Here is a 461,373-nt window from a genome sequence, read left to right on the forward strand (position 1 = left end):
AGAGGACGAGGTATCTATACTCGAGAAGAACGGGGAGGATTTCACGATCTCGCTAAATGGAAAGTATGTGGCAGACATCCTAAATGGTACGAGTAGTGAGTTCGTACGCTTGCGATTCACCGGCAAAATGAGCCCGATGGTCATACACCCGAAGAATGATCTTTCTTCAACTTTTTTTCTAATTACTCCAGTGCGAACCGCAAAGTAAGCGTAAGGCATAGCCCTGTTATCCGTAAATTAAAAGCAAAGAGAAGCGGAGGGGAAATTTGGAACTGTAGGAGCGATAGCGACCGCCTTTGTCACCGGATTTCTCCCACGAAGAGTGGTTTAAATCAAGAAATCTGGGGGCGGGCAGCGGCCGTAAGTCCAAATGTTCACCGCAGCGCCGACCCTGCTTGGATTTCAAATCTTAACTATTTACCAATTCACACAAGGAATTGCCGAACGTAAGGGAGGCTTTGCTGTCTGCTATTGTGTAGTCAGAACCATCTCCAGCGAGGTATTGCTCACTTCTGCGTGCTCCGCCATACTGCGGATATATCCGGACATGAAGCCGCCCTCCATACTCTCCCACAGCTTGAATCCCGGCATCGCCCGGATCTCCTCCAGCGAATCAGCAGCGTTCCCGGCAAAATACTTCACGTTCAGCTTCGACATCACCTCAGCCATCGACTGCTTCTGCGCCTCCGTGAAGCTGCTCTCCTTAAGCCGTTTCATCGCTTTGTCATATGAGTTCTCTGCGAAAATCTGCTCCGCATACGCTTTGAAGTTCAGCAGGTGCGGATCAGTCTTGTGGTTGGCCTTGGCCCAGCCGTCAACATCCACTTGAGCGGTGTGGTAGGTCACGGCCCGCGAAGCGGGATCGAAGGTCATTCTGCCGTACTGGTGCGGGTTCACCGCGAAGGCGCTTGTAGCAATATCATAGACAGGTAAGGCCGGATCTATCGAGGCTTCTGGAGGATCGCGGCGGATATCCTGCATATGAATATGCCCGGATAATACCAGGTTTAGCCCATTCCTGCGAAAAGCCTTCATCGTCTCCTGGCTGTTATTGAGCTTGAACCCGGAGACGGCCATGGAGGTATGGCTCAGCAGATTATGATGCATCACGGTAATCACAGACGCATGCTCCTGAGCGGCCCGCTTCACATTGTCGTCGATCCAGGCAAGGGTGGAGGGCAGCAGACGCCCGTCGGTCTGCGGAAAATTATATTCTTCGTTATGTGCATACTGGGCACTATCAAGCATCAGCAGCCACAGGCCGGGTGCTGCCTTCACCGCATAGCTTAAGCTGTCCGCATCCCGCGAGACCGCCTCGTTATATCCGAAATCATCATAGATGCGCAGGAAATCCTCTACATTAATATGCTTGGCAACGACCTGCTTGTCACCGTCGAACGATCTGGCCCAGGGGTTGTTGATATCATGGTTGCCCGGAGTCACGTAGACGCGGGTTCCGGCAGCCTCCATCCGGTGCAGCTTCGCGGCCAGCTCTTTATGACTGCCCGCTTCACCGTTATTCGTGAGGTCGCCGCTCAGAATGAGGAAAGCCGGCTTGTTCTGTTCCACATCCCGGACCAGAGCTTCGGTCAGCTCATCGCTGTAAGGAAGCATTTTGCCATCGCCGCCTGTGACATAGGTCTGGAAGGCTTGACCGCCGTCCTCCAGGGCTTTGTCCAGATAATGCGTATCGGTGGCGACCCAGAAGGATACAGGTTCTCCGGGTTCTGCAGCAGGGGTCACGGCCTCAGCAACTGCTGGAACAGTGTTCAAGGCAGAAGAAGCGGAGTCTTCACACCCGCTGAGGATGAGGATGGAGGAGAGGAGCATCATTAAGGTGAGCTTCACCGCATGGATTGTGCGGTTATGAAGCGAGACGCGCATAGCTTAACCTTCTTTCTGTATTTTAGCTGAATCATTGTAGCTTATTTATGACCGGGTTGTATATACGATATGTTAGCCGTTGTTTCTAAACCTCTATAATAGCTTATAGAAAATAGTGGAAGGTGCATAATTGAAGGCAATTCAGCGACACTAAGAGCGGATATACAAAATAAAGAGCTGGTACAGGAAAAACTTGTGAATGATGAGTTGTATTCAGGCCGGAAAAGTGTTATGATTAAAAAAAGTAAGTTACTTAATTAAATGGAGGTAGTTATTTTATGTCTAAGACTTTTTTTGAAGCGGTAAAAGGCAGACGTTCCATATACGCCATCAGTAAAGAATCCCCAATCTCTGATGAACAAATTCAGAAGATTGTAGAAGAGGCTGTTCTACATAGCCCAACTTCCTTCAACTCGCAGAGCTCCAGAGCTGTAGTATTGCTGGGCGAACAACATGATAAGCTGTGGGATATTACAGCAGAAACCCTGCGTAAGATCGTTCCTACTGAACAATTCGAAGGCACGGCTCAGAAGCTCTCCTCTTTCAAAGCCGGCTACGGCACTGTGCTCTTCTATGAAGATCAGGCAGTGGTGAAGCACCTGCAGGAGAACTTTGCATTGTATGCTGAGAACTTCCCGATCTGGTCCAACCAGTCCTCCGGGATTCTGCAATATGTAGTATGGACTGCCTTCGCCGAAGAAGGTCTGGGAGCCTCCCTTCAGCACTATAACCCGCTGATCGATGATGAAGTGAAGGAGACCTTTGGTATTGCTGCGGACTGGAAGCTGATTGCCCAGATGCCATTCGGTAACATCCTGACCCCTCCAGGCGAGAAGGAATTCCAGCCGATTGAAGAGCGCGTGAAGGTAATTAAATAAGCACATCCTGCGATAAGCAGTTTAGAACCTCCCTGATCCGGCTAAGTATAAATATAGCCCGATCAAGGAGGTTTTTGTCATGCCATGGAACAAGGAGAACTATCCGGATTCATTGAAGAATTTCACGGCGCCTGTTCGCAATAAAGCGGTAGAGATCGCCAATGCGCTGCTGGAGGACGGATATGAGGAGGGGCGGGCCATCGCCATTGCCACTGCACAAGCCAAGGAGTGGGGCGAGAATCACGATAAGCAGATCCGCAAAAAGGATCACTGACCGCTCTGCCTGGACTCCGTTGGTGAGGCGTCCATCTGGACATGAGCAAAGAGGACAAGCGGTTATCCGCCTGTCCTCTTTGTAAGTATAGCTTGTACACCACTGCGCTATTCGTTATTTCGTTGCAGGAGCTTCTGTTGCAGCAGCAGGTGCTTCACTGGCTGCCGGAGTAGCAGATGCATCCGGTTTATCGGTCAAAGTATTCGTGATTTTGGCATTCTTGTTCAGATCAGCGAGCCAGGTAGCAGACATCTCGGATACCTTTTGGGACATCAGCGTCTTTTTGATCTCGTCTTTCTTCTCGGCCAGTGTATATTCCTTGGCTTCCTTGCGGTCGGTAACCTTAATAATGTGGTAGCCGTAATCGGATTTCACTGCACCGCTGGTTTCGCCAACCTTCAGCTTGAAGGCAGCATCGGAGAACTCAGCAACCATGTCTCCGCGTTTGAAGAAGTCAAGATCGCCGCCTTTGTCCTTCGAGCCGGTGTCAGCGGATTTTTCCTTAGCCAGTGCAGCGAAGTCTCCGCCTTCTTTGAGCTGCTTAACGATGGCATCAGCTTCTTCCTTGGTCTTCACCAGGATGTGGGAAGCGCGAACTTCTTCCTCCTGATTGTATTTCGCTTTGTTTTCTTCGAAGTATTTGGAGATTTCATCATCGGTAACCGTTACCTTCGGTTCTACCAGCTTGCGGATTTCAACCTGGAGCGGCATTTGCTTCTTCAGGTCTTCAATGGTCATCGAGCTCTGCTGCAGAGCGTTATTCAGAGCTTCCTCGCCGCCGAACTGGGTTTTGAGGTTCTCGATCTCTTCATTGATGTCTGCATCGGTAACCTTAATGTTGGCTTTCTTGGCTTCCTGGCCCACCAGTGTAGTGGTGATCAGGTTTTGCAGGGTGGATTCCCCGCCGGCTTCAACCAATTTATCATACAGCTGCGCTTTGGTGATGTCTGTTCCATTCACAGAAGCAACTGCAATTTTGCTGTCATCTTTCTTGAAAGGTTGTACAATCAGCACTACGATTAGCGCTGCTGCCAGTACGAGCGATGCAATCATCCAGCCTTTGCCGCCGCTGGATGGAGCAGGTGAGGAAGGAGGAGTACCGCCGCCGCCGACTTTGTTCATCACGGGAACGCTTTCTTCAACTCTTGGAGCTGTTCGTACAGGTTCCTGCGGTACAGGGGCTGTTCCGGCAGGTTCAATAACTTCTTCCGGAGTACTCACAGAAGCGTCGTTCTCTTCCGGCGTAATGCCGTTTTCTAGCTTGTCATTTTCATTGAAATCTTTTTTGTCCATTATAATTAATGACTCCCTTCAATATAGGTGGTGCCTGTCTTTCTACAACTTTACCAGAAAACAGAATTCCAAACCTTAAGAAAGTATAAAAAAGCACAATTACTTTTTAAGATTCCATTAAGAAACAGGTAAAACACAGGAAAAACCGGAGCAGCACGGGTGTCCCCATATGCGCTCCGGCCTGATGAGAGAGACTGTAATGATTCGAATAGAATAGTACCAAGGTGCAAGAGGTGTGCGGATAACGCTCCGGCTTAAGAGCTCAGTCCCCTAAGCAGATGACGGATGTTCTCCTGCTTGCGTCTTGGAACCCGTACAGACTTGGCATAGAGGCCCATTTCACCGAAGTAGATGCAGTCGTCCTCGATGGAACTGATCTTGTTCAGGTTCACGTAGCAGCCGCCGTACACATGATAATAGCTGTTGCTCGACAATAAGCGGTTCAGTTGCTCGGCAGTCATTCTCTTTTTAATATTGTAGTTTCTGCCGTGAAAAATGACCAGGTCATGGTCCCCGACCTTAAAGAACAGAATGTCTGTCTCCACCTCGAAGTCCTCATATACATTTCTGGCTTCCAGCAGGCTGCTCATTCGTGTTCCCCCTTTATCTTGATTAATAACATTAATGTTAGCGCTTTCATTATATCATACTCTGTTTGCTTTGAGAAGTCTTATTTTTGAAATGTTTTTTGTCATTTTTTCCGTTGCATTTGTCATCTCTCACGAAAAAATGTAAATTATATAGATGGCTATTTAACTTGGAGGAGGAATTTCATATGAAAGACAAGACGAAGCTGCTGTTATTTACCGGCTCATATGCCACGGCAGAAGAGAGCGGAATCCAGGTGTTTGCCTTTGACGGTGGAGCCGGGGGCACTCTGGAGCGGCTGGATACCGCAGAGGGCCTGACGAATCCTACGTTCGTAAGTGTGGACCCTTCCGGCCGGAAGCTGTATGCCATAGGAGAGAAGCCGAACGGTACGGGCGGCAAAGAAGGGGAGGTTATAACCTTCGCTATCGATCCTGAGACCGGCAAGCTGACCGAATTGCAGCGGATTCAGACTATGCCTTCCGAGGGCACAGGCCAGAGCACGACCTGTAACATTAACCGGGACGCGAGGAATGAACATCTGGTCGTATGCAGCTATCACGGGGGATCGGTCGGATTGCTGAAGCTGGATCAGGACGGACTGCCTGTAGCATTGACGGATATCGCTCAGCATACAGGACATGGGGCGACTCCGGGCCAGGACCGTCCGCATCCGCATTCGGCCATCTTCAGCCCTGATGGACGCTACCTGTTCGTCTCGGATCTGGGACTGGATCTGATCCGCAGCTACCGGATAGATACAGAAGCGGGAACCTTTGAAGCGATTGGAGATACCCCGCTGCATGCCGGGGCAGGACCGCGGCATTTCGTGTTCCATCCAGACGGGAAGTCCGCTTATGTCATTAATGAGCTGGATAGCACGGTGACATCCTTCCTGTATGATGCTGCGGCAGGAACCCTTAAGACGGCTGCTACCGTATCCACACTGCCTGATGGATATGGGGCCGGCCAGAACAGCTGTGCAGAGATCTCGTTCTCCAAGGATGGCAAATATCTGTACGGCTCGAACCGCGGACATGACAGCATCGTTCAGTACACTGTGAATCCGCAGACGGCCGGGCTGACCCTGGTAGAGCATGTATCCACCAGAGGCGGACATCCCCGCCACTTCACGGTTACACCGGATGGTGCATATCTGATTGTTGCCAACCGGGACGGCAATAATCTGGTTGTTTTCTCCCTAGACGAAGGCAGCGGCCGCCTGAGCTTCACCGGCAATACAGCTGAGCTGTCGAAGCCGGTGTGCGTGATGCCGGCGGTCTTCCCTGCGTAGGACAGGCAGCCTGGCCCTAAGGAGACAAAGGCAAAAGGAACACCGGGATGCTGCTCCGGTGTTCCTTTTGAGTTCCTGAACGGTTCATTTGTAGTAGCTTAGGTTAGAATGTGCGCCGTGCAGACAGCTTATTTGAGTGAGACGGGCTTCAGCGGCACTACGGTAGAGACTGCCGACTTGAAGAGTACATTCTGTCTCCCGTCACCCTGACCCTGCAAGGTGATCGTATAAGCGTCATAAGAGGTTACCAGTCCCTGCATTTTGACTCCGTTAGTTGTAAAGATCGTCACAGGCATCTTTGTTGAGATGCACTGGCTCAACAAACGTTCCTGCAATTTTAGACTTTCCACTTGGCAGCACTCCATCTTTAATTAAAATAATTTCTCCAGGCCATTATAACACGGGACAGACCTCCCCAGGAAATGTGTTCATAAGGCCTGACAAATAGACAAGGGGGTAGTTATGCTATATTATCATTACTGGTCCCGCGGATTCCGGCGTTTTATATGGTTTTTGCTGGCTTTTATCCTGATCGCATTGCTGGTTAAGCTGGGTGGGGCCCAGAGCTTCGACCATGCGGTGATCCGGTTCGTGCAATCGATGGAATCTCCGCCGCTGACGGCGCTGGCCAAAGGCTTATCCCTGGTCGGCTCCTCGAAGCTGGCGGTCGGGATCTCTCTGCTGACTATGCTCATCTTGTTCTTCGCGCTGAAGCACCGGCTGGAGCTTGCCCTGTTCCTGTGGGTGGGCCTCGGCTCCCAGCTGCTGAACACGCTCTTGAAGCTGTGGTTCCACCGGGAGCGTCCCACCATTCACAGGCTGATTGAGCAGACAGGCTACAGCTTCCCCAGCGGACATTCAATGGCGGCCTTCTCGTTATACGGGGTCATTGCCTACCTGCTGTGGCGGCACATACATAACCGGAGCGAGCGGTTACTGCTGATTCTGTTCACTGTGCTGATGACCGGGGGGATCGGCTGGAGCCGGATTTATCTGGGGGTGCATTATCCGAGTGATGTAATTGGCGGCTATGCCGCGAGCGGAGCATGGCTGATGCTGTCGGCAGCCTGCTTCGAGGCTTACCGGAATTACAAGGCGAATCCGCGTAACACAAAGAATGCCCGGAAGTAGTTACTCCGGGCATTCGGTGCCTGTTCTGTTGCATACTGCTTCTATCATTAGGAGGACGGTCTGGCTTGTCTTCCTTGGTGACGATGCCTTATAGTTCAGGGGGCCTTCGTTGCAGCCGGCGGCGGTGACGGCTTGCCCTGGTGAAGCTGGCCTACGCGGCTGAGGCTGCGCTTGATCAGCGTTGGCAGGCCCGGCTTCAGCTTCGCCGCGTCTTCCTGCGTCAGCTTCCCATCCTTGACGAATCCATCCAGCTTCAGGCTGGCGGCATCGCTCAGCTTCTGGACATACTGCTCTTCGCTCCAGCCCTTCTTCTCCTGGGCCAGACCCGCCAGGGTCTTACCCGATTTCAGGCTGGCAATCAGCTCCTCACGGCCCATTCCGAGCAGCTCGGCCGTTTCGCTGATAATGAAATGGCCTCCGGCCCTGAGATTCCGTTCCCCGCTGCGGGGAGGGGTATGCTCTCTGCCGGTATGCGGTGAGGCCGGGGGAGGGGTGGCCCTGCCTTTGGGAAGCTGCTCACCGAAGGCGGCGGCTGGAGACAGGGCAAGCATCATGGCTGCTGCCCATGCGGTTAGGGTTCGGGTCGTTTTTTTCATGGATACACCTCTTCTGTTGGTTGTAGTTACTACCCGGTATAACAGTATTCCCTGAAAGCTGAAAGAATCCTGAAGCCCGGCTTAAGACATACTAAAATTCGCCAGCGTAGTTCATGGGTAATAACAAGATATACATAAAGGATGAACATCCGCAGTAATTATGATAAGCTTCAAGCTCTTGGGAGGGATGGACTTGGCTTTCGGTGCCCGCATACTTAAAACAGGAATGGCCGTAACGCTTGCCCTTTATCTGTCCGTTCTATTCAACTTCGCCTCCCCTGTCGGTGCGGCTATTGCGGCGATCTTCGCTATGCAGCCCTCCATATACAGATCATGGCGGTATTTCCTCGATCAGATCCAGACCAGCACGATGGGGGCGGTGATCGCGCTGCTTGGCGGAATGCTGCTCTCCAATGAACCGATTGCGGTTGGACTGGTATGCATCCTGGTGATTATGATCAGCATGAAAATGAACCGCGCCGACACCATCGGCCTGACGCTGGTCACCGTCATCTCCGTCATGGAGGCTTCAGGCCAGTGGCAGTTCGCGTTAACCCGGTTCCTGCTGACCCTGACCGGGATTTTGTCGGCTTTTATTATCAATATTTCTGTATTTCCGCCCCAGCCTCGCAAGCAGTACATCCAACAGATCGAGAATGTGTTCACCAGCCTGTCGCTGCTGCTGCGGACGGCGGTGTCGCATGAGATGAAGGAAAGTGTATTCCGGGATGAGAAGAACGGCCTGGAGGGCGCGATTAAAGCGCTGGCTGACAAATACGCGTTGTTCGAGGAGGAGCAGAAGCAGCTCCGCAGGGCTAAATACAGTCAGACGAGGCAGATGGTAGTCTACAAAAACCTGCTGAATTCCCTGCAAAAGGGCTATCAGGTGCTTGAGGCGATTGACCGGCATTATTTCCAGGCCGACCGGACGGAGCAAACGGATGAGCTGTTCGACCGCCATCTGGAGCAGCTGATTAAGTATCATGAGTACATTCTGCTGAAATTCGAGGATAAGCTGAAGCCGGGAGCCAATGACTCCGAGCCGCTGGCGGAAGACAATGACCGCTTCCTGAAGTCCGCCATTAACGGGTACGATCCGCAGAAATCCGGGCAGCTTCGGCTGTCGGTGGTGGCTGCGGCCATCTATGACTACGGCTATCAGCTGGAGCGTCTGGATAAGGTGGCTGACCAGATCCACCGGATGAACGCAGACGACAAGGAAAGTGCAGTGCTGAGCGAGAAAATATAGAGCACAAGCTGAATATAGCAAAAACTTGTAAAACGACTACAGAGTTGGTAACATTGTTAGTCAACCTTCCGAAGGGGATGAAATGAATTGGATAAACATGATCACGAGTGGCAAAAGGAGCAGGAGCGGGTAAACGGTATCACCAAGCTGCTGTCTACCCATATCCGGCTGCTGTCAGAGGAGCTGGGACTCCACCGCACGGATGTCGTGGATATGCGTAAAGACTTTTGGGAAGAGGTCACAGTGAACTTCAGCAGCCCCGACGACCTGGGGGAGACTTCAACCAGTCTGCGGCAGCAGGCACAGATTCTGAACGAACGCGAACGCCATCATCTGCAATCCAGCAAGGCGCTCAAAAAATATAAAAAGCTTGTGGTATCGCCCTATTTTGGCCGGATTGATTTCTCGGAGGCGGGGGATGCTGCGGCTGATACCATCTATCTGGGCATCGGCTCGCTGATGGAGGATAACGGAACCTTCCTGATCTACGATTGGCGTGCGCCTATCTCCAGCCTGTATTATGACGGGGCGCCGGGACCTGCATCCTATGAGACGCCGGGCGGACAGATTACAGGCACCATGGAGCTTAAGCGGCAATTCGTGATTGATAACGGTGAGATTGAAGTCATGTTCGATACTGGCGTCACTATCGGCGATGAATTGCTTCAGCAGGTACTGAGCCACAGCGCCGATGACCGGATGAAATCGATCGTAGCCACCATCCAAAAGGAGCAGAATGCAGTCATCCGCAATGACCGGAGCCGGATGCTGGTTGTGCAGGGAGCCGCCGGGAGCGGCAAGACGTCAGCGGCGCTCCAGCGGGTAGCCTATCTGCTCTACAAGTACCGTGAGGTGCTTCAGGCGGATCAGATGCTGCTCTTCTCGCCGAACCCCTTGTTCAATAGCTATGTATCTACTGTGCTGCCTGAGCTGGGGGAAGAGAACATGCAGCAGACCACCTTCCAGATGTACCTGGAGCACCGGCTGGGCCAGGAATTTCAGCTGGAGGATGTGTTCAGCCAGACGGAGAGTCTGCTGAATGCCCCGGACGGGGAGGAAGCCTACATCCGCCGGGAAGGTATTGCATATAAATCGTCGGTAGCCTTCCTTAGCGCCATCCGGCAATACGTGAATCTACTGGAGCATGAAGGCATGCTGTTCAAACCATTGATGTTCCAGGGGAAGGCTGTTGCCTCTAAGGAAGAGATGGAGCGCCAATTCTACAGCTATGACCCGGGCATCAAGCTGGCGAACCGGATTGAGCTGATGACGGGCTGGCTGCTCAAAAAAATTGCGGCCTTCGGCGCAGAAGAGCGGAGTGCGGCATGGGTAGATGAGCAGATTGAGCTGATGGACAACAGCGATTATCAGCGGGCCTATAACCAGATGCGCCGTAAGGGCGGAGGGCATAACGACAGCTTCGATGATTATGATGCGGAGCGAATCCTGCTTGCCCGCTACGTAGTCAGCCAGCGGCTCAAACCGCTGCGCGGCTGGACCAAGCGCGGACGCTTCGTGGATGTGAAGGCGCTGTACAGCCGCTTATTCGAGGGTCGTGAGCTGATAGAGAGCCTGGATACCCTCCAGCCGCTGCCTGAAGCATGGGATGAGATCTGCGCGCAGACGCTGGCTGCGATTAGGGGCAACGAGCTGGCCTATGAAGATGCGACGCCGTTCCTGTATTTGAAGGAGCTTAGCCAGGGCTTCCGGACGAACACACTGATCCGTCATGTTATTGTGGATGAGGTGCAGGATTACTCGCCGTTCCAGCTCGAATTCATGCGCCGCCTGTTTCCCCGGGCCAAAATGACCGTGCTGGGCGACCTGAATCAGGCTATCTATGCCCAAGGCGAGGTGCTGGGAGATCTGGCCGGACTGGTGAGCATCTACGGCGAAGAGAACACCGAGGTGATCTCGTTGACCCGCAGCTACCGGTCTACGTATGAGATTGTTGAATTCACGCGGGCGATGATTCCCGGCGGCGAGAAGATCGTACCCTTTAACCGCCGGGGGGGGGAGCCGCTATTGACGCTGGTGGACAGTGAAGACGATCTGCTCTCCTCAGTGGAGCAGGATGTGCTTAAGCTTCATGCGGAGGGTTATCATTATGTGGCCGTAATCTGCAAGACCGCAGAAGAGAGCGCACAGGTATACCGTGAACTGGAGAAGCGGCTGCCGGTGCGGCTGGTCACGAAGGAAACGCCTAATTTTCAAAAAGGGACGCTGGTGCTTCCGGCCTACCTTGCCAAGGGCGTCGAGTTCGATGCCGTAATTATCTATGACGGTTCCGCTGAAAAATACGGGCGTGAACATGAACGTAAGCTGTTCTATACCGCCTGTACCCGGGCGATGCATCTGCTTCATATCTACAGTCTGGGACAGCCAAGCCCGTTCCTGCCTGCTGCTGTGCGTGAAACGGTTACGGCTGGTATGCAGGAGAAGTGAGTAACAGTTGTACAGACAAAATAAACCGCCTGCGCGTGTGACGCGAGGCGGTTTTGTCTATTCCACGGAAGTGTAGCTTCCAGCTATCCCTGTAGGGCAGCTTTGCGCTTACTGTTCTGCCGGGTCACGAGTACCAGAAGATAGACAGCGAGCAGCAGGAGAGGCGCCAATATCGAATACCGGTACATTACGGCGTAGCTGGTGAACATGGCGACAGCGCCAAGCAGCATGGAGCCGATGGCTACACCGAGATCCAGGGAGTTCAGGAACATTCCGTTGGCTAACCCGCGCTGGCGCGGCTCGACAGACTGGATCATCCAGGTCTGGAGCGCAGGCTGCATGGAGCCGAAGCCGAATCCGTAGCATAGAGCGGCCGGGAACAAGCCCGCCGTTGTGGAGGCGAAGGAGAGCAGCAGCAGACCGGCGACAATGAACAGGCTTCCTGGGATGAGCAAGGCAGCCGCGCCATAGCGGTCGTAGATTCTGCCGGAGAGCGGCCGGATCACGACAATGGCTACGGCATTGAACAGGAAGAAGTAAGCGATATGCTGGAGGTGCTTCTCTTGCCCGTAGAGCGCCAGGAAGCCCAGCAGCCCGCCGTAAGAGATGGATAAGAGGAAGTTAAGCAGGCAGGGAAGCAGCAGCCTGCGGTATGGATTGCTTCCCGCAGCTGCAGCCGGAACTGCGGCCGGCTCCAGATGTCCGCCAGGCAGTGTTTTGGCCAGGCGGAAGCCCATCGGCAGGATCAGAGCAAGCACGACAGCCGCCACCAGCAGCAGGGACCCGAAGCCAGGTCCTTGCAGGAGGCTGAGTCCGATTAGCGGGCCAGCTGACATGGCGAGGCTGGTGGATAATCCGAAATAACCCATGCCCTCGCCCATCCGGCGGATGGGGATGACATCGGAGGCCATGGTCGGGAACGCCGTGCTGGCCATGCCGAAGCCTATGCCGAACAGGATGCGGAACGCCAGCAGGGTGAAGATGCTGCCTGCGAAATAATAGCCCGCCACCGCAGAGAGGGCAATGGCAAGGCCGAGGAAGATCAGCAGGTTGCGCCCGCCCTTCTCCATGGCCTTGGCCGAGAAGAGGCGGGAGGCAATGGCGCTGAAGGCGAACAGGCTGGTGACAAGGCTAACCTGCACGGGTGAAGCATGTAAGGCACTTTCCGCATAAGCGGGAAGGGTAGATAAGGTCATCTGCAGTCCTATGAACAGCAGAAGGTTGCAAAGGGTCAGTGTGATGAAGGATGTGGTCCATAGACGTTCAGAGGATTGATTCAATTGGGTAGACTCCTATTCCTGATGTATATTTCCGGTGTTGTGATAGATTTGCTCCAGCATACTGCGGAGATCTTCAAGCTGCTGCGGCTGCAACCCGGCTACAGCCATATCTATAGTCTGCTGTTCCAAAACTATAGTTTTCTCAATTAACGCCCGTCCCTCTCCGGTGGCAGAGAGCTGGAACGCCCTGCGGTCCTCGGGGTTGGCCGTTTTGGTAATGAAGCCTTTCTTGAGCAGGAGCTCCACGATCCGGGCGGTGGTCGGCTGGTCTTTGGCAGAGGCAACGGCAACCTCCTTCTGGTTGACTCCGCTGCGGTCACAGATCATCAGCAGGGTGGACCATTGCTCGGGTGTGATGTCATACGGCTTCAGCGCCCGGGCGAAGCTCACTGAGATTCTCCGGTGGGTCGAGCCCAGCAGGAAGCCGAGGAATTGCTGTGGAGAGGAAAGAGTCATAAATGAACTGCTCCTTTGTATTTACTTGTTACAACAATAATAAGTATAACAAGTAAAATAGTCAAGGATGAATGGGTTCCTTCCAATCTGACAACGCCAAAAAAGCCCCCTTCCGCATGATGCGGAAGGGGGCTTGAATGATTTGCTTTGTTTTAAACCTGTGGAACCTTCTCCCAGTCCTTCAGGAAGCGTTCGATACCATTGTCGGTCAGCGGGTGCTTCCAGAGTGATGGCAGGAGTGAGCCCGGGATGGTAGCGATGTGAGCGCCGGCAATGGCAGCTTGCTCCACATGGGCGATGTTGCGGATACTGGCGGCGATGATCTCGGATTTCAGGTCGTAGTTGGTCAGAATCGTCTTCAGATCCTTGATCAGCTTCATACCGTCTACACCGATATCATCCAGACGTCCGACGAACGGACTGATATAAGTAGCTCCTGCCTTGGCGGCCATGAGGCCTTGAGCAGCGGAGAATACGAGGGTTACGTTGGTTTTGATGCCTTTTTTGGTCAGTTCATAACAAGCTTCCAGACCATCTTCGGTCATAGGCAGCTTGATGACCACGTTCGGAGCCCATTCTGCGATCTCGTAAGCTTCCTTAAGCATCTCTTCAGCCGTAAGACCGATAACCTCAGCGCTTACAGGACCAGGGACAATAGCTACGATCTCTTTGATTACATCCTTAAACAATCTGCCTTCCTTGGCGATCAGCGACGGGTTCGTCGTTACGCCATCCACTAATCCGAGGCGGGTAATACGTTTGATTTCCTCAATATTTCCGGTATCCAAGAAAAATTTCATTTCCAGGTATCCTCCCTTGATTTCGTATGGATTTGACAAAACAGCAGGCTCCACTTCATTATGAGACATGCTGCGTGAAGTTTCAACTGTTAATTTGAATATCTCAAAATAACTTTATGGAATCGGCGCAAAAAATTGTTTTTACACGGGTAGGACCATTCACGGCTACTTCTGTCCATGATACTATAGAAGCGGTATTGTTCATTACAGGCGATGGGCTGGTGACAGGGATGTATACTTTAATTGCGGGGGTAGTGCTGTTTCTGCTGGTCACAGCCGGAATTATTGCATATCAGAACAGCAGAATTCTTGCGGAGCAAGAGACGGATGCTTCCAGAGCACATACCGGCAATCTGATGTATTCGGTATATAATCAGAGGTTCTCTGCGGGAGAGGAGCTGCCGGAGGCGGTGCCGTTGTTCCAATTCACGGTGGTTGAGCCCGGGGAAGAGGACCTGCCGGAGGCAGAGGCGGGGACAACCCGTGCCCTGTGCAGGGTTGCCGCTGGTACGGGTGAGCTGGTGTTATCTGATGCGCAGAATTATATGCTGGGCATTCTCCGCCAGGCCGCAGTGCAGGGGGGCCGGCTTACGTATGATTCTTTTTCGGGGAAGGCTGCCCGCAGGGGCGAGAAGGAACTGATTCAGGCGCTGGAGACTGCGGCGAAGGAGGAGACCAGCTATGCAGATCAACATTAATGATGTAGTCCTGTCGGTGCATGAAGGCGACATTACCTCATGGCAGGGCGAGATGATCGTCAATGCCTCGAACTCCGGTCTGTATGGAGGCGGGGGAGTGGACGGGGCTATACACCGGGCCGGGGGCCCGGAAATTGCGGAGGAATGTGCGGTAATCCGCCAGAAGCAGGGCGGTATTCTTCCCGGCGAAGCAGCGCTCACCAGTGCGGGACGGCTTGCTTTTCGTGGGGTGATACATACGGTGGGGCCGATCTGGAAGGGCGGTACGGCTGGTGAAGCGGCTGTGTTGGCGAGATGCTATAAGAGCAGCCTTGATCTGGCTTGCGCCCATGGGGTGAAGAGCCTCGCTTTTCCGAATATCAGCACGGGCATTTACAACTTCCCGAAGGAGCTGGCCTGCAAGACGGCGCTGGAGGCCGTAGCTCTATATGTCCGCGCGAAGAACCCGGCAGAGCTCCCGCTGCGGCAGATCGATTTCGTCTGCTTCGAGCATGAGAATGCCGGGCTATATGGGGCCCTGCTTGGGAATTATAGCTGAACAGGTGATCCGGATAGTATGTGTTACGGCAAAAGCCTGTCTGGCAGAAGCCCGGAAGTCAGGCGTGATACTTGCCTACGGGTGCGTTCAATACCCATTCCAGCATTAGAATCAGATCTTCTAGCCTGGTCAGCTGGGCGTCTAGCGCGGCCCTCTGCGGGTCACCGGGGGGCAGGGGAGCCAGCCGGGACTCCAGGGATCTGCGCTGGAGCGTCATTTCGTTGATTTTGGATTGGATTTGGTTCTCGGTTCTCATGCGGATGCCTCCTGATGGATTATTAGTGTCAGGCTGATTAGTAAGGCTAAGAATTCCTTGTGGACGGGCACAGCCCATTCCACTTCGTTCATTATAACGGATAACATGGAGGGAATAAAATGAGTATCAATGTGAAACAGCTGGCAGCGGAGAAGGCAGTCGAATATGTGAAGGACGGTATGAGGGTGGGCCTGGGAACAGGCTCCACTGCTTACTGGGCCATCCGCAAGCTGGGGGAACGGGTAAGCGAGGGCTTGCAGATTACAGCCGTTGCTACTTCACAGGCGTCTGAGGATCAGGCCCGTGAGCTGGGCATCCCGCTGGTAGCGTTCAGTGATGTGGACAGCCTCGACCTGACGATTGACGGGGCGGATGAGCTGGACGGGGTGCTGCAGCTGATTAAGGGCGGGGGCGGTGCGCTTTTGCGGGAAAAGATTGTCGCTATGGGCAGCGCCCGCATGATCGTTGTGGCCGATGAGAGCAAGGCGGTGACCACGCTCGGGAAGTTCCCGTTACCGGTGGAGATTGTGCCGTTCGCCTGGGAGTGGACGGTTGCCGCTCTCGCTAAGCTGGGCTGTAAGACGGAGCTGCGGCGCAGCGGAGAAGACCTGTACAAGACGGATAACGGCAATTATATTGCGGACTGCCGTTTTGAAGCGATTGAATCGGCGGCAGAGCTGGCGCTTGCCCTCCAGCGTATTCCGGGAGTTGTCGAGCACGGCCTCTTCATCGGAATTGCAGATCTGGCGATTCTCGGCAAGAAAGACGGCACGATTGAGATTATTGAAGGTGGCCAGGATCGCTAAGCCGCAGGCCAGCCGCCGGAAGGGGAAGGCCTCCACAGCCAAGCAGGCGCTGCCGCCCGGACGGCGGTTCCTGGGCCTGGCTGCTGCTGATTGGATATAGCGGACTGCTGCTATACTGGATGTTCATCGGGTTCGGACGGACGGTTCAGCTGGACGGGCCGCTCCGTTACAATCTTGAACCGCTGCGGACAGTGCGTTTATACTTTGACATGACTAACGGATTATCGTATGCTAACAGGCTGGTGAATCTTCTGGGGAATGTGGCGGTATTCGCGCCTTTTGGCATTCTGCTTCCGCTGGTGGTGACCGGTTACCGTTCTTTTATCCGCCTGACGCTTCTGTCTGCGCTTGGCATCATTATACTGGAGCTGCTGCAGATGCTGCTGCATGTCGGGAGCCTGGATATCGATGATCTGCTGCTTAACCTGCTGGGTGTGTTGACAGGGTATGCGCTGCTGCGGCTGGTGCGGGGATAGCGGAGGCACCCGGGACAGGTATAATTTCGGGTCAGGTATACTTTTAGGAGGATGAGACATATGTTGATTGATTTGAAGCCGCTTGTCGGCACACCGCAGGTGAATGAGCTGCTGGCTTATGCGGTTATAGATGACCCGGATGCGCTGGAGCGCACTTCGGCAGAATACAGGGAGCAGGCGGCGATGCAGCTATGCGGCTGGGAAGAGGACGGGCTGCTGCTCGGACTCACCGGATTTGAAGAGACGGAAGACGGCTCGCTCGACATCCGCCATATCGCAGTGCTCCCGGAGAACCGGGGTAAAGGATATGCGCGCGGCATGATTCTTGAGCTGGTCACCTCCCGTCAGCCACGTTACCTGATAGCGGAGACCGAGGACGAGATTGCCGCTGACTTTTACCGCAGTCTGGGCTTCATGGTCTACAGCCTGGGCGAGAACGCTGCCGGCATCGAAATGTTCCGCTGTGTCTATGAGGTGGAAGAGACGGAGGACGAGGAGTAAGCGGGCCGAGCGGTATCGGGAGAGGCAATAGGTGAAAATTATAATATTAGCCACTCTGCACTTTGCGTGCAGGGTGGTTTTTTGCGTCCATGAGGCTTATTTAATCCCCCTGATGAATATCAATGTAAAATTCATGAAACCAGTTGACTTTTAACGCAAAGGACAATATAGTTTTACTATAAAACTATTCTATAGGTGAACTATTATCCGGAAAGGTGGAAGCAGCTTTGAAGAAAGATGCAGAGGAATGGATCAACCGCTATGTAGACGCCTATATGGTTGTCACCAGGCAGATCAACGCGAGGCTCCGGGAGATTTTTGGAGAAGGTCTGACGACGGATCAATTCCTTATTCTTAGGCTGATCAGCGGGCAGGAGAAGTGCACCTCGACTTATCTGTCTGAAGCTGTAGCTGTAGGCAAAAGCTCGATTACTGCCATTATCAACCGGCTGGATGAAGCGGGGATGATCCAGCGGACCCGGGACGAGAATGACCGCAGGCAGGTGTATCTGACCATGACGGAGCATGGGAAGAGCGTCTACCATACCTCTGATAAGCAAATGCAGGAGGTTATCTCCCCTTATTTGTTCCATTTCGAGGATAACAATATTGAGCAGTTTATTACGATGTTTGAGAAGCTGGCATTTCTGATGCAGGATGCAGGGGGGAGAAGCAATTGAGAACGATTTTGAAGGCAAGATGGGCCATTATCGCGGTATGGCTGGCTGTGGCATTAGTGTTATTCTTGACAGCACCCGGGATGTCGGATCTGGTCCGGGAGAAGGGGCAAATCTCAGTACCGGCTGGCTACACTTCATCGCGGGCTGCGGAGATTATGAAGGAGGTCGCTGCGGCCAAGGACGGGGAGACGGTACATCAGGTGGCCCTGGTGTTCCATAAGCCTGAGGGGCTGACGGCCGCAGACACCGAGAGTATTAAGCAGGGTGTGGAGCAGCTGGCCGGGAACAAGGATTCCCTGAAGCTCAGCACGATTACAGATCCGTTCTCACAGCCTGAGTTGAAGGATACGCTAATTGCGGGGGACGGCAAGACGATTATGGTCGCTTTGTCGGTGCAAGGCGGAGAGGATGCGGTCAAGGAGCTCCCGGCAAAGTCTGCTGAGCTGCTGGGTAACGTCACTGCGGACCATTACATGACCAGTGAAGGACTGATTACAGAGGATACGATTGCCAGCTCGGAAGCCGGGCTGAAGAAGTCGGAATATATCACTGTCGTGTTTATTCTGCTGATCCTGTTCGTGGTGTTCCGCTCGGTCGTGGCGCCGTTTGTACCGCTGTTAACGGTGGGGCTGAGTTATATCGTGTCCCAGTCGATTGTGGCTTTTCTGGTGGACCGGTTTGATTTCCCGCTGTCGACCTTCACACAGATCTTCATGGTGGCCGTTATGTTCGGGATCGGGACCGATTACTGCATTCTGCTGATCAGCCGGTTCAAGGAGGAGCTTGTCCAGTCTGAGGATACTACCAGTGCCATTATCGCTACTTACCGGAAAGCCGGAGGAACAGTCTTCTATTCAGGACTGGCGGTCTTCGTCGGCTTCCTGGCCATCGGCCTGTCCCAGTTCATGCTCTACCGTTCGGCGGTGGCGGTGGCTGTCGGCATAGCTGTTATGCTGCTGGCGCTCGTGACTGTGGTTCCGTTCTTCATGGCGGTACTGGGTCAAAAGCTGTTCTGGCCGTCACGCGGCAAGCTGGAACATAGTGAGAGCCGGATCTGGGGAGCGGCCGGTTCGTTCTCCCTGAAGAGACCCTGGGCTGCGCTGCTGATTGTAGCTGCCATTGTTGCGCCGTTCCTGCTTACCTACAGCGGGAAGCTGTCGTTCAACAACATGGATGAGATCGGGCCGAATTTCGCTTCGGTCAAAGGCTTCAATATTATTTCCGAGAGCTTCGGTCCGGGCGAATCCATGCCTGGCAAGATAGTGATCAAGAACGATGACCGGATGGATACCGCTGAATATATGGGGCTTGCGGAGAAGATCAGCCGTGAGCTGGAAAAGGTAGAGGGTGTCAAAGCTGTACGCAGCATGTCACGGCCAACCGGGGAGCAAATTAATGACTTCCTAATTCCTACTCAGGTGGCAACTCTGTCAGACGGTCTTGATCAAAGTAATGAAGGCTTAACCAAAATCCAGAACGGGCTGAGCGAAGCGAGTAAGCAGCTGAAGGAGAATGAGCCTAAGCTTACAGAAGCGGCTTCTGGCAGCGCCAAGCTGACAGAGGGCACAGCCGAGCTTAAAAAAGGGATTGATGCGCTGGGCGATGGCTTGTCGAGGATCGAGAGCGGCATCCGCAGCGGCTCGGCCGGAGCCGGCGAGATCAAAGCGGGCCTCACGCAGGCGGCGGCCAGCGCGAAGCAGCTGGCCGATGCAAACGCTGCGCTGCTCGAAGGCTATAAGAAGATCGGCGGCGGCCTGACCGCGCTGAACGGGGGCCTCGCCGGTCTGCAGACACAGCTTCAAGGCGTGGCAGATGCGCTTAACGGTCTGGGAGCTTCCTTCACTGGACTGGAAGCCGCCTACCCTGAGCTGCTCCAGGATGTGAATTACCAGACGATTAAAGGCACGGTAACGCAGAGCGGTACCGGAGCTGCGGGACTGGCTGGAGGACTGGGCGAGATTTCGGCCCAGCTAAGCGGTGCAGCGGCCGGATTGAACGAGGCCAATGCCGGTTACTCCAAAGCGGCAGCAGGCCAGGCGGCGCTGGCGAAAGGGCTGGATCAGCTGGTAGCTGGTATCGGCCAGCTGCAAACCGGCCTGAAGCAGGCGGCAGACGGCCAGGGGCAGATTGTCGGCAAGCTTCCGGCGATCACCACCGGGCTTACACAGCTGCAAGGCGGGCAGAAACAGCTTGCTGACGGGTTCGGCGAGCTTACGGGCCAGCTTGGCCAGCTGACGGACGGACTAACGCAAAGTGCGGATGGTCTGGGACAAATCACCAGCGGCCTAAGCTCTGCGCAGGATTACCTTAAGCAGATTCAGGACGCCAAGGATGATGAGCTGAGCGGGTTCCTGGTTCCGGCAGAGGCGCTTAAGGCTAAGGGCATGCAGCAGGTATTCGATAACTATCTGTCCGGGGACCGCAAGGTCATGACGATTGATGTTGTATTCGCGGGTAATCCATACAGCGCGGAGGCTATTGACAGCGTCGGACAGATTCAGGAAGCGTTGGACCGTGCCGTGGCCGGCACCAAGCTGGAGAATGCGGAGACAGCCATGAGTGGTGTGACCAGCACCTACAGCGATTTGCAGACAATCTCCAATGAGGATTACACACGTACGGTGATTCTGATGCTGGGCGGTATTTTCATCATCCTGGTGGTACTGTTCCGTTCGATTGTTATGCCAGTGTATTTGATTGTCTCGCTCCTGATCACTTACTTCACTGCACTTGGGGTAACGGAAGCAATCTTCGTTCATCTGTTGAACTATTCAGGGATCACCTGGACGACTCCGTTCTTCAGCTTCGTCATGCTGATTGCTCTCGGGGTGGACTACAGTATCTTCCTGATGGCACGCTTCAACGAGAATAAAACCTGGGATGTGCGTGAAGCCATTCTGCATGCTATGCGCAATATGGGAACTGTGATTCTCTCGGCCGTAGTGATTCTGGGCGGTACATTCGCCTCGATGTATCCTTCCGGGGTCCTGTCGATGATGCAGATTGCGACGGTTGTATTGTCCGGTCTGGCGCTGTATGCACTGGTATTCCTGCCGTTCTTCGTGCCGGTGATGGTGCGGATGTTCGGCCGGGCTAACTGGTGGCCATTCCGTCCGGCGGCGGGGGAGGATCACCCTAGAACGCTGGATGTGTAACGTTTTGCATTACAAGAGATGAAAATAAAGAGCAGGCTTCCCGGTTATATGGGGCCTGCTCTTTGGCTGTTTACGCAGAAAAAAATAAAAAATCACCGTGCCGATGTAACCTTATCAACTTGTACTTCATCTAAAGAGCATATGGAAATAAACACTGAATGGGGATGCGGCAGCTTCCCGGAAGAAGGGGGGCAATCATATTTGAATAACGGACAAGAGGAGCTGGTCAGGCGTGCCCAGGCGGGTGACAGCGAGGTCTTCATCCAACTGGTGAAGAGTCAGGAGCGGCGGATGTACAGTATGGCTAAGTCCATGGTCAGGAGTGACGAGGATTGTGCAGATGCGATGCAAGAGACGGTGCTGAAAGCTTTTAAAGCCATCTCAGGACTGAAAGAAGCGGCTTATTTCAACACATGGCTATTTCGTATTCTGATCAACGAATGCAACTTGATTCTGCGCAGACGGGAAAGGGTAGTCGTCATGCCCGATCCGCCGGAGAGCGTACAAGTCATATCTTCGTTCGTAGAAGAGATGGATCTGCGTCAGGCCATTGGCAGGCTCGAAGAGATATCAAGAACTATTGTTAAGCTGCATTATTATCAGGGGTTAACCGTGCAAGAGATTGCCGGGCTGCTTGAGCTGTCCGAGAGTGCCGTCAAGACCAGGCTGCACCGCGCCCGTAAGACGTTACAGCAAACCCTGGAGCAACCTGTAGAAAGGAAGGTGAACGGATGAGCCAGCAGCGGTTGGAGAGCAGGCTGGCAGACCTTCAGGAAGAGACTCTTCCTGAACTGCCGGAGCTTGTGCATCTGCGTATGGAGGAGACTTACCAGATCATCAGTGGGAAGGATGAGACTCGCTTGGAGGCGGCTTCAGAACATCAAGAGACCGTTAGACGTAAAAGAATGCCCCGATGGCTGTCCCGGGTGGTAATCAGTGCAGCATCTGTGGCTGGAGGGCTGGTGCTCCTGATTAGCCTGGGGTTCATCTCTCCGGCCATGGCGGAGACCTTGAAGCAGTTGCCCTTCATGTCAAGCGTATTCCAGCTTGCAGGAGATGCCGGGTTGCGAAAAGCAAATGAAGCAGGGTTAACCACAAATGTTGAGCAGACCGTCACTCTGGATGGAATGACTCTCAGGGTGTCTGAACAAATGTATGACGGAAGCCGTTTCTCGGTGGTGCTGACCCGTGTTCAGGCAAAGGAGGATCAAAAAAAGGAGGGCTGGTGGGATTTATTGACCCGCAGGGGGCAGCCAGCAGGCGGAATAAATAATATCGAGTTTTTGGTGAACGGGAAAATGGTAAATACCGGATTCGGGTTTGCCCAGGGAGGTGCCGGCGCACCTGACTCTATCATTGTTTCAGCACTGGATGGACCGAATCTACAAATCCCTGACCAGTTTAACCTCACTATGATAGTCCTTATTGATGGAATGGATGAGCCATTTCGCTTTGAGTTTCCCGTTAGCAAGAATACTCTGGGCGACCTTGTTCTTGGACCGGGGGAGATCAAGGTACATGATCATATCCATCTCCGTTACACACGGCTGGAACTGAGCCAGACATCGACCCGTCTGCTAGCCGAAATTAAAGGAGACCCAGGCGCGGATCTCAAGGCGATTGAGGAGGCCATTCCAGAAAAATATAAAAATGCGGGGATTTTAATGATCGGGTTCGAGCTGTGGGATGATCAAGGGCAACAGGCTGTTCCAGTTAGTATCAGCGGCAGCGGTGAAGGGGATACGTTCTCACATAGTATGGTCTTTGAACCTTTTGAGAATAGGCCGGAGCGTGTGATTATTAAGTCTTTCGTTACATTAAAGGACGGGGAGAATAAGTACATTCCCGAACTGGAGATGACCGTCCCTATACCATAAAATGAAACACCCTCCGGCCACTGCAACATGCAGCAGCCGGAGGGTGTTGCGGTTAATAACCTGGTTCCTTACGCCACTCCCTAGGCGTCATCCCCGTATGCTTACTGAAGATTTTGCTGAAGTACCGGCCGTCCTGGTAGCCGACCATCTCGGCGACGGAGGTTATTCTATGCTCCCCTCCGGCGAGCAGCAGCTTGGCATGACCGATCCGGACACGCTCCAGATATTCCGAAATATTCTCATGGAACACCTGCTTGAAGCGCCGGGACACATACTCGCGGCTAAGAAAAAACTCGCCGGCGATTTGCTGGAGCGTCAGATTATCCATGTAATGCTGGTCAATATAGCGCTTGATCTCATAAATCGCGTTGTTCTCCTGCAGCCGGGATTCCTTGAGGGTGTCAGCGACTTCTGTGAACGCCTCCGTCCACTCCCGCTGCCATTCTCCCAGGGACAGACGACCGTTCTCATCCAGCGGGAACAGCCCGGGGAAGGAAGAGGGGGCAGGCTCGCCGGCCATCGGTGTCTTGTCCTGAAGCAGCCGGTTTCTGAGCAGCCCGTATTCGTAACGCCAGTATTTCAGATCCTCCCATGTGACCGCCTGCCGTTTGCCTACCGCATCCATCCAGGCGGAGATTACTTGTCCAATCTGGGCAGTGTCCCCCCGGTGGACCGCTGTCGTGATCCGGCTGGCATAGTCAGCCAGCACAGTCCTTGCAGCGTGCGGCGTAGACGGGTTCCCGCCATAATGATAGATCAGCGGAGTATCGTCCAGGAAGGAGATTCCGCGCGCCGTTTGCAGCGTCTGCTGGAAGCCGGTGTGAACGCCGTGCGGGAAGGAGACAATGCCTCCGCAGGCAAAGCGGAAACGTGCCCCAAGCACCTTATAGAGCGCGTCATTCATCGCTTTCAGCTTCGCATCGGTCTGCCCCAGCTCCCCGGTCAGCAGGAGGACAAGCCCGTAATTCGGGTCTGTATGTTTAAAGGCATAACCGTTACGGACCGGGCCGATTACTTCGTTGCAGATATTGCCCATCAGAAAATGCAGCAGATCCGGATTGCGCCCGAATTTGCCCAGGACGGTGCGCGGAAGCGGATCGGTCAGCAGCAGGACAACCCGGCATTCCGCCCCCGCCGGCCATCCGAAGGCAGCACTTAGCTCGTCAGCGGCTCCCGCCTGGGAGCCAGGCTGGGAGACGAGGGCCGAGAGTGTTTTGTCCCAATACATAGGCAGCGTTTTGTTGATCTCTACCTCCCGCTGGATGTTGAGACTGCGCGCTTCCTCGTCCTTGCGCCATGCGTTTGCGGCACTGTTGACTGCCTCAAGCAGCTCGCTGCGGTTGATCGGCTTCAGGAGATAGTCCATTCCGCCATGCTTGATGGTGTTGCGGATGTAAGCATAATCGTCATAACCGCTGATCACGATCCGCTTGGAGAACGGGGACTTGTCCTCAATCCATTGCAGCAGCGCCATGCCGTCCATATTGGGCATTTTCATATCGGTAAAGATAATCTCCGGCCGCTCGCGCATAATCAGTGTCAGCGCCGTTTCCCCGTCGCAGGCCTCCAGAATGTCCGTAATGCCGTATTCCTCCCAGTCCACAAGCAGCCGGATAGAATCTCTTACGTCGGCTTCATCGTCCACGATCAGCACTTTCATGGTGTTACGCCCCTTCCGTCAGTGGGATTCTAATCTGAACGTTGAAACCGTGAGGCTCCGCATGCCCAAGTATTACATCTGCTTGATCGTTAAAGAACAAGCGCAGCCGGGAGACGACATTCATCAGCCCGATGCTGCCGCCTTCCATGCCGCCCGGCTGTTCACCGGCTATCTGCCGCTCTAGCTCCAGCAGGCGCTCCGGGGTGACGCCGGGACCGTTGTCGGAGACTGTAATACTTAGCGTGTCACCGCTGACTTCGACTACAATGCCAATCTCGGCCTGCTCCGCTCCTTCAAAGCCGTGCTTGAAGCAGTTCTCGACAAGCGGCTGCAGAATCATTTTGGGAACCGGTGTATTTAAGTCAGCCTCCCCTCTGATCTCAATGCGGTGGCGGAGCCTGTCCTTGAACCGCTGCTGCTGCAGCTCCAGGTAAGCCTGGGCATGGGCAATCTCCTTGGAGAGCGGCACGACCGGCTCCTCTGTGTTCATGTTGTAGCGCATCATGAGACCGAGGGAGGAGGTGAGCTCGTAAATCCTGGGCACCTTATGGTGCAGGGCCACAGAGCCGATAGACTGCAGCGTATTAAAAATAAAATGCGGATTAATCTGAGCCTGAAGCGCTTTTAACTGGTTATCCTTGTTGGCCAGCTCCAGCCTCAGCTCCCGCATAATCAGATTGTCGATCGTATCGACCATGTTCTTGATTGCGCTCCCGAGCACGCCAACCTCGTCGCTGCGGTCAGGATCGCCGTCGAACTGCAGCTTGCCGAGCTTGATCCTGCGGATCGATTCGGTCAGCCGCTTGATCGGAGCGGTGACCATGACCGAAACGAACAGCGCGGCGGCGATCGCAATGAACAGACAGGTCAGCAGCACAAGCATATTAATGCGCAGCACGCTGGCCGCGTTGCTGTACAGGTAGCTGTCCGGGATCTGCTTAGCGACGGTCCAGATACGCCCGATCAGCTCGAACTTCTCGAATACGACGATGCCATTGAAGTCCCCGTCCCTGTTCCAGTAGAAGTGGCCGGCCCCCGCGAAGCTGTACCGGGCATGCTGCAGCCAGGCATAATCAGGTTTGGTGCCGATTTCATCTTCCCTGGACGTATAGACGGCAGTTCCGGTGTCGTCCAGCAGATAGATATTCTCTTGTCCTTTATCATAGAGCATGTTCATAATGCTGCGGAATTCATCCAGCTTGAAGTCGATTGACAGCACCCCGATCCGCTCCTTGAGCGGCGCCCGGTACACCGGACGGTGAATCGTAAATACGGTGTTGGACGGGCTGTACGGGAATTCCTCCATGCCGTAATTATGTGAAGGATGGGGCGGCTCCAGATAAGGATCGTTTTTGTCAACCGGCTGCACGAAATGGCCGTCTAATCCGCCGCTGCCCGGCTCGCGCTTCAGGTAGCCGTCAATCAGCAGCCAGGACTGGTCGGCAAGATCCGAATACAAATAGACCTGTTGAATGTCCCTGCTGGATTGCTCGATGGCATGAAGACCGGAATATATATTATTCTCCACCATGAAGTCGCTCCGGCCCTGCACCAGAATGTTGTACAGGCTATTCGTCATCCTGAGGTTATTGTAGGCGTTCAGCGAGATATTGTTCATGGCGTTCAGCTGCCCCATCAGGCTGGTGGTCCCTTGGCGGACCGTATTTGAATTTTCGCGGATCGCGTCATTCTTCAAGGAGTGTTTGGTGTAGAAATAGGAGATTAGAATTGAGGCAGCGATCGGCACGAGAATGGCGGCCATCAGAAAGACACTCAGCTTGTAGCGTATACTGCCTCGGAAGCTACGGTACCGCAATGGCGTTCCTCCTTATTCCGCAGATTGGTCTACAGTCTAGCACCGCTTCCAAGGAAGGGTCAATAGGGTCACAATCTTACACATTTTTGGTCAACACCGGCTGTATTCCCGTTCCCGGTAAAGTTAGTATACTGATCGTGTAAAGCGCTTACAGGATAAACACAGGGAGGTTAAGGCATGAAAAAATGGTCTTCTCTACTGATGGCAGGCTCGCTGTCACTGGCAGTATTAACGGCCGGATGCTCGAACGGAGGCTCTAATGCAGGAAGCGGCGCGAACAGCGCGGATTCCGGTGCAGCAGGCGGCAAGGATGAAATTACGCTCTATACCATTCAATCCACCAACCCGAATTTTCAGGCCTGGCTGGAGGAAGCGCAGGAGAAAAGCGGGGTCAAAATCAACTGGGTCGCCGCGCCGACCGATTCGGATACCCGCCAGCAGAAGATTTCCACGATTCTTTCTTCCGGGGACAGTACGGTGGACATTCTGGAAGTCAATGATGAAATGGCTACGTCTTTCAAAAACGCCGGTTGGTTGGACCCGCTGCAGGATACGGTGCTGACAGAGGATATTATGAAGCAGCTTCCGCAGGGCTACATGAAGGATATGCTGACCTCCGCTAAAGGCGATGTGCTCGGCGTGCCAAGCTATACAGGGTATCTCGGACTGTGGATCGACCAGAAGAAGCTGGATGCGGCCGGGATGACCTCGATCGAAACCAAGGAGGATTTTGAAAAGTTCCTGAAGGCTTCGACCAAGGACGGGCAGTACGGGTACGGTGGCTCCTGGGAAAAGACTTACGTCTTCAACGAAATTGCCACCTTCGTCAATTTGTTCGGGGGCGACTACTACGATTGGACCAATGAGAACAGCCGGGAGGCGGTCAAGTTCATGTATGACATGGCCAACACGTGGAAGGTAACGCCGGTCGATCAGATCGCGGACAAATATGAGCAGATGAACCAGAAGTTTATCGACGGCAAATACGCCTCAGTGTTCATGTGGGGGACAGGTACGGATTATAAGCAGGCGAACCGGTATGGTCCCGACCAAATCCATATGGTCAATATGCCTAAGTTTGCGAAACGCAGCATTTTCACGGATTCCTGGAGCTATGTGCTGAATTCGGCTTCCAAAAACAAAGCGGCGGCGATCAAATTTCTGAAGTACGCAGCCAGCGAGGACGGCGAGTTGAACAGCTGGAAGAATTTTGACCGCTACCCGGCCAGAGCAGATGTTGCTGCAAACGAAGCCGTGACCGGCGATATTAAGGACATCTATACAGAAATTCAGTCCACCAATGAGGTTCACGGACGCCCTATGCTGCCGCAGACAATGGAGTTCATCGCCGAGATGGGCACGCTGTTCCAGAACTATATTCAGGATAAAATCACGCTGGACGAATTCTGCCAAAAAGCGCAGGATGCGGTTGAACGTTACCAGTAATGCCGCAGGAAAGGGGCGCTGTCCATGTATGCCAGCCGAAAATACTGGGTGATAGCGTGGATGCTAGTGCTCCCCGCGCTGATCATCCGGGTGTTCACCACGATCTATCCCATCATTGAAACGTTCCGCATCAGCCTGTATGATGTCAAGCTGCTGCGGGGGATTCACGAGTTCGTTGGCTTCGATAATTTTATTCAGTTGTTTCAGGATTCCAAGGTCATCACTTCTATTGAATTTACAGCTATATTCGTTGCAGGCTCCATGCTCGGCCACATCGTGCTCGGCATTGCGCTGGCGCTAATTCTCAACATGAAATTCGCCGGACAAAAGGTACTGCGGACAATTGTGCTGCTGCCCTGGGCCATGCCTATGGTGGTCATCGCTATGGCCTCGAAGTGGGCGTTCAATAACGAGTACGGGCTGATTAACGATTTTGTCCGCTGGTTTAACCCTGGCTTTACGCTGGACTGGCTGATCCATACGAATACGGCGCGTTTTGCGGTTATTGCCGTTGATCTGTGGAAGGATCTGCCCTTCTTCGCCATTCTGGTGTTGGCCGGACTGCAGTTTATATCTTCGGAAATGTATGAAGCGGCTAAAATCGACGGGGCAGGCCCGGTCCGTTCCTTCTTCAGCATCACCCTGCCGCTGCTGTCACGCAACATTCTGATGCTGAGCATTTTCTTCACCATGTGGCGGATTACGTCCTTTGATGTCGTGTATGCGATGACGAGCGGGGGACCCGGAGAGAGCACGGCACTGATCGCCTACCGGGTAACGACCGAGGCATTTACGAATCTCAACACGGGCTATGCTGCCGCCATTGCGGTCGTACTGTTTCTGGTCATGGCCTTGCTCAGCGGGCTCAGCATGTCGGCCGCCAAGCGCGTAGATTACTAAGGAGCGATGTATGATGACCACTCACAACCACAGACCGCTGCCGCTCACCCTGCTCATGTGGGGACTGGCGCTGATCGTTGCCTTTCTGATTCTGTTTCCGCTCTGGTGGATTTTTATTTCGTCTATTACCCCGGCGGGGGAGCTGTTCTCGAAACCCATTAAATACTGGCCGGACCATCCGACACTTGCCAGCTACCGCTACCTGATTGAGAACGTGGGACTGCTGCCGAAAATCTGGGATACTGCCATTATCATCGGGCTGTCGATTCTGATCGGGATGATCGTGTCCGTGATGGCTGCCTTCAGCTTCGCCCGGTTCCGCACCAGGGGGCTTGCCATTGCCACCGGCTTCCTGCTGGCCTCCATGCTGATTCCCGACGTCGTCACCGCCCGGCCGCTGTACGATTTCCTGCGCAGCGTGCATCTGTACGATACGCATACCGGACTGATTATTTTGTATATCAGCGGCATTCTTCCGTTCACCATTCTGATTCTGCAAAACTATCTGAACGATATCCCGGTTTCGATCGAGGAGTCGGCGGCGATTGACGGCTGCGGATTTGTCCAGTCACTGATTTACGTTACCGTTCCGCTGCTCCGTCCGGCGCTGGCGACGGTCTGCATCGTCAACTTTATTACCTGCCTGAATAACTTCTTCACGCCGCTGTTCTACTCCAATGGAATCTCGGTGCTGTCCACGGCCATTACGCAATTGCCACTAAGAGACAATATGTACGCCGTGCCGTGGGATCTGGTCAGCGCGATGGGCTGGATCATTATTTTGCCGATTATCGTGTTCGTAGCGATCTTCCAGAGACAGATTATGGAGGGAATTATGGCCGGCGGAGTTAAGGGCTGATTAGCTGATGATTAGAAAAAGAAAATGAGAGGAGTCTGTTACTATGGTTGAACATCCGTTTCTGGGAGGGCTGTCGGCGCTTCCCCTGCTCAAAGCCGGCCGCAGCCGGGCCGTTAACGCAGAGAATCCGAAAGGGGAGAAGGGCAAGGGAGGCATGGCGGCCAGCCATCTCGGCCCTTGCCGCAAAGGCTCGCCCTGCATCCGGGACGTTGCTCCCGGCGCCACTGCCCTGCTGGCCGACATTGATGGCCCCGGCATTATTGAACATATCTGGATCACTGTTACCGACCGGACTGATGCGGACACTTTTGTCTTAAGGGACCTGGTGCTGCGCATGTATTGGGACGATGAGACAGAGCCTTCCGTGGAAAGTCCACTCGGGGATTTCTTCTGCAACGGCTTCGGGAGGGGCTGCACCGTCAATTCCCAGGCGATGGTCGTCAATCCGACACGGGGCTTCAACTGCTACTTCCCGATGCCGTTCCGGCGTAAGGCGAGAATTGAAATTGAGAACCAGCATGAAGCGCCGATTCCGGCTCTTTTTTATCAGGTCGATTACTGCCTGCATGATGAACTGCCTGAAGAGACCGCCTATTTTCACGCCCAGTGGAGACGGCAGCGGATCACGAGCAAAGCGGAGGATTACGTTATTCTGGACCATGTGAAGGGCCGCGGACAGTACGTGGGAACCTATATCGCGCTGACGACGCTGGAGCGGTATTGGTGGGGGGAAGGCGAACTGAAGATGTACATCGACGGAGACGATGAATATCCGACGATCTGCGGCACGGGGATGGAGGATTATTTCGGGGGTGCTTGGAGCTTTGCAACACAGCAGAACGGCAGGACCGTGGAGAACACGTACTGTACGCCTTACATGGGCTACCCGTATTATTCCGCTCACGATGAGGAGGTTCATAATTTCTATCATAACGACGACGCGCCGCCGATGCGCGGGTTCTACCGCTGGCATATTCTGGACCCGATCCGGTTCCATGAGGATTTTAAAGTGACGGTACAGCAGATTGGAGTCTATAAAAAAGGCCTGTTCGAGCGTCAAGACGATGTGGCCTCGGTGGCCTACTGGTACCAGACGGAGCCACACCAGCCGTTCGGGCCGCTGGCGTCCAAGGAAGAGCGTTGGCCTAGATAAGGCGCAGGCCGAGATAAAGCGCAGGTAAATATTTCTTCGTATCTTCCCGCTGGGAATGGCGTTTATACTGGTTGTAAAGCCAGCCAGCTTGCGGCGAAGGGGGAGACGATGCGATGAGATCCAGGCGGGCGATGATGAGATCCAGACGAGAGATAATGAGTTCCAGGCAGGTGATGTTAATCGCAGTCATGCTCCTGCTCACTGTTGCAGTGACGGCCTGCGGGGGAAGAAACGGCGTCGTCTATGAGTCAGATGCCGGGAGAACTCAGGTGGAAGATGCCGGGAACTCCGGGCGGCCGCTGAAAATCTTCAACTTCAAGGTGGAGATGGCGGAGCAATTGAATGCGCTGACGCAGCAGTATCAGGAAGAAACCGGCGTGCCCATTGAGCTGGATACCTGCGGCGGGGGCTGCGATTACAGCGCGGAGCTGAAGACGAGGTTTAACTCCGGCGACAAGCCCGATCTGTTCTTCGTGGCCGGGTATAAGGATCTTGATCTGTGGGAGGAGTACCTGGAGGATCTGAGCAGTGAACCGTGGGCGGAGGAGATACAGGAGCTGGCCAGACCCGCCACAATGAAGGACGGGCGGATCTACGGGATGCCGCTTGCTATGGAAGGCTGGGGGTTTATTTACAACAAGACCCTGTTCCGCAAGGCGGGTATTGAAACCCCGCCGGTGACGCTCAGCGGGCTGAGAGCAGCGGCGGAGCAGCTTCAAGCGGCCGGCATCCGGCCGTTCGAGAACGGCTATGCGGAATGGTGGGTACTCGGCAATCACCTGCTGAATACCGCCTTTGCCCTGCAGCCTGATCCGGCGGAATTTATTGATGAGGTCAGCAGCGGCAGTGCCAAGCTGACCGGTAACAGCATATTTGACAGCTGGCTGGATCTGATTGACCTCACCCTGGAATATGGTCAGGCGGCGCCGCTACAGACGGATTACTATACCCAAGTGATGCATTTTGCCAAGGGTCAGGCAGCGATGATGCAGCAGGGGAGCTGGACACAGCTGCAGCTGGACAAGCTGGCTCCGGGTCTGGACATCGGCTTCCTGCCCATGCCGGTGAACGATGACAGCGCTAAGATGGATAAGCTTCAGATCGGGGTGGCGAATTACTGGGTCGTGTTTAAGAACTCGGTGATGAAGGAGGAGGCCAAGGCGTTCTTGCGCTGGCTGGCCAGCTCTGAAGTTGGCAAGAAGTTCGTCGTGGACGATGCTCGGCTGATTCCCGCTCTTAAGAGCATACCGGTCCCGGAAGGCCGATTAGGACCACTCGCTGACGACATTATGTCGTACATGAAGGCCGGCAAGACACTTCCCTGGCTATGGCAGCGCTACCCGGGATACGAGGCAACCACCTCGCAGATGAGTGTGCAGATGCAGGCTTACATCGGCGGCCAGATCGGCCGCGAGAAGCTGCTGGCTGAATTCCAGCGGATCTGGGATTCGGCGCGGGGGGTTACACATGACAGCCCGGAGTGATTTGAAGCGGGACAGTAATACAATGGGGGCTGCTGCGCTGAGGGATGGCTCCCACGCTCCATAGTCAGTAGCAGTTTTAGAGAAATCCTGCAATAAGTGGAGCGACCGAGCCTAGGTTGAGTAACTTAGCAGGTGGAACCCCTGCTTGGAAAGGCGAAAGCCACGCCACCAATAGCGAGTCTTGGAGCGGCAAGGGTAACCCTGCCGTTTAAGCGTAGACAGTTAGGATGCAGGCCTGAAAGTGATGGAGCCTCGAAATGCAGCAAACGGGAAGGTCGACGGGCTCACTTTCCCGGAAGACAACATGACTCCAGCCGAAAAAAAAAAAAAAAAAAAAAAAAAGGCGAGGATGGAGGAGCTTCCCCGGGGTCGAAGAGCCAGGCATGTATACCCATGGTTACTCAGCAACTCGGGAGACCCTGACGCTCTTCTGCGAGAGAAGTACTATTTAGGAACCTTTGCAGGAGTATGGCAAACAAGCCGTAACACGTAAGAATGTCAAACGGCGTTCAGGGAGTCGGATTGCCGCATAAGACCTGTGAAACCCCTGTAATGGGGGCGGAGGAAAGGCAGGCGACACCCCATCAATCTGGTAAGGACACATTGGCCACACACAGAGGTGGGAAAAAAAATGGAAACGAAATTAACAAGAATAGCAGAAATGGCCAAAGCAGATCCGAAGTTACGGTTCAACTCCATCGGACATCTCATTGACACAGAAGCATTAAAGAGAAGTCACAAAGAGATGAAACCGGGAAAGGCAACCGGAGTCGATGGATCGACCAAAGAGACGTACGAAGCCAACGTGGAAGCGAATGTAACACACCTGGTGGACCGGTTAAAGCGAAGAAGCTACAGACCTCAGCCCGCGAGAAGAGTGTACATCCCAAAGGACGGGAAAAACATGCGGCCCCTAGGAATTCCTGCGTATGAAGACAAACTGGTGCAACATGCGCTGAAAAGAGTACTGGAAGCCATTTATGAACAAGACTTCATGGATTTCTCGTATGGATTTCGCCCGAACCGAAACATGCACAGTGCGCTGAAACATCTAAACCGGGTCATCGAGCAGGGAAAAACCAGCTATGTCGTCGATGCAGACATCTCCGGCTTCTTCAACCATGTAAATCACGAATGGCTGATGAAATTCCTCGAACTGCGAATCGGAGATCCAAACATCCACCGGCTGGTGAGACGGATGCTGAAAGCAGGTATTCAGGAGGATGGACACTTTGAACCGACGGAGGAAGGAACTCCCCAAGGTTCGGTGGTGTCGCCCCTGCTAGCCAACGTCTACCTGCACTATGTCCTTGACCTATGGTTTACCGTGACGGTGAGGAAGCAGTGCGGGGGGCAAGCCGAAATGGTGCGCTTCGCCGATGATTTTGTATGCTGCTTCCAGTACAAAGAAGATGCAGAACGCTTCTATACCGCACTTGTGCTCCGGCTGGAGAAATTCGGGTTAAGCATTGCGGAAGAGAAGACGAAAATCATCGCGTTCGGTCGTTTTGCGGAAGCAGAATCACGGAGGAAGGGCGAAGGGAAACCGAAAACATTCGATTTCCTAGGCTTCACGCACTACTGCGCCAAGAGCCGAAAAGGAACCTTCCGGGTAAAGCGTAAAACGAGTGGGAAGAAATTCAGACAGAAGGTCAGAGCCATGAAGAGCTGGGTCAGGTGGAATCGCCACATGAAGCAGGAGGATTTCCTAGGCGTCATCCGGTCCAAACTGTCGGGACACTACCGATACTATGGAATCACGGATAACTCGGAGAAAATAAAAACCTATTACATGCAAACGCTCGACTTGATCTATACATGGCTAAACCGCAGAAGTCAGCGCAGGAGTTTCACCTGGGAGAGGTTCTACGAAGTGCTAAACGAATTCAGGCTACCTAAGCCGCGGATCTACGTCAATATCTACGATTAAGGCCAATTGTGAACGATGGGGTGAAGAGCCGTATGCGTAAATTGCGCACGTACGGATCTGTGAGGGGTAGGGGCACAATCCACGAAGGAAAGGCCCCGCCTACTCGACCAACAATGCTGCCCCATAGAAGCTGTCTATGCTGAAATTCTGCACAAAATGTAACAAATCCAGCTTTAACTTGCTCTAACCACCGGAAATCCTGCAAATGATGCAACATTGCTCCTCAGCCACTAACATTTATAGAGAAATCCTGCAAAATGTGCAACAATACTGCTCCTTACAAGCGGCCGGTGAGAGAATATAAACTTCAGAGCGTATGTGAAAACCAAATACCTGGAAAATAGCATAATAGCCTCCAGTCTCCACAATTCAGTGGGACCGGAGGCTATTTGTGCTGGAAATATAGCTAAGATACCTAACGCGGCTTCGCAAAATAACTGCGCAGCGCCCAGCCGCGTTCCTGGCGTTTCTTGTATTTGGGCAAGGAACGGTAGACGGCAAGCGATTCCTCAAAAGCGCGCTTGGCATCGTCTGTCCGGCCCAGTGTCTTGTACATGGAGCCGGCCAGATAATAGGCTTCGCTGGAGGAGGTCTGGATCTCCTGGAATTGGCTCACATAATGGAGCGCCTTGTCCTGGTCGATATGCCGGAAGGTCTCGGCCAGACGGAGGTAAGGCTGTCCATATTGGGCTCTGCGGTTGATCTCAAGGCCTTGAAGCATCTGGGCTTCGCCTTCGGCAAGCTGGCCCAGCTTGAGGTTGGCGTATCCGAGCTCCACCCAGTATTCAGCCGAGGTCTCATAACGGTCGGCGATGGCCGTCAGCAGCTCCTTGGCCTCGCTGTAGCGCTTGCGCTCAATCAGCAGCCGGGCCAGATCGAATTTGGCGGTGACATCGTTCGGGTTCTGGGCAATGGCCGTCCGCAGCCTGGACATCTGGCGGCTGCGGCGGAAAGGCTTGGAGAAGCTGGGTAGAATGCCGACATAACGGCGGTCTACGAAATATAGAACGACGAGCAGAATGATTAGGGCCAGAAAGGGATTGCCGAGCAGACGGTACAGCAGCAGGAAACCTAGAATTTTAATCATGAATATGAATTCCCTCCATTACTTTTGTGGTTCATTTGTGCTTCCTGCAAATTGGATACGAATAGGCAGGGTAATTATACCATATCAACCTTTTTAGAGGCCACGATAAAAGAGACTGGGGGTCGGTTATCCAGTTCCAGGTGATCCATAAGCCCCCAGCTCCTGCCTGCACTGCTGTCATTGACAGGCTGCTGCCGAAGTCATAAGCTTTGTGTACAGTCAGATTGTCTCATCGCTAGATTAGCTCTTATATAACAGTGTATTCAACTAACACTTGGAAAGAAGGATGAACCGTGGAGACATTGGCAAGCAAGGTACAGCTGCGACCTCTGGGACGCTCTGAGCTATCGGTATCTCCGCTTGGCCTGGGCTGCTGGCAGTTCAGCCGGGGAAGCGGAATCGTAGGCCGCTACTGGAGCAATATCACAGACGCGGATATTCTGGATATCGTACGGGTCAGCCTGGAAGGCGGCATGAACTGGGTGGATACCGCAGAAATCTATGGTGGAGGCAAATCGGAGGAAGCATTGGCTCATGTGCTGGATCAGCTTCAGCAGGAAGGCAACCCGCATGCGGCTCCGCTGATTGCGACCAAATGGTGGCCGATGCTGCGGACAGCAGGCTCGATTACCTCCACGATTGATCAGCGGATTGCTTGCCTGGGCGGCAGAGGCATTGATCTGTACCAGATCCACCAGCCGTTCTCCTTATCCTCGATTGCCAGTGAGATGAAAGCAATGGCGGGACTGGTACAGGCCGGCAAAATCAGGTATGTAGGGGTAAGCAATTATTCAGCTAAGCAGATGGTGGAAGCGCACCGTATCTTGCAGACCTACGGACTTACCCTGGTCTCCAATCAGGTCAAATACAATCTGCTGCACCGCAGCATCGATCAGAACGGCATCATGGCTGCGGCCAAGGAGCTAGGTATCTCGATCATCGCCTATTCCCCGCTCCAGCAGGGTATCCTGACCGGACGGTTCCACGCAGATCCGTCGCAGATTAAGGCAGTCTCGCGTTCCCGGCGGATGATGTCCGGCCTGGACGACAAGAGCCTGGCCCGCAGCAAGCCGCTGATCACCTCCCTGACCGCACTGGCTGACAAATACGGGTGTACACCGGGACAGATTGCACTTAATTGGCTGATTCATTATCATGGCGACACCGTAGTTGCGATTCCCGGCGCTTCCAAGGTCCGTCATGCCCGGGAGAATGTCGGCACCATGACCTTCCGGCTGGAGCCGGAGGAGCTGGAGCTGCTGAATGAGGCCTCCTGGGCTGCCTTGAAGAAGTAACCCGGAGTTCGGGCAGCTCTTCATTAACTCAAACGGGGAGTGAACTGGAATGAATGAGAAATGCTGGCTGGTTGTCCAATATCCCTTGAAGAGTCTGCAAGGGAGCCAGCGCGATCAATGGTTGAGGGATAAAGTCACGGAATACCTGAATCTCTTTTTAGCGGATGCGGAGCTTGGCTATGTAGACGGGTCTGAGATGGGCAAAACGGTATCAGACCGGCAGCAATTTGTACTTAATATCTTTTGTGTCATTACGGATGAACAACGGGGTATAGCTCTGATCAAAAAAGTATTAAGAGAGCATAGGCTTGATTATACCCGGATCAAACTGGCCACGATGCCCTTTGAGGGCGGAGGAACCTATACGCTGAAATATGCCTCTAAGAAAGGCGTGACTGATTTTTCGTTATAGCCATTATTTAGTCGGGTTGATGAATGAATAGGATGATACTCAGCAGCGGACCCGGACTTTGATTTTCAAGTCCGGGTCCGCTATTTCCATTTTTCTGAGATAAAACTGTTTAGGACTGGAAAGAGCGGTTTATATAAGGGATAAGATGCTTCGCACTCACGCAAATAAGGTGAAGATTATGGAAGGAGGTTGAACTTCAATGAGTATGAGCGTACATAACCTTATGGCTTTTAATCATCAGTTTTTTAGACCTCAGCCCGTTGTCCATCCCAAAGCGCAGAGACAGGAAGACAAAGTCCAGAGCTTTCAGGAGGTCCTTAACGAGAAGCTGAGCAGCTATGGCGACATGAAGAAATAAGCAAGCAATAGAGCCGCAGAACTATTTTATGCAGAAGACATCGCAGCAAATCATAGAACCTTCAGCAAAAAGGTGCCTCCCGCAACTCGGAAGGCACCTTTTTGCTGCTTAAGAATTATTATCAGGAGTATATCAGATTTCACCGGTTAAGGCAGAATGTATGCTAAAAACAAAATACAATCGGCTGGTATAAGGCATATGGTCAGAATGTATGTGAAAAACAGCATACATTGTGCTCGCACGCAGACGCATGATCCGAATGTATGCGAAAAACAGTATACATTGTGTTCTCAAGCAGGCATATGGTCAAAATGTATGTGAAAAACAGTATACATTCTGCTCGCACGCAGGTCATCCTAAGCCTCTGCTAGGATGTCTTGTTAAGAACAGAATGTCTATGTTTCACGCTGTACATTATCCTTGTGTTTCTCGCGAAAACGATACCGCCCTTATAAGGGCGGCAAAGCATTTTCCAGTTGCTACGCTTTGCACCTCAGATCACCAGCATCATCCTGCCATCCGGCAGATTAACGTTTGCTTCGAACACGCTTTGATTTGCGCAGCTTCGGTTCAGAGCCCGGCGCCTGCCGCATGATCCATTTCAGATAAGCGGCAATCTGCGGGTCGCTGCGCAGGCTGTCCAGTGTCGTAAGGCCAAGAACAACGAGATCACTGTTGGTATACAAAGCATGAATCTGCCGGTGGCAAGCCTTGCACAGAAGGGCAGTCGGGAGCAGGCTGCCGCCTTTCTCGCGGGGGATCAAATGATGAACGGTAGTTGCAAGAGGAGAACGGCCGCACAGCTCACACGTGTCCAAGGCCCGGGCATTCATCACTTAAGGCCGGACTTCAAAGAATTCACAGCGGCTGCGCGAGTAATACGTTAAATCACTGACCCGCGACTGAATCACAACATCCGAATCCGTGAACCGCACTATAGTAGCGCCGGAATTCACCAGATGGTCATCCTGGAAGACGCGGACGGGCAGCTTGCGGTCAATCGCTTCCTGCAGATCCTGGTCAGTGAGTAGTGGTCGGTTGATGGGCATGGAATAAATCTCCTTTAGATAGGGATAACTGCTGCTTCAGCAATTATATCATTTGATAGATTTTAGTTCGACCTATGAAGGAACTGAATGCTAATAATATTGCGATTATAGATTGGATTAAAATTGATGATGTGATACGAGAAGTACATAACAAAACCCCGGATAGTTATTCCGGGGTTAAATCTATTCACACGCTACTCCGTCACCATCTTTATCAAGCTTTCTAGAGTATCCAGGCTCTCCGGCATAGATCGGCGCAGCACCGGCTGCTCTCACGGCAGAACAGTTCTTGTAGTAAACATCTTGAACTGGTTGCGGGGTTGCTTTTGGTTTCGGTTTTTTAGTAGTTGCAGGTTTTTGAGTTTTAGCTGGAACAGGTTTTTTAGTAGCGGTAGGCTTCGGTGTGGCTGTGGGCTTAGGTGACGGTTTAACTGTGGCAGTTGGCTGGATAGTAGCTTTAGCCACAACGGTATCATCATATCCTTTATCAGTTGCGTAATCTTTTAAGCTCCATATCCCTAATTTTGCTGCTTGAGCTTTTTTCTGGATAGACCTGAACTGATCAACATTTTTCACATTCGGCTGAAAGACAGCGACTCGTGCAAGACCTTTCTCCAGCAGCAATTCATTTACCATTTTATCATCGATATAGGCGTAAGCAAGGAGACGGCCGTACTGGTCGCGTTCGGATACATCGAATTCAAGTCTGACTGTATTATCTCTAAGCAACTTTGTTGTAAACGCACTCGCCTCTGGCCCGAAGGGCTGTACAGGTTTTGTTTCAGGAGTGTCGATTAGGATTAGCCGCACCTTTTCAGACTTTCCGTCTAATTTGACTGTAAAGGTATCACCATCAGTAACAGCGGTGACCTTTGCTTCAATGGCATTTGCATTCATAGACAAGCTGGCAAGTTCAGCATTCTTCTGAGTTGTTTCAGATTTAAGTACATAAGTGTCAAGAACTTCCGTGTGGTCATCAGTCTGATTAGTAGCCTGTTCCAAGGGAGAGGCTTTTGGAATTGCAATCACGAACAAAATAAAAAATATAATAAACATAACAGCAGAATACTTGGTAATGATTTTTCGATTTCCCCAGCGGACAATGGCCGGCTTAAACATGCCCACGAACCAAAAAATAATTACAGCAAGTGATGCAAGAAGAAAGTTCATCCCTAAGGCTTCTCTCAAGGACATGCCTGTAAAAATAGCAATTTCTAATAAAGCGATGATTCCGATGGAAATCAGAAGCTTTTTTGATCTAAACATTAAAATCCCCCTTTGTAATCCTACTTAAGAACTATCGGTAATTTACAATGATTTGTAAATACTGTAAGGATAAAAACTCTCCTAAAATCACAAAAAATCCACCTATTTTAGAATCGTAAGTATTTCCACCATAAATCGGCAATATGCCTCCTCAAAAAAAACAGTGGCCTACGGTACACTGAATCTTGTAAAAGAAACCTTTGAGAGGGGTACAGAGGAATGAAAAAAACAAAGAACCTGGCGCTGGCGCTGGTCTCCATCATGCTCATGAGCTCACTTGCGGCGTGCGGAGGAAGTAACAACGGCGGCAACAAGGCTGCCGAAGGGAATTCAGGTAACAAGGGAGAAAGTACAGCAGCACCCGCAGCTGAAGGAGACAAGACAGAGCCAGCAGAGAAGGTCGAACTGTCGTTCTGGACGCTGGGCAACGTGAACTATGAAGAGCTGGCGGCTGCCTACACTAAGGAACACCCTAACGTAACCATTAAAATTCAGAATACCGGTGACCAGACGGCTCACCACAACAATCTGACCACAGCACTCTCGGCGGGTTCAGGCGCACCTGATATTTTCCAGCTTGAGATCGGTTTCATGGAACGCTTCCTGGGAGCCCAGGACAAATTCTACAACCTGAATGACCTCGGAGCCAAAGACATCCAGGCCAACTATCTTGACTGGAAATGGAAGCAGGCTTCCTCCATCGACGGCAGCTTCCAGCTTGGACTTCCTACGGATATCGGCCCGACAGTAGTCTACTACCGTACGGACTTGGCTGAAGCCGCCGGCTTGCCGGCCGATCCTGAGGGCTTCGGCGCAGCCATCGATACATGGGACAAATTCGCTACGGTAGCGAAAGCGTTCAAAGACAAGACAGGCAAGTATTTCTCCGACTTGACCGACCTGACGTACAATGCGCTTCGTGACCAGTCGGCGGACGAGATCTATTTCAGCAAAGCAGACGGCAGCTTCATCGGCGATACCAATCCGCAAGTGAAGAAAGCGTATGACTTTACCGTTAAGGGCATTCAAGAGGGCTGGATCAGCAATGTCATGCTCTGGTCGCCTGAATGGGGCCAAGGCATGAACGATGGATCGTTCGCCGTCGTGATGGGTCCAGCCTGGATGGCCGGCAATATCAAGAGCAACGCGCCGGACTCCTCCGGCAAATGGAGAATTGCCCAGCTTCCTGAGGGCGCCGGTAACTGGGGCGGTTCGTTCATCACGCTGCCGAAGGAAGGCAAGCACTCTAAGGAAGCCTATGATTTCATCCAGTGGCTCGTGAACAAGGATAACCAGCTGGAATCCTTCAAGACCAAAGGCTTGATGCCTTCTATCCCTGCACTGTACGAAGATCCTGCGTTCGTGGATTTCAAGGATGACTTCTTCGGCGGACAGCAGACGGCGGTGGAATTCGGCAAAGCGGCTAACCGCGTGAAGCCGGTATACTACGGACCGCTGCATGACCAGACCGATACCTTCTTCAAGAATGCGCTGAAGAACGTGCTGGAGAAGAAAGCCGATCCGGCCAAAGAGTGGGACGATGCTGTCAAGCAGTCAAAAACGCTTGCAGAACGCGGCTAACCTGTAATATGCGGGGAACAGACTTCCCCAAATGTCCGGATTCACGGAGTAATCTCTCTGTGAATCCGGATTTAGATATGAATTCTCTGGAGGTGTGACATGGCTGAGCCCGTAATTACGAGTCCGCATGCCGAGAGCAAACGACCTTTCTTCACTGAACAAAGACGGAGCCGCATCACTGCGTATACTTTCATTTCACCGTTCTTTATTCTGTTCTCGATATTCGGACTATATCCAATTTTCTTCACATTCTATTTATCGTTCTTCAAGTGGGATGCCTTAGGTCCAATGAAATACGTCGGCTTCAAAAACTTCGAGCTGATCACCACGGACCCGACCTTCTGGATCTCCTTCAGCAACACGCTGATTATGGGGCTGATGGGTACTGTGCCGCAGGTTATGCTGGCGCTGCTTCTGGCGGTGCTGCTGCATTCGGGGATGACCCGGTTCAAGAAGACCTTCCGCATCCTCTATTTCATGCCGAATATCACTTCGATCGTGGCGGTTACACTGGTATTCAGTACGCTGTTCGGTAATAACGGGATGATCAACTGGCTGCTTAACGGAATCGGGTTAGAGAGCATGGCCTTCAATTCCGGCTGGTGGGGGGTCAAAATTGCCATCTCCACGATGGTCATGTGGCGCTGGACGGGCTACAATGCGATCCTGTTCCTCTCGGGCCTGCAGAGTATTCCGATGGATCTGTACGAATCGGCCAAAATCGACGGGGCCAACCGCAGACAGCAGCTGTTCTTCATTACACTGCCCCTGCTTAAGCCGTTCATTATCTTCGTATCCCTGCAATCCACCATTGGTGCGCTGCAGCTCTTCACAGAGCCTTATGTCTTCCTCGGCCAATCCGGCACCGGATCTACCCGGCAGGAAGGGATTACGATGGTTACTTATTTGTACAGTGAGGCCTTCCGCAACGGCTTCTTCGGTACAGCGGCGGCTACAGCGGTTCTGCTGTTCCTCGTTACGATTCTGTTCTCTGTCCTCAATATGCTGATCTCCAGAGGCGGCGGCAGACAGACTGGAGGGAAAAAAGCGTGAGCACACTGCGTATGTTCAGAAAAAAACCGGATGATCTCGGCTTCTTCGGCAAGCTGGGCTTCTATCTTCTGCTGATTCTCGGAGCACTGGTCTCCATCTTCCCGTTCTATTGGATGTTTGTGGTCGGGACCAATGACAAGGGAGCTGTGTTCCATGTACCGCCGCTGCTCACCATCGGAGACCAGTTCTTCGAGAACTTCAAGCGGGTGCTGGACAAATCGGACTTCTTCCAGGCGCTTGGCAACTCGCTGTTCGTCTCGTCCATGGTGACGGTCTCGGTCGTGTTCTTCTGTACGCTGGCCGGGTATGCTTTTGCCAAATATGAATTCCCCGGTAAAAACGTGCTGTTTGTATTCGTTATTGCCACCCTGATCGTTCCGCAGCAGCTCGGCGTACTGCCAACCTATGTCATTATGGCCAAGCTTCACTGGATCGACAGCTTCAAGGCGCTGATTGTTCCGGCTATGGTCAATGCCTTCGGCATCTTCTGGATGCGGCAGTACATCTCCTCGGCCGTGCCTACCGAGCTGATTGAAGCCGGACGTATTGACGGAGGAGGCCACTTCCGGATTTTCTGGAGGATTGCCGTTCCGGTCATTACACCCGCGATGGCTACCCTGGGTATTCTGAATTTCATGACGGTATGGAATGACTTCTTCTGGCCGCTGGTGGTCTTGAAGAACAAGGAGCATTTCACGATTCAGATTGCATTGCAGCAGCTGTTCACTACACGTGACGGTCTTGATTACGGGATGATTATGTCCGCTACCTTCACGGCCACGCTGCCGCTGCTGGTTGTCTTCCTGCTGTTCAGCCGCTGGGTCATTGCCGGACTGACTTCAGGTGCCATCAAGAGTTAACTGTCTGTGTATTCAATAAGTAAGAGGATTTACAGAATGCTGTGAAGAATAATAATCAAGTGGAAACGGTTTTGCCGTCCTTTTAAGGACGGCATTCGTTTCAGCGAGAAATAGAAGGATAAGTTATCGTGTGAAACCTATGAATTCTTCTATTTGGACAGAGACCGCAGGAGGAAGGGACCCGTCATGAAGCTCCGCCGCAAAATCTTGTTCGCTATTATTCTTCTTGTATTCATTCCCGTGATTGTCATGGGGATTGTGACGTATGTGAATTATTCGAATGCTATGGAGAAGAAATCAAGTAATTTCTACTGGATCTCCCTGCTGGAGACGGACCGCAAGCTGAAGTTCGCCCTCAGTGAGATTTCATCGATCACCAATTCAGCTATTACGCAGCCTGCGATCCAGCAGTCGCTGAAGCAGCAGAATTTCGTCCTCACCTATGACCGCAAGCAGGAAATCAACAACCTGCTGATTAACCATCCGATGATCACCTCGTTCAGCCTGTACGGGAAAGACCGGCTGCTGTACCAATACAATGCGCCGATGTCTTTTGCGGATATGCACAAGCAGGTCTGGTTCGGAGCCATGGAGGCTGCCGAAGGGCGTCCTGTCTGGTCCGGTCCCGGAGAGAACGGCTCGGCCAGCGGCGATAAGCCGGTGCTGGTCCATGCCAGAGTGATTAAGGACTATTATTCGCTGGAGGATATCGGCTATCTGGTTGTATATGTGAAGCCGGATCTGCTTGATCAGATTTTCTGGGAGGCTGCGACCCTGAAGAAAGGGGATATCCTGCTGGTCAACAAGCAGGGCAATATCGTCTTTAACAAGTCCGGGGAGCATATCGGGGAACGGACGGATTTTCCTTTTTTGCAGGAGAATTATAACCAGGAGCAGGACTATTACATTGACAATTATCAAGGGGAGCGGTCACTGATCACTTTCCTGCCTTCACATAACGCGGACTGGTATCTGGCGGCCATTACGCCGATGAACCTGATCTCCTCTGAATCGGTCTCCATCCGCAATATTGCGATTATTCTCGGCATGGTGTCGCTGCTGTCGGCCTTCCTGTTCGACCGTTATTTCATCCGCAGGCTTGTCCGCAGCATTAACAGCGCCGTGAACGGCATGAAGCGGGTCAAGCAGGGGATCTTCACCCCGATTCCGGTACCGCTGCGGGCCAATGATGAGAGCGATTCCCTGATTGACGGCTTCAACCGGATGAGCTCGCAGATCAACGAGCTGATTGACCAGGTCCAGACCGAGCAGGGACGCAAAAAGGAAGCGGAGATGCAGGCGCTGATGGCCCAGATCAACCCGCATTTCATCTATAATTCACTGGAATCGATCAACTCCATGGCGGTGTTGGCAGGCAACCGGGATATCAGCAAAATGGTCATCTCGCTCGGCCGGCTGCTGCGGATCAGCATCAGCCAGAATCAGGAGCTGATCCCGCTGCAGATGGAGTTCGAGCATGTCCGCCATTACTTGGATATCCAGAAGTTCCGGTTCGAGGACAAATTCTCCTATGAGCTGGACTTGCCGGAGCCGCTGAAATACGTGATGACCCAGAAGCTGATTGTTCAGCCGATTGTGGAGAACGCTTTGTATCATGCCATTGAGCAGATGGAGGAGCACGGGACCATTACAGTCACCGCCCAGGAGAACGGCAAGGATATTATCATTATTGTGAAGGATAACGGGCCGGGCTTCGATCTTGAGGTGCTGATGAGCCAGTGGAACAAGGAGCGGAGCAATCCCAAGAAATACAGCGACAGCGGGGTTGGGCTGAAAAATGTGCATGAGCGCCTGAACATCCGGTTCGGCAATCCCTATGGCATTCTGGTCTGCTCCTCACCGGGCTTCGGATCAGCCATCTGCATCCGGATTCCGAGGATACAGCCGTCATGAGAGGGAGAAGCCAAATGAAAGATCAGCGACATGTGCTCCGATGGTTGACCAACTGGGGATGGATTCTCCTCTATATTGTGCTGATGTCCGGCGCCGTATGGTTCATTATGCAGGAGGACCGGGAGCAGATTGAGGATACTTCGCCCGAGAAGATCACATTGACCTTCCGGCATTTCTGGATCAAGGAGCATGACCGGCCGCTGCTGGCGATCTTCGAGGAGGTTGTGCGCAGCTACCAGGAGAGCCATCCGAATGTGAAGGTGAACTTCGAGGGGCTGGACCAGAATATCCACCGGGAGCAGAAGCTGAAGAGTGAGATGGTAACCGGCACACCGCCCGATATGTTCGTCCTGTTCGGCGGAGCGGAGATCGAGCCCTACGTGCGTTCAGCCCGGCTGATGGATCTGACCGATTTCACTGCCCAGAACGGTCTCAGCAACCAGTTCAAGGATCTGCATCTCTGGACGTTCAACAATCATATCTACGGACTGCCTATCGAGGGCAATGCGGAACCGCTCTATTACAATAAAAAAATCTTCACCAAGCTAGGCATTAACACTCCGGCTACGTTGGCCGAGCTGGATACGGTGATGGCGAAGCTGAAGGCAGCGGGGTATATCCCGTTTGCGCTGGGGAATGAAGACCGCTGGCCTGCGGGGATATTCGCCCATTATCTGATGGACCGCTACGCCGGACCGGAGTTGATTCAGAAGCTGGTTACTGGCGAGGATATGTCGAGCTTCCAGAACAGTGGCTACCTGGAAGCGTTCCGGCATCTGAACAGATGGGTGAAGGCAGGCTATTTCAGTGAGGACTCTAATGATACCTCCACCGAGGGTGCGGTCCGTCTGTTCACTGAAGGCAGGGCAGCCATGTATCTGAACGGCAACTGGGATATCAATTTATTCTCGGGGGACAATGCCCCGGACGATTTCCAGAGCCGGGTTGGAGTCATTCCCTTCCCCGCGCGGGAGGCCGGCACAGAGCCGTCTATCGCCGGAGGGTATACGATTGGCATCGGGCTGTCTTCGAGCCTCACCGGAGCGAAGCGGACAGCGGCACTTGAATTGATGAAGGGCTTCTATACGAAAGAGATTCAGACGCGGATTGTCTATGAGGGTCTCCGAATTCCGTCGATGCGGATTGCATTTGACCCGGAGAAGACCGGACCGGTCTTTGCCCAGGTGATGGATATGATGGAGGAGAATGAGCAGAGCTTCGTCCCGTATGACAATCTGTTATCGCCTGAAGTGAAGAAGACCTTCCTTAGTGTCATCGAGGAGATGATTGACGGAGGGCTGCAGGCGGAGCAGGCCTTGCAGCAGCTGCAGGATGCGTCCAAGCAGTATTGGAATCTGATCCGGAGTTCTTCGGGTCAATAAGCCTGGGGGTGTAAGTGATGAAGGAGCAGCAGGAGAAATATAAGGTACTGCTCGTAGATGATGAGCCGATTATACTGCGCAGCCTGAAGGTTGCGATTCCATGGGATGAGCTGGGCCTGAGCATTGTGGGGGAAGCGAAGAACGGGGAGGCCGCCTTGCAGCAGATTCAGCAGACCGCACCACACATCATTATAAGCGACATCCGCATGCCGGTGATTGACGGGATCACGCTGATGAAGGAGGTTCTGCCGCGCAGCGCCAAGCTGATCTTCATTTTCATCAGCGGCTACGGGGAATTCGAATATGCCAGGGAGGCCCTGCGGCTGGGGGCTTTTGATTACTTGCTGAAGCCGATTGACCATGACGAGCTGGTGGAGATGCTTAAGCGGGCCAGGGAGCGCCTGGACCGCCAGAAGGAGAACGAGCAGCTAATGCTCTCGGTGCAGACCCTGTCGCTGCTGGCCCGCGAGCGCATGCTGGCCGAATTCACGCTGGGCAATCCGCGGCCGCTGCAGCACCTTGCGTGGCTGGAGAACAGCGAGCTGGAGGGAGAATACTTCATGGCCGTGGTCCGTCTGGACGACTACGCGGCCTTGACGGCGCAATGGAGCGCCGAGGAGAAGCGTCTGTGGCTGTTTGCCGTGCGCAATATCCTGGAGGAGTGGTCGCTTACGAACGGGGCATTGTCTATCTTCCCGTTCTATAACGGAGAATGGATTCTGCTCTTCCCGGCCAGCCTGAATGATGATAAGCGGGAACTCGGGGAGCAGCTTATAGCCGGAATCAAGCGCTACTCCAAGCTGAACTGCTCTGTCGGCATCAGCAGAAGCACCAGCGGGATTGATCAGCTTAGCACGGTATACCCGTTAGCCTCCCAGGCGCTGTACCAGCGCTTCTATTCCGGTCAGGCCGGTGTCTTCCTGGAAGAGGAGACAGCAGCGGCAGGCAACCGCGAGGTGCAGTATCCGAAGGAGCTGGAGCTGTCGCTGATTGAGAGCATCCGTACTCTGAATATGGAGCGGATGCTGACTCTTTTTGACGAGATGTCCGTTTTCATTGAAGCCCAGAGCTTGCCCCAGCCGCTGGCGGAGCGCCTGATGATTGAGATGAGTGTGGTGTTATACCGGCAATTCGAACATCTGAATACACATAATGACTGGTCCATTGAAGGGCTGTTCAGCAAGCTGAACGGACTGGGCACGTTGCCGGACATGATGAATGTCCTGAAGACCACCTTCCGCGACTGGCTGGAGCAGAGTCATAAGACCGCAGCACGGGAGGACGGACGGAGCATCATTGAGAAGGTCCAGCGGTACATTGAATCCAATTACCATAAGGATCTCAGCATCGAGGAGGTATCCGAGGTGGCCGATCTGAGCATCAGCCATTTCTGCACTCTGTTCAAGCAAATCTCCGGCTACACGTTCCTCGAATTCGTCACCCACTGCCGGATGGAGAACGCCAAATACATTCTGCGCAGCAGCAATGTGAAAGTGTATCAGGTCGCACCGCTGGTCGGCTATCAGGACCCGAGATACTTCACCCAGGTATTCAAAAAAGCGACCGGCAAGACGCCCACAGAGTACCGTGAGGAGCATGTGAAGCAGGCTTAGCAGACCGGCAGGCAAGAAGCTGAGTAAACGCAGGATATACATAAAGGCCGGATAAGGAATCGGCCTAAGAGTCTGAGCAACTAAGAATCTAAGCACCTAAGCGACTAAGCACCTAAGCTAATGGGTGCTTTTTTTGTCGTTCAAGGCGTTAATGCTGATTAATTTGCTACATCCTTGAAGAGCGGGATTAATCAAGAAATCTGGTGACGGGCAGCGGCCGGAAGTCCAAATGCTCACCGCAGTGACGGCGAAGCTTCAAGTTCAAAACTTAAGTGCGTCTTATATAAGTGGAAAAACTCCAACTCTTTCAGCCGAAATCTTTGAAACCGGTGAAGCAGTTGGATAAACGACACTTACTGGAAGCGAAATTGGAGCTTTAGCGGAATGGGGTCGAATTAGATGACAAAAATCCACGTAATCTTCTTACGGAAAGAAAAACGGATTTATTAAGTGTATAAAATCCAACTAAGGTGGCGAACAGGGGCTGCTTTTCGTTCATCATTACTGCTTCTGTGTTGGAAGGATTAATCATGCTACTATAATTAATAGACGAATGATAATATTATCCTTAAATATATAGACAAATAAATAAAACATCTATATATTAATAAACATATTAGATATACATCTATTTAGTTTAATATTGAATAATGGAGGATGTTAACGTGTTAAGTAACAAGTATGTACGGACGATTATGCTGTCAAATGTGCTATTGCAGCTCGGGGTGTGGGTGCGGAATTTTGCGATTCTGCTGTATGTGACGGAGATTACGCACAATGATCCTTATTATGTCTCGCTTATTTCGGTGGCTGAATACGGCCCGCTGTTTCTGTTCGCCATCATCGGGGGAACCTTCGCAGACCGCTGGCGGCCCAAACGGACCATGATCGTAAGTGATCTGCTGTCCGCTTGCTCAGTCTTTGCTGTGTTGCTGGTGGTGCTGTCGGGCTCATGGAGGGCCTTACTGTTCGCAACGCTGGTATCTGCCATCCTGTCCCAGTTCTCACAGCCTTCGGCGATGAAGCTGCTTAAGCAGCATGTGCCTGAAGAGCAGCTGCAGAGTGTAATGGCCATGTTTCAGTCGCTTACAGCCTTCTTCATGGTCATTGGTCCGGTGATCGGCACATTCATCTATAGTCATTACGGCATTGAGGTCTCACTTGCTGTGATGGGCGGGATGTTCATCGGCTCGGCGCTCATTCTGGTCAAGCTGCCCGCTGAACGGAGGGAGGAGACCGGACAGGCCCGCAGCGGGTTCCTGGCGGAGATGATATCCGGACTGAATTATGTGCGTGCAAGCCGGGTACTGAAGAACCTTGGAGTAACGTTTGCCTTCGCCGGGCTTGCCGCCGGACTGGTTCAGCCGCTGGGTGTCTTCATCATTATGGAGAATCTGGGCAGAGACAAAGGCTTCCTGCAGTGGGTGATGATGGCGAATGGAGCGGCGATGCTGCTGGGTGGAATGTTTATTATGAGTAAAGGCAAAACTATGAAGCCGCAGACAATGTTATCCCTGGGCCTGCTGATCAGTGCGGCAGGAACGGTAGGGGTAGGCTGGTCGCATCACACAGCGCTCACGCTGGTGCTCCAGACGGTTAGCGGATTCTTTTACCCTTGTATTCATATCGGTATCAATACCCTGCTGCTCCGTCACACAGAGACTGCTTATATGGGCAGGGTGGGCGGCATTATGGGGCCGATGTTCATGGGCTTCATGGTGATCGGAATGTCTGTAGCCGGCTACGCCAAAGGCACGCTCTCCCTATCTGCAGTCTTCACAGGGAGCGGCGTACTGTTCCTGATTGCGGTGCTGATTCTGCTGCCGCTGCTCAGAACGAAGGAGGCGGGCAGACAAGCACTCCAGAGCCGACTATGACATTTGTCATACATCAGAGTTGATATTTATGACTTACGGGGATGACACTTCTTTCTTTATACTTGAAATATAAGAAGTATCCTTGAATGGATGCATCCGAGGAGGAACCGATCCCGATGACCAACAACCAGATACCCCAGCTCTCTACATTGAAGAAAAGCGTAGCCCCTTACGAGAAAACAGACCTCAACACGAGCATAAAACAGCTCATTAATACGCTTGGGCCCCTGGTGCTATTATGGACCGCCGCATACTTAAGCTTATCCGTGTCCTACTGGCTGACGCTGCTGTTCGCTATTCCGGCTGCCGGCTTTGTCATCCGCACCTTTATTATTTTTCATGACTGCTGTCATGGGTCGTTCTTCAAGAACCGCAAGGCCAATGATATTGTCGGCACCATCACCGGTGTGCTTACCCTGGTCCCTTACCGCCAGTGGAAGCACAGTCATTCGATTCATCACGCCGGAAGCAGCAATCTCGACAAAAGAGGCATCGGGGATATCTGGATCATGACGGTGGATGAATATGTGGCTGCCAAGCCGCTCCAGCGGCTCTATTACCGGATCTACCGTAACCCGCTGGTAATGTTCGTCATCGGACCGATTGCCGTATTCCTCATCCAGTACCGGTTCAATGCCAAAGGGGCAAGACGCAAGGAACGGATGAATACGTACCTGACCAATGTGTCCATTGTGGGTCTATATGCTGGAATCATTCTGCTCATAGGCTGGCAGGCGTTCCTGCTGGTACAGCTGCCGATTGTGTTCGTATCCGGCTTCCTCGGCATCTGGCTGTTCTATGTACAGCACCAGTTCGAACATACTTACTTCGAGCATGATGAAGAGTGGAGCTACGTGAACGCCGCTGTAGAAGGAAGCTCTTACTATAAGCTGCCGAAGCTGCTACAATGGATTACCGGCAATATCGGATTTCACCATGTGCATCACTTGAGTCCGAAGGTGCCGAATTATAATCTGGAATTGGCTCACAATGCCAGCCCGCCTTTGCAAAAGGCAACCACCATTACACTCAGCACCAGTCTCGAAGCGCTGAAATACCGTCTTTGGGATGAAGAGCATAAGGTCTTCCTCAGCTTCAAGCAGTTGAAGCAGCGCTTGCGGAAGAGTGAGCCTGCCGTGAAAGAGGGGCTGAAGGTAATCAAACCTGGGTTCCAGAGCGAATAGAAGCGGTAACATGATAACATGCAGAAAGACAGATCCGGGGAGCAGGATGCCGGGTCTGGTCTTTCTTTTTAGAATACACACAGGTTGTTTCGAAGGTAGTTGCCGGTCGGAGGCTGGTTTATGTTAAAATGGGGGTATAAACTTGCTGGCAAAAAGGATGGCTAACATGCAGAAGTGGCATCATATTTTTCATAAAAGTACGGGACTGAGCCCTTATGTATGGGTTGTTTTTTACATTCTTCCGTTCTATTTTATCTTCCGATCCTCCTCGGCGGACCGCTGGGTGTATGGCATCCTGATGATTATGGTCTTCTTCGCCTGCTACGTGCTGTCGTTTAAGTCCAGGGGCTGGGTGGTCTATTTCTGGACCAGTGTGCAGATGATAGTTTCTGTTACGATGACGCTGCTGTTCGGGTACATGTACTTTGCGCTGTTTTTGGCTTTTTTTATCGGGAATATTCAGAAAAGAGCGGCCTTCTTCACCCTCTATCCGATCCATCTGCTGACGACGATTGTAGCCATTAACTATGAGCTGATTATGCGCAATCCCGTATTCCTCTCGCAGCTGCCGTTCGTGCTGGTCAGTATTATTGCCGTGGTGCTGCTTCCGGTCACAACCTATAACCGCAACAGGCAGGATAAGCTGGAGGAACAGCTGGAGGATGCCAACAAACGGATCTCCGAGCTGGGCATTATGGAAGAGCGTCAGCGGATCTCCCGGGATCTGCATGATACGCTGGGACAACGCCTGTCACTGATCGGACTGAAGAGTGACCTGGCCGGCAAGCTGATCACCAAGAATCCGGCACAGGCCATGATCGAAATTAACGATGTCCGCGTAACCGCCCGCAGCGCGCTTAAGGAAGTCCGGGAGATGATCACACAGATGCGGGGCATCCGGGTTGAAGATGAGCTGGTGCGCATCCGGCAATTCCTCCAGGCGGCGGAGATCGGTTATATACTGGAGGGTGATCCCGTTCTGACTAATACCTCGCTGATTACCGAGAATGTGCTGAGCATGTGCATGAAGGAGGCGGTAACCAACGTGGTGAAGCATAGCGGCGCCTCGCTGTGCCGGATACAGATTGAATCTTCACGGACCGATCTGGTCATCAAGGTGAAGGACAACGGCGGAGGGATTGAAGGGACCAAGCTGTATCATAAGGGGCATGGCCTGCAGGGAATGCGGGAGCGGCTTGAGTTCGTGAACGGTTCGATGGAAGTGATCCAGGATGAAGGAACTACAGTAGTGATTAAGGTGCCGAATGCGTCGCAGCAGCCGGACATGGAGGTGAACGCGCAATGATATCAATCGTGATAGCTGAAGACCAGCGGATGCTGCTGGGAGCGCTGTCGGCGCTGCTGGACCTGGAGGAAGACATGAGGGTGGTCGGCAAGGCGGGCAACGGGGAAGAGGCTGTGAAGCTGGTGAAGCAGCTACAGCCGGATATCTGTATTATGGATATTGAAATGCCGGCTATGACGGGCCTGGAAGCGGCAGAAGCCCTGAAGGGGGCAGGCTGCAAAATCATGATTCTGACCACGTTTGCCCGGGCAGGGTACTTCGAGCGTGCGGTCAAGGCCGGAGTGGATGCCTATCTGCTTAAGGACAGTCCCAGCGAGGAGCTGGCGCTGTCGATCCGCAGTGTCATGGACGGCAAACGGATGTACGCGCCGGAGCTGATGGATGAAGCCTACAGCAAGGAAGCGAATCCGCTGACCGAGCGGGAGAAGGAAGTGCTGGGGCTGATCGCAGACGGCAAGAACACGAAGGAGATCGCCAGCCAGCTCTATATCACCACCGGAACGGTCCGCAACTATATCTCGGTCATTCTGGACAAGCTGGATGTGGGCAACCGGATTGAGGCGATTACGCGGTTTAAGGAGAAGGGCTGGTTCAAATAAAATATCCCTGCGGGGAAGCAGGAACGGCAGCTGTCTTTTAGGAGGGCTGGCCGTTTTTTTGTAAATATAAGAATTTATATGTTGCACACGATAACTTATCCTTCTATTTCTCGCTGAAACGGTACCGTCCTTTAAAAGGACGGCAAAGCCGTTTCCACTTGTCGGCTATAGAGTGTACATAAACCGCTTAGAACGGAGCTTGACCAGAAGCGAATCTAGGACCTATCACCCATTTTTCATCTGAAAGCGGTTACTCTATTGGATCGGACGCTAAGATTTGTTAAAATAAATGCAAACATATGATCTTATTTGTAGTCGTTTCATGTGAAGCTGGGTAATAAATACTTGTGCCCCGTATGCACGTTCATTCATTCTGCTTACATCCTAATTCAGCCGGGAGGAATCTAATTTGCCAGAGCTAACATCCACGTACGTCGATTCACTTGCACCCAATGCTGCTGCGATCAAGAACGGCCAGGGGCTGGTCCGCAAAAAGAGCTTTGTGGAGCTCCATCAGTCGGAGAACGGAGAGCTATTATTCGGAAAATGTGCCGGAAGCGGCAAAACGCCCTATGAGTGCTCAGTGGACTTCATCGCACCAGACAGCCCGGTCTTCCGCTGCAGCTGCCCCAGCCGCCAATTCCCCTGCAAGCACGCACTAGGTCTGCTGTATGCCTATACCGAAGGCCAGACGTTCACACCTGCCCCGGTTCCCGAGGACATCGCATCGAAGCGCGAGAAGGCGGAGAAGCGGGAAGAGAACAAGGTGAAGCAGGCGGCTGAAGGAGCAGAGTCCAAGCCGAAGAAGGTTAACAAATCCGCCCTGAAGAAAAAAATCAACGCGCAGCTCGAAGGGCTTGACCTGCTGGAGAAGCTGGTACTCTCCTTCGTGCGCAGTGGCCTGTCCACAATTGACAAGTCTGCGGCCAAGACGCTTCAGGGGCATGTGAAGCAGCTCGGGAACTATTATTTGTCCGGGGCGCAGATTGAGCTGCGCCGCTTCGCGAATATGATGTTCAGCGGCAACGATCAGGAGCAAAACTATACATATGCGGTGGAGCAGCTGACACGGCTACACGCATTTATCAAGAAGGGCCGGACGTATCTGCTGGCCCGGAGCGAGGACCCGGAGCTGGCGCTGGATCATGAATCCACCATTGATGAATGGCTGGGCCATGCCTGGCAGCTTAGCGAGTTGAAGGAATACGGGCTGGTGAAGGAGGGGGCAGAGCTGCTGCAGTTATCCTTCTACAGCTACAACGATGCGGCCCGCCAGGAGTTCGTAGACCTTGGCTTTTGGCTGGATCTCTCTGCGGAAGCCGGGGAGATCCGCCGGACCTTTAACTACCGCCCTTACAAGGCGGCGAAGCTGATGCGTGAGGAAGACAGCTTCTTCGACATTGCCGTGGTTCCACAGCTGTACACCTATCCCGGGGATATGAATGCCCGGATTAGGTACGAGTCCATGTCTTCAAGACCGGTGCAAGGCACGGATCTTGAGCGGGCGGCCGCCAAGGCTCACCGTTCATATTCGGAGGTCTTCAAGAAGGTGAAGAACCAGATCAAGAACCCGCTGAGCGACAAGCAGCCGGTCATGCTGCTGCATGCCGCAGCTCTGGGCGTCACAGAGAACGGCCAGTATGTTATGACTGACGGGGAAGGCACAAGGCTCCTTCTGGAGGATATTCCGTCGATGCCGCAGGGCACAGTGGAGCTGCTGCCGTTCCTTCCGGCAGGCGCCCGCGAAGATTGTACAGTTCTGGTCATGTTCGAGCATGACCTGGACCAGGGACGTCTGCGTGCCCAGCCGCTAAGTGTCATTAAGGACGAAGAGATCGTTCGTCTGCTGTACTAGAGTAATTCAACATAATCCACAAACCTTTATTCATATGGGAGGACAATCCATGAGCACAGCGTTATTGCAGGAGCTGCATCAGGAATACAGAAGACTGTATATTGCCGGAAGTGAGCTGGCGGCCGAAGATTTCCGCCTGAAGCGGCTGCTTCCGCAATTTCAGCAGCTAGGCGAGCGGTCACCAGTCTTTAAGAAGTTAGGCGAGGGAATCACGGCACTGATTGAACCGGGGAGCCCGGACGGTCCTGCCCCGGGCATTCAATTGCAGGAGAATACCCTGCTGCTGGAGTCCGTTCTGTACACTCAGGGAACGACAACCGTGGACGGAACTCCCGGACCCTTGCCGGTCCGGAAGTTCACCCTGCAGACGAATCAGACTTACCGGAAGCTTGCGCCTGTGCTGGAAGCACTCACCACTACCGGAAGCGGCAGATATGAGATTGTAGTGGATGCGTATAAGGATGGGGTCTTCCAGGATCTGCGATTGCTGCCGCTGGCGGTCTCTGCGCTGAACGACCCGTATGCGGAGCTGGCGGAATATGCGATGAATCATATTCTCCCGTCCTACGGGCCGGTCATTGCCAGCCACCTGCTGGAGAGTCTTAATCTCTCAGGGGGAAGAAGTGAGGTCCGCAAACTGGAGGTAATCTGGAAGGTCGGTGCAGACGAATACCTGGATAAGATCTTCCACGCTGCCGAGAGTGGAAGTGAGGAGGTCCGCGCTGCAGCCATCAAATGCCTGGGCGGTTATGAACAATTCACGCCCAACCTGCTGGAGTGGTCCACTGACAAGAAGAAAGCCATCCGCGAAGCGGCCTATGCGGCGCTGGCGGCAGGCGGTACGTTACAGGGAGGGGAACGGCTGGTTGAGGCATTCATCCAAAAGAAGGACCGCGAGATTCTGGGCAGAGTGCTGGCGGACGGGCATTCCGCAGAGGTGAGTGCCCGTCTGGCGGCATTATTCATGGAGGAGCTGCAGGCAGCCCCGCAGAAAAATGACGGCGTGAAGCTGACAGACAAGATATGGAATGAGCTTCTTCCCTTCCTTACCGCTCTTCGCCGGGTACGGAGTCCGCAGCTGGATGAAATCTACAGCTATATCCTTCAAGAGTATCCCCGGTTCTCGTCACTGGGCTGGATTCCGCTTTTGGACCACGCAGCCTTGTATAAAGAGAAAACTCCAGACGGTGCTGCTCTGGCAGAGCTTGCAGAGCTGGAGAAGCGGAGCGTGCGTTTCCTGCCGCATTATTTCCATGCCGCCCAGCAGTCTATAAGTCCGAAGGAGCTATTCGACCGGTTCGCCGGCGGAACCTTCTTGGATAAACTCAAAGCGCTTGTGGGTAAGGAAGCCAAGGATGCGGCTCAGCGCTCCCAGCTGCTGATTAATACCATTGAGGATCAGGTTGTGGATATCCGCCGGCGGAATTATGAAGTAGAGTGGGATGCAGCGGGAATCAGACAGCCTTACAGCAGGGAGATGCTTCCGGTTGAGGAGATTGCCGCAGCTTGGGACCCCCGCTGGCTGGACTGGTTCATCCAGCACAATGCTGTGAATCTGGCCAGTGCCTTTGCCCGGCCGGGTCACAAGGGCGTGCGGAACTTTCTGGTTGATAAGCTGCAGGACCTGTCCAAACGCCGTGCCAGTGATTTCATTCCCAACATCTTCAAGGGACTGGAAAGGGCCGGGGTGCCTGAGCCGGAGCGTCTGGAACTGTTGATGAGTGCCCTGGAGACTAAGAGTCCTCATAACCCGTATACCTTCGAATTGTATATATTTAAAATGATGGAGCGCTTCCCTGCCAGCTATGCCAGCCGTGTGGAAGCGGTTATTCCCAACTATAGATATGAATGCAAGCAGCAGCTGGAATATGTGCTGGCCAGCCTGCGGAGTGCCAAGAATACCTGACCCTTATAACAGCTACCCTGTTCCTCGAAGCCATACATTCTTAACTTTAGCTTTTCACAAAACAGTTGCAAGGAGAGGTGTACATGTCAACAGAACAAGATCAGCTTCAGGATTACATGCGTCTGCCTGCCGAAATCCTGTACCAGGATGAGCTGGAGGCTCTGCGCAAGGAGGACACCGGGCGTATTCCGGCCGGATGGCAGATGTCCCCGCGTTCAGTTCTCACGTTCATTACTGGCGGCAAGGCGGGCAAGACCGTGATTACGCCGAAATACATCGGCAACACCCGACTGATCGAGATGGCGGTTGCCACGCTGGTCACTGACCGGGCACTGCTGCTGATCGGGGAGCCGGGCACGGCGAAATCCTGGCTGTCCGAGAATCTGGCGGCGGCAATCTATGGCAACTCAGGCATGGTTGTTCAGGGGACAGCGGGAACAAGCGAAGAGCATGTACGCTATTCCTGGAACTATGCCATGCTCCTGGCGAACGGTCCAACGCCGGAAGCGCTGGTCAAGAGCCCGATTATGCGGGCGATGGAGGACGGCGGCATTGCCCGGTTCGAGGAAATCTCCCGCTGTGCTTCCGAGGTACAGGACGCGCTGATCTCGATTCTGTCGGAGAAGACGATCTCTGTGCCGGAGCTGGGCAAGGAGACCAGTGCCCGCAAGGGCTTCTCGATTATTGCCACTGCAAATACCCGGGACCGCGGAGTCAATGAGATGTCCGCTGCCTTGAAGCGGCGCTTCAATATCATTGTGCTGCCTGCGCCATCGGACCTTGAGACGGAGCTGTCCATTGTGAAGAAGCGTGTCGGCGAGATTGCCTCCTCCTATGAGCTGCAGGCTGCTGTTCCGGCGGATGAAGCGCTGCTTAAGGTGGTCACCATCTTCCGCGAGCTGCGCAGCGGCATGACGCTCGACAAGAAGGAGAAGGTGAAGACTCCAGCCGGTGTAATCTCCACGGCAGAAGCCATCTCGCTGCTGACGAACAGCATGGCTCTGGCGGCAAGCTTCGGGAGCGGAGAACTGACCGACGAGGATCTGGCAGCGGGACTCCAAGGGGCGATCGTCAAGGATGACGACAAGGATAAGCTGGTGTGGAAGGAATATCTGGATAATGTAATGAAGAAAAAAGGAGCGGACTGGCGCGGACTCTATCAAGCCTGCAAGGAGATGAACGAGTGAGCAGGGCAGCGGTTGCCGGCGTTCATGTCTTCGGAGTCCGGCATCTGTCTCCGGGCGGTGCCAGGCATGTCCTGGAATATTTGAACGAGCTGCAGCCGACCGCCGTGCTGATTGAGGGGCCGAGTGATGCAAGCGGAGAGATCCGTCATTTAACCCATGCGGTAACGAAGCCGCCGGTAGCTATTCTGGCCTTCACCGAGGATCTGCCCGTACGGACGGTACTCTGGCCGTTCGCTGTGTATTCCCCGGAATATCAGGGGATGAAATGGGCACAGGAGCATGGAGCACAGGCAGAGTTCATCGACCTGCCTTCCTCTGTAACGCTGGGGCTGCAGGATGCGTTACGACAGGATGCCGGCGGACGCACGGAGCTGAAGCCTGTGGCTGAAGAACAGGGGGAGCCGGCGGAAGAGGAAGTCAGTGAGCCGGAGTCCGTATACAGCCGGATTGCCCGGCTTGCCGGTGAGCATGACTATGATATGTACTGGGAGCGTAATTACGAGCATAACGCCAGCAGCGGCGCATACCGCGCCGCGATTCTGGCCTTCTCTGCCCAGATGCGGGAGCTGTCGGAGTCCTCGGAGCGTGCAGAGCAGCCGCGGGAATATGCTTATAACGCGTTGCGCGAATCTTACATGAGGCGGAGAATTAAGCTCAAGATTGAAGAAGGGCATCTGCCTGAGAAGATTGTTGTGATCTGCGGTGCATACCACGCCGCCGCACTGGCTGATCTCTCGGAGGGAATGAGCGATACGGAGCTTGCGTCATTACCTACACGCTCTACCAAGCTGACGCTGATGCCGTATTCCTACTATAAGCTCTCCACTATGTCGGGTTACGGTGCGGGCAACGCGGCTCCGCACTACTTCCAGATGATGTGGGAGCTGATGGCCTCAGGCCGCGCTGAGGAGCTGCCCCATCTCTATCTCTCCTCTGTAGCCCGGATGGTGCGCAGAGCAGGGACGCACCGCTCCACGGCCGAAGTGATTGAAGCGGTGCGGCTGGCAGAGTCGCTGGCGGCACTGCACGGCGGAAGCGCACCTACGCTGCGCGATCTGCGCGATGCCGCACAGACCTTGCTCGGCCACGGTGATCTGGCCGTTATCGCCGATTCGCTGGCCCGGGTGGATGTCGGTACGAATATCGGAAGGCTGGCCGATGGCGTCAGCCAGACGCCGATTCAGGATGACCTGAACCGGCTGCTGAAGCGCTACAAGCTGGAGAAGTACAGATCGACTGTAGCCAGTGACCTGACGCTGGATCTGCGCGAGAACCGCCGGGTGTCAAGCAGTGAAGCGGCTTATCTCGATCTGCACCGCTCGGTGCTGTTCCACCGGCTGGAGCTGCTCGGCATCCACTTCGCCCGGAATGTGCCGAGCGGCCAGTCCGGGGCGACCTGGGCGGAGCACTGGGTCCTCCAGTGGGCGCCGGAGGTAGAGATTGAGATCGTGGAGTCTACATTGCTGGGCGAGACCATTGAGGTGGCGGCAGCCTACGTGCTGCGCGAGAAGCTGCTGGAATGCAGCTCTATCGCTGAGGCCTCTGCGCTGATTGTCACCGCCTGCGAATGTGCCATGACCACGCAGATGGAGGAGAGCAGCCGCGTGCTGCAGCGCCTTGCGGTGGATAGCCGCGATGTCGTCTCGATTGCCACAGCGGCCAGAGAGCTGGCCAAGATCATCGGTTATGGCGACATCCGCAAGGTGGATACGGCCCCGTTCGTACCGCTGCTGGAGGAGCTGTTCCGCCGGGGCTGCCTGTTCCTGCTGGATGCCAGCGGCTGCAATGATGAAGCGGCGGCGCTGATGATAAGTGCAATGAATGACCTGAATAACATCTCGCAGGAGCATAGCGAGATTGCGGATACAGCTCTATGGCTGCAGGAGCTGCTGCAGCTGGCGCAGCGGGATGACCGCAACCCGCGGCTGTCGGGCTTCGCCTGCGCGATCCTGATGGAGCGTGGAGCCATCCCTGCCGGGGAGGTAGCGGCGGAGGTGTCGCGCCGCTTGTCTCCGGGGATACCGGCGGACCTCGGGGCAGGCTGGTTCGAAGGGTTGTCCATGCGTAACCGCTATGGTCTGTTGTCGCGAATGAGCCTGTGGGAGCAGCTAAATGACTATATCAACGCCTTGGAGGATGAGGAATTCAAGCGTGCGCTGGTCTTCCTGCGCCGGGCGTTCAGTACCTTCTCCCCGCGTGAGAAGACGATGATCGCTGAGCTGCTGGGTGAGCTGTGGGGCGTGAACACAGAGCAGGCCGCCGAGATTCTGACAGGAGAACTGAAGGAGGAGGAAGCCAAAATGCTGGATGATCTGAATGATTTTGACTTCGGGGATCTATAGATGGGTGAAGAAGAGCTGAAGGAAGAGCTGAAGGAAGAGCTGATGGAGGATAATCTGAACGGCGCCCTTACACGCTGGCGGCTGATTCTGGGGCAGGAAGCGGAAGAGGCCTTGCCTGGCTATGGCCAAGGCAGCGGCCGGACGCTAAGTGAGGAAGAGCTGATTATGGATGCGGCACTGGCGGCTATCTATAATGAGACAGGCGCAGGCAAGGCAGAAGGGAGTGCCGCTGCCGCATCGAAGGGCAGAGGTGCAGGCTCGGGACATGCTGCGATTAACCTGTCCAAGTGGCTCGGAGATGTGCGGAATTTCTTCCCGGAGGATGTGGTCTCGGTCATTCAGACGGATGCGATGGAGCGTAAGGGCTGGAAGCAGCTGCTCTTCGAGCCGGAGCTGCTGGCGGCAGTGAAGCCTGATATCCAGCTGGTGGGTACGCTGCTGGCACTCAAGGGCAAAATCCCGGAGAAAACCAAAGAAACCGCAAGGATGCTGGTCCAGGCGCTTGTGGATGAGCTGGTCAAGCTGCTGGAGACCGATATCCGCCGTGCGGTTACCGGAGCGCTTAACAAGCGGCAGCATTCCCCATTGCCTTCACTAAGCGGGCTGGACTGGAAACGGACGATCGAGCGCAATCTGAAGCACTACGATGCGGAGCGGCGGATGATTATCCCCGAGCGCTTCTTCTATTTCGACCGGGCCCGCCGCAGCAAGGAATGGACGGTCATTGTGGATATTGACCAGAGCGGCTCGATGGCCAGCTCTGTGATCTGGGCGTCGGTGATCGGCTCGATCTTCGCCAGTATCCCGGCGCTGAACACGCGTGTCGTTGCTTTTGACACCGAGGTGGTAGACTTGACGGAGCAATGTGCGAATGATCCTGTTGACATGCTCTTCGGCATCCAGCTCGGGGGCGGCACGGATATTCATAAGTCGGTGAAGTATTGCGAGCAGTTCATCGAGGAGCCGAAGAAGACGCTGTTCATTATCGTATCGGATCTGTATGAGAACGGTAATCAGGCCGGTCTGGTCCGGCGGATGCGCGAGCTGCGGGAATCCGGGGTGCGGACGATGACGCTGCTGGCCCTCTCCGATGAGGGTAAGCCTTCCTATGATGAACGGCTTGCCGCTCAGCTCGCCCGTGACGGAACCCCTTGCTTCGCCTGTACTCCGGCACTGTTGCCTGTCCTGGTGGAAGGGGCGCTGAAAGGCCAGGAGCTGGGTGAATTGGCGAAGCGGCTGGGGATGACGCGGTAATTTAATTAGAAGAGGAAACACTTACTTTATAATCACATATTGTGTAACATGCCGCTATCATTTATAATCGGTTATTAAAAAGCACCTTTCGCTAGGCGCTGCTTGAAAGGAAATGAATTTCTTATGTCGAGGAAGCTCAGAGCGGGTATTGTTGGCGGTACCGGTATGGTCGGCCAGCGTTTCATTGCACTTTTGGAGAATCATCCATGGTTTCAGGTAACGGCGATTGCGGCGAGCGCGAATTCAGCCGGCAAGTCCTATGAGGAGTCTGTTCAAGGCAGATGGAAGCTCTCCACCCCTATGCCGGAAGCAGTCAAAGGCATTATGGTTCAAGACGCCTCCAAGGTAGAGGAAGTGGCAGCGGATGTGGATCTGATCTTCTGCGCCGTAGATATGAAGAAGGAAGAGATCAAGGCGCTGGAAGAAGCTTATGCGCGTACCGGAACTCCGGTGATCTCCAACAATTCGGCACACCGCTGGACACCTGATGTTCCGATGGTGATTCCCGAGATTAACCCGGAGCATCTGGAGGTTATCGCCCAGCAGCGCAAACGTCTGGGGACAGAGACCGGCTTCATCGCCGTGAAACCGAACTGTTCCATTCAGAGCTATATGCCTACTCTGAATGCACTTCATGAGTTCAAGCCTTCTAAGGTGGTTGTAACCACTTATCAGGCGATTTCAGGTGCAGGCAAGACCTTCGCGGACTGGCCGGATATGGTAGATAACGTGATTCCTTTCATTGGCGGGGAAGAAGAAAAGAGCGAGCAGGAGCCGCTCCGGATCTGGGGTAAGGTAACCAGTGAAGGGATCGTACCAAGCGAGCAGCCGGTAATCACCACACAGTGTATTCGTGTACCTGTGGCTGACGGCCATATGGCGGCTGTCTTTGTTTCCTTTGAGCAGAAGCCTTCCCGCGAGGAGATTCTGGAACGCTGGAACAGCTTCCAGGGGCGTCCGCAGGAGCTCGGTCTGCCGAGTGCTCCTAAGCAGTTCATCACGTATTTTGAGGAAGAGAACCGTCCGCAGACCCGTCTGGACCGCGATATTGAGAACGGCATGGGCATCTCCGCAGGACGCCTGCGCGAGGATTCACTGTACGATTACAAATTCGTCAGCCTGTCCCACAATACGGTGAGAGGCGCTGCCGGCGGTGCGGTACTGATCGCCGAATTGCTTAAGGCCGAAGGATATATTCAGCCTAAATAAGCCACTTTATGCTCTTGGATAGATACCTGTTATGCAGCCTGCCGGAGGCTCTCCGCGCAGGCTGTTTGCAGTTGGACCTGACAATCCGCCCGAAATAATGGTAAGATAGAGTAATGTACGACGAAAACTGAATATTGACGGAGTGATATTGTGGCAAAAAGTAAAGGCGGCGGCACAGGCAGAGGAACAGGCAGCAAGGGCTGGACCCGCTGGAATAAGACGGCAAAACCCGTGAAGCCGGCCCGAAGCGGCCCTCCCGGAAGCCCAGGTGCCAAAGGAGCCAAACCGGCTAAGAGCAGCAGCGGCAGCAACAAAACCGGAGGCGCTAAATAAGCGGACATCTGCCCATTGATAATTACCAAATATAAGGGTTATAGGTTGGAGGCAACATCTGATGGCTATGTGAATCAGGTGTTCTTTCATATGTAGGACCTGAAAGCGGGTACTTCATGAGAATTAACAAATACATCAGTGAGACCGGTGTCTATCCGCGCAGAGAGACGAACCGGCTGATTGCCGCCGGAAGGATCACGATTAACGGGAAGGTCTGTACGCCTGGAGCAAGCGTGGAGCCTGGAGATACGGTAGCTGTAGACGGAATTACCGTGACTCCAGACCGGGAGGAGCGGGTCTACCTGGCGCTGAACAAGCCGGTAGGCATTACCTGTACAGCCGCCCGGCATGTGGAAGGGAATATCGTAGATTATATCAACTATCCCTCCCGGATTTTTGCCGTCGGCAGATTGGACAAGCACTCGGAAGGGCTGATTCTGATGACCAATGACGGGTCGATTGTCAACCGGATGATGCGTTCCGAGCATAGTCATGAGAAGGAATACCGGGTGAGCGTGGATAAGCCGGTCACGGAAGACTTTTTGGCGGAGATGTCAGCGGGTGTAGATATTCTGGAGACCCGGACCAAGCCATGCCTCACCCGGCGGATCTCGGATCAGGAGTTCATGATTATTCTGACCCAAGGGCTGAATCTGCAGATCCGCCGGATGTGCAAGGCGCTGGGCTACCGTGTGCTCCGCCTGGAGCGCATACGGATTATGCATATCACGCTCAGTGGTCTTCCGCAAGGGCAGTGGAGACGGCTGACGGAGGAAGAGCTCGCAGAGCTTCATGCCAGACTGGAAGATTAGGGGCAACTCACATACCAGTACGGCTTCCGAAGCGGGCTCCCGGACAGGTATACAGGAAGTCATGCTACCACGACACGACATTTAGGAGGATTACATGCGGATTATTAGCTTATTGATAGCCTTAGCGATCATAGCGGGTTGCTCAAGAACAGGGGATGGCAGATCAGCAGATCCGTCTGCAGCGCCAGCCGCTTCCCCGGCAGCGGATCTCTCAGCAGCACCTGGAGGGCATCAGGAGGAAGACGCGGCTGCCGCAGCGCTCGCGGAAGTGTCCCCTGAGATTGCAGATGAGTATTCGGGATTCGTACATATGGATGCGGTTCAGTTGAACGGGCAGATTTTTCAGGTGTATTACTGGAATAAGGGAGAGTTCAGCTATACACAGTTCGCCATCGTTAAGGAGGGCAAAATGGTCTTTGACAGCAAGAAGGCCGGGCTTACCCTGGAAGGCGGCGGCATTTGGAATGAGGAGGAGCAGCTCTGGGCTGAAGCCGTGGTGCAGAACAACCGGAATACCTTCTTGTTCAGTCTGATGGACAACCGTCCCGCGTACGCGTCTATTGTAGTCGAAGAGATCGACGGAACGATGCAGGTAACGGTTAACGATCTGTTCAGCGTGAATTATGAGGATGTGGATCAGGACGGGAGCGAGGATCTGCTGGCCAGCCCTTATCCGGGTCAATCCCCCCTGGGTCCGGCGCTGATGGGCATCTACCAGCTGGAAGGGACGAATTATGTGCCGGATAAGCTGCTAACCAAGCAATATGCGGTAGATCAGCTTCAGCTCAGTGAGCAGGAGTATAAAAACAATCCGTCCGAGCAGACGTTAGAGCAGCTGTTGAACGCCTACCTGATTCTCGGGAAGCGCAGTATCGCACTGACACGGTTCGAAGAGTTCCATGAGTGGGCCGGACAGCTTGCCGGTGACGGCGGGTATGTGGACGAATATCAACGGCTGCTGCGCAGCACGGAGACGGCAGAACAAATCAGCGGCTGGATGGACAAGCTGAAGCCGCTGCGTACTACGAGGTAGGCCGCGCTGATCGCGGACAAGAAGAGGAGAGATTCCCGGGGCAGGTGAGGCTGCTCCGGGAATCTCTTTTTCACGTGTGACTGAACCTGTTGGCTTATGAATCTTCCCGCTGAAACTGCTTGTTGTACAAATCCCGGTATACCCCATTCACAGCCAGCAGGGAAGCGTGCTGCCCCGACTCCACAATCCTGCCGTCCTGAACAACCAGAATATTGTCGGCTGCCATGATGGTAGAGAGACGATGGGCGATGACCATGCTGGTCTTGCCGCGCAGCAATTCTTGCATGGCTTGCTGGATGTAATATTCCGATACCGTGTCCATCGACGAGGTGGCCTCGTCCATAATGATGATGGGCGGATTCTTGAGCAGCACGCGCGCGATGGACATCCGCTGCTTTTCACCGCCGGACAGCTTGATTCCCCGGTTGCCGACAACCGTGTTGTAGCCCTCAGGCAGCTTCAGAATGAAATCATGAATAAAAGCAGCTTCGCAGGCGGCCGTCAGCTCGGCTTCCGTGGCTTCAGCGTTGGCATAGAGCAGATTCTCGCGGATCGTCCCGTTGAACAGGTACGTGTCCTGGGTGACTAGGCCAATCTGCGAGCGAAGCGAATGCAGCGTGAACTCGCGGATGTCCTTGCCGCCGATACGGATCACGCCTGAATCCAGCTCATAGAGCCGGGGAATCAGGTTGGTAATGGTGGTTTTGCCTGCTCCGCTGGGTCCGACCAGGGCAGTCAGTGATCCGGCGGCTGCCGTGAAGGAGATCCCGCTCAGCGCGGGCTTGTCCGGGGCGTAGGCGAAATTCACCTGCTCGAAGACGATGTCTTGTCCCTCAACCCGGCTTGGAAGAGCCAGCTTAGCATCCACAATCAGCGGGTCCATATCAAAATAGTCAAAAATCCGTTCAAACAGCGCCACCGAACGGTTCACATCCACATAGAGATTGGTCATCTGCATAACCGGAATATACAATCTGCTCAGCAGTGCCACGAAGGTGATAATTGCTCCAATGCTTAGCTCTCCCTGGATGAATAAATAACCCCCGTACAGATAAATCAGCATCGGCCCGATACTGGTGAAGGTGGTAAGGACCAGCATAAACCAGCGGCCGGCCATTGATTCGCGGATCTGCAGCCGTGTCGCCTGGGCGTTTACGGTCTGAAAGCTTGCCAGCGCGGTGTCCTCTCTGGTGAACAGCTTCATAAGCATGTACCCGCTGAGGCTGAGCGTCTCTTCAATGATCTGATTCTGCTCCGAGATCTTCTCCTGCGTCTCTTTGGCCAGCTTCCAGCGCACATTGCCCATTTTGCGGGTCGGCACGATGAATAAGGGAATGACCAGGATGCCTAGCAGCGCAAGCTTCCAGTTCATGATGAACAGGGTTACCGCCGTGGAGATCAGAATGAACAGATTGCTGGCACAATTGACGATGGTGCTGTTGAAGACGCCCTGAATTCCGGCAATGTCACTGGTCATCCGGGTGATGACCTCGCCTTGCTTGACGCCTGAGTAGAACTGCAGCGGCATGCTCTGCAGATGGCGGTACATTTGGTTTTTCATATCATGGACAATATTCTGGGAGATAAAAGAGTTCAAATAATTCTGCAGCACGCCGAGCAGTCCTGACACAACCGTTGTAGCCAGCGAGGCGGCAACCAGCAGGAAGAGCAGCTGCAGATTCTTGTCCGGGAGCGCCCGGTCAATGATCTGCTGAATCAGGATAGGAGGGAGCAGCCCCAGCACTGCGGAGATGCACAGCACGGTCATCACCAGCAGCGTCTGCTTCCAGTATGGGACGAAATATTTGACGATGCGTAATAGCAGGGCTTTGGATATATCCGGCTTCGCCTCCTCCTCATCGAACTTTAATTTGCCATGCCCGAAGCCTCCTCCGGGTCCCATGGCTCTGAAGCCTCTCGACAATAGGGTCACCAGCTTTGCTTGAATTTTAGGGATACTATATATGTAAAAAAAATCCTGAAACATGTCTGTCATGGGCATTATACGCCTGGATTTTACGGAAGTAAATGCTAAACTGGATAAGCCGGAATGAAGTGGAGAACGAGATTGCAGCCTTAAGCTTGGGAGGGGAGAAGCAGAATGATTATTGTTGCACAGGGATATGAAAATAAAGGGCTCCGATACACGGTGAGATCCGCCGTACCGCAGGATGCCCATCAGTTATCAGCGCTGAGGCTGAAGATCGACGGGGAGACGGAGAATTTAGACCGGGTTCAGGGGGAAGCATTCATCGGCCCGGAGGGCTTCCGGTCGCTTATAGCGGCGGATATGGCCAGCGGCACGAACCTGTTCCTGGTTGCCGAGGTTCAGGACAGGCTGGCGGGCTTCGCCAGATGTGAAGGAAGTCCGCTTCGCAGGCTGGCCCATCAGGCCGAGTTCGGAGTCGGGGTGCTGCAGGAATTCTGGGGATATGGAATCGGCAGGAGCCTGCTGGAGCAGTCTATCGGCTGGGCGGATACCATCAGTCTGGATAAGCTGAGCTTGAAGGTTCTGGAGAGGAATGACAAGGGGATCCGGCTCTATGAGAGCCTTGGCTTCGAGGTCGAGGGTGTCCTGCGCAGAGATAAGCGGCTGGCAGACGGACAATTCTATTCTACTATTGTTATGGGCAGATTACGCGGGGATAGAGGGGGTAGCGTAAGCCAAATGTAATCGAAAAACCGAACACAATTGGACTGGGCGCGCCGCGTAGGCCGAATGTAATCGAAAAACCGATCATAATTGGATTGGGAGCGCCACGTAAGCCGAATGTAATCGAAAAACCGATCATAATTGGATTGGGAGCGCCACGTAAGCCGAATGTAATCGGAAAACCGATCATAATTGGATTGGGAGCGCCGCGTAGGCCGAATGTAATCGAAAAACCGATCATATTTGGATTGGGCGCGCCACGTAAGCCGAATGTAATCGAAAAACCGATCATAATTGGACAGGGAGCGCCACGTAAGCCGAATGTAGTCGAAAAACCGATCATAATTGGATTGGGAGCGCCGCGTAGGCCGAATGTAATCGGAAAACCGATCATATTTGGATTGGGCGCGCCACGTAAGCCGAATGTAATCGAAAAACCGATCATAATTGGACAGGATGCGCCGCGTAGGCCGAATGTATTCGGAAAACCGATCATATTTGGATTGGGCGCGCCACGTAAGCCGAATGTAATCGAAAAACCCATCATAATTGGACAGGATGCGCCGCGTAGGCCGAATGTAATCGAAAAACCGATCATAATTGGACAGGGCGCGCCACGTAAGCCGAATGTAATCGAAAAACCGATCATAATTGGACAGGGAGCGCCACGTAAGCCGAATGTAGTCGAAAAACCGATTATAATTGGATTGGGAGCGCCGCGTAGGCCGAATGTAATCGGAAAACCGATCATATTTGGATTGGGCGCGCCACGTAAGCCGAATGTAATCGAAAAACCGATCATAATTGGACTGGGCGCCCTGGTTAACGTTATATGTCGCCACAAAGAGACGGGTGGAAAAGTGAGGTACACCCTATGCGTGGCATGAGGCACCCGCATCGTTCCACCAGCATCGTTCCACCCGCAGCGTGCCTGGTTTGAAATTATGAAGAAGGAGCAGTGACGAGCTGCGCGAACCTACGCGTGGTCTTGCGTATATCCTCAGCTCCGGCAATGGCCGAGATGATGGAGAGACCATCCGCACCCGCCCGGATGACCGGTGGGGCATTCTCCAGGGTGATGCCGCCGATTCCCACCACAGGAATGCTCAGGCCGCTTCGTTTTAGCTCTTCAATGACAGTAGTTCCCCGGACGGCCTGGGCATCATCCTTGGACGAAGTAGGATAGACAGGACCGACTCCGAGATAATCGGCGCCGTCCGCGATAGCCTGCCGGGCTTCCGTCAGATTATGTGCGGAGACTCCGATGATCTTATGCTCACCGAGCTGTTCCCGGATCAGCCTGGCAGGCAGATCATCCTGGCCGACATGAATGCCATCGGCATCCAGCGCAGCGGCAAGCTCTAGATCATCGTTCACGATGAACGGGATGTTATAGGCCCGGCAGATCTGCCGGAGCTGTTGCCCTAGACGGAGCAGTGCGGCACCCTTGAGCGCAGCGGGACCCTTTTCCCGGAATTGGAACAGAGTGATGCCCCCAGCAGCAGCAGCGGTTAAAGTGTCCTCGGGTGATTGGCGGCAGTTCACACTGCCCATAATGAAGTACAGCTTCAGCAGTCTGCGCATATCCTCGCTATCTATCCGTGTCATAGCGGTATCCCCCTTGATCTCATCCGGTTCCCATAAGCAAAATGATTTGTCGGCCCCTGCCCGGCCCCGATATTTAGACTATCCTCAATCGCCGCTTGAATGAAGGCCTTGGCGGTATGGACGGCTTCAGGCATGGAGCGGCCCAGCGCAAGACCCGCCGTCACCGCAGCCGAGAAGGTACAACCGGTTCCGTGAGTATGCTTCGTCGCAATCCGCGGGCTGGACATATACTGGAATTCCCGTCCGTCATAGAGCAGATCCACGGCCTCATCTCCTGAGGAGTCATGTCCGCCTTTCAAGATAATGTACTCGGGTCCCATCTGATGAAGCAGTCTTGCCGCCTGTTCCCGGTCTTCCCGGCTCTCAATCTTCATACCTGTCAACATCTCTGCTTCTGGAAGATTGGGGGTGATGGCAAGCGAGAGAGGAAGCAGGCTTGTAATCAGCGCCTGTACTGCCTCCTGGAGCAGCAGCTGTGAGCCGCCCTTGGCGACCATGACCGGATCGATCACCAGCTTCTGCTGCCAGCCGTACTGCTGCACTTTACTGGCAACCACACGGATAATGTCACTGCTGAACAGCATCCCTGTCTTAATGGCATCCGGCGGCAGATCACTGCCGATCGAATCTAACTGGGCTGCAACGGTCTCAGGCTCCATCGGATAGACCCCCTGGACACCTAGTGTGTTCTGGGCGGTGAGTGCAGTAAGTGCAGACATGCCGTACACCCCCAGCTCCTGAAACGTCTTCAAATCCGCCTGAATCCCGGCCCCGCCGCCGCTGTCAGAGCCGGCAATGGTCAACGCTTTGCGTATGCTAGTCATCTTTTCCCCTCCTTTGCGGCGTTTTAGGCTTCGAGCAGCTTCAGCCGTGAGCGGCTGCTGTATTGCTCCGGGGTAACTAGTGACAATTGATTCAGGAACCCAATCTGGAAGCTGCCCGGACCTTGGGCTTCAGCCGCCTCAGCGGCAAGCTCTGCTGCCACGCCGTAGAAGGAGAGGGCCTCGGCAGCCGCCTCAAGCACCTCCCCGCCGCTTACGGCAAGAAATGCACCCACCACCGCACTGAGCAGACAGCCGGTTCCGGTCACCCGGGTCAGGATGGAGTGCCCGTTGCTGGCGATATAAGTGCGCTTGCCATCTGTGATGATGTCTTCCTTGCCGGTGATAATTACGACACAGTTCAGCTTCTGCGCTGCTTTAATGGCTAGAGCTACTACATCGCCCTCGCCTGCTCCGGCATCCACGCCTTTGCTAGCCCAGCTCTCCCCGGCCACATTGGCAACCTCGGCCACATTGCCGCGCAGCGCAGTAAGCTGTAGCTCACTGAGCAGCTTAGCTGTAACATCCGTGCGGTAGGCGGTAGCACCGGCTCCAACGGGATCAAGCACGAGCGGTACATGGTGGCGGTTCGCAGCCTTTCCGGCCTCGATCATGGAAGCAATGGCAGCTTCATTCAGTGTACCGATGTTCAGCACAACCGCGCCGGACATGGCGGCGACATCCGCTACTTCTTCAATGGCATCGGCCATGAACGGCGAAGCTCCCAGGGCCAGAAGCCCATTAGCTGTGAAGTTAGCAACTACGATATTCGTGATATTATGCACCAGCGGGTTCGCCTGGCGTACTTTTGACAGATAAGACATATGAATTCCTCCTGAAAGATGTAATTAGAAATTAATAAAAGCATTCTTAACATCCACTTCGGCAGCCAGCAGTCCGTTCTCGCTCAGCCACTGGTTCACCTTCTCCCATGATGCGCTGTCCTGATAGCCGAAGGGCTGGGAACCGGCATCCATCAGCGGCAGCAGGATCTCCAGACTGCGCTGCTCAATGGCTTCATCCAGCGGTGCGGTATCCTCCTGATGGGTAAGCAGCAGCTTCAGCGCTTCATCCGGGTGATCGGCAGTATACTGCTGGCCTTTTCTGATCGCATCCACGAATTTGTGATAAAAGCCCTGTGAATCCTGCAGTCCCTGCTCACTGGCGACCAGCACCAGCTCATAATAATCCGGGACCCCGTAATCCACAGGATTGAAAGAGCGGACCGGATGGCCTTCCTGCTCCAGAATCAGCTGTTCATGGTTGATGAACCCGCCCATAATGCCATCCACCCGTCCGGTGGAGAGAGCAGGGATCAGCTCATAGCCGACATCCACCAGCTTGAGGGAGGAAGGGTCCCCGCCGTCGCTTTTGACCATCGTGTTCAGCATGGCTTCATACAACGGGACGGAGGAATATCCGGCTTGCTTGCCGGACAGCTCTCCCGGGCGGGTGATGCCGCTGTCTGCAGCTACCATGAGATGATTCAGCGGGTGGCGCACCAGCGCAGCAATCGACTTGACCGGAATCTGCTCCCCCCGTGCCATCAATACCTGCGGCTGGTAACTGAGTGCCAGGTCCACCTTTCCCGCAGCAACAAGCTTCAGCGCATCATTGGTATCGGCCGGCATCTGAATATCAACCTCCAGACCTTCCTCAGCGAAATAGCCTTCAGCCTCTGCCGCATACAAAAAAGAGTGGACAGCATTGGGATACCAGTCGAGCATAATCGTCAGCTTATGGACTGCGCCTTCGGCTCCAGTCCCAGCTTCAGAAGTGGCTGTAGTCCCCGCCGAAGAGCCGGAGGCCGCCGGACTGTTCGTATTGGTGCAGCCTGCCAGGACGGGCAGCATACAGAGCAGCAGAGCAGACAGTAGAACGGTTGGCCTTGAAATCACATGGTGCAGATAACGGAAATAGCGGATAGTAGTCATGAATAACGTCCTCTTTTCTTCAGAATAATCTTCTCCAGTGCGGCGACAGCCAGAAACAGCAGGATACCGAGCACGGATAACAAGACAACAGCGGCGAACATCTTGGCACTCTGGAGATTCCCTGCCATTCTGCGGCTGAAATAGCCCAGCCCCTGGCTGCCTCCAAGCCATTCCCCAATGGTTGCACCGATCACACAGTACACAGCCGACAGCTTCAGTCCGGAGAAAAAAGAGGGCAGGGCCAGCGGAACGCCCACCTTCCCGAGAATCTGCCAGCGGTTCGCGCCATATGTCAGCAGCAGCTCCCGGTAGGCGTCCGTGTTCTTGGACAAGCCGTCATAGGTGCCGATGACCACCGGGAAGAAAGCAGTCAGGAAGACAACGGCGACCTTACTCCATAGGGTGTAGCCGAACCACATGATGAACAGGGGAGAGAGCGCGATCAGCGGAACCGTCTGGCTGATGATCAGCAGCGGGTACAGCGCCTTGGCCAGCGGACTGAACAGGTGCATGGCGATTCCCAGCAGGCAGCCGCAGACCACAGACAGTGCGAAGCCCGTGAGTACCTCAAGCAGTGTAGCCGGCAGATGCACCCCGAATAACAGGCGGCGTTCCTCCAGCAAGGCCTTGCAGACCGCAGACGGAGCCGGAAGAATGAAGGGAGGAACCAGGCCCAGCCGGGCTACAGTCTCCCAGACTGCAAGCGTCAGCAGGGCGAGCAGGGAAGCCGGACCGTAGTGCTGGAGCAATCTTCTAGGAGCGGCGGTTCTCATATAGCTTCAGCTCCAATTCCTGGCGCAGGGCGGCGAACTGCGGTAGATAGTTCAGACTGTGATGGCGCGGACGGGGGAGACCGGCTGGGAATTCCTGCATCCCGCCGCCGCCACTGCCCGTCATTAGATAGATTCTGTCACTGAGCAGCAGAGCCTCCTCCAGATCATGGGTGATGAACAGCACCGTCTTGTCCAACTCCGCCCATAACTCGAGCAGCCAGCGCTGCAGTGAGCGCTTGGTAATGGCATCGAGCGCCCCGAACGGCTCATCGAGCAGCAGCAGGTCATTCCCCGCCGCCACGGTGCGGAGGACCGCCACGCGCTGGCGCATCCCGCCGGACAGCTCCTGGGGATAAGCCCCTTCGGTTCCCTCTAGGCCGAAGCGTTGCAGCAGGGTAAGAATCTCGGCCACGGCGGCCGCTTTGGGACGGCTGCGCTTGAGTTCCCAGGGCAGCAGACAGTTGTCCAGCACGGTCCGCCAAGGCAGGAGAAGATCCTGCTGCGGCATGTAGGCCACACTGCCCAGCCTCTTCGCTGCTGTAGCGGACTCGGCTCCGTTCAGCGTAATCCTGCCGTTGTCCGGCTCCAGCAGGCCGGCGATGATTTTGAACAAGGTGCTTTTGCCGCATCCGCTTCCGCCTACGACAGAAATGAATTCGCCGCGCTGCACATTCATGGATAGCTCTGAGAAGACGGGTGTCCGGGACGAACCGGTCCCGAAAGCATAGGATAGATTGCTAATGTTGATCATAAGACTATGTACAAGCCTCCCCGGATTGAAATAGAACCTGCGAGGAGCACAAAAAAGCCCCATTCATTCCCGGAGGCAATGAATGGGGCGGAAGGTACAGTCGGCTGCGGCCCTGTGACGGGAACCACTGATACATTCTGCTCCACTTCCCTCCGCTGGTATGATCCAGATCAGGTTCAAAGGGTCCGGAGCTTAAGCTCCGTCTCAGTCGGCCGACTCCCCTAGTGAATTAACAGGTGTTATTGAATTCGTAATTGCTACTTAATATACCACAAATTCCCCTCTTGTAAAGAGCAGGCGGTCAGCGCTTCGCCAGACCGGTCACGAACAAGGTGACGATGCCCCGGGAGATGTCCAACTTGGAGGAGTGGTGCCGCTTTTGCTCATACAGGTACAGATCAGGGCTGAGAACAGAGATTAAGGCCGTGGCCGCAAAGGCAGGATCAATGTCAATAATCTCATCGCCCTCCGCAGCACGCTGCAGCAGCTCTGTCATCATCACCCCCAGCCGCTGAAAAAAAGGATGCTCAAACTGGGTCAGCTGCTTCTTACCTGTGAACTCGGCTTTGATCATATTCAGCAGCTCGGCATACTGCTCAATGAAATCGGCAATCTGCTCAATGCTGCTCTGCAGCTGAGCGAGAGCCGGAGCTTCACCGGCACTGGCAGCCACCTGCTGCTCCAGCCCGGACAGGAATTGATCTGCGCTGCCCTTCAGCAGTGCAGAACAGATCTCACCCTTGTCCGTGAAGCGGCGGTACAGGGAGCCTTGTCCTATGCCTGCCCGCTTGGCAATGCTGTACATGCTGACTGCCTCAAGTCCGCTCTCGGTGAACAACTGGCGTGCAGCTTCAAGAATCCGCTGTACATAAGGATCGGCGGACTCGGGCGGAGCGGATTCTTTGGCTTGCGGAGCTGAGCGCGGGAGCTGTGCAGCATCGGTGTCTGGCTTTTTCATGAGAACCCCTTTCAGAAATAAATCAGCGATTTACAGAAAAATAAATAAAAGAATTGACACAACGGACAATTGTCCGTAGACTATGAATTGCACTTACGGACAGTTGTCCGTTCACTCATTATATAGAACAATCTGCCCGCAGGTCAATGTAGAACGCGGACAGCTCAGGAGGAGAAGAGACATGGATCAGACCTTGAAGCAGGAAGCCGATTTCCGGCTGTCCAGCATTCTGGTTCCGCTGCTGGCCATTATTGCCGGAGTATTTATGGTTGTGCTGGACAGTACGGCGATGAATGTAGCCTTGTCCAGGCTGGTGGTGGATTTCAAGACGGACCTGCATACGCTGCAGTGGGTAGTTACCGGATATATGCTGGCTCAGGCTTCAGTTATTCCGCTGTCAGGCTGGCTGTCTGACCGGTTCGGGGCCAAGACGGTCTTCCTGACGGCGGTAATTGTGTTTACGATAGGCTCGATTCTGTGCGCTACACCAAGCAGCGCCGAATGGCTGATTGTGTTCCGGGTCATTCAGGGACTTGGCGGCGGCTGTGTGCTCCCTGTCGGGATGGCCTATGTGTACAGACTGGCTCCCAAAAGTAAGGTTGGCGTTGTCATGGGGATTATGGGCATTCCCGTCCTGTTCGCACCCGCTATTGGTCCGGTATTGTCGGGCTGGCTGGTTGAATACCATTCCTGGCGCTGGATCTTCCTCATTAATATTCCGATTGGCATCATTGCTGTGCTGATCGGACTGCGCAAGCTGCCGAATGCGGCGAAGAACAGCGTGCCCGGCATGGATAAGCTCGGTATGGTTCTTGGCCCGCTGGCGTTTGCTTCGCTCACTTACGGGGTCAGCCAGGGCGCGCAGAGCTGGACCTCTGAGAAGACGCTGATCGGGCTGCTGCTGGGCGCTGTGGCGCTGATCGCTTTTGTCATCGCTGAACTGCGCTCCAAGACACCGCTGCTGGAGCTGCGGATTCTGAAATCCGTTGATTTCACGACAGGGATCATCGTGCAGTGGATTGCCCAGTTCGGCTTATATGGCGCGTTATTCCTGCTCCCGCAATTTCTGCAGCAGGCCCGCGGCTTCGGCGCATTTGATACCGGCCTGACGCTGCTGCCGCAAGCGATCGCTTCCGGGCTGATGATGCCAATTGCCGGAATACTGTTCGACCGGATCGGTGTGCGCTGGCTCGTGGTCTGCGGTCTCAGTCTGGTCTCCGGTGCGTTATTCCAGTATTCCCATGTGGATCTTACCACGCAGAGCCGCGACCTGATCCTTCCGCTGATCATGTGCGGGGCCGGAATGGGTATGATGATGATGCCGATGAATACGCATCTGCTCAACAAGGCGCCAAGCCATCTGGTGAACCGGGTAACCTCGCTGACGAATTCGATGCAGCAGGTGATTACCTCGCTGGCCGTCTCGACGCTGGTTACGATTCTGACGGCAAGAACAACGGCGCGCGGTACCGAGATGCAGGAGGCCGCTGCCGCTGCCGGAAAGAGTACCGCAGGCGCTTCGCAGGATGCCTTGCTGCTGGCTAAGCAGACGGTATTGTCGCAGGGCTTCGCGGACACGTTCCACATTATGATGTTTGTCGCGCTTGGCGGTGCGGTCCTTGGACTGCTGCTGCGCCGGGGCCGCCATTCCGGAGCTGAGCGTTCCAAGGAAAAGGCGGCACCGGAAATCATGCACGTATAGCTATGCCCACACAGAAGCAGAGCTTGTAACATCCATAGAGCAGCGATTCTCCTTTTGCCGGAGGGTCGCTTTTTTTTGTTGATTTCTGTTCTGAATATCCTGATGCAGGAGCAGAATTTGGGGCAAGCTAAGCTATGGAAAATCAATACAATATAAATCCGATGCATATAATCGGAAAAAGTTATTGACGCAGGTAACACCCCGGTGTTACGATTCATTTTGCCACTAATTACGGTGCCTGAAGAGAAGAAGATACGAGAGGGGATTCATCGAATGAAAAAACTAAGTCTAACTATTATGCTGCTCCTGACCATGGTCACGGCTGCGGCTTGCGGAAGCAACAATACGGACAAGACAGCAACGGGCGGCAACACTCCGGCTGAACCTACGGCTGCGGCTACAGAGGGTGCAGCTTCCGGGGAGCAGAACAGCCTGGAAGCCGTCAAAGCCAGCGGCAAGCTGCGCATCGGAACGGAAGGGACCTACGCACCGTTCACCTTCCATGATGCAGACGGCAAGCTGACGGGCTTCGATGTCGAGATCGCCGAAGAAGTCACCAAGCGCTTGGGTGTGAAGCCGGAGTTCATTGAGACGCAATGGGATGGGATTTTTGCCGGGATGGATGCGAAGCGCTTCGATGTGATCTTCAATGAAGTCTCTATCACCGATGAGCGCAAAGTGAAATATGATTTCTCTGATCCGTATATTGTCTCCAAGGCTGTGCTGATCGTGCCGGAGGATAATCAGGATATTAAGACATTCGCTGATCTCAAGGGTAAAAAAGCCGGCCAGTCGCTCACCAGCAACCTCGGCAAAATCGCCACAGACAACGGTGCCGAGATCGTATCTACCGAAGGCTTCAACCAGGCGATTGATCTGCTGCTCTCCGGACGGATTGACGCCACTGTCAATGACGGCTTGTCTTTCCTAGATCTGAAGAAGCAGAAGCCGGATGTCAAGATCAAGCAGGTGGATGAGATTGCCGAAGGCTCGCATAGTGCCGCAGTCTTCCTGAAAGGGAATGACGAGCTGGTGCAGGCTGTGAACGAAGCACTGACCGCTATGAAAAGCGACGGAACCTACCTTAAGATCTCCGAGAAGTACTTCGGCACTGACGTATCGAAATGATGGATGACCGCCAAATACAAATATTTCTCGATTCATTGCTGCCTCTGTTCAAAGCAGGGGTGGCTTTTACCCTTCCGTTAGCACTGGTATCATTCATCCTGGGCCTGCTGCTGGCTGTAATTACGGCACTTGCCCGGCTGTCCTCCTGGAGGCTTCCGCGGCTGATCGCCCGCTTCTACGTATGGGTGATTCGGGGAACGCCGCTGCTGGTGCAGCTGTTTATTATTTTCTATGGACTGCCCGCTGCCGGGATTGTGCTTGATCCGTTCATCGCCGCTGTCATCGGGTTCACGCTCAGTGTTGGGGCCTACTCCTCCGAGATTGTCCGGGCTGCCATCCTGTCTATCCACAAAGGCCAGTGGGAGGCCGCGTTCTCGGTGGGAATGAGCCGGAAGCAGGCTTTGCGCCGGGTGATATTGCCTCAAGCGGCCCGTGTGTCGGTTCCGCCGTTATCGAATTCTTTTATTAGCCTGGTCAAGGATACTTCGCTTGCGGCCAGTATTACTTATGTTGAGATTTTCCGAAAAGCCCAGCAGATTGTGGCGACATCCTATGAACCCCTGCTGCTGTATTGCGAAGCGGCGTTGTTCTATCTGCTGTTCTGTTCCGTGTTGTCGGCGCTGCAGAATTACTTGGAGAAGCGGCTGGACCGGTATTCGGCCAGTTAAGGTTAAGGAGGCATACGCATGATTGAAATACGCGATTTACATAAGTCCTTCGGGCCGCTTGCGGTGCTGAAAGGTGTGGATCTCGCCGTTGAACACGGCCAGGTCATGGTCATTATCGGACCTTCCGGCTCCGGCAAAACCACGCTGCTGCGCTGCTTCAACCTGCTGGAGACCCCTGACAAGGGCAGTCTTACGCTGAACACGATTAAGCTGGATTTCACCCCGGGCGCCAAAATTCCACAGCGTACCGTACTGTCCCTGCGCCAGCAGACAGGAATGGTGTTCCAGTCCTATAATCTGTTCCCGCATATGACGGCGATCGGCAATGTCATGGAGGGACAGATCACGGTGCAAAAGCGTTCCAAGGAGGAAGCGCGCAGCAAGGCACTGGCACTCTTGGACAAGGTGGGTCTGGCAGACAAGGCAGATGCGTATCCGCATCAGCTGTCCGGCGGCCAGCAGCAGCGTGTAGCGATAGCCCGCGCCATGGCGGTCTCGCCGGAGGTGCTGCTGTTCGATGAGCCGACCTCGGCGCTTGACCCTGAGCTGGTCGGCGAGGTGCTGAAGGTCATCAAGCAGCTGGCCCGGGAGGGGATGACGATGGTTATCGTCACCCATGAGATGAAATTCGCGGCCGATGTGGCCGACCGGATCATCCTGATGGATAACGGAGTCATTCTGGAGCAGGGAACCCCCCGGGAGGTACTGGAGCAGACGAAGAACCCGCGCGCACTTCAATTCCTGAACCGGCTAAGCGGGGAAGAGTGATTGCGAGACGGAGTATATTAAGGCAGACCGGGAGGGGAGTCCTGGTCTGTCTTTTTATTGCTGCCCAGTTTGTGATCGTCACAGAATACTCACAATAAGCCTACGTATTTCCTGTCAAAAAAACAAGACTGCCCCTAGCCGTAACGGCTTCCGGGACAGCCTATTATCTATCATACGCGGGGGAGCGGTATGAACGAATCCAACTTTCCTTTACTTCTGTGTGCCGCCATCGCTAACGGACTTCAAGTAGTCCAGCGTGTTATATAGCATTACTGCTGCTTCAGCGCGGGTAATATTGCTCTTCGGATTGAACTTGCCGCTGGCATCGAGGGCAGTGATCTTGTATTTCAGCGCCCGCTGAATGCTGCCCTGATAGGAAGGGTCCAGCGCGTCTGCATCTGTAAGTTCAACTGGGACAAGATTGATCATCGGAAGGTTACCGGCCTTTTCCACGGCTTGAACCAGCATACTGGTATACAGCTCTTTGGTAATCGGCTTGGCCGGATCGATATTGGCCGGGATATTCACACCATTATAATGGGCATTGATGAAGGCTTCGGCGTACCAGGCATTGTCTTTTACTTTGGAGAAAAGCGCACTTGCCTGTGGTGCCTTATTGAAATCAATCGCTGCCAGGCTAAGCTGGAGACCGCCGGAGATAAACTGTATCCCCTGCGCTGTAGTTACTGTGGATGCCGGCAGGAATTGGGTGTCGGAGATTCCTTTGATCAGGCCCTGCTCCTTCAGAGAGTTGATCTTATCCTTACCGGTCACCTGGCCGATATCTTTGAAGCTGCTGCCGGCTGCGAAAATTTGTCCGCCAAGAGAGAAGGAAAGGAGGGTTACTGCTGTAATAGCTGCGATCGTGTTTTTTTTCATACTCATCTGAATTCCACCTCTATTATAGGGTTGGGCCGTTTGGCCTGTATCAACTCCTCTAACGTAATGAGATCAGAAAAGGTTGCAAGCGAATGTATCCCGGTCTACAGGTCCGGCCAGCTACATCATTTCCTGAAACAGCAGATTGCGGTAGGGGTACCGGCTGAATCTGGTCTTGAAGAGCAGCGCTATTCCGCTCTCTTCAATCGTTACAGATTTCAGCGACGTTGTTCTCACCAGACTGCGGACCATCGCCCTTACCGCCCGGTTGTCCTTACGCCGGATGGCGGCAGCCATCGCTTCCGCGAAGCTCCGGTTAACCGCAAGCTCGCGGTACAACGGGATGATGGAACGCGCTATGCAGCGGTGGGCGTCTGTATTGAAGGTGAACTGGGCGGTTCCCGGCGGAATCGTCGTTCCGTTAGTATAGAAGGCAACAGGCAGCGGGAAAGGGAAAGAGATGAAATAACCGATCCCGTTCGTTCCGTAATTCTCCGCATCCGCAAGTGCGGGGATACTGTGGAGCAAGCTGCCCATCAGGTCCAGGTCGGCAGTGACAATCGCGGTTGTCCATTGCCTGGCATAACTGCGGTTTCCGGCAATTTTCCGGTAGAACGGCAGCATGGCCGCAGCTACGCTGCGCAGTACACGGGCTGTTACAAGCCGCTGCGTCTGCTTAGGTTGTACTTTCGCCATCCGGATCATCCTCACTTTTTACATATTCGTTTCAATATAAGCACCTATAGGTTTCATGTGATCTTGATATAGAGTATGGGGATAGCGGGCACTTCGGAATGGGCGGACCCGGTTTCGGCAGAAATATTATCTATGCGTGGAGCGGCAGAGGGGGGGCTATTACGGGCAAGTGGTGTTATACTGGTGTCAGGACTTTTCTTTGACGGGCAAGTTTGTTATGCTTATATCGTAACGATTACTAATTATTCTGCGGGAATTGTTCTGCTTCCGGAAAGGTGGGAACCCGGGTGAACCGAGTGGCAAATATCAGCCAGCAGTTTGCGGCTCATAACTATAAGCTTACACCACAGCGTGAGGCGATAGTGAGGGTGCTGCTGGATAATGAGAAGGATCATCTAAGCGTGGAAGAGGTATATATGCTGGTCAAGCGCAGTTACCCGCATTTGGGGCTGGCGACCGTCTACCGTACCTTGGAGCTGCTGTGTGAACTTCATATTGTGCAAAAAATGAATTTCGGCGACGGCGTCGCCCGTTATGATCTGCGCGACGACGATCATGTGCATATGCATCATCACCTGATCTGTAATGTATGCGGTAAGCTGGAAGAGATCAAGGATGATTGGCTGGTGGAGCTGGAGGCGCGGGTAGCCCGTGAATATGGCTTCAGTGTGACTGATCACCGTCTCGATTTCAAAGGCACCTATAATAGCTGTCAAAAGAACGGCTGCAAGGGCGACAAGGACTGCCGCGCCGTCTCATAAGCACAACTGCAACGCACAGAAGGCGCAGGGCTGAAGTTCAGCCTGCGCCTTCTTGCTAATATAAGAAGTTATATGTTTCACTCTATAACTTATCCTTCTATTTCTCGCTGAAACGGTGCCGTCCCTAAAAGGACGGCAAAGCCGTTCCCACTTGTGTATACGGAATCTGCGAATTGCCGCTGCTAGGAACGGTTCGGAACGAAGGACTTGATCCAGGTTCCGAAGCTGCCGGGATTGCGGGTCTGAACCAGGATCACCCCTTCGCCGCGGAACCGGCAGACCAGGGCCTCGCCGCTGGTTAAGCTGTTCAGCCAGCCGGAGGCTGCTTTTTCCACCTTGTAATCCATATAGTCCGGCCAAGCTACAAGGTGTCCGTTATCGATGATCATCTCTTCGCCCGGTCCGAGGTTAATGGCGTGAATCGCTCCGAAGGAGGAGAGGAAGACGGTGCCCCTGCCGCTGATTTCCAGAATGAAGAAGCCTTCGCCAGAGAACAGGCCGCGGGTCAGATTCTGCATCTTGGTATTGACCTGAATGCCTTGGGTTCCCGCCAGGAAGCCGTCCTTCTGTACGATCAGCTTGTACGACCCGTCCAGCTCAATGGCCTGTACATCCCCGATAGAACCGGGTGAGAGCAGCACTTCACTCTGCCCGCGCGTGGCGGTCAGCTCCTGGAAGAAGAATTTCTCCCCGCTCAGCATGCGGCCCAGGCCGCGCATAATTCCGCCGTCCACGGTGCCCCGCAGCTCCACATTCGGTGACATGGCGACCATCGCCCCCATCTCCGCCTTAACGCTCTCGCCCGGCTCCAGCAGGACCTTAAGCATGGCGAAGGCGCCGTCATACAGCACATCATATTTCATAATAGTGTTCCTCCTCATTCTTCCGGTTGTATTCCTATGATCACAGGTATGTAGCTTGCTCCTCAAGGATACTGTAACAGGCTGTTCTACTGCAAGCCGCGCTTTAGGCAACAAGGAGCTAACATGCGGTAAGAGATGATTATAGTGAAGAGTACCGGGCAGCGATTAAGATATTGTGTTAGAATTGAACAGACAGTGCAGCCGCACTGAATATACGATTGACAAGGAGTGTCGCCGCTTATGGCACGGACAAGAACGCAGAAGGCGCTGCTTAAGGCAGAGCGCTCAGGCACATGGTGTGCAGAAAGAAACCGCAGACTCAATCAGGATTACGGGGCCATCTCCCAGCATGTCAGAGTTACACCCGGCAAACGCGAGCAACTGAATAAGGTCAAACACAAGGAGCGGATCTTCCATGATGGCGCTCCTTTTGCATGCCTGGGAGCAGCGGGGTAATACTTATACCTGTGCCCTGCTGTGAATACGGTACTCCTTGGGCGACATGCCGAACCGGCTGCGGAAAATCCGGTGGAAATAGGTATAGTTCGCAAAACCGCAGGTCTCGGAGACATGCTCCAGCGGCATGGGGCTGAACGTAATCTTTTCCCGGGCCATATCCAGCCGTACATCATTTACATATTTGACAATCGTGGTGCCGAAGGCTTCCTTGAACAGATGAACCGCCCGGGAGACCGAGATATCCACATGTGCGGCCACATCCTCCAGCCGGAAGGCGTAAGAGGCGTGCTCTTCAACGTACTGCTTCATCCGGTAAGCCAGATAAGCCTTCGGTGAGATCGCGGGCTGATCAATCATCAGCCGGTCAATCTCCATACATAGAATCTGCAGATAACAAGCAGAGATATCCGGTGAGGAGTCCGACAAGCGGCGCTGCTCCAGCACAAGCTGGCGGAAGAGGCCTAGAATATGATCACTCATCGGCAGGCGGAGTACCGCCGGACGCTGCTTGCGTCCCCACCATTCTTCAATCCATGGGCCGCTGCAAAAGATATGATAGTCACCGCTCTCGATCCTCGGCTTGCCGACGGGATAGACTTCCTTGTCGATACTCAAGTAGTAGGGGTCATTCGGTGCGAACAGCATGAGATCACCGCTCTCAACGGTCGTAATGGCTCCGTTCTCCCTGGTGCGGCTGCGCCCTTCAGTCTGGAGCCGCAGCAGATAATACTGTACACCCTCGCTGCGTGACATATGAAATGGTTTGCGGTGGAAGGAGAATCCGGCGGATAGAATGTGGCAAGCGGCAGATGTTGTCATGTGTCCCTCCTAGTCTAATAAATGATAAGCAGATTGTTCATGTTTTAATCATATTATTCATTTTATTATATACGCTTTCATATTACCATGTAGCTAAGCAAAAAACATATAAATGATGTGGAGAAGGCCGTATTGCGGCGCTAATCGCTACATTTACAAACTCTGGAAGCAGTGGATGAAACCATGAGAACGCTGCGTTCTCCAATGTTTACAGCCCGTTTGTTCAGGTGATGCGCTTCAGGGAAGGTAACCGGGAGTGCGGCGGCAGCAAGAACAGGATAACTCCGGATCATATAAGGAGTGGGAATAACAATGCTTAAGGTTGGACTGCAGCTGTACACGCTGAGAGAAGAACTGGAACAGGATTTCGAGGGAACTATACGTAAGGTAGCCGAGCTGGGCTACAGCGGTGTGGAGTTCTTCCACTATTTCGGCCGTACGGCCGGGCAGGTGAAGGCGCTGCTTGAAGAGACAGGGCTTGTTGCTGTCGGAGCACACCGTCCGTACGATGCGATGCTGAATGATACGGAGCAGGAGATCACCTTCAATCTGGAGATCGGCAACCGCAATCTGATCGTGCCTTATCTGACAGAAGAACAACGGAACTGGCCGGAGGTAGCCGCGGGTCTGCGGACCATCGGCGAGAAATGCAAGGCTGCCGGTGCTGTTCTGTCTTATCATAATCATGATTTTGAATTCACAGAGAAGGTTGACGGCCAGCCGGCCTTTGATTATCTGTTCGAAGCGGTGCCTGCTGAGCAGCTTCAAGTAGAGATGGATACATGCTGGGTGTATTACGGCGGATATGATCCGGCAGAATATATCCGTAAGTACGCAGGACGCCTGCCGATCATCCACCTCAAGGATCTGAAGAAGAACGAAGACGGCTCACCGGAGACTGTAGTACTCGGCGAAGGTGAAGTGGATCTGGCTGCGATCATTGAAGCAGCCGCTGGCGCTGGTGTGGAATGGGCAGTGGTCGAGCAGGACTTCTGCAGCCGCTCGCCGCTTGCAAGTGTGGCTGACAGCTTGAACTGGATCAAAACATATGAGAATCAAGGAGGAAGTATTCATGTCTAACAAACTCAAAATTGCTATTATCGGTTGCGGTGGTATCGCAAACGGCAAACATATGCCAAGCCTTGCCCGTCAGGAGGATGCCGAAATGGTGGCATTCTGTGATATCGTGGAAGAACGTGCCCAGGAGGCTGCCAAGACCTACGGCTCGGAAGGCGCTGCTGTATTTACCGATTTCCGTGAGCTGCTGGCAACGGGCGGATTCGATATCGTGCATGTCTGCACGCCGAATGACAGCCACTCCGAGATTACGGTTGCTGCACTGGAAGCCGGCAATCATGTATTGTGTGAGAAGCCGATGGCCAAGACCACTGCACAGGCTAAGGAAATGCTGGATGCCGCCAAGCGTACAGGCAAGAAATTGTCCATCGCCTATCAGAACCGTTTCCGCGCAGACAGCGAATATCTGAAGGGGCTGTGTGAAGAAGGGGAACTCGGCGATATCTATTACGGTAAGGCAATTGCGCTTCGCCGCCGCGCGGTTCCAACCTGGGGCGTGTTCCTGGATGAAGAGAAGCAGGGAGGAGGACCGCTGATCGATATCGGTACCCATGCGCTGGATCTGACACTCTGGCTGATGAATAACTACAAGCCGCGTATGGTGGTAGGCTCCACTTTCCATAAGCTGGGCCAGAAGAAGAACGCCGCGAATGCCTTCGGTCCGTGGGACCCTGAACAATTCAAGGTAGAAGATTCCGCCTTCGGCTTCATTACAATGGAGAACGGTGCTACAATTGTACTTGAATCGAGCTGGGCGCTGAATGTGTCCGAATTCGGCGAAGCCAAGACGATGCTTGCCGGAACGGAAGGCGGTGCGGATATGAAGGACGGGCTGCGTCTGAACGGTGAACGTGCCGGCCGCCTGTATGAGACCAAGGTGGACCTGTCCTCCGGTGGTGTAGCCTTCTACAGCGGAGCTGCGGAGAATGAAGCAGACCGTGAAGCCCGTCTGTGGCTGGAAGCCGTAAGAGAAGACAAGGATCCGGTGGTTCTGCCGGAGCAGGCCTTCGTAGTTACCCAGATTCTTGAAGCTGTGTATGAATCAGCACGTACCGGACGCGCCGTATATTTCGACGGAAGTTCTGACAACTAAGAGCCTCTTCCGGTTCACGCGACTATTAGACAAACAGGAGTGGAATCCATGAGTTCAATCAAACATACTGTAGCCATCGTTGGTTACGGCGGAATGGGAAGCTACCATACCCAACTAATCAAAGAGAGTGACCGGGTGGTAGTGACCGGTGCCTTCGATTTGCTGGCAGAGCGGCGCACCCTGGCTGAGGAAGCAGGCTACACCGCGTATTCCAGCTATGAGGAATTGCTGGCAGATCCGGCCGTGGACATTGTTCTGATTGCTACACCGAATGATGTACACAAGGACATTGCCCTTCAGGCTTTTCAGGCGGGCAAGCATGTAGTCTGTGAGAAGCCGGTGGCCATGTCCTCGGCAGAATTCATCGAGATGCAGGCTGCTGCGGAGGCGGCCGGACGGGTGCTGATGGTGCACCAGAACAGACGCTGGGATGAGGACTTCCGCGTAATCAGGGAGATGTATGAGCAGGGGACGATTGGATCACTCTTTCAGATTGAATCCCGGGTGCATGGTGCCAACGGAATTCCCGGCGACTGGCGTCATGTGAAGGAGCAAGGCGGCGGGATGCTGCTGGACTGGGGCGTGCATCTGCTGGATCAGCTGTTGTTCATGATTGACAGCAAGGTGAGCAGTGTCAGCAGCAGTCTGAGCTTTATCCTCGGCAATAACGTGGATGACGGATTCGATGCGGTGCTGCAGTTCGAGAACGGCATCAGAGCCATCGTCGAGGTAGGGACCACCAATTTCATTACGATGCCAAGATGGTATGTGAAGGGCACCGGGGGTACCGCTATTATTGAAGACTGGTCGCTGAGAGGCAGAATTGTAGCCCCTAACCACGAATCGGAAAAGATTGAACCGACACCGATCCGCGCAGGTGTAGGCTTGACCAAGACGATGGCCCCGCCTTCAGAAGGCTCGACCGTCCTTGAAGATCTGCCTGCGGCATTAGAGATGACCTCCAGCTTCTATGATAATCTGGCCGCTGTCATCGAAGGCACGGCGGAGCCGATTGTCAAGAATGCTGAGGTGCTTCGTGTGCTAAGACTGATTGAGGCGATCTTTGAAGCAGCAGAGCGTAACGAGACGGTTAAGAATTTCGATATCTACGGAGCTTAAGCAGGCTTCAATACAACCTTAGGAGAGGTGGAATCTGCAAATGAAACTTGGAGTATTTATGGTGTTGTTCGGCGGCCGCAAGCTGGAGGATGCACTGGATTATGTGGTCTCCAAAGGACTGAAAGCCGTTGAGATCGGTACCGGAGGGTACCCTGGAAACAGCCACTGCAATCCCAAAGAGCTGCTGGAGAATGAAGCGGCCCTTCAGGAATTCAAGCACGCGATTGAATCCCGTGGCTTGATCATCAGCGCGTTAAGCTGCCACGGCAACCCGCTGCACCCGCAGAAGGAGCTGGCAGACAAGGATCACGAAGTATTTGTAGACACCGTGAAACTTGCACAGAAGCTGGGCGTCAAGGTTGTGAATACCTTCTCCGGCTGTCCGGGCGATCATGAAGGCGCGAAATATCCGAACTGGCCGGTTGCCCCATGGCCGAATGATTACCAGGAGATTCTGGCCTGGCAGTGGGAGAACAAGGTCATTCCTTATTGGACAGAGCAGGCGGCCTTCGCCACTGCACATGATGTGAAGATTGGACTTGAGCTGCACGGAGGCTTCTCGGTACACACTCCGGCTACCCTGCTGAGATTAAGAGAAGCTGCCGGAGAGGCCATCGGGGCGAACCTGGACCCGAGCCATATGTGGTGGCAGGGAATTGATCCGGTACAGGCCATTCATATTCTCGGCCGTGAGGGCGCGATCCATCACTTCCATGCGAAGGATACCGTTATTGATCCGGTGAACGTCAACAAGCATGGCCTGACGGACATGCAGTCCTATACGAATATGCTGGACCGCGCCTGGCAGTTCCGTTCCGTAGGCTACGGACACGATGTCAAGGTCTGGGCAGATATGATGAGCGCACTGCGTCTGGTAGGCTACGACTTTGTAGTCAGCATTGAGCATGAAGACGGCTTGATGTCCATTGAAGAGGGCTTCTCCAAAGCGGTTGACAATCTCAAGCAGGTGCTGATCGAAGAGCCGCTGTCTGAGATGTGGTGGGTCTAACCGGTGGAGAGCTTCACTAAAGTCCAATTAAACGACTGGCAGCTTAGTCTCTTGACTGCCGCAGCCTTTGGGACAGATGTGCAGATCGCCAGCAGCAGGGAGTTGACTGCCGGATTCTTCAATACGGCTTATGACCTGGAGCTTAGCGACGGCCGCTCCGTCATTCTTAAGGTGGCTCCGGACCCGGAGACAGAGACTCTTAGCTACGAGAAGGATATCATGCGTGCTGAGGTGGAGGCTCTCCGGCTGGTACGTGCTGCTGGCGGTGTGCCTGTGCCGGAAGTGTACAGCTATGACGACAGTCTGCAGCTGGTTCCGTGTCCGTATTTTTTCATGGAGAAGATTGAAGGGCAGCCGTATAACGAGGTGAAGGAGAGTCTCACTGAGGAACAGCGGTATTCCATTGAATACGAGCTGGGTCAGTATCAGCGGAGAATCAATGCGATTGAAGGGCCAGCCTTCGGGCTGTTCGGCAAAGAGTCTGACGGGAGCGGGCTCACCTGGAGGGAGACCTTCCGGTCTATGCTGCTGAACCTGCTTCAGGATGCGGTCAGACTGGGTGCAGGATTGCCCGCAGAACAGCAGGAAATAGAACAGGTGCTGGAGCTGTATCTGCCTGCTCTGGATGAAGTGACGCAGCCGCGCCTGGTGCACTGGGATCTGTGGAACGGCAACATCTTTGTAAGGGATGGGGTAATCGTATCCATCATTGACTGGGAGCGGGCGATGTGGGGCGATGTGCTGCTGGAGTATTATTTCCGGCATTTCGAGAGCTCGGCAGCGTTCTATGAAGGGTACGGGTCGGCTTTTGCCAGCCGGAATGAAGGGCTGCGTAAGCAGCTATATGACCTGTATCTGGACCTTATCATGCTTATAGAATGTTATTCGCGCCAGTACAAGGATGAGAATCATGTGAACTGGGCGCATGACAATCTCGCTGAGTCCTGGAAGCGGTTCTCGGCTCTGGTACTATAGGATACACAAGAGGCCGGATCTCTTCTGAGATTCCGGCCTCTTGAGATTGTGTACAACAGACCAGATGAATGTCAGTCAGCAATCAGTAGCTGCTGTTCCGGATGGCAACAACCGGGCTGATGTCAGCTTCATAGTCAACGCCGCCGGATTCGAAGCCGAACAGCTGGAAGAACTCGCGTCTGTAACCGGCCAGATCGGAATATTCGTAGACGTTCTCCGTGCTTAGCATGGGCCAGATCCGGTCCACTTCCGTCTGCACAGCATGGCTCATCTCATGGTCATCTATTCGGATGCGCCCTTGCGCATCTACCGGAGTCCCTTCAGGGTTGTACAGGAAACCGGTATACAGCCGGTAGGCTTGCTCAATACAGCCTTCGTGCACTCCCTGTTCCTTCATGACCTTATAGAGTACTGAAATGTATAGCGGGACTACAGGAATCGCCGAGCTGGATTGGGTCACCAGACCCTTACTGACTGCCACATAGGCGCGGCCGCCAGTTCGTGATAATTCTGCATTCAGCTGTAAGGCTGTAGCTTCCAGATGGTCTTTAGCCCGGCCGATGGTCCCGTCGCGGTAGACAGCCTGTGTAAGCTCTGGACCTACATAGGAAAAGGCGAGAGTGACCGCATCTGCTGCCAGAACCCCGGAATCCCGAAGCGCTTCAATCCATAGCTGCCAGTCTTCTCCGCCCATCACATGAACAGTAGCATCGATTTCAGCTTCGGTGGCCGGTTCAATCTGTACGGTGCTTAGTTCTCCGGTATGGAAATTAACGGTTGTATTGGTATAAGGGCTGCCGATGGGCTTCAACACAGATTGATAAACTTCTCCGGTCTGCGGGTCTGTTCTGCGCGCCGAGGCTACACTGTAGATTATCAGATCAACCTGTCCAAGCTCACTGCGGATCAACTTGATGGTCCGTTCTTTTGTCTCAGCGGTAAAAGCGTCCCCGCACACGCTATAGGAGTGCAGGCCCGCCGTGTGGGCCATCTCCTCAAACGCTGCGGAATTATACCAGCCTGCGGAGGCGGTCCGGGTCTCGCTGGCTGTACTCGGCCTATAGACACCTACAGTGGCTGCTCCAGCACCGAAGGCTGCTGCAATTCGGGCAGCAAGCCCGTAACCGGTTGAAGCGCCGATAACGAGCACATTGCGGGGACCTGTAAACCTTTTTTGATTCAGTACATAGGTCACTTGCTCCTGTACCTGCTGCGCACAGCCTGCCGGATGGGCAGTCGTGCAGATGAACCCGCGGGTTCTTGGTTTTATGATCATTTTAGTGTTACCTCGCTTTCCTGGGTGGTCCTAGGATATAATTTACTTTATCGAGTGTTATCCCCGCAAGCAGGACAGTGACAGCAGAGAACATACCGGATGACAACTTTCACGGCAAAGGGACGGATGTTATGATGTTGAACTGGCTTCAAATACATATGGACGTAATAAGCTTGCTGTGGCTGCTGCCTGTAGTCTTTATGTTTCATGATTTTGAAGAGATTCTTACAGTGGAGTCTTGGGGGAACAAACATGGACCGGCTGTTACCGCATCGCTTTCCCCCTCCTTGCGGAAGCGTATGGCACCTATGATGGGCATGACTACGAGGAATTTTGCCATGGATGTGCTCTTCGTGTATATTCTGATAGTAGGGGTAACCTCCGTTGCGGTATTTTTAGAGTTCTACTGGCTCTACTTAGCTGTCCTCGCTGCGCTGTTGCTGCATGTCTTCACACATTTGGCACAAAGTATAGTTCTGAAGCTGTATACCCCAGGTGTTGTGACAGCATTGCTTGTGATATTTCCGTATTCCTTGTATGCTTTTTACCGTCTGCTTCATGAGGGTGTTGTCAGTGAAGCTGACATAGGCTGGTCGCTGCTGCTCATGTTGATTCTAACACCGCCGCTTGTATGGGGATTGATGAAGAAGCGGGCAAGGCATAAGCATAGCGAAGAATGATGATTTTGACGGTGACGTTTTCAGAAAAATCTTGACGTAAGCCCCTAAAGGTAGATAAAATAATAGTATTGCGTGTTTTTTGGAATCACTATCATAACTTGAAAAGAAACAGAGAGGGTGACAGGATGGAGCGCCTTTTAGAGGTAAAAGACCTGGCTATATCATTCAGAACACGCGGAGGAGAAGTTCAAGCAATCCGTGGTGTCAGCTTTCATGTAAATAAAGGGGAGACACTGGCGATTGTTGGCGAATCCGGTTCCGGTAAGAGCGTAACCTCGCAAGCCGTCATGAAGCTGGTTCCTCAGCCTGCGGGCGAATATAAGCGTGGACAGATTCTGTTCGATGGACAAGATCTGATCGGCAAGAGTGAGAAGCAGATGCAAAAAATCCGCGGCAAAGAAATCGGAATGATCTTCCAAGATCCGATGACTTCACTCAACCCGATGATGAAGGTTGGCCGGCAGATTACGGAAGTGTTGTTCAAGCATGAGAATATCACGAAGGAAGCTGCCTACAAACGTGGCGTTGAATTGCTTAATCTGGTAGGTATTCCGTCACCGGAACGCCGTTTCCAGCAGTATCCGCATGAATTCAGCGGCGGGATGCGCCAACGTGTTGTAATCGCTATGGCACTGGCTGCTAACCCTAAGCTCCTGATTGCCGATGAGCCGACAACCGCGCTTGACGTAACGATTCAGGCACAGATCCTCGATCTGATGAAGGACCTGCAAAAGAAGATTGATACAGCGATCATTTTCATCACCCATGACCTTGGGGTTGTGGCAAGAATGGCTGACCGTGTAGCTGTAATGTATGCCGGACAGATCGTTGAAATGGGTACCGCAGAAGAGATCTTCTACGATCCAAGACATCCGTACACTTGGGGCCTGCTGGCTTCCATGCCAAGTCTGGAGAGCAAAGGCTCGATGCTTACAGCGATCCCGGGCACACCACCCGACTTGATCAAGCCGCCTAAGGGGGATGCTTTCGCCCTGCGCAGCACGTATGCAATGGCGATTGACATGGAGAAGGAACCGCCAATGTACAAGGTATCGGACTCCCATCTTGTGAAGTCCTGGCTGATGCATCCGATGGCACCAGCGGTGGAGCCGCCGGATGTCGTGAAGAAGCAGCGCCGCGTGTTGAGCAATGCCTATCCAGAGCCGGTACTTGTCGGCAACAGCAGCGAATACTAAGTTTGATTAGATCAGCGTCAGGCCATAATCGGCCTGGCGTTTTTTTTGTTATATGGGGGATTATACTTCATATAAACCTAAAACAAAACTAACTAATATAAATAAAAGTATTGACTTAATCTCATTTGCCCAGCAAAATGTAAGGGTATACATAGGGAGGTTATGATGAGATGAGAAAAAGATCCTTAACGGCGCTGATATCCTTATCCCTGCTGTCGGCATGCAGTGGAGGGAATCCGGAAGGGCCGCCGGAGTTCGGGAATGTATCTGTACACGATCCCTCTGTGATTAGGGTGGAGGATACGTATTACGTGTTCGGTTCGCATCTGGCCTCGGCCAAATCCAAGGACCTGATGTCGTGGACGCAGATTTCTTCCGGCGTGACGGACGATAATGTGCTGATACCGAATGTAACGGAGGAGCTTAGCGAGACGCTTAGCTGGGCCCAGTCGGATACGCTGTGGGCACCGGATGTCATTCAGTTGGCAGACGGCAAGTTCTACATGTATTACGATGCCTGCAAGGGGGATTCCCCGCTGTCGGCGCTAGGTATTGCCGTAGCCGATGAGATTGAAGGTCCTTATAAGAATAAAGGCATTATTCTGAAGTCGGGAATGTCCGGCATCGGGGATGATGGAGAGGTGTACGATGCCACGGAGAAGCCGAATGTGGTGGACCCTGATGTGTTTTTTGATAAAGACGGCAAGCTGTGGATGGTCTACGGCTCCTACTCGGGCGGCATCTTCATCCTGGAACTAGACCCGGCTACGGGCTTCCCGCTGGAGGGCCAGGGCTACGGCAAGAAGCTGCTCGGAGGGAATCATGCGCGGATTGAAGGGCCGTATATGCTATACAGCCCGGAGACCGATTATTACTATCTGTTTCTCTCCTACGGAGGGCTTGATGCGAATGGCGGCTATAATATCCGTGTAGCGCGTTCCAAGCATCCGGCTGGCCCGTTCGAGGACTCGGAAGGTAAGGCTATGCTGGATGCGCAGGGGACGCCGGGAGTGCTGTTCGATGATCCGGCCTACGCACCTTACGGCGTGAAGCTGATGGGGAATTATGAATTTGTGAATACAGCTAAAGAAGCCGCCGGATCAGGTACAGGCTATGTCTCCCCTGGACATAATTCGGCGTACTACGACGAGACAAGCGGGCAGTATTATCTGATCTTCCATACCCGGTTCCCGGGTCTTGGGGAGCAGCATGAGGTTCGGGTTCATCAGATGTTCATGAATGAAGCAGGCTGGCCTGTTGTCGCACCCCATCGTTACGGAGGCGAGAAGATAGGCAAGTACACTGCCAAGGATGTGACGGGTGCTTACATGCTGGTGAACCACGGCAAGGAGATTACGGCTGAGCTGGCGGAGTCGCAGAGGGTAGAGCTGAACACAGACGGCACGATAAGCGGGGCAGTAACAGGTACATGGTCCTTGAGCAAGGATCATATGGCGAAGCTGACGATAGAGGGTTCGGAGTACAGCGGGGTGTTCCTGCGGGAATGGAATGAAGCGGCCGCAAGCGAGGTAATGACCTTCACAGCACTTTCAGCAGAAGGCGTTGCAGTCTGGGGCAGCCATGTGTCACCGGAGAAAAAGTAACCTGATCCCGTGAACAGTCAAGTCGCAGCCGGCATCATACCCTTAACCATTACAAACAGCGGACCTCCCTTAGAATGGGAGATCCGCTGTTTGCTGTATATAGGAATTAGCTGCGATTATGCTTCATACTTGCGCAGAACGATTACAGCGTTATGGCCGCCGAAGCCAAAGGAATTGGAGATCCCGATCTTCAGCTCCGCTTGGCGGGCTACGTTAGGAACATAATCCAGGTCGCAGTACTCGTCCGGCTGCTCCAGATTAATCGTCGGCGGGATGATCCCTTCTTGCAGGCTTTTGAGCAGGGCAATAGCTTCCAGACCTCCGGCTGCGCCGAGGGCATGTCCGGTCATCGATTTGTTCGCCGTGACGGGAATCCGGTAAGCCTGCTCTCCGAACAGCTTCTTGATCGCCAGGGTCTCCGAACGGTCTCCGACGATCGTGCTGGTTGCGTGTGCGCTGATGACATCTACCTCTCCGGGACTAATTCCAGCCTCGCTGAGCGCCAGCTTCATCGCCTGATAGGCTCCTATCCCCTCAGGATGGGTGGCTACCATATGATAAGCGTCCGAGCTGGCGCCATATCCGGTGACCTCGCCATAGATGACGGCATCTCTGCGCAGGGCATGGGAGAGGGATTCGAGGATCACAATAGCTCCGCCCTCCGCAATGACAAATCCGTCCCTGTTCCGGTCAAAAGGCCGGCTGGCCCCCTGCGGCTCCCCGTTCCGTGTAGACAAAGCGGTCGCATTCCCGAAGCTGGCCAGGGCAATCTCGGTCACCGCCGCTTCCGCCCCTCCGGCGATGATTACATCGGCCCCGCCGTACCGGATCAGGCGGAAGGCTTCGCCAATGGCCGTATTCCCGATGGAACAGGCAGTCACCGGCGAGAGTGTAGGCCCCTGCGCCCCCAGCTTGATGCTGATCATGGCTGCCGCCATATTGGAGATCAGCATCGGGATCAGGGTAGGGCTTACCCGCTCCGGCCCCCGGGAACGCAGCAGTTCGCCCTGGTCCATCAATGTCTGGATACCGCCTACGCCGGAGCCTACATAGACGCCCAGCCGTTCCCGGTCCAGCTCCTCCAGCCGGAGACCGGAATGCGTCCAGGCTTCCTCTGCGGCAGCAAGCGCGAACTGGCTGAACCGGTCTATTCGCCGGGCTTCCTTGCGCCCGAATCTGGCATCCGGGTCGAAGGCCTGTACCGAGCCGGCAATCTTGGTTTTGAAGTGAGTGGTATCAAAAGAATCAATCGGCGTAATCCCCGATTCTCCTGCCGTAAGGCGGCTCCAGAACTGGTCCACGGTATTGCCAAGCGGGGAGATGATACCCATTCCTGTAATCACGACACGTTCCATCTGCTATTCCTCCTGTTAATCTGAATAAGCTTATTTTTTCATGTTGCTTATCCTATTACAAGTTGTAGTTTATACTAGTATAATTACTACTACACTAACAGACAGACGAACTGTAAGGCAGGAGGAAGCATGATGTCCAATCAGAACAGGCTGCAAGCATTATCAGAATTCCTGAAAGCAAGACGCGCGGCCATCACCCCGGCAGCGGCGGGCCTCCCGGAGGGCACCCGCAGGCGGACGCCCGGGCTCCGGCGCGAGGAAGTGGCGCAGCTCTCGGGAGTAAGCAGCACCTGGTATACCTGGCTGGAGCAAGGGCGGGATATTAAAGTGTCTCCATCCGTTCTTGATTGTATTGCTGCAGCACTTCAACTGACGAAGGATGAGCGGAGTTACTTGTTCGCTCTGGCGCTGGAGAACGGGCAGGGAGTCACGGACTATACCCAAGAGGAGCCTTCGGTGATTCATCCGTCTCTGCAGAAGATATTGCAGGAGCTGAAGACCTGCCCGACAATCATCTCGGACCGGCACTGCGGCATTGTGGGCTGGAATGAGGCAGCGGCGCATGTGTTTCTTGATTTCGCCAAGTTGGCTCCGCAGCAGCGCAATATGATCTCACTGCTGTTCGAGCGCAAGGAGTTCAGGCGGCTGGCTGTGAATTGGGAGCAGTTCGTCCGGGGATACCTATCGATCTTCCGCGCCTACTACGGGCAATACCTGGAGGACCGCTGGTACGATGAATTCATTGCGGAGATGAAGGAGCGGCATCCTGAATTCAATCATTTATGGGAAGAGAGCCGGGTCAGCTCCGCGCCGGATGTTGTACTGGAATTCCGGCATGCCAAAGCCGGCAAAATGCTGTTCCATCTAACCTCCCTACAAGTACAAGGTGCAGCGGATCTGCGCTGTAGCATCTACACGCCAGCCGGTGACTCTGGTACAGAAGCCAAGCTGAAGCAGCTCATGGAACCTAAGTAATACAGGTGATAGAATTTTCTTATTGATTCATAAAAAACTATAAATATGCAATATAGATTTTGCAGTTTATACTCCTAATATGATGAATTTCTTCCTGCGGGACCGGAAAAGGGGTAAAGATATAATGGCTAAAGTAACGGGATTAGAAGGCGTAGTTGCCGGAGAGACAGCAATTGGATTGGTAGATGGGGAGAAAGGGTATCTGGTGTACCGCGGGTATTGGGCGAAGGAGCTTGCGGTGAGCAAAAGCTATGAGGAAGTTGCTTATTTGCTCTGGAACGGACATCTGCCTGATGCGGAGGAACTGGCGCAGCTCAAGGTGCAGATGGCAGCGGAGAGAGCGATTCCTGAATATCTCTGCAAGATGCTTGATCTGTATCCGGCGTCTGTACCACTGATGCTGGTATTACAAAGTGCAGTGGCTGCGCTTGGGGATGAGGAGAACGCCACCTGGCCGCCCACACTGAAGCAAGCCGTGCGGCTGACGGCAATGCTACCGGCGATCATAGCTTACCGGTACCGCAGCCTTCAGGGCTTGCCGCCGCTGAAATCGCTTCCTGAGCTTGGCCATGCCGCGAATTATCTGTATCTGCTCACAGGCAAGCTGCCTGAAGAGGCTCATGTAAAGGCGCTTAGCGCCTATATGATCCTGTGCATGGAGCATGGCATGAATGCCTCTACCTTCGCCGGGCGGGTGGTGCTGTCCACGGAATCGGATATGTGCGCGGCCGTAGCCGGATCGATCGGGGCCATGAAGGGTCCGCTGCATGGCGGCGCGCCGTATGAAGTGATATCGATGCTGGAGGAGATCGGGACGAAGGAACGCACGGAGCCTTGGCTGAGAGAGAAGCTTGAGGCCGGGGAGAAGCTGATGGGCTTCGGGCACCGGATCTACAAGACCAAGGACCCGCGGGCGGAAGCCCTGCAGATTGCGACCCTTACGATGGTCGGCAAGGATGCTTCCTTTGATCTTGCGCTTCATGTGGAGGCTACAGCGATAGCGCTTCTGGAGGAATATAAGCCGGGCCGCCGCCTGTTCACCAATGTTGAGTTCTATGCTGCGGCTATTCTGAAGGCGCTGGAGCTGGCGCCGGAGATCTTCACGCCTACATTCACAGCGGGAAGAATTGTCGGCTGGACGGCCCATTTGCTGGAGCAGTCAGCCCATAACCGGATTTTCCGGCCACAATCTACTTATATCGGACCTATGCCTGAATCAGAGACTGCCTTGTAAAAGCACATACCATCCGCCCAAACGGCGCACAAAACATCTTCAGCCGCCTAACAGCCGGGGCCAACCCGCAGCGAGGCGCATGAGAAATGTCCCGGAACGTAAATAATGCCCTTTCCACTTCCTGCTGGGAAGGGAAAGGGCTGAAAAGTTTGCATTCATGTTACTAGGAGGACTTGATGATACTTATTGACCGGCTGTATTTGAAGCCCAGACAGGATACCAGCCTAAACCCACGTTCTTTGTGTTGTAAAGAACTAAATTTCCGTCATCTTGAACGATTAGCAGGTCACCCACGAGGTTGACTGGTACATTCCCTTGTCCGTACCACGCTGTAGCCCATGCATTATTGTCTGACGTCCAAAATGGAGTATTATTCCAATCCATTAACTTAAGTCTGCCATTATATTGATCAATAGCGAGCTGGGATATTCTAAAGTCGCTGGTATTGGTGTGCCATATCATGGTGCGTTTGTGATTATTCCATAACTGTATATCTCCTGAAGGCATAAAATTCAGGATATATTTCATGTTGTTTGATACTAGCGGGCTCGCATTCCCAATAAATCTTTCGCGAACCGTGAGACGTTCTCCAAATGCAAATGTTGCAGAAGCAATAGGGAGCTGGATCATGAGCACCGCAAATAAAAGCAGAAAAATCTTTTTCATAATAGCCTCTTTTCTGGTATATTTTATCATTTCCTCATCAACTATATCATAAATTTTATATAAATGAGAGATTAATCTAAAGATTGCAAAATATATTTCTGAATTGAGAGATTCAATCAAATAAGCGGAATGGATCGTATTTGTCCTGAAACGACAAAAAGATGGACTCCCCGGAATAGCGAGAAGTCCAAAAATAGTCAACAGAGCATGAGGGGGATACTCTTACATTAGATTAGAAATCAGAGGTTGCCACTTCGATGGTGCCGAAGACTGCACCGGCAGCTGTGCTGAGAAGTCCGGCGACAAGCAGGGCATGAACAGATAGAGTGAGACTGTTAAATGCAGGGATCAGATAAGTGACCACTGGAGCGTTGACGCGGTAAATAACGAGATCCACGGGGAACCCGGAATTGTTGTTTACCGTCACAGCTGCGTTGATGCCACCTGCCAGATTTTCATAGTAAGATTTACCTACAGAAGCCGGCAGATTGAAGAATTGTTGCGGTAATAGGATAGCCATTGTAATGTCCTCCTTTTCCTTGTGATAGGATAGTATATTCGGCAAAACTATGATTGCTGTAACGTATGCCATGGGAGATTCACACATTTCAATAGGATGCCGGCAGATTCATAGACAAATAGACAACCCGGATCTATGGTACACTGGATGTAATCTAGTGACAGGTAAGGGGAAATGACAACGATGAAGCTGGTATCCTGGAATGTGAACGGTCTGAGAGCTTGTGTGAATAAAGGGTTTAATGAGTATTTCCGGGAGGTTAACGCAGACATCTTCTGTGTGCAGGAGACGAAGCTCCAGGAGGGACAGATTGTTCTGGACCACGGGGAAGAATATGCCGGGTACTGGAATTATGCGCTCAAAAAAGGATATTCAGGTACGGCTGTATTCACTAGAATCAAGCCGCTATCCGTACGATATGGACTGGAGCAGGAGACGGAGGATGAGGGGCGGATTATCACCCTGGAATTCCCTGATTTCTATTTGGTGAATGTGTATACGCCGAATGCCAAGCGCGATCTGTCGAGGCTGGACTACCGGATGGAGTGGGAGGACCGGTTCCGCGCCTACTTGCTGAAGCTGGATGAGCATAAGCCGGTTGTCGTGTGCGGGGATCTGAATGTGGCGCATCAGGAGATTGACCTGAAGAATGCGAGATCGAACCGGGGGAATTCAGGCTTCACCGACGAAGAACGCGGCAAAATGACCACGCTGCTCGCAGCCGGCTTCGTGGATACCTTCAGATGGTTCTATCCTGAGCTGGAGGGTGCCTACAGCTGGTGGTCCTACATGCCTAAGGTCAGAGAGAAGAATGTGGGCTGGCGGATCGATTATTTTCTCGCTTCAGAGCGCTTGACCCCGCGTCTGCTGGACGCCGGAATTGAATGTAATGTCCTAGGCAGCGATCATTGCCCGGTGGTCCTCCATCTGGCGGATACGGCGGAAGCATAGACAGAGTGTATAGATATGATATACAAAAGGCGGTATCCCGGAGTTCGGGATACCGCCTTTTGTGATTGTGTCAGCGGCTGAGCGGAGGCTAACCAGTTAATCTGACGAGCTGCCTGGCTCCAGCACCGGCGACCGCCGGTGCTTCGTAGCCTGCTCGTAACTATACGCAATCCCTAGCAGCATAGCTTCACTATGTGCTGAAGCACAGAAGGTGATACCCTGCGGTCCCTTGGTAAGATAGCCGCCTGGCGCAACAATACCCGAGTAGGTATAGCCGGCAGGAACTGTAATCAGCGGATAACCCGCTCTTGCCGCTACTTCACATCCGTGATCTCCGGGGAACAGGAGCGCATCCAGACCGTAATGCTCCAGGGCATAATCGATTCCCTGCTTACCGGCCAGTGAACGGGAATAATGCAGCTGCTTCAGGTATTCCTGCTTTGTAATATCATCCCCGGAGGTGTTCAGCCATTCCAGTTTTCCTTGGCCATATTTCAGCGCCTGTTCGCCATGCTGCTGGTTGAAATCTATCAGCTCCTGCAGAGAATGCACAGGAGCGGATTCCGGCAGGCTTCCCAGATAGCGGTTCAATCCCCGCTTGAATTCATATTGCAGAATCGTAGCCTTCCATTCAGCATCCTGACAGGGAAGCTCCACGGGTTCAATGATTTCTGCCCCCAGCTCTCTCAGGACCGCTATGGCAGATTCCATCATATCCAAGGCTTCATGATCCAGATCCTTATAATAGAATCGCGGAATTCCGATCCGCTTGCCTGCCAGTGCATGAAGCTCCAGACCTGCCGAATAATCCGGTACAGCAGAGGAAGAAAAGTCAGCGCTCTCGGCTAATACGTTAAGCAGGAGTGCAGCGTCCTTGACCGTTCTGGCCATCGGACCAGCGCTGTCCTGGCTGGCGATTCCCGGTATAATGCCCTTGTTGCTGACCAGTCCCCAGGTAGGCTTCAGGCCGACCAGGGAGTTATGGGCCGCCGGGCTGATGATGGAGCCAGAGGTCTCCGTGCCCACGGCGACGGTGACAAGGTTAGCGGCAACCGCAGCCGCACTTCCCGAGCTGGAGCCGCCAATGAACAGCTCTCCGGGTCCGTAAGGGTTCAGTACAAGTCCACCTCGCGAGCTGTATCCGGCCCACATCGCCGGCGACATGAAATTGGCCCATTCGGTCATATTGGCTTTGCCCAGAATCACTGCCCCGGCTGCCCTTAGCCGTGTGATAAGCTCAGCGTCTTCTGCTGCTATGCAATCGGCAAGCGCCAAGGCTCCTGCACTGGTGTGCAGCTGATCTGCTGTGCCGATGTTATCTTTGACCAAGACCGGAATACCGTGCAGCGGTCCCCGGCTGCCCTGATCCCTTCGTTCCTGGTCGAGCCTCGCGGCAATCGCAAGAGCCTCTGGATTCACCTCCAGTACGGAGCAGAGCAGACCGTCCAACCGGTTGATTCTTTCCAAATACCAGCCTACCAGCACTTCGGAGGTTAGGTTACCTTGTGCCATTTGCTCCTGAATACTGGTGATGTCTGCTTCTATTAACCACTCTTGCTCATTTGGAGCAGGGGATATACGGGTGAAGTCGTTATTATTCATAAGGATGTTGTACCTCTATTCATTGTTTGTTGTGCTGCCCCCGGTCACGCTGGCCGCTGCCTGATGCCGCTCCGGCCAGCTGATTACATTGCGGGTTCTGCTAAGCTCTTCATAGATGAGTGGACGGTCACGCTTAATCAGCCGGAGCACCAGATGGATGAAGAAGGCCAAATCTGCCAAGAGGATGACTATTTTCACAAGAGCAGCCAGCGCTGTGCCGATAGAGACGAAGAAGGAGGAGTCAGGCATCAGGGAATTCATTCCGCCTAAGACGCCATAGAGTAATCCATATCGTGCCCATACCCCCCAGGGTCTGGCCGGGCCGCCGTCTTCACTCCTAAGCCGGATACGCACGACCCATTTGCCGAAGGTGCGCCCGCCTGTGAGCAGAGGAATGCTCAGGAAATAGACCATACTAACTGCCCACAACGAAATACTCAGCGAGAGCAGATTGAGGAGAATGGTCACCGCGAGCAGCAGGATGGAATCCAGCAGGAAAGCAAGGGCGCGGCGGGTGTAGGTCACTCTTTTGGCGGAAAGGTCCTCTTGGCTGTCAAGCTTCTCAATCCTCGGCAGCAGGCCGGAGATCCATAGGGAGAGCTTGAATCCGATCATCCCGCCCAGCGTATTCGTGATCATGTCATCGACATCGAAGATCCGGTAGGGGTGGTCGAAGAACCCGTAAATGCCTGTAATTTGCGTAATTTCGAACAACAGCGACAGCGCAAAGGACAGAATAATGCAGACCACCCAGCGCGTGCGGAAGTAGTAGCCCAGGAACATACCGAAGGGTACGGTCAGCAGTACATTGAAGGCCGCCAGCAGAAAATCCGCTCCGGTTAGCACATTAAGGTAGCTGGAAGGGTCGCTGCGCGTAATTGGCGTATTGTGCAGAATATCCTGGATGAACTGCAGCGGCACGAACTGGAGCATGCTCCCGGCGGGGGCTGCATTATGCCTGGAATCAGGCAAGGGAAGCAGGACCAGGAAGAATGCGTTAAGCAGGTACAGCAGTAGCAAATACAGCACCAAGGCCCGGATTTTATTGATATACCCGTGCCGGCGGTATTGCACGATCAGCAGCGGCAAGGTGAAGAACAGCGCCGCAACCGGAAAAGCCATGAATGCATAGGAAATCGGAAATAGATAAGTCTGGAACATGGGTTCACCTGCTGTCAGTATTTTGTCACAACGACTTCATTATAGAATTAAACATAAACCGTCTCAACAGAATTAATCATTCTAACCGTTCTTTCCCGCATAGACATGTTAGGAGAGGAGCGTGAGGACTATATGGAAAAGAAGGTTCAACAGTATTACAAGCTCAAGGTGAAGCAGAAGGAGCTGGAAAAGGAGCTGGCCGGACTCCGGCAGGAGATCCTTGCCCATATCAATGAAGCGGGGCAGACCGAGGCGGTGTTCGGCAGCTACAAGGTGAAGCTGGTCACTCAGAACCGTAAGGAATATGATGACGACAAGCTCTATCAGACCCTGTCCGACCCCGAACTGTGGCGACTGCTCTCCCGGGCAGATCCGGCCAAGGTGGCCAGCCTGACGAAGCTGAAAGTGATCGCGGAAGAGAAAATCGCCCATACGTATGATGTGAAGACCATTCAATTACTTCAGGTGGATAAGCAGTAGCGGAAGCGCTGCCGGAAGCGGAGGGATTACATTATGCTCAGCTTCCGGTTGTATATAGAGCATAGATAGGTGCCATCTTCCCGGTCTTCCGCTATAATTATACAGAGACAGTGAAGATATGGAGGAAGAGAAGAAATGAAGGATTTTGAGCAGATGCTGGAGAAATACGCAGAGCTGGTAGTCAAGGTCGGTGTGAATGTGCAGCCGGGACAAGTGCTGATGGTTCACGCCCCGCTGGAGACAGCGGAGCTTACCCGGCTGATTGTAGGCAAGGCCTATGACGCCGGAGCGAAACACGTGCTTGTAGACTGGGACGATGAAGCGGTCACACGCATCCGTTACGAGAAGGCTCCCGAGGAATCGTTCGGGTATTATCCGCAGTGGCATGCCGATATGCTGGAGGGATTCGCTGAAGAAGGCGGGGCTATATTACATATAAAGGTGCCGGACCCGGAATTATTCCGCGGGATCGATTCGGCCAAGGTCTCCACTGCCGTTAAGGCGGCTGCGGTTGCGCGCAAGAAGTACCAGGCCTACACCCGCAACAGTAGAATCAGCTGGTCGCTGATCAAGGCGCCGACACGTGCCTGGGCGGACAAGGTGTTCGCCGATCTGCCGGAGGAAGAGCGGATCGATGCGATGTGGGAAGCGGTGTTCCAGATGAACCGTGTGAACAGCGGAGACCCGGTAGCCGCCTGGCGCAGTCATATCGGCGAGCTGAAGCAGAGCCAGGACCGGATGAACGCCAAGCGTTACAAAAGCTTGCATTACCGCGCTCCGGGCACGGATCTGCGTGTCGAGCTGCCGGAAGGCCATTTATGGCGGGGCGGCGGCGGGGAGAATGCGCGCGGCGTCTATTTTGTAGCGAATATGCCTACAGAAGAGATCTATACGATGCCTCATCGCACCGGCGTAAATGGTACGGTCAAGAGTACGCTTCCGCTGAACCTGAACGGGCGGCTCGTCGACGGAATTACTGTTACCTTCACAAACGGCAAGGTTACAGCGTATGACGCTGAATCCGGCCGTGAGCACCTGACTTCCTTGCTGGATACGGATGAAGGAGCCTCATACCTCGGAGAAGTGGCGCTGGTGCCGCATGACTCGCCGATCTCCCGGCTGAACAGAGTATTCTATAACACCGGAATTGACGAAAATGCCTCCTGTCATTTCGCGCTGGGCAGTGCCTATCCGGTCAATATTGAAGGTGGCACTTCCATGACCAGTGAGGAGCTGCTGTCCAGAGGTGCCAATGTCAGCCTCACGCATGTCGATTTCATGGTCGGCTCCGATGCGCTTGATATTGACGGGGAACTGGCCGACGGTACGATCGAGCCGGTGTTCCGCAAGGGGAATTGGGTGCTCTAGGTGTGTCCTATCGAGAAGTGAAGTAATCTACAGAACTAAGTCATCCTAACGGATGAATAGGATTACCTTCGCACCAGTGCAATGTATACTGTTTTCCGCATACATTCTGGCCATACGCCCGCGCGCAGTACAATGTATACTGTTTTCCGCATACATTCGGGCCATATGCCTGCGCGCAGTACAATGTATACTGTTTTCCACATACATTCAGGCCGAGTGCCTGCTTGGGAGCACAACGTATGCTGTTTTTCACATACATTTGGTCCAACACACCTTCTCCACAGCAGCAGGAAACTATAGTTTCCTATATAACAAGAAAGGCCGCAATATTCCCGGCAACGGGGATTGCGGCTTTTCTGTTGTTCATGAGGATTATAAAATAATTGCCGCAGACTAAAACTGTTTGCATAACCTCTCCGTCTAATTCATGTAAAAAAAGATGGAGAGGAGAGGGAGAGATGACGATGTCAGGCGCAGAGATGAAGCGGGTCACTGCCGCTGTGCCCCTTGAAGAGACAGATTTCGTCAAAGCGGTGATGGAGCACAGCGACCAGTTATATTCTATTGCCTACAGTTATCTGGGCAACCGCAATGACGCGCTGGAAGCGTTGCAGGAGACGACTTGCCGGGCGTGGATGAAGCGAAGGACCCTTAAGGACTCAGGCGCGTTCAAATCCTGGCTGATCAGGATTCTAATCTATGTCTGCATTGACGAACAACGCAGAAGGAAGAAGGCGGTTCCCACAGCGGCAGAACATATGCAGGAGGCCGTCATTCATAACAGTACCGAATCTATGGAAATGCAGTGGGCGCTCTCGCAGGTGAAGGTGAAATACCGCCATGTGCTGCTGCTCAAATATTATAACGACATGACCTTGGCCGAGATCGCGGTGCTGCTTAAGAAGCCGGAGGGGACCGTCAAAACCTGGCAGCACAAAGGGCTGAAGCAGCTTAGGACCATTATGAAGAACCGGGGTGAGTGGGATGGACAGTAGTAGAGAAGAGCAGGCGATGCTGACGGATGCGGCACGTATACACAAGGAAGCCGGAGCGGACGCCGGAGGCAATGAGATTAGGCAGGCTGTTCAGGCGGGAATCGAGCGCGGACGCCGAAAAAGCTGGCAGGGCAGACTCACCAAAGGCTCCTTCCTCGGATTAGCCGCAGCCGCGGTTGCCGCAATCATTCTGTTCCTCATTCCGGTCATTCATGATGCGGCACCTCGTGCTGCCGGACCTGCCGGAGAAGTGAACTGGGGCGGGCTGGAAATGTTCAAGCGGCTCTATTCTTCTGATTCAGAGGCACCTACACTGGATACGGCCATCCGGCACGGCTATATTCAGGAAATTAATCAAAGCGTAGCCAGCGGGGATTACCGGATTACCCTGAATGCAGTAACGGCGGATGAGAATAAAATCATCTTTTTGTATACAGCCATTGTCGCGGAAGGACAGGAGATCTATAGTGTTAACAGTGCGAGAATCAAGAATCCGGCAACCGGCTATGATCTTGAGAACGGGGGCGGGATCGGCGCCCATGCTAAAAACAATGGACACGATGATAAGCGTATTTTTTACGGGCGCGGCGCCATCCTTCTGGACCGGAGCAAGCCGTTCCCGGAGGAGCTGGAAGCGGATTTCCAGATTGCCTCAATGGATAAAGGGAAAATGAAAGATCTGGCGAAGGGTGTCAATGTAGCCGATGTGCATTATTCTCCGAGACTCAAGATCAGCTTCAAGCTTGACCCGAAATTCAAAAAGCAACAGACAGTTATTGTCCGGCCGGGGGAGGATTTCATGCTGGAGGGGATTCAAGTGACGCTCGAGCAGGTTGAGCTCTCTCCCTTGATGATCCGCACTGTAGTCAAAATTAAAAACGAGTCTGAGATTACATGGGAGAACAGGCAAAAGATATCTGGCGCTGTACACAGGAATGAAATTCAGTCGACAGCCAAGTACGGAACCACCGAGATATGGTCACCGACAGGTACTGGAACCGATGAGGGCTTTGAACATTATTTCGGCAGCAATCTGCTCGATAAGCCGGAATCGATGAACATGATTATGAAGACCGGAGAAGGCAAGAATACCAAGGAGATTAACTTGCCAATCCTGCCGTGAATCCTTGCATGTGGAAAAGGCTGACCGCCGGTATGTCCGGCGGATCAGCCTTTTTGGCGGTTGGGTTAGAGTGGTTGTAATCCCCGGTTATCAAACCTGAAGGCAAGCTTATTCCCATCGAAGGTATCTCCGGTTCTTTCGGTATATTTCCCCTGCGTGTAGCGGGAGACGGTCTTGCGCCAAAATTTCTGTCCGGTTATATTCTTCGCCGCCGGATTCGTGAATAGCTCCCATTCACCCCGGAATTGTTCAAACACCAGCACCGCCGCCTGTTCCGCGATTCCTGTCCCTCTGAAGGGCTGCAGCAGAAAATAGTCGCTCACGAAATAATCAACGCCCTGTGCACAGTAGGGAGGGGTGGCGATGCGGGCGAAGCCTGCCGGCATCGTATTAGCTTGAATTAGGAAAGAGTACAGAGTGCCCGGCTTGTCCCACCAAATATTCTGGACCTCATACTGGTCTGCCAGCGTGCGGTATTCGTCCGTATCCTCAAAGATCCCATGCTGGTTAGGAAGATGCCCCTCCACAAGTCCGTAATGTCCCGACAGATCATGCAGATAGAGCGGGTACATATTTTTGATGATATAGGCTTCATCCGGTCCGGTTAGCTTGATAGATATATTCATTGCCAGCCTGCTTTCTGTAATTATCTATAACGCCTACTCCCAATGTATACCGGAAATGAAGTCTTTTCATAGGCAAGTCTCTGTTATAAACTGAACTTTATCTATTCGCATCCAAGTGGAAACGGCATTACCGTCCTTTTATAAGGAAGGTACCGTTTCAGCGAGAAATAGAAGGATAATTTATCGTGTGCAACATATAAATTCTTATATTTTTAAAAAAGCCGAAACTTCCGATATCGGAAATTCCGGCTTATTCTCTCTCTATATTACTTCGCGGAGACCAGTGCTAAGTAGCTAACCGGACCAGTGGACAGCTTGATTTTGGTTTTGCCGTCATTGCTGTACCGGTAGAGGCAGTCGTTATCCAGACCGTTGATATAATACAAGCCGGGAATGTTGTCTGTAATTACAGAGTAATCGGACTCAACGCCCGTCATTTTGGTCAAGGATGAATCGGCATTCAGGACGTAAGCATCGGCTGTTGTGAACAATACGGTGGTGAGCGCCGCTCCGTTCTTAACCGTTCTAATATCTTGAACATTCGTCAGCGGCAGCGCCTTGTAGGCGATGATTTTGCCGTTGGCCAGCGTGCTGATGTAGGCTTTGCCTTTGGAATCTGCATATACCAGCTTATTCGCAGCAATCTCGCTGATGCTGATCACGCTGTTCTGGCTGAGCTGCAGGATCTTTCCGTTCTTATCCATCAGGAAGCCTTTGCCGGTGTTATAGTCCAGCTCATCGCCGGTGGCATCCACTTTAATGCCTTTGTTGAACAGAAAATAATGGTCGGACCAGCTACCGGCAGTGGCGGCATTGGATTCAAGCGGGTTTTTGGCATTGGCTGCTTTGGGAGTTCCTCCGCTTAGAGGGAGGGTGTAGAGTACCATTGAGTTCAGAGAATACTCGGTTTCGGCAGGTTTGTTGTCAATCATAAGGTTAATACTTGTAGCATAAGGATGATAAAATTTGCTCTTCTGAATCGCTCCGCTGGCAATCCACTGAATGGCTCCACTCCCGTCGCGGGACCTCGAAGCAACCCAGGTAGTGTTGTTCTTCAGCGCATTATAGTAGATCCGCCCGCCTGATACGTCGAAGGTCCGGAAATTCACATCGGCATTGTCTGCGATAAGAGTAAGCTGTGAATCATCGTCAGCGTCGGCCAAGGTGCGGTAGATGTGTCCTGTATCATCCAGGAAGTACAGATAGGGACCCTCGAACAGGTAAAAGAGGATATTCCGGTCCCCGAGGAAGCTCGTAATTAAAGCATCGGGATCACTTAGGGACAGCCGCTGAATTCCCATACCGTCATTATAGTAAAAATACAGATATTTGCCGGTTGAATCTAATCCGTTGCCGTCATAATTCTCAGCGATCTTCTGTGTCTCACTTCCATCTGTGGTCACACGGTATAGAACATCGTTAGAGACATAGTACACATATGATTTCGTAGAAGCAGCCGCTGCTGCCGTGTGTGACTGTCTGCCTCCCCCAACTGTACCGAGTGACGCCAGTAGCAGTACAAGCAGAAGGACACCTGTTTTTCTGGATAGTAAGTGTAAAGCCTTCATAGTCATTCTCTCCTTCAGCCAATGTGGTAAACATACGAACAAATCCTGTTCTAATAAGATATCGGAGAAACGGGCAGTTTCAAATATACAGCTTAAGCCCTAAAAGGCTTGCATGAAAGAGAAAATGAACCGGTAGGCTGGGACTCATGGTCCGGTAGAATCAATGCGATAAGCAATAGATCAGGATGGCCTGCTGAAGGTAGATCAGGCTTTTCTTGAACCCGAATCCGGCAAAATAAGGCGAAGCAATCACCTCTTCACTGACCTCCTCATTGCGGAAGAAGGGAGGACAGGGGTTCAGCAGTGCCCCGGGTCTTGTCTGCTTCATCCGGTCCAGTGTAATCTGATAGGCGCCGATATACTCCGGGGTCAGGAAATCCTTGGGCAATGAATCGGTAAGAATCACATCGCTCTCCGGCAGCACGCTGTCCAGGCTCGTATGAAAGGTATAGCTTGGATGATTGCCGCTGGCCATCTCATGACCTAGCGTGCATACATGATGGAAGGATAGATTCAGGGCTTGCGCCGCCTCCAGCCAGGTTCTTGATATATTGCCGGGCGGTCCCACGAAGGTGTAGGTCAGCTCCCGGTAGTTGTCCCGGAGGGTGCGCAGAGCATACAGGTCAGCCATAATCTCGCAGGGATGATTATGTGCGGTCATTGCATTAATAACGGGAACAGAGGCGTGTGCAGACAGCTCCTCCAGTTTGCAGAGATCCGGGATTCTGGCAATGATGCCATCCCCCCAGTTCTCCAGGTAGCGGACGATATCACCCGGCGCTTCTTTCTTGTTGAGCGTCTCCGGCGGAAAGGTAATGCAGGCCCCGCCCAGATCGCTGATGCCTTTCTCGAAGCTGACCCGTGTCCGCAGACTGGTCTCCGGGAAGAAGAGAATCATCGTTTTACCTTCGAGCAGCGGTTCTGATTTTCGGTGACGAAGCCGGTCGGTTAATTCAAAGATATCCAGAATCTGCTCTGAAGTAAGCTGGTTGATATTCAAAAAATGCATAGATGTATCCCCCGGTAGATGAGAAATCAGCAATAATTGCCGGTTGAATAAATATACAATAATCAGGAATAGTATACAACCCATTTAATGTTAAAAAGTGCATTCTACCGGCAGTTGAATAAAGGGGATGCAGCCGTTCAACCAGCGATTGATAGGATTGTGCATGCTGAAATGCTATGCTGTTTTCGACAGTGTGCACTGTACATTTTATAATCTCGGAGGGATATCATGCTCGACTTACGTAGAATTGGGGCTTATATTTCGCGGCTTCGCAAAGACCAGGACTGGACCCAGCTGGAGCTTGCCGATCAACTGAATGTAAGTCATCAGGCGGTCTCGAAATGGGAGCGTGGCGACTCGCTGCCGGATATTGGAACACTTCCGCAGGTTGCGGGGTTATTCGGCCTAACCGTAGACGACATTTTGAATGCAGGAGATCACGCAGAACATCGGGAGCACCTGCATCTGGGTCGGATCGTAGAGGAGATTGCAGAGAACAGGCCGGGCCAGGTTGCAGAGCTGGTCAATGCCGGTAAGCTGGAGATGGAAGAGCTTGTAGAGGTAGCGCCTTTTGTAAAAGCAAGTGCCCTGCACAAGGTTACTGAGGGCATAGTCAGCAGCGCCCTTACCCTAGATGTAATTATGCGGCTGGCCCCGTTCCTTGGAAGAGATACATTGGATGAACTGATTCGTCAGGTAGAAGAGGACACCTTGGGCTGGCAATCTATTAACTGGCATTCTATTCAAGGGCTGGCCCCCTTTATTAGCAGGGAAACGTTAGACCGTTTGGTTGACCAGGTTGCAGATGGCCCTGTCGATGCGAACCGGATTATGAGCCTGGCCCCTTTTCTGGACAGGGATAGAATCGGGAAATTATTAGGTGAAGTCGAAGCGGATCAGCTCAACCCGGATCTGCTGGCAAGCCTTGCTCCTTTCATGGATCAGGGGACGTTGAGCAGAATGGTGACAGGCTTACTGAATAGAAGAAGGTAGACAGAAAAAGGGTAGGCAAAAAAACAGAGCACCGGCGTAACCGCCGCCATGCTCTGTTTTGCGTTAAATATGGGTAGTGATACTACTACAGCCCGAGAGTATTGCCTTTTTCTAGCCGCTGAATCTGCTGTTCCCCGTTATCTGCCAGCTCCCGGAACTGGGTAATGGTCTCCCGCATCTTGGGGAGCGCCTCCTGCTTGTAGGTGCTGATCGAATCCAGGGCAGAGAGAACGTCTGTGAAGGCCTGCTTCAGCGTATCGACCGAAATACTGGTTTCAAGCGATTGCTTATGAATGGCAGCACCCTGCTCCTTAAGCATTCTGGAGGTGCCGCTGATCAGATTGTCGGTGGTCTGGTTCAGCAGTTCGATTTTTTGGAGCACGATCTTCTGGTTGTACAAAGCGCTGGCTACTGTAACCGAAATTTTGAGCGCAGATACCGTGACATTCCGTGCTCTGTCGACTCCACGGATCAGTTCCTTGTTGTTGCGGATAACAACCTCAATGGCCATAATTCCCTGTTGATTAACCACGAGCATCTGCTGCAGATCCATGACCCGCTGGCGCAGCGGGAACAGCACTTCCTCCGTGATGAACCGCACCTTATCCTCATCTTCACCGCGCTGCTTGGCAGCTTCAATCTGCTTCTCGATCTCCTCGTCCATCAGGATGCCGAGCTGAATCTCCTTCTTAAGGCGCTTGGTCAGCTCCCGCAGGGTCTGCTGTTCAATCTCCAGTGTCGTATTGTCATTCTTCAGCACGGCTTTGCCTTTATCCAGAGATAGGATAATATCTGAGATGACGGCATCGGCCTTTTGATATTTGGCGAAATAATTACGCAGGGGGTGGAAAAACTTGCCGAGGAACCCGCTTTTGGCAAAATCGACCGCGCTAGGGTCCAGATCCTTGAGCTGCTGGTGCAGCTCGGTTAATCCCTTGGCGACCTGGCCGCCTTCATCCCCGGTCTTGGACAGATTGCCCACCGATACCTGAAGCAGGGAGTTCTTCTCCGACGAGGAGCGCATGGTGCCCATCCCGAAGCTGTCAATCGACTGCAGCACGGCCTTGCGTTTCTCCAGAGACTCGAAGTCCAGCTCCAGAATGCTGGAGACATTATTGATCGCCTGCTCCTTAAGCTGGGTGACTTCCTCCGGCTCCGGCTGGACCTGCTCCTCGATGACCGATTTCAGCTTCTCGGGGCTGGGAATTTCCATGGTGAATGACATATGAACCCTCCTTCAGAATATAAAGTCTACATTTGCACGTTGAGCAGGTTTCCAATTTTGTATACTACATCCTCTGTGTCAGCGTTGATATTGGCCGCCTCGTTGATGCTGGAGATGCTCTCCAGTGCCTTGATATTGGCGTTATACCCGATGGTGTATACCGGAATCTTGTAAGTCTCGATCAGGCCCCGGATATCATCCAGGGAATGGCCTTCGTTGGTCTCCCCGTCGCTAAGCACGAAGATCAGGGGCTTCATATCCGGGTTCACCGCCAGCTCATCCTTCAGCATCTTCATCGCAACCACCAACCCGTCGAAGGTAGCCGTGCCGCCCACAGGCTGAAGGCTGTTAATCGCGCCTACGAACATGGACTGCTGATTGGTGTCATATTTGCCGATGGGCAGATTGATGGTCACATCACTGGAATAGGAGACAAAGCCAATGCTGTTGTCCTTGCCGAGGAATTTCTGGCCCTTCAGCAGGGACTCCTTCAGACGGTTCAGCGGCTCACCGGCCATGCTCCCCGAGACATCGGCTACGAATACTGCCGCAATCGGCTTGCTGCCGTTCTTTTTCTCCTTCCAGAGCTTCTGGGCCGAGGTGAGAATGGAGCCGTCAACCGGTGCCAGCTCGGAGACATAGTCCGTCAGGCCGTTGAAGCCCTTGTCCGCAGCCGTCTTCTGGTACTTATCCTGCTGGACGAATTCGCCGAACTTCTTGATGATCGCCAGCTTCTCCGGCGGCAGCTGCCCGAGTGCATACAGCGGGCTGTCATGTCTTACCCCGAACGGGGTGAACACATAACCGCTGGTCAAATCCTTCGCATTGACGAAGGTCTGATACTCAAGGACGAAGGCATCCAGCATGCCGGATTTGGCCGCTTCCCGCATTTGCAGGGTGGTGGAGGCGATGAAGGGCACGTTGGCCTGGAACTTCTCGAAGCCTTGAACCGCCTTGTCTCCCAGCAGATCCGAACTGTCGAAGGTACTTAGTGCGGTGACCAGGAAGTTCAGACCCGTTGAGCTGGCAAAAGGATCGGTGTACCCCATCGCCAGCTCATTAGCCGCAATGGCATCAGTAATCGTCTTGACGTTGATCGAGCCGTATTTGTCGACCAGCTGATCGTATTTCTGCTTGCTCATTACCACTCCGGCAACGTTACCGGTCAGACGCTTCGTAACCAGCTCGGCCTGCACGCCGCCGGCCTTGACCATCTCGCCCCATAGCTCATTAGAGGGAGTGAAGGCGTCAGGCACATATTTGCCGGACCGGATATAATCAGCGGCTGTGCCGGAAGCGATGTTGCGGATTTTGACTGAGGCGGGTTTGCCGTCTATTGTAATACCGGCAGCGTTGAAGTCTGCGGCGACCTCATTCAGCCAGCCGTCATTGCCTGTTCCTGATTTCTCCGTGGAGGAGAAAATCTCGACGTAGCTGTCCGTGGTGCTCTCTACGGAGATGGGGAACTTGGAGATATCGGGCAACGAATCGCCGATGGACGCCGGATCAAGATCGATCTGCCCTTTTACAGGCTCAGCACTGGTCACGTTGATATCCTTATAGATGCGGTTGAGTCTTTTGTCGGCGTCTTCGGCAGAGATTTCTGTCTTGGATTTGCCCAGATTGGACGTTAAGGTAATTCCGAAATAGACAAGTGCGAAGACGGATGCGGCGATAATGCCGAGTATGAACAGTGTTTTGCCTTTCCTCATAGGTTCATCTCCCTTTCCTTACTGATAGAGTTTCGTCTGCCCGATCAGGGCGGTTAATTCCTGCATGCATGGCATTTCTTCCACATTGCTATAATCTGCGCTGCCCAGCTCGGTAATCTCCAGCAGCAGCTGATCCAGCTTCAACAGAATTTCCTCATTGGCCCCGAGGCAGCCTTTGACATAAGAGAGATATTCATTGTATAGCGCAGTTTTCTTCTGAATCAGGGAACTGGAGAACCGGCTTGACGCGTTATCGGCGCTGAATTTGGCGAACTCCGCGGCATCGAATACACTAAGCTTGTTCAGAAGCCCCCGGATATTCAGGTAGAAGAGCTTCTCAACCTCCATAATGACGGAATGAAACTTGCGGAAGCTGAGCTCAGCCGGATCGAACCTGCGGCCCAGCACCTGGAGCAGTGCGGTCTTCTTCTTCTCAATCCGCTCGATCTGGTCCAAGGCGAGGGAGATATCATCCTTCAGCACCTTCACATTCCGGTGACGGCCGAGGCCGGCAATGTAATCCTCCCGCGTCTCTAATTGCACGCTGACGGGCTTGGCAGCCGGGGGTTTGAAGAGCAAGGTGTAACTGCCGTATAGGACGACCAGCAGACTGATGATTAGCAGGGTTACTGCCGAAGCCGTTTCCAGCGGGCTTCCGCCGATCTCGATACCGAGCAGGCCGGGAGATAGAACGATGACATTTAAAATTACAACTCCGGCAATCATGCCGAGGAGCTTAACGGGCCCGGATCTGTTCAGGATCTACACCTCCTCCAGTTATGTATATTTCGGTAAACCATGGGATCATTCATACCTCCGGGTGATCACCGTGGTTCCCTTCACAATATTACCCATCTCACATAGAAATGATTGGAATAAAGGACGGTTATACACTGATACGTATCGTAACTTGTCTATGTTTCAAATTTTTACTTTATTTATTGATAGAGGGCTGCCCTTGGATTGCTGTTCATTACAAATAAATGGAAGTATAATAGAAAGGTTAACAGAATCTATGAGAATAAAGTAAATTACAAGGGGGAAAAGCCGTTGTTTTTTCGTAAATCAAAGCTTCTCATCGCGTCACTTCTGATATTATCCTTATGCTTTTCTGCCGGCAGCGAGGCCGCTGCTGCGGTGCCCAGAGCTGTAAGTGTATCGGGCGGCTCTGCGCATGGAATTGCGGCTTGGAGTGACGGGACGGTAACTGGCTGGGGAGACAATAAGTACGGTCAAGTCGGGGACGGTACAAGTATTAATCAGTACATTCCGAGACAGGTGGCAGGTCTAAGCGGAATCGTCCAGGTGGCGGCAGCAAGAAGCGTATCATTTGCGCTCAGTAAGGATGGAGAGGTATGGGGCTGGGGCTTGGACTACAGCAGCTATATTGAGAATGATCCTCTGTTGAGGTATCAAAAACGGGGAGGTCCGGTCAAGCTGGAGGGTCTTCGGGAAGTATCCTCCATCACTGCGAATGGCAGCCTCGGCATCGCTGTAAAAAAAGACGGGACGGCCACCCTGTGGTACCCTTCCTACGATCAGCCCGGTGTGCTTCCGGTACAGATTCACTATTTGGAGCTCAAGGCAGTTACGGGGATTAGATCCGCCCTAATTAACGGTAACGATGCGTTGTTTCTTACTGAAGAGGGCAGTGTGAAGCAGATGAGTATCGTTAACAACGTCTATAACCGTATGCGTTTGGAGAGTGATCCTGTCAGTGTAGCTACGCTCGCTTCATCGTCAATAACCGGTATGGCAGCTACACAAGGTGAGCTGTTCCTGCTGCGAAGTGACGGCCAGGTGCTGCGCTGGAACAAGGATTCTAAAGTGCTTTCTGCCGTTGCCGGTCTTACTAATGTCTATAAGCTGGATACCGGCTTCTACCGGCTGTTTGCATTGAAGCGAAACGGAACGCTCTGGCAATGGAACTATAATTCTGGAGCGCTGGCTAAGCCGTATCAGATTAAAAAAGGAAATCAAATCAGCAATATTTGGGGCAGCAGTGGAACCTTTGGTTTTGCGCAGCACAAAGATGGAACTCTTCTGGGATGGGGCGACGGCTTCGATGCGGGACTTGCGACCGGGAAGGGGGCAGCAGTCAAGGATGAAGATGGATATATCCTGGCACCGGTTCAGCCGCCGCTGATGTTCTTCATCAACGGTGAACCGTTCTCATTCTACGGAACGGCCTCCATCAAGGATGGCAAGCTGTATGTACCTCAGAACAGTGTGTTCAAGGCGCTTGGCGTGAAGGTAAGCATGGACACATCCAACCCTGATCCGAAATTATATTATTATCAATTCACGGTTTGGTCTTTCGTATACGGTAATAATACCGTTCAAGTAAAGTTCAAAGATCCGCTCGAATTATATATTAATGGGAAGAAATCAGACCGCGAATTTATAATGAACAATCTGCCGAATTCGGCTCAATTCCCGCTGGAGACAATATGTGATCTTCTCGGAATTGGCTTACAGTGGAATAAAAGTACGGGCGTAGTACAGCTGGAGAATTGATTAAAAAGAGATCTATGTCGCTGAATTTCAAATTTAAAAGAATTAAGGCTTGACGTCAGCTCACTTGGCGTGTAACATATGAACAGTCGTCAACCAGGCAATACTTCATAACTCTATATTGTTCTCGTATAACCTCGCAGCCATTCAGATGTCACAGGGCGAGGGTTTCTACAGGAAGCCTACTCTTCCTAACTACGATGATAAGGACCATGAACCAGCGGTCCCTGTCCGGAGTTAGGATTTTTTGCGTCTCTGCGGTCCTTGACCTTGACGCAGCAACATTCAGATCAGAAGATTCAGGAGGCATAACAGACATGAAAGATATGAAATATTTAATCTCCGTACTTGTAGGCGCTATGAGCTACGGCATTTTATCAACGATTGTTGTATTGGCTTACGGGCAAGGTTACAAGCTGGGAGAGGTGGTCGGCACTCAGCTCTTAACCGGCTGTATTCTCGCCTGGCTGCTCGCGTTATATACCAAGCTTAGAGCGAACCGCAAACAGCGCAGCACAGCGAACGTTACGGCACCCGCCAAAGCGGCTCCCACCCGGCTGACCTGGAAGCATAGACTGCTCTTGATGATGGCCGGTGCGCCAACCGTGGTTACGGGTCTGCTGTACTACCAGTCGCTCCGGTATATTCCGGCTTCGCTGGCGATTATCCTGCTGTTCCAGTTCACCTGGATCAGTGTGCTGATTCAGGCGGTAAGCAAACGTCAGCGCCCAGACAAAATCACGGTACTGACGCTGATCCTGCTGTTCGGCGGAACCCTGCTGGCCGCAGGTATTCTGAATCAGGGAGCTGCCGAGTTTAACCTGCTGGGGCTGCTGCTGGGATTATTATCGGCAGTCAGCTATTCGATGTTCATTATCTTCAGCGGCAAAGCCGTTCCTTCGGCCCATCCGGCCTACCGGAGCGCCTGGATGGTCACTGGCGGCCTGGTGTTGCTGTGTATCCTGTTCCCGCCGACCTTCCTGTTTAACGGTATGCTATGGGGACCGCTGCTGCTGTTCGGCTTCCTGCTGGGCTTGTTCGGCGCCTTTATCCCGCCGCTGCTGTTCGCCATCGGGGTTCCGCATATCGGCGGAGGGATGGCCGGTATTCTGGGCGCCGTCGAACTGCCTGTGGCTGTCTTAATGTCCTCATTCGTATTGCAAGAGCATGTAAGTCTTCTGCAATGGACCGGAGTGGTGCTGGTGCTGCTGGGTGTGGTATTGCCGGAGCTGTATAAGCTGCGGTGTGGAAATGCTCAGAGCGTGAGTTCGTCATCGGTCTGAGCTCTGGAGGATAGAAGAAGAGGAGTGTTCCCTGTGAATAGGGGACACTCTTTTTTTTTGGATCGGATTTTTGTAAGCGTAAACATTTTTGTTGCCAAAAGTGAAATTCAGTGCTATTCTGAATTTGGGATTGTTACTGCAAAGGCAAAACCCAAAACATGGTCACGTGTTTTGGGTTTTGCCTTTCTTTATGTTAAGGACCCTGCGGGACGCTGCAAGGAACCTTGACCCGCCTAACATCCTGTAAGCAGTGCCAAATGAAATTCGGGGTAAAGGAGGGCAGCTTGGTTGATTATCGAGAAGATTTTCAATAACAATGCCATTATTGCCAAGGATTCAGGTAAGGATGAATTGGTTGTTATGGGACGCGGCATCGGCTTCAAGAAGAGCCCGGGCGATCCGGTGGATGTCTCTCTGATCGAGAAGACATTTGTACTGAAGCGAAATGACGCGTCCGAGAAATTCAAGGCCTTAATGGCGGATGCCCCCGCCGAATATGTAGCCTTAAGCTATGACATTATCGAGTATGCGAAGCAGACGCTGAAGGCCCGCCTGAGCGATTACATCTATGTGACCCTGACGGATCATTTGACTCATGCGCTGAGGCTTCATGAGCAGGGCATCCATAATGACAATCCGCTTCTCTGGGAGATACAGCGCTGTTATCCGAGGGAGTATGCCATCGGACATCATGCTATGGGGATGATTGAGCAGGATACGCGTATCCGTCTGCCGGAGGATGAAGCTGGGAACATTGCACTCCACCTGATCAACGCGCAAATGAACAGCACGGGCAACAAGATTGCAGATCTTACCAGGCAGACCCAGCAGATTGATGACATCCTCAATATTGTAAAATATTCATATAACAACGAAATTGATGAGAATACCGTCAGCTACGAACGGTTCATCACCCATTTGCGTTATTTCTTCCAGCGTTCACGCAAGCAGGAGCCGGTGGAGTCGGTGGATGATTTTCTGCTCAAGCAGGTGAGGGTGAAATACAGGAAGGCGCATCACTGTGTGCTCAAAATCGAGAAGTATCTGGATCTGAAGCTCCTGGATGAAGAAATCCTGTATCTGACGATTCACATTCAGCGGGTAACGCAAAGACAAACTGAATAAAACCACTTGGATTGTTACTGGTCATGCAGGCGAAACCAAATCAGGCAGGAAGCTGCCGGGATGGTTTCGCCTTTTGCTTATCATTCATCAGGAAACGGGAGGACTTACTATGAAATATGAGGCACTAGCCAAGGATATTATCAAGCATGTCGGCGGCAAGGAGAATATCAACGGACTCAGCCATTGCGTGACCCGTCTGCGCTTCAAGCTGAAGAATGAGGCGGTCGCCAATACAGATGTGCTGAAGAACATGGACGGAATTGTAACGGTAATTCAGAGCGGCGGCCAGTATCAGGTCGTGATCGGCAATCATGTGTCTGAGGTCTATGCCCAGGTGATGACAGCGGGAGGATTGCAGGAAGGCGGATCAGAGACAGCCTCCGGTGAGAAAATGGGTCTGTTCAACAGCTTCATCGACATGATCTCCGGCGTATTCTCGCCGACCCTGGGTGTACTGGCTGCGACCGGGATGATTAAGGGCTTCACCGCCCTGTTTCTAACTGTGGGACTCCTCACCAAGGAGTCGGGGACCTACCAGATTCTGAATGCGCTCGGGGATTGCCTGTTCTATTTCTTCCCGATCTTCCTGGGGTATACCTCGGCTAAGAAATTCGGGGCCAATATCTTTATCGGGATGGCGATAGGCGCTACGCTGGTGTACCCGTCCTTTGGCACGATCACGGCGGCGGGCGAACCGCTGTACACGCTTTTTAGCGGAACGATCTTTGAATCGCCTGTGTACATTACCTTCCTGGGGATTCCGGTCATCCTGATGTCCTATACCTCCAGCGTTATTCCGATCATCATTTCGACTTATATTGGCTCCAAGCTGGAAGCCTTCTTCCGAAAAGTAACGCCGAGCGTGGTGCGTACCTTCCTCGTCCCGTTCTTCACCCTGCTGGTCACCGTTCCGCTGGCGCTGATTGCAATCGGACCGATCTCCACCTGGGCCGGACAGCTGCTGGGGCAGGGAACCTTGTTCCTCTACAACCTCAGTCCGGTTATTGAGGGGCTGCTGGTAGGCGCGTTCTGGCAGGTCTTTGTGATCTTCGGGCTGCACTGGGGTCTGGTGCCGATTGCCCTCAATAACATGGCTGTACTGAAATCCGATCCGATTCTGGCGGCTTCCTTCGGCGCTTCGTTTGCCCAGACCGGTGCTGTGCTGGCGATTATGCTGCGCACCAAGAACGCCAAGCTGAAGTCATTGTCGATTCCGGCTATTATCTCAGGGATCTTCGGAGTTACGGAGCCTGCCATTTACGGGATTACGCTGCCGCGCAAGAAGCCGTTCATCTTAAGCTGTGTCGCGGCGGCGGTCGGCGGCGGTATCGTCGGTCTGATGGGCACCAAAGGCTATATTCTCGGCGGTCTGGGGATCTTCGGTATCCCAAGCTACATTAGCCCTGACGGGATGGATAAAGGCTTCTACGGCGCGATTGCCGCCATTGTAATCAGCTTCATTCTCGGGTTCATTCTTGTCTTCTTCTCCGGGTTCAAGGATGAGGAAGCAGTGGACAGCAAGAGCGGCGGGACTGCCCGGAGCAATCTGGTGAAGCAGGAGACGGTGGGAAGTCCGCTGAAGGGCCAGATCAGAGCCTTGTCGGAGCTTACGGACGAAGCCTTCTCTACAGGCGCAATGGGCAAAGGTATAGCGATTGAACCGCTGGAAGGCAAGGTGTACTCTCCCGTTGACGGGGTACTGACCACCTTATTCGCCTCCGGCCATGCGATTGGCATTACCAGTGATAACGGGGTCGATATTCTGATTCATGTCGGGAAGGACACGGTCAAATTGAAAGGCAAACACTTCACCCCCCGGGCTAAGCAAGGCGATACCGTCACCAAAGGCCAGTTGCTCATGGAGTTCGACGTTGCCGCGATCAGAGAGGCGGGCTATACGCTGACCACGCCTGTGATCATCTCCAATTCCGGTGAGTATCTCGATGTTATTGAGACGGACCAGAAGAGCATCGATTACCGGGAGAATCTGCTGACTGTCATGATCTAAACGGTATCCTAATTCAATCTCAGGAGGAACGAATATGAATAAGAACGTGAATGTAAGTGTGAACAACAGAAGTTTTCCGGCAAATTTCCTGTGGGGCGGGGCAACGGCTGCGAATCAGCTCGAAGGCGGGTTCGATGCGGGGGGCAAGGGGTTAAGCACAGCAGATGTCATGACCGCAGGAACGCATACGGTCTCCCGGAGAATTACTCCGGTGCTGGAAGCCGGGGCTAATTATCCGAGTCATGAAGCGGTTGATTTCTATCACCGGTACGAAGAGGATATCGCGCTGTTCGCCGAGATGGGCTTCAAGGTGTTCCGCATGTCCATCGCCTGGTCGCGAATCTTCCCGAACGGGGATGATGCCATGCCAAGTGAAGAAGGGCTGCAGTTCTATGACCGGGTGTTTGCCGAGCTGGCCAAGCACGGGATCGAACCGCTGGTGACGATCTCGCATTATGAAGCACCTTACCATCTGGCTGAAGCTTATAACGGATGGGCGGGCCGCAGAATGATCGATTTCTACATCCGTTACTGCGAGGTGATCTTTAACCGCTACAAGCACAGCGTGAAGTATTGGCTGACCTTCAATGAGATCAACATCCTCACGATGCCGTTCGGGACATTCATGGCCGGGGCGATGAAGCCGGAGGGTAATGCCGAGTTGACTGCGTCTGCGCAAACCGACAATGAGCAGCTAAGATACCAGGCGCTCCATCACCAGTTCATCGCCAGTGCCAGAGCCGTGAAGCTGGGACATGAGATTCATAAGGATTTTCAGATCGGCTGTATGATTGCCTACATGTGCTCTTACCCGCTGACCTGTAATCCCGAGGATGTACTGCTGGCCCAGCAGAAGGATAATCTGAGTAATTTCCTCTGCTCCGATGTTCAGGTGAGAGGCACTTATCCGGGCTTCGCGCTGCGATACTTCCAGGAGAAGCAGATTGAGCTGCAGATGGAGGCAGGTGACGGGCAGATTCTTAAGGAGGGCTGTGTGGACTTCTACACCTTCAGTTACTATTCATCCACCTGCGTAAGCGCAGCTCCGGATCAGGAGTCGATTGGCGGCAATATGTCGCTGGGTCTAAAGAACCCGTATCTACAGGCAAGCGCGTGGGAATGGCAGATTGATCCGCAAGGCCTGCGGTGGTCCCTGAATAATATCTACAACCGTTACGAACTGCCGATGATGGTGGTGGAGAACGGGCTTGGCGCAGTAGATACCGTAGAAGCAGACGGTTCAATCAAGGATAATTACCGGATCGACTATCTGCGGGAGCATGTCCGGGCGATGGGTGAGGCGCTGGCTGACGGCGTGGATTTGATCGGATACACCTCCTGGGGCTGCATCGATCTGGTCAGTGCAGGCACCGGAGAGATGAAGAAGCGCTACGGCTTCATCTATGTGGATAAGGATAACGAAGGCAAGGGTACTCTGGACCGCTCCCGCAAAGACAGCTTTTTCTGGTATCAAAGGGTAATCGCCAGTAACGGAGCAGAGCTGGAGTAATCCGCGTCTGCTGTCAGCTCACTTTTACAAATATCTGTCTGCTGTTTCAGTCCGTCATCCCTACGGTATATGATTATTAATAAACATTAAAGGGGATTTCCTATGATCATAAAAGGGATCGAGAACATGGACGGCGGCAATATAATGAGCCAGATTCAGCAAGGAGGCAAATTCGTGATCTACACGTATTGCTTCTCTGTTGTCCTGATGACATTCAGACGTAGCTCGGGCATCTATTTCATCAAGGCGGGCGAGGGCTCCGTCAAAAAAGGATTGAAGTACACCCTGCTGACCTTCTTTGTGGGCTGGTGGGGGATTCCTTGGGGACCGATCTATTCCATCGGCGCGTTCATCACCAACTTCAAGGGCGGCAAGGATGTCACGAATGAAGTGTTAGCCGCCCTGTCGAACCAGAACGCTTCATAATAGAAGTACACATATGAGAAGCTGTCCCGCAAGCCGTGAAATATGGCTGATTGGGGCAGCTTTTTATTTCCCGCTGAAACGCTGCCGTACTATAAAAGGACGGCAAAGCCGTTTCCACTTGGCTGAAGTGGTGATCTGTAGTCTGCTCACTGGAGTAACCACTTAATTATCTATAGCACCTTATAATATGTTATAATGAATTTCTGATTTCATACTAAGTAGAATAGAGGTCGCCAAAGGATGAAAGTAAAAATTAACCGCAATGCAGCTAAAGTACTAAAAGATATGCTGAACAGCCCGGAAGCGGAAGGCAAGAAAATCCGTGTGGTCATTACTCAGAATCACGGAGATCACGGACACTATGATGTAGCGCTGGATACACCTACTGAGCACGATGAAGTGATTGCTACAGATAAAGATATCGAGATTCTGCTGGATACCCGCGAACCGCTGCTCGACGGCGTCTGGATTCAGTATTTCTATGTGCCGCAGGAAGGCTTCTTCATCACTAATCCGTCTACCGGATTCCTGGAGAAATAAGCAGCAGATCACTATCATCTGTGTTGCCTTAGGGGCGGCACTGTCTGATTCAGCTTTCACTACTCGGAGGAGGGGGAAGCCATTATGGAACTAATGCCAGCTTGGAAGCGTTGGGGTTATGAAGAGGGCATAGCGGAAGGTATGGAGAAAGGCCAGGCGGAGATTATCCGTAAGCTGCTGCTCAACGGATTCACTCCCGAGGCGGTATCCAAAGCCGTTGATTTGCCGCTGGATGAGATTAAGAAGCTGATGTGAATACAGACCCGGGCGGATGTTGCCCGGGATCTTTTTTATTATAGGCCCATGCAGGAATATTATGTTATCCCGCCCTAAAAGTCGTTGCAAAAGTATGTGTTATCGTTGAATGCCTATATTAGCGGGGCGAGGATTTTTTATTATACTGTTCTTGTAAGCGATTACACACATATAGCTGGGGGGGGATTCTAGTGAATAAGAAAAAAGCAATGACACTGATGTCCAGTATCCTGATGATCTCTCTGCTTAGCGCGTGCGGAGGCGGCAACGGCAATGCCGGAGGGAACGCAGCGGAGCCGAAGGCCTCAGCTGCAGCAACGGAAGCTGCCGGAACCAATCAGCCCGCCGCAGATTCCGGCACTGTGGATACATCCCAGCCTGTTACCTTGAAGATGATCTTCGTAGGTCCGAAGCCGGTTGATTACGATCAGGTATTCGGAGAGATCAATAAGAACCTCAAGGAGAAAATCAACGCCACACTGGAAGCCGAATTCCTGGACTGGTCCGACTGGGCGCAGAAATATCCGCTTAAGCTGGCGGCTAACGAGGACTTCGATCTGATCTACGCCGCCAACTGGGCAGGCTATAACGACCAGGCACTCAAAGGCGGGTTCCTGGAGCTGACGAACGAGCTGCTGGAGAAATATGCTCCGATGACCTGGAAGGCGATGCCTGAGGTAGCCTGGGGTCAGGCGAAGGTGAACGGCAAGCTGTATATGGTGCCTCAGAACCGTGGCGAAACCGTGGAGAAGCTGATTCTGTACCGCGAAGACCTGCGCAAAAAATATAATCTGCCGGAGATCAACAGCCCGGAGGCGTACGCCAACTATCTCAAGACAATATCCGGTAAAGAGAAGGGGGTTACCCCATTCGTACCGGAGACCGGAGACTGGAAGCTGCATAATCTGGACCGGATCCTGCTCAAGCAGCAGAACGAATGGAATCTGTTCGACCTCGATCTGCCGATGGGCTTCAAGCTGGATGATCCGGCCGGCAAGGTATTCAACTTATATGAGACTCCTGAATTCAAGGAGCTTGTCTACTATTATAAAGATCTGGCCGAGAACAACGCCTGGTCGAAGAGCGCACTGAACAGCAAGCTGGATCATCAGCAGGAATTCAAGGCCGGCAAGGCAGCTTCCATCACCCACAATCTGGGTACGCTTGGCGCCTTGATGACCGATATGCGGGAGAAGAACTCCCCGTATGAGCTGGCTCTGGCCGATATTAACCCGGATAAGAAAAAATCCGTTGCCGTCTCTACCCAGAACGGTGTAGCGATTCACTCCACCTCCAAGCAGCCGGAACGTGCGCTGATGATGATTGATCTGCTCCAGAACGATAAGGAACTGCATGATCTGATCATGAACGGCATTAGTGCTGTACACTATAATCCGGTCGGCGAAGATAAATTCACGAACGCCGAGAAGAATGCCAACTACACCGGCTTCTCCAACTGGGGCTTCAACTCCCCGCTGAACCGGGATAATGCTTCCTTCCCTGATGAAGCGAACGCCCTGACTGACAAATGGGAAGGTGAAGTGTATCACTATCCGCTGGAGACCTTCGTCTTCGACAACAGCAAGGTGAAGACCGAAGTGGCCAATGTCGGCAATGTCATGCTGCAATACGGCATTCCGCTGGAATACGGAACGGTGAAGGATGTAGACGCGGGTCTGGCCAAGCTCCAGCAGCAGGTTAAGGCAGCCGGTATCGACACCATCATCGCAGAGGTTCAGCGTCAGATTGATGAATTCCTGGCGAACTCAGGCCAGTAAGCCAAGCATAGCATAGCTTCAAAAAAATGAGCAGGGTCGGCAAACGCCTCCTGCTCGTTTTTATTCGAACTCAGCTCTTGATGCGGGCTGGCGGGATACTCTGCGGATTGTTGAACACATTCCCGGGATCATATTTCGCCTTGACTCTGCGCAATCTGGCATAGTTCGTTCCATAATAGACCGGGCCGGAATGCTTGATGCCCTGGTCAGGCACGTTGATGTAGCTTCCCACGATGAACGGCTGCAGCTTGCGGCGGGTGTTGCGGACGTAGAATATATTTTTGGCGGCATCCGATTTCTTGATCCATGAGCTGTTCCACTCCACGTAGAATTTGGCCTTTCGCCAGTAGAAGGCAGTAGATTTAGGAGATTTACGGCTTACAGCCCCACCCCAGTTGAGGAAAAAGAACCCGGCGTCTTTCCCCTCCACCTTCTCCAGGAACTCACGCATCGGCTTGAATGCCTGATCCGGGAACGGTTTCCTTGCGAAGGCGCTGGAGAACTGGTTGCTGAAGCGCTGAGTCTGTACCGGATCGGGAGCTAACAAGAAGCTGACCACTTGCGGATAAGGCAGGGAACGGATCGTTTGGATCGTAGGGGTTCCTACATTTGTAATGGGCTTCAAGAGGCGGACAGCCTCAGCCTTAGATCCGAGGAATAGTCCCAGCATGCTGACATTTCCGCCTTTTTTGGGACCGATGGATAATTCGCTGCCCAGTCTGGTATTCACAGAGGGAGCCCAGCGCTGCCAGGTCTTAAGGACCTTCTCGAACTGGCCCCAGGGCCAGGTGATGCGGAATACCGTTGCTGTGGCAGGAGCCGGGCGTACTTTGAATTTGTAACGGGTGCACACGCCGAAATTGCCTCCGCCGCCGCCACGGGAAGCCCAGAGCAGATCGGCATTACTTTTCTTATTCGCAATAATAATTCTGCCCTTGGCATCGACCATTTCAAGCTCCACCAGATTATCGCTGACGAGCCCAAGGGTACGCTGAAGCGGGCCGATGCCGCCGCCCAGTGTAATGCCGCCGATTCCCACGGTAGGACTGTCCCCGAAAGGCGCCATATACCCCTTCCGGGCAAGCGTATGGGCGATTCTCCCCACTGTATTTCCGGCTCCGACGACGGCTGTCCCCGTTTTTTTGTTTAGCTTGATGCTGTTCATTTCACTGACATCAATGACGATTCCGCCGTTCACCTGGGACAGATTGACCTCCAGCGCATGTCTGCCGCCTCTGGGCCGGATGGGAATCCGGTGCTCGTTGGCCCATTTGATAGCATTGGCTACATCCTGAGTCTTCTGGGCGAACACGAATACTTTGGGGAATCGGTCGGTATGCGGGTCCCAATTTTTGCGCGCGGCCTCATAACCCGGATCACCTTTGTAGATGACGCGTCCGGTAAGCTTCGTTGCTGAGTTCACTGGTTTCCAGCTCCTTTTGAGCTAATATTGGCATACATGGAAATGGCTTTGACTAGGTTAATGTATGCAGGGCGTTAGTCTATGGCGTGGGCATAGTTGAAATTCATTGTGGAGAGCTTTCTGGGAACGGGACAATAATCTGGCGGTGCGGCTGTACAACTTAATATTTACATTTCGTGTAATGTATATATACTTAACTTTTGAAGGATTCATATCTCCGGGTTAACCGGCAAGGGAGGATATTACAGACATGAGATCAACCATTAGAGTAGGCATCGTCGGATACGGAAATTTGGGTAAAGGGGTACAGCAGGCCATTGAGCAGAACTCCGATATGGAGCTGGTAGCCATATTCACCCGCAGAGATCCGCAGCAGCTGACAGACATCACAGGAACGCGCACCGAGCACATCTCAGCCGCCGAGCAGTACATAGGCAAGATTGATGTAATGATTCTGTGCGGCGGTTCCGCAACAGATCTGCCGGAGCAGACTCCGCAGCTGGCCCGGTTATTCAATACGGTGGACAGCTTTGACACTCATGCCAAAATCCCTGATTTCTTCGCTGCGGTGGACAAGTCTGCCCGCGAAGGCGGCAGCGTAAGTGTGATCTCCACCGGCTGGGACCCGGGCATGTTCTCTATGAACCGGCTGCTGATGCAGTCCATCCTGCCGGTAGGCGAAGATTATACGTTCTGGGGTACAGGAGTCAGCCAGGGGCATTCAGATGCGATCCGCCGGGTTCCCGGTGTCAAGGCAGGCGTGCAATATACCGTGCCGGTCCAGGAGGTTATTGACAGCATTCGCGGAGGCGAGACCCCGCAGCTGTCCACCCGCGAGAAGCACCGCCGGGAATGCTACGTAGTGGCTGAAGCAGGAGCTGACCGCGATGCCATTACCCGGACGATTGTGGAGATGCCGAACTATTTCGCCGATTACGACACAACGGTTCAATTCATTACGGACGAGGAGCTTGCTGCTGAGCATTCAGGGATGCCGCATGGCGGCTTCGTCATCCGCAGCGGAGTGACCGGAGGAGGAAGCAAGCAGATCGCCGAATTCGGGCTGAAGCTGGACAGCAACCCGGAATTCACCGCCAGCGTCCTGGCTGCCTATGCCCGTGCTGCTGTGCGTCTGAAGCAGGAAGGCCAGACAGGAGCTAAGACGGTATTCGACATTCCGCTCGGCCACCTGTCCCCAAGATCGGCAGAAGAACTGCGGCGCGAGCTGCTGTAGGTTACAATGAGCGGGATAAATCCCGTTGGTGAGGCCGAGTACGGCTGAGGGAGAGTAATGAGGAGCACAAGTGGATCTGAATTCGCCATTCGTACGCGTAAGACCAACCGAGTGCGTTCAGCCTAATTATTAGCGAGCACACAGGATCACCAACCATTCATTTTCTAAACCTAAAGAAGAGGTGTCCCCAGCCGAATGGCTCAGGGACACCTCTTCTTGTATCAATTAGTCTATAACAGGTTACACGATACCCTGCGCCAGCATGGTATCGGCAACCTTCAGGAACCCGGCGATGTTGGCGCCGGCAACCAGGTTACCGGCGACGCCGTAATCCTCTGCTGCCTGAACGGTGCTGCTGTAGATATTTTTCATAATGACTTGCAGCTTCTCGTCCACCTCTTCGAAGGTCCAGGACAGACGCATGCTGTTCTGGCTCATCTCCAGGCCCGAGACCGCTACGCCGCCGGCATTGGCGGCCTTGGCTGGAGCAAACAGCACCTGGTTCTCCAGGAACAGCTCCACCGCTTGGAGAGTGGTCGGCATATTGGCACCTTCACCGATGGCCTTAACTCCGTTCAGAATCAGCGTCCGGGCGGATTCCAAATCCAGCTCGTTCTGCGTGGCACACGGCAGAGCGATGTCGCAAGGCAGGCTCCAGATTCCGCTACAGCCCTCAACATACTCGGCATGCGGGTGCTCCTTCACATATTCGCTGATGCGCAGGCGCTCTGTTTCCTTCAGTCTTTTGACGGTAGCCAGATTGATGCCCTGAGGATCATGAATGTAACCGTTCGAATCACTGCAGGCAATCACGTGGGCTCCCAGCTGCTGAGCCTTCTCAATAGCATAGATGGAGACATTCCCGGAACCGGAGATGACCACCTTGCTGTCCTTGAAGCTTGCTCCGTTCGATGACAGCATCTCTTGCACGAAGTATACACAGCCATAACCGGTAGCTTCCTTGCGTGCCAGACTGCCGCCATAGAGCAGGCCTTTTCCGGTAAGAACCCCAGCAGCATGCCCGCCGTGAATCCGTTTGTATTGGCCGAACATATAGCCGATCTCGCGCGCGCCTACACCGATATCCCCTGCAGGAACATCTGTATCGTGTCCAATGTGGCGGTACAATTCCGTCATGAAGCTCTGGGTGAAGCGCATAACCTCTTGATCCGATTTATCCTTGGGATCGAAGTCGCTGCCGCCCTTGCCGCCGCCCATGGGCAGGCCGGTCAGCGAGTTTTTGAAAATCTGCTCGAAGCCCAGAAACTTGATAATTCCGAGATAGACGGAAGGGTGGAAGCGCAGGCCGCCTTTGTAGGGACCGATGGAACTGTTGAATTGAATGCGGAAGCCGCGGTTAACCTGGGTATTACCGGCATCGTCCACCCAAGGGACACGGAAGGAGATGCTGCGCTCAGGCTCAACCAGCCGCTCGAGAATCCCGTGCTTCATATACTGCGGGTGGCGGGTCAGAACGGGGGTGATACTCTCCAGGAATTCCTGGACAGCCTGGTGAAATTCTGGCTCATGCGGGTCGCGCTTCTGGACCTCTGCATAGATCCGCTGCACGTATTGCACAGCCTCATTTGATACTTCTGACGTTAGTGTAGGAACGATGGACACTTTGGCAAGCACTCCCTGTCTGATTGTAATTCGGGCTATCCCGTATTAATTAGAATTTAAAAGAATTCTATAAAACCTGACATCAATTTGCCAATCAATTATTTTTGGCATAGTCATTAAGAAATTCTATGAACCTCACATAATATGCCAGCTATATGCGGCAGAATGTTAATAAACCTCTGGTCAATTCAGGATTGCAGTTCCCACTGAATAGGGTATATATAAATATTGGAAACAGCATAAAGCATTGAGAGAGGCGGAAGCATATGCACTTATTATCTGTAGCAGAATTGGTAGATGTGGAGAACCACGCCTGGGAAGAGATCAGGGAGCTGCTGAGTCAGGGATCGCGCACCTACCGGCTGGAGGCGGCAGAAGCGGAACACGCAGTACAGACGCTGGTCCGCTTGCAGGTCAGCACGAAATCCTATCTGGGAGCGATAGCCTACGAGACAGGAGGAATCGTGTTCGAGCATGGCTGGATTACGCTGCTTGGCGCGGGAGCCGAAGGCATCTTCGGAAGCCTGACCTCATGGAATGGCCTGTCTACAGCGGACAATATTCCTCCCCTGCCGGGAATTCTAATTGCGGCCTATGATGCGGCCGGCGGCTTCTTCGGCCTGGATACGGGGCGGTTCGGGCAGACGGGTCATATCTATTATTATGCCCCGGATGTCCTGAAGTGGGAGACAACGGAGCTAACCTATTCGGGCTTCATCGGCTGGCTGGCAGAAGGGGACCTGGATCTGTTCTACGAAACATTCCGCTGGGAGGGCTGGGAAGAGGAGATCCAGCAGCTTGAACCGGGCCAAGTGATGGGCTATTACCCGCCGCTGTGGACGAAAGAAGGCAGCGGTTCTGCCAGCAGCAAAGCGCCGTTCTCTATTCTGGAGGCCTGGCATTCAGCGAGAATCGTGGGCACGGAATGAAGAAGAGTAAGAGAGCAGACGGAACGAGCAGCCGCAGGGAACAAATGCTTCTGTTTTGTCCAAGTCTTGTCCGTAAACTTTACAAACAGCATCGGAATAGATATAATTTAGGTATAACTTTCAGGGTTTGAAACAACAGAAAGGGGCCTAACGCCATTAGGCTCCTTTTGTATTTCCGGCCCATGTTAACAGGAGGGCGAAAGTCATTCACAAGGAAAAGATTATGGTATGTGTTCATTACGGCCCGCATGGCGAGCGTTTGATCCGGCGTGGAGTGCAGTTATCCGAGTTGATCGGGGCACCGCTGTATGTGCTCAATGTGGATAGTTCAGACAGTGATGAATATAATCAAAGCAAAGAAATGTATATGGCGGTCTGGAAGCGTCTGGCTGAAGAAGCCGGTGCTGAATTCATGGTGCGCAAGCGCCGCGGCCGCAAGACAACGGATGTGATCGTTGAAGCGGCAGAAGAACATGAAGTCACTCAGGTTATCATCGGGCAATCGGCCCAGACCTTATGGCAGGAGCTGACTAAACGCAACTTCGTCAATGAACTGATCAGCAAGATGAAGATGATGGATCTGCATGTAGTTGCAGTTCAGCGTATGCGCGCCGGTCTTGAAGAGACCCATGAAGAAGGGGTAACCGCTTATTTGGTGAAGAACGAGGGAATGTATCAGCTCAGCGATGAGCCGGAAGGTACAGACTTCATTAAAGGGAAATACTTCCACGAATTGCACACCGAGTTTGAGAATGGCTTGTTCAAAATTGAGCAAGATGGTAAAGCAAGATATTTGCATATCTGTGAAGGGAACTTGGCCGATCCGCTATAACCGGTCTTGTTGTCAGGAAGTAAGTACCAGTGTTCACAACCTATACCACTGAAGGGAAAAGGAGGCTTGCCTTTGCTGCATATAACCGTTCTTGTTCCGTTTCTTATGGCCCTGATGATAGCGCTTCTACGCGCGAGGGTACGCAAGCTCCATAGAGGATGGCTTGTACTGGCCGCACCGCTGATGTTATTTATCTACTTCTTTACCCGTATTCCGGTCATCAAGGGAGGGGATCTCGGATATGAGACATTGTCATGGATTCCTTCCCTTGGGATTGATCTGGTCTTCCATCTGGATGGATTAAGCCTGCTGTTCGCCTTGTTAATCACGGGAATGGGCACCCTGGTCTTTATCTATTCCATCTTTTATCTGGACAAACGCAAGGAAGAGCTGACTCCATTCTATGTGTATCTGCTGCTGTTCATGGGAGCTATGCTGGGAGTCGTCCTATCCGATAACCTGATGGTGTTATACGGATTCTGGGAGCTTACGAGTGTCTCATCCTTCCTTCTGATTGCCTACTGGCACCGGAGACAGAAATCACGCTACGGCGCGCAAAAGTCGATGCTGATCACTGTCTTCGGCGGTCTGGCGATGTTCGCAGGCTTCCTGATGCTGTATGTGATGACAGGTACCTTCAGCATCCGCGAGATCTGGAGCCAGGTGGGCGACATCAGCGGACAAACGCTTTTCATCCCCGCAATGCTGCTTATTCTGCTGGGTGCCTTCACCAAATCGGCCCAGTTTCCGTTCCACATCTGGCTGCCTGATGCAATGGAAGCGCCGACTCCGGTCAGTGCGTATCTGCATTCAGCAACCATGGTCAAAGCCGGTTTATATCTGGTAGCACGGTTCAGCCCGGTGTTTGCGGGGCAACATGAGTGGTTTTGGATAGTGTCGGGCGTCGGCCTGATCACCTTGATCTATGGATCGATCCAGGCGATGAAGCAGACGGACCTGAAGGCTCTGTTAGCTTATTCTACAATCAGCCAGCTCGGTCTGATTATGGGATTACTCGGCATGGGATCGGCAGCTTCCTTTTATACAGGGGAACAGGCTGTATTCTATACCGCCGCAACAACGGCAGCACTCTTTCATTTAATTAATCATGCCATATTCAAAGGTTCGCTCTTCATGGTGGTCGGAATTGTCGACCATGAGACGAATACCCGTGATCTGCGCAAGCTGGGGGGGCTGGTGTCTCTGATGCCGGTAACCTTCACATTAGCGCTGATCGGCAGCTTCTCAATGGCGGGTCTTCCGCCGTTTGCCGGATTCCTGAGCAAGGAAATGTTCTTCACGGCTGTGCTGAATATCAGACAGCTGGATATCTTCAGCCCCGGGGCCTTCTTTACCATATTCCCGGTGCTGGCGTGGATTGCAAGCATATTTACCTTTGCATACAGCATGATTATGGTCTTCCATACCTTCTTCGGGAAATATCAGCCGGAGAAGCTGGACAAAAAACCGCATGAAGCGCCCTTCGGCCTTCTGCTTCCGCCAGTAATTCTGGCACTGCTGGCCGTGATCACCGGCTTCTTCCCCAACATCCTGTCCAAGACACTGATCGTGCCGGGGATGAATGCCATTCATCCGGAGCTTGCAGCCAGCTCGCCTTTTTACGTCAACATCTATTTCTGGCACGGATTCACCGCCGAGGTCTGGATGACGCTGGGCGTGATCCTCCTCGGGATTATCGTATACCGCGTATATGGCCGGTTCAGCCTTGTGGATAAGGAATGGCGCAGCGGCCTCACGCTGACACAGGTATATGACGGGAGTATCCGGCTCGTGGAGGGACTGTCCCGTGCGGTGACAGGGCTATACATGACCGGTTCGATGCGTCATTATCTGATGTATATTTTCACCCTGATTATCGCCGTAGTAGGCGGTACTATGCTGTATTCGGAGGGCATTACGTTTGGCCAGGGGAGCTACGCTCCAGTCACCTTCTTTGAAGTTGTTGCCGTACTGGTCCTGCTGACCGGTGCGCTCGCCATACCATTCGCGAAGTCCAGAGTCTCGGCGATTCTGCTTACCGGAATGGTCGGTTACATGGTGACGCTATTGTTCATCCTGTTCCGCGCACCCGATCTGGCCCTCACCCAGATGATTGTTGAGGTGGTCTCGGTCACGCTGTTCCTGCTCTGCTTCCGGCATCTGCCGAAGCTGAAGCGGGAGAAGGTCAAGCTGCGGGTCAAGGTGCCGAGGCTGATCATCGCCTTAGGCTTCGGGATCACGATGACGCTGGTGGCGCTGGCCGCGCTAGGCAGCAGTCCGTTCGAGTCTATCTCAACCTACTATGTGGAGAATAGTTACAAGCTTGGCGGCGGCAAGAACATTGTCAATGTGCTGCTGGTGGACTTCCGCGGCTTCGATACCATGTTCGAAATTACGGTGCTGGGTCTGGCGTCGCTGGCCATCTACTCGATGATCAAGCTGCAGCTGGAGCAGGATCATACGCCTGTTCTGACCAGAAACAAACCGGAGGAGAGCACGCGCCGCTATACCCGCAGCAATGATGTATTGCTGCAATCTGTGGCAAAGGTAGCCTTCGTGATCATCATCACGTTCTCCCTGTATTTGTTCTTCGCGGGTCATAATCAGCCGGGCGGCGGCTTTATCGGAGCCTTGATGGCTGCTGCGGCGCTGGTGCTGATCGCGATTGCCTTCGGTACGGAGTTTGTGGAGAAGGTGCTGCCGGTCGATTACCGCAAGTTAATCGCAGTCGGGATTATGATCGCTTTTCTCACCGGAATCGGTTCCTTTGTCTTCGATGCTCCGTTCCTGACCCAGGCCTTCGGTTACTTTGAACTGCCGGTCATGGGCAAGACGGAGCTAACCACGGCGATGCTGTTCGATCTCGGAGTCTACCTCTCGGTGATTGGTGTCACGATGAATATTATCTTTACGATCGGGAGGGATAACTAATGGAGATCCTTATTGCCCTGGCGATCGGTGTCTTGTTTACCGTAGGTGTCTATCTGGTCCTGTCCAAAAGTCTGCTCCGCATCCTGCTCGGGACGACGCTGCTGACTCACGGCGTTCATCTGCTGCTGCTGACGATGGCGGGCCTGAAGACGGGCGCTTCACCTCTGCTTGGCGAGAAGGCGGACAGTTATGTCGATCCGCTGCCGCAGGCGCTTATCCTGACTTCCATTGTAATCAGCTTTGGGGTATCCGCGTTCTTCATCGTTCTGGCCTACCGGGCTTACCGCTCGGCGGGTACGGATGATGTGGAAGGAAGCAAGGGGGAGAGACCATGAACAACCTGCTCGTACTTCCTTTGCTGATCCCGGCCTTTACGGCGGTTATCCTGATTTTTCTCAAGGAACGAATTAAGCTGCAGCGTATCCTCAGTGCCATCAGTGTACTGGTGAACATCGCAGTAGCGCTTATCATTATATACCAGGTCCATACGGATGGGATTCAGACGCTGTATATGGGAGGCTGGATTCCGCCTTACGGCATTGTCTTCGTAGCTGATATGTTCGCAGCGCTGCTCGTCTTGACGGCTGCGGTGGTAGGGGCAGCTTGCCTGTTCTTCTCTTTCGCAAGCATCGGTGAGGAGCGGGAGCGGTTCTACTACTATACATTCTTCCATTTCCTGCTCACCGGTGTGTTCGGCTCGTTCCTGACGGGTGACCTGTTCAACCTGTTTGTCTGCTTCGAGGTGCTGCTGGTTGCCTCCTACGCCATGATTGTTCTGGGTGGAACCCGGATACAGCTGCGGGAGACGCTCAAGTATATCCTTGTCAACGTAATTTCCTCCACCTTGTTCGTAGCGGCGATTGCTTATCTGTACGCGGCGACAGGCACGCTTAATATGGCTCATCTGGCCATCCGTGTGGGAGAGGCCGGGCAGGGCGGAGTCATGAATGTGATTGCCGTACTCCTGCTGCTGGTGTTCTCGCTCAAAGCAGGCCTGCTGCTATTCTTCTGGCTGCCGGATTCGTACAGTGCTCCTCCGCAGGCGGTAAGGGCATTGTTCGGCGCACTGCTTACCAAGGTGGGGCTGTATGCCATCACCAGAACGTTCTCACTGATTTTTGTCCATGATATGGGCCTGACCCATTCGCTGATCGGCTGGATGGCAGGGGCCACTATGATTCTTGGAGCCATAGGGGCACTCGCCTATAATGATCTAAGCCGGATCTTTAATTATAATATTGTCATCAGTGTAGGCTTCATCGCTTTCGGTATCTCTGTGGCTACCCAGGATTCGCTGAGCGGGGTCGTATTCTATCTGATGCACGATATGGTTGCCAAGGCACTGCTGTTCTTCCTGGGCGGGCTGATTGTCGCAGCTTCGGGGACGGAGCAGCTGAGGATGATGGGCGGTCTGATCCGCCGGTATCCGTGGACGGGCTGGATGTTCTTCGTCCTGACGCTGGCGCTGGTCGGCGTCCCTCCGCTGAGCGGTTTTGCCGGGAAGGTCATGATGGTCCGCAGCGGCTTCGGAGAGCAGCATACCGCGCTTGCGCTTATCGCTCTGGCTTCTAGCTTCGTCGTCTTGTATTCGCTGATCAAAGTCTTCCAGCAGGTATTCTGGGGAGGCGAGAAGAGCGATGAAGAAATCCGTCCTCTGCGCTACAAAGCTATGATGGTACCGGCTGCGGCGCTGTTTGTGCTCGTCATCCTGATGGGCATCGGCGCCGAGTGGGTGAACGGCTATGTGGGGCAGGCCGGCGCAGTCCTCGCTGATCCGGCAGCGTACATTAATGCTGTCATAAGGAGTAGATGAAGATGGCCTTTCAAATATTATTGAATCTCATGATCGCCTTCCTGTGGATGTTCCTGAATAATGACTGGACGGCCTCCGGCTTCATCATCGGTTATGTGCTGGGGGTGGCCGTGCTGGTGGTTATGCGGCGCTTCTTCGACGGACGGCTATATCTGGGCAAAATATGGGCGATTCTGAAGCTGGTGGCCTTGCTGCTGCGGGAGCTGGTGGCATCCAGTTATGTAGTGGTGAAGGCGGTTCTTCGCCCGAATCTCAATATTCGCCCGGCTATCCTGATGTACCATACGGAGCTGGAATCGGACTGGGAGGTGGCGGTGCTGATTACTATGCTCTGCCTTACGCCGGGTTCCGTCGTGCTGGAGGTGTCCAAAGACAACCGGACCTTATACATTCATGCCATGGACATACAGGATGTGAAGCAGTTCGATGCGAATATCCGTAATACCTTTGAACGCGCGATTCTGGAGGTGACCCGTTCATGATTCAATCGATTCTTATGGTGGCGCTGTCGATCATGGTCATCTCCATTGCTATCTGTGCCTGGAGGCTGGTCAAGGGGCCGTCACTGCCTGACCGGGTAGCCGCACTCGATACCATCGGTATCAATCTGCTGGCGATGGTCGCCGTCCTCTCGGTCCTGTTCAAGACGCAAGCCTATATAGAATATATTCTGCTGATTGGAATCCTCTCTTTTATCGGGACGATGGCCTTGGCCAGATATATCGAAAGGGGGGTGGTGTTTGAACATGGACCTGATCAAGACGGTCATTGAGTATGTGTTTGTCTTGCTGATTCTGACCGGAGCCTTGCTTAGCGCAGTCAGCTCTGTAGGTCTGATCCGCTTGCCCGATGTCTACTTAAGATCACATGCCGCCGCCAAAAGTGCTACGCTCGGTGTGCTCTGTGTACTCAGCGGCGCATTCCTCTATTTCGCCTTCTTCCTCGATTTCATCAGTGCGAAGCTGCTGCTCGGAATCGTGTTCGTATTCATGACTTCTCCGCTCTCCGCTCATCTGACCGGCCGGGCGGCTTACCGCTCCGGTGTTCCGCTCTGGAGCCGCCGCGTCCAGGATGATCTCAAGGAGGCGCTGGAAAAGGAGCAGGAACAGGTGAAGACCGATTCATCCTCATCATAGATTAGTATAAAAGCACAAACAGGGATGCCCAACGGCCGTAATTGGTCCGAGGGGCATCCCTGTTTGCTTACTGCTGAGCTTGCTGCGGAACAGTGTCTTTGTATGCCGTCTGTCTGCGGTACAGGTGCAGAAGCACATACGAGGCAACGAACGCTGCGGTTACCAGCCACAGCGGAATTCTCGGGTCGAGCTTGTATGCCCAGCCTCCGATAATACCCGCAGGTGCGGTGAATACCAGGATCAGGACCGACAGCATGGAGAACACCTTGGCCCGCTTCTCATCATCAATGGCGTTCTGCACGGCTGCCTCCAGATAAGGAGAGCTGATCATCAGGCCTACGGCTGCCAGAATGGTGCTCAGCCCGATCCAGATGAAGCTCGCTGATGGGTATAGAACCAGCATGGCATTCGACAGAGCAGATAAACCGAAGCCTGCCATCATGGCTCGGCTTTCGCTCTGATCCGGGATTCTGGGCATCAAGAGCCACAGGGTCAGCAGCATGATGACAGAGGACACCGCCGGAAACATAGACAGGATGCCGCTGTCCAGCTGGATGTAATCTGCCAGATAGAGGTACAGGTAGGTGCTTTTCAGCGTAGCCTGGAAGTTGAACAGAATGTATACGCCGAAGATCAGCAGCAGATTGCGCTCAGCCCCCAAATCACGGAAGGCGCCGCCGTATTCAATCATACTCTCTCTAAGGCCGAGCTCCCGGGTCTCCTGCCTTTTGCGGATGCCTGCCTCGGTCTCCCGGGTAGTCAGATGACGGCCCACGAACTGGAAGGTCATGAAGAGGAAGCCCAGCACGTACATGATTCTCATGCCCGTGACCATTCCATACTGGTGGACAAGCAGACCGCCCAGCGGTGCGAACAGGCCTCCGATCACCCCGATGATCTGCAGTAATGTGAATACATAGGTCCGGTCAGAGGGTCGGGTATCTTCAACTATCAGGCAGTAAAAGGCGATATGCGGCACACGCTGGAAGCCGTTAATCACTGCAGCTGCGGCGAAAAACCACAGGTTCTGTGAGAAGGCCCATAACAAGGTGGCGAGGCTCCAGCTAAGCAGGTCAAAGTACAGAATAGCTCTTTTGCGTCCTAGCCGGTCTGTTAAGTATCCGCTGAGCAAAGAGGAGAATACCTGTACTAAGAGTCCGATGGTTGTTATCCAGCCGATGTTCAGCTCGGTCAATCCAAGCTCATACATGTACAGGGTGGCATAGGTAGAGAACATGCTGTAGGGAATCAGGAAAAAAGGCTCAAAGGTCAAGCAGCCCCGGCTGTTTCCCTCCAGCCGCGGAAAGAAAGGTTTTGCCATGATGAAATCCTCCAGGGAACCGTTTCAGGTCAGGTTATTTTCCATAATGGAATAGATGCTTTCTATATTGGAATTGTTTGTATGGCGACGGCGCGTTTAGAATGTAATCATACCTTGGCGCCTTAGGTACATTTTATTTCCGAAGAAGAATGTGAAATTTGTTACAATACAAGTTCAGGATGATGATTGAATTACATAGTCCATAAATGCCGTGACGCTGTCTGTATTCTGTTTATTCTTGGGATTCACCATGGCAAACGAGCTAAGAACCGGATCGGCCAGCGGCACGATGCTAAGCTTGGGATGATCCACATAACGGGCAACCTGATTCATCAGCAGGGTTACGCCGAGATTCTCGGCGACGAGCTCCATAATGGTCTCAATCCGGCTGTTGGTGAAGAGTACCTCAGGCGTGAAGCCGGCCTTGCGGCACTCTTCCACACAGGTAGTATAAATACCCGAAACCGAGTTCAGCAGAATGAATTTGTCGGTCTGCACCCGGGCCAGCTCCACGGAGGCTTGATCTGCCAGGGGATGATCCTTGGAGACTACCAGCACTAAGAAGTCATCCACCAGCGGATGAACCTCAGCGATGCCCTCCGGAATATAGTTAGTGCGCATGAATGCTACATCCACCTCGCCATTGTGGAGCATGGATACAATGATATCATTTTCTTTTTCAATCAGATGCAATTTGATATGCGGATACATTCCTGTAAACCCGGCTATGATTGAAGTCATGCCATATTGTGACATCACGGGAATGGTTGCAATGGATATATGGCCTGTTTCGAGCAGCTCATGCTTCTTCATGTTCGACATCATCTCATTGTAATTGGCCAGAATCTTCTCGGCATATAATACGAACTCTTCTCCGGCAGGCGTCAGGCTGATCGTCCGTGTCCTTCGGTCGAACAGCAGGGTGTTCAGCTCGCCTTCCAGGGATTTGATCTGTTTGGATATCGCGGATTGGGTGATGCACAGCTCATCCGCTGCGTTGGAGAAGCTCAGGTATTTACGAATTGTCAAAAAATATTGAAGCTGTGCAATAGTCATGAGTGATCATCCTATCTGAAGGTATAGTGGGTTCTGAAGTATAGTGGCGTATCGCGACCTTTATATATTAACAAAAATGGTTCCAAGAAGGAGTACAAATGAGAAAAAAGAATGTAAAGAAGATGCTGTCGGTTATGCTGTTGGTGTCATTGGTGATCTTATCTGTGGCAGGATGTTCAGGTACAAAAAATGAAGATAGTTCTAAAGATGCCGGGGGCATCACCTATAAGGCCGGAACCTATACAGGATCTGCGGACGGGAAAAACGGTGCGGTGCAGGTGGAAGTTACCTTCTCGGAGCATGCCATCGACGCTGTGAAGGTAGTGAATTTCAAGGAGACCGAAGGGGTCAGTGACGCATCCGTTACCAAGATTCCGAAGGCTATTGTCGATAACCAGTCCTTGAAGATTGATGCCGTCTCCGGGGCAACCGTCACCAGTGATGCGATCCTGGCCGCCGTCGCCGATTGCGTAACCCAAGCCGGTGTAGATCCGCTGGTTCTGAACAATGATGTGAAGAAAGTGGAATCGACCGAGGTAGAGGACTTGACGACAGATGTAGTCGTCATCGGCGGCGGAGCAGCAGGCATGTCCGCTTCCCTGCGTGCAGATGAGCTTGGACTGAAGACCATCCTGCTGGAGAAAATGACTTACATCGGCGGGGCCATCTCGATTAGCGGCGGCAATCAGGTGGTTGGACTCTCCAAGCTTCAGCAAGATGCTGGAGTTACCGATGACAGTGCCGACAGCATCGTGACGGATTTCCTTGCCAACGGGGGCAATAAGAACGTTGCCGAGTTATTGAAGCTGTTCGCAGCCAACGTCGGGCAGACTACCGACTGGCTGAATCAATATGTGGGGATTAAATACGATATGGCAGGCGGACTGCATAAGCTGGCAGAGTACAGTCATGACCGGGAGCTTGCCTACGATCAAGGCGGACCCGGATTCGCCAAGCAGGCCCGCCAGAAGGTCGAAGAGTCGGGTGTGGAACTGTACCTGGAGACCAGAGCAGATAAGCTGGTTACAGATGATAGCGGAGCTGTTACAGGTGTCGTTGCCAAAGACGGCACCGGGAAGACCTACAATATTACAGCTAAGGCAGTGATTATGGCTACCGGAGGTTATGGTAATAATAAAGACCTGCTCTCCGATCAGTTAAAGACCGCTCTATACTATGGTCCGACCTCCTCGACTGGAGATGGAATTGTAATGGCCAAGGGTGAAGGCATCGATGCCGCAACCCGCCTGATGGAGTACGGGAAACGTTACCCCAATGGAGTTGAGGTATCTGAGGGAATTGCGAAATCTACCATTGTCGGCAATATCGCTGCATTCAAAAAGAGCGGAATTCTGGTGAATAGTGCCGGAGATAGAGTAGTGAATGAGAAATCCAGTAATCGCAGCATTCTGGAAGTGGAACTTACGCAACAGAATCAGATGCTATACTTGCTGATGGATCAGGCAACCTTCGATGTGTTCAAGACCAGTCTGGGCGAAGCAGGAATCTCACAGGGTGATATTGAGACATGGCTGAAGAACAATGGTTCATCTAAGCCGTATTTCTTCCATGCCGAGACGGCTGAAGCGCTGGCAACGGCTGCCGGAATGGATGCTGGTACGCTGCAGAACACCATCAACCGCTATAACGGCTTCGTTAAGGTTGGCAAGGATGAGGACTTCGGGCGTTCAGCGGATTACATGAAGGAAACCATTGGATCAGGCCCTTATTATCTGGTAGAGCAGAAACCGCGTTTCGCTACAACCATGGGGGGACTGGTTGTGAATGCGGACTTTGAAGTCCTGAACACGAGCAGCCAGATTATCTCCGGACTCTATGCAGCAGGCGAGGTTGTTGGCGGTGTCATGGGAGATGACTCCCCCTCTGGCGCCAATAATGCCTGGGCATTGACCTCCGGGAAGCTGTCAGCAGAGGCAGTGGTTGATAAGCTTAAATAAGCCCGGCTGTCCCTATAGTGGAAAAGACCAAGGTGCCATGAGATAATATGTTATCCGAAAATTAGATAAGGTGGTTAACATGTTTATCATCATTGGGCTAGTATTCATTGCTTTATACGCGTTAATTGTCTTCTATATTGGCTGGAGCGGCTGGGGCTGGATCAAGCCGGTCGTCTCCGGACGGTTCAGGCTGTTCTACATCATTGCGCTGATCTTCCTGGCCAGCTCGCTGATCCTCTCCAGAGTGGTGGCGGGGTCAGCGGTCTTAAGCGTCATTGGCAGTTACTGGCTGGCCGTATTCAGCCTGCTGCTCATGCTGCTGCCGCTAGTGCACCTTATGGTCTGGCTCACGAAGCTGGTCAGGCTGCCACGCCGTGCCGTTCAGAAGTGGTCCGGTATTCTAACGCTGGTTGCGCTGGTGAGCCTGCTCGGGTATGGAAGCTATAATGCATACAGCCCGGTTGTGCGTTCCTACGAGGTACAGATTGACAAGCCGGGTCCGGCCAGCGGTAAGCTTCATATCGTGATGGCTTCGGATATGCATTTCGGGTATTTATCCGGCAAACGCCATGCGGAGCGGATGGTACAGGAGATTAACGCCTTGCACCCCGATCTAATATTGCTCCCGGGCGATATCGTGGATGATGATGTCAGGCCGTATAAGGAGAAGGGACTCGGCGCTGTGCTGGCGAAGCTTGAAGCTCCGCTCGGAGTGTATGCTTCCCTGGGGAATCATGACCGGTTCAAGGGCGGGACGGAGGAGATCATCAGCCTGCTGAAGGAGAGCGGGATGCAGGTGCTCTATGATGAAGACGTCGAGGTGGGCGGCTGGCTGACGCTGATTGGACGGAAGGACTACAGCGATAAGGAGCGGGCCAAGCTGGCTGATCTGACCAAGGACATAGATCATTCCAAGCCGGTGTTCATGCTGGAGCATCAGCCGGTGGAGTTCGGGATTGCGCAGGAGCAGGGTGTAGATCTGATGGTCTCCGGCCATACCCACCGCGGGCAGATCGCGCCAGCCAACCTGATCACTTCCAGAGTGTTCGAGAATGACTGGGGCTATCTGCAGAAGGGGCAGCTTCATACCATCGTGTCTTCAGGCTATGGCTTCTGGGGTCCGCCGATCCGCATCGGGTCGCGCTCGGAGGTAGTGTCCATTCAAGTGCAGTTTTCTAACGTAGACCAGTAAGTTGACAGGGCTGACCCGAGACGGGTTAGCTCTTTTTTTTGATAAAGATTTACAAATACCTGTAGATCTGATATATTGTACTGGTACAATAAGTACACTGTTCACGCAAGGAGGCAGCGTGTGGAGATCATCATCAGTAGTAACAGGAACAAGCCCATTTATGAGCAGATCACCTCGCAGATCAAAGGCAAGATTATGAGCGGAGAGCTTCAGGCAGGAGATCCCATACCTTCGATGCGTGCCTTGGCCAAATCCATTCAAGTCAGTGTCATCACCGTACAGAAGGCGTATGAGGATTTACAGCGAGACGGCTTCATTGAGACTACGGTTGGCCGGGGGAGCTTCGTTTCCGCCGTGAGCCAGGCCCTGTTTCAGGAAGAGCAGCAGAAGCAAGTGGAGGAGCATCTCATCGCAGCAGCCGAGCTCGCCCGTGCAGGCGGAATCACACTAGAACAGATAGTAGATATGCTCACTATCTTGTATACGGAGGGAAACCATGAATCTTAGTTTGGAAATCACCGGACTGACCAAGTCATATGCCGACTCCGGCTTTATGCTGGACAATGTATCATTAGCAATTCCCAGCGGAACCATTATGGGGTTCGTGGGTGAGAATGGAGCAGGGAAGACGACAACAATCAAATCTATTCTGAACACGGTTCATAAGGGCAGCGGGACGATCCGGCTGTTAGGCCAGGAGATGACGGATAGGGATACTGCTTTACGCGAAGACATCGGGGTTGTGCTTGATTCAGCTAATTTCTCGACGATATTGACCCCCGGCAAGCTTGCTAAGGTGATGCGCGGAATCTACCGGCAATGGGATCAGGAGCTCTATGTGAGGCTTACGGACAAGTTCGCTCTGCCCATGAATAGGAAGATCAAGGAATTCTCCCGGGGCATGACGATGAAGCTTGCCATAGCCGCCGCCATGTCGCACCATCCCAAGCTGCTGATTCTGGATGAGGCTACCTCAGGGCTGGACCCGGTAACCAGAGAGGAGATTCTGGAGGTATTCCTGGAGTTCGTTGAGGACGAGCATCACGCCATACTGATGTCTTCCCATATCACAAGCGATCTGGAGAAGATCGCCGATTATATTACCTTTATTCATCAAGGGAAGATCATTCTGACTGCGATGAAAGATGAGCTGATCTATGACTACGGCGTGGCCCGCTGCACCAGCGACCAGTTCCGGCGTATTGCTGAAGGTGACAGGCTGGCTTACCGGGTGAAGGAGCATCAGACCGATGTGCTGGTGAAGGACAGAAGAGGCTTCGGGCAACAATACAGCGGGATTACGGTGGATCAGGTATCCATTGATGAAATTCTGCTGCTTCTGGTAAAGGGGGAGAACTAATATGCGAGGGCTGCTGTTAAATAATTATTACTCACTGCAAAATAACATCAAATCCTCCCTCGGCATTGCGCTGCTTCTGTCGCTGGTTTCCTTTGCCGGGGTGGATCACAGTGTACTGAATGCAGTCATCGCGGCGCAGATTTGGATTTTTGTGTTGAGCATCGGGGCCTCCCTGCAGATGGATGAGGCTTCTAAATGGAACCGGTTTGAACTCACCATGCCGATCAGAAGGAGAACAGTGATCCATGCGAAGTACCTGTCCTTCCTGATGTTAATGCTCATGGGCACCGCTGTAAGTCTGGTTACTCTGGCATTAACCTATGTAAGCAAGGGAGACATAGCACATTTGAACCTGTCCACCGGGTATACCTTCGGTTTATCTTTATCTATCTCCACCCTGGCGATCTATTATCCGGTCATTCTTAAATTCGGTGTGGAAAAAAGCGAGCAGATGGTGATGATATCGGCAGGGCTAGCGGTGGGCCTTCGTTTCCTGGTGTGGATGCTGCTGAACCTGTATATGGACGATGTGAACTATAATGGTCCTGAGACCGGGTATGCCACCCTGCTCCTTGCTGTTCTCCTGTTCGCGGTGTCCTATCTGATTTCCGTGCGGATTCACCGGAATAAAGAATTCTGATCCTGCTGTAAGCCGGTGGCTTCCTCAGCTTTGCCGGCTCCGCATGATCTCCTTGTAGACTTCGATGGCGTATGCCCGGGACCGCTTCAGATCCACAATGGCATCTTCGGCGGGCAGGTGAATGTCCTTATCAGACCAGTCCGCGCGTTCCGGCAGCCAGGTACGAATATAGCTGCCGCCCGGATCATGGGTCTGGGATTGGGTGACCGGATTCATCACCCGGAAATAGGGAGAGGCATCGAAGCCGAGCGAAGAGCTCCACAGCCAGCCGCCACGGTTCTGGGCGTTGTCGTAATCGCTTAGCTTCAGCCGGAAATAACGCTCGCCATAGATGAAGGGACAGCCCAGATTCTTCGTCAGGAACATGGCCGTTATCATCCGCAGCCGGTTAGGCATCCAGCCGGTTGCGTTCAACTGGCGCATAGCTGCATCGATGACCGGAATGCCGCTCCTGCCCTGAGCCCAGGCCTCGAAGTGCTGTGTCCCCAGCACAGAGAGATCATATACATTCTCATAATTGAAGAAATCCCGGTCCAGCCGTGCTTGACCCAGATAGAAATCCCTCCAGGCTAACTGTCTCAGCCAATCTTCGCCGATACCCTCTTCTTCAGTAAGTCTGCTATATAGTTTCCGTGCCGAGATCGCTCCCGTATTCAAATGCCTGCTGATCCGGCTGGTGCGTTCATGTGCGTAATGATCCCGGTTGATCTTGTAATCCTGCAGGTCCGCGTGAAGGAAACTCTCGAGCACATGATCCGGGTTCATCTGCTCTGCAGCGGGAGCCAGCACTGTAAGCTCCCGGGCAATCGCTTCGGGAAGCTGGAAGGCGTCTGCGAGCTGCGGGTGAAGAGCAACGGTTCGCAGACTACTTAGCCCGGCAGCGTACGGTGGCTGGAACCGCTGCGCGAGAAAAGTACGCCAGCGGCGGTAGAAGGGAGTAAACACCTTGAACGGCTCACTCCGGCCGCACCAGTCCATGAATGCTTCCAGATCACAGAGCATGCTGTCATGCCGGGCATGGAACCGGAGGTTCAGCGCATAGGCGGTATCCTGCAGCAGCCGGTCTCTGGTGAGCGCATAAGGGGTATAATCCGCATGGATGCTGACTTCCTGGATAGGATGTACCCCGGCCAGACGCTGTAAGACCGCCTCCGGCTCTCCATATAGGAGATGTAGCAGCTTACCTTGTTTCGCATATTCCTGCTGAAGACGGGCAACATGCTGAAGGAAATTCTGTCCGCTATGCTCCAGATAACGCTTATTCCGGAGCAGGAACGGCTCCAGTATTAATACATGCAGCGAGTCTTCCTGCGCCGAAGCTATGGCATCGAAGGCCGGCAGATCAGAAGTCCGCAGGTCCTTGCGGTGTATGAATAGAATCATAGATGTAGTTCCTTTCCGATGCAGGTGTGATCTGTTAAATTCTAAACGGTATGGCAGGCAGATACAACTGGGTTAACCCCTGCATATGGTGAAGGTTCATGGGATCAACTACTCCAAAATAAGGGAGCTGCCACTTCTGTGTTGCTAAAGCCTGCTTATTGGTTACGGTATCCCAGGCTGGATATACCCGTATCGCCATTTTTCCCGGTGTATGATCGGTTGCCAGCACGCCATGCATTTTCAGCAGGTCCTTCGGAAAGACAAACTGTCCAAGCGCCCCGTTGACGGGATGGAAGGTATTGATGACCAGCAAATCAGGGGCATCGGCATAGGAGAAGGCCTGGTTTTTACGCCCGACATTTTTTTCCCACATCGCGACAAATTGACCGGTCTTCGTGGGGGTGATTTTGGCAACCCGAAACCGGACGGAAAGATCACCCAGTTGAAATAGACCGGCTCCATATTCGGCGTTCTGTGTTTCTTCACGTATGGAAGCGACAGTTAAGCGGGCCGGTGCGTACAATGCTTCATTTATATAAGCTAACGTGGTATGAAATTTATTCATAGTCTGTCCCTTCTTCCATAGAGATGCTGATGCTGTTTCTACTATAGATACTATCAGGGAAATCGGCCTGAAGGAAATTTTCCGGTAGTCGGTCAGGTTTTTTGTTAGAATTAGGAAGGCAACAGCAACAGGATTTTACTCGACTAAAGGAGAGGTCTTATTTGTTGAAAAGAACGTTCACAATCATACTCTCGGCACTATTGCTGCTATCGGGCGGTATTACAGCATTTGCCGCAGAGCAAGGCAGCACTGGAGCAGGTGGAGCTACCCCATCCGGCATTCCGCTGACCGGGCTGGAAGCTTTTGTAGACGATTATGTAAAAGAATACATAGGAACGCAGACCGTAGGCGCTTCCGTTGTGATGGTGAAGGATGGACAGGTCGTGCTGTCCAAGGGGTACGGCTTCGCCGACGTGGAACAACAGAGCCCTGTCTCCCCGGATACGGTCATGGAATGGGGCTCTATCAGCAAGCTCGCCGTATGGACATCCGTAATGCAACTGGCTGAGCAGGGCAAACTGGATCTGAATGAAGATATCCGTAAGCTTTTGCCGGAGCATTTCCTGACCAAGCTGGAGTATGACGAGCCGATCACCATGCTGCATCTGATGAACCACAATGCCGGATTTGAAGAGTATATGTTCGATATGGCTTACCAGTCGCCTGAGGAAGTGCGGTCACTGGAAGAAGGTCTGAGGCTGGCTCAGCCGGCACAGATCTACAGACCGGGAGAGGTAGTCGCTTATTCGAACTACGGCAACTCACTGGCTGCCTATATTGTGGAGAGAATCAGCGGGCAGCCTTATCATGAATACGTCCAGCAGCATATTTTTGAGCCGCTGGGCATGAAGCATTCCATTGCTTATTCCGTGGTGGAAGACCGCCCGGAACTGCTGAAGCTCAAGGCCAAAGGGTATTTCTTCGCCGGACAAGGCTCCTTCAAACAAGGCTCATGGAATTATATGTCCATGTACCCGAACGGCGGAAATAACGGGACTGCGGAGGATCTGGCCAAGTTCGCCATGGCCTTCATGCCCGCAGCCGGAGAGCAATCCCCGCTGTTTCAGAAGTCCGGTACGCTTGGTACGATGCTGACCCGGAGTCATTCTGCTGCAGAAGGCATGCCGGGCATCGCCCACGGGTTCTGGGAGTATCCCGGGGCACACCGGACGCTGGGACATGGCGGGAACACGATTGCTTTTGCCACCAACCTTATGCTTGTGCCTGAAGACCGGTTTGCAGTCGTGATTATGACGAACCAGGCGGGCGAATCCCACATTGTACATGGTCTGACCAAAGCGGTAGTGGGGCAGAGAGCGCAGACGGAGGCAGCGGTTCTGCCGGACGTGTCAGAGGTGGAAGGCCGATTCGTCGCGGCGCGCCGTCCCGGCCATGGCTTCATGAAGCTGTTCCCATATCTGACGATGATGAAGCTTGAGCCTCAGGGAGCAGATCAGCTTAAGGTGTCACTTGCCGGGATGAGCGGAAGCTATAAGCAGGTTGAGCCGTACCTCTATGAGAAGACGGGCGGGGATTCAGGACTGGATGCCTGGCCGATGCTGTATGCCACAATGAAGGACGGGAAGGTAGAGGCTGTCTCGGTGTACACCTCCGATTATCTGCCGCTGTCTCCGGGCCGGTCCATGCCGTTACTAATTCTAAGTGCAGCACTTGCAGCGCTGGCTATCGTCTATTTTGTTATTGCTCCGTTCGTGTGGCTGGTACAGATGCTATTACGCAAAAGGAGAGCACAGCGTAACCGTCCTGCACCCCGATCCGCCAACCGGAAGCTGACGGCCGGACTGACCTTAACCGGTACCGGTCTGGTGGTGAACAATCTGGTGCTGGCCTTACGGATGCTTAGCAACAATGAACGTGCCTATGCGGAGGTGTATCCGCAGATTATAGTGAATATTGGGCTAACCGGACTGGCTGCACTGCTTATCGCTGCGCTGTTTCTAACCAGGAAGAGGCACCTGACTCCGTCGCCTGCTTCAACGGCCCGTTATCCTTGGTCTGTCATCGTGCCCATGGTGATGATGGCAATTCTGCTGGCCCAGCTTGTATTCTGGGAGTTCTACAGTTAAGTAGCATTCAAGTAGGTGATTGTATTTCCTGCAATAGAAAATGGATTACTGACCGTAAAATGAGATTCTATTGTATTTCCTGCAATAGAAAATGGATTACTGACCGTAAAATGAGATTCTATTGTATTGTATACAGTAGAATCTTGTATTCTGGGTGAAAACAGGCCTTTGTTCAACATTCAATTGTACGGAATACATTAGATTCTATTTCGAAGCCTTTTTTACAGCAATCCATATATTTAACTCTGACGCTCTACTAGCAGGAAATAGATGGATTTTATCCATTTACTGAAGGAGGCTGGAGCCCTGCGACGACAACAATTGGAAAAAGGGCACTTAATTCGTCTCCAAGAACGTCTAATAGCGAAAATGGATAGTAGCAGCTGCTGTTTATCCACTTATTTTCCTGAATTCAACAAACAGGTGAAAATTAAGATACGTTTTTCCACTTGTTTTAAATCCCACCCACAGGTGCGGCGATTATCTGCTCGTAGGGTATCGACAGAATACCTTTCATTCTCTGTACTAACTTCAAACGGCTAGGCCATCCTCCTAAGGACGGCCTAGCCGTTTCCACTTCTGCAATAAGAGCCATATTAGTATTTCGGTTGCTTAATGAAGGGGGATAGTACCTTCTGTGCAAAGGGACGAAGCCAAAAAGCTACAACGGTCGTTCCCGTCCATGAGCTGCGCTTATTTTGCAGATATTGATCATTAATGATATAAGTCCGGGTCGAAGCAGGGCTCCTAAGGCCCAGCCGTTCCCATTCAGCCGGATCATTGGACCCTCCAAGCCTGACCAGCATCGCCTCTTCCGCACGGTTGATCTTGCCCGGGATCTGATCGAACGCTCCGGTAATCTGTGTATGAAATTCATCGATCGGGCTGCGGCTGGCGATGCTCTCCAGGTGAATGCCTTCGCGGAGATAGGAGACGAAGGCTAGATGGTCAGCCCAGCATTCATCGATATAGAATAGCCGTACCCGCTGCTCCGCAGGGCTCATCGGCTGCTCGCCCAGCAGAATGCTGAGCCGCTCTGCGTAGAGAATCCGCCGCTGGTCCTCGATCATATCCGAATAACGGTTCAGCTCGTTATGGATATCGAAGTTCTGACTCATTACAATTTGCTGAATACTTACGATTTTCCGGCCAAGCAAAGGCTCTTCAATAGCTTCCTGCTGTCTGACCGCATGGGCTGGGGTAGGGGAGCTGAAGCGGCGCATCAGATCGTCTTCCAGACTGACATAGAAGACAGAAGCCCCCGGGTCGCCCTGGCGGCCGGAACGCCCGCGAAGCTGGTTGTCAATCCGTACGCTTTCGTTCACATGGGTGCCAATGACATATAAGCCGCCGAGCCGGGCGACAGCGTCTGCCTGTACCGGATCACCGCCGCCGAGCCGGATATCGACACCGCGTCCCGCCATATTCGTTGAGACTGTTACGGCGCCCAGTTCTCCGGCTCTGGCGATAATATCAGCTTCCTCAGCATCATTCTTCGCATTCAGCACCTGAGCGGGAACCCCGGCAGCCGCAAGCTCCGCAGCCAGCATGTCCGATTCCTCAACACTTGCGGTTCCGATCAGAATGGGACGGCCCTCCCTGTGAATAGAGGAGATGTCCTGCACGAGCGCCTGATATTTGGCTTCCTTGTGTGTGTAGATCCGGTGCGGGTAATCGGTCCGGATGTTCAGCCGGTTCGGCGGAATCTGTACCACCTGCAGAGCATAGATATCCTTGAATTCCATAGCGGAGGCACAGGCTGTAGCCGTCATTCCGCAGATTTCAGGATATAGGCTAATGAAGTGTTGAATAGTGATCGTACCGAGTATTTTCCCGCCTGCAGCCCATTTCAGTCCTTCCTTCGCTGTCAATGCCGCTTGCAGCCCGTCCGGCAAATAACGGTTCTCTGCCACGCGTCCTGTATACTCTTCAATCAGCTCGATAGCACCGCCACGGACGATATAATCAATATCCTTCGTTAATAAGGTCTCCACATGCAGTGCACAATTCAGTGAGGTTAGCAGCTGACTATTCCGGCTATCATAGAGATTACCGCATCCCAGCAACTCTTCTACTTTGGCAGCACCCACATCGTTCAGGTATACGTTCCGCTGGAATTCGTCATAATCGTAATGTTCTCCAGCCAGCAGCTGCCGGGCCAGATCCGCGTATCGCATGCCGTCGCTATGACTGACCTCAGATTCTCCGCTGATTACAAGCGGTACCCGCGCTTCATCAAGCAGCAAGGAATCGGCTTCGTCCACGATGACGTAGTGGAAAGGGCGGTGTACCGTAGCGGCTTCCGTGAGCGCAATGGTATCTCGCAAGTAATCGAACCCTGCTTCTTTTGCCGTAACATAGGTGATATCGCTCCTGTAGGCAGCCCGTTTCTCAGTCAGGCTCATGCCCGCTTGAACCGAATCCACCGATAGTCCCAGGAAGCGGTAAATGGGACCCATCCACTGCGCATCCCGCCGGGCCAGATAATCATTGAAGGTCAGCACATGAACGCCTTTGCCGGTCAGCGCATTCAGATAGGCCGGCATTACGGCTGAGAGGGTTTTGCCCTCACCGGTGTGCTGCTCGATCAGCATTCGTTCATGCAGGGCGATCCCGGCCATGATCTGGACATCATAAGGCTGTAAGCCGAGTGTTCTTGAGGAAACCTCACAGACTAATGAATAGGCATCGACAAGCAGCTCGTCCAGAGCTATGCCGGATTGGGCAGCTTGCTGGAGCCGGAAGGACTCCTCCTGAAGCTTGGTGTCATCCCATGCCTGCAAATTCCGTGTGCGGATTTGCTCCGTTTTGTCACGATAGGCTTTAAGCATATTCCGGTTATCGTATTCTCTGAAACGCTGCACGAATTTAGCGGCTATATTCATAGACAGTTCACTCCCCGTTCTCCCAACTACTAATATGAACGTCATCGGGCTACTTTACCTGTATATTATAGTCCATTACTGTTTCGGTTTACCAATGTATGGATTATAAGCTCCTGAGACAAGTATTAGCCGGATAGAAAAGGGGAGGGTAAGCGGCCTTTAGGCACTCAGCCCGCCGTCTACCGGCAGGATGACCCCTGTTACGAAGGATGCTTGATCACTAAGCAACCAGGCCGCAGCCTGTGCGACTTCTATGGGTTCAGCCGGACGCCGGAGGGGCGTTTTGGCACTGATTTGCTCGATAATCTCAGGATTGATGGAGACCCATTGTTGAATCATATCTGTCATAGTTGTGCCGGGGGCGATGGCATTGACCCGAATGCCCGCTGGTCCGTATTCGATGGCAAGCAAAAGTAATTAAAAAAACAAGCGGTCTTCAGACAAGGCGGATGGCCTTCCGAAGATCGCTTGTTTATGTGCAGAGCTTTTTACAATTAGCCTTTTACCCCACCGACAACCATCCCTTTAACGAAATACTTCTGCAGGAACGGATAGACGATGATAATCGGTACACTCGCTACAATGGTCATCGTAGCACGGATAGAGGTCGGTGTAACAGTCGCTTTATTGCCCTGCGCGTTCGCAAAGGCATCGGCTGCCGAGGAGCTGGACATCGCGGTGTTGGATGTTGACAGCATCTTCATCAGCTCGTATTGCAGCGTACTCAGGCTTGGCGTGGAGGAGTTGTACAGGAAGACGTCAAACCATGAATTCCACTGATAGACCGCTACGAACAGGGAGACGGTAGCCAGCGCCGGAACGGTCAGCGGAAGCACAATGCGCGAGAAGGTGATGAAGTCGCCTGCGCCGTCGATTTTGGCCGATTCCATCAGTCCCTCAGGCAGTGCCTCAATGAAGGAGCGGATGACGATCATATTAAATACGCCGATGATGCCCGGAATGATATAGACCCAGAAGCTGTTCAGCATGTTCAGCTCTTTGATCAGCAGGTAGCCTGGAATCAGACCGCCGCTGAAGTACATGGTGAAAATAAACGTGACGGACACAAACTTCTTCAGCTTATATTCCGGACGGCTTACCGTATAGGCCAGCATCGCTGTACAGAATACGGAGACCACAGTGCCGATTACCGTCCGTGCTGCAGAGACAAACGTTGAAAAGAAGATGTTGGATTCACTGAATACATACTCGAAGTTGCGCAGCGTCCATTCACGAGGCCAGATATAAATATCCCCGCGGACAGAGTCATTCGCTTCATTGAACGATAAAGCAAACATATTCAGGAACGGATAGAGGGTAACAATGACCAAGAGAATCATGAAGATCGTATTGCATATGTCGAAGATTCGGTCACCCAACGAAGAATTCCGGTATGAATTGGTTTTGGATTTAGCCATTACTTGTGTCCTCCTTTCTAGTACAATCTGCTTTCGCCCATACGCTTGGCGATATTATTGGCTGCGATCAAGAAGATGAAGCTGACCAGCGTTTTGAACATACCTGCTGCGGTGGCTAGCCCGAAGTTATTCATCTGCATCCCGTACTTCAGTACGAAGATATCCAGATTCTCCGAATAGTCGAGGTTCATCCCGTTACCTAACAGGTACTGCGCCTCGAAGCCGGACTCCAGAATATGGCCCAGATTCATAATCAGAATCAGTACGATAACCGGCTTAATACCCGGCAGGGTAATATAGAACATTCTTTGTAGACGGGATGCCCCGTCAATCTCAGCCGCTTCATATTGAGAAGGGTCGATGGAGGTGATGGCTGCCAGATAGATGATAGTATTCCAGCCGACATTCTTCCAGACTTCCGTAACCCCGAGTATTCCCCAGAAATACTTGCCTTCGCCCAGCCACAGAATTGGATGATCAATAAGCTGCATTTTGACCAGCAGCACATTGATGATCCCTTCCGGTGCCAGTGCCATTTGTACAATATTGGCCGCTACGACCCAGGAAATGAAGTAGGGCAGGTAACTGATCGTCTGAACGGTGCGTTTGAAGAATACATTGCGCAGCTCATTAAGCAGAAGGGCCAGAACAATAGCCGTTACAAAACCCAGTACCAGGTTAATAGAGCTCATAACCAGAGTATTACGAAGTACGCGATAGAACTGCTGTTCCTGGAACAGGAACTTGAAATTGTCCCAGCCGACCCACTTCTGGTCGAACAGATCCTTGGCTGGCTTGAATTTCTGGAAAGCAATCGTCCATCCCCATAGGGGGAGGTATTTGAATACAATCACCCATAACAGAAAGGGCAATGACATCAGCATCAGCATTTTCTGTTTAGATAGCTCTTTAAAAAAGGTTTTGAAGCGCGAAGTGCCGGTATTATTCGATTTTGCCAACTGCACAGCGGTTTTTCCCACCTGTACCGTCCCCTTTCCAAGCTCCATATTCTCTATTTGCTAACAAGTGTAAGTGTAGAAGGGAAAAGTGAAGGCGAGCTTCACTTTTCCCGGTTCATCATGCTGCATCTGGGAAGCGGACGCTTACCATTTGCCGTCGATGCGGTCCTTGATCTTGTTAGTCATGAATTCTTCGTAGCCCTTAGCATCGAGCTTGTTGTATTCGGCCAGGTATTCACTCCAGACCTTTTCAAATTGGCCAGGGGCAGCAAGCACCATACGAGGATAGTACTTCTGCTGCAAATCGCCGGCTCTCTGGCTGAAGAGCTGCTCAGGGGAGCCCGGTTCTTTCTCAATACTCCAAGCAGGGTACCATGGACGCTCTACCGGCTCGGCATAGAAGTCGGAGAAGGTCTTCAGGTTGTATGCCTTCAGCAGTGTTTTGTCGCCTTCTGTGTAGTTGATAGCTGCAACTTCCGGCTGGTTGAACGGAACGTGGGCGTTGCCGTCATCATAAACGGAGTTGTCGCCATAACGCGGCCATTCATAATCGAAATAAGCGAAGCCGAATTTACGTTTGAAATCATTGTCGTTGCGGTTTGTCAGCTGTTCTTCGCTCATCACCATACGGCCTTCAGCGTTCTTAGTGTAAGTTTCGCCTTCAATGCCCCACTCTACAAGCTTCTGGTTCTCGTCGGTCAGCAGGTTGTCGAAATACTTGATGATGCGGACCGGATCCTTCGCGCTGACAGAGATGCCCAGCCCGCGGTTGTTCACGAAGGACGGAGGATCAACATAAGCGTCTTTAATGCCTTCGTCAAATACGATAGGAAGGGCAACGTAACGCAGGTCGTCATTGCCAGCGGATCTCAGGTTGTTAGTGGCGTCGTTGATTTGCCAGGAATAGTTGACATATCCGAGCACACGGCCGGAGGTCAGCTTCGCCAGATACTGGTCTTTGTTCGCTGTGAACGTCTCTGGGTCAACCAGACCCTTACCGTTCATTTCGTTCAATTTGGCCAGCCAGCGCTTCTCATCTTCGGTTCCCTGATACAGCTTGGCTTCATGAGACTCCATGTCCACCAGGACGCCGCCTTCATTCGGATAACCGGCCAGATGCATTGGCTGGTTGGTGATGGTGAAGAATTCACCGGCTGTACCGGCGAAGGTGGCGAAGCCGATGGTGTCTTTACCATCCACCTTAGGGTACTTGGCCTGGTATTTCTCAATCAGGTCAAAGTACTGGTCAAGCGTTTTCACTTCCGGGTAACCGAACTCCTTAAGGACGCGTCTCTGCATCCAGAAGGTGCTGCTAGGGTCCGGGGGTGACAAGTATCCGTTTACATTTGCAGTGAAGGGAAGGATATAGATGTTGCCGTCTTCATTGGTGATCTTGTTCATATAATCGCCGTAGACACGCTTGATATTAGGGCCATACTTCTCAATCAGATCATTGAGCGGAATGTATGCACCGGCATCGAGCAGCTTGGCCAGCTCGCCGACTGGAGAGATGACATCCGGATAGTCGCCTCCGGCAATCATAACCCCGGACTTGGTGCTTCCATCGCCAACTACGTATTCCATTTTCCAGTCTACACCTGTCTGTTCCTGAAGCTTCTTACCGATGGTAGTATCACTGGCCATGGTATCCTTGTTGGCCCCGAAGCCGAAGTAAGTGAACGTTACCGGCTCAGTGCTTACCTCGCCGTCGTTGCCGCTGGAACTGTTCTTGTTCCCGTTGTTACCGCCCGAGCAGCCGGCAATGAGGAGGGCTGAAGCCATAACAGCAGCCAGTCCGGTTTGCAACCATTTCTTTGTACGCATTTCATATCCCCTTTCTTTACTTTGTGCTATTGAACAACCTCATTATAAAAGAAAGCGTTTAACTTTGTTACAGGGCAAACCTTAGATCAGTCTTTGAATAATTAAGGTATACCCTATATTTATTTGTTCTCCAGAGGCAGACGCAGCAAAATGCGGGTTCCCGCTCCGGGCTCGCTCGTGATGGAGAAGGTGAACGATTCCCCGTAGGTGATCCTCAGCCGGGTGATTACATTCTTCATCCCGATTGAATCACCCATGGCAGACTCATCCTCCAGGTAATGCATAAGCTCACTGATTTTCGCCTGGTCCATGCCCACGCCGTTATCTGCAATGACGAAGACAATCTGCCCGTTCTCCTGGGCGATCTGGATGTTGATATACCCGATGCCCGCTATATTCTCAATCCCGTGAATACTGGCGTTCTCCACATACGGAAGGAAGGCCATCTTCGGAATTTCAATGCTCAGCAGCGACTGGTCCACCTCGATGTGATATTCAAGCTTGTTGTCGAAGCGGTATTTCTGAATCTCCAGGAAGCTCTCGATTAATTCAAGCTCCTCGCGGATCGTAACGAAGCTGCTCTTCCACATGATTGATTTGCGGAAAATCTTCGCCATGTTCTGAATCGTCCGGGCCGTCTGGGTCTCGCCCTTCATCATACTGCGCATCCGGATCGTCTCCAGCGCATTGAACAGGAAGTGAGGGTTGATCTGGCTGTGCAGCGCATGCAGCTGAGCCTGCCGCTGCCGCAGCTCAAGCTCCTTCTTCTGTATTTCTGCAACATATACATCATTGATCAGGTTCTCAATACGTTTACTCATCCGGTTGAACTCGACGGTAAGCTCACCGATCTCATCCCGCTCCAGGTGGTAGGGGATCAGTCCGAAATTTTTGTCTTTTACAGACTTCATATGCTTCAGAATGTTCTTAATACGCGTGTGGATAGAACGGGACATGATCATAATTACAATGGTGGGAACCAGGAAGTTAATGCCGGCAAACCACAGGATAAATTGCCCGGATTGTCTGACATCTGACAAAATAAGGGTCTCATCCAGGACGCCGTAAATCGACCAGCCGCTTAGGTAACGGTTATTCTGGTAAGTCTTGTCGATCACAATCGCCTGCTTTGGCTTGGGAATCTCAGTTGGGGTCAGGGTGTGCGCCGCAGTAATCAGCCCGCTGGGCTGACCGCTGGAGAGACGGCCGAAGCGGGCCTGGCCCGACGGGTCGAGAATATAGAAATCACCGCTGAAGCTGGAAAGATCCAGAATCTGCCGGATATAGTTCATGTTCAGGTCAATTTTCAGGACATGCTCATACGTCTCCAGCCTGCGGTCAGTGAGCCGCTGGATCACGCTGATGCTGTCGGGCGTCACATAGAGATGGGGGTGTGTGTTGCTGAATTGGCTGATCTCTTTATACCAGTCCTGCTGGCGCATACTGTCCTCCAGCTTAATGATATGGGCTGAGGCCAGAACGGTTGGATTGTCGGTCATAATCACCGAGGAGCTCAGCACCTTGTTCTCTTTGTCAGTCCGGTTGAACAGATTCGATATGGCGTTCAGCGACTCCACATAGCGGTCCGTTGAAGCATAGGTGGTATTCAGATGCTGGATCAGCTGCCGGTCAATGGAGTAGAGGTAGGATATGCCTGCTGCATCTTCAATTACGGTCCTCAGCTCAGCCTGCAGCAGATTCATCGCCTGCTCGGCATCTGCGGTCTTCTGATTCTTGATATTGGCGGTGGTCACCTGATAGAACATTACATTGGTCAGGATGATCGGAATGAACACGCATACAATGTAGATGACAATCAGCTTGCTTCTAAGCTTCATATGATTCAGACGGAAGTTGAACACGGCAGGGAGCCTCCTTATTTACTGCCCAATCATCATATTGCGATAATCAGTCGGCGTCATATTCTCAAGCTTTTCAAACTGGGTGGCAAAATAATCCGCATTCTGGAAGCCGACCAGCTCCGCGATTTCGTACATCCGTTTCTTGGTCTGCCGCAGCAGGCGCTTGGCCTCCTCAATCCGCAGGGTCAGCAGGTATTCATTGAAATACACACCGTAGGTTTTGCGGAATAACTGTCCAAGATAGACCGGATTCATATCGAAATCGGCGGCAATACCCTTGAGGTAGATATTTTCACGGTAATGCCCGTCGATGTATTTTTTGATTTTTTCAATATTGCCTTCGCTCTTGCCGCCGCGCTTCTCTGCGATATATTCTGCGGCTTCGGCGATAAACTGCTGGAATACCTGCTTCAGCTGCTTCAAATTACGGTATTTCAGCGGCCAGTTGAGCAGCTCGGTCATCCATTGCAGTGCGTTCTCGTCACCTTCAAGCTGCCGGATAATGTTGATGATGGCAATCATGCTGCGCCGGATCGTGTTCGTCACCGCCCCGGGGGCGAAGTGGCGCTCCTGGAACATGGTGAAAATAGCATCCACAGTTGAGCTGTAACCCTTGTTGTCATTGGCTTCGACCTCGTAAATCAGCTTGCTGTGCAATCCTTCATCGATATCGAAATAGTATAAGGGCAGCTCCAGCAGCTCGTCCGCCATATAAATGCCCTCGAAGCCGGCGGCAAAACGGTACTGGAGGCATTGCTCCGCACTGGCCCCGGAGGCTACAATCTGATTGAGATGGCTTACCTTCCGGCCAACGAACAAAGCGATGCTTGTTTCAAGCTCCCGTTCCAGTGTATCCAGCATCGTACGGTAGCCTCCCCACGGGGAAGGATGGGGTTCATCCACCCACTGGCCGGGCAAGATCATCCCGTATTGATTGTTCGTGCGTACATGAAGAAGCAGAGTCTGAGCCTCTTGGCGGAAATAACGCAGCAGAGAGTTCTTCAGGGCAGGCAGATAATCGACTTCTCCGGCAGGAAGCTGATCCTGCATTTCTGCGATGAGGTACGTATAGGAAGAGGTGAGAGGCAGCTCCAGCGCATAGGCGATCCGTCCCATGACCTGATCATCGGGCTGCGTCTGCAGCAGGCTTTCGATGACCGTCTCGACCAAGGGCTTCTCCCGGGTGATGGAGAGGAGCTGCTTTTTGTTCAGCATATGGGCGATTTTGCCAAGCGCAACCGTAAGCTCCTGTTCGTCAACCGGCTTGAGGATATAATCCGACACATTGTACCGGAAGGCTTGCTGGGCATAGGAGAAGTCGGCATATCCGCTCAAAATAATAAAAATCGGCTCCTGCACAAGCTCCGTCTTCACTTTCTTGATCAGTCCCAGCCCGTCCAGCACGGGCATACGGATATCGGCAATCACCAGCTCCGGGTTCAATTGTTCAATCAGGGTAAGCGCTTGCTCCCCGTTCTCGGCTTCACCGCAAATCTCGAATTGCGGCGAGCATTCGCTCAGAATCCGGATCAAGCCCTTCCGCACAAAAACTTCATCATCTACAATCAGCACCTTATACAATGGACTTCCTCCTTGGGGTTATTCTGGATTGCTTGGTCTTGTTCCATCCTCGGTCAAGTCGCAGTGTGATCATTATAAGCTAATTCCCTGACAGAATTCGAGTGGAAACGACTTTTTATTCTAGCACCTGCTGGAAAATCCTTTCAACACGAAGAGCCTGCATCGTTAGACACAGGCTCTCCGGTATTGTATTTTCCGCTTAATCTCCGGACTTATTTGTCATTCTGCCGGAGATGCGGGGGCTGGGGATGCACATGCTGTACCAGATCAGCAGCCCGGGTCTGTACATTCGCCAGTTCAGCTGAATAATCATCCGCCCACAGGTCTCCTCTGGCCAGGCGTTCCTTCAAATCCTGGGTGAGGGCAGCGGCGACCAGATCCATCAGCTTCTGCGTACTGGTTCCGCTTGTGCCTGCCAGTTCGGCAAGGGATTGTCCGCTGCCGAGACCGGAGGCAAGCTGGCTGGTGCTGATTCCCAGCAGTCCGGCGAGTTCCGAGCGGTCAAGACTTTCCAGCCCAGGCCCGAGCGGCGGTAATTCAGCCGTATCTGCCGGTGCTGAACCGGGCACCGGCGGCTTCGGCCGGGTCTGGTTCAGCAGGGACGCCGCACGCTTGGAGACTTCACTGAGGCGGCTCTTATACACGCTCTCGGTGATACGTCCATCCTTATATTCCTGGCTGAGTCTGGCCTCTATTGCATTTGCGGTGAGCTGGAGCAGCTTCTGAGAGTCCACGTTCTGCTGCTTGGCAATTGCGCTAAGCGAGCTTCCCGATTCAAGCGCTGTGCGCAGCCCGCTGGCCGACAGGCCAAGCGTGGCCAGCAGGTCGCTGGTCTCGATGCCGCCGAGACCGGGACCGCCTAAGCCGGGGCCGCCGGGTGCTCCGGCTGGCGGGCTTAGCGGCTCTGTACCGGCAGGCGGAAGGCCAGCTTCAGGAGCCGGAAGCAGCGGAGCTGGACTCGAAACGCTAGTAGCCGATGGGGAAGAGGCAGCGAAGGCGCTCAGCCCGCCAGTACTTAGGATGAGTGCTGCCGTCAAGGTGCCTGCAAGCAGCTTGCTTGCTTTTGGAGTGAATAGATTACGTGGTGAAGTCATCGTAGAATCATCCTTTCCCGCTAGGGGTAATGTATGGCGTGCCACTTACTCTATACTCCCAGTGTGAAAATACGGAGAAAGGGCAACTGCATTGTTTTCACCAGATTTTCACTGGAATGTGGTATCTTGATATATTGACAAATGTACAGGACACAAGCACCTGATGAGAGGGAGGGGAGGACCCCATGAAGATCTTGCTCGCGGAAGATGATACCCGGCTGGGTGAACTGATCGTACATATGATTAAGAAGAAAGCGGCATACACCGTTGAATGGGTCACTTCCGGGGATGAGGCGTATGATCTCGCCAGTGTCTCCGGCTATGATGTGCTGGTGCTGGACTGGATGCTGCCGGAGCGGGATGGCCGGGAGGTGTGCCGTCAGCTGCGTCAGGATGGCTATCTTGGGGCTATCCTGATACTGACGGCAAGAGATTCGCTGGAGGACAGGATTCGCGGTCTTGATGCGGGAGCGGATGATTATCTGGTGAAGCCGTTCGAAATAGACGAATTGCTGGCCCGGCTCCGGGCCTTGGGCCGACGGACCTTCCTCCCGCTGGAGAATGACACATGCCGGATCGGAGAGCTGGTGCTGGACCGGAACAGCCACCGGATTGCGGCAGGGATGCAGGAGGTTCAGCTTACGCCCAGAGAGTATCAGCTCCTGGATCTGCTCCTGAAGAACCAGGGCACGGTGCTTGCCCGCGAGGTGATCCTGGACCGGATCTGGGGGATGGAATCTGAGGTTACGCTCAAGACCATCGATGCCACGGTCAAGCTGCTCCGTAAGAAGCTGGCACTCTTGGACGGAGAACAGCAGCACATTCACAGCATCCGGGGAGTGGGGTATAGCTTTGAAATTTAATGTTTTTCGTTCCGGGGCCAGCCGCTCCGGCAATGACTTGTTCGCACGCACCCAAAAGCGCCTTACCTGGCGGTACAGTGCGGTGATGAGCGTATTTCTGCTATTGTCCTTCCTTATCATCTATCTGCTTCTGCATCTTCTGATCTGGAATAACCAGAAGGAGCGGCTTCATTCTCTGCTGGATGCCGAGGTGAAGCAGCTGCAAGGACCTATGTTCGATGAACTGCTGCAAGGGAGGGATCATGGGCCGGGGAATCAGGAATTTACACTCAGTGCGGATCAGTCATTCTACGTGATCTTGAATACGGAGGGCGGTCTGCTGGGCAGCGGCGAGATTCAGCCGGGACTGAAGGAGCAAGTGCTGAAGCTGGCAGATTCCGGGGCGGCCAAGACAGCGGAGGGACTTGCGATAGTGGAGCTGGAGCAGGGGCCAGGCCTGCTGCATAAGGGGAATGATCCCAAGGACAGCCCGCAGGCTGCTTATCTGCTCGGCAGCCGGGTCTTCGAGCATAAGGGGCAGCCTGCGGGCATCCTGTATGCCGGTAAAGATGTTACCTTCCAGCAGCAGTTATTCCGCTGGCTTCTCGGCGTATTGGCCGCCATCGCAGCGGTATTCATCCTGCTGGCCGCCGTCTTCAGCCGGGTGATGTCGCGGCAGGCGATGGTGCCGGTCCGCGAGGCGTATGACCGGCAGAAGCACTTCGCGGCGGACGCCTCGCATGAGCTCCGCACGCCGCTGAGCGTGATGCTGTCCTCCATCGAGACGCTGAAGCTGGAGGACAGCATCAATGAACAGGCGTTCACCCGTCATGTGGTGGACGGGATGTATTCGGAGGTCCAGCGGATGACCGCGCTGACCCGTGACCTGCTCCTGCTGGCCCGCAGTGATGCCGGGCTGCTGGAGCAGGTCCTCCGGCGCTTCGACCTTGCGCCGGTCCTGGCCCTTACGCTCTCCGGCCTGGGCGTGCTGGCCGAAGCGAAGCAGATCCGGCTTACCCTCGAAGCTCCGGCGGAGCTTCCGGTGAAGCAGGATCAGGAGAAGCTGGTGCAGCTCATGGTCATTCTGCTGGAGAATGCCATCAAGTTCACACCCGCAGGCGGCCGCGTCATTCTGCGGGCTGCGCTCATTCAGAAGAACAGCAGCACGTGGCTGGCGCTGGAGGTGCAGGATACAGGCATGGGTATTCCTGCGGAAGACCTGAGCCGGATCTTCGAGCGCTTCTACCGCCCTGACCAGTCGCGTTCGCGGGAGGCCGGGGGCCACGGGCTGGGGCTTGCCATTGCCAAGGAGCTGGTAGACACGCTTGGCGGCAGCATAATGGCTGAGAACTGCCCCGGGGGAGGCAGCGTGTTCCGTGTGGAGCTGCGGAGCTGAAGCGGTAGTAAGGGCACGAACAGAATGTATGCGGAAAACCGAACACATATTGACTTGTAGGCGAATTCTGCTTCTATCTTGCCGTATATGGGAGCATCTGTCCGAACATCTGCGAACCTGCCTGCTGAGTCAGCCTCTTCTACGCTGAGCGCAGCTCACCCGATGTAAGTCCGGATGCTCCGCATTGGGTGAGCCGGGTCTTTCCCGTATAATAGTAGACGTTACGCCGGATGTGACATCAGAGCTTCACCCTGGCGTATGAACTCTAAGCATCAGGAAGGGAATGAAGAAACGTTGACTTATACGAAACTGTTGGAACGAAAAGGCGAAATTCTCAAGCGAACCGTGGAAACCTGGATCATGAAAGAGAATCGTGACGGACTGGACCGTCAAGAAGCCCATATCTACAGGAATATGGTCAAAGAGCTTCATCAGAACGAGCAGGAACTGAATGTGGCACGTGTGGAGGAACTGGATAAGAGCACGGATTCGGACACAGAAGGAGCTGCTTCAGCCCAGAGAGAGCTTGTATCGCAGGGTGTGTGAAACCGATAGCCCATGAAGCTGCCTTACTAAATAACATGACAATGGAAAAAGCCGCCCGGCTTCGCTTGATGCGAAGGAAGGGCGGCTTTTGGATGTCTTATACTAATGTTCGTAATCCTACAACCTAACAACCCGCCGGTACACCAGGCAATCCAGCAGATCCTCCCATTCCAGCTCGCTCTCATAAGGATCGCGGAAAGCGGTCGCGGTTGGGAGATACCCGAGGGCAACACCTTGGCCGCCGTGCAGATTGCAGCCGCCGTCGCCGCCTTTGCCAGTTATGCCGTCCGGCGTGAGGACCAGCTCCTTTTTGTAAGGATCGCCGGGGAAGCATAGGCCGAACGCATTCGGCAGCTCCAGCGGATACGGGTCCTCAGCATTAGCCACACTTGAACCGGACACATGTCTGAGCCGCATGGTTTCGTCAATCTCGTCGCCCCACGGGAACAGCGTTCGTGCAGCTGCGCCGTACAGATACTCCCATTCGTCCTCAGTCGGCAGGGTGAAGCCCTCCGGCAGCTCTGACTCGCACCATTCTTCGAACGATTCGCTGTCGTCGAACAGGAACACTACGATCTGTTCCCCGTCCCGTTCGAGCCGGAAATACTGGGAGTACTCATAGCTGGTGTGCGGCCCCTGACGGAACTCTTCGATAGCTTCGAGCACATCCTCATCTTCTTCCGGGTCCAGCCGGTCCAGCGGACATTCGTACCAGCCTGCTGAAGCAGGCTGGCGCTGGACGAGCAATGGCCCGATCACAGCTTCGCGGACGGGAGACATCTCGGCATACATATGTACCTCTGAGCGGCCCAGGGTCACCGTGTCGCCCGGCACGTACACGTATTCACTGCCCTCATATACGAAGACACCCGTTTCTATGGACTGGCCGTAACGTTCGAACCTCTCTAACCGCAGCCACTTGAAGCCAGCGGGCAGCTGTTTAAGCACTCCCTGCATCGCGTGCCTTTTCTCTTCAACCGTTAATTGCCCCCATGCGGCACGGTTCCATGCTACCATGTCATACTCTCCTCCCGGGAATAGGCATTGTCTGCCTGATTACTGTCATTGTAATGGACAGCCCCGGGTACTGGCAAACGCGCCGGGAATGCGGCCGGACACACCGGTTAGATAGCATCCATTTATAACCTGTCCTTATTGTCTAGGTGGTCATATAATAATTCAGGTTGGAACATTAATACATAGTAAAAGAGGGATAGGAGTTATGAATTCAAAACGATTGAAATTTTTCACCGCAGGCTTTGCGCTATTACTGGCGGCACAGGTACTGCTTCCTGGACGCTCATCGGCGGCAAAAGTCATGGAACAGCTCCCGAAGCCGGAATGGAGCTATACGCTGCCGGATGGCATTACCTTCTGGGGCACTATAGACACCTTACAGAGTAAGAATCGAATGTTCATTCCGCTGGTCAAGACCGTAACCGTAGCCCCTTCCAAGACGAAGTCTTCGGGCATGTTGTACGCATCCATTGACCGCATTAACGGTTCTGCCAACTGGGTATATGACTATTCGGACATGGCCAACGACAAGCCGTTTACTGCTAATGGTTTTTATTCTGCCAGTAACGGCTACAGCTATTTCTATAAAATGTGGGGCGGCAAACCCTATGATCTTACCGTTGTTGATCCGAACGGCAAACGGAAATGGACCAAAACCATAACCGGGTCCTACTCGCCGATGGTGTTGGATAACGGAAATATTGTGATTCGAACCTTGGTTAGCGGCAATGTAGCTTCTCGTGGTATTACCGAGTACAGTCAGGACGGGAAGCAGGTACGCAAGCTTAAGCTGACCGGCAAATGGGCCTCAGGGGTGATTGATGTGCTGCCGAACGGCTATGTGGTACATAAGGAGCTGGATACAAACAGAGTCAGCGTATACCGGAGTCTGGATGCTCTGACGAAACCGCTGGCTGCCTACACCGCTCCCAAAGCAGTTAAATATCCTGATTTCCAGGTGTATCCGCTTCGCGGCGGTTCGTTCCTGATTAAGATGAGCAGTAGCGATACCTGGCTGTTATTCGGCTATGACGCTAACGGCACCAAGAAGTGGGTGCGTCCTGTGAACAAGATGGATCGGATCGATACGACCGGCAACAACTATCTGATCCAGAGCGACAACGTCTACAAATTGTACAGCAAAGACAACCAATTACTCGGCAAGCAGCAGATCGGTGAAGCCGGGGACCGCGAATGGTACTGCCGGATAACACCATCGGGCGAGATTACGGTCGAGAAGCAGTACCAATGGCAGGAGCGTCCGGCTGTCGTTGATCCTGAGACCTTTGAGGGGGATATTGCCAAGGAGGATTTCTATGTGCTGGACCCGGCGAACCTGCAGATCAAATATCATCTCTCCACAAGCTGGCACGACTACGAAACCGGGCATAATTACATTTATGCGGGAGGCGGGGAGCTGTACATCACGAGGAGCTATGCGCCTAAGACGATTACCAAGTACATGTTAAAATAGCACCGAACCAGGCTTAGACCTCCGCATGACAAAAAGATCGTCAAGTGAATCTCTTACTTGGCGATCTTTTTGCATACCCCGTTACTCCAGCTTGAACTGCCGCAGTTCTTCCTCCAGCCTCTGTGAGATTTCGCTCAGCTCTCTGGACAGTTCAGCTACCTGCTCAATACTGCCGAGCTGCTCCTGTGTATTGGCACTTACCTCTTCAGTGGAGGCAGAATTCTCCTCGGTCGTCGAAGATATGACCTCAATCGCCTGCAGAATCTCATCCTTGTGCTTGTGGACAATCGAGGTGTTATTGCTGATCTGCAGCATCCGTACCTTCAGCTCCTCCAGGTCACTGTTCAAGCTGAAGAAGACCTGCTTCGCATTCTCGACAGATTTGGCATTCTCCTCCGCAATCGTAAGGCCAAGAGTAGTGTGTTCTACGGATAGGCTTGTTTTTTCCTCAATGGCGCTGACCTTCTTGTAGATTTCTTCAGTAGCCCGGGCTGTTTGCTCGGCAAGCTTACGCACCTCACCAGCTACCACCGCGAAGCCTCTGCCATGTTCACCTGCCCGTGCCGCTTCAATGGAAGCATTAAGGGCGAGCAGATTGGTCTGTGTCGCTATTTGATTCACTGTGCCTACGATACCCGAAATCTCATGACGGCTCAGATCAATATCCTCAATGAGCGATGACATCGCTTGTGTAGATCTGTGATTGTCTTCTGCAGCTTTGGAGAGTTGCTCCACCAAGTCAAGACCGGAACTGCTGAGCTCTGCTGAGGTCTGTACCATGGTTCCTACAGTCTGGGCATCACTGGTGATTTCGTCAATTTGATCGGATAATGCACCGGTTTTGTGGAGAATGCTCTCGGATTCAGCGGACTGGTAGTTGGTAGCATTCGCAATTTCATTAATGGCCGTAGCCGTTTCGTTCATGGTTATCGCGGTTTTGGTAGAGATGGCTTGCAGGTTCTGGGAGGATTGGGTCAGCACCTGAGTCGTATTATGAATCACCTGAATCATGCTCTGAATCTTCTGGACCATGCCCGCAATGCCATGAGCAATCTGTCCGATTTCATTGCGAGAGGCATCATTGAGCTGAACCGTCAGGTCTCCGTCTGCAATCCGTTGGATAGCGGCCAGCAGTTTTGGAATGGAGCGTAACAGGTAGCGCAGTGTGAGATAACAGATGAACACCAGGATCAAAGCGGCAACAGCAAAACCGGTGATGGTCGTCCGGGTGAAGGACGTCAGCTCGCTAAGCGCCTCTTGCCGGGTAATGGTTAAGCCTACAGACCATCCGGTATCCATGCTGGTGGCATAGCCGATATAACGGGGGTTGCCATTATCATCAATGAGCGATACGCCGGATTCGCCGTTAATCATTTTTTTACCGATGGCGCCTAGATCGCCCGGACTCTCTGTGATTTTCTCCTTCAGTACCTTGGCTTCATCCGGGTGGTAGAGAATATCGCCAGAGCGGGTAGCCAGAATGGAGAACCCGGTGCTTCCCAAGGAGTAGCTCTGCATGATCTGCGGGATGTCATCGAAGGCAATATCTGCGGCAATGAAGCCGATCATTTGGCTGCTCTCATTCAGAATCGGATAGAAAATGCCCATCAGCATTTTGCCGCTAATGACGTCGGCGTAAGGTTCAGAATAGTAGAGACCCTTGGATTCGGATACAGGCTTGAAGTAGGGGCGGGCGCGGATATCAAAGTCCGATTTAGAGGTCAGACCGTCATTTTGGAGGAAATATCCCTTCCCGGATAACCCGGCCACCCAGGCATCGGCGAAGGAGGGCTCAGACTTTACAATGTCCGCCAGTGTGGCGAGTGCTTCTGCGGCGTGGGGGGAAGTGGTGATTTGATCTGCTGTTGTGCTCTCAATATATTTTTGGAAAATCGAGTTGGTGGACATTTGTTTGACCAGTGAGCCCTTCTCCTTGAACAGAGCATCGAACTGGCTGACAATTCCCTGCGTTTTGGTCATCAGCATCGACTCTTGCTGGCTTACTAGAATGCTTTGGGTGCTGGAATAGAAGAAGGTACCCAGGATCGAGAAGACGACAAGAATAATGACTAGCAGCACAATGGCCAATGTGTTGGCGATGCTGGTTGAACGGACTGGCCGTTTTTGAATTAGCTGTGACATAGGTCATCTCCCGGATATGTATTAGAGCGAAAGCTCTTAAATAATATGTCGGAATATGGCGGATATTCTTGTAGAGTGAAGGATGTTATTTCACAGAAAAAACCGGCTGGGAAAAGATTCCAAGCCGGTGAGTAGTCTATTAGGCCGTGCCGGTTAAATGATAGGACATCCGCCGCAATAATCATGATCCGCTCTGAGTTTATAGGCCAGACAGCAGGTAGCCTTCACAGATATCGTATCGTGCGGAGGGTGGGGGTCTCTCCGGAACTTGGGTGTGATACGGAACGGATTGCTGCGAAGTCCGAATGCCTCCGGCGTCAGCTCCCAGAGTACAGCTTGGAATTGCCTGTGGATCTGGCTGCGGCTGCACTCATTGGAGGCGTCAAGAGCATCCTCTTCGATAAAAGTATACAACTGATTATAGACATGCTTCCACAGCATCACCGCTTTGGTCTGTGAAGCCTCGGCAAGCGCCGCAATAATTGGTCTGACCTCGTTCGTGTAGAACAACCCAAGCTCATCTATGAGCTCATTTCCATTCCTGTTCCGGTCATTGATACCCTCCCGGTGGTTATGGATAGGGAAGGCGAATTCGGGATACCCATCCGTGCGTACGAGCTGCACAGACAGGTTATTTAGTCGCAAGGCATGAGCCAGCGGATCTGCGGCTGTGAGCAGTGCGTATTTGGCTCCGCAGATCCCGGCGATCCATGTGCAGAAGATGGCTGCCGCTATACGTTTATCCTCAGTCCCGAGCATGGAAGCATAAGTGGTAAGCAGATGCTCAGCATGTGCGGGCATACATAATTCTGTCAGTCGTAAAGTAACCACTGCGTTCTCAACAGCTTCAGGGGAGATGAAGTAACGTTCAGCCCTCTGGAGCTCGCCAGTGTTGGCCATCTGAAGCCCCCCTTTATTTGGAGTTGCCTTCAAAGGCTTGAAGCACCGCATCCACCGCATAACGGTTAGCCAGAGGAGACATCCCCAGGTTGAACCAATCCTTGCCGGCCATGGTGTAGACCTGGTTCTTTTTGACCGCAGTCATGTTCTTCCATAATGGACTCTTCAGCAGATCCTCATAGGTTTTCTTCACCCCGGCATCGTCCTCGTTATTCAACTGAAGGAAGATGTGATCGGGATTATACTCCGGCAGCTTCTCCAGTGAGATGGATAAGGAAGGATCTTTAGTCGGGAAATTCGGGATCATCTCCAGCCCAAGCGTAGTGTGAAGGAATTTTCCGCGGTCAATCTGATCCCCGTAAAGAACGAAGCTGCCCGGCATCACCATCATGTACATCACCGTTTCATTACCCACCAGATCATCCAGCTTCTGCTTGGCTTCTGCCTCCTGAGCCTCCAGATCCTTAATTACGTTCTCTGCAAGCTCCGTCTTGCCGAGTACCCCGGCGATATCCTTCAGCTCATCCCGCCAGTCATCGCGCTGCGGCAGCAGAACCGTCGGAGCGATCCCCGACAACTGGTCATAATCCTTAGCCGACCACCATGTAGGGGCGAGGATCAGATCAGGATTGGCAGAGAGAATCATTTCAAAATTCGGAGTTTGGGCTATGCCCATCTTCAGCGTATCCTTGAAGGGCTCCTCTAGATAAGTCGGGAACTCCTCCTGGTAGTTCTGTACAGCAATGGGCGTAACGCCTAACGCTTGTAGAAACTCAGGGTAGACTACGGATAGGCCGACGACTCTGGTCGGATGGGCCGGGATCTTAATCTCGCCCTTCTCACTGCCTACTACCCGGAAATCGGCTTCGGCGTCTGCGGCCACCTTGGCCTGTCCACTGTTGTTGGAGCAAGCCGTCATTAACAATGTTAATACTATCGCCATGCAGAACACCATTCTTTGTCTTATCTGTCGCATATCTTCAATAACCTCCTGAGTATGAATACCTGTCATCTCACCTGAGAGTGAGAATCAATATCACTGTTAGGAGTATAAAACAATCTGAAGGATTCGACTATTGACAATCGCGCCAATATTTCATGTCTGATTACGCCAGAGTGCCAGCGCGGAGTCAAGAACCAACTCCTGGGTGAACGAGCTATACTCTGTCCAAGGGTAGGGAGGGAGGTACTCTATTCGTGAAAACCCTGCGGGATCAGGGGGCAGCAAGGACTCTCTGTCCCGGAATGCAGACCATAAGGCTTGCGAAGCTGCATCCTCATCCACTATGAACAGCAGCTTGTCCGCATCTGACGACCACAGCTCCTCCGGGGTTATTGTCTGATTGCTCAGTCTACGATCCACAACGGACGCCGGAATGAAATTCAGATCATCATAGAATACCTCAGCTAAGCTTCGCGTAGATAGCAAGGTGATGGACTGCCCGGATATGCGGGCAAGGAGCAGCTTGCCCATGGCTGAATCTTGACCTAATTGCGCCCGGATGCTCTTGGCCTTACGCTCATAGTTGTTCAGCCAAGCGGCTGCTTCCGGTGCTCTGCCCACGCATTCTCCAATGAAGTGTAATTGCGTGCGCCAATCCGTCTGGAGCTTAGACACAAAGAACGTGGGGGCAATCGCCTGAAGCTGCGGTAACATCCTCCGGCTGACCGATGGTTCCAGCCCCAGAATATAATCAGGGCGGAGGGAAGCAAGCTGCTGGATGCGGATAGCGTCATCTTGGGCAAGCGGCAGAACCGCATCTGTCTCATATTTACGGCGGTAATATTCTGTCCAGGGATGGTCAGCCGGTGCGGCGCAGGGAATAATATTCAGGGTAAGCAGCGCCCCAATCAGGCTGCCGTGGTAGGCAACGATCTTCAGCTTGGCATTCCGCATGAAGGTCGCCGGAGCTACACCGGTAATTTGCTTGAATTTGCGCCGGAAATAAGGAACGTCCTTGTAACCGACATAAGCGGCGATATCCTTCAATTCATAATTCGTATGCGGCAGCATAAGACTTCTTGCTTGTCTGATCCGGTATTCGGTCAGGTATTCAATCGCGCTGAGACCATATTTCTGCTTGAACAACCGGATGAAATGCCTTACGCTAATGCCCGCTTCCCCAGCCAGCAGGGAGATGGACAGCTCTTCACGGTAATGCTGTTCTATATAGGTCTTGGCGCGTTCCATAATCGTATCGGTATCGCTATCGCTAGGCTGCAGCTGCCTGGCATCGCTGAGCAGACTGAACAGCAGCTCATAGAATCTGCTCTGGGCAAGAAGCTGCTGTAAGGGGTCTGTACTGCCAAGGGAAGCGGTGATAGCCTCACAGTGTTTGCTGTATGTAACTGAAGAAGACATCGTTGTTTCTCCTTCCAGGGAGAAGGGGAGCGGGGGCTCCGTTGAGCTTATCCGGCCCGGTTGTACAGGCGGATTCTGCTGGCTAAATACATCAAACCGCAGAATGTATATATTCGGTTCGCCCGAACTGTCCAGGCAGGCTTCGATTAATTGCCCCGGCAGGCAGACAAAGGCAGCTCCCGCTCTGAGTTCGCCATACTTGCCGTCCACAGTGATCCAGCCCCGGCCCGAAACTGGAATCAGGAGCAGATGCGATTCAAGGAATTGCAGTCGGAGTGAACACCCTCCCGTGAGACTGCTGTTCTGCTCGCTGCTCCGAAGCCTGAACCACATCTGATCAAGCTGTCCGAAGGCTCCCGCAGGCGGGATTCCATCCTTACTGTTCATTCTTTGCACTCCCGTTCGCTATTGTGCGCTTATTTCTTACATTACTTGAGCATCGTCTGCTTACTGGCCAGTCGTTCGGCAATATCCTCCGCTTGCAGGATAGAGGTATACGGGTCTGAGCTTAGGTATTGATGAATATCCAGCTCATACACCTGGCCGTTACGGACTGCATCCAGTTCGCTCCATATCCCGGGAAGGGTCTCGTCAGATGCGCCTACTGTTTTCATCACCAGCAGATAATCACCTACATACTGCCCGAACACCTCGGAACTGATTTCAATGCTCTCCTTATTCTGATCAAAGAGCTCCGTCTTTACTTTCTCAGCAGGAGTCAGTCCAAGCAGCTCGTAGACGGCCTTGCCGCCCCGGTTTGCACTTTTGCCTACAATGCCCACACTTTTTAACCAGTTAAAATCCGTTATCGTGAAGGTTGCGCCAGCCGGCACAGCAGCCTGTGCTTTGGCACGAGCGGCCTGGGTCCGCTCCCCGAAGGACTTGTTCCACTTCTGAGCTTCTTCCTGACGGTTAAGAATTTCTCCCATTGCGCTGACCTCTGCCTGCATGGAGTCATAATCATCGGCTATGAATACGACAGTAGGGGCGATTCTGGAATAAGCTTCATAAGTCTCCTGGTTCCAGGTGATGATCAGGTCCGGATTAAGCTGAATGATCTTCTCCAAGGATACCTCGTTATGGTTGCCGATATCTTCCACGCCTTCAAGCGGCTTGCGCAGGAATTCCCCGTAGTCCAGCAAACTGCCCGGAACGCCTACCGGCGTCAACCCAACAGCCAGCACATCGCCAATGTTCCAGTCCACAACCACCCGGGAAGGGTGTGCAGGGACCTCCACATCTCCTTTTACAGTTGAGAGAATACGCTTATCCTGTGAATGGTCGGCTGTATTCCCTGGACGGCCGGAATTCTGCTTAGAGCATCCTGTGAGCAATATAGCCATTGCCAGCATACACAATAAGGCTATGTAGTACAAATTGAACCTTTTGATAATGTTCGACCCTCTTTCTTATTGAGAACTATTATCACTATAGAAGGTGGTCTCTATTTACACAATGACCAATCAGGAACATTCGGCATACCTGTTTCGGAACATGGGAGGCATTGCACTGAGAATCATTATCATATACTATGGGGACAGATGATAACGAATCTTGAAGTGTTCAAGCATTGAGACTGGAGTTTTCTTATGAATATAGAGGGGTATATTGAGCTTTGGGATAATCAGGCGGTCCGTCTGCTGGATATCCGTCAATCAGGCATGGAACCGGGAAGGGAATACAGAGAGCAGCGGCTGTCCTCCCATACTTTTATTTTGGTGCAGGGACGGGGCCAGCTGTGGTTGGATGAGACGCCTCATGCATTGGATGGCTGGTATGTATTGCACGGAAGTAAAGGCGCCGTTGTGCGTATGAAGGCTGACACGGGGATTGAGCTGTACTCGATCATGTATATGCTGGTTGAGACTGAGAGGGAGGTGCAGGAACCGCTGAATGAGCAGCTTCCCGGCATAACCTTACAGTGTGAATATGGGTTGAAGCCGCATTATCCGCTCCCGCTACTGGAGCTTGCTTCCAGGCTGTATGAGAAGTGGGGAAATATAGCTTTTCTTGAACGGATTCAAGTCACGGCGATATTCTACCAGTGGCTCTACGAGCTGCTGCAGCAGATGCATCATCAGCAGCAGGAGATCAGCCTCTTTGGTCCTGACCGTACCCGTCTGGCTGTTCGATATATGCAGGATCATTACGGTACCCCCCTGACTGTAGCTCATGTTGCTGCTGTGACCCATTGCAGTCCGAGATTATTAACCAGACTGTTCAAGAGCAAGCTGCAGACAAGCCCCGGGCAGGTACTGGCGCGTATTCGTCTGAATAGAGCCTATGAGCTGCTGCATACGGAAGCAACCTTGCAGGAAATCGGAGAGCGGGTAGGTTATGCCAACGCCTATGCCTTTAGCCGTTTTTTCAAGAAGCACGAGGGTGTATCTCCCGATTATTACAGGCGGCAGATCAGCGATTGTGAAAGAGAAGGCATACAGGACAGGATAACCCTGCAACCGCGCACTATACAGATGGCCCATGAGACCCTTATAGAACAGACAAGAGGGCGTACTTCCCCTATGGCGGGTATCGGGCACAAAAGAAGAAATATACAAACGGTGATGGGTGAGATTACTATTCCGGACAAGCCTGAGCGGGTAGTTATAGATTGGAGCCTGGGAGAAGTGCTGGCTTTGGGTCTGACACCTGTGGGAGCTCCACAAACCTTGTTGGACAGCAACCGGCTGCTTGGGCAGTATATAGGTTCTGAGGTACAAGATATCGGCAACCACAACCAGGTATCTATAGAGAAGGTGCTTGAACTTGAACCTGATCTGATCATTACCTGGGACAAGACAGCCTTTGCTTCCTTTGCGAGGATAGCTCCTACAGTAGTCTTTCAGAGTGATCATTTCCGTTCAGCCGGGGAAGGGATCGCCGCCATGGGGCATATTCTGAACCGCACTCAGGAAGCGGCGAAGTGGATTATCGAATATGAGACACGGGCAGCTTATGTGCGGAATGCGATATTGCGGCAATGCCCGGAACGGCGGACGTTCACTGTGATTGACCCGAATTGGAGTCAGGAGATTCGGGTTATAGGCAATGCAGCCACCCGGGGCGGGAGAGCTGCCTATGAAGTGCTGGGGCTGCAGCCGCCATGGAAAGTGTGGCAGGAGCTGTTCGAGCAAGGACATGAGTCGATTTGGATTGATCAGCAGGACATTGCCCAATACACGGAGGATTATCTGCTGGTTCTAAGAAGCAAGCAGAGTGGAAGGGAGGGGCACATGCCGGATATGACTGAACTTCACCGGGCAGCCGGCTGCGGGATCATAGAGCTGCAATGGGAGAACTACTTCTTGTCCGATCCGCTCTCGGCTCTGCTGCAGGCAGAGGAAATGACCAAGCTGATTGCTCAAGCGGATCAAGGATAAATGAAGAGAGTTATACAAGTATGTAAGCTTATTAGTTATAGAGGTGCTTCTATGAAGTGGTCAGAAAGATTTCGGATATGGAATCATGTGCCTGTGAAAGTGTTGGATATCCGTCATGTGATCATGCAGCCGGGAGAGAAGCTTCAGAGCTATACTTTGCCTTCAAGTGCGTTTGTGTTCACGAATCAGGGAGAAGCCAAAGTCATGCTGGACGGGTACGGAAGCGCATCACGCAATCACCAGGTCGTACATGGCGGCAAAGGTGCAGTTCTTCATATCTGCTGCTTGAGCAGTACGTTTGATTATTACCTGATCTTATACAAGCCTTGTCCCGGCAGCCCATTCACAGACCTAGCGGGGGGCAATCACAATCCGTTCCAGCAGCCCTATGTCTTCCAAGGGAGCGATCCCTGGATGATCCTCTCCCTGCAAGAGCGCATGCTTCAGCTTTGGACAAGCGGAGGGGAGCTGGAACGGATGCAGGTGACCGGACTGTTCTATCAGTTCGTGTCTGAACAATTCCGTCAGCTCCAGCTGGCGGGAGAGCAGCAGACGGAACCGGATCTGGCTGAACAGATCGCCCGTTATATCCGGGAATATTATCGCCAGCCCCTCTCTATGACAGCTATGGCTGAGCTGTTCCACTACAGCGCCCATCATTTGGTGAGGGTATTCAAGCGCAGGTATGATTGCAGTCCCATGGAGTATGTGAGCCGGACCCGGATGCTGCAAGCCAGAACCCTGCTGGCAGGGACAGATGCTCCTATCCGCCATGTTGCTGAAAGTGTCGGGTATACGGATTTCTATTACTTCAGCAGACTATTCAAAAAGCTGTACGGAGAGACCCCCGCCCAGTTCAAAATGCACGCACCGTTACACAAAGGTTCAATTCCTACCAATGATATGCCGGAATCGTTCATTGCTCCAGCGAAAGAACAACGCTATATTGATATCAGTGATAATCATTATCAATACAGAGCATGGAGTGTGAATGATTTGAAAGTTAGCCATAAACCCACTTTTGCTGTATCCCTCTTGTTCAGTCTGTCTGTGCTGCTTGCAGCTTGTGGAGGCGGTAATACGAAACCCGAAGCAGCAACAAGAATAGTTACCGATGGCTTCGCCAGACAGGTGGAAATTCCAGTCGAGCCTGGCGCGGTAGTGGCGCTCGCTTATGGCGGTTATATGCTTCCTCTCGGCCTGATGCCGGCGGGTGTCAACCAGGAGACGCTGGATCAATACAAGGAAGAGATGAAGACTGTGGAGAATATAGGGGCAGGAACAGGCAGTGTTGAAGCCATTTCTGCATTGGAGCCAGATCTGATTATCATTCCGGACTATCTTGGTGAAGATGTAATTGAGACCTATGAGAAGATTGCTCCAACCTTAGCCGTCGCCTGGGGCGGTGACCCGGATGTGGTGAATACCTTAAGAACCATGGGCGATATTATGGGCAAGCAAGAGGAAGCGGAGCAATGGATTGCTTCCTTCGACGAGAAGCTGCAGGGCATCCGCGATAACATCAATATCAAAATTGATGAAGGAACTACAGCGATCTCATTCATTATCCGTAACGGAGAGGTGCTGCTCGGAGGGGAAGGAGGTACCTTGGGCAAGCTGATCTATCAGGATTTCGGTTTTGCAATGCCCGAGCAATTCAAGCCCTATGCGGATGGGGGAACGGTACTGTCCATGGAGATGCTGGTAGACAAGCCGGCGGATTACTTTTTTACACAAATGACGGATGAAGAGCTGGCTGCCATGATGGAGCTGTTCAAGGAGCCTGTCTATCAGAGCATCCCTGCGGTGAAGAACAACAGGATTATTAATGTATCCCGTGTGAACTGGAACAACGGCCCTTATACCGTAGACAGAGGCGTTGATGCGTTGATTGAGCAGGTAGCGAAGCTGCAGGAATAGACGGCTGGATCTGATGCTGCCCCGGAAATGGAGACATCAGACTTTGAATTGATGATTTTTTTGACAAAAGACACTCTCCTCAGAACAATGAGAAGAGTGTCTTTGAGTTACCGGCTTCCCCTCATAACGAATCGGGTTTCTTCTGGTGCAATGAACTCGTGAATGATTTGACGGAAGGATTCGTGATTATCATAGCTGTTGTACATGCGCCAGGCCAGTGTGTGGGAGCTGCCGAAAAATAACCGCTCAAACTGGATTTGTCGCCCGCCGAATGCACCCGCTCCGAGTTCCCAAGCAAGCCGGAATAAAGCGTTTCGGAACCACGCCTCCGAAGCCGTACCCTTCAAATACTGACTGAGGTATGCACCAGCGCTTGTATCGAAGTCGGACTCCGAGAGGATCATGATGAGACCGCTTGAACTGAGATGTTGAACCATTTCAATCAGGTCCGGATAAAACTCCGAAAAGTGAACGGACGAAGCCAAAAGTGGACCTTTGTCTGGAACGAGATATCCGAATTTGTCCGGGGAAGCGCCTATTTCAGAAGCGAGTCTTAAGGCTTTGAAGGTCTCCAAATAGGTTATCGTTCTGGAAATAGGCTGAATAGTATGGGGCTCAGGGATAACGTTTTGTTCTTCCGCCAAAGATTCCAGCAACCCGAGAAAGAACTCTGTTTTTGCAATATAGCGGGTGATGATTTGATGGGCCATATGCGTATGGAAGTGACTCTCGCCGAACAATCGGGAACAGTACATTTCATCTCCGTAATAAAATACACGGTCATGAGGGATAAGAACGCGGTCAAATATGACTAGGGTATCCATTTCTTCATATCTTGAGCTTAACGGATGGTCGTAGGCAGATGAGGCTGCGTAGCTTTCACGGCAAAAAAAAGTCATCCCTTGCAGATCATTAGGCACGGCGAAGGCAAACGCGAACGGATTATCATCATCCACAAACGAGGGGGAAGGCGTTGGGAATACAAGCATTTCATCGCATGTAGCCCCTTGTGTTGCCATCATAAAAGCACCGGTTACAATCATCCCTTCAGCATTGATTTCAACGACTTTAGCAGCGATAGAATCCTCCGTAGCATCAATCTGGCCGGATATTTTGCTTGCTTGAGGCTGGATGAAGGCATGGGATAAGGTAATGTCATGATCCCGGCAGTAAGCATAGTACTTCCTGAGGTTCTCAGCATATTTCGGATTCAGCTCCTCAAGGATATCGGCAGCTGTAAACAGAGACATGAGGGCTGTATTCATATAGTCCGGAGAACGTCCTAAAAACCCATGATGGCAGTTGGACCAGAGTTCAATCATTTTTCTGCGGCGCTGTAAATCCTCAGCATTCTTGGGTGGAAGAAAAGATAGACCGACAGGCTCTCCTGTATCGGGTGAAGGGTAGGTCATCTGTGCTAAATAACGCTCATCACACTGCATGTTGTACATTTCGGCTTGGGTTTGTATGAGACCTTGAAATGCGGGATGCTTGGATAAAGGGCCTTCGATCCGTGTTCCTTTGTAAAAAATATTGATATTTTGCCGGTCGATACGTTCGATGTATTGGCTACCTGTTTTAATAGGCACACGGTTCACCTCTTTAAAAGACAGCTTTCACTAAAAAAAGCCGTGTTATTGCTTTTAATATACGTAACCATGATCTGCTTTGTACATTGTCCGTAGATCGTGCACTTGCGCCTATACGGTCTCTACCCCTGGTCCCATTCTGTGCTCCGTGGCAAGAGGTCATAGTGTGGAAGCTTCTCGGTTCTGAACGGTTGCTTAGCTTTCGATGATAATGCTTTCCAGCTTGAGATTAACCGGGTTTGCGAGCGTATCTCCAACTGGGCATTTGCTTTCCAGGAATCGTACAAATTCTTCAACCTGTTCTTTGGGTGAATCTGTTTTAATACGGAAGCTATACCGAATTTCTGAATAGCCCGGACGCACCTCCGACTTGTTGAAAAAGCCATCCAGATCAAGATCGCCTTCTACATCCACGAAGAAATCCTTGAGGTTCACGCCGAATTTAGGCGCATACACTCTGGCCACGATAGACTGGCATGCTCCCAGCGAGGCCAGCAAAGCTTCGACCGGATTCATACCGGTATCAGTTCCGCCCAAGCTTTTGGGCTCGTCAATAATAAATTCAAAGTTTCGGGATGCTACTTTCACTTGGACTCCGTCTTGCAAATGCGCAGATGCTTTAAAGGTTTGGAGAGCGGTCATTTTAAAAATCTCCTTCTATGGTTAGTTTATAATAAATTAAATCATACTTTTCCGCTGTGATTATTTTAAATTTAACTTGTCATATTGTCAATCCTCAAATTACCAGCTTGTCGATCTCTGGAACAGCGCGCGCGAAAATGCCGAAAAAGGGCCGTGAGCAGCCTGCCTTCCGGCAACCTGTCACAGCCCCAAAACTCAAATCCGATGCGGTCAATCGGCTTTTACTCGTCTCCTGTGGCCACCGGGTTATCTTCATAGCTAATCCAGTCACTCCAGCTTCCCGCATACAGCCGCACATTCGTATATCCGGCCTTTTCTAGCGCCAGTACATTCGGGCAGGCAGTTACGCCGGAGCCGCAGTAGACGATGACCTCACGGTCTTTGTCCAGTCCGGCAAAATGTTCTTCAAGCTGCTCCGCACTCCTCCAGCTACCGTCCGGATTTTGCGTGTCTTTCCAGAAGTAGTTGACCGCCCCAGGGATATGCCCGCCGACCGGGTCCAGGGTCTCATTCTGGCCGTGATAGCGGTCATTGGCCCGGGAATCGATCAGCACGGGAAGAGCAGGCACGGCATCCGCAACGTTGACGTCACTCTCAGACTCAGCGCCAGCATTATTAACTGTCTTCTCCGATACCTCGCGCACCTCCTCAACTCCCGCCAGCATCTGCGGCTGAACATTAGCTGTAAAGGTACTAGGCACCCGCACCGGCTGATGATCCGTCACCGGATATTTACCCTCTTTCCACTGGCTGAAGCCGCCCTCCAGAATGAATACCTGCTCATGCCCCAGGTAACGCAGCAGCCACCACAGACGGGCGGCGTTCATGCCGTTCTCATCGTCGTAGGCGACAATGCGAGTATCATTACCGATTCCGAGTTTGCTGAGCCGTGCAGCCAGCACTTCAGGGTCAGGCAGGGGATGGCGACCGCCATGCTCGCTCACCGGAGAGGACAGATCCAGTTTCAGATCCAGATAGATCGCGCCCGGAATATGCTCTTGTTGATAGCTGTCTCTGCCGGCCTTAGGCTGGCCTAATGTGAACCGGCAGTCTACGATGGTCTGTTCCGGCTCGTAGAGTCTGGCGAGCAGCCAGCGTTTGCTAACGGTTGCGTCCATATGTATCCCATCCTTTGCTTGTATTGTATGGATTACATTATAGCGGATAATCAGGCATTCCGCATATTATTGAAGTGGTGCAAGCATAGGCTTATCAGATCAGGAGTGATCGTGATAGTGAGCGTGCTGCTATTCTGTACAGTTTTACCAGAAACAAAAAAAGCTCAGGACTCGCCTGAGCAATGAAATGAAGTTAACTAAGGACGGGACCGATGATGTTCCAGTCTCCGAATGGATATACCTGATCAAACACTATGAAGCCGGCTGCATCCCGGGCTACTGCGTATAGCGAGATGTCGTTCACGAATCCGGGAGCACCAGGTGAAGAAACGGTGATACTGTAATTGGCCACTGTCGTTGGTATGATGAGCGTAACCACACCATTTGGAGCGGCAATCCCGAACGTTGTTGTGAAATTCAGAGTTTCAGCTATCCCCTCCGGGCCGGAATCTGCGACACTGTAAGCATTGACTACAATAGGTTCCAGCCTTGCAACGGTTGTGTTGGTGATTCGAAGCTCGACGAATTGCGATATTACTGTTCCGGTAGGCTCAAGGTTGGGCACTGCACCGATAGTATAAATTGGCATTTGGAAGTCCTCCTTTTCTCTTGATACAGTAATATATGTAAATCTGATAGTTTGTTTTGTATAATTGTCTTTTGCAGCTAAAAAAGGCGACTGGATCAGAGGCTAGCGAACCGCCCCAATCCTAGTAGATTTGACATAGCCGTACCCGGATTCTACAATTGCTTCTGAACCTAATAGAAAGGGGCATAAGCCTACGGAAGCTATAGTGAGTCAGGTCTGGCCTGAATGGAAGGGCTCGCTGCGCAAGCGGAGCGGAGGATGGAATAATACAACGTATTTCGTGGAGAGCGGGGAACGCCGCGCTGTGCTGCGTATCTATGACACCCATAAGGACAGGAACAAAATAGAATTTGAACATACGGTGCTGCTGAAGCTGGCCGCTGCGGGTCTGCCGTTCAGTACACCTCTTCCGATCCGTACTGCCAGTGGAGAGACCTTGGTTCAACTTGAAGAGAGCGGGAAATTCGCTTGCTTGTTTGCTTATATTGAAGGGGAATCCCCGTCCGGGCAAGCTGCGGATTACTATGAGTCCTTCGGAGAAGCGGCAGGCATCTTGTCCGCTGCGCTGGCTGAGATAGATACGGGCATCCCGTCCGTATACCGTCCATACTATGAGCTGCGGACCTCGTATCCGCTATGCACCCGTGAAGCGCTGTATGGTCTGGTGACGGACCCGCCCGAGTCTCTGAAGGAGCTGCTGCCGGAGCTGACCGTATTAGTGGAAGCCTACGACAACGTGGCTGACTCGCTGGAACAGCTTCAGAGCCTGCCGCATCAGCTGGTGCACGGCGATCTGAACGCTTCCAATCTGCTGGTGGATGGAGCGGATACCGCCCGGGTGACGGCGCTGCTGGATTTTGAATTTTGCACAAGGGATGTACGGGTTATGGATGCTGCTGTGATTCTGTCGGCCTTGCTCAGTCATGAGGACTCGGAGCGGATTATCCGTGATTTCTGGCGGGGTTATAACCGCAGGGTTACGCTGACTCCTGAGGAACTGGCGGCGATTCCGGTGCTCATGCTCCTGCGCAAGATAGACGTATTCCTGCATTTCGCCACCCGTTACTGGGAAGGGACCGATGAGGTGAATGTCCTGCAACAGCAGGTCCGTGAGCTGGCGGCAGAGGTAGCTGCGATGTAGGCGGGAAGCTGCATGGAACTTGCACTGCCTTCAAGCTTCCCTACAGGAAAAGCTGCTGATTATGTATTCTTTTCATAAGCTCTCTGCCAGATCGGACGACCTCGGGTTGATGATTGTGAGTGCCCCAGCAGATATCGCCGAGGGCCATTTTGATGCAGCATATTTGTATTTCAGCAGACTGGTCCTTAAGCACTTCAAGTCCATACCCTGCAAAATAGGCATCTCTGGCTGATGGATGATCTATGAAATATCTGGCGAACAGAATGGAGAAGTTGTCCACAGCCAGCCCCCACAGCATATTCTCGAAGTCTATCATTCCTGTCAAAATACCCTGCTCATCCACCAGCCAGTTGCCTGGTGTGGAGTCCCAGCTAATAGGAACAGGTCTGCTATGCCGGAATACATGAACGTTCTGAAGTGCCCAATCGGTTAAAGAGATTTCAGAAGATTGCAGCAGATTTTCCTCCATACATCGCGCTGTAACTTCCCTAATGGAACTAGAAACATAATTTACCGGGTCCTCATTATGGGATAACTCGATTGGATTTCCATTTATATCAGGGCGGCCGAACCAATCGCCAATCTGTGAATCATGCAGTACTTTTGTTAATTCACCTGCCTTACGGTAAGCGGCTTCCACAGCCAGGGGACTTAGTTCAGTATCCCTCATGATTAATCCATCCATGGATGTAATTAATATAGCCTGCCAGCCCTCCCCCTCGTAAGCAGCTATTAACTCAGGTACATACGGTTTCAACTGACCTATCCAGTGACGGTATGCATAAACCTCAGGATGCCATCTCTGTTTGCGGCTGTAGGTTTTTAAGTAATAACATTTAGAGTCCTGATCGGATTGCAGCTTCCAGACCCCGGTTCTCACACTATTCAGTCTGTAGTTTCTCAAGACCTGAAAGCTGCCAATGTCGGACTGAACCTGCTCATACAACGCTGTTGGATGGATATCCAGTGGCTTCATATTCTGTTGGTCCTCCTCGCGGAATGCTAGTTTTCACAGTATATACTGCCGGCCCGGTGATCTGGTCTGAAGATACTATTGAATTTGATTAGCTAAGTCTATAAAGGCGGAGACCTCTAATTTATTAGTGTGGATCGGATCTAGATTTCCGTTGATATAATATACAAATCGCGCCAAAAATCCGTTCTCCCCCTCCCACCAGATGGATTGAGTAGTTTCGTCTTCGTCATAGTATGCTTCTTTTCCATTATCAAGTTCTAAGCGTTGCTTGCCTTGGGTGGAAATTTTCTCTGGTGCACTCATAACCTTGCTCAGGATGTATCTTATTTCTTGCAGGGTCTGCTTGTTTTTATAATGAAAAACATACTGTTGTAGCACATACGGGTTATCAACTGCGATTTCAGTACGAACTTCATTGATCTCAAACGGAAAAAGATGTGGTTCATTGAAGCTGTAATTCATGTTTATGATTCGCTCTCCGGTTGGGTTGCTACATCCACTCATCAGAAAAATAGATACCAGAATGGAAAAGCAAATACTCCGCATGATCTCACCCCCTATAACTTTAACGAAAAAGGAATCATTTAGTTGTGCTAAAAAGTACGATAATCCAATACCAAACAGGGCACTCTCCGGCTGGGCGGTACCAGAGGGTGCCCTGTTCAGCGTGCGTGTTCTGTTAGATTAAGCGGTAGCCTGCAGGAAGATCCCTGCTGCTGCGGATACGGCGGATCTGGTCCAGCGTCAGTCTCTGGTTGGTAGAGATGATAGATTCTACGTCATTGCCTGAAATGTAGTCATCCAGATCACGGATGCTGTGGTTCCCGCGAAGCACGCGGAAGCTGCCTCTGAACCGGGTTCTGCTGAACAGGACAAGCGTGGCATTGCTGCTGGTTGAGAAGAAGCGGAGACTTTCGATGCCATCCAGAATATTGTCCGTATCGCGGATACCGAGATTGCCTCTGTAGATTCTGCTTCTTCCCCGGAAGTTTTCTTCGCTGTACACCGTCAGTCTTGGAAAAGTCTGCGAGATATGGACCTCTTTATTCATGTGTATTCCTCCTTGGAGCGGTTTTTGGCAAAAGCAGCACGTACTGCCAGCTGCAATACTATTCTATGTATGCTGATAGAGATTGGTATGGTTAGAACCCCTGCACGGATAGCCTCTTTACACAGTGCTTCAGGAAATTTTTCACAAACCTGCTTTACAAATCGAAATACCTAGTGTACTATTTAACTAACACACCAATACAACATTGAAAATACACATGTTCCAGCTTAGCAACAACCCGTGGAATTAATACTCCACCTATACCGATCCGCACAAGGAGGCTGTCATGAATTCAACCGCTCATAATGTTCAGGAGCCGTCAGGCCCTGCGCAAGAACAAACCGTATTGGAAATGCAAGGCGTCAGCAAATTGATAAAAGGGAAAGCCATTGTAGATAATCTAAGCTTCAAGATCCATAAGGGAGAGATTGTCGGGCTGCTGGGACCGAATGGCGCCGGCAAAACGACCACCATCCGGATGATGACCGGACTGATCCGCATGAGCGGAGGGGATGTTCTGATTCATGGACACAGTATCCGGAAGGAATTCAAGCAGGCGATCTCACAGATCGGGGCGATCATTGAGAATCCTGAGTTCTATCCGCATATGACCGGGTACGACAACCTGCTGCAATATTTACGCATGAGTGATGGAGCCGGGGTATCACGGATCAAGGAGGTCGTGGAGCTGGTGGGGCTGCAGGAGGCGATGAACAAGAAGGTTCGGGCCTACTCCCTCGGTATGCGCCAGCGTCTGGGGATTGCTCAGGCCTTGCTCCACTCGCCGAAGCTGCTCATTCTGGATGAGCCGACTAACGGGCTGGACCCCGCCGGCATCCGGGAGATGCGCGACTATATGCGGAGAATAGCAGAGGTAGAGGGCATTGCCATTCTAATCTCTAGTCATATGCTGGCTGAGATTGAACAGATCTGTCACCGCGCGGTGGTCATTCAGAACGGCAAGCTTGTAACGGTGACACAGCTTACGGAAGTACCGGAGGCACGTAGTGAGGTAGCACTTACGATCCGGGTAGATAAGCTTGAAGCTGCACGGACTGTGGCCGGAGCCTTGCAGGGCGTTAAGGTCACTGGAGCGGATGAAGCTCATTCCGAGCTGCATGTACAGCTGCCGGATGGAGCCGTACCGGAGCTGGTGGCGGCGCTTAGCGAAGCCAAGGTCGGGATATACCGGATCACTGAGAATAGACAAAGTCTGGAAGAGGATTTCCTGAAATGGACAGGAGGCAACCGCATTGCGTAAATTTAATCTGCTTGTGCTGAATGAATGGCTCAAAATATCGAAGAAACGCAGCAATATCATTCCTTATGTCATCCTGCTGGTACTGTCGCTGGCAGTGGGCTATATGACTCGTACATTTGCCGCAGATATGTATGCTTCAGCGGCAGATTTTACAGCGGATTCCCTTCAGCCCAGAGGCATTGGCCAGCTTCTGGCCATTCTGGTGATCGTCGGGACGGCGGGGATTGTATCCAGGGAATACAGCCAGGGGACGATCAAATTTCTGCTGATCCGTGCCCGCAGCCGCACGGCGATTCTGGCCTCCAAATATGTAACTGTACTGCTCTATACACTTAGCATGCAGGTAGTTGCGACGGTGGGGCTTTTCCTCTCAGGAGCGGTATTCTTCGGACTCAGCGGAGGGGAAGCGGGAATCGGTGAGATCCTAACTTCGCTGCTGTATTCAACTGTGTACTGCACCGTCTACGCTACGATCGGCTTCATGCTAGGGATTCTAACGAAATCGACTGGCGTAACCATTGGAGCAACCATCTTCGCCACCACCATCGACAAGCTGGTCATTTCCCGTGAGTTCTACAAATATGTACTGTTCCCTAATCTTAATCTCGCAGCCTACAAGGATGGCGGTGCACCGATGCAGGGAATGACACTAACCTTCTCCATTATCCTGCTGTGCATCTACATGACGCTGTTCCTGCTTGCAGGCTTCGCCGTCTTCAGACGCAGGGATGTTGCTTGATGGGGATCGAATTCGATAATAACCAGCCGATTTATCTCCAGATCATGAATTACATCAAGGGAGAGATTATCACCGGTAAACTGAAGCCTGGAGATAAGATCCCCTCTGTCCGTGAATTGGCCGCTGAACTGCAGATTAACCCGAATACCGTGCAAAGAACTTTTCAGGAACTGGAGCGTGAGACCATCGTGGAGACCCGCCGCGGCATGGGCAGATATGTGACCGGAAGCGAAGAGACGATTCTGACCGTCAAGAAGGAGATGGCGCAGGATGTGCTGGACCGTTTTATCCGCGGAATGCAGGAGCTCGGCTTCCAGGGCGAAGATATACTAACTGCAGTAGCAGAGAACATTCACCAGCGGAACCAAGAACAGGGGGAGTAAGAAGAGTGGACGATATACTTAACATTCAGAATGTAAGCAAACAGTTCGGCCCTAGACAGGCGCTGAACCAGGTCTCCTTCAAGCTGGGCAGCGGCACCATCACCGGCCTTCTGGGAAGTAACGGCAGCGGCAAAAGCACGCTCATGAAGCTGATCGCCGGACTCGCCTGGCCCGCCTCGGGCCGGATCTCAGTCCTCGGGATGCCTGTGGGCGTAGAGAGCAAGAAGCTCGTCTCCTTCATGCCGGATGTGCCGGTAACGGAGTCGTGGATGAATATCGGGGATGCGCTGAGATTCCAGCAGGATTTCTACCCGGATTTCGATCAGGCCAAGGCACTGCGGATGCTGGATTTCATGAAGCTGCGTACAGCGGATAAGGTGCGGACGTTATCCAAAGGGATGAACGAACGCCTGCAGCTGACATTAGCGCTCTCCCGCCGGGCCAGATTATACCTGCTCGATGAGCCGATTGGAGGCGTTGATCCGGTGGCACGGACCAAGATTCTGAATGCGCTGATGGAGTTCTATGAGGAGGACAGCAGTATTCTGCTCTCTACTCATCTGGTGACGGATATCGAACGGATCTTTGATGAGGTGATTTTCCTGAAGGAGGGGGAGATTGTGCTGCATCGTCCGGTGGAGGAGCTTAGACAAGAGCATGGGAAGAGTGTAGATGAGCTGTTCAGAGAGGTGTTTGCCGAATGCTGAAGCTATTAAAATATGATCTTAAACGCCGACAAGAACGCATTCTCGTCTTCATCGTCATTGCGTTGCTCGCTCAGGCCGGACTGTGGATCTCCAGTGCAAAGATAGACACGGGCTTGGCTTCCCTGAATCTGGTTATTTACTGCATCCTGGCCATCGCGATGATATTTATAGCGGTCACCGGATATTTCCGTAATCTTAAATCCTATCAGCGGCGGCTTCTGCCGGTTACAGCACTGCAGACGGTCCTGACTCCCATGCTGCTGGCGCTGCTGTTGATTGGGGTGGTCATCCTCCTCGGCCTGGCCCATCTGGGAATCCTCAAGCTGCTGAACACGGTGGATTTACTGCCCGGCAATCTATGGACGGTTGGCTTCCGGGCATTGCTTCAATCGATCTGGTCTACCTTATTTCTAATGGTGATGGTGATGTTCTCCTTTACAGTAGCCTATAGTCTGCGTATGAAGTGGAGAGTATGGCTTGGCATCGGCCTTCTGGTCCTGCTGCAGAACGGAATAGGTTATCTGGAGAAGCTGCTCTTTGACACCTACTTCATTGGTCTGGATATTGCCTTTAACTTCGAGATTTACACTGGAGAGCCCCAATCCGGCAGTGAATTTATTATACCATACCTTCCGGTTGATCTAAGGGCGCTGCTGTTTGAAGTGGCGGTGGTCTGCCTGATGATCTATGGAATGGTGGCGCTGGTGAAGAGAAGAATCGAAGTATAAAGCGAAGTGTAGCAGAGGGATAGCGCATCGTTCATAGTTCACGCAAGCAAGGCTCCTAATCAGCCTTGCTTGCGTTTGTGTGCATTATTGGGGATAGGATGGACTATAAGCCTTGCGCGCTTCTTCCGCTGGTCCAGAGCTCCAGCTCCCGCAGCAGCTGTTCTTCCTCTTCTTCCTGCAGGTCCAGTCTTACCCCGTACTGGTATTGCCCCAGACCGAACATCCAGCCCCAACGGACACTGCCTTCGTACTGCAGCTTCTCTTCCGCCAGCTGAAAATGAATAATCAGCTTCGTATCCCCTGCGGTGAAGCGGAGGTTCAGCGACGTGCGGACCTTGCAGCCGGAGCGGCTAAGGTCAAGCAGAATACCTTCAGTCAATTTTCCCGCTCCCGGTCCCGAATTACTGGCGGGAATCTCAAGCCAGCAATCGATGGGCTGGTTCATTACATATCGGAATGGTTCTTTTCTGCTGGAGTCATCCATCATTTACCTCCGCTATTTTATTTGCTATTATATCGAAACGGCTACACTTGGACAATCTCCTAAAGTAGTATATTTAAAGAATTATATAGTATCTGTTATACCATACCTTTGCTCCAATACCCAGATAAAGAGGTGCTTAAACTATGTATCAATACCATAATGAAACCTTTAATGAGCATAATTTTGATTACGCAGCATTGCAGGATGGAGAAATAAACGGCTGCACCTTTGAGCGCTGCTCCTTTCGGGGAGCTTCAATGGAAGAGATGACCTCCACCGGCTGCCGGTTTGTCGATTGCGATTTCACCGGTGCCCTGCTGAATGCTTCGCTGCACACGGATGGCGCATTCACCAACTGCAAGTTCACCGGAGCGAATCTATTCGTGGCGAAGTTCGAGAACTGCAAGATGGTCGGATCGGATTTCGCCAATGCCTATATGGACGGAATCACACTTAGCGGAGGGGACTGGGCCTATACGAATCTGCGCCATCTGAATCTCAGCAGGCAGGATCTGCGGGGCATCCGGTTCACCGAGGCAGACATGCAGGGCTGCGATTTGCAAAAGGCGGATCTACGCGGGGCGGATTTAAGCCGGGTTCAGCTCGCTCAGTGCAAGCTTGCAGGGGCAGATCTGCGTGACGCCAAGCTGGAGGGGATTGACCTGAAGAGCCTGGAGCTCAAAGGAGTGCGGCTGGATGTGGAGCAGGCCGTGCTGCTGGCCCGTTCTATGGGAGCGAAGGTAGGGTAACGACTCAAGAAAAAACGGCTGGTGCCTGAAGCTGTATTATATTTCTGCCGGACTCTTCCGATAAAGAAATATCGACCCAGTTCGACATGTTGCCGCAAGATATCTTCAGTGGTCGGAAGCATGAACAAGGTCATCGGAAGAGGAGAGTGTACATGTCATTAAGTCTTCGCACTTTATTTTCAGCTGCATTTGCGGTTATTATCATTCTGCTCACGGCTATTCTCAGCTATGTGATCGGCAACCGCTCCACCACTTCTGTGGAAGTCAGTATCGGCAGCTCCCTGGCCGCAGAGGCCAATCAAATGTCCGAGAAGCTTGATCAGTTCATGTGGTCACGTTCCGGTGAAATAGAAGTTTTGAGTAAGCTGAATGCTTTTCAGGAACCCGTTGAACAAGCAGAGGCCGGCAGATTGCTGAATCAGCTGAAGAAGAGTCTGCCGGTATTCACCTGGGTGGGCTTCCTGGATAAGACAGGGAATGTGGTTGCTTCCACGGATCAGATCTTGCAAGGAACGAATATCAGCCAGAGGCCTGTCTTTCAGCAGGCACTTAAGGGAACCTTCGTCGGGGATGTCCACGATGCGGTGCTGCTATCTAAGCTGCTGCAGAGTAAGACGGGGGAAGCCCTGCAGTTTGTTGATGTGAGTGTGCCGGTCATGGACAAGCAAGGACAGACAAGCGGCGTGCTGGCGGCACATCTTAGCTGGGAGTGGTCACGTGAGGTCGAGGCCTCCATTGTGAATCCGCTCAAGGAACGGCTTAAGGGTGTGGAAGTGTTCGTGGTCAGTAAGAAGGACGACACCATTCTATTGGGGCCAGAAGCGCTCACCGGCAAAAGAATGACGGCTGCGGTCCTGCAGCAGGCCCGCAGCGGTAAGAGCTCATACGCGATCGAACAGGATCGGGGCCGTGACTCCTATTTAACGGGATACGCCTATGGTGATGGCTACATGAACTACCCGGGCCTTGGCTGGACGGTCATTATCCGTCAGCCGGCAGACATCGCTTTTGCTTCAGTCCATCAGCTTGAACGCTTCATCCTGATCAGCGGTCTGCTGACCGCTGCGGCCTTCGCACTAATCGGCTGGCTGCTGGCCGGATGGATCAGCCGACCGTTGAGGGATATCACCCGTACAGCCGACCTGCTCAGCTCCGGTGCCGATGTGGAGATCCCGGCCTCTACCCGGTTCAAGGATGTGGCGATTCTGTCGGCCTCCCTGCGGAGCCTGGTGAACAACCTGACCAAGACAGAGACCAAGCTGAGCTATATGTCGGATATGGCGCTGCATGATAAGCTTACCGGCTTGCCCAACCGGGCAGCACTGGATGAGTTTTTGGCCCATGCGGTCAGTAAGGCCAAGCAGAAGCGGACGACACTAAGCTTTTTGTACATGGATCTGGACGGCTTCAAAAAAGTGAATGACAGCTTCGGCCATGCGGTTGGAGATGCCCTGCTACAGGAGGTGGCCTTCCGGCTGATGGATTGTACGCGGGACAATGAGATCGTTGCCCGGCTGGGCGGTGATGAATTCGTGATTATTCTGAATACCTCGGCGGGCAAACCGATGAAGGAAGCGGAGGTGGTGGCTTCGCGGATTATCAGCAAGATCAACCAGCCGATTCTGATTAAAGGCGAGGAGCTTCGTGTAGGCTGCAGCGTAGGTGCTGCTGTATGGACTCCGGACGGCGGAGATACTATCGAGACCCTGCGGCTCGCAGACGAAGCGCTGTATATCTCCAAGCGGAGCGGGAAGAACCGGATTACCTTCGAGGCGGCATCTTAGGATCAGCAATCAACAGCAGACAGAAACAACAAACAACCTTTTAACGGCAGGACGGGGATGCTTCTCTTGTGCCGGAAAAAGGTTGTTTGACGTTATCTCATTACGTTCAGCGTAACCGCTTACGTGGATTAGACCATCTCTTTATCCACAGAAATCCTTCGTCATCCCGGAAAAACTTAATGCCTATCCAGCTCAGCGGTGTCCAAATTTCCTTGAAATAATATGAAGGCATAGTAAATTAGTCCCTCCGATATAGTTAATTATTACTAGTTTAAGCCAGGATGGAAGATTTAACAATACTTTTTTTTACATATAAATCCCATATTGTGCGTTCGCCCAGTTTTTTTGGGACTACAGGCATATGATGTAGAGGGATCAAAGCTGGGCATGTGCGTAAGAAAGGAGGGCTCCGGATGAGTGGAGGTCTGAGAACGTCAACGGCTACGATACTGGTGTTGTTTATTTTGCTGATTATTATCCTTAGCGTATTTTAGTGGAAGGGAATATAGTGGGTTATTGAAACAGTGCCGGTGCATCCGCTCCGGCGCTGTTTGCGTGCGTATAAGCTGCAGCTCACTTCCATATACATCATAACAGGGATAAGCACAGGCAGTTTGGCAGGGCGGGGCATTTAATATAGTAGGAAAGGAAGTGAAGCAATGACGAACTCCGAATTTATCGCCCGGATCGCTTCTTTCGCAGTAGCGGATATGCAGCGCACCCGTATCGCAGCTTCGCTGACGATTGCCCAGGCGGCGCTGGAATCCGGCTGGGGAACGAGCGGCTTGACGCTGAAGGCAGGCAATCTGTTCGGCATCAAGGGCAGCGGGCCTGCGGGCAGCCTGGCGCTTCCGACAACGGAATACAGGAACGGCCAAGCTGTACAGGTGACTGCCCAGTTCCGTTCCTATCATAACTGGGGAGAATCTATAGCGGATCATTCCGCACTGATTACCGGGGGAGTGTCCTGGAACCCCAAGCTGTACAGCAAGGCTATTGGAGTCGACGGCAAAACAGCCGCCCGCGAGATTGCTGCTGCAGGCTACGCAACGGACCCGGGTTATGCGTCCAAGCTGATTCAGATTATGGATTCATATAACCTGTATCAATATGACGAGCTGAAGGAGGATGAAGAGATGTCAGCTGAAGATAAACAAAAAATTGCGGCGCTGGAAACCGAGCTGCGGGAACTGAAGGAGCTGCTGGCAGGGCTGTCTGTCAGCAGAGATACACTGAAGGCCGGCGTTCAAGAGCAAGGCCAGGCCATTAAAGGTGTCACGGAACGGCTGGCTGTCATTGAGGGCCGCACAGTAATGAATGTGCCGGCCTGGGCTGAGCCTGCGGTACAGGCCGCGTCTGCAGCCGGTCTGCTGGATACGCCGTCAGGAGGCAGCTTTGATTTCTACCGGATGCTGACCGTATTGAACCGCGCCGGTCTGCTGGTTACAAGCAAGGGGGTGTAGTCGTTATGTACAATGATGCACTTAACAATGTACTAGCTTTTGCATCCGTATTGGCGGTATTCGTTATGGCGCTGGTCCAGTTCGTCAAGAACAGCGTTAATCTTCCGCGCAACGTGGTTCCTGCGGTGGGGCTGGCCATCGGCCTGCTGGTAGGAGCGGCTGCATACCCTTTTACAGACATGAATCTCATTCTTCGTCTATGGGCCGGAGGCTTGGCCGGATTATCGGCAACGGGGCTGTTTGAACTGGCGTTCAATAAGCGGAGCGGGACTACCAAAGAAGATTAGTAGAGCGGCGGCTTCAGGCGGTAATATAAGATGGGGAATAAGTAATGGTGATATCATCCAAGCGATTTAGAAGGAACGCGAATATATTAATTAAGAAGAAAGGAGGTGCTTGATATGGGAACTTATGTTGATGGAAGAACCTCGCAGAATGCTAGTTTTGCTAACTCTATTGCAATACCTATCCTAGTAATTAATACTCCGCAGCTGTTCGGGCAAATTGGGCTGATCACTGCAGGGGTAGGCACGAACCCTCGCGTAATACTAAAAGGAACCATTTCGTTGCAGCTTCCGCTTGCGCTGCTAGGCATAACTGTAACAATTGTTAGAGGAACACTACCCACTGACCCGCTGGTCTATTCCGCCACCTCTACCTTCAATCTTAGTGTTCTGGCTCCACAGATTATCACATTCTCTGCAGATGATTTCCTTCCGACAATTACTCCGCAGTTAACGTATACTGCGTTTGTCAGTTCGAACCTTCTGGGTACAGTCCGTGTAGGTCCGGAGAGCTTCGATGGAATTCTGGTATCCGATTAAGCAATAGCATGGGACATCCTGGGCTGCCCGCAAGGAGGGCGGGCAGGATGCCCTTGTACATACGCCCCAAATTATGTCCGTTTCGCCCAATCTGATGAGGCAACCGGCTCATATGCTGTTCTGTAGTCAACATTATGAAGGAGGTAATCTCATGGGTGCAGATTGCGGATACGGTGGCAATGTAGGCGGCGTGAATACGTGTGGAGTAGGTCCCTGGACATCTACAGGTGCGATTCTGGTTCTTTATATCCTGCTCGTTATTATTCTGAGTGCCTGCTTCTACTAGGAGATCCAATCAGTCAGCGCAGTCCCGGCAATCCGGGACTGCGCTTGTTGCAGATGCAGGATGGACAAGCTATGCTGCATGACGGTAAATTTAAATTCGCCTTGCCCCGAATGGATGTGCGATAATAGAGGTCATTGTCTTCAGGGCAATTAGTGCTGGCATGAAAGAGGTGTACGATGGAAGAGAAGGAAAAGATATATGCCATCCTCAAGCGGATTGAAGCGGAACAGGCGGTTAATCAGGAGGTAATGGAACTCGAAGCCGAGGCCTTCGCCGATATTATGGAGGAGCTTATCGACAGCCGGATGGTGGAGAATATTAAGATCTCCCGGTCAGGCAGCGGGATCGTGACAGTCAGAACTACTGACATCAAATTGACCCGGCGTGGTCATGATTTTATTTTATTGAAGGAGTCCGGCCGAATTTGATCGGAAAATAGATGTCATTACCCGGCACTGTAAGAGGCCGGGCTATTTTTGTTGACTAGGGTCCCTGCTTGATGAATCAACGCTTAAGGCTATTTATTGCTGTATTTTTGCAGAATCCCTTTCTTCTCAAACAACAGATAGACGCGGTCCAGAATCGTTGCCAGTTCTGCCCGGGTAACAGGGGCGAGCGGTCTGTAGTATCCACGGGAATCGGCTGTAATAATCCTTTGGGAGTCCATCGCTGCAATGGCGTAAACCGGCAGAAAGGTGAAATCTCCAATTAGCGAGATAGATCCATTTTGGTATGTATAAAAAATCGCTGGGGAGAGCTCATCCCCGGGTATGTATGTATCCCATCTGGTGCCGGCCCTTGCTCTTTCTGTATCCATGTATTGATCCATAGCATTCTGAGTATTGAATTTTCTCAAGGGAATATCCTTGAATTTACTTAACCGCTGGTATAACTCTTTGTCAGGATCATCGGTATTCGTACCCTTGTCGAAATCTTCAGCGAATAATTGGTAGAGCATAGACGTTAGCTTGAGCCGTGTCAGCCGGGCTTCAGGTTGGAAGGTATACTTGCCTGTTGAAGGGTTTTGGGAAATCCCGCCGCCGCTGACCGCAGAGGAATTGTATAGCTCAGATATTTCTTTGTAGGCCCAGTGATCTTTGGGGACATCAAGGTAGCTGGTGACTTTTTGTTCATAAAATAAGGGCTTTACATTGGGTCGGTATTTATCGAATAGACGGTAGAGCATAACGGAGAACTCGGCCTTGGTAACCGTTGCTTCAGGTTTAAAGGTGCCGTCGGAATACCCTTTTAGCACATCGTTATCCGTCATGAAAAGAATGGATTCCATCGCCCAGGAATATTTCTGCTCGTTGACATCGGAGTACAAGCTTTGCGCACTTGCGGATGAAGACGGGGCAGAGCTGAGAAGCATCATGCTGATGACGGGGAAAAGGATTGTTTTTTTGAACATGGGACCTCCTGATCAATTGAATTCTTATGATGAATGCGGGAGCCCTAAGCTCCCTTACCCTAATGAACGGTATCACCATCATTCCTGAATTGTCAATAAATACGGGAGGTCCCATGCCGGAGACATAAGGAGGTTTACTTGGTTGTAATCTCCGACAACGCCTTGTCCATCTGCGTTTCATTCGATTGTACGGCTTCGCTGTCCACAGCATCAATTCCGCGGAAGACATTCTTAGTGTTCTGATAAAAGTCAAAGGCAAACTTCTTAATAGCCTCACCGTCAGGGTGATTGCGCTCAACAACGGTAGCCTTGAACAGGTTCGTCAGCATGTATCCGGCATCCTCGCTATGCGCGAGATAATTCCCGGCGGTGTACTCCTCCACGATCTGGGATTCAAAATCCTTAAGCTCCACAGCCGACGGAGTGTACGATTTCGCCAAAACTTCCGCGGCATCTGCTTTTTGCGTGGCCTCCGTATCCGTAGTCGCGATTTGCTGGATCGCAGATTCCCAGTTCACGGACGCCTTCCCGGTGGAGGGTTCAGTGGCTGGTGCTGACGTGGGTTGCGCTGCTGTCGGCTGTGCTGTCCCGGCGGGAGTTGGGGTGGCCTGATTAGCCGAAGTGTTGCAGCCTGCGGTCAGTCCAATGGCACCGCTGAATAGGATGACTAGGGCGAGGGATGACATCTTTTTATACAAGGACTTCTTCATAGTGGTTCCTCCTGAATCTATCTGATATTCCTATACTATATATGTAACCTTGTCCGGACGGATTGAATTTATTCGCTAATGTGACTAATAGATATGTATATTTGTCAAGATCGACAAGGTCAAATGATGTAGAATAATAAATTGGATTCTGGTACAATCTATATATTAAGTTTGAAGGAGCGGAGCACATGGATAATGATTTGGTGCAGGTATTAAGATCCGTTTTTCGCGAAGAATTGGAGCCCGTTAAGGCGGAATTAGGAACCGTCAACGAGCGTTTGGATCGAATAGAGACAGAGCAGCAGAACATGAAACAAGATCAGCAAACAATGAAACAAGATCTGCAAACAATGATGCAAGATCAGGAACAGATTAAACGTGCTGTGCTGGAAACAAACGAGCGGCTCATCAACGTGGAGTCTTTATTGGAGAATCAGCACAGAATTATCGAACTTCTCTCAGCGCGCTCCATTGAGCAGGAAGCCAAGCTGAAGCGGATTATATAACTATATACACAGCAAGCCCACGTATCTTGATTTCAAGGCGGGGGCTTTTTTTGCGTAAAACAAAAATCGAGGCTCCCTTTCGGGAGCCTCTTTCATGGGAGAGGAGAAACCGGACGAAGAGCTTATGGGGAAACGTAAGCCTGCTCCGCGGTTGTCTACGACATTTTGTGATGTCGATAATTACAGGATGACCCGGATGCGGGAGTTTTATACATTTGCTTGCGAATATTCTTCTGCTCCGCATTGTGACAAAGTCGGACAATCTTTTTATTTCATGGAATAATTGTGGTACTATAGGCTTGGACTTATGCCCTGTAACGGCATAGTAATGTAGAGACAAAAGCTAAAAAGCAGGTGGATGATCGGTGAGAGTCATATCGGGAAGTGCAAAAGGCAGGCCGCTTAAAAGTGTTCCAGGCAATGGCACACGGCCTACTACCGATAAAGTGAAGGAAGCGTTATTCAGTATGATCGGGCCTTATTTTGAAGGAGGTACGGTGCTTGATTTGTATGCCGGTACCGGAGGCCTGGGAATTGAAGCCCTAAGCAGAGGGATGGAAGCTGCGGTGTTTGTGGACATGGAACAGAAGGCGATTGACACGGTGCGTGCGAACCTGAAGGCGGCCCGGCTGGAAGCGCAGGCTGAGGTCTACCGCAATGATGCGGGAAGAGCGCTTGGTGCACTCGGGAAGCGGGGGAGAGCATTTGATCTTGTTTTTCTGGACCCGCCTTACCGTATGAAGCATGGAGACGAGCTGATGGTTACGCTGGCGGACAAGCTGCTGCTGAACCCTGATGCAGTGATCGTGCTGGAGCATGAATCGGGATATACCTATCCCGAGGATATACCGGGGTTCGTTAGAACGAAGCAATCTGTCTATGGAGAGGTTACGATCTCTATCTACCGGTATGAAGCTGCTGTTCCAGAGGCTGCCGCAAGCGGCAAGGAGGTTAATGATGAGTCTGCAAATTAGAAAAGAACGTGTCGCTATCTATCCGGGAACCTTCGATCCGGTTACGCTGGGACATATGGATATTATTCACCGGGCCGCCAAGCAGTTCGACAGGCTGATTGTGACGGTGCTGAACAACCTGAGCAAGAATCCGTTGTTCTCGGTCGAGGAACGGACAGAGCTTCTGCGCCAGGCGACAGCGGATATACCGAATGTTGAAGTGGACAGCTTCCGTGATCTCCTGGTTAACTATCTGAGGCAAAAAGATGCGCAGGTTATTGTCCGGGGAATCCGGACCGTTACGGATTTTGAATATGAGCTGCAGAATGCTTCCATTAATCATAACCTTGACCCTGAAGCGGAAACTATATTTATGATGACTAATCCGAGATACTCCTACCTTAGCTCCAGTGTGGTGAAGGAGATTGCCCACTTCGGCGGGAAGGTCTCGGATTTTGTAACCCCTGAGGTGGAGCAGGCCATGAAGCTGAAGTTCAGCCGGATGGACGGCGGCTTGAAGTAAACAGCTTCACGGCAGCAGACAGCAACAGCAGCAGCATAACAAGCAGGGTCTGAAGTCCCAAGATTTGTGGGGCCAGAGTCCATATTCTCAGTGAAGTGCCTATGTCTTGCAGCTGTACGGCCGGGGGTGAGCCGGCTAGAACGGGCAGCACCGCAGACTGAATATGGAGCAGCGGTGTCCACAGCAGGAGCGTGAACGCAAAGGCAAATAGTCCATGCAGCAGCCTGACTGCGGTGAACGGAAGGAAGCGGACATTCGCTGCCTTCAGCACAGTCAGTGCCTGGAGCTGGGCGCAAATGCCGCTCCAGGCCAGGCTGGCCGACAGCAGTGCCGGGCCAAGAAGACCGCCTATTAGAAAACCTTCAAGTCCTGCTGTGGCTGAAGTCATTGACCGGGCTCCGAGATGAATCTCAAGCATGCTTGCTGTAACCAGATTCGGCAGCCATGGCAACAGTCTGGTAACAATACTTACAACAACTGCGAACATAATCATATAGCCGCCTACAATCATCAGGCTCTGTACGGCGGAGGATACGGATTCACCGAGCACCTTGCCGAAGCCCCGTCCATCCCTTGACCGGGCATCCGCTGCTGCCTGATGGATACGCCGGGGCAAGGATGCTTTTTTGCTGCGGGGGCGGCTGCCCGTCAGGCTGGAATCACTTTCTTGCGGAACTTGCGGAAGAGCTTGCGGAAGCGGAATAGGTGAGGTTATCTTACGGGAGCCATTGAAGCAGGCGGATAGAATACCTGCGGCTATCCCTGACAGCCAGTGGATGGCCAGCAGGGCATACCCGGCGGCTGGACTGTGCAGGAATGCTGTCCCGACTACAATAAGCAGTGTGACCGGACTGGCATAATGCACGATAGCCGCCAGCCGTCCGGCCTCCTTGTCCGTAATGTCCCCCTGCTTGTGCAGCTGCATCACTCCTCCGGCTCCTGCCGGGAAGCCGGCGGTAAGGCCGAGCACCAGCGTCCAGCCGCCCGCCCCGGGAAGCCGGAAGCAACGCTTCATCAGTGGCTCCAGCAGGACGCCGATACCATGCACGAAGCCGGATGCGCTCAGCATCTCTGAGAGGATCAGGAAGGGCAGTAGCGCCGGAAAGACCAGGGTCCACCAGAGCGTAAGGCCCGTAAGTGAAGCCTTGAAGGAGGCTTCGGGTGCGATGACAATCGCTATAGCAAGCAGAATGGCTGCAGCCCCGGGTACAAAGGGAGCTGAACCCGACAGGAAGCGTCTGAATCTAAAGTTTATCATTAGAGTTATCCCCTCTTCATAGCTTAGGACATGGGCAGATCTTGTTATCAATTTATGCAGGGGAGACAACCATCATGCCACAGCCGGAGTCAAGCTTCAGGCTAAGGTACCACATTCTAAGTGCCGGGGCATCATCCGCAGGAAAGAAGGGGAAGAGACTTGAGGCAGTACAAACGCCGGGTAGGCATCCGCGCTTCAGCCTATTTATTTTCATTCGTGGTCATTCTCTATGTTGTGGTCTTTATGAACACGCCTTACATTGTATATCAGCCGGGAAGCGCCTCCGAGGTGGCACCGATGATCAAGGTTGAGAATGCCGATCCGCAGGAGCAAGGAACCTTCATGATGACCACGGTCTCTGCAAGCTATGCGAATGTGGCTCTTCTAATCGCCTCTGTGTTCAACTCGAATGCCGAGGTAGTATTGAAAGAAACCCGCCTGCAGGATAAGACAGAGCAGGAATATGCTGCGGAGCAGGTATTCTATATGAATAGTTCGCAGTCCTATGCCGTGCAGGCGGCCTATCATGCGGCAGGTGTACCTTATGAGGATGTCGTGGATTATCTGTATGTGTTCTCGGTACCAGAGACTGCTAATCAGGACCGGTTCAAGCCGGGGGACAAAATCATCAGTGTAGGCGGACAAAAGGCAGCCGATCCGGCCGCGCTGTCCAAATTGCTGTCGGTTCATCAGATTGGAGATAGCGTGGAGGTATCGCTCCAGCGTAACGGCAAAGAGATCAAGGAGCAGGTCAAGCTGGTGGGGGTCAAGGATAAAGAAGCTGCGGTTGCCCGGCCGGGCTTTGGAGTCGTTATTGGTGCGGTTCAAAAAGTGGAGCCTAAGCAGGAAGGCAAAGCCGTCAGCTTCGTGGATACTAACGTGGGCGGACCCTCTGCCGGTCTGATGTTCACCATGGAAATCTACAACCGGCTTACGCCGGGGGATCTCACTAAGGGCCGGAAGGTAGCAGGCACGGGTACGATAGATCCGGAGGGGAACGTGGGGCCAATCGGCGGTGTGAAGCATAAGATTGTAGCGGCCGACCGCAAGGGGGCGGAGATCTTCTTCGTTCCGCTTAAGAACTACGACGAGGCCAAGGCAAAAGCGGATCAGATCGGCACGAATATGAAGCTGGTTCCTGTCTCAACCCTACCCGATGCCCTGAAATACATGGAGGAGCTGCCGGTCAGCAGATCCTGACCGGCGGCTCGAGATAATCACTGTACAGATCGCTGCGCAGCGGGTCGGCATAAGCCCCGGCGAACACAGCAGCCGCCTGGAGGTCACGCTCCAGCATGGGATGGGTGCACCGGGCAGGGCTTGTAATCACCGGAAGCGCCGCTGTCTGCTTCATCTGCTTCAGCAGCTCCCGGCCGCTCTCGCGGAAGCCAAGAACTCTTATGTAGCCGGGACCCCGGGAGAGGACGGAGGGGGACAGCTCTGCTTTGCTGTGGTTCAGCAGGGTGTGAAGCAGCAGACGCTGGAGCCGGGTAAGGGTATACCGTCTGCTCTTAAGCTCCTGCAGCAGGCCGCCGACTGTGAACTTGTCCAGCTGATGCAGGACGCGGAGCAGCCGGTTCTCCAGGCCCTCGTTCATATCCTGCAGCGTGTGCAGCTCCGCAGCGGAGCGCGTATAGAGCACATGGCGCAGCGGCCCGGCGAAGTCTTCTAGCCCTACCGGGCCCCGGCCTGCGTCACGCTCCCGCTCCAGGATGGACAGGGCGTACTCCGGCATGTAAGCCGCCGGTGATCCGCCCTCCTGCAGCAGCCTGCGGATGGCTGTTGCACTCGCAATGGCCGACCCGCCCTCCAGCGGGTCGTGGAAGCCCGCGCCGGTACGCGGCACGGTCAAGGGCCTGATCGCGCTGCCCAGCCGCCGTAGCGCGATCAGGTAGTGCAGGCCGAGGCTGTTGTTGGGCTGCCGCAATATACTTTCGGCATCTTCCGGTTTCTCCTCTCCCAGGAAAGAGGCCTTCCAGGCCGCCGCCGCCGCTGCGCTGTAGGCGGCGGGGAATCCCGCGCCCTCAGAGAGGCGCGCGCGGATCTCCTCCTTAAGCGCACTGCTCTCTTCGGCCAGGAAGCCGGCCAGAGGGAGCAGTGCGCCCAAAGTGCCTGCTTCGGAGCCGAAGCACAGGCTGTCGACGACGCCGGTCGCCTCCAGCAGGGACACCGCTCCGAAGGCGAACCATTCCGCCGGCTGGACGGCGTACGCCACCGGCAGCTCAATGACCAGATCGGCGCCCATGTGCAGCGCCATCTCGGTACGGGCGCGCTTGCTGACCGCCGCCGGCTCGCCGCGCTGGGTGAACGGTCCGCTCATAATGACAACGGAACGGTCCGCTCCCGATATTCTTTTGGCCTCGGTGAAATGATGGACATGTCCGTTATGTAAAGGGTTATATTCGGCTATAATACCTACAGTTGCCACAGTTGCTTCACGCCCCATTCTGGAAGATATATTGTATATCATAAATTGTCACGCTCCCTGAAACAATATAAAGGGAAAATGGTTGACAAACTCAGGGAATAATAGGTATAATAAATTTTGTTTGTTTGGAGTGATAACGATGAACATTCACTTTCGCAAATTAGCGAATGCCGACGAGCCTCTGGTCCTCCACGAAGTTGTGGATGTCAGCGGGGTTGTCACAGGGCGCAAGGATATACTTGCTGTTGCACCACTCTCAGTAGACCTTAAAGCGCTGCCCGCGGGAACCGATAGTGTGAACGTGGTGGGAACACTGAACGGAGAAGTGGACATGTTATGTTCACGTTGTCTCGTTGAGGTCAAGAGTAAGCTGAACATTCCTTTCGCTGAGACCTTCAAGTGGCTTAAGCAGCCAATTCTTCCGGAAGATGAAGATGAGGAACTCATTTACATCAAAGATGAGATTGTGGATCTTATCCCGTATGTGGAAGAAAATTTCGTACTGCACTTACCGGATTCGGTATTGTGCAAGGCAGACTGTCTTGGTCTTTGTCAGAAATGCGGACAGAACTTGAACGAAGGCACCTGCAGTTGCGACAACACAGTGATCGATCCAAGACTCGCTGCGTTGAAAGGATTCTTTACCAAGCAAGATGACTAAGAACAAATCCCGAGGAATTGGGTTACAACAAAATCAGGAGGTGTCTAACAATGGCAGTACCACAACGCAGAACGTCCAAGACTCGCCGTGACAAGCGTCGTACTCACTTTAAACTGGTTGTTCCAGGTATGGTGAAATGCGAACAATGCGGAGAGCTGAAGCTTGCTCACCACGTATGTAAAGTTTGCGGAACATACAAAGCAAGAGAAATCATCAAACAATAGTTTGCACATAAGAGTAGCACTTCATCTGCCGGTGGAGTGCTATTTTTATGTGAAAATAAAGCTGGGGCAGAGCTTATATGCCTTGCGCTGCGCGGGTTTTCAGGCGCTTTTCAAGCCAAAGCTTTATTTTTGCGCCGGCATGCTTTATACTACATATTAGTACCTGGTTCTAATTGATAAGGTAGAACAGAGAGATATGATTACAGCGGCCACTCTTACGGGCCGGAAAGCTGCACATCAGGCCTGTGCCGGGAGGTGAGCCGCTATCGAGCGGATGTCCAAGAAGGAACGTCAGCAGCAGCTGCTGGCTATAATAGAAGGGAACCCGTTTGTAACGGACCGGGAATTGACCCGCCAGCTGAAGGTGAGTATCCAGACGATCCGGCTGGACCGGCTGGAGCTGGGGATTCCCGAGCTGCGTGAGCGGATGAAGCAGATGGCGGAACATTCCTATGATCAGGTGCGTTCCCTGCCAGCTGATGAAGTGGTCGGTGATATTGTGGATCTGCAGCTGGACAAGAGCGGGATTTCGATCTTCGAGATCCGCGATGAGCATGTGTTCTCCCGCAACGGGATTGCCCGTGGGCACTACGTCTTCGGCCAGGCGAATTCGCTGGCAGTAGCCATAATTAATGATGAGATTGCCTTAACGGCTTCGGCCGACATCCGGTTTGTGCGCATGGTCCGGCTGGGTGAGAAATGCATTGCCAAGGCGCAGGTGCGCTCACTTGCGGGCCGGAACGGCAAAGCTGAAGTGGATGTATTTACATATGTCGGAGAAGAGCTGGTATTTCAAGGCCATTTTATAGTGTATCGTTCAGCAACTGAAGAGTACAGCGAAGGGGGAAACCGGAGTGCGGATCGCCATTGATGCCATGGGCGGGGATAATGCTCCTGAATGTAACGTGGAAGGCGCGCTGGCAGCGGCTGCGGAGTGGAAGGACATAGAGATCATACTGGTCGGTGATGAAGCGCGGCTTGAGCCGCTGCTGAAGACTAAGCCTTCTAACGTTACCGTACGTCATGCGGGGGATGTGATCGGTTCGGATGAAGAGCCGGTGAAGGCGGTCCGCCGCAAAAAGGACTCATCCATGGTCGTAGCCGGACGGATGGTCCGCGAGGGTGAGGCCGATGCCATGATCTCCTCTGGGAATACCGGAGCCTTGATGACTACAGGACTTCTGGTAGTCGGAAGAATGGAAGGGATCGAACGGCCTGCGCTGGCTCCGATGATTCCTACGCTGGATGATGTCGGTGTGCTGGCCCTGGATCTTGGCGCCAATATGGATGCCAAGCCGCAGCATCTGGCACAGTATGCCCAGATCGGCAGTATATACCGCAACAAAGTGCACGGCATTGCGAAGCCCCGGGTAGGCCTGCTGAACGTCGGGACGGAGCCGGGCAAAGGCAATGAATTGACCAAGGAAGCCTATCCGCTCCTGGAGGCGCTGCAGGGCATTCATTTTGTCGGCAATGTAGAAGCGCGGGATGTGCTCACCGGAAGCTGCGATGTGCTGGTCTGTGACGGCTTCGCCGGTAATATACTTCTGAAGACGCTGGAAGGAACAGCCGGCGCAATGTTCTCTCTGCTGAAGGAGCAGTTCAGCAAATCGCTTAAGACGAAGCTGGGGGCGGCGATCCTGATGCCGGAGCTTAGAAGCCTGAAGGGCAAGATGGATTATAAGGAACATGGCGGAGCGCCGCTGCTTGGTCTTAGCGGCCTGGTAGTCAAGGGGCATGGTTCGTCCGACGGCAATGCGGTGAAGAATGCGGTAAGACAGGCACGGATTGCCCTGAAGGCGGATCTGGTGCCTAGTATATCGAAGGAAATTAGCGGGAAGTGAGTGAAGACATGAGACAATTACGTCCGGTAGGAATTATTGGGACTGGGAAATATGTGCCTGAGAGAATATTAACCAACAGCGATCTGGAGAAGATCGTCGAAACGAATGATGAATGGATTGTCAGCCGCACAGGAATCAGGGAACGGCATATTGCGGCCCCGGAGCAGGCTACCTCTGATCTGGCCTATGAAGCGGCCCTGAAGGCACTGGAATCCGCAGGCATGAAGGCCGAGGAGCTCGATCTGATTATTGTCGCTACAGTTACACCTGACAGTGCTTTCCCATCCACTGCCTGCATTCTTCAGGACAAGCTGGGGGCTAAGAACGCAGCCGCCTTTGACCTGTCGGCAGCCTGCTCCGGATTCGTCTACAGTCTGGCTACAGCCACGGGCTTTATCCAGAATGGAATGTATAACAATGCGCTGGTGATCGGTGCAGATACGTTGTCGCGCATTACAGATTATACAGACCGCAATACCTGCGTGCTGTTCGGTGACGGTGCCGGTGCGGTAATCGTCGGCGAGGTTCCGGAAGGACGCGGCTTCCAGTCCTTCGATCTTGGAGCGGAAGGCTCTGGCGGCAGCCTGCTTAATCTGGAAGCGGGCGGCTCACGTCTCCCGGCTTCCCAGCAGACCGTAGAAGACAAGAAGCACTTCATCTATATGAATGGCCGCGAGGTCTTCAAGTTCGCAGTACGCGTCATGGGATCGGCTACGGAGCGTGTGCTTACCAAGGCGGGATTGTCTAAGGAGAATATTGACTTGTTCGTGCCGCATCAGGCCAACATCCGGATTATTCAATCCGCTATGCAGCGCTTGGATCTGCCGCCGGAGAAGGTTGTAGTCAACGTTGATAAATACGCGAATACCTCCGCTGCCTCCATTCCGCTGGCGCTTGTAGAAGCAGCCGAGGAAGGCCGGATGAAGGCAGGCGATGCAGTGCTTATGGTCGGCTTCGGCGGCGGACTTACCTGGGGCGCTTCTGTGCTGATCTGGTAAGAATCGGGGCATTACTAGTGAATAATCGGAATTAATAATAGCAACGATGCAGCTCTTCTCAGGCGTTATGTGCCCGGCGGAGCTGCAGCTAACGGGAAGGAGCTTTAACCCTCATGAGCAAAATCGCATTTGTCTTTCCCGGTCAGGGTGCACAGGCAATCGGTATGGGTAAGGATGTATATGAAGCATTGCCTCAGAGCCGTGCAATCTTTGAAAAGGGTGACGAGGTGCTTGGGTTTCCGCTGAGCGGGCTTGTATTTGAAGGGCCGGACAGCGAGCTTAAGCAGACGGTGAACACGCAGCCGGCACTGGTTACAGCCAGTGTGGCTTATCTGGAAGCGCTAAGCGGCCTCCAGGTTACGCCGGATTATGTGGCAGGCCACAGTCTTGGCGAATATAGCGCTCTTGTGGCAGCCGGTGTGCTGTCCTATGAAGATGCTGTAAGGCTGGTCCGCCTGCGCGGACAATTCATGGAAGAAGCAGTTCCCGGAGGACAGGGGGCTATGGCAGCGGTGCTTGGAGCAGACCGTGAGGCGCTTACGGAATTATGCCGCAGTATTACAGCAGCGGGTACTCCCGTTGAACTGGCGAATGTCAATTGTCCGGGACAGATTGTGGTGTCCGGTTCCGTAGCCGGTGTAGATGAGGTGGTCAAGCGTGTGAAGGAAGCCGGGGGCAAACGGGCGATTCCGTTGGAGGTTAGCGGCCCGTTCCACTCCTCATTAATGAAGGGTGCGGCTGAGCGGCTGGCTGCTGAGCTCGAGAAGGTAACCTTCAATGCTCCTGCTATGCCGGTAGTGGTCAATGTCACCGCTGCTCCGGTGACAGACCCTGAAGAAATCCGCAAGCTGCTGGTAGAACAGGTATATTCTCCGGTACTCTGGCAGGATAGCGTGGAATGGCTCATTGGCGCAGGTGTAGATACTTTTGTAGAGATTGGCTCCGGCAGTGTGCTGGCCGGCCTGATCCGCAAGATTGACAGGAAGGTCAAGGTTGTGAATATCAACAGTCTGGAGAGCGTGCAGGCTGGCTGGTAAGCAGCTTGGCCTAACCGCAGCCGCATGATTATCGAAGGGGGACAACATAGCATGTTTGCAGCACTAAAAGGTCAGACCGCCCTTGTAACCGGAGGGTCCCGGGGGATCGGCCGCAGCATTGCCTTGGCACTCGCTGCTCATGGCGTGAAGGTCGCGGTGAACTATTCCGGCAGCCTTCAGGCGGCTGAAGAGACCGTGGCCCGGATTCACGAGCTGGGCTCGGAAGGAATCGCTCTGCAGGGGAATGTCGGCCGCAGCAGTGATGCTGAGAACCTGGTCAAAGAGGTTATCCAGACCTGGGGGAAAATCGATATCCTGGTGAACAATGCGGGCATTACCCGGGACAATCTGATCATGCGTATGAAAGAGGAAGAATTCGATCAGGTCATTGAGACGAATCTGAAGGGCGTCTTCAACTGCCTGAAGGCAGTAACCCGCCCGATGATGAAGCAGCGTTATGGCCGGATCATCAATATTTCCTCGGTTGTGGGCGTGACGGGGAATCCCGGACAGGTGAACTATACCGCTGCCAAGGCAGGGGTAATCGGCATGACGAAGTCTGCGGCCCGCGAGCTGTCTTCACGTGGAATCACAGTGAACTGCATCGCACCAGGCTTCATTGATACCGACATGACCCGCGAGTTGTCCGATGAGGTTCGCAGCGAGCTGATCAAGGGGATTCCTTTGGGAGAGCTTGGGCGGGCGGAGGACATTGCGAATGCGGCGGTATTCCTGGCTTCGGAAGGGGCAGCTTACATGACAGGCCAGACGCTTCATGTGGATGGCGGAATGTACATGTAAGGCTTCGCAGGGCGTTAGATCGTTACGGGTGAAGATGGACAGAGGCGGCCAGGGCAGCGTTTTTTATGCTCTATGGTATTTTGACTTCATATCTCGTATAATACCAAAAGAGGAGGTGAACCGGATGTCCGATGTATTGGAGCGTGTAACACGCATTGTCATCGACCGCTTAGGTGCCGATGAAGCAGAGGTAACATTAGAAGCGTCTTTCAAAGATGATTTAGGTGCTGATTCTCTTGATGTTGTAGAATTGGTAATGGAATTGGAAGATGAATTCGACATGGAAATCTCTGATGAAGATGCAGAGAGAATTACGACCGTGGGTGAAGTTGTGAAGTACATACAATCTCATACCTAGAGTCATATGATTGAGGGTCCCGTTCCTGCCAGGGCGGGACTTCTCCTCATTTTACAGTGATAATAACAGAACCGCAGATTAACTAATCCTGCGGCGACTGCAGTTTATATAGACATCTGGTATGTTTGCGTTTACACATTGTAGAGGTACACAGCCTATAGACGGGGTGATTATGTTTGAATCATAGAGTAGTTGTAACTGGTATGGGTGTAATGACTTCGCTGGGTAAGGATCTTGAGACGTTCTGGGATAGCCTCATGAGCGGCAAGTCCGGAGTATCCCTGGTTGAAGCTTTTGATGTCAGTGAATATCCAACAAGAATTGCTTCCTCGGTCAAGGATTTCGATGCGGAAGCACGCTTCGGCCGCAAGGAAGCCCGCAAGATGGACCGGTTCGTACAATTCGCAGTTGCTGCCGGTGAAGATGCGCTGAAGGACAGCGGACTTACGATTGGTGAAGATATCGATGCAGAGCGGATCGGGGTATCTGTCGGCTCTGGAATCGGCGGCCTCGGCACATGGGAAGATAACCACAACCTGCTGCTCGAAAAAGGCCCGAAGCGGGTCAGCCCGTTCTTCATTCCGATGATGATTGCCAACATGGGCTCCGGCCAGCTGTCGATCAATCTCGGGGCCAAGGGACCGAATACAACGACAGTGACCGCTTGTGCAACAGGCAGCCACTCCATCGGGGAATCCTTCCGTCTGATCCAGCGCGGTGATGCGGATGCGATGATCTGCGGAGGTGCGGAAGCCACCATTCGTCCTACAGGAATGGCAGGCTTTTGTGCAATGAGAGCCATGTCTACCCGCAATGACGAGCCGGAGAAGGCCAGCCGCCCGTTTGATGTGGACCGTGATGGCTTTGTTATGGGCGAGGGTGCGGGAATCCTGATTCTCGAATCCCTGGAACACGCCGAGAAGCGCGGAGCCAAGATCTATGCCGAAGTCATCGGATACGGTCTCAGCGCCGATGCCCACCACATGACGGAGCCTGATCCTGACGGTGCAGCGCGCTGCATGAAGATGGCGATCCGTGATGCCGGTATTCATCCTGAGGATATCGACTACATCAATGCGCATGGTACATCTACACCGGTAGGCGATAAATCCGAGACAGCCGCTGTGAAGAAGGCGCTTGGAGAGCATGCGTACAAGGTTGCGATCAGCTCAACCAAATCGATGACAGGCCACTTGCTTGGCGCTGCCGGCGGGGTGGAAGCGATTATCTGCGGGTTGTCCCTGCAGAAGGGTATGATTGCCCCTACCATCAATTTGGACAACCCTGACCCGGATTGCGATTTGGACTATGTTCCGAATGTGCCACGTCAGGCGGAGCTGAATATCGCGATGTCGAATTCCTTCGGATTCGGGGGACATAACGCGACCGTTATTCTCAAAAAATATAATAAGTAAGGGGAGACAGTGCAGTGAAAGGAGACCTGAAGCAGTTACAAAGTCAACTTCAAATCCAATTTCACGATCCTGTACTTCTGAAGCAGGCTTTCACCCATGCATCGTATGTGAACGAACACCGGTTCAATCAGCATCAGGACAACGAGCGCCTGGAGTTCCTGGGTGATGCGGTGCTTGAGCTGACGGTGTCCGAATATCTGTATAATCTGCTCCCGGACAGACCCGAGGGAGAATTGACCAAGCTGCGTGCTGCGATTGTCTGTGAGCCGTCACTGGTCCGGTTCGCCGAGACCTTGGGCTTCGGGCGGTATGTACTGCTGGGAAAAGGGGAAGAGCTTACGGGCGGACGTACCCGCCCGGCTCTGCTGGCTGATGTGTTCGAAGCCTTCGTGGGAGCGCTCTATCTCGATCAGGGACTGGAGACAGCCCGGAGATTCCTGGATAATCACGTATTTCCGCTGGTGGAAACCGACGGTAAGCTGCAAATGCAGATGAGCGACTTCAAGACAGAGCTTCAGGAACTGATACAGCATCATGGGATGGGTACGCTGGAATATCGGATTATTGAAGAACGCGGACCGGCGCATGAGCGTGAGTTCGTCTCAGAAGTATATATGGCCAGCCGTTCACTCGGCAGCGGCAGCGGCCGCTCCAAGAAGGAAGCGGAGCAGCAGGCAGCGGCAGCGGCGTTATTGCTTCTGAAGGAAGATGGTGCCTGAATGCACATATGAACATCTGAAATGCGGAGTAGAGCAGCAATGGTCTGAATGCCGGCGGTTCGGCGGAAGTCAGACTTTTGCTGCTCTTTTTCGAAAGATCAGAAATGATATGTTTTGGGGTAAATATCGAAGCAGGTGCACCACTTTATGGGGTTGTTTTGGCAAGGAAACACTATGGTATAATGGGTCAGAGGTGAGTAGCGAGTTATGTTTCTGAAACGGATTGAATTAGCAGGCTTCAAATCATTTGCCGACAAAACAGAGATGGAATTTGTGCGCGGAATAACGGCTGTAGTCGGCCCGAACGGCAGCGGAAAAAGTAACATATCCGACGGCATCCGCTGGGTGCTTGGGGAGCAGAGTGCCAAATCCCTGCGCGGCGGCAAGATGGAGGATATTATATTTGCCGGAAGTGATGCCCGCAAGGCGGTCAACTATGGTGAGGTCTCGCTGACGCTGGATAATGAGGATCATGTGCTGCCGCTGGATTTCAGCGAGGTGACCGTGACCCGGCGTGTCCACCGCAGCGGCGACAGTGAATATCTGATCAATAAGCAGGCCTGCAGGCTGAAGGATATTACGGAGCTGTTCATGGATACCGGTATCGGCCGTGAAGCTTATTCGATTATCGGACAAGGCCGGATTGAAGAGATTCTCAGTACCCGTTCGGAAGACCGGAGGGGGATCTTTGAAGAGGCTTCAGGTATTGTTAAATATAAGTCACGCAAAAAGGATGCCGGCCGCAAGCTCGATGAGACCGAGCAGAATTTGCTGCGGATTCATGACCTGATCAGCGAGCTGGAGGATCAGGTGGGACCGCTGAAGGACCAGTCCGAGAAGGCGATAAGATACAAGGAGCTGCGGGAGCAGCTAAAGCATCTGGAGATTTCGGTATATGTGCATCAGATCGAAGGCATACATACATCCTGGCAGGAGGGCAACGCCCGCCTGGAGGTGCTTAAGACGGAGCAGCTGGAGCTGTCCACTATAGTCTCTGCCCATGATGCCAAGCTGGAGAGCGGCCGGGCGGAGCTGCGTAATCTGGAGCAGGAAGTGGAGAAGCTGCAGGAACAGCTGCTGCGCAGCAGCGAAGCCAACGAGAAGAGCGAAGGCTACGGAGAGCTGCTGAAGGAGCGCCGCAGGAATCTGGAGCAGAACCGGGAACAGCTCATGCAGACTCTGGGTTCTGTAGGCGAACGCTCTGAGGGGCGGCAGCGTGAGCTGGCGGAGCTTGAGCATAAGCTGAAGCAGACCAGGCAGACGCTTGCGGAGCTGCGGGCACAGCTGGCGGATGAGGAATCGAAGCTGCAGGGTGTGGCCGGAGGCATCAGCCAGAGCAAGGAAGAGAAGCTGAAGAGCGCTCTGCTTGAGCTGATGAACCTGATGGCCCAGGCGCGCAACGAGATCCGCTATGCGGATCAGCAGAAGGAGAGCCTGGAGCGGCGGATGAGCCGCAGCCAGGAAGAGAGCGGCAAGTGGACAGCGCGGCTGGAGGAGCTGGTCTCTGCACAGAGCGGGCTGAAGGATAAGATTGCTGCGCTAGGCAAGGAAATCGGGCTGCTGCGCGGTGCGTACATTACGGAGAGCGAACAGACCGGCAAACGGCAGAAGCTGCTCGAAGAGACGCAGAGCGGCCTGCGAAAATGGGAGCAGAAGCGCGAAGCCCAGGTGTCCCGGCATGAGACGATGAAGGAAATGCAGGATGATTTTGACGGCTTCATGCTTGGGGTCAAAGAGGTGCTGAAGGGCGCGCGCAAAGGACAGCTAAGCGGTGTACACGGGGCAGTTGCCGAATTGATCTCCGTTCCCGAGAAGCTGGAAATGGCGATTGAGACCGCCATGGGCGCTTCCTTGCAGCATGTGGTTATGGAGAATGAAGCGGTGTCCCGGCAGGCGATTGCTTTCCTGAAGCAGCGTCAGCTCGGACGGGCGACCTTCCTCCCGCTTGATGTGATCCGGCCCCGGCAGATTACCGGCAGTGACCGTAGCATGGTTCAAGGTGCTGAAGGGTTTGTCGGTATCGCCTCGGAGCTGGTCGGCTATGAAGACAAGTATGGAAGCATTATCGGAAGCCTGCTCGGCAATGTCGTAATCGCTGAGAGTCTGGAGCAGGCGAACCGCATTGCGGCCAAGTGCCAATACCGCTACAGAGTGGTTACGCTGGAAGGCGATGTGGTGAATGCAGGCGGCTCAATGACGGGCGGCAGCCAGCATAAGAAGAACAACAGCCTGCTTAGCCGCAAGCGTCAGCTTGACCAGCTCTCCGGCGAGATTGAAGAGAGTGAGCAGCAGATTGCCAAGCTGAAGCAGGGGATCAGCCGCTTGCGCGCTGAACAGGACAAAGGCTCCCAGAAGCTGGAGCAGCTGCGGCATGACGGTGATGAGAAGCGGCTGGAGGAACAGCTCGTATCCGGCGATCTGAAGCAGCTGGAGCAGGAGCTGCGGCATGTGCAGGAGCAGGTCGAGGGCGCGGGCGCGGAGCGCAGCGGCTTCGAGCAGGAGGTACGCGGGCTGGATGAGGCCCGCAAGCAGGCGGAAGCAGAGCTGTCCCGGCTGGAGAAGGAAGAGCAGGAGGCGCACGCAGCAATCCGCAGTGCCGAGTCGGACCGCAAGGCGAATGAATCGGCCAAGGAAGAGCTGCAGGGCAAGCTGACCGGGATGAAGGTCACGGAGGGCAAGCTGGATCAGGAGATCTTCTCGCTGGAGGAGCAGCGGCGCCGGATGAGGCAGGACGCCGGCTCCCAGGAGAAGGAGCTGCGCCAGAGCCGCAGCCTGCTTATGACCATCGAGCAGGATCTGGAAGAGAATGCACGGGAGACCGTGAAGCAGAAGGAAGAGGTCAACAGTCTGAGGCTGAGCAAGGAAGATACGTCTGCGAGGCTTGACCTGGCCCGTGCCGACCGCGCGGCGATCTCGCGCAAGCTGGAGCTGGCCGAAGGCGAGACCAAAGATCAGCGTCAGGCGCTCCGGGCGGTCGAAGACAAGCTCCGTTCCACGGAGGTTGCCGTTGGCCGGCTGGATGTAGAACTGGACAATATCCTCCGCAAGCTGAGCGATGACTACGAGCTGAGCTATGAGCTGGCGAAGCAGCGTTATCCGGTGCCGGAGGATGTGCCTGCGGCACAGCTGGAGGTGCAGCGTCTGAAGCGCAGCATCTCCGGTCTGGGCGAGGTCAACCTTGGCGCGATAGAAGAGTATCAGCGGGTGCATGAGCGGTATACTTTTCTCAGCGGGCAAAAGGATGATCTGGTGGAAGCCAAAACAACGCTGTATCATGTCATCCATGAGATGGAAGAGGAGATGTCGAAGCGCTTCAAGCAGACCTTCGATGCCATCCGCCGCGAGTTCGGCACGGTGTTCACGAAGCTGTTCGGCGGCGGGCGGGCAGATCTGCAGCTGCTGGACCCTGAGCATATGCTCGATACAGGGATTGATATCGTTGCCCAGCCGCCGGGCAAGAAGCTGCAGAATCTCCAGCTTCTCTCCGGCGGAGAACGCGCCTTAACCGCGATGGCTCTGCTGTTCGCCATTCTGCAAGTCAAGCCGGTGCCGTTCTGCGTGCTGGATGAAGTGGAAGCGGCGCTGGATGAAGCCAATGTGGTGCGCTTCGCCCAGTACCTGCGCGAGTTCTCGGAGCAGACGCAGTTCATCGTAGTGACCCACCGCAAGGGAACGATGGAGGAAGCAGACGTACTCTACGGCGTGACGATGGAGGAAGGCGGCGTGTCCAAGCTCGTATCCGTGCGGCTGGAGGATGAAGAGGCAGAGATAGCTTAATTAGACGCAGGATTCATGAAGTGATCCCTATAACCCTTTAGGAGGAAGCATAAGCCTATGAGTTTTTTCAAAAAACTGAAAGACAGCATCTCCGGTAAAACGGAAAGCGTAACGAAACAGTTCCGCGACGGTCTGGAGAAAACACGCAAGGGCTTCGTTGAGAAGGTCTCGGATCTGATTATCCGCCGCAAAAAGATAGATGAAGAATTCTATGAGGAGCTGGAAGAGATTCTGATCGGCGCCGATGTCGGCGTGAATACGGTCATGAATCTGGTAGAGGAGCTGCGTGCCGAAGTGAAGCAGAAGCGGATCGAGGACGCGGCAGAGCTTCAGCCGATTCTCTCCCGCAAGCTGATGGAGCTGCTGCGCGGAGATGATGACAACAGTCTGAACGAGAATCCGGATGGCATTACCGTGATCCTGTTCGTCGGCGTGAACGGAGTCGGGAAGACGACGACCATCGGCAAGCTGGCGCACCGCTACAAGCAGGAAGGCAAGAAGGTTCTGCTGGCGGCAGGCGACACCTTCCGTGCCGGAGCCATTGAGCAGCTTGAGGTGTGGGGCAAGCGTGCCGGAGTGGATGTGATCAAGCAGCAGTCGGGCTCGGACCCGGCAGCGGTGATGTTCGATGCGGTTCAGGCTGCCAAGCAGCGCAGTGTGGATGTGCTGATCTGCGATACAGCAGGCCGGCTGCAGAACAAGAGCAATCTGATGGAAGAGCTGAACAAGATCTTCCGTGTCATTCAGCGCGAGATTCCAAGCGCCCCGCATGAGGTGCTTATGGTGCTGGATGCCACCACCGGGCAGAATGCGCTCACCCAGGCCAAGCTGTTCGGCGAGAAGAGCGGCGTGACCGGCCTGGTACTGACGAAGCTGGACGGTACGGCGAAGGGCGGAATCGTGGTCGCGATCCGCCAGGAAATGAACCTGCCGGTGAAGCTGGTCGGTCTGGGCGAGAAAATGGAAGATCTCCAGCCGTTCGATTCCGACCAGTTCGTGCATGCCCTGTTCGCAGGCATGATCTCGGAAGAAGCGGACTCGGAAGAATAACCACAACAATAGATAGCTGCGAAGCAACCTCCCTTTGGAATGAAATATTCCCGGGGAGGTTTTTTGTTGAACGGATTGGACTCGCTGAGAGGGGAGGGGAAGAGGAAAAAGTTGGACTTTCTCCACTTGCTGATGAAAGAAAGGTCTCTGTTAGGGCAGGAGTTGGAAAAACAACAATTATTTGAGCGCATTTCAGCCAATGTGGCTGATACTAACACTAGCAGTTGTAGTTTTTCCGCTTGCTTTCCCCTATCCCTCAGAAATCGAAGAATTAAGATACGTTTGTCCACCTGTTGTTGCGGGGCTGCCGCTTCTTGGCTTCCCGCGCAGAATCCCCCGCCACGGACATATCCTCCTCTACCGAAAGGAGCCTCCACCAGTACATAACCATCCTTCGGCTTACTCCCCTTTTGGCGTTTCAAAGAATACGCTGAAATTATATTAAAAATACATCATATGAAAAATTCATAATAGTACTGCTTGTCAGCATCCCCGCATACAATTGGATGTGGAATCATCATGCAGCGCCCCCAAAAGCAAGTATAAGAGAAAGGAAGCGATTCCAAAGCGGCAGGATGGTTCAGAAACTCCATTTTGCTGTTATATATATTGACATGGATAATATTATTTACGTATTATGAAGGTAGTAAATCATATTTTCGTGGTGAATTTTTAAAATTTGAACTTATTTGTTAAGAAACATAACACATTATACTGATCCGAGAGGAGTCGGGCTCATGTCCAAACTAGATCCTTTGCCCGGTCTGTCTCCGTATCCGCTGCAGCATTTCTATGATGAGATGTATGCGGATGAACGGAACGTCCGGCCTCATTACAAGCATGTGAACCGCATGTTTTCCGGGATGAGCCCCGAAGAGCTGCAAGAGAAGCAGAAGCTGATGCAGCGTCGGATGATGGAAGAAGGTATTACCTTTACACTGTACAACCCGGCACAGGATCAGCCTATGGAGCGGACGATTCCCTTCGATATGATTCCGCGCATTATCCCCAAGGGAGAATGGGAACGGCTGGAGGCGGGGATTGTGCAGCGGATTACCGCACTTAATCTGTTCATTCATGATATTTACCATGAGCAATATATTGTGAAGGACGGAATTGTGCCGCGGCGGATGATTATTTCGAACTGTTATTTCCGGCCGGAAATGACCGGACTCCGTGTACCCGGCGGTGCGTATATCACCACTTCAGGGATCGATCTGATCCGCCATCATGACGGCGAGTATTATGTGCTTGAGGATAATCTGCGTACACCCTCTGGCTTCTCGTATCTGTTCAAAGGCAGATCGCTCATGAATCAGCTTTTTCCTGAGTTGTCGTTTGCCAGCTCGATCCGCGATGTGGATCACAGTCTGAATCGTTTCCTCTCCGTGCTGCGCAGCCTGTCCCCGTCCCGGACCAAAGACCCGGTCATTGCCTTGCTGACACCGGGGGAATACAATTCGGCTTATTATGAGCATGCCTTTCTGGCGCAGCAGATGGGCATTCATCTGGTTGAGGGCCGCGACCTGGTTGCGCAGGACCACAAAATCTACCTGAAGGTGATGAACGGTCTGCGCAAGGTCGATGTGCTGTACCGCCGCCTGGATGATGATTTCATTGATCCGCTTGCTTTTCAGCCCAGCTCGCTGCTGGGGGTTGCAGGTCTGATGAATGCCTACCGGGCGGGGAATATCGCGATTGCCAATGCGCCCGGAACCGGGGTAGCCGATGACAAGGCCATGTATGTGTATGTGCCGGATATGATCCGCTATTACCTTAATGAAGAGCCGATTCTGGGCAATGTGCCGACCTATCTGCTGTCACGGCCGCAAGAGCGCCAGTATGTGCTGGACCATCTATCTGAAATGGTGGTGAAGGAGACGTCTCTCTCCGGGGGCTACGGCATGCTGATCGGGAGTGAGGCGACGAAGGAGGAGCTCATAGACTTCCGGCTCAAAATACTGGCCGAACCCGAGCGTTATATCGCCCAGCCGATTATGTCGCTGTCCCGTGCACCGGTCTTGTCAGAAGGCAGTATGGCTCCGCGGCATATCGATCTGAGGGCATTTGTGCTGATGGGGGCTGACCGCAAGCCGCATGTCATTCCAGGGGGCTTGACCCGGGTAGCGATGCGCGAAGGCTCGCTGGTCGTGAACTCCTCCCAAGGCGGCGGAGTGAAGGATACCTGGGTAATGGCCTAGAGACTATCTACGTTAAAGGGGTGGCTAGAATGCTGAATCGCAATGCGGAGGCTCTATTCTGGATCGGCCGTTATATTGAACGGGCTGAGAATCACGCCCGGCTGATCGACGTACATTACCATATCCAGCAGGAAGAGGATTTCAAGGAAGAGGGCCACAAGTGGTCGCGCCTGATTGACGCGCTTGGGGTACGGAGTGAATATCTGCGGCAGTTCGAAAGCTTCAGCGAGCAGGATGTATTATCCTTCATTACGCTGGATCTGGGGAATACCAATTCTCTATTCTCCTGTGTGCATCAGGCCAGGAATAATCTGCGCACCCTGCGACAGCATCTGCCGAGTGAGCTGTGGGATATTGTCAACGGCTTCAACCTGTGGCTCGGGGAGCAGTCGGTAGCGGATATCATGCGCGGTCCCCATCAATTCTATCAGCAGGTTAAGGAACGGGCGGCGATGTTCCTTGGCGCGGAGCAATCGGTAATGCTCCGGGGCAATGAATGGCATTTCATCGAGAGCGGCCGGTTTCTGGAGCGGGCAGAGAATACGACGCGTATCCTGCAGACTGTCACGGTATCCTGCAAGTCGAAGGATATCAATTCTATCTATACCCAGCTTCAGGCCGTGCTGAAATCGGTGAGCGGATATCAGTCCTTCCGCCGGTATTATGCTGATGATATGTCGCCGGAGTGCATCCTGGAATTCCTGATCGTGAACCCGCTGTTCCCCCGTTCGATCCGCTTCTCGTTCCACAAGCTGGAGGAGCATCTGGCCAAGCTGGAGCTGGACACTACAGAGAAGGGCTCGGGGCATGAGAAGGTGATCCGGCAGGCGGGCAAGATCAAGGCGGAGCTGGATTATATGGAGAAGGATGAGATGTCCGGGGACCTGGCCCTGGATGTGCTGGAGTCACTGATGATATCCTGTCAGAGGCTCGGCAGAACGATGGACGGTGCTTTTTTTCGCCGTGAAGGAGTCTCGGTATGAAAATACAAATCAACCACACAACCACCTACAGCTACCCCGAGCCGGTGACGGACAGTGTCAATGAGATCCGGCTGACGCCGCGCACGAACTACCGGCAATCCTGCTATCACCATGAGGTGGAGGTGCACCCGCCAGCCAATCTGCTAACCTATGAGGATTTCTTCGGCAACCGGGTCCATGCCTATTCGGTGAATAAGCCGCACACGGAAATGGTGATTCACACCAAAGCGACCGTGGTCACGCTCGACAAGGCGCAGGGCACGGATCTCCCGCATATTCCGCTGGAGGAGCAGGTGAAGCTGCTGAATGACGAGAAGTTTCAGAACCGGTATATAGAGTTTATTCTGCCTACCCGGTACACCGAGGTGACGCCGGAGCTGGTGGAATTTGCATCGCAGCATCCTTTTGAGGATGCAGAGGATATGTTTGAATGGACCCGGAAGCTGTCGTCCACCATCTATGAGCAGTTTACGTACGATCCTGAGGCGACAAGCGTCAATACTACGGTAAAAAGAGCACTGATGCTCAAGCGCGGAGTCTGCCAGGACTATGCGCATCTGATGATTGCGGTCTGCCGCAGTGTCGGCTTGCCATCGCGGTATGTGAGCGGGTACCATTTTGTCGGGGATCTGCAGGGGGGCAATGCGAACTTCGAACAGGCCTCCCATGCCTGGGTGGAGACACATATTCCGGGTACGGGCTGGCTGGGCTTCGATCCGACCAATAATGTTGAAGTGAACTGGCGGTATATCAAGCTTGGACATGGACGGGATTATAAGGATATCGTTCCGGTCAAAGGCGTATACCGCGGAGCAGCGGGCACGCTTACGGTTAAGGTGGATGTACGGCAGCTGGAAAATTGAATGAGCAAGTGGAAACGGCATTGCCGTCCTTTTAGAGGACGGTACCGTTTCAGCGAGAAAGATAAGGATCATTATAGCGCGAAGCATATTAATTCTTATCTTTTTAGTGCAGGCCCCCGCAGATGTGGGGTTTTTGCTGTTGCAGACAAGATATGCAGGAGCTTATCCAGCGGATAGGCTGTGCATGTTGCACTGGGCTTGTGCAATTTTTTGCATAACATGATTATAATCAAGCATCATTTGGGTAATCTTGAAACAGAGCCATTACATGCAGAATGGTATTCACGGAAGGAGAGTGTACATATGAGCCCCAATATAGCAAAAAAGCAGCGTTTTCAAGGGAAAACAGCCATAATCACAGGTGCGGGCTCGGGAATCGGCAGAGCGGCAGCAATTCAGCTGGCACGTGAAGGTGCGAATGTCGCCTTGTTCGATCTGGTGAACGAACGTACTTCGATCCTTGAACAGAAATTGAATAAGCTGCGCAGGGATTGCGCGTTAGCTATTGATGTGGATACTTCGGATGCCGGCCGGATGGAGGAAGCGGTGCGCAGGACTGTGGAGCATTTCGGAGGTCTGGATATTGTGTTCGCCAATGCTGGCATTAACGGAGTGGTCGGGCCGATTGAGGAGCTGAGCGTGGATGATTGGGAGAAGACGTTGTCTGTCAACCTCACTGGCACCTTCCTGACGCTGAAATACACCATTCCCCATCTGAAGGAGAAGGGCAAAGGCAGTATTATTATTACCAGCTCGATCAACGGCAACAGCAGATTTACCAGCTTCGGCTGGTCACCATACAGCACCACTAAGGCGGGACAGGTCGCGTTCGCGAAGATGGCTGCACTGGAGCTGGCCAAGTTCAAAATCCGGGTCAATGTCATTTGTCCGGGAGCGATCGCCACGAATATCGACGAGAGCACGGAGTGGAACGATGATGTGGAGTCGATTGTTATTCCAATTGAATTCCCTGAAGGAGCACAGCCGCTGGCAGACGGACCGGGCAAGCCGGAGAATGTCGCCGATCTGGTCGCGTTCCTGGCCTCGGATGAATCCATTCATATTACCGGCTCGCAGATTGTGATTGACGGTGCGGAGTCGCTGCTGTCTTAAGTTCATTCTCCAGGAAAAGGTGATTCCATGAACCAAGAAGTGACGGATTACATTGCTCAGATCAAGCTGCCCTGGCAATCGGAGATATGCTCCAAGCTGCGTGAGGTCATTCACGAGGCTATACCGGAGGTAGCGGAACGTACCTTGCTGAAGCAGGCTTCTGCTGCATTGTAAGAACTGACAAATAGCGATCCTCCGGGATTTAGAGACACTGCCATGATTGGCGGTGTTTTTCTTTTGCCATAAACAATCTAATTAGATAGTTGTAAAATAACAAACGAAATGATAATATGTCTATATAAAAGTAAACAAAGGGTGTGGTGGTCCGGTTGGTAGAAGAGAATGAAGCAGTGCGGATATCGGAGAAATTCTGGAATGCGTCCATTGCAGAATTGAAGCAGGGCTATAATGTGGAGACGGAAGAGCGGACGGAAAAGTATTATTGTCTGGTCTGCGGAGCTGCCTTCGAGAAGGGCTTGATCTATAAGGATGAAGGGCAGTATTACGAAGCGGAGAAGTTCGCAGCTCTGCATGTGGACAGGGTTCATGGCGGGATGTTCCATTGGCTGCTGACGCTGGACAAGAAGCTGAGCGGGTTAACCGAATTGCAGAAGGGGCTGCTTCAGGCCTTCCGCCAAAGTCTTAGCGATGCAGAAGCAGCCAAGGAGCTGGGGATCGGCAGCACCTCCACGGTGCGTAACCACCGGTTCACGCTTCGCGAGAAGGTGAAGCAGGCCAAGCTGTTTTTGGCGGTTATGGAGCTGGCTGAGGAGAAGCCGGGAGCTTCATCGCCTTTTGTGAGTATTCCGCGTACGGCTGTGATGGTTGATGAACGGTTCGCGATTACCGAGCAGGAGAACGCCGAGATTCTGGGCACCTATTTCAAACAGGGGCCGGACGGCCCGTTGTCAGAGTTCCCTAAGCGGCAGAAGCGGAAGGCGGCTATCCTGCGCCATTTGCTGCAGCGTTTTGAGACCGGGCGCAAGTATAGTGAGAAGGAAATCAATGCGGTGCTCGAAGCCGCTTACCCCGATTACGTGACGCTCCGGCGGTATCTGATCGATTACGGGCTGCTGGACCGTGAAGAAGACGGAAGCAGCTACTGGGTGAAATTATAACGGAGAGAAGAAGGAGAGAGAAATAATGACGGATAAAACCAGACGCAAGGAATTGGGATATAATTACGCACACTCGCACAGGCCGATGGGGGTATACCGGATTGTGAACACCGGCAATGACAAAATGTATGTGGGAAGCAGCCTGAATCTGGACGGGGTCTGGAATAAGCATAAGTTCATGCTGGATATCAAAGGCCATGACAACAAGGCGCTGCAGGAAGACTGGAATGAACGCGGGGAAGCGGGCTTTCGCTTCGAGGTGCTGGAGCAGATTAAGCCGGAGGAGGATTTCGTGGCCGATGTGCAGGAGCTGAAGAAGTACCGCAAGATGCTGCCGGACATGGAGAGTAAGTGGCTGGAGCAGCTGTCTCCTTACGGGGAGCGCGGATATCATAAGCAGAAATAGCTTTCTGCCTGGTGATAAGAAGCGATAACTTACAGGCAAACCGGGAATGAATTTCAGCAGCACCCGTGCTAAAATAAGGATAAAGCTGTAGCAGAATGTGCCGTTTGCAATATAAAAGGGCACCGGGGCGCTGATGAAAGGAACGGTGTGGATGGCTATATTATCTTGGCTTGCAGAACAAAGAATTCAGGAAGCTATGCGCAGCGGAGAGTTCTCCAATCTGCCGGGGCACGGCAAGCCGCTGGAGCTGGAGGATCTCTCGGGCGTACCCGAGGAGCTGCGGATGTCCTACAAGATTATGAAGAACGCCGGATTGCTGCCCGAGGAAGTCACGCTGCGCGCAGAGTGTGTGACGCTCGAAGAGCTGCTGATGGCTTGTCACACCAGCGGCAACAGCACTGCCGGGGAACGCAAGGAGCTGGAGGGCAAGCTCTCCCTGAAGCGGCTGCGTCTTCAGATGCTTTTGCAGGAACGGGGTCTGGAAAGCAATGCTGCATATGCAGATTACGGGGACGTGATCGGGCAGCGGCTGACCGGGGTGGAACGGGATGGTAGGGAGTAGTGGGTGAGGAAACGGGTGAGTAGACGAGTATTGAAGTAAGTATGAGGCCTCCGGTTCATGGAACCGGGGGTTTTTGTGCGAAAGTTTAGATGGGAGCTTATTGTTGAACGGGTAAATCCTCCTACAGCAGTAACGAACTGCTTGATATCTGGAATGAATTCGCCGATGATAGGGAGATGGAGATTTAACTTAACTTTTAGCAGATGATGGAGAGATGAAATGAAGCAGCTTCCGATTATGCAGGTGCTCCCTGACCTGAAGAGAATTCTGACAGACCGTGCAGCGGCCATTCTGATTGCCGAACCTGGAGCGGGGAAGACAACGGCGGTGCCGCCTGCTTTTTTGGAGGAGCCTTGGCTGGCCGGTAAAACTATCCTGATGCTGGAGCCCAGACGCCTGGCAGCCCGTTCGGCCGCAGCTTATATGGCGTCCTGTCTGGGGGAGAGTGTGGGTCAGACCGTAGGCTATCGCATGCGGATGGATACCAAGGTGGGGCGGAATACACGCATTGTTGTTGTGACGGAAGGCGTGCTGACGCGAATGCTCCAGAGCGATCCTTCGCTGGGGGATGTGGGTCTTGTGATCTTTGACGAGTTCCATGAGCGCAGCCTGCATGCGGATCTTGGACTGGCACTGGCGCTTGAAGCGCAGAGTGTGCTGCGCGAGGATCTGCGCATTCTGGTGATGTCGGCGACCCTGGATGGAGACCGCGTAGCTTCTCTGCTGGGTGAAGCGCCGGTCGTCCGTTGTCCGGGCCGGACGTATCCGGTGGAGACGGTCTATGTGCCGGAGGCAGGCAATGCTACCGCTGAGAAATCCGCCGCCGCCGCTGTCCGGCGCGCGCTTGCTGAGCAGCCGGGGGATGTGCTAGTCTTTCTGCCCGGCGAGCGGGAGATCCGCCGGACGGAACAGGAGCTGGCATCAGGAAGTCTGCCGCCGGGAACGGTGCTGCGGCCGCTCTATGGCCAACTGCCGCAGCCGCAGCAGGATGCGGCGGTGGCTCCTGCAGTGGAAGGCGAACGGAAGGTCGTACTGGCAACCTCCATTGCCGAGACGAGTCTGACAATCGAAGGGGTACGCTCGGTGATTGACACGGGGCTTCGCCGGACGCAGGTATTCTCTGCGCGTACCGGCATGCCGCGCTTAACGACGGTGCCGGTCTCGAAGGCCTCGGCCGATCAGCGGCGCGGCCGGGCAGGCCGCACAGCACCAGGCGTCTGCTACAGGCTATGGAGCCGAGAGGCGCATGATCATCTGCCGGACGACAACGTGCCGGAGATCATGGAGACCGACCTGGCGCAGCTCGCCCTGGAGCTGGCGCTGTGGGGCGTGCGCGATCCGGGAGCGCTCGCCTGGCTGGATGCGCCGCCTGCCGCGCCTTACGCGCAGGCCTCGGCGCTGCTGCGCCAGCTCGGTGCGCTGGACGCCGGCGGCGCCATTACGCCGCACGGCCGCAGCATGGCCGTGCTTGGCGCGCACCCGCGCATCGCGCATATGCTGCTGCGCGCGGCAGACCTTGCAGCTGCGCCGCTCGCCGCCAGGCTCGCTGCGCTGCTGCAGGAGCGGGACCTCTTCCGGGGTCCCGCGGCTCTAGATAGCGACCTCACGCTTCGCGTGGAGGCGCTGCTCGGATTCGAGCGCTCCGCCAGTAGCGGCGGAGCGGACCCGGCGGCCTTGCGCGCGGTGCAGCGCGAGAGCCGCAGCTTCCTGGCGCAGCTGCAGGCAGCGCCGGGCGAAGGGCCCGGCGACATCAGCCGCAGCGGCCTGCTGCTGTCGTTCGCCTATCCCGACCGGATCGGGCAGGAGCGCGGCAATGGCGCGTTCCTGCTCTCCGGCGGCCGGGGGGCGGCGATGCGCGAGGGGCAGCCGCTGGCGCGCTCGCCCTACATCGTGGCACCCGGCGTGGATGACCGTGCCGGGCAGAGCCGGATTATGCTTGCCGCAGCGCTCTCCGAGCAGGACCTGCTGAAGCATCATGCGGACAGCCTTCTGGAGGAGCGCGAAGTCTACTGGGACAGTGAGAGCGGAAGCGTGAAGGCGCGAAGAGTGACCCGGCTGGGGGCGCTCATTCTGAAGCAGACGACCCATGAGCGGGCTACTCCCGAGGAGACAGAGAGCGTACTGCTGAAGGTGATCGCGGCGGAAGGGCTACAGCTGCTGCCATGGGAGAAAGCGACCACTCAGCTGCGGCAGCGGATGGAATTCATGCACTCACTGCGGGCCGACTGGCCCGATATGTCGGATGAGGCGTTGATGGATACATTGGAGGAATGGCTGGCACCCTTTATACAAGGGATGCGGAATCTCCGTGATTTACAGCGGGTGAAGCTGACGCAGGCGCTGGAGGGGATGCTGGACTGGAACAGCCGCCAGCAGCTGAACAAGGAGGCGCCGACGCATATTACGGTACCGAGCGGTTCGCGGGTTCCCTTGGATTACAGTAATCCGGGGGCGCCGGTACTGGCAGTTAGGCTGCAGGAGATGTTCGGGCAGACGGATACTCCACGGATTGGCGGAGGGAAGGTCCCGGTGCTGCTGCACCTGCTGTCTCCGGCGAGAAGGCCGATGCAGATTACCTCAGATCTGGCCAGCTTCTGGCAGAACACCTATTTCGAGGTGAAAAAAGATCTGAAAGGCCGTTATCCCAAGCACTACTGGCCGGATAATCCGCTGGAGGCAGTACCGACCAACCGTACCCGTCCTACCAAATAGAATGAGAGGGGTATCAGGTATTAATTCATCCGGTGATGCTTTTCCTGTTTGGGCACCGCGTGAACGGGTAATAGAGTAGCGAACAACAATTACGAAGGAGGGCTTCAAGTGACAGAGAAAATTATTGGCGTATTCGATACGGAACAAGAAGCAACCAGAGCAATTGAAAGTTTGCAGAGTCAAGGGTTCACGAACGATGAGATTTCAGTAATTACGAAGGATCGAGATGACCTGAAACACATCTCCGAGGATACAGGAACAATGGCGCCGGAAGGCGTTGCTACAGGTGCGGCCACCGGCGGCGTAGTGGGCGGAATTACCGGACTGCTGGCCGGGATCGGTGCGCTGGCCATTCCGGGAATTGGCCCAATCCTTGCTGCAGGCCCAATCGCAGCTACACTAACAGGGGCGGCCATCGGAGTAGGAGCAGGCGGACTGGTAGGCGGATTAATCGGACTCGGCATTCCCGAGGATGAGGCCAGAGACTACGAAGGCTACATCGACAGCGGTAAAATCCTCGTCCTGGTCGATGACAACGGCCGTGGAAGAGATATCCATACGGTATTCCGGGGCAACCGTTCACTCAATTCCGGCCGTTACGACAGCCTGTATCCAGAGGATACGCTGGCTGACCGCGGAGCAACTAACCCTGACCTGGTCCCTAGGGACACGACGGTTGGCAATACCTTGGGCAACAGAGGCTCGATGAATGCAGACCGTGACCCGGACCTCTACAACCGCGACAAAATCTAAAAATTATAGCAGGCTTAAGCCCGCTCCTATAGCATACTTAAGAACTGCCTGCGGCGAACATGCCCGGGCAGTTCTTTGTGCTTGATTTTGTGCTGATTAAATTAATTGTGCTAGAGGATGATTCTGGTCATGATTAGATCTGTTTGCTCCTCGTCACCCATATAGAAAGAATGAGTTCCTGTCTGTACGAAATTCAATTTTGTATAAAAGGCAACTGCGTTTCCGTTTTGTTCCCAAACCCCCAGCCAGAGCTTCCTCTTATTCTTTTCGGCCGCGATTTCCACCGCTTTCTCAATCAGCTGTTTCCCTAGCCCCAGCCTATGAAAGGGCCTTCTAATATAGATCCGTTCCACTTCAAGCGAGTCCTTGTCCATATGTTCGGTTTGGGCATCATCGGCGTTAACCTTCAGGTACCCGGCAATTTCTTCATTATAATAGATGAAGTAAAATTCAGAATGGCGGTTGGCGCATTCTTTTTTTAATTGCTCTGTACAAAATGCTCTTTTCAAATAAGCTTCCATAGCTTCTGGTGAATTTTGATTTTTGAAGGTGTCCGTAAACGTTTCAATACTGATTTTTTGCAAGGTCTCCAGATCGCCGGAAGAGCATCTCTTTATCAAAATAGTCATCTATAATTCTCCTTTTGTATAATCAATAGTCCCGTTTGTTTCCCTTTTTTACATATTCCCAGTCTTTTTCCACATTGGACCTGACTCTTTGCAGGAGTTTTACCAGGGTTTCAGCCTCACTTTCGGAGAAGCCGGACAGCGCTACGCTATTAGAATAATCGTTCTCTCTCTTGAGCAGAGGGTAGACGGCCTGCCCTTTCTCTGTAGGGATCAGCCTCTTGATTTTTTTGTTGTGCCGATCTTCATTTTTTTCAATAAAACCGTTAATCTCAAGCTTCTGTATAGCGCGGGCAGCCGTTGTCCGGTCCACCTTAATCATTTCAGCCAGCTTCTCCTGGATCATCCCCGGATGCTCACAGATCCGCATCAGATACAAATATTGCCCCCTGGTAAGGTCGTATTGCTTAAATTCGATATTGCTGATCGAGTCCAGTGACCGGGCAATCATTCCAACCTCGCGTAGAATCTCCTTCATAATCACAGCCCCATTGATCATGTATTTTCCAAGCCTATAGTTTTAAAATAATACATGATTTTTGTTGCAATTACAACAAAATAAATAAGAGTAATCGTCTGTGGAGAGGCAGAGAGGGGGGGATTATTCATGTCATTTCATCATATGAAAAATTCATAATAATGACCCCAAATATTAATAAAAGACTTATTGCGTCCACAATAACCTTTATTCTGCAGAGGTATAAGCAACGGGTGTCCGGGGCGGAAAGTTAAAGTCGTTCTCTATTAATATAAATTCATCATATGAAAAATTCACAATAGAGTGCATAAAAACACCAGCCGTATCTACTAATACCATCTAACCGTCTCACCATATGCGTACCTATCTTCTTCAAAACAGAAAAAGTAAACCTAAACTCCGCACCGGAAAAATGAAACTATAAAATATAACTTGTTGTGAAAACTGGGAAATAGAGTTTATACTAGAGTTGTAGCTGGAAATGCTACCCACATCATTTGACTGCCGGAATTAAGTGACAAGGGGCTATGGCTGTTCTTCTCTAAGGATTCTAACAAAAAACACCCCGGGAGGTGTCTTATGGCGTTTATGATTGCTCAGCGGGCGTTTATAAAGGTATATCTGATTACGATGGTGGAGCAACACAAGGGGTATGGTTATCAGATGCTTGAGGATTTGCGCAGAGATTTCAAAGCTCATGGCTATTCGCCTCCCCAAAGTGAAATTTACCGCGCTCTGCATGAGTTGGTGCAGCAAGGGATACTTTACCGTACCAAGCAGCTTAAGGGGAGCGATCCGAAGGTCGATTTTCAGGAGATTGTCCTGTATCACTTCACTTCGGACGGGGAGGAGAAGGCCAAACTATATAAGAAGCAGGTGAAGGCCGATCTGGACCGTTGTCTTGGTATTCTTAATAAGGCAGTAGCAGACAACTTCTGATGGGAGATCCACGAGCTGGCGGGCTCATGCATATCGATCTGGCCACGTTCCGGCGGACTCATCTATATCAGTCTATCCAGAAGCCTCACAAGTCGTGAACAGCCGGCTCAGGAATCCTCATCTTCAGAATCCTGGCCCGGCGGGGTTACCGGCGAGCTTGCGCTGCCATAATCCTCGACGGCTTCCCAGGCACCGGCGTCATCGAATCTTCCGCTATTCTGCTGACGTCCTTCGCCTGCACCGGCTGGCGGCGCGGTCATGACCTCTTCTTCCACAGGACGTGCGTCAATGTCATTGCTGGTTGGGGCATGTTCCACGGTATAGCGGGTGTAGGGGATGGCCTCAAGCCGCTCATAAGGAATCTCTTGCTTGCTGGCTTCACAGATGCCGTACGTTCCGTTATCCATCCGCGCAAGAGCAGCTTCGATCTCCGTTAATTCTTCGGATAGCGAGGTGTTGATGGACAGGTCGCGGCTGCGTTCAAACGTCTCTGTTCCTGTATCGGCGGGATGGTTATCGACCGAAGAGAGCTCGCCCGTTGAGAGGATAAGGGAATCGCCAAGCAGGCTGTCTTCTGCTCCATTGCCGGAGAAATGCTGTTCCAGTTCAGCCTTGCGTTCTTCAAGCGAGGCTCTAAGCTTAGTCAATTGGTCTTTGGTTAAGTGGCTCATCTGTCATCTTCCTTTCAGCTTGATTAGTAGTTATACTGTCGTAATCTTTCCTTACCCTAATGTGTTATAGGGCAATCAGCAGGCATCCCTATGCTGAATTGTAACTTTAGTGATATTTTCATGCTGCTTTCACCCTGTTATAATAATACCTGCCGGATGAATGCAGCATACACTTGGAGGTTATGAAATGGACGAACATATGAAACGGCGGCTGGATAAGCAGAGAAAGCTGTTCAGCCAGCTCGGTATTACACTTGATGCACTTACCATTCATGAAAAGGAATTCAGTATGAAGCTTCGCGGCTATGATGCCGAAGAGGTGGATACGTTCCTGGACAGCGTCATTAAGGATTATGAACGGTTCTATGCTACCATAGCGGATCTGATGGATAAATGGCAGGAGCAGCAGATTGAGATGAAAGAGCTGAAGGCAGAGGTGAAGACCGCAGCCACTCCGGCCCCTGTGCCGATTATTAAGGGCATTGATCCGCAGGATCTCGAAGATATTATCATCAAGCTGGAAGCCAATGTGCGTCAGCTCAAGGACAGATTGCCCATTCCCCGCACGGAGGGGTATTTGTAAGCCCTGTGCAGCCACAGCGTGAGAGACAACAATATGCAGCATAAGTATAACTCTGGACGGGGGTAGGACCATTGCCGGAGAAGCATGCTTGGAGCTTGAAGATCCGCGGCAAAATCGCACTTGGATATGTCATCATATTATTAATGCTGGGGCTATTTCTGATTATAGTCTCTGGCCGGATTAACAGCCTGGAGAAAGAAACCGTGTTCTTGAGCGATCATGATATAGAAGTTCATGAACTTACATATCAAATTGAGAAAAATGTACTTGATATGGAGACTGGACAGCGGGGGTATGTCCTTACCGATGATGAGTCCTATCTGGCACCGTATAATGACGGGCTGGTGCAGTGGAGGATTAATGCAGCGAAGCTGAATAATCTCATTGCCGATAACCCGAAGCAGGTACGGAATCTGGACACGATTACGGATAATATCGAGAAGTGGGTCGATGTTGCCGGACAGCATGTGGTTGAGCTGAAGAAGAATGGTCATACGGAAGCGGTCAACGCTTTTTTTCGCAACGATACGGGAAAAAATCTCGTCGATACGATCCGTTCCCAGTCCGATTACTTCCGTGACATCGAACGTACGCTCACGAACGACCGGATCAGCAACCTGAAGGACAGCAATCATAAGCTGCTGATTACCATGTACATATTGTGGGGATTGGTGGTCGTACTTGCGCTGCTCATCACTTATCTGCTCTCGGCCAGCATTGTGAATCCGTTGCACAGCGTCATACAGGCCATCAACAGTATTGCCTCCGGCGGTAACCGCTCGGAGCGCATTAAGGTGAAGACGCTGGATGAAATCTATGACCTGGGCGAAGCGACGAACGGGCTGCTGGATAACGTGCAGCGGGAGCAGTGGACGAGCGAACAGCTCACCTCAATGTCGATTGCCCTGCAAGAGACCATTGATATGCCTTCGCTGTGCAGAATTTTTGTCAGCCGGTTGTCGGTTATGCTGGAAATGCAGTATGCCACTATATACGTCGTGAATAATGAGGAACTGTTCGAGCGCATCTATTCCTATGCAGGCGCAGAGAATAAGGAAGAACGCATCGGGCCCGAGGTTATTCAGCCGGGAGTAGGCCTGGCAGGTCAATGTGCGCTGGATCAGCGGATGAATGTGATTGAGCAATTGCCTGATGACTATATCTCCATCAGCTCCGCTCTGGGCAGAACGCCGCCGAGGTTCGCTGTGATTGCTCCGATTATTTTTGAGAACAAGACTGTTGCTGTACTGGAGATTGCTGCGCTGACCCGTTGGGCGCCTTACCATTTCGAGCTGCTGAAGGAATTGCTGGACATGATGGGGGTTACCGTGAATTCGGTGAAGACCCGCATGGAGATCCAGAGGCTTCTGCATGAATCACAGGTGATGAACGAAGAGCTTCAGGTTCAATCCGAAGAGCTGCAGACCCAGTCCGAGGAGATGCAGATGCAGACGGAGGAGCTTCAGAGTCAGACCAGCGAGCTGCTAACCGTGAACAAGGAGCTTGAGAATCAGAAATATGTAGCCGAGAATGCAGCGATCGAGCTGGAGCGGTACAATGAACAGCTGGAACAGAGCTCGCGCTACAAGTCTGAATTCCTGGCCAATATGTCGCATGAGCTGCGGACACCGCTGAACAGTATGCTGATTCTCTCACAGCTGCTGACGGAGAACCGCAATCATACGTTAACCGAGGAAGAACTGGGCTATGCCTCTGTCATTTACAATTCCGGCAGTGATCTGCTTAGTATGATTAACGATATTCTGGATCTTTCCAAGGTGGAAGCGGGCAAAATGCTGGTGGAAATGGATGCCGTCAATCTCACCGAGCTGCCCTCGCTGCTGCAGGGTTATTTCGGCAAGCTTGCAGAAGCGCAGAATGTGGAGTTTAACGTGACCCTGAACCCCGAGGTTCCGGATCTGTTCTTCACCGATGAGATGCGCCTGCACCAGATTCTGCGGAATCTGCTGTCCAATGCCTTCAAATTCACGGAGCAGGGCTCTGTTACCATGGAGATTACCAAGCTGGCGGCATATTCAGATCAGAGTTACATAGCAGAGGGGCCGGTACTGGCCTTTGCTGTCCAGGATACCGGAATCGGCATCTCTGAAGAGAACCGTGAGCTGATCTTCGAGGCCTTCCGCCAAGTGGACGGAACGACTGCCCGCAAATTCGGGGGAACTGGTCTGGGCTTGTCCATCTCCCAGCAATTGGCTCAGCTGCTGGGCGGGCATATCAGCTTGGAGAGCGAAGAGGGCAAGGGTAGTACATTCACCTTGTATCTCCCTTGCCGTGAACTGGACAGTGAAGAAGAACCGTTCCATCCGGCGGAGCTAGCTCAGACTGCAGCCGGGGCGGAGCACTCCAGAACCGTTCATGATACAGGGCAGCCGGGTACTAGCGGGGACTCCCTGTTCGAGAAAGAATACGCCATGCTGCAAGGCAGAACTGTCCTGATTGTGGATGATGATATGCGCAATATTTATGCCTTGCAGAAGGGTCTGGAGCCTTACGGAATGATCATTATTACCGCTCAGACAGGGTATGAATGTCTTCAAGTGGTTAGAGAGCAGCCGGAGGTGGATATCGTACTCCTGGATATTATGATGCCGGTTCTGGATGGATATGACACACTGTCTATTATCCGTGAGGAGATGCATCTCACCGACCTCCCGATCATTGCGGTCTCTGCCAAGACGATGAAGGAAGACCGTGAGCGTTGCCTGGCCGCCGGAGCCACTGATTTCATCAGCAAGCCGGTATTGATACAGGACGTCATTACACGAATGTGCCGGTACATTTGACTTTTCCAAAAACCCATTGACGGGAATACAAGGTATGCTTTATGATGGGTTCATAAATGATCATTTATATGCAGTGGCGTGTTACCTTAACAGGGCATGAGCCAAGATTCGTACTCAATACTTTGAGTCCAGTCTTGGCTCTTTTTTGTGCAAAAAATCAGGATATGGGCGGAAAGGAGGGGGAACTTGGCGAGGGACACTGAACAATTTCAGGTGCTGCGGGTGATTGGGAATAATGTCGTAATGGTAGAGGGCGGCAAGAAGAGCAAGGAATATGTAATTATCGGCAAGGGCATCGGGTTTGCGCTTAAGGATACGGGTGTTATAGATTCGGATGATCCCCGGATTGAAAAGCTGTTTCGGCTGGAGGACCGGGAGGAATGGAGTCAGTATCAGATTCTGCTGGAGGACATTGATCCCAAGGTCATGAGGATTACGGATGAGATTATCTCTGATATCGCCCGTGAGTTTCCCGGCAAGTTAAACGACAAGATCTATTTGGCGCTCCCCAGCCATATCCAATTCACCATTTTCCGCTTGCGCAGCGGGATGGACATTGTGAATCCATTCCTGGAGGAGACCCGGATGACGTTCCCCAAGGAATTTGAGATCGCTTCCAAGGCGGCGGGGAAGATCAGCGAAGGCTTTGAAGTGCAGATTCCTGAGGACGAGGTCGGTTTCCTTACTTACCACGTCTATTCTGCGGTCAGCAATGTGCCGGTGGGCCAGCTTGTGAAGGCCTCCAACATTGTCAGTGAGCTGATGGAGATGATCCGCAGTGAACGCAAGATCCGCTTTGAGCAGGGCAGTATGAATCATGTCCGGCTGATGGTTCACTTGAGATTCTCGATTGAACGGATTCTGCAGGGTTCGCTCATCGACAATCCTTTTGTGAAGCATATCAAGAAGGAATACAAGGATGAATACAAGCTCGCGCAAAGGATGGGCAAAGTCATGCAAGGCAAGCTCAGTGTAGACGTACCCGAAGAAGAAATCTGCTTCCTGGCTATGCATCTGCACCGGCTGTTCCAGACCATAGAGAAGAATAAATAGCAGCAGCAAGGAGTGACTTTTATGTTTTCGAGATGGAAAGCTAAAAAAGAAGAGAAACCTACTGAGGCGGTAACCCGCCTGGAGATATACGCTCCGGTCAGCGGACAGTCCGTACCGTTAACGGAAGTGCCGGATGAGACCTTTGCCGGTGGGCATATGGGCCAAGGCATCGCCATAGAACCTATAGAGGGACGTTTAACGGCCCCTTTTGACGGAAAAATTGCGCATGTGGTCAAAACCAATCACGCTCTAATCCTGGAGCATGCCTCTGGTCTGCAACTGCTGATGCACATCGGAATTGATACGGTCAGCTTGCGGGGCGAAGGCTTCATCAGCCATATTGCCACCGGAGATGAAGTGCAGGCAGGGCAGACGCTGATCGAATTTGATCTGGAGGCAATCCGCGCTGCGGGTTATCGTACGATCACTCCGGTAATTGTAACGGGCAACGGGGAGGACACCCCGGAAGTGGATTGCCATTACGGCCAGGTTACGGCAGGAACAAGCAGTGTTCTTACAACAGCAGTAGCTTCACAGCCTTAGAACATACATGTACTTAATATGAAACCAGGGGGATGATTTCATTATGTTGGCTTTTCTACAAAAGTTAGGGAAATCTCTGATGCTTCCAGTCGCAACTTTACCGGCGGCAGCGATACTGCAAGGGTTCGGACTGATTAATTATGAGAAGGACTTCCATCTGGGCAGTACCGTAGGGGGATTTCTCAACCAGTATGTGGCTCCTTTCTTGAATGCAGGTGCAGGTGCAATCTTCGGTAATCTCGCGCTGATTTTTGCAATTGGGGTAGCGATCGGGTTCGCAGGTGATGCGGTTGCCGCGCTGTCCGCCCTCATTGCTTATCAGGTGCTGGATAGTATTCTTAAGGTGCTTCCAGCCCAAATGCCGTTCATCGCCGATGATGTGAAGCTGAATATGGGCGTGCTGGGCGGGATTTTTGCCGGAGCCTGGGCTGCTTACCTGTACAAGAAATATCATAATATCAAAATGCCAGACTGGCTTGGCTTCTTCGCAGGTAAGCGGTTCGTACCTATCATTACGGCCATAACCACCATGATTCTCGCAGTGCTGTTTGGGATGATCTGGAGCCCGATTCAGGATGTGATCAGTGACTTCGGCACTTGGGTTGTCGGTCTTGGCGGTGCAGGGGCGTTTGTATTCGGGACAGCTAACCGTCTGCTGCTTCCTTTCGGCCTGCATCATGTAATCAACGCTATCGCCTGGTTCCAGTTGGGTGATTTCACGAACGCTGCAGGGGATATTGTTCACGGAGATCTGACGCGCTTCTTCGCCGGAGATAAGACTGCGGGAATGTTCATGACAGGCTTCTTCCCGATTATGATGTTCGCTATGCCGGGTGCAGCCCTGGCGTTCATTCATACAGCCAAACCGGAGAAACGCAAAATGGTTGCGTCCATCTTCATCGGATCAGCGATTGCTTCCTTCCTGACAGGGATCACGGAGCCGCTGGAATTCTCCTTCATGTTCCTCGCACCGCTGCTGTATCTGGTTCACGCTTTGCTGACCGGTTTTGCCGGATTCCTGATGTATGTGCTGGATGTGAAGCTGGGGTTCGGATTCTCCGCCGGTCTCATTGACTACCTGCTTAACATGAAGCTCTCCACCAATGCGTGGGTGCTGATTCCGGTTGGGCTTGGCTTCTTCGTCCTCTATTATGTGCTGTTCCGGTTCATTATCGTCAAGTTCAACCTCAAAACTCCCGGACGCGAGGATGAGACGGAAGATGACCTGATTGATCTGTCCAAGAGCGGTACAACGGTGTCGTCCTCTTCCAGAGCCGCCAAGATTCTGGAGAACATTGGCGGTCCTGCGAATATCCGCAGCATTGACGCCTGTATTACCCGCTTGCGCCTTAACGTAAATGATGACAAGGCGGTTAAGGACTCCGCGCTCAAGCAGTTGGGGGCTTCCGGTGTCATGCGGCTTGGTCAGGGGGCTGTACAGATTGTATTTGGACCACAGTCCGAGCAGCTCAAGGATGATATCAAGAAGCTCATGTAGCTTGAAGCTGGTCAACAGAGCAGAATAGGGAATTGCATGCAGGCATCCTTTTGCGGGATGTCTGTTTTTTTGCGCGCAGGCTATTGCAATATCTATAATACCGAGTATAATACTTGGTATAAAGAAAAAAGGAGTCGGTACCTTTGTCAATAGATGATTATCTGGATTTGCTGAATTACGCCAAGGCAATTAATGATGAACAGTGGCAGGCTGATCTCCTGGAGCAGTTGAAGAACTATGGAGCGCTTGCCGAAGAAAAGAAACAAGTGGATAGTGTAGAAGCGCTATGGTCGCGGTTTGATGATATTAACCTATTGCTGATGCAATTATTCGATAAGCTGAGAGGGCATGAGGACACACCGGATAGCGGTCTGTGGAAAGAGCAGATATGGGAGCTGAAGATGGAGCGGATTCACGTGGCCAAGCAGCTTCAAGCGCAGTATATTAAGATTAGATAGAGAAGAAATAATCGGAGATATGAAGAGGTAGATATAGAGATAATATAGTTTAATTAAAAAATGGCATGCAGTTAGTCTGCTCTGCCATGACATGCACAATAAAGGTGAATTTCGCAGATTCACTTTCAAGGGCTTGCCGTCGTGTACTTGGACTTACTTGGACATTTCCATTCCATTACGCATCATGGTCATACACATGGTCATCATTTCATCGCACTGCTGCATTTGAGTCATCATCTTGTCCATATCCATGTTGATCATGCCCATTTCGTTCATGGTTTCCATGCACATCTTCATGTTCTTCATCTTCGACATCATGTCTTCCATACACATGTTCATCATCATTTCCATACATTTCTGTTCCATCCTTAGCTCCACCTTTCAATTTATAATAGTTTACACCTAATAAACTACTATATTTTATTGGTGAGATCAACCTTTTTATGGATATACACCAGATATCAGTCCTACCGCGTGCGGGAGGGCTATTTCTGTGCGTTTGTATAGGCTCTTCTATACTTTGCTCATTCGTACGCTTGCTCCTTATCGTCCGACGTTGATCACCTTGCGGGTCCAGGACGGTTCGCTGCCTGCCGCACGCAGCAGGCAATCGGCACAGGCAGCATAAGGCAGCGCCTGGAGCGGATGGATGCGGGCCGATGGGCCTGCCGTATAATTAGAAGAACTCTCTGCGTATTTAAGCACGGATGCCCGTACGATTACCCAGTCTAATCCGCTGCGCATTACTGCTTGTTCAGCGGCTGCCTTATCCTCAATCGCTTTGCGGAACATGCGGCGCATCAAGCGGACAGCCCAGCGGTTGACGAGTGACAACTCCCTCCCGTCACTCAGATTAATCCCGCTCTGCATCACCAGCCGCTGAACTCCATGATGCCGACAGGCTGCAAGGATATTTGGAATTCCTTCTGACATGACGGTACCCGGCGAGAAGTTCGCTGCCATGACATTTTTGCCTGCCTTAAGATTTACAAGGCCCTTCTTGCCGGCAGCATCCGGGGAGAAGTTGCTTGGAGGACCAATACAGCTGATGACCGCTTCGCTTCCGGCGAGGGCCAGGATCATGCTGGATCTGTCGAATACATCCCCTTGCCGGATAGTGAGCCCCGCTGCAGGGGAGAGCGCCTCCGGTCTGCGTACCACAGCTATCACCTCGTGTCCTGCTGCAAGTGCCAGCTCCATTACTTTTCTTCCAGTTCCTCCAGTGGCTCCGATAATTGCAAGTTTCATTATAATATTCTCCTTTAAATGCACAGTCGTGAATTAATAAGCATGTATGTATAATAATAAGCAGAACAAGAATCGATACAAGTCTTAAAAAGCCTGATTCTGTGCATTAATTCACGACTTCAACGGAATTGTGCAGTAATCTGCAGGAAAGCTGGTGAGGATAGAATGTTAAAGATCGACCGGAGAATACGCAAGTCCCAGGAAGCCCTAAAAAAGGCTGTTATTGAGCTGATGCTGGAAAAGGATTTTGATCAAATTACAATACAGGACATTGCTGATAGAGCGGATGTCAGCCGTAGAACCCTTTATCTTCACTACACAGATAAATTTGATCTTCTGGACAAGCTCATAGAAGAGCATATCAGCAATATACGCGAAATCTGCGAAAGTTCAGACGATGCCGCCGGATATACCGAAATGGGATTGGTGTGGTTTGAATATTTTGAGACGCATTCGATGTTCTTCTCTGTTTTGCTGGGGAGTAAAGGCAGCGTGTTTTTCCGCGGGCGGTTTCTTGAATTCTTCCTCGGCGAGCTGGAGAAGGATAACAGCCTGTCTGAAGGGAGCGACAAGGATTCAGCCAACATCAGAAACGTGGACATCCAGTTTCTAGGATCGGCGATCGTTGGGGTAGTGGAATGGTGGTTCAAGAATGGACAGCCGCTCCCTCCAGACGTAATGGCGCAGCGGATCGGGAACTTGCTGGAGAGAAATCTTGAGGCAAGGTGATACAAATCCGCCTTAGCCTTCGTCTTACTTATAGCTGCAGCGGATAAGGAGGATTTACCTAATGAATATTCCGGAATCAGACCCATACAAATTAATCTTTTATGAGCATTACCCGAGTGTGCGGCGCAAGCTGGCGGCACTTGTGAGGGACGAGAGTGCTGCCGATGATCTGGCGCAGGAGGTTTTTATCAGACTCTACAGAAATCCGCCGGATGATCCCGCGGCTCTGGGGGCGTGGCTGCATAGAGTGCTAACACGGATCGGATATGATTATCTGAACCAGCGGGTGAGAGAGCGGCGTCTGATCAACAAACAGGAGCTGTTATATGATGCGGGGGCTTCTGCTCCTACGGGGGAAGAAGTAGTCCTCAGCAAGCTGGACCAGGAAGATGTGCGGAGTTGGCTGGAGGATCTTCCCGAACGGGACCGGCAGGCCCTGCTGCTTAAGTATTCGGGCTACAGCTATGCAGAGATCGCCGGGGAGCTGGGAGTGAAGCCGCCAGTAGTCGGAACCCTGTTAAGCCGGGCGACAGCCAAACTGAAACACCATGCGGTGAAATCCATTCCGCAAGAATAATGAGATCCGGGAGGAAAGAAACCATGAATAGAGCAAACGGGCAGATACAGCCCCAGAGCACAGATGAAGCCTGGGCTAAATTACAGGAGAAGCTGGAAGACGAGCCGGTCAATCCGGTGTGGGCTACATGGGGCAAGCAAGAGACCCCTATAGAGGAACAGGCTGTCAAGGCTGATAGATCAGATAGAACAGAACCGGAAGCAGATGTTGTGCTTCAGGCAGCTAAGGCGGATAACCTTGCAGCAGCGGAGCCAATGCAGAATACAGGGCGGAAGTCACGCCGGCCTATGATGAGCCGCAGCCGCAAGTGGGCCGCTGCGGCAGCGGGCGTAGCGATTTTCGCAGCAATTCTGGCTACTCCGGTAGGGAATACAGCCATGGCAGCCTTGCTGAACCAGTTCAAGATGCAGGAGGCTACTGTTGTTGAAGAAGGCGATCTGCGGGATATGTTCTATCAGATAATTCAGAATGGCAATGGCAATATTGAGCAATCCCTTGAGGCCTTCGGTGACATCTCCATCACCAATGGTGAGATGAAGGAGAATGTTCCGCTCAAGGATATCCAAGGCTTGCTGGGCTACGAGCCGCTGAAGGGGTCCGTCATGGATTCAGTCAAGTTTGTTCAGGTCAGCGGGTCCCATGATATCACACTGAACCTGAAGGTGGATGAAGTGAACAAGGCACTGAAACGCCTTGGCTCAGACAAGCTGCTGCCTGCATCTGTAGATGGCAAGCCGATTACGCTTCATATCCCCGAGCAGGTGAATTACGATCTGGGCAGCGATCAGCACTGGGGAGCCTTGTCACAGATGAACACACCTGTCGTTACCGTAGATCCTTCTGTGGATCTGGACGAAGCGATTGATGCCGTTGTGAACTTCCCGCTGATTCCCGACAATCTGCGAAGCAGTCTGCAGAAGAGCCGGATTTTGTCCGGCGATCTGCCGATGCCGCTGATTAAGGGCAATCATGATGAACAGATTACGGTGGCTGGTACGCCGGTCATTCTTACTGAAATGAAGTTCAGTAACGGCAACAGCTATACGGCTGTCTGGGTGCAGAAGGGGCAGCTTCTACAGCTTAGCGGCGGAGATATCTATCCTGAGCGCGAGCAGTTCATTCAGAAGGTACAGGAGTTGATCACACAATGAGCAGTATCCCTGCGATTGATGCGAACGCCTTGACCAAAGCTTATCCGAACGGGCGCGGTTGCCGGGATGTTACCTTGACTGTGGGGAAAGGGGAAGCCTTCGGCTTCCTCGGCCCCAATGGTGCCGGCAAGAGTACTTTTGTCAAAATGCTGGTTGGACTCATCTCACCAACAGGCGGCCATGCTTCCATCCTGGGCCATCCGCTGGGCTCTATGGAAGCCAAAATGAAAATTGGCTATCTGCCGGAGCTGTACCGCTACCAGGATTGGCTGACCGGTGAAGAGGTGGTCAGGCTTCATGCCAAGCTGTGCCGGATTCCGAAATCCGTCATGGATCAGAGAATCCCTCACCTCTTGCAGGAGGTAGGTATCGGGCTGCGCGGAAGGGACCGGGTTAAGCATTATTCCAAGGGAATGCAGCAGCGGCTGGGTCTTGCGTGTGCGCTGGTGAATGACCCGGAGATTCTGTTCCTGGATGAACCCTCTTCAGCCCTTGATCCCATCGGGAGAATGGAAGTGCGGAAGATTCTGCAGCGGCTGAAGGACCGGGGAATTACTATTTTTCTCAACTCTCATTTACTTGAGGATGTTGAAGTGCTGTGCGACCGGATGGCTCTGCTGAGTAACGGAGCGGTCCTGCGGCACGGCAAAGTAGCGGAGATGCTGAACAAACGGACAAGCTGGCATTTCAAAGTGGGCGGATACACGCCTTTTTTGCTGTCCTGGCTTAATGAGCATACAGGGCTATCCATCCGGGAATCCGTGCCTGCGGCGGGTAAATCGGGCTATGATCCGGCACAGGAGGAGTCAGATTCAAGCGTCGTGTGGCTGGAGGCGGAGCTGGATCATGAGGAGCAGGCTGGCTGGCTGAACGGGCTGATGGTGGAGCAAGGGATGACGCTGTACCAGGTAAGCCGCCAGACTGAACGGCTGGAGGACTGGTTCATGGATGCGGTAGCCGGGCTCAGTCATAGGGGGGAGAAGGAATGAGAACCATATTAGCAATGACCTGGAAAGAAATGCTGCGCAAAAAAGTGATGCTGCTAACCCTCCTGCTTACCCTGGTGTTCCTGATTGCCTTCTGGTTTGTGGCCGATACCGTAGGAACGAACTATCAAGGGGCCGGAACGCTGGAAAATGGCAGCGGGTTGTTCATGCAGTACATGAACGGCGCTTTTATTCTGAGTCTGGGCTTCTTCTTCGGCGCGTTCGTTATTGCCTTTCTGGCGATCTTCAGCTCTTTCTCGGTGATTGCTGGTGAAGCGGAGCAGGGGGTCATGCAGGCTCTGTTACCCCGGCCGCTGCCGCGCTGGAAATGGTATCTTGGCCGCTGGCTGGGCTTTGTCACGCTGGGAACGATCTATGCCCTCATTCTGTTCACTGCAATTCTGCTGATTACAAGTGCCCACGCGAATGTTCCCAGAGATGCAGTCGTGCTTGCGAAGTCATTCCTGCTGTTCGCCTCTGTAGTTCCCTTGTTAATCTCCGTATCCATGCTGGGTTCAGGACTATTCTCGGCGCTTGGCAACGGTGTGTTCATGACAATGCTCTACGGGGCGGGATTTCTCGGAGGGATGGTAGATAAGCTTAGCGGTTCGCTGAGACTGGAGGACGACGGACTCAAGGTGCTGAATAATCTGACCGGAATGATCTCGATGATTATGCCCGCAGATACCTTGCAGCGCCGAATGACTGTCGAGCTGTTCAGCTTACAGGATATGAATGGTATGTTATCGATGGATAGCGGGGCGCTTAGTCTGATGAATTTCAATTCATTTCCGTCTAATACCTTTGTCGTATACGCTGCAATCTACACTGTGGTTATCTTTGGGCTGGGGCTTCTGCGCTTTCAGCGTAAGGATCTGTAGGAATCGACCATGCTTATTATAAAATCAAACAAAGCAGCGCCCCGAAGGTTCCTGTTCAGGAGCTTCAAGGGCGCTGCTTCGCGTGCCGTGCGGGAATCATTTGGTCACGCCGATCTCGATCCAATCCGTAGACCAGTTACCGATCTCTCCAAGAATGGGAGCCAGGGCCGTACCTTTATCGGTTAACGAATATTCAATTCGTACGGGCATCTCAGGATATACAGTGCGCTGTATGATCCCTTCCGTCTCCATCTCCTTCAACCGGTCTGACAAGACCTTGCCGCTAAGGTTGGACAAGCAATGCTCAATTTCTCCGAACCGCCGCGGACCATCCATCAGGACAAATACGATCAGGGCGACCCACCGCTTACTCAGCACATCCACAGCTTTCTCAAACCGGGGGCACATCTCAAAATCATTCATAAGGATCACCTCAGCATTCATTATATCATAAACTTACAATAAGTAATTATAAATATTTAAATATATATTATAACTTGACGAAGTTATATTACAATGATAAACTAACTTACAAATAGTTACTAAGAAGCGTACGCTATCAAACTTTTAGGACGGTGCTCTTATGATCAACCCAGATATCCTATCTATACTACAGAACAAAATCAACCGGATTCCTATGGAAAACTCCACGAATATATTGGTCGGACCTATTACCCTGCCTGTCAATCTGGACGGGGAGACGATCACCTTCAAATGGTACAGCTGGCTGAATGTGACGGACGAAGAGCTTCAGCGCGCTGAAGGCAAGGAGGCTACCGAGCTGCTCATTAGCCGTTTATCCTCAATGAAGCTTGCGGATGGTCAGCAGTCCAGTGTCCTGGTCTACGGAGATTTCGAGCATTCGGAGGAAGCGCTGATCCGGATGCACAGCATTTGTCATACCGGGGATATCTTCGGCAGCAAGCGCTGCGATTGCGGCTTCCAGCTGCACCAGTCGATGAAGATGATTGCCCAGCATGGTGCCGGGGCCCTCTTTTATCTGGCGAATCATGAAGGAAGAGGCATTGGCTTGTTCAGCAAAGCAATGGCATATCTTCTTCAGGAAGAAGGGTATGATACAGTAGAGGCCAATCTGGAGCTGGGGTTCGCCGATGATTCCAGAGATTACACAGATGCGATCAGCGTGCTTCAGCATTTGCGCAGCCATCCTGTGACTCTGATCACCAACAATCCGAAGAAGCTGGAAGCACTACGGGCTGCCGGAATGAATACAGTGAAGCGGGTGCCGCTATGGGGCGACGTATCGGCCTTCAATGAGAAGTACCTGCGGACCAAGGTGGCCCGTTCCGGACATCTGGAGGCTGTGCCGGGTGCAGAGTTTTTTGAGGGAAGAGTGGCTAAATAAGCAGGCTGGACGGATATGCATCCGTTCCATTATAATGGGGTACTGAACCCAATACTTAGCTTAGTGAGGTAACCTATGAATGCTATACAAGTGCAGGACTTGCGCAAGACCTTCAAAGTCCAAAAAAACCGCGAGGGCCTCAAAGGGGCCTTCGCTGATTTGTTTAAGCGGCAATATTCCGAAGTAACAGCAGTGAAGGACATCTCGTTCAGCATTCCCGAAGGTGAAATCTGCGGATATATTGGGGAGAACGGGGCAGGGAAGTCTACTACGATCAAAATGCTTACCGGAATTCTTGTCCCTACCGCCGGCAGTCTGACTGTCGGCGGCTTCGTGCCGTACGAGGAACGCGAGAAGTTCGTGCAGAACATCGGCGTTGTCTTCGGCCAGCGCAGCCAGCTCTGGTGGGATATCGGCGTGATTGAGTCGTTCCAGCTACTGCGCAAGGTATACCGCGTGTCCGAGCAGGACTTCAAAAAACGTCTGGATGAGCTGGTGGAACGCCTGGAGCTTCAGGATCTGCTGAACCGTCCGGTCCGCAAATTAAGCCTGGGCCAGCGTATGCGCTGCGAGCTTGTAGCGGCACTGCTGCACAATCCGTCCATTTTGTTCCTGGATGAACCCACGATTGGACTGGATATTGTCGTGAAGTCGGAGATCCGCGAATTCCTGAAGGATATGAACCGGGAGCATGGCACAACCATCCTGCTGACGACTCATGATCTGCAGGATATCGAAGCGCTCTGTTCGCGGGTCATCATGCTGGATGACGGGAGGATTATCTATGACGGAGGTCTGGATGATCTGAAGCAGCGCTGGGGAACCGGGCGTGAGGTGCAATTCCAGTTCGGAACAGCCACGAAGCTGCAGCAGCTGATCGGCTGGACGGAAGGCATGCCGGTGACCTGGACCGCAGAGAATGAGCTGGCGGCGAAGGTCTGGATTCCGCTGGAGCTGAATGTATCGGATGTGCTTGGCCGGGTCGTCGGACAGGCCGATATTACAGACATCAAAATCATCGAAACAAACACGGATGACATCGTCCGCAGTATTTATCAGTCAGGCTCGGCAGAGAAGCCGGAGGAGCGGATCGCCGCTCTCAGCGATGAGAAAGAGGTTATCCATGTCTGAGAAGCTGGCAACGGCAGTTCCCTCCTCCGGCGGTTCTCCGGGCGGCTCCCGGGAGAATGGGCGGAGGCTGCTGCTTGGCGCTTATTTTGATTTTATCCGTATCCGGTTCCTGACGATGCTTGCTTACCGGGTGAATTACTATTCGGGGATTCTGATCTACACGCTCAATATCGGGGTGAACTATTTCACCTGGAGAGCGATCTATGGCGATGGTGAATCGCTCGGCGGCTTTACCGGGGCGCAGATGACCACGTATGTGGCGGTGTCCTGGATGGCGCGGGCCTTCTACTTCAACAATCTGGACCGGGAGATCTCTACGGATATCCGTGACGGAAGCATCGCGATCCAGTTCATCCGGCCTTATAATTATGTTCTGGTCAAAATGATGCAGGGCCTCGGCGAAGGCCTGTTCCGCTTCATGATGCTGATGATCCCGGGCATGGTGATTGCCATTCTGCTGTTTCCGGTACAGCTTCCTACGGAGCCTTCGGCTTGGGCCGGGTTCCTGGTCATGCTGTTCTTCAGCTTCCTGATCAGCTCGCAGATTAATATTATCACAGGCCTGTCTGCCTTCTTCGTGGAGAACAATGAGGGGATGATGCGCATGAAGCGTGTGGTCGTGGATCTGTTCTCGGGGCTGATTGTGCCGATTACCTTATTCCCGGACTGGTTGTCCTCCGTGCTTAAGGTACTTCCCTTCCAAGCGATTACCTATCTGCCGGGTTCTGTATTTACAGGCCGTGTGCAGGGGGTGGGCATCTGGAATGTGCTGGGTATCCAGGTCATCTGGTTCCTGATTCTGCTCATTCCGATTGTCTGGCTAAATCACGCAGCGCGTCAGCGGCTGTTCGTGCAGGGGGGTTAAGCTGAGCTATGTACTACCTGGACTTATTGATTGAATACCTGAAGAATTATATGAAAACACGGTTAACCTACCGCGCGGATTTCTGGGTGGAGGTCATTTCCGACCTGCTGTTCCAGGCGACAAACTTTATCTTCATCCTGGTCATCTTCATGCATACTGACAGCCTGGGCGGCTGGAATCAGAACGAAGTGGTGTTCGTCTACGGCTTCTTCATGGTTCCATTCGGCGTGTTCAGCTGCTTCGTCAATATGTGGGGCTTCAGTGAGCGGTATATTGTCAAAGGCGAAATGGACCGCATCCTGACCCGTCCGGCGCATAACCTGTTCCAGATCTTCCTGGAGAATGTGGACCCGCCATCCCTGTTCGGCTCCTTCATCGGGCTGATTGTGATGGCGATCAGCGGCAGCAATCTGGGCCTGCCGTTTGAATGGTGGACCCTGCCGATGCTGATTCTTCTGACGCTCAGCGCTGTAGCCATTTATACAGGGATCTATACGACACTGACCTCGTTGTCGTTCTATTCGGATGCGCCTACAGGCATTCTGCCGCTGATGTATAACATCCAGACGTACGGACGTTATCCGGTAACGATCTACAACCGGGCGATTCAGGTGCTGCTTACCTGGATCATCCCGTTTGCTTTTGTCGGGATATATCCGGCAGCCTTGTTCCTGCACCGCGATGAGATGCGGACGATGGCGCTGCTGACCCCGCTGGTCGGCGTGGTCTTCCTCAGCATCGGCCTGATGGCCTGGAGCTTCGGTGTCAAGCGGTACAAGGGTGCCGGTTCTTAAGAGAATGGAATGAAATAGATATACAGTGAGGGTTGTCCCGCAGCTTCTGAATTGGCTGCCGGGGCAGCCCTCTTTGTCAATAAAATAACAGCAATCGCTATCCGCAGGATGTTCGCTTTCAAGTGAAACGTACTATCCAGATGCTCGGAAAATGCTACTTATCTAAATGCTGAAAGCGCATAATAAGAGAAGAGAGGTACAGCATTCTAATAGGGAAAGAAGGATGGGACAGAATGGATAAATACATAGTCGGCATTGACCTGGGCGGAACCAATATCAAGGCAGGCCTTTTTGATAAGCATTTCACAGCCCTGGAGGAGTTGTCGATACCCACAGAAGCGCAGAAGGGTCCGGCACATGTGCTGGAGCGGATCAGGCTTGCTGTTACGCGGCTGTGTGCAGGAAGCGGAATTTACGAGTCGCAGATTGCCTGTATGGGAATGGGAATCCCTGGTCTGCTCGACCCGGAGGAGGGCCTGTCGGTCTTCTCACCGAATTTTCCCGGCTGGGAGCAGGTCCATGTGGTCAACGAAATGAAGCCTTACTACGACTTCGAGGTCTACATAGATAACGATGTGCGGGTTAATCTCTACGGAGAATGGCACCATGGTGCCGGACAAGGGCATAAGCATCTGATACTGCTCACACTCGGGACCGGTCTCGGCTCCGGTATGGTTCATGACGGCAAGGTGCTGTATGGGACAACCTTTAGCGCTGGCGAAATCGGGCATATGAATATGTACCGGCAGGGACGTCCCTGCCGCTGCGGAAGCTCTGGATGCCTGGGGAGGTATGTATCTGCGGTGGGGATGGTGAATACCTTCAAGGAGAAGCTGGAGGCAGGTAGGGTCAGCCTGATTCAGACCTGGACCAAGCAGACCCAGAAGCAGATTACGGCGCAGATGATCTCAGAGGCTTATGATCTTGGAGACCCCTTGGCCATTGAGGTTATGCATGAGACGGGGGAGCTGCTGGGATACGGGCTGGCGAATGTGATTAATCTGCTGAACCCGGAGCTGATTATTATCGGGGGCGGCATGGCCGCAGCAGGAGACCGTCTCCTGAACAGTGTCCGCGATACTGTAAATGCCCATGCGCTGAAGCTGTCCGCAAGCCGGTGCCGGATTGTTCAGGCTGAACTGGGCAGCCGTGCAGGTACGCTGGGTGCGGCTGTATATGCTTATCAGAAACAGAAGCATGTACAACTAGACCATTCTAATTGAGCGGAAATTCGCGTGCTACTGGCCGCACCTGCCTGATGCAAAACTATTGATTTTCAATAATTCACCATATGTCCATATAAAAGCTTGAAATCGACATTAATCGTCAAATTAACCCAATGAATACAGGAACTTGAAGGCGGTATACTGGGTACAGTGGCATATTTACTGGTATATATATCCTGCATCTCTTGAGGAAGCAACATGGATATTCCGGTTCATCATGACTGCGAACCATACTCACGGGCAGATTGAATGGACCGTCATGCAGCTTGCTGAAGGTATTCATGCGTTCGTTAAGGAGCCGTTAATGTTATGAATCTCGTAATTGGAGGCAATGGCGGTCTGGGCCATTCCATCACACAAGAATTACTGTCACGGGGCAGACTGGTGAAGGCTACCTACCACCGTTCCAGTCAGGCTTTACGCAGGCTGAAGGGCCCGCTGTTGACCCTGGCGGCAGTAGATGTAAGGAATGAGAAGGTGCTTGCTGAAGCGCTGAATGGGGTGACAACCGTCTATTTCTGTCTTAATGTGCCGTATCAGGATTGGTACTCTGTCATGCCAGAGGCGCTGGAGCGGGTAACCCGCCAGCTTAAGTCCGGCCAGACGCTGGTATTTCCGGGCAATATCTACGGTTACGGCAAGCTCCAATATCTTCCGGCGGATGAACGCCATCCGAAGGAGGCAAGAACCCGCAAGGGGAAGCTGCGGAATCAACTGGAGGAGCTGCTGAAGACGGAGGCTGAACGACGGGGATTCCGTTACGTGATTCCGCGATATCCGAATTACTACGGTCCCAATGTCACGAACCGCTTATTCGGACCGATCTTCAGCGGGGCCCTCCAGGCGAAGACGATTAAGTGGCCGGTGAAGCTGGACGTTCCGCATGATCTGGTCTATATCCGGGATGCGGCCAGAGCAGCTGTATTGCTGGCGGAGAGCGGTGAGCAGGGGGAGTGGCATGTGTCCGGCTCCGGAGCTATTGAGGGGCGGCAATTTCTGATGAATATCCACCATGCGGCTGGCAGTCCGGGAAAGTGCTGTGCGGTGCCGAGCTGGGCAGTCGGATTAGCCGGTGTGTTCAATAAGGAAATAAGCGAATTCCATGAGCTTCTATACGAATTCGAGTATCCGCTTCTGCTGAATGATAATAAATTCATGATGCGGTTCCCCGAATACAATCCGACATCGTATAAGAGGGCCATTAGGGAAACCATAGAATGGTTCCGTGAAGAGCTGGGTTAGCGGATGAAGCCAAGGGAAATGAGCAGCAGTGCTTTTTCATGACAAGCTTGCAGAATTGTACGCCGTCCAGGGTAGCATGATATGCTATAGGCAGTAATACACGGGAGGTAATATGATGACACGTGACATACAACATATGCCTTATGGCTATGAACCGCCAGCCAGTGAGCGCAAGGGAACGCTGATCTTCTATGATTCGTTCGAGCATATATCGGATATGGAGCTGCTTAAGGCGGCGGAGACGGCAGTGGAACGCAAGTTCACGAAGCTGGTGCTCTACCCGCTGCATGAAGAAACCGTCCGGCGGATGACGAAGGAGCCGGTGAAGGCCTGGTATAAGCGGGATGACCGGCTACATGCGTGGAAAAAAGAGCAGGGACAGTCCTTCATCACTGTAGAGAGCCTCGAAGGTAAGCGTAAGAAGTATACCCCGCTGGATTCGGCACTGCGTCATATCAGCGACATTTACCCCGCGCCGTATTTTCTCTATCTGACTCCAGATATGGCGAATCTGTTCGCCTCCTTCTCCTCCTTCGAGGAGTGGATCGTCAAGCTGCGTCTGCTGCTCTCCGAAGCGCCGGCTGAGGTCCATCCGCGCCTCGAGAAGTTCCGTCACCGCTGGGATGTGGCAGGCAGGGAACGCTGAACGGGCTACACCTTAGTCCGTCTCATTCCGGCAGGCGCTTCCCAGGGCCTGATTCTTAATATGGATGGGGGCGCAGGCCAGCCAAGCCTTGACAGTAGTGTTCTACTGCTGCAGGGACTGGCTGGCCTGTTCTGTAACAAGGGGTAGAGGTATGCAGCAGGAAGGAAATCCCGGATTATTTGTGAAGCCCGGCCTGTTTGCGTCTGTAAGTGTACATTCTCCACTGATAATGAATGAAGCAGCCGATGCAGAAGCCGAGAATGGCAACCGTTGCTGCGATTCCGACCATCATGGTGAAGATATATCCTGTGATCGTCCATCCGGCCAGAAAGCTGACCAGTCCGCCTGCCAGACAGAAGACGGCAATCTTCTGGTTGAATTGCTGCTGCTCCGGGTCTTCAAGCACATAGGCGGAGCGCGGCTTCGTCAGCAGCGGGCTGCATAGCCTGATGACGGGATGATATCCGAAGATCAGACCTGATAATCCGGCGGCAAGCGGGAGAGCGAGAATCCAGTGGAGACCTGTGAGCAAGGCCAGTAATACAGATATGACAATAAAGGCCTGATTGAGCTTCACTAACGGCCGGGGAATTCCCTGCATAGCAGGCTTTTGACTCATTGTAATCACACCTTTCTCATTGGAATAATTTAATTTAATTCGATTATAGTGGCAGAACGGATGCGTGGCAATCCTTAAGTCTTATGAACCAACAGTGAAAATTAAAATTTAAAATTATTATCCATTGACAGGAGGAGTTTTTTTGTGGTTTTATTATGTAGACCAATTGTTATAATGGTTGGATCGTCAAGATAAGGAAGTGTAGAGCTTGTCGAACAAGCCTAATGCACGCGAAGCCATTGTGGATACGGCTTCCAGGTTGTTTTTTACACAGGGGTACCATGCTACCGGACTGAATCAGATCATTAAAGACAGCGAATCGCCCAAGGGTTCCTTGTATTATTATTTTCCCCACGGCAAAGAGGAGCTGGCCCTGACCTGCATTAACCGGACTAGTGAAGAGGTAGCCCGTTTATTGCGCCATTATATGGAGAGTGAAGCGGTGCCGGCTCAGGCTGTGCAGAATTTCATCATGTCTATGGCAAATGAGGCGGAGAAATCCTCTTTTGAAGGACTGGTTCCGTTCAGCTTCTGGGTAGCCGTGGAGACCTCCTGTGTCAGCCATGAGCTGCGCACTGCTTGCCAGTGTGTCTTCAGGGATTGGCAGGATATTATTGCGAAGCGTCTGATCCGGGAGGGGGTACAGGAGGAAACGGCAGAGTGCAAAGCTTCGGTGGTGGTCTCCTTGTTCGAGGGGGCGCTGCTGCAGGCGTTGACCTGCAGAAATATTCAACCGCTGGAAGCAGCAGCAGAGTGCATTCCGGCAATACTGGCTTAACCGTATTACGCAAGACCATAGAGAGATATACACAGATACCAGGAGGATACGAGAGTGAATGCAACTATGACTGACAAGGGTTCAAGTAAGCCCCGGCAATTCAAGACTTTACCCATTCTGATCTCCCTGCTGATTGCCGGCTTCATCGGCATGTTCAGTGAGACCGCCCTAAATGTAGCTTTAAGTGATCTTATGAATGTCCTGCAAATTACACCATCGACGGCGCAGTGGCTGACTACCGCATATCTGCTGACGCTAGGCATTCTGGTTCCGATCTCAGGGATGCTGCTGCAGTGGTTCACCACAAGACAGTTGTTCGTCGCTGCCTTATGCTTCTCTATTCTGGGCACGTTCCTTGCGGCGATTTCGCCGAATTTCGAGTTTCTGCTCACTGCGAGAGTGGTGCAGGCGATGGGAACCGCGCTGCTTCTGCCGCTGATGTTCAATACGATTCTAATCATCATTCCCGCTGAGAAAAGAGGGGCGGCGATGGGACTTATCGGCTTGGTAATCATGGTAGCTCCGGCGATTGGACCTACGATTGCCGGTCTGCTGATTGAGAGCCTGAGCTGGCACTGGATCTTCTGGCTGTCCCTGCCGTTCCTGGTAATGGCTCTAATTAGCGGAATTCTCTTCATGCAGAACGTCACGGAAGTGACGAAGCCTAAGATTGATGTCCTGTCCATTATTCTGTCCTCCTTCGGCTTCGGCGGTATTGTCTACGGCTTCAGCAGTGCCGGTGAAGCGGAAGGCTGGGGAAGTCCGAAGGTTATTATCGCCATCGTGATCGGTGCGATTGCCCTTATTCTGTTCTGTATCCGCCAGTTGACGATGAAGCAGCCTATGATTGATCTGCGCGCCTTCAAGTTCCCGATGTTCGTGGTTGGGGTACTGATGGTCTTCATCTGTATGATGGTTATTCTCTCCTCGATGCTGATTCTTCCTATGTATCTGCAGCAGGGACAAGGGTATTCAGCCTTCAAGGCAGGATTGCTGCTGCTGCCGGGCGGAATCATCAACGGGCTGATGTCGCCGGTCATGGGACGTCTGTTCGACAAATACGGTCCGAAATGGCTGGTTATCCCAGGGCTGGCGCTCGTCGCCGTCTCCTTGTGGTTCTTCTCGGGAATTACAGCTACTTCGACCGTTGTCTTCGTGATCGTGCTTCACAGTGTGCTGATGATCGGAATCTCCATGATTATGATGCCTGCACAGACGAATGGTATCAATCAGCTTCCGCTGGAATACTATCCGCATGGTACAGCCATTATGAATACACTTCAGCAGGTAGCGGGTGCGATTGGTACAGCGCTGGCGGTAAGCATCATGACCTCCGGCTCCAAAAGCTACATGCAGACCGTCACTAACCCGGCTGATCCGCTGAACATCGGCGCTGCCTTCACTCATGGAGTGCAGAATGCCTTCATCTTCGGGATGGTCATGGCTATTATAGGTCTGGTGATTGCGTTCTTCCTTAAGCGTGTCATCGTATCGCACAAGACTCAGGCTTCTATGCATTAATTATCATGGAATTGAATAAGAACCTCTCCTTGCTAAAATGGGCAACCATTTGGCGGGAGAGGTTTTTTTGTGCGTGTTAATGTATGGAGGCGGATGTCGGAAAGGCTGGACTTCATTTGGTTAATACTGTATATTAAGCATAGATTAACGATGTATAGGCAAAACAAACAGGAGGAAATGCCGATGAAGGTCAGCAAAGAAATGCTGAAGGGGAGCACGGGGACGATGATCCTCACTCTGCTGCTGGACAGGCCGCTGTATGGGTATGAGCTGATTAAGGAGCTGGAGCAGCGCTCGCAGGGAGTTTTTGCCTTGAAGGAGGGTACGCTCTACCCGATTCTTCATGCGATGGAGAGTGAACGCTGGGTGGAAGCGTATTGGATGGAGGTAGACGGACGCAAACGCAAGTATTACCGGCTACTGGATGAGGGCAAGCACAAGCTGCAGGAGAAGAAGGCGGAATGGGCGCTGTTCAAGGGTGCCATGGATACCGTTCTGGGGGAGGGCAGCGGCTGATGGAACCAAATCAGAAGGTGTTAAACCGCTATTTGAATAAGGTGTGCGCCGAAGTAAAGGCTAAAGGAATGCACGATGAGATCCGGGAGGAGCTGAGCGGACATTTCGCCGACCTGATGACGGAGAGGCAGCAGCAGGGGGCATCCGAAGAAGAGGCGCAGCAGTATGCAATTGCACAATTGGGTGATCCGCAGGCCATCGGCCGGGATCTGCACCAGATTCACAAGCCCAGGATTCCTTGGTCGCTGCTGGCGGGTGTTATTCTGTTGTCGGCGGTAAGTCTGCTGGGGATGGCGGCTGTGGAAGCGGGGTTTGGGGATTATTACAAGTTTCCTGATGCCCTTATGCTGCGGCAGGGTATGTTCATTGTTCTTGGGATCGCGGTAATGGCTATCATGTATTTTATCAATTTCAAGCAATTGCAGCGGGCTTCGGGGTGGATCTATGGCGGAGCGCTGCTGTTGATTGCCGTTGGTATGTGGTTTAATCCGAATATGGTAAACGGCACGAGGCGTTATGCTTTCATTCTGGGCTTCCCGTTCGATCTCATTGGATATAGTCCTTATCTCTTTATAGTCGGACTGGCAGGGCTCTTGAAAAGACCCGGGGTGCAGAATACTTCAGGCAGCCGGATTAGAAACTGGAAGGAGGTAGGCTTGCTGCTGCTGCCTGCGGCCATCTATCTTGTCATACCTTCTTTTGCCGAACTGGTTGTATATCTGGCGGTTGCTTTACCATTATATGTGTGGATTACCCGGAGATGGGGCAGAGCGGTGGTTGTTTCCGCAAGCTGTGTATCTGGCCTTGCCCTCTATGTTTGGAGTGAAACGTATTTGCGCGACCGGCTCAACAGATATTTATTTATCAATGATGCGGAGAATGGCGTAGGTTTTCTAAACCGGATGATTCACAGCACCCTGACCTCCGCAGGCTGGGGAGGACAAGGTATTGTCGAGTTAACAGAAGATAAGCGTTTGCCCTATCCGTATACAGATTTTTTCCCTGTGTACCTGGTTCAGAGCTTCGGCTGGGCCGGCGGACTGCTGCTGCTTGTGCTGGTCTGCTGGTTTGTGCTCAGAATGTTATCCTCTGCACGCACCGTAAGCGATACCTATGGACGGGCACTGATTCTGGCACTGGCTCTGATGCTCTCCATTCGTCTAATCTATGGCCTGACTATTCTCACCGGCAGAATGCCGCTGATCTCCATACCGTTCCCGTTTCTGAGCTACGGACAGCATGTGTTCATTGAATTCGCGGCTCTCGGGCTGCTGATGGGGGTCTACAGGCGCAAAGATATGCTCCCAGCGGGGCAAGCTCCATCTTCGCTATAGACGCTCCCTGGGGCTGCACCGTATACTGGAAGGGTAAATATGGGATGAGGCAGGTGAAGAGTAAACATTGTGAATAAGCTGCGATATAGAGGCACAAGACTGGGATTACTGTTAGGCGCAATAATTGTAAGCGGGGCTGTGTTTCTGGGCGCCATGACAACGGCAACAGCAGCACCCGTGACTCCTGAGACACCGTTTACACCAAGCACAGTTGTGAAGAAAAACAATCTCCCCGGCGGTTTTGTCTATCTGGATGAGGTTATTCCCTCGGCGCAATATGAGATCCGTTACTATAGTGAGAATAATTTTACCGGCACCAGAGTGGACGGATATAAGGCCCCGCTCGCGATCTTCTCGAAGACCGCCGCTGCTGCGCTGAAGAAGGTTAGCGAAGATCTGGAACAGAAAGGCTATATTCTGAGAGTCTATGACGCTTACCGTCCGCAGCAAGCCGTTAATCACTTCGTGCGCTGGTCACAAGACGCCGGTGATCTGAAGATGAAGGCGCAGTATTATCCGAAGCTGGACAAGCGGAATCTGTTCAAGCTGGGCTTCATCGCCAAGAAATCCGGGCATTCCCGGGGCAGCACGATCGACCTGACGCTGGCTCAGAAGAGTACAGGCAAGCTGGTGGATATGGGCAGTTCTTATGATTTTTTCGGCGAAATCTCTTACTATAATACGAATCTCATCAGCAGTACCCAACATGCGAACCGGAAGCTGCTGAAGGATGCGATGGTGAAGCAGGGCTTCAAGCCGTACGCCAAGGAATGGTGGCATTTCACACTGATCAAGGAGCCTTACCCGAAGCAATATTTCAACTTCAAAGTGGAGTAGGGCTGTTCCAAAGCAGTATAGAACGGTTAATGGATTATGCAAGGTTAATCTCTGAAGCATGCGTGCATAATATTCGAATATAGGAAAGGTGGGATCGATTTGTTCAAAAGAATCGTAGCCGTATTCCTTAGTGTAATGTTATTTGCAGCAGGAGCAGGTGTATTGACCAGTAATAACGTTAGTGCCGCCGGAAGCTTGAGGATTATCGTGAACGGTCAGGAATTGCAGACGGGTGAGACATCGGCCTATACCAACGGACCGGACGTCATGCTCCCGCTGCGGGAGACGGTAGAGGCCCTCAAATATAAGGTCACCTTCAGTGGAGCTACCGGGACGTTCCTGCTGGAACGGTTCCAGGAGAGTGTTCAGTTCAGATTATCCGGTAAGGAGCTTGTGCTGGACGGCAAGAACAAAGTACCGTTTACAGGCGGCTTTGAGTTAAAACAAAAAAAAGCGTTCGCGCCGCTGTCTTTTTTTGCAGCGATCGGGTTGGTTACTTCTTATAATCCGGAAACCGCTCAGGTTGAAGTATACACAAGGGAGGTAATGGCAAGTGCCGTAGCAGGTCTGCTTGCAGCTGGTAACTATCCGGCACTGAAGGAGCGGTATTACGCCAAGGACGCAGAACCTGCTGCTCTTCCGGTTCTCCAGCAGAGCTGGGAAGGGATTAACATGCTGGCGGGCAGTTACCGCGGAGTGAAATCGACCACCAGCACACAGCAGGATGGAGTAATCACGATTGTGAGCGTATTGTCCTTCACCAAAGCGGAGGCTGTACTGACTCTGGAACTGGGCGCTTCAGGCAAGCTCACCAAGCTAACCCTAACGCCGGTCCAGGCAGCCAGTGAAGTATTGGCCGGCCCGGCCCCATCCTAGATTCGCATATGACATAACTCTGCTCCCAAGGGAGAATTCCACGGCTTAAGTATAGCTGCAGGAATTCTCCCTTTAACTTTCTGTTGACAGAACGCCGGAAAGAGAGTAATTTTAAATTCGAATTAAACAATGTTTAAATCGTTGATTAGATCAATGATTAAGATTCTGTGACAGAGGAGGGCGACAAGCTGCATTATGGTTAAATTGGGCAACAAAGCTGATTCTTCAGATAAAGATACGAAGCAACTTATCCTCGATGCCACGGTTGCGCTGATCCGTGAGGACGGATTCCAATGCATTACCCTGCGCAGTATTGCGGCAAGAGCTGAGACCAATCTGGCCCTGGTGAACTACCACTATGGCTCCAAGGAGAAGCTGTTCGGCGATGCTGTGAAGCAGCTCGTGGCGACCTTTGACGATGCTTTTAAGGCACTGGAGGACACTTCGTTGCCGCCGAAGGAGCGCATGAAGCTGTTTTTTACCCGTTACATTATGAATCTTAGCCGTTATCCCGGGATGGCCCGGCAGATGCTGGATCAGAGACACCATATTATGGGCTCCCACGATGAATATGCGAAATATTCCAAGCTGATGAGAATTGAACGGATTCTTGATGCACTTGCCGAGATTACCGGAGAGCAGGACCGTGACAAGCTGATGACGATGACGATGCAGATCTACGGGGCCATTGTATTTCCGGTGATTATGGTGAGCAGTCTCCCCAAGGAGCGTGAGGATCTTCAGCAGATCTTCAAGCTGGCCCCGCTGGAGGAGCAGATTGATGGGTTGTTTGAGCTGTATTTTCACAAGTATAACTAATCATGAATAGAGAAAAGAGTGGACAAGAGAATGTCAAAACCTATGAATCCAAGTAACACCGCCGCCGCAGAGGCGCCGTTCTCGTTGAGAGCTATAATTCCATCATTGCTGGCGATTATTGTCGGCATGATCATGGTTATTCTGGACAGCACCGCAGTCAATGTGGCCGTTCCGAATCTGGTGCAGTATTTCGATACGGACCTGAAGACTGTTCAATGGGCGATTACCGGCTACACGCTTGCGCTCGCTGCTGTAATTCCGCTGGCAGGCTATATGACCGACCGGTTCGGGTCCAAGCAGGTATTCCTAACGACCATTGCCATGTTCGTGCTTGGCTCTGTGTTATGCTCGGTAGCTCAGACTTCGGGGCAGCTTGTCTTGTTCCGCGTCATTCAAGGTCTTGGCGGCGGCATGGTCGCTCCGATCGGGATGGCGATGGTCTTCAGACTCGCTCCGGCAGAACGCAGAGGCTCGATCATGGGGATGCTCGGTATTCCAATGCTGCTGGCTCCGGCCCTTGGCCCGATCCTCGCAGGTTATCTGGTGGAGTATGTGAGCTGGCACTGGATTTTCCTGATTAACCTGCCTATCGGTATTGTGGGTATTATTCTTGGCCTTAAGTATTTGCCGGTGACCGAGAAAAAGGGAAGAGCCCACCTCGATATCCTCGGAATCATTCTGGCTCCGCTCGCGTTCTCGATGCTGGCTTATGGCGTCAATCAGGGCGGCGGAGAGAGCTGGACCTCAACCGGGGCTATCCTAGGCTTGTCGGTTGGGGGAGCCGCGTTGATCGTCTTTGTCATTGTTGAACTGCTGCAAAAGCATCCGCTGCTGGAGCTGCGCGTCTTCCGTTCCTCGGACTTTACGCGCGGGATTATTCTGTCCTGGGTCACACAGGCGGCATTGTTCGGCTCCATGCTGTTCGTTCCGCTGTACCTCCAGCAGATCCGCAATTATACACCGCTGGAGACCGGGCTGATCCTGCTTCCACAGGCGCTGGCTTCCGGAGTAGGGATGCCGCTGGGCGGCCGGTTGTTCGACCGGATCGGAGCGCGTCCGCTAGTGTTCGTAGGTCTCAGTATTATATCGACGGCACTGTTCCTGCTCTCAGGAGTTACAGTTGACACCAGTCTTCCTGTTATTATACTGTCTCTGGTCATGATGGGCCTGGGAATGGGTCTGTCGATGATGCCGGTCAACACCCATGTTCTGAACTCTGCGCCGCGTGAATGGGTGAACCGGGTTACCCCGCTTACCGCCGCTGCCCAGCAGGTTGTGGTATCGTTCGCTGTTGCCGGCATGACCGGATACCTGACCAGCCAGATTGCGGTGCATATGGGTAAAATGACGGCCGGAAGCAATCCGCTTGCCGCTGCCGTACAGGGCTTCGGGGATGTCTTCTTCCTCTCGGGCTGCATCGCCGTGGCCGGAGTGGTCCTCAGTCTGATTCTGCGCCGTCCGAAGACAGCAGGCGCTGCACCTTCTCCTGAAGAACAGCAGACAGATGCCGCTATGATGATGGGGCATTAATCGGCCACAGCTGTTATAGGCGACACATGTTATAGACTAACAAAGAACGTCCCTGACTGCCGGTTGGCAGGGGGACGTTTTTTTGTGCTTTTTGAACGCTCGGGTGGCTGGCTGCACACATTTGCTAAGCTATAAGTGCGCCCGCCGCTTCCTCAGTAGCCTTGCCGGAGGAACCATATGCAGCTTGCCCAGCAGCTCAGAGGCCAGAATGCCCAGCAGCACAAGGGCGGCACCGGTGTAGCCCTGGAGCGAAAGCTGTTCGTGTACGAACAAGTAGCCGAAGAAGGCAGCGAATACCGGCTCAAGGGCGAAGATCAGACCAGTGCGGGTCGGTGTAGTATACTTCTGGGCAACCGGCTGCAGGATGAACCCGCAAGCGCTGCACAAGATCCCCAGAGCCAGAATCGCGATCCAGCCCGGGAGGGTGGACGGTAGCGAAGGCGTCTCGAAGATAGCAGATAGAATCAGGGCATAGCCCCCGGCGAAGCCGAGCTGTAGAATGCCGATATTCAGTGAGTCGCAGGTCTTAACCGCCCGGCTCGTCACGAGAATCTGCACCGCATAGAATACTGCTGACAGAATGCAGAGGAGATCACCGGGCCGGATTTGCAGCGAGCCATTAAGCGTAAGCAACCCGATGCCGCTGATGGCGAGCACAGTGCCGAAGATTTGCGGGGGCGCGACTTTTTTTCTAAACACCAGAACCTCAAGCATAGGAACAAAGACAACGGTCAACGCAACCAGGAATCCGGCATTAGAGGTCGTGGTCGTCTTCAGCCCGAAGGTGATGCAAGTGAATACGCCAAGCAGCAGGAAGCCGAGCAAGGCTCCGTATTTCAAGGTTCTGGCATCCACACTGCGCAGCCGTTTGCGGAACAGCAGTCCCGCCAGGATGAAGGCCAGCCCGAAGCGCAGTGCGATCAGATTGAATTCTCCCAGTGTACCCAGCCCCAGCTTCATGAACAGGTAGGAGGAGCCCCAGAATAGTGTTACTACAATGAGCATCAGCTCGGCCTTTAGCGGCTTCATTCTTTCATCATCCTTCTTTATTTCAAGTGAATATAGTATAATACGCTCGAATACATAAGGTAACTGAATGTTTATCATAAGATACATGAGTAATTTTCATGCTAAATGAGGAGACTGGACATGAGTCTGATTAAGTTCGAAGTGTTCCTAAAAGTGGTGGAGCTGGGCAGTCTGACACGGGCCGCAGATGTGCTGGGCTTCACCCAATCCGGCATCAGCCATACCCTGAGCAGCCTGGAGCACGAGTTCGGCTTCCCGCTGCTGGTGCGTAGCCGGTCGGGGGTGAAGCTGACGGTAAACGGGGAGCAGGTGATGCAGCCGATCCGGGAGATTCTGAACTGGAATGAGCAGCTGAAGCAGCAGGTAGCGGATATTCATGGTCTGGAGACGGGGACGATTACGATAGGAACCTTCACGAGTGTCTCTGTCCATTGGCTGCCGGATATCATCAAGCAGTTCCGTGAGGAATATCCGTACATTGAGTTCAAGCTGATGGAGGGCGGTTATCTGGAGATTGAGCAGTGGATCGAGGCTGGGGTGGTTGATTGCGGCTTCCTCTCATTGCCTACAAGGGAGCGGTTCGAGGTCATTCCGCTGAAGCAGGACCGGATGCTGGCGATCCTCCCGCTCGGCCATCCGCTGAGTAAGGCCCCTTATATGCCGCTGGCCCAGATCGCCTACGAGGACTTCATCATTCCGAAGCCCGGCTCGGATTATGATGTGCAGCGGGTGCTGGAGAAGGCCGGGATTAAGCCGAACATCAAGTTCTCGGCCGGGGACGATTACGCCATTATTGCCATGGTGGAAAAAGGCCTGGGCATCAGCATCCTTCCAGAGCTGGTCACCCGGTTCCAGTATGAGCGTGTAGCCATGCTTGAGCTGGAGGAGCGGAGCTTCCGTTCCCTGGGCATCGCAGTCAACTCGATGAAATATGCTTCACCTGCCACGCGGCGATTCTTACAGCATGTGCAGCACTGGTCTTCCAGCCAAGGAGCCATTTAACTTGCTGAAAAAGCGAAAAAAAGGCATGTTTTCAAAATAGAAAACATGCCTTTTTGCCAATACGTATCCGCGTATCATTCGCTTAATTTGCGCCCTTCATGGTCGAGAAACAACAGCTCGTAGTATTTTTTGGGACGCCCCTTACTGTTGTCCCTCTTTTCAAATACCGTTTGTACTTGTTTACTTTCCTCAATTTTGTTAAGAATTCGGTTTGCACCTTTAACGGTCATGGACAGGCACTGTGCAACATCCTCAGAGGATAGCTTATTGGTTCGCATGATTTCTGCATAAGATATGATTTTTTGCAAATTGATGTTGTTGATTCCGATGGTTTTGGCTAACGCAAGGATTTCCGGGTCCCCCTGCTCGGAGAACTGGATGACATTCATGCTCCGCATGGGGCCGGCAACCTTCTGATTCTCGTCTATAAAAAAGCTGCTGCTGCCCGTATAGGCTTCCGCCTGTCTGTGAGCCTTGGTGGCGTTGACGTTCGCTTGAAAATATTCATGCCCCGAGCCCCAGCCGATCTTTACCTTGCCCTGTATACGCTCCTCCAGATACTCCAGCAGGGAACAGTTATGAGCGTTAGAGGTGATCCTCATGAAATGGCCGAAGGTGGTGTACAGTCTGACATAGCCTTCTGAGATTTGGGCCGTGTCTGCCATATTCACGCTACGCAGAAAATGGCCGACAAGGACTTTCAGCTCATGAAGCTCCTCTTCGGAGAAGTGCTGCTCATTTTGGACCGATAAGCACGCAACCACTGCCCTCTGGTTCTTAAGCTTGAGAATGGTAATCTCGTTGATGATCTCGCTGATGGTTTCTTTAACGCTCTCCAAAGTGGGCCGAATTAAGATATATTTGACGCCGTGCTTTTGGAGTTCCGGAACAAAGTGGCCGAAGGCCGTGATGGACAGATCTATTTTCTTGTCTTCCCATAGCGTGATATGGTTCTCCAGCATGGTCTCCACCCGCTCCAGCAGATTTCCGCTGTTCACGGGCTTTCCTTCATGAGTCAGGTATTGCTGGAATTCGCTGAAAGACTCGATGATATACGCATAATCCACATAGATCCGGGAGATATCAAGTCCAGGCTCTGTAACCAGCAACCGGAAAAGCTCCCTGTACAGCAAGTTCTCATCATCATGCAAAATGTGAACAGGTACCTTGTCATCCAGGTATTCCTTGTCAATGGCCTCGTAAAGCATCCTCCCGCTGATCACAAATCCATCCACCGAATCCAGGTTTTTGAGATAGATGTCCGTTGTTTCCCGGAAATTGCTGATGGTAAGGAAGCGGAACTGGCATAGGGGCCGCATTTCTTCTTCAATGGCGCGGAAATAATCCATATGGGACTCTGGCGTGATAATACCCAGCTTGATTGTCATAATAGATTCCTTTCATGAACAGTTCAATCAAAAGAGTTATATCACAATAAATGTGATATTACAATGTTCCGGCAGCCTCTGAAATAATGTTCTTAAAATGTCTTAATATCTCTTGACAGGGTATAAAAATGCCAGTACGATAAAAGTGTTCTTAAAAAGTCTTAAAATGAAAAGGAGGGAATGCCCGCACTGTTCTTACGTTCATTCAATTTATGCTTTGGGAGATGTTCATTGTGAGTGAAGAAGCTGAAGACTTAATGAGTATGGCTCATCAGCTGCAGGACAAAATGGTCATGTACAGACATCATCTTCATACGGTTCCTGAGCTTGATCTAAGTTTGCCCAAGACAACGGCCTACGTGAAAGAGGCGCTGGAATCGATGGGGCTTAAGCCCACTCTCGTCGGGGAATCTGGGCTAACAGTTACCATTGGCGGACAGCATGAAGGGAAGGTGGTTCTGATCCGAGCGGATATGGACGGGCTGCCGATTCAAGAAGAAACGGATTTGTCTTACGCATCGTTGAGCGGAAACATGCATGCTTGCGGTCATGACATGCACACTTCCATGCTGCTGGGAGCGGCGGAGATTCTGAAGGCGAGCGAACAGCAGCTTCGCGGGACAGTTAAGCTGATGTTCCAGCCGGGTGAAGAGACGCTGCACGGGGCACAGATGATGCTGGAAAATGGGATTCTCGACAATCCCAAGGTGGATGCAGCCATGATGCTTCACGTGTTGACCGGAATGCCGCTGCCTCTGGGACAATTTGTAGTACCTGAGGAAGGTGGAGCGATTTCAGCTTCGTCGGATTGGTTCGAAATCATCATCCGGGGGAGGGGCTCACATGGCGCTATGCCCGAGGCCGCAGTGGACCCTTTGAATGTGGCTGCTCATCTTCATCTGGCACTGCAGGGTATCCTTAGCCGGGAAATCTCGCCGATTGATAATGCAGTCCTTACCATTGGCGTGATGGAAGGCGGAACTACGAACAACGTGATTCCCGATACGGCCAGATTGAAGGGCAGTGTACGCACCTTTAACGCCGCATTGCGGGATAAAGTGGAAGCCCGTATCCGCGCAATTACCGCAGGGATCGGAGAAACTTTTCAGGCCAAGGTGGAAGTGATCTATACGCGGGGTTGTCCTGAGGTGAAGACGGATGGCGGACTTAATAGGCAAATGAAAGCTTCAATTGCAAATACCTTTGGCGACGGCTCCTATATCGGTATCACTGAGCTGGTACCCGGCGGGAAATTAATGGGCTCGGAAGACTTCGCCTTTGTCTCACAGGCGGTGCCAAGTACCACGGTGTTTCTTAACGCAGGCAATACCGAAGAAGGTTATAGTTACCCTGTACACCATCCTAAGACGATGTTCTCGGATGAGGTGCTTCATAGAGGGGCTGCGGCTTATGCAGCTTTTGCCAGAGACTGGCTTGAACGAAACAGTTAAGCTCTAAACCAAACTTAGGAGGAATTACAATGACAGAGAGACGTATGATTGGACCCACCAAATTCGAAGAGTACTCGGAGAAATACAAGGAATTCCTGTTAATGACCCGCCGTGACGGAATCCTTGAAGTGCGTCTTCACACGGGTGGAGATTCGTACACGCACAATTGGGAAGCTCATACCGCCTGGTCTCATGCCTGGTCAGATATTGGCCGTGACCCTGAGAACGAAGTCATGATTATTACGGGAACCGGGGATAAATGGCTGATTGGCGACCCTGAGGTCTGGAATACGAAATTCATGGACTGGCCGAAGCAAAAGAAGCTCGAACAGTATCATGAATCGCTGAGACTGCTTGAAAATCTGATCTTCTGCATTGACATTCCGACCATCGGGGCGGTAAACGGTCCGGGAACGCACTGTGAGCTCGCAACGCTCTGCGATATTACCATTTGTACGGAAGACGCGGACTTTTTCGATCCGCATTATCTGGGAGGCACGCCTCCGGGAGATGGAATGCTGCTCACACTGCAGAGCATGATCGGGTTCAAGAAAGCAGCCTACTACGCCTACACCGGCAAGAATATCAATGGTCAGACCGCACTGGATCTGGGTATCGTTAGTGAAGTCCTGCCCCGTGAAAAGCTTCTTCCGCGCGCATGGGAGCTGGCGGAGATGATCATGCAGGCACCGCGTTCAACAAGACATCTGTCTCACTCCATTATCTCCCGGCCATGGAAGCAGGCTCTGGTCGCCGATCAGGGATTCCAGCTTGCCCACCAGATGTACGATATGGCCATTGATGAAGAAGGAGCGCTGGAGCGGCTGAAGAAAATGCAGGGACGCCTGATGGGCAACGATGTTCAATAGAAAGATGACGGGACCTACCCGGCTCGAAGAGTACTCGGAGAAGTATAAGGACTTATTCCTCATGACCCGCCGCGGCGGCATCCTCGAAGTGCGTATGCACACTAACGGGGGACCGTTACAATTCGACTGGCCGGTCCAAGCCGCATATGGTCATGTATGGTCAGATATTGGCCGTGATCCTGAGAATGAGGTCATGATTCTAACAGGGACAGGAGAGCTGTGGCAGACCGGCACTCCTGAAGTCTGGAATACGAAATTCATGGATTGGCCGAATCGCCGGAAGCTGGAAATGTACCATGAATCACTCCGGATGATTGAAAATATGGTTCATTGCCTGGATATCCCCACGATTGGGGCGATCAATGGCACAGGCGCACACTGGCAATTGGGAACGCTCTGTGATATTACCATCTGTACGGAAGACACGGCCGTTTTCGATGCCCATTATCTGGGTGGTGTTCCGCCCGGAGATGGAATCGTCCTGGCACTTCAAAGGATACTTGGAACCAAGAAAGCGGCATACTATGCATACACGGGGATGAACATTACTGCAGAGGAGGCACTAGACCTCGGTCTGGTCAGTGAGGTATTGCCTCGTGAACAGCTTCTTCCACGGGCATGGGAGCTGGCAGAGCTGATCATGCAGGCCCCCCGCTCTACAAGGCATCTTACGCATTCGATTGTGGCGCACCCGTGGAAACAAGCTTTGGCAGAGAATCAAGGTCTTCAGCTTACTCACCAATTGGTTGACATGGCGATTGATGAAGAGGGGATTCATGAACGGCTGATGAAGCTTAAGGAACGTTTTCAGAGGAATGACAACTGAGAAGGGATAAGGGTGCTATGAGATCGTTGACTGAGCTATTTAAGATTGGCAGCGGACCGTCCAGCTCCCATACCATGGGACCGGAGAAAGCGGCCGGAATCTTCAAAGCAGAAAATGAAGACGCAGACCAGTTCAAGGCACGGATCTATGGTTCCCTTGCCAAAACAGGTAAAGGCCATATGACGGACAAGGCTATTATTCGGGCACTCTATCCCGTCCGGACGGAGGTTCAATTTGTTCCGCAGCCTGACTTTGATTTGCTTCATCCCAATACAATGGACTTGTTCGCTTACAAAGACGGTCAGCAAACAGCCTCCATGCGTGTTGCCAGTATCGGCGGCGGGGAGATCGTGATTGATGGGCGGGAGGAGACGCGGGGACCTGATGTCTACCCGGAGAACAGCTTTGCCGAGATCAGTGCCTATTGTAAAGCGAATCATATCCGCTTAAGCGATTACGTCGAGCAGCGTGAAGGCCTACAGATCTGGGAGTTCCTCCAAGGCATCTGGGAAGCGATGAAGCGGTCGATCGACGAAGGACTGTCTGTCACAGGTATTCTGGAGGGCGGCCTGAATGTCGAGCGCAAGGCGAAATATCTGTATCATCAGGGGACTGTGGATGAGAGCCCGGAGACGCGGGAGAACCGGATCGTCAGCGCGTACGCTTTTGCCGTCAATGAACAGAATGCGGCTGCCGGTACAGTCGTAACGGCTCCAACCTGCGGGGCCTGCGGTGTTGTACCCGCCTCGCTCCGTTATATGCAGGAGAAGCTGCAGGTCCCGGACGAACAGATTCTCCGGGCGCTGGCCGTCGGCGGGCTCATTGGCAATCTGGTCAAGCATAACGCCTCGATCAGCGGCGCTCAGTGCGGCTGCCAGGCGGAGGTGGGCACGGCTTGCTCTATGGCAGCGGCTGCACTGGCTGAACTGTCCGGGATGGAGATCGACCAGATTGAGTATGCGGCGGAGGTGGCCATGGAGCACCACCTGGGGTTAACGTGCGATCCGATTAACGGACTGGTTCAGATCCCTTGCATTGAGCGGAATGCGGTCGGTGCGATGCGGGCAATCCATGCGCTGAGTCTGGCCAAATTCTTGTCGGGTACCCGTAAAATATCCTTTGATCTGGTTGTTCAGACCATGTATCAGACAGGCTTAGATATGAACAGCAGGTACCGTGAAACTTCGGAAGGCGGGCTTGCTAAGTTCTACAACATGGGCAGTTAACTGATAATGATATCGCTATATACGAGGAACGTCCCTTGCTGCCGGTTGGCAATAGGGGCGTTTTTAATTGTGGTTATGTAAGCCAGATCTAAACGTCCGGGAAGAAGGGATTTGACTTAAGCGCGGCCTGAATGAGAAAATGTATGCGTGTACATCGAGTAGTCTATTCAGTGAGGAGGCACCAAATGAAACAGCTACGCATTGGAATGATAGGTTATAAATTCATGGGCAAGGCCCACAGCAACGCTTACCGCAGTCTGCCGATGTTCTTCCCCAAGGCAGTTAAGCCGCATATGTCGGTCATCTGCGGACGCAATGAGGAAGCAGTTACAGAGGCGGCAGCACAGCTTGGCTGGTCGGAGAGTGTGACTGACTGGAAGGAGCTGATCGCACGCAGCGATATTGATCTGGTCGATATTAATGCGCCAAGCAATGCCCATAAAGAGATTGCACTGGCGGCTGCGGCCGCAGGCAAGCATATCTTCTGCGAGAAGCCGCTGGCGCTGAATCTGGAGGATTCCCGCGAGATGCTGGAGGCTGCTGAAAAGGCTGGAATTGCGCATATGATTGGCTTCAACTACCGTTTCTCCCCGGCGGTGCGGCTGGCGAAACGTCTGATCGAGAGCGGCCGGCTGGGCACAATCTATCACTTCCGCGCGTGGTTCCTGCAGGACTGGATTCTGGACCCTGAGTTCCCGCTGGTCTGGAGGTTGCAGAAGGAGATTGCAGGCTCGGGATCGCATGGTGATCTGGGGGCGCATCTGATTGACCTGGCCCATTTCCTCGTAGGGGATGTGGAGGAGGTTATCGGGATGAGCGAGACCTTCGTCAAGGAGCGGCCGCTGGCAACGGAGATGACTGGTCTGAGTGCCAAGGCAGGCAAGGATGCGCCGCGCGGTCCGGTAACCGTGGATGATGCAACGCTGTTCCTGGCCCGCTTCAGCAGCGGTGCGCTGGGCAGCTTCGAGGCGACACGCTTCGCAGCCGGACACCGCTCGACCAATTCCTTCGAGATCAACGGCAGTCTGGGCAGTGTGAAGTTCGACTTCGAGCGGATGAATGAGCTGGAGGTGTATCTGACCTCGGATGACGAGGATGTGCAGGGCTTCCGCCGGGTACTAGCCACCGATCCGTCCCATGACTATGCGGAGGCCTGGTGGCCACCGGGCCACACCATCGGGTTCGAGCATACCTTCATCCATGAGATGCTGGAGCTGTCGAATGCCATTGAGGAAGGCCGTCAGCCGGAGCCGAACTTCAATGATGGCGTGAAATGCCAGGCAGTGCTTGAAGCGGTCGAGCGTTCGATTGAGCAGCGGCGCTGGGTGCAGGTATCAGAAATGTAAGGGAAGACAGTGAAACACCGCCGGCCGCTTGATGTCCGGCGGTGTTTTTTTGGGGATGTTAGTTGGCGAGGGTCCGTTAGCCGGATGTGTGTGGAAAACCGACCACAATTGGACGGTGAGTGGCGTGCGGGCCAAATGTAGTCGGAAAACCGACCACAATTGGACTGTGAGTGGCGTGCGGGCCAAATGTAGTCGGAAAACCGACCACAATTGAACTGTGAGTGGCGTGCGGGCCAAATGTAGTCGGAAAACCGACCACAATTGGACGGTGAGTGGCGTGCGGGCCAAATGTAGTCGGAAAACCGACCACAATTGGACTGTGAGTGGCGTGCGGGTCAAATGTAGTCGGAATACCGACCACAATTGGACTGTGCGCGCCACGTAAGCCTGATGGTCGGCTGGAGCACCCACTTGGATTTACTCTTGTTTCCGTGCCTGGGAAGGGGTTAGACCCTTGTACTGCTTGTACAGCTTGGTGAAGTAATTCGGATTGTCGCAGCCGACCCGGCCTGAGATCTCGGTAATCGTCAGATTGGTCTCCAGCAACAGCCGCTGCGCCTCATCCATTCTGCAGAAATTCACATAGTCGATGAACGTCCGCCCGGTGAGCTTTTTGAAGGTTTTGCAGAAATGAAAAGGGTTCAGATTCACGAACCTGGCAGCAGCCTCAATCGACATCTTCTGATCTGTGTGGTTCTCCAGGTGTTCCAGCAGCGGCTTGAAGCGCTCCCGGTGGATTGAATGGCGTTCACTGTGCTCCCGCTCGCTGCGCTGCCGGGCCGGGAAGGCCCGGGACATCAGGGTGAAGAACAGGTGCAGCTGATTCTTTACCACAAGCTGAAAAGCCGGCTGCTTCGCCTCCACTTCGGCAATCACCCGCTCCAGCAAATGATAATACGCGGCGCATTCAGGCTGCTGGGCGGCAGGCATAACCGGGAACTGATTCAGATTATTGAGGTACGGAGCAACAAATTGCTCATGCTGGGAATCCTGGTTCCGGTCCTTGAACAGCGAGGCATGGAATACAATCGAGACATATGACAGGTCACCGCTGCACTTGCTATAGCCGACATGAAGCCCTCCGGACGGCACCATCAGGACATCCCCCGGCCCGGCCTCATAAGGCTTGCTGTCCACATGAAAAATGGCGTGTCCTTCGCGCATAATGATGATCTCGAAATGCTCATGCCAGTGCAGAAACAGGATATTCTGTTCAGGCGACACCTCCCGGCAGGTGTTGAAGAACAGACGGAACGGATACGTTTTCTCTTCCAGCCTTGGATATTCCTTGAGTTCCTTCGGATAGGTCATCTTTATTCAACTCCCGCAAGATTCAGCTAGTTTAGCACAAGATAAGTAGAGATTTTGCCCAATATGAGCGATATACTAGGAATGTTGCATTAACTATAAACCAATATTGGAGTGGCATACAAGATGCAGGATACATTAAGAATTGGAACATTGGTTGGGGGCGGGGATGCAGTCAAAGTCATTCCGCAGATTATTGGACATGGCTTCGAATCCTTCAGCTTAACCTTTTGGCAGACTACAGGAACTACTGATTTGGCAGAAACAGCGTCACGGGTGCGTGAACTGGCTGCAGAGCATGATTTCACAATTTCTTCAATCGGCATATTCGGGAATCCGCTTACAGGAACAGGCGACAATGCGGATACGGTGGCCAGCTGGGAACGGCTGATCGACCATGCCCATTTGTTCGGGACGGACCTGGTCTCCGGCTTCACCGGACGTCTGCCCGGCGTATCTATAGATGAGTCGATTCCGAAGTTCGCTGAGGTGTTCGGTGAGCTGTCGAAGCGGGCGGCGGAGCGCGGAGTCAAGATCGCTTTTGAGAATTGCTCGATGGATGGGAACTGGCAGGCAGGGGACTGGAATATTGCGCATAACCCTACAGCCTGGGAGAAAATGTTCAACGCGGTCAATGCCGATAATCTCGGCCTGGAATGGGAGCCCTGCCACCAGATGGTGCAGCTGATTGACCCGATCCCGCAGCTGCGCAAATGGACGGACAAGATTTTCCATGTCCACGGCAAAGACGCAACTATCGCTTGGGATATTATTAAGGAATACGGAATCCACGGGCCTAAGCCGTATGTATGGCACCGGACGCCGGGCTTCGGGGATACGAACTGGACAGATGTGATCTCGATTCTCCGTCAAGCTGGATACAAGGGCACGATTGATATTGAAGGCTGGCATGACCCTGTCTATCGTGACGATCTGGAGATGACCGGTCAGGTTCATGCACTGAATTATCTCAAAACCTGCCGGGGCGGCAGCTTCATCCCGAACCCGGTGTAACTGGAGGAAAGAGTGATGACAGCAGGACATCGTGTGGTTGTGGCGGGCTGCGGGGCAATGGCTAATGAGTGGATTACCTATGCACTGAAGCATACTGATGAAATAGAGATTGTAGCGCTCGTGGATATCCGGCGGGAGTCCGCTCAGGCCATGGCAGAGAAGCACGGGCTTACTTGCCCGGTATTTACTGAAGTGGAGCAGGCAATTGCGGATACAGCGGCTAATCTGGTATTTGATGTGACGGTGCCGGCCAGCCATTACAATATTGCCAGCAGTGCGCTTGAGGCTGGTTGCCATGTGTTCGCGGAAAAGCCGCTGGCGGAGACGATGGAGCAGTGCAATTCGATCGTTAGCATCGCTGAACGTACCGGCAGGAGCCATGCGGTGATGCAGAACCGCCGGTATGATCCGCGCATCCGCTCTTTGCGGGAGCTGATCACTTCAGGGGCTATAGGGCGGACAGGCTCAATCAGCGCGAATTTCTTTCTGGCTCCGCATTTCGGCGGCTTCCGGGATGCGATGGACAGCCCTTTGCTGCTGGATATGGCGATCCACACCTTCGATCAGGCCCGCTATATCAGCGGCGCTAATCCGGTAAGTGTGTATTGCCAGGAGTTCAATCCGCCGGGATCGTGGTATGCAGGGAATGCGGCGGCGGTCTGTATTTTTGAAATGTCGGACGGCTCCGTGTTCTGCTATCAAGGCTCATGGTGTGCGGAAGGTGCGCCTACGTCCTGGGAAGCTTCTTGGCGGGTTCAAGGTGAAAAGGGTGCTGCGATCTGGGATGGCCGGGATCTGCCATATGCCGAGGTGATTAGTGCCGGGAGTGAACACTCCGGCCAGTTCCTCCATGAATTCGAGCGGGTGGAAGCGCCGGAGGTACAGATGGAGGAGACTTTCCATCAGGGCTGTCTCGATGAAATGTTCCGTTCGCTGGCCGAGGGCCGTCCCGCCGAGACAGATTGCCGCGATAACCGCTACAGCATGGCCATGGTGCTGGGCGCTCTGGAGAGTGCGCGGACTGGCCGCAAGCTTAGTATTGCCGAATTCATAGAGGGCGCTGAGCTGGCGGGGAGTAAGGGGTAGGGGATTTTAGCAGAAGAAGCAAAATGGAATGCAAAAAGGCATGGGGAAAGCCCCATGCCTTTTCTTTTACCGCCGTCTTCTCAATTCTGGTTATTTATCCGTCCCCAGTAACAAGTTCACAACCGTATCCAGCTGCTGCTCCAAAGAATAGGGGTCCTCCATGACGAATTCATCATGATAATTATCCCCATATAAAAATACTTTGCCCTTCTTCACAGCAGGTACACTTTTCCATATATCACTTTCCATTGCTTGGTTCGTAATCTCAGCATCGCCATTATAGACAAAGATATAATCACCTAAGTATTCAGGAAGCACCTCAAGCGAGATTGATTCGAACCCCTCTTTCATATGTAAGGCACTTTCTGTTGGAGGCAGCTGCAGCATTTCGTAGATAGTGGAGGAACCATAATTTCCGCCCGTTGCTGCTAACACATATACTGTTTTTTCGGCAAACTGAACGATGGATACCGTCTCCCCTTCCTTGATGACGTTAGATACCTTTGACCTTGCTTCAACAACCTTCTGTTCGTATTCCGCAATCCAATCCTCAGCCTGCTGTTCTTTTCCGAATATCGAGGCTACTCGTCTGAATTTATCAAGTGGCCCGGCTGTTGACAACTCTTCCCAGTATGGCAGAAAAACAGTGGTGCCGATCTTCTCGTATTGGTCAACGTAATCTTCGATGGAACCGATAATGAGGTCTGGCTCCAGCATGGTCAATTTCTCCAGATTCATCGGGAATTCCCCTAAATCTTCGATCGTATCGAGTGTTTCTTGTGGAATCTCCGCCTTGTCCATCCAGCCTTCGTCGAGCATGAATGTTCTTGCCCCGATAGGGACAATGCCCAGCTTCAATAAATGACCCATATATTGGTCTGCCGCGACTTTTACCGGCTCTGCGGGTACTTCAATGTCTCCTCTTGGCGTGGATACGATCCGCGTCTTCGGACTTTCTTCTGAGGCAATCGGAGTTGCCTGATTAACTTTATTGTTTGCGTTGCCTGAATTCTTCGCCGCTGTGTTCGTGCCGTTGGAGCAAGCGCTGAGCAGCAGGGAGCCGCACAGCAGGATTGCAGCCATGGCTACAGATCTGGTTGGTTTTGATGTAAACATATGTATTTCCCCTTTGTCCGTATTATGATAATGATTATCATTATTAATATACAGATCAGTAACATTATCAGAAATAGAGGATGTGGGGAAGTTTAATGGACTTTCAGCAACTTTGTGCTGCAGCAGCTCGCTATTTCTATGATAAGCAGGGGCTACACCCTTACGCTTTTTATAAATCCTGCTGAAATAATACACGTCTTTATACCCGACACTCGCCGCAATCTCCCCGACTGAAGCATTAGTTGTCATTAGAAGCTCTGATGCAAGGTCAAGCCGGTAGCGGATTAAGTAATCAATCGGACTGACGCCTGTATGCTCTTTAAATAAGGATGACAAGTGATAAGCGCTGAAATTGAACACTTCCGCAAGTGAGTCTAAGGTAACGGGTTCCGCATAATACTCCCGGATATAAGTGATTACCTGCACTGCAACAGAAGTTGTTCTGACCTCGGTCTCATGCTCATGCAGGCGCAATTCCTTTAACGTCAGATGAACGAATTGGTAAAAAAGTGCTTTTACATGAAGACGCTCTTCCGGCTGATCCCATTTCTGATGCATCTGCTGAATTTTGTTATAGAGTAAAAGCGGAGCCTCAGGGCTAAAGCAATACTGCTCTTGAAGAGGATTCGCTTCATGGAGCAAGGCTTTGTAGTAAATGATATAGTAAATAAATTTATCTTTTATGGGAACGATGCTTAGGATGGCCCCTTTGCCGCTATGTAAAAGTTGAAATCCTGTCCAAGCAAATTCAGCCTGGTCTGACTGAACTTGTGCGCTTCCTTGTACCGATAGCAAAAATATATTGGCAGGTATTATAAATGGAGGAAGAACTTCGCCTTGGGCTAACTCCTTCTGCCGGATATCCACCAGTGTAATTGCAGCCTGATCCCAAAGTAATAATTGATTGCTGATGTGCATGATGCGATATTCCCCTCCGTTATCTGTCTACTCCTCATTTTAAATGATAACCATTATCAATGACAGTCTGAATAATACTTGTTACATTAAAAGTCACATAACTCCATATCTTTCTAACATCGCTGTATTCCAGATTCTTGCAATGAAGATTAGAATAAATAGCAGATAGTGGATGTGACTAACAAGGGGTGATCTCGATGGATGAGCGGTTAAGAGTTGTGATTGGGAGCGGCGGAAGTCTGCATAACCAGGGGTGGCTGCATACGGAGGAGAGGGAGCTTAATCTTTTGCAAGAAGAACAGTGGGCTGTTAGGTTCAAGAAAAACTCCATACAAGCAATCCTTGCGGAGCATGTCTGGGAGCATCTGACGTATGAGGAGGGGATACAGGCGGCAAAAATCTGCTATCCTTATCTGGCATCTGGCGGGTATATCCGCTGTGCTGTGCCGGATGGGTATTTTCCGGATGAAGCTTATCAGAAAATTGTACAGGTCGGAGGACCGGGTCCCCTGGATCATCCCGCGGCGTCTCACCGCATCGTACATAATTACAATACCCTGCGAGGCATGTTCACGGCTGGCGGCTTCGAGGTCAAACTGCTGGAGTATTGCGATGAATCCGGGAAGTTTCATTATAACTACTGGGATGAAGGCGGAGGGTTTATCTACCGCTCCAGGCGCTTCGACCACCGCAATACAGCGGAGAGGCTTGGCTTTGTCTCCCTGATTGTGGATGCAGTTAAGGTGTGAAAATAACATCCGCCGCCAGCAAAAAGGCTGATCTCCCCAGCACAATGCGCTGCATCGAGATCAGCCTGTACTCCAATCGGCCAGCCCGGGCTAGAAGCCCCGGTATTGCGGTTCTTCCTTTTCCAGCTCAGTTACGCGTCCTTCTACCTGCTGAACAATCTGCTGAGTCTGCTCGGCGGCATTGGTAAATAGGGTCTTGGCTTCTTCATTTTGCGTTTCCATGGCGAATTGCTCCAGGCTGGCCTGGGCGCTTTTTAGCGAAGCTACGCACGTCTTGACTTGTGAGGCGACAGTCATCGGTATACCCTCCTCCATATCATAGAAATGGATCATCATCCACGGACTCTAGTATCTGCATTCCTGCAGCTCATATTCTGGAAAATCACTCCAGCCTCACGAGAGCATAATCAGCCGGCACGAAATCTTGTGGTTAATTCACCCCTGGTTTGACAAATACTGAAGCAGAATGCCTGAGCACACAGAGCATGAAATATCACAATATAGGGGGTTATTCGAATGCCTGAAGCGCTGGAGGTTGTCTTGCGGACCTTGTTTGCTGTGGTCGTAATGTTTTTTCTAACCAAGATACTCGGCAAACGGCAGGTTTCGCAGCTGTCTTTTTTTGAATATATTACGGGAATTACGGTGGGGAGCTTGGCTGCTTATATCTCGCTGGACACGGATAAGACCTGGCATCTGGGCCTGATTGCCTTAGGCGTCTGGGTTGCCTGTTCACTGGGCATCGAATATCTGCAAATTAAGAGTAAGAAAGCCCGGGATTTCATTGACTTCAAATCAACGGTACTAATTAAGGACGGCAAGATTCTCGAGAATAATATGAAAAAAGAGCGTCTGAGCGTCGACGAGCTGCTGGAGGAATTGCGTAAAAAGGATGTCTTCAAGGTGGCCGATGTGGAATTTGCGATTATGGAATCGGATGGTGCGATTAACGTGCTTTTGACCAAGGAGAATCAGCCCTTCACCCCCAAGGATCTGGGAATCAAGGTTGCACCGGAGAAGGAAACGCTCGCTGTAATTATGGATGGTGAGATTCTGGACGAGCCTCTGGATACGCTGAATCTGTCCCGGAAGTGGCTGCAGACCGAGCTGGAAAAGCTGAATCTGACCGTGAAGGATGTTTTCCTCGGGCAGGTAGACTCTTATGGTGAGCTTACCGTGGATCTCTATGCTGACAAAGTCAAGGTGCCGCAGCCGCAGGATAAACCTCAGCTGTATGCGCTGCTGAAGAAATGTGAAGCCGATCTGGAGCTGTTCGGTCTGTCCACCAAGAACAAAGCGGCGAAGCAAATGTACGGAAATTGTTCAGAGCAATTGCAGGAGCTGCTGCAGAAGCTGAAGCCTTTTATCCAGAACTGACAGCATGAGCAGTTTCACAAGCAGGAGCCGGTGATCCGGCTTCTTTGGGCATGTCCGGGCATAAATCCAGGAACGAGCTGGAATACTAAGGCAGAATCCCCACTACCGGAAGGAGGCTGCCAGATTGCCTGATCAGGATATGCTGGAGTTAATCAAGGAGCAGCTGACAGATTGCAGCGATGCGGTCTACCAGTCTATTAATGTCTACGGGCATTCCTGTATGCTGATCTATATTCCTTCCATCGTGGATACCCTTAGCCTGCAGGAATTTGTCGCCACGCCCCTGAAGGCAGAAGCCAATGCGGAGCCGCACTGGGCGGATTTCATGGAGCGTCTGGATCACGGATCTGCATTCGCGATTCCTTATATCAAGGCCTATCATCCCGGCCGGGTGGTGGAGCTGATCGTCAGCGGGAATCCTGTACTCAGCATCGCAGGTTTGCCGTATGTGTATTATTTTGAGATTGCCCACTATCAGAAAAGGGCGGTGTCCGAATCACAGAACGAGCTGGTGGTGATCGGGCCGCAGGAAGCTTTTATCGAGGATATTCAGACGAATCTCTCGCTGCTGCGCCACAAGATCAAGCATGCGGATCTGAAGACCAAGCATTTCGCTATCGGCAAATATACTAAGACCGATGTATATCTGGTCTATCTCGAAGGGCTCTGCAAGCCGGAAATTCTGGCGGAAATGGAACAGAAGCTGGGCAGTCTCGATGTGGACGGAATTCTGGGCATCAGCTATCTGGCGGAGCATATGTCCCGGGAGCAATTCTCCCCTTTTCCGATCTATCAATATACGGAACGCCCTGACTCTGTCGCCGCCTCGCTCATGGAAGGCAGAGTCGGCATTCTGCAGGACGGCACACCGTCCGCTTTGCTGGCGCCGGTAACCTTTTTTGCGCTGCTGCAGTCCTCAGAGGATTATTACCAGAGCTTCTATGCCGGCAGCTGGATCCGGCTGGTCCGCCTTTTTTTCTCGCTGATCTCGATGATACTGCCGTCATTATATGTCGCCATTACAACCTTTCACTCACAGATCATTCCCTCTGATCTGCTGATAACGATAGCTGCGGCCCGCGAGAATATCCCGTTCACTGCCCTGACGGAGGCGCTGATTATGGAGCTTACGTTCGAAGCCCTGCGTGAAGCCGGGACCCGTATTCCGAAGCCAGTGGGTCAGACTGTCTCCATTATCGGAGGTATCGTTATCGGACAGGCGGCGGTCCAGGCGGGAATTGTCTCGGCACCGATGGTCATTGTAGTATCCATTACCGGGATCGCTTCGTACATCATTCCGCATCTGGAGCTTGGACTGACTTTCAGGCTGCTGCGCTTTGTGCTGCTCATTCTGGGCGGAACCTTGGGACTGATTGGTGTCTTTATTGCGGTATTTATGATCTATGGGCATTTAGCCCATCTCCGGTCATTTGGCTCACCCTACCTGCAGCCGCTGGCGCCGCTTGTTTTTGAAGACTGGAGAGATACCTTGTTTCGCGTCCCCTCTCAGTATATGAATAAGCGGAGCAGCTCTTTTACCGACAGCACAAATAAAAGGAGGCAGAAGCCATGAGAGCCGTCAAGCTGGGCTTGGCACTGCTGCTGCTCTTCAATCTGACCGGCTGCTGGTCCAAAACAGAGCTTGATAAATTGACCTTTATCTATGGAATATTCATTGACCAAGGGAAGGAGCCGGGTACCGTTGAAGTCACAATCAGCTCGCCTCTGCCGAACCGTCTGATGTCAGGGACCCAGGGAGGGAGCGGCGCGTCTGACGGCAAGGCATATTCGATGATCACCAAGACAGCCAAAACTATACCGGAAGCAGTAATCCTGATTCAGAAGGATCTGTCCCGCAAGATTGAGATTTCCCATATCAAGATTGTTGTCGTGGGGAAGGAGTATGCAAGGGAAGGCATTGGGGAAATGCTTGAATGGTTCAAAAGGCAGCCGGAGATCCCCCTGGGAACCTTCATCATGGCTGCACCCGGCAAAGCCAGCGAGATTCCCAAATTGTCTCCGATCTTCGAACAGTTACCGGATCAGGTACTCAGCAATATTGCCCAAGAAAACCTCCTGTTCAGCACTACGATCAGAGACTGCATGCTCTCGGAGGCCTCGCATATGGGGTATGCCATGGATTATTTATCCTTTGGACTAAAGAGTGATAACGCTGAGAAGAAGGAGGAGTACTGGGTTGGGGTCGGCGGCGTAATGCTGTTCCAGGAGTTGAAGATGAGAGGTCTGATGAATGTCAGTGAAGGCAGAGCCTTGGCCTGGGCTGCTGGGAATCTCGCCGGACAAATCGCGTTCCCGGTATATTCGATAGACTGGGATGATGACGGCTCAGGAGCTGCAAATGCAATCTTCCTCAGGAACACCGCAGCTTCCTCCGTAAGCATGACCCCGGAAGGTCCGTTGTTTCATGTGAAAATAAAAGGACACGCCAGCATCACCTACTTCAAGGATTCCGAGCACCGCGATGCGAACAAGCTCAGCCCCCTGCTGCTGAGCAAGCTTGAACAGAAGGTGGCCGGAGAAATCACGGCTGCCCTTGACCGTATTCGGCAGGAGGGTGTGGATGTGCTGCATTTGGGTATGCTGGTGGAATGGAATTATCCGGCGGAATGGAAGAAGCTGCGGGAGCGCTGGAAAGACTACTATACCTCGGAAGCCCGGATTAAGGTGACCGCGAAATTCGTTATCGAGGATTTCGGTTCAGAAAAATAAGGGGAAGAACATTATGCAGACATCGAAATGGCAAATCACCAGGTTCTCAATCGTATATCTGGGCTCCCAGAGTACCATGTTTCTAGTTCCCGGCCTCATTGAATCCTCCGGCTATCAGGGGTGGATCGGGATTGTGGCCGGCTGTGCCCTGGCGCTGATTCCGCTGTTCTTCACCGTTCAGCTCGGGAAGCTGAAGCCCGGGACGGGCTGGGTGGATTTCGGAGCAGAGATTACGGGGAAGTGGATGCACCGGGTTATAGTCCTTCTGCTGCTATGCTGGTGTGTTTACTATGCTTCGTATGATATCGAGAATTTTGTTCTGTTCTTCGGATCTAACTATCTGCGCGGAACACCGCCGCTGCTGATTCAGCTCCTTATAGGACTGGTCATTATGTACACGGCTCATCTCGGAGTCACCTCTATAGTGTATATGTCTGACGGCATATCGATTATTTTCGTAGGTTCGACGCTGCTGAGCATCTATCTGTTCATCCAGCATGCCAATTACGCCATTCTCCCGGCGTTTCTCCATTACCATGATCCGTTCATCGCCTTCAAGGACTCGTTAACCGTCATGTCCTGGCTGGGGGAATGGGTGGTGTTCCTGTTTGTTGCCCCGGAGCTCAAAATCAGCAAGAGCACCATGAAAAAGCTGGCTCTTGGGGGTATGTGCGTCATGCTGACGATTCTGCTGGGCTGGGTGATGACCCTGCTGAATTTCGGAGCCTATCTGGGCAAAGAGCTGGCGTTCCCCTATCTGCAGCTCGTCCGCAGCTCGTCCAACAACGAGCTTCTGGGCAATTCCGATCCCCTGCTGATCGGAATCTGGTCCGCCTCTATGTTCATTCACAGTTCATTTCTGATCTATGTAGCGAGTAAATGTGCTGCATATCTTATCGGCCAGAGAGCGAAGAAGCTGCTGATTCCCGGCCTGACAGTCTGCTCTGTAACGATTGCCTATCTCTATTCCAGAAATCTGGCCCGGTATGATCACGACTATTACTCTTTCAATATAGCTCTTGTGTGGCTGATTGTAGAGTTTATTCCGATGTACTATTTCTTTGCGTTAATGCTCCGGAAGAAGCGGCAGCCACAGGCATAAGCCAGGGCTGCAATTTCTGCTATTATATAATGTAGGCGCTTTCTGGTATGATTAGTTTATATGTACATACCTTTTTTTGGAATAGGATGGTGTTATTATTCATGAATCTTCAAGAAGCAACCGCTCTAATTGAATCGATCCGAAGCAATCTGGCACAAGTTATCGTGGGCAAAGAGAGCGGTGTGAACCTGCTGCTGACCGCTTTGCTGGCCAATGGTCATGTGCTGCTGGAGGATGTGCCGGGTACCGGAAAGACCCTGCTCGCCAAAACATTGGCCCGCTCCCTGGACTGCACGTTCAAGCGGATTCAGTTCACGCCCGATCTGCTGCCGTCTGACTTAAGCGGCATCAATTACTATAACCAGAAGAGCGGCGAATTTCAATTCCGTCCCGGTCCGGTATTTGCCAGCATTCTGCTTGCGGATGAGATCAACCGGGCCACGCCGCGCACCCAGTCCAGCCTGCTGGAGTGTATGGAGGAGCGGCAGATTACAATTGACGGCGTGACGCATGAGCTGGAGCGGCCGTTCCTGGTCATTGCTACCCAGAATCCGGTGGACAGCCAGGGGACCTTTCCGCTGCCGGAAGCGCAGCTGGACCGGTTCCTCATGCGGATTACCAGCGGATATCCTACATTTGATGAAGGGGTACATATCCTCCAGCGGTTCCGCCAGAATAACCCGCTGGAAGATACCGCTGCGGTGGCCACGGCCCGGCAGATTCAGGACGTTCAACGTCTGGCTGCGGAGGTTACTGTCAGTGACGAGCTGCTCGCTTATATGATGCGCGTGGTTGAGGCTACCCGTACCTCCCCGGCGGTCCGGCTGGGAGCAAGCCCCAGGGCAGCTTTCGCCTTGCTGCGCGCTTCGCAGGGATACGCACTGATCCAGGGCAGAAGCTACTGTATCCCGGATGATATCAAAGAGGTTGCGGTCCCTGTGCTGGCGCACCGGCTGATTCTTCAGCGCGGTCCCGGAGTCCGTGAAGGCCAGTCTGCAGAGGTAGTGCTTCAGGTGCTGCGTGAAATTGAGGTCCCGGCTGAACCTGCTGTCCTGTCCAGAGGCGGAAGGGTGGAGTGATCCATGTCGCTGCCGTGGTTCATTGCAAGCACGTTCATCCTGCTGGTCCTGATCTCGCTGGTCTATGACCGGCATGCGCTGAAGAAGGTCAGCTATACCCGTTACTTCTCTGCCAAAGCGGTGTACGCCGGTGAACAGGTAGAGATGGTTGAGGAGATCATGAACAAGAAGCTGCTGCCGCTGCCGTGGTTGCGGCTGGAATCCAGCATAGCTAAGGGGCTTGAATTCGGTAACCAGGAGAATCTGGGCATCAGCAGCGGAGAGATTTCCCAGAATCATGTCAGCCTGTTCTTCCTGAGGTCTTTTCGCCATATCAAACGGCGGCATAATATCACTTGCAGGGAGCGGGGGCTGTTCGTCCTGGAGACGGCAACCATGACTACCGGCGATCTGTTCGGACTGAGCCGCAGCGCTAAGACCTTCCCGCTTCATCTGGAGCTGCTGGTCTACCCCGGATTGCTGCGTTTCCATGACCTTCCGTTGCCGGTTCACAGCTGGCTTGGAGAGCTGCCGGTCAAGCGCTGGATTGTCGAAGATCCGTTCCTGACCGCCGGTACAAGAGAATACAGCGCCGGGGATTCTCTGGCGAGCATTAACTGGAAAGCGACAGCCCGTACGGGAAGTATGCAGGTGCATCAAAAGGATTACACCGCCGATTCCCGGCTGGTCATCTGCCTGAACGTGGAGACGAGTGAGTCCATGTGGAGAACGGTTACCGATGTGCAGCGTATAGAGCTGGGAATCCGCTATGCGGCGACTGTAGCCGAGTATGCGATCAGCCACGGGATTGAGGTCCGGCTGCTCAGCAATGGAAGATTGGAGGGGAGCGGGGCGAGAGATTCGGTGGACACCTGGTCCATTGTTCATACCGAGGAGTTCCTTGGCCTGCTGGCCAGACTGAATCTGGACCGGACCGTGCCGATGAGCAGGCTGATGGAGATTGAAGCGGACAAGGGGGAGGCAGATAAGGATTATCTGATCATTACCTGTCACCGGGGGGCAGAGCTTCAGCTGGCAGCCTCAGGCTTAAGCTTCCTCGGAAACGGTGTAGAGTGGCTGGATATTCCTTCTGAAGGGGGCGGTGAGCTATGACTTCCCGAATCCCGGATGCCTTCAAAGAAAATTACGCCATATGGATGGCAGCCTTCATCGAATGGCTGCTGCTGCTCCCGGTATGGCTGGTGCTCCAGACTTATTTCCAGCCGGAGGCCGAGGCGCTGCGCTGGATCTATCTGCTGCCGGTACTGGCCGCAGCTGGTGTGCTGCTGCGAGAGATATGCAACCGCCGCTGGAAGCAGCTGCTCGCGGCGCTAATTCTCGGAGCTATATCTGCGGCGTTAACCGGTACGCTGACACTTATAGGTCTTCCGCTGGCAGCCGGAGCGGCTGTGTCTGCCTTCCTTGGCATGACAGCGGCCACACGGGTGAACCGGCTGTGGCTGTATATCAGCGGGATCATGCTGTATTTTGTCGCTTCGATTGCCTTCTCGCGCATCCCCGGTCTCCAGCCGAGTGCGCCGGTGCTCACCTGGAGCGGCAGCTTGTGCCTGATCCTGGCACTGCTGGCTACGAACAGCACCCACCTGCGTTATAGCTCCTTGAACGGAGGTGCAGGAAATCTGCCTCAAGGACTGCGGCGGCATAACCGGGTATTCGTGATTGGCTTTATTATCCTGGCAGCACTGCTTGCTGCGGGGGGCGGACGGGCGGTTGGGATGCTGCTGTGGAATATGGTGCGGGCATTCTTCGCCTGGCTCAGCCGGTTATCCTCCGGTTCCGGGGAGGCACCGCCGGCAGAAGCACCGCCTGAGGCCATCCCTGCCATGCCGGCAGCGGAGCCGGGTGAACCGGGCTTGCTATCGATGATTCTAAATATAGGCTTCTATATTCTAGGAGCGGCAGCCATTCTTGCGGTACTGTATTTTATCCTGCGCTTTTTGTACAGAAATACAGGAGGCATCCTGCGCAGAGCGATAGACAGGCTGCTGTCCCTGCTGCGCAGAGAGACTCCTGCGGCTGCCGGGTATCAGGATGAGGAGACCAGCCTGTTCAACTGGGAGCAGACCGTCCAGGACTTCCGCCAATACGTGCGTTCCAAGCTGACACCTGCCAGCCGCCGGGACCGCTGGGAAGGGATGGACGGAAGCCGTGAGCGCATCCGCTGGCTCTACCGGCATTGGCTGCGGGCCAGACATGCGGAAGGGTATGAGGTGAAGCCCTACCTGACCCCGCAGGAGACAGCAGCCGATGTAGCCGCCTGGTCGCAAGGCCAGAAGCGCTCAAGCAAACACTCTGGCGGAGATGCCTCTGTCAATGACCGTCTGCTGGGCCTATACCACAGGGCCCGCTATACCGAGGAGGAGCTGCCTGAACTTACTGCCGCTGAGGCGGCGGCGCTTAAGGAGCAGCTGAAGCTTTAGCTGAATCATTATGTTCAGCGAATACTGGAAAGGAGCGGCAGGCATGACCCCTTATCTGCGCGGTGAGCTGGCTAAAGAGGCTCATATTAATATGGAGACGCTCAGGTTTTATGAGAAAAACGGGCTGATTCCGCTGCCGCAGCGTTCAGCAGGCGGGTATCGGCTGTATCCGGAGGAGACGCTCCTCCGGATTGCTTTTATCCGTAATGCCAAGAGCTGCGGATTCACGCTTAAGGAGATTAAGAAAGCACTTGATAAATCGGCAGACCGCAGCATTGGCATCAGTGATTTCGCCCAAGTCATTGAGCGGAAGATCGCCGCTGTCGATCTGGAGATTGCCCGGCGGAACGAGACACTCAGACAGCTTGAAGCACTGAAGTCCGGCCTTCTGGTTCAGGACAGGCACCCGGGCGTGCAGGATACGCTTAATATGTTGAACATGAATGATTGATCTGTTGCCACCTGTAATTCTGCCGGGATTGCCGCTTGACTCTGTACATTGCTACAGGGTTTATAGTATGGGCATCCAAGGATAACAGGAGGAATTACACGTATGTTGTATCCGAGCAGTACCCCGATTGAACAGTTGCAGGCCATTACAGCTTATCTGAAAAGCAATAATAGTTACTCCAGAAGCCCGGTTCAGGAGATCCGTGCGGCGGCTCTCGAAGCTTCCAGGCAATTACCCTTTCTTGAAGGCGTGAAGGTTGAACCGGTTGAGGTGGAGACCTTCAGCGGAGAGTGGGTCAGAGCGGAGGAGAAAAGTCTACAAGGTGAAGGACAATCGCAACCCGCGGAGAACAAGGTAATTCTTTATTATCACGGCGGAGGGTTTGTGTCTGGCAGCTGCGAGATCTATAGGGATCTGGCAGCCCGTCTATCTGAAGCAGCGGGGGGAATTGCCATTTTAACTGTGGAGTACCGGCTTGCACCGGAGTTCTGCTTCCCTGCAGCCAATGAGGATTGCCTTGCAGCGTACCACTGGCTACTGGGACGGGGCGTTCTTGCCGGGAATATTATAGTCTGCGGAGAGTCCGTTGGAGCCACGCTTGCTCTGATGACATTAATTACGCTGCGGGACCAGGGGGATAAGCTCCCTGCCGGTGCATGCCTGCTATCTCCCCATGCCGACCTTATTCATTTGGACGGGGAGTCTTATGACAGCCGTGCGGGAACGGACCCGACAGGAAGCCGGGAAGCGAATCAGAGAATGATTGAGGAATATATGGGGGACTATGGCAGTGCATGGCCTGCAATATTATCACCATTAAGAATGGATCTCCGGGGCTTGCCGCCCCTGCTCATACAGGCGGGAGATCATGAGGTGCTGCTGAGTGATGCAGAACGCTTGGCTGAACAGGCAAAGGCGGCGGGCATCACTGTAGAGCTTCAGATCTGGGAGAACATGTGGTGCGCTTTTCAGCTGATGGCTGCCATGCTTCCTGAAGCGCAGCAGGCCATCGGGAACATAGGCAGCTTCATTAAGAGAGTATTGCAGCTGGAGGGCAGGCAAGATTAGCACCCGTAGTCAGAAAGTGATCATACAGTGCATCCAGTGAACAGGGTCAGAACAGCAGCCGCAGCAGCATCAGCGTCACAATACCGGTCAATACGGTGGCCAGCAGGCTGCGGGTCTTGACGGCTACCCAGAAGGTAGGGAGGGCGGCGATTAGCTCCACATTGGTGGACAGGACAGCGAACCTGCCGCCGGTTACGAGCAGCTCTTGGGCAACCAGCGCAGCCATGACAGCAATCGGCACATAGCTCAGCCAGCGCATGCCCCATTCCGGGATCGTGATCCGGCTTAGCAGCATCAGTGGAAGGACACGGGGAATGAAGGTAACGAGCGCGGCACCGAGAATGATTATGGCAATTTCCAGTCTTATTTCCATTGTTCCATCACCACTCCAATCGTTGAGGCTACCAGCGCAGCAGCTATGACGCCCATACTGGGCGACCACAGCACAGAGACAAGCACGGCAACAACAACAGCCGCTAAGCCGACAGTGATATCCAGTCTATACTTGCGCCGTCCCATAATGGTCAGGACCAGCAGCCCGATGAACATAGCCGGCAGGGCGAAATCCAGTCCCCACTTCTCGGGGCTGGATATCCATTGACCGAGAATAGCGCCGGCGATATTGGCCAGGAACCAGTTCAGATAAGCGGTAATATTCAGGCCGTGCATCCACCTCTCGCTGATCTGCTTCCTTGCGGCGCTCTTCTGAATGGCTACGCCGAAGGTCTCATCTGTGAGAAGTGAGCCGATCAGCAGGTTGCGCAGCGGAGTCAGATGCCGGAAGTACGGCGACAATGCTGCGCTTAACAGCAGATGCCGCAGGTTAACCAGCAGAATCGTAATGACAATACCGGAGGCGCTGCTCCCGGCGGCAATCATGCCAGCGGCAATAAACTGGGCCGAACCGGCGTACAGGATGATGGAGATCATGGCGATTTCGGCAAGGGTCAGCCCCGCTGTTTTCTCCACAACGCCTGCGGCGAACCCGATGCTGAGATAACCGAGCAGAGTGGGAAGGCAGTCCTTGACCCCTTGCCAGAACGTATCACTGCTCTCCGGCACACTTGGGCTATCTGTAACCAGGCTGCCGCCGGATAGCGGCTCCTGATGAATGGATTCTGGCTTCATGGGCATGCTCCTTCTGGTTCTTGGAATAATGACTAGTATAGTGTCCGATTTAAACTAGTAGATGGGGCGCTATCATACCTGAATGAGTACAAGAGTGGAGCCACACCTACAGGTGTCATTCCCAGATGAAGACGAGAGTTGTCCATTAGGGACAGTTGGCCTGACGTAACGGACTGAGGTGCGCTTATTCTAGTATAAAGTCACCACTTGGGCAAGTAACGGACCTCATGGAGCTTATTCCTGGATTTTCTACTCCTAAACCTCTCGTAGAGAGACGATAAGGGCTCCTCTGTCCGTTAAACCGCAAAAAGTGGCGTTTGACTGGGGATAGGGTATCTCAGGTCCGTTAGGAACACACTCTTCTGGCCGGTGTATTTTCGTTTTACGGAACCTCCGGGATTCGACCCTATTCACAGAATTACATCGGATACTCTACTATCGCCGATAATAAATACATTGTATTAATATCTATGAATTCATAGCGAATTGCAAGGAAATATTAGCTGTAATTGTAAAAAAGGGTTCCGCCGTCCACAGAGCGATCTGCGGCAGCGGAACCCTTTTGGAGTTCATGGTTATTTCAAGATGAGTACGCCGAACCCATCCATCGTATAGCTCCCTGACAGGGTCTGGCCGCTTAAGAGGTCCGTCTTGGCTGTCTTAAGCACAATCTGTGCCGGTTCTTCGCTGTAGTTGAGCAGGAAGGCGACACCGGAAGAGGCGTCTTCCCCCGTGGAGCGAATCTGCAATTCAACCTCTGGCGGCAGCTCCGCCCAATCGGCGGCTGGCGAGACCAGCCCCAGACTGCCAAGCATCTGCAGCACAGCAGGCTCATTGAACACGGCGCCGTAATACCACACTTCGCCTTGGCCCCTGGTGTTGCGGGTTACCGCCGGTTTGCCGGCATAGTAGTCGGTCGCATAGGTTGCCATGACCTCCACACTGTCCTCTTCCACATGCAGGATGTCATTGAAGGCATCTGCACCGGTCAGCGCCTCAGGATCATGGTTCCAGCGGATGGAGGTAGGCTTGCGCGTTCCTTTGACCAGCGTGAATTCTTCCACGGTTACCCCGCACATCTCCTGCGCCGCTCCGGGAAAAGGCCGCATGTAGCATTGTCCGGTAATATCCTTGTAGCCTGTGCGGCAGCCGAAGACCAGCTTCCCGCCTTGCTGTACATACTGGTCGAGCAGAGCCGCCGTATCATCGGTCATAATCGCCGGATGCGGGTAGACCAGCACTTCATAACGGGCAAGCTCTGCAAGGGTGGTATGGCTGCGCAGGTACAGAACGTCATTCGGAATATGCTTCCGCTGCAGAGCCTTGAACCATTCCTTGTTGCTCTGCCACATGAACGGGCCGTGCCAGACATCATATTCCCCGTCCCACTCATTGTCATAATCACGCACGATAGCAACGCTCGCCTGAGTCCGGCTGCCGATGAACTGCTGCCCGATGCTTGCCAGCTCCCGGCCGATCTGCTCCGCTTCTCTTACCCGCCGGTTGGGCTGGTTATGGTAGTCGTTCAAGCCGTGCCAATAGATCTCATTGCCCATGGTGGCAGTCCGCCAGCGGAAATAGAGCAGCATGTCAGCGCCGTGGGCAACGGACTGGTAGGTCCACAGCCGCATCTGTCCCGGCTTCGGTGAAGGCATGTCCAGCCGGTTGACCCAGCCCCCCGGACCGGATTGCTGCTCCATGACACAGAAGTTGCTGCTGACCGAACGTACGGCCGACAGGGACAGTCCCCAGCCGCGGTCAAGCATCGGGTTCACCTCGGCCGGATCGAAGCCGATGGTGGAGAACTGCGGATACGAGTCATAGCTGAAGAAATCCAGCAGCTCGTCATTCAGCTCATGGCTGTCCAGATGTCCGAACAGCCCGTTTGTGGTAACCCACTGATTAGGAGCCAATTCCCGCAGGATATCTGCCTGGATTTTGGCGAAATGGATGGTGTTATCGGAGATGAAGCGCTTCTCATCCAGAGCCTGGTGCGGATTCGGCTGATTCGGTGAAGGAGTAGGCCGGGTGAGGCAGACCTGTGACCAGCTCGTATAGGTCTGATTCCAGAACACCGTGCCCCAAGCCTGATTGAGCTTGTCCAAGGTGACATACTTCTTCTGCAGCCAGAGGCGGAAGGCCTGATGATCACTCTCTGAGTAGAATACATTGATCTCACAGTTCAGCTCGTTGTCAATCTGCCAGCCGACAACACCCGGATGATTGCCGTAATGTTCAGCAAGCTTGGTTACAATTCGGGCACAGAGCTCACGGTATTTGGGACTGCTGTAATTGTAATGGCGGCGCATGCCGTGCTGTAGCGTCACACCTTCATAAGTAACATTCAAGGCCTCAGGGTACTTCTCGGTAAGCCAGGCAGGCGGAGTGGCCGTAGGCGTTCCCAGAATGACCTTCAGCCCGTAGCTGTGTGCCATGTCGACCGCACGGTCAAACAGATCGTATTGAAACACGCCTTCTTCCGGTTCAAAAATGGACCAGGCGAACTCAGCCAGACGTACTATGGTGAATCCGGTTTCAACCATACGCCGGTAATCGTCAGCCCACATGGATTCAGGCCAGTGCTCAGGATAATAGCAGACGCCCAGTTCAAATCGTTCTGCTGCAACAGGTTTCTTCATCTTAACCTCCAAGTGTAAAAATATGCTTTCATTAAGCTACCAATCTATTGTATTATCAGCAGTGTATCCACTTATATAACATAATATTGCTATTATATCATTATATTGCGTGCTTGATTCAGCGCAGGGCAGGAGGAGATTTACATGAGAAAACACTGGGTTCTGCCGCAGCCTGCTTATGCCCACTATGTATGTTATCCGGAGATGCTGGGCCATTACAGCGACTTCCCGGAGCATGCAGAGCGCAGAAGTGAGGGGTTCCTGAACAGCTATAATCTCCACATGGTTTTCGGGGGAGAAGGGTATGTATTTCAGGGAGGGGAGCGGATATCCATGAGGCGGGGCAGCGGGTTTCTTTTTCCCAGAGGGGCTTATCAGCAGTACGGTTCTGATCCCGGAGCTGCCTGGGATGTGCGCTGGATGCACTTCGCCACGGCGATGCCTCTGCCTATGCTGGAGGAGGCGGATCAGTCACGCGGCTACTTCTTCACCTTCGATCCCGGCACCGGTTATGAAGCGCTCTTCGAAGAAATGTACCGGCTCAGTGCAGGCTATGAGACCCGGAGTGAACCGCGCCTCTCCACACTGCTCTATGAGATTCTGGTTACGCTGATGCAGAACACCGAGCCGCTCCACGGCTCCGTTCCGCTGGAGATCCGGCATTCCATCCGGCTTACCGCCGACAGGATCTATAGTGAGTGTGAGCGGCCCTGGACGCTGGAGTCTATGGCCAGACTTGCCGGTTATAGCAGCTACCATTTTCTCCGCCTGTTCCGCAGCATTATGGGCAAGACGCCGAACCGGTATTTGAGCGATTGCCGGATGGCCCGGGCCAAGCTGCTGCTGGCCTCCACCAAGTTGTCCGTTGCGCAAATTGCACTGCAAAGCGGCTTTCAACAATCCAGTTATTTCATCAAGGTGTTCAGACAGCTCGAAGGGATGCCGCCGAACCAATACAGACGTTCCTTCAACTCATAGAATCAAGCCATTTTAGGACCAAGTATTAAGAAAGTTTGTTACATTTATGGCAGAATTCACGCCGCGATAGTCTTGGTTAGGTGACAAAAAGTTACAAATGGAAACAAAGGGTTACAAAGTGGATACAAATTCCACGCGCCAAGCAACTATACTATTGCTAGTAAATACATCTGGAGGGAAATAAATGAGAAAGTATAGAGTTACATATGCTGCATTGCTGGTGAGTTCACTCGTTGCCGGCCAGGTGGCTGGCAGCATCACTGCGCCTGCTGCACATGCAGCCCCGGCGGCGAAGGCCCCCGCAGTATCCGCTCCGGCGGCATTCAAGTTCAATTCCGTTCCTATGGGTGCCGGAGTGACCGCAGTACTAGAGAATATCAACATATGGAGCCAGTCCAGCGGAAACATCTTGTCATACACACTTAAATATACGAATTCCGGCAATTCAAGCGCAAGCCTGATGCATTATTTCTCACGTGTGGTCACTCCGGGAGGGTCAGTGCTTCCGGGTAATCCCTTAGGTGCGGATGCCCTGAAGAAGAAAGTCGGCGCCAAAGAAAGCCTTAGCGTGACTTACTATGTAAATGTGGGACAAACCTCCTCTTTGCAGGGGATCAAAATCTCGATGCTGGTCTGGGATGCCAAGACGAAGGGGTATCTGAAGCAGACGGGATCTTTTGGAGTGCCCGCTAATTATTCAACTACGGCTGCAGTTGGAACAAGCCTAAGTACAGTCATGAACGACATTCCCGTCGCGGCCAGTGCAGACTCCCTCCAGCTCTATAAATACAGCGGCAAGGTCTATGCCAAAGTAGGGGTCAGTCTGACCAACAAGGGCAATAAAGTCCTCAGTGATCCGGGCTATTCGGCTTATCTGGTATCTGCGAGCGGCACCTCCTTCGAGCTGGCGCTGAGCGGCACACAGGCGGATTACAAGATTCAACCGCAGGAGAAACGGAGCATTTATTATATTACGGAAATCCCGGCCTATCTTAAAACAGATAATATGAAGCTGCAATTCACGCAGAGGGACGAGACCACGAAGCTGGAGCTGGCTAAATCCTCTTATAAGCTTCCCGTAGCAAGCTCGCCTAATCTGGTAGTGGGCAGCGGGGTAGTCAAAAAGATTGTAGTCAATAACAACACGGTAGAAACGCTGCTCCGCAATGCCAATGTGTACGCACAGGATGCAGATGCGGTATGGACGTTCCAGATGCAGCTTAAGAATACCGGCAACAAGGCGGTAACCCTGCCAAGCTACGACCTGGCGGTCAAATCGGTGAAGGGCAAGGTTTTTCCGGTGAATTCCAAAGGTGTAAGCGGAGTCACCCTCAAGCCGCTAGAGACCAAAATTGTACCGCTTACGGTCCGCGTACCGCTTGAAGTGGATCAATCCGGATTGCAGCTGATGATGATCGAATCGGTAGGCGCCGAGAGCACAAGTGTACCTGATCCGAGCGGAACCGGCGAGACAACCGGAAATACCGGGAATACTGGAACTCCGTCCACTGCGGCTCCTGCAACACCGACTGCCAAAATGATTTTCCCGGTAGCCTACTTCGTCATTCCATATGCACTACGTACGGAAGTCACGTCCGGCCAGGAGTATATGACCACGAATTCATACGGCTCCTTCTCGTACAGCATACAGTCTCTTCAGCGTTACCCTTGGAGAGATGATGATATCGTAGCTGCCAGACTGAGAATCACCAATACCCAGAACGTGTCTCTTACGCTGCCTGAGCTGAAGGGTACCATTAAGCTGGACAAAGAAAACCTGCCCGTGACTACAGAGCTGTATATGGACAATAAGGATTCTTCTGTCCTTGCGCCAGGGAAGTCCGTGGAGCTGTATGTACTTGGCAAAATCGCCTATACCTCTGAGTTTCAGAATATGCGGATTGCCCTGAACGGCACACAGAATTCAGAGACCGTTCCGTTCCTGGATGTCAGCGTCAACAACTCGATTAACAGTATTCCTACCATCGAGAAAGACAAGAGCTACACCATTAGCGGCAAAGGCAAAACAGCCAGTGTACAGGAGAACCGGACAACGATCTATCAAGGGGAGAGCCACAATCTGGTATACACAGAGCTCTATCTTAGCAGTGAAGAGAAAAGACAGAGCAAAATGGCCCGCCTCCAGGCTTATTATAAGACCAAGGACGGCCAGTATTTCGAAGCGGGCACCAGCCAGTCGGAGAACAGCGCGTCTCCGGGTGCCAAGCAGCTCGTGGTCCTGTGGGCCAAGGTGCCTAAGGCTACAGACCTCGCGGATGTCTTACTCTACCTCGGTTCCGGTATCAAAGAGGGTAAGCTGATCGAGGCCAAGGAGGAAGCGACCGGATTCGTCAATGTGGCAGCGCTGCAGCTGAATCCGCAGGCTAACGTACCGAAGAATACGCTGGAATCAACGGCATTATATCCTTATACGATTTCTGTTCTGACCTCTGAAGGCAAGCGGGTGAAGTCATCGGATACCCTGGATATTACTATGAATTACAGCCTGAGGAAGGATAACCTCTACGATGCAGGCGTGCTGGAGCATAAGCTGATTCTGCAGATTACCGATCCGTTCGGCATCGCGACCGAGAAGGTTCTTACACTGGGCACAGACCTGATTGAAGGGACGAACAACCAGTATTCCTTCTCCCTCAGCAGACCCGTGTACAAGACGATGGACGGCGGCGCTTATAAGTTAGCCTTCTATGATGAATTCCAGGGTGAACGTCTGATGCTGGGCAGCCAGGCCTTTGGAGTCACCAACGTGGTTCCGAACAAGACACAGGAATAATCGTCATTCGCTTAACTAAAACATTCTTGTATTTTTAAAAAAGGAGCAGCTTCCATGTTGCGTGTTGAAGATATTACGCATTCGTACAAAAGCGGTAATGAATGGACCTCCGTTCTTCATAAAATCAATTTCGCCGTCAAAAAAGGAGAAATGGTTGCCCTGCTGGGCAGTTCAGGTTCCGGGAAGTCCACGCTTCTCAACCTCATGGCCGGCTTGATGAAGCCCACGGAAGGTCATATCTACATTGCTGATCAGGACATTGTGAAAATGGGCGAGAATAAGCTGGCCGAGTTCCGCCGCAAGAATATCGGATTTATTTTTCAGGCCTATGAGCTAATTACCAGCCTGACGGTCCGCGAGAACGTGGAGCTGCCGCTGGTCTTCCAGTCAGTCTCTCCCAGGGCACGCAAGGCCAAGGCGCTGGCGCTGCTGGAGCAGGTGGGAATTCCCGACAAGGCGGATCTCTTCCCCTCGCAGCTCTCCGGAGGACAGCAGCAGCGGGTCAGTATCGCCCGGTCGCTGATCACAGAGCCGTCGGTCATCTTCGCCGATGAACCGACGGGGAATCTGGATTCCAAGACTGAAGAAGAAATTATCGGTATTCTGCTGAACCTGAACCGGACGATGAAGACGACTTTTATCGTCGTTACTCATGAATACAAGGTGGCTGAACAAATGCAGCGGATTTTCACGCTGAAAGACGGCTTCCTGGTCACTGAATCGCAGGCAAAACCGCAAGCAGATATAAAACTGCAAAAAGAACCGCAGCTTGAGACGCAGACAGAAGTACAGGTTGAAGAGCAAATCACTGAGGAAGCTGAACCGCAGACCATGGTAGAGGTTGAAGAACAATTAGCTGCAGGAGCTGAACAGGAAGCTGTAGAGCCAGTACCGCAGACAGCAGGAGCGGATGAAGATCTGCCGGCTGAGGAACCTGAACACCAGACCGCTGAGGAAGCTGATCCTGCAGAGGGAGGGAAGCCGTGAAGATCAGAGACATTTCACGGATGGCCTGGGAACAGGTCAAACGGCGCAAGGTGGTTACAGGTCTATGTATGACCGGGATATCCATCGGCTGCGCAGCAATTATCGTGGCTTTGAGTGTAGGCCAATCTGCACAGGTCTATGTAACGGAACAAGTTAATGCCAACTTCAAAATGGATGAGATTACAGTCTCGCCCGGCGGAGGACTTCCAACGAACGGGAAGAACGGAGGCGGGGGCGGCGGATCGGGTGAGGTGAATGAGAACCTCGACCCCGGCAAGCTGACCGATCAGAAGCTGAAGATCATCCAGGGGCTGAATCATGTGAAGGCGGCTTCGCCTTTTCATCAAGCAGGATATCTGCAGATGGTAACCATAGACAACAAGATCTCCGATGTTCAGGTTGTTGTCGCCGATTTACAGAAGCTGACGGCGTACGACCACAAGTTCAAGCAGGGAGGGGCGAATGGCCAGCTCGGATCCATTGTGCTCAATCACGGGGCTACACTGGGCCTGATTGACCTGGAGACCCGGCAGAAGCTGTTCGATCAGATGAGTGCGGATCCGTTCAACCAGGAGCTGTACCAGCAATATGACAAAATGGCCACTGTGCCTACTGAATTGTACCGCAAGCAGGTTCAGATTCAGGCGCAGGACTATAGCTCTACATCCCCGGTGTTCAAGCTTAGCTCGCCCCTGCAGATCTCCGGAATTCTGGCGCTTCCCAAGGGTATGGATGAACTGCGGTCATCCTATGAGAAGATTATGTATGTGTCTCCCGAGACCGCACAGCAGCTCTCCAAGGAGCTTGCGTTCGATAATTCCACCACCAGTGTGCTTACGCTCCCGCCGGAGGGCAGCTATAACTCGATTACGGTCAAGGTGGACGATGTGGCGAACATCAAGCCGGTGGAGCAGATGATTCAGAAGCTGTCACTGAGTGCTCAAGACAATCTGTTCCAGCAGGAGATGCTGAAGGAGCAATTTGATATGATCAAAATGGCGGCTCTCGGCATCGGGGTATTCATCCTGATCATCGCTTCCATCTCCATCATAGTGGCCATGACCATGTCCACCCATCAGCGGCGGCGCCAGATTGGGATTATGAAGGTCCTCGGGGCCAACATGGGACAGATCCGTAACATGTTCATTACCGAAGCTGCGCTTCTGGGGCTGCTCGGGGGCATGCTGGGTGTTGCATTCTCCTATCTCATTGTGATGGCGCTCAACAAGCTGGTAGGCAGTGCAGGGGACGGGATGAATTTCTTCATTCCGACGACGAATCTGCCGATCGGGATATCTTTTGCTATTATGACCGGCGTGCTGTCGGGGATCTATCCGGCGATCAGCGCCTCCAGAACCGATGCATTAACTGCTATTAAACGAGACTAACCCTAAGCTAGAAAGGAAGCCGAAACAATGAAGAGGACTCTAAAGAAGAGCCTGAAATGGATCATAATCTTAGGTATCATCGGAACTGCCGGTTATTTCGGATATACCAAATTCTTCAAGGCTGATGATACCGCAGAACTCCCGCCTGAACCGATGCAGGTAATCAGCTTCCCGGTAACGGAAGAGACGTTAACCAGCTCTGTGCAGATCAAAGGCAGATCGCAATACCAGAAGGAGACACTGGTGTATGCCCCCTTTGCTTCCAAGGTGACTGCCTGGAAGGTGGAGAACGGGGCTCAGGTGAAGAAGGGCCAGGTGCTCTTCACCCTGGATCAGAGCACACTCCGTAATGAGATTGCCACGGCGGAGGCAGCCGCCCGCAAGGCGAAGCTGGAGGGGGAACTGAATGCTTTTGTCGCGCAGCAGGAGGATGATTCTCCGGCCCCGGCCGGTACGGAAGCAGAACGGCTGAAGGCCTTGGCTGCCCAGGAAACCGCCCGTCTGAGCGATGAGCTGAACCAGGTGAACGCCGAGATTCAAGCCAAAGAGCTTACGGAGAAGAAGGCGAAGCTGAACACTGCGGTATTCCATGCACCGGAGAACGGCATCTTCCTCTTCGACAGCAGCACAGAACGGCCGCAGACTGTCACCGACAATCAGTACATCGGCAAGATTGTGGACACCAACAAGGTAGAGTTCATAGCACAGGTCGGGGAGCAGGATATCTTCCGCATCAAAAAGGGCATGAAGGTGAAGGTGAAGATGACGGCCGTAAAAGATCTGGTCCTGGACGGGGAGGTAACCGATGTGGCCAAGTTCGCCACGACGACCACCGGACAGAACACAGCCGGCCAGCTTCCGCAATTCGAGGTGGTCATCTCCATGCAGCCGGACGAGCATTTGATGGGCGGCCTCAGCCTGAGCGGAGACGTCGAGACCTCACGCAAAGAGAAGGCGGTGGTTGTATCCAATATCGCCGTCATCCGTGAAGGGGATCTGGCCTTCGTTATGGTGGACAAAGGAAACGGCCAATACGAACGCAAAGAGATCAAGACTGGAATGGAAACAACCGATAAAACAGAGGTGCTGTCGGGACTGAAGGCAGGAGACACCGTGGTTCTGCAGTAGTTGACAGCAGTGGATGGGCCCAAACCGTATATAGCCCCAAACCTGGTTGATTGCCGGGTTTGGGGCTTTTTGAATAGAAAGTATAGGCGTGAGTGGCGCGCGGCGGATCATCTAAGTGGAAATAGTACATCTAATTTATGGTCGCAGGAACAATTACTTATAGCAGTTGGATAAATAACATTTAATCAGACCAAATCCTGCTGAGATCAAGGGGCTTGGTGGATTAAATGTACTTTTTCCAACTGCTTCCCCAAAGCGCATGGTTTCGGCTTAATTAAGTGCCTTTTTTCCAACTCTGACGGTTCATCCCACGGGTTAGTGGAGTAAACTCCCCCTAAGTATATAAATGGTTGAGAGTGTACCGATTCCGCTTGTTAACTACTTGTTCTGCTGATACGGCTTACGCCAAGCCTGGATGTCACTGTTCAGTTCGGCGAGATCCGGCAAGGGCACCGCTTCGTCCGTTAACTGATATTTGGCCTTCAGCGCCAGAATACGGTAGACACTCTCGTCGATCCGCGCTTCGGAGATGCTGCCTTTCTTGACGCTGTCGAGCAGTGCGGCACGAACAGCTTGTTCATTCTTGTATTCATGGGCGACCAGAAGGATATCGCTTCCAGCCAATACGGATTCTACAGCTGCAGCTGGGAGGCTGTAATTCTTAATGATTGCGCCCATGGTCATGTCATCCGTAATGACTACCCCTTCGTATCCCATCAGCCCGCGGAGCTGCTGGCCGATAATCACTTGGGACAGGGAGGCGGGCTTGTCCGGGTCGAGCTTCGGATATAGAATATGGGCCACCATTACAGCATCGGCCTTCTCCCGGATCGCTGCCTGGAATGGGAGCCATTCCAGTTCTGCCAGTTGGGTCTCCGTCTTGTTGATGACTGGCAGCTCCAGATGAGAGTCTACTGCGGTATCGCCATGGCCTGGATAATGCTTGACCACGGGAATGACGCCTTCACGCTCGAGCCCCTGCATCTCGGCAATGCCGAGCCGGGTGACCAGCTCTGCGTTGCTGCCGAAGGAACGGTCACCAATTACCGGATTATCCGGGTTGCTGTTGATGTCGAGCACCGGCGCGAAGTCCATATTGAAGCCAGAGGATTTCACCGCCCGGGCAAGCAGTTCGCCCATCGCTCCGGCAGCGGCGGTATCATCTCCGCTGCCGACAGCAGCGTTTGATGGGAAGGTGGCATAGTCATCGGGGAGACGGCTGACCTTGCCGCCTTCCTGATCGACACTCATGAACAGCGGTGAGGGATTCCCCGCATTGCTCTGCTTCAGAGCGTTGGTCAGCTGCACCAGCTCCTTCAGGCTGCCGACATTATTAGAATACAGAATGATTCCGCCGACCTTATCTTCGGCAATCATCTTCAGGGCTTCTGCTCCTGCCGCTTTGCCTTGGATGCCGACCAGCAGCATCTGCCCGATCTTCTCTTCCAGAGTCATTCCGGCGAGCTTCCGGGAGACCGGGTCAGGAGTGGCCGAAGCCTCAGGTGAGGGGGTCACTGGGGCATCGGTTGCCGCAGGCACAGGCGTCTGTGCGGCAGCCGGAGAGGCTGGCACCGCTGCCTGGGAGGAGCCTGCGTTTGTCTGTTGTGCTGAATTTCCATTCCCCTCACAGCCGCTTGCCAGCAGCAGGCAGGCGGAGGCGGCAAGCAGTAGGAGAGCGCGGCGGGGGGAAGTATTGTTTATTTTTTGACGGCTGAACCATTTCATAGGGGGAATCTTCCTTTCGATTGCGGTTTGGCGGATAAGGATGATAGAATGAATAAGACATTACATATGATCTGCTTCAAGCATAATCAATACTATAGGATGAGGTGACCTGTCAATGAAAGAGCAATTAATGAACACGCTTAATGAACAAATGAATTTCGAATTCTATTCTGCTCATGTCTATCTTGCGATGGCAGCGTATTGTTCCGGTGAGAGCCTGGACGGTTTCGCCAATTTCTTTCTGGTGCAGGCTGAAGAGGAACGGTTCCATGCCATGAAGATCTACAAATTCCTGAATGACCGCGATTACCGGGCCACCCTTGCGGCGATGCCTGAACCGAACAATGAGTATAGCTCCATGCTGGATGCGTTCGAGCATGCCTTCGCCCATGAGCAGCAGAATACGAAGAAATTCTATCATCTGGCGGATCTGGCCCTGGATGAACGGGAGCATGCGACGATCTATTTCCTGAAATGGTTCATTGATGAGCAGGTGGAAGAAGAGGCACTCTTCAGCAACATTATCGCCAAGCTCAAACGGATCGAAACCGACAGCAATGCCTTCTATATGCTGGATGCAGAATTTGCAGGACGTTCATTTACACCGCCAGCGGAGTAGAGGACAGCTAGGGTAACCATTCATACGCAAGCTTAGCGGCATTCTCCTGAAGAGGGGGAAGCCGCTTTTTTGTGTGCAAATATAAGAAATTATATGTTTCACACGATAACTTATCCTTCTATTTCTCGCTGAAACGGTACCGTCCTTGAGAGGACGGGAACGCCGTTTCTGCTTGGCCGACCTAAGGTCCCCATATACTTAGACTACGTTTTGCGAGAAAAGTTACACGGCCTGTCAGCAGCAGATAGACTGCAAAGTTGAACAAGGGCAAAGAATGTAGGGAGCCGCAACTTACTTCCGGGTTGCCAACTCTATTTAGCGGGGTTAACTCTTGCGCTGTCCGGCAACACTGTTTCTCTAGACCCACCCGTAAGTCAGCGTGTAGTATGGAACAATACTAATCTTTGGAGGTCCTTTTTCTTGGAAAATTACAGCGATATCAAACAAAGTGAAAAAGGAGCATGGCTAAGTCTTTTAGCATACATACTCTTATCTGCAGTCAAATTATTCATAGGAACGGTGTCAGGCTCTCAGGCACTCCTGGCTGACGGGCTGAATAACAGCACCGACATTATTGCTTCCCTGGCCATTCTGACCGGACTCAGGATTTCCCGCAGACCCCCGGATTCGAACCATGGCTATGGTCATTTCAGAGCAGAGACAGTTGCCGCACTGGTCGCCTCTTTTATTATGATTGCTGTAGGCTTCCAAGTGCTCTATCAGGGTGTGAATAAATTCATTCAGCCTGTGCTGGAGACCCCTGATCTGATTGCAGCGTGGACGGCAGCTGCCTGTGCTGTGGTTATGATCGCAGTATACCGGTATAACATCAGGCTTGCCCGCAAGCTGAACAGCAATGCCATGCATGCAGTGGCGCAGGATAACCGTTCGGATGCGCTGGTCAGCATGGGAGCCTTCGTCGGTATTATCGGCTCACAGTTCGGCATTCCCTGGTTAGATCCGCTCACAGCTACGATTGTCGGATTGCTGATCTGCAAGACGGCCTGGGATATTTTCCGCAAAGCTACACATGATCTCACCGACGGCTTCGATGCCGGTAAGCTGGAACTGATGAAGCAGACGGTAGCTGAGATTGAAGGTGTGGAGTCGATTAAGGATATCAAAGCCCGTATTCACGGTAATAATGTGCTGGTCGATACTACAGTACTGGTGGATTCCAGTCTGAATGTGGTGCAGAGTCACGATATTACGGAGGAGATCGAAGATCAGCTTAAGGACCGTCATCAGGTCGCTACCGTACTTGTCCATATCGAACCGATGTGATCAACAGGTGTACAACAAGAATAGGTTATATGAATTGCCTTGCCTTCGGGTGGGGTGATTTTTTTGTACTGTATTTTAGGAAAAGCGTTCATCTTTCTAGCCCAAACTTGCCCGCATTCCATTACCATGTATATAATAACAATATGTTATTAACAACCGAATCCTATTAATCGATTCAAGACAAGGAGAATATCCATGCCAAATCAACCCGTAACCGACTCTAACGGCTTGAACGAGGAGCAATTCCTGCAGAATTATAATGCGGGCAACTACGAACGTCCGTCTGTCACCGTCGATATGCTGATTTTCACCGTGATGGAGCGGGAGCAGAATAACTACCGCAAGCTGGCGGATAAGTCCTTACAGCTCTTGCTGATTCAGCGCGGGGAGCATCCTTTTCTGGGACAGTGGGCCTTGCCGGGAGGGTTCGTAGGGATCAGTGAGAGCGTAGAGGAAGCAGCCCGCCGGGAGCTGTACAGCGAAACTAATATCGATAATATCTACATGGAGCAGCTGTATACCTGGGGCGAGGTAGACCGTGATCCGCGGATGAGGGTGATCAGCTGCTCCTACATGGCGCTCGTGGACCGCAAGGCTCTGGACGTACAGGCAGGGGATGATGCAGCCGCAGCTGCCTGGTTCGATGTCTCGTACCACATTCTGGAGACCCGCCGCGAGGTGCTGGAGCAGGACGTCCGTCAGGAGACACTGGTGGAGATTATACTGGAGAGTGAGCAGGAGAAGCTAAGCGGGGTGGTCAAGCTTACCGAGACTATTCAAGGGCATGTCCGACAGGTCAGCCGTGAGATCGTGCGCAGCGCGGGGTTTTCTTTTGACCATCTGCTCATGGTGCAGTATGCCATCGAACGTCTGCGCGGCAAGGCGGAATATACCGATATTATCTTCAATCTCATGCCGCCGTTGTTCACCTTGTCCGAGCTGCAGCGTGTGTATGAGATTATCCTCGGCAAAGAGCTGCTCGCCGCCGCCTTCCGACGCAAAATCGCAGAGCGGGTCATCGAGACGGATCAGAGCACCCGGGATGCCGGACACCGTCCCTCGAAGCTGTACCGGTATAACCGGGAATGGAATTTATTTTGAGAATGCCCTTCTGTCCGGCAACGCTGCCTTGTGATGTTCTTAATAGAACTTTCATAGGGAAAAGCAGACAATTAGTTATATTTTGACTATTGTGTTTATGGCAAAGGACAGGGTGAGCCTATGATTAGCTGGAAGGATTCGTATGATATCGGAGTAGAAAAGATTGATTGTCAGCACAGGCAGCTGCTGGTGAAGCTGAACGACTTTTTTGACGCTTGCAGCAACCAGCAGGGCAAAGAAAAGATCGAAGAGACGCTGAGGTTCCTCAAGGATTACACCGTGGAGCATTTCGGCAGTGAAGAGCAGTTAATGAAGGACATCGACTTCCCGGAGCTGACGGAGCATCAGAAGACACACGCTGAATTCGTGCAGACGGTGTTGGAACTGGAGGAGACGATTAAGACCAAGGGCGTATCCGTATTATCCACGATCAAGCTGAACCGGACGCTGACGGATTGGCTGATCAATCATATTCACAAATGCGACAAGCTAATCGGTGAATGCATCGCTGCCAAAGGTAACCGGGCGGGCTAACTGAATGATCGGGAACAAGGAAATGCTGTAAGGCATTTCTTTTTTTATATTAGCTGCTTGGACCGGATGCGCCGCGTAGGCCGAATGTAATCGAAAAACCGATCATAATTGGACTGTAAGCTCTACGTAAGCCGAATGTAATCGAAAAACCGATTACAATTGGACTGTAAGATCTACGTAAGCCGAATGTAATCGAAAAACCGATCACAATTGAACTGGGAGCTCTACGTAGGCCAAATGTAATCGAAAAACCGATCACATTTCTATAAGAGTTACCAAAATACTTCAATGAACCCTATTGCCTGTTGATATTATCATAGTATTCATTGTGTTTAAGGGGGGAGGATCATCATGGATTGCCTGGGGTGTAGAATTGCGAACGGGCTTGAGCCTGACCTGAATATCGTCTATGAGAATGAATATATCACCTGTGTACTCGATATCGAGCCCTTCAATGAAGGCCATACCCTGATTCTGCCGAAAAAGCACTATTGGGACGTCGATGAGATGGATGCGAAGACTGCACATGCTGTTATGGAGGCTTCACAAAAGCTCTCCGCGCTGCTCAAATCTCTTTACCAGCCGGACGGGATCAGAATTATTGCAGACGGCGGTAAATTCAATGATCTGACCCACTATCATATGCATGTGCTTCCCCGGTATGAGGGGGACGGGCTACTGTGGGGAGAACCGCTGCACCCCGACGGGGCAGGGGAACGGCTGGGCGAGACGAGACGGAGAATGGTGGAAGGGTTGGCTGAGAAAGAGCCGATGCTGAAAAAAGCGATGGACACCCTGGAGTTTCTAAGTCAGGATGCGGCAGCGCGAATGGCTTATAATGCCCGGATGAAGGCGCTGAGCGATGAACATTCCCGTATTGAAGGAGCCAAGTCCGAGACGAGCAAAGAAATTGCCATTAAACTTCTGGAGCGCGGCATAGACCTGCAAACCATTTCCGAAGCCACCGGCTTATTGCTTGAAGAAATTAAGGAACTGAGACAATAAGCGAAAACACACATTCCTTCAACGGCAGCCGCAGGGCTGTCTTTCTTTTTTGTCCAAGGGGAACTCAGGTTTATCACAGGTTGACGGCACAGTTTATACCTGGTGAATACTTTGTGTTATGATTTGAAGTAGATCGTATAGAAACTTACTTTAAGGGAGTGGAATGAAGTGAAAAACATGCGGATGCTGGCCGGGGCTGCGGTCATGGTGCTGGTGCTTGGACTGGTGAATGTCTACATTGGATGGCATCTGTCCGTATTGCTCCAGGCATGGCTGCCGGGGATGAATACTGCTGCGTACTGGACTGTCTTTCTTGTCATTTCCTTCTCTTATATGATTGGCCGGGTGCCGCTGCCGCAGGCGCTGAGACCGGTAGGCAGGTTGTTCAAGGTGATTGGCTCTTATTATCTGGCTTGTATGGAGTTCGCCGTGATCATGCTGCCGCTGACCGATCTGCTCTATGGTGTGCTGGCGCTCGCAGGCGTAGGACTCTCCGCATTCGTAACGGAAGCCGGGACTACAGTGCTGGTATTGCTCGCTGTCTTCCTGGTCTGGGGATCGCGCAATGCCTGGAGTACTGTGGTGCGGACCCACCGGCTTAAGGTGGAAAAATCCATCGGAACCAGCGTTCCGCTGACGGTAGCAGTAGCCTCCGACCTCCATCTGGGCAACATTGTCGGCAACCGCCATCTGCGAAGAATGGTCAGGGAGATGAACGCGATGAACCCGGATATCATTCTGCTGGCCGGGGATGTGCTGGATGACAGCATTGAGCCTTTTCTCCGCAATGGGATGGAGCAGCAGCTGAAGCAGCTGAAGGCACGTTATGGAGTCTACGCCGTGCTGGGGAATCACGAATACTACGGCGGCTCGATTGCGCAGTATACAGAGGTTATGCGGGGTGTCGGCATTCAGGTGTTACAGGATGAAGTGGTGGAGACGTCGGGAGTCTACGTGGTCGGGCGCAAAGACAAGACTGCCGAGCACATGGAGGGTGGACGGCTCAGCGTGGAGACTCTTCTACAGGGAGTGGACCGCAGCAAGCCGATCCTGATGATGGATCATCAGCCGACTGGCTTCGGGATCGCTTCGGAGGCTGGAGTGGATGTGCTGCTGTCTGGACATACCCACCGGGGGCAGATTGCACCGAATCACTGGATTACCCGGCGGTTGTTCGAACTGGATTGGGGCTACCTGCTCAAAAACAAGCTGCATGTCATTGTCTCCTCCGGCTACGGAACCTGGGGACCGCCGATCCGCCTGGCCAGCCGCTCAGAGCTGATTAAGCTGGAACTTGTGCTGGATGGCAGCATGAGCTTTGGTGCAGACAAGGTGTCACCTGCGGCTAAGCCTGTTTTGATCTAACGGAAACCTGCATGTGGCAGGATTGAACCCTCTACCTTCCTTAGGGAAGATAGGGGGTTTTTTTCGGGTTATGGAGGAGTTATTCATTTTCTTTTGACATTCCTGCCGGAATCCGCTAATCTATCTGTAGAAATAGTTAAGCTATTAACTAAATGGAGTTGACGACTGCTAATGGATGATTTGCAAAAGATTGTGCTTGAGCTGCCGCTTGAAAATGAGGTTTTTTTCGCCTTGGTGGGAGCGACAGCGGGCACTGTGGCCGTCTCCGAGAAATACTGGCAGGTACAGGGGCTGAACGGGGCAAGAATTCGTGTACTGGTTGAGATTGCAAAGCACGGGGGATCGATTCTGCCCTCACTGCTTGCTGAGCGAATCGCGGTAACTAAAGCCAACATCAGCCTGCTGCTGACTCCGCTGGAGAAGGATGGCTATATTACACGGGCGGCTCACGCACAGGATGGCCGTAAGACAGTCATTTCGCTGACTGAAGCAGGTAAGCGCCTGCTGCTGGAGCAGCTGCCGGGGAACCGGAAAGCCGTTGCGGCGGTAATGAACCGGCTGGATGAGCCGGAGCTGCAGCTGCTGCTGGAGCTGCTGAATAAGCTGAGCAGAGGATAGAAGGTGTGGAATGTTCCGCATGCCGGGAGGCTGCCCGCAGACAGAGATTATATATAGCGGCTGGAGTATGCCGGTGGATATGTGAAGAAATCTGATTCCAATAAGGAAAGGGTGTTATCGCCTATGACGACAATATTGATTACGGGAGCAAACGGGCAACTGGGAAGTCTGATTCTGGAGAATCTGCGTAGCCGCATCCCTGTAGGGCAAATCATTGCCGGAGTAAGAAGTGCGGAGCAAGCTCCTTTTATCCGGGAGCAGGGAATTGAAGTCCGCAAGGTGGATTATGATCTGCCGGAAACACTGAATGAAGCTTTTCGCGGGATTTCCCGGCTCCTGCTGATCTCCAGCTCGCATACGGATGATAATGTTCGTCTGTCCCAGCATAAGCGGGTGATTGATGCGGCCAAACGAAGCGGTGTGAGACATATCCTATATACTGGTTTTGCATTCTCAGGGCGGAGAACAGATCAGAGCAAGCCGGATAATGTGCATACATTGACGGAACAGGCGATTATAGAGTCCGGGCTGGAATATACCTTTTTGCGCAATGCTCTTTATATTGATTTCGTAGGGGTGCTGGGGCTGAAGGAAGCCCTCTCCAGCGGAGAGCTGGTGACGGCACCGGGAGAATGGAAGTTTAACTCGGCAGGCCGACGGGATCTTGCATTGGCTGCTGTTGCTGCTGTACTTGGCGAAGAGGGAGCAGGCAACCGCATCTACGAATTGACCGCTCCGCAGACCTGGGATTTTGGCGATCTAGCCGAAGTTCTGACAGAGGTTGCCGGCAAGCCGGTGGTGCACCGTCAGGATGACGGAATTCAGCACTGGATCTATGCTTTTATGAGCAAGCTGGATACGGCTTCCACCTCCGGGGATTTGGAGCGGCTTACGGGCAGACCGGTCACCCCCTTGCGGGACAGCATACTGCCTTTTATAGTTTAGAACGTACTGACCTAAGTGAGCTTGTTGGTTTGGAGTCCTATTGTTTTGAGCAGGGTTTGTTGCTAGTATGATGACATTGATCAGGCAAGCCGGAGGGAGCGTATGTAAGTTGAAAAAGATACTGGTAGCCGATGATGATGTTCATATCCGCACGCTGCTGCGGCATGTTCTTACCAGAGAAGGATATCAAGCGATAGAAGCCGGAGACGGGCTGGAAGCCGCGGCACGCATGAAGGAGCAGACGGTCGATCTGGCGGTGGTGGATGTGATGATGCCGCATATGGACGGATTGGAGCTGTGTGCATACATAAGGGAGAACTATGACATTCCCGTCATTCTGCTGACGGCCCGTCAGCAGCTCAGTGATAAGGAGCAGGGTTATCTGCACGGGACGGATGATTATGTGACCAAGCCTTTTGAACCGGAGGAGTTGATCTTTCGCATCAAGGCCTTGTTCCGCCGTTATTCCATCGCTTCAGATGACCGGATTCGCCTGAATTCGCTGGTGATCGACCGTAAGAATTACGAGATCAGTGACGGGACAGAGGTGCTGCTGCTGCCGGTGAAGGAATTCGAACTGCTGGCCCAGCTGGCCCAATATCCGGGACGCCTGTTCACGCGTGGTGAGCTGATTGAGCTGGTCTGGGGGGCGGACTACGAAGGGGACGAGCGGACGGTGGATGTGCATATCAAGCGCCTGCGTCAGCGGTTCAGTGAATACCAGAATGATTTTATCATCCGCACGGTCCGGGGAATTGGCTACAAAGTGGACATGGTGAACTCATGAGATCGCTCTATGTACGGATGAGTATTATCTTCTGCTCGGTGATTATGATCAGCAGCGTGCTGGGATTTCTGGTCTCCAACCTGTATTACCAATCCCAGGTCAAGCCGAAGAATGATGCTAAGCTGACCCGGATGGCCATAGGTTTGCAGCAGTTCATTGAGGATCACCCGGATGCTGTGGAAGAATATCTCCTGAGTACGGCTTCCCTGGGGTACAAAATGTATCTGGTCAATGCCGATGGAGAGGAACGCTTCTATGGCCTGCCTTTCCGCAAAAATGACCTCAAGGAGGAAGCGCTGCGCAGTGTGCTGGCCGGGGAGATTTACCATGGGGTGGGTAATTTCCCCGGCCAGCTGTTCGTGACAGGGTTCTTCGATAACCAGCTCAGCAATTCCATTGGGGTGCCGGTCCATATTAACGGGGAGACCTATGCCTTGTTCATGCGTCCGGATGCCCAGGTGCAGTTCGGGGAGCTGCGGATCTTTTTTGTCGTGATTATCGGGGTCATTATTCTGCTAAGCCTGTGGTTCATGCTGATTACTGTATTTCATGTGGTGCGGCCGATCACCCGGTTAACCGAGGCCACGCTCCTAATCTCCAAAGGGCGCTACGACATTAAGCTCTACACCGCACGCCGCGACGAGATCGGCCAACTGGCTTCCCACTTCATGACGATGAGCCGTGAGCTGGAACGCACGAACCGGGCAAGACAGGAGTTTGTCGCCAATGTCTCGCATGAGATTGAGTCGCCGCTAACCTCTATTCAGGGCTTCGCCCATGCGCTCCAGGACGGTACTCTGCCGGAAGCCCAGCGTCTGGAGTATCTGTCCATTATCGGGGATGAGAGCCGGCGGTTGTCCATGCTCAGCACGCAGCTGCTAACCTTGTCCTCACTGGATTACGATGAGAATGCCCTGCAGAAGAGAAGCTTCGATCTGCGCGCCCAACTGCGCCAGGTCATTCAGATTATGGAATGGCATCTTACGGAGAAAGAGCTTGCGGTGCGGTTGCATGCCGGAGACATCACGCTTGCGGGCGATTCCAATCTGCTCTATCAGGTGTGGATGAATCTGGTGACGAATGCGATCAAATACACCCCGGCGGGCGGGACCCTCAGTATCGCAGCCCATGTGGAGGGCCAGCAATGTATTGTAACAGTGACCGACAACGGGGCGGGTATTCCGGCGGAGCAGCTGCCGATGATCTTCGACCGGTTCTACAAGGTGGATCAGTCGCGATCCCGTGAGCCGGGTAGCAGCGGGCTGGGTCTGGCCATTGCCCAAAAGATCGTCCAGGCGCATGGCGGAACCATCGAGGTGACGAGCATAGTAGGAGAAGGAACGACGTTCACTGTTTCTTTGCCCTGCCACCCTAACGATATAGATTGATTAGTCCTTCATAAAATAGATGAAAGCAACGGAGGGGAATTTGGAACTGTAGGAGCGATAGCGTACGCCTTTGTTACCGGATTTCTACCACGGATAGTTGTATAAATCAAGAAATCCGGGAACAACAGCGGCCGGAAGTCCAATATTCACCGCAGTTGCGCCTGCCATCTGTTTTTGGAAGCGGCTATGTTCAATCTATATAGTGTAATTCTCTATTCATACTCCGTTCATCTTCACTCTCTAAACTGTGGATATACAGATTAGAAGGAGTGGTTATATGTTCTTGGCAATACGGGAGATGAGGCACTCCAAAGCACGCTACAGTCTCATTATGGTGATTATGCTGCTGGTGTCGTTCCTGGTGCTGTTCGTCACCGGCCTGGCTAGAGGTCTTGCTTATGCCAACATTTCGGCGCTGAAAAATATGCCCGCCAATTACTTTGCCGTGCAGAGCGATGCGGATCATACCTTCAGGCGTTCACAGTTAACGGATACGGAGCTTGCGGCTGCCCGGTCAGTAGCCGGAGAGGCGAACGCGACTCCGCTGGGTGTACAGACCAGTACAATTACAGCTGCCGGTGCGGATGTGAAGGCGGATATTACTTTTTTTGCCGTAGATATGACGGGCATGCTGGCTCCTGAAGTAACGGAAGGCGCCGGATTCACCAATGAGGTTCAAGGCAGCGCGGTTGCAGACTCCAAGCTGGAACAGTCCGGCGTTACCATTGGCAGTACGATCCGTGATCAGGCTTCCGGCATGAGCTGGACGGTTACCGGCTTCGTGAAGGACAGCTCCTACAGCCATACTCCGGTGGTCTATATCAATCAGCTGGACTGGCAGGCGATGAAGCAAGGAACGGTTCAGGGAGGCGGAGGTTCAGGCAAGGCCAATGCCCCGTACAATGTAATCGCGCTGGATGTAACGGCGGCTCAAGCTGGGCAGATTGCAGATCAGCTACAGTCCGTAGAGGTAATTACGCAAAAACAGGCGATCGCCAGTGTTCCCGGTTACTCCGCCGAGCAGAATTCGCTGCTGATGATGATTGTGTTCCTGTTCGTGATTGCCGCAGTAGTTCTTGCTGTATTCTTCTATGTCATTACGATCCAGAAGACCAGCCAATTCGGTATCCTGAAGGCGATGGGGACCAAGATGTCCTATCTGGCCTGGAGTGTAATCGGTCAAGTGATGCTGCTGTCTGTCGCCAGTCTGGTGCTGGGCATATTGCTTACGCTTGGGATGAATATGGGCCTGCCCGACACGATGCCGTTTGAGCTGGACGGACAGACGATGGCGATGACCAGTCTGCTGTTCATAGGGATGTCCCTGCTGGGCTCGTTAATTTCGGTAGCAAGAGTAGCTAAGGTGGATGCCTTGGAAGCGATAGGGAGGACTGGAGCATGAGTGCGAAATTAGTGATGAAGCAGGTAACCAAGACTTACGGGGATGGGGACGGGGCGATGACCGTTCTGAACCATCTGGACCTTACGGTGAACGAAGGCGAATTCATAGCAGTACTGGGGCCATCCGGCTCCGGGAAAAGCACATTTCTCTCCGCAGCTGGTGCGCTGCTTACGCCCACCAGCGGAGAAATCCTCCTCGACGGCGAGTCGCTGCGTGACAAGGACAAGGGGGAATTGACGGAGCTGCGGCTGAAAAAAATCGGCTTCATGTTCCAAAGTGCGCAGCTGCTGCCGTTCCTGAAGGTAGAGGAGCAGCTGCTCTATGTAGCGAAGCTGGCTAAGCTCAGCCCGAAGGAAGCGAAGGTGCGTGCCGCCTATCTGCTGAAGCGTCTGGAGATCTGGGAACGCCGCAACCATTACCCCGAACAGCTGTCCGGGGGCGAGAAGCAGCGGGTGGCGATTGCCCGGGCGTGGATGAACAAGCCGGCCATTCTGTTCGCAGACGAGCCTACAGCCAGCCTGGATTACAGCCGTGGCCGGGAAGTGGTACGGATGATAGCAGACGAGGTGCGGAGCGAAGGCAAGGCTGCTGTAATGGTTACTCATGACGAACGAATGCTGGACTGGTGCGACCGGGTGCTGCATCTGGAGGATGGCGTGCTGGTTGAAGCGCATAGCCTTAATTAATTGGAACTGAACCCTGGGGACGGGGTTCAGTTTTTTTGATTGCCGGTTTCCCGCTGCAGAATGCCTTCACACGCCCGAGTAGGCCATAAACCCGCCGTCTACGGGAATGGTTACCCCGGTTACGAACCCGGACATGCGCTCATCGGCCAGCCAGAGCAAGGTGCCGAGCAGATCCTCCGGTGTGCCGAAGCGGCGCATCGGGGTCTGGGAGATGATTTTGAGCGAACGTTCGGTCAGTTCACCGTTCGGGTTCTTTAGCAGCTGTTCATTCTGTGCAGTGACGAAGAAGCCGGGGGCGATGGCATTCACCCGTATGCCGGACTCTGCCAGATGCACCGCAAGCCACTGTGTGAAGTTGTTGATGCCTGCCTTGGCCGCACTGTAAGCCGGAACCTTGGTGAGTGGCGATGCGGCGCTCATGGAGGAGATGTTGATCACCGCTGCTCCGGGGCGTCCGAGCATCTGCTTGGCGAAGATTTGGGTTGGAATTAATGTTCCGGTCAGATTGAGGTCAAGGACCGTTCGGAACCCGCTCACGGACAGATCGAAGAAGGAGATGACATCGGGATTCTCCAGGTCTCCCGGTTCTAAGGTCTCCTTGGTGGTAATCGCCGAAGGCTGATTGCCCCCGGCTCCATTGATCAACAAGTCGCAGGGACCCCACAGCTTGTGGATCTCTTCCGCAGCCTGCCGGACACTCCCGGCATCCATAACATCGCAGGCCAAGGCCAGGGACTGGCCGCCGCCGGAAGTGATCTGTGCAGCCAGAGCTGCCCCTTTGGCCTCCGTACGGTTCAGGATGGCGACCTTCATGCCTTGACGGGCCAATTCCAGCGCCATAGCGCTGCAGAGGGCTCCGGCTCCTCCGGTAATTACAGCGGTCTTGCCTGCCAATGCAGGCTGTAATGCCAACTCGGACATAGTGATCCAACCCTTCTTGGTGAAAGTATGATCGTACGTCAGGTTATATCAGTCTGCGGATCTTTGCTTATAATATTGCGGATATTTCTCCATCAGCATCTCCTGATCGGCGATCGTCAGGGCCATATGCTCCTGCATAAGCTGATCCCCTTGCTGAATATTATGCTGCTCAATGGCTTCATATAGACCATAATGCTGCCGGTACAGATGCTCCCAGTTGTGATCTGCCGTGAGCTTGAGCATCCGGCTGCGGTTCAGATGAACCTTGATCTGCTGGATGACCTCCCAGGTATTCTTTTTATTGCAGCCCATGAAAATCACATGATGGAACTCTTCGTCCAGCATGAACATTTCCTTATAGTCCTGATCCTCGATGCAGAGCTTCTGCTTGTCCAGATTAGCCTTCAGATCGATAAGATTCCTGGCCTGGAAGGCGCTGCACGATTCCCGGATGACTGCCCGCTCCAGATGCTCGCGCATGAAGCGGGCTTCTTCCACGAGCTCGGAATCAATCAGGGAGACCACCGTTCCCCGCTGGGGGTATACAGCAAGCAGGCCCTCCTGGGCCAGACGGACAAAGGCCTCACGGACCGGAGTGCGGCTGACACTGAACTTCAGCGAAATCTCCTTCTCCGAAATCCCGGTTCCGGGCGGCAGCTCCAGCAGCAGAATCTGATTCTTCAGTGAACGATACACGATGTCCCTTGTGGAGAGTGCTTGTGTACCGATAGTATATTCCATCGTGTAACCCTCCTGTTATTGATTGTGTAAGCACTACCATACTACCATACTTGTATGGTAGTATGGTAGTGCGAATGGGCAGAAGCGCCTGCTGTCCGCTTAAGGACGGTATCCGTGGCCCGTCAATATCATACACGAGAGGCTGGATAACAATATGAGTACCTCATCTTTTATTCATGACGACTGGCTGCTGTTAAGTCCAAGTGCACAGAGACTGTATCACGATTATGCCGCTGCAATGCCGATTTATGATTTCCACAGTCATCTGAATCCGCAGGAGATCAGCAGTAACCGCAGGTTCCGCAATATCGCTGATCTCGCCTTATCTGGGGACCATTACAAGTGGCGGGCGCTCCGCTGGCTGGGCGTTGACGAACAGCTCATTACCGGGAATGCGCCGGACAAGGACAAGTTCATGGTCTGGGCGCGTTCCCTGCCTGAGATGGTGGGCAATCCGCTCTACCACTGGACTCATCTGGAGTTGAAGCGCTACTTCGGGATCGACGAGCTGCTCTCCGGGGAGACTGCGGACAGTGTGTGGGAACGCTGCAATGAGCAGCTCCAGGGAGATGAACTGACTACGCAGGGGATTCTCAAAAAACTCAATGTCGATGTGGTCTGCACAACGGATGATCCCATTGATTCACTGGAGCATCACATTAAGATTAAGAAGGACAAAGTGCTTCAGACGGTGGTTGCCCCGACCTTCAGACCGGACCGGGTGCTGAATATCCGTGATGAAGGATTCACCGGATACGTGGGCCTGCTTGGTGAGGCGAGCGGTATTGAGATCCACGATTACTCCGGATTCCTCCAGGCTGTGACCGCGCGGATCGATTATTTCCATCAGCATGGCTGCCGGCTGTCGGATCAGGCCTTCGGTGAGCTGCCGCATGCTCAGTCTACAGAGCATGAAGCGGCCTACATATTCGCCCGGGCCTTCAAAGGGGAAGAGATCAGCCCGCAGGAGGAACAGAAGTTCCAGAGCCATACGCTGATCAAATTAGGCCGGCTCTATCATGAGCGGGGCATGAGCATGCAGCTGCATATCGGAGCGCTGCGCAACAACAACGCACGGATGTTCAGTGCCATCGGCAAGGACAGCGGCTTCGATTCGATTCTGGATTTCAATATGGCCCGCAGTCTCAACGCGCTGTTGAATGAGCTGGATGCCAGTGGACAGCTGCCGAAGACCATCGTCTATACGCTGAACCCTTCGCAGTATGAGATGATCGCCACCGCAATCGGTAACTTCCAGGGCGATGGCATCAAGGGCAAGGTGCAGATGGGTTCCGGCTGGTGGTTCCATGATCAGAAGGAGGGTATGCTGCAGCAATTGAAGGCGCTCTCCAGCATCGGCCTGATCAGCCCTTTTGTCGGCATGCTGACTGACTCCAGAAGCTTCCTCTCCTTCACGCGTCATGAATACTTCCGGCGCATTCTCTGCAACCTGTTCGGCACGTGGATGGAAGAGGGAGACCTGCCGCGAGACTATGCCTTAATCGGCCGGACCATTGAGAATATTTGCTACAACAATGCGGATGCGTATTTCGGGATCAAGTAGAGAGCAGGAGCGCAGCATACCATTCATGGGTTGGAAAAGCACAAGTGGAAACGGCTTTGCCGTCCTTTTAAAGGACGGTACCGTTTCGGCAAGAAATAGAAGGATCATTCATAGCGTGAAACCTATAAATTCTTATATTTTCAAAAAATCAGCAGGCTTCTTAAAGAGGCATGCTGATTTTTTGTTTCTTGAGGAAACTATGATTTTCCTCTGTTGTGGATAAGTGGTACGCAGGCGCGTGGCCCGAATGTATGCGGAAAACAGCATACATTTGGTGCTGGTGCGTATTTGTTCTGGTACCTTCCGGTGCATTCTACCGCGTACTGCTCCGGTAAGCAGACGGGGATACGCCGGTCGACTTCTTGAACACCTTCGAGAAGTGGGCCAGCTCCATGCCGACCTGCTCGGCGATACTGGAGATGCTGAAATCGGTGTAGGAGAGCTGCCTCTTCGCGAGCTCCATCCGTTTCAGCTGGACGTACTGCATAGGCGGAACGCCGATGAACTTCTTAAAGTAGGGAATGAAATAGTTCGGGTGCAGATGGACCCGCTCTGCCAGCTCCTCGACCGTCAGCGGCCGCATTAACCGTTGATCGATGTAGCCCAGCACATTCGCCAGCTTGCCCTGGTCGCTCGTATGTGTCAGATCGTCAAGGAAATTGCTATAGCCCCCCGATTCCAGACAGAGGGACAGCAGCGTAAGCAGCGCGGCCTGCGTCCGCAGGGTAGCGAGGAAGCCGGTATCCTGGAACCATTCAATCATCTCCGCGAACATCGTCCGGGTGGCCTCCGGATCAGGCACATCACAGATGTAGAGCTTATTCGCCGAATGAAACAGCGGCCATTCCCCAATCTGCGCATCGAAGTGGCAATAGTAGCGTGTATAAGGATCATCACGTGAAGTATCCGTGGTCTGGGTGGAACCTGCGGGCATAATCATCAGCTGTCCGGGTCTCGGATAGTACGCCACTCCGTTGATAATCACCTTGCCTTCGCCGGAATCAATATAATACAGCCGGTTGAAGGCAGGGGTCTCATTCGTCCGGTTCCATCCCGGATATCTGCTGGTTAACTGGGCATGGGTAACGGTAACCGTCAGGTTGTGCAGCAGGCGTCCGGTCAAATTTCCGTTCGCAATCATATTCATGTCAGGGCTCCTCCATTAAGGATATAAATCTATTATAACGCTTCCATTTATCCAATACATCTTATTATTATACAAATATACCTTAATTACAGTCATGTTCACCACCGGCAAATAGGGTTATCCTCATAACATAAACTGTTTCAGGAAGGGAATGGGAGATGGATAAGGTACGTTATGGAATTATTGGCGTCGGGGGTATGGGGCGGACCCATGCACAGAGTCTACTGAGTGATATTAAGGGGGCCGAGCTAACGGCCGTCTGCGACATCAGCCCTGAGCGGCTGGAATGGGCAGAGGAGCATTTGCCGGATCATGTGCAGCGCTTTCTGTCGCCGGAGGAGCTGTTCAAGTCCGGGATCATTGATGCGGTGATGATTGCCACCCCGCATTATGATCATCCGCCACTGGCGATTGAAGCGCTGGGCTATGGGCTGCATGTTCTGATCGAGAAGCCTGCCGGTGTCTATACGAAGGCAGTACAGGAAATGAATGACGCCGCAGCGAAGTCTGACCGCAAATTCGGCATTATGTATAACCAGCGGACGAATCCGCTCTATCAGAAGCTGAGAGAATTGATTCAGTCCGGGGAGCTGGGAGAGATCCGGCGCACGAACTGGATTATCACCAATTGGTACCGCTCTCAGAGCTACTATGATTCCGGCGGCTGGCGGGCGACCTGGGGCGGGGAAGGCGGCGGAGTGCTGCTGAACCAGGACCCGCACCAGCTTGATCTCTGGCAGTGGACTACCGGAATGATGCCTAAGCGGGTACGCGCTTTTTGCCAGTTCGGGAAGTACCGGAATATTGAGGTTGAGGATGATGTGACCGCTTATGTGGAGTATGAGAATGGCGCAACCGGGCTGTTCATCACGACTACAGGGGAAGCGCCGGGGACGAACCGGTTCGAGATTACAGGCGACAACGGTAAAATCGTTATCGAAGACGGCAAGCTGACCTTCTTCCGCCTTCGCACCCCGGAGCCGAAGTTTAATGCGGAATATACCGGAGGGTTCGGAGCACCGGAATGCTGGAAGTGCGAGATTCCGGTGGAAGCCGGAAATGGAGAACAGCATAAGGGGATTCTGCGCAACTTCACCAATGCGATTCTGCATGATGAGCCGCTATTGGCTCCGGGGGAAGAGGGCATTCACGGGCTGACCCTGTCCAATGCCATGTATCTGTCTGCGTGGACCGACAACTGGGTGGACCTGCCGATCGACAGCGAGCTGTTCTATGAGAAGCTGATGAAGCAGGTGGAGAATTCGACTTTTCAGAAAGCTCCGGTCAGCCAGAAAGCCCTTGATGTATCGGGTACCCACTAGATTAACTTTACTCTCTTACGCCAATCAAACTTATCTAGGAGTGGATGAATACAATGAACCGTTCAACGATTGCCGCCCAAATGTATACCCTGCGTGAATATACCCAGACGCCGGAAGCCTTGCGGGAGAGCCTGCGGAAGGTGAGCAGCATCGGGTACCAGGCTGTCCAGATCTCCGGGATCGGTCCCATGGACCCTAAGCTGGTGAAGGAATATGCCGATGAATTTAATCTGAAAATATGTGCGACACACGTTCCCTGGGACCGGCTGGTGAATGATTTGGATGCACTCGCTGCCGAACATAAGCTGTGGGACTGCAAATACATCGGTCTTGGCTCGCTGCCTGCGGAATATCAGACCAGCCAGGAGGGCTACCGCACCTTCGCCAAGCTGGCTTCCGGCATTGCACGTACACTTAAGGAAGAGTATGGCCTGCAATTCGTTTATCATAATCATGATTTTGAATTTGAACGTTTTGACGGTCTGACCGGTATGGATGTGCTGCTGCAGGACAGTGATCCGGAGGTCTTCGGGTTCGAGCTGGATCTGTACTGGGTTCAGGCGGGGGGCGGAGATCCTGTAGAGTGGATTCACAAGGTGGAAGGCAGAATGCAGGCCGTGCATTTCAAGGATATGACTATTCTGAACCGTAAGGCAGTGTTTGCCGAGATCGGCGAAGGCAATATGAACTATGGAGCGATTATTGATGCCTGCCGCAAGACCGGGGTGGAATGGCATATCGTGGAGCAGGATGTGTGCCAGCGTGATCCGTTCGAGAGCCTGGAGATCAGCCTCCGGCATCTGCACTCCAGATTGGAGGTGCAAGCATGAGCCGCAAGGATGGAATGATGTATGCTCCGGTACATGAGGCGAAGCCTGTCGTGGGACCGGGTGAATTCGTAATTGCTGCGCTGGCACTGGATCATGGGCATATCTACGGGATGTGCAACGGGCTGGTGGAGGCGGGAGCCGAGCTGAAGTGGGTATACGATCCTGACCCCGAGAAGGTAAAAGCATTCCTGAACAAGTATCCCGGCGTCAAAGCCGCACGCTCTGCTGAAGAGATTCTTGAAGATCCTGAGGTCCGGCTCGTAGCAGCAGCGGCCGTTCCTTCGGAGCGCGGTCCGCTCGGTCTGCGGGTGATGGCACACGGGAAGGATTATTTCACGGACAAATCTCCGTTTACTTCTCTGGACCAGCTCGCGGCAGCACGCCTTCAAGTGGAGCAGACGGGGCGGAAATACATGACATATTACAGTGAGAGACTGCATGTAGAGAGCGCTGTCTATGCCGGTCAGCTGGTGCAGCAGGGGGCGATTGGCCGTGTGCTTCAGGTGATGGGACTGGGGCCGCACCGGTTAAATGCACCCAGCCGGCCGGAATGGTTCTTCCAGCGTGACAAATACGGCGGCATTCTCTGTGACATCGGCAGCCATCAGATTGAACAGTTCCTCTTCTACGCGGGCTGCCGCGATGCCAAGGTACTGCACAGCAAGGTCGCCAACTACAATAATCCGGCTTACCCGGAGCTGGAGGATTACGGGGATGCTACGCTGGTTGGGGACAACGGGGCTACGCAGTATTTTCGCGTGGACTGGTTCACTCCGTCAGGGCTAGGGACCTGGGGCGACGGACGGACGATCATTCTCGGCACAGAAGGCTATATCGAACTGCGCAAATACAGCGATATCGGCCGCTCCAGCACACCGGACCATGTCTACTGGGTAGACGGCGAGGGCGAGCATTATGAGCATGTGGCTGGGAAGATCGGGTTCCCGTTCTTCGGTGAGCTGATTCTGGACTGCCTGGAACGGACGGAGAAGGCGATGACGCAGGAGCATGCGTTCAAGGCTGCTGAGCTGTGTCTGGAGGCGCAGCGGCAAGCGGTGAATCTGACCCCGGATACGCTCAAATAGTTGCATTACAGCTATCAGAAGATCGGAAGGTGGTTAAGATGAATACCAATGGAGCAGCGATTATCGGCTGTGGGGCGATTGCCCCGCTGCATGCCAGAGCCATTGCTTCCATCCAGAATGCACGGCTGGTAGCCGTGGTGGACAGTGACCCTGTTCAGGCAGCACAGTCTGCTCAGGATTACGAATGTGAAGGCCTGACGGATTACAGGGAGCTGCTGGAGCGTGCAGATATCGGCATCGTCCATCTCTGCACGCCGCATCATCTGCATGCCGGAATGGCGGTAGAGCTGCTGAAGGCCGGCAAGCATGTGTTAACAGAGAAGCCTATGGCGCTGGATGTGCCTTCGGCCCGCTTGATGCAGGAGGCGGCGGAGCATGCAGCGGGTCAGCTGGGTGTAGTGTTCCAGAACCGTTATAATGAACCTTCAGTGCGGATCAGACAAGTAATCGATTCCGGCAGCCTGGGGAATCTCCTCTGTATGAAGGGTCTGGTAACCTGGACCCGGACTGAGGAGTACTACACGAACAGTCCCTGGAGAGGCCGCTGGGCTACGGAAGGTGGAGGGGTATTGATCAATCAGGCTATCCATACCCTGGATCTGCTGCAATGGTTCGGCGGTGACATCGCTGCCGTGAAAGGGAGTGTCAGCACCGATGTGTTGAACGATGTCATTGAGGTCGAGGACAGCGCACATGCGTGTATCGACTTCAAAAACAAGGCGCGCGGACTTTTCTACGGAACCAATGCGTATCAGGCCAATTCGCCGGTGGAGCTGGAGCTGGTCTTCGAGCAAGGGACCCTGCAGCAGCGCCGTGACAGTCTCTATCTGTGGAAAGAGGGTGCGGAGACGCTGCTCTGCGAGCCGCAGAGCATCAGCAGCGGCGGGAAATCGTACTGGGGCACCGGGCACTCACGGTTAATTCATGACTTCTACGCCCACATCCGTGAAGGCCGCAGGTTCTGGATTGACGGTGCTGAGGGCATCAAAGCGCTCACGCTGATTGCAGAGATCTACAAGTCCTCGGGCAGCCGGAATCTGGTCCCTCAGGTCTAGCATTCATCAACCGGCTGATGCCGGAATAGGCTGTCTCTTAGGCAGAGTTCTGCTTAAGAGACAGACTTATTTGTGTTGCGTTTAGCCGAAGAGACTGGAAGTAAGCCGCTACAGCTTAATCGCAAGCCAGCAGGCTTCAATGGTCTGCTGAATCTGCTGCTCGTTAAGCGGATATTTTCCGTCCAGATATCCTTTGATGACAGCAATTAATATCCCGTAGATCAGCTGATAGCACAGACAGACATTCATTTCCCGGATGATTCCCTGCCGCTGGCCTTCTTCAATGATGGAGAATATCTCTAAGGTTGAGGGGGCCAGCGTGTTCCGCAAGTCCTCGGAAATATAGGGCGAGGAGCAATAGTTCTCTGTGAAATCAACCTCTTTGGGGTATTGAAGCGAATAGTTGGCCGTATTCTTCAGAAGGCTCTTCACACGCTCATAGATGGTTAAGCCGGGATCATAGCCGTTCATGACGAACTCATTTTTATGTATGCGGACTTTATGGTACAACTCATTGACCAGCTGCTCCTTGTTCTCGAAATAATGATAGAATGTGCTGGATCCTACATTGGCCCTCTTGAATATTTTGGCAAAAGTAACAGATTGTAAGCCTTCTTCAGTAATTAAATCAAGGGTTGCCTGAAGAATATCATCGCGTTTACCCATCATTACACCTCACTAGCGGAAAAATCATTCTATAAAATAGTACAGCTTCTGCAAGGAAATGTCAATTAACAGAATTTGTATTCCACTTCCAAGTATCAAAAAGATAGATTTTGTGGTGAAATAGACAATAGAAAAACTATATTTTAGTCATTATTCTGCAAAAAGGAATTTCCATTCCGAACATACTTGAAGTTTAATTATTCTCTTTCTGAACTATCAATAGAATAAATATTCTATTTCTTAAGTTTATCTAAGGGCAATCAGTCCTAGCGATCAAATTGACTTTCAGATCGTTAGGCATTATCTTCAAGTACAGGGTTTAGCAAGAGTCATTAGATGAGAGACAGGGAGTGGAAGTATGGCTATGGAACAGGCAATGTTTGCCGGAGGCTGCTTCTGGTGCATGGTTACGCCGTTCGAAGAGCTTCCCGGAATTCACGGGATTGTATCGGGATACGCCGGAGGAACGGTAGATAACCCTACTTATGAGCAGGTGAAGAGCGGTACAACCGGTCACTACGAGGTGGTTCAAATCACTTTTGACCCGGAATTGTTCCCATATGAGCGGCTGCTTGCGTTATTCTGGCCGCAGATTGACCCGACGGATGACGGTGGACAGTTTCAGGACCGGGGAACGCAGTACCGCACGGCGGTATTCTATTATACGGAAGAGCAGCGGCTGGCTGCACTTGCTTCCCGGGAGCAGGTGGCAGTCAGCGGCAGATTCGAGCTTCCGGTGGTGACGGAGATTCTGCCTGCGCCGGTATTTTATCCGGCAGAAGACTATCATCAGGACTATCATAAGAAGAATCCGAAGCATTATAAAGAGGACCGTGAGCAATCCGGACGGGATACCTTTATTTCGCAGCACTGGCACAAGTGATTCGTGAATATCCGTTAGACAAAGCCTGTGATTACCCGGCATCTGGGAATTGCGGGCTTTTTACTATTTTTGCAGCATCCTGTGGGTTAAGCTATAGATCATTATGCCAAAAACCAAAATATGGGAACCTAAATCCGAAATTCCGTGCCTACTCAATTGCCGATTGTGCAACTATAATCATATTTGTAAACGGATACAAGCATTGGTAATTCTGGTTTTGATGCAGCGGGAAGAGAGAGGAGGAAACAGGGGATAGAATAAGCAGCTCAGCGAAATACAGAATGCTCTATAGCTCCTGTAGTTGAAGGGAAGTGCTGCAATGCCAATATTATTCAGGAGGAATCTAAGAATGTCCAAAAAATGGCTAATGACGATGCTTGCGTTCGTGCTTTTGCTCTCTTGCCTGCCTTTGTTCAATTCCAAAGCAGCCGCAGCTGATTATACCCAAGGGGTAGATCTGTCGGGAACCTCAGCTACCATCTGGTTCAAATCTACGGTCAGTACCAGCTGGACCGATGTGCATTACAAGGTGAACTCGGGAACCCAGCTAAACTACCGAATGACTTATAACAACAGTAAATCGCGTTATGAGCAGGTGGTTACAGGCGTCGCCAGCGGCACAGCACTCTCGTACTTCTTCACCTACAACAATGGGACTCCGGCTTATGATACCGGCTGGTTCAACTACACTGCGGGAACCGCGCCCACTGCAGCGCCGACTACTCCGCCTTCCGGGTCTTCCGGTTCGATCTATTCTATCGCTGCCTCTTCTATTCCGACACCGCCGGGAGGCTCCGTGTCTGTCAAAGTCATGAATGGAACGGGAGGCGCTTACCCCGATAACCAGGTCTATTGGGGCGTCATCGGCATCAATCCGGCCAACGGTAAATGGAGTTATCTGGATCTTAGCGGCAATCTCATTCCGATCTCGAATGCGCTGAATAATGCTTCCGGCCATCTGACCAAGAACGGGGTCAACTATGCCAATATTTATCATACGGTTAGCCAGACCAATTGGGTAACGCTGCCCAAAATCACCTCCGGCCGCATGTTCCTCAGTGTAGGCACACCACTGTACATCAAGACCTATGACGACGGTTTTGCCGGACCGGATATCGATAATCCAACCGATCCTAACCGTAATCTCTATTTCGACTTCGTTGAATTCACGGTGGATGCTACAGGCTATCATGGTAATACCACCCGTGTAGATGCCTTCGGCTTCCCGATCCAGCACCGGCTGGTAGGCTTGTCCGGCGGTTATGACAAGACGGTTGGTGAGCTGGAATCGGAGACACGGGCCGGCATTTTCACCAAATACCAGAATGAAGTTCCGTCCGCCTTCAAATCGCTGGCAACCGATCAGGCGCCTTACCGGATTATTGCTCCAGTCCATGGATCGTTCAAGGCCGGTGGAGCCAATGCGAATTACTTCGCAGGGTATTCCAGCTATAGCACCCAGGATATTCTGCGCAATGACGGTTCGTTAATCGATGCCGCCACTTCCGCTGCGATCAACCGCCATGTGTACACCACTAGTAACTGGAACAACGTAGCGAACTATTACAATGCGGCTCCAGCGAACTTTTATGCAAAATTCTGGCATGACCATAGCATCAGCGGACTGGCTTACGGCTTCCCGTATGATGATGTCAACGGCCAGGCAGCTTATCTTGAAGTCGGCGACCCTAAAGGCCTGATTATCCGCGTGGCCTGGTAAGCATAGAGCCGATGGCTTCCAGCAGCTCAGCTTCCTCAATCATCAGCAAATGAGAGCTATCGCATATAGAGCCGGTCCTGAATATAAGCAGGCAACCGGCTCTTTCACATGTCTATTCAATCCAAAGAGACTAAAAAGGCTAATCTATAGAAAATAAACAGGAAGAAAGGTATGATAGATAGCAATTGCACACGAAGGGAGCATCCGGGAGAGATGAAGGACAGCTTGAAGCACATCTTATTTGATCTGGACGGCACATTGACTGACCCCAAGGAAGGCATTACCAAAAGCGTGGAGTATGCGCTTAACCAATTCAGCATCGAGGTGGAGCATCCTGACCTGCTGATTCCTTACATAGGTCCGCCGCTATATGATTCTTTTATTGAAATTCAGGGCTTTACGGCGGAGGCAGCGGCACAGGCTGTGGAGTTCTACCGGGAGCGTTACCGGACGTTGGGGATGTTCGAGAACCATGTGATTCCAGGCATTCCGGAGCTGCTGGAGAGCTTGAGAGCCAAGGGGTTCGAGCTGTATGTGGCGACCTCCAAGCCTATTGTATTCGCTGAGCAGATCCTGCGCCATTATGAGCTGGACGGGTTCTTCAAGTATGCGGCAGGCAGCAATCTGGACGGGACACGCTCGAAGAAGCGCGAGGTGATTCAGCATGTACTGGACGAGAATGATCTTGTTGCTTCGCAGTCGCTGATGATCGGGGACCGGGAGCATGACATTATTGGGGCAAAAGCCTGTGGCGTAACCTCCATAGGGGTCCTGTTCGGCTATGGATCGGAGGAGGAGCTATCGGCTGCCGGAGCAGACTCTATTGCGCATACGGTGGAAGAAGTGGGGGATATCATCCTGCGATTGCAGCGGAGTGAGCTTAACGGATAAGGCCCGCGGGCTGAGGGATTAAGGGAGTTAAAGTTAAAAGGATTAAGCGGTCGAGCGGGAAGCGGATTTTAAGTTTTTTTCTGCGCGGTATTGACTTCTGACGAAGACCGTGCGTATTATGTAACCAGCAACACCATAACCAAGGCAATGACCAGAGACAGGATATCCCGTGAGGACTGACCAGAGAGAGAAGTGCAAGGTGAGAGCTTCTTACAGAGACCAGCCGGATGTTACCCCTCTATAGCCGTGACACTGAACCCTCCTGCTGTTAGCGAGGCTGTAAATGCCACCGACCCATCCCCGTTAACGGATGCCATGAGGATTGTACTGATCACGTTTCCGCCGAACAGCCGGGGGTGAAGTGACGTATAGTCGAATTAGGGTGGAACCACGAGCTTAAGACGCACTCGTCCCTTTCCGGGATGAGATGCGTTTTTTTGTGTTCACATATACGAATATACACTGAAGAAATGGAGGCCATAATCATGGAGATTCAAGTGCAGCTGCCGGATGGAGCAAATAGGAGGTATTCGCGTAACACCACAATTGCGCAGATTGCGGAGTCGATTAGCGTAAGTCTAAGGAAGAATGCAGTAGCCGGCAAAATCGATGGCAGACTCGTTGACCTTGATTGTCCGGTTGAAGGGGACAGCCTCGTGGAGATTGTGTTAGCAGACAGCAGCGACGGGCTGATGATTCACAGACACAGCACAGCCCATGTGTTGGCCCAGGCAATCAAACGGATCTATGGAGAACGGAACGTGAAGCTGGGCATTGGTCCGGTGATCGAGGACGGCTTCTATTACGATATAGATATTGAACAGCCCCTGTCCAGCGAGGATCTTGCTGCGATTGAGCGGGAGATGGGGAAGATCATCAAGGAGAACCTGCCGATCCGGCGCCGGGTGGTCAGCCGGGCGGAAGCGGTGCAGTTCTTTGAACAGCTGGAAGAGCCGCTGAAGCTGGAGCTGCTCCGGGATCTGCCGGAGGACGCGGTCATCAGCCTGTATGAGCAAGGCGAATTCACGGACCTGTGCCGGGGGCCGCATCTGCCCTCCACTGGACGGATTAAGGCGTTCAAGCTGCTAAGTGTAGCTGGTGCCTACTGGCGCGGGGATGCTGACAATCAGGTGCTTCAGCGGATATACGGCACGGCTTTCCTGAGCACAGCCCTACTTGAGGAGCATCTGCATCTGCTGGAGGAAGCGAAGAAACGGGATCACCGCAAGCTGGGCAAGGAGCTGGAATTGTTCATGTTCTCCGAGGAAGCGCCGGGCATGCCGTTCTACCTGGCCAAAGGGATGCTGATCCGCACAGCGCTGGAGGATTTCTCCCGCAAGCTGCAGCGTGCCGACGGGTACGAAGAGGTGCGCTCACCGCTGATGATGAACCGTCGTCTGTGGGAGCAATCCGGACATTGGGATCATTACAAGGATGAGATGTATTTCACGAAGGTGGATGAGACAGACTTTGCGCTGAAGCCGATGAACTGTCCAGGACACATGCTGATCTACAAGAACAGCCTCCGTTCCTATCGGGATCTGCCGATCCGCATTGCGGAATATGGCCAGGTTCACCGCCATGAATCCTCCGGTGCGCTGAACGGAATGATGCGGGTCCGTACCTTTTGCCAGGATGATGCTCATTTGTTCGTGCTGCCGGAGCAGATTGAATCTGAGATTACTCGGGTGCTGGAGCTGATCGATCAGTTCTATTCGATCTTTGGATTTGAGTACAAGGTCGAGCTGTCTACACGCCCGGAGGACTATATGGGTTCCGAAGAGCTCTGGGATCAGGCGGAGGAGTCGCTGGAGCGTGTACTGAAGAAGAATGGAATAGAGTACCGCGTGAATGCGGGGGATGGCGCTTTTTACGGACCGAAGATTGATTTCCATGTCCTCGATGCCCTGAAGCGGAGCTGGCAATGCGGTACGATTCAACTGGATTTCCAGATGCCTGAGAAGTTCGACCTGACTTACATTGGCGAAGATAACAACAAGCATCGTCCGGTTGTCATCCATCGTGCGGTGTTCGGCTCTATTGACCGGTTCATGGGTATTCTTACAGAGCACTATAGCGGAGCGTTCCCGCTGTGGTTGTCTCCGGTGCAGGTCAAGCTGCTGCCAGTCTCTGTGGTTCATGACGAGTATGCTGAGCAGGTCAGAAGACAGCTGGCTACTGCCGGACTGCGGGTGGAGGTAGATTCCCGGAATGAGAAGCTGGGCTACAGAATCCGTGAAGCTCAGCTGGAGAAAATCCCTTATATGCTGGTGCTGGGAGATCAGGAGCAGAATGACGGAACAATCTCGGTACGAAGCCGTGCGGAGAACACATTATTCACACTGAGCGCCCAGGAGTTCATTCAGCAATTGACAGCTAAGATTGACGGTTGGGAATAAATCGCTTCATATATAATAGGTGAAAAGTATAACAGGTAAAAAGATATAGGGGGAAGTCAGTTGACAGTAATAGAAGCAGGCCAGCTTGCAGGTGGCGTAATCCGGCTTGTGCCTTTGGCAGAGGAGCATAAGCTTGAGCTTAAGAAGCTGCTGCACAATCCGCAGATCTGGGAGTACACCTGGAGGCAGATCAGCTCAGAGGAAGGGGCAGGACAACTGGTGGATACGGCTCTGGAGAATCAGGCGGCAGGCAAGGAAATCCCTTATGTGATGGTGGAGCAGCCATCCGGCCGGATCGTAGGGACCACGCGGTTGATGCATCTGGACCGTACGCATCGCAATGCAGAGATCGGCTGCACCTGGATTTCACCGGAATACTGGAGAACTGCGGTGAATACAGAGTCGAAGCTGCTTTTACTGCAATATGCCTTCGAAGTGCTGGGCCTGATCCGCGTGGACTTCTCCATTGTCAGTCACAATTTGCGCTCCCGGCGGGCCATTGAGCGAATTGGAGCGGTCCGGGAGGGTATTCTGCGCAAGCATAGGATCACCGCTCAAGGCGCTGTTATGGACAATGTGCTGTACAGCATTATCGATGAAGAATGGCCTGCGGTGAAGAAGAATCTGCAATATCTGGTGAATGAGAAATACAAATAGCGGTGTGCTATGGTGTGGTATGAAGTAGCTTTAAAAAATAGAGGGGTCCCTGCGCGGGCGCCTCTATTTTTTTTGCAAATAGCCATATCTATGAAACATTGATATAATAGAATGACATGAGAATAGAAACATACATTCCCATTATCTCGGGGTTCTGAGCATGAACAAACCGTCTATAACTGTGTATGTTCCGGCCCAACCTTCACCCTTCGGTGCGGATTTGGGTTTATGTTATGTTGTAGGGAAATTATGAAGTGATGGCGAGGTTGGCAAGAGCATGAACTGGAATGATTTCGGAGAACGGAACAAGCGGCTTAACCCCTTGTGGAGTCTCGGTGCAGGCATGAATCTGGGTGAGCTGCAGCCGTATAAGGAAATGATTGCGCTTAGTGTGCTGCTGCAGGTCTATTATCTGGAGCTGGAATCGAATGAACAGCGGGCCAGGGAGGACCTGGTGGATCTGGCCTGGAGCTCGTTGGAGCGCTTCGGCATAGAGAAGCTCGGCAGCCCGGAATCGGTTGAACGGCTGGTAGACGGACTGCTGTGGAGCGGCAGCGGCGGGGATTTCGAGTCCCATTATTACGATGATCACACCCGGCAGATCGGGGTCCAGAAATACAAGTATTTCACTGTGGACGAGGATGCTACGCGTATCAGCTGGGAGGAGAACGGGACTACCATTTACCGGCTCTCCGAGTATGCGATGGAGCTGATCTTCATGAGCCACGAGATTATCGACGAGTTCCAGGTCAGCATCAAGCTGCTGGAGATTCAGATGCATATCAAGCATGGACGGGTTACCCAGGCGATGCAGGATGTGAATGAGCTGATCTCCCGCGTACGCAAAATGACACAGCAGCAGCAGGAATATCGTAATGCCCTGCGCCGTAATCCGAAGCATATCTTCAGCGAATACGGCACTCAGCGGCACGAGCGGCTGGAGGAGATCCACCAGCAGTTTGACGAGGAACGCAAGCATTTCGATAATATCCACCGCTCGCTGGCCCGGCTGGCCAATGATGAGAAGGATGTCATTGATTTCAATGAGCTGCGTCAGCTCTCCGAGCGGGTGGAGCTGTCCCGGCGGGTGCATGACGAGCTGGCCGAGGTCGTGCTGAGCATCTTCGAAGCGGAGACGAATCTGCGGCTGAACTTCCCGGAATTATTCTGGGGAGCAGCGGGCTTTAACTTCCGCACCCATGTGTGGGAGGAATGGGTGAAGCCCGAAGGGCTGAGGGATGGGGATAGCCTGGAGACGCTGATCAGCGGGCTGTTCTCGCCCAGCCAGGATTTCATCTATCCGCTGGCCTGGGCCTGGGAAGAGCAGGAGGTTGGCTTCCTGCCGGAGGATACGCCGGATGTGACGGAGGAAGCTGGGGAAGACGAGGACATCCATTATGTGCCCAGAGGTATTCCCTGGACCGAGGTATGCGAGCTGTGGCTGCCGGTTATAGCCGGAGTGGCTGCGTACGGCAGCTTCACCTTCACTGCCGAGGCGTTCACGGAACAGGAGCAACGGCGCTGGGCGGATTGCCCGGATGCCGTGGATTTGTGGGTGCAATTTTTCCATACCGCAATTACTGTCGAGGAGCAGGAAGCGGAAGGCCATGGCGTGGCGGACGAGTGCCAGAAGCTGCTACAGCGGCTGATGCTGGACCACCCGGAGCTGGAAGTGCTTCGCGGCGCAAGGCTGCGGACCACCATCTCTTCACAGCAGCAGGACCGCATCTGTATCCCTGGTCTTGAGATCAGCCCTTATACCATTACTATAGTAGAGAGAAGTGAGATGATTCGGATATGAGTTATTCCCTAGAGCAAGTTCAGCAGGCTTCCCGGCTGTTCTTCGACCTGCTTAAGCGCAAGGTGATTCCGCTGGATGATCCCGCTGCCGCCGAATGTCTGCAGGATACCGCCGCTTATGATGCCTTGCAATACGTAGCCAAAGAAGCCGGCTGCCGGATTATGAATTCCGGTCACCGCCTGCACCTGCTCGTGAGTCCGATCGGCTCCGGATTCGCCAGCAACTTCACTCAGCTGCGCAATAAGTATTCACGGATTGAGCGCAAGACGCATCTACATATCATTAACGTTATTATCCTCGTTTTTCTGGCGGAGATGGACCAGGATGAGCAGCACTTCAAGCCGGGACAGGACAGCATGTCTTACATACAACTGTCTGATCAGGTATCCGAGCTGTTCCAAGGCTGGATCGGTATGGATGAAGACGGCAGCTTCAGCAAGCAGTGGCGGCTGGATATCCAGGCCATGCACAGAGTATGGACCAGCCTCTATATGCAGACCCGCAGCCAGGAGGAGGGCGATTCGCTGACCCGCGGTGCAGGCTCCCGGATTGGCCTCATCCACGAAGGCATGAAGCTGCTGGAGGAAGAGCATCTGGTGTTCATTTCCGAGCATGAGAAGCGGATTTTCCCAAGAGAAGAGCTGTACGAGCGGATGCGTTATCTCTACCACGATGTGGACCGGTACAAAGAGCTGAAGGCTCTGGTTGGCCGGACACTCAGCGAACAGGAGGGTGAAGCCCATGCCGCGCATTGAGCGAATCCGCATCGCCGGACTGAAATATGAGAAGATGCTGAAGAAATATGAGGATATGATCCTCGATCTGTGTAATGAAGAAGGCCCGGCCAATACCCTGATTACGCTGATGAACGGCGGGGGGAAGGGCGTATTGTTGCAGTCGATTTTCCAGTTGCTGATGCCTAGAGCCGCCTGGGGTAAGGATAATGAGAACCAGGTCGAGGCCTTCTTCCATAATCACAAAAAACAGCTGAAGCCCTACACCTTCCACGTGGCGATCGAATGGCGGCTCGACGATAAGGAGCGGACGGAGTATGTCACCACCGGGATCGCGATGACTGCTCAACATTCCATGGACCAGCTTGAGATCAAAGTGGATTATCTGCTATACGCGCTGCTGAAATATGAGGAGACGGCTGAGCTTACACTATCCACCCTGCCCTTATATGATCATGAGCTGAATACGCCAGCGAGCTTCGAAGCGATTCAGCAGTTTGTGCGGGAACGGCGGGGTGAGATTAATGTTTACGGCAGCAGCAGCTCCGATCTGAAGAAATACTATGCCTACCTGGCTGACCATGATATCCATATTGATGAATGGCGCAATATGCGCAGAATCAACGGGGAAGAGGGCGGCATCAAGGGCTATTTTCAGAAAAATGACGCATTCACCAATCATAATCTTTTTGAGCGGCTGATTATTCCAGAGATTGGTTCCAGTCTTGGGGGAAGTATGCGCGAGGATGAAGGCTCGCTTCAGCGGATGTTCGTGGATACCGCTACGGTTGCACAGCGGCTGCCGATGCTGGAGCAGCGGGAGCGGGCTTTTGCCGAGTTCACCTCTCTTGCGGCTCCTCTGTATGAAGCGGTGAAACTCGGAACGGAGGCGGACCTCAGCTTCCGGGAGACCGAGAGGCTAGGAGCGCAGCTCTATACCGTTATTCATGATGAACTGAAGCAGGCGGAAGACAAGCGCCGCAGAACGGCGGATGAGCTGGCCGGACATTATCTGGAAGCGAAGACGCTCAGATTCGAGAGCGATAATCTGAAGTACCTGCGGCTGAAGGAAGAGCATGACGGCAAGCAGGAGCACTTCAGAGCGGTCTCGGACAATCAGACACGGGCCAAGCAGCGTCTGGAAGAATCCAAGCAGCGGGAGAAGTCGCTGGAGGTTGCCCATTATCTGGCCCGGCGCAAGCTGCAGCTCCGCCAGATGGAGCAGTGGCAGAAGGAGATTGAAGCCATCGAAGGGTCGCTTGCGATGAAGGAGCGCCAAGAGGTGATTCAAGGGGCCAAGCAGGAGCTGCGGGTACAGTGGGAGGAGGTCTACCGGCTATGGCAGGCGAAGATCCTGTTCTACAGCGGACAGCAGTATTCCCATGCAGCGGAAGAACAGATTCTGCGCAAGGGCAGGGAGGAATTGCTGCTGGAGCTTGGCAGGCTGGATGGGAAGCTCCAGGAATTAACAGCCATGATCCGTCAGTATACAGAGGAGCTGGGTGTGTTCGCTTCCCGCCACGGACAGGAAGCCGCCCACTCACCGGCAGCCGCCCTACAGCGGACGCTGATTGCGGCCAGAGGGCTGACTGAGCAGATTGAGGCCTTGAACGAACAGCGCAAGACCGCTGAAGACCAGAAGCTGCTCCTGCATACGCAGCATACCCGGCTGGCTGAGAAGCTGCTGGGGGCCGAGGCCCAGGCAGAGGAGCTTACCGGACGCATCGAAGCCCAGATGAACAAGGAATCACAGCTCTGGTCACAGCTCGTAGTGCTGCTGGAGATGTATGAGGAGCATCAGCTGCTTGGCGCGACAGCTCTATTTGAAGCGAAGCCTCTAATCCAGGAGCGGTTCATTCGCAGGCTGGAGGATACCGAGCAGCAGACGAAGCGGCTGCGGCGGGATTATTATCAGCAGCTATTGGATGTCGAGCTGCAGCAGGAAACCTACTGGCTGCCTAACCATGATATCGTAACGGTGAAGGATACGCTGGATGCCCTCAAGATTAGCTCCATGACCGGCACCATGTATCTGAACGATCAGCCTTACCTGGTCCGCGAGGAGGAGCTGGAACGCCATCCGCTGCTTCCTTACGGTCTGATTGTTACGAAGCGTGAGGCGGCTAAGCTCCAGCCGGAGCTACTTAAGGAGCTTCTGCTTAAGGCTCCGGTCCCGATTTTCGTGCGCGAGGAGATGGCGGAGGGCGGTAGAGACGCCTTCCTGCTGCTGGCGCATCAAGGGCCGCAGATGGTCTTGCAGCCGGATCATTTCCAGGAGTGGAAGCGGGGGATGGCCTCCAGACTCCGTGAGCAGGAGGAGGAGCTTCAGGCGGAGGAAACATATCTTGCCAAGCTGAGATCCGCCCGGCAGGAATATGAACGCCTGCATCAGGGCGAGCATACCGCAAGTCTGCGGATTAGACAGAAGAGTGCAGAGACCCTGCTGCAGGAGCTTCGGAGCCAGCTGAATGAAATGAATGCAGAACAGGCACGCTATGAGGAGGTTCTGGCTGGAATTTCCAGAGACCTGTCAGCCTGTGAAGCGGAGAAGTCCGAGCAGGAGACCCGGGCGGCGGCGCTGCGGGAGTGGAGTGAGCGGAGCCGGAAGCACGAGCAGAACTATACAGACAAGCACAAGTCTGTGGAACAGAAGAATAATCTCAGCAAAGAGATTGCGGTTAAGGACCAGCAGCTCGCCCGGCTGAAGGCGGAGATGGACAGTCTCGCCTTGCAGCGCGAGAAATGGATCGGGGATGCCCGCTATTCTGTATTCCCGCGGCTGCAGAACTGGTTCCCAGACATAGAGTTCCCCGGTGAATTTGGGGGTGCAAAGGTTCAGGGTGCTGATGCTGAGGCGGATGTTAAGGCAGATGAAGCTGCTGCCGATGAACTGCTGAATGAGGCGGTACAGGACAAGCTGCTGCAGCTGCTCAGTACGGTTGAGAGTCTTCAGCAGTCGCTAAGCCAGAATGAGCTGGAGATCCGCACAAGAACAGCTCAGATCAAGGCGGCAAAAGAACAGCTGGCTGAGCTGGAAGCTGCTGTGCAGCAGGTAGATGCCGGATGGCCGTCTGCCCCTGAGCCGCAGGAGTCACCGGATATGATTCAGTCCGCCAGAGTCCGACAGAAGAGCGACACGATGATTCTGGACGAGGACTATCAACAGCTCCGTGATTCCTTCATCCGCTGCCAGACCGAGCTTGACAGCCTGCGCAAAGAGCTGGGCAAGTCCGAGAAGGCGATCAAGGAGAAGCATGAGCGGACGGTAGAGCTGTGGCATGAGCCGCTGGAACAGAAGGAAGAAGAGATCAGTCTGCGGGTCCGGGAGAATGAGCATCTGCTGAATACCAGTAAGCAGGCGCTGGCTTCTATGGATCAATGGCTGCTCGTTCTCGGCAATCAGAGCCGGATCATGGATACCCATGTCGAGCACCGTGTGCCGCTCCGGGATGTGCCTGAAGAATTGCAGCTGAAGGTGCGGGAGAGCTGCGAGACGCTGGTGGAGGATTGGCTGCAGCGCAGCAAGGAGAGCCGCAGCCAGCGGGCAGAGATCTCCCGCAAGGTGAAGGAAGAGAAGACGGAGCTAAGCGGCAAGGTGGCCAAGTCTGGCTGGAATGCAGAGCTTGAGACCAAGATTCAGGAACGCCTGAACAATGTTCACTGGGATGATTTCGCTATCGCCTTACAGGTGCTGGATTCGATGCTTCAGAGCTCACGTGATCAGATGGAGAGCATCCGCAGCGATAAAGAGGATATGGAGCTATCCCGCAAGCTGTGGGTAGGCCGGGCAACCAAGCGTGTGGTGCAGATCGTTGATATTCTGAAGCGGATGGAACGCCGGATGATCATTCACAATGAGAACGGCCATGCCTTCCCGCTGGTTAAGCTGAATTACAGGAATATTAACGTTCCACGGACGACCGATGACATCGAACCGCTGGTCAGCGAGTACTTCAACCGCTGCATCAGCAGCCTGCTGGAGCGGTTCCCGAAGATGGAGCAGGTTCCGGCTTCAGCTGTCAGAGAGCTGATTAACGATGGACGCATGGTGTACGCCGCACTGCAGAACCGCTTCCCGGTGTTGCAGGTGTATAAGCCGGTGACGGAGAATTACTTCCTGTATGCCGCTCCCGAGGACTATCATTATTCCGATTGGGAGGTTATCAACCGCGGCGCACTGGATGAGGCGGTGGGCAGCGGCGGACAGCGTCAGTCTGTTCAATTGCTGGTGGCGATGATGATTATGACTCACAAGCGCGTTAACCGGGAAAACAAAGGCTGGACGGTCTTCCTGTACGATAACCCGTTCGGTGAGATGGTCTCGAATAACGTGCTCGATCCGGTCTTCGAGATCTCGAAGGCGCTGAAGTTCCAGTGGCTGATCGTCACGCCGCCGGAGCTGGTCAAGAATGATGTCAGCATCCGCTTCGGCGTGTACTGGCAGCTGTATTTTGGCGGAGATAAAGGGGATGCCCTGGATTCGACCCTGATCAAAGGCGGGCGCAAGCTGATCCCTGCTTCATTATTCTAGTTAATCTAACCAATCCAATAGACAGGTGGTAGTGTGATTATGATGAACTTAAAATCGGCAACGAAATTAGCTAACGGTGTAGAAATGCCATGGTTCGGGCTGGGTGTCTTCAAGGTACAAGAGGGCCAGGAGGTTATGGATTCGGTCAAAGCAGCCATCAAGGCCGGTTATAGAAGTATTGATACCGCATCCGTATATGGAAATGAAGAAGGGGTCGGACAGGCTATCCGTGAATCAGGAGTTGCGCGTGAGGAACTGTTCATCACCACCAAGGTATGGAATACAGAGCAGGGCTATGATTCTACGCTGGCTGCATTTGACCAGAGCTTAAGCAAGCTGGGGCTGGATTATGCCGATCTGTATCTGGTACACTGGCCGATCCGGGCCAAATACAAAGACACCTGGCGCGCACTTGAGAAGCTGTATGCGGACGGTAAAGTCCGTGCCATCGGAGTATCCAACTTCCAGATCGATCATCTGGAGGATCTGCTGGCTGACGCCACCGTGAAGCCGATGGTCAACCAGGTGGAGCTGCATCCGCTGCTTAACCAGCAGGAGCTCCGCGAATATTGCAAGGCACAGGGCATTCAGATTGAAGCCTGGGCCCCGCTGGCCCAAGGGCATCTGCTGGATAATGAGGTACTGGCTGATATTGCAGCCCGACACAACAAAACACTGCCGCAGATCATCCTGCGCTGGGATCTGCAGAACGGAATCGTGACGATTCCGAAGTCGGTCAAGGAGGAACGGATTATTGCGAATGCCGATATTTTTGACTTCGAGCTGTCTGAAGAGGAGATCAGCCGGATCAACGGCCTGAACCGCGATCAGCGCTTCGGCTCTCACCCGGACCGGTTCAACAACGAGTAAAGGGCCCGGCGGTCTCTTTCGAATATTTGCTAGATTCGGACATACACATAAGAGAGAGGGAACTATAAGTCCATCCTGTGCGTAACCGATATAGTAATAGAAGAGATTTGAGAAGCCGGAGGGGTAACTATGAATCGTAAAAGTATGCAAGCAGCACTTACCGCCATCCTGATGATTGTGCTTCTGCTGCCGCTGGCACCCGGGCGGGCGGAGGCTGCTGTTCCGAAACATTCAGAATCATTCTATGTGAATGACTTTGCAGGCGTAATTGATGAGAAGACAGAGAATTACATGGTCAACTATGGGGTGAAGCTCTATCAGGAGACCGGGGCGCAGGTAGTGCTGGTCACCGTGGATTCGACGAACGGCGTCTCTATGGAGAAATATGCGACCTCGCTGTTCAATTCATGGGGAGTCGGCTCAGCGGACAAGAATAATGGACTGCTGCTGCTGCTCTCCATTAAGGACGATGATTACTGGGCGGTTCCCGGCAAGGGACTGGAGAATGAACTGAACAGTGGTGTAATCTCGAAGATTCTCTCGGCATCGCTGGAGCCGGACTTCGCAGCCAAGAAGTATAGCGCCGGTGCGAATAAAACCTATGGCGCCTTCATTCAGAAACTCGGCGGAAGCTACTCGGAAACACTAGGCACCCGAAGCTATGTCTCGGACAATGCCGGAATCCTCCCGCAAGTCACCAAGGATTATCTGAACCAGTCCAGCAACCGTTACGCGGCTACCACCGGGAGCGGAATCTATGTGGTAACTGTTAAGAATACTGGCGGCAAGAGCCTGCAGGATTACACCTATGCGAAGTTCGCCGGGGTTGCTGCCGGTCCCAGAGATGTGATGCTGGTGCTGGATATCGGCGGGGATAACTATCATGTGCTACAGGGCAAGTCGATCGACAGAGTGCTGACGAATGAGCGGATCAGCGGGATTCTGAATACGGTGCTGGAGCCTAAATTCGCGGCAAAAGATTACGCTGGCGGTGCAACGGGGACGGCGAATGCCTTCTACAGCTTCTTCCTGGCCCGGGCAGATGTTGCTTCGGGACAAGCCGCAGGCAACTCCACATCTACAGCAGCCTCCACCGTCAGCAAAGCACCTGTGAAGGCGAAAGAACCTGTGGAGCTGGTGCCTGTCTCCAGATCGAAGGGGATGATGATTCTCGGAATTTTCCTGGTTCTTGTCGCGCTAATCAGTCTCGCGGCTGCCGCGCGCAACCGTTATGTTGCCCGTTACGGGATACGGATAAATCCGCATAACCCGCGCAATATCCGGCGTTATGGCGCCTGGACCGGCCAGCCCGGTTATGGCTACAGCCAGAGAAGAAGATACCGGCGGCCGCATCATCACTCCTCCTCGGGGAGCGGCTCATCCAGCTCCAGCAGCTTCTGGGGCAGTAACTCCGGGGGCGGCGGTTCTTCGAGCGGAGGGGGATCGGGGCGGTATTCCTCGCGTGACGACGATGATGATGACCGGAATCGTGGCGGTGGCGGATACTCGGGCGGCGGCGGAGCTGGCCGGTATTCCTCCAACGATGACGACGATGATAGCAATTCCGGCGGTGGCGGCAGCGCAAGCAGCGGCGGCGGTGTCGGGAGACATGGGTGAGCCTGGTACTCTGACCCGTTAAGGGTTAGGCATTGTTCGTCCACATTCTGAAGTGTAACACGCATAGAATGGACAAGAAGGGGAAGCCGTGCAGGAATGCGCGGCTTCTTTTCACAGCTATTATGTGGTTAAGTAAGCAGTGTAACACGAGTTGAGAGGAATTATGGTACGAGTTAAGAGGAATGCAGATTGTACACGTACTTACGGAGGGCATGCAGCAAATAGATGTATCCCGTGCAGCTAAATGACGGTGTAAATCTGGATTTGTAAGCTTAAATGTATTATGTACAACTATAATTGGTCGAAGGCCCTCTTTTACCGAATAAGGGTGAATTTAAATGTACAAAGTGCAATTAAGTCAATCCCGGCGCAATAATGGACCGTTTTAATTGTACAAAGTACACTTAGGGGATAGGCACAGTGCAACTGGAAAGGAAGGATTGACTTTATGAGTACTATAAGGGTCCGCCGGATGAAGTCCGAGGACATTACAAGGATACATGAAGGGCTGGCCCCGCATGATGTCAGCAAACCGTTAGCGTATATTGAACAGTGTTGGAAGGAAAACGAAGGGGAGAAGCGGCTTACGCTATTAGCCTTCCATGAGAATCTGTTTGCAGGCTGGGGACATATCGTGTATACCTTACACTATCCTTATTTTGCAGAGAATCACATCCCTGAGATCCAGAATCTTGATGTGATTCCTACCTTGCGGAAATGCGGCATTGGCAGTGTGTTGATGGACGCTCTCGAAGCAGAAGTGTTCGCAACATTCGATACGATTGGAATCGGGTTTGGACTGTATGACAGCTACGGTACAGCCCAAAGGCTGTACACCAAACGTGGCTACATTCCGGATGGCCGGGGACTCATGTATGACAACAAGCCTGTGGTTCCTGGAAGTCAGGTGCGGGTGGATGATGAGCTTACTCTATACTTGACAAAATCAAGGTAGAACACGAATTACCATTACTATAGCGGCAGTCAGGGATATTAATGTCCGGGCTGCCGCTATTAGGTTTCTTTAAATTTCAGCATCATAGCGTGCCAAAAATTCAGAAACTAATTCAGGATTTGTCATAAGCGCCACCGATTCATTCTCTAATTCCTCAGCCAGCTCATCGTCGGTCATGGATACAAAGAAGGTAATGTCCTCTTTGGTTTGATTATATTTTGTGAATAAATCGTCCTTGGTTTCATTAACAACCTTGGCAATGATTTTGACCATTTCATCTTTATATTGGTATACATTATCCTCTGCATATAAAAAACGGCTGATATGATTGAAATGCGAATGCTCACCATATTGAAATTCGGAAATTGCCCATTTGTAATAAAGCTCTGTTTCAGCATCATCACATAAGCCTTCACTTGTCATATCGGCAATATGTCTGGCAAGTGATTGCTCTGTATTTACAGCAAGGAACAGAGTGACAAAGTCGCTATCGGTCCCGACTGCGCAGACATATACCTTCTCATGTGCTACTTCGGCCAATATAGCTTCAAGGTCAGCCACCAAGCCCTCGTGAATCCGTTGTTCAAATTCAGTAAGAAAAGCGTTCATTAAAACCCTCCTTATATTACGATTAAGTATGACTTCACTTATAGAATAGTGGCGTTGCGTATAGGAATGCAAGCACCTGTCCTTATTTCCGGTTTGCGTCCGTAAGCGCATTCTCCCGGATCGTATTCAACTCCTCCACACTGAACAATCCGGCCCGGTACAGATTAACGAACTCGTCTGACACACTCTGTTCAAAAATAATCATATCATCAGTGTTCACCGTGACTGTGACGCCATAATCATAGAGCTTGCGGATGGGATGTGACGCATAATTGGCTACCCGGGAAAGCAGAACATTGCTGGTAGGGCAGATGTTAAGCTGGATATGATGGTCGGCAAGCCACTTCATCGTCTCTGGTGATTGTGCGGCTGCGATGCCATGCTGAACCTGATCGAGCTCCAGTTCCTCCACAGCTTGTTTTACCAGATCAGATGTACCAAACTCCCCAACATGCGCTTTGAGAATTAGCCCTTGTTGCTTCGCCATGCGGAACACCTGCTTAAATCCGGGAACGGCAAACTCATCGCCAAAGATATCGAGGGATTTAAAGTAGTTATGCTCCAGATATTGTTCGAGCATCTCAATGGTTTCTTGAATCGGCGTATGGGTGAGAAAAGCAAGCTCCGGGACAAAATGAATCTCTGGCGCAAACCGCTGGTGAATGCCCTGGATGGTCTGAATCAGTGTTGCTATAGAGCCGTCAAACCACTCTTCTTCACCCATCGTCACACTCATATGCAGCAATTGAACACCATCAGTCTTCGCTTGGACAAAAGCTGCTTCAATCCGCTTCTCATATCCGATTCGCCCAGGCAGTAAAGGCTTAATATAGCGGGCATTCCACCGGTTCATCTCCCCAAGATCCTTAAATGTTGGACATTCCGGTATGGCGGTACCGCACCAGGCACTTATATACCGTTTGTTGCCTCCCCGGGTGATATGGTTGTGCAGATCGCCTTTAGGTATTTGCCGGATGCTGTCCAGATTGTTCTGCTCCAAGGCTGTGATGAATCGCTGTTTCATGCCGCTGTCCTCCTAGTTTTTGGTATTAAGATTCTAACCAAGAGCGATATCCTCATAGGGCACATACCTGTCGGACTGAATTTCCGTATACACTCGCAGATGCGTTACTGTCCAGGTGGGAAATGGTGTTAATTCTGTTTTTGCGAGCGCTCGCATCTCTGCCAATTCAGCAGCGTTCAGTCCCCACCAAGTTTGTCCCAAGGTTAGGTGAGGAAGGTAGCTGCCCAGCTCAAAATAACGGGCGATAAGCTCTGGTGGCGGTGAAACAGCTTTTACAATTCTAGTATGTAACTCTGATAAATGCTGCGAACGAACGCCTAAACCTATGACAGAATCTCCAATACATATGGGAGCAGTCAAAGATAACTCAAACGGCGAACATGAGGAACAAACCTTTTTCACATACTGCAACCACTCTAAGTCCGGATATAATCCGCCCTGAGCTTTCACTGTGATATGAGGCTCAACTACCTGTTGCAAGCGGTTATTGGACCAGCGGTTCTGAAACTGGATAATTCTTGCGGTGAATTTCTGTGGCGGCACGATGCCTATGAAATACTGCATTCAAGCTCCTCTTTTCCTTTGTATCCTTTTGCTTAGGATATAACTTTAATCTACCATAATTTAGTCGTAACTTAACTATATAAATTGAACTGAAAATTTAAGTTGAAGGAAAAGTGGCGGAGGGGAATTTTGGAACTGGAGGAGCGGTAGCGACCGCCTTTGTCTACGGATTTCAACCGCTAATAACGGTATAAAATCATGAAATCTGTAGACAACAGCGGCCGGAAGTCCAAAACTTCTCTGGAGTCACGGCTAATCCAAAACATAAAAACATAGTTCAATTTATATAGTTTACAGTTTCTGGACAGAGTTAAACAAACTGAAACTTTTAAATCAGAGATTTCGTCTATCATGGAAGTTGTGAGTTTATAGACTTAACCATTATCAGTATGTTAGGGAGGATTTCAGAAGTGAGCTCTTTACCACAACGTTCTACTGTCCGCAAGAAGAAGAAACCGGCGCCGAAGCGCAAGAAAAGAGGGTTCTTCCGCACACTCTTCAGGGTGTTCATGGTCTGTTTCATTCTGGTTATAGCAGCCGGAGGCTGGCTTTATTTTGCACCGTCGGCCCAGAATACGCGCTTCCTGATCGCAGATACGCTGATTACGACTCAACACCGGCACTGGGCCAAATATATTATCGGCGAAGAGGAATTGAAGCACCGCGTCAGCGATTATACCAAGCGCTTCGAGGAGATGGGCGACGAGGTAGATACCCATGAGATCAAGCCTGAGCCTGTAAAGGAAGCTGAGCATACTCCGCTCGTCCAGATTGAAGAAGTCACGGGCAGCGGCTATAGCGGCTATGTCATGATTGTGAACGATCCCAAGAAGGTGCGCCTGGGCGTGCCTAGCAAAATCGGCTCCGGGGAAAAGGTATCCAGCATGGTGGCGCGGACAGGGGCTATCGCCGGGGTGAACGGCGGCGGCTTCGCCGATCCGAACTGGAAGGGCAATGGCTTCAAGCCGATCGGGCTGGTGATCTCGCAAGGGAAGCTGTTCTACAATGGACTGGGCGGCAAGAAATCCACACAGATTGTCGGCATCGATAAGGAAGGCAAAATGGTCGCCGGTAACTACACTCTGGATCAGCTCAGCAAGATGGGGGTGCAGGAGGCGGTTTCTTTTCAGCCACGGATTATTGTGAACGGTAAAGGCCAGATTAAGAATGCCGCCGAAGGCTGGGGTATCGCGCCAAGAACAGCTATGGGCCAACGGGCAGACGGTGCGCTCATCTTCGTAGTGATTGACGGGCGGCAGCCGGGCTACAGCATCGGGGCGAATCTGTATGATGTGCAGCGGATTATGCTGAAGCATGGGGCGGTCATTGCGGCCAATCTGGACGGGGGATCTTCGACGGTGCTGGTGAAGGACAATGAGATTGTCAACAAGCCCTCTTCGCAGTATGGGGAGCGTTACTTGCCGACGGCATTCCTGGTATTCGATGACCCCGAGAACGCGAAGATCAAGAATATCTGGGAAGGGCTGGACCCGGCCAAGATCGACGCAGGCAAGAAGCGCACCCAGTAACATACGCTAGGTTCCCTGCTTCATAATCAATAGTAGATCAGACGCGGCAGGTGTGCTAGGATAACAAGTAAATTCTTATTTTGCTGAACCTGCCAGGTGAAGTCCATGATCGGAGGGGGAAAAGGTTTGACTTTGCAGCAGCTCCGCTACGCAATTGAGATTGCGAACAGCGGCTCTATGAATGAAGCGGCCAAACGGCTATTTGTGTCGCAGCCCAGCCTCTCGAATGCTATCAAGGAGCTGGAGAACGAGCTTGGCATCACGATTTTCGAACGGAATAACCGGGGGATCAGCATCTCGGCGGAAGGCATGGAATTCCTGGGCTATGCCCGGCAGATTATTGAGCAGACTGAATTCATGGAGAACCGCTATACCGGCAAGAAGCGCAGCCCGATCTATTTCTCGGTATCTACACAGCATTATGCGTTTGTTACGGATGCTTTTGTGAAGCTGATGAAGGAGAGCAAGGTGCAGGAATACAATTTCAGCCTGAGAGAGAAGCAGACCTATGAGATCATCGAGGATGTGCGTACCCTGCGCAGCGACATCGGGATTCTGTATATCAACGAGAGCAACTATAAGATCATGAACAAGCTGTTCAGTGACGGGAACCTGAAGTTCACTCCGCTGTTCAATACGAATCCGCATGTATATGTGCGGGAAGGGCATGTTTTGGCTGCAAAAGAGAGAATTACGGCCGAGGACATTCATCCGTATCCTTACATTACTTTTGAGCAGGGGGATAACAACTCGCTGCATTTCTCGGAGGAGATGCTTAGCTTCACGCAGATTGAGAAGAATATTAAGGTGACGGACCGGGCCACACTGACTCATTTGCTGCTCGGAAGTGATTCGTATACCGTGGGGACCGGGATTATGGCCTCTGAGCTGGATGATGCGGGGCTGATTACGATTCCTTTTGACAGCAAGGAAGTATTCTCTGTCGGCTGGATCGCCCACAAGGACCGCAAACCGAGTGAGATTATGTCTACATACATTGATATTCTGAATGATCTGGTGTCGGGTAATGTTTTCGAGCTTGAATCTTTCTTACTATAAGAGCAGGAGGGACGTATGAGCAGTCCAGTGATCGGATCGACAAGAAATGCACCGCCCTTCCGCTACGACATTGTCGGGAGCTTCCTGCGTACAGAGGAGATCAAGAATGCACGCAACCTGCATGTGGAAGGTGAACTAACCGCGGGACAGTTGGCGGAGATTGAGAATATAGAGATTGGCAAGCTGCTGCAGCAGGAGAAGGCGCTTGGGCTGAAGGCTGTGACCGACGGTGAATTCCGCCGCTCCTGGTGGCATCTGGATTTCTTCCTGGGGATTGAGGGTACTGGAAAGATCACTCTTGGCGGTACTCCCGGCGCTTCCAAGGAGCAGACGAACCGGGCGGAGAGCTTCAGAATTACCGGTAAAATCGCCTTCGGGGACCATCCCATGGTCGCGGAATTCCGTACCTTGCAGCAGATGGCCGGAGAGACGCTGGCCAAAATGACGATTCCTTCACCCTCTTTGTTCCATTTCGTGCAGGAGTATAACGGAAACGAGATTTATTCCGATACCGAAACGCTGTACGGAGATATCATTCAGGTGTACCGGACGGCGATTCAGGCCTTCTATGATGCCGGTTGCCGTTATCTGCAGCTGGACGATACCACCTGGGGGACGCTGTGCAGCGGCAGACATCGTGCTCATCTGCGCAGCAGGGGCGTTGACCCGGATCAGCTGGCAAAAGATTACGTCCGGCTGATTAATGAGAGCATTGCCGGCCGCCCGGCGGACATGACCATTGCCCTGCATGTATGCCGGGGCAATCTGCGCTCCACCTGGTTCGCCGCCGGCGGGTACGGGCCGGTCGCCGAGGAGCTGTTCTCGAATGCGAACGTGGACGCGTTCTTCCTCGAATACGACAATGAACGCTCCGGCGACTTCGAGCCGCTGCGCTTCATCCGGGACCAATTCGTTGTGCTGGGACTGGTGACAACCAAGCATGGCGGCCTGGAGAGCAAGGAGCAGCTCATCGCGCGTATTGAAGAAGCTGCACAGTATGTAGACATCAACAAACTGTGTCTTAGCACACAATGCGGCTTCGCCTCTTCGGAGGAAGGCAATATTTTGACGGAAGAAGAGCAATGGGATAAGCTGCGGCTGGTGATTGAGACGGCGAATGAGGTTTGGGTGTAGGTTAGTGGGGAGGATTGCCGGGGGCGATCCTCCTTTTTGCGGGGATCGCCAGGCTAAGGGCGGAGGATAGATGGATTTTCTCCACTTGCTGATGATATGTATGGCTGTGCCGGGGCAGCAGTTGGATAAATGACACTTAATTTCTCGCATATTCCGCCGTAGCGGCACATCCCGATGCAGTAGTTGCTGTTTTTCCACTTGCTTACCTGAAACTATTAAAAACCGGGAAATTAGGATACTTTATTCCATTTGTTTGCTACGGAGGTTGGGGATGTTCTGTGTGCTTGCAGTTGTAGTCTTATTTTTTAATCATTCTGTACTCATCGTAGGGATTCCCTCTACAGTATAATGTTGGGAGCGGATTCAATAATGAAGCTATATCTTTGGAGGGAATATGATGGTTATTGACCTACGACCTGTATCGGTCGAGAACTGGTATGACTGCACATTGCTGAAAGTAAAGCCAGAACAACAAAGCGTTTTTCCTGCTCCGGTGGTTAATTGGATTGCTGAAGCAAAATTCGTGCAGGAGTTTGAACTACGGGCTATTTATTCAGGAGCTGTGGTGATAGGATTTATTGTCTTTTGTACAACTCCCGATGAGGACGGTAACTGCTGGATACCAGCCCTTATGATTGATGAACATCATCAAGGACAGGGTTATGCCAAACAAGCCATGGGAAAGTTAATCGAGCATATGCGAAATGAAGGGTGTACCCGATTAATGATCGGACATAGACCCGACAATCAGATTGCCGGGTCGTTGTATGAGTCGCTTGGATTCCAAAAGGTCAGTGAAGAGTTATGTGATGGTGAGGTTATACGTTGTTTGGAGCTTAATCAATGCATCTGACCACAAATAGCCCTCCTGCAAAGAGGGCTATTCGTTTAGCCATAGGAGCCGGGACATTCGATTCTATTAGTCGCATAGCCCTAAACCGCATTTTTTTTGCTATTCCTGTTACATACTGTTGAGAGCGTTTTCTATTTTTACTCCAAACACTGTTTCGTTTAGCTTGGGTGTTCGAGTTTTTGAATCGACGAGGGGGTAATACAGAATTAAATATTTTCCAGATTGGTAGACAATTGGTGCGTGGGAACTAAGAAGCTGAATACTTTCTTCAAAATGCTTTAATCCACTTTCTTGTTTCTCCTCCGATCCGAAAGCGTAAACTTTTATAATTTCCTCATTACTCAGTTTATAGCTAACAGGTTTAATACCCTCAAGAATGTAGTCGTCAGGTGATTCAATTTGTGTAATGTTTTTTTCAAGGGACATTATGGCTTCATTCACGTTAGAATATTTTTGTTGAGAAGAACAAGCAATAAGAAATAAAAAGCTAATGAAGGTGAAGAATAGATTTTTTTTCATGAATAATCCTCCTTTTTTGTTCAGGACACAGATAAGAAGAGACGAGACCCACCTAATGCAGAAGTTACTAACAAAACTGAGCTCGCCATGTATTCCTTATGATTTTATCAAAAATAGCGAATAAAAGTATGGCATGGGCTTAGGGTGATGAATTTTCTGGAGTTCTGCCTTTGGTTCCAGATGCTCAAGCGAAATCCCTGACAGCTATTAAAGGTTATTTTAAACTTAGTAATTGACACATTCTCCCTCCCGCAGTATTATTGCACATAACAACTTACAGCAACAAGCGATGAAGAGAAGAGTAAGCAGGCGGCAGCGTTCACAGAGAGCTCCAGAGTGGTGAAAGGGAGCAGCGAAGCGCCTGATCTGAAAAAAGTCTCCGAGCTGCATAGGGAATTGGGCACAAGTGTCCAAGGATGGTATGCCGGGTTCTCCCGTTACAGAGATAGGGTATAAGCGTCATGGCCGTACCCGAAGAGGCGGATCAGGCAACTTGTCCGTGAACAGAGGTGGTACCACGAAGCTTATCCAAGCTCTCGTCCTCAAGATATTGATCTTGAGGGCGGGAGCTTTTTTGCGTTCACAGGCGGGCAGCTCCGAGCGCAGTCAAGCAGGCTCCAAGTAAGATTCATACTATCAGTAGAGGTGATTCATTGTGCATTGGGCAGAAAAAATTGCAAACCGGTTAATCGCGGAGCATCCGCAGCGGCAGACGTATGTATGTGCATCTGGGATCAGTCCGTCCGGGTCCGTTCATATCGGGAATTTCCGCGAGGTGGTAACGACTGCATTTGTGGCGAAGGCGCTGCGGCGGGCGGGGAAGGAGGTGCGGTTTATTTTCTCGTGGGATGACTTCGACCGGTTTCGTAAAGTTCCGGCCCATATCGATCCCGGCTTCGCTCAGTATATTGGGCTGCCATATTCGAAGGTGCCTTGTCCGTATGGCTGTCATGCTTCGTATGCGGCACATTTCGAGTCGGAATTCGAGCAGGCGCTCCAGGTATTTGAGATTGAGCCGGAGTTCATTTATCAGAGCCGGGAATACCAGTCAGGCCGTTATTATCTGCAAATTCTGCACGCCCTGCGCCGCCGGGGAGAGATTTACGATATCCTGATGTCGTTCAAGACAGGTGGGAGTTCAGCGGATGAGCGGGCGGCATTCTATCCCATCCATCTCTATTGCGGGCAATGCGGCAAAGACTCGACCACCATTCTGGACTACGACGACACGGCGGAGACCGTGGCTTACCACTGCGGCTGTGGTCATTGCGATACTGTACATATTCCGCAGGCGGACAATATCAAGCTGCACTGGAAAATCGACTGGCCGATGCGCTGGCAGCAGGAGCAGGTCGTATTCGAGCCGGGAGGCCGGGATCATTCGTCAGAGACAGGAAGCTATAATGTGGCTGCGGTAATCGCAGAGCAGATCTACGGGTATTCGCCGCCCATGTATGAGCCATATGAATTCATCAGTATTAAAGGCAGTTTCGCCAAAATGTCCAGCTCCTCCGGGCACAATTACACTCCAGATGATCTGCTAGAGGTCTATGCCCCTGAGAACATCCTGTTCCTGTTCGCCAAATACCAGCCGAATGCCGCCTTTCATATCGGGCTGGATGAGGATGTGCTGCGCAACTATGCGGAGTTCGAGCGGTATGCTGCGGGAGCACGGGCAGGCACGCTAACGGGCGATCTTGCAGGTGCGCTGGAGCTGTCTCTGCGAAGCGACTCCCCGGTGAGTGCTGGAAGCAACGTTAGCTTCGGCCAGGTAGCCAGTCTGCTTCCCTTAATCAACTTCGACAGGGGAAGGCTCCGGGAGATGTTCAACAGAAATAATGTGGAGATTGATGAACTCCGGCTTCAGAGGGTGGCGGACCGTGCGGAATACTGGATTAGGAACTGGATGCCGCACAAGCTGGTGACGATCCAAGCTTCGCCCAACTATGCATATTATCACTCCCTTACTGGAGTGGAACTGAGATGGCTGCGGAGCTTGTGCAGTCTGCTGCGGAGCAGGGAGCTGGACGAGACGCAGCGGATGACCGAAATCTACGCCATTTGCCATCATGAAGACAAAAAGACGATGCGCATCCAACAAAAAAGACTGTTCACCATCATCTATCAGCTGGGGCTTGGTGCAGAGGAGGGGCCTCGTCTGCCTTGGCTGATTCAGGCAGCCGGAACGGAGCGGATGCTGAATTTGCTCGAATTGTGAAGGAGTGTGGACTGCCCTTTACGGGATAGATCGAACAGAGGTATAATATACAAGACTGTTTTTAATCAAATGTTGGAAAGCGAGCGGTAACGATATGGGTCGTAAATGGAATAATATTAAGGAAAAGAAAGCATCCAAGGATGCGAATACAAGTAAGGTCTACGCCAAGTTCGGGGTAGAAATCTATGTTGCAGCGAAGAAGGGCGAGCCTGATCCGGAATCCAACCGGGCGCTGAAGGTCGTTCTGGAGCGTGCCAAGACCTACAATGTACCGAAGGCGATTATTGACCGTGCCCTGGAGAAAGCCAAGGGTAGCGGCGATGAGACTTACGTTGAGCTGCGCTATGAAGGCTTCGGTCCAAGCGGCTCGATGATTGTAGTCGATGCGCTGACGAATAACGTCAACCGCACGGCTCCGCTGGTCCGTTCCACGTTCAGCAAGAACGGCGGCAACATGGGCGTCAGCGGATCGGTTACGTATATGTTCGATCCGACAGCGGTAATCGGGGTAGAAGGCAAATCAGCGGATGAGGTGATGGAGCTGCTGATTGAAGCAGATCTGGATGTCCGCGATGTGCTGGAAGAGGACGAGGCGGTCATCGTGTATGCTGAGCCGGATCAGTTCCATGCGGTTCAGGAAGCCTTCCGCAGCGCGGGAATCACGGAATTCACCGTAGCGGAGCTGACACTGCTCCCGCAGAACTACGTAGCTATTCCTGAAGATGCACAGGCACAGTTCGAGAAGCTGATCGATGCGCTCGAAGAATTGGACGATGTGCAGCAGGTCTACCACAACGTGGATTCTGAAGAATAGAATAGCGGTAACTTGAATAAGCGGGCAAGCCGATTTCCAGGCTTGTCCGCTTATTCTTTCGGGAGTGAGAATGGAGAGGAAGAATTGGAATGGAAGTCTTTCGATTAGTCAGTGTGGTTCATGTTTTTCTGATTAAGGACGGACAAGTCCTGCTGCTGAGACGGAAGAATACGGGACATCATGACGGGGAGTATGGATTGCCTGCCGGGAAGCTGGATGGCGGCGAGCCGCTGCATACCGCCGCCATCCGCGAGGTCCGGGAAGAATGCGGTGCGGTTATAGCTCCCGCCGATCTTACCCTGATCGGAACGATGCACCTGCGGACCTCCGGGGATGAGCGGGTGGATTTCTTTTTCAGAGCGGAGCAGTGGAGCGGAGTGATCCACAACATGGAGCCGGACAAATGCGATGAGGTAAGCTGGTTCCCGGTGGATGCGCTGCCGGAGAATATCATCCCGTTCGTACAGGAGGCCTGGAATACATTCAGGGACGGCGTGTGGTATGCCGCTCACGGATGGAATTAGATTAGAGTAGCGGGGGGATGGCGCAGTAATGGAAGACTGGACGCTCAGTATGGTTCTTATATTGGTGGTATGCGGATTTCTGGCCGGATTAATTGATTCTGTAGTGGGCGGCGGAGGACTGATCGCGATTCCTTCGTTGCTGGCGGTAGGGATTCCGCTTCCGCTGCTGCTGGGCAGCAGCAAATTGGCGGGATCGATGTGCTCGCTGACCAGCACCGCCTCGTTCGTGCGTTCCGGCAAAATCAATTTCAAGCTGGTGCGGACGCTGATCCCGCTGTCGATCATTGGAGCGATGGCCGGAACGCTGACTGTCCGTCAGGTGCCTTCCGAGTTCCTGAAGCCGCTGGTGATCGTGATGCTGGTGGTCATTACAATCTACACCTTGTTCAAAAAAGCCTGGGGAGACGTCTCTACCTTCTCTGCCAGCAACGGTAAATTACGTCTGGCCGGAAGCATGGCAGCGCTCATAATCGGTTTCTATGACGGGTTTTTCGGCCCGGGAACGGGGTCGTTTCTGATTTTCGCTTTTCTGATGATGGGGTTTGAATTTGTAACTGCCGCAGGGAACGCCAAAATCCTGAACTTCGCCAGCAACATCACAAGCCTGCTTACATTCATTGCCCTGGGCTCTGTCAGCTACACCCACGGGCTGATTCTGGGGATTCCGATGGTGATCGGAGCCATTGTCGGCTCCCGGATGGCGATCCGCAAAGGGGCAGCGTATATTCGGCCGTTATTCATTACAGTCACTGTCATATTGATCGGCAAGCAAATATGGGATACGATGCATTAAGCACAATTAATGGAGTGGATGAGATGGAGATCAAGCTTATACATAAGGAAGAAGTCTGGAAGCTTAGGCATGAAGTGATGTGGCCTGAGCGGGAGCCGGATTATATTAAGCTGGCAGATGACGATCAAGGCAAGCATTACGGGCTGTATGTGGGGGATCGTCTGGTTTCTGTGTTATCCCTCTTCGTTAACGGCACAGATGCACAGTTCCGCAAATTCGCTACCCTGGAGCTGGAGCAGGGCCAGGGCTATGGCAGCAAGCTGCTGAAGACGGTTCTTGCGGAAGCGGAGCTGGCGGGGGTGCGGCGGATTTTCTGTAATGCCAGAACGTACAAGGCAGGCTTTTACAAGAAATTCGGCATGCAGAGAACGGATGAAGTGTTCAGCAAAGGCGGCAAGGATTACGTGGTCATGGAGAAGTTCTTCGGACCTGCAACGGACGCGAATGGAGGAGCTTAAGGGATGACCAAGAAGCTATATTATGATTCAGCTTATATTCAAGAATGGAGTACCGTGATCACTTCCGCGATAGAGCGTGAAGACGGGAGCTATGTGACGCTTGCGGAGACGGCCTTCTACCCGCACGGCGGCGGACAGCCCTGCGATACGGGAACCATCGGCGGAATTACTGTACTGGATGTGGTGCTGGAGGATCAGGAGGTACTGCATAAAGTAGCGCAGCTTCCCGGGCAGACTGAAGTAGACTGCGCCATCGACTGGAGCCGGAGATTCGACCATATGCAGCAGCACAGCGGCCAGCATCTGCTGTCGGCGGTATTCCGCGAGCTGTATCAGGCACTGACACTGAGCTTCCATCTGGGCAGCGATTACGCCACAATTGATCTTGATCTGGGGGAACTATCTGCGGCGCAGCTGGCGGAGGCTGAACAAGAGGTGAACCGTCAGATCTATCTGAACCGCGCAATTATCAGCTACTTCGTGACCGCAGAGGAAATGGCCAAGCTGCCGCTGGTGAAGCTTCCTAAGGTAACGGAGGACATCCGGATTGTCGAGATTGAAGGTGTAGAGCATAACGCCTGCGGCGGCACCCATGTGTCTTCGACAGGGGAGATTGGGATGATCAAGCTGCTGCGGTCCGAGAAGCAGAAGGGCAATATCAGGATTACCTTCAAATGCGGGAGCCGGGCGCTTGCGGAATTCAACGATCAAATGCAAATCCTGAGTCTGTTGTCGGCCAAATTCAATACGAACAAGGACGAAATTATGGACCGGATCAGCAAATGGGAGCAGGAGCAGAAGCTGCTGGTAGCAGAGCTGGCTGCCGTGAAGGAGCAGAACGACAGCTATCTGGCCCGGGACCTGTTAGCTTCTATGGATGAGGGCAGCCGGGTGCTCACGCATATGTCGGACGGGAGAACGCTTAAGGATCTGCAGAGTCTGGCTGCGAAGCTGACGGCGTTGACCGACCTTCCGGTGCTGCTGCTGAGTGCGGCGGAGAATAAGGCCGTGCTCGCGCATAGCGGCTCTGCGGAATTCTCGTGCGGAGCATTTTTCAAGGCTCATCTGGGCGGATACCAGGGCAAGGGCGGGGGCAGCGACAAGCTGGCTCAGGCCGGATTCCCGGCATGGGAAGACGCACTGGCATTTTACAATTTTGCTAAAGGGCAATTCTGAGGTAGGGCAGTTAAGGAGCTATGGAGCGTTTATTCCGTAGCTCTTTTTGCTGTTTTCATAGGGTGAGCAAGGATTGGACCGACTTAAGGATTATTTAACATTTGAAGTCTTATAATCAGGACAGAGCTTGACGAAGGGAGAAAATTAACGTGTTCCTGACTATTCTAAAAAAGGATTTGCGGCGTAAAAAGGTGATGAATACCGTTCTGCTGATCCTCATCATCCTGGCCTCCACACTAGCTGCAAGCAGCTCCAGCCTGATGTATTCCACCTCCAGCGCCTTGGGCAGTTTCATCGAAGCCAGCAAGGTGGCGGATCTTAATATCACGCTGGCCAATGACCCTGGCTATAACTCTGCAGTAGAAGACTGGGTCAAGCAGGAAAAGAAGGTGGAGACAGCTTATACAGAACGGCAGCTCAATCTCTTACTGAATCAGGTTACGATGCCAGAAGGCCGCAAGAGCTTCTCGGGAAATGTAAGCTTCGTGCTGTCCGCCATTCCTGAGCAGGTGAACCTGGTCTTCGGTGAAGACAATGAGCGATATTCACTTCGCCCAGGGGAGATCGGTCTTCCGGCCAGCCTGATGCTAAGCAGTGGTATCGTACCGGGAGAGCAGCTGAAGCTTAAGTTCGGTGAGATTACGAGAACGTTCACGGTGAACGGTTACTTCAAGGATGCGTTCATGGGGGCAGATCTGCTGGGACTGAAGCGCCTCATGCTGTCAGCAGAGGATTTCAAGGAAATAGAGAAGCTGGTGCCCGAAGATAAACGGATGAATCTATGGAGCTTTGTGGCGGCACCGGGTGTAGCGTCTACTGAGATATCATCTTCTTTTGCGAACAGTGATCTGCCCATCAGCTTTGAGGTGGATAAGGCGCTGGTCAAGATGACTTATATGACGGACCGGATGATCTCGGCCATGATGTTTGCAATTAGCGTGTTTCTGATCTTCATTGCTTTTCTGACCCTGCGCTTCACCATTGTCTCCACTGTGCAGGATGAATACAAGGAGATTGGCGTTATGAAGGCCATCGGGTTCAGGAACCGGGCGATCAAGCAGCTCTACCTGACAAAATATACAGGGCTGGCCTGTCTCGGCGGCGTTCTCGGACTCGGCATCAGTCTCCCATTGACTGCGCTGATGTCCCGCAAAACCTCTCAGTATATGATTTTACCCGGAGGCAGCACCAATATAATGATCTCGGCGCTTAGCACGGTGGTTATGATCGCATTCATTCTGCTGTTCTGCTTACTCTGCATGCGCAAGATTAACAAGGCCTCGGCCATCGATGCAATCCGGCAAGGCCAGACCGACGAACGCTTCAAGGCATCCCGGCGCATTCATTTACACAAAAGCCGTTTCCTCCGGCCCCCGTTCTTTCTCGCACTGAGCGATGTACTGAACCGGCTCAAGAGCTATACGTCACTAATCCTGACGCTGATCTTAAGCTCGGCGATCATTCTGATCCCGGTCAATCTGACCAATACCATTGTAACTCCTAAATTCCTGGAATATTTAGGTACAATTGGTGCGGATTTTTATAGCTCAACCGTCGTGGCAGAGAAACCCGTTGAGAAGATCCAACAGGACAAGGCACTCCTGTCCAAGCGGCTGAAGGATCAGGGCTTCGAGGTCACGCTTACAGCGAATTATACGGTAAGTACCAAATATATCTCCGATAACGGGCAGGCCAACCGGCGGATCAACGGCCAGAAGAATGATCAGAACGGATCTGTTGAGATTCTGGAAGGGACAGCCCCGCTCCTGAAGAATGAAATTGCGATTACAACCATCATGTCCGAGAAATACGGGAAGCGGGTGGGCGATAATATTACTTTTGAAATCGGCGGGGTTCAGGGGACCTTCATGATCAGCGGACTGTTTCAAAGTATCTCCAACGAAGGGTACGCGGTCTGGATTGCACGGGACTATGAGCTGAAGACAATACCCGCTTACATGTTCTCCGGCGAACTCCATGCCCCGGAGCAAGCGAAGGCAGGGATGATGAAGGAAATTCAGCAGCAGTTCCCGGAACAAGGCTTCAAAACCTCGCTTGAACTGCTGGGAGAGATCACGGGCGGCTTCATGGGCCAGCTTCACAGCATCAATGGGCTGCTTACGGCTATCATCTGCCTCATTACGTTCTTCATCACCAGCCTGTTCGTCCGATTGATGATTGCGAAGGAGGTTCACGGCATTGCTGTCATGAAAAGCATCGGCTTCACGAATGCCGCGATCCGGCGGTGGCAGGCGCTGCGCATTCTGATTATTATGTCCGTCTCGCTGGTGTTGGGCGTAATCGCTGCGAACACCCTAGGCAGCCGCCTGCTGGGTCTCATTTTCCGGATCTTCGGACTGACCAGCCTCCAGTTAAATATTCTTCCGCTACAGGTCTATCTGCTGTATCCGCTGCTGATCCTTGCCGTGGTCATGCTGGCAGTGTATACCAGCTGCGGCCAGATCAAGCGTGTACAGATATGGAATATGAATAAGGAATAGGCGATTGGATTCTAGAATAAGAATCACGGGAAATAACAAAAAGCTAAAGGAGCGGAGGGGAGATTTGGAACTGGAGGAGCGGTAGCGTCCGCCTTTAGGTTTGGATTTCTACCGCGAGCAGCGGTCCAAATCAGGAAATCCAAACCTAACAGTGGCCGGAAGTCCAAGTGTTCACCGCAGCGACGATTAAGCTCAATGTTTATAACTTTGTGATTCTTGTAAATAGATCCAAGCGTTTATATTAAAAGAAAAGAAGGAGTGGCGAAATGGCAGCAGTACTGGAAGTAACCAACCTATGTAAGACCTATATCGTCAATAAAAGTCAGAATAACGTGCTGCGGAATATCAATTTCTCGCTTCATGCCGGGGAGTTCGTGTCTGTCATGGGGCCGTCCGGTTCGGGCAAGTCTACGCTGCTCTATACCGTCAGCGGGATGGACCGGCTTACGGCGGGCGAGGTGGTCTTTGACGGGGAGAGTCTCTCGCAGCTCTCTGAGAAGGGCATGGCTGAACTGCGGCTGCACAAAATGGGCTTCATCTTCCAGCAGATGCATATGCTGAGCAATCTCTCGGTTTATGATAATATTATTCTATCAGGCTATGAGTCGCTGAGCGGCAAGAGAGGCGGACAGGGACGCAGCCGCAGCGAGGTGAATCAATATGCCGATGAGCTGATGCGGAAGCTGAACATTATGGAGACAGCGGGCCATGACATTACAGAGGTATCCGGCGGACAGCTGCAGCGGGCCTGCATCTGCCGGGCGCTCATCAACAAGCCGGCTATGCTGTTCGCGGATGAGCCGACAGGTGCGCTCAACTCCAAAGCCGCACAGGAGGTCATGTCCGAGCTCTGCCGGATCAACCGGGAAGGAACAACGCTGATGGTGGTTACTCACGATGTAAAGGTAGCCGCGCAGAGTGATAAGGTGCTGTATATGGTAGATGGCAATATTCAGGGTGAGCATGTGCTGGGCAAATATATACCGGAGCAAGGTCCGAGGGAACGTGAACGCAGCCTGACCGGTTGGCTGATGGAGATGGGCTGGTAGGAAGCTGCAAGCAGCAGGAGGAGAGAGCCGTGGCGGATATTCTGATCATTGAGGATAATGCGGAGCTGGCGGAGGTGATGAAGGATTTTTTGCAGGTGGAAGGATATTCTGTATGCAGTATGGCCTCTGCGGAAGAGGGCTTGGCTTATTTGGAGACGAATGCCGTCAAGCTGCTGCTGCTCGATATTATGCTTCCGGGGCTGGACGGCTTCGCCGTATGCAGAATCGCCAGGGAGAAGTTCAATCTGCCGATTCTGATCATGAGCGCACGCCACGGGGATGAGAGCAAGATTATCGGGCTTGAGCTGGGTGCGGACGATTACCTGGAGAAGCCCTTCTCGGCTCCTCTGCTGACGGCGAAGGTCAAGGCGCACCTGCGGCGGAGTTATGAGATGAACGAGAACAAGCTGCTGCTGACGGATGGCGAACTTACAGTGAATCAGACCGCAAGAGTAGTATATAGAAGCGGCCAGCCGCTCGGGATGACAGCCAAAGAGTACGAGCTGCTGGTCTTGCTGATGAGCAACAAGGGTAAAGCGCTTCGCAAGGAGTGGCTGTTCCAGCAGGTATGGGGGGCAGACAGCTTCAGTGAACCGTCCACGTTGACCGTACATATGAACAAGCTGCGGGACAAAATCGAACATAACCCCAAAGATCCAAGGCGCATCGTTACCATCTGGGGAGTGGGATATAAATATGAAGGCATTTAACAGGCTGATGCTCTGGGCGTTACTTCTCGGGCTGACGTTCATAGCGGCTCTTAATGGATATGTATCCTCCAGGGAGACAGGGACGGCCGGGAAGGCTTACCGGATAGAGATAGGCCGTATCTATGAGCAGGTACAGCGAGGAATTCCTCCGGAGGAACTGCTGCCTGATCTGAACAGGTATACCTACGTGAACGGCTTAAGCTGGATCGGGAAGGAGGCGGGGCCGGATGAGGTTCAGCGCTTTTTTGCCGGTATCGGGGTGGAGGACAGCAATGAATTCATGGTCAAGCCCTTGTATGCGGATCAGCAAATCGCAGGATACTTAAGGTTCTCTTACCGGATGCCCGGGCCGGATGTTCATGCGCTTCTGGTTCTGAATCTGTTTCTGCTGGCGGCGCTTGGAGCCGTGATGGTGCTGCTGTTCTACATCCGTAAGCAGATTCTGCGGCCGTTCCATTCTCTGCAGGAGTTGCCTTATGAGTTATCCAGGGGGCAGCTGAGCATAGGTATGAAGGAGCACCGTAGCCGGTACTTCGGCCGGTTCGTGTGGGGGCTGGACCTGCTGCGGCAGACACTGGATGCTCAGAAGCTGACGAATCTCCGCCTGGAAAAGGACCGCCAGACGCTGATCGCGTCCCTCTCGCATGAGCTTAAAACCCCAGTCGCCACGATCAGGCTCTACGCCAGCGCCCTGGCGGACGGCCTCTATGACAGCGAAGTCAAGCGGCAATCGGCCGCCCGGCTGATTGGTCAGCAAGCAGAACAAATGGAGCAGCTGATCGGCGGGATCATCACCGCTTCCGTCTCTTCTCTGCAGAATATAGAGGTGGCCCCGGGAGAGTTCTATCTTAGCGGTCTGGTCGGCAAGGTCATCCGTAACCATAAGGAGCGGCTGGAGCTGCTGAAGGTGGAGCTCACAGCAGGTGCTTATCAGGACAAGCTGCTGCTTGGAGACGAAGAACGGCTGCATGAGGTGCTGAATAATCTCATTGAGAATGCCATTAAGTATGGAGACGGCAGGTCGATCTCTATTACCTTCCGCGAGGAGGATTACCGCCAGCTGATTGTGATCGAGAATTCGGGAGAGCCGCTGCTCCTGAGCGAGCTGCCCCATATCTTCACCAGCTTCTGGCGCGGGTCCAATGCGGACGGCAAGCCGGGCAATGGCCTCGGCCTCTTCATCTGCAAGCAGCTGCTGCAGAAGATGGGCGGCGATATCTTCGCGGAGCCGCTTGAGCGGGGTATGCGGTTTGTACTGGTGCTGCGGTATTAAGTAGAGGCTTGAATGGAGGAGATCGCAATGAATGAGCTTAATGAGCTTAATGGGCTGATGGAGCTGCAACCTGGGAATTATACTGCGGTTTATGATTTTTACGCCGGTAAAAAGCAGTACATTCCCGCCTTATCCGTCCTGCTGGAGAACTATCCCGGGCGGGTATTTGCTGATCATACGGAAGCACCAACACTGGCTGTGGTATGGGCTACGGGGAGATGGATGTATGCTGCCGGAGATATCAGTACTGAGATCAACCGGCTGAAGCTGATGGTTTTTTTGCAGACGGTAGTCGTACCTGATTGCCAGCAGAGGCAAGAGAAATGGTTCGAGATCTATACGGATGATAGTGATTCATGGACGGAACTATTGAAGCTGGAGATTGCCGGGCTGAGCGTAGACAGACATATGGAGTCGGTCTATGAGTTCAATATCGAACGATTTGTTCAGCTAAAAAACAGGCGTGCTGCTATCCCCTTAGAGGGAGATCTATCTGTCGCCTACAAAGAATTTCCTGTTCTTACCCTACCGGAGCATAATAGGTCTGCAAGAGATGACAGGTTCGTTGGGCTGACTGCCACGGGTGCTGTAGTGAAGATTAGGGATAAGGTAGTTTCCTTTTGCAAAAATAACGGCTTCAGCGTGAATAACAGGTACTTCATTGATGTAGATACTTATGCAGAATCGGAGCGCGGGAAGGGCTATGCTACGCTCGCCGCTGTATCGTTAATTAGTCACTATCTCGTTCAGGGAATGCTTCCCTTATGGGAAACAACGCATGAGAATATGGCTTCACATAAGCTCGCGCTGAGGCTCGGCTTCGAGCCGGTGGAGAGTTATCCGGTATTTGCTTTTGTCATGGAAGGATAGTCGTACCCGCAGAGAGAGAACGAAAGAGCTTAATACTTTTATCGTAAAGGAGCGGCATTGATGAAGAGGTTAGCAATCCTTACAGTCGGTAAAACACATAGCGGGAAGACCACATTTGGTAGAGAATTAGAGCGGCGCTTACCTGAATCGGTTGTTATTGACCGGGATGATCTGGCTGAATTCATCTATACCCGGTACGAAAGTCTGCTGCCCAAGCAAGGGGCGAATACGCTCAAGAATGCTCTGACCCGGACGTTAGTGGATTATGCCGTCCATGAGACGGAGTATCTGTTTGTAATCAACGACAGCGATGAAGTACCCGGCGCGATTCAGAAGATCGTCCAGATCGCAGGCGGGAAGTCCATGTGAATGTTGTGTTCACCACAGTGATGGCCAAGCTTCGAGTGAAATCCGGCTGCCAACTGGACCTGACCGCCCAAACCCTTCATAATAAGAAGAGTTGTGAACGGTTCCACACAAACTCATAAACGGAGGTTCATAGAATGAAATACCGCGAACTGGGAAACACGAGTCTGTCTGTCAGTGAGGTCAGCTTTGGCACTTGGGCGATTGGCGGGGACTGGGGGAATAGCAAGGATGAGGACGGGCTGAGAGGCTTGCAGGCGGCGATGGAGCAGGGCGTGAATTTCTTCGATACCGCAGATGTCTATGGCGGAGGCCATGCGGAGGAGCTGCTCGCCAAGGCGACCCGGGGCAAGCAGGATGAGATACATATTGCCACGAAGTTCTGCCGCGCCGGTGATATCCATGACCCGGAGAATTACTCCGCGCGCCGGATCAGTGAATACTGTGAGCAGAGTCTGCGGCGTCTGGAGCGGGAAGCGATTGATCTGTATCAGATCCATTGTCCGCCGATGGAGATTCTGCGTGATGGGAGTGTGTTCGCGGCGCTGGACCAGTTGAAGGCCGAGGGTAAAATCCGTCACTACGGCGTCAGCGTTGAGACTATCGAGGAGGGCTTGCTCTGCTTGGAGTATCCTGGCGTTGCGGCGCTGCAGGTGATCTTCAATCTGTTCCGCCAGCAGCCGGCACAGGAGCTATTGCCGCAGGCTGCTGCCAAGGGTGCAGGCATCCTGGTGCGCCTGCCGCTGGCCAGCGGTCTCTTGACCGGCAAATTCACGCCGTCCAGTACCTTCCAGGACAACGACCACCGCAAGTTCAACGCGAACGGGGAGCAGTTCAATGTGGGCGAAACCTTTGCCGGGCTGCCTTTTGTTAAAGGTGTAGAACTGGCGCAGAAGCTGGAGTGGATCACTGAAGGACGTGGCAATATGGCACAGGCCTCTATGCGCTGGATTCTGGACCATCCGGCCGTCAGCTGTGTGATTCCGGGCTTCAAGAATGAGTCTCAGGTGAACGATAATCTGGCCACTCTGGATGTACCCTCCTTCAGCCCAGGGGATATGGAGCGCTTGGCTGCCTTTTACCAGTCAGAGGTGGTTCCATATATCCGTGGAGAGGTGTAGCGGTACTGTATGAATATAACTGTCGGACTGCTCGCCCATGTAGATGCCGGGAAGACGACCTTCGCCGAGCAGCTGCTCTACCATACCGAAGCCATCCGCAGCAGGGGGCGTGTGGACCATCAGGATACTTTCCTGGATACCCATGAGATTGAAAAAGCACGTGGGATTACCGTCTTCGCCGATCAGGCGGAGTTCACCTATAAGGATGCCCGCTATTTCCTGCTGGATACGCCGGGCCATGTCGATTTCTCCCCGGAGATGGAGCGTTGTCTGCAAGTGCTGGACTATGCAGTGGTGATTCTCAGCGCGGTGGAGGGTGTAGAGAGCCACACCGAAACGCTCTGGCAGCTGTTGCGCCAGCACCGGATTCCCACCCTGTTCTTCATTAACAAAACCGATCGTGCAGGCAGTGATCCTGAACGGGTCCTGGAAGAGATCCGGCAGCTGCTTAGTGGCGATGCTTTGTTGTTGCCGGAGCAGCCGGAAGCTGCGTGGACCGAGGAAATGAAATCGTTCCTTGCCGAACGCGAGGAGATACTGCTGGAACCTTATCTTGAAGGCACGCTGACGGAGAGCCATTGCCGCAGTGCGCTGGGGTCTATGGTGAAGCGTGGAGAGATTTTTCCGTGTATGCAGGGCTCAGCACTGCTGGATCGCGGTGTGGGTGAGTTTCTGGAGGTACTGGATGCGCTCACGTTCACGGAGTACGATTATACGCTGCCTTTTGCCGGGAGGGTCTACAAGATCCGCCACGATGCCAGAGGTACCCGCATCACCTACATCAAAGCGCTGCAGGGAGTCCTGAAGAACCGCGAGAGCTTGGCGTATGGACCCGAAGCGGAACAAACTTCCGAACGGATTACCGGAATCCGTAAGTACAACGGTACTGCTTATAGCGCTGCTGACTGGGCTGCCGCCGGGGAGCTGTTCGCCGTTGTCGGCCTAAGCTCCGTGCTTCCGGGTGCGGGAGTGGGCGCACTTCAGGACGCGCAGGGCAGCGGACTTATTCCCACCTTGAAATCCAAGGTGCTCTTCAAGCCGCCCGTGCACCTGAAGGAGCTGATGCATGCCTTCGGACAGCTCGGCGCGGAAGATCCGTCACTGAATGTAAGCTGGGATGAAGATCTTCAGGAGCTGCATATTCAAGTGATGGGCGGGATACAGCTGGAAATTCTTGAGCAGATTGTGGCGGAGCGGTTTCAGCTTAAGATCTCTTTTGGCGCGCCGGAGATTCTCTATAAGGAGACTATTGCCGGTACGGTCTATGGCTGCGGGCATTTCGAGCCGCTGGGCCACTACGCCGAGGTTCATCTGATGCTTGAGGCAGGGGAACGCGGGAGCGGGATCACGTTCATTAATCGCTGCCACCCGGATGATCTGGCGGCAGGCTATCAGCATCAGATTGAGCAGCATTTGCTGGAGAGCGGCCATCACGGCCTGCTGACCGGTTCCCCGCTGACGGATCTGAAGATCACCCTGCTTACGGGAAGGGCGCATAATAAGCATACGAGCGGCGGCGATTTCCGGGAAGCGGCTTACCGCGCGTTGCGCCAGGGGCTGGAGCAGGCAGAGAATCTGCTGCTGGAGCCGGTCTACGACCTGAAAATCCGGATAGATCCGGACGATGTGGGAAAGGTTATGAGTGATATCCAGCAAGCCGGAGGCCGCTTCAATCCCCCGGATATTACACCGTCCAAGGCTGTAATTACCGGCACAGTTCCGGCGGCAAGCTTCATGAATTACGGAGTGAGACTGGCGGCGATGACGCAGGGCAAGGGATCGATGTCGCTCAGAGTAGCAGGATATGAGCCCTGCCACCAGACCAAGGCGGTGGTGGAGCAGCGGAATTATAATAAAAATGCAGATCCGGCCTACTCCTCGGCGTCTATTTTTTGCGCCAAGGGTGAGGGGTATGCAGTACCCTGGGAAGAGGCCGGACAGCATATGCATATTCAAGCAGCAAGCAGGAACGGGTACACGGTTCTTAAACGAGCAGTACCGTGTCAGCGTGACGTAGAAGGAAAGGTGCAGATTGACAATGACTAATGTAATAGATAAGGTAGCCTGGATCTATGTTGTGGACGGCAAGGTACTGGGCGCGCGTTCCGCAGGCAAGGACACCTATTATTTCCCCGGCGGCAAGCGGGAGTCCGGCGAGAGTGATGCCGAGACTCTGATCCGTGAGGTTGAAGAGGAGCTGTCCGTTCAGATCCTGCCGGAGACGATTGCGGAGTTCGGAAGCTTCGAGGCTCCGGCCCATGGCAAAGCGGAAGGCGTGCTCGTGCGGATGACCTGCCTTACCGCAGATTTCACAGGTGAGCTTGCCCCGGCTTCGGAGATTGAAGAGCTGGCCTGGTTAACCTATAAGGACATAGACCGGGTATCGGCGGTCAGCGTCATCATCATGGACAAGCTGCGGGAGATGAGCCTCATCTCCTGAATATAGAAGAGAGAGTAAGCCCGTTTTGAGCCGGAACCCGGCCTGAAACGGGCTTGTTGTCTCTTTAGCAGGGCGATGCAGGCGGCGCAGCAAGCACACTTTTACCGAATAGGACATATGTCCTTCCACAATCCGGCGAACTGGCTTTTAATAAGTACAGAGAAGCAAATAGAGGAGAGAGACAGATGAAAGGAATACTATTCGCATTTTTGGCCGGAGCCTGCATTACACTTCAGGGGGTAGCCAATGCCAGAATCAGTCAGGATATCGGCACATGGCAGGCGGCCACCATTACCCAGCTTACCGGATTCATTATGGCGTTAGCGATAGCGCTGGTGGTACGGGACGGCAAAAAGCACGGCTTCCGTAAGGTACATCCGTTATACATCAGCGGCGGCGGTCTGGCCGCCTTCGTGATTTTCAGTGAGGTAACGGCCATTCAGAACATCGGGGTTACGCTGACGATCTCGGCGCTGCTGATTGCCCAGCTCTGTCTGACCTTTATCATTGATATCAGGGGCTGGTTCGGAGTCGTCCGGCAGAAGATGAAGCTTCCGCAGTTTATCGGCATCGGGATGATGATTCTCGGGGTAGTTGTACTGAAGTTCTAAACGAGGGGGCAAGAGATATGTTAACAGGGTTAGTACTTGCACTGATCGCGGGGGCGCTGGTCAGTTTACAGAATATTTTCAACGCCAAGGTTAATGAGCACACAGGCTCCTGGTCAACAACTACACTGGTGCTGGGTATGGGCTTCGCAGCCTCCCTCCTCATGGGGCTGATTATGGAAGGGAAGAATATGTTCACGCTGCAGCACATGCAGCCCTGGTACTGGTTAAGCGGAATGATCGGCGTGGGGGTCGTGATCTGCCTGGTCCAAGCCACCAGAATCCTTGGCGCCACCTATGCCATCTCGATTGTACTTACTGCCCAGCTCGGCTTCGCCTTGCTCTGGGATTCACTGGGCTGGCTGGGCCTGGCAAAGGTTCCGTTCTCGTTCAACCAGCTGATCGGCGTGCTTATTATCGTAGGCGGGATATTGGTGTTCAAGCTGGGTGGAGCGCGTGAGCCCCAAGCTCAAGACGGCCACTCTGGAGCAGAGCATACGAAGCATGCAGTGGAATTGAAGTAGGCATGCTGGAGATCAATAATGAATGATTCCAGAAACAAACAAGAAGCGCATGTTCGTGACTAACACGGGCATGCGCTTCTATTGTATGCAGATAATGGCAGCTTCGGTTAACGGGAGTCCTGTATCGTAGCAGTGCTGTTATTAGCGCTAAGAGCTGTCAACGGATCAAACGGAGGACCTGTAATCGTTCCAACGAGCAGTGCGATATCCACAGCATTCACCGGACTGCCCCAGGCGTTGCCTGAATACACCATAACGGCCCGGTCATTTACGAAGCCGCGTGTATTGTAAACAATGTTATTAATGACCTCACCCGTTGCATTCTGATTGAAATAGGCTGGCTGGCGCAAGGAATAAAAAACATTGTTCCGCATGATCAAATTGGTCATGTTGTTGGCAGCTGAAACTAACCCCCGGTTTACCACCCAGCCGGAGGAAGGTCCGGCCTGCGGGGGACCATAGATCACATTATTGATGATGGTATGATTGGTTCCTGCCACTTGAATGAACTCAACAGCATATGGGTTATCACTCGTTATGGTCAGGCCATCGATCGTCACTCCGCTGCCGGTAACAGTAAAGACGATGACCGCTGCCTGAAGAATAATCAGGCTATTTGGAAATCCTTTTATGGTTACACCTGCTTTACTAATTCCGATATTAGCCGTTATTGGATACGTCCCGCCCATAATATATACCGTTCCATTGGGGGATACGGCAGTTACTCCCTGTTGAATGGTACCAAAGGGGCTCGCTTGTGTCCCGTTTCCCCCAACGGCTCCTGCCTGGACGTATACCTGAAAAGGATCTGGCAGTACTGTTCCCGTAGCCCCTGTGGTTCCAGTAGCACCCGTAGCACCCGTAGTCCCAGTAGCACCCGTAGCCCCTGTAGCCCCCGTAACACCAGTAGCACCCGTGGCCCCTGTAGCCCCCGTAACCCCCGTAGCCCCTGTAGCCCCCGTAGCCCCTGTAGCCTCAGTAACTCCAGTCCCCGTAGCTCCAGTCGCTCCAGTCGGTCCAGTGGCACCCGTCGCTCCAGTCGCACTGCCAGAGGGACCAGTTTCTCCTGTAGCCCCAGTCAACCCTGTCACTCCTGTCGCTCCCGTAACCCCCGTAGTCCCAGTCACTCCTGTAGCCCCCGTGGCCCCCGTAGCCCCAGTCACTCCCGTAACGCCTGTAGCCCCGGTCAATCCGGTAGCACCTGTCACCCCCGTAGCTCCAGTCACCCCGGTAACCCCAGTCGCTCCAGTCGCCCCAGGTATGCCAGTTCCACTTCCTACCATTTCTGAAGTTACTAAACGATGAGCTGTAACAAGCGCACCGGTACTACTTTTGCCCCATGATGAAGCTGCGAAGTTCGCGGAACTTACACCTGTGAAGGTGACCACAAAGTCAAAGCTGAAATTCGCATAATAATTATTGGTGGCTACTGCATTTGGTGCAAGCGAAATAGATTCGCTGACATACAATGTTCGGCTTCCATTCAGCATATATCCTTGAATCGTTACTGAGGCAAAATTGGAAGGATCTCTATTTTCGAGCTTAACGGTTAATGATAGGGTGGGTCTTGTCCCACTTACTGGATTGTTTTCAATGGGACCAGTGGATAGAACTGCCATTGTCTTTCCTCCTAATAATCTGATAATTGTGTAAAGCACTCAAATCCCGGTTGTTTAATATATTCAAGGAAAGGTGAAAGGTTCATAGATGCCATAAAATAGACAAATAGATGAGACTAGGATATTAGAAGCCTTTGTTTGATACAGGAGTGCTAATATTCGATCTATTTTCAATAGTAGCTGAATGTCGCACTAAAAAAGCAGACTGATGATCAGTCTGCTTTCATTGCTAGAGCTAGTGTCCGTCAAGCCTGCGCCTGCCCAAGAGAAGCCGCTGTGCTGCAGCGAATTGCACTTTTCCATTCTGAATACGCGGTCCAAGCCCGCCCGTTATCCAGCAGAGGCTTACAGGTATAGACGCCTTCCTCAATAGAATTCACACGCCCGGCGGCATGCAGTCTCGCAGCGGCGTTCAGCAGCGTCTGGTTGTAGTAGGCCATGTGCCCGCCGCCTTGCAGGACCTCCTCTGCTATACGGAGCTGCCGCAGAGCCGTCCACTCCTGCTCCTCAGGCAGTGTCACCTCCAGGCCAAGCGAGTCGGGGTCGATGATATCCAGCTCCGCCGCACCGTCCTGAATCCGGTATACGCGGTTCGGCCGGTCAATGTACAGATCCTCCGAGCCTTCCACGCCCTGCACCACCAGCCCGCGCTGATAGCCGAGCTTCACTATGAGCCGGGAGATTCGGTCGAATACCGTATTATGGAATATCCCGAATACAATAAACGGTGAACAGGAATAGTCGATCAGCTTCTCAGCCGTATTGAAAATCGTCCGCATCCCAATGTCCTCACGTAGTCCGCGAAGCTCCCCCAGCGGCGGGCACCACTGCTCCGACTTCACGAACAGAACCCCGCTGGCTTCGGCGGCATGAACCGTGTCGCTGCGGCGTAGTCCGGCTACATCCACTCCGCTGGCCTGGATAATATCCTGTAGCGTAATGCCCCATTTGGGCGGCAAGCCCGCTGAACCATGCAGGGTAACCGGCAGACCTGCGGCTGACAGCAGAAAGGCCGTGGGGAAGGTAGCGATGAAGGAATGCACTCTCCCGTCATACGGACCGGCGCAGTCGATTCCCTGGTGAACAGGCTCACGGAAGGCGTATTTACGGCAGACTGCCACAAAAGCCTCCAGCTCCTCCAGGCTCTCCAGCTTCATTCGCTCTGCGATCAGGAACGCGCCGATCTGGACCGGTGAAGCAGCCCGGGTGAGTATGGCTTCCGCCGCATATTCGGCTTCTCCGTAGCTTAAATCCTTCGCACCGCGTTTGCCGCGGGCAACTTCCTTGAGAATATTAATCATAGGGTGTTCTCCTTAAGTTTGATTCTGCAGCATCTGGTAGACCTTGACGATGGAGGTAGCTACATCGACGATCCGTTTGCGTTCATTCATCGCCTGCTTGCGCAGCAGGTCATAGGCTTCCGATTCGCTGATATTCTTGGCCTTGGACAGAATGCCTTTGGCCATATCGATCCATTTGCGTTCTTCGATCCGGGAGAGCAGCTGCTCCCGTTCCTTCAGCCATTGCTTGCGCTCGAAGCATTGCCTGGCACTGAAATGAAGCGTCCAGTGAATCTCCGGCGGCTTCATGGCAGGGGACAGAATGCCGTCCACCATAATATCGTCGCCGCAGGCAGAGACGGAGAGGTTAGCGGTATGCGGGGTACACCACCAGATTACCGGCGCAACCTTATGCCGCACCAGCAGGGATCTCCAGTGGCTGATATCCGTCACCGGAAGATTGAGGATGAAGGCGTCGGCGTCGCCGATGAACGGAGCGGCCTGCTCCGGTGATGCTGCGGTTCCTACTACATAGCCGCAAGAGCTTAGGATGTGGTCTGGGCCTCCAGAGGAGCGCGCTTCTGCGGGATTCTCTGTTCCGGCAGGTTCAATAACCAGCAGGGAATGCATGGGGGACGACGCTCCTTTTGCCTAAGAATAGAGACATCTTGTATGATTGCTGACAATCCAATTACAGGATAGATTATGTTATATTATATAACACTAATTCAGTGTTATTGTCGATAAATTAAATTAATTAAATTTTATATGTCATAATTATTGACGTATCGTAGACGGCTGTAGTATAGTCGTTTTAACAAATTCAACAATTCACGAATACAACGATGTATTCGGCTGAAGCGGCAATGGCGCCTGCTCTCACTTATATCGCTTACGGGAAATGTATCTTTTCCGGGCGGGGTGAAGCGGGCTATTTCTGTTGTGCACCTGGAGAGGAGAGAGATACAGATGACAGTGAAGCGTAAAAAACTGATATTAGTCGGCAATGGGATGGCGGGGGTCAGAGCCATTGAGCATCTGCTCAAATTGGCGCCGGAGGCGTACGAGATTACGATTGTTGGCACAGAGCCTTATCCCAACTATAACCGCATCATGCTGTCTTCTGTTCTGGCAGGCGGGGCAAGTCTGGATGAAATCGTAATTAATGATCTCGAATGGTACCGCAGCTTCAATATTACCTTGTATACGGGACACACAGTAACTTCTATTGATACCGCTGCACGTACAGTCTATACGGATAAAGGAGTTACCGCCGCGTATGACGAGCTGATTCTGGCGACCGGCTCCAATCCCTTCATGCTGCCGATCCCCGGAACGGAGAAGGAGGGCGTCATTGCCTTCCGTGACATCAAGGATACGGAGATCATGCAGGACGTTTCGCAAAAATACAGCAAAGCGCTTGTCATCGGCGGCGGTCTGCTCGGATTGGAGGCGGCTAGAGGGCTGCTGCATCTGGGGATGGACGTCTCGGTGGTTCACATCCACGAATATATTATGGAGCGTCAATTAGACGAGGCCGCATCCCGGATGCTGCGGGGAGAGCTGGAGGCTCAGGGCATGAAGTTCCTGCTAAAGAAGCAGTCGGAAGCCATTCTCGGCAAAAAGAGAGTCAAAGGCCTGCTGTTTGCAGACGGCGAGATGGCGGAGGCCGATCTGATCGTGATGGCGGTCGGCATCAAGCCGAATGTGGAACTGGCCCGCAGCAGCGGGATTGAGGTGAACCGGGGCATCGTGGTGAACGATTATATGGAGACCAGCCTGCCCGGCATTTACGCCGTCGGGGAATGTGCAGAGCATCGCGGCATTGCCTACGGCCTGGTAGCCCCGCTGTATGAGCAAGGCGCTGTGTTGGCCAAAAGACTGGCAGGCGCTCCCACGGAGGGATACACCGGTTCGGTGACTTCGACGAAGCTGAAGGTGTCCGGCGTCGATGTTTTCTCGGCAGGACAGTATAACGAGCAGCCCGGAACGAAAGCGCTCCGCTTCCAAGATGAGACGGAAGGAATCTACAAGAAGCTGGTCATCCAGGAGGATAAGCTGATCGGTGCCGTGCTGTTCGGCGATACGAATGACGGCGCGCAGCTCTTCTCGATGATCAAGAAGGGCGAGAATATTAAGGGACGCGAGAAAGAACTGTTGCTCGGCATTCCGGCTGATGCGCTGGCTGCGCCCAAGGGCAACCGGCTGGAAGGGATGCCTGATGACGAGATCATCTGCGGCTGCAACGGAGTAACGAAGGGAACCATTGCCGAAGCGATTACCGCCGGCGGCTGCACCAGTGTCGGCCAGATCAAAGCCTGCACCAAAGCCTCCGCCTCCTGCGGCGGCTGCAAGCCATTGGTAGAGGGACTGCTCCAGCTCTATGCCGGAGAGGCTGCCGTTACAGTCAAGGAGGGAATCTGCGGCTGTACGACGCTCGGGCGGGATGAGATTGTCGCTGAGATTAAGCGGATGAAGCTGACTACGGTGAAGGAAGTCATGCATGTATTGTCCTGGAGCAACGAGGAAGGCTGCCCGAAATGCCGCCCTTCACTGAACTATTACCTGGGCATGCTCTGGCCGGAGGAATACGTGGATGAGAATGAATCCAGATATACGAATGAGCGCTACCATGCCAATATCCAGAAGGACGGAACTTATTCTGTGGTGCCGAGAATCTATGGCGGGGTCACTTCTCCGGCGGAGCTGATCAAGATCGCGGAGGTCGCGGTGAAATACGATGTGCCGCTGGTCAAATTCACCGGAGGGCAGCGACTGGATCTGCTGGGCGTGAAGAAGGAGGATCTGCCGAAGATGTGGGAGGAGCTGGATATGCCTTCCGGGCATGCCTACGGCAAGACGCTGCGCACCGTGAAGACCTGTGTAGGCTCCACCTTCTGCCGCTTTGGGACCCAGGATGCGCTGGGGATGGGCATTCGGCTGGAGAAGGCTTTTGAACGGCTGAATGCGCCGGGGAAGGTGAAGCTGGCTGTATCCGGCTGTCCGCGCAACTGTGCGGAAGCGACAATCAAGGACTTCGGGGTGGTGGCGATTGACGGCGGCTGGGAGCTGCATGTCGGCGGCAACGGCGGCGTTCATGTTCGGGCAACCGATCTGCTCTGCGTGGTGAAGACCGATAATGAGGTGCTGGAATGGGCAAGCGCGTTCCTGCAGTATTACCGCGAGCAAGCCGGATGGAATGAACGGACCGCACAGTGGATCGAGCGCGTGGGCCTGGACAGCATCAAGCAGGCGCTGGAATCACCGGAGGAACGGGCGGCGCTGGTGGAGAGAATTCAGAAGACGCTCAGCCTGACTACCGATCCATGGAAGCAGATTGTGAATACCCCGGAGCTGCGCAAAAATTTCGAACCGATCTCTTTGCCAGAGACGGTATAAGGAGGCCCCCAGGATGACAATGACAAAACTGCTGATCGGCAACCTGAATGATGTGGATCTGAAAGGATCACGAACAATACGGATAGATGACCTGGAGATTGCCTTGTTCCGGCTAAGCAACGGAGAGGTTCTGGCGGTGGAGAACCGTTGTCCGCACAAGGGCGGCCTGCTCTCGGAGGGCATGGTCTGCGGCTCCAAGGTGCACTGCCCGCTCCATGACTGGCGGATAGAGCTGCATACAGGTGTGGTGCAGGCCCCCGATACGGGGCATGTGACCACCTATGAGGTGGAGGTCGATCACGCCACAGGCAGCTTGTACTTAACGATCTAATTCTTTCATACATGTACACGTATAAGGGGGATTCATAATGGACTATGTCAAACCAGGCGAAGTGCTGGGCTCCATGATTGAAGCGGGAAAAACCAAAGCAGAACTGGGCATCATGCAGCTCATTGTCCGTGGCAGTCTCAGCGGTGCCATTCTGGCATGCGCCACCACACTGGCCTTCACTGCAGCGGCACAGACCAAGATCCCTATGGTGGGCGCGATTCTTTTTCCGGTAGGCTTCGTGATGATTATTATCCTCGGGCTGGAGCTGGTTACCGGCAGCTTCGCCTTGATCCCGCTGGCCGTGCTGGAGAAGCAGACTACGCTCAGACGCATGCTGGGGAACTACTTCTGGGTCATTCTCGGGCATTTGATCGGGTGTGCCGTCTATGCCGCATTATACGGGCTGACGATTACGAGGATGGGCACCGATCTGTCGAACCCCATGGTGCAGACGCTGATTACGGCAAGTGAAGGGAAGACGACGGCTTATCAGAGCCTGGGGGCAGAGGGGCTCGCGCTGGCCTTCATCAAGGCGATGCTCTGCAATTGGATGGTTACGCTGGGTGTAGTGATGGCGATGACCTCGAAATCCACCTCCGGCAAAATCCTCGCCATGTGGCTCCCCATCCTGACCTTCTTCGGACAGGGCTTCGAGCACACGGTTGTCAATTTCTTCGTCATTCCGGCGGGGATGATGCTTGGAGCGAATGTGACGATGGCGGACTGGTGGGTCTGGAACGGCATTCCGGTGCTGCTCGGCAACTTCGCGGGCGGTCTGCTATTCACGGGCCTGCTATTCTACTTATCGCAAAAAGGCAGCAGGTCGCAAAAAGGCAGCAAACCCGGAGCAACTGCGGCAGCAGAGCTTCCGGGACGCGGAGAGGCGGGGCTCGCGGGCACACCTGCCCTGGAGAAAAGCGTATGAAGCAGGGCAGCATATCTATTGTAGGCGCAGGTCCGGGTGATCCCGAGCTGATTACATTGAAGGCGCTGCGGCGCATTCAATGTGCCGATGTGATTCTGTACGACCGGCTGGTGAATGAGGAGCTTCTGGACTATGCCCGAGGCGATGCCGTGCGCATCTACTGCGGCAAAGCGCCGGGTCTGCATTCGATGCCGCAGGAGACGACAGAGCGGCTGATGATCCGCCATGCCGCAGCTGGAAGTCATGTAGTCCGGCTGAAGGGCGGCGACCCGTTCGTGTTCGGCAGGGGCGGGGAAGAAGCGTTGTCCGCAGCTGCAGCCGGTATTCCCTATGAGGTGATTCCGGGAATCACCTCGGCGGTGGGCGCAGCCGCTTCTGCCGGCATTCCACTGACTCACCGCTGTGTGGCGGCCTCCTTCGCCATCGTGACTGGCAGCCGCTGCCAGACCCAAGATTCGCCGCTGCGTTGGGATGCGCTGGCCCATGGTGTGGATACGCTTGTGATTTATATGGGCGTAAGCAAGCTGGGGGAGATCTGCAAGGAACTGCTGATACACGGCAAGGATCCGCAGACCCCGGTTGCATTAATTGAGAACGGAACAACGGTGCGCGAACGGATCGTGACCGGCACGCTTGGCAATATCGACAAGGTCGCCGCCGCGATGAAGATCAGCAATCCGGCCATGATCATAATCGGCGAGGTAGTCCAGGTCAGAACGGAGCTGCTGAATCTGGAAGAAGCTGTACGCTCGCAGATCGGGTGAAGCAGAATAGGGCAGGCGTTGACATCTCCGGGCGGTAGGCCAGGTTATGGCAGCGCCTGTTTCTGTGTTATATTCAAGGGGAAGTATTCATCGCTGATGTGTCATGTGCGCTGAAAGTTATATTTTCACATTCACAGTGACTGCTGTCACACGGGTCTGCGCAGATTAGAGACTATACTTGTCGCCTACAGATACAGCATAACGGACAGGTTGTCCTGAAGGGAGAAATTACAGATGCAGATTGAACTTAATGCAATGACCCGCGAACGGCTGGAGCAGAGTCTGGCCGGGAAGCCCGGGCAATTCAAAATGTTCTACGATACGGAGGACTGCGGCTGTAATGGCATACTGGTCATCCGGGTAGTCAGCGAGCCTTCGCCAACGGATATTGTGTTTCAGACCGAGCCGTTCACCTTCCTGTGTGACCGCCAGCAGGAATTGCTGTTCGATGACGTGATGCGCCTCGAAGCAGAGGCCGGGTATCCGGCCTACAAACTAACGAGTGATTCCACCTTGTTCGGGAGCAATATCAGGGTGCAGGATGCACGGAGCTAAAGCAATAAATGTAGTTTAAGAAAAGAGGCCATCTTCCCGTAGCATGCGGGGGATGGCCTTTGCTAATAAGCCGTCCATCCGCCGTCTGCGGTAATGACTGCCCCATTCACAAAGCCTGCTTCTTCTGAAGCCAGGAACAGAGCGAGCTGTGCAATTTCTGCGGGCTGGCCCATCCGTGGATTAAGCGCCACGCCCGGCTGTGTACGTTCCATGCCAAAAGGATTGATATGGGTCATGGTTGAACCAATATTGGTCTCCACACCGCCCGGCGCAATCGCATTGCAGCGGATTCCCTTGGCAGCATACATGAATCCGGTATTCTTGGTAAAGCCGATAACTGCATGCTTCGAGGCTGTATAAGCCGCACCGGCACGGGCACCGAACAGACCGCCTACCGAGGCAACGTTAATGATAACACCCTGTTGTTTTTCCAGGAAAATAGGCAGTACCTTGCGCGTAGCACGCATCACCGAAGTTGTATTAACGGCGAGAACCCGCTCCCAGCTCTCATCCTCAATATCACCCGCCGGTTCAAAGTTATCCATGATCCCCGCATTATTTACCAGAATATCTATCGTGCCATAGGTGTTGACTGTACTGTCGATCAGATTCTGGATGTCAGACTCGTCTGCAACATTTGCTTGTACCGCTATGGCTTCCCCGCCGCCGGATTTAATATCACCAGCTACCGTCTCGGCAGCTTCCAGATTAATATCCGCCACTACGACCTTGGCCCCTTCCTTCGCATACAGGAGGGCAATCGCCTTCCCCATCCCGGACGCGGCCCCGGTAATTACTGCTACTTTGTTGTGAAGCCTCATATATGTATATGTACCTCCGTGTATAGTTATCTTTCTCTGGTCTAGTATCTTTTGCTCCATAGTGTTTTATGCGCCCGGTTGACGCTATCCTTCGCGAAGGCTTAACATATGGGCTATACAACAGGGAAGAGGATGGAGCCTATGATTACGGCCGGACTAGATATCGGAACCACATCCATCTCCGGGCTGCTCTATGATCTGGAGATACGCACGATTCTGTATAGTATTACGGAAGCACAAGCGAGCCTGCCTTTCAGCCTGAATCAGGAATGGGAGCGGCTGCAGGACCCGGAATTGATTGTAAAGCAGGTGGAACATATACTTGACCGTCTGCTGGCGCAGCAGCCGGAAGTAGCAGGAATTGGCCTAACCGGGCAGATGCATGGAATTGTCTATTTGGATACAAATGGGAGAGCAATAGGTCCGCTGTATACCTGGCAGGATGGACGGGCGGGACAGCTCACCGGAGGGATGGGCAGTCCTACCTATGCGCAGCAGCTCAGTAATATTACCGGGTACACTGTAGCTCCCGGCTATGGACTCGCCACCCATTACTATAATGTGTCCGGGCAGCTTGTCCCTGAGCATGCAGTCGGCTTCTGCACGATTGCGGACTATATTGCGATGAGGCTGGCGAACAGTGATGTGCCGCGGATCGATGCAACGCAGGCAACGGGGATCGGGGGCTTCAGTCTGGGGACAGGGGATTTCGATAGAACTGCGATTAGTCTCGCCGGGATCGACCCTTCGTTTTTGCCGCAGGTCGTCCCCTCCGGGACGGCAATCGGTAGCACATCACAAGGCATTCCCGTATACAGCTCGCTTGGGGATAATCAAGCCAGCTTCCTGGGCAGTGTGCCGCAGCCCGGAGAATCTCTACTGCTGAACATTGGCACAGGGAGCCAGCTCTCGGCCTGGTTGCCTGACTGCGCCAAAGCTCCTTCTGCAATGGAGGTACGACCGTTCCCTGGTGGCGGGGTGCTGATCGTTGGCGCAGCCCTGAGCGGCGGCAAGTCTTATGCCCTGCTGGAGGGATTCTTCCGGCAGCTGATCACCTCATACACCGGAGAAGCGCCGACAGATGTCTATTCCCTGATGTCCAGGCTGCTCAATGAAGAGGTGCCGGGAAGCGGCATCACAGGGCTTACGGTGAACACACAGTTCCTGGGGACAAGGACAGACCCGGAGAAGCGCGGCAGTGTGGAGGGGATCACGCTGGAGAATTTTACTCCCGGCGGGCTAGCCCATGGTTTTCTGCAAGGGATGGTAGATGAACTGCACGGCTTCCTGGCAGATCTGGAACAGCAGGGCGCGGGCACATTCAGCCGTCTTATAGGCTCAGGCAATGCGCTGCGGGCGAATCCGGTGTTGTGCGCCAAGGCCGAAGCGGCCTTCGGGCTACCGCTTGAGCTTGGTGAACATGCTGAGGAAGCGGCGGTGGGAGCGGCGCTCTGTGCCGCTGTCGGCGGCGGGGAGATTGCAAGCTTCAGAGAAGCTGGTGCTTATCTTAGAGCAGAGCCTAGCTGAGTTAACGGGAAGGGGGCTGTCTCAAAAGTGATTTTCTCTGAGGCGGCGATAGCCCTTTGCAGAAATCTCCCGAAACCCCGGTTGTTCTTCAGTTCTCGCTTAAACAGCAGAGCGGGCAGAACGATTGTGTACAAGCGAAGCGTTCGCCTTTGAGTCCGGATTTTCACCGCTAAGGGGGGTGAAAAAAAATCTGGACACAACAGCGATGGGAACAACGTTCTGTTTGCGGAGCGTCCACCCAAGTGCTAACGTAGATTCTTCCCATTCTCCCCACCTTCCCTGACACCGTCTGTCAGGGGAGTTTTACTATAATAGGCTATATCAAATAGTGATGGGAGAGTTGCAATTATGCACAACAGACAAGCTTATCTATATGTATTCAATACGATTTCAGACTGGGAATACGGGTATTTAGCCGCAGAACTGAACACAGGCCGATTTCTTTTTCCAGCTAATGGGCTCGTTAGAACAGGGATGAACAAGGAATATTGTAACATCTATCATTGACAAAAAATATTTTTTATGCTATAATTCACATATTAATAGTTTGTGTATATAATAAGGTTCTCCTGGCCAGGGGAATCTTATTTTTGCATGGAGGAATCACGAATGAAGCAGAACAAGTCCAGCATGACTGCCTTAGTGGCCGCTTTTGGCCGTGCGTATCACAGTCAATTTGACAGTCCAAAGATCTTCAATGATGATGTGGCGCCGAAGCTGATATCACCGCAGGAATTCGCGGATATCCGCAGGAATATGGTCCAGGGGATTGCTTTTTTCAATCCCGAGATCGCGGAGAGGTACCCGGATGATCCTGAAGCCATCTTGAGATGGATTGTCCAGGTTCAGTTATCCCCCACACCGCTGGCACGTGCTGCCTACTGTGAGGCTATTGTGCTGCATGAGCTGAGTCTCGGGCTGAAGCAGTATGTAATTCTTGGCGCGGGGCTGGACAGCTTTGCCTACCGTTATCCTATGCTTATGGAGCGGCTCACGATTTTTGAAGTTGATGCTCCTGCTACCCAGGCATCCAAGCAGCAGAGGCTTAAGGACGCACAGCTTGAGGTTCCGGGCAATCTTCATCTCGTCCCCATGGACTTCACGGGCGAATTCACGTATTCCAGTCTGCTTAATCGGGGATTCGATCCCGAAGCTAAGACCTTGTTCAGCCTGCTGGGGGTATCCTACTACCTTACCAAGGAGGAGAATGCCCGCCTGATTAAGGAGCTGCTCGCAAAAGTTCCCTCAGGTAGCTCTATCGTTCTGGATTATGCAGATGAGTATTTAATGGAGGAGCAGGGCGTGTCCGGCCGGGTGGCCAAAATGGTGCAAATGGCTGCTGCCAGCGGCGAGCCCATGCAATCCTGGTTGAGCTATTCGGAGATAGAGGAGCTGCTGGCCGGGGCCGGGCTGCTGGTCTACGAGCACCTGTCTCCGGTTGAGATCAACGAGAGGTTTTTCAGCGGCCGGAGTGATGCGCTAAGTGCTTTTGAGACGATCCATTATGTTCATGCGGTTAAGCGGTAGCTTCCTCTCCATAAATAAAAGCCTCCACCGCCGCTACAGCGACATTCCGGTCAGGATGGGAATTGTCGATCTGCGCCACCTGAGCAGACGGGAGCGGCCAGGCTACGGTGCGGGGACCTAGAGAAGCGCTAAAGTTCTCCCAATGGGCGAACTTCCAGGTGTCGAGCGCGGAATGCCTGCCTTCAAGCCGTTCACGGAACATGGCTGCATCCGCAAGTCCTACCAGGACTACCTTGACCTCGACTTCCTCCAGTGTGCGCCCGATGCGCGCCAGTTCGCGGCCGATCCACTCCGGATCGGCCGCTTCTTTGGTAAAGGGACCCACCACGTAGATATCGCTGGACAGACCGATATTATCCAGCGCTGCATCCATAGTAATGCGATAGCCGAGGTCGCGGCATAGTCTTTTATACTCATCGGAATCCCTGTCGTCAGGATCAAGCCCATGCATAGTCATGATCGCGGTTGCTGCCGGACGCAGCAGAATGTCCATATCGAACACTGCCGCCGGACGCCGGGCTGCAACAGCCTTGGCTAGTGTGGTTTTGCCCGCCCCTCCGGGCCCGAGGAAAAATACCAGCTTGTTCATCTGTCTCACTCCTTATCCTGCTTGCAAATCCCAGTATAGCAGGCGAATCATTCAGGGGGAAGGAGCCAAACCGGAGAGGGTGGCCTAGCTATTGCGAGTGAATGACAGCAATCAGCAGCAAATGATATGATAGGTTCACTATACATCGAAGCAGGAAACGAAACAGATAGAGGTTAAGAGGAGGACAACGATATGATTACCATCCGTCCCATTGAGCGCAGGGATAATACAGCCATTGAGGGGATTATCCGGGAATGCCTGATTGAATTCGGCGGCAACCGCGAAGGCTTGGCTTGGGCAGATGATAGCCTGCAAGACTTATATACCTATTATAATAGCGCGGCAAACCGGGCTTACTGGATTATTGAAGTGGACGGGCAGGTGCTGGGCGGCTGCGGGATTGCGGCATTTGACGAAGCGCAGCAGATCTGTGAATTGCAGAAAATGTACCTGTCCGCAGCCATCCGCGGCCAAGGCGTTGCAGCAAAGCTGCTGGATACGGCGCTTGCCTTCGCTAAGCAGTATTACCGCAAGTGTTACCTGGAGACGCTGCTGACGATGCAGGCCGCTGGCCGTTTCTATGTCAAGCACGGATTCGGCCAGATGGATGGCCCGCTCGCCGGTTCCGAGCATTATGCGTGTGATGCTTGGTATATTCGAGAGTTATATATCTGATTGCTGTGGAAATATGGACACTATGAAGAATTCACTTCGGAATCCATTCTGGAGAAGGAAGCAGGGATCATAGTGTCTTCCACGAAGCTAGTATTTAACGAAGATGAAGTCAGGCGCCTGCAGTCGAAGATTGGCCAGGTGAGTCAGGACACCAACCGGTTATATCTTCAATTGAAGGGCCAGTCCAGTAGCTGGGGCGGCATTCCCATGGGCGACCATCTGGTCAGGGCCCAGGTCCTGATTAATGAATTAACCGTAGAAGCGGAGAAATTAGAGGATATCATCCGGGTGGCCCTAAGAGGCGTATCGGAGCTGCAGGAAGAGAATAAGCGGCAGGCGGACAAGCTGACAGGCAAATTTAATCTGTTGCTCGCGGCTTTCGGCAGCTTGGGGCTGCAACCAGCCGCCGGACGGGTCTCCATCCCCGAATTTGTGCAGCGAAGTGCGACGAATCTCATCACTTCGATTGCCGCTCTATCGGGAAAAGATGAACTCAGCAGGGACCCGGTAGTGCAGCAGCTCAGGAATGTCATTCAGACCTCCGGCCTCTTGACCGTAGAAAGTATCGCTGCACAAAGTAAGCTGAACGATATCTTCGCGGCGCGGAATGAGATCGCCAAGGCACAGATGGCCTTCAAAGTGTATCAGGCGTTCGGAAATCAGGTACAGATGGAGGCTGTCCACGCTCAGGCCGAAGAGGCCCGGCAGAAGCTGGCTTCTCTAGGCGTAGCCAAGATCTACTATGAAGCCGGTAAGGATCTGAGCGCCTATTATAAGCAACCGGCGATCACCGCCTGTGAGTATGATCCGTCGATTACGGCGGGCAAGGTTCCGTTACTACATAACGAAGAATATTTACTGCTCCTGCGGCTGGCGATGGAGAAAACCGCCGCCGGAGCATATGCGCGGAGCCAGCTTGTGGCGAAGCGGCAGGAAATTCAGATCGCAGCGGCTCTTAAGGAGGTTCAAGAGCAGATCGAAGCAGAGCGGCGGTTGAACGGGCCGCCGCTCATGCTGCCGGACGGCACGCCAATTACCGCAGACAACAAGGAAAATGAGACCACCTGGGACTTTTATCAGGCCAAAGTCTATGTGCCGAATGAATATCTCACCCCCATGTACACCAGTTATCTGGGGTGGCTGGATAACACGTACGGCCTCACGAAATGGGAGAGCAAGGTACGTCAGTCGGGAGATGTAGTGCTGGCTTTTACCGAAGGATTGGTGAAAGAGGTCGTCATGGGCGTGGCGGATACGGCAACCTTTGCCTTCAAGCTAGTTGTGGACCCGGTTAAAACCACCACAGAAATGAAGCAGCAGGCGCAATATCTGATTGACCATCCCGAAGTGCTGGTGAAAGCGGCGAAGATGGCGTATCATCAGTTTGACGAGGGCACCCCGGAAGAGAAGGCGAAGATGCTGGGTGCGGTCGCTTCGATTCTGGTTCCTGGACTCCAGGTCACCAAAGCAGGCAAAGCGGGGAAAGTCCTAGGCGAGGTAGAAGACGCCGTCAGCCAAGCGGCGAAGGATGCCCTGCAAGGGATTAAGCAAAAGCTCCCGGATCTGGGACGTGCAGTGCAAACGCCGGAAGGATTTGTTTTCAAGATAGGAGAGATCCCCGATACGCCAGCCTTGCCGAAGACGCCGGTGCAGCAGCGGTTTATGGATGGGTTGGAGGGGAAGGGGAACTTTGACCTGACAGAACCTACACGTTCTCCGGGAGGAAAACCTAAGGGCAAATATGAAAAGCCTGACCCTAACGAACCGAATCCAATTACTTTCCAGAATCAAGCGGCAGATTTATTAGCAAACAAAGGCTATGAGATTGAAATGTTGCCCAACACAAAGGGGGGAAATGGGTATGGAATTAAACAAACCTCTAACCCTGACTTCCTTATTAATGGTAATGCTTTTGATTGTTATTCTCCAGAGACGCTTAAGGTTAGGAATATTTGGGCGACCGTAGAAAAAAAGACCGAAGAGCAAGCGAGTCGAATTGTTATGAATTTAGACGGATATAAGGGTTCGTTGGATGAACTTTATGAACAGTTCAAGAATTATGAAATTCCTACATTGGATGAATTAATTATTATTAAGGATGGACAGATAACGAGATTAAAACCTTAGAAAAGGAGAGAAAATCATGTTTTGTAATTTTTATTTCGGAGGGTTTTCTAATTTCAGTGAATTAAAGAATTCAATAACAAGACTGTTTCAAGATGTTGATATAATAGAAACTGATGATACTCTCACAGTTTCTAGCGATGGCTTTACACTTTCCATCAAGGAGGGTGGGCATGGCACAATGTTTGCAAGTGAGGATTATGATATTACATTAAAATTTAGTTGCTATATTGATATTTTAGTTTCCCATACGAATTGGGCATATGATCTAATGGTCTTCATTGGGAAATTCCTTAACCAAATGGATGGAGACTGCATTCTTGAATTAAATGATAAGTCAATACTATTGCGAAAGAATAATGTAATAACTGTCGATGATAAGAAGTTGAACGGAACGGTTCACTTTCCTTTTTTTGCGATGGGCTTGAGTTATCAGATTGGAGATATAGCTTAGGAAGTGTACTTGAATCTGCGATGTAATATCCGTATAAAGATGCATGCAATCCCTATAAATTAAGCAGGTCACTAATGGTTAGATACCACCATAAGTGACCTGTTTTTGTTGTCTTAATTCTAGTCCATCCTGCTCAATGATCAGTTTCATAGAATCACCTATCTTTTCCGTAGAAATAGCTCTTAAAGAGTGCTCTGCATTAAACCTATAATGAGTGTGTATTGCAGCGAGGGGAGGGCGGGAAAGGGATCTCAATAGTTGTAATCGCTATCATTAGAGGGCTGTGAATATCACTGTGTGTCGTTCCACATCAGATTAAGGAGGAATAGAATGCGCAACAAGTCTGTTACATGGTCGCTTGTAATTACGCTGCTCATCTCAACGCTATTCATGGCGGCTGGACCGCTTACCCGTTCGTCGGCAGCGGGCGGACCGAATCTGGTACTTAACAAAACCATTACCGCCAGCGGGCAATCCCAGAATTATACGCCGGATAACGTTAAGGACAGTAACCAGAATACGTATTGGGAGAGCGCAAATGATGCTTTTCCCCAGTGGATTCAGGTCGATCTGGGTACGCTCATCAGTATAGACCAGCTTGTGCTGAAGCTTCCGGCGAGCTGGGAGACCCGGACGCAGACGCTGGCTGTTCAGGGAAGTATGAACGGCTCTGCCTTCACGGATATCGTTGCTTCGGCCGCATATGTCTTCAACCCTGCGGTAGCGAACAACAGTGTCACGGTGAACTTCAATGCTGCCAGCACACGTTATGTCCGTCTGCTGTTCAGTGCGAATACGGCATGGCCTGCGGGCCAGTTGTCCGAGCTTGAAATCTACGGTACCAGCACCCCAACCTCTGCCCCTACAGCCAGCCCTACTGCATCACCGGTTCCAGCGGGCACCTATGAAGCAGAGGCTGCTGCATTATCCGGCGGAGCGCAAGTGAACACGGACCATGCCGGATACTCCGGCACAGGCTTTGTTGACAACTATCTGGCCCAAGGTCCGGCTACCACTTTCTCGGTCAATGTACCTGCGGCGGGTACACGGAACGTTACACTGAAGTATGCCAATGCAAGCGGAAGCGACAAAACGATCAGTATCTACGTGAACGGAGTTAAGCAGCGCCAGACCACCTTGCCTAACCTGGCGAACTGGGACACCTGGAGTACGAAGGCTGAAGCACTCCCGCTGAATGCTGGCAGTAACAGCATTGCTTACAAATACGATGCAGGGGATACGGGCAATGTCAATTTGGATCTAATTACGGTAGCGGCTGCAATCATCGCCACGCCCGCACCTTCACCTACAGCAGCTCCAACAACTGCCCCTACACCAACGCCGGTAGCTACCCCGGCCCCTACAGCTACGGTGGCACCAACTTCCGCACCAACACCAGCACCGACAGCAACACCGGTGCCTACACCAACGGTGTCCCCTGGAGGGAACATCGCCATTGGTAAGGCGATCAGTGCATCCTCCAACACACAGAATTTCCTTGCCGGTAATGCCAACGACAACAACACAGCTACTTACTGGGAAGGCAGCGGGAATCCAAGCGCCCTTACGCTTGACCTTGGAGCCAATCATTCGATCACTTCGATTGTGCTGAAGCTGAATCCGGCGACCGAGTGGGGAACACGAACCCAGAATATACAAGTCCTGGGGCACAATCAGAATACAACCACCTTCAGTAGCCTCGTTTCAGCTCAGACCTATACCTTCAATCCGGCTTCGGGCAACACGGTGACAATTCCCGTGACGGCAACCGTTAAGCGGCTTCAGCTTGCTATCGCCGCCAATTCCGGTGCACCAGCCGGACAAATTGCTGAATTCCAGGTATTCGGCACACCGGCAGCGAACCCGGATCTGACGATCACCGGCATGAGCTGGACTCCTGCTTCTCCGGTGGAGACAGGCAGTGTAACTCTGAATGCAACGGTAAAAAACATTGGCAATGCCGCAGCGGCAGCCACCACTGTCAATTTCTACTTGAACAACGAGCTGGCGGGTTCGGCACCCGTTGCGGCTTTGGCTGCAGGGGCTTCAGCTACAGTCTCCTTGAATGCTGGAACGCTAACAGCCGGAACTTATCCGCTTAGTGCCAAGGTAGATGAAGCGGGCCAGATTATTGAGCAGAACGAAAGCAACAACAGCTATACGAATTCTTCGCTGCTGGTAATTGCTCCAGTCTCCAGCTCCGACCTTGTCGGGACGACTTCCTGGTCACCGGGGACACCGGCTGCGGGAAACAATGTGTCTTTCACAGTTAATGTCAAGAATCAGGGCAATGTTGCCTCCGCAGGCGGCGCCCATGGCATCACAGTAGCCCTGAAGAACGCCGCAGGCTCGACAGTGCAGACCTTCACGGGCTCATACAGCGGCGTGATTACTGCCGGGTCTTCTGTCAATGTGTCGCTTCCCGGCACATGGAGTGCAGTGAACGGCAATTACACCGTCACTACGACCATTGCAGCAGATGCTAATGAGGAAACAACGAAGCAGGCCAACAACGTGAACACTGTGAATCTGGTTGTATATGCTTTGCGCGGCGCAAGTGTTCCGTACAGCCGATATGATACACAGGATGCGACCCGCGGAGGAGCTGCGGTGGTGAAGTCCGCTCCCAATTTCGATCAGACGCTGATTGCCTCCGAAGCTTCTGGACAGAGTTATGTGGCCTTACCGTCTAACGGTGCATATGCACAGTGGACAGTGAGAGCGGGGCAAGGCGGTGCCGGAGTCACCATGAGATTCACGATGCCGGATTCGGCAGACGGAATGGGTCTTACCGGTGCGCTTGACGTATATGTGAATGGAACCAAGGCCAAGACCATTCCGCTCACCTCCTATTATGCCTGGCAATACTTTTCTGGAGATCAGCCGGGTGATGCGCCAAGTGCTGGACGTCCGCTATTCCGGTTCGATGAAGTTCACTGGAAGATGGACACCCCTCTGCAGCCCGGAGACACCATCCGTATCCAGAAGAACAACGGAGACAGCCTTGAATACGGGGTGGATTTCCTGGAGATTGAACCTGTACCGGCAGCCATCGCCCGTCCGGCCAACTCGGTATCGGTCACCGATTACGGCGCAGTGGCAGGAGACGGGCAGGATGATCTGGCCGCCTTCAACAGTGCGGTTACAGCCGCCGTCTCCAGCGGGAAATCACTCTACATTCCAGCTGGAACTTTTAATCTGAGCAGCATGTGGGTCATTGGCTCGGTCAGCAACATGATCAACAACATTACAATTACAGGCGCAGGCTATTGGCACACCAATCTGCAATTTACGAATCCCAATGCGGCTGGCGGGGGCATCTCCTTCCGCGTCCAGGGCAAGCTGGATTTCAGCAATTTGTATATGAACTCGAATCTGCGGTCCCGCTACAACCAGAATGCCATCTACAAAGGCCTGATGGATAACTTCGGCAACAATTCGGTCATCCATGACGTATGGATTGAGCATTTTGAATGCGGTATGTGGGTGGGGGATTATGCGCGGACACCGGCGATTTTTGCGAACAATCTGCTTGTAGAGAACAGCCGCATCCGCAACAATCTGGCAGACGGCATCAACTTCTCCCAGGGGACCAGCAATTCTACTGTCCGCAATACCAATGTGCGCAATAACGGGGACGACGGACTGGCTGTCTGGCCGAGCAATACGTTCGGGGCGCCGGATGGGGTGAATAACACCTTTTCGTATAATACAATTGAGAATAACTGGCGTGCCGGCGCTATCGGCATCTTCGGGGGCAGCGGTCACAAGGCGGATCATAACTACATTATCGACACGGTGGGCGGCTCCGGTATCCGGCTGAATACGACCTTCCCGGGGGCGCATTTCAACAGCAATACGGGGATGATTTTCTCGGATACGACGATTATTAACAGCGGCACCAGCCGTGACTTGTATGACGGGGAACGCGGCGCAATTGATCTCGAAGCTTCAAGTGACCCGATCAAGAACGTTACCTTCACCAACATCGACATCATCAACACCCAGCGCGATGCGATCCAATTCGGATACGGCGGGGGCTTCTCAGGTATCGTATTTAACAACATTAACATTAACGGCACCGGTCTCGATGGAGTAACCACTTCACGATTCTCCGGTGCCCATAAGGGAGCGGCAATCTACACGTATACTGGCAACGGCTCGGCGACCTTCAACAACCTGACGACCAGCAATATTGCGTATCCAAGCTTGTATTTTATTCAGAGCGGGTTTGGGCTGTTGATCCAGTAGCCAAGAGATTGACAGGGGAGGGGCCTAAGTGGCTCCTCTTTTTGTGTAATCTTTTCATAGTAATTTCATATTTGCTTTCGATCTTTTGCGACAGCATTACAGCATCTCTGCATGTTATTCTATTCATTAAGTACATAATGACTTTACAAAGGGGAAACGTTGATGAAAAGGTTGCTTTATATCATTTTGGCAGTAGGTTTAATGATGAGTGTAACGCTCACGGGAGGGGCAGGTACTTCATCTGCTGCACAAGCTAATAAGGTATTGCGTATCGGTCTGGGAAGTCTTCCTGATCAGCTTGATCCGGCAGCAGCTGCGGATGACAGCACAGTGACGGTTCTCAAAGGGTTATTTGAAGGACTGGTCCGGTTGAATGCGTCTGGTCAGGCCGTTCCGGCAATAGCAAAATCATGGACCCTCTCCAAGGATGGCAGAACGTATACCTTTGCGCTTCGCGGGGATGCGAAATGGAGCAACGGGCAGCAGGTGCTGGCCTCGGACTTCGAGTATGCGTGGAAGCGGGCGCTGGCTCCGGAAGCCAAGAATGTCTACGCTTTTAATATGTACATGATTAATAATGCGCAGAACTACAACGAGGGACTTCTGAAGGATACCTCCAAAATCGGCGTAAAGGCGTTGAATAACACCACACTCCAGGTCACATTAAAGGAGAAAACCTCCTATTTCATCCAACTGCTCGCAGAGAGTATCTATTTTCCGGTGTACGCTAAGACTGCGAAGGCTGACAACCAATGGGCAACAGACCTTAAGTCTATGGTAACCAATGGTCCCTTCAAGCTCAAGACATGGAAGAGTAATGAGATTTCTATAGTTAAAAATCCTGCTTATTATGCGGCCCAAGAAATTAAGCTGCCGGAGGTACGTCTGCTGCTGCCTGAGAATCCGACAGTCGCTTATATGAACAAGGAGGTTGACTGGGTTGGAGGCGGAGGGGTGGAATCAGTGGATTATACATCCTTAGATAGCGCATCTTACCGCGACCTGCATGAAGGGCCGTATGCTTCCACCTATTTTTATCAATTCAATCTGACTAAGCCGCCGTTTGACAATCTGAAGATCCGCCAGGCATTGGCGATGGCGATTGAACGTGAAGCCTTGCGTTACGGCAATCCGGCGTTTGGATTTGTGCCGCCAAGTATTCATGGGACCCAGTTGAATTTCCGCACAGAGATGTCGGACAAGATGTACTTTCATGAGGATGTGGCGGCGGCCAAGCAATTACTGAAGGAAGGCATGAGAGAAGCGGGACTCACCAAGTTCCCCAGCTTCACTATTATCGTGAATGAATATATCAATCATGACGTTATAGCAAGTAAAGTGATCAAGGACTGGCAAAAGAACTTAGGCATTGAAGCGAGTGTAGAAATCCAAAGCTTCGAGGAACTGCTGGATAATCGTATACATCAGAACTATGCTATAGCAAGAGCGGGATGGAGCGCTGATTTCAATGATCCGGCCTCGATGCTGGAGCTGTTCAGTTCACAGAATGTCTCCAATGATACAGGGTGGAGCAATACAGCGTATGACCGTTATATGCAGCAAGCCCGGCAGGCGGCCGACCCCGGCACGCGTATGCAGATCTATGCCACGGCCGAACAGCTGCTCATGGATCATATGGCAGTTATTCCGCTGTTTTACACTGTGACTGATTATTTGAGTCATCCTAATATCAAAAATGTATATGTTGACTATGACGGGTCCATAGCTTTCACAAGAGGCTCGTGGCGGTGAAAAGCGTTTAGAATACAAGGATCAGGAGGCCATGAGCAGATTGCTGCTTGTGGCTTCTTTCTTTTGGCCCGGAAGCTCTTCACCAATCGTTCAAAATCAAGCCGTGTCCGTACAGACAACAGCGCATATCTATGTTAATATACGTTATGAATGAATATAAAATTATTCATTCATAATCTGGGCAGGTATCAAGAGAACCACTATTTTGTATTCTATTCTGGAGGGACAATCATGAAGAAGGTCATCGCAATCATCGGCAATCAGCAGAAGAACAATACGTACAGAGCGGTCCGTGAGTTTGAAGCACAGCTCCGAACTTACGGAGAGATTGAGTTTGAGTACATTTTCCTCAAGGACTATAGGCTGGAGTTCTGCCGGGGCTGCAAAACCTGTTTCAGTAAGGGCGAAGAATATTGTCCGCTCAAAGATGACCGGGATGTGCTGATCGAGAAGCTGGAGAGCGCGGACGGTGTGATTATGGCGACTCCCAATTACGCCTTCCATGTCTCGGCATCGATGAAGAATCTGCTGGACCGGCTGGCGTATGTGTTCCATCGGCCGCAGTTCTTCGGCAAGACGTATACGTCGGTCGTCAATCAGGGGATTCACGGCGGGAATGCGATTGTCAAATATCTTAGCAGCATGGGAGAGAATCTGGGTTTCCAGGTTACCAAAGGGTGTGTGCTTAGTACGATGGAGCCAGTTACCCCGGCAGCCGCGCAGAAGAATGCAGTGAGAATCCGCAAGTCTGCGGCCCGCTTCTACAAAGGACTGATGCGTCCGGCACCGCCGGCTCCCACATTGTTCCGCTTGCTGATGTTCCGGCTGTCCCGGACCAGTATTCAGCATATGCTGGATGAGCGGTCGAAGGATTACCGGCATTACCAGGCTAACGGCTGGTTTGAAGCGGCGTATTATTATCCGGTCTCTCTGGGTCCTGTCAAAAGTTTGGCCGGACATCTGTTTGACAGAATCGGTAAAAGAATGGCTAAACGCGCTTAACAATGAATGAACTTAAAAATATTCATTCACGATAAGGAGGGTCAACATGAAAAAGAAGTGGAAACGCAACCTGCTGCTGTTGTGCCTAACCGTGATTCTCGTGGGACTAATCGGCTCAGGCGCGGCATTGCTGTATACAGAGAAAGAGCGCCGTGAAGCGCGGAATGTAGAGATTGATCAAGTGAACTTCAACAAGCTGCATGCAGGTGAGTATACAGGTGAATATGCTGGCGGAATGTATAAATGGAGGGCGAATAAGGTGCTGGTTACCGTCACAGCGCACAAAGTTACAGCGATCCAGCTCCTGGAGCATGCGGAGAATCAGCCTGCGGCGTCGGCAGATGAATTGTTCGGCAGAGTGATCCAGGCTCAATCGCTTCAGGTAGACAGCATCAGCGGTGCCACGCTTACAAGTAAAGCCTATCTCAAGGCCATAGAGAATGCCCTTCACAAGAGCGTTGAAATGTAACAAATATTTTGCAATACTAGCAATACCATTATGAGATCCTTACACGAAAAAGAAACTAAAGGAGCAACATCCATATGCATACTGACTCATTATCCGCCATCGCGGCGGGATACCGCCATTCTGTTCTGCTCTTGCCGGACGGAACCGCGCGGGCTTGCGGCGAAAATACATACGGGCAATGCGAGGTAAGCGGCTGGCGTAATATAATTGCGGTTGCAGCGGGCAATGCTCATACAGGGAATTCGCATACAGTAGGGCTAAGATCGGATGGAACAGTGATCGCTGCAGGCTGGAATAAGCATAATCAATGCAACGTGGACGATTGGCACGATATCGTTGCGGTTACGGCAGGCTGGCGGCGTACGGTCGGGCTGAAGACAGACGGAACGGTGGTTGCGGCGGGAAGAAACAACGAGGGTCAATGTGAAGTCAGTGGCTGGTCGGATATCGTTGCGGTTACCGCAGGAGACTGGCACACAGTTGGACTCAAGGCCGATGGTACGGCTATTACGGCGGGGAACAACCGCTATGGGCAGCGGAATGTGAATGGCTGGCAGGAGCTGAAGATGATCTCAGCGGGTTATCTTCATACGGCCGGACTTAGAGTAGACGGTACAGCAGTAGCTACAGGTCTGAACAAGCGCGGACAGGGTGAAGTAGGCGGTTGGCGCAAGATTAAGGCCATCACGGCTGGCAGTCATCATACGGTAGGTCTTCAATGGGATGGTACGGTGACGGCTACAGGCTGGAATGATTACGGACAATGCGAGGTAAGCGGCTGGACGGATATCGTTGCCATAGCGGCAGGCTGCACCCACACGCTCGGTCTACAGAAGGATGGCTCAGTGGTTACGGCGGGGAGTAATGCGTATGGGCAATGTGATACAGCGCTGCAGCATGGTCGATCATCTTAATGCAATCTTAATGCCACAGCCGAATCCGTAATACTATGCTCATTATGCACATGCTATACTAACGCTACAGTGTACAATGGCTAGCCTATAGTTGGGCTTAGAAGGAAGGAAACCTTCAGATGATAGGGGAAAATACAGCGAAGAAGCGGCGCGGAAGGCTGAGGATATTCTTCGGTTATGTACCGCGAGCAGGGAAGACCCGGGCGATGCTGGAGGCTGCCCATGTGGAGCAGAAGAACGGCCAACAGGTGCTGGCGGGCTACATTGAAGCCCATGACAGAGCAGATATAGCGGAGCTTATTAACGGACTGGAGCTGTTGCCGCCGCTGGACATTCCTGTAAACGGGACCACCCGGCGGGAATTCGATCTGGACCAGGCGATCCGCAGGAGGCCGGACTTGATTTTACTGGATGATCTGGCCCACATCAATGCTCCGGGTGTACGCCACAAGCGGCGGGTTCAGGATATGGAGGAGCTACTGCGCGCGGGAATAGATGTCTACACTACGGTTAGTATAGAACAGCTGGAAAGTATGACCGATGTTGTAACATCCACGACCGGAATGGCTGAGCCAGCGCGTATTCCCGACAGTGTGTTCGAGCGTGCGGACCAGGTCGAGTTCATTGATATCAGTCCGGACATTTGGCTGAAGCGTCTGCATGAGGGGCGAATCTTTTCCACGGGGCAGCTCCGGCAGGAGGCCGGTGATCTGTACACTCCCCAGAAGCTGATCGCTTTGCGGGAATTGGCTCAACGGTACAGGGCGGATCAATTCAAACGTTATGAGGGCAGGTTAGGGGAACGGGCAGTGGAAGCCAACTTGTACAGCAGAGAACATATCCTGGTCTGCCTGTCGTCGGCAATATCCAACAAGAAGGTCATCCGCACAGCGGCGAGAATGGCCGAAGATTTACAGGGGGAATTCACTGCTCTCTACGTGGAGACCTCTCGAACGAAAGAGTTAACGGCAAGGAACAAGTCGGAGCTGCGGGAGAATCTGCGGCTGGCCGAACAGCTTAATGCGCAGGTTGCCACTGTCTACGGGGAGGATGTGCCGGCACAGATCGCCGAATATGCCAAAACCAGCCGGGTCTCCAAAATCATCCTGGGCCGGTCGCAGAATCGCAGCCGCTGGTCCGTCGGTTCGGGTTTCGTAGACAAACTGACGGCTGCTGCTCCGAATATCGACATCTATATCATCCCGGATCAAGAGTCTGCCTTGCAATCCAAAATTCCGCAATATGCCAGACCTCCGCTTCTCACCCTGGCTGATACGGGCAAAACTCTGGGGATTCTGCTGGTCTGCACGATCATAGGGTTATGGTTCAAGGTTCTCGGCTTCAGTGAAGCGAACATTATCACTGTCTATATTCTGGGTGTTCTGCTCGATGCGATGGTTACAAAAGGACGGCTGTACAGCGCGGCGACGTCGATTTTGAGCGTGCTGGTCTTTAACTATTTTTTCACCGAGCCTTATTTCTCGCTTCAGGCCTATGACTCGGGGTATCCGGTGACCTTCCTCGTCATGCTGGCCGCCTCGTTCATCACCAGTACGTTGACGTTGCGGGTGAAAGAGCAGGCCAGAGAATCGGCGCAAAAAGCCTACCGCACCGAGGTGCTCCTGGAGACCAGCCGGAAGCTGCAGCAGGCCAAAGACACGCCCGCCATTCTGAGCGAGACCGCGCTGCAAATGCTCAAGCTGCTGGACCGGAGCATCATCATCTATGAGGTTGTGGGCGATGGGCTCTCGGAGCCGCTGCTGTACAACAAGGATGGAAGTACGATGGACGCTCAAAAGGCTAAGCTGGAAGCGGAACGCGAGGTAGCGGAATGGGTGCTGCGGAACAATAAACGGGCCGGAGCGTCTACCGATACCTTCTCGGCGGCCCAATGTCTGTATCATGCGGTGCGAAGCGGCGATACAGTGTTTGCAGTAGCAGGAATTGTGATGCAGCAGGAAGAACCGCTGGAGGTGTTCGAATCAAGTCTGATGATCGCCATGCTTGGTGAATGCGCCCTCGCGCTGGAGAAAGACAAGCTGAACGAGCTGCAAAAAGAAAGCTCCCTGCAAATCCGGCAGGAGCAGCTGCGCGCCAATCTGCTGCGCGGCATCTCGCATGATCTGCGTACGCCGCTTACCAGTATTTCCGGTAACGCGGGCATCCTGATCGGCAACTCGGCGGTGCTGAGCGAGGAGCAGAAGCAGGAACTGTACAGCGATATCTATGACGATTCGATCTGGCTGATCAATCTGGTGGAGAATCTGCTGTCGATTACGCGGATTGATAATGGTGCGCTTCACTTGAATTTTCAGGCGGAGCTGCTGGAGGAAGTGATTGCGGAAGCGCTGCTGCATGTGAACCGCAACAAGGAGGATCATGTGATCCGGGTGGTGCTCGAAGACGAGCTGCTGATGGCCCGGATGGATTCACGGCTGATCATTCAGGTGATCATCAACCTGGTGGATAATGCGATTAAGTACAGCGGGTCGGGTTCACATATTACCCTATCTGCCAGACAGGAGAAGGGGCTAGTAGTGGTCGAGGTCGCTGACGATGGGCCGGGAATATCCCCGGAAGCGAAGGCCAAGGTGTTCGAGATGTTCTATACAGCGGACAACGTGCGGGGAGACGGCAGGCGAGGTCTGGGCCTGGGCCTTGCGCTCTGCAAATCAATTATTCATGCCCATGGCGGGCATATTGAAGTACAAGATCATGCACCGCAGGGAACGGTCTTCCGCTTCACCCTGCTGGCAGAGGAGGTGAATGTCCATGAATAAACCCATGATTCTGGTCGTCGAAGACGACAAGCCGATCCGCAAGCTGATTACCACAACTCTGGAGACTCAGGGCTATAAATACCATACCGCAGAGACGGGGGAGGCATCCATCCTGGAGGCCGTATCCAGTCAGCCGGATCTGATGATCCTGGACCTCGGTCTGCCCGATATGGACGGTGTGGATATTATCCGGAAGATCCGGGCATGGTCGAACCTTCCGATCATCGTGGTCAGTGCCCGCAGCGAGGACCGCGACAAGATCGAAGCGCTGGATGCCGGAGCCGATGATTATTTGACCAAGCCCTTCAGCGTGGAGGAGCTGCTCGCCCGGCTGCGGGTCAGTCTGCGGCGAATCCGGGGGGACAGCGAGAAGCTGATGAAGGATTCGGCCTTTTTTGCGAACGGAAATCTGCGGATTGACTATGCCGCGGGCTGTGTCTGGCTGGACAATGATGAGATCCACCTGACGCCGATTGAGTATAAGCTGCTGTGTCTGCTGGCGAAGAATGTCGGCAAGGTCCTGACCCATAATTATATCCTGCATGAAATCTGGGGCAGTCCTACGTATGATATTCCGGCGCTCCGTGTGTTCATGGCTACGCTCCGCAAGAAGATTGAGCGCAGCCCTTCCCAGCCCAAGGTGATCCAGACCCATATCGGTGTGGGCTACCGGATGCTGCAGGCGGGAGACGACAGCCGAGTGATTTGAACTGGCTTACGGAAGCCGTATAGCGTGTTTCATAGTGTTCCTAACCATGCCTTTGCAGGCATGGTTTTTTTGCCGTTCCGGCGGTATTTTAACGTAATCTTAATCTGTAGAACCAAACCCTAATCCTGAACTAATGGCGGGAATGGTACGCTGAATTCTGAAGTTAACATACTGGAGAGAAGGCATGGAGATGGATGAGTGGATGAGAAATATCGGATGGGTGACGGTGCTGACGGCGCTGCTGGTGCTGATCAAGCGGCATTATGACCGGATCGATCTGCTGCAAGAGTGGACCTATGAGAATAGCGGGGTGTACGCTGCCGCATACCAGTTTGCCTGCGGGGCTTCGGCCCGTGAGGTCAGTGAGCTGCTTGTGACCAGCTTCGAGTTCGATCGTCAGGAGACGGAAGTGATCCTTGCCTGGGCGCTCCCGCACCGGATGGAAGCGGACGGGGGTTATGGTGCTTTTATAGGGGCGGTCAACAGGGTGCTGGGTGAAGAGATTTACCATTCCTCCTGAAGTCTTAATACAATCTTAATGCGCCTGAGGAAACCCTTACCCTGAACTAATGGGAGAAATGATACGCTAGACCGGAAGTTACAAGAGAGAGATTACCATAAGGTGAGGAGTGGCAAAGACGATGATGGATGTGTATATGACGGCAATGCTGGCAGCGATATTCACGGTATTCTATGCGTTTGTACAATGGTGCAGCCGTGTGACCGATGAGCAAGGGGGGACGGAGTAATGGCAGTTGTCCTCGCAGCTACTGCGCTGCTGTTTCTGTATTTGGGCTATGCTTTGATTCATCCTGAAAAATTCTAACTACTTAGGAGGGCCATCCGTGGGGATTGTGCAGATTATAGTCGTTATCTTAATACTCGTACTGCTGGTGAAGCCGGTGGGCACTTATCTATATCATGTATTCTCAAATGAACCGAACCGGACAGACCGGGTGTTCGGCGCAGCGGAGAAGGGGATTTATCGTCTGATCGGGCTGAAGCATCGGGGCGGGATGTCCTGGAAGAAATATGCGCTCAGCTTCATCGTAACGAACCTTGTACTGGTGGCATTCAGTTATCTCTTCCTGCGGCTGCAGAAGGGGCTTCCGCTCAACCCGGGCGGGATTGGCAATATGGAAGAGACGCTTACCTTCAACACGGTGATCAGCTTCGTCACCAATACGAATCTGCAGCATTACAGCGGGGAGAGCGGCGTGTCCTACTTCTCACAGATGGCGGTCATGACGATGCTGATGTTCACCTCGGCGGCCAGCGGCTTCTCGGTTGCGGTTGCTTGTGTCAGAGGGATTACGGGCCGCCGCTCGGTAGGGAACTTCTTCGAGGACTTCGTCAAAGCGCATATCCGGATCTTCATTCCGCTGGCGCTGCTTGTAACAATGGCGCTTGTAGCGCTTCATGTGCCGCAGACCCTGAAGCCTACGCTGGAAGTCACCACGCTTGAAGGGCAGACCCAGCAGATTGCTATCGGTCCGGTGGCCTCCCTGGAGTCCATTAAGCACATCGGCACGAACGGCGGGGGCTTCTTCGGAGCCAACTCTGCGCATCCTTTTGAGAATCCGCGTCCGCTGAGCAATGTGCTGGAGATCCTCTCCATGTGGCTGCTGCCCGCATCTCTGCCGTATATGTACGGGAAGTTCGCCGGGAACAAGCGGCAGGGCTGGATGATTTTTGGCGCGATGATGACGTTGTTCGTGGTATTGCTCGGAGTGAATTACGCTGCGGAAAGTGCGGGCAACCCGGCGATTAACGCCATGGGGATAGATGCTTCACAGGGCAGTATGGAGGGAAAAGAGGTCCGGTTCGGCATCGCACAGTCGGCGCTGTTCACCACCGTTACAACGGCAGCCACTACCGGCAGTGTGAATAATATGCATGATACGCTGACGCCGCTCGGCAGTATTACCCCGCTGACACTCATGATGCTGAATAACGTGTTCGGCGGCAAAGGTGTCGGGCTGATCAATATGCTCATGTATGCGATCCTCGGCGTGTTCCTCTGCGGGCTGATGGTGGGCCGGACGCCGGAGTTCCTGGGCCGCAAGATTGAAGCGCGGGAGATGAAGCTAATCGCCATCGCGATTCTGATTCATCCGCTGATTATTCTGTTACCGACGGCGGCCGCTTTTCTGACGGAGCTCGGTAAAGGCAGTATCAGTAACCCCGGCTTCCACGGGATGACCCAGGTGCTGTATGAATACGTATCTGCTGCGGCCAATAACGGCTCGGGCTTCGAAGGGCTGGCGGATAATACCTCCTTCTGGAATATCACCACCGGGGTGGTCATGCTGCTGGGCCGTTATGTCTCGATGATCGCCATGCTGGCGGTTGCCGGTTCCCTGCTGCGTAAGAAGCCGGTGCCGGAGACCATAGGAACCTTCCGCACAGACAACGGCTTGTTCACAGGCATCCTGATCGGTACGGTGCTGATTATCGGCGCGCTGACCTTCCTGCCGGTGATTGTCCTCGGTCCGGTTGCAGAATATTTGACTTTACGGTAGGGAAAGGGAGAGACGAGAATGAGTACTGTACACAGAAAGAAGCTGCTGACGGGTCCCATCCTGCTAAGTGCTGCCAAGGATAGTCTGGTGAAGCTGAACCCGGTGACTCTAATGAAGAATCCGGTCATGTTCGTCGTGGAGGTTGGGACGGTTATCGTATTGCTTATGGTGCTGGCGCCGGGGTATTTCCATGCGGAGCATGCGGTAGGCTTCAATATTACCGTGTTCTTCATCCTGCTGTTCACCGTGCTGTTCGCTAACTTCGCGGAAGCGCTGGCGGAGGGCCGGGGCAAGGCACAAGCCGATTCGCTCAAAAAAACCAAGCAGGACATCACCGCCAATAAGCTGGCGGGATCAGGGGTCAAGCAGGTACCTGCCTCTGAGCTGCGCAAAGGCGATATCGTGGTCGTCAGCCAAGGTGAACTGATTCCCGGCGACGGGGAAGTGACCGAGGGGCTGGCTTCTGTGGACGAATCGGCCATCACCGGGGAGTCGGCTCCAGTCATTAAGGAAGCCGGAGGCGACTTCGGCTCCGTGACCGGCGGTACCCGGGTAGTCAGCGACCAGATCAAGGTGCGGATCACCAGTGATCCGGGAGAATCGTTCCTGGACCGGATGATCTCGCTGGTCGAAGGGGCGAAGCGCCAGAAGACACCGAATGAGATTGCTCTGAACACGCTGCTGATCAGCCTTACGATTATTTTCCTGATTGTCGTAGTCACCCTGCGTCCCATCGCGGATTATATCGGGGTGAAGCTGGAGATTCCGGTCATGATTGCACTGCTCGTCTGCCTGATTCCGACCACCATCGGCGGGCTGCTGTCGGCCATCGGGATTGCGGGAATGGACCGGGTGACGCAGTTCAACGTCCTGGCGATGTCCGGGAAGGCGGTGGAAGCTGCCGGGGATATCAACACGATGATTCTGGATAAGACGGGGACGATTACCTTCGGCAACCGGATGGCCAGTGAGTTCGTTGCGGTAGGCGAAGCAACTGTAGCCGAGCTTGCAGCCTGGGCGGCGGTCAGCTCGCTGAAGGATGAGACGCCCGAAGGGCGCTCTGTCCTGGAGCTGGCGAAGAAGCTGGAGCTTCAGTATGAGAGCAGCCTCGCGGACGGCGGCGAGTTCATTGAGTTCAAGGCAGAGACCCGGATGAGCGGGATGGATCTGCGGGACGGACGCTATGTGCGCAAGGGAGCGGTCGATTCCGTGAAGAAGTGGGTGCTGTCGCAAGGCGGTGCCGTACCGAACGATCTGGACAGCAACTCGGATGCTATCGCCCGGCTGGGCGGCACTCCGCTCGCGGTTGCTGTAGATAACCGGATCTTCGGGCTAATCTATCTGAAGGATACCGTCAAGCCCGGGATGAAGGAGCGCTTCGACGAGCTGCGCAGCATGGGGATCAAGACGATTATGTGTACCGGGGATAACCCGCTGACCGCCGCTACGATTGCCCGTGAAGCCGGGGTCGATGATTTTATAGCTGAGAGTACTCCGGAGGATAAAATTGCGGTGATCCGCCGGGAGCAGAACGAGGGCAAGCTGGTCGCCATGACCGGGGATGGAACGAACGACGCTCCCGCGCTGGCCCAGGCCGATGTGGGGCTGGCGATGAACAGCGGGACAACTGCTGCCAAGGAAGCGGCCAATATGGTCGATCTGGATTCTGATCCGTCCAAGATTATCGAGGTTGTAGCCATCGGGAAGCAGCTCCTTATGACACGCGGGGCGCTGACCACCTTCAGCATCGCTAACGATATTGCCAAGTATTTCGCCATCATTCCGGCGATGTTCACGCTCGCAATTCCTGAGATGGAAGCCCTGAACATCATGGGTCTAGGGTCCCCAAGCTCCGCTATTATTTCGGCGCTGATCTTCAACGCGATTATCATCCCGCTGCTGATTCCGCTCGCTATGCGCGGGGTCTCCTATAAGCCGATGAGTTCGACCAGACTACTGACGCGCAACATTGTCATCTATGGTCTGGGCGGAGTCGCTGTTCCATTCGCCGGCATCAAGCTGATTGATATGCTCGTCAGTATATGGATCTAGGGGTCCGGCAGACGATTGAATATATAAGGAGGGCGTAATCATCATGCCACAATCTACACATGAGACAACCGGAGAGCAGGTCTCCGCTTCACCAGCAGCTTTTGTCTTTACTACGGTGAGGTTAAGCATCGTATTCATTATTCTCTGCGGAATGATCTATCCGCTGGCTTCCACCGCGCTTGCCCAGGTGCTGATGCCTACCCAGGCGAACGGTAGCCTGCTGAAGGATGCTTCCGGGAAGGTCGTCGGTTCTGCGCTAATCGGGCAGAGCTTCACGAACCAGGCTATGTTCCAGAGCCGTGTCTCCAGTATCGGGTACAAGGCCGAAGCTTCGGGCTCGAATAACTACGGGCCGTCAAATCCCGATATGCTTCAACGCACCAAGGATTCCATTGCCCAGTGGAAGCTGGACAATCCCGGCGTCCCTGTAAGTCAGCTCCCTGTGGATTTGATTACGAATTCCGGATCGGGTCTTGATCCGCATATTTCTCCGGCTGCGGCGCTCGTGCAGGTTCCCCGGATCAGCAAGCTGACCGGCATTCCGGCAGATACCCTGGAAGCGCTGGTGAAAGAGCATACCGAAGGGCGCGATTTGGGGCTTTTCGGAGAGAAACGGGTGAATGTGCTGAAGCTGAATCTGGCGCTGACGGAGATGGCGAAATAAGCGGACTCCGCACAGACTGCTTCCTCCAGTTGTGAGTTGTGAGAATAGAAAGAAGGTGAGTCCGTGGCGCCCTATAAACGCAAGTCTCCTGAGGAGATTCTATATTCTATCTACCAGCTCCAGCGGGGGCGGCTGAAGATCATCATCGGCTCGGTCAGCGGCTCCGGCAAAACCTATCATATGCTGGAGGAAGGCAAGCTGCTGAAGCAACAGGGAATTGATGTGGTGATCAGTGCCGTCTCCACTATGGGCCGGGCGGAGACGGTTCAGCAGCTTGGCGATCTGGAGCGCGTGCCCAGCATTCACTGGCTGAAGGACGGCAAGGAGGAGAAGGATCTGCCGCTTGAGGCGCTGGTGGAGCGCAATCCTGAGGTGCTGCTGGTCGATGGTCTGGCCCACCGCAACCGTCCGGAGGCCCGCTTCCCGACAAGACTTGCGGACATCCGTTATCTGATGGATCAGGGAATCAGCGTAATCACGACTATTAATGTCTATGAGCTGGCCGGTGTGGGCGAGCAGATCTATGAAATGACCGGCATCCGTGCGGAGTGCACCGTGCCGCTCAATACACTGGAGCTCGCCGATGAGGTACGGCTGATCGATGTGTCGCCGGAAACGATTCTCAAGCGGCTGGAGGAGGGGGTGCTTGGTGAGGGAGCACATCCGGCATTATCCCTCCGGGGCAACCTTGGCGTTCTCCGTGAGGTGTCGCTGCGGCTGATGGCCGAAGGAGTCAATGATTCCCTGGAAAAGCATCGCGAGGCCGAAGGACTGATCGGCCCTTCGGGTGCAACAGAGCGGATTCTGGTATCCGCGCAGTATCATTGGAACGGTTCCCTCTATATTAGAAGGGGACAGCAGATTGCCAAACGGCTGAACGGAGACCTGCTAATCGTTACGTTCCTCCTGCGCGGACGTCCCCTGACCAAGGATCAGCAGGTATTCAAGCGCTCCATCCGAAAGCTGACCGAACGGATTCAGGCGCGGTTCGAGGAGCTGGAGCTGCTGCGCCTGCGGATGCTGCCTTCCATGCTTGTGCGCTATGCCATTCAGAACAATGTCACCCGAATTGTGATGGGGCATTCGCAGAAAAGCCGCTGGCAGGAGAAGTGGCAAGGCTCCATTGCCAGCCGTGTCCTGCGGCGGACGCGGAATATCGATGTGTTCCTGATGGCTGACCGTGCCGAGCAGGAGGGAGAACGGGTTCTGCCGGTCCGTCCCGCTGTGAAGATGGCGGCGGAACCGTTCCACCGGCTGACCGGCCGGGAGCTGGAGCGGCGGATCGAGGATATCCGCCGGGGCACCTTCAAGGTGTATATCGGTGCAGCCCCCGGCGTAGGCAAAACCTACAAAATGCTCCAGGAAGGCAATCTGCTGCTGGGCAGGGGCATCGATGTGGTTATCGGACTGCTGGAGACCCATGGGAGAGAGGAAACCGGCAAGCAGGTGGGCAAGTTAACGATGATTCCGAGAGCGCGGATTGCCTACCAGTCCACTGAGCTTACGGAGATGGATACAGCGGCCATTATCGCCCGCCGTCCCGAGGTGGTGCTGGTGGATGAGCTGGCCCACACCAATGTCCCCGGCAGCCTCACCAAGAAGCGGTATGAGGATGTGATCAAGCTGCTGGAGAATGGGATCTCTGTCATTACCACGGTTAATGTACAGCATTTGGAGAGCCTGAACGATGCTGTGGAGCAGTTAACCGGTGTGCGTGTGCGCGAGACGGTGCCGGATGCCATCCTGCGGATGGCGAGTGAGGTGGAGCTGATTGATGTGACTCCGCAGATGCTACAGCAGCGGATGCGGGAAGGGAAGATCTATGCGCAGGAGAAGGTCAATCAGGCACTGGAGTCTTTTTTCAGAATTGGCAATCTGATCGCGCTGCGTGAACTGGCCCTGCGCGAGATTGCCGATGATGTGGATGAGCGGCTGGAGGCCTGGGAGCGTGAGCCTGCCTTACGCGGACCCTGGAGCAGACGGGAGGTTATCTTCGTCTGTGTAGACACAGGACCGCAGGCTGAACGGCTGGTCCGCCGCGGCTTCCGCATTGCACACCGCCTGAAGGCAGAGTGGCATGTTCACTACGTGCACTGTGCCCGCATGAAGACGGCGGAGGAGCAGAAGCGGCTGGATACGCTGAGGGCTCTGACCGAGCGGCTGGGCGGGGTAATGGACATTACGGAGGCGGGAAGCCGCAAGCATCTTTATAAGCATCTGCTCCAGCGGATGAATGATATGCAGACTACGCAGGTAATCATCGGCCAATCCCGCAGACCCTTCCTGCGCAGCCTGTTCATAACGAGCTTCGTTCAATATCTGCTGCGGCATGCCCGGCATATGGATATGCTGATCGTGGCCGTTCATACGCAGATAATGGAATGAAGCGGCTCTGCGGCATAGGAGTGGTACGGATAATGTACAATTTACACGGGTTTGTTCAGTAATTGACATCCTTGGCACCATTGGCAATTGCGCTAGTAGAGTCCCCGCTGCTAACCTAATGAACAGATGTTCATTTTAATAAAACTGTTTGAAGCGGAGAGGGGATACTGGATGCGAATATTAGTGATGGGTGCAGGGGTGATAGGCAGTTATCTGGCACATGTGCTGGTACGGGGCGGGAATGAGGTTACGATGCTGGCCAGAACGAAGCGGGCGGGCCAATTGCAGAAGGACGGACTGGTCCTCCGGCATTATTTTCAGCGCAAAACGACTGTAGATCAGGTGAAGGTGATATCCGAGCTGCGGAGGGACGATGTCTATGATCTGATCTTCGTCGTGATGAAATACAATGACTTCCCGGCGGTGTTGCCGGCTCTGGCGGACAACGGAAGTACGAATATTGTGCTTGTTGGCAATAACGGGGATACCCGCGGGATGCAGCAGTTCTTCAAGGAGAATAGCCGGATTCCGCAGAATATTGCGTTTGGCTTCCAGATAAACGGCGGGACGCGTGAGGAAGACGGGCGTGTGATCGTTGTAAGCGGTGGCGGCAAGATGGTACTGGGCAGCCTGGAGGGTGAGGTTCCGTTCAAGACGGAGCTTGCAGAAGCCTTCCATAAGACGAAGTATAAGCTGGATTATTCGCAGGATATTAACGCCTGGCTCCTTAGTCACATTGTTTCAATTATTCCGGTGATGTCGGTCATTTATCTATATGATTTTGATTTGGAAAAAGCAAGCAAAGACTCCGCCCGCTGGAAACAGGCGGTTGCTGTAATGGATGAAGGGTTCCGCGTGCTCTCCGCGCTTGGCCTACCCGTTAACCCCGCCTCCCTGGTTAACGGGGCGAAGAAGCACCCGGCACTGCTCGCCCAAGGGTTCAGATTGTTACAAAAGCTGCCCTTCATGAAGCTGATTGATGGCTCATTCAGCGAGATTGCGGCGCTCTATCAAGCCTTTGAACCTCTGATGCAGCAAGCCCGTCTGTCCACACCAGCCTGGGATGACTTCAAGCAGCAGACGATGCGGAAATATGCCCTGGAGCAGGCCTAGGATGAACGAGTGCACGGAGTACAGATGAACATATGAACAGATCAACTCCTCCAAAAGAACAGCTCAGGAAGCTCCGCTAAGGCGGAGTTTGCTGGGCTGTTTTTGCTAATTAAGTAAATCACTATGGTTTTCTTATGTGGATGCTAAAAACCACATGCAATGTGCAGGTACGAGGGCGCCCGGGCCCAATGTATGCCAATGTATGCTAAAAACCACACACAATATGCTGGTACGAGGGAGCCCGGGGGCCCAATGTATGCCGAAAACCACATACAATTTGTCGGGCTTAAGCTGTGTGAGCATGCTGCTGCCCAAAATGAGCAAATGAGCGGCAGCCAGTGCAGCAACATTTTCCCATGAATTCGCCAGATGCCGCTATCAACATAACATACATAATGTTCCATTCTAGTTATAAAGCCTTGTAATTTAACGTGTTAAAGAGATATGCTTATTACCATGTGGATACAAATACAACAGAAGGAGTGGACTACCTATGACTATCATCGATACTATTCAAACGAGAAGAACGATCAAAGCCTTCCGGCCAGACCCGATTAAGGAGGAGGAGCTGAATACTTGGCTGGAGGCTGCCAGCTATGCTCCGAACCACCGGATGAATGAGCCTTGGGAGCTGTTGTTCATTGGGCCGCAGACCCGTGCAGCGCTGAACCATAAGACAGATTTTGGCGGTGCTCCATTGTTGATTGGAGTCTTATCCAAATCTGCCGCTACCACAATGGAACGTGAAGAGAACATCATGGCCGTGTCCTGTTATATCCAGAATTTCATGCTAGCGGCCCATGCGGCAGGAGCAGGCGTGTTCTGGTCGTCACTCGGCGGTACAGCCAAGGGCCGCGAGGTGCTTGGCGTTCCTGAAGAACAGGATGTTATTGCGGTGCTTGCCGTAGGGTATCCTTCAGAAGTGCCTGCTGCCAAACAGAGAACACCAATAACTGATAAAATCACATATTTACCCTAAACGGACGAACAGATGCAACAACTGATGAGATGAAGGTGAACTGAATGTGGAAGCTCAGGGGCTTCATGAAGCCGTACGCCCTCTGGAGCGTGCTTGCCCCGCTGTTAATGGTAGTTGAAGTAGTGATGGACCTGCTGCAGCCTGCACTTATGGCCAGCATTGTGGATAAAGGCCTGATGAAGAATGATTTATCGCATATCCTTTCAACAGGCGGAATGATGATTGGAATCGCTATCATCGGGATGACTGGGGGTGTGGGCTGTGCGATATGTGCAAGTATCGCCTCACAGAATTTCGGGAATGATCTGCGAATCAAGCTGTTTGAGCATATCCAGACCTTCTCGAACCGCAATCTGGATCGGCTGAAGACCGGCTCGCTGATCACCCGGCTGACGAACGATGTCGTGCAGCTCCAGACCTTCGTGCAGATGATTCTGCGGAGCTTCGTGCGGTCACCGCTGCTGCTGATCGGCAGTTTGGTCATGGCGGTCCGGATCAGCCCGTCCTTGGCGCTGATCCTGCTGGCTGCGGTTCCGCTGCTGTTCATCCTGCTGTTTGTGCTGATCCGGCTTTCTTTTCCGTTATTTGCCCGGATGCAGGAGAAGCTGGATGGGGTGAGCAATGTACTGCAGGAGAATCTCACCGGCATTCGTGTAATCAAAGCCTTCGTCCGTGGAGACCATGAGCAGACGCGCTTCGATACCGCCAATACCGGCTATACGGATACCGGAATCCGGGCGATCCGTCTGATGGCGCTGAATATGCCGCTTATGATGCTGATTCTGAATGCCAGCATTGTTGCCGTGCTCTGGTTCGGGGGCCTACAGAACTGGAACGGGGCGCTGCCCGTTGGTGAACTAATTGCCTTCATTAACTATGTTACTCAATTGCTCATGTCGATGATGATGCTGAGCACGATGCTTGCCTTCGTATCACGGGCTAAGGTGTCGGGGGACCGTGTGAATGAAGTTTTCGCCGCCACAAGTGAAATTACCGAAGCGCCTGCGGCGGACCAAGCAGCCATTACGCTCGGACGGATTGAGTTCAGCAAGGTCTCCTTCGCCTATAACCGCGGGGATGAGAATCTTGTGCTGGAGGATATCAGCTTTGCAGCCAGCCCCGGGGAGACGATCGCTATTCTGGGGGCTACCGGAGCAGGGAAGTCTACCCTGGTTAGTCTGATTCCAAGATTCTATGAGGTCTTGTCCGGTGCCGTTCTGATCGACGGAACAGACATCCGGGAGATTAGCCTGGAGCATCTGCGGAGCCGGATCGGCTTCGTAATGCAGCAGTCCCTGCTGTTCAGCGGCAGTATCAGGGATAATATCCGTTACGGACGGCCGGAAGCAACAGATGAAGAAGTGGAGCAGGCGGCTGTGGCCGCAGAAGCACATGGATTCATTACAGCTATGCCGCAAGGCTACGACACGCAGCTCGGACAACGCGGGGTGAACCTGTCAGGCGGACAAAAGCAGCGTCTGTCCATTGCACGCGCGCTGTTAATTAAGCCGACCATTCTGATTCTGGATGACAGCACCAGCGCTCTGGATGCGGTTACCGAAGCAAGCATCCGCCTGGTGCTGAAGACGGAGCTTCAGGACTCTACTGTTGTTATGATTGCCCAGCGGGTGTCTTCCATTATAGATGCCGACCGGATTCTGATTCTGGAGAACGGCCGGATCGCCGCACAGGGTACGCATACCGAGCTGATGGCAGGCAGCGAGATCTACCGGGACATCCGCCATTCCCAGCTTAAGGAAGAGGAGGAGCCTTATGTCCAGTCAACGTAAAAGGGAGCAGGCTCCCGGCGGACCTGGAGTGTTAGGCGGCGGGCCTCCCGGCCGTGTTGGCGTAACACCCAAGGTACGTCCGAAGAATAGCAAGGCAACGATCCTCCGCATCTGGTCCTATCTGAACCGTCAGCGGACAGGGCTGATTATGGTCTATGTATTCACGATTCTGAATGCTGTCCTCGCCCTGATCGGACCCTACCTGCTAGGAAAAGCCATTGATACCGCGATCCTCCCGCAGGATTATAGTCTGCTGGTCCGGTTCTGTCTCCTTCTGGGCGGCATTTATCTGCTGGGCAGCGCCGTCTCGTGGGTCCAGGCTTATGTGATGACCTCCGTCTCCCAGCGCACGGTGTACGAGCTGCGGCGGGACCTGTTCGCCAAATATCAGGAGCTGCCGGTCAGCTTCTTCGATACCCATGCTAACGGTGAGCTAATGAGCCGTGCAACTAATGACATTGACAACGTCTCCAACTCGCTGAATCAGAGTGTAACCCAGCTGCTGAACAGTCTGATTACACTTAGCGGCTCTCTGGGCATTATGCTGATGCTGAATGTGCCGTTGACTGGAGTTGCTCTGGTAACCATTCCGCTGGTCGTGCTGGCTAGCCGCCGGATTACCGGCTTAAGCCGGATCTACTTCAAGGATCAGCAGCAGCATCTGGGTGAGCTGAACGGCTTCATTGAAGAAGCGGTCAGCGGCCAGAAGGTGATTAAGCAATACCGCAGAGAACAGGCGGAGGTCACCAGATTCCGCGGAATAAGCGGGGAGCTTAACCAAGCTAGCATTAAGGCGCAGATCGTATCCGGCCTGGTAGGACCAGTAATGAACCTGATTAACAATCTGAACTTCGCGCTGATTGCCGGAATTGGCGGCTGGATGGCTTATCATGAGCTGGTTACCGTGGGGGTCATCGTCAGTATGCTGAATTATGCCAAGCAGTTCGGCCGCCCCATCTCCGACCTTGCGAACCAGTATAACCTGATCCAATCGGCAATCGCCGGAGCGGAGCGCGTATTTGAAGTGATGGATATGCCATCTGAGTACAGCGGGGAGCAGCCGCAGGAGCTGGAGCGGATTCGCGGGGAAGTTGTTTTCCGGGATGTAGTGTTCGGCTATAAGCCGGGCGCGCCTATTCTGAACGGTGTAAGCTTCACCGCACAGCCAGGCGAGACGATCGCCCTGGTCGGGCCGACCGGAGCGGGGAAGACGACCATTGTCAACCTGCTGACGCGCTTCTATGAAGTGAGCGGCGGTGAGGTGCTGATCGACGGCAGGGATATCCGGGAGCTGGGTAAAAACGGGCTGCGCCGCCAGCTCGGCATGGTGCTGCAGGATGCCCATGTCTTCTCGGGGACCATCCGTGAGAATATCCGGTTCGGCCGTCTGGAGGCCACGGACCGTGAAGTGGAAGAGGCCGCGAATCTCGCCAACGTCAGCGGCTTCATAGCGCGGATGCCGCAGGGGTACGATACGCTGCTGGGCACGGACGGGACTACCTTAAGCCACGGCCAGCGCCAGCTCTTGACCATTGCCCGCGCCATCCTGGCCGATCCGGCCATCCTCATTCTGGATGAGGCAACGAGCAGCGTGGATACCCGGACAGAGATGCATATCCAGCAGGCCATGCGGACACTGATGAAGGGCCGTACCAGCTTCGTGATCGCCCATAGGCTCAGCACCATTCAGGATGCTGACCGGATTTTGGTCATCCAAGGCGGCCAGATCGCCGAGCAGGGAAGCCACAGCCAGCTCCTTGCGCTGCAAGGGATATATGCCGAGCTGTATAACAGCCAGTTTAAGCAAGCCTTTGAAGCCGGGTAACTAAGGCGGCGAATGCCGAATATTGTATCTTAAAGTTATAATTACAGGAAAACAGCGATCCTCCTTTTATAAGAGAATTGCTGTTTTTCGTTTTTTGCTCCAGTCGCTATTGAATTTGTGACCGTTCACGGTATCGCTTTCTTTCGAATGTTCATATTATTGGTTACAAAGTGCAACAATGCACCTTATCCAGCTCCGAACAGATGGAATTCCTGCACTAATTACAACAATCTGCGCTCCTCAGCTGTGAATCTAACCGAATTCCTGCAATAAATACAACAATGTGCATGATCTGAGCTTAAACGAACAGAGTTCCTGCAAAAACTACAACATTTGTGTTCAGTGAAGTGTTTAGTGGGGCGTTCAGTGAGGTGTTCGGTGAGGTGTTTAGTGGAGCGTTTGGTGAGGAAACTTCCCTTTTAGATTGTGTTAGTGGGTGGGACCACTTTCTCTTTCAGTATGTTTTAGATTCGCACCTTACACTCAAACAGCGGAGCGGGCGGAACGATTGTGAAAAAGCGAAGCGTTCGCCTTTGTGTCCGGATTTTCACCGCAAAGGGGAATGAAAAAAATCTGGACACAACAGCGATTGTAACAACGTTCCGTTTGCGCAGCGTTCACCCAAGCTAAGACGTATATCATACTCGAAACCAAGGGCCTTCCATGTAACTCCAACATGCTTTTCAGAACACACTTTCCACTTAATTTTCAGCCAATTTCACAACAGGACACATAAAGGACATAACACTCGACTATGCTGAGAGGTATAAACGGGTTGAAAGCAGGGAGTACATTGAAGAAAAAGTTACTGCTTGTCGAAGACGAGCTGCGTATCCGTGAGCTGGTGTCGGATTACTTCATACAGGACGGCTGGGAGGTGCGCGAAGCCGATAATGGGCAGGACGCGCTCCTGTGGTTCGATTCGCTTGAGCCGGATCTGCTGATTCTGGATATTATGATGCCCAAAATGGACGGATTTCAGGTATGCCGGGAGATCCGCAAGAAATCGGCGACCCCGATTATTCTGCTGACCGCCAAATCCGCCGATGACGACAAAATACACGGCTTCGAGCTGGGCGCCGATGATTATGTAACCAAGCCGTTCAGTCCCAAGGTGCTGGTGGCTCGGGCTGCCGCGTTGATGAAACGGGTTGAAGGCGCACATCAGCCAGAATCCGGGGTAGTGAGATTCGGCTCAGCCATCTTCAACACCATGGCGCACCGTCTAGAGGTGGAAGGCGCCGATGTCGAGCTAACCCCGAAGGAATATGATCTCCTGTGGCTGCTGATCCGCAACAAGGGCCATGTGGTCTCGCGGGATACCATCCTCAGCCGGGTGTGGGGAATTGAATTCGAGGGGGACTCCCGGGTCGTGGACAGCCATATCAAGAAACTGCGCAGCAAGCTGGGGTATGAATCCCGACACATCCGAACAGTGATTGGAACCGGCTACAGATTCGAGGATGAAGAATGAAAAGATGGGGAATTACCTTCAAACTGTTCGTGATGACCGTGATCTTCTTCGTCTGTTTCTACGGGATGGTAATCCTCAGCCAGTTCCTGCTGTTCGACCGCTTCTACCAGACGCAGAAGGAGTCCCGTGTAGAGAAGCATCTTAAGAGCTTCGGGACAAGCTACACCAAAGAAGCCTGGGGCAGAACCCGCACTTCCCGCGAGCTGGTCCGGTTCATGCTGCGCAATAAGACACAGATGGTCATTCTGAAGCTGGACGGGCGGATGAAGTCGGAAGATCCGTTCCGCATGAAGCTGATTGACGATAAAGGCCAGACTCAGGTGATCCCCATGTCCTTGTTCATGAATCAGTTCGGAGATATGCTCCGGTCGGCCCATTTGAAAGAGAATGACCGGGTTACCATCCAGGGAGAGCTTGTCACTGGGGAGAATGACCTCGGCAATCAGTTTTTCCCGCTCACGATTACGAAACAGGGGTTCCAGCCGGTAGGCGAGGAGGCGGAGCTGGGCAACACAAGCATTACCGGGACGATTACGGAGCTGGTCCTGCCGGATCTGAAAATATGGAACCCGCGCCAGGGCATCCTTTTCGAGGCCATCGAGGACTGGTTCCCGTTAAATACGGGGCAGCTGGAGAGCCTGGGCAAGCTGAATATGGTCAAGGAAGAGTGGACGGCTCCCTGGAGCGGTATCCGCAATTCCGTGATGATTCTGCCCGTGAAACAGGCCAGCGGGGAGATTGAGCTGTTGTTCTCAGTGACCTCGCTGCAGGATGTTAAGGATTCCAATGAAGCGCTGCGCTGGTTCTTTTTATACTTAGGGCTTGGCGGGTTCGTGCTGATTCTGGTCCTCTCGCTGTTCTATTCCAAGATGGTGACCCGGCCCTTGATCAAGCTCAATAATACGGCCAAACGGATGGTAGCGCTCGATTTCACCGGCCATGCCTCCATCCGCCAGAAGGATGAGCTGGGCAATCTGTCCAGAAGCATGTTCACCTTGTCCCAAAGTCTGGACACTGCACTGGGCGAGCTTCGGGAGACGAATCAGCAGCTGGTGGAGGAAATGGAGCAGAAGAAGAAGCTGGAGCAGATGCAGCAGGACTTTTTTGCCAGTGCCTCCCATGAGCTGAAGACACCGCTTAGCATTATCAAGGGCTTCGCCGAGGGTCTGGAGGATGGGGTGAGCGCCGGCAAGCAGGATCATTACATCAAGGTCATTATCGAAGAGGCCGACAAGATGGAGTTCCTGGTAAAAGATATGCTGGACCTGGCCCGACTGGAGTCCGGTACGATCAAGCTGCGCAAAAGCTCCTTCATGCTGAGCGAAATGACGGAGAAGGTGACCGATAAACTGGTGCATTCCCTCCAGAATAAGCAGCTGGATGTGGTCATTATTCCGGCGAATGAATTGCCCGTATATGCGGATGCTACATGGATTGAACAGGTGCTCAGCAATCTGCTGACCAACGCAATCCGTCATGCGGAAGAGGGCAGTACGATAACCGTCACCTTGGAGAGTTCACCCAAGAAGCTGCTGTTCACCATACACAACAAAGGGGAGCGAATCCCCGAGGATCAGCTGGCGCATATCTGGGAGCGCTTCTACCGGATCGAGGCTTCACGCAGCCGTCTGACGGGCGGGACCGGACTCGGATTATCCATTGCGAAGCAGATTTTAGATATGCATGGCTGCCGGTATGCAGTGATGAACACCTCGGACGGCGTCTGTTTTAGTGTAACCTTTGGAGGCTGAGCCGCCCCATTACTAACTTGTCAGGAAAGGAGTGAACAGCATGAAATGGAGCTGGCTGCCTTCAATGTGCACATTGGGAAACCTGGGCTTCGGATCAATTTCCCTGCTATTCACGATTGAAGAACGTTATGATCTTGCTTTATTAATGATACTGCTGGCTGCGATTTGCGATGTTATGGACGGACTGCTCGCCCGGATGCTGCATTGCACCAGTGATTTCGGCAAACAACTGGACTCTTTGGCGGATATTATTTCTTTTGGTATTGCTCCCGTCTTTCTTATTCTGTTATACCGGCTGGAGAACGTGCAGTGGGTCGGACCTGTCGCTGCGGTCGCATTCCTGATCTGCGGGGCGCTGCGGCTGGCCAGATTCAATATCTCGGCTCCTTCCAAGGGCTTCGTGGGCATGCCGATTACGGCAGCCGGATTGCTTCTGTCGATGACCACACTTATAGGTGAGCGGCTGAAGCCGGAAATGGTCATTTTAATTATGGGACTGTTGTCCATACTGATGATAAGCAGGGTTCCGTTCCCTTCGTTCAAAAAATTCGTTAACAGGAAGTGATTGTTCATGCCATGGGTCATCGAGATGATCTCACAATACGGTTATATAGCTATATTCGCGCTGCTGGCGCTGGGGCTTGTCGGACTTCCCGTTCCCGATGAGCTGCTGACGCTGTTCGTTGGCTATCTATCCTCTACCATGGTGCTGGATTTTTCGCTTTCGGTTCTGGTCTGTTTCATAGGTTCGATTACAGGCATGCTAATCAGCTATACCATCGGTCTCAGAGTGGGGCAGCCTGTCGTGGACCGGTACGGGAAATGGGTAGGCCTGACGCCCAAAAGATTCGCCTATGTCAAACGCTGGTTTTTCCGGTTCGGCAACTGGACGATATTCATCGCTTATTTTGTTCCGGGCATCCGGCATGTGACAAGCTACATCTCCGGCATCAGTGCCATGTCCTTCCGAAAATACTTAATGGTCACCCTGGCTGGTGCCTTTATCTGGTCACTCCTGTTTGTCTCGATCGGTTATCTGATCGGTTCGAGGCTAACCTTTGCTTGAGTTAAGTAATAATCTTTTATAATCAAACAGGAACTTACAGCAGCTTAACGTTCTGTTATATACTGCAAGTAGTATTTATTGCTATGAAGCTAGGAATTATAGCGATCCGAGGAGGTATGACTGTAATGCTCGAATTACAAGAGATCAAGATTGAAGAATATGTGCCGGTGAAGCACGCCGCTTCTATTGCCGATATGTGGAACAGAAGCGCAGAGAGCTGGGGCGGAGACGGAGCGTACCGGACAGAGGAAAGTGTGCTGCGGGAACACGAGAACAGCCCCATGCTCAAGTTGTTCCTGGCGGTAAGCGGCTCAGAGGTCATCGGATATTGCAGCTTCTCTCACTATAAAGAGGATACCGGGGCGCTCTATATCGCTCTGCTCAATGTGAGACCGGATTACCATGGACGCAAGGTGGGCAAGGCGCTGGTAAGGCGTTCGATTGAAGAGACGATTAAGCTGGGCTGGCCGCGGCTGGATCTCTATACGTGGCCCGGTAATGTCAAGGCGGTGCCTACGTATAAGAAAAGCGGGTTCTTCTGGGAGAACCGGGATGACACGACTCACCTGATGAACTTCATTCCCTCGGTGCTTCAGACCGGAGCGGTGAAGTCTTATTTCGAGAAGATAGACTGGTATAACGACAGCATCCGTGAGATCAAGGTGGAGCCTGATGGTCATGGGGAAAACGGCTTCGACTATTTTACATATGAATGGCTGAAGGATGGCCTGTCGCTGAAAATGGAATATGAGCGGACAGGCCGCGGCCTGCGCCTCATTGAAACGGAGGATTACCGGATACAGGTAACGATTCCTGCGCAGCATGAGCTGCCGTTTGGAGCTGAATACCCTGTCATTTATGAAGCCGTTAATAAAAGCGGGAAGCCCTTGTCGCTCCAGATTAGCGGTAAAAGCAATGCGCAAATCCGCTTGGAGCTGGAGGCTGCTCAGAATATCGAATCCGAGGCGCGGATCGAAGGCCGCTTCTTCATCCATCCGGTGGAGGAGGAGCAGGATCTCTATCAGACCCATCCTGTGGTGGAGGCAGAACTGCTCATTAACGGCCTGCCTGCCGTATTCAAGCTGGGCATTAAGCCCAAGTTCCCGGTCAAGGTGAAGCTCCAGGTACCGGACAGAACGCTTTTCGCGGGCGAAGAGGTGGAGCTGGATGTGACGGTGGAGAATGAGTACAGCACAGACACCGTGTTCAGCTTCGAGCTGCCGGAGGACGAGATTCTGTCGTTTAGTCAAAAGCAGTACACCGTTGAGGTTCCTGCCAAGAGCCGGAGGACCTTTACCGCAGCGGCCCGGCTGCTCGGGTACGGGATTTGGCACCATTCGGTGAGCATCCGCAGTGCAGAAGAAGGAGCGGCCGCCATCCTGGAACAGGAGCTCAGCCTGGTCTTCACCGGAGCAGAGACGGTCTTCGGCGGCCCGACCGATAAGGACTGGATCATCAGCAATGGCCGCTATTCCGCCGTTCTGAACAAAACGAACCATTGGCTTACTTTTTTTGAGAACCGTAAATACCTCATGAACCTGCCTTATCCGAAGCTTGGACTGCCTTATACGAATGAATTCAATAAATTCTCAGCGCTGGATGTGAAGATCTCCAGGGATCAAGAGGCTATCGTGCTTGAGGCCACTTATGAGGTCGGCATCCGGAAGGGCTTGCTGCTGACGATGGTCGTGAAGCTGTTCGGCAACGGGATTGTCTCCCGTTATTTCAGAATCGACAACCCGCAGGCTACCGAACAAGTGGATGAGCTGGTCTTGAAGGACTGCTTCCGCTTCAACCTGCATGGAGGCGTCATCCCTTACCGCGGCAAATATATAGATCTGAGCGCAGGGGCAGAAGCCTCCGGCATGGATTACTGGGAAGCGCAGGAATTCACGGAGAACTGGATGTTCGCTGCGGATGAAGGCTTCTCCAGAGGGATTAGCTGGCCGTCAGAGCTTAAGCTGATTCAGGACTCTTGGATGCATGCCGTGGAGCATTCCCTGGGGCGGATTCCCGCCGGCGGGCGGAAGGAAACGCAGCCGCTGCGGATCGCTCTGGGAACCTGGGACCATTGGCAGGATTTCCGTGCTTATGCGCTGCAAAGCGGTAACAGGAATGCTGAGGAACTGACCACTACAGAGCAGCTGGAGCTGAGCCTGAATAACGGGAATCCGTTCATGGCTGGAGAGGCTAAGCTTCTCCTTCAGGAGCAGAAGAAGAGCTATCTGGTGGGTGAGATTCGGATCTCTTCCGAAGCAGGCAGCATGGAGGAAGCGCGGTTAACGATTCAAGAGGAAGAGAAGCTCAGAGAAGCGGCTCTGCCGCTGACAGTACCGGCAGGCGCTGCCCCGGATGTGCTGACCCTGCATCTGGATATGGACAGTTATGTGCAGGATCAATCCTTCCTGGTCTTGCCTGTCGCGGATGAACGTGTCCGGCAGGAGAGACTTGTAGCAGAAGGGGCGCAGGTACTGGCTGTAGACAACGGGGTACTGCGGATACAGGCCAGCCCTGACTTTGCACCGGGACTGTTCTCGCTGGTCCATCAGGGCGAGGAATGGCTTGAATCTTCTTTTCCGCAGCCTATAGCGAAATCCTGGTGGAATCCTTGGGTGGGCGGTATTGTCACTCATGCCGAAGACATCGCCCTGCGCAGCTTCATGGAGGAGCCGCTAACGGCTGACTTCGCTGAATTAACCGATAACAAGGGGAACCGCTGGTCTGGTATACGGATGAGCGTCACCATTCAGAAGAATGATAAATACAAAGGACTCGTACTGCATCAATATTACATGCTGCTGCCAGGCGTTCCGGTGCTTGCCTCTACGGTACATGTGGAGCAGAATACAGGCGGCCCGCTATGCCCATTGAAGCTTGAGACTTCAACCTTCTATACTGCCGCCTCAGGCATACAGGATGGAAGAGGATATCTGAAGAACAGCAAGGGTCAAGAGCTGGTATATAAGGCAGGGAGAATACAGTCAGGAGCTAAAAGTTCAAATGGGCTTCTGCAACTGGGTTCTGAGGAGCGGAAGCAACGCTTGACGTTAATTGCAGCACCTGATTCCTCACCTTCTCTTATGGTTAATGCTGTTGCAATATTATCGTATGCGGAAGAGTACCTGCATCTGCAGGATGGCAAAGAGCAGTTCAGCAAGCCGCAATTCTATCTGATCTCGGATCTCCAGGTACCTGAGCAGGCCTATGGCGATCTGCTGTCGATCCGGTTCAAGAAGTGAGTCAGAGAAAGGAAGCTTCTATGAAAATCATTGACGCACATGTGCATTATTCCAATATTGCAGCTTTCCACGAAACGGCGCAGACCTTGGCGCATATCGATTATACCGGCAAGGGACTCCAGGAGGAGTTCCGCCGCAGCGGTGTCATTGCCGGTGTCGGCATGGGAGTGACCGAGACGGTTGCCGGAGCTTTTCCCGATTCCGCTGCCCTGAATCCTATGCTGCTTGACCTGAGCGAGACACTGCCGGACAATCTGTTCACCTGCGTGGGCATTAATCCGCTTACCCTTCATCTGGAGGGGCAGCTTGAAGCACTGGAGCAATCGCTGCAGCGCTCCGATGTCGTTGGCATCAAGCTGTACGCCGGGTATTACCACTTCAATGTGGGGGATGAGATCTATGATCCGGTCTATAAGCTGGCTGCCGCTTACGGCCTCCCGGTGGTCATTCATGGAGGATTGACTTATGCGGACCAGGGATTGTTGAAGTATTCCCATCCGCTGTCCATGGAGGAGACCTTCCTGAAGCACCGGGAGATTACCTTCATGCTCTGCCACCTGGGCGATCCTTGGGTGATGGACACCGCAGCCCTGCTGGAGAAGAACCCTAACCTGTACACAGATCTATCCGGCTGGATTGTCGGCGATCAGGCCAAGGTGGACCGGCTGCTGACCGAGCAGACCTATACCGATCATTTCCGCCGGGCGCTGGTGTTCGCCGAGAAATACGACCGGCTGGTCTTCGGCACCGACTGGCCGCTGGTCCCGCTGGACGCCTACATTCCCTTCGTGAAGCACCTGGTGCCGGAAGCTTATCATGAGGATGTCTTTTATAATAATTCACTCCGCGTGTTCCCTAAGCTTGCGGAGCGGATCAGAGAACTGAATCTATAATGAGATGGGCTGCAAACTTCCCCCGGAATGGTATTCCGGGGGTTTTTAGTTTCGTTTCCACTTGTTGAGTGGGGGCGGGTTACTACTTCTGATGGACGACCTGTGGTAAGCTGAGAGTAGACAGTATCAGCTTTAACACTGTAAGAATGAACCTCAGGGGTGTTAAAGTCTGAGCATGAACGAGCTGATATTGGGGTGGGCGGAGGAAGAATCCATTCTGTTCGTAGCGAATCATTAGCGATAAGTGTATTTTGTACAACTAAAAACAGGGAGACGAAAGGCTTTCCTCTTCTAAGTGTATTTTGTACAACTATATTTGCCGGGATGGGCGAAAATCCAGGTAGAGAAGCATTATATTTGCACGAAATACAACTAAACGGAGATTTGGCGGCGCATCAGACGTTTTAGTTGTATAAATTGCATTTAAGCCTACCCTTTGCATCCTAATTGGGGTGGAGTAAACCCTCAGCAGCGATTAGTTAAAGTAATTTTCATAAGTTGAAATCTCATGAGCTAGTAGTTTGTAGCCCGTTAAGCAATCAATTGTTGCTAGAAGTTGAGAGGGAGGGGTATTATGCCATACATACAGGTACACGATCTTGAAATGTTCTATGAACAGATGGGCACCGGGGAACCGGTAATCTTCCTGCACAGTCATTATTCCCGCAGCATGCTGGCCTTCAGCAGCCAGGTTCTGGACTTCCAGAGCCATTACAGTTGTTACTTCCCTGATCTTAGAGGGCATGGCAGGACCCGCTGCCGGGATCTGGACTGGTCTACTCCACGAATAGCTGAGGATGTCGCTGGATTCATGGATAGGATGAACATTGAACGGGCACATCTTATTGGATATAGTATGGGCGCGGGCGTAGGGCTGTACCTGGCGGTGAATCATCCGGGACGGATTGCTACGCTTACTACGATTGGAACCAGCGGATTCTGTGAACCGGCTGGAGCCGGAGAATACGAGCCTGAACAGCTGCTGGCGAATCAGCAGCAAGCCTTCATAGATCAGATGATGGAGAGGCATCAGGAGGCCCATCAGGGGAATTGGCAATACTATCTGCGGCAAACGGTGCAGGACTGGATCAGATACCCGGATCTCACGGAGGAGCAACTGGGCAGTATAACCTGCCCGGCACTGCTAATTTCAGGGGAACATGACCCGTTCGCGGGAGAGGATAGAACCGTGAAGCTAGCTTCCCTCCTTACGGATGCAAGGACGCTGATCGTTCAGGGAGCGGGGCACCGCCCGCATATGTTAAGGGAACAGCCCATTCTGGTGAACGATACGATTCTTGAATTCCTTGCACACAACCCTATCCACTAACACAAGGGGATGTACACATCCAGAAAGGACGTACAGATGAAGAAAGTCATCGTGATCGGAGCAGGGATTCTCGGAGCCTCGGCAGCTTACCAGTTAGCAGTGATGGGCGCAGAGGTGCTGATTATAGACCGTCAAGACCCTGGACAAGCAACGGATGCAGCGGCAGGCATCATCTGTCCCTGGCTGTCGCAGCGGCGCAATCAGGCCTGGTACCGGCTGGCGAAGGCGGGGGCGCGGTTCTATCCTGAGCTGATTAGCCAGCTTAAGGAAGGCGGCGAAGCGCATACCGGTTATGCCAGGGTTGGAGCGCTTAGTATACATACGGATGAGAGCAAGCTCGACAGAATAGAAGAGCGGGCACGGATGCGGCTGGCAGATGCCCCGGAGATCGGAGTCATCACGCGGCTTAGCGCAGGGCAGACCCGTGAACGCTTCCCGCTGCTGGCGGAAGGATATGCCTCGGTTCATATTAGTGGAGCTGCCCGAGTGGATGGCCGCGCCTTGCGGGACGCTCTGCTTCATTCTGCGCAGCAGCAGGGGGCGGTCATGATAAGCGGTGACGCTGCGCTTGCCTTTGAACCGGGCCGGGTCACCGGAGTCAACGCAGGAGGACACTATTATCCGGCGGATGAAGTTATTATCTGTGCAGGCGCATGGGCGAACCCGCTGCTCATGCCGCTGGGCATTGACTTCAAGGTGAGCTACCAGAAGGGGCAGATCATGCATTTGCAGGTATCTGACCAACAAGATACGGAAGTCTGGCCGGTGGTGATCCCGCCAAGCGATCAATATCTGCTCGCTTTTGCCCGGCAGCAGATTGTTATCGGAGCTACTCATGAGAATGACGTAGAAGGATATAATACCAGAGTGACCGCCGGCGGGATGCAGGAGATTCTGACTAAAGGACTGGAAGTAGCGCCTGGACTGGCGGACGGTACTTATAGTGAAGTGAGGGTCGGCTTCCGTCCGTTCACTCCGGGATTTCTGCCGGTCATAGGGGCTGTCCCCGGGTGGAGCGGAGTCCTTGCGGCCAATGGTCTGGGAGCTTCAGGACTTACGATGGGGCCGTATATCGGTTATCAGCTGGCGAAGCTGGCACTCGGCAGAGAGCCTGATCTGGAGCTGGACGATTATAGCCTTCAGAGAGCCATAACGGGCGGATGATTACGAATACATTTCCTTCATTGGAACATTATGATTTAATTCGGCTTGCCGGATGAATTTTTGTTTGACAGAAGTGAAGGTCTGATCCATAATACAATCCATACTAAACATATATGATTTATAGGAAGGGTGGATCACACGTGATTAATTTAAAAGCTTCTATGAGAAAAACAGCAGGGCTGGGCACACTTGCGGTATTGTTCGTATCGCTGCTTGCCGGCTGCTCCGGGTCTGCCAATCCTGCGGATTCCAATAATGGGGCTAAGGCCAGTACGGCTCCAGCGGCAACAGAAAGTGCAAGCACAACAGAGCCTGCAACTGGAGGCACCTTCGTGTATGGCCGCCCGGCTTCCGTAACGTCGTTTGATCTGCATAACCAGATTACATCGAATAACGCATTCGCGATTGATAAAGTGTTTGAGTCACTGGTTGCTTTTGACAGCAAGGGTGAAATTACGGATCAGCTGGCAGCCTCGCATACGATCAGCGAAGACGGCTTAACTTATACGTTCGTACTCCGTGACGGCCTGAAGTTCTCGAACGGTACGCCGGTGACCGCAGAGGATGCGGTATTCTCCCTCCAGCGGCATCTGAAGGTTGGCGGTCCCCTGGCCATCTCGGCCAAGGTAGATACGGTGAAGGCACAGGATGAGAAGACACTCGTAATCACGCTAAAAGAACCCTACACCCCGTTCATCTCGGAGTTGTCGAACTTCTCGAACGGGATCATCCCGAATAACTTCGGCGGAGTGAGCGAAGAGGAATTCTTCAAGAAGCCGGTAGGGACCGGGCCATTCGTGATCGAGACATGGGACCCGGCAGGTGATGTGACCTTCACCAAGAATACTAACTACTGGAAGGAAGGTAAGCCTTATATCGACAAGCTCGTCTATAAGCTGATCCAGGACGACAGTCAGGCCATTAACCAGCTTAAAGCCGGGGCAGTGAATGCAGTTGAAGCCCTGTCACTACAGAATGCGGGCGAGATCAAGGACGGTGCAGACACCACAGTAGTAACGAACGGCAGCTGGGTGACAGAACAGCTCTTCTTCAACACACTGGATAAGCACTTCTCCGATGTGCATGTCCGCCGGGCACTGGCACTGGCGCTTGACCGTGACGGACTGACCAAGGCCTTGACCTTCGGCTATGCACAGACTGCGACTTCGCTGCTGCCAACTACGATTCCTTACAATGCCAATGATAAGATCAAGGCACTGAGCTTCGATCCGGCGGCTGCCAAGGCAGAGCTGGCCAAATCGGCCTTCCCTGACGGATTCTCCACCAAGCTGCTGGTGGCTTCGGGCAACAGCACCCGGGCCCAGGAAGCCCAGATTATCCAGGCCGCCGGACAGGCGATCGGGATCAAGATTGAGATTGAATCGGTGGAGCTGGCCACCTTCCGTGAACGCTTCTTCGCTTATGATTTCGCGGCGATGCTGAACAGCGGTCAGGCGGATTCCCCGGAAGCGAACTCGATCTTGGCGTTCCAGACCGACCCGGAAGGCTTCAGCAAATCGTACTGGACGCATTACACGAATGAGAAGGTAACCAAGCTGCTGTATGAAGGCCAGAAGACAGCTGATGGTGAAGGACGGGCTACGATCTACACCGAGCTTTTACAGACGCTTGCCGATGAAGTTCCTTACATTCCGCTGTACTATCCGGATATCCTGATCGGCGCACGGTCTTCTGTAGACGGACTTGTGGTTCTGCCTAACGGCAGCATCCGTCTGGAAGATGTCCGACTAGCTAAATGATGAAATCCAAGCTGACCCTAAGCGGTGCAGCTGGAAACAACGGTTCTTACAAGTGGCTGGCCTTAGCCCTTGTAAGAGCCTTACTTGTTATCCTCTGCGTAATGACGGCGGTCTTTTTCCTGATTCGAATTGTACCCGGTGACCCCGCCAAAATGATTCTAGGTGAATACAGCACACCTGAAGCGCTTAAGAATATGCACCACACACTGGGACTGGATCTCTCCTTATGGGATCAGTTCACCCGGTTCGTGAAGCTGCTGTTCACTCAGGGAGATACCGGAAACTCTATTATTGCCGGCACCTCGTCGAGAGAGCTGATTGCAGAGCGTGCTCCGGTCACACTACTGCTGATTGTAATTGCTTCGGTGCTTGCGATAATTGTAGCCCTTCTGCTGGCAACGGTTGCTGCCACCCACAAGGACAAGCTGCTCGACCATCTGATCCGCATTATTCCAGCGGTCACCCTTGGGATGCCGGTCTTCTGGGTTGGGATTCTGTTCATTCTGTTCTTTAGTGTGCGGCTGGGCTGGTTCCCTGTAGGGGGAATCGGAGAGGGATGGTCGGGTACGCTCCATAGTCTGGTGCTTCCGGCGGTCACGATTGCTTTTTCACAGATTCCTACGCTGGTCCGCTCGCTGCGTGCGCAAATGCTGGAGGTGCTGGAATCCGAATTCGTGGTCACTCTCCGTGCAGCTGGAATCCCGTCCAGAGTCATCCTGTTCAAGCATGTGCTGCGCAATTCGGCATTGCCGACCCTGATGCTGCTGGGAGTGAATGTGTCCTACCTGATCGGGGGAACGCTCGTTGTGGAGCAGGTCTTCGGGATCAAGGGCATTGGCAGCCTGTTGTTCACCTCCATCTCGAATAGAGATTTTCCGGTGATTCAGGGGATTGCGCTCTATTGTGCACTGGCTGTTGTAATTATCAGTCTGCTAATCGAAATTATCTCCGGGTGGCTTGATCCCAGAACGAAGGGGAAATCATGAATACTATACAGATAGATACAACCCTGCCGGACCTCGGGAAGCCCGCAAGCGGACTCCGAAGAGTACTGAACACCCCGTCACTGCTGATCGGAATCATTATGTTCACTATACTTATACTGCTCGCCATATTCATTCCTTATTTAAGTCCGTACAACCCGACGGAGCAGAATCTGAGCGCCTTTCTGCAGCCGCCTTCCGCTGCCCACTGGCTCGGTACCGACCAGCTTGGCCGTGATTTGTTCACCAGATTGATCTATGCCGCCCGAACGGATCTGACGATCATGGTGCTGGCTGAGATTATTCCGTTCTGCACGGGCGTCATGCTGGGCATGATTTCGGGGTACTATGGCAAATGGACCGATAGAATTATAGCGCTGATCACGGACACTTTTATTGCCTTTCCGTTCTATCTGATCGTCATTATCGTGGCCTTCGCCAGCGGGGCAGGGGAGCGCGGAATCTATATTACCTTCATTCTCGTGGGCTGGATTGTATTCGCCCGTGTGGTCAGAGGACTCAGCGCATCCTTCCGGAAGCAGGAATGGATCGCCTCGGCGCAGACGCTAGGTCTGCCCGGACACCGCATCCTTCTGCGCCATCTTCTGCCGAATGTACTGCCACAAGCCGTTGTCGTGCTGATGACGGATATGATCGGACTCCTGGTAGCCATCGTTACGCTGGGTTATCTGGGCATCGGGATTGCCCCGCCTACGCCGGACTGGGGAACGATGATCGCAGACGGACAGCCCTTCATTACTACAGCCTGGTGGCTGTCGGCGGTTCCCGGCTTCGCAGTTGTGTATACGGGAATTGCGTTGTCTCTCCTGGGAGACGGACTGGCCGATATCTGGAGGAGAAAAGGATGACAACACAACCTGTGCTTGAACTCGAAACACTGACACTCGCGAACCCGTCCACAGAAATTCTGGTCAACAGCGTCAGCTTCTCCCTTGAACACGGTGAAAGCCTGGGACTAGTCGGCGAATCCGGCTCCGGCAAATCGCTGACACTGCGGGCCATTCTCGGCTTGCTTCCGCGCGGTGTGGAGCAGACCGGGGGAGTGGTCCGCAGCAAAGTAAGCAGTGCCATGGTGTTCCAGGACCCCAGAGGGGCACTGGACCCGCTCTGTCCGGTAGTGAAGCAGCTGACCGAGGTTGTCTATTACAGACAGAGAACCAGTCTGAAGGCTGCGCGGCGCATCGCCCTGGAGCTGCTTGAACGGCTCGGTCTTCCAGATTCTCTGAAGAGAACTGACCGCTACCCGGGGCAGCTCTCCGGCGGCCAGTGCCAGCGTGTCGTCATTGCTCTGGCGCTGGCCTGCAAGCCGGGCATTCTGCTCTGCGATGAGCCGACTACGGCGCTGGATGTGACGGTTCAGCGCCAGATTATAGATACGATTACGAGTCTGCAGCAGGAGCTGGGCTTCGCTATGGTCTTTGTGACCCACAACCTGGCGATTGCCGCCAATCTCTGCTCCAGACTGGTTGTAATGAAGCAGGGCCGGATCATTGAGCAAGGCGAGACACATAGCCTGTTGCGGCATCCGGCTGAGGCTTATACACAGATGCTAATGGATTCGGTGCTCCCTCTGCCGGAGCTGGAAGGAGGCGGGGGCTCGTGGAAGTAGCACTACAGGTGCAGGATATAACCGTCCGTTATGGCGGGTTCACCGCCCTCGATCAGATCCGGTTGGAGCTTGCGCGGCATACCACGCTGGGGCTTGTCGGTGAGTCCGGCTCCGGGAAGTCTACGCTGGCCCGGGTCATTGCCGGACTGATCACTCCGGATGAAGGACAGCTTCTGCTGGGTGCGGAGCCGTTAGGCAAGAAGCGGAGCAAGGCGCAGCATAAACAGATTCAGATGATCTTTCAGAACCCGGATTCTTCGCTGAATCCCCGGCATACTGTCCGGCAGATTCTGGCGGAAGCCTTGCTGTTCCACCGGATTGTAGAGCGTTCGCAGGTTGAGCGCAGAAGTAAGGAGCTGCTTAGCCGGGTGCAGCTGGATGCCAAATCTCTGGACAGATATCCGCATGAATTCTCCGGAGGCCAGCGCCAGCGGATCGCCATTGCCCGCGCGCTTAGCGTGGAGCCTAGTCTGCTGATCGCCGATGAGCCTACCAGCGCACTGGATGTCTCAGTGCAGCGCAGCGTGCTGGAGCTATTCCATACGCTGCAAGCCGAGCTTAATCTGACGATGCTGTTCATCTCCCATGATCTGGGAGTCATTCATGCCGTCAGCGATACCGTCGCTGTGATGCGTCAGGGGCAGCTGGTCGAGGTGAATTCGAAGGATGAATTCTTCGTCCGGCCCCAGCATGAATACAGCCGGGAGCTATTGTCTGCGGTGCCCAAGATGCCGCAATATTGAACATTCATACCATCAGGAGGATTATATGAACCGTCAAATTACAGGATTCGTACCACTCACGCTATCTGAGCTGGACACATTAACACAGCAGCTATCCCGGCTATTAGGGACACAGCATCCTCCGGTAATCATTCCGGGGGAGGCGATTCTAGGCATTGAGGCGGTAGCAGCAGGAATTGCTGCGCCGGGACGTACGATTCTGAACGTAGTGACCGGACCTTACGGCAGCTTGTTCGGGGAATGGCTTACGCGCGGCGGGGCTACCGTTAAGGAAGTGAAGGTTCCCTTCGACCAGGTGGTTACAGTAGAGGAAGTGGCCGCAGCGATTGAGCAGCATCAGCCGGTTGCGATTTCTTTGGTGCAGGCAGAGGTGGTTACAGGCGGCTCGAACCCTGCGGAGGAGATCTTCAAGCTGGCCCGCAGGCATAACCTGATTACGGTAACGGATTCCGTGTCGGCTGTCGGGGGAGAGGCGCTGTCTGTGGATGAGTGGGCGGTGGATTTCGCTGTAATGGGTGCGCAAAAAGCGCTCGCCGGTCCTAACGGAATCAGCGCGGTCAGTATTTCTCCCCGCGGCTGGGCCTTCCTGGAGTCGAACGAACGGGCTCCGCGCAATTCCATTCTGTCCTTGCTGGATCTGCAGCCGTCCCCGGACGGAGCAGCGCCGCTCCGCGTCCCGCCGAATATCCCGGTCCTGGAAGCCAGAGCTCTAATCGAAGCCCTGGAGGCTGTTGCCGAAGAGGGACTGCCCCAGGTTATCCAGCGGCATGAACGTGCGGCGGCCTCTGCTGTCGCAGGGGTCGCGGAGCTTGGGCTTGCGCCTTGGCAGAAGGACAGCAGTCATTATTCCACGCTGACTACGACTGTTCGGATTGACGAGCAGCCGCTTCTGCTGATCAAGCAGCCTGTCGGTATCGTAGCTCCCGGGGACGGGGAATTATTCGGTCAATTGCTGCGGATCAATCATTTCGGAACGAATGCCAGCCGGGAGAGTGTCGAAGCAGCAGTGCAGACGCTGGCCAGACTGCTGAAGCTGGATGCTGAACCGGCAGTGCAGGCCGTCCGCCAGGTCTGGAGGGAAGCGGAATGATCCTTAAGCAGCCGCAATTTCAGGCATACACTGGAATCCATATTGCAGGCACCCAGGGGAAACGCTTCGATATCGAGATTACGAACGGGCGGTTCACCGCAGTGGCAGAAGTAGGTCCGCACCCGGAACAGGCGGAAGGCTCCCGGCAGCAGCAGCTATGGATCAGTCCGGGCATTCTGGATCTGCACACCCATCTGGCCTGGACCGACTTTGATCATGACGACCAACTCCGGCGGGACCCCCGCGAGATTGAGGTGATGCAGGCGGAGGCCTTCGCCGCTACCTTGCGGACGGGAGTAACTACAGCCCGCGATGCCGGCGGTATTCTGCCTGCCACGATCCGGCATCTCGTGAAGTATTACCAGCAGCCGCTGCGGGTAGAGACCAGCAGTGAAATGCTGGGAGCTTCCGATGCCAAGGGGATTAAGCATCTGGAGAACCGCCTGACGGAGATCTACGCGACCGGGGCAGGCTGGGTCAAAATCATGGCAACCGGCGGTCTTGGCGCACCTACCGAGAAGGTTACGGAGCCGAATTTCTCCGGGGAGGAATTCGCCTTCATCGTCCGTCATGCCCATGCGAACGGGAAGAAGGTATTGGTGCATACCTGGGGCGGGGTGACGATTGACTGGTCCATTCAGGCCGGTGTGGAATCTATTGAACACGGGATGTTCATGACCTGGGATCAGGCCGGGAGACTTGCCGAATCCGGCGTGGCTTACGTGCCGACCACTTCAATCTACCGGATCGCCGCCGATCCGAAGGGAGTGCTGGCGTTAAGTCCGCTCATCTGTGAACGGGCCGCCCGGGCCGCTGATGCTCATGCCATCGCGCTCGGATATGCCAGGGAGGCAGGGGTGCGGCTGGGCTTCGGCACCGATTACGCTACGCCTGCGCTGCATGGCTACAACCTGCAGGAATTCGACACGCTGCTGGACTACGGCCTGAGCCGGGCGGAGGTCTGGCGGTCAGCTACAGAAGACGCAGCGGCGATACTTGGAAGCGGCCATGAGCTGGGCCGGATTGCGGAAGGCTATATTGCCGATGCCGTCATCTACGCCGCCGATCCTTATCAGGCCAAGAATGCGGATCAACTGCGCACAAGCATTGTTACGGTCATTACTGGAGCGCAGGAAGAGGATTTGGTGTAGCAGGATTGTTGTATACGAAGGGGGCTGTCCCAAAAGTCATGAAATGCTGCTTGGGATAGCTCTTTATTTTGGATTAGAATCAACGTGAGCACTTGGGTGAACGCTCCGCAAACAGAACGTTGTTCCAATCGCTGTTGTGTCCAGATTTCTTTTATTCCCCCTTAGCGGTGAAAATCCGGACAAAGGCGAACGCTTCGCTTTTCCACAATCATTCTGCCCGCTCCGCTGTTTAAGCGAAAATTGATTCTTCCATCCTTAAAAAGCAAACAAAGAAATCGCTCATTTTGGTAAATGGAGGTACCACCCAACCATTCCCAAAGGAGCGATTTCTTTGTACATTCAATATTTCATAAACCAACTTTGCTTACCTATTGACCCATACCCATTAACCATTCACAGCTCAGTATACTGCTTAACCGCTTGATCCAGGTAGGCTGCTACCTCAGGGCTCTTTTTATTTCCGGCAGCATCGAGCAGCGGCATCAGCTGGGCCAGAATATTCAGCACCTTATTGTCACCCGGCCCCTCCATCAGGGCTTGGTCGTAGGCCCGGCGCAGCTCAGGGTCGAGTTCATTCGTGTCGTAATCGTAGGCTGGGGTGTTATCCGAGCCGAGCAGTACTAGTGGAACCGTATAAGACATTTCATTGCGGATGGCCGCGGTCCGGTTCGACTTCGGATAATCTTGGACGTAATCGCTCATGATGGCCGCTCTGCCGATCAATTCATCCCAAGTGATCACGATACCCGCATCGAAGGTAGACGGCTTGTTGCTCTCCGTTGCCATGATATCAATATACGCGGCGATATCCTTGCTGACATAGGGTTTGAAGACCTTGAAGCCTTCATAATGCATAACCGGATAATACATGCCTTCGCTTGACTCCAGCTTATAGCCTTTATCCCAAATCTCTTCAATCAGCTTGCGGACCGCAGGCGCTTTAACCCGCTTTAGAATCTCCGTATAGGTCATGTCGTTGTTAATTTCGGCATCCATTAGCGCTTTTTGCACAGCATCTGTATATAGCTTCTCAGAGAACCGCTCAAGCCCCGCCTTCTGGGCATTTTCCAATTGAAGGGTCATTACCGTGCCGTACCAGGATCCAACTTTGGAGATATGGTTCATAAGATATTTGCGTGCCTGTGCGAGGCTTGCGGGATTGCTGGCATATTTGCGGAACTGGTTGTAGACCGTCTGGGCATCAGTTGTGGATGCCGACGCTGCAACTACGGGCTGTCCACCAACGCCTGCAATCACTGTACCGCCGGCCAGAGTCAGAGCTGTACCGAGCAGCACCGCTCTTGCTGTTTTTGCTAAGGATTCTGGTAATGTTCTCATTATGTACCTCCTAATGGGATAAGGTTTGCTGGTAACGCCTATATAAGAAGCACTAAAGAAATTAACGAAAAGCAAAAAGAAGCGGAGGGGAAATTTGGAACTGGAGGAGCGATAGCGACCGCCTTTGTGTTTGGATTTCTACCGCGAGGAGCGGTTTAAATAAAGAAATCCAAACACAACAGTGGCCGGAAGTCCAAATGTTCACCGCAGTGACGACCAAGCTTAGAGTTCAAACCTAAAGTGTATCTTATCTATCCTATTTATTTGGACAGATCCGGAATGGATGAATCGGGCGACTCATATGAAATAACGCTTGACTTGGAACGCATTTCATAACCTATAGTTCAGTGGAAGACTAGACAAAGGGGAGAAGAGGATATGAATCAGACCAGCAGAAAGATTATTTTCATCGATATTGACGGAACGCTTCTCATGGAGAATGGAATAGTCCCGGAATCGGCAGTGCAGGCATGCAAGCAGGCACGGAAGAACGGGCATTTGCTGTACCTGTGCACCGGACGCTCCAAGGCTGAAATCTATGATTATATCTGGGAGATCGGGTTCGACGGGTTGATTGGAGCGGCCGGCGGATATGTGGAGAGCGGTGGCGAAATGCTTTATCATAAAAAAGTGACCCCGGAGGATGCGAAGCATTTGATCGATTATTTTAACGCGAACGGGGTCGATTTCATTCTGGAATCCAATACGGCGCTTCACGGCAGCCGCCATTTACAATCGCATCTGGAACGCAGAATCTATGGAGACTTGCTGAATGACCCCGAGGCGCAGGAGAGAAAACGGCAATCGCCCCATCCCTATATCGCAACACTCACTTACGGGGACGAGGAGTTATATCTGGATGATGTCAACAAGGTATGCTTCTTGGAGAGCAGCCTGCCCTTTCAGCAGATTCAGGAGGAATTACAGGACCGGTTCACGGCGATTCAGTGCTCCATCCCGATCTTCGGGGAGAACAGCGGGGAGCTGATGATGCCTGGCGTTCATAAAGCTGCGGCTATTGCCGATGTCCTGCAGCATTTGAATATCCCCCTGGAGGACAGTATGGCGATTGGCGACGGACTTAACGATCTGGAGATGCTGGAATATGTCCAGGTGGGGATTGCCATGGGCAATGCCCGCGAGCCGCTCAAAGCAATTGCCGATGATATCACCGATTCTATTGAGAACGATGGACTGTACAATTGCTTCCTGAAGCAAGGACTGATCTGACTAACGGGTTGATCTCCGGGAAGACTCGTGTTAAAATGCACTTAATTAAGCGATTGGAGTTGAAGAGTATCGTGCGGACATTTCTTGCGTAATGTGACCAATAAACAAGCGTTATTTGTGGCGCGCAATTTATGGTTGATATGCAGGAAGGGTCTGCCTCTTTTCACTCTGGTCCAAATATCCTTATTCAAGTCCGCCTGGACATAAGTGTCCAGGGATAGGATTTGCTGTGTTTATTTGAGCTGCTGGAGGAGAACCTTCTTGCAGCTTTTATTTTTGTAAATACAGGAGGATACGTGTATGTCTTTGATTAATGTGAGCAAGCTGACTTTTGCCTATGAAGGCACTTACGATAATATTTTTGAGAATGTGAGCTTTCAGCTGGATACAGATTGGAAATTGGGCTTCACCGGACGCAACGGCCGCGGCAAAACAACCTTCCTGAACCTGCTGCTTGGCAAATATGAGTACAGCGGGACGATCTCCGCGCAGGTGGGCTTCGAGTATTTCCCATTTGCGGTGGCTGACCCTGCGGCTCTGACCGTGGATGTCATGCAGGAGATCGACCCGGAGATGGAGCACTGGAAGCTGATGCGCGAGCTGTCGCTGCTGCGGGTGTCCGAGGATACGCTGTACCGGCCGTTTGAATCGCTGTCGAACGGGGAGCAGACGAAGGTGCTGCTGGCCGCCCTGTTCGCGCGCGAGAACCAGTTCCTGCTCATAGACGAGCCGACGAACCATCTGGATGCGAAGGGCCGGAGGCTGGTCAGTGACTATCTCCGTACGAAGAGCGGGTATATTCTGGTGTCGCATGACCGTGCTTTTCTCGATAACTGTGTGGACCATATCTTGTCGATTAACAAGACCAATATTGAGATCCAGAAGGGCAACTTCAGCAGCTGGTGGGAGAACAAGTCCAGACAGGATCAGTTCGAGCTGGCGGAGGATGAGAAGCTGCGGAAGGACATCAAGCGCTTATCGGACTCCGCCAAAAGAACGGGCGGCTGGTCGCATGAAGTCGAGAAAACCAAGAATGGCACACTGAATTCCGGATCAAAAGTGGATAAAGGCTATATCGGCCATAAGGCCGCCAAGATGATGAAGCGCTCCAAGTCGATTCAGCAGCGGCAGGAATCCGCCATCGCGGAGAAGTCGAAGCTGCTGCGTAATCTGGAGAGCGCGGACAGTCTGAAAATTGCACAGCTTCCTTATCATAAGCAGCAATTGGTAGAGCTGGAGGATCTGTCGATCCGCTATGACGACAAAACGGTATGCTCTGGTGTTAGCTTCGCTCTGGAACAAGGGGACCGGATCTCCCTCTCTGGCAGCAACGGCTCAGGCAAATCAAGCATTCTGAAGCTGATCTGCGGGGAGGACATAAACTATACCGGCCACTTCGCACGGGACAGCCAGTTGTCTATCTCTTATGTATCCCAGGATACTTCGCAGCTCAAGGGCAGCCTGAGTGAGTATGCGCGAGAGCAGGGGATCGACGAGAGCCTGTTCAAGTCGATTCTGCGGAAGCTCGATTTCTCACGGCTGCAATTCGAGAAGGATATGTCCACCTACAGCGGCGGGCAGAAGAAAAAGGTGCTGATTGCCGCCAGCCTCAGCGAGCAGGTGCATCTGCACATCTGGGATGAGCCGCTGAACTTCATCGATGTCATCTCCCGGATGCAGATCGAGGAGCTGCTGCTGGAATATACACCGACGATCCTGTTTGTGGAGCATGACCGCGAATTCTGCGCGAATATCGCGACTAAGCAGGTTGTACTCGACTAAGCAGGTATCAAATCTGTACCGGAAGCTCAAATTGTTCCTTCAACCGCTTGATGTCGGCCCGCGGGGGAGCGCCAAACATACGGGAATATTCCCGGCTGAACTGTGAGGCGCTCTCATAGCCGACCCGGAAGGCAACATCGGCTGCATCTGCAGACTCGGCTAATAGCAGGCGGCGAGCCTCCTGCAGGCGCAGCTGCTTCTGGAACTGGATCGGGCTCATAGCCGTAACTTCCTTGAAGTTGCGGTGGAATGCGGAGACGCTCATATTGGCGATATCGGCCAGCTCGTCGATCCGCAGAGCCTGTTCGCTATGGCTGACAATCTGCTCAATTGCTTCCCTGATCCGGTAAGTGCTGCTGCCTTCCATGGCAATCTGGGCCAGCGTTACCCCATATGGTCCCTGCAGCAGTTTATACAGAATTTCCTTAGTATATAGAGGGGCAAGGAACGGGATGTCTTTGGGAGTATTGAGCAACCGCGCCAGACGGAGAAGCGCATCCAGCAGATCCGTGTCGATGTGTCCGACGAATAAGGCACGCCGGGCATTCTCCCGGGGGAGAATCTGCAGCTGCGATTCATGGAGGACCTCCAGAATCTGGTTTTGCGTGAATTCCATTTTGAAGCTTAAATAGGGAACCTCCGGGGACGCCTTAATCACTTGTCCCACTACCGGCAGGTTCATTGAAGCCACCAGGAAATCAGAAGAGGTATATACAAAATGCTCCTGAGCCAGCATAATCTCCTTCACGCCTTGGGTAATGAAGCAGAAACACGGGTTATATACCCGGTAAGCAGGCTCACTCGCCTGGGAGTAACGGATGAATTGCAGTGCAGGCACGGCCGTTTCATGAGCGCCGTCCCGGCCGGTATGCCGCTCAATCAGCCGGCACAGCTCAAGCTTTTGCGTTACGATAGCTTCAGTCACTTGAGAGCCTCCTTAGTTTCATATGGTTTCATTATAGGGCATATCCGGCGGGAGTGTTAATGAGAACGGTAGGATTAGGCAATCATTCGCGACTATTGTGATAACGCTAATCCATTATCTGTTGCACAATAAGAGAGACTGATATATACACTATTCTCAGGAAAGCAGGGAACAAGCGAATGGAATATACAAAAATGGGCAACACCGGCCTTGATGTCTCCAGACTGTGCCTGGGCTGTATGAGCTTTGGCGATGCCAAGCGCTGGGTGCACCCTTGGGTGCTGGATGAAGAGCAGAGCCGGACGATGATCCGTACCGCACTGGACCTTGGCATTAATTTCTTCGATACGGCCAATGTCTATTCTGACGGCACGAGTGAAGAAATGCTCGGACGGGCTTTGAAGGACATGACTGCCAGGGATGAGGTGGTGATTGCGACCAAAGTATTCTTCCCTATGCGAACCGGACCGAACGGCGGGGGCTTGTCCCGCAAAGCAATTATGAGCGAGATCGACCACAGCCTGAAGCGGCTGGGAACTGATTACGTTGATCTGTACCAGATTCACCGCTGGGATTATACTACGCCGATTGAAGAAACGATGGAAGCCCTGCATGATGTGGTGAAGGCGGGAAAAGCCCGCTACATTGGCGCTTCCGCCATGTATGCCTGGCAGTTCCAGAAGGCGCTGCATGTTGCTGATATGAACGGCTGGACCCGGTTCGTCTCCATGCAGAACCATCTGAATCTCATCTATCGTGAAGAGGAACGTGAGATGCTCCCGCTCTGTAAGGAAGAGGGCATTGCGGTCATCCCCTACAGCCCCTTGGCTTCTGGCCGGCTAACCCGGGACTGGGCGGAATCTACGCTGCGCTCGGAAACGGATCAGGTACAGAGATCCAAATACGATGCTACAGCCGACAAGGACCGCCTGATTGTCGAGCAGGTAGCTGCCATTGCGGCGGAGCGCGGAGTTCCGCGCATCCATGTTGCACTGGCCTGGCTGCTGCAGAAACAGCCGGTCACTGCGCCGATTATCGGGGCGACGAAGCTGTCGCATATTACCGATGCGGTGGGAGCGTTATCCCTTCAGCTGACAGCTGAAGAGATTGCCCGGCTGGAAGAGCACTACGTGCCGCATGCTATCGTTGGTGCGCTTTGAAAATTTCCATTCAGTAGACAACTGAATCAGCTTCATCCATTGAGCGCGTGCCGGTATGATCCGGCATGCGCTTTTTGCTGGAGCAGGAAACAGCCCTGCTCAGGGAGAAACTAACAGGAAGCCGGGAAATGCTGCCGGAGCGTTTGATTAAGGATTTGACTGGAAGCTGGATGCACAGTGATGAACTGCTGGATTCATGGCGGCATCTGGCCGCAAGAGTATAGAGATTACCATGATTAGGAGTGATAATTGTGCTGTCAAAGATCAGCCTTGAAGGCGAATGGAAGCTGCAACTGGAAGAGAAGGGGCAAGGACTGGTGCTACCTTTTACCGATGTAATTATGCTGCCGGGAACTACCTCCTTCGCCCGTAAAGGGCCGAAGAATGAGGAGATTCTGGTAGGCGCTCTGACGGATGAATTCCGTTATGAAGGACCGGTCTGGTACTCCAGAGAGGTTGGGATTCCGGAAGAGCTGGCAGGTAAGCGCTGCTGCTTATATCTGGAACGTACAAGGCTTACCACCCTCTGGCTGGACGGTCAGGAGATCGGCAGCCGCGACAGCTTGAATACTCCGCATGTATATGAGCTGCCGCAGCTGCAGCCCGGGAGTCATACGCTTATTATCCGGGTGGACAACACCGGCTATCCGACCAAAGGCGGGCATATGACCTCGCCGGACACCCAGACCAACTGGAACGGAATTACCGGGCGGATGGAGCTGCAGTTCTATGGGGAAGCCCGGATTAGCGGCATCCGGCTAAAGTCTGATCTGCCTGCACGTTCGGTGCAGATCTCGGCAACGCTGGAGAGCATGCAAGGTGCTACACTCGCGGTATCTGCTAATAGCTTCAATAGTGAGATAACACATTACGTAGAGGAACAGGAATATGTCATCGCACCGGGTCCGTTCACTATAGACTATGCACTGGGTCCCGATGCGCTGCTGTGGAGTGAATTCGCTCCCCATCTGTATACTGTCAGCCTTGTTCTCAAGGGCAGCGATGGCATTACCGTGGACCGGCAGGAGGTGATCTTTGGGCTTAAGTCATTCCGGGCTGAGGGGGACAAGTTCACCATTAATGGGGAAAAGACTTTTCTGCGCGGCAAGCATGACGGCCTGATCTTCCCGCTCATCGGCTATGCTCCTACAGACGCCCGAGAGTGGGTGCGGATTCTGGGTATTGCGAAGTCCTACGGCATTAACCACTACCGCTTCCATACCTGCTGTCCGCCGGAAGCAGCCTTCACCGCTGCCGATCTGCTCGGGATCTACATGCAGCCGGAGCTGCCGTTCTGGGGAACCATTACTGTAGATACCGATGAAGGGCATAATCAGGCAGAGCAGGACTATCTGATCAGCGAAGGATACGCTATCCTGCGGGAATTCGGCAATCATCCTTCCTTCGTCATGATGTCGCTAGGCAATGAGTTATGGGGCAGCAAGGAGCGGATTGATTCATTCCTGAAGGACTACAAGGCATTCGATGACCGGCCGTTATACACCCAAGGCTCCAATAATCATCAATGGGTGCCGGAGGTGCTGGAGCATGACGATTTCTTCAGCGGTGTGCGCTTCACCCGGGACAGGCTGTTCAGAGGCTCCTATGCCATGTGCGATGCTCCGCTTGGTCATGTCCAGACTTTGCTGCCAAGTACAATGAAGGACTACGACGATCAGATTATTCCGCCGGGCTTCGGGAGCAGTGAAGGAGTGTCCGTCGAGGCAGGCGGCGAGATCCTGATCCAGTACGGTACCGAAGCCAAGGCTGTACAATCCGGCAGTGAGTCCGGTGAATGGATACCACAGGTTCCGGTAATCTCGCATGAGATCGGACAATATGCTACGTTTCCGGATTTTGAGGAAATAGGGAAGTACACAGGCCCGCTGAAGGCCGGGAACTTCGTCATCTTCCGCGAACGGCTGGAGAGTAAGGGGCTTGGACATCTGGCCGATGCATACTTCAAAAGCTCAGGCCAGCTCGCTGTCGCTTGCTACAAGGAAGAGCTTGAGGCTGCCTTCCGTTCCCGCCGGCTAGCGGGGTTCCAGCTTCTGGATCTCCAGGATTTCAGCGGCCAGGGTACAGCATTGGTAGGTGTTCTGGATGCCTTCATGGATTCCAAGGGGCTGATCAGCCCGGAAGAGTGGCGGACCTTCTGTAATGATGCTGTGCTGCTGGCAAGATTCCCTAAATACAACTACGGCGCCGGGGAGACCTTCGAGGCCCATGTGGAGCTGAGCTGCTTCCGCAGCGGCATGCCGGATGCCATTGAGCTGCACTGGGAGCTTGCGGTTGAAGGGGGAGCCCGGACAACGGGCTCAGCCGGAGCCTTTATTCCTGCCGGAACCCACTACATTGACATTTGTGATCTGGCGATTGAGCTTCCGGCGGTTGACCGGATGAGCCGTGCGGAGCTGGCGCTTCGGGTCCAAGGAACCGATATCCGCAAAAGCTACGACTTGTGGATATATCCTGAGCAGAGGGATAACCCGCTTGAAGCTGAAGGCATCTATGTGTTCACAGAGCTGTCTGAGGAGGCAGTCTCCCTGCTGGAGCAAGGCGGCAACGTGCTGCTGATGCCGGAGCCGGAGTCGGTTCAGAACGGAATTGAAGGCTATTATTGCACGGATTTCTGGTGCTACCCGATGTTCCGCTCGATCTCGGAGAGCATGAACCGGCCGGTTCCCATCGGTACGATGGGCCTGCTGATCGATAACGGGCATCCGGTGCTGCGCGATTTCCCGAGTGAAGCGCATTCCACCTACCCGTGGTGGACTATCGCCCAGCATTCCAAATCGCTTATCATGGATGAGGCGGACCGCAGCTGGGATCCCATCGTACAGACCATCGATAATTTCGAGCGTAATCACAAGCTAAGTTTCCTCACAGAGTGCAGCGTAGGTAACGGTAATCTGCTGCTGTGTGTACTGGATGCCGCTAAGGTGAGCCGGACCACTGAAGGCAGACAATTCTTGACCAGCATAGCCGGTTATATGAATTCTGCTGATTTCCAGCCGCAATACCAGGCAACCATTGAAGAGCTTCGGGCATTGATTCGTTAAAAGACTGGGTAGAGCTGTCCCACAGCCGTGAAGCGGCTGGTTGGGGCAGCTCTTTAGAATGCGGAAGCCTCGTTTGAAGCTAATATTCGGAGATAGGTGTATTCCGTGCAATTAAAACTAGCAAAAAGGAAGGCATTCTGCTTCTAACTGTAGTTTGTACAACTAAAATTGCCCGAATGAGCGAAAACCCGGCTGTGAGGGAATTTTAAATGTACCTTCTACAACTAAACATACTATCGGTAGAAAATCGGATGCTTTAGCTGTACAGATTGCAATTAAGCCCAACTGTGTACCTTTACCAGACGCTCGGCAAACCCTCAGCTTGTAGTGGGTTAATGTGTTAATGGGTTATTGTATTACTCGCAAGGCTAAATCTGCTACCTCCCTAGTTTCCCGAATATACTCCAGGAACCTTCTGGAGGCGGGGGACAGATAATGGTCCCGCCGCCATTGCAGGCCCACCTCCCATTCCCAGCCCGGTTCCTGGATGGGAATCCAGACCAGGCCGTCAAGCATCAGTCCGAGCGTCTGCGGAAGTACGGAGACGCCGAGCCCGGCTTTGATGAAGCCGGCCACAGTAATCAAATCCTCAGCGTCATAGGTGGAGGCCAGCTCGAAATTAGTATTTTGGAAGAGGGAGGTGATTGTGCTCTTGAGTCCGCAATTCGTCTTCAGTCCGACAAACGGCTCACCCGACAGCTCGAACAGACTCAATGAGGAGCGCGAGGCGAACCGGTGGGAACTGGAGACCACAATATAAATCGGTAATCTGCGAAACACCATCCATTCCTTATTCTCCGCCGTAGTCTCTCTGGACGTAATCAGCATATCCGAGGTCCCGTTATCCAGCGCTTCGTCGATATCCCCGTGATTCCCCTGATACAGATCAAACCGCACCTTCGGATGGTCTGCCTGATAGTCTCTGATAAGCGATGGAATCAGGTCCACGCCAAGAATATTCAGATAAGACAGATGAACGGTTCCGCTCTCCGCATTGGCCGACTCCTCAATCTCCCGCACACCATTCCCGATACTGCGCAGCGCTTCTTCGACCCGTGAACTGAACATAACCCCATAGCGGTTCAACTGGACATTGCGGCCCTTACGCTCGAATAAAGGAACCCCCAGTTCGCTTTCCAGTTTGGAAATCGCATGGCTCAAGGCAGGCTGCGTAATTCGCAGCGCTTTGGACGCTGAGGTCATATGCTCAAGCCGGGCTACGGTCAGAAAGTACTCCAATTGTGTAAGCTCCATGCAGGCAGCCTCCTTTATATATTAATATTATTCATGATTTTAATGAAAATAATAAATTAGACGCTCATATTAATCAAGTCTAATATATACATATAGACCTTAGGGCGGCTGGACTTCCAGCCTATCCTGAGGAATCCCTAATGAATTGAGGCCATAACAATGACTATAACTTATGCTAATCCACTGACAGAATACGAAGGTAAAAGAGTCCTGGTAACAGGCGGTACCAAGGGAATGGGACAGGCAATCGCTGCCCGATTCACAGCGGCAGGCGCTGAAGTTATGACTACTGCCCGGACACTTCCGACGGAAGGGCCCGCTTCGGATTTGTTCGTCCAGGCCGATCTGTCCACGCCCGAAGGCGTGGAGCGAGTCATTGCCGCAGTCAAGGCCCGGTTCGGGCGGATCGACATTCTGGTGAATAACGCTGGCGGCAGCTCAACACCAGCGGGGGGATTTCTCGCAGCATCCGATGAACACTGGATGGATGCGCTGAATCTGAACCTGCTGGCAGCTGTGCGGCTGGACCGGGGGCTGATCCCGCTCATGCTGGAGCAAGGCAAGGGAGTCATCATCCACATCTCTTCCATTCAAAGAGTGCTGCCGCTGATCGAATCGACCATCCCCTATGCAGCCGCCAAAGCTGCGTTAAGCAGTTACAGCAAGAGCTTATCTAAGGAATTCTCTCCGAAGGGCATCCGGGTGAACCGGGTTGCGCCGGGCTTCATTCAAACCACAGCAAGCGAGGACTTCCTAAAGAGTATTGCGGAGGTAACAGGCAGTGTGGAAAGTGCGCTGCAGTCGGTAATGGATGCGCTGGGCGGCATACCTATCGGACGCCCCGGCTTCCCTGAGGAGGTAGGTGAGCTGGTAGCCTTCCTTGCTTCCGACCGCGCAGCCTCCATTACGGGTGCCGAGTACGTGATTGACGGGGGAACCGTACCTACGGTGTAAGGTGAAGCTTCACGGTTAAGCTCTGCCTGAACTAACCTCTACTATTAGGACAGTCCGTTAAGCCATTCATTGGCTGAGCGGGCTGTTCCTTTTTCTTTTATTTGTTTTGGAACTATTAAGAAGGTTTTACAAACGAAAAGCAAAAAGAAGCGGAGGGGAAATTTGGAACTGGAGGAGCGAATGCGACCGCCTTTGTGTTTGGATTTCTACCGCGAGTAGCGATTATATTCAGGAAATCCAAACACAACAGCGGCCGGAAGTCCAAATGTTCACCGCAGCGACGCCCAAGCTTTGAGTTGTAATAATTCTTTATCTTTTCTTTAGATTTGGTTTAGACTGGATTAAGAATGGCAGGCTATAGTTACAAAGAGTGCGGCTTGCATGACAAGATAGAGGGGGATTCACCATGTATACCATTCTCATAGCCGATGACGAATCGGAGATTGTTGAGCTTCTGCAGCTGTATCTGGAGAAGGAATATAACATTTTGACGGCAGAGAACGGAATCGAAGCCTTGAAGCTGATGCAGAATAACAAGATTGACCTGGCCATACTGGACATTATGATGCCGGGGATGGACGGGCTGCAGCTGCTGAAGCGGATTCGGGAGCATGAGCATTTCCCAGTACTGTTTCTGTCCGCCAAGAGCCAATATCATGACAAAATCCTGGGGCTGGAGCTTGGAGCGGATGACTACATCGCTAAGCCTTTTAATCCGCTGGAGATTGTGGCGCGTGCCGGGGCCATGCTGCGGCGAGTGCATCAGTTCGATGCCAAGGCACCGGAGGAGGAGAAGCCAAGTGAGCAGATCGTGCTCGGCAGGCTGACGCTGGACCGGAGTACCTGTCAGGTTGAGGTGGCCGGGGAGGCCGTCGCTCTGACCTCTACCGAATATAAAATCCTGGAGCTGCTGATGCAGCAGCCGGGCCGTGTTTTTACACGCAAGAAGATCTATGAGACTGTCTGGGAAGATTTCTACGTCTACGAGGACAACAGCATTATGGTGCACATCAGCAACATCCGCGACAAGATCGAACGAGATTCCAAGAGACCGGAATACCTGAAGACGATCAGGGGATTGGGGTACAAAATTGAAGCACCCGTGGAAAAGTAGAGATAACCGCCCGCTGCAGACGTCGCTGACCATCGACTTCCTGCTGTTCAACTGCATGCTGCTGATGCTGGTGTTAGTGGTCTATCTATTCGTACAAAAGGATATTGCTGAGGTTATCCGGGAGCAAATGACGCCTGACCCCAATCTGTCTGTGGAAGCCGGGGCGTACCGGGAGGAGCTGGGCCAAGGGCCGGAGAGTGAGCGTCTGCTGAAGAGCGGAGGCTGGCTGGAGCTGCTGGATTCCGGCAAGCGGGTGATCCGTGTTGTTGGCGAGAAGCAGGATGAGATTCAGGTTTATGCCGAGGACAGCCTGTTTCAGGGACTGGAGAACCGCAGCGACCAGCCCTTTTATTATTCTATTACGAGCGTAACGGAGCAGGATAGCGGGGCAGCATGGATGTTACTTAAAATTCCCCGCGATGTAATAAATGTCTCTATTAACAACGAGTTTCTGGTCTCCTATCTGAATCATTCGGTGTTCTTTTATGTATTCCTGGTCAGCGGGTTGATTCTGCTGCTGATTTTTGTGTACAGCTATTGGGTCTCCAGACGGATCAAGAAGCCGCTGCGGGTGCTGAATCTAGGCTTGAACCGTATGATGGAAGGGCATTACAATACCCGAATCGCTCTGTATGCAGAGACCGAGTTCCTGCGGATCGGCCACAGCTTCAACTACATGGCTGATGTGATTGAGAAGACCACCGAGGAGAAGCGCCTCGCCGAGAAAAGCAAGCAGCGGCTGATGGTCGATCTGTCACATGACCTGAAGACCCCGATTACCAGCATCCAGGGATACGCGCAGGCCCTTATCGAAGGACGCGTTACCGACCCGGAGCGGCAGACGAAATATTTGAATTACATCTACACCAAGTCCGTGCAGGTCACGAAGCTCATTACGCATATGCTGGATCTGCTTAAGCTAGACTCACCGGATTTCATCCTGCGGATAGAGCGCATTGAGCTGGGCGACCATCTGCGGGAGATTATTGCTGATACCTATGGCGAGATTGAGCAAAAAGAATTCGAGCTTCACGTGCAGGTGCCCGAAGAAGAGGTCTATGCCCGTTATGATCCCGAGCTGTTCGCCAGTGTCATTAATAATCTAATTTCTAATGCTCTGGCCTATAATCCCGAAGGGACGCGCATCCGGGTATCCGTGATTCCCGAGGATACACAGATCAGGATCGAGATTGCGGACAATGGAGTCGGCATTCCGAAGGAGCTGTGGACTACGATCTTTGATCCGTTTGTGCGGGGAGATGAAGCCCGGACAACGGCCAGCGGAGGAACCGGTCTGGGTTTGTCCATCGCCAAGAAGAATGTGGAGAAGATGGGCGGCACTTTGCTGCTGGAGAGCAGGGAAGGGGAGCCGACGGTATTTGTGATCCGTATTCCGAAGTAGCGAACGGCTGAAGGAGTACAGATAAGTGATTTTATATAGAGGAAATAATTAACTTCTTGTCGAATGTACTGATCTGGAAGATTCCGGCACCTTGCCGGGACACCTAACTTACATCGGGGGAAGGAATTAGAACATCTATGAAAAAACTTGCATTACTGCTCACCACTCTGCTGCTTGCGCTCGGACTGGTCTATCCGGGAGGCGCCGGACAGGCAGCGGCCGCAGCCGCACCAGTGTACACGGAGATTGCTACGTTTGTCGAAGGCAACCTGCTTATTTCGCCAGCCAAATCTGTACTCGTGAATGGCTCTGCCTATGTTCCGGTTAAGCTGGCCGGACAGATTCCGGGCTTCAATGTGGCGGCAGATGCTACTGGCGTAACGCTCACAGGCAGCAAAGGAAGCGCCAAGCTGAACAAGGATAACTCTATTTTGTACAAAAGCACCAATTACGTAGCCTTCAAAACCCTGCTCAAGCTTGGAGCGATTGACGGCAAATATGCCTCCAGCGCCATAGCGTTGTTCGTTTGGAGTACAGAGGACGGCAAGAATAAGAGCAACAGTATGCTCTACGCAATCAGCAAGCTGCCTGGAACGATGGGCATTGTGCTTGGCAAAAAGGTCTACTTATATGGACATCCGGGAAGCCATTGGGTGAAAAGTGTACAGTATGTTGATGACAACAACCAGAACTTTGTGATGCAAAATGAAGCCGGAACCGAGTGGGTTCTGGACTTGAACGATTTTGTGGACAATACTATGTACACCATGGAGAATATTGATTATTTGAAGTATTACTATAATGGACAAACGGTGTGGACCCGGAACGCCATGATCAGCGATAGTCCGTTCAAGAACTTTGAGAAAGCAACCATCGCCAATTTCCGCTCGAACCCGGCAAATGGTAATTTAGAAATGATCATCCGCCGGGCCAACGGGCAGGAGGTTCCGCTCGAGATTGAACCTCGTGATGACCCTAGTGAGTATGTCGAAGATGTACTGTTTTTCAAGAATCCGCAAACGGCCTTCAAGATCAGCGATAAAATGTGGTCAGCCATCCGTGAAGAGCGGGCGGTCAGCGGCATGACGATCACAGAGCTTCTGCTCTCCTGGGGAGACCCGGACGAAGTTTATGACGGGTATGTAGTGTACGGCCACCAATACGTCTATTTCATCAATGATAAGGTCTTCTCTATAGTTAATCTTTAATTCTTAGCATCTCCAGGCTTGCTTAAGGAATTCTTAGAGTTCCTTGGGCAGGCTCTTTTTTTCATGTATAATAAATGCACTGGAACCAGCTATTCTTTTACACTCTAGGAGGACATTATGCAGCTCATTCAACCCCAAGCTATTCAGACTCGGATCGACGATTTCGTCTCTGAGGATCTATATATCCATCTAGAACTTACAAACGGAGCCTACGCCAGCCATTTCGACAGCTCCCGTGCTCCGGGCTCGGTGTTCATCAGCAATGCCGAGATCCGTTACACGAACGGCTCCATCTCAGGGACAGGACCCTACCGGGTGGGCTTGAAGACAGAGAAGGGCTGGATCTATGCAGAAGGCCTGACCCATGTGGATGAGCAGGATAACGAGCGGCTGATTCTGGCCGGACATGACAGTATGGGCAAGCTGATCGTGGCGTTGCAGCTTAGCCGGAACCCTTTTTAATGATACTGGAGGAGTAAGCAGACATGAATAATAAATCTATGGACCATGCAAGAATCCTGGTGGTACTTCCCCATCCTGACGATGAAGCCTACTTCGTATCCGGGACGCTGGCGATGTATATCGCAGCAGGTGCAGAGGTGACCTATGCCTGTCTGACACTGGGAGAGATGGGCCGGAACATGGGCGTTCCGCTGATTGCGAACCGTATCACCCTGCCGGCCATCCGCCAAGCGGAGCTCGAAGCTTCCTGTAAGGCCATTGGAATTCAAGACCTGAGGATGCTGGGCTTCCATGACAAAATGATTGAGTTCGAAGACCCGGCGCTTCTGGATCAGCGGATGGAATCGCTCGTGAAGGAGCTTACCCCGTCGCTGGTGATTACGTTCTACCCCGGATATAGCGTGCACCCGGATCATGATGCCACTGGTGCTGCGGTGATCCGTACAATGGCCCGGCTGCCCGCAGCGGAACGTCCGGTTGTACATAGTGTGGCTTTCTCGAATAACCATCAGCAGCGGATTGGAGCAGCCGATGTAGTCATCGATGCAACGCCTTTTATCACTGTCAAAATCAACTCCATTCTGGCGCACCGCACCCAGTTCCAGGAGGATAAAGTGCTTGGTAGCCTTCTGCCAACTGATCCAGTAATCTGCGGCAAGTACGGTATGGAACGCTTCTGGACCTACCGGTTCCCTGAATGCAAGGAACAGCCAGAGGAAGAGGCATTGTGCTGCAATTAAGAATGGAGGCGTAAAGATGACAGAACAACGGGTATACATCCGCTACCCTGAGGCGGGAGATGCCACGGAGCTGACGGGGATGTATTTGCGTAACCGTGAATTTTTTGAAGAACATTCACCGGAGATCAGCGGGGATTTCTATACAGAGGAGTACCAGCGGGACAAGCTTGCGCAGTATGAAGAGTTCAGGGCAGCGGATGAGAGATACGACTTCCTGGTCATTCACAAGGCTGACCGCCGGATTATCGGTACTGTCAGTCTGTCTTTTGTGGTGCGGGGACCGCTGCAGAGCTGTATGATCGGGTACAGTCTGGACAAGGACTATAACGGAAAAGGCTATATGACGGAGGCGGTGCAGCAGGTCGTGCGCTATGCCTTCGAGGAGCTGAAGTTCCACCGGATTACTGGGGAAGCCTCACCGGATAATCCCGGCTCCATCCGTGTGCTTGAGAATGCAGGCTTCCATAAGGAAGGCATTGCCCGTCTGAATGTGAAGATCCGCGGGGTGTGGAAGGACCACCAGATCCTTGCCATCATCAACCCGGCCGAAATCAATTAATGGAGTTAACACTAACGGATTAGTAGCTTAAATATTAACATTGTGGAGGATCACCAATGAGCCAGCGTTTACGAATTACCCGTTCCATGCAGGAAGAGAATGCAGAGCAGGCGCTAACCTTAGAGGAATGCAAGCAATACTTTGCCGATAAATCCGGCTTCAGCTATTCCGGGGTCTACACCGTACAAGGTGTAGAGAGCACGATGTCGATTGATGGAGATTTTTTCATGTGGAGCCATGAGGGGACGGAGTATCCGTTCCGTCTGTATATGGGCGATCTGTACGTTGCCTTGTCAACGGAGGCTATTGTACCCGTGATCCTTGAGATTGCCACGGACCTGCGGGCCGATGTGGTTGAGGGGTAGGCTGAGTAAAGTTCGGATTAAGCTGTTTTTTACACATTCTGTATGCTCCCCGGATGTTATATTGATCCAGTACATATAAGAACTGGGGGAACCAGAATGAATACATATCAGAGTAGAGTACAAGAGCTTCACACGATGCTGACCCGCTTTATGGAGAATGGACCGTTTACCGGATTGCAGGTGGGGATCGTTAGTGAGGACAAGATTCTTTTTACAGGAGAGTATGGCAGCGCTAATGTGTCTACAGAGGAGCCAGTGGTTAACAGCACTCTTTTTCACCAGGCATCCGTCTCCAAGACCTTTGTAGTTACGGCTGTGATGCAATTGGCAGAGCGTGGGCAGGTAGAGCTGGACTCACCTATAGTGAGCTATCTTCCGTATTTCAAAATGAATGATGAACGCTATCATCAGATTACGGTCAGACAATTGTTGAATCACACCTCCGGGATGCCGGATGAGGAGGATTATGCCTGGGACCGGCCTGAATATGATGAAGAGAGTCTTGAGAGGTATGTCAGAGGAATCTGCCATCTCGGCCTGCTGAGTGATCCGGGTACTCATTTTGCATACAGTAATATCGCTTATGAAATTCTTGGAGATCTGATTGCCAAGGTTAGCGGCCTCAGCTTCGAGGAGTATATGCGGCAGCATCTTCTGGAGCCTGCTGGGATGAGCACGAGTTCTTTTCTGAAAATGGAGGTTGAACAGGTGCTGGCTGCGCCCCATGTGCTGAGGAGCTCTGCAGGGTACGGGCCATACGTTAGTGAAGTGTTCCCATACAATAGAGCGCATGCTCCCAGCTCCACACTGTATACCAATGCGCAAGAGATGTGCCAATATATGCTGATGCAGCTCGGTCAGGGCAAAGCTAAGGATAGATATAACGCCTTACAGCCCGGCAGTTATGATCAGATGTGGAACCCTACTATGGCTACAGGCTGGGGGCCGGAGCATGAAGCTGTGGGGCTGGGCTGGTTCCTGGGCCACTATAATGGCTCACGGATACTCTCGCATTCCGGCTGGGATACCGGATTCCTTAGTGAGCTTATTCTACTGCCGGATGAGAATCTCGGCATCTCTGTAATGACCAACTGTGACCATGTGTGGCTGGGCAGTGTGACCCGTCCTATTCTGGATCTGCTGCTGGGCATGGAGGTCCGCCAGCTTAAGCAGTCGATGGTGCATCATCTTGCCAAGACCGTTGTCACGAGCGGCGCAGGTGAGGCCATTAACGAATACCAGCGTATCCGGCGCTTAGAGCAGGATAAGTATTATGAAGCGGATTTTGAATTTATGCGGATTGCTGATATCTTAAGTTATGGCGGCCACCGGGAGGGAGCAATACGCATTCTTACCTGCGCTGCTACAATATACCCGGACAGTGAAGCCGTTGCAGGCAAGCTGCAGCAGCTTTTGGACGAAGCCTAGATTTTTCAGTGGGGTAAGACCCGTCTTCCAAGCGCTCCCTAGCGGTCATCAAGACTGTGATGGGAGTCTTTAGTCTTGCGGGAACGCCGCCGGGACATGAACAGCAGACACAGGGCAATCACGGTGAGGATCATTCCCAGCAGCCGGAATCCGCTGAAGCTGAACTGGTCGCCCATAATGATTCCGATGAGCAGGGAGGAGAGGATCGTCCCGAAATATCTGGAGGTGCTGAATAAGCCGGAGGTTACCCCGATGATCTCTTTTGGCGAGTGGTTGAACAAGGCGGCTTGCATGGCGACGTTGTTCAGTCCGTTGCTGATTCCGAAGGCAGCCAGGGCCAGGATGATGCTGATTACAGGCGATGCCGGATTCAGCATCACGATCCATAGCGACCCGATGGTCATGAGGATTGCCGAACCTGCCTGTGCGGGCCGGGGCCCTGAGGCATTGATCCATCTTCCGGCGATTGGAGAAACGGCGAGTGAGCATAGACCCAGACTTAACATCAGAAGCCCGGTGTGGAATTCACTGACTTGACGAACGAGCTGCAAATAAGATGGAAGACCGAAGAAGACGGAATAAAATAATAGATTAACCAGCATGAATTCGACATTGACACGGATCAGCCCGGGATACCCGGCGAAGGTACGCAGAGGAATGAAGGGCATGGCTGTTCTTAACTCATGCCTTACGAAGACCGCAAGCAGGATGAACCCGGACAGGCCGATGATTACATTGAATAGGGAGACATGACCGGAGGACTTGGCCGACAGCATCTGCGCAAGTACAGCCACCAGCCCCACAGTGAACAGCAGGATTCCAGGCACATCCATCCGGCTCATCCATTGCCGCAAGGACGGCTTGGGTAATAAGGCTGCGGATGGTTTATCTTGCGGGATGGTTCTCCAGGCTAACAGGAAGCTCGCCATTACAAACGGCAGGTTGATGTAGAAAATGGAAGACCAGCCCCACACATGGATCAAGACCCCGCCGATGAACGGTCCTGCCGCTGCCGCTCCTGATGTAAACATCGACAGCACGGATAGAGCAGAGGCTTGCTTGTCTGTAATATTCACCCGGATGATAGCCATCCCTACAGCCACCACCATACTGGTTCCGATAGATTGGATAATCCGCAGAACAACGAGTCCCCCGAAGCCCGGAGACCAAGGGGCGAGCAGGGAGGCTGCGAAGACGATTACCAGTCCGGCCAGGAATATTCTCCTGCGGCCGAAGATATCGCTGGCTCTGCCCATGACAGGCTGGGCAACAGCGCTGCCAATATAGAACGAGAAAATGATCCAGGAAACCACAGTGAACTCAAGCCCGAACACATGCTGTAACCTGGGGATCGCCACAGCTACCATCGAAGAGTTAAGCGGGTTAAGCATGATTCCCAGCCCAACGGATATCATTAACCACCAGTTGCGTGCATTCATTGTTATTCCCCCTCAAGTGCTGTACAGTAATCGTACAGGATATGAGTTATTTACTCCAACGCATTTCATGTTATGAATTCATAGACTTGAGGGAATGAATGGAGGCGGGATATGGAGCTTCTTCAATTGCAGTATTTCATCGCGGTTGCCCGCCTGGAGCATATGACCGAGGCTGCACACAGGCTGCATGTTTCCCAATCCTCACTGAGCAAGACCATTCAGCGGCTTGAGGAGGATCTCGGAGTTCCATTGTTCGACCGGAGCGGGAGGAAGCTGCGGTTGAACGAGCCGGGACGCCGATTTTTTCAACGTGCAGAGAAGGCGCTGTTCGAATTGGAACAGGGGAGGCAGGAGCTTAAGGACCTGTCCAGCCTGGAGTCCAGCAACCTTGAATTAGCGGTAACCACCGCGAGTACCTTGCCCGGTATTCTCCGGGAGTTTCGCCTCAAGCTGCCGGACATCCATTTTCACGTACAAATGCTGCCCATGCAGGAGATGATTCCCCTTCTTCAGAGGGGAGAAGTTGATTTCTGCTTGTCCTCTCCTCCGGTCAGAGGGGAAGAGCTGGAATGTCAGGTGGTCTGTAACGATCACATCTACCTTGCCGTTCCAGCCGCTCACCCTCTGGCGGAGCGCAAGAGCCTCGCCTTGATAGAGCTTAAGAATGAGTGGTTTGTGGGTGTCAAACAAGGTTACGGGATTCGAGATTTGGTGGATTCCGTCTGCCAGGCTTCAGGATTCCTGCCACGCTATGTGTATGAGGGAGACGAACCGGCCCGCTTGATTGACCTGGTGGAAGCCGGAATCGGCTTAGCCTTCATCCCGGGTACGGCGAGGAATGCGCAGGACCATATCCGTCTGATTCCGCTGGAAGACGAGGGACTGGTCAGGGAAATCGCCTTGTTATGGCATAAGAACCGCTATATTTCACAGGCGGGCCTGATTTTCCGCGAGGTTGTTATCGAATATTTCGCTAAGCTATAATGTCACCGGGAGGAATGAACCTATGAACGACACACAGATTACAGAACACAAGCGCATACTGGTGGTGTTCCCGCATCCTGACGATGAGGCTTTTACAGCGGCTGGCACACTGGCGAAGTATATTGAGCAAGGCTCAGAAGTAACCTATGCCTGCCTGACGCTTGGGGAGATGGGGCGGAATATGGGGATTCCTCCATTCGCGAACCGGGTAACCTTGCCGGAGATCCGCCGGGAGGAGCTGCGTGCTTCCTGTCAAGCTATCGGGATACAGGACTTAAGAATGATGGGTTTCCACGATAAAATGATCGAATTCGACGACCCGCGCCTGCTGGAGAATACAATACTGTCCTTACTTCAGGAGCTGGTTCCGTCCCTCGTCATTACGTTCTATCCGGGTTACAGTGTTCATCCTGATCACGATGCTACCGGAGCAGCGGTTATCCGGGCAGTCCACCGCCTGCCTGCCGCTGATCGGCCGGTTGTCCATTGTTGCGCCTTCTCCATCGGCCATGAGGAGCATATCGGACTATCGGATGTGCATGTCGATGTCACCGCATACTTGGACAAGAAGATGGCTTCTATCCAGGCACACCGTTCGCAATTCCAAGCGGCGGAGCTTGTCGGCAATCAGGAGCTGACGGCGGAGGAGATTCAGCTCCGCTTCGGGCAGGAAGCCTTCTGGACCTACCCCATGAACACACAACACTAAGAGAAGGCAGGAATCACCTATGAATCTAATGAATCAAAAAGATAGAATGCTTGCAGGATTACCCTATAAAGCATGGCTGGACGGATTAACCGAAGAACGGACAGCCGCCAGGCTGCTGGTTCACCAGCTCAATTCACTTTCTCCAGACGCTCATGAGGAGAGAGACGGGCTGATCCGTAAGCTTTTGGGCGAAACGGGGGAGCTTGTGCATATTGAGACTCCCTTCCGCTGCGATTATGGATCGAATATCACTGTAGGGAATAATTTCTATGCCAATTTCAACTGTACGATTCTCGATGTAGGCAAGGTGGTCATCGGCGAGAATGTCATGTTCGCTCCGAATGTATCGCTTTACACAGCAGGACATCCTGTCCATCCCGATTCCCGGAATTCAGGCTATGAATACGGGATTGCCATCACCATCGGCAACAATGTGTGGATCGGCGGCAATGTCATTGTGAATCCGGGGGTAACCATCGGGAATAATGTAGTTATCGGAGCGGGGAGCGTAGTGACCAAGGATATCCCGGATAATGTGATCGCCGTAGGCAGCCCGTGCAGAATTGTCCGTGAGATCACGGAGGAAGACCGGAAATTCTATTACAAGGATAGAGAGTTTGACGTCACGGACTACGTGTAGAATCGCTGCTATACCGTCCTTAAGGGACAGGATTCGTTCTATATTAACACATAAGTAGCCCTCAGCGGCCCATGCACCCCGACGACAAGCTTCATTTCGATATCGGCGGAATTGGAGGGACCGGAGATGAAGTTAATCGATGAACCCACCGGTTCCCCGTCCTGAATTCTCCGGTTAAGCGCTGCGGCGGCATCCGTGGAGCGGAGCACCAGCTTCTCACGTTCAACCACCGCAATATAATAGGCGGGCAGGAAATGGAGCGACCGGCCCTGATCGGGGCGGCTCTCCAGAACAACCGTTCCAGATTCCGCAAGTGCACAGTCGGCGAAGACTATGGCTGTATTCGCCGATTCAGCACGCCTGATATTCTCCGCCCGTCCCGCAGCTTCTTCCCATACGGCAGCATCCGGGAAAGCCAGCCCGTACTCCCTGAACCGGGGATCACCGGAAGTCATCACGTTCCCACCGCCATTTGCCTCTAACAGATCATCTAACGTTCTCTGCAGCAGCTCCCGTGTCGATTCAATTACCTGGGTGTGGATGAAGAAGCACTGTTCCTTAAGAATCTCCACCAGATCGTCCGTAGTAAGCGGGCCGTAGCTGTCAGGAATGAACTCCCGGATTGCAGGACGCTGAACCTCAGTCCTCCGTTCCCGGCCCAGCTTGGCGGCAATCGTATTCAGAAAAGCCTCCTTATTCGTGTTTCTGTTCGCGCTCGTGTTTGTGGTTGCTGTCATTGCTCTGAGCCTCCTTTGCGCTTCTCCAGCCATGCCCGGAAGCTGTCCTTCTGCTTGACGGGCTGCTTCAGGTCGCGGGAACGAATCCAGCCCTGAAGCAAGGCCGGTCCTCTTACAATACGGCCCTGCTTGCTCATCATCCGGCTTGCAGAGTGGGCGAACCGCAGGGTTTTGCCGAACAGGGCAGGGGAAGAGAGCAGCTTGCTGGCGGCTTTCATCTGGATACGGTCGGCAGCTCCGGTTCTCTTCTGATTCACAATATTCTGGCGGTGCATAATGAGCTGCTCATGCAGCGGAATCCGCACCGGACAGACATCCGTACAGGCGCCGCACAGACTGGAAGCATACGGCAGCTCCTTATAATCGTCATAACCGCCAAGCAGCGGGGTAATGACCGCCCCAATCGGCCCCGGATAGATCGATCCGTAAGCATGGCCGCCGATATGGCGGTAGATCGGGCAGACATTCAGGCAGGCACCACAGCGGATACACTGAAGAGCTTCGTTGAATTCACTCCCCAGAATATCGGACCGCCCGTTATCGACGACTACCAGATGGAATTCCTCAGGGCCGTCTGTCTCACCGGCGATGGAGGGTCCCATTACTGTGATATAGCTGGTTAGTTTCTGTCCGACGGCGCTGCGGCAGAGCAGATTATCCAGTACCTCCATCTCCTCCAGAGTCGGCACAATCCGCTCCATGCCCATTACTGCGATATGCGTCTTGGGAATGGCAGCCGTAAGATCGCCATTGCCCTCATTGGTGACGAGATTAATCGCTCCGAGATTGGCTATGGCGAAGTTGCAGCCTGTGATTCCGACCTCCGCTTCCAGGAACTTCTGCCGCAGGACCGTGCGGGCAAATCCGGCCAGATTCTCCGGAGTTTCATCGCCTGTATAACCAAGCTTCTCTGTGAATACCCGCTTGATTTGCCTCCGGTCCTTATGCAAGGCGGGAGCCACGATATGCGAGGGCGGGTCCCAATCATCCATCTGGAGGATATATTCTCCAAGATCCGTCTCCGTCAGCTCACAGCCTGCTTCAAGCAGAACGCGATTCAGCTCTATTTCTTCCGTGACCATGGATTTCGATTTGACGATCTTCGTGGCTTGTTTGCGCACAATAACATCCCGGATATAAGTGCTGGCTTCTTCTTTGGTCGCTGCAAAATAGATATGCCCGCCCTGTCGCTCAATATTGCTGGCAAGCTGCTCCAGATAATAATCCAGATTCTCCAGAGTGTGCTGGCGGATAAGCTGGCCTACATTCCGCCACTGCTCCCAGTCACCGAGCGCAGTGGCCGCAGACAGACGTCTTGTCTTGAGACTGTCCTGCGCCGAACCCACGGCACTGCGCATGAAGGAATCCCCAAGGCCATCGTTCGTCCGTTCGCTGAAATTACGTGAATCCGTCTGCAGGCTCAAGTCCGGCTTCCCCCTTTGCTAACTACAGGCTGATGTTGATTCAATACCTCTGCAATGTGCATGATCCGTACAGGCTCACCCTTACGGGACAGACGTCCTCCGATATTCAGCAGACAGCCCATGTCTGCACTGATTAGAATATCCGCTCCCGTATCCATGACACAGCCGCATTTCTCATCGGCCATTTGCTCCGAGATTTCAGGCATCTTCACCGCAAAGGTTCCGCCGAACCCGCAGCAGTTATCGCTGTTCTTGAGCGGCTCAAGCTTCAGTCCCTTCACCTGCTCCAGCAGCTGGAAGGGGGTTTCCTTCTCTCCCAGCAGCCTCGTCATATGGCAGGAACGGTGGTAAGTAGCTGTTCCTTCGAGCGTGGCACCGACATCGGTGATACCCAGTACTTTTACAATGAACTGCGTAATTTCATAGGATTTTTCTTTTAGAGCAACCGCTTTCAATTCCCAATCGGGGTCACCGCTGAAGATCTTCGGATATTCATGAAACATAGCGATGCAGGAGCCGGACGGACCTACGACATAATCCGAAGCCTCGAAGGCCAGTATCATGTTCTGCATAGCAAGCTTGGATTCCTGCAGATAACCGCTGTTGTAGGTAGGCTGGCCGCAGCAGACCTGTGAAGCGGGATAATCGATCTCGCAGCCAAGCCGCTCCAGGACCTCCACCATGGCAATCCCGACATTCGGGCTCATAAGGTCTACCAAACAAGTAGAAAAAATACTGACTCGCACTCCTACCCCTCCCATCAATGAAAACCTATATCCTCAGCTTAACTCAATAAGTCAATGAAAAACAACACAAAAACAAATAAAAAATGTGAAACTTATTGACAATAAATATTGATAGCGTTTACACTATGATTGGGTAATTGGGATAATGGAATAATCTACCTTGAGGGGGAGAAACAGTGACCAAGCATTTGATGTATATCGACGGCCAATTTACGGAATCCGAAGGCAAAGAGTGGATGGATGTTACCAATCCGGCAACCGATGAAGTGATCTCACAGGTTCCCAAGGCTACAAGGAATGATGTCATACGTGCCATTGATGCAGCAGAGCAGGCCCAGGCAGCGTGGGAGGAGACTCCGGCGGTAGAGCGCGGCAAGTATTTGCATGCGATTGCTGACGGGATTCGGGCAGAGGCGGACAGCATCGCCAGGCTGATCTCGGAGGAAGTCGGCAAGACCCTGGAATTATCCACCGTAGAGGTTCATTTCACTGCGGATTATTTGGATTATATGGCGGAATGGGCACGGCGTTATGAGGGGGAGATCGTGCAGAGCGACCGTGATAATGAGCATATTTTTGTATTCAAAAGAGCGATTGGCGTCACCACGGGCATTCTGCCCTGGAACTTCCCGTTCTTCCTGATCGCGAGAAAAATGGCCCCGGCGCTCATCACCGGCAACACGATTGTCGTGAAGCCCAGCGCGGAATCTCCGAACAATGCCATGGCGTTCAGCCGGATCGTGGATCAGTCCGGATTGCCTAAGGGGGTATTCAACCTTATTACTGGCAGAGGCGCGGAAGTGGGCAACGAGCTGTCCAGTAATGCCAAGGTAGGCATGGTTAGTCTTACAGGCAGCGTACCGGCAGGGCAGAAGGTTATGGAGGCGGCGGCTGAGAATATCATCAAGGTCAGCCTGGAGCTGGGCGGCAAAGCGCCTGCCATCGTCATGAAGGATGCCGATCTGGAGCTGGCTGTTCAGGCGATTGTGGCTTCCCGGGTCATTAATACAGGCCAGGTCTGTAACTGTGCGGAGCGTGTCTATGTCCATGAAGATATTAAGGAGGAGTTCACTACGCGGCTGGTTGAAGCGATGAAGGCCGTGAAGTACGGAGACCCGCTCAAGGACACAGACATCCAGATGGGACCGCTCATCAACAAGGCCGCACAGGAATCGGTTCAGCAGAAGGTGGACCGGGCCGTTCAGGAAGGGGCTAAGATCGCCTTGGGCGGTAAAAAGGTAGAAGGAACCGGCAGCTTCTTCGAGCCGACAGTAATCACAGACGCTACGAATGAGATGGAGATTGTGCAGGATGAAATTTTCGGTCCGGTTATTCCTGTCATCTCATTCTCAACCCTGGATGAGGCGATTGCACTCGCCAATGACAGTGAATTCGGCTTAACCTCATCGCTGTACACCCAGAATCTGAATGTCGCCATGAAAGTAATCAAGCGGCTGAAATACGGGGAGACGTACATCAACCGTGAGAATTTCGAAGCGATGCAGGGCTTCCATGCAGGCTGGAGAAAATCCGGCATCGGCGGCGCTGACGGCAAGCATGGCTTGAACGAATACCTCCAGACGCATGTTGTCTACTTGCAATATGACAAGTCAGTTAACTGAATGACCTCATAATGTAAGCATATAAGCATATAAGCATATAAGAGAAATGCTCCCATGCAGTTTGGGGGCATTTTTTGCGTGTGAATATAAGAAGTTGTAGGTTCATCCGCAATTGAGCAGATTTACAAACGATTTCACAGATATGGGGGCCTTCGGATTCGGGAGCGCGGTGCTATCATTGGTAATGAAACGGCAGGAATTATGGATTGTAAGCGCATTAACGGGCTGGCGCCAGAGCCGTTCTTGGTTAGAGGCAGCGCCAAATTACCAGGGTCTGGGGGAACGGAAGAAGCGATGAGAGAAATTCTGTTGAACGAATTGAACTGGGAAGTCAAAGGATACTGGCCTTGGGTGCCGCTGAAGGGTACAAGCATGGAGCTAGGCCAGGAATTAATGGGGGTGACCGACTGGATGCCGGCAACGGTGCCGGGGGGAGTTCATTACGATCTCTACAGACAGGGCTGGATTGCCAATCCCTATGAGGACTTGAACAGCTTGAGCTGCGAATGGGTAGAGAATCGCTGGTGGGTGTACCGTATGACCTTGAAACGACCGGAGTTGAAGGGGTCCCGAGTTGAGCTGGTCTTTCTGGGACTCGATTATGAAGCAGTGGTATACGCTGATCATATCCTGCTTGGAGAGCATAAGGGAATGTTTGATCCGGCTGTGTACGATGTTACAGAGCTGCTCTCCGTTCGGGAGAAGCTTGAGATCTCCGTGCTTCTGAAGCAGGCACCTGATGAAATGGGGCAAATCGGCAAAACCTCGGCCACCTTCACGCAGAAGAGCCGTTTCAATTATAAGTGGGATTTCTCTACCCGGCTGGTTAACGTTGGAATCTGGGATGATGTGCTGCTAAGGATACATGAGGATTATTCGTGGGGTGAAATGTCCATCACGACCGATGCTGAGGTTGAAGAGGACGGCAGCACTCAGGTGGCTGGCTGTATTGAAATACAGGCCGCCGTTTCATCCACTTCTGGAGCAGAGCTTGCCCGGACACTGACGGCGAATATCACCTGCTCTGATCCCGGAGGTAATCTGCTGCTGATGCAGACGCATCCCGTCTGTGCTGGATCGGTGCTCAAGACCACGCTGGACATCCCTGAACCTGAGCTATGGTATCCCAATAGTTACGGGGCGCAGCCGCTCTACAGTCTTGAACTGAAGCTGCTGGATGAAGACGGGAAGGAGCTGGATACTCGGGTTATACGAACCGGCATCCGCAAACTTGACTATATCCGAAATGTTGACAGTCCTGACAATGCGCTGCCCTATACAGTAGTCATCAACGGCCGCCGGATCTATATGAAAGGGGTGAATATGACCCCTCTGGACCATCTCTATGGAAATGTAACAGTCGAACAGTATCAGCTTATGGTCCGTCTCATGAAGGCGGCTCATGTCAATCTTGTCCGGGTATGGGGCGGGGGGATCATTGAGAAGCAGGTCTTCTACGACCTATGCGATGCGAACGGCATTATGGTCTGGCAGGAATTCATCCAGTCGAGCTCGGGGATTGACAATATTCCTTCCAAGCAGCCGGAGTTCCTTGAGCTGCTGCACCAGTCCGCCCGCTCAGCACTCAAGGCGAAGCGTAATCATGTCGCCATGACGATATGGAGCGGCGGCAATGAATTAATGAGCGAGCCGAATAAGCCTTCGGACTTAAGCGATTCCAATCTGGCAATGCTGAAGGAACTCGTTGAGCAGTATGATCCGCAGCGGCTGTTCCTGCCAACCTCGGCTTCCGGTCCGGTGGAGTATATTAGCGAGACCAAGGGGCAGGGGCATGATGTACACGGTCACTGGAAGTACATGGGCAACCCGTATCATTATGAGCTATATGGCAGCAACGATAATCTGCTGCACAGTGAATTTGGGGTGGACGGTCTGAGTTCACTCAAGAGTCTGGAGAAATTCCTGGGCGCAGCGCACCGCCAGCTGGTCTCCATGGAGAACAGTGCAGTCTGGAGACATCACGGGGAGTGGTGGGATACGCTGAGCCGGGATGAAGAAATATTCGGCAGTCTGACAGACCTGGCACAATTCTCCGTCTGCAGCCAGTGGATTCAGGCGGAAGGAATCCGCTTCGTGCTGGAGGCCAACCGGCGGCGCAAGTTCCGGAACAGCGGAAGTATTGTCTGGCAGCTCAACGAACCCTGGCCGAACGTGTCCTGTACCAATGTGGTTGATTATTATGGTGAACCGAAGATGGCTTACCACTGGATGAAACAGGCCTTCCGTCCACTGCATGTATCACTGGACTACCGGAGTCTGCTGCTCACACCGGGTACCGGTTTCCAGGGAGATGTATACGTACATGGCTGGGAAGGGGAATCGTGTGAAGCTGATGCGGAGGTCCTGGATTCGGCGGGCCGGAGCCTGCACCGGCAGCATTTCATAACCCAAGGAGACAGAGACCGGGCAGTCTGCGCCGGGACCCTGAAGTTCACAGTACCTGAGCTGGAGGACCAGTTATATTTCGTCAGATTGTCCTTTATGAACCGTGAAGAAGAACCGCAGCAGAATGTATATGTATTCTCTACCGCCAGGGAGCATCTGTACGCACCAGCGTTAGCGCTTACAGGCGGCAATCTTCAGGTGCGCCAGGAGAATAGATGGCTGCCCGCTGTTACCGGAGAGCTGAGTCTGCAAGCCTGCTTCATGGTAGCTAATACAGGCAGTGAAGCGTTGCTGCATGTACATGCGGAAGAGAAGGGAAACCGCTACTGGATGGAAGCAGACGAGCAGTTCCTGACCTTGTTCCCTGGTGAGGCAAGAATGGTGACGGTGACCTGCACGCCGAGACAGGCGGGAGGATTCCTGGCCGGGGAGAATCACAGCATCTCCGGTGACCTGCCGGTTATTCAGTTCAAATCGTTCCTGGCTGTCCAGGGCACAAGCAAACCGGACGGGGGGCAGGAGAATCGTGAATAGACCATTATGTTATGTTCCAGGACCATTCGTACCGCTAAGCCGGTATGTTCAAGCGGGCGGGCATGAGCCCGTTACCGTTCCGGTAAGCCGGGCAGTGGCGGACTATCTAAGACGGCATCGCTCCATTCTAAAGCTGGCCTGTCAGCGCAGCGGCGAGGTGACCTACCTTAATGCACGGTGGTCCACACTTTATGAAGATACCGTTGAAGCTGAAGCAGCAGCCTGGAACAGCAATACAGCGGAAGGCGTGTTCGTACTTGTCAGCCCGCTGCTTACCAATATGTTCCCGGTAGTATCGCACTGGGACAACGATTCAGCAGAGGGGGGAGGCAGGTTCCGCTATGGAGGAACAGACGGCATTGGAACGCTGCGCATGGACGAAGCAGGGGCGCAGGTTATTTCCGAGCATGTAAGGCTCTATAACAGCGACACCGACAGCCCTTATGTATATAACACGGAAGATTATGAGCTGTTTGGTGAGGGTGAATTGGAGCGAACACTGAGAACTCCGCAATTCGAGCACTACATCGGGGACCGTTACAGTCTATATGCCGTCGATGATCTGGTCGCCGTATCCTTGAGTGACCGTATGCTCAAGACCTTCGGATATCCTGTGGTCTTCGTTAATGAATCCAGGGAGGAAGGGGGGCTAATAGGTGATGCACCTGTATTTCAGTTAATCAGCAACAGGCTGCTGAATTCGGAGAACCGGCATAGCCTGGCTTCCTATATTCTCCCGCCTTATTGGAATCCGGCGAACGCCAAGAGGTATCCGCTGTTGTTCAATGGTTATTATGACGCCAATGAGAACACCTTCAGTACTGTGGGACCTTCATTTCTGGAGATCATAGGCAAGACGCTGGCCGGTACGGGCCAAGGCGTGGTTGGCATTCTCTGGAACGGCGGAGGCTACATCGGAAGCCGCTCCCTGCAAGGCTCAATCTATGGTGGGATCGGGGCGGCAATTGCCAGCGCCCAGGACCGCTATGGCGGTGATGCAGACCAGGTAGTGGCTGTGGGAGGTTCGCGCGGCGGATTGACTGCACTGCTGGCCGGAGGCAACCCGCACCGGCTGCCTTACCGGGTACGTTACACACTGTGCTATGCACCGCCGCTCATCCTTAACGGACTTATCCGTGAGTATGCGGAAGGTGCCTGTCCGCTGATCTGGCATGTAGCAGAGGTGGACACCGGTTACCGTGATATTTGGAAGCAAAACTGGCGGCATCCGGTGACAGGAAGCACAGCAATTGAGACTCTTCTGTGGACCCTTACAGGTGAAAGTGACCCCGGCCTTCTGAAGGAAACTGCCGGACTCGAATCCGGGTTCTTCCTGCAAGGGCTGAAGGCGAGCGGTACGAAGCTGCTGATCAATCACGGTACACATGATGCCTTCACTCTCAGCCGGTTCAGCTTTGCTTTTGCCGCATTGGTCCGAAGCTATGGCATTCCGCTGCGTCATGAGATCGGCTACCGCTTCGGCCATAACAACTGTACGGATCTCTACGAGCAGGCGGCCCTATGCCTGAAGGCTTTGCTTGAAGATCAGGAGCTTGACTTCACAGGAACGGTGCATTACCGCAGACGCAGTCCGGCTGCAGGAGAATGGGAACAGGCTGAACGGTTTAGCCCGGCCCATCAGCCGGTTTTTCTGGAGGCGCCTAAGTTAGTACCCGCAGGCAGACCGGTAGCTTGGACACTGTATGGAGAGCAAGGCATGGAATACCGGCTGGAGCTGGAGAGCCTGGACCAGCAGGCATGGGAACAGAACAAGCAGGTGATCCGTAACAAGCGCATCACTCTTGCGACCGGGAGATTGCCGGACAAGCGACATCCCCTTGAAGTCTGCTCATGGCAGGAGGGGATAAGCCCATCCACTGACGCGTTAAGTGCAGGTTATTATCTGTACGGGCTGTCCTACAGGCTGAGGGGCGAACTGAACTGGACCGAGGTCTCGCCTTCCCGGGTGCCACAGCCGGGTGTAGAGCCGCAGTCAGTTCTCCGCATTCTGGAGGAGCAGCCCAATCCGGCAAGCGAGGCCTTCCGCGCGGAAGCGGCTGTGCTGTGCATCAGCTCCGGGCTGTCTGAAGCCTGAGCAGGCAGCTTAACCGGTACAGAAGGTATACCAACTATACAACGCCTGACCGGAGTGAATTACGGTTCCGGGAGGAAGGAAGGACAGGAGCATGATTGGAAGAATCAATGAAGCAAAGCCTTTTATCGCAAAGAAAAAGAACGGGAATCCTCTGCGGCGACTGCTCAGAGATTGGTCCTCCTGGATATTAATAGTGCCAACGGTGTTAGTCTTTTTCTTTTTTTCCTGGCAACCGCTCGTCAAGGGGATTGTGCTCTCTTTCTTCAACACCGAGGGTTATAATGCTGTAAGCTTTGCCGGACTGCAGAACTACAAGGATGTCATTCAGAATTCGGCATTTCAGCAGACACTGGTCAATTCATTTATGTATGTGATCTGGTCGCTGCTGATCGGCTTTGCCGTACCGATTGTAGTCGCTGTTGTGATTAATGAACTCCGACACGGGAAGTCCTTTTTCCGCTTCTCCGTCTTTTTTCCCAGTATGGTTCCCGGTATTGCGGCTTCCATGTTATGGATGTTCCTGTTTGAGCCCGGGCAGGGCGGTTTGCTGAACAGTATGCTGAGTGCCTTGGGCTTCCCGGTACAGCAATGGCTTCAGGACCCGAAGATGACCATAATGCTGATCATATTCACGATCACCTGGCGGAATTTCGGAGGGACGGTGCTGCTCTATCTGGCAAGCCTTCAGAGTATCAATCATGATCTGTATGAAGCAGCTTCGATCGACGGTGCCAATGTATGGCGGCGCTTCAGAAGCATTACCCTTCCGCAAATTTCCAGCATGATCGGACTGATGATGATTCTGCAGATCAGCGGGGTATTTCAGATCTTCAACGAACCGCTGGTCATGACCGAGGGCGGACCGAATAATGCTTCCATGACGCTGATGCTGCAAAGCTATTATTATGCATTCCGCAGTTTCGAGGCAGGCCATTCCATGGCGCTGGGGGTTATTACTTTTCTTGTCCTGATGGTGCTTACCGTTATTTATTTCAGGCTGGATAAGAAATTGAACAGGGAGTAGAAGCCATGAAAACCAATGAAGCTTACGGCATTATCGGCAATATTGAATACAGATCACCCTGGGTGCGCCTGCTGTACTGGAGCCTGTTCCTTCTGATGATTGCGCTCGCCGCCGTCTGTATCCTGCCTCCCGTCTGGATTATGGTCTCAAGCCTGAAGGACATTAAGGAGTTCTATGCGATTCCGCCTACCTTGATTCCCCGCACCTTTGATCTCAGCAAGCTGTGGGAGACCTGGCAGGAGTTCAATTTTCTCAGTTACTATCTGAATACCGCTTACCTGGCTGCCGGTTCTGTACTGTTCTGTCTTACCTTTAACGGGCTGGCCGGGTATTTCTTCTCCAAGCTGAAGCCGCGCGGGAGCGCGCTCTTGTTCGTTCTGATTGTATGGACGATGATGGTTCCGAATACGGTGGGCATGGTGCCGCTGTTCAAGAACTTGATTGATTTCCCGCTGCTGCATGTGAATCTGACCAATACCTTCTGGCCGATGTGGTTCATGGCGGCCGTGAATCCGGTGGTGATACTGATCTTCAAGAACTTCTTCGACTCCATTCCCCAGGCACTGCTGGAAGCGGCCAAGATCGACGGGGCGAGCACTATCGGCATCTTCATCCGGGTGATTCTTCCGCTCAGCGGCCCGGTTATGGCCACGATTACGATTCTTACGATGAATAGTGTATGGCAGGATTTCTTCTGGCCTTTCATGGTATTGAAGGATAAATCGACCTGGTCGGTCATTGTGGCTATCTATAATTTGAAAGCAACATTACCGCAGGACATTCAGTTTATTGCCCTGACGTTCGCCATCCTGCCGCCGATTGTGCTGTTTATTTTTTTCCAAAAGTACATCATGAACGGGCAAGCCTTCGGCGGGAGCATTAAAGGGTAATGTCACCCGATCACAAACCATTTCACAGTTTTGCCCCGTAGGGCGCTCTAAAGGACGCATGGTAAGATGATCTCAGCATTAAAGAAAGCGCTTTACAAAATGCGGAATTGCTATAAGAATAATTATAGGGGGAATTACATTGAGAATGGCACACCAGAAGAAACTAACCGCAACCCTGACGCTCACCCTGCTGCTTTCGGCCGGACTGGCTGGCTGCGGCGGCTCCAATGAAGGAAAAACAGGCGGAAGCGGAAATGCAGCAGCCGGCAAACAGGTAACGATTAAGGTCAGCAACTGGCCGAAGCCGAATGAGGAAGCCAAGATCGCCCAGTATGAACAGCTCATGGCGAAGATGAAAACCAATTATCCGAACATTACGGTGGACAAGGATGAATGGGGCTATGACGTCAGCTCATTCCTGCCCAAAGCGGCGAGCGGCCAGCTCCCAACGGTATATGAGACCTTTTTCACCGAAACCAGCAAAATCATTAAAGCTAATTACGCAGCGGATATCACGGACACGATGAAGAAGTATGGATATGACAAGGCCATTAACCCGGATCTTCTAAAAATGGTGACCAAGGACGGCAAGTATTACGGGATTCCGAAGGACGGTTATGTCATCGGCATGCTCTATAATGTGAATCTCTTCAAGGAAGCGGGCCTTCTGGATGACAAGGGGATTCCGAAGTTCCCTAAGACGTATGAGGAGCTGGCGGAAACGGCGCAGATCATCAAGCAAAAGACCGGCAAAGCCGGAATGTTCCTGCCGACGAAGAGCGGCCAGGGCGGCTGGATGTTCATGAACATTGCCTGGGCCTACGGTGCGGAATTCGAGAAGCAGGTTGACGGCAAATGGCAGGCGGTATTCAATTCTCCTGAGGCTGCCGCGGCGCTGCAATATGTGAAGGATCTGAAGTGGAAATACAATGTGCTGCCAGATAACAATCTGGTGGATGTCACCAATGACATGTTCCGTATGCTGGGAACTGATCAGGTTGCCATGAGCTTCGGCACCAACGACTGGCCTCCGGTCATCCAGCAGCAGACCAAGATGTCCAAGGACAATATTGCCATGTCAGCACTTCCTGTAGGTCCGATCGGAGAACCTGTTACCCTGCTGGGGGGCGGCCTGTATATGTTCTCGCCGAATGTAACCCCGGAGCAGATTGATGCCGGCTTCAAATGGCTGAAGACCTATGGGTTCACACCCGAATCCTCAGAGGAGGCTCTGACCGGCTGGGATATCGAGAAGAAGACACTCAGCGATCAGGGGCTGATCATCGGCCCTTACGGGCTGCGGATCTGGACCGATGAGAAGCGTATTGGGGAGGAACAGAAAATTCTCGACAAATACAACAACGTGAATCTGGACATGTTCCGTGATTATATGGACAACGGCAGTAAGGGGATGCGGGCGGAGGAGCCCATCAATGCCCAGGAATTGTATCAGAAGCTGGATGTCGTGCTGCAATCCGTGCTAACCGACAAGAATGCAGATCCGCAGAAGATCCTGGATAAGGCGGCGGAAGAATTCCAGCGGGATTATCTCGATAAAGTCAAATAAAATGCAGTCAAACACCGCCGTCCTTCTGAAGGGCGGCGATGCCGTTTATATGAAGGTGAAGGGAGATGCGGATAACATGGCGGCAAAAGAATGGGGAGACTGGAGCGCCCGCTGGATCTGGTTGCAGGAAGAGCAAGGCAATGCGGACAAGGATGCGCGGCATGAGCGGGTATATTTCCGCAGAGTGTTTGAGCTGCCAGCCGGTACAGGCAAGGCGTACAGTTTGAATATGGCGATTACCGGAGACAGCCGCTACAGGCTGTTCGTCAATGGCCAGCGCCAATGGGCGGGGCCTTGCAAGGGGCATGAACATGTACAATATTATGAGGAATTCAGCCTGGAGGGCATCCTGCAGCCGGGGATCAATGTAATTGCTGTTACAGTGGTTCATTATGCCGGGACCGCTCCCTTTGAAATGGGGGAAGATGGTCCTATATCTGTATGGCGTTCAGAGCAAGGCGGTCTGCTTGTAGAAGCGGAGATTACAGCGGACGGGCAGCTTGTGCAGGAACTGCCTACGGATACTTCCTGGAAAGGCATACGGGATCTCAGCTACCGGCTCCGCCCGTTCCCGATGATGCGCTGGATGGGCGGATTGGAAGAGGCCGCCGGGGACACGGCACTCCGGGACTGGACGCTGCCGGAATATGATGACAGTGCCTGGAGTGCTGCCCGGATAGTACAGCCGGTAAGGGATGACTACGGTCAACTGACCCCCTGGCAGCTGGCCCGGCGTCCGGTTCCGCTGCTGTATGAGCAGGAACAATTCTTCTGGAAGCTGATGCGCAGCAGCTGCGGGGAGGGAGAGGCCCTTTTCACGGCCGGGCATCGTCTGGAGCTGCGCGATGGAGCCAGCAGCACTGTCCCTTCTATTGCAGGGCCTGCTGCTGAAGGTGTACTTGTCCAGGCGGGACAGCAGCTCTGGCTGGAGCTGGATGTAGGCGAGCTGACCACAGGTTATCTGCAGCTTAAGCTCCAGGGCGGAGGAGGCAGTCTCATTACACTCCAATACGCAGAATGCTATGAAGAAGAGACAGGGGATGAGGAAGTCCGCCGCAAAGCCGTCCGCGATGAGATGAGGGAGCAGGTATTACGGGGCGGTTACGACAGCTACCGGCCAGCCGGTTACGGCACAGAAGACCAGCCCGAAGTTTATGAGCCGTTCTGGTTCCGTACCTTCCGTTACGTGCGGCTGGAGGTTCATGCCGGACATGAACCGCTGAGGATAACCGGAATCAACTACAGGGAGACCGGATATCCGCTCCAGCTGCAAGGGAGCTTTCACTGCTCGGATGAACGGTATAACCGTCTCTGGGAGCTGAGTGTACGGACGCTCAGCCGCTGTATGCACGAGACCTATGAGGACACTCCCTATTATGAACAGCTGCAATACACAATGGATACCAGGCTGATGATGGAATTTACGTACCTGCTGTCAGGAGACGACAGGCTGGCCCGCAGGGCCATGGAGGACTACAGAGCTTCGCAGCTGCCAAACGGGATGCTGCAAAGCCGCTATCCCTCAGTGCTGCCGCAGGTCATTCCGTCCTTCTCCCTGTACTGGATCGGAATGATTCATGACCACTACAGGGTCTTCAGGGATCTGACGCTGGTGAAGCATTACCGGACGGCCATGCTGTCCGTGCTGGACTGGTTCGATCAGCGCTTGACGCCGGAAGGACTGGTTGACCGGACTCCGCGCCAGTACTGGAATTATTACGACTGGGTAGAAGAATGGCCGCTTGGCGCTCCGGATTGCACGAATGAGGCACCTGCCACTCTGATGAGTCTAATGTATGCTTTTGCACTGGGACAAGCGGCCGAGCTGCTGGAAGCGAGCGGCTGGACACAGATTGCCGCAGAACTGCGCCAGCGCAAGGCCGCAGTCAACGCTGCGGTATTGGATAACTGCCGCCAAGCGGACGGTCCGCTCTTCCGCGACAGCCAGGAGGCAGGACCAGAGGTACAGCTCAGCCAGCACACGCAGGTCTGGGCAGTGCTTACCGGTACTGTGTCTGCTGCGGAGGGAGAGGCTCTGCTGCAAACGGTATTGACCGATACGTCAATGGCTAAGCTCTCGCTGCCGATGAGTTATTATCTGTTCCGCGCGCTGGAGCTTAGCGGAATGTATGACCGGTCTTACGGGCTATGGACACGCTGGATGAAGCAGCTGGAGCTGGGGCTGACCACACTTCCCGAGATCGACTCTGCGGATACCAGAAGCGACTGCCATGCCTGGAGCGCACTGCCGATTACTGAATTCACCAGAGGGATATTGGGGGTCCGTCAGGACATAGATGGCATCATTTTGCAGCCTCATTGCGGCGATCTACAGTACGCCAGCGGAGCCGTAAGCACAGAACAGGGGCTTATAACCGTGAGCTGGGAGATTACTACCGAGGAAGGAATCGAAGTGTTCCACATGGAAGCCGTCTGGACACCCGGCTCAGCCATTACTGTTATTCTGCCCAATGGAGAGGTTCAGAAGAGTGACATCGGCCGGATAGAGATCGACATTAGGGGCTTTAACTGCTAGTATAGCATCAGACTTTATACGGTAAATTGAATCAGTAAGCTCGAACCACCTACTATTATGTTCGGTTTTTCGATTACATTTGGCCTACGCGGCGCTCCCAGTCCAATTGTGATCGGTTTTTCGATTACATTCGGCTTACGCAGCGCTCCCAGTCCAATTGTGATCGGTTTTTCGATTACATTTGGCCTACGCAGCGCTCCCAGTCCAATTGTGATCGGTTTTTCGATTACATTCGGCTTACGCGGTGCACCCAGTCCAATTGTGATCGGTTTTTCGATTACATTCGGCTTACGCGGTGCACCCAGTCCAATTGTGATCGGTTTTTCGATTACATTCGGCTTACGCGGTGCACCCAGTCCAATTGTGATCGGTTTTTCTTCGCTCCAGCATAATGAGCACGATTTTTCGCATACATCTGGCTCAATGACTTCACTCTTATAGTCCTTCAGGCCTCATCGCGCCCACTCTACCTTTTTAAATCTGACTCTGCATTAGTATATGGTCAGATTTAAACTAGTGGCAGGCTTAATTGTACTTCGTACAACTAGAACGCCTGATTTCAAACCAATTATTCGTTTAGATGTATTTCGTACATTTAAATTATCACTGTACCTTGATTCTCACACCTTCGGGCTGATTTAGTTGCACAGACTACAGGTATACGCTGCTCTTATGCCTTATGGCTGGTTTTAATTGTACATTCTACAGCTATCGTTGAATTGGGTCTTATTTCAGCTTGATTTACTCTAACACCGGAAGGGGATGGGAAGCCCTATGTTCAGATCGTTCGGCCGCAACATCCGCCTGGTCCTGGTGTTGTTCATTACGGTCTATATCTCTGCTTCAAGCTTCATTCTGTACCGCAATATGGAGCACAGGAGCATGGATATGCTCAGGCAGCTGTCTGTCCAGTACACCGGCCAGCAGCATAAGAATACACTGCTGTTCATGAACTGGCTGGAAGAGACCTCCAAGCTGATTTCCAATAATCAGGTGGTGCAGCAAGCGCTGAAGAAACCAGCGTATGACGGGGCCATTTCCCCGATACTGGAAGGTATACGTTCTTCCAGCAGTGATATACTCGGCATTTACATTTGGGGTGAAGCAGGCGTGGCTTATTCTTCCAGCAATGTGTCGGGACTGCTCCCGTTCACCGAGATTAAGAAGGACCCGGGAATGCAGCAATTCCTGGGAGCTCATGAGCAGACCTTACGCTGGACAGTCCTGAACCGGGAACAACTGATGAATGCGCCTACGGATCTACGTGACCGTCTGCTGCTTGAAGTGAAAATTCAGGAAGCGGGAGGACGGGTCCTCGGTCTGCTCTCCCTTGAAGTGGAGATTGGCAAGCTGTACAGCTTCTACCTGTCAGACAAGAATTCGATCTACGGGGAAAATGAGGTCTACCTGCTGAAGGAGGACGGGAAGCTGCTGATGGCAGCGGACATGCCTCCGGTGCGCCTTCAGGAAATCGGAGCAGCGCTGGCTACACCGGGAAAGAGCAGCCTGAACGAAACGGACTTCATGGTGCGCGAAACAGCCGGTGGCCTAATTCTGCTCTACCCGCTGCCCGATTCGGCTGATCAGATTGTCACCTATATCTCTGCGGACGGCATGAAGGCAGAGCTCCAGGCGTTCAAATATATAATGCTGGCATTGAACATCGCAGTATTCATATTGTTCTGGCTGCTGATCTCTATGCTGAGCAACAGTATTGTGAATCCGTTGAACCAGCTGTACCTGAAGATCAATTCAACGATGAAGGAGTAGGCGACACAAAAGAAATCTAGCTTCGATCCAAGCACATGCAGTACGGCGAACCGTATCGCAAGTAGGGGTGAGTTTTTTGCTGACTTTTTCGTGCAGAAATTGCAAGGTATTCATTTTTCATTTCCGATAAAATAACCTTGAAGGGAGGGAATACGATGGATTGGTTGGACTAGGATGAATAGTGCCATGGAATATATCGAAACAAATCTAGTGGACGCTATTTCATTTGATGATAGTGATATCAAAACTTCCATTTTTCGAAACGTGAATTTGCTTACTTGCTCTGGCGAATAAGCTTATTGCGTTTTTCCATCTTCCTCCATGTTTTCACGCGGTAAATGAAATGTAATTATTGTCTGCCATTTGAGGAAGGAGGATAAATTCATGTTTACCTATATAGGAAATGGTGCGTATTGTTATTCCAATTCCACTTCCATGCTTCTTGACACTGTCGGGGAAAGAATACCCGCGGAATCTATTGAAGTCTTGTCTGGCGTTGGACTTGGAGCGCTCTGGTTCAAAGAGGACAACATGGTATTCTTTTCGAACGGAGTTCCACATATCGGAGTAAGCAAGGCACTGGATATACTGGGATTCACCATTACCGAACATTCAAGCATAGATAGTTCAAATATTGAAGGAATACTTACAACTGCAATCAAACAACATCCAGTATTGCTAGGACCGTTGGATATGGGTTATTTAAGATATATGCCTAATCATAGTTATCTACATGGCTGCGATCATTATGTGCTGGCTTTTGGGATAGAGAATGGAGTGGTTAGACTCCATGACCCTGCAGGATATCCTTATGCAATGCTTCCAATGGAAGACTTGATAAAAGCAAGTAAAACAAGTCATCTTCAATACCGATTGTATCCACATGATATGACCTATCATTACTGGTGTGCCCCCAAACGAGTTAAGCACCCGAGTCATCAGGAAATATGCGTTGAGGCTATCCGGTATTTCAGACAAGTTTATAACGATATAGAAAAACAATACTCGGAACGTAACTGGTTAATAGGAAGTGATGCCATAGCAGAGTTAAAGAGATATATTCTGGGTGGCGATATTAACCCTAGTTTGCTGGGTCATTTGACACATTTTGCGTTTCAGGTAGGGGCAAGACGTGCATTGAACTTTAGCGAATTCTTCCGAGGTGAGTATGGTGGTTTAGCCGAAATTAAGCTGTTGCAGTCAGAAGTGTATGGCAGGTGCCACTCGCTGGCGGTAAACAGTGATTGGCTTATGATAGGTGAAGCTTTAAGTCATTTAGCAGAGCTAGAAATTAAGTTTCAAGAAGCTATATTCACCTAAAACCAGAGGCATTTAAATTTTGAGAATCATGACGATCTACAAAGATAGTTGGAAAATATCTTTTAAAAAAGAGCCATCCTTTGCGGGATGGCTCTTAAACCTTGCCCCTTCAGCTATCGAGTTGAACCTTAACGCAGGGGCAAGGTTCCCCCTACCGAATAGGTACTGCTAAAACAACATGCAACAATTGATTCACTTTAAGGTGTTTCGTGATGCAGCCGCTATCCTCTAATAAATCAATGAGCTTGGGGAATTGGATATAATTCTCCTGAATAGCGAGCAGCATTTGGTCACTCGTCAGATGATGCAGGGCAAAACTCGAAACAATAAAATCAAATTTCCCGTCAAGGTATGGCAATGCCAGGAAATTGCCGCACTGCCCTGATATCATTTAGACAATTCCTTCTTCAAGCGGATGGTCACGGTGGTGCCTTGCCCGGGAGTGCTGGAGATGCTGAGTCCGTATTGGGGACCATATTCCAGCTTAATCCGTTCGTCCACATTACGCAGACCGTATCCGCTCTGGAACAGCACATCCTCTTTGGCCTGGCTGAGTGTGGCCCCATTTGCAAATCCGACGCCGTCATCGGTCACCGTGAACCGGATCTCTTCCCCCAGGAGCTCGCCCTTAATCCAGATCCGGCCTGCGCCGCGCTTCTCGCTGATGCCATGTTTGATCGCATTCTCGGCAATAGGCTGGAGAATCAGCTTCAATATACGGACGCCTTGCAGGGATTCATCCATCTCATATTCAACTCCGAACTTATCCGGGAACCGCATTTGTTCGACCGTCACGAAGCTCTGTACCAGACGAATCTCCTCTTCGACCGTGACGAACTTGTCCCCTTTATGCAGGCTGATCCGAAAAAAGGTAGCCAGGGAGGAAATCAGCCGTTCAATGTCCGGCTGCTTCTTCAGCCGGGCAATCCAGGCAATCGCATCCAAGGTGTTATATAGAAAATGAGGATTAATCTGCGATTGAAGCGCAGTTAGTTCGGCCTTGCGCTGCTTCTCCTTCTCCTCATCCTTCTCCAGCATCAATTGGCTGATCCGCTCCACCATTTGGTAATAGCTGTTCTCCAGTTGGCTAATCTCATCGACTTGTCCCCGCGGGTCATAGACAGCAGCCAGATCTTTTTTGCCAAAGAGCCCCAGCTTCTTCTTCAAATTCAGCAGCGGGCGGGTAATCTGCGCTGCCAGATAGAAGGACAGCAGTAGCAGTACAATGAAGGTTACACTGGCGAACAGAAGCGCATTGCGGTTGCCCTTGACGATTCCCGCGAACAGCTTGTGGCTGGAGATCACGCTGGTGAATTCCCAGCTGACCCCAAGGCTCGCCAGCCGGGGATTCAGCGGATAGGTCGCAATGATATAAGTGTTGCCATTCTCCGACCAGGTGCGGTAGCCTTCTTCCTTACCCGGACGAATCGGGGCGCTCTCCTCCAGATAATTGCCCAGCAGCCGTTTGTCCGGATGGGAAACAATCCGGTTGCCGGACGTCAGGAAGGAGTAGCCGATGCCTGTGAAGCTGGAGGAATACAGCGCCGCCAAGGCCGACTCTCTGACATAAATAATCACGACACCGATATTCTGCCCCGTATTGAAGTTGCGGAACTGCTGTCCGAAGGGAATGTAGGCATTGCCTTCGCCATCGCGTTTGATCTCACCGACCACAGGCATACTGCTCTCCTGAATACGCTTGATGAACAGGGCCTCGGGTACCTCCAGCATCTGCTGCTTGGTCTGGTAAGAATAGAGCACATTGTCATTGGTATGGATGATAACATTGCCTGCCAGGTCATTATCGGCCAGCATATCGTCAATAATGGTTCCAATCCGCAATTCCTTGTCTGCCGCCGGGAAGTGGTCATTATTGATGATCTGATAGATATCGCTGTTCACCAGAAACCGCAGGAACAGCATCTGGATGTCATCGGCCATCAGCTCCACGCTCAGTCCAATCTGGCGCTGCGTCTGAACGACATGGCGGTACAAGTCTTTTTGCAGATAGGTATAGGAGTAGAAATTGAAAATAACCAGCATCAGCACCAGATGCAGAGACAAGCCCGCTAACAGAACAATCACAATCCGGCCCTTGATCTTGAACCGCCGCAGCCGGGAGTTCATCCATTTCTCCAAATTCGGCTTAACCATAGGTTTTCGCATATTCACTTGGCGGGATACCGGTCATTTTTTTGAAGATCTGGCTGAAATACTTGGAATCGCTAAAGCCGACCTGATTGCCCACCTCATAGACCCGGTACATCGGATTACGCAGCATACGCTTGGCTTCCTCGATGCGGTATTCCGTCAGACATTCGTAGAAGGTCTTATTCAGATCCTTGCGGAACAGATGCATCAGATGGGTCGGACTCACAAATACCGCCGAAGCGACCCGTTCAACGGTAATATTCCCGGCATAATGCTCCCGGATAAAAGCGAGCGCTTCCCTGATTTCACGCCGGCAGCGCATTCCGGCCTCTTCCTCGGCATACAGCACGCGTTCAACACCAGTTAAGGCCCGCTGTGCGGCAAGTACAGCCTGCCGGTACGAGTCTGCGATTCTGTGCCAATCTCCTTCAGGCTTGCCAATACCTATACAGAGCGGCTGCCCGAAGTGCTGCTGGCTCCATTCGGACAGCTGTTTGCCCAAGCTGCGGGCAGCATCACCGGCAGTGTTGATATCTCTGGTTCTGAGTACCATAACCCACTCCAGATGGCTGTCCCGGAAGAGGCAAAGCTGCTCCAAAGAATGCGCTTCCACGAAGTCCGCTGCGGCATCCTCCAGTGCTCCCGTTGCCTCGGCCGTCCGCTCCATGCCATTGTCGGGAGGGAAGGCGAGAGATAGAGGCATGACAGCCTCTCCAGGTGCGAGCTCAAGGTTCAATAGCTTCAGCTTACCGGCTACAAATGCCTCATCCTGCAATTGGCCGTGCAGCAGATCCTGCCAGAATTGCTTGGAGATCGAAGCGATTTCCCCGTTCAGCTGGGAATACCGCTTGGAATGCAGCTTCTTCTCCAGAATTTCTGTGCCGATACAGCGTACCGTATCTGCGAGTTCTTCTATATTAATGGGCTTCAGCAAATAAGTGGAAGCTCCATAACGGAGAGCTGCCTGCGCATATTGAAATTCATCATAGCCGCTAAGGACGACAATGCCCACCAGCATGTCCTGTTCGCGGATTTGCTCTATAAGCTCCAGACCATTCATGAACGGCATGCGGATATCCGTAATAATCACATCCGGGCGGTGCTGGAGGGCGAGCTCCAGGCCTTCTTCGCCATTGCTGGCTTCTCCAATGATCTCAACGCCATATTCTGCCCAATCTATAGTTTGTGTGATGCCCATACGTACCAGGTATTCGTCATCGACTACAAGCGCTTTCAACATTAGCTTCACCCCGTAGTAGTTTTCTTTGTCTTACAGTCAGTATAAACATGAATGGTCTTTTAGAGTAGCCGTAAATAATCAGGTGGTCAGGATCGCAAACCGTTTCATAGGATTCTAACCTAACTTTCGTAAAATACACTGTGATAGACTTTAAGCGTGAATAAACAGTAAGCGCTTTTATAGATGAAAGACTATCGAAATTGAACGCTGTAGGAGGAGTTACGTGATGCAAGATCCATTTATTCCATTCGGGTTTCAATATTACCGTTCCCCAACCCCCTTCAAGGACCAATGGGAACAAGACCTCGGCAATATAGCCGGGCAGGGGTTCAATTGTGTGAAGTATTGGGTGCAGTGGCGGTCCAGCGTCTCCAGGGAAGGGACATTCGTGTTCGATGATATTCAGGAGCTGATGGATATAGCTCACCAGAATGGATTGAAGGTCATTTTGAATGTGATTTTCGACGTAGCTCCGGCCTGGTTCTACAGAAAATATCCGGATTCCAAAATGGTCACGGCCGACGGTTCCATTCTCGAGCCAAGAGCAATTAACT

General features: G+C 52.9%; 415 protein-coding genes, 2 pseudogenes and 1 riboswitch (2 of these 418 only partly in view). Of the genes and pseudogenes, 305 read left to right on the forward strand and 112 right to left on the reverse strand.

Going from position 1 to position 461,373, the window contains the following annotated elements; all coding sequences use genetic code 11:
• On the forward strand, positions 1–208 hold the final stretch of the coding sequence (dnaN, locus tag NST26_RS13425; protein ID WP_339313942.1) for a DNA polymerase III subunit beta. Its footprint begins 920 nt before the window's first position; 208 of the gene's 1,128 nt are visible here — the last part of the coding sequence; its start codon lies off the left edge, out of view; it ends in the stop codon at positions 206–208.
• Positions 209–468: 260 nt separating this feature from the next.
• On the opposite strand, the gene NST26_RS13430 is transcribed toward dnaN, so the two are convergent.
• On the reverse strand, positions 469–1,884 hold the full coding sequence (locus NST26_RS13430; RefSeq protein WP_340979270.1) for a metallophosphoesterase: 1,416 nt from the start codon (positions 1,882–1,884) through the stop codon (positions 469–471).
• Between the two features lie 278 nt (positions 1,885–2,162).
• Here NST26_RS13430 and NST26_RS13435 point away from each other — a divergent pair, with 278 nt between their 5' ends.
• Together NST26_RS13435 and NST26_RS13440 are read left to right on the forward strand one after the other, a co-directional pair.
• A complete protein-coding gene (locus NST26_RS13435) occupies positions 2,163–2,762 on the forward strand; it encodes a nitroreductase family protein (RefSeq protein WP_036729316.1) in 600 nt (199 codons plus the stop codon).
• Positions 2,763–2,841: 79 nt separating this feature from the next.
• Positions 2,842–3,036: a hypothetical protein gene (locus NST26_RS13440; RefSeq protein ID WP_036729313.1), complete on the forward strand. Its 195-nt coding sequence runs from the start codon at positions 2,842–2,844 to the stop codon at positions 3,034–3,036.
• 114 nt (positions 3,037–3,150) lie between these two features.
• On the opposite strand, the gene NST26_RS13445 is transcribed toward NST26_RS13440, so the two are convergent.
• Positions 3,151–4,329: a peptidylprolyl isomerase gene (locus tag NST26_RS13445; RefSeq protein ID WP_340953431.1), complete on the reverse strand. Its 1,179-nt coding sequence runs from the start codon at positions 4,327–4,329 to the stop codon at positions 3,151–3,153.
• 254 nt (positions 4,330–4,583) lie between these two features.
• Positions 4,584–4,919, reverse strand: a complete 336-nt coding sequence (locus tag NST26_RS13450) for a LytTR family transcriptional regulator DNA-binding domain-containing protein (RefSeq protein WP_036729308.1) — start codon at positions 4,917–4,919, stop codon at positions 4,584–4,586.
• A gap of 185 nt (positions 4,920–5,104) precedes the next feature.
• Here NST26_RS13450 and NST26_RS13455 point away from each other — a divergent pair, with 185 nt between their 5' ends.
• Positions 5,105–6,211: a lactonase family protein gene (locus tag NST26_RS13455; protein ID WP_340979271.1), complete on the forward strand. Its 1,107-nt coding sequence runs from the start codon at positions 5,105–5,107 to the stop codon at positions 6,209–6,211.
• 128 nt (positions 6,212–6,339) lie between these two features.
• On the opposite strand, the gene hfq is transcribed toward NST26_RS13455, so the two are convergent.
• Positions 6,340–6,561 (reverse strand): RNA chaperone Hfq, encoded by a 222-nt coding sequence (gene hfq, locus NST26_RS13460; RefSeq protein WP_340979272.1) that lies wholly within the window; start codon positions 6,559–6,561, stop codon positions 6,340–6,342.
• Positions 6,562–6,673: 112 nt separating this feature from the next.
• On the opposite strand from hfq, the gene NST26_RS13465 reads away from it, so the two are divergent.
• Positions 6,674–7,342 (forward strand): phosphatase PAP2 family protein, encoded by a 669-nt coding sequence (locus tag NST26_RS13465; RefSeq protein ID WP_340979273.1) that lies wholly within the window; start codon positions 6,674–6,676, stop codon positions 7,340–7,342.
• A 95-nt stretch (positions 7,343–7,437) separates the two neighbouring features.
• Here NST26_RS13465 and NST26_RS13470 read toward each other — a convergent pair whose 3' ends face one another.
• Positions 7,438–7,938 (reverse strand): hypothetical protein, encoded by a 501-nt coding sequence (locus NST26_RS13470; RefSeq protein WP_340953426.1) that lies wholly within the window; start codon positions 7,936–7,938, stop codon positions 7,438–7,440.
• 193 nt (positions 7,939–8,131) lie between these two features.
• Between NST26_RS13470 and NST26_RS13475 the strand changes: the two genes are divergently transcribed.
• Both NST26_RS13475 and helD read left to right on the forward strand, forming a co-directional pair.
• A complete protein-coding gene (locus tag NST26_RS13475; RefSeq protein WP_340941273.1) occupies positions 8,132–9,187 on the forward strand; it encodes an FUSC family protein in 1,056 nt (351 codons plus the stop codon).
• A gap of 87 nt (positions 9,188–9,274) precedes the next feature.
• Complete coding sequence (gene helD / locus NST26_RS13480) at positions 9,275–11,632, forward strand: RNA polymerase recycling motor HelD (protein ID WP_340979274.1); 2,358 nt, start codon at positions 9,275–9,277, stop codon at positions 11,630–11,632.
• A gap of 83 nt (positions 11,633–11,715) precedes the next feature.
• On the opposite strand, the gene NST26_RS13485 is transcribed toward helD, so the two are convergent.
• From NST26_RS13485 to fsa, 3 genes are all read right to left on the reverse strand, one after another.
• Positions 11,716–12,912, reverse strand: a complete 1,197-nt coding sequence (locus NST26_RS13485; RefSeq protein WP_340953422.1) for an MFS transporter — start codon at positions 12,910–12,912, stop codon at positions 11,716–11,718.
• 12 nt (positions 12,913–12,924) lie between these two features.
• Positions 12,925–13,368 (reverse strand): MarR family winged helix-turn-helix transcriptional regulator, encoded by a 444-nt coding sequence (locus tag NST26_RS13490; RefSeq protein WP_340953421.1) that lies wholly within the window; start codon positions 13,366–13,368, stop codon positions 12,925–12,927.
• 152 nt (positions 13,369–13,520) lie between these two features.
• Positions 13,521–14,168, reverse strand: a complete 648-nt coding sequence (gene fsa / locus NST26_RS13495) for a fructose-6-phosphate aldolase (RefSeq protein ID WP_036694437.1) — start codon at positions 14,166–14,168, stop codon at positions 13,521–13,523.
• Between the two features lie 230 nt (positions 14,169–14,398).
• On the opposite strand from fsa, the gene NST26_RS13500 reads away from it, so the two are divergent.
• Together NST26_RS13500 and NST26_RS13505 are read left to right on the forward strand one after the other, a co-directional pair.
• The gene (locus NST26_RS13500) at positions 14,399–14,866 is read left to right on the forward strand and encodes a hypothetical protein (RefSeq protein ID WP_155991622.1); all 468 of its coding nucleotides are present in this window, start codon (positions 14,399–14,401) and stop codon (positions 14,864–14,866) included.
• Positions 14,850–15,404: a macro domain-containing protein gene (locus NST26_RS13505; RefSeq protein WP_340953419.1), complete on the forward strand. Its 555-nt coding sequence runs from the start codon at positions 14,850–14,852 to the stop codon at positions 15,402–15,404. The genes NST26_RS13500 and NST26_RS13505 overlap by 17 nt, the downstream gene beginning before the upstream one ends.
• Before the next feature lie 58 nt (positions 15,405–15,462).
• Here NST26_RS13505 and NST26_RS13510 read toward each other — a convergent pair whose 3' ends face one another.
• Positions 15,463–15,660 (reverse strand): hypothetical protein, encoded by a 198-nt coding sequence (locus NST26_RS13510; protein ID WP_036729275.1) that lies wholly within the window; start codon positions 15,658–15,660, stop codon positions 15,463–15,465.
• Positions 15,661–15,785: 125 nt separating this feature from the next.
• On the opposite strand from NST26_RS13510, the gene rpiA reads away from it, so the two are divergent.
• The 7 genes from rpiA (at position 15,786) to NST26_RS13545 (ending at position 23,155) form a co-directional block, all read left to right on the forward strand.
• The gene (gene rpiA, locus NST26_RS13515) at positions 15,786–16,466 is read left to right on the forward strand and encodes a ribose-5-phosphate isomerase RpiA (protein ID WP_340958078.1); all 681 of its coding nucleotides are present in this window, start codon (positions 15,786–15,788) and stop codon (positions 16,464–16,466) included.
• A gap of 119 nt (positions 16,467–16,585) precedes the next feature.
• The gene (locus NST26_RS13520) at positions 16,586–16,942 is read left to right on the forward strand and encodes a VanZ family protein (protein WP_340979275.1); all 357 of its coding nucleotides are present in this window, start codon (positions 16,586–16,588) and stop codon (positions 16,940–16,942) included.
• A 60-nt stretch (positions 16,943–17,002) separates the two neighbouring features.
• Complete coding sequence (locus NST26_RS13525; protein WP_339313952.1) at positions 17,003–17,443, forward strand: GNAT family N-acetyltransferase; 441 nt, start codon at positions 17,003–17,005, stop codon at positions 17,441–17,443.
• A 227-nt stretch (positions 17,444–17,670) separates the two neighbouring features.
• Positions 17,671–18,123, forward strand: coding sequence for a MarR family winged helix-turn-helix transcriptional regulator (locus NST26_RS13530; RefSeq protein WP_036729268.1), 453 nt, complete (start codon positions 17,671–17,673; stop codon positions 18,121–18,123).
• Positions 18,120–21,278, forward strand: a complete 3,159-nt coding sequence (locus tag NST26_RS13535) for an MMPL family transporter (RefSeq protein ID WP_340953416.1) — start codon at positions 18,120–18,122, stop codon at positions 21,276–21,278. Before NST26_RS13530 ends, NST26_RS13535 begins: the two co-directional genes overlap by 4 nt.
• Positions 21,279–21,479: 201 nt before the next feature.
• Positions 21,480–22,013, forward strand: coding sequence for a sigma-70 family RNA polymerase sigma factor (locus tag NST26_RS13540; protein ID WP_340953414.1), 534 nt, complete (start codon positions 21,480–21,482; stop codon positions 22,011–22,013).
• Complete coding sequence (locus NST26_RS13545; RefSeq protein WP_340953413.1) at positions 22,010–23,155, forward strand: DUF4179 domain-containing protein; 1,146 nt, start codon at positions 22,010–22,012, stop codon at positions 23,153–23,155. The genes NST26_RS13540 and NST26_RS13545 overlap by 4 nt, the downstream gene beginning before the upstream one ends.
• Before the next feature lie 52 nt (positions 23,156–23,207).
• Here NST26_RS13545 and NST26_RS13550 read toward each other — a convergent pair whose 3' ends face one another.
• Together NST26_RS13550 and NST26_RS13555 are read right to left on the reverse strand one after the other, a co-directional pair.
• The gene (locus NST26_RS13550; RefSeq protein ID WP_340953411.1) at positions 23,208–24,815 is read right to left on the reverse strand and encodes a response regulator transcription factor; all 1,608 of its coding nucleotides are present in this window, start codon (positions 24,813–24,815) and stop codon (positions 23,208–23,210) included.
• Between the two features lie 4 nt (positions 24,816–24,819).
• Positions 24,820–26,631, reverse strand: coding sequence for a cache domain-containing sensor histidine kinase (locus NST26_RS13555; RefSeq protein ID WP_340953409.1), 1,812 nt, complete (start codon positions 26,629–26,631; stop codon positions 24,820–24,822).
• A 177-nt stretch (positions 26,632–26,808) separates the two neighbouring features.
• Between NST26_RS13555 and NST26_RS13560 the strand changes: the two genes are divergently transcribed.
• The 4 genes from NST26_RS13560 to NST26_RS13575 are packed head-to-tail and all read left to right on the forward strand — an operon-like array spanning position 26,809 to position 30,989.
• Entirely contained in the window at positions 26,809–28,077 is a 1,269-nt protein-coding gene (locus NST26_RS13560; RefSeq protein ID WP_339256141.1) for an ABC transporter substrate-binding protein, read from the forward strand.
• Between the two features lie 24 nt (positions 28,078–28,101).
• Positions 28,102–28,977, forward strand: coding sequence for a carbohydrate ABC transporter permease (locus NST26_RS13565; RefSeq protein WP_036729248.1), 876 nt, complete (start codon positions 28,102–28,104; stop codon positions 28,975–28,977).
• Between the two features lie 10 nt (positions 28,978–28,987).
• Entirely contained in the window at positions 28,988–29,836 is an 849-nt protein-coding gene (locus NST26_RS13570) for a carbohydrate ABC transporter permease (RefSeq protein ID WP_340953406.1), read from the forward strand.
• Positions 29,837–29,879: 43 nt separating this feature from the next.
• Positions 29,880–30,989, forward strand: a complete 1,110-nt coding sequence (locus NST26_RS13575) for a glycoside hydrolase family 172 protein (protein WP_340953405.1) — start codon at positions 29,880–29,882, stop codon at positions 30,987–30,989.
• Here NST26_RS13575 and NST26_RS13580 read toward each other — a convergent pair.
• On the reverse strand, positions 30,982–31,179 hold the full coding sequence (locus tag NST26_RS13580; protein WP_339256147.1) for a hypothetical protein: 198 nt from the start codon (positions 31,177–31,179) through the stop codon (positions 30,982–30,984). The two genes, NST26_RS13575 and NST26_RS13580, sit on opposite strands and share 8 nt — an antisense overlap.
• On the opposite strand from NST26_RS13580, the gene NST26_RS13585 reads away from it, so the two are divergent.
• On the forward strand, positions 31,163–32,473 hold the full coding sequence (locus NST26_RS13585) for an ABC transporter substrate-binding protein (protein WP_340958077.1): 1,311 nt from the start codon (positions 31,163–31,165) through the stop codon (positions 32,471–32,473). The genes NST26_RS13580 and NST26_RS13585 overlap by 17 nt on opposite strands.
• Positions 32,474–33,104: 631 nt before the next feature.
• Positions 33,105–34,403: a group II intron reverse transcriptase/maturase gene (gene ltrA / locus NST26_RS13590; RefSeq protein WP_340950427.1), complete on the forward strand. Its 1,299-nt coding sequence runs from the start codon at positions 33,105–33,107 to the stop codon at positions 34,401–34,403.
• Between the two features lie 415 nt (positions 34,404–34,818).
• Here the strand turns inward: ltrA and NST26_RS13595 are convergent, their stop codons facing one another.
• Positions 34,819–35,490, reverse strand: a complete 672-nt coding sequence (locus NST26_RS13595) for a tetratricopeptide repeat protein (protein ID WP_209873199.1) — start codon at positions 35,488–35,490, stop codon at positions 34,819–34,821.
• A 293-nt stretch (positions 35,491–35,783) separates the two neighbouring features.
• Between NST26_RS13595 and NST26_RS13600 the strand changes: the two genes are divergently transcribed.
• From NST26_RS13600 to NST26_RS13610, 3 genes are all read left to right on the forward strand, one after another.
• Positions 35,784–36,785 (forward strand): aldo/keto reductase, encoded by a 1,002-nt coding sequence (locus NST26_RS13600; RefSeq protein WP_036729236.1) that lies wholly within the window; start codon positions 35,784–35,786, stop codon positions 36,783–36,785.
• 49 nt (positions 36,786–36,834) lie between these two features.
• Complete coding sequence (locus tag NST26_RS13605) at positions 36,835–37,197, forward strand: hypothetical protein (RefSeq protein WP_340953401.1); 363 nt, start codon at positions 36,835–36,837, stop codon at positions 37,195–37,197.
• A 199-nt stretch (positions 37,198–37,396) separates the two neighbouring features.
• On the forward strand, positions 37,397–37,555 hold the full coding sequence (locus NST26_RS13610) for a hypothetical protein (RefSeq protein ID WP_209873214.1): 159 nt from the start codon (positions 37,397–37,399) through the stop codon (positions 37,553–37,555).
• A gap of 527 nt (positions 37,556–38,082) precedes the next feature.
• On the opposite strand, the gene NST26_RS13615 is transcribed toward NST26_RS13610, so the two are convergent.
• The 3 genes from NST26_RS13615 to NST26_RS13625 form a co-directional block, all read right to left on the reverse strand.
• Positions 38,083–38,388 carry an HNH endonuclease gene (locus tag NST26_RS13615; protein WP_340958076.1) on the reverse strand — a complete coding sequence of 102 codons (306 nt, stop codon included), beginning with the start codon at positions 38,386–38,388 and terminating at the stop codon, positions 38,083–38,085.
• Between the two features lie 3 nt (positions 38,389–38,391).
• Positions 38,392–38,604 carry a hypothetical protein gene (locus NST26_RS13620; RefSeq protein ID WP_209873220.1) on the reverse strand — a complete coding sequence of 71 codons (213 nt, stop codon included), beginning with the start codon at positions 38,602–38,604 and terminating at the stop codon, positions 38,392–38,394.
• Positions 38,605–38,787: 183 nt separating this feature from the next.
• On the reverse strand, positions 38,788–39,870 hold the full coding sequence (locus NST26_RS13625; protein WP_340953399.1) for a thermonuclease family protein: 1,083 nt from the start codon (positions 39,868–39,870) through the stop codon (positions 38,788–38,790).
• A 219-nt stretch (positions 39,871–40,089) separates the two neighbouring features.
• On the opposite strand from NST26_RS13625, the gene NST26_RS13630 reads away from it, so the two are divergent.
• The 19 genes from NST26_RS13630 to NST26_RS13720 all read left to right on the forward strand — a co-directional run bounded on the left by NST26_RS13630 (position 40,090) and on the right by NST26_RS13720 (position 65,170).
• Positions 40,090–41,451, forward strand: coding sequence for an ABC transporter substrate-binding protein (locus tag NST26_RS13630; RefSeq protein WP_339256159.1), 1,362 nt, complete (start codon positions 40,090–40,092; stop codon positions 41,449–41,451).
• 99 nt (positions 41,452–41,550) lie between these two features.
• Positions 41,551–42,504 (forward strand): carbohydrate ABC transporter permease, encoded by a 954-nt coding sequence (locus NST26_RS13635; protein WP_036729218.1) that lies wholly within the window; start codon positions 41,551–41,553, stop codon positions 42,502–42,504.
• Positions 42,501–43,364 (forward strand): carbohydrate ABC transporter permease, encoded by an 864-nt coding sequence (locus NST26_RS13640; protein ID WP_036729216.1) that lies wholly within the window; start codon positions 42,501–42,503, stop codon positions 43,362–43,364. Before NST26_RS13635 ends, NST26_RS13640 begins: the two co-directional genes overlap by 4 nt.
• Positions 43,365–43,550: 186 nt before the next feature.
• Positions 43,551–45,278 (forward strand): cache domain-containing sensor histidine kinase, encoded by a 1,728-nt coding sequence (locus tag NST26_RS13645; protein WP_036729213.1) that lies wholly within the window; start codon positions 43,551–43,553, stop codon positions 45,276–45,278.
• A gap of 14 nt (positions 45,279–45,292) precedes the next feature.
• Positions 45,293–46,660, forward strand: a complete 1,368-nt coding sequence (locus tag NST26_RS13650) for an ABC transporter substrate-binding protein (protein WP_036729212.1) — start codon at positions 45,293–45,295, stop codon at positions 46,658–46,660.
• 17 nt (positions 46,661–46,677) lie between these two features.
• A complete protein-coding gene (locus NST26_RS13655; protein WP_340953398.1) occupies positions 46,678–48,273 on the forward strand; it encodes a response regulator in 1,596 nt (531 codons plus the stop codon).
• 665 nt (positions 48,274–48,938) lie between these two features.
• Entirely contained in the window at positions 48,939–50,150 is a 1,212-nt protein-coding gene (locus NST26_RS13660) for an MFS transporter (protein ID WP_340953397.1), read from the forward strand.
• Between the two features lie 116 nt (positions 50,151–50,266).
• Positions 50,267–51,334 (forward strand): fatty acid desaturase, encoded by a 1,068-nt coding sequence (locus tag NST26_RS13665; RefSeq protein WP_076074548.1) that lies wholly within the window; start codon positions 50,267–50,269, stop codon positions 51,332–51,334.
• Between the two features lie 166 nt (positions 51,335–51,500).
• Positions 51,501–52,640: a sensor histidine kinase gene (locus tag NST26_RS13670; RefSeq protein ID WP_340953395.1), complete on the forward strand. Its 1,140-nt coding sequence runs from the start codon at positions 51,501–51,503 to the stop codon at positions 52,638–52,640.
• The gene (locus NST26_RS13675) at positions 52,637–53,239 is read left to right on the forward strand and encodes a response regulator transcription factor (protein ID WP_076074553.1); all 603 of its coding nucleotides are present in this window, start codon (positions 52,637–52,639) and stop codon (positions 53,237–53,239) included. Before NST26_RS13670 ends, NST26_RS13675 begins: the two co-directional genes overlap by 4 nt.
• Before the next feature lie 409 nt (positions 53,240–53,648).
• Positions 53,649–55,094, forward strand: a complete 1,446-nt coding sequence (locus tag NST26_RS13680) for an SWIM zinc finger family protein (RefSeq protein ID WP_036729202.1) — start codon at positions 53,649–53,651, stop codon at positions 55,092–55,094.
• Between the two features lie 49 nt (positions 55,095–55,143).
• Positions 55,144–57,000 carry a HEAT repeat domain-containing protein gene (locus tag NST26_RS13685; protein ID WP_340953394.1) on the forward strand — a complete coding sequence of 619 codons (1,857 nt, stop codon included), beginning with the start codon at positions 55,144–55,146 and terminating at the stop codon, positions 56,998–57,000.
• A gap of 83 nt (positions 57,001–57,083) precedes the next feature.
• Positions 57,084–58,187 carry an AAA family ATPase gene (locus NST26_RS13690; RefSeq protein ID WP_076074576.1) on the forward strand — a complete coding sequence of 368 codons (1,104 nt, stop codon included), beginning with the start codon at positions 57,084–57,086 and terminating at the stop codon, positions 58,185–58,187.
• The gene (locus tag NST26_RS13695; RefSeq protein ID WP_340953393.1) at positions 58,184–60,529 is read left to right on the forward strand and encodes a DUF5682 family protein; all 2,346 of its coding nucleotides are present in this window, start codon (positions 58,184–58,186) and stop codon (positions 60,527–60,529) included. Before NST26_RS13690 ends, NST26_RS13695 begins: the two co-directional genes overlap by 4 nt.
• A 42-nt stretch (positions 60,530–60,571) precedes the next feature.
• The gene (locus NST26_RS13700; protein WP_340958075.1) at positions 60,572–61,783 is read left to right on the forward strand and encodes a VWA domain-containing protein; all 1,212 of its coding nucleotides are present in this window, start codon (positions 60,572–60,574) and stop codon (positions 61,781–61,783) included.
• Positions 61,784–61,906: 123 nt separating this feature from the next.
• The gene (gene asd / locus NST26_RS13705; RefSeq protein WP_340953392.1) at positions 61,907–62,992 is read left to right on the forward strand and encodes an aspartate-semialdehyde dehydrogenase; all 1,086 of its coding nucleotides are present in this window, start codon (positions 61,907–61,909) and stop codon (positions 62,990–62,992) included.
• Positions 62,993–63,139: 147 nt separating this feature from the next.
• A complete protein-coding gene (locus tag NST26_RS13710; RefSeq protein WP_036729188.1) occupies positions 63,140–63,325 on the forward strand; it encodes a DUF3934 family protein in 186 nt (61 codons plus the stop codon).
• Between the two features lie 116 nt (positions 63,326–63,441).
• Positions 63,442–64,137: a pseudouridine synthase gene (locus tag NST26_RS13715; RefSeq protein WP_340953391.1), complete on the forward strand. Its 696-nt coding sequence runs from the start codon at positions 63,442–63,444 to the stop codon at positions 64,135–64,137.
• 94 nt (positions 64,138–64,231) lie between these two features.
• Positions 64,232–65,170: a hypothetical protein gene (locus NST26_RS13720; RefSeq protein WP_340953390.1), complete on the forward strand. Its 939-nt coding sequence runs from the start codon at positions 64,232–64,234 to the stop codon at positions 65,168–65,170.
• Positions 65,171–65,264: 94 nt separating this feature from the next.
• On the opposite strand, the gene NST26_RS13725 is transcribed toward NST26_RS13720, so the two are convergent.
• Positions 65,265–67,073: an ABC transporter ATP-binding protein gene (locus tag NST26_RS13725; protein ID WP_340953388.1), complete on the reverse strand. Its 1,809-nt coding sequence runs from the start codon at positions 67,071–67,073 to the stop codon at positions 65,265–65,267.
• Positions 67,074–67,271: 198 nt separating this feature from the next.
• On the opposite strand from NST26_RS13725, the gene NST26_RS13730 reads away from it, so the two are divergent.
• On the forward strand, positions 67,272–67,844 hold the full coding sequence (locus NST26_RS13730; RefSeq protein WP_340953387.1) for a GNAT family N-acetyltransferase: 573 nt from the start codon (positions 67,272–67,274) through the stop codon (positions 67,842–67,844).
• On the opposite strand, the gene NST26_RS13735 is transcribed toward NST26_RS13730, so the two are convergent.
• From NST26_RS13735 to NST26_RS13770, 8 genes are all read right to left on the reverse strand, one after another.
• The gene (locus NST26_RS13735; protein WP_340979276.1) at positions 67,795–68,625 is read right to left on the reverse strand and encodes a hypothetical protein; all 831 of its coding nucleotides are present in this window, start codon (positions 68,623–68,625) and stop codon (positions 67,795–67,797) included. The two genes, NST26_RS13730 and NST26_RS13735, sit on opposite strands and share 50 nt — an antisense overlap.
• Before the next feature lie 140 nt (positions 68,626–68,765).
• Positions 68,766–69,431, reverse strand: a complete 666-nt coding sequence (gene thiE / locus NST26_RS13740) for a thiamine phosphate synthase (RefSeq protein ID WP_340953383.1) — start codon at positions 69,429–69,431, stop codon at positions 68,766–68,768.
• Positions 69,428–70,255: a bifunctional hydroxymethylpyrimidine kinase/phosphomethylpyrimidine kinase gene (gene thiD, locus NST26_RS13745; protein WP_339256191.1), complete on the reverse strand. Its 828-nt coding sequence runs from the start codon at positions 70,253–70,255 to the stop codon at positions 69,428–69,430. Before thiD ends, thiE begins: the two co-directional genes overlap by 4 nt.
• A 23-nt stretch (positions 70,256–70,278) precedes the next feature.
• A complete protein-coding gene (thiM, locus tag NST26_RS13750; RefSeq protein ID WP_268748477.1) occupies positions 70,279–71,082 on the reverse strand; it encodes a hydroxyethylthiazole kinase in 804 nt (267 codons plus the stop codon).
• Positions 71,083–71,100: 18 nt separating this feature from the next.
• Entirely contained in the window at positions 71,101–72,186 is a 1,086-nt protein-coding gene (locus NST26_RS13755) for an ABC transporter substrate-binding protein (protein WP_340953381.1), read from the reverse strand.
• Positions 72,183–72,959: an ABC transporter permease gene (locus tag NST26_RS13760; protein ID WP_340953379.1), complete on the reverse strand. Its 777-nt coding sequence runs from the start codon at positions 72,957–72,959 to the stop codon at positions 72,183–72,185. Before NST26_RS13760 ends, NST26_RS13755 begins: the two co-directional genes overlap by 4 nt.
• Positions 72,940–73,710, reverse strand: a complete 771-nt coding sequence (locus NST26_RS13765) for an ABC transporter ATP-binding protein (protein ID WP_340953378.1) — start codon at positions 73,708–73,710, stop codon at positions 72,940–72,942. Before NST26_RS13765 ends, NST26_RS13760 begins: the two co-directional genes overlap by 20 nt.
• A 130-nt stretch (positions 73,711–73,840) precedes the next feature.
• Positions 73,841–73,943: riboswitch (TPP riboswitch) on the reverse strand.
• A gap of 68 nt (positions 73,944–74,011) precedes the next feature.
• Complete coding sequence (locus NST26_RS13770) at positions 74,012–74,668, reverse strand: TetR/AcrR family transcriptional regulator (protein WP_340953376.1); 657 nt, start codon at positions 74,666–74,668, stop codon at positions 74,012–74,014.
• 181 nt (positions 74,669–74,849) lie between these two features.
• Between NST26_RS13770 and NST26_RS13775 the strand changes: the two genes are divergently transcribed.
• From NST26_RS13775 to NST26_RS13790, 4 genes are all read left to right on the forward strand, one after another.
• Positions 74,850–76,370: a DHA2 family efflux MFS transporter permease subunit gene (locus tag NST26_RS13775; RefSeq protein WP_051478322.1), complete on the forward strand. Its 1,521-nt coding sequence runs from the start codon at positions 74,850–74,852 to the stop codon at positions 76,368–76,370.
• 273 nt (positions 76,371–76,643) lie between these two features.
• A complete protein-coding gene (locus NST26_RS13780; RefSeq protein WP_036729159.1) occupies positions 76,644–77,498 on the forward strand; it encodes an amino acid ABC transporter substrate-binding protein in 855 nt (284 codons plus the stop codon).
• The gene (locus tag NST26_RS13785) at positions 77,498–78,166 is read left to right on the forward strand and encodes an amino acid ABC transporter permease (protein ID WP_036729156.1); all 669 of its coding nucleotides are present in this window, start codon (positions 77,498–77,500) and stop codon (positions 78,164–78,166) included. Before NST26_RS13780 ends, NST26_RS13785 begins: the two co-directional genes overlap by 1 nt.
• An 18-nt stretch (positions 78,167–78,184) precedes the next feature.
• Positions 78,185–78,934, forward strand: coding sequence for an amino acid ABC transporter ATP-binding protein (locus NST26_RS13790; RefSeq protein ID WP_036729154.1), 750 nt, complete (start codon positions 78,185–78,187; stop codon positions 78,932–78,934).
• A gap of 210 nt (positions 78,935–79,144) precedes the next feature.
• Here the strand turns inward: NST26_RS13790 and NST26_RS13795 are convergent, their stop codons facing one another.
• Both NST26_RS13795 and NST26_RS13800 read right to left on the reverse strand, forming a co-directional pair.
• The gene (locus NST26_RS13795; protein WP_036729152.1) at positions 79,145–79,819 is read right to left on the reverse strand and encodes an S-layer homology domain-containing protein; all 675 of its coding nucleotides are present in this window, start codon (positions 79,817–79,819) and stop codon (positions 79,145–79,147) included.
• 114 nt (positions 79,820–79,933) lie between these two features.
• The gene (locus NST26_RS13800) at positions 79,934–80,509 is read right to left on the reverse strand and encodes a hypothetical protein (protein ID WP_340953375.1); all 576 of its coding nucleotides are present in this window, start codon (positions 80,507–80,509) and stop codon (positions 79,934–79,936) included.
• 287 nt (positions 80,510–80,796) lie between these two features.
• Here NST26_RS13800 and fur point away from each other — a divergent pair, with 287 nt between their 5' ends.
• Entirely contained in the window at positions 80,797–81,270 is a 474-nt protein-coding gene (fur, locus tag NST26_RS13805) for a ferric iron uptake transcriptional regulator (RefSeq protein ID WP_036729146.1), read from the forward strand.
• A 182-nt stretch (positions 81,271–81,452) separates the two neighbouring features.
• Here fur and NST26_RS13810 read toward each other — a convergent pair whose 3' ends face one another.
• A complete protein-coding gene (locus NST26_RS13810; RefSeq protein WP_036729143.1) occupies positions 81,453–82,133 on the reverse strand; it encodes a TIGR00266 family protein in 681 nt (226 codons plus the stop codon).
• A 240-nt stretch (positions 82,134–82,373) separates the two neighbouring features.
• Here NST26_RS13810 and NST26_RS13815 point away from each other — a divergent pair, with 240 nt between their 5' ends.
• Positions 82,374–82,589, forward strand: a complete 216-nt coding sequence (locus tag NST26_RS13815) for a hypothetical protein (RefSeq protein WP_340941204.1) — start codon at positions 82,374–82,376, stop codon at positions 82,587–82,589.
• 3 nt (positions 82,590–82,592) lie between these two features.
• Here the strand turns inward: NST26_RS13815 and NST26_RS13820 are convergent, their stop codons facing one another.
• Positions 82,593–83,411, reverse strand: a complete 819-nt coding sequence (locus tag NST26_RS13820; protein WP_036729137.1) for a helix-turn-helix domain-containing protein — start codon at positions 83,409–83,411, stop codon at positions 82,593–82,595.
• Positions 83,412–83,723: 312 nt separating this feature from the next.
• Here NST26_RS13820 and NST26_RS13825 point away from each other — a divergent pair, with 312 nt between their 5' ends.
• The 5 genes from NST26_RS13825 to NST26_RS13845 are packed head-to-tail and all read left to right on the forward strand — an operon-like array spanning position 83,724 to position 88,684.
• The gene (locus tag NST26_RS13825) at positions 83,724–84,491 is read left to right on the forward strand and encodes a sugar phosphate isomerase/epimerase family protein (protein WP_340953373.1); all 768 of its coding nucleotides are present in this window, start codon (positions 83,724–83,726) and stop codon (positions 84,489–84,491) included.
• A complete protein-coding gene (locus tag NST26_RS13830) occupies positions 84,484–85,581 on the forward strand; it encodes a Gfo/Idh/MocA family protein (RefSeq protein ID WP_036729132.1) in 1,098 nt (365 codons plus the stop codon). The genes NST26_RS13825 and NST26_RS13830 overlap by 8 nt, the downstream gene beginning before the upstream one ends.
• Positions 85,582–85,629: 48 nt before the next feature.
• Positions 85,630–86,700 carry a Gfo/Idh/MocA family protein gene (locus NST26_RS13835; RefSeq protein WP_340953371.1) on the forward strand — a complete coding sequence of 357 codons (1,071 nt, stop codon included), beginning with the start codon at positions 85,630–85,632 and terminating at the stop codon, positions 86,698–86,700.
• A gap of 40 nt (positions 86,701–86,740) precedes the next feature.
• A complete protein-coding gene (locus tag NST26_RS13840) occupies positions 86,741–87,709 on the forward strand; it encodes a sugar phosphate isomerase/epimerase family protein (RefSeq protein ID WP_340953369.1) in 969 nt (322 codons plus the stop codon).
• Positions 87,710–87,712: 3 nt separating this feature from the next.
• A complete protein-coding gene (locus NST26_RS13845; RefSeq protein ID WP_340953368.1) occupies positions 87,713–88,684 on the forward strand; it encodes a phosphotransferase family protein in 972 nt (323 codons plus the stop codon).
• A gap of 82 nt (positions 88,685–88,766) precedes the next feature.
• Here the strand turns inward: NST26_RS13845 and fabV are convergent, their stop codons facing one another.
• Positions 88,767–89,960, reverse strand: coding sequence for an enoyl-ACP reductase FabV (gene fabV, locus NST26_RS13850; protein WP_340953366.1), 1,194 nt, complete (start codon positions 89,958–89,960; stop codon positions 88,767–88,769).
• Positions 89,961–90,091: 131 nt separating this feature from the next.
• Between fabV and NST26_RS13855 the strand changes: the two genes are divergently transcribed.
• The 3 genes from NST26_RS13855 (at position 90,092) to NST26_RS13865 (ending at position 93,440) form a co-directional block, all read left to right on the forward strand.
• Positions 90,092–90,640, forward strand: coding sequence for an HXXEE domain-containing protein (locus NST26_RS13855; RefSeq protein WP_340953365.1), 549 nt, complete (start codon positions 90,092–90,094; stop codon positions 90,638–90,640).
• A 125-nt stretch (positions 90,641–90,765) separates the two neighbouring features.
• Positions 90,766–91,836, forward strand: a complete 1,071-nt coding sequence (locus tag NST26_RS13860; protein ID WP_036729120.1) for an ABC transporter ATP-binding protein — start codon at positions 90,766–90,768, stop codon at positions 91,834–91,836.
• Between the two features lie 170 nt (positions 91,837–92,006).
• On the forward strand, positions 92,007–93,440 hold the full coding sequence (locus tag NST26_RS13865; protein WP_340953363.1) for a glycoside hydrolase family 43 protein: 1,434 nt from the start codon (positions 92,007–92,009) through the stop codon (positions 93,438–93,440).
• A gap of 116 nt (positions 93,441–93,556) precedes the next feature.
• Here the strand turns inward: NST26_RS13865 and fabF (NST26_RS13870) are convergent, their stop codons facing one another.
• Positions 93,557–94,795 (reverse strand): beta-ketoacyl-ACP synthase II, encoded by a 1,239-nt coding sequence (fabF, locus tag NST26_RS13870; protein ID WP_340953361.1) that lies wholly within the window; start codon positions 94,793–94,795, stop codon positions 93,557–93,559.
• A gap of 132 nt (positions 94,796–94,927) precedes the next feature.
• Here fabF (NST26_RS13870) and NST26_RS13875 point away from each other — a divergent pair, with 132 nt between their 5' ends.
• Together NST26_RS13875 and NST26_RS13880 are read left to right on the forward strand one after the other, a co-directional pair.
• Positions 94,928–95,770, forward strand: coding sequence for a helix-turn-helix transcriptional regulator (locus NST26_RS13875; RefSeq protein ID WP_340953360.1), 843 nt, complete (start codon positions 94,928–94,930; stop codon positions 95,768–95,770).
• 124 nt (positions 95,771–95,894) lie between these two features.
• Complete coding sequence (locus NST26_RS13880) at positions 95,895–97,004, forward strand: citrate synthase/methylcitrate synthase (protein ID WP_340953358.1); 1,110 nt, start codon at positions 95,895–95,897, stop codon at positions 97,002–97,004.
• 183 nt (positions 97,005–97,187) lie between these two features.
• Here NST26_RS13880 and NST26_RS13885 read toward each other — a convergent pair whose 3' ends face one another.
• Both NST26_RS13885 and NST26_RS13890 read right to left on the reverse strand, forming a co-directional pair.
• Complete coding sequence (locus NST26_RS13885; RefSeq protein WP_340953356.1) at positions 97,188–97,670, reverse strand: hypothetical protein; 483 nt, start codon at positions 97,668–97,670, stop codon at positions 97,188–97,190.
• A 232-nt stretch (positions 97,671–97,902) separates the two neighbouring features.
• Positions 97,903–98,190: a hypothetical protein gene (locus tag NST26_RS13890; RefSeq protein WP_036694360.1), complete on the reverse strand. Its 288-nt coding sequence runs from the start codon at positions 98,188–98,190 to the stop codon at positions 97,903–97,905.
• A gap of 183 nt (positions 98,191–98,373) precedes the next feature.
• On the opposite strand from NST26_RS13890, the gene NST26_RS13895 reads away from it, so the two are divergent.
• Positions 98,374–99,141, forward strand: coding sequence for an exodeoxyribonuclease III (locus NST26_RS13895; protein ID WP_340953355.1), 768 nt, complete (start codon positions 98,374–98,376; stop codon positions 99,139–99,141).
• Positions 99,142–99,237: 96 nt separating this feature from the next.
• Here NST26_RS13895 and NST26_RS13900 read toward each other — a convergent pair whose 3' ends face one another.
• Positions 99,238–100,743, reverse strand: a complete 1,506-nt coding sequence (locus NST26_RS13900; RefSeq protein WP_340953353.1) for an amidase family protein — start codon at positions 100,741–100,743, stop codon at positions 99,238–99,240.
• Between the two features lie 15 nt (positions 100,744–100,758).
• Positions 100,759–101,904, reverse strand: a complete 1,146-nt coding sequence (locus NST26_RS13905; protein WP_209873326.1) for a VanZ family protein — start codon at positions 101,902–101,904, stop codon at positions 100,759–100,761.
• A gap of 132 nt (positions 101,905–102,036) precedes the next feature.
• Here NST26_RS13905 and NST26_RS13910 point away from each other — a divergent pair, with 132 nt between their 5' ends.
• From NST26_RS13910 to NST26_RS13925, 4 genes are all read left to right on the forward strand, one after another.
• The gene (locus NST26_RS13910) at positions 102,037–102,384 is read left to right on the forward strand and encodes a hypothetical protein (protein WP_340953351.1); all 348 of its coding nucleotides are present in this window, start codon (positions 102,037–102,039) and stop codon (positions 102,382–102,384) included.
• 135 nt (positions 102,385–102,519) lie between these two features.
• Positions 102,520–103,752 carry an aminopeptidase gene (locus tag NST26_RS13915; protein ID WP_340953350.1) on the forward strand — a complete coding sequence of 411 codons (1,233 nt, stop codon included), beginning with the start codon at positions 102,520–102,522 and terminating at the stop codon, positions 103,750–103,752.
• Between the two features lie 458 nt (positions 103,753–104,210).
• The gene (locus NST26_RS13920; protein ID WP_051478319.1) at positions 104,211–104,747 is read left to right on the forward strand and encodes a sigma-70 family RNA polymerase sigma factor; all 537 of its coding nucleotides are present in this window, start codon (positions 104,211–104,213) and stop codon (positions 104,745–104,747) included.
• On the forward strand, positions 104,737–105,870 hold the full coding sequence (locus tag NST26_RS13925; protein WP_340953346.1) for a DUF4179 domain-containing protein: 1,134 nt from the start codon (positions 104,737–104,739) through the stop codon (positions 105,868–105,870). Before NST26_RS13920 ends, NST26_RS13925 begins: the two co-directional genes overlap by 11 nt.
• Before the next feature lie 65 nt (positions 105,871–105,935).
• Here NST26_RS13925 and NST26_RS13930 read toward each other — a convergent pair whose 3' ends face one another.
• The 3 genes from NST26_RS13930 to NST26_RS13940 form a co-directional block, all read right to left on the reverse strand.
• Positions 105,936–106,496 (reverse strand): hypothetical protein, encoded by a 561-nt coding sequence (locus NST26_RS13930; RefSeq protein ID WP_340953344.1) that lies wholly within the window; start codon positions 106,494–106,496, stop codon positions 105,936–105,938.
• Positions 106,497–106,762: 266 nt separating this feature from the next.
• A complete protein-coding gene (locus tag NST26_RS13935; RefSeq protein WP_340953343.1) occupies positions 106,763–108,064 on the reverse strand; it encodes a DUF5050 domain-containing protein in 1,302 nt (433 codons plus the stop codon).
• A gap of 160 nt (positions 108,065–108,224) precedes the next feature.
• The gene (locus NST26_RS13940) at positions 108,225–109,073 is read right to left on the reverse strand and encodes an ornithine carbamoyltransferase (protein ID WP_340953341.1); all 849 of its coding nucleotides are present in this window, start codon (positions 109,071–109,073) and stop codon (positions 108,225–108,227) included.
• 228 nt (positions 109,074–109,301) lie between these two features.
• On the opposite strand from NST26_RS13940, the gene NST26_RS13945 reads away from it, so the two are divergent.
• Positions 109,302–110,066, forward strand: a complete 765-nt coding sequence (locus NST26_RS13945) for a helix-turn-helix domain-containing protein (RefSeq protein WP_340953339.1) — start codon at positions 109,302–109,304, stop codon at positions 110,064–110,066.
• An 85-nt stretch (positions 110,067–110,151) separates the two neighbouring features.
• On the opposite strand, the gene NST26_RS13950 is transcribed toward NST26_RS13945, so the two are convergent.
• The 3 genes from NST26_RS13950 to NST26_RS13960 are packed head-to-tail and all read right to left on the reverse strand — an operon-like array spanning position 110,152 to position 113,729.
• A complete protein-coding gene (locus NST26_RS13950) occupies positions 110,152–111,291 on the reverse strand; it encodes a toxic anion resistance protein (protein ID WP_339256241.1) in 1,140 nt (379 codons plus the stop codon).
• 26 nt (positions 111,292–111,317) lie between these two features.
• Positions 111,318–113,003, reverse strand: a complete 1,686-nt coding sequence (locus tag NST26_RS13955; RefSeq protein ID WP_340953338.1) for a vWA domain-containing protein — start codon at positions 113,001–113,003, stop codon at positions 111,318–111,320.
• An 18-nt stretch (positions 113,004–113,021) separates the two neighbouring features.
• The gene (locus NST26_RS13960; protein WP_340953337.1) at positions 113,022–113,729 is read right to left on the reverse strand and encodes a hypothetical protein; all 708 of its coding nucleotides are present in this window, start codon (positions 113,727–113,729) and stop codon (positions 113,022–113,024) included.
• A gap of 324 nt (positions 113,730–114,053) precedes the next feature.
• Between NST26_RS13960 and NST26_RS13965 the strand changes: the two genes are divergently transcribed.
• The 9 genes from NST26_RS13965 (at position 114,054) to NST26_RS14005 (ending at position 124,442) form a co-directional block, all read left to right on the forward strand.
• Positions 114,054–115,520 carry a stalk domain-containing protein gene (locus tag NST26_RS13965; RefSeq protein WP_340953335.1) on the forward strand — a complete coding sequence of 489 codons (1,467 nt, stop codon included), beginning with the start codon at positions 114,054–114,056 and terminating at the stop codon, positions 115,518–115,520.
• Between the two features lie 323 nt (positions 115,521–115,843).
• Entirely contained in the window at positions 115,844–116,800 is a 957-nt protein-coding gene (locus tag NST26_RS13970) for a DMT family transporter (protein WP_340958072.1), read from the forward strand.
• A gap of 288 nt (positions 116,801–117,088) precedes the next feature.
• A complete protein-coding gene (licT, locus tag NST26_RS13975; RefSeq protein WP_340953334.1) occupies positions 117,089–117,925 on the forward strand; it encodes a BglG family transcription antiterminator LicT in 837 nt (278 codons plus the stop codon).
• 109 nt (positions 117,926–118,034) lie between these two features.
• Positions 118,035–119,933, forward strand: coding sequence for a beta-glucoside-specific PTS transporter subunit IIABC (locus NST26_RS13980; RefSeq protein ID WP_340953332.1), 1,899 nt, complete (start codon positions 118,035–118,037; stop codon positions 119,931–119,933).
• 34 nt (positions 119,934–119,967) lie between these two features.
• Positions 119,968–121,443 carry a 6-phospho-beta-glucosidase gene (locus tag NST26_RS13985; protein ID WP_340953330.1) on the forward strand — a complete coding sequence of 492 codons (1,476 nt, stop codon included), beginning with the start codon at positions 119,968–119,970 and terminating at the stop codon, positions 121,441–121,443.
• Between the two features lie 102 nt (positions 121,444–121,545).
• Entirely contained in the window at positions 121,546–121,869 is a 324-nt protein-coding gene (locus NST26_RS13990) for a hypothetical protein (RefSeq protein ID WP_076077639.1), read from the forward strand.
• Positions 121,870–122,109: 240 nt separating this feature from the next.
• Positions 122,110–122,409 carry an iron-sulfur cluster assembly accessory protein gene (locus NST26_RS13995; protein WP_340953329.1) on the forward strand — a complete coding sequence of 100 codons (300 nt, stop codon included), beginning with the start codon at positions 122,110–122,112 and terminating at the stop codon, positions 122,407–122,409.
• An 84-nt stretch (positions 122,410–122,493) separates the two neighbouring features.
• Positions 122,494–122,664 (forward strand): hypothetical protein, encoded by a 171-nt coding sequence (locus NST26_RS14000; protein WP_340953327.1) that lies wholly within the window; start codon positions 122,494–122,496, stop codon positions 122,662–122,664.
• Positions 122,665–122,855: 191 nt separating this feature from the next.
• Positions 122,856–124,442 (forward strand): ABC transporter substrate-binding protein, encoded by a 1,587-nt coding sequence (locus NST26_RS14005; RefSeq protein WP_340979278.1) that lies wholly within the window; start codon positions 122,856–122,858, stop codon positions 124,440–124,442.
• 70 nt (positions 124,443–124,512) lie between these two features.
• Here the strand turns inward: NST26_RS14005 and NST26_RS14010 are convergent, their stop codons facing one another.
• A complete protein-coding gene (locus NST26_RS14010) occupies positions 124,513–125,865 on the reverse strand; it encodes an FAD-binding oxidoreductase (RefSeq protein ID WP_340953325.1) in 1,353 nt (450 codons plus the stop codon).
• A gap of 250 nt (positions 125,866–126,115) precedes the next feature.
• Between NST26_RS14010 and NST26_RS14015 the strand changes: the two genes are divergently transcribed.
• The gene (locus NST26_RS14015) at positions 126,116–127,099 is read left to right on the forward strand and encodes a diaminopimelate dehydrogenase (RefSeq protein ID WP_340953324.1); all 984 of its coding nucleotides are present in this window, start codon (positions 126,116–126,118) and stop codon (positions 127,097–127,099) included.
• Positions 127,100–127,339: 240 nt separating this feature from the next.
• Here the strand turns inward: NST26_RS14015 and gdhA are convergent, their stop codons facing one another.
• Entirely contained in the window at positions 127,340–128,716 is a 1,377-nt protein-coding gene (gene gdhA, locus NST26_RS14020; RefSeq protein ID WP_340958070.1) for an NADP-specific glutamate dehydrogenase, read from the reverse strand.
• 272 nt (positions 128,717–128,988) lie between these two features.
• Between gdhA and NST26_RS14025 the strand changes: the two genes are divergently transcribed.
• From NST26_RS14025 to mnhG, 8 genes are all read left to right on the forward strand, one after another.
• On the forward strand, positions 128,989–129,651 hold the full coding sequence (locus NST26_RS14025) for a DUF2625 family protein (protein WP_340953323.1): 663 nt from the start codon (positions 128,989–128,991) through the stop codon (positions 129,649–129,651).
• A gap of 223 nt (positions 129,652–129,874) precedes the next feature.
• Entirely contained in the window at positions 129,875–130,483 is a 609-nt protein-coding gene (locus tag NST26_RS14030) for a hypothetical protein (RefSeq protein ID WP_076077653.1), read from the forward strand.
• Between the two features lie 66 nt (positions 130,484–130,549).
• Positions 130,550–133,414 (forward strand): Na+/H+ antiporter subunit A, encoded by a 2,865-nt coding sequence (locus NST26_RS14035; protein WP_340953321.1) that lies wholly within the window; start codon positions 130,550–130,552, stop codon positions 133,412–133,414.
• Positions 133,414–133,749 carry a Na(+)/H(+) antiporter subunit C gene (locus NST26_RS14040; protein WP_036729053.1) on the forward strand — a complete coding sequence of 112 codons (336 nt, stop codon included), beginning with the start codon at positions 133,414–133,416 and terminating at the stop codon, positions 133,747–133,749. Before NST26_RS14035 ends, NST26_RS14040 begins: the two co-directional genes overlap by 1 nt.
• The gene (locus NST26_RS14045) at positions 133,746–135,227 is read left to right on the forward strand and encodes a Na+/H+ antiporter subunit D (RefSeq protein ID WP_340953320.1); all 1,482 of its coding nucleotides are present in this window, start codon (positions 133,746–133,748) and stop codon (positions 135,225–135,227) included. Before NST26_RS14040 ends, NST26_RS14045 begins: the two co-directional genes overlap by 4 nt.
• Positions 135,228–135,229: 2 nt before the next feature.
• Positions 135,230–135,709, forward strand: coding sequence for a Na+/H+ antiporter subunit E (locus NST26_RS14050; protein WP_209873388.1), 480 nt, complete (start codon positions 135,230–135,232; stop codon positions 135,707–135,709).
• Positions 135,706–135,999, forward strand: coding sequence for a Na(+)/H(+) antiporter subunit F1 (locus NST26_RS14055; RefSeq protein WP_209873390.1), 294 nt, complete (start codon positions 135,706–135,708; stop codon positions 135,997–135,999). Before NST26_RS14050 ends, NST26_RS14055 begins: the two co-directional genes overlap by 4 nt.
• A complete protein-coding gene (gene mnhG, locus NST26_RS14060) occupies positions 135,974–136,363 on the forward strand; it encodes a monovalent cation/H(+) antiporter subunit G (protein WP_076077665.1) in 390 nt (129 codons plus the stop codon). The genes NST26_RS14055 and mnhG overlap by 26 nt, the downstream gene beginning before the upstream one ends.
• A 67-nt stretch (positions 136,364–136,430) precedes the next feature.
• On the opposite strand, the gene NST26_RS14065 is transcribed toward mnhG, so the two are convergent.
• Positions 136,431–137,684 carry an MFS transporter gene (locus NST26_RS14065; RefSeq protein ID WP_340953318.1) on the reverse strand — a complete coding sequence of 418 codons (1,254 nt, stop codon included), beginning with the start codon at positions 137,682–137,684 and terminating at the stop codon, positions 136,431–136,433.
• Between the two features lie 174 nt (positions 137,685–137,858).
• The gene (locus NST26_RS14070) at positions 137,859–138,740 is read right to left on the reverse strand and encodes a LysR family transcriptional regulator (protein ID WP_340953316.1); all 882 of its coding nucleotides are present in this window, start codon (positions 138,738–138,740) and stop codon (positions 137,859–137,861) included.
• A 98-nt stretch (positions 138,741–138,838) separates the two neighbouring features.
• Between NST26_RS14070 and NST26_RS14075 the strand changes: the two genes are divergently transcribed.
• From NST26_RS14075 to NST26_RS14095, 5 genes are all read left to right on the forward strand, one after another.
• Entirely contained in the window at positions 138,839–140,698 is a 1,860-nt protein-coding gene (locus NST26_RS14075) for an FAD-dependent oxidoreductase (protein ID WP_340953315.1), read from the forward strand.
• A 79-nt stretch (positions 140,699–140,777) separates the two neighbouring features.
• Positions 140,778–141,890, forward strand: coding sequence for a metallophosphoesterase (locus NST26_RS14080; RefSeq protein WP_340953314.1), 1,113 nt, complete (start codon positions 140,778–140,780; stop codon positions 141,888–141,890).
• 120 nt (positions 141,891–142,010) lie between these two features.
• Positions 142,011–142,397 (forward strand): GntR family transcriptional regulator, encoded by a 387-nt coding sequence (locus NST26_RS14085; protein WP_339314006.1) that lies wholly within the window; start codon positions 142,011–142,013, stop codon positions 142,395–142,397.
• Positions 142,387–143,250 (forward strand): ABC transporter ATP-binding protein, encoded by an 864-nt coding sequence (locus tag NST26_RS14090; RefSeq protein ID WP_340953313.1) that lies wholly within the window; start codon positions 142,387–142,389, stop codon positions 143,248–143,250. The genes NST26_RS14085 and NST26_RS14090 overlap by 11 nt, the downstream gene beginning before the upstream one ends.
• 1 nt (position 143,251) lies before the next feature.
• Positions 143,252–143,890, forward strand: coding sequence for an ABC-2 transporter permease (locus NST26_RS14095; protein ID WP_340953312.1), 639 nt, complete (start codon positions 143,252–143,254; stop codon positions 143,888–143,890).
• Between the two features lie 24 nt (positions 143,891–143,914).
• Here the strand turns inward: NST26_RS14095 and NST26_RS14100 are convergent, their stop codons facing one another.
• Together NST26_RS14100 and NST26_RS14105 are read right to left on the reverse strand one after the other, a co-directional pair.
• Entirely contained in the window at positions 143,915–145,273 is a 1,359-nt protein-coding gene (locus NST26_RS14100; RefSeq protein ID WP_340979280.1) for a cryptochrome/photolyase family protein, read from the reverse strand.
• 34 nt (positions 145,274–145,307) lie between these two features.
• Entirely contained in the window at positions 145,308–145,838 is a 531-nt protein-coding gene (locus tag NST26_RS14105; RefSeq protein ID WP_339256288.1) for a MepB family protein, read from the reverse strand.
• A 161-nt stretch (positions 145,839–145,999) separates the two neighbouring features.
• On the opposite strand from NST26_RS14105, the gene NST26_RS14110 reads away from it, so the two are divergent.
• The gene (locus NST26_RS14110; protein ID WP_339256289.1) at positions 146,000–147,925 is read left to right on the forward strand and encodes a serine hydrolase domain-containing protein; all 1,926 of its coding nucleotides are present in this window, start codon (positions 146,000–146,002) and stop codon (positions 147,923–147,925) included.
• 596 nt (positions 147,926–148,521) lie between these two features.
• Here NST26_RS14110 and NST26_RS14115 read toward each other — a convergent pair.
• The 8 genes from NST26_RS14115 to NST26_RS14150 form a co-directional block, all read right to left on the reverse strand.
• On the reverse strand, positions 148,522–150,810 hold the full coding sequence (locus NST26_RS14115; protein WP_339256290.1) for a preprotein translocase subunit SecA: 2,289 nt from the start codon (positions 150,808–150,810) through the stop codon (positions 148,522–148,524).
• A gap of 159 nt (positions 150,811–150,969) precedes the next feature.
• Positions 150,970–151,221, reverse strand: a complete 252-nt coding sequence (locus NST26_RS14120) for an SDR family NAD(P)-dependent oxidoreductase (RefSeq protein WP_339256292.1) — start codon at positions 151,219–151,221, stop codon at positions 150,970–150,972.
• An 83-nt stretch (positions 151,222–151,304) separates the two neighbouring features.
• Entirely contained in the window at positions 151,305–152,228 is a 924-nt protein-coding gene (locus tag NST26_RS14125; RefSeq protein WP_036729010.1) for a carbohydrate ABC transporter permease, read from the reverse strand.
• Positions 152,229–152,245: 17 nt separating this feature from the next.
• Positions 152,246–153,208 (reverse strand): ABC transporter permease, encoded by a 963-nt coding sequence (locus tag NST26_RS14130; RefSeq protein WP_051478310.1) that lies wholly within the window; start codon positions 153,206–153,208, stop codon positions 152,246–152,248.
• Positions 153,209–153,331: 123 nt separating this feature from the next.
• Complete coding sequence (locus NST26_RS14135) at positions 153,332–155,011, reverse strand: ABC transporter substrate-binding protein (protein ID WP_339256294.1); 1,680 nt, start codon at positions 155,009–155,011, stop codon at positions 153,332–153,334.
• 119 nt (positions 155,012–155,130) lie between these two features.
• Positions 155,131–156,873 carry a sensor histidine kinase gene (locus tag NST26_RS14140; protein WP_339256296.1) on the reverse strand — a complete coding sequence of 581 codons (1,743 nt, stop codon included), beginning with the start codon at positions 156,871–156,873 and terminating at the stop codon, positions 155,131–155,133.
• A gap of 18 nt (positions 156,874–156,891) precedes the next feature.
• Entirely contained in the window at positions 156,892–158,445 is a 1,554-nt protein-coding gene (locus tag NST26_RS14145) for a response regulator transcription factor (protein ID WP_339257463.1), read from the reverse strand.
• A 221-nt stretch (positions 158,446–158,666) separates the two neighbouring features.
• A complete protein-coding gene (locus tag NST26_RS14150) occupies positions 158,667–159,548 on the reverse strand; it encodes a hypothetical protein (protein ID WP_339256298.1) in 882 nt (293 codons plus the stop codon).
• A gap of 185 nt (positions 159,549–159,733) precedes the next feature.
• Between NST26_RS14150 and NST26_RS14155 the strand changes: the two genes are divergently transcribed.
• The 3 genes from NST26_RS14155 to NST26_RS14165 all read left to right on the forward strand — a co-directional run bounded on the left by NST26_RS14155 (position 159,734) and on the right by NST26_RS14165 (position 162,332).
• The gene (locus NST26_RS14155; protein ID WP_339256300.1) at positions 159,734–160,411 is read left to right on the forward strand and encodes a response regulator transcription factor; all 678 of its coding nucleotides are present in this window, start codon (positions 159,734–159,736) and stop codon (positions 160,409–160,411) included.
• The gene (locus NST26_RS14160) at positions 160,401–161,786 is read left to right on the forward strand and encodes a sensor histidine kinase (RefSeq protein WP_339256302.1); all 1,386 of its coding nucleotides are present in this window, start codon (positions 160,401–160,403) and stop codon (positions 161,784–161,786) included. The genes NST26_RS14155 and NST26_RS14160 overlap by 11 nt, the downstream gene beginning before the upstream one ends.
• A 360-nt stretch (positions 161,787–162,146) precedes the next feature.
• Entirely contained in the window at positions 162,147–162,332 is a 186-nt protein-coding gene (locus NST26_RS14165) for a hypothetical protein (RefSeq protein WP_340979281.1), read from the forward strand.
• A 117-nt stretch (positions 162,333–162,449) separates the two neighbouring features.
• Here NST26_RS14165 and NST26_RS14170 read toward each other — a convergent pair whose 3' ends face one another.
• Positions 162,450–163,349: a hypothetical protein gene (locus NST26_RS14170; RefSeq protein WP_340979282.1), complete on the reverse strand. Its 900-nt coding sequence runs from the start codon at positions 163,347–163,349 to the stop codon at positions 162,450–162,452.
• Positions 163,350–163,554: 205 nt separating this feature from the next.
• On the opposite strand from NST26_RS14170, the gene NST26_RS14175 reads away from it, so the two are divergent.
• On the forward strand, positions 163,555–164,823 hold the full coding sequence (locus tag NST26_RS14175; RefSeq protein ID WP_340979283.1) for a hypothetical protein: 1,269 nt from the start codon (positions 163,555–163,557) through the stop codon (positions 164,821–164,823).
• Positions 164,824–164,904: 81 nt separating this feature from the next.
• Here NST26_RS14175 and NST26_RS14180 read toward each other — a convergent pair whose 3' ends face one another.
• The 5 genes from NST26_RS14180 to NST26_RS14200 all read right to left on the reverse strand — a co-directional run bounded on the left by NST26_RS14180 (position 164,905) and on the right by NST26_RS14200 (position 171,570).
• The gene (locus tag NST26_RS14180) at positions 164,905–166,965 is read right to left on the reverse strand and encodes a methyl-accepting chemotaxis protein (RefSeq protein ID WP_340953297.1); all 2,061 of its coding nucleotides are present in this window, start codon (positions 166,963–166,965) and stop codon (positions 164,905–164,907) included.
• A gap of 153 nt (positions 166,966–167,118) precedes the next feature.
• Positions 167,119–167,865 carry a (2Fe-2S)-binding protein gene (locus NST26_RS14185; protein WP_340953295.1) on the reverse strand — a complete coding sequence of 249 codons (747 nt, stop codon included), beginning with the start codon at positions 167,863–167,865 and terminating at the stop codon, positions 167,119–167,121.
• A gap of 13 nt (positions 167,866–167,878) precedes the next feature.
• Positions 167,879–168,841, reverse strand: a complete 963-nt coding sequence (locus NST26_RS14190; protein WP_340953293.1) for an ABC transporter substrate-binding protein — start codon at positions 168,839–168,841, stop codon at positions 167,879–167,881.
• A 120-nt stretch (positions 168,842–168,961) separates the two neighbouring features.
• On the reverse strand, positions 168,962–170,614 hold the full coding sequence (locus NST26_RS14195; RefSeq protein WP_340953292.1) for an AraC family transcriptional regulator: 1,653 nt from the start codon (positions 170,612–170,614) through the stop codon (positions 168,962–168,964).
• A 41-nt stretch (positions 170,615–170,655) separates the two neighbouring features.
• Positions 170,656–171,570, reverse strand: a complete 915-nt coding sequence (locus tag NST26_RS14200) for an ABC transporter substrate-binding protein (RefSeq protein ID WP_235191991.1) — start codon at positions 171,568–171,570, stop codon at positions 170,656–170,658.
• Between the two features lie 246 nt (positions 171,571–171,816).
• On the opposite strand from NST26_RS14200, the gene NST26_RS14205 reads away from it, so the two are divergent.
• Together NST26_RS14205 and NST26_RS14210 are read left to right on the forward strand one after the other, a co-directional pair.
• Positions 171,817–173,607 (forward strand): AraC family transcriptional regulator, encoded by a 1,791-nt coding sequence (locus NST26_RS14205; protein WP_340953290.1) that lies wholly within the window; start codon positions 171,817–171,819, stop codon positions 173,605–173,607.
• Positions 173,608–173,658: 51 nt separating this feature from the next.
• A complete protein-coding gene (locus tag NST26_RS14210) occupies positions 173,659–175,527 on the forward strand; it encodes an ABC transporter substrate-binding protein (RefSeq protein WP_340953288.1) in 1,869 nt (622 codons plus the stop codon).
• Positions 175,528–175,634: 107 nt separating this feature from the next.
• Here NST26_RS14210 and NST26_RS14215 read toward each other — a convergent pair whose 3' ends face one another.
• From NST26_RS14215 to NST26_RS14230, 4 genes are all read right to left on the reverse strand, one after another.
• A complete protein-coding gene (locus NST26_RS14215; RefSeq protein WP_339314029.1) occupies positions 175,635–177,116 on the reverse strand; it encodes a 4-hydroxyphenylacetate 3-hydroxylase family protein in 1,482 nt (493 codons plus the stop codon).
• Between the two features lie 195 nt (positions 177,117–177,311).
• The gene (locus tag NST26_RS14220; protein ID WP_339256326.1) at positions 177,312–177,758 is read right to left on the reverse strand and encodes an OsmC family protein; all 447 of its coding nucleotides are present in this window, start codon (positions 177,756–177,758) and stop codon (positions 177,312–177,314) included.
• 221 nt (positions 177,759–177,979) lie between these two features.
• Positions 177,980–178,876, reverse strand: a complete 897-nt coding sequence (locus NST26_RS14225) for a sulfurtransferase (RefSeq protein ID WP_339256328.1) — start codon at positions 178,874–178,876, stop codon at positions 177,980–177,982.
• A 193-nt stretch (positions 178,877–179,069) separates the two neighbouring features.
• Positions 179,070–179,465 carry a hypothetical protein gene (locus tag NST26_RS14230; RefSeq protein WP_036728963.1) on the reverse strand — a complete coding sequence of 132 codons (396 nt, stop codon included), beginning with the start codon at positions 179,463–179,465 and terminating at the stop codon, positions 179,070–179,072.
• A gap of 205 nt (positions 179,466–179,670) precedes the next feature.
• Between NST26_RS14230 and NST26_RS14235 the strand changes: the two genes are divergently transcribed.
• Entirely contained in the window at positions 179,671–180,606 is a 936-nt protein-coding gene (locus NST26_RS14235; RefSeq protein WP_340953286.1) for a phosphotransferase, read from the forward strand.
• 40 nt (positions 180,607–180,646) lie between these two features.
• On the opposite strand, the gene NST26_RS14240 is transcribed toward NST26_RS14235, so the two are convergent.
• The 3 genes from NST26_RS14240 to NST26_RS14250 form a co-directional block, all read right to left on the reverse strand.
• Complete coding sequence (locus tag NST26_RS14240) at positions 180,647–181,582, reverse strand: aminoglycoside phosphotransferase family protein (protein ID WP_340953284.1); 936 nt, start codon at positions 181,580–181,582, stop codon at positions 180,647–180,649.
• 75 nt (positions 181,583–181,657) lie between these two features.
• Positions 181,658–182,128, reverse strand: a complete 471-nt coding sequence (locus tag NST26_RS14245; protein WP_036728957.1) for a hypothetical protein — start codon at positions 182,126–182,128, stop codon at positions 181,658–181,660.
• 133 nt (positions 182,129–182,261) lie between these two features.
• The gene (locus tag NST26_RS14250) at positions 182,262–182,633 is read right to left on the reverse strand and encodes a hypothetical protein (RefSeq protein WP_340979286.1); all 372 of its coding nucleotides are present in this window, start codon (positions 182,631–182,633) and stop codon (positions 182,262–182,264) included.
• Between the two features lie 286 nt (positions 182,634–182,919).
• Between NST26_RS14250 and NST26_RS14255 the strand changes: the two genes are divergently transcribed.
• The 5 genes from NST26_RS14255 to NST26_RS14275 are packed head-to-tail and all read left to right on the forward strand — an operon-like array spanning position 182,920 to position 186,451.
• Positions 182,920–183,894 carry an ABC transporter ATP-binding protein gene (locus NST26_RS14255; protein WP_339256336.1) on the forward strand — a complete coding sequence of 325 codons (975 nt, stop codon included), beginning with the start codon at positions 182,920–182,922 and terminating at the stop codon, positions 183,892–183,894.
• Positions 183,887–184,633, forward strand: a complete 747-nt coding sequence (locus NST26_RS14260) for an ABC transporter permease (RefSeq protein WP_209873505.1) — start codon at positions 183,887–183,889, stop codon at positions 184,631–184,633. Before NST26_RS14255 ends, NST26_RS14260 begins: the two co-directional genes overlap by 8 nt.
• The gene (locus NST26_RS14265; RefSeq protein WP_036728944.1) at positions 184,633–185,016 is read left to right on the forward strand and encodes a GntR family transcriptional regulator; all 384 of its coding nucleotides are present in this window, start codon (positions 184,633–184,635) and stop codon (positions 185,014–185,016) included. Before NST26_RS14260 ends, NST26_RS14265 begins: the two co-directional genes overlap by 1 nt.
• A 5-nt stretch (positions 185,017–185,021) precedes the next feature.
• Positions 185,022–185,723: an ABC transporter ATP-binding protein gene (locus tag NST26_RS14270; RefSeq protein ID WP_036728940.1), complete on the forward strand. Its 702-nt coding sequence runs from the start codon at positions 185,022–185,024 to the stop codon at positions 185,721–185,723.
• Positions 185,717–186,451, forward strand: coding sequence for a hypothetical protein (locus tag NST26_RS14275; protein WP_036728937.1), 735 nt, complete (start codon positions 185,717–185,719; stop codon positions 186,449–186,451). The genes NST26_RS14270 and NST26_RS14275 overlap by 7 nt, the downstream gene beginning before the upstream one ends.
• Before the next feature lie 103 nt (positions 186,452–186,554).
• Here the strand turns inward: NST26_RS14275 and NST26_RS14280 are convergent, their stop codons facing one another.
• A complete protein-coding gene (locus tag NST26_RS14280) occupies positions 186,555–186,830 on the reverse strand; it encodes a PilZ domain-containing protein (RefSeq protein ID WP_340953279.1) in 276 nt (91 codons plus the stop codon).
• 248 nt (positions 186,831–187,078) lie between these two features.
• Between NST26_RS14280 and NST26_RS14285 the strand changes: the two genes are divergently transcribed.
• The 7 genes from NST26_RS14285 (at position 187,079) to NST26_RS14320 (ending at position 192,469) form a co-directional block, all read left to right on the forward strand.
• A complete protein-coding gene (locus tag NST26_RS14285) occupies positions 187,079–187,684 on the forward strand; it encodes a pentapeptide repeat-containing protein (protein WP_339256346.1) in 606 nt (201 codons plus the stop codon).
• A gap of 152 nt (positions 187,685–187,836) precedes the next feature.
• Positions 187,837–189,468, forward strand: coding sequence for a diguanylate cyclase domain-containing protein (locus NST26_RS14290; RefSeq protein WP_339256348.1), 1,632 nt, complete (start codon positions 187,837–187,839; stop codon positions 189,466–189,468).
• 659 nt (positions 189,469–190,127) lie between these two features.
• On the forward strand, positions 190,128–190,931 hold the full coding sequence (locus NST26_RS14300; protein ID WP_340953277.1) for a glycoside hydrolase family 73 protein: 804 nt from the start codon (positions 190,128–190,130) through the stop codon (positions 190,929–190,931).
• 5 nt (positions 190,932–190,936) lie between these two features.
• Positions 190,937–191,218 carry a holin gene (locus tag NST26_RS14305; RefSeq protein ID WP_036728921.1) on the forward strand — a complete coding sequence of 94 codons (282 nt, stop codon included), beginning with the start codon at positions 190,937–190,939 and terminating at the stop codon, positions 191,216–191,218.
• A 114-nt stretch (positions 191,219–191,332) separates the two neighbouring features.
• A complete protein-coding gene (locus NST26_RS14310) occupies positions 191,333–191,755 on the forward strand; it encodes a hypothetical protein (protein WP_340953275.1) in 423 nt (140 codons plus the stop codon).
• Between the two features lie 151 nt (positions 191,756–191,906).
• On the forward strand, positions 191,907–192,041 hold the full coding sequence (locus NST26_RS14315) for a hypothetical protein (protein ID WP_268748465.1): 135 nt from the start codon (positions 191,907–191,909) through the stop codon (positions 192,039–192,041).
• 176 nt (positions 192,042–192,217) lie between these two features.
• On the forward strand, positions 192,218–192,469 hold the full coding sequence (locus tag NST26_RS14320) for a YjcQ family protein (RefSeq protein WP_036728915.1): 252 nt from the start codon (positions 192,218–192,220) through the stop codon (positions 192,467–192,469).
• Positions 192,470–192,558: 89 nt separating this feature from the next.
• Here NST26_RS14320 and NST26_RS14325 read toward each other — a convergent pair whose 3' ends face one another.
• A complete protein-coding gene (locus NST26_RS14325; RefSeq protein WP_339256355.1) occupies positions 192,559–193,452 on the reverse strand; it encodes an S-layer homology domain-containing protein in 894 nt (297 codons plus the stop codon).
• Between the two features lie 134 nt (positions 193,453–193,586).
• Complete coding sequence (locus NST26_RS14330) at positions 193,587–194,162, reverse strand: hypothetical protein (RefSeq protein ID WP_339314037.1); 576 nt, start codon at positions 194,160–194,162, stop codon at positions 193,587–193,589.
• A 188-nt stretch (positions 194,163–194,350) separates the two neighbouring features.
• Between NST26_RS14330 and NST26_RS14335 the strand changes: the two genes are divergently transcribed.
• The 4 genes from NST26_RS14335 to coaD all read left to right on the forward strand — a co-directional run bounded on the left by NST26_RS14335 (position 194,351) and on the right by coaD (position 196,144).
• Complete coding sequence (locus NST26_RS14335; RefSeq protein WP_036728909.1) at positions 194,351–194,668, forward strand: hypothetical protein; 318 nt, start codon at positions 194,351–194,353, stop codon at positions 194,666–194,668.
• 94 nt (positions 194,669–194,762) lie between these two features.
• Positions 194,763–194,951, forward strand: a complete 189-nt coding sequence (locus tag NST26_RS14340) for a single-stranded DNA-binding protein (protein ID WP_143803648.1) — start codon at positions 194,763–194,765, stop codon at positions 194,949–194,951.
• A gap of 82 nt (positions 194,952–195,033) precedes the next feature.
• Complete coding sequence (gene rsmD, locus NST26_RS14345; RefSeq protein WP_339256361.1) at positions 195,034–195,642, forward strand: 16S rRNA (guanine(966)-N(2))-methyltransferase RsmD; 609 nt, start codon at positions 195,034–195,036, stop codon at positions 195,640–195,642.
• The gene (coaD, locus tag NST26_RS14350; RefSeq protein ID WP_340953273.1) at positions 195,626–196,144 is read left to right on the forward strand and encodes a pantetheine-phosphate adenylyltransferase; all 519 of its coding nucleotides are present in this window, start codon (positions 195,626–195,628) and stop codon (positions 196,142–196,144) included. The genes rsmD and coaD overlap by 17 nt, the downstream gene beginning before the upstream one ends.
• On the opposite strand, the gene NST26_RS14355 is transcribed toward coaD, so the two are convergent.
• Complete coding sequence (locus NST26_RS14355; RefSeq protein WP_340953271.1) at positions 196,116–197,402, reverse strand: nucleoside recognition domain-containing protein; 1,287 nt, start codon at positions 197,400–197,402, stop codon at positions 196,116–196,118. The genes coaD and NST26_RS14355 overlap by 29 nt on opposite strands.
• Positions 197,403–197,561: 159 nt before the next feature.
• On the opposite strand from NST26_RS14355, the gene NST26_RS14360 reads away from it, so the two are divergent.
• Positions 197,562–198,602, forward strand: coding sequence for a SepM family pheromone-processing serine protease (locus NST26_RS14360; protein WP_340953270.1), 1,041 nt, complete (start codon positions 197,562–197,564; stop codon positions 198,600–198,602).
• Here the strand turns inward: NST26_RS14360 and NST26_RS14365 are convergent.
• Entirely contained in the window at positions 198,589–199,830 is a 1,242-nt protein-coding gene (locus tag NST26_RS14365) for a tRNA(Met) cytidine acetate ligase (RefSeq protein WP_340958068.1), read from the reverse strand. The two genes, NST26_RS14360 and NST26_RS14365, sit on opposite strands and share 14 nt — an antisense overlap.
• Before the next feature lie 139 nt (positions 199,831–199,969).
• On the opposite strand from NST26_RS14365, the gene NST26_RS14370 reads away from it, so the two are divergent.
• The 22 genes from NST26_RS14370 to NST26_RS14475 all read left to right on the forward strand — a co-directional run bounded on the left by NST26_RS14370 (position 199,970) and on the right by NST26_RS14475 (position 223,425).
• The gene (locus NST26_RS14370) at positions 199,970–200,491 is read left to right on the forward strand and encodes a YceD family protein (RefSeq protein WP_339256369.1); all 522 of its coding nucleotides are present in this window, start codon (positions 199,970–199,972) and stop codon (positions 200,489–200,491) included.
• Between the two features lie 50 nt (positions 200,492–200,541).
• On the forward strand, positions 200,542–200,715 hold the full coding sequence (gene rpmF, locus NST26_RS14375) for a 50S ribosomal protein L32 (RefSeq protein ID WP_019911234.1): 174 nt from the start codon (positions 200,542–200,544) through the stop codon (positions 200,713–200,715).
• A gap of 274 nt (positions 200,716–200,989) precedes the next feature.
• On the forward strand, positions 200,990–201,586 hold the full coding sequence (fapR, locus tag NST26_RS14380) for a transcription factor FapR (RefSeq protein WP_036728893.1): 597 nt from the start codon (positions 200,990–200,992) through the stop codon (positions 201,584–201,586).
• Positions 201,570–202,559, forward strand: a complete 990-nt coding sequence (gene plsX, locus NST26_RS14385; RefSeq protein ID WP_340953269.1) for a phosphate acyltransferase PlsX — start codon at positions 201,570–201,572, stop codon at positions 202,557–202,559. The genes fapR and plsX overlap by 17 nt, the downstream gene beginning before the upstream one ends.
• Before the next feature lie 8 nt (positions 202,560–202,567).
• Positions 202,568–203,557 (forward strand): beta-ketoacyl-ACP synthase III, encoded by a 990-nt coding sequence (locus tag NST26_RS14390; protein WP_155991613.1) that lies wholly within the window; start codon positions 202,568–202,570, stop codon positions 203,555–203,557.
• Positions 203,558–203,670: 113 nt separating this feature from the next.
• Positions 203,671–204,594 carry an ACP S-malonyltransferase gene (fabD, locus tag NST26_RS14395; protein WP_036728885.1) on the forward strand — a complete coding sequence of 308 codons (924 nt, stop codon included), beginning with the start codon at positions 203,671–203,673 and terminating at the stop codon, positions 204,592–204,594.
• Between the two features lie 51 nt (positions 204,595–204,645).
• Complete coding sequence (gene fabG / locus NST26_RS14400) at positions 204,646–205,395, forward strand: 3-oxoacyl-[acyl-carrier-protein] reductase (RefSeq protein WP_036728883.1); 750 nt, start codon at positions 204,646–204,648, stop codon at positions 205,393–205,395.
• 124 nt (positions 205,396–205,519) lie between these two features.
• Positions 205,520–205,753: an acyl carrier protein gene (gene acpP / locus NST26_RS14405; protein WP_036694165.1), complete on the forward strand. Its 234-nt coding sequence runs from the start codon at positions 205,520–205,522 to the stop codon at positions 205,751–205,753.
• Between the two features lie 176 nt (positions 205,754–205,929).
• Entirely contained in the window at positions 205,930–207,168 is a 1,239-nt protein-coding gene (fabF, locus tag NST26_RS14410; protein WP_076077808.1) for a beta-ketoacyl-ACP synthase II, read from the forward strand.
• A 14-nt stretch (positions 207,169–207,182) separates the two neighbouring features.
• Complete coding sequence (rnc, locus tag NST26_RS14415; RefSeq protein ID WP_036728876.1) at positions 207,183–207,887, forward strand: ribonuclease III; 705 nt, start codon at positions 207,183–207,185, stop codon at positions 207,885–207,887.
• A 207-nt stretch (positions 207,888–208,094) separates the two neighbouring features.
• Positions 208,095–211,664: a chromosome segregation protein SMC gene (smc, locus tag NST26_RS14420; RefSeq protein ID WP_340979290.1), complete on the forward strand. Its 3,570-nt coding sequence runs from the start codon at positions 208,095–208,097 to the stop codon at positions 211,662–211,664.
• Between the two features lie 57 nt (positions 211,665–211,721).
• Entirely contained in the window at positions 211,722–212,714 is a 993-nt protein-coding gene (gene ftsY / locus NST26_RS14425; RefSeq protein WP_036728871.1) for a signal recognition particle-docking protein FtsY, read from the forward strand.
• A gap of 737 nt (positions 212,715–213,451) precedes the next feature.
• A complete protein-coding gene (locus NST26_RS14430) occupies positions 213,452–214,915 on the forward strand; it encodes a circularly permuted type 2 ATP-grasp protein (RefSeq protein ID WP_340953267.1) in 1,464 nt (487 codons plus the stop codon).
• Positions 214,916–214,944: 29 nt separating this feature from the next.
• Positions 214,945–215,898: an alpha-E domain-containing protein gene (locus NST26_RS14435; RefSeq protein ID WP_036728865.1), complete on the forward strand. Its 954-nt coding sequence runs from the start codon at positions 214,945–214,947 to the stop codon at positions 215,896–215,898.
• A complete protein-coding gene (locus tag NST26_RS14440) occupies positions 215,895–216,761 on the forward strand; it encodes a transglutaminase family protein (RefSeq protein ID WP_340953266.1) in 867 nt (288 codons plus the stop codon). Before NST26_RS14435 ends, NST26_RS14440 begins: the two co-directional genes overlap by 4 nt.
• Before the next feature lie 303 nt (positions 216,762–217,064).
• Positions 217,065–217,874 (forward strand): SDR family oxidoreductase, encoded by an 810-nt coding sequence (locus NST26_RS14445; protein WP_036728859.1) that lies wholly within the window; start codon positions 217,065–217,067, stop codon positions 217,872–217,874.
• A gap of 27 nt (positions 217,875–217,901) precedes the next feature.
• The gene (locus NST26_RS14450; RefSeq protein WP_340953265.1) at positions 217,902–218,048 is read left to right on the forward strand and encodes a hypothetical protein; all 147 of its coding nucleotides are present in this window, start codon (positions 217,902–217,904) and stop codon (positions 218,046–218,048) included.
• A 155-nt stretch (positions 218,049–218,203) separates the two neighbouring features.
• A complete protein-coding gene (locus tag NST26_RS14455; RefSeq protein ID WP_340953263.1) occupies positions 218,204–218,992 on the forward strand; it encodes a DUF2087 domain-containing protein in 789 nt (262 codons plus the stop codon).
• A gap of 25 nt (positions 218,993–219,017) precedes the next feature.
• On the forward strand, positions 219,018–219,398 hold the full coding sequence (locus tag NST26_RS14460; protein ID WP_036728853.1) for a GIY-YIG nuclease family protein: 381 nt from the start codon (positions 219,018–219,020) through the stop codon (positions 219,396–219,398).
• A gap of 151 nt (positions 219,399–219,549) precedes the next feature.
• Positions 219,550–219,960 (forward strand): DnaJ family domain-containing protein, encoded by a 411-nt coding sequence (locus NST26_RS14465; protein WP_340953260.1) that lies wholly within the window; start codon positions 219,550–219,552, stop codon positions 219,958–219,960.
• A 219-nt stretch (positions 219,961–220,179) separates the two neighbouring features.
• The gene (gene hrpB / locus NST26_RS14470) at positions 220,180–222,672 is read left to right on the forward strand and encodes an ATP-dependent helicase HrpB (protein WP_340979291.1); all 2,493 of its coding nucleotides are present in this window, start codon (positions 220,180–220,182) and stop codon (positions 222,670–222,672) included.
• Positions 222,673–222,780: 108 nt separating this feature from the next.
• Positions 222,781–223,425, forward strand: a complete 645-nt coding sequence (locus NST26_RS14475; RefSeq protein ID WP_036728847.1) for a general stress protein — start codon at positions 222,781–222,783, stop codon at positions 223,423–223,425.
• 110 nt (positions 223,426–223,535) lie between these two features.
• Here the strand turns inward: NST26_RS14475 and NST26_RS14480 are convergent, their stop codons facing one another.
• Both NST26_RS14480 and NST26_RS14485 read right to left on the reverse strand, forming a co-directional pair.
• The gene (locus NST26_RS14480) at positions 223,536–224,054 is read right to left on the reverse strand and encodes a GNAT family N-acetyltransferase (RefSeq protein WP_339256391.1); all 519 of its coding nucleotides are present in this window, start codon (positions 224,052–224,054) and stop codon (positions 223,536–223,538) included.
• Between the two features lie 22 nt (positions 224,055–224,076).
• On the reverse strand, positions 224,077–224,529 hold the full coding sequence (locus NST26_RS14485; protein WP_339256393.1) for a MarR family winged helix-turn-helix transcriptional regulator: 453 nt from the start codon (positions 224,527–224,529) through the stop codon (positions 224,077–224,079).
• 579 nt (positions 224,530–225,108) lie between these two features.
• Here NST26_RS14485 and NST26_RS14490 point away from each other — a divergent pair.
• On the forward strand, positions 225,109–225,468 hold the full coding sequence (locus NST26_RS14490; protein ID WP_036694148.1) for a helix-turn-helix transcriptional regulator: 360 nt from the start codon (positions 225,109–225,111) through the stop codon (positions 225,466–225,468).
• 107 nt (positions 225,469–225,575) lie between these two features.
• Here NST26_RS14490 and NST26_RS14495 read toward each other — a convergent pair whose 3' ends face one another.
• Positions 225,576–226,139, reverse strand: coding sequence for a TraR/DksA C4-type zinc finger protein (locus NST26_RS14495; protein ID WP_340979292.1), 564 nt, complete (start codon positions 226,137–226,139; stop codon positions 225,576–225,578).
• Positions 226,140–226,326: 187 nt separating this feature from the next.
• On the opposite strand from NST26_RS14495, the gene NST26_RS14500 reads away from it, so the two are divergent.
• The 6 genes from NST26_RS14500 to NST26_RS14525 all read left to right on the forward strand — a co-directional run bounded on the left by NST26_RS14500 (position 226,327) and on the right by NST26_RS14525 (position 233,078).
• On the forward strand, positions 226,327–226,722 hold the full coding sequence (locus NST26_RS14500; RefSeq protein ID WP_036728841.1) for a DivIVA domain-containing protein: 396 nt from the start codon (positions 226,327–226,329) through the stop codon (positions 226,720–226,722).
• Positions 226,723–226,793: 71 nt separating this feature from the next.
• A complete protein-coding gene (locus NST26_RS14505) occupies positions 226,794–229,526 on the forward strand; it encodes a CHASE3 domain-containing protein (protein ID WP_340979293.1) in 2,733 nt (910 codons plus the stop codon).
• A 186-nt stretch (positions 229,527–229,712) separates the two neighbouring features.
• Complete coding sequence (locus NST26_RS14510) at positions 229,713–230,579, forward strand: PRD domain-containing protein (protein ID WP_036728836.1); 867 nt, start codon at positions 229,713–229,715, stop codon at positions 230,577–230,579.
• 21 nt (positions 230,580–230,600) lie between these two features.
• Positions 230,601–231,122 (forward strand): PTS sugar transporter subunit IIA, encoded by a 522-nt coding sequence (locus tag NST26_RS14515; protein WP_339256400.1) that lies wholly within the window; start codon positions 230,601–230,603, stop codon positions 231,120–231,122.
• Positions 231,123–231,165: 43 nt separating this feature from the next.
• A complete protein-coding gene (gene nagE, locus NST26_RS14520) occupies positions 231,166–232,620 on the forward strand; it encodes an N-acetylglucosamine-specific PTS transporter subunit IIBC (RefSeq protein WP_340979294.1) in 1,455 nt (484 codons plus the stop codon).
• A 143-nt stretch (positions 232,621–232,763) separates the two neighbouring features.
• A complete protein-coding gene (locus NST26_RS14525; RefSeq protein ID WP_340979295.1) occupies positions 232,764–233,078 on the forward strand; it encodes a hypothetical protein in 315 nt (104 codons plus the stop codon).
• A gap of 153 nt (positions 233,079–233,231) precedes the next feature.
• Here NST26_RS14525 and NST26_RS14530 read toward each other — a convergent pair whose 3' ends face one another.
• Together NST26_RS14530 and NST26_RS14535 are read right to left on the reverse strand one after the other, a co-directional pair.
• Positions 233,232–233,444 carry a hypothetical protein gene (locus NST26_RS14530; RefSeq protein ID WP_340979296.1) on the reverse strand — a complete coding sequence of 71 codons (213 nt, stop codon included), beginning with the start codon at positions 233,442–233,444 and terminating at the stop codon, positions 233,232–233,234.
• A gap of 177 nt (positions 233,445–233,621) precedes the next feature.
• Positions 233,622–234,326 carry an NAD(P)-dependent oxidoreductase gene (locus NST26_RS14535; RefSeq protein ID WP_339314057.1) on the reverse strand — a complete coding sequence of 235 codons (705 nt, stop codon included), beginning with the start codon at positions 234,324–234,326 and terminating at the stop codon, positions 233,622–233,624.
• Positions 234,327–234,491: 165 nt separating this feature from the next.
• Between NST26_RS14535 and NST26_RS14540 the strand changes: the two genes are divergently transcribed.
• From NST26_RS14540 to NST26_RS14560, 5 genes are all read left to right on the forward strand, one after another.
• The gene (locus NST26_RS14540) at positions 234,492–235,055 is read left to right on the forward strand and encodes a TetR/AcrR family transcriptional regulator (protein ID WP_340979297.1); all 564 of its coding nucleotides are present in this window, start codon (positions 234,492–234,494) and stop codon (positions 235,053–235,055) included.
• 61 nt (positions 235,056–235,116) lie between these two features.
• Positions 235,117–235,632, forward strand: coding sequence for a sigma-70 family RNA polymerase sigma factor (locus tag NST26_RS14545; protein WP_036728818.1), 516 nt, complete (start codon positions 235,117–235,119; stop codon positions 235,630–235,632).
• A gap of 23 nt (positions 235,633–235,655) precedes the next feature.
• Entirely contained in the window at positions 235,656–236,783 is a 1,128-nt protein-coding gene (locus NST26_RS14550) for a hypothetical protein (protein ID WP_340979298.1), read from the forward strand.
• A complete protein-coding gene (locus tag NST26_RS14555) occupies positions 236,780–237,772 on the forward strand; it encodes an ABC transporter ATP-binding protein (protein ID WP_339256412.1) in 993 nt (330 codons plus the stop codon). The genes NST26_RS14550 and NST26_RS14555 overlap by 4 nt, the downstream gene beginning before the upstream one ends.
• Positions 237,769–238,650 (forward strand): ABC transporter permease subunit, encoded by an 882-nt coding sequence (locus NST26_RS14560; RefSeq protein ID WP_340979300.1) that lies wholly within the window; start codon positions 237,769–237,771, stop codon positions 238,648–238,650. Before NST26_RS14555 ends, NST26_RS14560 begins: the two co-directional genes overlap by 4 nt.
• Positions 238,651–238,746: 96 nt before the next feature.
• Here the strand turns inward: NST26_RS14560 and NST26_RS14565 are convergent, their stop codons facing one another.
• Positions 238,747–239,073, reverse strand: a complete 327-nt coding sequence (locus NST26_RS14565; RefSeq protein WP_036728810.1) for a winged helix-turn-helix transcriptional regulator — start codon at positions 239,071–239,073, stop codon at positions 238,747–238,749.
• A gap of 160 nt (positions 239,074–239,233) precedes the next feature.
• On the opposite strand from NST26_RS14565, the gene NST26_RS14570 reads away from it, so the two are divergent.
• The 7 genes from NST26_RS14570 (at position 239,234) to NST26_RS14600 (ending at position 245,920) form a co-directional block, all read left to right on the forward strand.
• On the forward strand, positions 239,234–240,016 hold the full coding sequence (locus NST26_RS14570; RefSeq protein ID WP_340979301.1) for a GTP cyclohydrolase II: 783 nt from the start codon (positions 239,234–239,236) through the stop codon (positions 240,014–240,016).
• 75 nt (positions 240,017–240,091) lie between these two features.
• On the forward strand, positions 240,092–241,147 hold the full coding sequence (locus NST26_RS14575; protein WP_036728804.1) for an ABC transporter ATP-binding protein: 1,056 nt from the start codon (positions 240,092–240,094) through the stop codon (positions 241,145–241,147).
• 70 nt (positions 241,148–241,217) lie between these two features.
• Positions 241,218–242,012, forward strand: coding sequence for an ABC transporter permease (locus NST26_RS14580; protein ID WP_036730060.1), 795 nt, complete (start codon positions 241,218–241,220; stop codon positions 242,010–242,012).
• An 8-nt stretch (positions 242,013–242,020) separates the two neighbouring features.
• Positions 242,021–242,806 (forward strand): ABC transporter permease, encoded by a 786-nt coding sequence (locus NST26_RS14585; protein ID WP_036728802.1) that lies wholly within the window; start codon positions 242,021–242,023, stop codon positions 242,804–242,806.
• Between the two features lie 233 nt (positions 242,807–243,039).
• Positions 243,040–244,029 (forward strand): ROK family protein, encoded by a 990-nt coding sequence (locus NST26_RS14590; RefSeq protein WP_340979303.1) that lies wholly within the window; start codon positions 243,040–243,042, stop codon positions 244,027–244,029.
• Between the two features lie 312 nt (positions 244,030–244,341).
• Positions 244,342–245,274, forward strand: coding sequence for an NAD-dependent epimerase/dehydratase family protein (locus NST26_RS14595; RefSeq protein ID WP_340979304.1), 933 nt, complete (start codon positions 244,342–244,344; stop codon positions 245,272–245,274).
• A gap of 115 nt (positions 245,275–245,389) precedes the next feature.
• Positions 245,390–245,920, forward strand: coding sequence for a hypothetical protein (locus tag NST26_RS14600; protein ID WP_209870284.1), 531 nt, complete (start codon positions 245,390–245,392; stop codon positions 245,918–245,920).
• Positions 245,921–246,095: 175 nt separating this feature from the next.
• On the opposite strand, the gene NST26_RS14605 is transcribed toward NST26_RS14600, so the two are convergent.
• Positions 246,096–246,539 (reverse strand): DUF4395 domain-containing protein, encoded by a 444-nt coding sequence (locus NST26_RS14605; protein WP_340979305.1) that lies wholly within the window; start codon positions 246,537–246,539, stop codon positions 246,096–246,098.
• 208 nt (positions 246,540–246,747) lie between these two features.
• On the opposite strand from NST26_RS14605, the gene NST26_RS14610 reads away from it, so the two are divergent.
• The 8 genes from NST26_RS14610 (at position 246,748) to NST26_RS14645 (ending at position 254,750) form a co-directional block, all read left to right on the forward strand.
• A complete protein-coding gene (locus NST26_RS14610; RefSeq protein WP_036728785.1) occupies positions 246,748–247,317 on the forward strand; it encodes a TetR/AcrR family transcriptional regulator in 570 nt (189 codons plus the stop codon).
• A gap of 66 nt (positions 247,318–247,383) precedes the next feature.
• Positions 247,384–248,838, forward strand: a complete 1,455-nt coding sequence (locus NST26_RS14615; protein WP_209871028.1) for a DHA2 family efflux MFS transporter permease subunit — start codon at positions 247,384–247,386, stop codon at positions 248,836–248,838.
• Between the two features lie 183 nt (positions 248,839–249,021).
• Positions 249,022–249,354, forward strand: a complete 333-nt coding sequence (locus NST26_RS14620) for a PadR family transcriptional regulator (RefSeq protein WP_340979306.1) — start codon at positions 249,022–249,024, stop codon at positions 249,352–249,354.
• A complete protein-coding gene (locus NST26_RS14625) occupies positions 249,354–250,688 on the forward strand; it encodes an FtsW/RodA/SpoVE family cell cycle protein (protein WP_340979307.1) in 1,335 nt (444 codons plus the stop codon). Before NST26_RS14620 ends, NST26_RS14625 begins: the two co-directional genes overlap by 1 nt.
• Before the next feature lie 69 nt (positions 250,689–250,757).
• The gene (locus tag NST26_RS14630; RefSeq protein ID WP_340979309.1) at positions 250,758–251,525 is read left to right on the forward strand and encodes a M15 family metallopeptidase; all 768 of its coding nucleotides are present in this window, start codon (positions 250,758–250,760) and stop codon (positions 251,523–251,525) included.
• Positions 251,526–251,624: 99 nt separating this feature from the next.
• Complete coding sequence (locus NST26_RS14635) at positions 251,625–252,401, forward strand: stalk domain-containing protein (protein ID WP_340979310.1); 777 nt, start codon at positions 251,625–251,627, stop codon at positions 252,399–252,401.
• A 195-nt stretch (positions 252,402–252,596) separates the two neighbouring features.
• A complete protein-coding gene (locus NST26_RS14640; protein WP_036728776.1) occupies positions 252,597–253,220 on the forward strand; it encodes a TetR/AcrR family transcriptional regulator in 624 nt (207 codons plus the stop codon).
• 42 nt (positions 253,221–253,262) lie between these two features.
• Positions 253,263–254,750, forward strand: a complete 1,488-nt coding sequence (locus tag NST26_RS14645) for a DHA2 family efflux MFS transporter permease subunit (protein ID WP_036728772.1) — start codon at positions 253,263–253,265, stop codon at positions 254,748–254,750.
• 129 nt (positions 254,751–254,879) lie between these two features.
• Here the strand turns inward: NST26_RS14645 and NST26_RS14650 are convergent, their stop codons facing one another.
• A complete protein-coding gene (locus tag NST26_RS14650) occupies positions 254,880–255,779 on the reverse strand; it encodes a DMT family transporter (protein WP_339256431.1) in 900 nt (299 codons plus the stop codon).
• Positions 255,780–255,899: 120 nt separating this feature from the next.
• Here NST26_RS14650 and NST26_RS14655 point away from each other — a divergent pair, with 120 nt between their 5' ends.
• Entirely contained in the window at positions 255,900–256,781 is an 882-nt protein-coding gene (locus NST26_RS14655) for a LysR family transcriptional regulator (protein ID WP_340979311.1), read from the forward strand.
• 74 nt (positions 256,782–256,855) lie between these two features.
• Here NST26_RS14655 and NST26_RS14660 read toward each other — a convergent pair whose 3' ends face one another.
• Positions 256,856–258,169 (reverse strand): transcriptional regulator, encoded by a 1,314-nt coding sequence (locus tag NST26_RS14660; RefSeq protein WP_340953237.1) that lies wholly within the window; start codon positions 258,167–258,169, stop codon positions 256,856–256,858.
• A 224-nt stretch (positions 258,170–258,393) separates the two neighbouring features.
• Here NST26_RS14660 and NST26_RS14665 point away from each other — a divergent pair, with 224 nt between their 5' ends.
• The 5 genes from NST26_RS14665 (at position 258,394) to NST26_RS14685 (ending at position 263,887) form a co-directional block, all read left to right on the forward strand.
• Positions 258,394–259,620 (forward strand): M20 metallopeptidase family protein, encoded by a 1,227-nt coding sequence (locus NST26_RS14665; protein ID WP_340953236.1) that lies wholly within the window; start codon positions 258,394–258,396, stop codon positions 259,618–259,620.
• Between the two features lie 29 nt (positions 259,621–259,649).
• Positions 259,650–260,489 (forward strand): enoyl-CoA hydratase/isomerase family protein, encoded by an 840-nt coding sequence (locus tag NST26_RS14670; RefSeq protein ID WP_036728762.1) that lies wholly within the window; start codon positions 259,650–259,652, stop codon positions 260,487–260,489.
• Positions 260,479–261,315: an enoyl-CoA hydratase/isomerase family protein gene (locus tag NST26_RS14675; protein ID WP_340953233.1), complete on the forward strand. Its 837-nt coding sequence runs from the start codon at positions 260,479–260,481 to the stop codon at positions 261,313–261,315. The genes NST26_RS14670 and NST26_RS14675 overlap by 11 nt, the downstream gene beginning before the upstream one ends.
• Positions 261,316–261,332: 17 nt before the next feature.
• Positions 261,333–262,541, forward strand: a complete 1,209-nt coding sequence (locus NST26_RS14680; RefSeq protein WP_340953232.1) for an L-serine ammonia-lyase, iron-sulfur-dependent, subunit alpha — start codon at positions 261,333–261,335, stop codon at positions 262,539–262,541.
• 185 nt (positions 262,542–262,726) lie between these two features.
• On the forward strand, positions 262,727–263,887 hold the full coding sequence (locus NST26_RS14685; RefSeq protein WP_340979312.1) for a Gfo/Idh/MocA family protein: 1,161 nt from the start codon (positions 262,727–262,729) through the stop codon (positions 263,885–263,887).
• A gap of 417 nt (positions 263,888–264,304) precedes the next feature.
• Here NST26_RS14685 and NST26_RS14690 read toward each other — a convergent pair whose 3' ends face one another.
• On the reverse strand, positions 264,305–265,198 hold the full coding sequence (locus tag NST26_RS14690) for a helix-turn-helix transcriptional regulator (RefSeq protein ID WP_339256442.1): 894 nt from the start codon (positions 265,196–265,198) through the stop codon (positions 264,305–264,307).
• 123 nt (positions 265,199–265,321) lie between these two features.
• Between NST26_RS14690 and NST26_RS14695 the strand changes: the two genes are divergently transcribed.
• Together NST26_RS14695 and NST26_RS14700 are read left to right on the forward strand one after the other, a co-directional pair.
• Positions 265,322–266,209, forward strand: a complete 888-nt coding sequence (locus NST26_RS14695) for a sugar phosphate isomerase/epimerase family protein (RefSeq protein WP_339256444.1) — start codon at positions 265,322–265,324, stop codon at positions 266,207–266,209.
• Positions 266,210–266,224: 15 nt separating this feature from the next.
• Complete coding sequence (locus NST26_RS14700) at positions 266,225–267,295, forward strand: Gfo/Idh/MocA family protein (RefSeq protein ID WP_339256445.1); 1,071 nt, start codon at positions 266,225–266,227, stop codon at positions 267,293–267,295.
• A 90-nt stretch (positions 267,296–267,385) separates the two neighbouring features.
• On the opposite strand, the gene NST26_RS14705 is transcribed toward NST26_RS14700, so the two are convergent.
• Positions 267,386–269,329 carry an AraC family transcriptional regulator gene (locus tag NST26_RS14705; protein ID WP_340979313.1) on the reverse strand — a complete coding sequence of 648 codons (1,944 nt, stop codon included), beginning with the start codon at positions 269,327–269,329 and terminating at the stop codon, positions 267,386–267,388.
• A gap of 197 nt (positions 269,330–269,526) precedes the next feature.
• Here NST26_RS14705 and NST26_RS14710 point away from each other — a divergent pair, with 197 nt between their 5' ends.
• Positions 269,527–270,078 carry a class I SAM-dependent methyltransferase gene (locus NST26_RS14710; protein WP_340953223.1) on the forward strand — a complete coding sequence of 184 codons (552 nt, stop codon included), beginning with the start codon at positions 269,527–269,529 and terminating at the stop codon, positions 270,076–270,078.
• A gap of 90 nt (positions 270,079–270,168) precedes the next feature.
• Here the strand turns inward: NST26_RS14710 and NST26_RS14715 are convergent, their stop codons facing one another.
• The gene (locus tag NST26_RS14715) at positions 270,169–270,375 is read right to left on the reverse strand and encodes a DUF1657 domain-containing protein (protein ID WP_036728736.1); all 207 of its coding nucleotides are present in this window, start codon (positions 270,373–270,375) and stop codon (positions 270,169–270,171) included.
• Between the two features lie 219 nt (positions 270,376–270,594).
• On the opposite strand from NST26_RS14715, the gene NST26_RS14720 reads away from it, so the two are divergent.
• From NST26_RS14720 to NST26_RS14760, 9 genes are all read left to right on the forward strand, one after another.
• Complete coding sequence (locus tag NST26_RS14720; RefSeq protein WP_036728733.1) at positions 270,595–271,455, forward strand: DUF421 domain-containing protein; 861 nt, start codon at positions 270,595–270,597, stop codon at positions 271,453–271,455.
• 139 nt (positions 271,456–271,594) lie between these two features.
• Positions 271,595–273,028, forward strand: coding sequence for a spore germination protein (locus NST26_RS14725; RefSeq protein ID WP_445323369.1), 1,434 nt, complete (start codon positions 271,595–271,597; stop codon positions 273,026–273,028).
• Positions 273,025–274,185 (forward strand): Ger(x)C family spore germination protein, encoded by a 1,161-nt coding sequence (locus NST26_RS14730; protein WP_340979315.1) that lies wholly within the window; start codon positions 273,025–273,027, stop codon positions 274,183–274,185. Before NST26_RS14725 ends, NST26_RS14730 begins: the two co-directional genes overlap by 4 nt.
• A 13-nt stretch (positions 274,186–274,198) precedes the next feature.
• A complete protein-coding gene (locus NST26_RS14735) occupies positions 274,199–275,287 on the forward strand; it encodes a GerAB/ArcD/ProY family transporter (protein WP_340979316.1) in 1,089 nt (362 codons plus the stop codon).
• Between the two features lie 101 nt (positions 275,288–275,388).
• Positions 275,389–276,366, forward strand: a complete 978-nt coding sequence (locus tag NST26_RS14740) for an AAA family ATPase (RefSeq protein WP_340953215.1) — start codon at positions 275,389–275,391, stop codon at positions 276,364–276,366.
• 3 nt (positions 276,367–276,369) lie between these two features.
• On the forward strand, positions 276,370–277,458 hold the full coding sequence (locus NST26_RS14745; RefSeq protein WP_036728723.1) for a DUF58 domain-containing protein: 1,089 nt from the start codon (positions 276,370–276,372) through the stop codon (positions 277,456–277,458).
• Positions 277,455–278,786: a hypothetical protein gene (locus NST26_RS14750; protein ID WP_340979317.1), complete on the forward strand. Its 1,332-nt coding sequence runs from the start codon at positions 277,455–277,457 to the stop codon at positions 278,784–278,786. Before NST26_RS14745 ends, NST26_RS14750 begins: the two co-directional genes overlap by 4 nt.
• 43 nt (positions 278,787–278,829) lie before the next feature.
• Positions 278,830–279,237: a MerR family transcriptional regulator gene (locus NST26_RS14755; RefSeq protein WP_340979318.1), complete on the forward strand. Its 408-nt coding sequence runs from the start codon at positions 278,830–278,832 to the stop codon at positions 279,235–279,237.
• A gap of 102 nt (positions 279,238–279,339) precedes the next feature.
• Positions 279,340–280,305, forward strand: a complete 966-nt coding sequence (locus tag NST26_RS14760) for an alpha/beta hydrolase (protein WP_340979320.1) — start codon at positions 279,340–279,342, stop codon at positions 280,303–280,305.
• A 46-nt stretch (positions 280,306–280,351) separates the two neighbouring features.
• On the opposite strand, the gene NST26_RS14765 is transcribed toward NST26_RS14760, so the two are convergent.
• The 3 genes from NST26_RS14765 to NST26_RS14775 form a co-directional block, all read right to left on the reverse strand.
• Entirely contained in the window at positions 280,352–280,678 is a 327-nt protein-coding gene (locus tag NST26_RS14765; RefSeq protein WP_339256466.1) for an AzlD domain-containing protein, read from the reverse strand.
• Entirely contained in the window at positions 280,669–281,433 is a 765-nt protein-coding gene (locus NST26_RS14770) for an AzlC family ABC transporter permease (protein WP_083684804.1), read from the reverse strand. The genes NST26_RS14765 and NST26_RS14770 overlap by 10 nt, the downstream gene beginning before the upstream one ends.
• Before the next feature lie 575 nt (positions 281,434–282,008).
• Positions 282,009–284,072 carry a beta-galactosidase gene (locus NST26_RS14775; protein ID WP_340979321.1) on the reverse strand — a complete coding sequence of 688 codons (2,064 nt, stop codon included), beginning with the start codon at positions 284,070–284,072 and terminating at the stop codon, positions 282,009–282,011.
• A 144-nt stretch (positions 284,073–284,216) separates the two neighbouring features.
• Between NST26_RS14775 and NST26_RS14780 the strand changes: the two genes are divergently transcribed.
• The 5 genes and pseudogenes from NST26_RS14780 to NST26_RS14800 all read left to right on the forward strand — a co-directional run bounded on the left by NST26_RS14780 (position 284,217) and on the right by NST26_RS14800 (position 291,347).
• On the forward strand, positions 284,217–285,050 hold the full coding sequence (locus tag NST26_RS14780) for a helix-turn-helix transcriptional regulator (RefSeq protein WP_036728714.1): 834 nt from the start codon (positions 284,217–284,219) through the stop codon (positions 285,048–285,050).
• Between the two features lie 184 nt (positions 285,051–285,234).
• Complete coding sequence (locus tag NST26_RS14785; RefSeq protein WP_340979323.1) at positions 285,235–287,844, forward strand: hypothetical protein; 2,610 nt, start codon at positions 285,235–285,237, stop codon at positions 287,842–287,844.
• A gap of 54 nt (positions 287,845–287,898) precedes the next feature.
• Positions 287,899–288,564: pseudogene (locus tag NST26_RS14790) on the forward strand (ABC transporter ATP-binding protein); the annotation flags it as partial.
• Positions 288,565–288,827: 263 nt separating this feature from the next.
• Positions 288,828–290,219 carry an ABC transporter permease gene (locus NST26_RS14795; protein ID WP_340979324.1) on the forward strand — a complete coding sequence of 464 codons (1,392 nt, stop codon included), beginning with the start codon at positions 288,828–288,830 and terminating at the stop codon, positions 290,217–290,219.
• Between the two features lie 27 nt (positions 290,220–290,246).
• Positions 290,247–291,347 (forward strand): efflux RND transporter periplasmic adaptor subunit, encoded by a 1,101-nt coding sequence (locus NST26_RS14800; RefSeq protein WP_036728712.1) that lies wholly within the window; start codon positions 290,247–290,249, stop codon positions 291,345–291,347.
• 378 nt (positions 291,348–291,725) lie between these two features.
• Here the strand turns inward: NST26_RS14800 and nagZ are convergent, their stop codons facing one another.
• The gene (gene nagZ / locus NST26_RS14805) at positions 291,726–293,072 is read right to left on the reverse strand and encodes a beta-N-acetylhexosaminidase (protein WP_051478292.1); all 1,347 of its coding nucleotides are present in this window, start codon (positions 293,070–293,072) and stop codon (positions 291,726–291,728) included.
• A 115-nt stretch (positions 293,073–293,187) separates the two neighbouring features.
• Between nagZ and NST26_RS14810 the strand changes: the two genes are divergently transcribed.
• The 12 genes from NST26_RS14810 (at position 293,188) to NST26_RS14865 (ending at position 304,806) form a co-directional block, all read left to right on the forward strand.
• The gene (locus NST26_RS14810) at positions 293,188–293,691 is read left to right on the forward strand and encodes a ferritin (protein ID WP_036728710.1); all 504 of its coding nucleotides are present in this window, start codon (positions 293,188–293,190) and stop codon (positions 293,689–293,691) included.
• Positions 293,692–294,111: 420 nt separating this feature from the next.
• Complete coding sequence (locus NST26_RS14815) at positions 294,112–294,975, forward strand: cation diffusion facilitator family transporter (RefSeq protein ID WP_340979326.1); 864 nt, start codon at positions 294,112–294,114, stop codon at positions 294,973–294,975.
• A 195-nt stretch (positions 294,976–295,170) separates the two neighbouring features.
• Positions 295,171–296,076 carry an NUDIX hydrolase gene (locus NST26_RS14820; protein ID WP_036728705.1) on the forward strand — a complete coding sequence of 302 codons (906 nt, stop codon included), beginning with the start codon at positions 295,171–295,173 and terminating at the stop codon, positions 296,074–296,076.
• Positions 296,077–296,196: 120 nt separating this feature from the next.
• The gene (locus tag NST26_RS14825; protein ID WP_081751292.1) at positions 296,197–296,610 is read left to right on the forward strand and encodes a bacteriohemerythrin; all 414 of its coding nucleotides are present in this window, start codon (positions 296,197–296,199) and stop codon (positions 296,608–296,610) included.
• 351 nt (positions 296,611–296,961) lie between these two features.
• On the forward strand, positions 296,962–297,615 hold the full coding sequence (locus NST26_RS34040) for an HIT domain-containing protein (protein ID WP_445323324.1): 654 nt from the start codon (positions 296,962–296,964) through the stop codon (positions 297,613–297,615).
• A 177-nt stretch (positions 297,616–297,792) separates the two neighbouring features.
• Positions 297,793–298,980, forward strand: a complete 1,188-nt coding sequence (locus NST26_RS14835; protein ID WP_340958067.1) for a metallophosphoesterase — start codon at positions 297,793–297,795, stop codon at positions 298,978–298,980.
• Between the two features lie 171 nt (positions 298,981–299,151).
• On the forward strand, positions 299,152–299,598 hold the full coding sequence (locus NST26_RS14840) for a MarR family winged helix-turn-helix transcriptional regulator (protein ID WP_339314090.1): 447 nt from the start codon (positions 299,152–299,154) through the stop codon (positions 299,596–299,598).
• 123 nt (positions 299,599–299,721) lie between these two features.
• Positions 299,722–300,543 (forward strand): SDR family oxidoreductase, encoded by an 822-nt coding sequence (locus NST26_RS14845; RefSeq protein ID WP_340953197.1) that lies wholly within the window; start codon positions 299,722–299,724, stop codon positions 300,541–300,543.
• A 70-nt stretch (positions 300,544–300,613) separates the two neighbouring features.
• Positions 300,614–301,330: a response regulator transcription factor gene (locus NST26_RS14850; protein WP_155991638.1), complete on the forward strand. Its 717-nt coding sequence runs from the start codon at positions 300,614–300,616 to the stop codon at positions 301,328–301,330.
• Positions 301,327–302,718, forward strand: coding sequence for a sensor histidine kinase (locus NST26_RS14855; protein ID WP_340953193.1), 1,392 nt, complete (start codon positions 301,327–301,329; stop codon positions 302,716–302,718). The genes NST26_RS14850 and NST26_RS14855 overlap by 4 nt, the downstream gene beginning before the upstream one ends.
• Positions 302,719–302,995: 277 nt before the next feature.
• Positions 302,996–304,120, forward strand: coding sequence for an ABC transporter permease (locus NST26_RS14860; protein WP_340953191.1), 1,125 nt, complete (start codon positions 302,996–302,998; stop codon positions 304,118–304,120).
• Positions 304,117–304,806 (forward strand): ABC transporter ATP-binding protein, encoded by a 690-nt coding sequence (locus NST26_RS14865; protein ID WP_036728687.1) that lies wholly within the window; start codon positions 304,117–304,119, stop codon positions 304,804–304,806. Before NST26_RS14860 ends, NST26_RS14865 begins: the two co-directional genes overlap by 4 nt.
• A gap of 66 nt (positions 304,807–304,872) precedes the next feature.
• Here the strand turns inward: NST26_RS14865 and NST26_RS14870 are convergent, their stop codons facing one another.
• Together NST26_RS14870 and NST26_RS14875 are read right to left on the reverse strand one after the other, a co-directional pair.
• On the reverse strand, positions 304,873–305,727 hold the full coding sequence (locus NST26_RS14870) for an SDR family oxidoreductase (RefSeq protein WP_340953188.1): 855 nt from the start codon (positions 305,725–305,727) through the stop codon (positions 304,873–304,875).
• A gap of 48 nt (positions 305,728–305,775) precedes the next feature.
• Complete coding sequence (locus tag NST26_RS14875) at positions 305,776–306,468, reverse strand: GntR family transcriptional regulator (protein ID WP_339256501.1); 693 nt, start codon at positions 306,466–306,468, stop codon at positions 305,776–305,778.
• A 154-nt stretch (positions 306,469–306,622) separates the two neighbouring features.
• Between NST26_RS14875 and uxaC the strand changes: the two genes are divergently transcribed.
• Entirely contained in the window at positions 306,623–308,032 is a 1,410-nt protein-coding gene (gene uxaC, locus NST26_RS14880; protein WP_340953186.1) for a glucuronate isomerase, read from the forward strand.
• A gap of 313 nt (positions 308,033–308,345) precedes the next feature.
• Here the strand turns inward: uxaC and NST26_RS14885 are convergent, their stop codons facing one another.
• Positions 308,346–309,179, reverse strand: a complete 834-nt coding sequence (locus NST26_RS14885; protein ID WP_327196478.1) for an AraC family transcriptional regulator — start codon at positions 309,177–309,179, stop codon at positions 308,346–308,348.
• Between the two features lie 158 nt (positions 309,180–309,337).
• On the opposite strand from NST26_RS14885, the gene NST26_RS14890 reads away from it, so the two are divergent.
• The 4 genes from NST26_RS14890 to NST26_RS14905 are packed head-to-tail and all read left to right on the forward strand — an operon-like array spanning position 309,338 to position 313,471.
• Entirely contained in the window at positions 309,338–310,501 is a 1,164-nt protein-coding gene (locus NST26_RS14890; protein ID WP_340979328.1) for a Gfo/Idh/MocA family protein, read from the forward strand.
• Between the two features lie 53 nt (positions 310,502–310,554).
• A complete protein-coding gene (locus NST26_RS14895; protein ID WP_076078010.1) occupies positions 310,555–311,331 on the forward strand; it encodes a sugar phosphate isomerase/epimerase family protein in 777 nt (258 codons plus the stop codon).
• Positions 311,328–312,416, forward strand: coding sequence for a Gfo/Idh/MocA family protein (locus NST26_RS14900; protein WP_209870394.1), 1,089 nt, complete (start codon positions 311,328–311,330; stop codon positions 312,414–312,416). Before NST26_RS14895 ends, NST26_RS14900 begins: the two co-directional genes overlap by 4 nt.
• A gap of 38 nt (positions 312,417–312,454) precedes the next feature.
• Entirely contained in the window at positions 312,455–313,471 is a 1,017-nt protein-coding gene (locus NST26_RS14905) for a Gfo/Idh/MocA family protein (protein ID WP_340979329.1), read from the forward strand.
• Positions 313,472–313,579: 108 nt separating this feature from the next.
• Here NST26_RS14905 and NST26_RS14910 read toward each other — a convergent pair whose 3' ends face one another.
• Entirely contained in the window at positions 313,580–314,140 is a 561-nt protein-coding gene (locus NST26_RS14910; RefSeq protein ID WP_339314099.1) for a TetR/AcrR family transcriptional regulator, read from the reverse strand.
• Between the two features lie 361 nt (positions 314,141–314,501).
• Here NST26_RS14910 and msrA point away from each other — a divergent pair, with 361 nt between their 5' ends.
• From msrA to NST26_RS14965, 11 genes are all read left to right on the forward strand, one after another.
• Positions 314,502–315,020, forward strand: coding sequence for a peptide-methionine (S)-S-oxide reductase MsrA (gene msrA, locus NST26_RS14915; RefSeq protein WP_340958065.1), 519 nt, complete (start codon positions 314,502–314,504; stop codon positions 315,018–315,020).
• A 349-nt stretch (positions 315,021–315,369) separates the two neighbouring features.
• Positions 315,370–316,740 (forward strand): glycoside hydrolase family 64 protein, encoded by a 1,371-nt coding sequence (locus NST26_RS14920; RefSeq protein ID WP_340953179.1) that lies wholly within the window; start codon positions 315,370–315,372, stop codon positions 316,738–316,740.
• 171 nt (positions 316,741–316,911) lie between these two features.
• A complete protein-coding gene (locus tag NST26_RS14925) occupies positions 316,912–317,631 on the forward strand; it encodes an HAD family hydrolase (protein ID WP_340953177.1) in 720 nt (239 codons plus the stop codon).
• A gap of 485 nt (positions 317,632–318,116) precedes the next feature.
• On the forward strand, positions 318,117–320,030 hold the full coding sequence (gene thrS, locus NST26_RS14930) for a threonine--tRNA ligase (RefSeq protein ID WP_340953175.1): 1,914 nt from the start codon (positions 318,117–318,119) through the stop codon (positions 320,028–320,030).
• Between the two features lie 60 nt (positions 320,031–320,090).
• Positions 320,091–320,687, forward strand: a complete 597-nt coding sequence (locus NST26_RS14935; protein ID WP_340953173.1) for a GNAT family N-acetyltransferase — start codon at positions 320,091–320,093, stop codon at positions 320,685–320,687.
• Between the two features lie 277 nt (positions 320,688–320,964).
• On the forward strand, positions 320,965–322,488 hold the full coding sequence (locus tag NST26_RS14940) for a hypothetical protein (protein WP_340953172.1): 1,524 nt from the start codon (positions 320,965–320,967) through the stop codon (positions 322,486–322,488).
• Complete coding sequence (locus NST26_RS14945) at positions 322,485–323,243, forward strand: DUF6063 family protein (RefSeq protein ID WP_340953171.1); 759 nt, start codon at positions 322,485–322,487, stop codon at positions 323,241–323,243. The genes NST26_RS14940 and NST26_RS14945 overlap by 4 nt, the downstream gene beginning before the upstream one ends.
• The gene (locus NST26_RS14950; protein WP_340953169.1) at positions 323,230–327,753 is read left to right on the forward strand and encodes a hypothetical protein; all 4,524 of its coding nucleotides are present in this window, start codon (positions 323,230–323,232) and stop codon (positions 327,751–327,753) included. The genes NST26_RS14945 and NST26_RS14950 overlap by 14 nt, the downstream gene beginning before the upstream one ends.
• Positions 327,754–327,792: 39 nt before the next feature.
• Positions 327,793–328,623, forward strand: a complete 831-nt coding sequence (locus NST26_RS14955; RefSeq protein WP_036728649.1) for an aldo/keto reductase — start codon at positions 327,793–327,795, stop codon at positions 328,621–328,623.
• A gap of 129 nt (positions 328,624–328,752) precedes the next feature.
• Complete coding sequence (locus NST26_RS14960; RefSeq protein WP_340979330.1) at positions 328,753–330,240, forward strand: TPM domain-containing protein; 1,488 nt, start codon at positions 328,753–328,755, stop codon at positions 330,238–330,240.
• Between the two features lie 448 nt (positions 330,241–330,688).
• Positions 330,689–331,195: a GNAT family N-acetyltransferase gene (locus NST26_RS14965; RefSeq protein ID WP_340953165.1), complete on the forward strand. Its 507-nt coding sequence runs from the start codon at positions 330,689–330,691 to the stop codon at positions 331,193–331,195.
• A gap of 69 nt (positions 331,196–331,264) precedes the next feature.
• Here NST26_RS14965 and NST26_RS14970 read toward each other — a convergent pair whose 3' ends face one another.
• The 3 genes from NST26_RS14970 to NST26_RS14980 form a co-directional block, all read right to left on the reverse strand.
• Entirely contained in the window at positions 331,265–331,804 is a 540-nt protein-coding gene (locus NST26_RS14970) for a DUF4303 domain-containing protein (RefSeq protein ID WP_340979331.1), read from the reverse strand.
• An 82-nt stretch (positions 331,805–331,886) separates the two neighbouring features.
• Positions 331,887–332,828: a hypothetical protein gene (locus tag NST26_RS14975; RefSeq protein ID WP_340979332.1), complete on the reverse strand. Its 942-nt coding sequence runs from the start codon at positions 332,826–332,828 to the stop codon at positions 331,887–331,889.
• A 33-nt stretch (positions 332,829–332,861) separates the two neighbouring features.
• Positions 332,862–333,392, reverse strand: a complete 531-nt coding sequence (locus tag NST26_RS14980) for a 2'-5' RNA ligase family protein (RefSeq protein WP_340979333.1) — start codon at positions 333,390–333,392, stop codon at positions 332,862–332,864.
• Between the two features lie 389 nt (positions 333,393–333,781).
• On the opposite strand from NST26_RS14980, the gene NST26_RS14985 reads away from it, so the two are divergent.
• The 4 genes from NST26_RS14985 to NST26_RS15000 all read left to right on the forward strand — a co-directional run bounded on the left by NST26_RS14985 (position 333,782) and on the right by NST26_RS15000 (position 337,967).
• Entirely contained in the window at positions 333,782–334,921 is a 1,140-nt protein-coding gene (locus NST26_RS14985; RefSeq protein ID WP_340979334.1) for a phosphodiester glycosidase family protein, read from the forward strand.
• A 126-nt stretch (positions 334,922–335,047) separates the two neighbouring features.
• Positions 335,048–335,980, forward strand: a complete 933-nt coding sequence (locus NST26_RS14990; protein WP_339314112.1) for a LysR family transcriptional regulator — start codon at positions 335,048–335,050, stop codon at positions 335,978–335,980.
• Positions 335,981–335,995: 15 nt separating this feature from the next.
• Positions 335,996–337,114 (forward strand): 5-methyltetrahydropteroyltriglutamate--homocysteine S-methyltransferase, encoded by a 1,119-nt coding sequence (locus NST26_RS14995; protein ID WP_340979335.1) that lies wholly within the window; start codon positions 335,996–335,998, stop codon positions 337,112–337,114.
• A 394-nt stretch (positions 337,115–337,508) separates the two neighbouring features.
• Positions 337,509–337,967, forward strand: coding sequence for a GNAT family N-acetyltransferase (locus NST26_RS15000; protein ID WP_340979336.1), 459 nt, complete (start codon positions 337,509–337,511; stop codon positions 337,965–337,967).
• 108 nt (positions 337,968–338,075) lie between these two features.
• Here NST26_RS15000 and NST26_RS15005 read toward each other — a convergent pair whose 3' ends face one another.
• A complete protein-coding gene (locus NST26_RS15005) occupies positions 338,076–338,486 on the reverse strand; it encodes a hypothetical protein (protein ID WP_340979338.1) in 411 nt (136 codons plus the stop codon).
• Positions 338,487–339,141: 655 nt separating this feature from the next.
• Here NST26_RS15005 and lysS point away from each other — a divergent pair.
• The 17 genes from lysS to NST26_RS15090 all read left to right on the forward strand — a co-directional run bounded on the left by lysS (position 339,142) and on the right by NST26_RS15090 (position 355,931).
• Positions 339,142–340,704 carry a lysine--tRNA ligase gene (gene lysS, locus NST26_RS15010; RefSeq protein ID WP_340979339.1) on the forward strand — a complete coding sequence of 521 codons (1,563 nt, stop codon included), beginning with the start codon at positions 339,142–339,144 and terminating at the stop codon, positions 340,702–340,704.
• A 94-nt stretch (positions 340,705–340,798) separates the two neighbouring features.
• A complete protein-coding gene (locus NST26_RS15015) occupies positions 340,799–341,518 on the forward strand; it encodes a YebC/PmpR family DNA-binding transcriptional regulator (protein WP_076078109.1) in 720 nt (239 codons plus the stop codon).
• Positions 341,519–341,607: 89 nt separating this feature from the next.
• Positions 341,608–342,042 carry an NUDIX hydrolase gene (locus tag NST26_RS15020; protein ID WP_340953153.1) on the forward strand — a complete coding sequence of 145 codons (435 nt, stop codon included), beginning with the start codon at positions 341,608–341,610 and terminating at the stop codon, positions 342,040–342,042.
• A gap of 28 nt (positions 342,043–342,070) precedes the next feature.
• Positions 342,071–342,835 carry a TSUP family transporter gene (locus tag NST26_RS15025; protein WP_340953152.1) on the forward strand — a complete coding sequence of 255 codons (765 nt, stop codon included), beginning with the start codon at positions 342,071–342,073 and terminating at the stop codon, positions 342,833–342,835.
• Between the two features lie 23 nt (positions 342,836–342,858).
• On the forward strand, positions 342,859–343,293 hold the full coding sequence (locus tag NST26_RS15030) for a GNAT family N-acetyltransferase (RefSeq protein ID WP_340953151.1): 435 nt from the start codon (positions 342,859–342,861) through the stop codon (positions 343,291–343,293).
• Positions 343,294–343,296: 3 nt separating this feature from the next.
• Positions 343,297–344,469, forward strand: coding sequence for an alanyl-tRNA editing protein (locus tag NST26_RS15035; protein WP_340953150.1), 1,173 nt, complete (start codon positions 343,297–343,299; stop codon positions 344,467–344,469).
• A gap of 149 nt (positions 344,470–344,618) precedes the next feature.
• Positions 344,619–346,970, forward strand: coding sequence for an ABC transporter permease (locus NST26_RS15040; protein ID WP_340953148.1), 2,352 nt, complete (start codon positions 344,619–344,621; stop codon positions 346,968–346,970).
• 266 nt (positions 346,971–347,236) lie between these two features.
• Positions 347,237–348,019, forward strand: coding sequence for an ABC transporter ATP-binding protein (locus NST26_RS15045; protein ID WP_340953147.1), 783 nt, complete (start codon positions 347,237–347,239; stop codon positions 348,017–348,019).
• A gap of 29 nt (positions 348,020–348,048) precedes the next feature.
• Entirely contained in the window at positions 348,049–348,729 is a 681-nt protein-coding gene (locus NST26_RS15050) for a response regulator transcription factor (RefSeq protein ID WP_036728619.1), read from the forward strand.
• Entirely contained in the window at positions 348,716–350,002 is a 1,287-nt protein-coding gene (locus tag NST26_RS15055) for a sensor histidine kinase (protein WP_340953146.1), read from the forward strand. Before NST26_RS15050 ends, NST26_RS15055 begins: the two co-directional genes overlap by 14 nt.
• Before the next feature lie 27 nt (positions 350,003–350,029).
• Complete coding sequence (locus NST26_RS15060; protein WP_036728618.1) at positions 350,030–350,872, forward strand: GNAT family N-acetyltransferase; 843 nt, start codon at positions 350,030–350,032, stop codon at positions 350,870–350,872.
• Positions 350,873–350,932: 60 nt separating this feature from the next.
• Positions 350,933–351,241, forward strand: coding sequence for an AAA family ATPase (locus tag NST26_RS15065; RefSeq protein ID WP_340953145.1), 309 nt, complete (start codon positions 350,933–350,935; stop codon positions 351,239–351,241).
• A 134-nt stretch (positions 351,242–351,375) separates the two neighbouring features.
• Positions 351,376–352,359: an aldo/keto reductase gene (locus tag NST26_RS15070; protein ID WP_339314121.1), complete on the forward strand. Its 984-nt coding sequence runs from the start codon at positions 351,376–351,378 to the stop codon at positions 352,357–352,359.
• Positions 352,360–352,368: 9 nt separating this feature from the next.
• Positions 352,369–354,405: a translation factor GTPase family protein gene (locus tag NST26_RS15075; RefSeq protein ID WP_340953144.1), complete on the forward strand. Its 2,037-nt coding sequence runs from the start codon at positions 352,369–352,371 to the stop codon at positions 354,403–354,405.
• On the forward strand, positions 354,398–354,799 hold the full coding sequence (locus NST26_RS15080; protein ID WP_339314123.1) for an NUDIX hydrolase: 402 nt from the start codon (positions 354,398–354,400) through the stop codon (positions 354,797–354,799). Before NST26_RS15075 ends, NST26_RS15080 begins: the two co-directional genes overlap by 8 nt.
• Before the next feature lie 185 nt (positions 354,800–354,984).
• Positions 354,985–355,410, forward strand: a complete 426-nt coding sequence (locus NST26_RS15085) for a DMT family transporter (RefSeq protein WP_036728608.1) — start codon at positions 354,985–354,987, stop codon at positions 355,408–355,410.
• A gap of 17 nt (positions 355,411–355,427) precedes the next feature.
• Complete coding sequence (locus NST26_RS15090; RefSeq protein ID WP_340953143.1) at positions 355,428–355,931, forward strand: DMT family transporter; 504 nt, start codon at positions 355,428–355,430, stop codon at positions 355,929–355,931.
• A 107-nt stretch (positions 355,932–356,038) separates the two neighbouring features.
• Here the strand turns inward: NST26_RS15090 and NST26_RS15095 are convergent, their stop codons facing one another.
• From NST26_RS15095 to NST26_RS15105, 3 genes are all read right to left on the reverse strand, one after another.
• The gene (locus NST26_RS15095) at positions 356,039–357,550 is read right to left on the reverse strand and encodes a collagen-like triple helix repeat-containing protein (protein ID WP_340953142.1); all 1,512 of its coding nucleotides are present in this window, start codon (positions 357,548–357,550) and stop codon (positions 356,039–356,041) included.
• Positions 357,551–357,795: 245 nt separating this feature from the next.
• Positions 357,796–358,851 (reverse strand): anthranilate phosphoribosyltransferase, encoded by a 1,056-nt coding sequence (locus NST26_RS15100; protein ID WP_340953141.1) that lies wholly within the window; start codon positions 358,849–358,851, stop codon positions 357,796–357,798.
• A gap of 12 nt (positions 358,852–358,863) precedes the next feature.
• Entirely contained in the window at positions 358,864–359,460 is a 597-nt protein-coding gene (locus NST26_RS15105; RefSeq protein ID WP_340953139.1) for an ANTAR domain-containing response regulator, read from the reverse strand.
• Positions 359,461–359,799: 339 nt separating this feature from the next.
• Here NST26_RS15105 and nirB point away from each other — a divergent pair, with 339 nt between their 5' ends.
• From nirB to NST26_RS15130, 5 genes are all read left to right on the forward strand, one after another.
• Positions 359,800–362,229 (forward strand): nitrite reductase large subunit NirB, encoded by a 2,430-nt coding sequence (gene nirB / locus NST26_RS15110; protein ID WP_340953137.1) that lies wholly within the window; start codon positions 359,800–359,802, stop codon positions 362,227–362,229.
• A gap of 19 nt (positions 362,230–362,248) precedes the next feature.
• The gene (gene nirD, locus NST26_RS15115; RefSeq protein WP_340958063.1) at positions 362,249–362,560 is read left to right on the forward strand and encodes a nitrite reductase small subunit NirD; all 312 of its coding nucleotides are present in this window, start codon (positions 362,249–362,251) and stop codon (positions 362,558–362,560) included.
• Positions 362,561–362,597: 37 nt separating this feature from the next.
• Entirely contained in the window at positions 362,598–363,485 is an 888-nt protein-coding gene (locus NST26_RS15120; RefSeq protein ID WP_340953134.1) for a formate/nitrite transporter family protein, read from the forward strand.
• A complete protein-coding gene (cobA, locus tag NST26_RS15125) occupies positions 363,482–364,249 on the forward strand; it encodes a uroporphyrinogen-III C-methyltransferase (RefSeq protein ID WP_340953131.1) in 768 nt (255 codons plus the stop codon). The genes NST26_RS15120 and cobA overlap by 4 nt, the downstream gene beginning before the upstream one ends.
• A 234-nt stretch (positions 364,250–364,483) precedes the next feature.
• Complete coding sequence (locus NST26_RS15130; RefSeq protein ID WP_339314124.1) at positions 364,484–364,804, forward strand: iron-sulfur cluster biosynthesis family protein; 321 nt, start codon at positions 364,484–364,486, stop codon at positions 364,802–364,804.
• 62 nt (positions 364,805–364,866) lie between these two features.
• Here NST26_RS15130 and NST26_RS15135 read toward each other — a convergent pair whose 3' ends face one another.
• A complete protein-coding gene (locus NST26_RS15135; RefSeq protein ID WP_340953128.1) occupies positions 364,867–365,625 on the reverse strand; it encodes an SDR family oxidoreductase in 759 nt (252 codons plus the stop codon).
• Positions 365,626–365,766: 141 nt separating this feature from the next.
• Here NST26_RS15135 and NST26_RS15140 point away from each other — a divergent pair, with 141 nt between their 5' ends.
• The 3 genes and pseudogenes from NST26_RS15140 (at position 365,767) to NST26_RS15150 (ending at position 368,679) form a co-directional block, all read left to right on the forward strand.
• Positions 365,767–367,152 carry a sedoheptulokinase gene (locus NST26_RS15140; RefSeq protein WP_340979340.1) on the forward strand — a complete coding sequence of 462 codons (1,386 nt, stop codon included), beginning with the start codon at positions 365,767–365,769 and terminating at the stop codon, positions 367,150–367,152.
• Between the two features lie 348 nt (positions 367,153–367,500).
• Positions 367,501–367,638 (forward strand): annotated as a pseudogene (locus tag NST26_RS15145) (glutamine amidotransferase); the annotation flags it as partial.
• Positions 367,639–367,761: 123 nt separating this feature from the next.
• Positions 367,762–368,679, forward strand: coding sequence for a class I SAM-dependent methyltransferase (locus tag NST26_RS15150; RefSeq protein WP_340953123.1), 918 nt, complete (start codon positions 367,762–367,764; stop codon positions 368,677–368,679).
• On the opposite strand, the gene NST26_RS15155 is transcribed toward NST26_RS15150, so the two are convergent.
• Entirely contained in the window at positions 368,669–369,268 is a 600-nt protein-coding gene (locus NST26_RS15155; RefSeq protein WP_340953121.1) for a hypothetical protein, read from the reverse strand. The two genes, NST26_RS15150 and NST26_RS15155, sit on opposite strands and share 11 nt — an antisense overlap.
• A 192-nt stretch (positions 369,269–369,460) precedes the next feature.
• Between NST26_RS15155 and NST26_RS15160 the strand changes: the two genes are divergently transcribed.
• The 35 genes from NST26_RS15160 (at position 369,461) to NST26_RS15325 (ending at position 416,002) form a co-directional block, all read left to right on the forward strand.
• Positions 369,461–369,943: a GNAT family N-acetyltransferase gene (locus NST26_RS15160; RefSeq protein ID WP_340953119.1), complete on the forward strand. Its 483-nt coding sequence runs from the start codon at positions 369,461–369,463 to the stop codon at positions 369,941–369,943.
• On the forward strand, positions 369,944–372,070 hold the full coding sequence (locus NST26_RS15165) for a CdiA C-terminal domain-containing protein (RefSeq protein WP_340953116.1): 2,127 nt from the start codon (positions 369,944–369,946) through the stop codon (positions 372,068–372,070).
• Positions 372,071–372,086: 16 nt separating this feature from the next.
• Entirely contained in the window at positions 372,087–372,521 is a 435-nt protein-coding gene (locus NST26_RS15170) for a hypothetical protein (RefSeq protein ID WP_340953113.1), read from the forward strand.
• Positions 372,522–372,851: 330 nt separating this feature from the next.
• A complete protein-coding gene (locus NST26_RS15175; protein WP_340953111.1) occupies positions 372,852–376,772 on the forward strand; it encodes a galactose-binding domain-containing protein in 3,921 nt (1,306 codons plus the stop codon).
• Between the two features lie 162 nt (positions 376,773–376,934).
• Positions 376,935–378,524 carry a peptide ABC transporter substrate-binding protein gene (locus NST26_RS15180; RefSeq protein ID WP_340953107.1) on the forward strand — a complete coding sequence of 530 codons (1,590 nt, stop codon included), beginning with the start codon at positions 376,935–376,937 and terminating at the stop codon, positions 378,522–378,524.
• A 231-nt stretch (positions 378,525–378,755) separates the two neighbouring features.
• On the forward strand, positions 378,756–379,526 hold the full coding sequence (locus tag NST26_RS15185) for a flavodoxin family protein (RefSeq protein ID WP_340953104.1): 771 nt from the start codon (positions 378,756–378,758) through the stop codon (positions 379,524–379,526).
• A 46-nt stretch (positions 379,527–379,572) separates the two neighbouring features.
• On the forward strand, positions 379,573–379,995 hold the full coding sequence (locus tag NST26_RS15190; protein ID WP_339256605.1) for an FMN-binding protein: 423 nt from the start codon (positions 379,573–379,575) through the stop codon (positions 379,993–379,995).
• Positions 379,996–380,069: 74 nt separating this feature from the next.
• On the forward strand, positions 380,070–380,909 hold the full coding sequence (locus NST26_RS15195) for an RCC1 domain-containing protein (RefSeq protein WP_340953100.1): 840 nt from the start codon (positions 380,070–380,072) through the stop codon (positions 380,907–380,909).
• Between the two features lie 119 nt (positions 380,910–381,028).
• The gene (locus NST26_RS15200; protein ID WP_340953097.1) at positions 381,029–383,689 is read left to right on the forward strand and encodes a sensor histidine kinase KdpD; all 2,661 of its coding nucleotides are present in this window, start codon (positions 381,029–381,031) and stop codon (positions 383,687–383,689) included.
• Positions 383,682–384,398 carry a response regulator gene (locus NST26_RS15205; RefSeq protein ID WP_036728515.1) on the forward strand — a complete coding sequence of 239 codons (717 nt, stop codon included), beginning with the start codon at positions 383,682–383,684 and terminating at the stop codon, positions 384,396–384,398. Before NST26_RS15200 ends, NST26_RS15205 begins: the two co-directional genes overlap by 8 nt.
• A gap of 184 nt (positions 384,399–384,582) precedes the next feature.
• The gene (locus NST26_RS15210; protein ID WP_340953094.1) at positions 384,583–384,918 is read left to right on the forward strand and encodes a hypothetical protein; all 336 of its coding nucleotides are present in this window, start codon (positions 384,583–384,585) and stop codon (positions 384,916–384,918) included.
• Between the two features lie 228 nt (positions 384,919–385,146).
• The gene (locus NST26_RS34045) at positions 385,147–385,224 is read left to right on the forward strand and encodes a potassium-transporting ATPase subunit F (RefSeq protein ID WP_076154139.1); all 78 of its coding nucleotides are present in this window, start codon (positions 385,147–385,149) and stop codon (positions 385,222–385,224) included.
• Positions 385,225–385,243: 19 nt separating this feature from the next.
• On the forward strand, positions 385,244–386,920 hold the full coding sequence (gene kdpA / locus NST26_RS15215) for a potassium-transporting ATPase subunit KdpA (protein WP_340953091.1): 1,677 nt from the start codon (positions 385,244–385,246) through the stop codon (positions 386,918–386,920).
• Between the two features lie 18 nt (positions 386,921–386,938).
• Positions 386,939–388,972, forward strand: a complete 2,034-nt coding sequence (kdpB, locus tag NST26_RS15220) for a potassium-transporting ATPase subunit KdpB (protein ID WP_340953089.1) — start codon at positions 386,939–386,941, stop codon at positions 388,970–388,972.
• A 43-nt stretch (positions 388,973–389,015) separates the two neighbouring features.
• Positions 389,016–389,636, forward strand: coding sequence for a potassium-transporting ATPase subunit KdpC (gene kdpC / locus NST26_RS15225; RefSeq protein ID WP_340953086.1), 621 nt, complete (start codon positions 389,016–389,018; stop codon positions 389,634–389,636).
• A gap of 63 nt (positions 389,637–389,699) precedes the next feature.
• Complete coding sequence (locus NST26_RS15230; protein ID WP_340953083.1) at positions 389,700–392,021, forward strand: universal stress protein; 2,322 nt, start codon at positions 389,700–389,702, stop codon at positions 392,019–392,021.
• Between the two features lie 171 nt (positions 392,022–392,192).
• Positions 392,193–393,134: a ketopantoate reductase family protein gene (locus NST26_RS15235; protein WP_340953081.1), complete on the forward strand. Its 942-nt coding sequence runs from the start codon at positions 392,193–392,195 to the stop codon at positions 393,132–393,134.
• A 493-nt stretch (positions 393,135–393,627) separates the two neighbouring features.
• Positions 393,628–394,113, forward strand: coding sequence for a nitroreductase family protein (locus NST26_RS15240; RefSeq protein ID WP_339256625.1), 486 nt, complete (start codon positions 393,628–393,630; stop codon positions 394,111–394,113).
• Positions 394,114–394,157: 44 nt separating this feature from the next.
• Positions 394,158–395,903 (forward strand): ABC transporter ATP-binding protein, encoded by a 1,746-nt coding sequence (locus NST26_RS15245; protein WP_340953078.1) that lies wholly within the window; start codon positions 394,158–394,160, stop codon positions 395,901–395,903.
• Positions 395,887–397,728, forward strand: a complete 1,842-nt coding sequence (locus NST26_RS15250; RefSeq protein WP_340953075.1) for an ABC transporter ATP-binding protein — start codon at positions 395,887–395,889, stop codon at positions 397,726–397,728. Before NST26_RS15245 ends, NST26_RS15250 begins: the two co-directional genes overlap by 17 nt.
• 793 nt (positions 397,729–398,521) lie before the next feature.
• Positions 398,522–399,202, forward strand: a complete 681-nt coding sequence (locus NST26_RS15255; RefSeq protein WP_036728495.1) for a response regulator transcription factor — start codon at positions 398,522–398,524, stop codon at positions 399,200–399,202.
• Positions 399,199–400,953 carry a sensor histidine kinase gene (locus NST26_RS15260; RefSeq protein ID WP_209870581.1) on the forward strand — a complete coding sequence of 585 codons (1,755 nt, stop codon included), beginning with the start codon at positions 399,199–399,201 and terminating at the stop codon, positions 400,951–400,953. Before NST26_RS15255 ends, NST26_RS15260 begins: the two co-directional genes overlap by 4 nt.
• Positions 400,954–400,993: 40 nt before the next feature.
• Complete coding sequence (pssA, locus tag NST26_RS15265; RefSeq protein ID WP_340940875.1) at positions 400,994–401,518, forward strand: CDP-diacylglycerol--serine O-phosphatidyltransferase; 525 nt, start codon at positions 400,994–400,996, stop codon at positions 401,516–401,518.
• 6 nt (positions 401,519–401,524) lie between these two features.
• Positions 401,525–402,019, forward strand: coding sequence for a DedA family protein (locus NST26_RS15270; protein WP_036728489.1), 495 nt, complete (start codon positions 401,525–401,527; stop codon positions 402,017–402,019).
• Positions 402,020–402,144: 125 nt separating this feature from the next.
• Complete coding sequence (locus NST26_RS15275; RefSeq protein ID WP_340979341.1) at positions 402,145–405,258, forward strand: GNAT family N-acetyltransferase; 3,114 nt, start codon at positions 402,145–402,147, stop codon at positions 405,256–405,258.
• A gap of 20 nt (positions 405,259–405,278) precedes the next feature.
• The gene (locus tag NST26_RS15280; RefSeq protein ID WP_340953063.1) at positions 405,279–406,151 is read left to right on the forward strand and encodes an amidohydrolase family protein; all 873 of its coding nucleotides are present in this window, start codon (positions 405,279–405,281) and stop codon (positions 406,149–406,151) included.
• A 574-nt stretch (positions 406,152–406,725) separates the two neighbouring features.
• Positions 406,726–407,481, forward strand: a complete 756-nt coding sequence (locus NST26_RS15285) for an alpha/beta fold hydrolase (RefSeq protein ID WP_340953061.1) — start codon at positions 406,726–406,728, stop codon at positions 407,479–407,481.
• A gap of 36 nt (positions 407,482–407,517) precedes the next feature.
• Positions 407,518–408,645: an NAD(P)/FAD-dependent oxidoreductase gene (locus NST26_RS15290; RefSeq protein WP_340979342.1), complete on the forward strand. Its 1,128-nt coding sequence runs from the start codon at positions 407,518–407,520 to the stop codon at positions 408,643–408,645.
• A 140-nt stretch (positions 408,646–408,785) separates the two neighbouring features.
• The gene (locus NST26_RS15295) at positions 408,786–410,405 is read left to right on the forward strand and encodes an ABC transporter substrate-binding protein (protein ID WP_340979343.1); all 1,620 of its coding nucleotides are present in this window, start codon (positions 408,786–408,788) and stop codon (positions 410,403–410,405) included.
• On the forward strand, positions 410,402–411,391 hold the full coding sequence (locus NST26_RS15300) for an ABC transporter permease (protein ID WP_340979344.1): 990 nt from the start codon (positions 410,402–410,404) through the stop codon (positions 411,389–411,391). The genes NST26_RS15295 and NST26_RS15300 overlap by 4 nt, the downstream gene beginning before the upstream one ends.
• Positions 411,388–412,257, forward strand: coding sequence for an ABC transporter permease (locus tag NST26_RS15305; RefSeq protein WP_340979345.1), 870 nt, complete (start codon positions 411,388–411,390; stop codon positions 412,255–412,257). The genes NST26_RS15300 and NST26_RS15305 overlap by 4 nt, the downstream gene beginning before the upstream one ends.
• A complete protein-coding gene (locus tag NST26_RS15310) occupies positions 412,254–413,018 on the forward strand; it encodes an ABC transporter ATP-binding protein (RefSeq protein ID WP_340979346.1) in 765 nt (254 codons plus the stop codon). Before NST26_RS15305 ends, NST26_RS15310 begins: the two co-directional genes overlap by 4 nt.
• Complete coding sequence (locus NST26_RS15315) at positions 413,009–413,761, forward strand: ABC transporter ATP-binding protein (protein WP_209870602.1); 753 nt, start codon at positions 413,009–413,011, stop codon at positions 413,759–413,761. The genes NST26_RS15310 and NST26_RS15315 overlap by 10 nt, the downstream gene beginning before the upstream one ends.
• 25 nt (positions 413,762–413,786) lie before the next feature.
• Entirely contained in the window at positions 413,787–414,851 is a 1,065-nt protein-coding gene (locus NST26_RS15320) for a pyridoxal-phosphate-dependent aminotransferase family protein (RefSeq protein WP_340979347.1), read from the forward strand.
• Positions 414,848–416,002 (forward strand): amidohydrolase family protein, encoded by a 1,155-nt coding sequence (locus NST26_RS15325; protein ID WP_340979348.1) that lies wholly within the window; start codon positions 414,848–414,850, stop codon positions 416,000–416,002. Before NST26_RS15320 ends, NST26_RS15325 begins: the two co-directional genes overlap by 4 nt.
• A 393-nt stretch (positions 416,003–416,395) precedes the next feature.
• Here NST26_RS15325 and NST26_RS15330 read toward each other — a convergent pair whose 3' ends face one another.
• Positions 416,396–417,340: a hypothetical protein gene (locus NST26_RS15330; protein ID WP_340953032.1), complete on the reverse strand. Its 945-nt coding sequence runs from the start codon at positions 417,338–417,340 to the stop codon at positions 416,396–416,398.
• Between the two features lie 378 nt (positions 417,341–417,718).
• Between NST26_RS15330 and NST26_RS15335 the strand changes: the two genes are divergently transcribed.
• Positions 417,719–418,570, forward strand: a complete 852-nt coding sequence (locus NST26_RS15335) for an HAD family hydrolase (RefSeq protein ID WP_340979349.1) — start codon at positions 417,719–417,721, stop codon at positions 418,568–418,570.
• Between the two features lie 300 nt (positions 418,571–418,870).
• Complete coding sequence (locus NST26_RS15340) at positions 418,871–420,352, forward strand: Lsa family ABC-F type ribosomal protection protein (RefSeq protein WP_340979350.1); 1,482 nt, start codon at positions 418,871–418,873, stop codon at positions 420,350–420,352.
• Between the two features lie 7 nt (positions 420,353–420,359).
• Here the strand turns inward: NST26_RS15340 and NST26_RS15345 are convergent, their stop codons facing one another.
• The gene (locus NST26_RS15345; protein WP_339256662.1) at positions 420,360–421,277 is read right to left on the reverse strand and encodes an AraC family transcriptional regulator; all 918 of its coding nucleotides are present in this window, start codon (positions 421,275–421,277) and stop codon (positions 420,360–420,362) included.
• A 179-nt stretch (positions 421,278–421,456) separates the two neighbouring features.
• On the opposite strand from NST26_RS15345, the gene NST26_RS15350 reads away from it, so the two are divergent.
• Together NST26_RS15350 and NST26_RS15355 are read left to right on the forward strand one after the other, a co-directional pair.
• Positions 421,457–422,437, forward strand: coding sequence for an aldo/keto reductase (locus NST26_RS15350; RefSeq protein WP_036728450.1), 981 nt, complete (start codon positions 421,457–421,459; stop codon positions 422,435–422,437).
• Between the two features lie 251 nt (positions 422,438–422,688).
• Positions 422,689–425,499, forward strand: coding sequence for a beta-glucuronidase (locus NST26_RS15355; protein WP_340979351.1), 2,811 nt, complete (start codon positions 422,689–422,691; stop codon positions 425,497–425,499).
• 348 nt (positions 425,500–425,847) lie between these two features.
• Here the strand turns inward: NST26_RS15355 and NST26_RS15360 are convergent, their stop codons facing one another.
• Positions 425,848–426,753 carry a LysR family transcriptional regulator gene (locus NST26_RS15360; RefSeq protein ID WP_339256670.1) on the reverse strand — a complete coding sequence of 302 codons (906 nt, stop codon included), beginning with the start codon at positions 426,751–426,753 and terminating at the stop codon, positions 425,848–425,850.
• Between the two features lie 159 nt (positions 426,754–426,912).
• Between NST26_RS15360 and NST26_RS15365 the strand changes: the two genes are divergently transcribed.
• From NST26_RS15365 to NST26_RS15405, 9 genes are all read left to right on the forward strand, one after another.
• Entirely contained in the window at positions 426,913–427,707 is a 795-nt protein-coding gene (locus tag NST26_RS15365; RefSeq protein ID WP_340979352.1) for an SDR family oxidoreductase, read from the forward strand.
• 406 nt (positions 427,708–428,113) lie between these two features.
• Positions 428,114–428,821, forward strand: coding sequence for a response regulator transcription factor (locus NST26_RS15370; RefSeq protein ID WP_076075611.1), 708 nt, complete (start codon positions 428,114–428,116; stop codon positions 428,819–428,821).
• Complete coding sequence (locus tag NST26_RS15375) at positions 428,799–430,223, forward strand: sensor histidine kinase (RefSeq protein WP_340979353.1); 1,425 nt, start codon at positions 428,799–428,801, stop codon at positions 430,221–430,223. Before NST26_RS15370 ends, NST26_RS15375 begins: the two co-directional genes overlap by 23 nt.
• Before the next feature lie 137 nt (positions 430,224–430,360).
• Positions 430,361–431,431 carry a hypothetical protein gene (locus tag NST26_RS15380; protein WP_340979355.1) on the forward strand — a complete coding sequence of 357 codons (1,071 nt, stop codon included), beginning with the start codon at positions 430,361–430,363 and terminating at the stop codon, positions 431,429–431,431.
• Between the two features lie 117 nt (positions 431,432–431,548).
• Positions 431,549–431,893 (forward strand): YojF family protein, encoded by a 345-nt coding sequence (locus NST26_RS15385; protein ID WP_340979356.1) that lies wholly within the window; start codon positions 431,549–431,551, stop codon positions 431,891–431,893.
• Positions 431,894–431,916: 23 nt separating this feature from the next.
• Positions 431,917–432,633 carry a bacillithiol biosynthesis deacetylase BshB2 gene (gene bshB2, locus NST26_RS15390; protein ID WP_340979357.1) on the forward strand — a complete coding sequence of 239 codons (717 nt, stop codon included), beginning with the start codon at positions 431,917–431,919 and terminating at the stop codon, positions 432,631–432,633.
• A gap of 16 nt (positions 432,634–432,649) precedes the next feature.
• Positions 432,650–433,192: a GNAT family N-acetyltransferase gene (locus NST26_RS15395; RefSeq protein ID WP_340979358.1), complete on the forward strand. Its 543-nt coding sequence runs from the start codon at positions 432,650–432,652 to the stop codon at positions 433,190–433,192.
• Between the two features lie 56 nt (positions 433,193–433,248).
• Positions 433,249–433,557 carry a hypothetical protein gene (locus tag NST26_RS15400; RefSeq protein ID WP_340979359.1) on the forward strand — a complete coding sequence of 103 codons (309 nt, stop codon included), beginning with the start codon at positions 433,249–433,251 and terminating at the stop codon, positions 433,555–433,557.
• A 96-nt stretch (positions 433,558–433,653) separates the two neighbouring features.
• Entirely contained in the window at positions 433,654–434,985 is a 1,332-nt protein-coding gene (locus NST26_RS15405) for a serine hydrolase domain-containing protein (RefSeq protein ID WP_339256682.1), read from the forward strand.
• 38 nt (positions 434,986–435,023) lie between these two features.
• Here the strand turns inward: NST26_RS15405 and NST26_RS15410 are convergent, their stop codons facing one another.
• Positions 435,024–436,424: an MFS transporter gene (locus tag NST26_RS15410; protein ID WP_339256684.1), complete on the reverse strand. Its 1,401-nt coding sequence runs from the start codon at positions 436,422–436,424 to the stop codon at positions 435,024–435,026.
• A 111-nt stretch (positions 436,425–436,535) separates the two neighbouring features.
• On the opposite strand from NST26_RS15410, the gene NST26_RS15415 reads away from it, so the two are divergent.
• The 3 genes from NST26_RS15415 to NST26_RS15425 are packed head-to-tail and all read left to right on the forward strand — an operon-like array spanning position 436,536 to position 438,757.
• A complete protein-coding gene (locus NST26_RS15415) occupies positions 436,536–437,408 on the forward strand; it encodes a LysR family transcriptional regulator (RefSeq protein WP_340979360.1) in 873 nt (290 codons plus the stop codon).
• 22 nt (positions 437,409–437,430) lie between these two features.
• On the forward strand, positions 437,431–438,117 hold the full coding sequence (gene bshB2, locus NST26_RS15420; protein ID WP_340979361.1) for a bacillithiol biosynthesis deacetylase BshB2: 687 nt from the start codon (positions 437,431–437,433) through the stop codon (positions 438,115–438,117).
• A gap of 28 nt (positions 438,118–438,145) precedes the next feature.
• Complete coding sequence (locus tag NST26_RS15425; protein WP_340980848.1) at positions 438,146–438,757, forward strand: sugar O-acetyltransferase; 612 nt, start codon at positions 438,146–438,148, stop codon at positions 438,755–438,757.
• Positions 438,758–438,795: 38 nt separating this feature from the next.
• Here the strand turns inward: NST26_RS15425 and NST26_RS15430 are convergent, their stop codons facing one another.
• Genes NST26_RS15430 through NST26_RS15440 form a run of 3 tightly spaced genes read right to left on the reverse strand, consistent with a single transcriptional unit; the run spans position 438,796 to position 441,664 of the window.
• Positions 438,796–439,494, reverse strand: a complete 699-nt coding sequence (locus NST26_RS15430) for a LutC/YkgG family protein (protein WP_340979362.1) — start codon at positions 439,492–439,494, stop codon at positions 438,796–438,798.
• Positions 439,491–440,918, reverse strand: coding sequence for a LutB/LldF family L-lactate oxidation iron-sulfur protein (locus NST26_RS15435; protein WP_340979363.1), 1,428 nt, complete (start codon positions 440,916–440,918; stop codon positions 439,491–439,493). Before NST26_RS15435 ends, NST26_RS15430 begins: the two co-directional genes overlap by 4 nt.
• Positions 440,915–441,664, reverse strand: coding sequence for a (Fe-S)-binding protein (locus NST26_RS15440; protein WP_340979364.1), 750 nt, complete (start codon positions 441,662–441,664; stop codon positions 440,915–440,917). The genes NST26_RS15435 and NST26_RS15440 overlap by 4 nt, the downstream gene beginning before the upstream one ends.
• Positions 441,665–441,840: 176 nt before the next feature.
• On the opposite strand from NST26_RS15440, the gene aldA reads away from it, so the two are divergent.
• The 9 genes from aldA (at position 441,841) to NST26_RS15485 (ending at position 457,428) form a co-directional block, all read left to right on the forward strand.
• A complete protein-coding gene (aldA, locus tag NST26_RS15445) occupies positions 441,841–443,286 on the forward strand; it encodes an aldehyde dehydrogenase (RefSeq protein ID WP_340953001.1) in 1,446 nt (481 codons plus the stop codon).
• A gap of 201 nt (positions 443,287–443,487) precedes the next feature.
• Positions 443,488–446,226, forward strand: a complete 2,739-nt coding sequence (locus tag NST26_RS15450) for a glycoside hydrolase family 2 protein (protein ID WP_340979365.1) — start codon at positions 443,488–443,490, stop codon at positions 446,224–446,226.
• Entirely contained in the window at positions 446,219–448,321 is a 2,103-nt protein-coding gene (locus NST26_RS15455) for an alpha/beta hydrolase family protein (RefSeq protein WP_340952998.1), read from the forward strand. The genes NST26_RS15450 and NST26_RS15455 overlap by 8 nt, the downstream gene beginning before the upstream one ends.
• Before the next feature lie 91 nt (positions 448,322–448,412).
• Complete coding sequence (locus tag NST26_RS15460) at positions 448,413–449,345, forward strand: carbohydrate ABC transporter permease (protein ID WP_081751282.1); 933 nt, start codon at positions 448,413–448,415, stop codon at positions 449,343–449,345.
• Between the two features lie 5 nt (positions 449,346–449,350).
• Positions 449,351–450,235, forward strand: coding sequence for a carbohydrate ABC transporter permease (locus NST26_RS15465; RefSeq protein ID WP_340952997.1), 885 nt, complete (start codon positions 449,351–449,353; stop codon positions 450,233–450,235).
• A 139-nt stretch (positions 450,236–450,374) separates the two neighbouring features.
• A complete protein-coding gene (locus NST26_RS15470) occupies positions 450,375–451,802 on the forward strand; it encodes an ABC transporter substrate-binding protein (protein ID WP_340952996.1) in 1,428 nt (475 codons plus the stop codon).
• 76 nt (positions 451,803–451,878) lie between these two features.
• The gene (locus tag NST26_RS15475) at positions 451,879–454,338 is read left to right on the forward strand and encodes a family 78 glycoside hydrolase catalytic domain (RefSeq protein ID WP_340979366.1); all 2,460 of its coding nucleotides are present in this window, start codon (positions 451,879–451,881) and stop codon (positions 454,336–454,338) included.
• A gap of 774 nt (positions 454,339–455,112) precedes the next feature.
• Complete coding sequence (locus tag NST26_RS15480; protein ID WP_036726111.1) at positions 455,113–456,108, forward strand: hypothetical protein; 996 nt, start codon at positions 455,113–455,115, stop codon at positions 456,106–456,108.
• Between the two features lie 384 nt (positions 456,109–456,492).
• Positions 456,493–457,428: a hypothetical protein gene (locus NST26_RS15485; RefSeq protein ID WP_209870697.1), complete on the forward strand. Its 936-nt coding sequence runs from the start codon at positions 456,493–456,495 to the stop codon at positions 457,426–457,428.
• A gap of 151 nt (positions 457,429–457,579) precedes the next feature.
• Here the strand turns inward: NST26_RS15485 and NST26_RS15490 are convergent, their stop codons facing one another.
• The 3 genes from NST26_RS15490 to NST26_RS15500 are packed head-to-tail and all read right to left on the reverse strand — an operon-like array spanning position 457,580 to position 460,819.
• Positions 457,580–457,819 (reverse strand): class I SAM-dependent methyltransferase, encoded by a 240-nt coding sequence (locus tag NST26_RS15490; RefSeq protein WP_036726115.1) that lies wholly within the window; start codon positions 457,817–457,819, stop codon positions 457,580–457,582.
• Positions 457,816–459,555: a cache domain-containing sensor histidine kinase gene (locus NST26_RS15495; RefSeq protein WP_340979368.1), complete on the reverse strand. Its 1,740-nt coding sequence runs from the start codon at positions 459,553–459,555 to the stop codon at positions 457,816–457,818. Before NST26_RS15495 ends, NST26_RS15490 begins: the two co-directional genes overlap by 4 nt.
• 19 nt (positions 459,556–459,574) lie before the next feature.
• Entirely contained in the window at positions 459,575–460,819 is a 1,245-nt protein-coding gene (locus NST26_RS15500) for a response regulator (RefSeq protein ID WP_340979370.1), read from the reverse strand.
• A 226-nt stretch (positions 460,820–461,045) separates the two neighbouring features.
• Here NST26_RS15500 and NST26_RS15505 point away from each other — a divergent pair, with 226 nt between their 5' ends.
• A protein-coding gene (locus NST26_RS15505; RefSeq protein ID WP_340979371.1) for a beta-galactosidase crosses the window boundary here: on the forward strand, positions 461,046–461,373 show its start. 1,847 nt of this gene lie beyond the right edge of the window; 328 of the gene's 2,175 nt are visible here — the first part of the coding sequence; the start codon lies at positions 461,046–461,048; its stop codon lies off the right edge, out of view.

Source organism: Paenibacillus sp. FSL R7-0128, from assembly GCF_038002245.1.
GTDB classification, from domain to species: Bacteria; Bacillota; Bacilli; order Paenibacillales; family Paenibacillaceae; genus Paenibacillus_AQ; species Paenibacillus_AQ silagei.

Excerpts from the sequence above, each read along its gene's own strand:
- NST26_RS15235 (WP_340953081.1), top strand. The coding sequence starts at position 392,193 with ATGCGAATATTAGTGATGGGTGCAGGGGTGATAGGCAGTTATCTGGCA.
- NST26_RS14540 (WP_340979297.1), top strand. The coding sequence starts at position 234,492 with ATGTTAAAGATCGACCGGAGAATACGCAAGTCCCAGGAAGCCCTAAAA.
- NST26_RS13795 (WP_036729152.1), bottom strand. The coding sequence starts at position 79,819 with ATGAGTATGAAAAAAAACACGATCGCAGCTATTACAGCAGTAACCCTC.
- NST26_RS15285 (WP_340953061.1), top strand. The coding sequence starts at position 406,726 with ATGCCATACATACAGGTACACGATCTTGAAATGTTCTATGAACAGATG.
- NST26_RS13615 (WP_340958076.1), bottom strand. The coding sequence starts at position 38,388 with ATGAATGCCCGGGCCTTGGACACGTGTGAGCTGTGCGGCCGTTCTCCT.
- NST26_RS13500 (WP_155991622.1), top strand. The coding sequence starts at position 14,399 with ATGTATACTTTAATTGCGGGGGTAGTGCTGTTTCTGCTGGTCACAGCC.
- NST26_RS13830 (WP_036729132.1), top strand. The coding sequence starts at position 84,484 with ATGTCTAACAAACTCAAAATTGCTATTATCGGTTGCGGTGGTATCGCA.
- NST26_RS14045 (WP_340953320.1), top strand. The coding sequence starts at position 133,746 with ATGAACAACCTGCTCGTACTTCCTTTGCTGATCCCGGCCTTTACGGCG.
- NST26_RS14290 (WP_339256348.1), top strand. The coding sequence starts at position 187,837 with ATGTCATTAAGTCTTCGCACTTTATTTTCAGCTGCATTTGCGGTTATT.
- NST26_RS15095 (WP_340953142.1), bottom strand. The coding sequence starts at position 357,550 with ATGGCAGTTCTATCCACTGGTCCCATTGAAAACAATCCAGTAAGTGGG.
- NST26_RS14870 (WP_340953188.1), bottom strand. The coding sequence starts at position 305,727 with ATGTCCGAGTTGGCATTACAGCCTGCATTGGCAGGCAAGACCGCTGTA.
- NST26_RS14855 (WP_340953193.1), top strand. The coding sequence starts at position 301,327 with ATGAGATCGCTCTATGTACGGATGAGTATTATCTTCTGCTCGGTGATT.
- NST26_RS13735 (WP_340979276.1), bottom strand. The coding sequence starts at position 68,625 with ATGATCGGTTTTTCGATTACATTCGGCTTACGTGGCGCGCCCAATCCA.
- NST26_RS13565 (WP_036729248.1), top strand. The coding sequence starts at position 28,102 with ATGTATGCCAGCCGAAAATACTGGGTGATAGCGTGGATGCTAGTGCTC.
- NST26_RS14570 (WP_340979301.1), top strand. The coding sequence starts at position 239,234 with ATGATCAACCCAGATATCCTATCTATACTACAGAACAAAATCAACCGG.
- NST26_RS14080 (WP_340953314.1), top strand. The coding sequence starts at position 140,778 with ATGTTTATCATCATTGGGCTAGTATTCATTGCTTTATACGCGTTAATT.
- NST26_RS15085 (WP_036728608.1), top strand. The coding sequence starts at position 354,985 with ATGAAAGGAATACTATTCGCATTTTTGGCCGGAGCCTGCATTACACTT.
- NST26_RS14090 (WP_340953313.1), top strand. The coding sequence starts at position 142,387 with ATGAATCTTAGTTTGGAAATCACCGGACTGACCAAGTCATATGCCGAC.
- NST26_RS14390 (WP_155991613.1), top strand. The coding sequence starts at position 202,568 with ATGAGACAATTACGTCCGGTAGGAATTATTGGGACTGGGAAATATGTG.
- NST26_RS13790 (WP_036729154.1), top strand. The coding sequence starts at position 78,185 with ATGATTGAAATACGCGATTTACATAAGTCCTTCGGGCCGCTTGCGGTG.
- NST26_RS13730 (WP_340953387.1), top strand. The coding sequence starts at position 67,272 with ATGATTATTGTTGCACAGGGATATGAAAATAAAGGGCTCCGATACACG.
- NST26_RS14150 (WP_339256298.1), bottom strand. The coding sequence starts at position 159,548 with ATGACTTCACCACGTAATCTATTCACTCCAAAAGCAAGCAAGCTGCTT.
- NST26_RS14050 (WP_209873388.1), top strand. The coding sequence starts at position 135,230 with ATGGCCTTTCAAATATTATTGAATCTCATGATCGCCTTCCTGTGGATG.
- NST26_RS13955 (WP_340953338.1), bottom strand. The coding sequence starts at position 113,003 with ATGAGGAAAGGCAAAACACTGTTCATACTCGGCATTATCGCCGCATCC.
- NST26_RS13885 (WP_340953356.1), bottom strand. The coding sequence starts at position 97,670 with ATGAAAAAGATTTTTCTGCTTTTATTTGCGGTGCTCATGATCCAGCTC.
- NST26_RS14310 (WP_340953275.1), top strand. The coding sequence starts at position 191,333 with ATGGGAACTTATGTTGATGGAAGAACCTCGCAGAATGCTAGTTTTGCT.
- NST26_RS13595 (WP_209873199.1), bottom strand. The coding sequence starts at position 35,490 with ATGATTAAAATTCTAGGTTTCCTGCTGCTGTACCGTCTGCTCGGCAAT.
- NST26_RS14550 (WP_340979298.1), top strand. The coding sequence starts at position 235,656 with ATGAATAGAGCAAACGGGCAGATACAGCCCCAGAGCACAGATGAAGCC.
- NST26_RS14625 (WP_340979307.1), top strand. The coding sequence starts at position 249,354 with ATGGAACCAAATCAGAAGGTGTTAAACCGCTATTTGAATAAGGTGTGC.
- NST26_RS15070 (WP_339314121.1), top strand. The coding sequence starts at position 351,376 with ATGAAATACCGCGAACTGGGAAACACGAGTCTGTCTGTCAGTGAGGTC.
- NST26_RS13575 (WP_340953405.1), top strand. The coding sequence starts at position 29,880 with ATGGTTGAACATCCGTTTCTGGGAGGGCTGTCGGCGCTTCCCCTGCTC.
- NST26_RS14860 (WP_340953191.1), top strand. The coding sequence starts at position 302,996 with ATGTTCTTGGCAATACGGGAGATGAGGCACTCCAAAGCACGCTACAGT.
- NST26_RS13525 (WP_339313952.1), top strand. The coding sequence starts at position 17,003 with ATGTTGATTGATTTGAAGCCGCTTGTCGGCACACCGCAGGTGAATGAG.
- NST26_RS14095 (WP_340953312.1), top strand. The coding sequence starts at position 143,252 with ATGCGAGGGCTGCTGTTAAATAATTATTACTCACTGCAAAATAACATC.
- NST26_RS15360 (WP_339256670.1), bottom strand. The coding sequence starts at position 426,753 with ATGGAGCTTACACAATTGGAGTACTTTCTGACCGTAGCCCGGCTTGAG.
- bshB2 (WP_340979357.1), top strand. The coding sequence starts at position 431,917 with ATGAATAATAAATCTATGGACCATGCAAGAATCCTGGTGGTACTTCCC.
- NST26_RS13470 (WP_340953426.1), bottom strand. The coding sequence starts at position 7,938 with ATGAAAAAAACGACCCGAACCCTAACCGCATGGGCAGCAGCCATGATG.
- NST26_RS15500 (WP_340979370.1), bottom strand. The coding sequence starts at position 460,819 with ATGTTGAAAGCGCTTGTAGTCGATGACGAATACCTGGTACGTATGGGC.
- NST26_RS14740 (WP_340953215.1), top strand. The coding sequence starts at position 275,389 with ATGAATCTTCAAGAAGCAACCGCTCTAATTGAATCGATCCGAAGCAAT.
- thiE (WP_340953383.1), bottom strand. The coding sequence starts at position 69,431 with ATGACACGGATAGATAGCGAGGATATGCGCAGACTGCTGAAGCTGTAC.
- NST26_RS15060 (WP_036728618.1), top strand. The coding sequence starts at position 350,030 with ATGAATGAGCTTAATGAGCTTAATGGGCTGATGGAGCTGCAACCTGGG.
- NST26_RS15430 (WP_340979362.1), bottom strand. The coding sequence starts at position 439,494 with ATGACAGCAACCACAAACACGAGCGCGAACAGAAACACGAATAAGGAG.
- smc (WP_340979290.1), top strand. The coding sequence starts at position 208,095 with ATGTTTCTGAAACGGATTGAATTAGCAGGCTTCAAATCATTTGCCGAC.
- NST26_RS14065 (WP_340953318.1), bottom strand. The coding sequence starts at position 137,684 with ATGGCAAAACCTTTCTTTCCGCGGCTGGAGGGAAACAGCCGGGGCTGC.
- NST26_RS14645 (WP_036728772.1), top strand. The coding sequence starts at position 253,263 with ATGAATCCAAGTAACACCGCCGCCGCAGAGGCGCCGTTCTCGTTGAGA.
- NST26_RS14205 (WP_340953290.1), top strand. The coding sequence starts at position 171,817 with ATGAATATAGAGGGGTATATTGAGCTTTGGGATAATCAGGCGGTCCGT.
- NST26_RS14000 (WP_340953327.1), top strand. The coding sequence starts at position 122,494 with ATGGAACTAATGCCAGCTTGGAAGCGTTGGGGTTATGAAGAGGGCATA.
- NST26_RS13810 (WP_036729143.1), bottom strand. The coding sequence starts at position 82,133 with ATGAAATATGATGTGCTGTATGACGGCGCCTTCGCCATGCTTAAGGTC.
- NST26_RS14055 (WP_209873390.1), top strand. The coding sequence starts at position 135,706 with ATGATTCAATCGATTCTTATGGTGGCGCTGTCGATCATGGTCATCTCC.
- NST26_RS14560 (WP_340979300.1), top strand. The coding sequence starts at position 237,769 with ATGAGAACCATATTAGCAATGACCTGGAAAGAAATGCTGCGCAAAAAA.
- NST26_RS13580 (WP_339256147.1), bottom strand. The coding sequence starts at position 31,179 with ATGACTGCGATTAACATCACCTGCCTGGAACTCATTATCTCTCGTCTG.
- NST26_RS13990 (WP_076077639.1), top strand. The coding sequence starts at position 121,546 with ATGATCATAAAAGGGATCGAGAACATGGACGGCGGCAATATAATGAGC.
- NST26_RS14245 (WP_036728957.1), bottom strand. The coding sequence starts at position 182,128 with ATGCGGAGTATTTGCTTTTCCATTCTGGTATCTATTTTTCTGATGAGT.
- NST26_RS14755 (WP_340979318.1), top strand. The coding sequence starts at position 278,830 with ATGACCCCTTATCTGCGCGGTGAGCTGGCTAAAGAGGCTCATATTAAT.
- NST26_RS14115 (WP_339256290.1), bottom strand. The coding sequence starts at position 150,810 with ATGAATATAGCCGCTAAATTCGTGCAGCGTTTCAGAGAATACGATAAC.
- NST26_RS13465 (WP_340979273.1), top strand. The coding sequence starts at position 6,674 with ATGCTATATTATCATTACTGGTCCCGCGGATTCCGGCGTTTTATATGG.
- NST26_RS13925 (WP_340953346.1), top strand. The coding sequence starts at position 104,737 with ATGGACAGTAGTAGAGAAGAGCAGGCGATGCTGACGGATGCGGCACGT.
- NST26_RS13560 (WP_339256141.1), top strand. The coding sequence starts at position 26,809 with ATGAAAAAATGGTCTTCTCTACTGATGGCAGGCTCGCTGTCACTGGCA.
- NST26_RS14305 (WP_036728921.1), top strand. The coding sequence starts at position 190,937 with ATGTACAATGATGCACTTAACAATGTACTAGCTTTTGCATCCGTATTG.
- NST26_RS14555 (WP_339256412.1), top strand. The coding sequence starts at position 236,780 with ATGAGCAGTATCCCTGCGATTGATGCGAACGCCTTGACCAAAGCTTAT.
- NST26_RS15250 (WP_340953075.1), top strand. The coding sequence starts at position 395,887 with ATGTCCAGTCAACGTAAAAGGGAGCAGGCTCCCGGCGGACCTGGAGTG.
- NST26_RS14250 (WP_340979286.1), bottom strand. The coding sequence starts at position 182,633 with ATGAATAAAGAGGTCCATATCTCGCAGACTTTTCCAAGACTGACGGTG.
- NST26_RS13625 (WP_340953399.1), bottom strand. The coding sequence starts at position 39,870 with ATGTTTAGATCAAAAAAGCTTCTGATTTCCATCGGAATCATCGCTTTA.
- NST26_RS15475 (WP_340979366.1), top strand. The coding sequence starts at position 451,879 with ATGGCGGCAAAAGAATGGGGAGACTGGAGCGCCCGCTGGATCTGGTTG.
- NST26_RS15175 (WP_340953111.1), top strand. The coding sequence starts at position 372,852 with ATGCGCAACAAGTCTGTTACATGGTCGCTTGTAATTACGCTGCTCATC.
- NST26_RS14460 (WP_036728853.1), top strand. The coding sequence starts at position 219,018 with ATGACGGATAAAACCAGACGCAAGGAATTGGGATATAATTACGCACAC.
- NST26_RS13720 (WP_340953390.1), top strand. The coding sequence starts at position 64,232 with ATGCGGATTATTAGCTTATTGATAGCCTTAGCGATCATAGCGGGTTGC.
- rpmF (WP_019911234.1), top strand. The coding sequence starts at position 200,542 with ATGGCAGTACCACAACGCAGAACGTCCAAGACTCGCCGTGACAAGCGT.
- NST26_RS15005 (WP_340979338.1), bottom strand. The coding sequence starts at position 338,486 with ATGAAAAAAAATCTATTCTTCACCTTCATTAGCTTTTTATTTCTTATT.
- NST26_RS34045 (WP_076154139.1), top strand. The coding sequence starts at position 385,147 with ATGGCAGTTGTCCTCGCAGCTACTGCGCTGCTGTTTCTGTATTTGGGC.
- NST26_RS13620 (WP_209873220.1), bottom strand. The coding sequence starts at position 38,604 with ATGCCCATCAACCGACCACTACTCACTGACCAGGATCTGCAGGAAGCG.
- NST26_RS13725 (WP_340953388.1), bottom strand. The coding sequence starts at position 67,073 with ATGGGACCCGGAGGAGGCTTCGGGCATGGCAAATTAAAGTTCGATGAG.
- NST26_RS14775 (WP_340979321.1), bottom strand. The coding sequence starts at position 284,072 with ATGAAGAAACCTGTTGCAGCAGAACGATTTGAACTGGGCGTCTGCTAT.
- NST26_RS14485 (WP_339256393.1), bottom strand. The coding sequence starts at position 224,529 with ATGAAGGAGATTCTACGCGAGGTTGGAATGATTGCCCGGTCACTGGAC.
- nagZ (WP_051478292.1), bottom strand. The coding sequence starts at position 293,072 with ATGAAATGGTTCAGCCGTCAAAAAATAAACAATACTTCCCCCCGCCGC.
- NST26_RS15075 (WP_340953144.1), top strand. The coding sequence starts at position 352,369 with ATGAATATAACTGTCGGACTGCTCGCCCATGTAGATGCCGGGAAGACG.
- NST26_RS15270 (WP_036728489.1), top strand. The coding sequence starts at position 401,525 with ATGCCATGGGTCATCGAGATGATCTCACAATACGGTTATATAGCTATA.
- NST26_RS14605 (WP_340979305.1), bottom strand. The coding sequence starts at position 246,539 with ATGAGTCAAAAGCCTGCTATGCAGGGAATTCCCCGGCCGTTAGTGAAG.
- NST26_RS13855 (WP_340953365.1), top strand. The coding sequence starts at position 90,092 with ATGATGTTGAACTGGCTTCAAATACATATGGACGTAATAAGCTTGCTG.
- fabD (WP_036728885.1), top strand. The coding sequence starts at position 203,671 with ATGAGCAAAATCGCATTTGTCTTTCCCGGTCAGGGTGCACAGGCAATC.
- NST26_RS14695 (WP_339256444.1), top strand. The coding sequence starts at position 265,322 with ATGCAGGATACATTAAGAATTGGAACATTGGTTGGGGGCGGGGATGCA.
- NST26_RS14335 (WP_036728909.1), top strand. The coding sequence starts at position 194,351 with ATGGATAATGATTTGGTGCAGGTATTAAGATCCGTTTTTCGCGAAGAA.
- NST26_RS13505 (WP_340953419.1), top strand. The coding sequence starts at position 14,850 with ATGCAGATCAACATTAATGATGTAGTCCTGTCGGTGCATGAAGGCGAC.
- NST26_RS14125 (WP_036729010.1), bottom strand. The coding sequence starts at position 152,228 with ATGGCTAAATCCAAAACCAATTCATACCGGAATTCTTCGTTGGGTGAC.
- NST26_RS15090 (WP_340953143.1), top strand. The coding sequence starts at position 355,428 with ATGTTAACAGGGTTAGTACTTGCACTGATCGCGGGGGCGCTGGTCAGT.
- NST26_RS13920 (WP_051478319.1), top strand. The coding sequence starts at position 104,211 with ATGACGATGTCAGGCGCAGAGATGAAGCGGGTCACTGCCGCTGTGCCC.
- NST26_RS13880 (WP_340953358.1), top strand. The coding sequence starts at position 95,895 with ATGGCTAAAGTAACGGGATTAGAAGGCGTAGTTGCCGGAGAGACAGCA.
- NST26_RS13510 (WP_036729275.1), bottom strand. The coding sequence starts at position 15,660 with ATGAGAACCGAGAACCAAATCCAATCCAAAATCAACGAAATGACGCTC.
- NST26_RS14810 (WP_036728710.1), top strand. The coding sequence starts at position 293,188 with ATGAAAGAGCAATTAATGAACACGCTTAATGAACAAATGAATTTCGAA.
- NST26_RS15140 (WP_340979340.1), top strand. The coding sequence starts at position 365,767 with ATGATTACGGCCGGACTAGATATCGGAACCACATCCATCTCCGGGCTG.
- NST26_RS14195 (WP_340953292.1), bottom strand. The coding sequence starts at position 170,614 with ATGAACAGTAAGGATGGAATCCCGCCTGCGGGAGCCTTCGGACAGCTT.
- NST26_RS13665 (WP_076074548.1), top strand. The coding sequence starts at position 50,267 with ATGACCAACAACCAGATACCCCAGCTCTCTACATTGAAGAAAAGCGTA.
- NST26_RS15015 (WP_076078109.1), top strand. The coding sequence starts at position 340,799 with ATGGGTCGTAAATGGAATAATATTAAGGAAAAGAAAGCATCCAAGGAT.
- NST26_RS13815 (WP_340941204.1), top strand. The coding sequence starts at position 82,374 with ATGGCACGGACAAGAACGCAGAAGGCGCTGCTTAAGGCAGAGCGCTCA.
- NST26_RS15410 (WP_339256684.1), bottom strand. The coding sequence starts at position 436,424 with ATGAATGCACGCAACTGGTGGTTAATGATATCCGTTGGGCTGGGAATC.
- NST26_RS14750 (WP_340979317.1), top strand. The coding sequence starts at position 277,455 with ATGACTTCCCGAATCCCGGATGCCTTCAAAGAAAATTACGCCATATGG.
- NST26_RS14995 (WP_340979335.1), top strand. The coding sequence starts at position 335,996 with ATGAGCAGTCCAGTGATCGGATCGACAAGAAATGCACCGCCCTTCCGC.
- NST26_RS15330 (WP_340953032.1), bottom strand. The coding sequence starts at position 417,340 with ATGAGAACATTACCAGAATCCTTAGCAAAAACAGCAAGAGCGGTGCTG.
- NST26_RS14725 (WP_445323369.1), top strand. The coding sequence starts at position 271,595 with ATGCTGGAGTTAATCAAGGAGCAGCTGACAGATTGCAGCGATGCGGTC.
- NST26_RS14440 (WP_340953266.1), top strand. The coding sequence starts at position 215,895 with ATGAAAATACAAATCAACCACACAACCACCTACAGCTACCCCGAGCCG.
- NST26_RS15305 (WP_340979345.1), top strand. The coding sequence starts at position 411,388 with ATGAATACTATACAGATAGATACAACCCTGCCGGACCTCGGGAAGCCC.
- NST26_RS15030 (WP_340953151.1), top strand. The coding sequence starts at position 342,859 with ATGGAGATCAAGCTTATACATAAGGAAGAAGTCTGGAAGCTTAGGCAT.
- NST26_RS14685 (WP_340979312.1), top strand. The coding sequence starts at position 262,727 with ATGAAACAGCTACGCATTGGAATGATAGGTTATAAATTCATGGGCAAG.
- NST26_RS14265 (WP_036728944.1), top strand. The coding sequence starts at position 184,633 with ATGGGGATCGAATTCGATAATAACCAGCCGATTTATCTCCAGATCATG.
- NST26_RS15325 (WP_340979348.1), top strand. The coding sequence starts at position 414,848 with ATGATCCTTAAGCAGCCGCAATTTCAGGCATACACTGGAATCCATATT.
- NST26_RS14325 (WP_339256355.1), bottom strand. The coding sequence starts at position 193,452 with ATGTTCAAAAAAACAATCCTTTTCCCCGTCATCAGCATGATGCTTCTC.
- asd (WP_340953392.1), top strand. The coding sequence starts at position 61,907 with ATGTCGAGGAAGCTCAGAGCGGGTATTGTTGGCGGTACCGGTATGGTC.
- NST26_RS13715 (WP_340953391.1), top strand. The coding sequence starts at position 63,442 with ATGAGAATTAACAAATACATCAGTGAGACCGGTGTCTATCCGCGCAGA.
- NST26_RS14040 (WP_036729053.1), top strand. The coding sequence starts at position 133,414 with ATGGAGATCCTTATTGCCCTGGCGATCGGTGTCTTGTTTACCGTAGGT.
- uxaC (WP_340953186.1), top strand. The coding sequence starts at position 306,623 with ATGAGTACCTCATCTTTTATTCATGACGACTGGCTGCTGTTAAGTCCA.
- NST26_RS13970 (WP_340958072.1), top strand. The coding sequence starts at position 115,844 with ATGAAATATTTAATCTCCGTACTTGTAGGCGCTATGAGCTACGGCATT.
- NST26_RS13445 (WP_340953431.1), bottom strand. The coding sequence starts at position 4,329 with ATGGACAAAAAAGATTTCAATGAAAATGACAAGCTAGAAAACGGCATT.
- NST26_RS15185 (WP_340953104.1), top strand. The coding sequence starts at position 378,756 with ATGAAGAAGGTCATCGCAATCATCGGCAATCAGCAGAAGAACAATACG.
- NST26_RS13775 (WP_051478322.1), top strand. The coding sequence starts at position 74,850 with ATGGATCAGACCTTGAAGCAGGAAGCCGATTTCCGGCTGTCCAGCATT.
- NST26_RS15195 (WP_340953100.1), top strand. The coding sequence starts at position 380,070 with ATGCATACTGACTCATTATCCGCCATCGCGGCGGGATACCGCCATTCT.
- NST26_RS15365 (WP_340979352.1), top strand. The coding sequence starts at position 426,913 with ATGACTATAACTTATGCTAATCCACTGACAGAATACGAAGGTAAAAGA.
- NST26_RS14885 (WP_327196478.1), bottom strand. The coding sequence starts at position 309,179 with ATGAATATGATTGCGAACGGAAATTTGACCGGACGCCTGCTGCACAAC.
- NST26_RS15415 (WP_340979360.1), top strand. The coding sequence starts at position 436,536 with ATGGAGCTTCTTCAATTGCAGTATTTCATCGCGGTTGCCCGCCTGGAG.
- NST26_RS14500 (WP_036728841.1), top strand. The coding sequence starts at position 226,327 with ATGGACGAACATATGAAACGGCGGCTGGATAAGCAGAGAAAGCTGTTC.
- NST26_RS14620 (WP_340979306.1), top strand. The coding sequence starts at position 249,022 with ATGAAGGTCAGCAAAGAAATGCTGAAGGGGAGCACGGGGACGATGATC.
- kdpB (WP_340953089.1), top strand. The coding sequence starts at position 386,939 with ATGAGTACTGTACACAGAAAGAAGCTGCTGACGGGTCCCATCCTGCTA.
- NST26_RS15200 (WP_340953097.1), top strand. The coding sequence starts at position 381,029 with ATGATAGGGGAAAATACAGCGAAGAAGCGGCGCGGAAGGCTGAGGATA.
- NST26_RS13890 (WP_036694360.1), bottom strand. The coding sequence starts at position 98,190 with ATGGCTATCCTATTACCGCAACAATTCTTCAATCTGCCGGCTTCTGTA.
- NST26_RS14705 (WP_340979313.1), bottom strand. The coding sequence starts at position 269,329 with ATGCACATCAGCAATCAATTATTACTTTGGGATCAGGCTGCAATTACA.
- NST26_RS14895 (WP_076078010.1), top strand. The coding sequence starts at position 310,555 with ATGAACCGTTCAACGATTGCCGCCCAAATGTATACCCTGCGTGAATAT.
- NST26_RS14905 (WP_340979329.1), top strand. The coding sequence starts at position 312,455 with ATGAATACCAATGGAGCAGCGATTATCGGCTGTGGGGCGATTGCCCCG.
- NST26_RS15480 (WP_036726111.1), top strand. The coding sequence starts at position 455,113 with ATGTTCAGATCGTTCGGCCGCAACATCCGCCTGGTCCTGGTGTTGTTC.
- NST26_RS15160 (WP_340953119.1), top strand. The coding sequence starts at position 369,461 with ATGATTACCATCCGTCCCATTGAGCGCAGGGATAATACAGCCATTGAG.
- NST26_RS15485 (WP_209870697.1), top strand. The coding sequence starts at position 456,493 with ATGTTTACCTATATAGGAAATGGTGCGTATTGTTATTCCAATTCCACT.
- NST26_RS13610 (WP_209873214.1), top strand. The coding sequence starts at position 37,397 with ATGAGTATGAGCGTACATAACCTTATGGCTTTTAATCATCAGTTTTTT.
- NST26_RS14435 (WP_036728865.1), top strand. The coding sequence starts at position 214,945 with ATGCTGAATCGCAATGCGGAGGCTCTATTCTGGATCGGCCGTTATATT.
- NST26_RS14545 (WP_036728818.1), top strand. The coding sequence starts at position 235,117 with ATGAATATTCCGGAATCAGACCCATACAAATTAATCTTTTATGAGCAT.
- NST26_RS14450 (WP_340953265.1), top strand. The coding sequence starts at position 217,902 with ATGAACCAAGAAGTGACGGATTACATTGCTCAGATCAAGCTGCCCTGG.
- NST26_RS15335 (WP_340979349.1), top strand. The coding sequence starts at position 417,719 with ATGAATCAGACCAGCAGAAAGATTATTTTCATCGATATTGACGGAACG.
- NST26_RS13980 (WP_340953332.1), top strand. The coding sequence starts at position 118,035 with ATGAAATATGAGGCACTAGCCAAGGATATTATCAAGCATGTCGGCGGC.
- NST26_RS13550 (WP_340953411.1), bottom strand. The coding sequence starts at position 24,815 with ATGAAAGTGCTGATCGTGGACGATGAAGCCGACGTAAGAGATTCTATC.
- thrS (WP_340953175.1), top strand. The coding sequence starts at position 318,117 with ATGGAGATTCAAGTGCAGCTGCCGGATGGAGCAAATAGGAGGTATTCG.
- NST26_RS13435 (WP_036729316.1), top strand. The coding sequence starts at position 2,163 with ATGTCTAAGACTTTTTTTGAAGCGGTAAAAGGCAGACGTTCCATATAC.
- NST26_RS15280 (WP_340953063.1), top strand. The coding sequence starts at position 405,279 with ATGAAAATCATTGACGCACATGTGCATTATTCCAATATTGCAGCTTTC.
- NST26_RS15130 (WP_339314124.1), top strand. The coding sequence starts at position 364,484 with ATGCAGATTGAACTTAATGCAATGACCCGCGAACGGCTGGAGCAGAGT.
- NST26_RS14660 (WP_340953237.1), bottom strand. The coding sequence starts at position 258,169 with ATGACAATCAAGCTGGGTATTATCACGCCAGAGTCCCATATGGATTAT.
- NST26_RS15000 (WP_340979336.1), top strand. The coding sequence starts at position 337,509 with ATGATGGTTATTGACCTACGACCTGTATCGGTCGAGAACTGGTATGAC.
- NST26_RS14210 (WP_340953288.1), top strand. The coding sequence starts at position 173,659 with ATGAAGTGGTCAGAAAGATTTCGGATATGGAATCATGTGCCTGTGAAA.
- NST26_RS13950 (WP_339256241.1), bottom strand. The coding sequence starts at position 111,291 with ATGTCATTCACCATGGAAATTCCCAGCCCCGAGAAGCTGAAATCGGTC.
- NST26_RS14320 (WP_036728915.1), top strand. The coding sequence starts at position 192,218 with ATGGAAGAGAAGGAAAAGATATATGCCATCCTCAAGCGGATTGAAGCG.
- thiD (WP_339256191.1), bottom strand. The coding sequence starts at position 70,255 with ATGACTAGCATACGCAAAGCGTTGACCATTGCCGGCTCTGACAGCGGC.
- NST26_RS14170 (WP_340979282.1), bottom strand. The coding sequence starts at position 163,349 with ATGGTAGCATGGAACCGTGCCGCATGGGGGCAATTAACGGTTGAAGAG.
- NST26_RS15170 (WP_340953113.1), top strand. The coding sequence starts at position 372,087 with ATGTTTTGTAATTTTTATTTCGGAGGGTTTTCTAATTTCAGTGAATTA.
- NST26_RS15495 (WP_340979368.1), bottom strand. The coding sequence starts at position 459,555 with ATGAACTCCCGGCTGCGGCGGTTCAAGATCAAGGGCCGGATTGTGATT.
- NST26_RS15065 (WP_340953145.1), top strand. The coding sequence starts at position 350,933 with ATGAAGAGGTTAGCAATCCTTACAGTCGGTAAAACACATAGCGGGAAG.
- NST26_RS13635 (WP_036729218.1), top strand. The coding sequence starts at position 41,551 with ATGGCTGAGCCCGTAATTACGAGTCCGCATGCCGAGAGCAAACGACCT.
- fabV (WP_340953366.1), bottom strand. The coding sequence starts at position 89,960 with ATGATCATAAAACCAAGAACCCGCGGGTTCATCTGCACGACTGCCCAT.
- NST26_RS14780 (WP_036728714.1), top strand. The coding sequence starts at position 284,217 with ATGAGAAAACACTGGGTTCTGCCGCAGCCTGCTTATGCCCACTATGTA.
- NST26_RS34040 (WP_445323324.1), top strand. The coding sequence starts at position 296,962 with ATGGATTGCCTGGGGTGTAGAATTGCGAACGGGCTTGAGCCTGACCTG.
- ltrA (WP_340950427.1), top strand. The coding sequence starts at position 33,105 with ATGGAAACGAAATTAACAAGAATAGCAGAAATGGCCAAAGCAGATCCG.
- NST26_RS13455 (WP_340979271.1), top strand. The coding sequence starts at position 5,105 with ATGAAAGACAAGACGAAGCTGCTGTTATTTACCGGCTCATATGCCACG.
- NST26_RS15035 (WP_340953150.1), top strand. The coding sequence starts at position 343,297 with ATGACCAAGAAGCTATATTATGATTCAGCTTATATTCAAGAATGGAGT.
- NST26_RS15395 (WP_340979358.1), top strand. The coding sequence starts at position 432,650 with ATGACAGAACAACGGGTATACATCCGCTACCCTGAGGCGGGAGATGCC.
- NST26_RS13940 (WP_340953341.1), bottom strand. The coding sequence starts at position 109,073 with ATGCATTTTTTGAATATCAACCAGCTTACTTCAGAGCAGATTCTGGAT.
- nirD (WP_340958063.1), top strand. The coding sequence starts at position 362,249 with ATGACAAAACTGCTGATCGGCAACCTGAATGATGTGGATCTGAAAGGA.
- NST26_RS14720 (WP_036728733.1), top strand. The coding sequence starts at position 270,595 with ATGCCTGAAGCGCTGGAGGTTGTCTTGCGGACCTTGTTTGCTGTGGTC.
- NST26_RS13605 (WP_340953401.1), top strand. The coding sequence starts at position 36,835 with ATGAATGAGAAATGCTGGCTGGTTGTCCAATATCCCTTGAAGAGTCTG.
- NST26_RS14600 (WP_209870284.1), top strand. The coding sequence starts at position 245,390 with ATGACACGTGACATACAACATATGCCTTATGGCTATGAACCGCCAGCC.
- NST26_RS15205 (WP_036728515.1), top strand. The coding sequence starts at position 383,682 with ATGAATAAACCCATGATTCTGGTCGTCGAAGACGACAAGCCGATCCGC.
- NST26_RS14225 (WP_339256328.1), bottom strand. The coding sequence starts at position 178,876 with ATGGACGCAACCGTTAGCAAACGCTGGCTGCTCGCCAGACTCTACGAG.
- NST26_RS14535 (WP_339314057.1), bottom strand. The coding sequence starts at position 234,326 with ATGAAACTTGCAATTATCGGAGCCACTGGAGGAACTGGAAGAAAAGTA.
- NST26_RS14515 (WP_339256400.1), top strand. The coding sequence starts at position 230,601 with ATGTTTTCGAGATGGAAAGCTAAAAAAGAAGAGAAACCTACTGAGGCG.
- NST26_RS14490 (WP_036694148.1), top strand. The coding sequence starts at position 225,109 with ATGGCGTTTATGATTGCTCAGCGGGCGTTTATAAAGGTATATCTGATT.
- NST26_RS14940 (WP_340953172.1), top strand. The coding sequence starts at position 320,965 with ATGAACTGGAATGATTTCGGAGAACGGAACAAGCGGCTTAACCCCTTG.
- fabG (WP_036728883.1), top strand. The coding sequence starts at position 204,646 with ATGTTTGCAGCACTAAAAGGTCAGACCGCCCTTGTAACCGGAGGGTCC.
- NST26_RS15020 (WP_340953153.1), top strand. The coding sequence starts at position 341,608 with ATGGAAGTCTTTCGATTAGTCAGTGTGGTTCATGTTTTTCTGATTAAG.
- NST26_RS15210 (WP_340953094.1), top strand. The coding sequence starts at position 384,583 with ATGGAGATGGATGAGTGGATGAGAAATATCGGATGGGTGACGGTGCTG.
- NST26_RS14800 (WP_036728712.1), top strand. The coding sequence starts at position 290,247 with ATGAAGAGGACTCTAAAGAAGAGCCTGAAATGGATCATAATCTTAGGT.
- NST26_RS13700 (WP_340958075.1), top strand. The coding sequence starts at position 60,572 with ATGGAGGATAATCTGAACGGCGCCCTTACACGCTGGCGGCTGATTCTG.
- NST26_RS13945 (WP_340953339.1), top strand. The coding sequence starts at position 109,302 with ATGCTCGACTTACGTAGAATTGGGGCTTATATTTCGCGGCTTCGCAAA.
- NST26_RS15260 (WP_209870581.1), top strand. The coding sequence starts at position 399,199 with ATGAAAAGATGGGGAATTACCTTCAAACTGTTCGTGATGACCGTGATC.
- NST26_RS14980 (WP_340979333.1), bottom strand. The coding sequence starts at position 333,392 with ATGCAGTATTTCATAGGCATCGTGCCGCCACAGAAATTCACCGCAAGA.
- NST26_RS15105 (WP_340953139.1), bottom strand. The coding sequence starts at position 359,460 with ATGCATTCCCTGCTGGTTATTGAACCTGCCGGAACAGAGAATCCCGCA.
- NST26_RS15320 (WP_340979347.1), top strand. The coding sequence starts at position 413,787 with ATGAACCGTCAAATTACAGGATTCGTACCACTCACGCTATCTGAGCTG.
- NST26_RS14670 (WP_036728762.1), top strand. The coding sequence starts at position 259,650 with ATGACAGAGAGACGTATGATTGGACCCACCAAATTCGAAGAGTACTCG.
- NST26_RS14655 (WP_340979311.1), top strand. The coding sequence starts at position 255,900 with ATGAGTCTGATTAAGTTCGAAGTGTTCCTAAAAGTGGTGGAGCTGGGC.
- NST26_RS14165 (WP_340979281.1), top strand. The coding sequence starts at position 162,147 with ATGAAAGAGAATCGTGACGGACTGGACCGTCAAGAAGCCCATATCTAC.
- NST26_RS13910 (WP_340953351.1), top strand. The coding sequence starts at position 102,037 with ATGGAAAAGAAGGTTCAACAGTATTACAAGCTCAAGGTGAAGCAGAAG.
- NST26_RS14910 (WP_339314099.1), bottom strand. The coding sequence starts at position 314,140 with ATGATGGGTAAACGCGATGATATTCTTCAGGCAACCCTTGATTTAATT.
- NST26_RS14480 (WP_339256391.1), bottom strand. The coding sequence starts at position 224,054 with ATGACTATTTTGATAAAGAGATGCTCTTCCGGCGATCTGGAGACCTTG.
- NST26_RS13685 (WP_340953394.1), top strand. The coding sequence starts at position 55,144 with ATGAGCACAGCGTTATTGCAGGAGCTGCATCAGGAATACAGAAGACTG.
- NST26_RS15155 (WP_340953121.1), bottom strand. The coding sequence starts at position 369,268 with ATGAACAAGCTGGTATTTTTCCTCGGGCCCGGAGGGGCGGGCAAAACC.
- NST26_RS13785 (WP_036729156.1), top strand. The coding sequence starts at position 77,498 with ATGGATGACCGCCAAATACAAATATTTCTCGATTCATTGCTGCCTCTG.
- NST26_RS15400 (WP_340979359.1), top strand. The coding sequence starts at position 433,249 with ATGAGCCAGCGTTTACGAATTACCCGTTCCATGCAGGAAGAGAATGCA.
- NST26_RS14700 (WP_339256445.1), top strand. The coding sequence starts at position 266,225 with ATGACAGCAGGACATCGTGTGGTTGTGGCGGGCTGCGGGGCAATGGCT.
- NST26_RS14575 (WP_036728804.1), top strand. The coding sequence starts at position 240,092 with ATGAATGCTATACAAGTGCAGGACTTGCGCAAGACCTTCAAAGTCCAA.
- NST26_RS13655 (WP_340953398.1), top strand. The coding sequence starts at position 46,678 with ATGAAGGAGCAGCAGGAGAAATATAAGGTACTGCTCGTAGATGATGAG.
- NST26_RS13895 (WP_340953355.1), top strand. The coding sequence starts at position 98,374 with ATGAAGCTGGTATCCTGGAATGTGAACGGTCTGAGAGCTTGTGTGAAT.
- NST26_RS14955 (WP_036728649.1), top strand. The coding sequence starts at position 327,793 with ATGATGAACTTAAAATCGGCAACGAAATTAGCTAACGGTGTAGAAATG.
- NST26_RS13875 (WP_340953360.1), top strand. The coding sequence starts at position 94,928 with ATGTCCAATCAGAACAGGCTGCAAGCATTATCAGAATTCCTGAAAGCA.
- NST26_RS13915 (WP_340953350.1), top strand. The coding sequence starts at position 102,520 with ATGAAGGATTTTGAGCAGATGCTGGAGAAATACGCAGAGCTGGTAGTC.
- NST26_RS14595 (WP_340979304.1), top strand. The coding sequence starts at position 244,342 with ATGAATCTCGTAATTGGAGGCAATGGCGGTCTGGGCCATTCCATCACA.
- NST26_RS15385 (WP_340979356.1), top strand. The coding sequence starts at position 431,549 with ATGCAGCTCATTCAACCCCAAGCTATTCAGACTCGGATCGACGATTTC.
- NST26_RS14105 (WP_339256288.1), bottom strand. The coding sequence starts at position 145,838 with ATGAATAAATTTCATACCACGTTAGCTTATATAAATGAAGCATTGTAC.
- NST26_RS13825 (WP_340953373.1), top strand. The coding sequence starts at position 83,724 with ATGCTTAAGGTTGGACTGCAGCTGTACACGCTGAGAGAAGAACTGGAA.
- NST26_RS13900 (WP_340953353.1), bottom strand. The coding sequence starts at position 100,743 with ATGAATAATAACGACTTCACCCGTATATCCCCTGCTCCAAATGAGCAA.
- NST26_RS14070 (WP_340953316.1), bottom strand. The coding sequence starts at position 138,740 with ATGACTATTGCACAGCTTCAATATTTTTTGACAATTCGTAAATACCTG.
- NST26_RS14850 (WP_155991638.1), top strand. The coding sequence starts at position 300,614 with ATGACATTGATCAGGCAAGCCGGAGGGAGCGTATGTAAGTTGAAAAAG.
- NST26_RS13765 (WP_340953378.1), bottom strand. The coding sequence starts at position 73,710 with ATGATCAACATTAGCAATCTATCCTATGCTTTCGGGACCGGTTCGTCC.
- NST26_RS14030 (WP_076077653.1), top strand. The coding sequence starts at position 129,875 with ATGGTATGTGTTCATTACGGCCCGCATGGCGAGCGTTTGATCCGGCGT.
- NST26_RS13930 (WP_340953344.1), bottom strand. The coding sequence starts at position 106,496 with ATGAATATATCTATCAAGCTAACCGGACCGGATGAAGCCTATATCATC.
- ftsY (WP_036728871.1), top strand. The coding sequence starts at position 211,722 with ATGAGTTTTTTCAAAAAACTGAAAGACAGCATCTCCGGTAAAACGGAA.
- NST26_RS15055 (WP_340953146.1), top strand. The coding sequence starts at position 348,716 with ATGAAGGCATTTAACAGGCTGATGCTCTGGGCGTTACTTCTCGGGCTG.
- NST26_RS14175 (WP_340979283.1), top strand. The coding sequence starts at position 163,555 with ATGAATTCAAAACGATTGAAATTTTTCACCGCAGGCTTTGCGCTATTA.
- NST26_RS14340 (WP_143803648.1), top strand. The coding sequence starts at position 194,763 with ATGGGAGAGGAGAAACCGGACGAAGAGCTTATGGGGAAACGTAAGCCT.
- NST26_RS13520 (WP_340979275.1), top strand. The coding sequence starts at position 16,586 with ATGTTCATCGGGTTCGGACGGACGGTTCAGCTGGACGGGCCGCTCCGT.
- NST26_RS14240 (WP_340953284.1), bottom strand. The coding sequence starts at position 181,582 with ATGAAGCCACTGGATATCCATCCAACAGCGTTGTATGAGCAGGTTCAG.
- NST26_RS14960 (WP_340979330.1), top strand. The coding sequence starts at position 328,753 with ATGAATCGTAAAAGTATGCAAGCAGCACTTACCGCCATCCTGATGATT.
- NST26_RS14650 (WP_339256431.1), bottom strand. The coding sequence starts at position 255,779 with ATGAAGCCGCTAAAGGCCGAGCTGATGCTCATTGTAGTAACACTATTC.
- NST26_RS15300 (WP_340979344.1), top strand. The coding sequence starts at position 410,402 with ATGATGAAATCCAAGCTGACCCTAAGCGGTGCAGCTGGAAACAACGGT.
- NST26_RS13840 (WP_340953369.1), top strand. The coding sequence starts at position 86,741 with ATGAAACTTGGAGTATTTATGGTGTTGTTCGGCGGCCGCAAGCTGGAG.
- msrA (WP_340958065.1), top strand. The coding sequence starts at position 314,502 with ATGGAACAGGCAATGTTTGCCGGAGGCTGCTTCTGGTGCATGGTTACG.
- NST26_RS14230 (WP_036728963.1), bottom strand. The coding sequence starts at position 179,465 with ATGCCAATTTATACTATCGGTGCAGTGCCCAACCTTGAGCCTACCGGA.
- NST26_RS13995 (WP_340953329.1), top strand. The coding sequence starts at position 122,110 with ATGAAAGTAAAAATTAACCGCAATGCAGCTAAAGTACTAAAAGATATG.
- NST26_RS14825 (WP_081751292.1), top strand. The coding sequence starts at position 296,197 with ATGATTAGCTGGAAGGATTCGTATGATATCGGAGTAGAAAAGATTGAT.
- NST26_RS14835 (WP_340958067.1), top strand. The coding sequence starts at position 297,793 with ATGCGGATGCTGGCCGGGGCTGCGGTCATGGTGCTGGTGCTTGGACTG.
- NST26_RS14900 (WP_209870394.1), top strand. The coding sequence starts at position 311,328 with ATGAGCCGCAAGGATGGAATGATGTATGCTCCGGTACATGAGGCGAAG.
- NST26_RS14680 (WP_340953232.1), top strand. The coding sequence starts at position 261,333 with ATGAGATCGTTGACTGAGCTATTTAAGATTGGCAGCGGACCGTCCAGC.
- NST26_RS14845 (WP_340953197.1), top strand. The coding sequence starts at position 299,722 with ATGACGACAATATTGATTACGGGAGCAAACGGGCAACTGGGAAGTCTG.
- NST26_RS14155 (WP_339256300.1), top strand. The coding sequence starts at position 159,734 with ATGAAGATCTTGCTCGCGGAAGATGATACCCGGCTGGGTGAACTGATC.
- NST26_RS13645 (WP_036729213.1), top strand. The coding sequence starts at position 43,551 with ATGAAGCTCCGCCGCAAAATCTTGTTCGCTATTATTCTTCTTGTATTC.
- NST26_RS14100 (WP_340979280.1), bottom strand. The coding sequence starts at position 145,273 with ATGATTCTATTCATACACCGCAAGGACCTGCGGACTTCTGATCTGCCG.
- NST26_RS14355 (WP_340953271.1), bottom strand. The coding sequence starts at position 197,402 with ATGATAAACTTTAGATTCAGACGCTTCCTGTCGGGTTCAGCTCCCTTT.
- NST26_RS14715 (WP_036728736.1), bottom strand. The coding sequence starts at position 270,375 with ATGACTGTCGCCTCACAAGTCAAGACGTGCGTAGCTTCGCTAAAAAGC.
- NST26_RS14965 (WP_340953165.1), top strand. The coding sequence starts at position 330,689 with ATGAGTACTATAAGGGTCCGCCGGATGAAGTCCGAGGACATTACAAGG.
- NST26_RS13820 (WP_036729137.1), bottom strand. The coding sequence starts at position 83,411 with ATGACAACATCTGCCGCTTGCCACATTCTATCCGCCGGATTCTCCTTC.
- pssA (WP_340940875.1), top strand. The coding sequence starts at position 400,994 with ATGAAATGGAGCTGGCTGCCTTCAATGTGCACATTGGGAAACCTGGGC.
- fsa (WP_036694437.1), bottom strand. The coding sequence starts at position 14,168 with ATGAAATTTTTCTTGGATACCGGAAATATTGAGGAAATCAAACGTATT.
- NST26_RS14665 (WP_340953236.1), top strand. The coding sequence starts at position 258,394 with ATGTTCATTGTGAGTGAAGAAGCTGAAGACTTAATGAGTATGGCTCAT.
- hrpB (WP_340979291.1), top strand. The coding sequence starts at position 220,180 with ATGAAGCAGCTTCCGATTATGCAGGTGCTCCCTGACCTGAAGAGAATT.
- NST26_RS13835 (WP_340953371.1), top strand. The coding sequence starts at position 85,630 with ATGAGTTCAATCAAACATACTGTAGCCATCGTTGGTTACGGCGGAATG.
- NST26_RS14025 (WP_340953323.1), top strand. The coding sequence starts at position 128,989 with ATGCACTTATTATCTGTAGCAGAATTGGTAGATGTGGAGAACCACGCC.
- NST26_RS13690 (WP_076074576.1), top strand. The coding sequence starts at position 57,084 with ATGTCAACAGAACAAGATCAGCTTCAGGATTACATGCGTCTGCCTGCC.
- NST26_RS14285 (WP_339256346.1), top strand. The coding sequence starts at position 187,079 with ATGTATCAATACCATAATGAAACCTTTAATGAGCATAATTTTGATTAC.
- NST26_RS14985 (WP_340979334.1), top strand. The coding sequence starts at position 333,782 with ATGTTAGGGAGGATTTCAGAAGTGAGCTCTTTACCACAACGTTCTACT.
- NST26_RS13630 (WP_339256159.1), top strand. The coding sequence starts at position 40,090 with ATGAAAAAAACAAAGAACCTGGCGCTGGCGCTGGTCTCCATCATGCTC.
- NST26_RS14445 (WP_036728859.1), top strand. The coding sequence starts at position 217,065 with ATGAGCCCCAATATAGCAAAAAAGCAGCGTTTTCAAGGGAAAACAGCC.
- nagE (WP_340979294.1), top strand. The coding sequence starts at position 231,166 with ATGTTGGCTTTTCTACAAAAGTTAGGGAAATCTCTGATGCTTCCAGTC.
- NST26_RS15025 (WP_340953152.1), top strand. The coding sequence starts at position 342,071 with ATGGAAGACTGGACGCTCAGTATGGTTCTTATATTGGTGGTATGCGGA.
- NST26_RS15405 (WP_339256682.1), top strand. The coding sequence starts at position 433,654 with ATGAATACATATCAGAGTAGAGTACAAGAGCTTCACACGATGCTGACC.
- NST26_RS14015 (WP_340953324.1), top strand. The coding sequence starts at position 126,116 with ATGAGATCAACCATTAGAGTAGGCATCGTCGGATACGGAAATTTGGGT.
- NST26_RS13770 (WP_340953376.1), bottom strand. The coding sequence starts at position 74,668 with ATGAAAAAGCCAGACACCGATGCTGCACAGCTCCCGCGCTCAGCTCCG.
- NST26_RS14075 (WP_340953315.1), top strand. The coding sequence starts at position 138,839 with ATGAGAAAAAAGAATGTAAAGAAGATGCTGTCGGTTATGCTGTTGGTG.
- acpP (WP_036694165.1), top strand. The coding sequence starts at position 205,520 with ATGTCCGATGTATTGGAGCGTGTAACACGCATTGTCATCGACCGCTTA.
- mnhG (WP_076077665.1), top strand. The coding sequence starts at position 135,974 with ATGGACCTGATCAAGACGGTCATTGAGTATGTGTTTGTCTTGCTGATT.
- NST26_RS14675 (WP_340953233.1), top strand. The coding sequence starts at position 260,479 with ATGTTCAATAGAAAGATGACGGGACCTACCCGGCTCGAAGAGTACTCG.
- NST26_RS14430 (WP_340953267.1), top strand. The coding sequence starts at position 213,452 with ATGTCCAAACTAGATCCTTTGCCCGGTCTGTCTCCGTATCCGCTGCAG.
- NST26_RS14975 (WP_340979332.1), bottom strand. The coding sequence starts at position 332,828 with ATGAAACAGCGATTCATCACAGCCTTGGAGCAGAACAATCTGGACAGC.
- NST26_RS14135 (WP_339256294.1), bottom strand. The coding sequence starts at position 155,011 with ATGCGTACAAAGAAATGGTTGCAAACCGGACTGGCTGCTGTTATGGCT.
- NST26_RS15340 (WP_340979350.1), top strand. The coding sequence starts at position 418,871 with ATGTCTTTGATTAATGTGAGCAAGCTGACTTTTGCCTATGAAGGCACT.
- NST26_RS14945 (WP_340953171.1), top strand. The coding sequence starts at position 322,485 with ATGAGTTATTCCCTAGAGCAAGTTCAGCAGGCTTCCCGGCTGTTCTTC.
- NST26_RS13570 (WP_340953406.1), top strand. The coding sequence starts at position 28,988 with ATGATGACCACTCACAACCACAGACCGCTGCCGCTCACCCTGCTCATG.
- NST26_RS15245 (WP_340953078.1), top strand. The coding sequence starts at position 394,158 with ATGTGGAAGCTCAGGGGCTTCATGAAGCCGTACGCCCTCTGGAGCGTG.
- NST26_RS14735 (WP_340979316.1), top strand. The coding sequence starts at position 274,199 with ATGCAGACATCGAAATGGCAAATCACCAGGTTCTCAATCGTATATCTG.
- NST26_RS14190 (WP_340953293.1), bottom strand. The coding sequence starts at position 168,841 with ATGCGACAGATAAGACAAAGAATGGTGTTCTGCATGGCGATAGTATTA.
- fabF (WP_340953361.1), bottom strand. The coding sequence starts at position 94,795 with ATGGAACGTGTCGTGATTACAGGAATGGGTATCATCTCCCCGCTTGGC.
- NST26_RS14730 (WP_340979315.1), top strand. The coding sequence starts at position 273,025 with ATGAGAGCCGTCAAGCTGGGCTTGGCACTGCTGCTGCTCTTCAATCTG.
- NST26_RS13935 (WP_340953343.1), bottom strand. The coding sequence starts at position 108,064 with ATGAAGGCTTTACACTTACTATCCAGAAAAACAGGTGTCCTTCTGCTT.
- NST26_RS14530 (WP_340979296.1), bottom strand. The coding sequence starts at position 233,444 with ATGGAACAGAAATGTATGGAAATGATGATGAACATGTGTATGGAAGAC.
- NST26_RS15275 (WP_340979341.1), top strand. The coding sequence starts at position 402,145 with ATGCTCGAATTACAAGAGATCAAGATTGAAGAATATGTGCCGGTGAAG.
- NST26_RS14585 (WP_036728802.1), top strand. The coding sequence starts at position 242,021 with ATGTACTACCTGGACTTATTGATTGAATACCTGAAGAATTATATGAAA.
- NST26_RS15150 (WP_340953123.1), top strand. The coding sequence starts at position 367,762 with ATGAAGCAGAACAAGTCCAGCATGACTGCCTTAGTGGCCGCTTTTGGC.
- NST26_RS14890 (WP_340979328.1), top strand. The coding sequence starts at position 309,338 with ATGGATAAGGTACGTTATGGAATTATTGGCGTCGGGGGTATGGGGCGG.
- NST26_RS14330 (WP_339314037.1), bottom strand. The coding sequence starts at position 194,162 with ATGAAGAAGTCCTTGTATAAAAAGATGTCATCCCTCGCCCTAGTCATC.
- NST26_RS14640 (WP_036728776.1), top strand. The coding sequence starts at position 252,597 with ATGGTTAAATTGGGCAACAAAGCTGATTCTTCAGATAAAGATACGAAG.
- NST26_RS15370 (WP_076075611.1), top strand. The coding sequence starts at position 428,114 with ATGTATACCATTCTCATAGCCGATGACGAATCGGAGATTGTTGAGCTT.
- NST26_RS13960 (WP_340953337.1), bottom strand. The coding sequence starts at position 113,729 with ATGATTGCCGGAGTTGTAATTTTAAATGTCATCGTTCTATCTCCCGGC.
- NST26_RS15080 (WP_339314123.1), top strand. The coding sequence starts at position 354,398 with ATGACTAATGTAATAGATAAGGTAGCCTGGATCTATGTTGTGGACGGC.
- NST26_RS13780 (WP_036729159.1), top strand. The coding sequence starts at position 76,644 with ATGAAAAAACTAAGTCTAACTATTATGCTGCTCCTGACCATGGTCACG.
- NST26_RS14495 (WP_340979292.1), bottom strand. The coding sequence starts at position 226,139 with ATGAGCCACTTAACCAAAGACCAATTGACTAAGCTTAGAGCCTCGCTT.
- NST26_RS15380 (WP_340979355.1), top strand. The coding sequence starts at position 430,361 with ATGAAAAAACTTGCATTACTGCTCACCACTCTGCTGCTTGCGCTCGGA.
- NST26_RS15290 (WP_340979342.1), top strand. The coding sequence starts at position 407,518 with ATGAAGAAAGTCATCGTGATCGGAGCAGGGATTCTCGGAGCCTCGGCA.
- kdpC (WP_340953086.1), top strand. The coding sequence starts at position 389,016 with ATGCCACAATCTACACATGAGACAACCGGAGAGCAGGTCTCCGCTTCA.
- NST26_RS14875 (WP_339256501.1), bottom strand. The coding sequence starts at position 306,468 with ATGGAATATACTATCGGTACACAAGCACTCTCCACAAGGGACATCGTG.
- NST26_RS14920 (WP_340953179.1), top strand. The coding sequence starts at position 315,370 with ATGTCCAAAAAATGGCTAATGACGATGCTTGCGTTCGTGCTTTTGCTC.
- NST26_RS15450 (WP_340979365.1), top strand. The coding sequence starts at position 443,488 with ATGGATTGTAAGCGCATTAACGGGCTGGCGCCAGAGCCGTTCTTGGTT.
- NST26_RS13545 (WP_340953413.1), top strand. The coding sequence starts at position 22,010 with ATGAGCCAGCAGCGGTTGGAGAGCAGGCTGGCAGACCTTCAGGAAGAG.
- NST26_RS14465 (WP_340953260.1), top strand. The coding sequence starts at position 219,550 with ATGGCTATATTATCTTGGCTTGCAGAACAAAGAATTCAGGAAGCTATG.
- NST26_RS13985 (WP_340953330.1), top strand. The coding sequence starts at position 119,968 with ATGAATAAGAACGTGAATGTAAGTGTGAACAACAGAAGTTTTCCGGCA.
- NST26_RS15465 (WP_340952997.1), top strand. The coding sequence starts at position 449,351 with ATGAAAACCAATGAAGCTTACGGCATTATCGGCAATATTGAATACAGA.
- NST26_RS15240 (WP_339256625.1), top strand. The coding sequence starts at position 393,628 with ATGACTATCATCGATACTATTCAAACGAGAAGAACGATCAAAGCCTTC.
- NST26_RS14690 (WP_339256442.1), bottom strand. The coding sequence starts at position 265,198 with ATGACCTATCCGAAGGAACTCAAGGAATATCCAAGGCTGGAAGAGAAA.
- fapR (WP_036728893.1), top strand. The coding sequence starts at position 200,990 with ATGTCCAAGAAGGAACGTCAGCAGCAGCTGCTGGCTATAATAGAAGGG.
- NST26_RS15350 (WP_036728450.1), top strand. The coding sequence starts at position 421,457 with ATGGAATATACAAAAATGGGCAACACCGGCCTTGATGTCTCCAGACTG.
- NST26_RS14315 (WP_268748465.1), top strand. The coding sequence starts at position 191,907 with ATGGGTGCAGATTGCGGATACGGTGGCAATGTAGGCGGCGTGAATACG.
- NST26_RS13760 (WP_340953379.1), bottom strand. The coding sequence starts at position 72,959 with ATGAGAACCGCCGCTCCTAGAAGATTGCTCCAGCACTACGGTCCGGCT.
- NST26_RS15310 (WP_340979346.1), top strand. The coding sequence starts at position 412,254 with ATGACAACACAACCTGTGCTTGAACTCGAAACACTGACACTCGCGAAC.
- NST26_RS13650 (WP_036729212.1), top strand. The coding sequence starts at position 45,293 with ATGAAAGATCAGCGACATGTGCTCCGATGGTTGACCAACTGGGGATGG.
- NST26_RS15425 (WP_340980848.1), top strand. The coding sequence starts at position 438,146 with ATGAATCAAAAAGATAGAATGCTTGCAGGATTACCCTATAAAGCATGG.
- NST26_RS14760 (WP_340979320.1), top strand. The coding sequence starts at position 279,340 with ATGTTGTATCCGAGCAGTACCCCGATTGAACAGTTGCAGGCCATTACA.
- NST26_RS13450 (WP_036729308.1), bottom strand. The coding sequence starts at position 4,919 with ATGAGCAGCCTGCTGGAAGCCAGAAATGTATATGAGGACTTCGAGGTG.
- NST26_RS14275 (WP_036728937.1), top strand. The coding sequence starts at position 185,717 with ATGCTGAAGCTATTAAAATATGATCTTAAACGCCGACAAGAACGCATT.
- NST26_RS13800 (WP_340953375.1), bottom strand. The coding sequence starts at position 80,509 with ATGGCGAAAGTACAACCTAAGCAGACGCAGCGGCTTGTAACAGCCCGT.
- NST26_RS13585 (WP_340958077.1), top strand. The coding sequence starts at position 31,163 with ATGTTAATCGCAGTCATGCTCCTGCTCACTGTTGCAGTGACGGCCTGC.
- NST26_RS14770 (WP_083684804.1), bottom strand. The coding sequence starts at position 281,433 with ATGAAGCCAGAATCCATTCATCAGGAGCCGCTATCCGGCGGCAGCCTG.
- NST26_RS14615 (WP_209871028.1), top strand. The coding sequence starts at position 247,384 with ATGACTGACAAGGGTTCAAGTAAGCCCCGGCAATTCAAGACTTTACCC.
- NST26_RS14220 (WP_339256326.1), bottom strand. The coding sequence starts at position 177,758 with ATGACCGCTCTCCAAACCTTTAAAGCATCTGCGCATTTGCAAGACGGA.
- NST26_RS15135 (WP_340953128.1), bottom strand. The coding sequence starts at position 365,625 with ATGAGGCTTCACAACAAAGTAGCAGTAATTACCGGGGCCGCGTCCGGG.
- NST26_RS13430 (WP_340979270.1), bottom strand. The coding sequence starts at position 1,884 with ATGCGCGTCTCGCTTCATAACCGCACAATCCATGCGGTGAAGCTCACC.
- NST26_RS13905 (WP_209873326.1), bottom strand. The coding sequence starts at position 101,904 with ATGTTCCAGACTTATCTATTTCCGATTTCCTATGCATTCATGGCTTTT.
- NST26_RS14200 (WP_235191991.1), bottom strand. The coding sequence starts at position 171,570 with ATGGCTATATTGCTCACAGGATGCTCTAAGCAGAATTCCGGCCGTCCA.
- NST26_RS14370 (WP_339256369.1), top strand. The coding sequence starts at position 199,970 with ATGAACATTCACTTTCGCAAATTAGCGAATGCCGACGAGCCTCTGGTC.
- NST26_RS13440 (WP_036729313.1), top strand. The coding sequence starts at position 2,842 with ATGCCATGGAACAAGGAGAACTATCCGGATTCATTGAAGAATTTCACG.
- bshB2 (WP_340979361.1), top strand. The coding sequence starts at position 437,431 with ATGAACGACACACAGATTACAGAACACAAGCGCATACTGGTGGTGTTC.
- NST26_RS14950 (WP_340953169.1), top strand. The coding sequence starts at position 323,230 with ATGCCGCGCATTGAGCGAATCCGCATCGCCGGACTGAAATATGAGAAG.
- NST26_RS13755 (WP_340953381.1), bottom strand. The coding sequence starts at position 72,186 with ATGACTACTATCCGCTATTTCCGTTATCTGCACCATGTGATTTCAAGG.
- coaD (WP_340953273.1), top strand. The coding sequence starts at position 195,626 with ATGAGTCTGCAAATTAGAAAAGAACGTGTCGCTATCTATCCGGGAACC.
- NST26_RS14840 (WP_339314090.1), top strand. The coding sequence starts at position 299,152 with ATGGATGATTTGCAAAAGATTGTGCTTGAGCTGCCGCTTGAAAATGAG.
- NST26_RS15190 (WP_339256605.1), top strand. The coding sequence starts at position 379,573 with ATGAAAAAGAAGTGGAAACGCAACCTGCTGCTGTTGTGCCTAACCGTG.
- NST26_RS14970 (WP_340979331.1), bottom strand. The coding sequence starts at position 331,804 with ATGAACGCTTTTCTTACTGAATTTGAACAACGGATTCACGAGGGCTTG.
- NST26_RS15120 (WP_340953134.1), top strand. The coding sequence starts at position 362,598 with ATGGACTATGTCAAACCAGGCGAAGTGCTGGGCTCCATGATTGAAGCG.
- NST26_RS14300 (WP_340953277.1), top strand. The coding sequence starts at position 190,128 with ATGACGAACTCCGAATTTATCGCCCGGATCGCTTCTTTCGCAGTAGCG.
- NST26_RS14925 (WP_340953177.1), top strand. The coding sequence starts at position 316,912 with ATGATAGATAGCAATTGCACACGAAGGGAGCATCCGGGAGAGATGAAG.
- NST26_RS15490 (WP_036726115.1), bottom strand. The coding sequence starts at position 457,819 with ATGATATCAGGGCAGTGCGGCAATTTCCTGGCATTGCCATACCTTGAC.
- NST26_RS14180 (WP_340953297.1), bottom strand. The coding sequence starts at position 166,965 with ATGTCACAGCTAATTCAAAAACGGCCAGTCCGTTCAACCAGCATCGCC.
- NST26_RS14820 (WP_036728705.1), top strand. The coding sequence starts at position 295,171 with ATGCCAAATCAACCCGTAACCGACTCTAACGGCTTGAACGAGGAGCAA.
- NST26_RS14255 (WP_339256336.1), top strand. The coding sequence starts at position 182,920 with ATGAATTCAACCGCTCATAATGTTCAGGAGCCGTCAGGCCCTGCGCAA.
- NST26_RS13860 (WP_036729120.1), top strand. The coding sequence starts at position 90,766 with ATGGAGCGCCTTTTAGAGGTAAAAGACCTGGCTATATCATTCAGAACA.
- NST26_RS14565 (WP_036728810.1), bottom strand. The coding sequence starts at position 239,073 with ATGAATGATTTTGAGATGTGCCCCCGGTTTGAGAAAGCTGTGGATGTG.
- NST26_RS13865 (WP_340953363.1), top strand. The coding sequence starts at position 92,007 with ATGAGAAAAAGATCCTTAACGGCGCTGATATCCTTATCCCTGCTGTCG.
- NST26_RS13670 (WP_340953395.1), top strand. The coding sequence starts at position 51,501 with ATGCAGAAGTGGCATCATATTTTTCATAAAAGTACGGGACTGAGCCCT.
- NST26_RS14710 (WP_340953223.1), top strand. The coding sequence starts at position 269,527 with ATGGATGAGCGGTTAAGAGTTGTGATTGGGAGCGGCGGAAGTCTGCAT.
- NST26_RS14865 (WP_036728687.1), top strand. The coding sequence starts at position 304,117 with ATGAGTGCGAAATTAGTGATGAAGCAGGTAACCAAGACTTACGGGGAT.
- NST26_RS14785 (WP_340979323.1), top strand. The coding sequence starts at position 285,235 with ATGAGAAAGTATAGAGTTACATATGCTGCATTGCTGGTGAGTTCACTC.
- NST26_RS15045 (WP_340953147.1), top strand. The coding sequence starts at position 347,237 with ATGGCAGCAGTACTGGAAGTAACCAACCTATGTAAGACCTATATCGTC.
- NST26_RS13675 (WP_076074553.1), top strand. The coding sequence starts at position 52,637 with ATGATATCAATCGTGATAGCTGAAGACCAGCGGATGCTGCTGGGAGCG.
- NST26_RS14185 (WP_340953295.1), bottom strand. The coding sequence starts at position 167,865 with ATGGCCAACACTGGCGAGCTCCAGAGGGCTGAACGTTACTTCATCTCC.
- NST26_RS15460 (WP_081751282.1), top strand. The coding sequence starts at position 448,413 with ATGATTGGAAGAATCAATGAAGCAAAGCCTTTTATCGCAAAGAAAAAG.
- NST26_RS14590 (WP_340979303.1), top strand. The coding sequence starts at position 243,040 with ATGGATAAATACATAGTCGGCATTGACCTGGGCGGAACCAATATCAAG.
- NST26_RS14765 (WP_339256466.1), bottom strand. The coding sequence starts at position 280,678 with ATGGAAATAAGACTGGAAATTGCCATAATCATTCTCGGTGCCGCGCTC.
- cobA (WP_340953131.1), top strand. The coding sequence starts at position 363,482 with ATGAAGCAGGGCAGCATATCTATTGTAGGCGCAGGTCCGGGTGATCCC.
- nirB (WP_340953137.1), top strand. The coding sequence starts at position 359,800 with ATGACAGTGAAGCGTAAAAAACTGATATTAGTCGGCAATGGGATGGCG.
- NST26_RS13490 (WP_340953421.1), bottom strand. The coding sequence starts at position 13,368 with ATGACTCTTTCCTCTCCACAGCAATTCCTCGGCTTCCTGCTGGGCTCG.
- NST26_RS14745 (WP_036728723.1), top strand. The coding sequence starts at position 276,370 with ATGTCGCTGCCGTGGTTCATTGCAAGCACGTTCATCCTGCTGGTCCTG.
- NST26_RS15180 (WP_340953107.1), top strand. The coding sequence starts at position 376,935 with ATGAAAAGGTTGCTTTATATCATTTTGGCAGTAGGTTTAATGATGAGT.
- NST26_RS15100 (WP_340953141.1), bottom strand. The coding sequence starts at position 358,851 with ATGATTAATATTCTCAAGGAAGTTGCCCGCGGCAAACGCGGTGCGAAG.